Origin of the sequence: Cellulomonas sp. PSBB021, assembly GCF_002240455.1 — a bacterium.
Lineage (GTDB): Bacteria > Actinomycetota > Actinomycetes > Actinomycetales > Cellulomonadaceae > Cellulomonas > Cellulomonas uda.
In genome coordinates this window covers 3,380,810-3,794,193 of sequence record NZ_CP021430.1, presented here as the reverse complement: position 1 = coordinate 3,794,193, position 413,384 = coordinate 3,380,810, and the positions used below count along the sequence as shown (strand labels likewise).

At 73.3% G+C, this 413,384-nt stretch carries 358 protein-coding genes, 6 tRNA genes, 11 pseudogenes and 1 riboswitch (1 of these 376 cut by a window edge); of the genes and pseudogenes, 139 read left to right on the top strand and 236 right to left on the bottom strand.

Translation table 11 applies throughout. From position 1 onward, the window contains the following. Window positions 1–2: 2 nt before the first annotated feature. Window positions 3–442, top strand: a pseudogene (locus tag CBP52_RS18460) (type II CAAX prenyl endopeptidase Rce1 family protein); the annotation flags it as partial. 166 nt (window positions 443–608) lie between these two features. On the opposite strand, the gene CBP52_RS18540 reads toward CBP52_RS18460, so the two are convergent. The 4 genes from CBP52_RS18540 to CBP52_RS17365 all read right to left on the bottom strand — a co-directional run bounded on the left by CBP52_RS18540 (window position 609) and on the right by CBP52_RS17365 (window position 2,479). Next, on the bottom strand, window positions 609–1,025 hold the full coding sequence (locus tag CBP52_RS18540; protein ID WP_255407179.1) for an acetylxylan esterase: 417 nt from the start codon (window positions 1,023–1,025) through the stop codon (window positions 609–611). 85 nt (window positions 1,026–1,110) lie between these two features. Then, a complete protein-coding gene (locus CBP52_RS18535) occupies window positions 1,111–1,419 on the bottom strand; it encodes an acetylxylan esterase (protein ID WP_255407178.1) in 309 nt (102 codons plus the stop codon). Continuing rightward, window positions 1,416–1,592 (bottom strand): acetylxylan esterase, encoded by a 177-nt coding sequence (locus tag CBP52_RS18530; protein ID WP_255407177.1) that lies wholly within the window; start codon window positions 1,590–1,592, stop codon window positions 1,416–1,418. Before CBP52_RS18530 ends, CBP52_RS18535 begins: the two co-directional genes overlap by 4 nt. A gap of 77 nt (window positions 1,593–1,669) precedes the next feature. Beyond that, complete coding sequence (locus CBP52_RS17365; protein WP_094182010.1) at window positions 1,670–2,479, bottom strand: Bax inhibitor-1/YccA family protein; 810 nt, start codon at window positions 2,477–2,479, stop codon at window positions 1,670–1,672. A 240-nt stretch (window positions 2,480–2,719) separates the two neighbouring features. Here CBP52_RS17365 and CBP52_RS17360 point away from each other — a divergent pair, with 240 nt between their 5' ends. The 3 genes from CBP52_RS17360 to CBP52_RS17350 are packed head-to-tail and all read left to right on the top strand — an operon-like array spanning window position 2,720 to window position 5,570. Continuing rightward, the gene (locus tag CBP52_RS17360; RefSeq protein ID WP_094182009.1) at window positions 2,720–3,718 is read left to right on the top strand and encodes an IS481 family transposase; all 999 of its coding nucleotides are present in this window, start codon (window positions 2,720–2,722) and stop codon (window positions 3,716–3,718) included. A gap of 56 nt (window positions 3,719–3,774) precedes the next feature. After that, window positions 3,775–4,731 (top strand): ABC transporter ATP-binding protein, encoded by a 957-nt coding sequence (locus tag CBP52_RS17355; RefSeq protein ID WP_094179305.1) that lies wholly within the window; start codon window positions 3,775–3,777, stop codon window positions 4,729–4,731. Beyond that, the gene (locus CBP52_RS17350) at window positions 4,728–5,570 is read left to right on the top strand and encodes an ABC transporter permease subunit (RefSeq protein WP_094179304.1); all 843 of its coding nucleotides are present in this window, start codon (window positions 4,728–4,730) and stop codon (window positions 5,568–5,570) included. The genes CBP52_RS17355 and CBP52_RS17350 overlap by 4 nt, the downstream gene beginning before the upstream one ends. Window positions 5,571–5,674: 104 nt before the next feature. On the opposite strand, the gene CBP52_RS17345 is transcribed toward CBP52_RS17350, so the two are convergent. Next, complete coding sequence (locus CBP52_RS17345) at window positions 5,675–6,643, bottom strand: IS481 family transposase (RefSeq protein WP_157732448.1); 969 nt, start codon at window positions 6,641–6,643, stop codon at window positions 5,675–5,677. A 130-nt stretch (window positions 6,644–6,773) separates the two neighbouring features. Between CBP52_RS17345 and CBP52_RS17340 the strand changes: the two genes are divergently transcribed. The 3 genes from CBP52_RS17340 to CBP52_RS17330 all read left to right on the top strand — a co-directional run bounded on the left by CBP52_RS17340 (window position 6,774) and on the right by CBP52_RS17330 (window position 8,332). Continuing rightward, window positions 6,774–7,238, top strand: a complete 465-nt coding sequence (locus tag CBP52_RS17340) for a MarR family winged helix-turn-helix transcriptional regulator (protein WP_094179303.1) — start codon at window positions 6,774–6,776, stop codon at window positions 7,236–7,238. Between the two features lie 89 nt (window positions 7,239–7,327). Next, window positions 7,328–8,212, top strand: a complete 885-nt coding sequence (locus CBP52_RS17335) for a siderophore-interacting protein (RefSeq protein ID WP_094179302.1) — start codon at window positions 7,328–7,330, stop codon at window positions 8,210–8,212. Between the two features lie 46 nt (window positions 8,213–8,258). Then, window positions 8,259–8,332, top strand: a tRNA-Leu gene (locus CBP52_RS17330). A gap of 60 nt (window positions 8,333–8,392) precedes the next feature. On the opposite strand, the gene CBP52_RS17325 is transcribed toward CBP52_RS17330, so the two are convergent. The 12 genes from CBP52_RS17325 to CBP52_RS17270 all read right to left on the bottom strand — a co-directional run bounded on the left by CBP52_RS17325 (window position 8,393) and on the right by CBP52_RS17270 (window position 24,013). Continuing rightward, window positions 8,393–9,877, bottom strand: a complete 1,485-nt coding sequence (locus tag CBP52_RS17325) for an NAD(P)/FAD-dependent oxidoreductase (RefSeq protein WP_094182008.1) — start codon at window positions 9,875–9,877, stop codon at window positions 8,393–8,395. Window positions 9,878–10,000: 123 nt separating this feature from the next. Then, window positions 10,001–11,530: a GH1 family beta-glucosidase gene (locus tag CBP52_RS17320; protein WP_094182007.1), complete on the bottom strand. Its 1,530-nt coding sequence runs from the start codon at window positions 11,528–11,530 to the stop codon at window positions 10,001–10,003. 345 nt (window positions 11,531–11,875) lie between these two features. After that, entirely contained in the window at window positions 11,876–12,838 is a 963-nt protein-coding gene (locus CBP52_RS17315; RefSeq protein WP_094182478.1) for a Ppx/GppA phosphatase family protein, read from the bottom strand. 71 nt (window positions 12,839–12,909) lie between these two features. Further along, a complete protein-coding gene (locus CBP52_RS17310) occupies window positions 12,910–13,437 on the bottom strand; it encodes a DUF501 domain-containing protein (protein ID WP_094182006.1) in 528 nt (175 codons plus the stop codon). A gap of 52 nt (window positions 13,438–13,489) precedes the next feature. Beyond that, on the bottom strand, window positions 13,490–13,990 hold the full coding sequence (locus tag CBP52_RS17305; protein ID WP_232514578.1) for a septum formation initiator family protein: 501 nt from the start codon (window positions 13,988–13,990) through the stop codon (window positions 13,490–13,492). A gap of 498 nt (window positions 13,991–14,488) precedes the next feature. Then, window positions 14,489–15,769 carry a phosphopyruvate hydratase gene (gene eno / locus CBP52_RS17300; RefSeq protein WP_094182004.1) on the bottom strand — a complete coding sequence of 427 codons (1,281 nt, stop codon included), beginning with the start codon at window positions 15,767–15,769 and terminating at the stop codon, window positions 14,489–14,491. Between the two features lie 149 nt (window positions 15,770–15,918). Continuing rightward, window positions 15,919–18,030 (bottom strand): endo-1,4-beta-xylanase, encoded by a 2,112-nt coding sequence (locus CBP52_RS17295; protein WP_094182003.1) that lies wholly within the window; start codon window positions 18,028–18,030, stop codon window positions 15,919–15,921. Window positions 18,031–18,141: 111 nt separating this feature from the next. Then, the gene (gene pntB, locus CBP52_RS17290; RefSeq protein ID WP_094182002.1) at window positions 18,142–19,539 is read right to left on the bottom strand and encodes a Re/Si-specific NAD(P)(+) transhydrogenase subunit beta; all 1,398 of its coding nucleotides are present in this window, start codon (window positions 19,537–19,539) and stop codon (window positions 18,142–18,144) included. Between the two features lies 1 nt (window position 19,540). Next, a complete protein-coding gene (locus tag CBP52_RS17285; RefSeq protein ID WP_094182001.1) occupies window positions 19,541–21,103 on the bottom strand; it encodes a Re/Si-specific NAD(P)(+) transhydrogenase subunit alpha in 1,563 nt (520 codons plus the stop codon). 169 nt (window positions 21,104–21,272) lie between these two features. Continuing rightward, window positions 21,273–21,962: a MazG family protein gene (locus tag CBP52_RS17280; protein ID WP_369826247.1), complete on the bottom strand. Its 690-nt coding sequence runs from the start codon at window positions 21,960–21,962 to the stop codon at window positions 21,273–21,275. Next, window positions 21,929–22,462 (bottom strand): hypothetical protein, encoded by a 534-nt coding sequence (locus CBP52_RS17275; RefSeq protein WP_094182000.1) that lies wholly within the window; start codon window positions 22,460–22,462, stop codon window positions 21,929–21,931. The genes CBP52_RS17280 and CBP52_RS17275 overlap by 34 nt, the downstream gene beginning before the upstream one ends. 93 nt (window positions 22,463–22,555) lie before the next feature. Next, window positions 22,556–24,013, bottom strand: a complete 1,458-nt coding sequence (locus tag CBP52_RS17270; RefSeq protein ID WP_198303499.1) for a helix-turn-helix domain-containing protein — start codon at window positions 24,011–24,013, stop codon at window positions 22,556–22,558. A gap of 113 nt (window positions 24,014–24,126) precedes the next feature. Between CBP52_RS17270 and CBP52_RS17265 the strand changes: the two are divergent. After that, a pseudogene (locus CBP52_RS17265) lies at window positions 24,127–25,984 on the top strand (phosphoenolpyruvate carboxykinase (GTP)). 20 nt (window positions 25,985–26,004) lie between these two features. Here CBP52_RS17265 and CBP52_RS17260 read toward each other — a convergent pair. Then, window positions 26,005–27,546 (bottom strand): helix-turn-helix domain-containing protein, encoded by a 1,542-nt coding sequence (locus tag CBP52_RS17260; RefSeq protein ID WP_369826246.1) that lies wholly within the window; start codon window positions 27,544–27,546, stop codon window positions 26,005–26,007. A gap of 150 nt (window positions 27,547–27,696) precedes the next feature. Here CBP52_RS17260 and aceA point away from each other — a divergent pair, with 150 nt between their 5' ends. Continuing rightward, window positions 27,697–29,034: an isocitrate lyase gene (aceA, locus tag CBP52_RS17255; protein WP_094181998.1), complete on the top strand. Its 1,338-nt coding sequence runs from the start codon at window positions 27,697–27,699 to the stop codon at window positions 29,032–29,034. A gap of 120 nt (window positions 29,035–29,154) precedes the next feature. Next, window positions 29,155–30,822, top strand: coding sequence for a malate synthase A (gene aceB, locus CBP52_RS17250; RefSeq protein WP_094181997.1), 1,668 nt, complete (start codon window positions 29,155–29,157; stop codon window positions 30,820–30,822). A 175-nt stretch (window positions 30,823–30,997) separates the two neighbouring features. On the opposite strand, the gene CBP52_RS17245 is transcribed toward aceB, so the two are convergent. Continuing rightward, entirely contained in the window at window positions 30,998–31,753 is a 756-nt protein-coding gene (locus tag CBP52_RS17245) for an SDR family NAD(P)-dependent oxidoreductase (protein WP_094181996.1), read from the bottom strand. A gap of 141 nt (window positions 31,754–31,894) precedes the next feature. On the opposite strand from CBP52_RS17245, the gene CBP52_RS17240 reads away from it, so the two are divergent. From CBP52_RS17240 to CBP52_RS17230, 3 genes are all read left to right on the top strand, one after another. Then, window positions 31,895–32,740: a helix-turn-helix transcriptional regulator gene (locus tag CBP52_RS17240; RefSeq protein WP_094181995.1), complete on the top strand. Its 846-nt coding sequence runs from the start codon at window positions 31,895–31,897 to the stop codon at window positions 32,738–32,740. Window positions 32,741–32,967: 227 nt separating this feature from the next. Continuing rightward, window positions 32,968–33,945, top strand: a complete 978-nt coding sequence (locus tag CBP52_RS17235) for an Ig-like domain repeat protein (RefSeq protein WP_157732720.1) — start codon at window positions 32,968–32,970, stop codon at window positions 33,943–33,945. After that, window positions 33,942–34,916, top strand: a complete 975-nt coding sequence (locus tag CBP52_RS17230) for an Ig-like domain-containing protein (protein ID WP_094181993.1) — start codon at window positions 33,942–33,944, stop codon at window positions 34,914–34,916. The genes CBP52_RS17235 and CBP52_RS17230 overlap by 4 nt, the downstream gene beginning before the upstream one ends. A gap of 42 nt (window positions 34,917–34,958) precedes the next feature. Here CBP52_RS17230 and CBP52_RS17225 read toward each other — a convergent pair whose 3' ends face one another. After that, entirely contained in the window at window positions 34,959–35,354 is a 396-nt protein-coding gene (locus CBP52_RS17225) for a TRCF domain-containing protein (RefSeq protein ID WP_094181992.1), read from the bottom strand. On the opposite strand from CBP52_RS17225, the gene CBP52_RS17220 reads away from it, so the two are divergent. After that, window positions 35,347–35,532 carry a hypothetical protein gene (locus CBP52_RS17220; RefSeq protein WP_094181991.1) on the top strand — a complete coding sequence of 62 codons (186 nt, stop codon included), beginning with the start codon at window positions 35,347–35,349 and terminating at the stop codon, window positions 35,530–35,532. The genes CBP52_RS17225 and CBP52_RS17220 overlap by 8 nt on opposite strands. 11 nt (window positions 35,533–35,543) lie before the next feature. Here the strand turns inward: CBP52_RS17220 and CBP52_RS17215 are convergent, their stop codons facing one another. From CBP52_RS17215 to CBP52_RS17200, 4 genes are all read right to left on the bottom strand, one after another. Beyond that, window positions 35,544–36,179, bottom strand: coding sequence for a hypothetical protein (locus CBP52_RS17215; protein WP_157732719.1), 636 nt, complete (start codon window positions 36,177–36,179; stop codon window positions 35,544–35,546). Continuing rightward, the gene (locus tag CBP52_RS17210) at window positions 36,176–37,495 is read right to left on the bottom strand and encodes a hypothetical protein (RefSeq protein ID WP_157732718.1); all 1,320 of its coding nucleotides are present in this window, start codon (window positions 37,493–37,495) and stop codon (window positions 36,176–36,178) included. Before CBP52_RS17210 ends, CBP52_RS17215 begins: the two co-directional genes overlap by 4 nt. Further along, entirely contained in the window at window positions 37,492–38,211 is a 720-nt protein-coding gene (locus CBP52_RS17205; RefSeq protein ID WP_094181988.1) for an ATP-binding cassette domain-containing protein, read from the bottom strand. Before CBP52_RS17205 ends, CBP52_RS17210 begins: the two co-directional genes overlap by 4 nt. Window positions 38,212–38,274: 63 nt before the next feature. Continuing rightward, on the bottom strand, window positions 38,275–38,778 hold the full coding sequence (locus tag CBP52_RS17200) for a hypothetical protein (protein ID WP_157732717.1): 504 nt from the start codon (window positions 38,776–38,778) through the stop codon (window positions 38,275–38,277). A 312-nt stretch (window positions 38,779–39,090) separates the two neighbouring features. On the opposite strand from CBP52_RS17200, the gene CBP52_RS17195 reads away from it, so the two are divergent. Beyond that, window positions 39,091–39,261 carry a YegP family protein gene (locus CBP52_RS17195; RefSeq protein WP_094181986.1) on the top strand — a complete coding sequence of 57 codons (171 nt, stop codon included), beginning with the start codon at window positions 39,091–39,093 and terminating at the stop codon, window positions 39,259–39,261. Between the two features lie 60 nt (window positions 39,262–39,321). Here CBP52_RS17195 and mfd read toward each other — a convergent pair whose 3' ends face one another. The 3 genes from mfd to CBP52_RS17180 all read right to left on the bottom strand — a co-directional run bounded on the left by mfd (window position 39,322) and on the right by CBP52_RS17180 (window position 45,443). Next, window positions 39,322–42,936: a transcription-repair coupling factor gene (mfd, locus tag CBP52_RS17190; RefSeq protein ID WP_094181985.1), complete on the bottom strand. Its 3,615-nt coding sequence runs from the start codon at window positions 42,934–42,936 to the stop codon at window positions 39,322–39,324. Between the two features lie 201 nt (window positions 42,937–43,137). Then, window positions 43,138–44,349, bottom strand: coding sequence for an acyltransferase family protein (locus CBP52_RS17185; protein WP_157732716.1), 1,212 nt, complete (start codon window positions 44,347–44,349; stop codon window positions 43,138–43,140). Beyond that, entirely contained in the window at window positions 44,280–45,443 is a 1,164-nt protein-coding gene (locus CBP52_RS17180; protein WP_094181983.1) for an acyltransferase family protein, read from the bottom strand. Before CBP52_RS17180 ends, CBP52_RS17185 begins: the two co-directional genes overlap by 70 nt. A 149-nt stretch (window positions 45,444–45,592) precedes the next feature. Here CBP52_RS17180 and CBP52_RS17175 point away from each other — a divergent pair, with 149 nt between their 5' ends. Continuing rightward, entirely contained in the window at window positions 45,593–46,903 is a 1,311-nt protein-coding gene (locus tag CBP52_RS17175; protein ID WP_094181982.1) for a hypothetical protein, read from the top strand. A gap of 70 nt (window positions 46,904–46,973) precedes the next feature. On the opposite strand, the gene CBP52_RS17170 is transcribed toward CBP52_RS17175, so the two are convergent. Next, on the bottom strand, window positions 46,974–52,106 hold the full coding sequence (locus CBP52_RS17170) for a PKD domain-containing protein (RefSeq protein WP_094181981.1): 5,133 nt from the start codon (window positions 52,104–52,106) through the stop codon (window positions 46,974–46,976). A 233-nt stretch (window positions 52,107–52,339) separates the two neighbouring features. Then, window positions 52,340–53,056, bottom strand: a complete 717-nt coding sequence (locus CBP52_RS17765; protein WP_157732715.1) for a hypothetical protein — start codon at window positions 53,054–53,056, stop codon at window positions 52,340–52,342. 196 nt (window positions 53,057–53,252) lie between these two features. Here CBP52_RS17765 and CBP52_RS17155 point away from each other — a divergent pair, with 196 nt between their 5' ends. Continuing rightward, on the top strand, window positions 53,253–55,058 hold the full coding sequence (locus tag CBP52_RS17155) for a polysaccharide biosynthesis tyrosine autokinase (protein ID WP_094181978.1): 1,806 nt from the start codon (window positions 53,253–53,255) through the stop codon (window positions 55,056–55,058). A 95-nt stretch (window positions 55,059–55,153) separates the two neighbouring features. Here the strand turns inward: CBP52_RS17155 and CBP52_RS17150 are convergent, their stop codons facing one another. From CBP52_RS17150 to CBP52_RS17130, 5 genes and pseudogenes are all read right to left on the bottom strand, one after another. Next, the gene (locus CBP52_RS17150; protein ID WP_094181977.1) at window positions 55,154–55,600 is read right to left on the bottom strand and encodes an adenylyltransferase/cytidyltransferase family protein; all 447 of its coding nucleotides are present in this window, start codon (window positions 55,598–55,600) and stop codon (window positions 55,154–55,156) included. Window positions 55,601–55,732: 132 nt separating this feature from the next. Further along, complete coding sequence (locus CBP52_RS17145; RefSeq protein ID WP_232514816.1) at window positions 55,733–56,686, bottom strand: glycosyltransferase family 2 protein; 954 nt, start codon at window positions 56,684–56,686, stop codon at window positions 55,733–55,735. Then, a complete protein-coding gene (locus CBP52_RS17140) occupies window positions 56,683–57,471 on the bottom strand; it encodes a CDP-alcohol phosphatidyltransferase family protein (protein WP_094181976.1) in 789 nt (262 codons plus the stop codon). Before CBP52_RS17140 ends, CBP52_RS17145 begins: the two co-directional genes overlap by 4 nt. A 43-nt stretch (window positions 57,472–57,514) precedes the next feature. Continuing rightward, window positions 57,515–58,657 (bottom strand): annotated as a pseudogene (locus CBP52_RS17135) (DUF1972 domain-containing protein); the annotation flags it as partial. A 135-nt stretch (window positions 58,658–58,792) separates the two neighbouring features. Continuing rightward, window positions 58,793–59,818, bottom strand: coding sequence for a hypothetical protein (locus CBP52_RS17130; RefSeq protein ID WP_094181975.1), 1,026 nt, complete (start codon window positions 59,816–59,818; stop codon window positions 58,793–58,795). A 175-nt stretch (window positions 59,819–59,993) separates the two neighbouring features. Between CBP52_RS17130 and CBP52_RS17125 the strand changes: the two genes are divergently transcribed. The 3 genes from CBP52_RS17125 to CBP52_RS17115 all read left to right on the top strand — a co-directional run bounded on the left by CBP52_RS17125 (window position 59,994) and on the right by CBP52_RS17115 (window position 64,786). Continuing rightward, window positions 59,994–62,144, top strand: coding sequence for a glycosyltransferase (locus CBP52_RS17125; RefSeq protein WP_232514576.1), 2,151 nt, complete (start codon window positions 59,994–59,996; stop codon window positions 62,142–62,144). Between the two features lie 66 nt (window positions 62,145–62,210). Next, the gene (locus CBP52_RS17120) at window positions 62,211–63,281 is read left to right on the top strand and encodes a polysaccharide pyruvyl transferase family protein (protein ID WP_157732714.1); all 1,071 of its coding nucleotides are present in this window, start codon (window positions 62,211–62,213) and stop codon (window positions 63,279–63,281) included. Window positions 63,282–63,283: 2 nt separating this feature from the next. Beyond that, complete coding sequence (locus tag CBP52_RS17115; protein WP_232514575.1) at window positions 63,284–64,786, top strand: lipopolysaccharide biosynthesis protein; 1,503 nt, start codon at window positions 63,284–63,286, stop codon at window positions 64,784–64,786. Between the two features lie 44 nt (window positions 64,787–64,830). Here CBP52_RS17115 and CBP52_RS17110 read toward each other — a convergent pair whose 3' ends face one another. Together CBP52_RS17110 and CBP52_RS17105 are read right to left on the bottom strand one after the other, a co-directional pair. Beyond that, window positions 64,831–66,927 (bottom strand): acyltransferase family protein, encoded by a 2,097-nt coding sequence (locus CBP52_RS17110; RefSeq protein WP_198303498.1) that lies wholly within the window; start codon window positions 66,925–66,927, stop codon window positions 64,831–64,833. Window positions 66,928–66,946: 19 nt separating this feature from the next. After that, on the bottom strand, window positions 66,947–68,476 hold the full coding sequence (locus CBP52_RS17105; RefSeq protein WP_094181971.1) for a sugar transferase: 1,530 nt from the start codon (window positions 68,474–68,476) through the stop codon (window positions 66,947–66,949). A 455-nt stretch (window positions 68,477–68,931) separates the two neighbouring features. Here CBP52_RS17105 and CBP52_RS17100 point away from each other — a divergent pair, with 455 nt between their 5' ends. From CBP52_RS17100 to CBP52_RS17090, 3 genes are all read left to right on the top strand, one after another. Then, the gene (locus tag CBP52_RS17100) at window positions 68,932–70,422 is read left to right on the top strand and encodes a hypothetical protein (protein WP_094181970.1); all 1,491 of its coding nucleotides are present in this window, start codon (window positions 68,932–68,934) and stop codon (window positions 70,420–70,422) included. 110 nt (window positions 70,423–70,532) lie between these two features. Beyond that, window positions 70,533–71,507 carry a DUF6492 family protein gene (locus CBP52_RS17095; protein WP_094181969.1) on the top strand — a complete coding sequence of 325 codons (975 nt, stop codon included), beginning with the start codon at window positions 70,533–70,535 and terminating at the stop codon, window positions 71,505–71,507. A gap of 219 nt (window positions 71,508–71,726) precedes the next feature. Further along, on the top strand, window positions 71,727–73,928 hold the full coding sequence (locus CBP52_RS17090) for a right-handed parallel beta-helix repeat-containing protein (protein ID WP_157732713.1): 2,202 nt from the start codon (window positions 71,727–71,729) through the stop codon (window positions 73,926–73,928). 67 nt (window positions 73,929–73,995) lie between these two features. Here CBP52_RS17090 and pth read toward each other — a convergent pair whose 3' ends face one another. From pth to CBP52_RS17055, 8 genes are all read right to left on the bottom strand, one after another. Continuing rightward, entirely contained in the window at window positions 73,996–74,616 is a 621-nt protein-coding gene (gene pth / locus CBP52_RS17085) for an aminoacyl-tRNA hydrolase (RefSeq protein WP_094181967.1), read from the bottom strand. Window positions 74,617–74,733: 117 nt separating this feature from the next. Continuing rightward, window positions 74,734–75,330 (bottom strand): 50S ribosomal protein L25/general stress protein Ctc, encoded by a 597-nt coding sequence (locus CBP52_RS17080; protein ID WP_094181966.1) that lies wholly within the window; start codon window positions 75,328–75,330, stop codon window positions 74,734–74,736. A gap of 264 nt (window positions 75,331–75,594) precedes the next feature. Then, window positions 75,595–76,074: a hypothetical protein gene (locus CBP52_RS17075; RefSeq protein WP_232514574.1), complete on the bottom strand. Its 480-nt coding sequence runs from the start codon at window positions 76,072–76,074 to the stop codon at window positions 75,595–75,597. A 60-nt stretch (window positions 76,075–76,134) separates the two neighbouring features. Beyond that, window positions 76,135–77,121 carry a ribose-phosphate diphosphokinase gene (locus tag CBP52_RS17070; RefSeq protein WP_094181965.1) on the bottom strand — a complete coding sequence of 329 codons (987 nt, stop codon included), beginning with the start codon at window positions 77,119–77,121 and terminating at the stop codon, window positions 76,135–76,137. After that, the gene (gene glmU / locus CBP52_RS17065; RefSeq protein ID WP_094181964.1) at window positions 77,118–78,812 is read right to left on the bottom strand and encodes a bifunctional UDP-N-acetylglucosamine diphosphorylase/glucosamine-1-phosphate N-acetyltransferase GlmU; all 1,695 of its coding nucleotides are present in this window, start codon (window positions 78,810–78,812) and stop codon (window positions 77,118–77,120) included. Before glmU ends, CBP52_RS17070 begins: the two co-directional genes overlap by 4 nt. 131 nt (window positions 78,813–78,943) lie before the next feature. Further along, window positions 78,944–80,875 (bottom strand): DUF4012 domain-containing protein, encoded by a 1,932-nt coding sequence (locus CBP52_RS17060; protein WP_094181963.1) that lies wholly within the window; start codon window positions 80,873–80,875, stop codon window positions 78,944–78,946. Between the two features lie 156 nt (window positions 80,876–81,031). Further along, window positions 81,032–81,184, bottom strand: coding sequence for a hypothetical protein (locus CBP52_RS17760; RefSeq protein ID WP_157732712.1), 153 nt, complete (start codon window positions 81,182–81,184; stop codon window positions 81,032–81,034). Window positions 81,185–81,212: 28 nt separating this feature from the next. Next, window positions 81,213–81,284, bottom strand: a tRNA-Gln gene (locus tag CBP52_RS17055). A gap of 186 nt (window positions 81,285–81,470) precedes the next feature. On the opposite strand from CBP52_RS17055, the gene CBP52_RS17050 reads away from it, so the two are divergent. Both CBP52_RS17050 and CBP52_RS17045 read left to right on the top strand, forming a co-directional pair. Then, window positions 81,471–82,136 (top strand): TetR/AcrR family transcriptional regulator, encoded by a 666-nt coding sequence (locus tag CBP52_RS17050; RefSeq protein WP_232514573.1) that lies wholly within the window; start codon window positions 81,471–81,473, stop codon window positions 82,134–82,136. A 9-nt stretch (window positions 82,137–82,145) separates the two neighbouring features. Then, window positions 82,146–82,652, top strand: coding sequence for a MarR family winged helix-turn-helix transcriptional regulator (locus tag CBP52_RS17045; protein ID WP_094181961.1), 507 nt, complete (start codon window positions 82,146–82,148; stop codon window positions 82,650–82,652). Window positions 82,653–82,721: 69 nt separating this feature from the next. On the opposite strand, the gene CBP52_RS17040 is transcribed toward CBP52_RS17045, so the two are convergent. The 7 genes from CBP52_RS17040 to metG all read right to left on the bottom strand — a co-directional run bounded on the left by CBP52_RS17040 (window position 82,722) and on the right by metG (window position 92,477). Beyond that, on the bottom strand, window positions 82,722–84,512 hold the full coding sequence (locus tag CBP52_RS17040; RefSeq protein WP_094181960.1) for an ABC-F family ATP-binding cassette domain-containing protein: 1,791 nt from the start codon (window positions 84,510–84,512) through the stop codon (window positions 82,722–82,724). A 162-nt stretch (window positions 84,513–84,674) separates the two neighbouring features. Further along, window positions 84,675–85,625 (bottom strand): 4-(cytidine 5'-diphospho)-2-C-methyl-D-erythritol kinase, encoded by a 951-nt coding sequence (locus tag CBP52_RS17035; protein ID WP_094181959.1) that lies wholly within the window; start codon window positions 85,623–85,625, stop codon window positions 84,675–84,677. Beyond that, a complete protein-coding gene (rsmA, locus tag CBP52_RS17030; RefSeq protein WP_094181958.1) occupies window positions 85,622–86,572 on the bottom strand; it encodes a 16S rRNA (adenine(1518)-N(6)/adenine(1519)-N(6))-dimethyltransferase RsmA in 951 nt (316 codons plus the stop codon). Before rsmA ends, CBP52_RS17035 begins: the two co-directional genes overlap by 4 nt. A gap of 117 nt (window positions 86,573–86,689) precedes the next feature. Then, complete coding sequence (locus tag CBP52_RS17025; RefSeq protein WP_232514572.1) at window positions 86,690–87,946, bottom strand: resuscitation-promoting factor; 1,257 nt, start codon at window positions 87,944–87,946, stop codon at window positions 86,690–86,692. 325 nt (window positions 87,947–88,271) lie between these two features. Then, window positions 88,272–89,489 (bottom strand): ubiquitin-like domain-containing protein, encoded by a 1,218-nt coding sequence (locus CBP52_RS17020; protein ID WP_232514571.1) that lies wholly within the window; start codon window positions 89,487–89,489, stop codon window positions 88,272–88,274. 253 nt (window positions 89,490–89,742) lie between these two features. Beyond that, window positions 89,743–90,693, bottom strand: coding sequence for a TatD family hydrolase (locus CBP52_RS17015; protein ID WP_094181956.1), 951 nt, complete (start codon window positions 90,691–90,693; stop codon window positions 89,743–89,745). Further along, window positions 90,693–92,477, bottom strand: coding sequence for a methionine--tRNA ligase (gene metG / locus CBP52_RS17010; protein WP_094181955.1), 1,785 nt, complete (start codon window positions 92,475–92,477; stop codon window positions 90,693–90,695). The genes CBP52_RS17015 and metG overlap by 1 nt, the downstream gene beginning before the upstream one ends. 98 nt (window positions 92,478–92,575) lie before the next feature. Between metG and CBP52_RS17005 the strand changes: the two genes are divergently transcribed. Beyond that, window positions 92,576–93,485 (top strand): IS5 family transposase gene (locus CBP52_RS17005; protein WP_232514570.1). Its coding sequence is split into 2 segments (ribosomal slippage): window positions 92,576–92,938 and window positions 92,940–93,485, totalling 909 coding nucleotides; the frame shifts between segments, so codons are not numbered across the junction. 10 nt (window positions 93,486–93,495) lie between these two features. Here the strand turns inward: CBP52_RS17005 and CBP52_RS17000 are convergent. From CBP52_RS17000 to rsmI, 5 genes are all read right to left on the bottom strand, one after another. Continuing rightward, entirely contained in the window at window positions 93,496–94,365 is an 870-nt protein-coding gene (locus CBP52_RS17000; RefSeq protein ID WP_094181954.1) for a hypothetical protein, read from the bottom strand. Then, window positions 94,362–94,676 carry a type VII secretion target gene (locus CBP52_RS16995; RefSeq protein WP_141320357.1) on the bottom strand — a complete coding sequence of 105 codons (315 nt, stop codon included), beginning with the start codon at window positions 94,674–94,676 and terminating at the stop codon, window positions 94,362–94,364. The genes CBP52_RS17000 and CBP52_RS16995 overlap by 4 nt, the downstream gene beginning before the upstream one ends. A gap of 98 nt (window positions 94,677–94,774) precedes the next feature. Beyond that, entirely contained in the window at window positions 94,775–95,956 is a 1,182-nt protein-coding gene (locus CBP52_RS16990) for a sorbosone dehydrogenase family protein (protein WP_232514569.1), read from the bottom strand. A gap of 243 nt (window positions 95,957–96,199) precedes the next feature. Then, the gene (locus CBP52_RS16980) at window positions 96,200–96,790 is read right to left on the bottom strand and encodes an isochorismatase family protein (RefSeq protein ID WP_094181951.1); all 591 of its coding nucleotides are present in this window, start codon (window positions 96,788–96,790) and stop codon (window positions 96,200–96,202) included. A 69-nt stretch (window positions 96,791–96,859) separates the two neighbouring features. Beyond that, on the bottom strand, window positions 96,860–97,726 hold the full coding sequence (gene rsmI, locus CBP52_RS16975) for a 16S rRNA (cytidine(1402)-2'-O)-methyltransferase (protein WP_094181950.1): 867 nt from the start codon (window positions 97,724–97,726) through the stop codon (window positions 96,860–96,862). A gap of 86 nt (window positions 97,727–97,812) precedes the next feature. Here rsmI and CBP52_RS16970 point away from each other — a divergent pair, with 86 nt between their 5' ends. Beyond that, window positions 97,813–99,786: a dolichyl-phosphate-mannose--protein mannosyltransferase gene (locus CBP52_RS16970; RefSeq protein ID WP_232514568.1), complete on the top strand. Its 1,974-nt coding sequence runs from the start codon at window positions 97,813–97,815 to the stop codon at window positions 99,784–99,786. A 41-nt stretch (window positions 99,787–99,827) separates the two neighbouring features. Here the strand turns inward: CBP52_RS16970 and CBP52_RS16965 are convergent, their stop codons facing one another. From CBP52_RS16965 to CBP52_RS16955, 3 genes are all read right to left on the bottom strand, one after another. Further along, entirely contained in the window at window positions 99,828–101,333 is a 1,506-nt protein-coding gene (locus tag CBP52_RS16965; RefSeq protein WP_094181949.1) for a family 20 glycosylhydrolase, read from the bottom strand. A gap of 45 nt (window positions 101,334–101,378) precedes the next feature. Next, window positions 101,379–102,422: a bile acid:sodium symporter family protein gene (locus CBP52_RS16960; protein WP_369826245.1), complete on the bottom strand. Its 1,044-nt coding sequence runs from the start codon at window positions 102,420–102,422 to the stop codon at window positions 101,379–101,381. Between the two features lie 138 nt (window positions 102,423–102,560). Continuing rightward, the gene (locus CBP52_RS16955) at window positions 102,561–103,175 is read right to left on the bottom strand and encodes a hypothetical protein (protein ID WP_141320498.1); all 615 of its coding nucleotides are present in this window, start codon (window positions 103,173–103,175) and stop codon (window positions 102,561–102,563) included. A gap of 122 nt (window positions 103,176–103,297) precedes the next feature. On the opposite strand from CBP52_RS16955, the gene CBP52_RS16950 reads away from it, so the two are divergent. From CBP52_RS16950 to CBP52_RS16940, 3 genes are all read left to right on the top strand, one after another. Further along, entirely contained in the window at window positions 103,298–103,639 is a 342-nt protein-coding gene (locus CBP52_RS16950; RefSeq protein ID WP_094181947.1) for a PadR family transcriptional regulator, read from the top strand. Continuing rightward, complete coding sequence (locus CBP52_RS16945; protein WP_094181946.1) at window positions 103,636–104,211, top strand: hypothetical protein; 576 nt, start codon at window positions 103,636–103,638, stop codon at window positions 104,209–104,211. The genes CBP52_RS16950 and CBP52_RS16945 overlap by 4 nt, the downstream gene beginning before the upstream one ends. Before the next feature lie 233 nt (window positions 104,212–104,444). Further along, entirely contained in the window at window positions 104,445–104,957 is a 513-nt protein-coding gene (locus CBP52_RS16940) for a hypothetical protein (protein ID WP_094181945.1), read from the top strand. A gap of 159 nt (window positions 104,958–105,116) precedes the next feature. Here CBP52_RS16940 and CBP52_RS16935 read toward each other — a convergent pair whose 3' ends face one another. The 6 genes from CBP52_RS16935 to galU form a co-directional block, all read right to left on the bottom strand. Then, entirely contained in the window at window positions 105,117–108,875 is a 3,759-nt protein-coding gene (locus tag CBP52_RS16935; RefSeq protein ID WP_094181944.1) for an Ig-like domain-containing protein, read from the bottom strand. Window positions 108,876–109,241: 366 nt separating this feature from the next. Then, window positions 109,242–109,314: transfer RNA gene (locus CBP52_RS16930), tRNA-Ala, on the bottom strand. Between the two features lie 84 nt (window positions 109,315–109,398). After that, window positions 109,399–110,400, bottom strand: coding sequence for a hypothetical protein (locus tag CBP52_RS16925; RefSeq protein ID WP_094181943.1), 1,002 nt, complete (start codon window positions 110,398–110,400; stop codon window positions 109,399–109,401). Between the two features lie 67 nt (window positions 110,401–110,467). Beyond that, window positions 110,468–111,070 (bottom strand): GNAT family N-acetyltransferase, encoded by a 603-nt coding sequence (locus CBP52_RS16920; RefSeq protein WP_094181942.1) that lies wholly within the window; start codon window positions 111,068–111,070, stop codon window positions 110,468–110,470. After that, window positions 111,070–112,305, bottom strand: coding sequence for a gephyrin-like molybdotransferase Glp (gene glp, locus CBP52_RS16915; protein ID WP_094181941.1), 1,236 nt, complete (start codon window positions 112,303–112,305; stop codon window positions 111,070–111,072). Before glp ends, CBP52_RS16920 begins: the two co-directional genes overlap by 1 nt. Before the next feature lie 38 nt (window positions 112,306–112,343). Continuing rightward, entirely contained in the window at window positions 112,344–113,243 is a 900-nt protein-coding gene (gene galU / locus CBP52_RS16910) for a UTP--glucose-1-phosphate uridylyltransferase GalU (RefSeq protein WP_094181940.1), read from the bottom strand. Between the two features lie 211 nt (window positions 113,244–113,454). On the opposite strand from galU, the gene CBP52_RS16905 reads away from it, so the two are divergent. Then, complete coding sequence (locus CBP52_RS16905; RefSeq protein WP_094181939.1) at window positions 113,455–114,090, top strand: 5-formyltetrahydrofolate cyclo-ligase; 636 nt, start codon at window positions 113,455–113,457, stop codon at window positions 114,088–114,090. Between the two features lie 72 nt (window positions 114,091–114,162). Here the strand turns inward: CBP52_RS16905 and CBP52_RS16900 are convergent, their stop codons facing one another. The 6 genes from CBP52_RS16900 to CBP52_RS16875 form a co-directional block, all read right to left on the bottom strand. After that, complete coding sequence (locus CBP52_RS16900) at window positions 114,163–116,718, bottom strand: penicillin acylase family protein (RefSeq protein WP_094181938.1); 2,556 nt, start codon at window positions 116,716–116,718, stop codon at window positions 114,163–114,165. A gap of 36 nt (window positions 116,719–116,754) precedes the next feature. After that, entirely contained in the window at window positions 116,755–117,084 is a 330-nt protein-coding gene (locus CBP52_RS16895; RefSeq protein ID WP_094181937.1) for an FmdB family zinc ribbon protein, read from the bottom strand. 202 nt (window positions 117,085–117,286) lie between these two features. Then, window positions 117,287–117,835, bottom strand: coding sequence for a large conductance mechanosensitive channel protein MscL (mscL, locus tag CBP52_RS16890; protein WP_157732711.1), 549 nt, complete (start codon window positions 117,833–117,835; stop codon window positions 117,287–117,289). Between the two features lie 43 nt (window positions 117,836–117,878). After that, complete coding sequence (locus CBP52_RS16885) at window positions 117,879–118,550, bottom strand: SAF domain-containing protein (RefSeq protein ID WP_094181936.1); 672 nt, start codon at window positions 118,548–118,550, stop codon at window positions 117,879–117,881. 122 nt (window positions 118,551–118,672) lie between these two features. Beyond that, complete coding sequence (locus tag CBP52_RS16880) at window positions 118,673–118,972, bottom strand: hypothetical protein (protein ID WP_094181935.1); 300 nt, start codon at window positions 118,970–118,972, stop codon at window positions 118,673–118,675. A 69-nt stretch (window positions 118,973–119,041) separates the two neighbouring features. Beyond that, window positions 119,042–123,760, bottom strand: a complete 4,719-nt coding sequence (locus CBP52_RS16875) for a hypothetical protein (RefSeq protein WP_232514567.1) — start codon at window positions 123,758–123,760, stop codon at window positions 119,042–119,044. A gap of 456 nt (window positions 123,761–124,216) precedes the next feature. Here CBP52_RS16875 and CBP52_RS16870 point away from each other — a divergent pair, with 456 nt between their 5' ends. Then, entirely contained in the window at window positions 124,217–125,632 is a 1,416-nt protein-coding gene (locus CBP52_RS16870; protein ID WP_094181934.1) for a basic amino acid/polyamine antiporter, read from the top strand. Between the two features lie 64 nt (window positions 125,633–125,696). Here the strand turns inward: CBP52_RS16870 and CBP52_RS16865 are convergent, their stop codons facing one another. Continuing rightward, window positions 125,697–126,101: a transferase gene (locus CBP52_RS16865; RefSeq protein WP_094181933.1), complete on the bottom strand. Its 405-nt coding sequence runs from the start codon at window positions 126,099–126,101 to the stop codon at window positions 125,697–125,699. Between the two features lie 189 nt (window positions 126,102–126,290). Beyond that, window positions 126,291–126,500, bottom strand: a complete 210-nt coding sequence (locus tag CBP52_RS16860) for a BldC family transcriptional regulator (RefSeq protein ID WP_094181932.1) — start codon at window positions 126,498–126,500, stop codon at window positions 126,291–126,293. A gap of 119 nt (window positions 126,501–126,619) precedes the next feature. Between CBP52_RS16860 and CBP52_RS16855 the strand changes: the two genes are divergently transcribed. Beyond that, the gene (locus CBP52_RS16855) at window positions 126,620–127,201 is read left to right on the top strand and encodes a TetR family transcriptional regulator (RefSeq protein WP_094181931.1); all 582 of its coding nucleotides are present in this window, start codon (window positions 126,620–126,622) and stop codon (window positions 127,199–127,201) included. 262 nt (window positions 127,202–127,463) lie between these two features. Here the strand turns inward: CBP52_RS16855 and CBP52_RS17750 are convergent, their stop codons facing one another. Together CBP52_RS17750 and CBP52_RS16850 are read right to left on the bottom strand one after the other, a co-directional pair. Further along, window positions 127,464–127,631, bottom strand: coding sequence for a hypothetical protein (locus tag CBP52_RS17750; RefSeq protein ID WP_157732710.1), 168 nt, complete (start codon window positions 127,629–127,631; stop codon window positions 127,464–127,466). Between the two features lie 73 nt (window positions 127,632–127,704). Next, a complete protein-coding gene (locus CBP52_RS16850) occupies window positions 127,705–129,240 on the bottom strand; it encodes a DEAD/DEAH box helicase (protein ID WP_369826244.1) in 1,536 nt (511 codons plus the stop codon). Between the two features lie 236 nt (window positions 129,241–129,476). On the opposite strand from CBP52_RS16850, the gene CBP52_RS16845 reads away from it, so the two are divergent. After that, on the top strand, window positions 129,477–129,893 hold the full coding sequence (locus CBP52_RS16845) for a DivIVA domain-containing protein (protein ID WP_157732709.1): 417 nt from the start codon (window positions 129,477–129,479) through the stop codon (window positions 129,891–129,893). A 183-nt stretch (window positions 129,894–130,076) separates the two neighbouring features. On the opposite strand, the pseudogene CBP52_RS18795 reads toward CBP52_RS16845, so the two are convergent. The 4 genes and pseudogenes from CBP52_RS18795 to CBP52_RS16820 all read right to left on the bottom strand — a co-directional run. After that, window positions 130,077–130,550 (bottom strand): annotated as a pseudogene (locus CBP52_RS18795) (DUF4184 family protein); the annotation flags it as partial. A gap of 189 nt (window positions 130,551–130,739) precedes the next feature. Next, on the bottom strand, window positions 130,740–131,111 hold the full coding sequence (locus CBP52_RS16830; protein ID WP_094181928.1) for a PH domain-containing protein: 372 nt from the start codon (window positions 131,109–131,111) through the stop codon (window positions 130,740–130,742). 93 nt (window positions 131,112–131,204) lie between these two features. Beyond that, entirely contained in the window at window positions 131,205–133,388 is a 2,184-nt protein-coding gene (locus CBP52_RS16825) for a DEAD/DEAH box helicase (protein WP_369826243.1), read from the bottom strand. A 318-nt stretch (window positions 133,389–133,706) separates the two neighbouring features. Continuing rightward, on the bottom strand, window positions 133,707–134,117 hold the full coding sequence (locus tag CBP52_RS16820; protein ID WP_094181926.1) for an OsmC family protein: 411 nt from the start codon (window positions 134,115–134,117) through the stop codon (window positions 133,707–133,709). Window positions 134,118–134,207: 90 nt separating this feature from the next. Here CBP52_RS16820 and CBP52_RS16815 point away from each other — a divergent pair, with 90 nt between their 5' ends. Next, window positions 134,208–134,441 (top strand): ribbon-helix-helix protein, CopG family, encoded by a 234-nt coding sequence (locus CBP52_RS16815; RefSeq protein WP_094181925.1) that lies wholly within the window; start codon window positions 134,208–134,210, stop codon window positions 134,439–134,441. Window positions 134,442–134,533: 92 nt separating this feature from the next. Here CBP52_RS16815 and CBP52_RS16810 read toward each other — a convergent pair whose 3' ends face one another. Further along, window positions 134,534–134,698 carry a hypothetical protein gene (locus CBP52_RS16810; RefSeq protein ID WP_157732708.1) on the bottom strand — a complete coding sequence of 55 codons (165 nt, stop codon included), beginning with the start codon at window positions 134,696–134,698 and terminating at the stop codon, window positions 134,534–134,536. A gap of 161 nt (window positions 134,699–134,859) precedes the next feature. Continuing rightward, window positions 134,860–136,049 (bottom strand): IS3 family transposase gene (locus CBP52_RS16805; RefSeq protein WP_094180236.1). Its coding sequence is split into 2 segments (ribosomal slippage): window positions 134,860–135,768 and window positions 135,771–136,049, totalling 1,188 coding nucleotides; the frame shifts between segments, so codons are not numbered across the junction. A 129-nt stretch (window positions 136,050–136,178) separates the two neighbouring features. Here CBP52_RS16805 and CBP52_RS16800 point away from each other — a divergent pair. Continuing rightward, on the top strand, window positions 136,179–136,913 hold the full coding sequence (locus CBP52_RS16800) for a DUF4839 domain-containing protein (RefSeq protein WP_198303497.1): 735 nt from the start codon (window positions 136,179–136,181) through the stop codon (window positions 136,911–136,913). Between the two features lie 86 nt (window positions 136,914–136,999). Here CBP52_RS16800 and CBP52_RS16795 read toward each other — a convergent pair whose 3' ends face one another. Continuing rightward, window positions 137,000–138,853 (bottom strand): endo-1,4-beta-xylanase, encoded by a 1,854-nt coding sequence (locus tag CBP52_RS16795; RefSeq protein WP_157732707.1) that lies wholly within the window; start codon window positions 138,851–138,853, stop codon window positions 137,000–137,002. Between the two features lie 360 nt (window positions 138,854–139,213). Further along, on the bottom strand, window positions 139,214–139,417 hold the full coding sequence (locus CBP52_RS16790) for a hypothetical protein (protein WP_094181921.1): 204 nt from the start codon (window positions 139,415–139,417) through the stop codon (window positions 139,214–139,216). Between the two features lie 258 nt (window positions 139,418–139,675). On the opposite strand from CBP52_RS16790, the gene CBP52_RS16785 reads away from it, so the two are divergent. Then, window positions 139,676–140,656: a trypsin-like serine protease gene (locus CBP52_RS16785; RefSeq protein WP_094181920.1), complete on the top strand. Its 981-nt coding sequence runs from the start codon at window positions 139,676–139,678 to the stop codon at window positions 140,654–140,656. A gap of 250 nt (window positions 140,657–140,906) precedes the next feature. Here the strand turns inward: CBP52_RS16785 and CBP52_RS16780 are convergent, their stop codons facing one another. Then, entirely contained in the window at window positions 140,907–142,046 is a 1,140-nt protein-coding gene (locus tag CBP52_RS16780; RefSeq protein ID WP_094181919.1) for an epoxide hydrolase family protein, read from the bottom strand. A 77-nt stretch (window positions 142,047–142,123) separates the two neighbouring features. On the opposite strand from CBP52_RS16780, the gene CBP52_RS16775 reads away from it, so the two are divergent. Next, on the top strand, window positions 142,124–143,074 hold the full coding sequence (locus CBP52_RS16775) for a YafY family protein (protein WP_094181918.1): 951 nt from the start codon (window positions 142,124–142,126) through the stop codon (window positions 143,072–143,074). 53 nt (window positions 143,075–143,127) lie between these two features. On the opposite strand, the gene CBP52_RS17745 is transcribed toward CBP52_RS16775, so the two are convergent. The 4 genes from CBP52_RS17745 to CBP52_RS18055 all read right to left on the bottom strand — a co-directional run bounded on the left by CBP52_RS17745 (window position 143,128) and on the right by CBP52_RS18055 (window position 147,039). Then, the gene (locus CBP52_RS17745) at window positions 143,128–143,289 is read right to left on the bottom strand and encodes a hypothetical protein (protein ID WP_157732706.1); all 162 of its coding nucleotides are present in this window, start codon (window positions 143,287–143,289) and stop codon (window positions 143,128–143,130) included. A gap of 1,005 nt (window positions 143,290–144,294) precedes the next feature. Beyond that, window positions 144,295–145,872, bottom strand: a complete 1,578-nt coding sequence (locus tag CBP52_RS16765; protein ID WP_157732705.1) for a hypothetical protein — start codon at window positions 145,870–145,872, stop codon at window positions 144,295–144,297. 347 nt (window positions 145,873–146,219) lie between these two features. After that, window positions 146,220–146,534, bottom strand: coding sequence for a hypothetical protein (locus CBP52_RS16755; RefSeq protein WP_094182466.1), 315 nt, complete (start codon window positions 146,532–146,534; stop codon window positions 146,220–146,222). A gap of 202 nt (window positions 146,535–146,736) precedes the next feature. Then, on the bottom strand, window positions 146,737–147,039 hold the full coding sequence (locus tag CBP52_RS18055; protein ID WP_198303496.1) for a hypothetical protein: 303 nt from the start codon (window positions 147,037–147,039) through the stop codon (window positions 146,737–146,739). On the opposite strand from CBP52_RS18055, the gene CBP52_RS16745 reads away from it, so the two are divergent. The 5 genes and pseudogenes from CBP52_RS16745 (at window position 147,032) to CBP52_RS16735 (ending at window position 152,217) form a co-directional block, all read left to right on the top strand. Then, window positions 147,032–148,369 carry an ISL3 family transposase gene (locus CBP52_RS16745; protein WP_198303495.1) on the top strand — a complete coding sequence of 446 codons (1,338 nt, stop codon included), beginning with the start codon at window positions 147,032–147,034 and terminating at the stop codon, window positions 148,367–148,369. The genes CBP52_RS18055 and CBP52_RS16745 overlap by 8 nt on opposite strands. A 328-nt stretch (window positions 148,370–148,697) precedes the next feature. Continuing rightward, window positions 148,698–148,865, top strand: coding sequence for a hypothetical protein (locus CBP52_RS17735; protein WP_157732704.1), 168 nt, complete (start codon window positions 148,698–148,700; stop codon window positions 148,863–148,865). 263 nt (window positions 148,866–149,128) lie between these two features. Continuing rightward, the gene (locus CBP52_RS16740; RefSeq protein ID WP_094181913.1) at window positions 149,129–150,358 is read left to right on the top strand and encodes a hypothetical protein; all 1,230 of its coding nucleotides are present in this window, start codon (window positions 149,129–149,131) and stop codon (window positions 150,356–150,358) included. Window positions 150,359–150,543: 185 nt separating this feature from the next. After that, a pseudogene (locus tag CBP52_RS18790) lies at window positions 150,544–150,717 on the top strand (AAA family ATPase); the annotation flags it as partial. 135 nt (window positions 150,718–150,852) lie between these two features. Beyond that, window positions 150,853–152,217 (top strand): ATP-dependent endonuclease, encoded by a 1,365-nt coding sequence (locus CBP52_RS16735; RefSeq protein WP_232514565.1) that lies wholly within the window; start codon window positions 150,853–150,855, stop codon window positions 152,215–152,217. A gap of 214 nt (window positions 152,218–152,431) precedes the next feature. On the opposite strand, the gene CBP52_RS16730 is transcribed toward CBP52_RS16735, so the two are convergent. Next, window positions 152,432–152,845, bottom strand: a complete 414-nt coding sequence (locus CBP52_RS16730) for a hypothetical protein (protein ID WP_094181911.1) — start codon at window positions 152,843–152,845, stop codon at window positions 152,432–152,434. 195 nt (window positions 152,846–153,040) lie between these two features. Here CBP52_RS16730 and mobF point away from each other — a divergent pair, with 195 nt between their 5' ends. The 7 genes from mobF to CBP52_RS16700 all read left to right on the top strand — a co-directional run bounded on the left by mobF (window position 153,041) and on the right by CBP52_RS16700 (window position 158,481). Next, window positions 153,041–154,141, top strand: coding sequence for a MobF family relaxase (gene mobF, locus CBP52_RS18450; protein WP_232514564.1), 1,101 nt, complete (start codon window positions 153,041–153,043; stop codon window positions 154,139–154,141). Then, window positions 154,041–155,927, top strand: coding sequence for an ATP-dependent RecD-like DNA helicase (locus tag CBP52_RS16725; RefSeq protein ID WP_232514563.1), 1,887 nt, complete (start codon window positions 154,041–154,043; stop codon window positions 155,925–155,927). Before mobF ends, CBP52_RS16725 begins: the two co-directional genes overlap by 101 nt. A 36-nt stretch (window positions 155,928–155,963) precedes the next feature. After that, window positions 155,964–156,176: a helix-turn-helix domain-containing protein gene (locus CBP52_RS16720; protein WP_094181910.1), complete on the top strand. Its 213-nt coding sequence runs from the start codon at window positions 155,964–155,966 to the stop codon at window positions 156,174–156,176. 603 nt (window positions 156,177–156,779) lie between these two features. Then, window positions 156,780–157,337 carry a tyrosine-type recombinase/integrase gene (locus tag CBP52_RS18445; RefSeq protein ID WP_232514562.1) on the top strand — a complete coding sequence of 186 codons (558 nt, stop codon included), beginning with the start codon at window positions 156,780–156,782 and terminating at the stop codon, window positions 157,335–157,337. A gap of 23 nt (window positions 157,338–157,360) precedes the next feature. Then, window positions 157,361–157,873, top strand: coding sequence for a DUF4265 domain-containing protein (locus tag CBP52_RS17730; RefSeq protein WP_157732703.1), 513 nt, complete (start codon window positions 157,361–157,363; stop codon window positions 157,871–157,873). A gap of 129 nt (window positions 157,874–158,002) precedes the next feature. Then, the gene (locus CBP52_RS16705; RefSeq protein WP_094181908.1) at window positions 158,003–158,242 is read left to right on the top strand and encodes a ribbon-helix-helix protein, CopG family; all 240 of its coding nucleotides are present in this window, start codon (window positions 158,003–158,005) and stop codon (window positions 158,240–158,242) included. Continuing rightward, window positions 158,239–158,481: a toxin gene (locus CBP52_RS16700; protein ID WP_094181907.1), complete on the top strand. Its 243-nt coding sequence runs from the start codon at window positions 158,239–158,241 to the stop codon at window positions 158,479–158,481. Before CBP52_RS16705 ends, CBP52_RS16700 begins: the two co-directional genes overlap by 4 nt. A 51-nt stretch (window positions 158,482–158,532) precedes the next feature. Here CBP52_RS16700 and CBP52_RS16695 read toward each other — a convergent pair whose 3' ends face one another. Next, a complete protein-coding gene (locus CBP52_RS16695; protein ID WP_094181906.1) occupies window positions 158,533–158,874 on the bottom strand; it encodes a hypothetical protein in 342 nt (113 codons plus the stop codon). Beyond that, window positions 158,867–159,301 (bottom strand): hypothetical protein, encoded by a 435-nt coding sequence (locus tag CBP52_RS16690; protein ID WP_198303494.1) that lies wholly within the window; start codon window positions 159,299–159,301, stop codon window positions 158,867–158,869. The genes CBP52_RS16695 and CBP52_RS16690 overlap by 8 nt, the downstream gene beginning before the upstream one ends. Before the next feature lie 106 nt (window positions 159,302–159,407). Here CBP52_RS16690 and CBP52_RS16685 point away from each other — a divergent pair, with 106 nt between their 5' ends. Both CBP52_RS16685 and CBP52_RS18440 read left to right on the top strand, forming a co-directional pair. Beyond that, window positions 159,408–160,697 carry a hypothetical protein gene (locus CBP52_RS16685; protein WP_094181905.1) on the top strand — a complete coding sequence of 430 codons (1,290 nt, stop codon included), beginning with the start codon at window positions 159,408–159,410 and terminating at the stop codon, window positions 160,695–160,697. Between the two features lie 468 nt (window positions 160,698–161,165). Continuing rightward, window positions 161,166–161,756, top strand: a complete 591-nt coding sequence (locus CBP52_RS18440; protein ID WP_232514561.1) for a site-specific integrase — start codon at window positions 161,166–161,168, stop codon at window positions 161,754–161,756. A 39-nt stretch (window positions 161,757–161,795) separates the two neighbouring features. Here CBP52_RS18440 and CBP52_RS16675 read toward each other — a convergent pair whose 3' ends face one another. From CBP52_RS16675 to CBP52_RS16665, 3 genes are all read right to left on the bottom strand, one after another. After that, window positions 161,796–162,968: a hypothetical protein gene (locus CBP52_RS16675; protein ID WP_157732702.1), complete on the bottom strand. Its 1,173-nt coding sequence runs from the start codon at window positions 162,966–162,968 to the stop codon at window positions 161,796–161,798. 62 nt (window positions 162,969–163,030) lie between these two features. Continuing rightward, window positions 163,031–164,197, bottom strand: coding sequence for a DUF4238 domain-containing protein (locus CBP52_RS16670; protein ID WP_094181903.1), 1,167 nt, complete (start codon window positions 164,195–164,197; stop codon window positions 163,031–163,033). 154 nt (window positions 164,198–164,351) lie between these two features. After that, a tRNA-Arg gene (locus CBP52_RS16665) sits at window positions 164,352–164,424 on the bottom strand. Window positions 164,425–164,652: 228 nt separating this feature from the next. Here CBP52_RS16665 and CBP52_RS18435 point away from each other — a divergent pair. From CBP52_RS18435 to CBP52_RS17725, 3 genes and pseudogenes are all read left to right on the top strand, one after another. Then, window positions 164,653–164,797, top strand: a pseudogene (locus CBP52_RS18435) (transposase); the annotation flags it as partial. Window positions 164,798–164,929: 132 nt separating this feature from the next. After that, window positions 164,930–166,171, top strand: coding sequence for an IS256 family transposase (locus CBP52_RS16660; protein WP_094181902.1), 1,242 nt, complete (start codon window positions 164,930–164,932; stop codon window positions 166,169–166,171). Between the two features lie 199 nt (window positions 166,172–166,370). After that, window positions 166,371–167,189, top strand: coding sequence for a hypothetical protein (locus tag CBP52_RS17725; protein WP_157732701.1), 819 nt, complete (start codon window positions 166,371–166,373; stop codon window positions 167,187–167,189). 15 nt (window positions 167,190–167,204) lie between these two features. On the opposite strand, the gene CBP52_RS16655 is transcribed toward CBP52_RS17725, so the two are convergent. The 4 genes from CBP52_RS16655 to CBP52_RS16640 form a co-directional block, all read right to left on the bottom strand. Further along, window positions 167,205–168,590 carry a hypothetical protein gene (locus tag CBP52_RS16655; RefSeq protein WP_094181901.1) on the bottom strand — a complete coding sequence of 462 codons (1,386 nt, stop codon included), beginning with the start codon at window positions 168,588–168,590 and terminating at the stop codon, window positions 167,205–167,207. A 108-nt stretch (window positions 168,591–168,698) separates the two neighbouring features. Beyond that, window positions 168,699–169,457: an IS21-like element helper ATPase IstB gene (gene istB / locus CBP52_RS16650; RefSeq protein ID WP_094180903.1), complete on the bottom strand. Its 759-nt coding sequence runs from the start codon at window positions 169,455–169,457 to the stop codon at window positions 168,699–168,701. Continuing rightward, window positions 169,454–170,704: an IS21 family transposase gene (gene istA / locus CBP52_RS16645; RefSeq protein ID WP_094180904.1), complete on the bottom strand. Its 1,251-nt coding sequence runs from the start codon at window positions 170,702–170,704 to the stop codon at window positions 169,454–169,456. The genes istB and istA overlap by 4 nt, the downstream gene beginning before the upstream one ends. 50 nt (window positions 170,705–170,754) lie before the next feature. Further along, entirely contained in the window at window positions 170,755–171,654 is a 900-nt protein-coding gene (locus CBP52_RS16640) for a serine/threonine-protein kinase (RefSeq protein ID WP_157732700.1), read from the bottom strand. Window positions 171,655–172,728: 1,074 nt separating this feature from the next. Between CBP52_RS16640 and CBP52_RS18615 the strand changes: the two genes are divergently transcribed. After that, the gene (locus CBP52_RS18615) at window positions 172,729–173,670 is read left to right on the top strand and encodes a glycoside hydrolase family 11 protein (protein ID WP_304441727.1); all 942 of its coding nucleotides are present in this window, start codon (window positions 172,729–172,731) and stop codon (window positions 173,668–173,670) included. A 185-nt stretch (window positions 173,671–173,855) separates the two neighbouring features. Here the strand turns inward: CBP52_RS18615 and CBP52_RS16630 are convergent, their stop codons facing one another. Next, window positions 173,856–174,326, bottom strand: a complete 471-nt coding sequence (locus CBP52_RS16630) for a hypothetical protein (RefSeq protein WP_232514560.1) — start codon at window positions 174,324–174,326, stop codon at window positions 173,856–173,858. Window positions 174,327–174,567: 241 nt separating this feature from the next. Between CBP52_RS16630 and CBP52_RS16625 the strand changes: the two genes are divergently transcribed. Continuing rightward, entirely contained in the window at window positions 174,568–175,059 is a 492-nt protein-coding gene (locus CBP52_RS16625; protein WP_094181898.1) for an OsmC family protein, read from the top strand. A gap of 5 nt (window positions 175,060–175,064) precedes the next feature. Then, complete coding sequence (locus CBP52_RS16620) at window positions 175,065–175,850, top strand: hypothetical protein (protein WP_232514559.1); 786 nt, start codon at window positions 175,065–175,067, stop codon at window positions 175,848–175,850. A gap of 31 nt (window positions 175,851–175,881) precedes the next feature. Here CBP52_RS16620 and CBP52_RS16615 read toward each other — a convergent pair whose 3' ends face one another. Next, window positions 175,882–176,874, bottom strand: a complete 993-nt coding sequence (locus tag CBP52_RS16615; protein WP_094181897.1) for an aldo/keto reductase — start codon at window positions 176,872–176,874, stop codon at window positions 175,882–175,884. A gap of 86 nt (window positions 176,875–176,960) precedes the next feature. Here CBP52_RS16615 and CBP52_RS16610 point away from each other — a divergent pair, with 86 nt between their 5' ends. From CBP52_RS16610 to rocD, 3 genes are all read left to right on the top strand, one after another. Next, a complete protein-coding gene (locus CBP52_RS16610) occupies window positions 176,961–177,386 on the top strand; it encodes an SRPBCC family protein (protein WP_157732733.1) in 426 nt (141 codons plus the stop codon). Window positions 177,387–177,551: 165 nt separating this feature from the next. After that, window positions 177,552–178,388, top strand: a complete 837-nt coding sequence (ddaH, locus tag CBP52_RS16605; protein ID WP_094181895.1) for a dimethylargininase — start codon at window positions 177,552–177,554, stop codon at window positions 178,386–178,388. Window positions 178,389–178,421: 33 nt separating this feature from the next. Next, complete coding sequence (gene rocD, locus CBP52_RS16600; RefSeq protein WP_094181894.1) at window positions 178,422–179,645, top strand: ornithine--oxo-acid transaminase; 1,224 nt, start codon at window positions 178,422–178,424, stop codon at window positions 179,643–179,645. Window positions 179,646–179,810: 165 nt separating this feature from the next. On the opposite strand, the gene CBP52_RS16595 is transcribed toward rocD, so the two are convergent. Then, window positions 179,811–181,184 (bottom strand): hypothetical protein, encoded by a 1,374-nt coding sequence (locus CBP52_RS16595; protein WP_157732699.1) that lies wholly within the window; start codon window positions 181,182–181,184, stop codon window positions 179,811–179,813. 146 nt (window positions 181,185–181,330) lie between these two features. Between CBP52_RS16595 and CBP52_RS16590 the strand changes: the two genes are divergently transcribed. After that, window positions 181,331–181,780, top strand: a complete 450-nt coding sequence (locus tag CBP52_RS16590; protein ID WP_094181892.1) for an Lrp/AsnC family transcriptional regulator — start codon at window positions 181,331–181,333, stop codon at window positions 181,778–181,780. A 103-nt stretch (window positions 181,781–181,883) separates the two neighbouring features. Here CBP52_RS16590 and CBP52_RS16585 read toward each other — a convergent pair whose 3' ends face one another. The 4 genes from CBP52_RS16585 to CBP52_RS16570 all read right to left on the bottom strand — a co-directional run bounded on the left by CBP52_RS16585 (window position 181,884) and on the right by CBP52_RS16570 (window position 185,656). Further along, window positions 181,884–182,873, bottom strand: a complete 990-nt coding sequence (locus CBP52_RS16585) for a universal stress protein (protein ID WP_094181891.1) — start codon at window positions 182,871–182,873, stop codon at window positions 181,884–181,886. A gap of 115 nt (window positions 182,874–182,988) precedes the next feature. Next, entirely contained in the window at window positions 182,989–183,498 is a 510-nt protein-coding gene (locus CBP52_RS16580; RefSeq protein ID WP_094181890.1) for an HNH endonuclease, read from the bottom strand. 224 nt (window positions 183,499–183,722) lie between these two features. Continuing rightward, the gene (locus CBP52_RS16575; protein WP_094181889.1) at window positions 183,723–184,478 is read right to left on the bottom strand and encodes a C40 family peptidase; all 756 of its coding nucleotides are present in this window, start codon (window positions 184,476–184,478) and stop codon (window positions 183,723–183,725) included. A gap of 17 nt (window positions 184,479–184,495) precedes the next feature. Then, window positions 184,496–184,626, bottom strand: a riboswitch (cyclic di-AMP (ydaO/yuaA leader). Between the two features lie 337 nt (window positions 184,627–184,963). Continuing rightward, a complete protein-coding gene (locus CBP52_RS16570) occupies window positions 184,964–185,656 on the bottom strand; it encodes a metal-dependent transcriptional regulator (protein WP_094181888.1) in 693 nt (230 codons plus the stop codon). Window positions 185,657–185,752: 96 nt separating this feature from the next. On the opposite strand from CBP52_RS16570, the gene serC reads away from it, so the two are divergent. Next, window positions 185,753–186,901 carry a phosphoserine transaminase gene (gene serC, locus CBP52_RS16565; protein ID WP_232514558.1) on the top strand — a complete coding sequence of 383 codons (1,149 nt, stop codon included), beginning with the start codon at window positions 185,753–185,755 and terminating at the stop codon, window positions 186,899–186,901. Between the two features lie 75 nt (window positions 186,902–186,976). Here the strand turns inward: serC and CBP52_RS16560 are convergent, their stop codons facing one another. From CBP52_RS16560 to CBP52_RS16545, 4 genes are all read right to left on the bottom strand, one after another. Then, window positions 186,977–187,684 (bottom strand): peptidase, encoded by a 708-nt coding sequence (locus tag CBP52_RS16560; RefSeq protein ID WP_094181887.1) that lies wholly within the window; start codon window positions 187,682–187,684, stop codon window positions 186,977–186,979. A 254-nt stretch (window positions 187,685–187,938) separates the two neighbouring features. Next, the gene (locus CBP52_RS16555; RefSeq protein WP_094181886.1) at window positions 187,939–189,294 is read right to left on the bottom strand and encodes an MFS transporter; all 1,356 of its coding nucleotides are present in this window, start codon (window positions 189,292–189,294) and stop codon (window positions 187,939–187,941) included. Then, window positions 189,291–189,716, bottom strand: coding sequence for a MarR family winged helix-turn-helix transcriptional regulator (locus tag CBP52_RS16550; RefSeq protein WP_094182462.1), 426 nt, complete (start codon window positions 189,714–189,716; stop codon window positions 189,291–189,293). Before CBP52_RS16550 ends, CBP52_RS16555 begins: the two co-directional genes overlap by 4 nt. Before the next feature lie 136 nt (window positions 189,717–189,852). After that, the gene (locus CBP52_RS16545) at window positions 189,853–191,178 is read right to left on the bottom strand and encodes a UDP-glucose/GDP-mannose dehydrogenase family protein (RefSeq protein WP_094181885.1); all 1,326 of its coding nucleotides are present in this window, start codon (window positions 191,176–191,178) and stop codon (window positions 189,853–189,855) included. Between the two features lie 68 nt (window positions 191,179–191,246). On the opposite strand from CBP52_RS16545, the gene CBP52_RS16540 reads away from it, so the two are divergent. Next, entirely contained in the window at window positions 191,247–191,846 is a 600-nt protein-coding gene (locus CBP52_RS16540; RefSeq protein WP_094181884.1) for a VanZ family protein, read from the top strand. Here CBP52_RS16540 and CBP52_RS16535 read toward each other — a convergent pair. Continuing rightward, complete coding sequence (locus tag CBP52_RS16535; protein WP_094181883.1) at window positions 191,824–193,314, bottom strand: NCS2 family permease; 1,491 nt, start codon at window positions 193,312–193,314, stop codon at window positions 191,824–191,826. The two genes, CBP52_RS16540 and CBP52_RS16535, sit on opposite strands and share 23 nt — an antisense overlap. Window positions 193,315–193,440: 126 nt before the next feature. Between CBP52_RS16535 and rfbA the strand changes: the two genes are divergently transcribed. Further along, window positions 193,441–194,301, top strand: coding sequence for a glucose-1-phosphate thymidylyltransferase RfbA (gene rfbA, locus CBP52_RS16530; RefSeq protein WP_094181882.1), 861 nt, complete (start codon window positions 193,441–193,443; stop codon window positions 194,299–194,301). A 28-nt stretch (window positions 194,302–194,329) separates the two neighbouring features. Here the strand turns inward: rfbA and CBP52_RS16525 are convergent, their stop codons facing one another. From CBP52_RS16525 to rfbD, 3 genes are all read right to left on the bottom strand, one after another. Then, window positions 194,330–196,012 (bottom strand): HNH endonuclease signature motif containing protein, encoded by a 1,683-nt coding sequence (locus CBP52_RS16525; RefSeq protein WP_094181881.1) that lies wholly within the window; start codon window positions 196,010–196,012, stop codon window positions 194,330–194,332. Between the two features lie 72 nt (window positions 196,013–196,084). Then, complete coding sequence (locus CBP52_RS16520) at window positions 196,085–196,711, bottom strand: dTDP-4-dehydrorhamnose 3,5-epimerase family protein (protein WP_094181880.1); 627 nt, start codon at window positions 196,709–196,711, stop codon at window positions 196,085–196,087. Further along, a complete protein-coding gene (rfbD, locus tag CBP52_RS16515; RefSeq protein WP_094182461.1) occupies window positions 196,711–197,568 on the bottom strand; it encodes a dTDP-4-dehydrorhamnose reductase in 858 nt (285 codons plus the stop codon). Before rfbD ends, CBP52_RS16520 begins: the two co-directional genes overlap by 1 nt. 51 nt (window positions 197,569–197,619) lie before the next feature. Between rfbD and rfbB the strand changes: the two genes are divergently transcribed. The 7 genes and pseudogenes from rfbB to CBP52_RS18785 form a co-directional block, all read left to right on the top strand. Further along, entirely contained in the window at window positions 197,620–198,618 is a 999-nt protein-coding gene (rfbB, locus tag CBP52_RS16510) for a dTDP-glucose 4,6-dehydratase (RefSeq protein WP_094181879.1), read from the top strand. A gap of 56 nt (window positions 198,619–198,674) precedes the next feature. Further along, on the top strand, window positions 198,675–198,881 hold the full coding sequence (locus CBP52_RS16505; RefSeq protein WP_094181878.1) for a DUF2530 domain-containing protein: 207 nt from the start codon (window positions 198,675–198,677) through the stop codon (window positions 198,879–198,881). 190 nt (window positions 198,882–199,071) lie between these two features. Then, entirely contained in the window at window positions 199,072–200,907 is a 1,836-nt protein-coding gene (locus tag CBP52_RS16500) for a DUF4012 domain-containing protein (RefSeq protein ID WP_157732698.1), read from the top strand. A gap of 210 nt (window positions 200,908–201,117) precedes the next feature. Then, window positions 201,118–201,843, top strand: coding sequence for an Ig-like domain repeat protein (locus tag CBP52_RS16495; protein WP_094181876.1), 726 nt, complete (start codon window positions 201,118–201,120; stop codon window positions 201,841–201,843). 125 nt (window positions 201,844–201,968) lie between these two features. Beyond that, entirely contained in the window at window positions 201,969–203,870 is a 1,902-nt protein-coding gene (locus CBP52_RS16490; RefSeq protein ID WP_157732697.1) for an acyltransferase family protein, read from the top strand. Beyond that, on the top strand, window positions 203,843–204,169 hold the full coding sequence (locus tag CBP52_RS18525; RefSeq protein WP_369826360.1) for an SGNH hydrolase domain-containing protein: 327 nt from the start codon (window positions 203,843–203,845) through the stop codon (window positions 204,167–204,169). Before CBP52_RS16490 ends, CBP52_RS18525 begins: the two co-directional genes overlap by 28 nt. Window positions 204,170–204,306: 137 nt before the next feature. Then, window positions 204,307–204,510, top strand: a pseudogene (locus tag CBP52_RS18785) (helix-turn-helix domain-containing protein); the annotation flags it as partial. An 87-nt stretch (window positions 204,511–204,597) separates the two neighbouring features. On the opposite strand, the gene CBP52_RS18425 reads toward CBP52_RS18785, so the two are convergent. From CBP52_RS18425 to CBP52_RS16440, 9 genes are all read right to left on the bottom strand, one after another. Next, complete coding sequence (locus CBP52_RS18425; RefSeq protein ID WP_232514557.1) at window positions 204,598–205,224, bottom strand: transposase; 627 nt, start codon at window positions 205,222–205,224, stop codon at window positions 204,598–204,600. A 777-nt stretch (window positions 205,225–206,001) separates the two neighbouring features. After that, complete coding sequence (locus tag CBP52_RS17720) at window positions 206,002–207,033, bottom strand: O-antigen ligase family protein (RefSeq protein ID WP_157732696.1); 1,032 nt, start codon at window positions 207,031–207,033, stop codon at window positions 206,002–206,004. A 259-nt stretch (window positions 207,034–207,292) separates the two neighbouring features. Continuing rightward, window positions 207,293–208,234, bottom strand: coding sequence for a glycosyltransferase family 2 protein (locus CBP52_RS16470; RefSeq protein WP_157732695.1), 942 nt, complete (start codon window positions 208,232–208,234; stop codon window positions 207,293–207,295). Next, the gene (locus CBP52_RS16465) at window positions 208,212–208,808 is read right to left on the bottom strand and encodes a CatB-related O-acetyltransferase (RefSeq protein WP_094181872.1); all 597 of its coding nucleotides are present in this window, start codon (window positions 208,806–208,808) and stop codon (window positions 208,212–208,214) included. The genes CBP52_RS16470 and CBP52_RS16465 overlap by 23 nt, the downstream gene beginning before the upstream one ends. Next, window positions 208,795–210,015, bottom strand: a complete 1,221-nt coding sequence (locus tag CBP52_RS16460) for a lipopolysaccharide biosynthesis protein (protein WP_157732694.1) — start codon at window positions 210,013–210,015, stop codon at window positions 208,795–208,797. Before CBP52_RS16460 ends, CBP52_RS16465 begins: the two co-directional genes overlap by 14 nt. A 52-nt stretch (window positions 210,016–210,067) precedes the next feature. Then, window positions 210,068–211,126 carry a polysaccharide pyruvyl transferase family protein gene (locus CBP52_RS16455; protein WP_094181870.1) on the bottom strand — a complete coding sequence of 353 codons (1,059 nt, stop codon included), beginning with the start codon at window positions 211,124–211,126 and terminating at the stop codon, window positions 210,068–210,070. After that, window positions 211,123–212,031 carry a glycosyltransferase family 1 protein gene (locus tag CBP52_RS16450; protein ID WP_198303493.1) on the bottom strand — a complete coding sequence of 303 codons (909 nt, stop codon included), beginning with the start codon at window positions 212,029–212,031 and terminating at the stop codon, window positions 211,123–211,125. The genes CBP52_RS16455 and CBP52_RS16450 overlap by 4 nt, the downstream gene beginning before the upstream one ends. A 61-nt stretch (window positions 212,032–212,092) precedes the next feature. Beyond that, window positions 212,093–213,067 (bottom strand): glycosyltransferase, encoded by a 975-nt coding sequence (locus CBP52_RS16445; protein ID WP_198303492.1) that lies wholly within the window; start codon window positions 213,065–213,067, stop codon window positions 212,093–212,095. Between the two features lie 224 nt (window positions 213,068–213,291). Continuing rightward, window positions 213,292–214,656: a sugar transferase gene (locus tag CBP52_RS16440; RefSeq protein ID WP_232514556.1), complete on the bottom strand. Its 1,365-nt coding sequence runs from the start codon at window positions 214,654–214,656 to the stop codon at window positions 213,292–213,294. A gap of 446 nt (window positions 214,657–215,102) precedes the next feature. On the opposite strand from CBP52_RS16440, the gene CBP52_RS16435 reads away from it, so the two are divergent. Beyond that, entirely contained in the window at window positions 215,103–216,557 is a 1,455-nt protein-coding gene (locus CBP52_RS16435; protein ID WP_094181866.1) for a polysaccharide biosynthesis tyrosine autokinase, read from the top strand. 45 nt (window positions 216,558–216,602) lie between these two features. On the opposite strand, the gene CBP52_RS16430 is transcribed toward CBP52_RS16435, so the two are convergent. From CBP52_RS16430 to CBP52_RS16420, 3 genes are read right to left on the bottom strand one after another with little or no spacing between them, the layout of a single operon-like run. Further along, entirely contained in the window at window positions 216,603–219,683 is a 3,081-nt protein-coding gene (locus CBP52_RS16430; RefSeq protein ID WP_094181865.1) for a sacsin N-terminal ATP-binding-like domain-containing protein, read from the bottom strand. After that, window positions 219,680–220,579 (bottom strand): DUF3027 domain-containing protein, encoded by a 900-nt coding sequence (locus tag CBP52_RS16425; RefSeq protein WP_232514555.1) that lies wholly within the window; start codon window positions 220,577–220,579, stop codon window positions 219,680–219,682. Before CBP52_RS16425 ends, CBP52_RS16430 begins: the two co-directional genes overlap by 4 nt. 2 nt (window positions 220,580–220,581) lie before the next feature. Then, window positions 220,582–220,965, bottom strand: a complete 384-nt coding sequence (locus tag CBP52_RS16420) for a cold-shock protein (RefSeq protein ID WP_094181863.1) — start codon at window positions 220,963–220,965, stop codon at window positions 220,582–220,584. Window positions 220,966–221,066: 101 nt separating this feature from the next. On the opposite strand from CBP52_RS16420, the gene CBP52_RS16415 reads away from it, so the two are divergent. Further along, window positions 221,067–221,606, top strand: coding sequence for a hypothetical protein (locus CBP52_RS16415; RefSeq protein WP_094181862.1), 540 nt, complete (start codon window positions 221,067–221,069; stop codon window positions 221,604–221,606). A 115-nt stretch (window positions 221,607–221,721) separates the two neighbouring features. Continuing rightward, window positions 221,722–223,215 (top strand): sugar transferase, encoded by a 1,494-nt coding sequence (locus tag CBP52_RS16410; RefSeq protein ID WP_094181861.1) that lies wholly within the window; start codon window positions 221,722–221,724, stop codon window positions 223,213–223,215. A gap of 87 nt (window positions 223,216–223,302) precedes the next feature. Here the strand turns inward: CBP52_RS16410 and CBP52_RS16405 are convergent, their stop codons facing one another. Beyond that, window positions 223,303–223,824 (bottom strand): peptidase, encoded by a 522-nt coding sequence (locus CBP52_RS16405; protein ID WP_094181860.1) that lies wholly within the window; start codon window positions 223,822–223,824, stop codon window positions 223,303–223,305. Between the two features lie 72 nt (window positions 223,825–223,896). Next, window positions 223,897–225,699: a DUF4012 domain-containing protein gene (locus tag CBP52_RS16400; RefSeq protein ID WP_157732693.1), complete on the bottom strand. Its 1,803-nt coding sequence runs from the start codon at window positions 225,697–225,699 to the stop codon at window positions 223,897–223,899. Between the two features lie 143 nt (window positions 225,700–225,842). On the opposite strand from CBP52_RS16400, the gene CBP52_RS16395 reads away from it, so the two are divergent. Beyond that, window positions 225,843–226,412: a low molecular weight phosphatase family protein gene (locus tag CBP52_RS16395; protein WP_094181858.1), complete on the top strand. Its 570-nt coding sequence runs from the start codon at window positions 225,843–225,845 to the stop codon at window positions 226,410–226,412. An 18-nt stretch (window positions 226,413–226,430) separates the two neighbouring features. Here CBP52_RS16395 and CBP52_RS16390 read toward each other — a convergent pair whose 3' ends face one another. Continuing rightward, window positions 226,431–227,597, bottom strand: coding sequence for a M20 family metallopeptidase (locus CBP52_RS16390; RefSeq protein WP_094182459.1), 1,167 nt, complete (start codon window positions 227,595–227,597; stop codon window positions 226,431–226,433). Window positions 227,598–227,742: 145 nt separating this feature from the next. Here CBP52_RS16390 and CBP52_RS16385 point away from each other — a divergent pair, with 145 nt between their 5' ends. Beyond that, a complete protein-coding gene (locus tag CBP52_RS16385) occupies window positions 227,743–230,049 on the top strand; it encodes a helicase-associated domain-containing protein (RefSeq protein ID WP_094181857.1) in 2,307 nt (768 codons plus the stop codon). Next, complete coding sequence (locus tag CBP52_RS16380) at window positions 230,046–231,686, top strand: DNA repair helicase XPB (protein WP_094181856.1); 1,641 nt, start codon at window positions 230,046–230,048, stop codon at window positions 231,684–231,686. The genes CBP52_RS16385 and CBP52_RS16380 overlap by 4 nt, the downstream gene beginning before the upstream one ends. A 221-nt stretch (window positions 231,687–231,907) precedes the next feature. On the opposite strand, the gene CBP52_RS16375 is transcribed toward CBP52_RS16380, so the two are convergent. Together CBP52_RS16375 and CBP52_RS16370 are read right to left on the bottom strand one after the other, a co-directional pair. Continuing rightward, entirely contained in the window at window positions 231,908–232,201 is a 294-nt protein-coding gene (locus tag CBP52_RS16375; RefSeq protein WP_094181855.1) for a hypothetical protein, read from the bottom strand. Window positions 232,202–232,210: 9 nt separating this feature from the next. Next, entirely contained in the window at window positions 232,211–232,951 is a 741-nt protein-coding gene (locus CBP52_RS16370) for a type 1 glutamine amidotransferase (RefSeq protein WP_232514553.1), read from the bottom strand. Between the two features lie 175 nt (window positions 232,952–233,126). Between CBP52_RS16370 and CBP52_RS16365 the strand changes: the two genes are divergently transcribed. The 5 genes and pseudogenes from CBP52_RS16365 to CBP52_RS16350 all read left to right on the top strand — a co-directional run bounded on the left by CBP52_RS16365 (window position 233,127) and on the right by CBP52_RS16350 (window position 238,097). Further along, complete coding sequence (locus CBP52_RS16365; protein ID WP_094181854.1) at window positions 233,127–233,855, top strand: response regulator transcription factor; 729 nt, start codon at window positions 233,127–233,129, stop codon at window positions 233,853–233,855. Beyond that, on the top strand, window positions 233,852–235,486 hold the full coding sequence (locus CBP52_RS16360; RefSeq protein ID WP_094181853.1) for a cell wall metabolism sensor histidine kinase WalK: 1,635 nt from the start codon (window positions 233,852–233,854) through the stop codon (window positions 235,484–235,486). Before CBP52_RS16365 ends, CBP52_RS16360 begins: the two co-directional genes overlap by 4 nt. A 476-nt stretch (window positions 235,487–235,962) precedes the next feature. Next, window positions 235,963–236,194 (top strand): annotated as a pseudogene (locus CBP52_RS17715) (IS3 family transposase); the annotation flags it as partial. Between the two features lie 115 nt (window positions 236,195–236,309). After that, window positions 236,310–237,674 (top strand): IS1380 family transposase, encoded by a 1,365-nt coding sequence (locus CBP52_RS16355; protein ID WP_094181852.1) that lies wholly within the window; start codon window positions 236,310–236,312, stop codon window positions 237,672–237,674. 138 nt (window positions 237,675–237,812) lie between these two features. Next, window positions 237,813–238,097, top strand: a complete 285-nt coding sequence (locus CBP52_RS16350) for a helix-turn-helix domain-containing protein (protein ID WP_094181851.1) — start codon at window positions 237,813–237,815, stop codon at window positions 238,095–238,097. On the opposite strand, the gene CBP52_RS16345 is transcribed toward CBP52_RS16350, so the two are convergent. The 6 genes from CBP52_RS16345 to CBP52_RS16320 form a co-directional block, all read right to left on the bottom strand. Beyond that, complete coding sequence (locus CBP52_RS16345) at window positions 238,098–238,649, bottom strand: RNA 2'-phosphotransferase (protein WP_094181850.1); 552 nt, start codon at window positions 238,647–238,649, stop codon at window positions 238,098–238,100. Then, entirely contained in the window at window positions 238,646–239,029 is a 384-nt protein-coding gene (locus tag CBP52_RS16340; RefSeq protein WP_094181849.1) for a hypothetical protein, read from the bottom strand. Before CBP52_RS16340 ends, CBP52_RS16345 begins: the two co-directional genes overlap by 4 nt. Before the next feature lie 11 nt (window positions 239,030–239,040). Beyond that, the gene (locus tag CBP52_RS16335; RefSeq protein WP_157732692.1) at window positions 239,041–239,253 is read right to left on the bottom strand and encodes a hypothetical protein; all 213 of its coding nucleotides are present in this window, start codon (window positions 239,251–239,253) and stop codon (window positions 239,041–239,043) included. A 32-nt stretch (window positions 239,254–239,285) separates the two neighbouring features. Further along, on the bottom strand, window positions 239,286–239,606 hold the full coding sequence (locus CBP52_RS16330) for an integrase core domain-containing protein (RefSeq protein ID WP_369826241.1): 321 nt from the start codon (window positions 239,604–239,606) through the stop codon (window positions 239,286–239,288). A gap of 148 nt (window positions 239,607–239,754) precedes the next feature. Next, on the bottom strand, window positions 239,755–240,252 hold the full coding sequence (locus CBP52_RS16325) for a hypothetical protein (RefSeq protein WP_094181846.1): 498 nt from the start codon (window positions 240,250–240,252) through the stop codon (window positions 239,755–239,757). 143 nt (window positions 240,253–240,395) lie between these two features. Further along, window positions 240,396–241,973 (bottom strand): RHS repeat-associated core domain-containing protein, encoded by a 1,578-nt coding sequence (locus CBP52_RS16320; RefSeq protein WP_157732691.1) that lies wholly within the window; start codon window positions 241,971–241,973, stop codon window positions 240,396–240,398. A gap of 1,596 nt (window positions 241,974–243,569) precedes the next feature. On the opposite strand from CBP52_RS16320, the gene CBP52_RS16315 reads away from it, so the two are divergent. After that, window positions 243,570–244,112: a helix-turn-helix domain-containing protein gene (locus CBP52_RS16315; protein ID WP_141321580.1), complete on the top strand. Its 543-nt coding sequence runs from the start codon at window positions 243,570–243,572 to the stop codon at window positions 244,110–244,112. A gap of 74 nt (window positions 244,113–244,186) precedes the next feature. Here the strand turns inward: CBP52_RS16315 and CBP52_RS16310 are convergent, their stop codons facing one another. The 3 genes from CBP52_RS16310 to CBP52_RS18050 all read right to left on the bottom strand — a co-directional run bounded on the left by CBP52_RS16310 (window position 244,187) and on the right by CBP52_RS18050 (window position 245,567). Continuing rightward, complete coding sequence (locus CBP52_RS16310; RefSeq protein ID WP_094181843.1) at window positions 244,187–244,558, bottom strand: hypothetical protein; 372 nt, start codon at window positions 244,556–244,558, stop codon at window positions 244,187–244,189. A 259-nt stretch (window positions 244,559–244,817) separates the two neighbouring features. After that, a complete protein-coding gene (locus CBP52_RS16305; RefSeq protein ID WP_157732690.1) occupies window positions 244,818–245,114 on the bottom strand; it encodes a hypothetical protein in 297 nt (98 codons plus the stop codon). 93 nt (window positions 245,115–245,207) lie between these two features. Continuing rightward, window positions 245,208–245,567: a hypothetical protein gene (locus tag CBP52_RS18050; protein WP_198303489.1), complete on the bottom strand. Its 360-nt coding sequence runs from the start codon at window positions 245,565–245,567 to the stop codon at window positions 245,208–245,210. 531 nt (window positions 245,568–246,098) lie between these two features. Here CBP52_RS18050 and CBP52_RS16295 point away from each other — a divergent pair. From CBP52_RS16295 to CBP52_RS17705, 4 genes are read left to right on the top strand one after another with little or no spacing between them, the layout of a single operon-like run. Beyond that, window positions 246,099–246,869, top strand: a complete 771-nt coding sequence (locus tag CBP52_RS16295) for a hypothetical protein (protein ID WP_094182457.1) — start codon at window positions 246,099–246,101, stop codon at window positions 246,867–246,869. Next, the gene (locus CBP52_RS16290) at window positions 246,866–247,129 is read left to right on the top strand and encodes a DUF4031 domain-containing protein (protein WP_094181840.1); all 264 of its coding nucleotides are present in this window, start codon (window positions 246,866–246,868) and stop codon (window positions 247,127–247,129) included. Before CBP52_RS16295 ends, CBP52_RS16290 begins: the two co-directional genes overlap by 4 nt. A gap of 53 nt (window positions 247,130–247,182) precedes the next feature. Then, window positions 247,183–248,133, top strand: coding sequence for an L-lactate dehydrogenase (locus tag CBP52_RS16285; RefSeq protein ID WP_094181839.1), 951 nt, complete (start codon window positions 247,183–247,185; stop codon window positions 248,131–248,133). 49 nt (window positions 248,134–248,182) lie between these two features. Then, the gene (locus CBP52_RS17705) at window positions 248,183–248,332 is read left to right on the top strand and encodes a hypothetical protein (RefSeq protein WP_157732688.1); all 150 of its coding nucleotides are present in this window, start codon (window positions 248,183–248,185) and stop codon (window positions 248,330–248,332) included. A 53-nt stretch (window positions 248,333–248,385) separates the two neighbouring features. Here CBP52_RS17705 and CBP52_RS16280 read toward each other — a convergent pair whose 3' ends face one another. The 13 genes from CBP52_RS16280 to urtA form a co-directional block, all read right to left on the bottom strand. Next, window positions 248,386–249,324, bottom strand: coding sequence for an energy-coupling factor ABC transporter permease (locus CBP52_RS16280; protein WP_094181838.1), 939 nt, complete (start codon window positions 249,322–249,324; stop codon window positions 248,386–248,388). Next, entirely contained in the window at window positions 249,303–250,157 is an 855-nt protein-coding gene (locus tag CBP52_RS16275) for an urease accessory protein UreD (protein ID WP_094181837.1), read from the bottom strand. The genes CBP52_RS16280 and CBP52_RS16275 overlap by 22 nt, the downstream gene beginning before the upstream one ends. Before the next feature lie 30 nt (window positions 250,158–250,187). Further along, window positions 250,188–250,916 (bottom strand): urease accessory protein UreG, encoded by a 729-nt coding sequence (gene ureG, locus CBP52_RS16270; RefSeq protein WP_094181836.1) that lies wholly within the window; start codon window positions 250,914–250,916, stop codon window positions 250,188–250,190. Beyond that, window positions 250,909–251,673: an urease accessory protein UreF gene (locus CBP52_RS16265; protein WP_232514551.1), complete on the bottom strand. Its 765-nt coding sequence runs from the start codon at window positions 251,671–251,673 to the stop codon at window positions 250,909–250,911. The genes ureG and CBP52_RS16265 overlap by 8 nt, the downstream gene beginning before the upstream one ends. Window positions 251,674–251,682: 9 nt before the next feature. After that, window positions 251,683–253,776, bottom strand: a complete 2,094-nt coding sequence (locus CBP52_RS16260) for an urease subunit alpha (RefSeq protein ID WP_094181835.1) — start codon at window positions 253,774–253,776, stop codon at window positions 251,683–251,685. 10 nt (window positions 253,777–253,786) lie between these two features. Next, window positions 253,787–254,089, bottom strand: coding sequence for an urease subunit gamma (locus CBP52_RS16255; RefSeq protein ID WP_094181834.1), 303 nt, complete (start codon window positions 254,087–254,089; stop codon window positions 253,787–253,789). Window positions 254,090–254,111: 22 nt separating this feature from the next. Then, window positions 254,112–257,726: an urea carboxylase gene (uca, locus tag CBP52_RS16250; RefSeq protein WP_094181833.1), complete on the bottom strand. Its 3,615-nt coding sequence runs from the start codon at window positions 257,724–257,726 to the stop codon at window positions 254,112–254,114. A gap of 219 nt (window positions 257,727–257,945) precedes the next feature. Further along, window positions 257,946–258,674, bottom strand: a complete 729-nt coding sequence (locus CBP52_RS16245; RefSeq protein WP_094181832.1) for a GntR family transcriptional regulator — start codon at window positions 258,672–258,674, stop codon at window positions 257,946–257,948. Window positions 258,675–258,728: 54 nt separating this feature from the next. Next, the gene (gene urtE, locus CBP52_RS16240; protein WP_094181831.1) at window positions 258,729–259,424 is read right to left on the bottom strand and encodes an urea ABC transporter ATP-binding subunit UrtE; all 696 of its coding nucleotides are present in this window, start codon (window positions 259,422–259,424) and stop codon (window positions 258,729–258,731) included. Further along, window positions 259,424–260,281, bottom strand: a complete 858-nt coding sequence (gene urtD, locus CBP52_RS16235; protein ID WP_094181830.1) for an urea ABC transporter ATP-binding protein UrtD — start codon at window positions 260,279–260,281, stop codon at window positions 259,424–259,426. Before urtD ends, urtE begins: the two co-directional genes overlap by 1 nt. Next, a complete protein-coding gene (urtC, locus tag CBP52_RS16230) occupies window positions 260,278–261,441 on the bottom strand; it encodes an urea ABC transporter permease subunit UrtC (protein WP_094181829.1) in 1,164 nt (387 codons plus the stop codon). The genes urtD and urtC overlap by 4 nt, the downstream gene beginning before the upstream one ends. Then, entirely contained in the window at window positions 261,438–262,322 is an 885-nt protein-coding gene (gene urtB / locus CBP52_RS16225) for an urea ABC transporter permease subunit UrtB (RefSeq protein WP_094181828.1), read from the bottom strand. Before urtB ends, urtC begins: the two co-directional genes overlap by 4 nt. 108 nt (window positions 262,323–262,430) lie before the next feature. Beyond that, window positions 262,431–263,687, bottom strand: coding sequence for an urea ABC transporter substrate-binding protein (gene urtA, locus CBP52_RS16220; protein WP_232514550.1), 1,257 nt, complete (start codon window positions 263,685–263,687; stop codon window positions 262,431–262,433). Window positions 263,688–263,938: 251 nt separating this feature from the next. Between urtA and CBP52_RS16215 the strand changes: the two genes are divergently transcribed. Then, window positions 263,939–265,162, top strand: a complete 1,224-nt coding sequence (locus CBP52_RS16215; protein ID WP_094181826.1) for a pyridoxal phosphate-dependent aminotransferase — start codon at window positions 263,939–263,941, stop codon at window positions 265,160–265,162. A 10-nt stretch (window positions 265,163–265,172) separates the two neighbouring features. On the opposite strand, the gene CBP52_RS16210 is transcribed toward CBP52_RS16215, so the two are convergent. The 3 genes from CBP52_RS16210 to groL form a co-directional block, all read right to left on the bottom strand. Then, window positions 265,173–265,850: an SIMPL domain-containing protein gene (locus CBP52_RS16210; RefSeq protein WP_094181825.1), complete on the bottom strand. Its 678-nt coding sequence runs from the start codon at window positions 265,848–265,850 to the stop codon at window positions 265,173–265,175. Between the two features lie 57 nt (window positions 265,851–265,907). Then, window positions 265,908–266,447: a hypothetical protein gene (locus CBP52_RS16205; protein WP_094181824.1), complete on the bottom strand. Its 540-nt coding sequence runs from the start codon at window positions 266,445–266,447 to the stop codon at window positions 265,908–265,910. A 265-nt stretch (window positions 266,448–266,712) separates the two neighbouring features. Further along, window positions 266,713–268,338 (bottom strand): chaperonin GroEL, encoded by a 1,626-nt coding sequence (groL, locus tag CBP52_RS16200; RefSeq protein ID WP_094181823.1) that lies wholly within the window; start codon window positions 268,336–268,338, stop codon window positions 266,713–266,715. A gap of 299 nt (window positions 268,339–268,637) precedes the next feature. On the opposite strand from groL, the gene CBP52_RS16195 reads away from it, so the two are divergent. Next, the gene (locus tag CBP52_RS16195; RefSeq protein ID WP_094181822.1) at window positions 268,638–270,038 is read left to right on the top strand and encodes a glycoside hydrolase family 15; all 1,401 of its coding nucleotides are present in this window, start codon (window positions 268,638–268,640) and stop codon (window positions 270,036–270,038) included. A 42-nt stretch (window positions 270,039–270,080) separates the two neighbouring features. On the opposite strand, the gene CBP52_RS16190 is transcribed toward CBP52_RS16195, so the two are convergent. From CBP52_RS16190 to CBP52_RS16180, 3 genes are all read right to left on the bottom strand, one after another. After that, window positions 270,081–270,284, bottom strand: a complete 204-nt coding sequence (locus tag CBP52_RS16190; protein WP_094181821.1) for a cold-shock protein — start codon at window positions 270,282–270,284, stop codon at window positions 270,081–270,083. A 114-nt stretch (window positions 270,285–270,398) separates the two neighbouring features. Next, complete coding sequence (locus CBP52_RS16185; protein ID WP_157732687.1) at window positions 270,399–271,013, bottom strand: LytR C-terminal domain-containing protein; 615 nt, start codon at window positions 271,011–271,013, stop codon at window positions 270,399–270,401. A gap of 99 nt (window positions 271,014–271,112) precedes the next feature. Next, window positions 271,113–271,418 carry a DUF3263 domain-containing protein gene (locus CBP52_RS16180; protein WP_094181819.1) on the bottom strand — a complete coding sequence of 102 codons (306 nt, stop codon included), beginning with the start codon at window positions 271,416–271,418 and terminating at the stop codon, window positions 271,113–271,115. A 104-nt stretch (window positions 271,419–271,522) separates the two neighbouring features. On the opposite strand from CBP52_RS16180, the gene CBP52_RS16175 reads away from it, so the two are divergent. Both CBP52_RS16175 and CBP52_RS16170 read left to right on the top strand, forming a co-directional pair. Then, window positions 271,523–272,200: a uracil-DNA glycosylase gene (locus tag CBP52_RS16175; RefSeq protein WP_094181818.1), complete on the top strand. Its 678-nt coding sequence runs from the start codon at window positions 271,523–271,525 to the stop codon at window positions 272,198–272,200. Window positions 272,201–272,356: 156 nt separating this feature from the next. Next, on the top strand, window positions 272,357–273,193 hold the full coding sequence (locus CBP52_RS16170) for an SGNH/GDSL hydrolase family protein (RefSeq protein WP_094181817.1): 837 nt from the start codon (window positions 272,357–272,359) through the stop codon (window positions 273,191–273,193). A 10-nt stretch (window positions 273,194–273,203) separates the two neighbouring features. On the opposite strand, the gene CBP52_RS16165 is transcribed toward CBP52_RS16170, so the two are convergent. From CBP52_RS16165 to CBP52_RS16150, 4 genes are all read right to left on the bottom strand, one after another. After that, window positions 273,204–274,319: a hypothetical protein gene (locus CBP52_RS16165; RefSeq protein ID WP_157732686.1), complete on the bottom strand. Its 1,116-nt coding sequence runs from the start codon at window positions 274,317–274,319 to the stop codon at window positions 273,204–273,206. Between the two features lie 15 nt (window positions 274,320–274,334). Next, on the bottom strand, window positions 274,335–275,015 hold the full coding sequence (locus tag CBP52_RS16160) for a signal peptidase I (RefSeq protein WP_157732685.1): 681 nt from the start codon (window positions 275,013–275,015) through the stop codon (window positions 274,335–274,337). 11 nt (window positions 275,016–275,026) lie between these two features. Beyond that, window positions 275,027–275,443 carry a hypothetical protein gene (locus CBP52_RS16155; protein WP_094181814.1) on the bottom strand — a complete coding sequence of 139 codons (417 nt, stop codon included), beginning with the start codon at window positions 275,441–275,443 and terminating at the stop codon, window positions 275,027–275,029. Between the two features lie 237 nt (window positions 275,444–275,680). Then, entirely contained in the window at window positions 275,681–276,820 is a 1,140-nt protein-coding gene (locus CBP52_RS16150; RefSeq protein WP_094181813.1) for a sensor histidine kinase, read from the bottom strand. 74 nt (window positions 276,821–276,894) lie between these two features. On the opposite strand from CBP52_RS16150, the gene CBP52_RS16145 reads away from it, so the two are divergent. Both CBP52_RS16145 and CBP52_RS16140 read left to right on the top strand, forming a co-directional pair. After that, window positions 276,895–277,566 carry a response regulator transcription factor gene (locus tag CBP52_RS16145; protein WP_094181812.1) on the top strand — a complete coding sequence of 224 codons (672 nt, stop codon included), beginning with the start codon at window positions 276,895–276,897 and terminating at the stop codon, window positions 277,564–277,566. A gap of 33 nt (window positions 277,567–277,599) precedes the next feature. After that, a tRNA-Thr gene (locus tag CBP52_RS16140) sits at window positions 277,600–277,676 on the top strand. A 72-nt stretch (window positions 277,677–277,748) separates the two neighbouring features. Here the strand turns inward: CBP52_RS16140 and CBP52_RS16135 are convergent. Together CBP52_RS16135 and CBP52_RS18420 are read right to left on the bottom strand one after the other, a co-directional pair. Next, on the bottom strand, window positions 277,749–278,675 hold the full coding sequence (locus CBP52_RS16135; RefSeq protein ID WP_094181811.1) for a DsbA family protein: 927 nt from the start codon (window positions 278,673–278,675) through the stop codon (window positions 277,749–277,751). Between the two features lie 124 nt (window positions 278,676–278,799). Further along, window positions 278,800–281,199, bottom strand: coding sequence for a serine/threonine-protein kinase (locus tag CBP52_RS18420; RefSeq protein WP_232514549.1), 2,400 nt, complete (start codon window positions 281,197–281,199; stop codon window positions 278,800–278,802). Between the two features lie 140 nt (window positions 281,200–281,339). On the opposite strand from CBP52_RS18420, the gene CBP52_RS16120 reads away from it, so the two are divergent. The 5 genes from CBP52_RS16120 (at window position 281,340) to CBP52_RS16100 (ending at window position 286,943) form a co-directional block, all read left to right on the top strand. Continuing rightward, window positions 281,340–282,932, top strand: coding sequence for an HNH endonuclease signature motif containing protein (locus CBP52_RS16120; protein ID WP_232514548.1), 1,593 nt, complete (start codon window positions 281,340–281,342; stop codon window positions 282,930–282,932). A 160-nt stretch (window positions 282,933–283,092) separates the two neighbouring features. Beyond that, window positions 283,093–284,523: a trehalose-6-phosphate synthase gene (locus CBP52_RS16115; protein WP_166772207.1), complete on the top strand. Its 1,431-nt coding sequence runs from the start codon at window positions 283,093–283,095 to the stop codon at window positions 284,521–284,523. Next, window positions 284,516–285,505, top strand: coding sequence for a trehalose-phosphatase (otsB, locus tag CBP52_RS16110; RefSeq protein WP_094181809.1), 990 nt, complete (start codon window positions 284,516–284,518; stop codon window positions 285,503–285,505). Before CBP52_RS16115 ends, otsB begins: the two co-directional genes overlap by 8 nt. 73 nt (window positions 285,506–285,578) lie before the next feature. Beyond that, a protein-coding gene (locus tag CBP52_RS16105) for an IS5 family transposase (RefSeq protein ID WP_369826240.1) occupies window positions 285,579–286,497 on the top strand; the annotation gives its coding sequence in 2 pieces (ribosomal slippage) (window positions 285,579–285,941 and window positions 285,943–286,497; 918 coding nt in all). Window positions 286,498–286,547: 50 nt separating this feature from the next. Further along, complete coding sequence (locus CBP52_RS16100) at window positions 286,548–286,943, top strand: hypothetical protein (RefSeq protein ID WP_094179410.1); 396 nt, start codon at window positions 286,548–286,550, stop codon at window positions 286,941–286,943. A 65-nt stretch (window positions 286,944–287,008) separates the two neighbouring features. Here the strand turns inward: CBP52_RS16100 and CBP52_RS16095 are convergent, their stop codons facing one another. Continuing rightward, window positions 287,009–287,977: an IS481 family transposase gene (locus CBP52_RS16095; protein ID WP_157732448.1), complete on the bottom strand. Its 969-nt coding sequence runs from the start codon at window positions 287,975–287,977 to the stop codon at window positions 287,009–287,011. A 444-nt stretch (window positions 287,978–288,421) separates the two neighbouring features. Between CBP52_RS16095 and CBP52_RS16090 the strand changes: the two genes are divergently transcribed. The 3 genes from CBP52_RS16090 (at window position 288,422) to CBP52_RS16080 (ending at window position 292,870) form a co-directional block, all read left to right on the top strand. After that, window positions 288,422–290,083 (top strand): PQQ-binding-like beta-propeller repeat protein, encoded by a 1,662-nt coding sequence (locus CBP52_RS16090; RefSeq protein ID WP_232514813.1) that lies wholly within the window; start codon window positions 288,422–288,424, stop codon window positions 290,081–290,083. Window positions 290,084–290,250: 167 nt separating this feature from the next. Further along, the gene (locus CBP52_RS16085; RefSeq protein ID WP_094181807.1) at window positions 290,251–291,378 is read left to right on the top strand and encodes an ABC transporter ATP-binding protein; all 1,128 of its coding nucleotides are present in this window, start codon (window positions 290,251–290,253) and stop codon (window positions 291,376–291,378) included. A 202-nt stretch (window positions 291,379–291,580) separates the two neighbouring features. After that, on the top strand, window positions 291,581–292,870 hold the full coding sequence (locus CBP52_RS16080; RefSeq protein WP_094182454.1) for a DUF4032 domain-containing protein: 1,290 nt from the start codon (window positions 291,581–291,583) through the stop codon (window positions 292,868–292,870). A gap of 51 nt (window positions 292,871–292,921) precedes the next feature. Here the strand turns inward: CBP52_RS16080 and rlmB are convergent, their stop codons facing one another. The 5 genes from rlmB to CBP52_RS16055 are packed head-to-tail and all read right to left on the bottom strand — an operon-like array spanning window position 292,922 to window position 298,459. Next, the gene (gene rlmB / locus CBP52_RS16075; RefSeq protein ID WP_094181806.1) at window positions 292,922–293,917 is read right to left on the bottom strand and encodes a 23S rRNA (guanosine(2251)-2'-O)-methyltransferase RlmB; all 996 of its coding nucleotides are present in this window, start codon (window positions 293,915–293,917) and stop codon (window positions 292,922–292,924) included. Beyond that, entirely contained in the window at window positions 293,917–295,350 is a 1,434-nt protein-coding gene (gene cysS / locus CBP52_RS16070; RefSeq protein WP_094181805.1) for a cysteine--tRNA ligase, read from the bottom strand. Before cysS ends, rlmB begins: the two co-directional genes overlap by 1 nt. A 25-nt stretch (window positions 295,351–295,375) precedes the next feature. Further along, window positions 295,376–296,554, bottom strand: a complete 1,179-nt coding sequence (locus CBP52_RS16065) for an alanine racemase (protein ID WP_094181804.1) — start codon at window positions 296,552–296,554, stop codon at window positions 295,376–295,378. Next, entirely contained in the window at window positions 296,541–297,845 is a 1,305-nt protein-coding gene (locus CBP52_RS16060; protein ID WP_157732684.1) for an MFS transporter, read from the bottom strand. Before CBP52_RS16060 ends, CBP52_RS16065 begins: the two co-directional genes overlap by 14 nt. Next, window positions 297,842–298,459 carry a TetR/AcrR family transcriptional regulator gene (locus tag CBP52_RS16055; protein WP_094181802.1) on the bottom strand — a complete coding sequence of 206 codons (618 nt, stop codon included), beginning with the start codon at window positions 298,457–298,459 and terminating at the stop codon, window positions 297,842–297,844. The genes CBP52_RS16060 and CBP52_RS16055 overlap by 4 nt, the downstream gene beginning before the upstream one ends. A 131-nt stretch (window positions 298,460–298,590) precedes the next feature. Here CBP52_RS16055 and CBP52_RS16050 point away from each other — a divergent pair, with 131 nt between their 5' ends. Both CBP52_RS16050 and CBP52_RS16045 read left to right on the top strand, forming a co-directional pair. Continuing rightward, the gene (locus tag CBP52_RS16050; RefSeq protein WP_094181801.1) at window positions 298,591–299,913 is read left to right on the top strand and encodes a D-arabinono-1,4-lactone oxidase; all 1,323 of its coding nucleotides are present in this window, start codon (window positions 298,591–298,593) and stop codon (window positions 299,911–299,913) included. 95 nt (window positions 299,914–300,008) lie between these two features. After that, window positions 300,009–300,980 (top strand): NADP-dependent oxidoreductase, encoded by a 972-nt coding sequence (locus CBP52_RS16045; protein WP_094181800.1) that lies wholly within the window; start codon window positions 300,009–300,011, stop codon window positions 300,978–300,980. A gap of 36 nt (window positions 300,981–301,016) precedes the next feature. Here the strand turns inward: CBP52_RS16045 and CBP52_RS16040 are convergent, their stop codons facing one another. Continuing rightward, entirely contained in the window at window positions 301,017–301,922 is a 906-nt protein-coding gene (locus tag CBP52_RS16040; protein ID WP_094181799.1) for a LysR family transcriptional regulator, read from the bottom strand. Window positions 301,923–301,946: 24 nt separating this feature from the next. Between CBP52_RS16040 and CBP52_RS16035 the strand changes: the two are divergent. Further along, window positions 301,947–302,798 (top strand): annotated as a pseudogene (locus CBP52_RS16035) (EamA family transporter); the annotation flags it as partial. 104 nt (window positions 302,799–302,902) lie between these two features. On the opposite strand, the gene ispF reads toward CBP52_RS16035, so the two are convergent. The 3 genes from ispF to CBP52_RS16020 form a co-directional block, all read right to left on the bottom strand. Further along, the gene (gene ispF, locus CBP52_RS16030) at window positions 302,903–303,418 is read right to left on the bottom strand and encodes a 2-C-methyl-D-erythritol 2,4-cyclodiphosphate synthase (protein ID WP_094181798.1); all 516 of its coding nucleotides are present in this window, start codon (window positions 303,416–303,418) and stop codon (window positions 302,903–302,905) included. After that, a complete protein-coding gene (gene ispD / locus CBP52_RS16025; protein WP_094182453.1) occupies window positions 303,415–304,197 on the bottom strand; it encodes a 2-C-methyl-D-erythritol 4-phosphate cytidylyltransferase in 783 nt (260 codons plus the stop codon). The genes ispF and ispD overlap by 4 nt, the downstream gene beginning before the upstream one ends. Before the next feature lie 96 nt (window positions 304,198–304,293). Next, window positions 304,294–304,776 carry a CarD family transcriptional regulator gene (locus tag CBP52_RS16020; protein WP_048341557.1) on the bottom strand — a complete coding sequence of 161 codons (483 nt, stop codon included), beginning with the start codon at window positions 304,774–304,776 and terminating at the stop codon, window positions 304,294–304,296. A gap of 447 nt (window positions 304,777–305,223) precedes the next feature. Here CBP52_RS16020 and CBP52_RS16015 point away from each other — a divergent pair, with 447 nt between their 5' ends. Next, window positions 305,224–305,793, top strand: coding sequence for a hypothetical protein (locus tag CBP52_RS16015; RefSeq protein WP_198303487.1), 570 nt, complete (start codon window positions 305,224–305,226; stop codon window positions 305,791–305,793). Between the two features lie 110 nt (window positions 305,794–305,903). On the opposite strand, the gene pstB is transcribed toward CBP52_RS16015, so the two are convergent. From pstB to CBP52_RS15980, 7 genes are all read right to left on the bottom strand, one after another. Beyond that, on the bottom strand, window positions 305,904–306,683 hold the full coding sequence (pstB, locus tag CBP52_RS16010) for a phosphate ABC transporter ATP-binding protein PstB (protein WP_094181797.1): 780 nt from the start codon (window positions 306,681–306,683) through the stop codon (window positions 305,904–305,906). 10 nt (window positions 306,684–306,693) lie between these two features. Continuing rightward, window positions 306,694–307,665, bottom strand: a complete 972-nt coding sequence (pstA, locus tag CBP52_RS16005) for a phosphate ABC transporter permease PstA (protein WP_094181796.1) — start codon at window positions 307,663–307,665, stop codon at window positions 306,694–306,696. Further along, complete coding sequence (pstC, locus tag CBP52_RS16000; protein WP_094181795.1) at window positions 307,665–308,693, bottom strand: phosphate ABC transporter permease subunit PstC; 1,029 nt, start codon at window positions 308,691–308,693, stop codon at window positions 307,665–307,667. Before pstC ends, pstA begins: the two co-directional genes overlap by 1 nt. 114 nt (window positions 308,694–308,807) lie before the next feature. Further along, window positions 308,808–309,932: a phosphate ABC transporter substrate-binding protein PstS gene (pstS, locus tag CBP52_RS15995; RefSeq protein ID WP_094181794.1), complete on the bottom strand. Its 1,125-nt coding sequence runs from the start codon at window positions 309,930–309,932 to the stop codon at window positions 308,808–308,810. A gap of 125 nt (window positions 309,933–310,057) precedes the next feature. After that, on the bottom strand, window positions 310,058–310,777 hold the full coding sequence (locus tag CBP52_RS15990; RefSeq protein WP_094181793.1) for a response regulator transcription factor: 720 nt from the start codon (window positions 310,775–310,777) through the stop codon (window positions 310,058–310,060). Further along, window positions 310,774–312,006, bottom strand: a complete 1,233-nt coding sequence (locus tag CBP52_RS15985; RefSeq protein WP_094181792.1) for a cell wall metabolism sensor histidine kinase WalK — start codon at window positions 312,004–312,006, stop codon at window positions 310,774–310,776. Before CBP52_RS15985 ends, CBP52_RS15990 begins: the two co-directional genes overlap by 4 nt. A gap of 103 nt (window positions 312,007–312,109) precedes the next feature. Next, window positions 312,110–312,535 carry a DUF6325 family protein gene (locus tag CBP52_RS15980; RefSeq protein ID WP_094181791.1) on the bottom strand — a complete coding sequence of 142 codons (426 nt, stop codon included), beginning with the start codon at window positions 312,533–312,535 and terminating at the stop codon, window positions 312,110–312,112. A gap of 211 nt (window positions 312,536–312,746) precedes the next feature. On the opposite strand from CBP52_RS15980, the gene phoU reads away from it, so the two are divergent. Beyond that, complete coding sequence (phoU, locus tag CBP52_RS15975) at window positions 312,747–313,418, top strand: phosphate signaling complex protein PhoU (RefSeq protein WP_094181790.1); 672 nt, start codon at window positions 312,747–312,749, stop codon at window positions 313,416–313,418. A 42-nt stretch (window positions 313,419–313,460) separates the two neighbouring features. On the opposite strand, the gene CBP52_RS15970 is transcribed toward phoU, so the two are convergent. From CBP52_RS15970 to CBP52_RS18415, 5 genes are all read right to left on the bottom strand, one after another. Then, complete coding sequence (locus tag CBP52_RS15970; protein ID WP_094181789.1) at window positions 313,461–313,814, bottom strand: hypothetical protein; 354 nt, start codon at window positions 313,812–313,814, stop codon at window positions 313,461–313,463. 201 nt (window positions 313,815–314,015) lie between these two features. After that, window positions 314,016–314,753, bottom strand: coding sequence for a phosphoglyceromutase (locus tag CBP52_RS15965; protein ID WP_094181788.1), 738 nt, complete (start codon window positions 314,751–314,753; stop codon window positions 314,016–314,018). Between the two features lie 89 nt (window positions 314,754–314,842). Next, window positions 314,843–316,174, bottom strand: coding sequence for a glycosyltransferase (locus CBP52_RS15960; protein ID WP_198303621.1), 1,332 nt, complete (start codon window positions 316,172–316,174; stop codon window positions 314,843–314,845). A 182-nt stretch (window positions 316,175–316,356) separates the two neighbouring features. Continuing rightward, the gene (locus tag CBP52_RS15955; protein ID WP_094181787.1) at window positions 316,357–317,532 is read right to left on the bottom strand and encodes a beta-propeller fold lactonase family protein; all 1,176 of its coding nucleotides are present in this window, start codon (window positions 317,530–317,532) and stop codon (window positions 316,357–316,359) included. Between the two features lie 37 nt (window positions 317,533–317,569). Beyond that, the gene (locus CBP52_RS18415; RefSeq protein WP_232514811.1) at window positions 317,570–318,280 is read right to left on the bottom strand and encodes an ROK family protein; all 711 of its coding nucleotides are present in this window, start codon (window positions 318,278–318,280) and stop codon (window positions 317,570–317,572) included. Between the two features lie 62 nt (window positions 318,281–318,342). Between CBP52_RS18415 and CBP52_RS18410 the strand changes: the two genes are divergently transcribed. The 3 genes from CBP52_RS18410 to xylB are packed head-to-tail and all read left to right on the top strand — an operon-like array spanning window position 318,343 to window position 321,563. Beyond that, on the top strand, window positions 318,343–318,861 hold the full coding sequence (locus tag CBP52_RS18410; RefSeq protein ID WP_232514546.1) for a hypothetical protein: 519 nt from the start codon (window positions 318,343–318,345) through the stop codon (window positions 318,859–318,861). Between the two features lie 51 nt (window positions 318,862–318,912). Continuing rightward, the gene (gene xylA / locus CBP52_RS15945) at window positions 318,913–320,103 is read left to right on the top strand and encodes a xylose isomerase (protein WP_094181786.1); all 1,191 of its coding nucleotides are present in this window, start codon (window positions 318,913–318,915) and stop codon (window positions 320,101–320,103) included. 29 nt (window positions 320,104–320,132) lie between these two features. Next, window positions 320,133–321,563, top strand: coding sequence for a xylulokinase (gene xylB, locus CBP52_RS15940; protein ID WP_094181785.1), 1,431 nt, complete (start codon window positions 320,133–320,135; stop codon window positions 321,561–321,563). A 68-nt stretch (window positions 321,564–321,631) separates the two neighbouring features. On the opposite strand, the gene CBP52_RS15935 is transcribed toward xylB, so the two are convergent. The 3 genes from CBP52_RS15935 to lysS all read right to left on the bottom strand — a co-directional run bounded on the left by CBP52_RS15935 (window position 321,632) and on the right by lysS (window position 323,773). After that, entirely contained in the window at window positions 321,632–321,964 is a 333-nt protein-coding gene (locus CBP52_RS15935; RefSeq protein ID WP_094181784.1) for an Lsr2 family protein, read from the bottom strand. A 76-nt stretch (window positions 321,965–322,040) separates the two neighbouring features. Continuing rightward, window positions 322,041–322,235, bottom strand: coding sequence for a hypothetical protein (locus tag CBP52_RS15930; protein WP_094182451.1), 195 nt, complete (start codon window positions 322,233–322,235; stop codon window positions 322,041–322,043). A 2-nt stretch (window positions 322,236–322,237) separates the two neighbouring features. Further along, window positions 322,238–323,773 carry a lysine--tRNA ligase gene (gene lysS / locus CBP52_RS15925; protein WP_094181783.1) on the bottom strand — a complete coding sequence of 512 codons (1,536 nt, stop codon included), beginning with the start codon at window positions 323,771–323,773 and terminating at the stop codon, window positions 322,238–322,240. Between the two features lie 132 nt (window positions 323,774–323,905). Here lysS and CBP52_RS15920 point away from each other — a divergent pair, with 132 nt between their 5' ends. Next, a complete protein-coding gene (locus CBP52_RS15920; RefSeq protein ID WP_094181782.1) occupies window positions 323,906–324,475 on the top strand; it encodes a sigma-70 family RNA polymerase sigma factor in 570 nt (189 codons plus the stop codon). Beyond that, a complete protein-coding gene (locus CBP52_RS15915; protein ID WP_094181781.1) occupies window positions 324,472–325,851 on the top strand; it encodes a hypothetical protein in 1,380 nt (459 codons plus the stop codon). The genes CBP52_RS15920 and CBP52_RS15915 overlap by 4 nt, the downstream gene beginning before the upstream one ends. Before the next feature lie 298 nt (window positions 325,852–326,149). Here the strand turns inward: CBP52_RS15915 and nadC are convergent, their stop codons facing one another. The 10 genes and pseudogenes from nadC to folP all read right to left on the bottom strand — a co-directional run bounded on the left by nadC (window position 326,150) and on the right by folP (window position 336,771). After that, entirely contained in the window at window positions 326,150–327,094 is a 945-nt protein-coding gene (nadC, locus tag CBP52_RS15910) for a carboxylating nicotinate-nucleotide diphosphorylase (protein ID WP_094181780.1), read from the bottom strand. Between the two features lie 34 nt (window positions 327,095–327,128). Then, window positions 327,129–328,865: an L-aspartate oxidase gene (locus tag CBP52_RS15905; protein WP_094182450.1), complete on the bottom strand. Its 1,737-nt coding sequence runs from the start codon at window positions 328,863–328,865 to the stop codon at window positions 327,129–327,131. Window positions 328,866–328,903: 38 nt separating this feature from the next. Next, window positions 328,904–329,506 carry an aspartate 1-decarboxylase gene (gene panD / locus CBP52_RS15900; RefSeq protein WP_094181779.1) on the bottom strand — a complete coding sequence of 201 codons (603 nt, stop codon included), beginning with the start codon at window positions 329,504–329,506 and terminating at the stop codon, window positions 328,904–328,906. Beyond that, window positions 329,503–330,411, bottom strand: a complete 909-nt coding sequence (gene panC / locus CBP52_RS15895) for a pantoate--beta-alanine ligase (protein WP_094181778.1) — start codon at window positions 330,409–330,411, stop codon at window positions 329,503–329,505. Before panC ends, panD begins: the two co-directional genes overlap by 4 nt. Before the next feature lie 49 nt (window positions 330,412–330,460). Next, window positions 330,461–331,615, bottom strand: a complete 1,155-nt coding sequence (locus tag CBP52_RS15890; RefSeq protein WP_094181777.1) for a Rossmann-like and DUF2520 domain-containing protein — start codon at window positions 331,613–331,615, stop codon at window positions 330,461–330,463. Then, window positions 331,612–333,150, bottom strand: a complete 1,539-nt coding sequence (locus CBP52_RS15885; RefSeq protein ID WP_094181776.1) for a PH domain-containing protein — start codon at window positions 333,148–333,150, stop codon at window positions 331,612–331,614. The genes CBP52_RS15890 and CBP52_RS15885 overlap by 4 nt, the downstream gene beginning before the upstream one ends. Beyond that, window positions 333,147–333,626, bottom strand: coding sequence for a PH domain-containing protein (locus CBP52_RS15880; protein WP_232514810.1), 480 nt, complete (start codon window positions 333,624–333,626; stop codon window positions 333,147–333,149). The genes CBP52_RS15885 and CBP52_RS15880 overlap by 4 nt, the downstream gene beginning before the upstream one ends. Window positions 333,627–333,854: 228 nt before the next feature. Then, window positions 333,855–334,274, bottom strand: a pseudogene (locus CBP52_RS15875) (DUF3180 domain-containing protein); the annotation flags it as partial. Further along, window positions 334,274–335,863, bottom strand: a complete 1,590-nt coding sequence (folK, locus tag CBP52_RS15870) for a 2-amino-4-hydroxy-6-hydroxymethyldihydropteridine diphosphokinase (RefSeq protein ID WP_232514545.1) — start codon at window positions 335,861–335,863, stop codon at window positions 334,274–334,276. The gene folK and the pseudogene CBP52_RS15875, both read right to left, overlap by 1 nt. Continuing rightward, window positions 335,860–336,771, bottom strand: coding sequence for a dihydropteroate synthase (gene folP, locus CBP52_RS15865; RefSeq protein WP_369826239.1), 912 nt, complete (start codon window positions 336,769–336,771; stop codon window positions 335,860–335,862). Before folP ends, folK begins: the two co-directional genes overlap by 4 nt. A gap of 208 nt (window positions 336,772–336,979) precedes the next feature. Here folP and CBP52_RS15860 point away from each other — a divergent pair, with 208 nt between their 5' ends. Continuing rightward, a complete protein-coding gene (locus CBP52_RS15860; RefSeq protein ID WP_094181774.1) occupies window positions 336,980–337,336 on the top strand; it encodes a VOC family protein in 357 nt (118 codons plus the stop codon). Window positions 337,337–337,401: 65 nt separating this feature from the next. On the opposite strand, the gene CBP52_RS15855 is transcribed toward CBP52_RS15860, so the two are convergent. The 8 genes and pseudogenes from CBP52_RS15855 to dacB form a co-directional block, all read right to left on the bottom strand. After that, window positions 337,402–337,806, bottom strand: coding sequence for a hypothetical protein (locus CBP52_RS15855; RefSeq protein ID WP_094181773.1), 405 nt, complete (start codon window positions 337,804–337,806; stop codon window positions 337,402–337,404). A 399-nt stretch (window positions 337,807–338,205) separates the two neighbouring features. After that, window positions 338,206–338,790: a 1-acyl-sn-glycerol-3-phosphate acyltransferase gene (locus CBP52_RS15850; protein ID WP_094181772.1), complete on the bottom strand. Its 585-nt coding sequence runs from the start codon at window positions 338,788–338,790 to the stop codon at window positions 338,206–338,208. Between the two features lies 1 nt (window position 338,791). Continuing rightward, a complete protein-coding gene (gene folE / locus CBP52_RS15845; protein WP_094181771.1) occupies window positions 338,792–339,394 on the bottom strand; it encodes a GTP cyclohydrolase I FolE in 603 nt (200 codons plus the stop codon). Next, window positions 339,394–341,427, bottom strand: a complete 2,034-nt coding sequence (ftsH, locus tag CBP52_RS15840) for an ATP-dependent zinc metalloprotease FtsH (protein ID WP_094181770.1) — start codon at window positions 341,425–341,427, stop codon at window positions 339,394–339,396. Before ftsH ends, folE begins: the two co-directional genes overlap by 1 nt. 189 nt (window positions 341,428–341,616) lie before the next feature. Further along, entirely contained in the window at window positions 341,617–342,171 is a 555-nt protein-coding gene (gene hpt, locus CBP52_RS18045; RefSeq protein WP_198303619.1) for a hypoxanthine phosphoribosyltransferase, read from the bottom strand. A 69-nt stretch (window positions 342,172–342,240) separates the two neighbouring features. Continuing rightward, window positions 342,241–343,323 (bottom strand): annotated as a pseudogene (gene tilS, locus CBP52_RS18040) (tRNA lysidine(34) synthetase TilS); the annotation flags it as partial. Window positions 343,324–343,378: 55 nt separating this feature from the next. Continuing rightward, window positions 343,379–344,512, bottom strand: coding sequence for a zinc-dependent metalloprotease (locus CBP52_RS15830; RefSeq protein ID WP_094181768.1), 1,134 nt, complete (start codon window positions 344,510–344,512; stop codon window positions 343,379–343,381). 44 nt (window positions 344,513–344,556) lie between these two features. Next, the gene (gene dacB, locus CBP52_RS15825; protein ID WP_094182447.1) at window positions 344,557–345,981 is read right to left on the bottom strand and encodes a D-alanyl-D-alanine carboxypeptidase/D-alanyl-D-alanine-endopeptidase; all 1,425 of its coding nucleotides are present in this window, start codon (window positions 345,979–345,981) and stop codon (window positions 344,557–344,559) included. Between the two features lie 181 nt (window positions 345,982–346,162). Here dacB and CBP52_RS15820 point away from each other — a divergent pair, with 181 nt between their 5' ends. Next, window positions 346,163–346,660: an inorganic diphosphatase gene (locus CBP52_RS15820; RefSeq protein ID WP_094181767.1), complete on the top strand. Its 498-nt coding sequence runs from the start codon at window positions 346,163–346,165 to the stop codon at window positions 346,658–346,660. 101 nt (window positions 346,661–346,761) lie between these two features. Here CBP52_RS15820 and CBP52_RS18035 read toward each other — a convergent pair whose 3' ends face one another. Next, entirely contained in the window at window positions 346,762–348,204 is a 1,443-nt protein-coding gene (locus CBP52_RS18035) for an NlpC/P60 family protein (RefSeq protein WP_232514544.1), read from the bottom strand. A gap of 477 nt (window positions 348,205–348,681) precedes the next feature. Between CBP52_RS18035 and CBP52_RS15810 the strand changes: the two genes are divergently transcribed. From CBP52_RS15810 to CBP52_RS15785, 6 genes are all read left to right on the top strand, one after another. Then, window positions 348,682–350,001, top strand: coding sequence for a bifunctional o-acetylhomoserine/o-acetylserine sulfhydrylase (locus tag CBP52_RS15810; RefSeq protein WP_094181766.1), 1,320 nt, complete (start codon window positions 348,682–348,684; stop codon window positions 349,999–350,001). Between the two features lie 280 nt (window positions 350,002–350,281). After that, window positions 350,282–351,415, top strand: coding sequence for a homoserine O-acetyltransferase (locus CBP52_RS15805; protein ID WP_232514809.1), 1,134 nt, complete (start codon window positions 350,282–350,284; stop codon window positions 351,413–351,415). Window positions 351,416–351,519: 104 nt separating this feature from the next. Continuing rightward, the gene (locus CBP52_RS15800) at window positions 351,520–352,245 is read left to right on the top strand and encodes a maleylpyruvate isomerase N-terminal domain-containing protein (RefSeq protein ID WP_094181764.1); all 726 of its coding nucleotides are present in this window, start codon (window positions 351,520–351,522) and stop codon (window positions 352,243–352,245) included. A 47-nt stretch (window positions 352,246–352,292) separates the two neighbouring features. Next, a complete protein-coding gene (locus CBP52_RS15795) occupies window positions 352,293–353,090 on the top strand; it encodes a DUF5995 family protein (protein WP_157732682.1) in 798 nt (265 codons plus the stop codon). Between the two features lie 88 nt (window positions 353,091–353,178). Then, window positions 353,179–354,135, top strand: coding sequence for a zinc-binding dehydrogenase (locus CBP52_RS15790; protein ID WP_094181762.1), 957 nt, complete (start codon window positions 353,179–353,181; stop codon window positions 354,133–354,135). Between the two features lie 26 nt (window positions 354,136–354,161). Beyond that, on the top strand, window positions 354,162–355,238 hold the full coding sequence (locus CBP52_RS15785; RefSeq protein WP_094181761.1) for an alpha/beta hydrolase: 1,077 nt from the start codon (window positions 354,162–354,164) through the stop codon (window positions 355,236–355,238). A gap of 16 nt (window positions 355,239–355,254) precedes the next feature. On the opposite strand, the gene CBP52_RS18030 is transcribed toward CBP52_RS15785, so the two are convergent. The 3 genes from CBP52_RS18030 to CBP52_RS15770 form a co-directional block, all read right to left on the bottom strand. Then, the gene (locus CBP52_RS18030) at window positions 355,255–357,207 is read right to left on the bottom strand and encodes a hypothetical protein (protein ID WP_198303486.1); all 1,953 of its coding nucleotides are present in this window, start codon (window positions 357,205–357,207) and stop codon (window positions 355,255–355,257) included. A gap of 434 nt (window positions 357,208–357,641) precedes the next feature. Further along, window positions 357,642–357,974 carry a thiamine-binding protein gene (locus CBP52_RS15775; RefSeq protein WP_094181760.1) on the bottom strand — a complete coding sequence of 111 codons (333 nt, stop codon included), beginning with the start codon at window positions 357,972–357,974 and terminating at the stop codon, window positions 357,642–357,644. A gap of 46 nt (window positions 357,975–358,020) precedes the next feature. Next, window positions 358,021–358,479: a pyridoxamine 5-phosphate oxidase gene (locus tag CBP52_RS15770; RefSeq protein ID WP_232514543.1), complete on the bottom strand. Its 459-nt coding sequence runs from the start codon at window positions 358,477–358,479 to the stop codon at window positions 358,021–358,023. A gap of 142 nt (window positions 358,480–358,621) precedes the next feature. On the opposite strand from CBP52_RS15770, the gene CBP52_RS15765 reads away from it, so the two are divergent. Continuing rightward, window positions 358,622–360,472 carry an HNH endonuclease signature motif containing protein gene (locus CBP52_RS15765; protein ID WP_232514542.1) on the top strand — a complete coding sequence of 617 codons (1,851 nt, stop codon included), beginning with the start codon at window positions 358,622–358,624 and terminating at the stop codon, window positions 360,470–360,472. A gap of 194 nt (window positions 360,473–360,666) precedes the next feature. Here the strand turns inward: CBP52_RS15765 and CBP52_RS15760 are convergent, their stop codons facing one another. From CBP52_RS15760 to CBP52_RS15740, 5 genes are all read right to left on the bottom strand, one after another. Beyond that, window positions 360,667–363,744, bottom strand: coding sequence for an FAD-binding and (Fe-S)-binding domain-containing protein (locus CBP52_RS15760; RefSeq protein WP_094181758.1), 3,078 nt, complete (start codon window positions 363,742–363,744; stop codon window positions 360,667–360,669). Between the two features lie 369 nt (window positions 363,745–364,113). Further along, on the bottom strand, window positions 364,114–364,353 hold the full coding sequence (locus tag CBP52_RS15755; RefSeq protein ID WP_094181757.1) for a FeoA domain-containing protein: 240 nt from the start codon (window positions 364,351–364,353) through the stop codon (window positions 364,114–364,116). Window positions 364,354–364,500: 147 nt separating this feature from the next. Next, on the bottom strand, window positions 364,501–364,938 hold the full coding sequence (locus tag CBP52_RS15750; protein WP_094181756.1) for an OsmC family peroxiredoxin: 438 nt from the start codon (window positions 364,936–364,938) through the stop codon (window positions 364,501–364,503). Between the two features lie 297 nt (window positions 364,939–365,235). After that, the gene (locus CBP52_RS15745; RefSeq protein WP_157732681.1) at window positions 365,236–366,783 is read right to left on the bottom strand and encodes a D-alanyl-D-alanine carboxypeptidase family protein; all 1,548 of its coding nucleotides are present in this window, start codon (window positions 366,781–366,783) and stop codon (window positions 365,236–365,238) included. A gap of 644 nt (window positions 366,784–367,427) precedes the next feature. Next, a complete protein-coding gene (locus CBP52_RS15740) occupies window positions 367,428–369,197 on the bottom strand; it encodes a GMC oxidoreductase (RefSeq protein ID WP_198303616.1) in 1,770 nt (589 codons plus the stop codon). A gap of 240 nt (window positions 369,198–369,437) precedes the next feature. On the opposite strand from CBP52_RS15740, the gene CBP52_RS15735 reads away from it, so the two are divergent. Next, entirely contained in the window at window positions 369,438–370,139 is a 702-nt protein-coding gene (locus CBP52_RS15735; RefSeq protein ID WP_094181754.1) for a protein-L-isoaspartate O-methyltransferase, read from the top strand. Window positions 370,140–370,360: 221 nt separating this feature from the next. Next, entirely contained in the window at window positions 370,361–374,278 is a 3,918-nt protein-coding gene (locus CBP52_RS15730) for a S8 family serine peptidase (protein WP_094181753.1), read from the top strand. Between the two features lie 375 nt (window positions 374,279–374,653). Here CBP52_RS15730 and CBP52_RS18405 read toward each other — a convergent pair whose 3' ends face one another. After that, window positions 374,654–375,484: a ribonuclease H gene (locus CBP52_RS18405; RefSeq protein ID WP_232514541.1), complete on the bottom strand. Its 831-nt coding sequence runs from the start codon at window positions 375,482–375,484 to the stop codon at window positions 374,654–374,656. Window positions 375,485–375,657: 173 nt separating this feature from the next. On the opposite strand from CBP52_RS18405, the gene CBP52_RS18610 reads away from it, so the two are divergent. Both CBP52_RS18610 and CBP52_RS15715 read left to right on the top strand, forming a co-directional pair. Further along, entirely contained in the window at window positions 375,658–379,506 is a 3,849-nt protein-coding gene (locus tag CBP52_RS18610) for a S8 family serine peptidase (RefSeq protein WP_094181752.1), read from the top strand. A gap of 171 nt (window positions 379,507–379,677) precedes the next feature. Further along, complete coding sequence (locus CBP52_RS15715; RefSeq protein ID WP_094181751.1) at window positions 379,678–380,208, top strand: hypothetical protein; 531 nt, start codon at window positions 379,678–379,680, stop codon at window positions 380,206–380,208. 24 nt (window positions 380,209–380,232) lie between these two features. On the opposite strand, the gene CBP52_RS15710 is transcribed toward CBP52_RS15715, so the two are convergent. From CBP52_RS15710 to CBP52_RS15685, 6 genes are all read right to left on the bottom strand, one after another. Continuing rightward, window positions 380,233–381,198, bottom strand: a complete 966-nt coding sequence (locus CBP52_RS15710; RefSeq protein ID WP_094181750.1) for a 5'-3' exonuclease — start codon at window positions 381,196–381,198, stop codon at window positions 380,233–380,235. A 63-nt stretch (window positions 381,199–381,261) separates the two neighbouring features. Further along, window positions 381,262–381,867 (bottom strand): DUF4203 domain-containing protein, encoded by a 606-nt coding sequence (locus tag CBP52_RS15705; RefSeq protein WP_094182443.1) that lies wholly within the window; start codon window positions 381,865–381,867, stop codon window positions 381,262–381,264. A 143-nt stretch (window positions 381,868–382,010) separates the two neighbouring features. Then, window positions 382,011–383,453, bottom strand: a complete 1,443-nt coding sequence (locus CBP52_RS15700; RefSeq protein ID WP_094181749.1) for a hypothetical protein — start codon at window positions 383,451–383,453, stop codon at window positions 382,011–382,013. 117 nt (window positions 383,454–383,570) lie between these two features. Further along, window positions 383,571–384,296, bottom strand: a complete 726-nt coding sequence (locus tag CBP52_RS15695) for an RNA polymerase sigma factor (protein WP_232514540.1) — start codon at window positions 384,294–384,296, stop codon at window positions 383,571–383,573. Between the two features lie 151 nt (window positions 384,297–384,447). Further along, entirely contained in the window at window positions 384,448–386,082 is a 1,635-nt protein-coding gene (locus CBP52_RS15690; protein WP_094181748.1) for a chromosome partitioning protein, read from the bottom strand. Window positions 386,083–386,266: 184 nt separating this feature from the next. Continuing rightward, a complete protein-coding gene (locus CBP52_RS15685) occupies window positions 386,267–386,701 on the bottom strand; it encodes an ATP-binding protein (protein ID WP_232514539.1) in 435 nt (144 codons plus the stop codon). Between the two features lie 154 nt (window positions 386,702–386,855). Between CBP52_RS15685 and ligD the strand changes: the two genes are divergently transcribed. The 10 genes from ligD to CBP52_RS15630 all read left to right on the top strand — a co-directional run bounded on the left by ligD (window position 386,856) and on the right by CBP52_RS15630 (window position 394,960). After that, window positions 386,856–387,935 carry a non-homologous end-joining DNA ligase gene (gene ligD, locus CBP52_RS15680; protein ID WP_094181747.1) on the top strand — a complete coding sequence of 360 codons (1,080 nt, stop codon included), beginning with the start codon at window positions 386,856–386,858 and terminating at the stop codon, window positions 387,933–387,935. Window positions 387,936–387,987: 52 nt separating this feature from the next. Next, window positions 387,988–388,884 carry a tyrosine-type recombinase/integrase gene (locus tag CBP52_RS15675; RefSeq protein ID WP_094181746.1) on the top strand — a complete coding sequence of 299 codons (897 nt, stop codon included), beginning with the start codon at window positions 387,988–387,990 and terminating at the stop codon, window positions 388,882–388,884. Beyond that, window positions 388,881–389,195: a hypothetical protein gene (locus CBP52_RS15670; RefSeq protein WP_094181745.1), complete on the top strand. Its 315-nt coding sequence runs from the start codon at window positions 388,881–388,883 to the stop codon at window positions 389,193–389,195. Before CBP52_RS15675 ends, CBP52_RS15670 begins: the two co-directional genes overlap by 4 nt. A gap of 82 nt (window positions 389,196–389,277) precedes the next feature. Then, complete coding sequence (locus CBP52_RS15665; RefSeq protein ID WP_094181744.1) at window positions 389,278–389,550, top strand: hypothetical protein; 273 nt, start codon at window positions 389,278–389,280, stop codon at window positions 389,548–389,550. Between the two features lie 244 nt (window positions 389,551–389,794). Then, window positions 389,795–391,090 carry a DUF3631 domain-containing protein gene (locus CBP52_RS15655; RefSeq protein WP_094181742.1) on the top strand — a complete coding sequence of 432 codons (1,296 nt, stop codon included), beginning with the start codon at window positions 389,795–389,797 and terminating at the stop codon, window positions 391,088–391,090. Continuing rightward, the gene (locus CBP52_RS15650) at window positions 391,087–391,338 is read left to right on the top strand and encodes a hypothetical protein (protein WP_094181741.1); all 252 of its coding nucleotides are present in this window, start codon (window positions 391,087–391,089) and stop codon (window positions 391,336–391,338) included. Before CBP52_RS15655 ends, CBP52_RS15650 begins: the two co-directional genes overlap by 4 nt. After that, complete coding sequence (locus CBP52_RS15645; RefSeq protein WP_094181740.1) at window positions 391,335–391,712, top strand: hypothetical protein; 378 nt, start codon at window positions 391,335–391,337, stop codon at window positions 391,710–391,712. The genes CBP52_RS15650 and CBP52_RS15645 overlap by 4 nt, the downstream gene beginning before the upstream one ends. Continuing rightward, a complete protein-coding gene (locus CBP52_RS15640) occupies window positions 391,712–392,074 on the top strand; it encodes a hypothetical protein (protein WP_094181739.1) in 363 nt (120 codons plus the stop codon). Before CBP52_RS15645 ends, CBP52_RS15640 begins: the two co-directional genes overlap by 1 nt. Before the next feature lie 12 nt (window positions 392,075–392,086). Continuing rightward, window positions 392,087–393,328 carry a phage major capsid protein gene (locus tag CBP52_RS15635; protein WP_094181738.1) on the top strand — a complete coding sequence of 414 codons (1,242 nt, stop codon included), beginning with the start codon at window positions 392,087–392,089 and terminating at the stop codon, window positions 393,326–393,328. 186 nt (window positions 393,329–393,514) lie between these two features. Next, window positions 393,515–394,960, top strand: coding sequence for a hypothetical protein (locus CBP52_RS15630; RefSeq protein WP_094181737.1), 1,446 nt, complete (start codon window positions 393,515–393,517; stop codon window positions 394,958–394,960). A 749-nt stretch (window positions 394,961–395,709) separates the two neighbouring features. On the opposite strand, the gene CBP52_RS15620 is transcribed toward CBP52_RS15630, so the two are convergent. Next, the gene (locus tag CBP52_RS15620) at window positions 395,710–396,954 is read right to left on the bottom strand and encodes an IS256 family transposase (RefSeq protein WP_094181174.1); all 1,245 of its coding nucleotides are present in this window, start codon (window positions 396,952–396,954) and stop codon (window positions 395,710–395,712) included. A gap of 808 nt (window positions 396,955–397,762) precedes the next feature. After that, window positions 397,763–398,884, bottom strand: coding sequence for a D-alanyl-D-alanine carboxypeptidase family protein (locus CBP52_RS15610; protein ID WP_094181734.1), 1,122 nt, complete (start codon window positions 398,882–398,884; stop codon window positions 397,763–397,765). 135 nt (window positions 398,885–399,019) lie between these two features. On the opposite strand from CBP52_RS15610, the gene CBP52_RS15605 reads away from it, so the two are divergent. Beyond that, window positions 399,020–400,261 carry a hypothetical protein gene (locus tag CBP52_RS15605; RefSeq protein ID WP_157732679.1) on the top strand — a complete coding sequence of 414 codons (1,242 nt, stop codon included), beginning with the start codon at window positions 399,020–399,022 and terminating at the stop codon, window positions 400,259–400,261. A gap of 21 nt (window positions 400,262–400,282) precedes the next feature. Here CBP52_RS15605 and CBP52_RS15600 read toward each other — a convergent pair whose 3' ends face one another. The 3 genes from CBP52_RS15600 to CBP52_RS15585 form a co-directional block, all read right to left on the bottom strand. Continuing rightward, complete coding sequence (locus tag CBP52_RS15600; protein WP_157732678.1) at window positions 400,283–400,846, bottom strand: hypothetical protein; 564 nt, start codon at window positions 400,844–400,846, stop codon at window positions 400,283–400,285. 465 nt (window positions 400,847–401,311) lie between these two features. Beyond that, on the bottom strand, window positions 401,312–401,605 hold the full coding sequence (locus tag CBP52_RS15590; RefSeq protein WP_094181730.1) for a hypothetical protein: 294 nt from the start codon (window positions 401,603–401,605) through the stop codon (window positions 401,312–401,314). Between the two features lie 137 nt (window positions 401,606–401,742). Continuing rightward, window positions 401,743–402,414 carry a helix-turn-helix domain-containing protein gene (locus CBP52_RS15585; RefSeq protein WP_094181729.1) on the bottom strand — a complete coding sequence of 224 codons (672 nt, stop codon included), beginning with the start codon at window positions 402,412–402,414 and terminating at the stop codon, window positions 401,743–401,745. A gap of 10 nt (window positions 402,415–402,424) precedes the next feature. Between CBP52_RS15585 and CBP52_RS15580 the strand changes: the two genes are divergently transcribed. Together CBP52_RS15580 and CBP52_RS15575 are read left to right on the top strand one after the other, a co-directional pair. After that, complete coding sequence (locus tag CBP52_RS15580) at window positions 402,425–402,952, top strand: low molecular weight phosphatase family protein (protein WP_232514538.1); 528 nt, start codon at window positions 402,425–402,427, stop codon at window positions 402,950–402,952. Further along, the gene (locus CBP52_RS15575; RefSeq protein ID WP_094181728.1) at window positions 402,949–403,371 is read left to right on the top strand and encodes an arsenate reductase ArsC; all 423 of its coding nucleotides are present in this window, start codon (window positions 402,949–402,951) and stop codon (window positions 403,369–403,371) included. The genes CBP52_RS15580 and CBP52_RS15575 overlap by 4 nt, the downstream gene beginning before the upstream one ends. A gap of 46 nt (window positions 403,372–403,417) precedes the next feature. Here CBP52_RS15575 and arsA read toward each other — a convergent pair whose 3' ends face one another. From arsA to CBP52_RS15530, 8 genes are all read right to left on the bottom strand, one after another. After that, on the bottom strand, window positions 403,418–405,190 hold the full coding sequence (gene arsA / locus CBP52_RS15570; protein ID WP_094182440.1) for an arsenical pump-driving ATPase: 1,773 nt from the start codon (window positions 405,188–405,190) through the stop codon (window positions 403,418–403,420). 9 nt (window positions 405,191–405,199) lie between these two features. Further along, on the bottom strand, window positions 405,200–405,586 hold the full coding sequence (gene arsD / locus CBP52_RS15565) for an arsenite efflux transporter metallochaperone ArsD (protein WP_094181727.1): 387 nt from the start codon (window positions 405,584–405,586) through the stop codon (window positions 405,200–405,202). A 99-nt stretch (window positions 405,587–405,685) separates the two neighbouring features. Continuing rightward, the gene (locus CBP52_RS15560; protein WP_307722673.1) at window positions 405,686–405,988 is read right to left on the bottom strand and encodes a metalloregulator ArsR/SmtB family transcription factor; all 303 of its coding nucleotides are present in this window, start codon (window positions 405,986–405,988) and stop codon (window positions 405,686–405,688) included. Window positions 405,989–406,193: 205 nt separating this feature from the next. Further along, window positions 406,194–406,269 (bottom strand) — tRNA-Thr (locus CBP52_RS15555). A gap of 123 nt (window positions 406,270–406,392) precedes the next feature. Continuing rightward, entirely contained in the window at window positions 406,393–407,910 is a 1,518-nt protein-coding gene (locus CBP52_RS15550; protein ID WP_232514537.1) for an alpha/beta hydrolase, read from the bottom strand. 266 nt (window positions 407,911–408,176) lie between these two features. Beyond that, window positions 408,177–409,313 (bottom strand): DNA polymerase III subunit delta', encoded by a 1,137-nt coding sequence (locus CBP52_RS15540; RefSeq protein ID WP_094181724.1) that lies wholly within the window; start codon window positions 409,311–409,313, stop codon window positions 408,177–408,179. Next, window positions 409,310–409,984 carry a dTMP kinase gene (gene tmk, locus CBP52_RS15535; RefSeq protein ID WP_094182438.1) on the bottom strand — a complete coding sequence of 225 codons (675 nt, stop codon included), beginning with the start codon at window positions 409,982–409,984 and terminating at the stop codon, window positions 409,310–409,312. Before tmk ends, CBP52_RS15540 begins: the two co-directional genes overlap by 4 nt. Window positions 409,985–410,069: 85 nt before the next feature. After that, window positions 410,070–411,074 carry a Gfo/Idh/MocA family protein gene (locus CBP52_RS15530; RefSeq protein ID WP_094181723.1) on the bottom strand — a complete coding sequence of 335 codons (1,005 nt, stop codon included), beginning with the start codon at window positions 411,072–411,074 and terminating at the stop codon, window positions 410,070–410,072. Between the two features lie 146 nt (window positions 411,075–411,220). Between CBP52_RS15530 and CBP52_RS15525 the strand changes: the two genes are divergently transcribed. Beyond that, window positions 411,221–413,384 carry the 5' portion of a glycosyl hydrolase gene (locus CBP52_RS15525; RefSeq protein ID WP_094181722.1) on the top strand. It continues 1,577 nt past the right edge of the window, so the window shows 2,164 of its 3,741 coding nt (coding positions 1–2,164); the start codon lies at window positions 411,221–411,223; its stop codon lies beyond the right edge, outside the window.

Here is a 413,384-nt window from a genome sequence, read left to right as displayed (position 1 = left end):
ACCTGCTCGTCGTCGTCGCCGCGGGGTACCTGCTGCTGCCGTTCTAACTTCCTGACCTCGGGCGCGTACCGGAACTGGCCCACCGTCCAGGCGCCCGACGAGATCGCGCGGCTGTTCGTCGGCGTCAACGCGGTGGGCACGTGGGACGAGCTGTTCTTCATCTGCCACCGTGTTCGCGCTGCTGCGCCGGCACTTCCCCGTGTGGCTCGCGAACCTGCTGCAGGCCACGGTGTTCGTGTCGTTCCTGTGGAGCTCGCTACCGGTCCTGGGGCCGCTGCTGACGGTCCCGTTCGCGCTCATCCAGGGCTGGACGTTCAGCCGCACCAAGTCGCTGACGTACGTGCTCGTCGTGCACCTGCTGTTCGACGCCGTGGTGTTTATGGTGCTCGTGCACGCGCACTCGCCGCACCTGTTCGACATCTTCGTCACCGCGCGGCGGTGACGCCCGCACACCCGACGACGTCCGCACCGGAGCGCCGATGACCCTCACCACCTGGGCGGGCAGCCACACGTTCAGCGGCGGGCCGCTGCTGCGCCCGACGAGCGTCGAGGAGGTCGCCGACGTGGTCGCCGCCGTCCTCGCACGACCGTGGGCACGTGCGGGTCCGTCAGTCGACGAGATCGCGCAGCCAGCGCAGCTGGCGGTCCAGCTGGAAGCCCTGGCCGCCCTCGTGGCGGTTGAACTCGTACACCTCGATCTCGGTGCGCGGCCGCTGCGCCGCGAGCCCCGCGTAGTGGTTGTACGCCGCGAAGACGGTCGAGGGCGGGCAGATGTCGTCGCGCAGCGCGACGCTGAACAGCGCGGGCGCCGTCGCACGGCGCGCGAGGTGCACGCCGTCGACGTAGGACAGCGTGCGGAACACCCGCTCGGTGGAGCCGCGGTGCACCGCGAGGTACTGGACGAGCTCGCCGTACGGGAAGCCGTCCGTGATGTCGACCGCGCGGCGGATGTGGCACAGGAACGGGACGTCGGCATCACCGCGACGAGCCCGTCCGACAGGCCCGCGGCGGCGAGCGCGAGGCACCGCCTGGCTGCCGCCCGTGACCGCGACGCGTGCCGGTCCACGCCCGGCAACGCGCGCACCGCGTCGACCGCGCGGACCGCGTCCGTCATGATCCGGCGTAGTAGTACCGCTCCGGGTCCTCGACGCCACGCGTCATGACGCCGGGCGCGGCCGGGCCCGAGCCCGCCTCGTCGGGCGTGTGCGCGCCGCTCCCCCACGTCGAGCCCTGGCCGCGCGAGTCCATGACCAGGTGCACGAACCCGGCCGCGGCCCACGCGAGGCGCTCGTGCGCGAACCCGCGGCCACCGCCGTAGCCGATGTACTCGACGACCGCGGGCAGCGCGTCGCCCTGCGACCCTGCGGGTCGCGTGACCCATGCCTTCACCGGCTGACCGTCGAAGCCCGCGAACGTCACGTCCGTCGTCTCGCCCGGCCGCAGACCGGTGTCCTGCGCCGGGCGTCGAGCAGGACGTCGTGCCGACGCGCCTGGGTGAGCGTGCGGGACCAGAAGTCGTCGAGGTCCGCGGGTTCGTCGAGCTCCGGAAGGTAGCGCTCGAGCTCGGGCAGGGGGAGGTCGAAGAGAGCCACCCGCCGACCCTAGCGAGGTCGACGGGTGGCTCCGTGTCAGGTGTGCGGCGCGCCGGGTCGCAGCCGGCGTCCCCGCGTCAGTTCCGGAAGATCGCGAGGATCCGCAGGATCTCGAGGTACAGCCAGACGAGGGTCACGATGAGGCCGAAGGCCGCGGCCCAGGCCATCTTGCGCGGGGCGCCGCCCTCGACGCCGCGCTTGATCGCGTCGAAGTCGACGATGAAGCTCGCGGCCGCGAGACCCACCGCGAACAGGCCGACGAGGATGCCCAGACCGCCGCTGCGCAGCGGGCCGAAGTCGCCGCCGCCCACGCCCGCGATCATGAGGACCACGTTGAGCAGCGAGAACACCAGGTAGCCGACCATCGCGAGGACGAGCCAGCGCGTGAACTTCGGCGTGACGCGGACCTTGCCGGACTTGAAGACGAACAGCGCGCTGGCCGCGACCGCGACGGTGCCGAGCACGGCCTGGCTCACGATGCCGGGGTACGCCGCCTCGTAGAACGCGCTGATGCCGCCCAGGAACACGCCCTGCGCGACCGTGTAGAGGGTGATGAGCACCGGGCTCGGCTCGCGCTTGAACGCGTTGACGAGGCCCAGCACGAGGCCGACCACCGCACCCGCGATCCACAGGCCCGGGGCGAGCGCCCACGTCGCGGCGCCGACGACCACGAGGAGGGCGAGCAGGCCGCCCGTCTTCATGATCACGTCGTCGTACGTCAGGCGGCCCGTCTCGCGGGTCGTCGCTGCCGGTGCCGCGTACAGGTCGTCGAGCGTCGCGGCGTCCACGGTCGAGTACGTCGTGCTCGACTGCGCGTAGACGGTGCCACCGCCACGGCGCTTGTCCTCGCCGAAGACGGGGCTGTTGCTGAAGACGGGGTTCGCCACGTCGTCCTCCTGATCGGCCCGCGCCACCTCGGCGCAGGTCTGTGGTCCTCCAACGTACAAGGTGCACGGGCAGTTCCCGGGTCCTGACCGACCGTCCTGGGACGGACCCGCCGCCGTCCGCGCGGGGCAAGGTCCACCCGCAGTCGGATGCCTCGGGCCGGGAACCTGGCCCTAGGTGTACTCGGCCATCACGTTGGTGACAGGGCGTTGACGTGGGCGAGGGCCTCCGGCGTAGTGGAGATGTCTCGTCTTCACGATCCGGAGGCCCTCGTGGTTCACGCTAATGCGCGGCTGACGCCGCATGGGAGATGGTTGTTGGTGCAGCGGGTGCGGGTGCAGGGGCGCCCGGTCGCTCATGTCGCCCGCGAGCTGGGTGTCTCGCGCCAGTGCGCGCATCGGTGGGTGGCTCGTTTCGATGCGCAGGGCCGTGCCGGTCTGCAGGACCGGTCCTCGCGTCCGCGACGGTCACCGGCGGTGACCAGCCCTGAGCGGGTCGCACTCGTGCTCGCTGCGCGTGAGCGGTTGCGGCGCGGTCCGGACGAGCTCGCGCGGGCGACCGGAGTGCCGGCGCGGACCGTCTCGCGGATCCTGCGCCGCGCCCACGTGCCCTACCTGTGGCAGTGCGACCCGATCAGCGGTGAGCCGATCCGGGCGTCGAAGGTGACCGCGGTCCGCTACGAGCACGCGCACCCGGGTGACCTCGTGCACGTCGACGTCAAGAAGGTCGGGCGGATCCCGCAAGGCGGTGGGTGGAGAGCGCATGGGCGAGCCGGCACCCAGGCCGCGAAGAAGAAGCGCCCGCTGATCGGCTATGACTACGTCCACGCCGCCGTGGACGACTACTCACGAGTCGCCTACGCCGAGATCCTGCCGGACGAGAAAGGCGCGACCTGCGCGGGCTTCATCGACCGTGCCCTGACCCACTTCGCCGCGCTGGGCACACCCGTCAGAGCCGTCCTCACCGACAACCACTGGTCCTACGCACACGCCCACGAGGTCGCTGCGGTGCTCGCCGCGCACCAGACCGCGCACTGGTTCATCAAGGCCCACTGCCCCTGGCAGAACGGCAAGGTCGAACGATTCAACCGCACCCTCGCCAGCGAATGGGCCTACCGGCATCCATGGACCTCGAACGACCAGCGAACCACCGCCTTCACCACCTGGCTCAACGAGTACAACACTGAACGTCACCACCACGCCGTCGGCGCCGCCCCCGTCACCCGACTGTCACCAACGTGATGGCCGAGTACACCTAGGGTCGGGGCGACACGTCACCGAACGGAAGAGCCTCCGCGATGATCGAGGCAACGAACCTCACCAAGCGATACGGCGAGAAGCTCGCCGTCGACTCCATCTCGTTCCGGGTCGAGCCCGGGACCGTCACCGGCTTCCTCGGCCCCAACGGGGCGGGCAAGTCGACCACCATGCGCATGATCGTCGGCCTCGACCGTCCGACGTCCGGGCACGTCACGGTCAACGGCAAGCCCTACGCCGAGCACGCCTCGCCCCTCACGCAGGTCGGCTCGCTGCTCGAGGCGAAGGCCGTGCACACCGGCCGCAGCGCCCGCAACCACCTGCGCGCGCTCGCCGCGACGCACGGCATCGCCGACGCACGCGTCACCGAGGTCATCGAGATGACGGGCCTCGAGTCGGTCGCCAAGCGCCGCGTCGGCGGCTTCTCGCTCGGCATGGGGCAGCGCCTCGGCATCGCCGCCGCGCTCCTGGGCGACCCGCGCACCCTCATCCTCGACGAGCCGGTCAACGGGCTCGACCCCGAGGGCGTGCTGTGGGTCCGCAACCTCGTGAAGTACCTGGCCGGCCAGGGCCGCACCGTGTTCCTCTCGTCGCACCTCATGAGCGAGATGGCCGTGACCGCGGACCACCTCATCGTCATCGGGCGCGGCCGGATCATCGCGGCGGGTCCGGTGCAGGACATCGTCGAGCGCGGTACCCGCACGTCCGTGCGCGTCGTCAGCCCGCAGGCCACGCAGCTCGCCGAGCTGCTCACGGGGCCCGAGGTCAGCGTCACGTCGACCGAGCCGGGCTCGCTCGTCGTGCACGGCGCGACCGCCCCGCAGATCGGTGAGGCCGCCGCGGCCGCGGGCGTGGTGCTGCACGAGCTCACGCCCGTGCAGGGCTCGCTCGAGGAGGCGTTCATGTCCCTCACGCAGGACACCGTCGAGTACCACTCCACGATGGGCCACGACGGGTCCGCACCCCTCGGCACGACCGGTCAGGAGGCCGCGCGATGACCGCCACGACCACCGACGCACCCACGGCCGGCGCCGACGTGCGTGTCACGTTCCCGCGGCTCGTGCGGTCCGAGTGGATCAAGCTCTGGTCGCTGCGCTCCACCGTGTGGACGCTCGCCATCACCGCCGTCGTGATCGTGGGCTTCGTCCTGCTCATCACGTGGGGCATGCTCGACGCGAACGAGATGTCCGGGAGCAGCGACGACGTCAACGCCCTCGACGCGTTCGGCGCCATCCCGTACCTCGGCCCGACGGCCGTCGCCGTGCTCGGCGCGCTGACGATCACCGGCGAGTACACCACCGGGATGATCCGCAGCAGCTTCGCCGCCGCGCCGCGCCGCCTGCCGGCGCTGTGGGCGAAGGGCCTCGTCCTCGCGCTCGTCGTGTTCGTCGTGACCGCTCTCGCGGTCGCCGTCGCGGCTTCGCTGCAGGCGCTGATCTTCGGCGGGCAGGGCGCGTCGGTCGACCTGGGCGACCCCCAGGTGGTGCGCGCCCTCGTCGGGAACGCGCTCTACGTGACGATGATCGGGGTGCTCGCGTTCGGGCTCGGCGTGCTCATGCGGCACTCCGCGGCCGCGATCACGACGACGCTCGGCATCCTGCTGGTGCTGCCGATCCTGTTCAGCCTGATCCCGTGGAAGCCGCTGCAGGACCTCACGCCGTACCTGCCGAGCGTCGCGGGCTCCCAGATGACGTTCACCGACGCGATGATCGAGCAGCAGGCGGGCTTCACCGACTCGGTGGTGCTCTCGTCGTGGGAGGGCTTCGGTGTGCTGCTCGCGTACCTCGTCGTCGTCCTCGCCGCCGGTGCGTGGCTCACCAAGCGCCGCGACGCCTGACCCGGCACGACCCACGCGGCCCCGTGACCTGCCCGGTCGCGGGGCCGCGTCGTCGGTGCGCGCGGTCCTGCGCCACGTCCGCGGCGCCTAGGTGTACTCGGCCATCACGTTGGTGACAGTCGGGTGACGGGGGCGGCGCCGACGGCGTGGTGGTGACGTTCAGTGTTGTACTCGTTGAGCCAGGTGGTGAAGGCGGTGGTTCGCTGGTCGTTCGAGGTCCATGGATGCCGGTAGGCCCATTCGCTGGCGAGGGTGCGGTTGAATCGTTCGACCTTGCCGTTCTGCCAGGGGCAGTGGGCCTTGATGAACCAGTGCGCGGTCTGGTGCGCGGCGAGCACCGCAGCGACCTCGTGGGCGTGTGCGTAGGACCAGTGGTTGTCGGTGAGGACGGCTCTGACGGGTGTGCCCAGCGCGGCGAAGTGGGTCAGGGCACGGTCGATGAAGCCCGCGCAGGTCGCGCCTTTCTCGTCCGGCAGGATCTCGGCGTAGGCGACTCGTGAGTAGTCGTCCACGGCGGCGTGGACGTAGTCATAGCCGATCAGCGGGCGCTTCTTCTTCGCGGCCTGGGTGCCGGCTCGCCCATGCGCTCTCCACCCACCGCCTTGCGGGATCCGCCCGACCTTCTTGACGTCGACGTGCACGAGGTCACCCGGGTGCGCGTGCTCGTAGCGGACCGCGGTCACCTTCGACGCCCGGATCGGCTCACCGCTGATCGGGTCGCACTGCCACAGGTAGGGCACGTGGGCGCGGCGCAGGATCCGCGAGACGGTCCGCGCCGGCACTCCGGTCGCCCGCGCGAGCTCGTCCGGACCGCGCCGCAACCGCTCACGCGCAGCGAGCACGAGTGCGACCCGCTCAGGGCTGGTCACCGCCGGTGACCGTCGCGGACGCGAGGACCGGTCCTGCAGACCGGCACGGCCCTGCGCATCGAAACGAGCCACCCACCGATGCGCGCACTGGCGCGAGACACCCAGCTCGCGGGCGACATGAGCGACCGGGCGCCCCTGCACCCGCACCCGCTGCACCAACAACCATCTCCCATGCGGCGTCAGCCGCGCATTAGCGTGAACCACGAGGGCCTCCGGATCGTGAAGACGAGACATCTCCACTACGCCGGAGGCCCTCGCCCACGTCAACGCCCTGTCACCAACGTGATGGCCGAGTACACCTAGGGTGGTGCTCACCGGACACAGGAGAGCACCCATGGATCCCGCGATCGCCGACGTCGAGCGCCAGGTCGCCCTGCTGCTGCGCCTCGCGGACCGCAACCGGCGCCGCAGCCGCCGCCTGGAGGGCACGCTCGAACGCTCCGCGTACCTCGCGCTCGGCCGGCTCGCCGACGACGGGCCCGCAGGCATCAACGAGATCGCCGACCACCTGCGCCTCGACGCGTCCACGGTGACGCGCCAGGTGCTGCAGATGGAGGCCCTCGGCTACGTGAGCCGCTCGCGCGACGACAACGACGCGCGACGCTCGGTGATCGACGCGACCCCGGCCGGCCTGGCCGCGCTCGAGGCCACGCGACGCGCGCGCGCCGACGTGTACGCGCAGGTCCTGTCCGACTGGGCGCCCGACGACCTGCAGCACCTGGCCACGTCCCTCACGCGGCTCAACGCGTCCCTGAACGCCTCGCTCGACGCCTCGTCGGCGGCCGAGTCCCGCTCCTGACCCGGCCGTCCGGCCGAGCCGTACGCCCCGCCGAACGCCCACCGAACGCCCGGTCGCGTACCGCTCGGGCGGACGTAGGCTCACGACTCGTGACGACCCCCTCCCCCGCCGACGACCGCACGCCCGGCGGGACCAGGCGCCGACCGGCACCCGTCCTGGCGCACGTGCTGCGCACCGAGCGGCCGACCCCGCACCTCGTCCGCGTGGTCCTCGGCGGGCCGACCATGGCGCCGTTCGTCGCCGACGAGCACGCGGACTCCTACGTCAAGCTGATGTTCCTGCCGGCAGGTGAGCGCCCGCTGACCGACGACGGTCGCGTCGACCTGGACGCCGTGCGCGCCGCGCTGCCCGAGGGCGTCGCACCACGCCTGCGTGCGTACACCGTGCGGCACTTCGACGCCCACGCGCTCGAGCTGACCGTCGACGTCGTCGTGCACGGCGACCAAGGGCTGGCCGGCCCGTGGGCCGCGGGACTCGTCGGCGGCGAGGAGATCCTCGTCTCGGGCCCGGGCGGCGCGTGGTCGCCCGCGGTCGACGTCGACCACCACCTGCTCGTCGGCGACGCGAGCGCACTGCCCGCGATCGCGGTCGCGCTCGAGCGGATGCCCGACGACGCGCGCGGCGTCGCCGTGGTCGAGGTCGACGGCCCGCAGGACGAGTTCCCGCTCACCGCTCCCGCGGGCGTCGAGGTCCGCTGGGTGCACGCCGACCGCGGGCACCCGGGGCGGCGGCTCGTCGAGACGACGCTCGCGCTGCCGTGGCCCGGCGGCCGCGTCGGCGCGTTCGTCCACGGCGAGGCCGGGGCGGTCAAGGAGGTGCGCCGGCACCTGCGGCTCGAGCGCGGCGTCGCGCGCGCGGACCTGTCCGCGTCGGGGTACTGGCGCATCGGCGTCGACGACGAGGGGTGGCGCCGCGCCAAGCGCGCCTGGGTCGCCCAGGTCGAGCAGACCGAGCAGGCCGCCGGGCTGGTCTGACGCGGGCCTTCGCGTCGGACGCTCCGGTGGGAGGATGCTCGCGTCCGCGCCCGTAGCCCAACCGGCAGAGGCGGCCGGCTTAAACCCGGCTCAGTGCGGGTTCGAGTCCCGCCGGGCGCACGACGACGAGAGCCCCGGTCCACCAGGACCGGGGCTCTCGTGCGCGCGACGGGCGGACCGTCAGGACGCGGACTTCTTCTTCGCGGCGGGCTTCGCGGCGGGCTTCGCTGCGGCCGCGATCGCCGGGTCGGCCGGCTGCGCGTCGGACTTCTCCTCGACGACGCGCGGCTTCGGCGGGACCGACGCGGCGCGGAACTCCGCGCGCGGGTCGTGCAGCGCACCCAGCGGGACGACCTCGCGGCGCAGCAGGAGCGAGCCGGTCCAGCCGGCCATGATGCGCAGCTTGCGGTTCACGGTCGGCATGGCGAACACGTGGTACGTGCGGTGCAGCACCCACGCGAGGAACCCGCGGACCTTGATCTTGCCGAACATCTGGGCGACGCCCTTGTACATGCCGAGGGACGCGACCGCGCCGATGTTCTTGTGCGAGTAGTCCGTGACCTCGGCCGAGCGCAGCACGCGCGCGAGGTTGTCGCCGAGGTGGTTGCCCTGACGCAGCGCGTGCTGCGCGTTCGGCGGGCAGAACGACCCGGGGTTGTACAGGTCCGGCACGGCGGCGCAGTCGCCCGCCGCGTACGCGTCCGGCACGATCTCGCCGTGCTCGTCGACGACCTGCAGCGCGGCGTTGCACGTCACGCGGCCCATCTTGTCGAGCGGCAGGTCCGACTGCTGCAGGACGGGGTTGGCCTTGACGCCCGCGGTCCACACGATCGTGTCGGCGTCGAACTCGAGCTTGTTCGACAGGACCACGTGCCCGTCGACGCACGAGCTGAGGAACGTCGACAGGTGGATCTCGATGTGCCGCTTGCGCAGCTGCTCGAGCGTGTAGCCGCCGAGCTCCTCGCTCACCTCGGGGAGGATGCGGGGGCTGCCCTCGACGAGCACGAACCGCAGCTCGTCCTGCTCGATCTGCTTGTAGTGCGCGATCGTGTAGCGCGCGATGTCCTCGAGCTCCGCGAGCGCCTCGATGCCCGCGAACCCGCCGCCGACGAACACGAACGTGAGCATCCGCTTGCGCAGCTCGGGGTCCCACGTCGAGGACGCGACCTCGATGCGGTTGAGCACGTGGTTGCGGACGGCGATGGCCTCCTCGACGTTCTTGAAGCCGATCGCCTGCTCCGCGAGGCCCGGGATGGGCAGCGTGCGGGCGACCGAGCCGAGGCCGACGATCAGGTGGTCGTACGTGACCCAGTACGGCTCGCCCTCCTCGGGCGTGATCTCGACCGTGCGCTCGGCGTGGTTGATCTGGGAGACCTTGCCCTGGAGCACGTCGACGCCCTTGAGGGCGCGGCGGTGCGGTGCGACGACGTTGCGGGGGTCGATCGAGCCCGCGGCCGCCTCGGGGAGGAACGGCGCGTACGTCATGTACGGGCGAGGGTCGACGACGACGATCGCGGCCTCGCGCCGACCGAGGCGCTTGCGCAGCCGGCGCGCCGAGTACAGGCCGACGGTGCCGCCACCGAGGACGAGGACCCGGGGGACCTTGCGCGACTTGGCGGGGCGGACCGCGGTCTCGGCAACCGGGGTGGAGGCAGACTGAGGCATACCTCAACGGTATCGGCGCACGCGCGACCCACCACCTCAGCACCCGGTGACGATGCGCACATCGGGGCGACCCGGCGTGTGAAAACCGTCACGAGAGCCGCTCGCGGCCCCCGGTGGCCGGGGTCAGGCGGGCGGCACCGCGTTCGTCCGCACGACCTGCGAGTACCACCGGGCGCTCGACTTGGGCGTGCGGCGCTGCGTCTCGTAGTCGACGTGCACGATGCCCCAGCGCTGGGTCATGCCCCGCGCCCACTCGAAGTTGTCGACGAACGACCACGCGTAGTACTGCTGCAGGTCCACGCCCTCGGCCACCGCCCGCGCCGCCTGCTGCAGGTGCGTGCGCAGGAAGTCGAGACGCTGCGGGTCGTCGATCTGGCCCTGCGCGTCGGGGTCCGGGATGCCGTTCTCGCTGATGACGAGCGGCGGCACGTCCGGGTAGTCCGCGGGCAGCCGGACGAGCAGCTCGTACAGGCCCTCGGCGTGCACCTGCTGCCACCCGGCCGACGACGGCGGGTACAGCTGCAGCCACGCACCGGTCTTGTCGATGCCCGCCACGCCGTAGTACTGGACCGCGAGCAGGTCGCACGGCTGCGAGATCGTCTCGAGGTCACCGGGCTGGACGAGCGCCTCGAACGCCGCGCGGTCGCCGCGCAGCTGGCCGGGCTTGTCGCCCACGGCCTCGTCGGGGTACGTGCCGCGCAGCACCGGGTCCAGGTAGAGACGGTTCTCGGCCGCGTCGAGGCGGTCCGCCGCGAGCTCGGCGCCCGCGGCCCCGTAGACCGGCATGAGGTTGAGCGCGATGCCGATCCCGCCGCGTCCACCGATCTCCCGGAACGCCTGCACCGCCTTGCCGTGCGCGAGGAGTTGGTGGTGCACGGCCGCGAGCCCCGCGTCGATGTCCCCGAGCGCCGGCGCGTGCTCCGTGCCCGCGTAGCCGACCATCGCGGTGGTCTTCGGCTCGTTGATGGTCAGCCAGGTCGCGTCCACGTCCCGCAGCGACTCGAACACCACGGCCGCGTAGTCGGCGAACCGGTCGGCGGTGTCGCGCACCGCCCAGCCGCCCGCATCCTGCAGGGGCTGCGGCAGGTCCCAGTGGTAGAGCGTGATCGCGGGGTGCATGCCGCGGTCCAGCAGGCCGTCGACCACGCGCCGGTAGTGGTCCAGGCCCTTCTGGTTCACCTCGCCGCCGCCCGTGAGGTAGCCCGTCGGGACGATCCGCGGCCACGAGATCGAGAAGCGGTAGGCCTGCAGGCCCAGGTCGACCATGAGGTCGAGGTCCGACTCCCAGCGGCGGTACTGGTCCGCGGTGGGGTCGGCGGTCGAGCCGTCGTCGATCCGGCCCGGCTGCGCGGCGAAGGTGTCCCAGATGGACACCCCGCGGCCGTCGGCGGTCGACGAGCCCTCGACCTGGAACGCCGAGGTCGCCGAGCCCCACACGAAGCCCTGCGGGAACCGCATCGGCTCGGCCGGGACCGCCCACGCGGTGGGCGTCTGCTCGGGAGCCGGGGTGGTGTCGGTCGTCGCGTCGGTGGGGTGGTCGTGGTCCGTGCACGCCCCGAGCAGGCCGAGGCCGACGAGTCCGCACCCCATCTCCAGCACCGTGCGGCGCGCGACGAGCCGCCCGCTCGGCGCGGCCGGGTTCGGCTGATCCATCTCTGGAGCTCCTCGTCGAGCGGCGTGGTCATCAAGGAGCGACGGCCGGTGGACCCGGCCGTGGAAACGCTCCCAGAGCGGCGTGTGCCGCACATCGTGCCACCCGGCATCACGAGGCGTCAGGCAGTTCGACCCGTGGGATGGTACCGGTTCCAGTGAGACGAGTCACAGACCCGCGAGAGGTGACACGGTTCAGCACCCGCGTTTCACCAGCCCTGCGCCCCGCAGCCGCAGCCCGCTCACGGCGCGCAGACGACTCCCCGGGCCGACTGCTCCACGGTGCTCCGGCGGCCCGGCTGCGACAACCGCTTCGTCCCGAGATCACCCGGTACGTCCGGGCTCGGGTCAGCGGACGACGCGCTCCGCCGCGCTGAACGCGATGCCGTCGAGGATGTCGTGCTCCGAGGTGACGACGTGCTCGAGCGTGCCCCCTGCCGCGGCCACCTCGTCACGCACGCGTGCCACCACGTCGTGCCAGACCAGCGCGCCGGCGCCGATCACGTCGACGCGGCCCGGGTGCATGAAACCGAGCGCCGCACGCTTCTCGCGGGTCGCGCCCAGCAGGTCCTCGCACGCCTCGAGCACGGTCGCCGTCGGCAGCACCGCGCCGTCGATGCGGTCCGGCTGGTAGCTGGGCAGGCCCAGCGCGTGCGCCGTCACCGTCGTCACCGAACCGGCCAGCCCGACGAGCGTGCGCGCCTGCCCGAGCGGGACGACGGCCGCGGCCTCGTCGAGGGCCGCCGCGACGTCCCGGTGCGCGGCCGCACGCTCGTCGGCGGACGGCGGGTCGCCCAGCAGGTGCCGCTCGGTGAGGCGCACGCAGCCCACGTCCATCGACAGCGACGCCTGCGGCTCGCGCTCCCCCAGCACCAGCTCGGTCGAGCCGCCACCGAGGTCGACGACGAGGTACGGGCCGGGGTGGTGCGCCGCGACGACGCCCGTGGCGCCGCGGAACGACAGTGCCGCCTCCTCCTGGCCCGAGACGACCTCCGGCTCGACGCCGAGGAGCGCACGCACCCCGTCGACGAAGTCCGCGCGGTTCTCCGCGTCCCGGGAGGCCGACGTCGCGACGAACCGGACGGTCGTCGCCCCGAGCTGCGCGCAGATCGCCGCGTAGCGCGCCGTCGCCGCGAGCGTGCGCTCGAGCGCCTCGGGGGCCAGCCGCCCCGTGCGGTCCACGCCCTGGCCGAGGCGGACCACCTCGGACCGCCGGTCCAGGTCGACCAGCGTGCCCGCGGCAGGATCGACGTCCGCCACCAGGAGCCGGATGGAGTTCGTCCCGCAGTCGATGGCTGCCACTCGCGTCACGCCGCACATCCTCGCACCCGGACCGGACACGTCAGGAACGCGCCCGGCGTCCCGGTCGGTCCCGGCGGTGGTCAGCACGTGCAACGGTCGGGGCGCCACGTCCCACGGATCATCGCGAGCGCCTCGTCGCCGAACGGGTTCACACCCGGCCCGGCCGCGAGCGCGTGGCCGACGAGGACGTGCAGGCACTTCACGCGCGTCGGCATGCCGCCCGCCGAGATCCCCGCGATCTCCGGCACGTGACCGATCGCCTCACGGTCGGCGAGGTACGCCTCGTGCGCGTGGCGGTACGCGGCGGCGAGGTCCGCCTCGACCGCGAGCCGCTGCGTCCACTCCTTCATCAGCCCCGACGCCTCGAGCGTGCTGACCGCCGCGACCGCCTGCGGGTGCGTCAGGTAGTACAGCGTCGGGAACGGTGTGCCGTCGTCGAGCCGCGGCGCCGTCCGGACGACGATCGGGCGACCGCACACGCAGCGCGCCGCGACACCGACCACGCCGCGCGCGGGGCGGCCGAGCTGCTCGTGGAGCACCTCGAGGTCGTGGGCGGTCACGTCCGATGCGGTGGTGGGCACGTCGCTCCTTCGTCGGGGGACGCCCATTGTCCCTCAGCACGCACCGGTCAGCGCGACCGACCCCCTGGCCGGCACGCCGTCAGGGTCGAGCCGACGACGCGTCCTTCGTCGCGGCGTCCTGCTCCGCACCCTTCGTCGTGCCCTTCGTCGTGTCCTTCGTCGTGTCCTTCGTCGGGCGCTTCGTGGCGTCGCGGGGCGTCGCGTCGTCCGTCGTGCCCGCGACGACGAGCGAGTCCCAGACCGACGTGTACCAGGGCTGCTGCGCCTGCGTGCGCGCCACGGGGGTGTCCTCGTCGACGACCTGCGTCGTCGGGACCTCGACGGTCTCCGGGTCGACCACGCGGTACGCCTTCTCGCCCGGCAGCACGTAGGACAGCCGCTCGCGCGCCTGGGCCGTGACGAACGCCGGGTCGTCCCAGCGCTCGAGCTCCGCCTGCAGGTCGTCGTTGCGCTCACGCGCCGCCGCGACCTGGCTGCGCAGCTCGCGCAGGTCCGCCTCCTGACGCAGGTAGGTGTGCAGCGTCGGGTAGACCAGCACGAACGCGAGGACGAGCACGCAGCCCAGCACGATCGCCCGCACCGAGAACAGCCGCGGCGGCTCGACCCGGGCCCGTTCCGCCCGGGCCGTGCCGCGCGGCGGTGTCGACGGCGCACGGTTGCCGGGCCGGGTGGCGCCCGGGCGTGACGTGGCGCGCGGGACCCCGCGCGAGGGGGTCGCAGCCGAGCGGGTCCCCGCGCCGGCGTGACCGGGCGTGCTCCCGCCCCACCGGTGCGCGCGGCACCGGCCGCCCCGGTCCGCGGCGCACGCGGCGTTCGCGGGGCACCCGCCGTGTCGGGGCGGGGGGCGCCGGACGCGCCGTCGCGGACGCCCTGGCGCGGGTCGACCGGGCGGCGGGGTGCGGACATGCGCCCGATTCTGCCCGCGTGCACCCGTGAGCCCGGGACGTCGCGCCGCCGCGTGGCTTCCTTCACCGATCCCCCACGTGCGCGGGGGCCGGCAGGGACGCGAGAGGCCGGTCGCCCCCGGGGGGCGACCGGCCTCGGGGTCGGCGTGGGCCGACCGGTCAGGCTGAGGTGATCAGGCCTGGAAGCGCGGGAAGGCCGAGCGGCCGGCGTAGCGACCGGCGTCGTCCAGCTCCTCCTCGATGCGCAGCAGCTGGTTGTACTTGTTGATGCGCTCGCCACGGGCGGGGGCACCGGTCTTGATCTGGCCGGCGTTCGTCGCGACCGACAGGTCGGCGATCGTCGTGTCCTCGGTCTCGCCGGAGCGGTGCGAGGTCATCGTCGTGAAGCCGTTGCGCTGCGCGAGCGTCACCGCGTCGAGCGTCTCGGTGAGCGTGCCGATCTGGTTGAGCTTGACCAGCAGCGAGTTCGCCGACTTGAGCTGGATGCCCTTGGCGAGACGCTCCGGGTTCGTCACGAACAGGTCGTCGCCGACGATCTGCACGCGGCCACCGACCTCGGCGACGAGCTGCGACCAGGAGTCCCACTCGTCCTCGGACAGCGGGTCCTCGATGGACACCAGCGGGTAGTCCGTCACGAGCTGCTCGTAGTACGCGATCATCTCGGCGGGCGTCTTGGCGCCACCCTCGAACTGGTACGCGCCGTCCTTGAAGAACTCGGTCGACGCGACGTCGAGCGCGAGCGCCACGTCGGTGCCCGGCGTGAAGCCGGCCTTCTCGATCGCGGTGAGGATCAGGTCGAGCGCCGCGCGGTTGCTCGACAGGTTCGGCGCGAAGCCACCCTCGTCGCCGAGGCCGGTCGACAGGCCCTGGGCCTTCAGGACGGACTTCAGCGAGTGGTAGACCTCGGTACCGGTGCGCAGCGCCTCGCGGAAGGTCGTGGCGCCGATCGGGGCGACCATGAACTCCTGGATGTCGACGTTCGAGTCGGCGTGCGAACCACCGTTGAGGATGTTCATCATCGGCACGGGCAGGACGTGCGCGTTGGGGCCGCCGACGTAGCGGAACAGCGGCAGGTCGGCCGAGTCGGCCGCGGCCTTGGCGACCGCGAGCGAGACGCCCAGGATCGCGTTCGCGCCGAGCTTGCCCTTGTTGGGCGTGCCGTCGAGCTCGATGAGCGCGGCGTCGACGAGGCGCTGCTCGCTCGCCTCGAACCCGATGATCTCGGGGGCGATCTCGTCGATGACCGCGTTCACGGCCTGCTCGACGCCCTTGCCCAGGTAGCGCGACTTGTCGCCGTCACGACGCTCGACGGCCTCGAAGGCGCCGGTCGACGCGCCGGACGGGACCGCCGCGCGGGCGATCGTGCCGTCGTCGAGAGCGACCTCGACCTCGACAGTGGGGTTGCCGCGCGAGTCCAGGATCTCGCGGGCGCCGACGGCCTCGATGCTGGCCATGGGAGCTCCTTCGACATGCAGGTGGGGTCCGTGCAAGGTGGGTTTACGACCTCACCCTAGTGGCGTCCGACGACGGGTGCGCCGGGACCTCCGTCCGCTGGACACGCGTGTGCATGTCCTACGCACGGCTCCCGGCGCACCCCGCGCGGCTACGCCGCCGTGCAGGCGGACCCGTTGAGCGCGAACGCCGTGCCCGGCGTGGGCGTGCCCGGGTGCGACGCGTTGAACCCGATCTCGACGCTCGCGCCGGGTGCCAGCCGCCCGTTCCACGGGGCGTTCTGCGCGGTGACGCGCGTGCCGCTCTGCGACCAGTGGGCGCTCCAGCCCTGCGTGACCTGCTGCCCCCCGCCGAACGTGAACGTGAGGGTCCACGCGTCGAGCGCGGTCGAGCCGGTGTTCGTCACCCGGACGTTCGCGGTCAGGCCGGTGTTCCACGCGCTGGCCGACCAGCGGACCGTGCAGGCGCCCACGGGCGGGGGCGTCGGGGTCGGCGTGGGCGTCGGGGTCGGAGTGGGCGTCGGCGTCGGGGTGGGCGTCGGCGTCGGGGTGGGCGTCGGCGTCGAGGTGGGCGTCGGGGTCGGCGTGGGCGTCGGGGTCGGCGTGGGCGTGGGGGTCGGGGTGCTCGTCGTCCCGATCCGCGACGGGTCGACCACGCCCCAGAACGCGTCCTTCGCCTGGAGCTGCCCGTCGAACAGCAGCGGCGCGGCACCCGCGCGCAGCCACGTGCGCGAGTCGTCGACACCCCAGATCGTCACGGACTCGAACGACGGCGCGTGCTTCTTGAGGACCGCGAGCAGGTCGCGGTAGTAGTACGCCTGCTGCCGCAGCCGGTCCGCGGGCGGCGTGGTCCACGACTCGCCACCGTGCTGGTACGTCGAGACGTCGAGCTCGGTGACGGCCTGCCGGACCGGGAGCGCCTCGAACGCGGCGATGGTGCCCTCGACGTACTCGAGCGAGCGTCCGACCTCGACGTGCAGCTGGTGGCCCACGCCGTCGACGGGCACACCCTGCGCGAGCAGGGACTTCACGAGCGCGAGGTAGGGGGCGCGCTTGTTCGGGTACTCGCTGTTGTAGTCGTTGATGAACAGCAGCACGTCGGGACCGAACGCGTCGCGCGCGTAGCGGAACGCGTCGGCGATGTAGGACGGCCCGAGGACGCGGTACCACTCGCTGCGGCGCAGGCCGTCGCTCTGGTTCTCGTCGATGACCTCGTTGACCACGTCGAACGCGAAGATCGGGTTGCCCGGTGTGCCGAACTCGCCGTACGTGGTGCGGTAGTGGTCCGCGACGGCCTCGATGTGCGTCTTGAGCCGCGAGCGCAGCAGCGCCTGGTCGGCGGCGCTCGTGGTGAGCGCGGCGCCGTCCCGCTGGAAGAACCACTCGGGCGTCTGCTGGTGCCACACCAGCGTGTGGCCGTAGACGCGCTGGCCGTGCTCGAGCGCGAAGTCGACGAGCTGGTCGGCGGGGCCGAACCGGAACGTCCCCTCGGTCGGCTGGATCGCGTCGGGCTTCATCTGGTTGCCCGGCGTGATCTGTGCGGCGTGGTGCGCGACGAGCTCGCCGCGGCCCGCGAGCACGTCGGCCGGCTCGACCGCGAGGCCGAACGTGAACCACGGCGCGAGCGTCTCGTCGATCTGCGGGAGCGACAGGTCGGGGCTCACCTTCTCGCTCGTGACCGTGACGTCGTCGACGAGGAAGTCCGTCAGGGACGAGGTCGACTCCACGTACAGCGACGCGGTGTCGAACAGCCCCGGGGTGTAGCTCGCGCTGACGTGGGTCCACGCGCCGCTCGTGACGCCCGTGGCCGTCGCGATCGTCTCGTACGCCGACGTGCCGTCGACGTCCCGCTGCGCGGACACCCGCAGGTCGGCGTAGCCGCTGCCGGTCGCGGGCAGCCGCAGCCACAGCGACACCTGGTGCGTCACGCCCGGCTCGAACGTGTCGGTCACGTCGACGACCGCGCCGTTCCAGGACTTCGTGCGCCCGGTCGCGAGGAGGCTCTGCGTGCCGCGCGCGTCCTGCGTGGTCAGCGCGACGGTCGCGTCGCCGCGGCCGGTCCAGCCGTCGAGGCCGTCCTCGAAGTCGGCCTGCAGGACGGTCGTCGCCGCGTGCGCCGGCGTCGCGGACTGCGCGACGAGGGCGAGCACGGCGACGAGGGCCGCGACGACGAGCGCCGCGAGGCCGCTCACGGGCAGCGCGGTCGCCCGGCGCGTCGGGGTCCCGGCGCGGGGGTCGAGGTGGACGAGGGCACGGCGAGGCATCGCATCGCTCCTGACGGCATGCCGACGGCACCGTCCGCCGGTCAGCCCGGAGGCTAGGGACCGCACGGACCCCGGGACGACGGGTGAACCGTTTCGTCCCGGGGGCCGCGGTCAGCCTGCGGCGAGCGCCGCGACGATCTTCTCGGTCTGGTCCCGCGCGTCGCCGAACAGCATCGCGGTGTTGTCCCGGAAGAACAGCGGGTTCTGCACGCCCGCGTACCCGGTGGCCATCGACCGCTTGAAGACGACGACCTGCTTGGCGTTCCAGACCTCGAGCACCGGCATGCCCGCGATGGGCGACGACGGGTCGTCGAGCGCCGCGGGGTTGACCGTGTCGTTCGCGCCGATCACGAGCACGACGTCGGTCTCGTCGAAGTCGCCGTTGATCTCGTCCATCTCGAGGACGATGTCGTACGGCACCTTCGCCTCGGCGAGGAGCACGTTCATGTGCCCGGGCAGGCGGCCCGCGACGGGGTGCACGCCGAAGCGCACCTCCACCCCGCGTGCGCGCAGCTTCTCGACGAGGTCCGCGACCGGGTACTGCGCCTTGGCGACCGCCATGCCGTAGCCGGGCGTGATGACGACGGACCGCGCTCCCGCGAGTGCCTCGGCGACGTCCGCCGCGGACATCTCGTGGTGCTCCCCGACGGGTCCGCCACCGGCGGGCGCCGCGGCACCCTCCTCGGCCCCGAAGCCGCCCAGGATCACCGAGACGAACGACCGGTTCATGGCCCGGCACATGATGTAGGACAGGATCGCACCGGACGCGCCGACGAGGGCGCCGGTGACGATCAGCAGGTCGTTGCTGAGCATGAAGCCCGCGGCCGCGGCGGCCCACCCGGAGTACGAGTTGAGCATCGACACGACGACGGGCATGTCCCCGCCGCCGATGGCCGCGACGAGGTGCCAGCCGAGCGCGAGCGCGATGACCGTCATGAGCGCGAGCGGCCAGACGGACGGCTCCGCGAGGAACCACGCCAGCAGGCCGCACGAGACGAGCACGGCCGCGAGGTTGAGCAGGTTGCGGCCGGGCAGCGTGAGCGGCGCGCTCTTCATCCGCGCCGAGAGCTTGAGGAACGCGACGACCGACCCGGTGAACGTCACGGCCCCGATGAGCACGCCGAGGAACACCTCGACGAGGTGCACGCCGTCGTGCGTGCCGGTCAGGTAGGAGTTGTAGCCGACGAGCACGGCCGCGATGCCGACGAACGAGTGCAGGATCGCGATCAGCTCGGGCATCTGCGTCATCTCGACGCGGCGCGCGCGCCACGTCCCGACGACCACCCCGATGCCCAGCACGAGCGCGATGAGCAGCGCGGTCACGCCGACGGCCCGCTGGGACTCGTTCAGGGCGCGCGCGACGACGGCGGCCAGCGCCAGCCCCATGCCGACCATCCCGAGCACGTTGCCGCGCCGGGCCGTCTCCTGCTTGGACAGGCCGGCGAGCGACAGCACGAACAGCACCGCGGCGAGCAGGTAGATGGCGTTCGTGAGCGACACGAGCGTCATGTCAGGCCCCCCGTCGGAACATGCGGAGCATCCGGTTCGCGACCAGGAACCCGCCGAAGATGTTGATGGACGCGACCGCGGCGGCGACGCACGCGAGCACGGTGACCACGGGGTCGTCGGACCCGATCTGCAGGAGCGCGCCGACGAGGATGATGCCGGAGATCGCGTTGGTCTGGGCCATGAGCGGCGTGTGCAGCGAGTGCGACACGTTCGAGATCACGTAGTACCCGACGAACACCGCGAGCACGAACACCGAGAAGTGCGCGAGGAACTCGCTCGGCGCGTACGAGATGCCGAGCGTGAGCAGCAGGGCACCGAGCGCGTACGCGACCGTGCGCCGCTGGGCGCGCACCTTGGCACGCTCCGCCTGCTCGGCCTGCCGCGCCGCGACCTCCTGCGGGCTGGGCGGCGGCGGGCCGGTCGTCGGTGGCGGCGCGGCCGAGACCGCGACGGGCGGCGGCGGCCACGTGACGTCCCCGGCGTGCGCGACCGTCATGCCGCGCTGCACCGGGTCCTCGAGGTCGAGCACGAGCTCGCCGTCCTTGCCGGGCGTGAGCAGCTGCATCAGGTGCACGACGTTCGTGCCGAGCAGCTGCGACGAGTGCTGCGGCATGCGCCCGGGCAGGTCCGTGAAGCCGAGGACGACCACGCCCCCGTCGGTCACGACGCGCTCGCCCGGCACGGTGAGCTCGCAGTTGCCGCCACCCGTGGCGGCGAGGTCGACGACGACCGAGCCGGGCCGCATGCCCGCGACGGCGGCGGCCGTGATGGTCGTGGGTGCGGTGCCGCGCACGAGCGCGGTCGTCACGACGATGTCCGCGTCGGCGCACTCGCGCGCGTAGACCTCGAGTGCCGCGGCGGCCTGCTCCTGCGTCAGCGGCTTCGCGTAGCCGTCGGCGCTGATCTCCTGCTGCGCCTCCGGGGCGCGCACGAACGTCGCGCCCATCGACTCGATCTGCTCCCCGACCTCGGGTCGCACGTCGAACGCGCGCACCTGCGCACCGAGCGAGTCGGCGGTGCCGATCGCGGCGAGGCCCGCGACGCCCGCACCGATGACGAACACCTTGGCGGGCGGGGTCTTGCCCGCGGCCGTGACCTGCCCGGCGAACATCCCGCCGAACTCGCCCGCGGCCTCGACGACCGCGCGGTAGCCGGCGACGTTCGCCATGCTCGAGAGCACGTCGAGCGCCTGCGCGCGGGAGATGCGCGGGACGGCGTCGAGCGCGAGCGCGGTGACGCCGCGGGCGGCGAGGGTCGCGACGAGCTCGGGCCGCTGCGCGGGCTGGAGCTGGGCGACGAGGACCGCTCCCTCGCGCAGCAGCGCGACCCGCTCGTCGGGCGGGGCGTCCACGGCGGTGACGACGTCGGCACCCCACGCGCGCGCCGAGTCGACGACCTGCGCCCCGGCGGCGGCGTACGCGTCGTCGGCGAACGTCGCCGCCTCGCCCGCACCGGCCTCGACGAGCACGTCGTACCCGAGCCCGACGAGCTTCGTCACGGTGGCCGGGGTCGCGGCCACCAGGCGCTGCCCGGCCGCCTCCCGCGGGATACCGATCGTCGTCACGCAACGCCTCCTGACCTGCGCGCACCCGCCTGACGCGGGGTGGACGCACGGTGACCGAATCGTGGCCGGGTGACCGTCTCACCGGCTCGCCGCCGACCCTACCGACGTGCGGCGACCTGCCACGGGACCACTGTCCCTCGTGGACACCCGCGACCCTTCGCGGGGCGCGTCAGCCCGACTCTGCGGCGCGCACGCGGGCATCCCAGCCCGCCGTCGTCCGCCGCAGCTCGCCCTCGGCGTCCAGGCCCGCCGCACGCGCCTCACGCACGAGCGCGAACAGCCGCGCGCCGAGGTCGTCGCCCGCGGGCGCGTCGACCGCGAGCCCCGCGCGCTCCGCACGCGCGACGAGCTTCTGCGTGCGGGCCAGCGCCCCGAGCGCGAGCGGCACGCCGTCGAGCGCGGACGCACGGTCCTTCTCGGCGCGCTTGATGCGGTCCCACGCGACGTGGCGCCCCTCGTCGTCGGGTGCGGACTGCTCGTCGGCGAACACGTGCGGGTGCCGACGGACGAGCTTCGCGACGAGGTCCGCGGCGACGTCCTGCACGTCGAACGGGTCGTCGGCGTCCTCCTGCGCGACGCGGGCGTGGAACACGACCTGCAGCAGCAGGTCGCCCAGCTCCTCGCGCAGCCCCGCGCGGTCGTCGTGCTCGATCGCCTCGACGAGCTCGTACGCCTCCTCGAGCGCGTACGGCGCGAGCGAGGCGTGCGTCTGCTCCGCGTCCCACGGGCACCCGCCCGGCGAGCGCAGCCGGTCCATGACGGCGACGAGCTCGTCCAGCGCGCTCGTCGTGCCCCCGGCCGGGGGCCGGTCGGCCGCGGCCGGGCTCAGGGCGCGTCCGCCCGGGGCGTCACGATCCACGGCCGCGCGGACGCACCCTCGACCGCCGCGCTCTCGCCGAGCGTGCCGAACCGGGGGTTGACCTCGACGTCCAGCGCGTCGAGCCGCTCGGCCACCTGCTGCCCGAGCGCCTCGAGGTCGCCCGCGTCCTGCAGGTTGCCGGACGCGAGCGAGTAGCGCGCGATCGCGAGCGTCGCGTCGCTGTACTCGCCGACGTCGATGCCCACGGACTGCGAGACCTGGTCGAGCAGGCCGGCCGCGTCCTCGTCGGACACCGCCACGCCCTCGTCGGCCGCGAACCGCGTCATCGTCGGCTCCTGGATGAGGATCGACAGCACGGTCGGCACGTCGAACTGCTGCCCGAGCTCGGTGAGCTGGTCCGTCGCGGACCGCACCTCCTGCGCGGTGATGACGTGCCCGTCGACCACGGCGGCCGCGCCGGGCGTGCCCGAGCACGCCCCCAGGGTGGCGGCGGCGAGCGCCGCGCCTCCCGCGAGCAGCACCGCCCGCGCGCGCGTCATCCGGTTCGTAGGCGTGCTGGTGTGCACCTGACCTCCCGCGTCCTCGCGACGACCTCGTCGACGGGCGCCATAGTAGGCCCACCGGCGCAGCGTTCAGGCACCGCCCGACGACGGCGCGTGCCGGTCGAGGAACGCGTACATCTCCGCGGCGTCCACGCCGGGGAACAGACCGGCGGGCAGCGGTGCGAAGACGTGCTGGTGGATGCGCGCGCTCGGCCAGGACGCCTGCTCCCACCGTGCGGCCGACGCCTCGTCGGGCCGGCGGCAGCACGCGGCGTCGGGGCACGTGCTCGTGCGGCGTACCTGCGTGTCCCGCCCGCGGAACCACCGCGCGGCCGAGAACGGCACGCCCACCGCGAGCGCGAACCGTCCGGTGGGCGCGACGCCGGGCTGCGTGGAGCACCAGAACGTGCCGGCGGGCGTGTCCGTGTACTGGTACGACTCGGTCGCGTGGTCGCGGCGGGACAGCGCCTCGCGCACGCCCCAGCGGCGGCACACGACCTGCCCCTCGATCGCGCCGGTGACGTCCGCGGGCAGCGGCAGACCGTCGTTCGCGTAGGCGCGGTAGATCGAGCCGTCCTCGTTGATACGCAGGAAGTGCACGCGGATGTCGAGGTGGTGGGTGGCGAGCGACGTGAAGCGCTGCGCGGCGGCCTCGTGCGTCACCCCGAACGCGTCCCGGAAGTCCTCGATCGCGAGCTCGCGCGAACGCTTGCGCGCCGCGAGGAACTCGACCGACGCGGACTGCGGCATGAGGCACGACGACGCGAAGTACGTGATCTCCATGCGCTGGCGGAGGAACTCCTCGTACGTGGCGGGCCGGTCGTGGTCGAGCACGCGGTGGGCCATGGCCTGCAGCGCGAGGGAGCGCAGGCCGTGCCCGCCGGGGGTCGAGGCGGGTGGCAGGTAGATGCGCCCGTTCGCCAGGTCGGTCACGGTGCGGGTGGAGCGCGGCAGGTCGTCGACGTGGCGGATCTCGAAGCCGAGCCGCTCGGCCATGCGCCACACGGTGCGGTGCGTGAGCGGCCCCGAGGTGTAGCCCGCGTCGCGGACCATGCGCTCGGCGACGACCTCGAGCTCGGGGAAGTGGTTGTCGCGCTCCTGGCGCGCGAGGCGCAGCGCGGTGTTGGCGCGGCGGGCCTCCTCGGGCGTGGCGACGGCCTCACGGTCGCGCCGCGCGAGCTCGGCATGCAGGCCGACGAGCTGCTCGAGCACCGGGGTGGGCAGCGTGCGGCCCGGGCGGACCTGCGGCAGCCCGAGGCGCTGGAACGAGGGCGTGCGCTGCGCCCTGTCGAGCTCGATCTCCAGGGCGGCCCGGCGCGTGGGCGGCTCGGGGTCGACGAGGTCGTTGACGGTGACGCCGAGCGTCGCGGCGAGGTCGCGCAGCAGCGACAGGCGAGGCTCGCGGCGCCCGTTCTCGACGAGCGAGAGCATGCTCGCGGTGACACCCACCCGCGCGCCGAGCGCGTCGAGGGTCAGGCCCCGCGCGGTGCGCAGGTGCCGGATGCGGCGGCCGGTCGTGAGCACGTCGTCGGAAGGCACGGACCTCACGATACGTCAAGAACGCCGAAACTTGACGGCGGTTCGAGTTGGCAGCGCCCGTCCAGGTTGACAGACGATCGAGAGGCAGGACCACCCCGCCCGGACTCGCACAGGAGCTGTCCATGACCGTCACGTCCGTCCGCATCCCCCGGCTGCCGACCGTCGACGCCCACCGCCCGCTCTCGCTGCTCGCCTGGGTGGACGCCGTCGCCCGGCTCACGGAGCCCGACGCGGTCGTGTGGTGCGACGGCTCCGCCGCCGAGCGCGAAGGGCTGCTCGCGCAGATGGTCGACTCCGGCACGCTGACCGCCCTCGACCCCGAGCGCCGCCCCGGCTCCTACCTGGCGCGGTCCGACCCCGACGACGTCGCGCGCGTCGAGTCCCGCACGTTCATCTGCAGCGAGGACGCCGCCGACGCGGGCCCCACCAACAACTGGCGCGAACCCGCGCTCATGCGCGCCGAGCTCGCGGGCGTGTTCGCCGGCGCCATGCGCGGCCGCACGCTCTACGTCGTCCCGTTCTCGATGGGTCCGGTCGACAGCCCGCTCGCCCGGTTCGGCGTGCAGCTCACCGACTCGCCGTACGTCGTCGTCAGCATGGGCGTCATGACGCGGGTGACCGGCGACGTCGTCGACCGCATTCGTGCGGGCGCCGCCTGGGTCCCGGCCGTGCACAGCGTCGGTGCCCCGCTCGTCTCGTCGGACGGCACGCGCGTCGCGGACGTCCCGTGGCCGTGCAACCCGCGCAAGTACGTCGCGCACTTCCCCGAGTCGCGCGAGATCTGGTCGTTCGGGTCCGGGTACGGCGGCAACGCGCTGCTCGGCAAGAAGTGCTTCGCGCTGCGCATCGCGTCCGTGATCGGGCGCGACGAGGGCTGGCTCGCCGAGCACATGCTGCTCGTGCGCGTCACCTCCCCGAGGGCAAGCGGTACCACGTGGCCGCCGCGTTCCCCTCGGCGTGCGGCAAGACGAACTTCGCGATGCTCCGGCCCACCCTGCCCGGGTGGCGGGTCGAGACGCTCGGCGACGACATCGCGTGGCTGCGCCCGGGCGACGACGGCCGGCTGTACGCCATCAACCCCGAGGCCGGCTTCTTCGGCGTCGCGCCCGGCACGGGCGTCGAGACCAACCCCACCGCGGTGCGGATGCTCGAGCGGGACGTCATCTTCACCAACGTCGCCCTGACCGACGACGGCGACGTCTGGTGGGAGGGCCTGACCCCCGAGCCGCCCGCGCACCTCACCGACTGGACCGGCCGGTCGTGGACCCCGGACTCGGGCCGCCCCGCGGCGCACCCGAACTCGCGGTTCACCGTGGCCGCCGCGCAGTGCCCGAGCATCGCCGACACGTGGCAGGACCCCGAAGGCGTGCCGGTCGACGCGATCGTGTTCGGCGGTCGCCGCGCGACGAACGTGCCGCTCGTGACCCGGGCGTTCGACTGGCAGCACGGGGTGTTCCTGGGCGCGACCGTCGCGTCGGAGCAGACCGCCGCCGCCGAGGGCACCGTGGGCACGCTGCGCCGCGACCCGTTCGCGATGCTCCCGTTCTGCGGCTACGACATGGCCGACCACTGGGGCACTGGCTGTCCGTCGGCGCGGGGCTGTCCGAGCAGGGGCGCCCGCTGGTGTTCGGCGTCAACTGGTTCCGCAAGGCCGCGGACGGCTCGTGGCTGTGGCCCGGGTTCGGCGAGAACTCCCGGGTGCTCGCGTGGATCGTCGGCCAGGTCGAGGCCGCACGGGCCGGGTCCGACGAGGGCGCCGTGGCCGGTCCGGTCGGGCTGCGGCCCGCACCGGGTGCGCTCGACCTCGACGGCCTGGACCTGACGGACGAGCAGGTGGCCGAGCTGTTCGCGGTCGACCCGCAGGCGTGGCTCGCCGAGGCGGAGCTGACCGAGGTCTTCTTCGCGCAGTTCGGCGACCGCCTCCCGGCCCCGCTGCGCACCCAGCTGGCAGCCCTCCGCCACCGCCTGTCCCAGCCCTGACCCCGGCTGGACCACGCGCGTCAGGCGGGCGCGTGGCGCTCGAGGAACTCGTAGACCTCGGTCGTGTCGACGCCCGGGAACACGCCCACGGGCAGCGCAGCGAGCAGCGACGCGTGCGGTCGCGCCGACGGCCACGCCGCGCCCTCCCACCGCTGCGCGAGCGGCTCGGGGGGTGTGCGGCAGCACGACGGGTCGGGGCACGTCGACGACGAGCGCAGGGTCGTCTCGCGGCCGCGGAACCACCGCACGTGCGCGAACGGCACCCCCACCGAGACCGAGAACGCCCCCTGCGACGACGGCTGCACGCGCGACGTGCACCAGTAGGTGCCCGACGAGGTGTCCGTGTACTGGTAGTACGGCGAGAACCGGTCCTCGCACGTGAACACGGTCCGCGCGGTCCACTGCCGGCACACCGGCTGGCCCTCGATCGCGCCGAGCGGGTCCGACGGGAACGCGACGCCGTCGTTCTCGTACGCCTTGTGCAGCGTGCCGCCCTCGTGGACCTTCATGAAGTGCACGGGCAGGCCCAGGTGCCGCGTCGCGAGGTTCGTGAAGCGGTGCGCGGCGGTCTCGTAGGGCACCGCGAACGCGTCGCGCAGGTCCTCGACCGACAGGCGGCGCTCGTCCTTCGCCGCCGCGAGGAACCGCACCGCACCGTCCTCCGGGAGCATGAGGGCCGCGGCCAGGTAGTTCGCCTCGACGCGTTGGCGCAGGAAGTCGCGGTAGTCGCGCGGCTCGGTGTGGCCCAGCACGTGGCTGCCGAGCGCCTGGAGCACCGGCGAGCGCGAGTCCGAGAAGCCGCCGCCGATCTGCGGCAGGTAGATCCGGCCGTGCGCGTGGTCGGTCACCGAGCGCACCGAGCGGGGCAGGTCCGGCACGTGGTGCAGCGTGAAGCCCAGGTGCGCCGCGATGTCGGACGTCGCGCGCTGCGACAGCGGGCCGCCGTCGTGCCCGATCGCGGTCAGCAGCGTGCGCGCGTGCTCCTCGAGCTCGGGGAAGTAGTTGTCGCGCTCGCGCATCTGCGCGCGCAGCTCGGCGTTCGCCCGGCGCGCCTCCTCCGGCGTCGCCGCGTGCTCGGTGAGCAGCCGCTCCACCTCGTGCTGCATCGCGACGAGGGCCTCGAGCGCGTCGGTCGGCAGCGACTTCGCGACCTTGACCGTGGGCAGGCCGAGCTGCGCGAACAGCGGCCCGCGCTGCGCGCGCTCGAGCTCGACCTCGAGCGCGGCGCGGCGGCTCGGCGCCTCGGTACGCAGGAGCTCGGCGAGCGGGACGCCGAGCGCCTCCGCGATCTGGCCCAGCAGGCTCAGGCGCGGCTCGCGGTGCCCGTTCTCGAGCATGGACACCTGCGAGGGCGCGCGCCCGACCGCGCTGCCGAGGTCCTCGAGGGTCATGCCGCGCTGCGTGCGCAGGTGCCGGATGCGGCGTCCGAGGACGAGCGTGTCGATGCCGCCCGAGCCGGCGGACACGTCGGTGCGCTCGTCGGCGCGCTCGTCGGCACGCGGGGAGGTGCGCGGGGAGGTGCGCGTGGGTGCGCTCGGGCGGTGCGGTGCTGTCGTCGTCACGTGACCAGCGTCACACCGGGCGCGGATTCTGTCACGCAGAAGTTTCGCTGATCTTCTCGTCGATCAGCCGGTGAAGAACCCTTGCCCATGCCCCAACGTGGTGTCCACGGCCAGCCCGGCCGGAAGAACTGACGGACCCCCGGAGGAGCCATGACCACGCAGACGGACCCGACCGTCGCCCCCACGGGCACGGCGGGCCACCGCCCCGGTGACCAGACGACCACCGCCGAGCAGCTCGAGGCCGCCTGGCAGCTCGACCCGCGGTGGGCCGGCATCCGCCGCACCCACACGGCGGCCGACGTCGTCGCGCTGCGCGGGTCCGTCCGTGAGGAGCACACGCTCGCCCGCCGCGGCGCCGAGCGCCTGTGGGAGCTGCTGCACACACGCACCCACGTCCCCGCCCTCGGCGCGCTCACCGGCAACCAGGCCGTCCAGCAGGTCAAGGCGGGGCTCGAGGCCATCTACCTGTCCGGCTGGCAGGTCGCCGCCGACGCGAACCTGTCCGGGCAGACCTACCCCGACCAGTCCCTCTACCCCGCCAACTCCGTGCCCGCGGTGGTCCGGCGCATCAACAACGCACTCCTGCGCGCCGACCAGATCGACGTCCAGGAGAACGGGCGCCGCACCCGCGAGTGGCTCGCCCCGATCGTCGCGGACGCCGAGGCCGGGTTCGGCGGACCGCTCAACGCGTACGAGCTCATGCACGCGATGATCGCCGCCGGCGCCGCGGGCGTGCACTGGGAGGACCAGCTCGCCGCCGAGAAGAAGTGCGGCCACCTGGGCGGCAAGGTCCTCGTCCCGACGAACCAGCACGTGCGCACGCTCAGCGCCGCGCGGCTCGCCGCGGACGTCGCCGGGGTCCCGTCCGTCCTCGTCGCCCGCACCGACGCGCTCGGCGCGGACCTGCTCACCAGCGACGCCGACGAGCGCGACCATGAGTTCCTCACCGGGGAGCGCACCGCCGAGGGCTACCACCGGGTCCGCCCGGGCCTCGACGCGGTCGTCGCGCGCCAGAAGGCGTACGCGCCGTACGCCGACCTGCTGTGGGTCGAGACGTCGACACCCGACATCGCGCTCGCGATCGAGTTCGCCGAGCGGATCCACGACGCCTACCCCGGCAAGCTGCTCGCGTACAACTGCTCGCCGTCGTTCAACTGGCGTCAGCACCTGTCCGACGGCGACATCGCGCGGTTCCAGCGCGAGCTCGCCGGCCACGGGTACGCGTTCCAGTTCATCACCCTCGCCGGCTTCCACGCCCTCAACCACTCGATGTTCACGCTCGCCCGCGGCTACGCGCAGCGCGGCATGAGCGCCTACGTCGAGCTGCAGGAGGCCGAGCTCGCGTCCGAGGTCGACGGCTACACCGCCACGCGCCACCAGCGCGAGGTCGGCACCGGCTACTTCGACCGCGTCGCGACCGCGATCACCCCCGACAGCGCCACCCTCGCGCTGGCCGGGTCCACCGAGGCGGCCCAGTTCACGCACTGACCCCGCCGACGACCCGCGCGGGGCCCGGACCGGCCCCACCCGGCCACCGGCGCACCGCCGCGCCACCCCGGGCCCCGCGCGCACCCCGTCGTCCCCCCTGCCTCACCCTCGGAGACCGCCATGACCGTGATCACCCCCCTGGCCAGCCGCACGCTGCTGACCGACCCCCTGTCCCGCCCGCATCTCGAGGTCACCGGACCTCGCACCACCGGCACCGACGAGATCCTCACGCCCGAGGCGCTCGACTTCCTCACCGACCTGCACGCCCGGTTCGCCGGCCGCCGCCACGACCTGCTGCTCGCGCGCCAGCACCGCCGCGACCGCTGGTCCAACGGCGCCGACCCCGGCTTCCTGCCGCTGACCGCCGGCATCCGCGCCGACCCGACGTGGCGCGTCGCCGGCCCCGGCCCGGGCCTCGAGGACCGACGCGTCGAGATCACCGGTCCCACCGACCGCAAGATGACCGTCAACGCCCTCAACTCCGGCGCGAAGGTCTGGCTCGCGGACCACGAGGACGCCATGAGCCCCACGTGGTCCAACGTCGTCGGCGGACAGCTCAACCTGTTCGACGCGATCCGTGGGCAGGTCGGCTTCACCTCGCCCGAGGGCAAGGAGTACCGCGTTGGCGAGCAGACCCCGACGATCGTGTTCCGCCCCCGCGGGTGGCACCTCACCGAGAAGCACGTCGCCTACGTCGACCGGGCCGGCATGCGCTCGTCGTCGTCCGCCTCGCTCGTCGACGCCGGGCTCTACCTGTTCCACAACGCGCAGGCGCTGATCGACGCCGGCCGCGGCCCGTACCTGTACCTGCCGAAGCTCGAAGGTCACCTCGAGGCGCGGCTGTGGGACGAGGTGTTCCGGTTCACCGAGACGTACCTGGGCCTGCGCCACGGCACGATCCGCGCGACCGTCCTCATCGAGACCATCACCGCCGCGTTCGAGATGGAGGAGATCCTCTACGAGCTGCGCGACCACTGCGCGGGCCTCAACGCCGGGCGCTGGGACTACATCTTCAGCGTCATCAAGAGCTTCCGGAACCGCGGCCCGCGGTTCGTCCTGCCCGACCGGTCACGCGTCACCATGACCGTGCCGTTCATGCACGCGTACACCGAGCTGCTCGTGGCCACGTGCCACCGGCGCGGGGCGCAGGCGATCGGCGGGATGAGCGCGTTCATCCCCAACCGGCGCTCGCCCGAGGTCACCGCGCGCGCCCTCGAGCAGGTCCGCGCCGACAAGCAGCGCGAGGCCGGCCAGGGGTTCGACGGCACGTGGGTCGCGCACCCCGACCTGGTGCCCGTGGCGCGCGAGGTGTTCGACGAGGCGCTCGGCGACCGGGTCGACCAGCGGCACCGTCTGCGCGACGACGTGCACGTCACCGAGGCGCAGCTGCTCGACATCCCGTCCGCGGGTGGCGCGTCGCCCGGCGCGGTGACCGACGAGGGCCTGCGCGGCAACGTGTCCGTGGCCGTGCGCTACCTCGAGTCGTGGCTGCGCGGCGTCGGGGCCGCGGCGATCGACGACCTCATGGAGGACGCCGCGACCGCCGAGATCTCCCGGTCCCAGGTGTGGCAGTGGGTCCACCAGGAGGTCCGCACCGGGTCCGGCACGCGCATCACCGCGGACCACGTCCGCTCGGTGCTCGCGTCGGTCCTGGCGCAGCTGCCTCGCTCGTCGGACGACCGGTTCGACGACGCGGCCGCGCTGTTCGAACAGGTCGCGCTGGCCGAGGACTTCCCGACGTTCCTGACGGTCCCCGCCTACACCCAGCACCTGGTCACGCCCCGCTGACCAGCCCGACCCCGTCCCGTCCCCACACCGCGACCCCGCGGTTGCTCCGGCTTCCAGCCCCCATTCCCGGAGCAACCGCGGGGTCGTCGGTCTGCCCGACGACGAGCCCGTGGTTGCTCCGGCTTCGGCTCCTCTTGGCCGGAGCAACCGCGGGGTCGTCGTGGCCGGGCGTCGGTCAGAGGAGCTGGCCGCCCGAGGCCTCGATGCGCTGGCCCGTGACCCAGGACAGCGACGACGAGACGATCGCCGCGGCAGCGCGACCGATGTCGTCGGGCTCCCCGACCCGGCCCATCGCGCTCCCGCCCGCGATCATCGCGCGGTACCGCTCGTCGTCGCGGATGACGCCACCGCCGAAGTCCGTGGCCGTCGCGCCCGGGGCGATCGCGTTGACCGCGATGCGCCGCGGACCGAGCTCCTTGGCGAGGTACCGGGTCCACACCTCGACCGCGCCCTTCATCGCCGCGTACACGCTGTAGCCGGGTGCGCCGACGAAGCGCGTCAGCCCGGTCGACACGTTGAGCACGTGCCCACCGTCGGCGAGCAGCGGCGCGACCTCCTGCGTGAGCAGCACAGGCCCGCGCACGTGGATCGCGTAGAGCTCGTCGACCGCCGCGGCCGTGGTCCCGCCGAGCGGGGTGTGCGCGGCGACGCCGGCGTTGTTGACGAGCACGTGCAGCCCCGGCGCGCCCCACCCGGCGAGCACGCCGCGCAGCGCGTCGACGAACGCGGCGAACCTCTCCGGCGCGGACGTGTCGAGCGCGAGCGCGGCGGCCCGGCCACCGGCCGCGTGGATCTTCGCGACGACCTCCTCGGCCGCGGCGGCGCCGTGCACGTACGTCACGACGACGTCCGTGCCGTCGGCCGCGAGCGCGAGCGCGGTCGCGCGGCCGAGCCCGCGTGAACCACCCGTGACGAGTGCGGTGCGAGTCATGTGCGTTCCTTCCCTGGTGGTGGCGCCCCGGATCCGGGTGCCTCCCCACCGTGCGGCGCGGCACACGGCGCATCCAGGCCGAGGTCATCCAGGGACCGGCGATCCCTGGCTGCCGCTCGTGGTCCGCGCCACGATGCACGTATGGACCGACCGCAGCTCGCCGACTTCCTGCGCGCCCGGCGCACCGCGCTGCAGCCCGAGGACGTGGGGTTGCCCCGCGGCCCCCGCCGCCGCACCGCCGGGCTGCGCCGCGAAGAGGTCGCGGCGCTGTGCGGCATGTCCGCCGACTACTACGGCCGGCTCGAGCAGGGCCGTGGCCCGCAGCCGTCCGAGCCGATGCTCGCCGCGATCGCGCGCGGCCTGCACCTCACGCTCGCCGAGCGCGACCACCTGTTCCGTCTCGCCGGCCACCACGCGCCGGACCGCACCAGCCGCGCCGACCACGTCGCCCCGGCCGTGCAACGCATCCTCGACCGGCTGCAGGACACGCCCGCGATGGTGGTCACCGAGACCGGCGAGACCCTGGTGCAGACACCCGCCGCGATGGCGCTGCTCGGCGACCAGACCCACTACACCGGGCTCGAGCGCTCCACCCCGTTCCGCTGGTTCACCGACCCCGCGTCACGCGACGTCTACCCGGCCGAGGACCACGACGAGCGCGCCGCGACGTTCGTCGCCGAGCTCCGCGCCGCCTACGCACGCGGCGGCGCAGGGTCCCGGGCCGCGCGCCTGGTCGACGCGCTGCTCCCCCGCAGCGAGGAGTTCGCGACGATGTGGGCCCGCCACGAGGTCGCCGACAAGCGCAGCCGCACCAAGCGCATGCAGCACCCCGACCTCGGCGTGCTGACCCTCGACTGCCAGACCCTCCTCGACACCGACACCGGTCAGCGCCTGCTCGTCTTCACCGCGAGTCCCGGCACCCCCGACGCCGACAAGCTCGCCCTCCTCACGGTCCTCGGTCCCCGCCAGACGACCGCCGCCCCCTGACGCTCAGACGCGTCGCCACAACCTCGGGCGACGGGCTCGCCCACTCGGACGGAGCAACCGCGTCGTGGCTCGTCCCGCGATCCCGGTGTCCAGTCGTCGTTCGGCCACGGCCAGCCGCTCCCCGATGGTACGTTCCCGACCGTCTCCGACTCGCGGTGACGGTCCTCCGGAGGTACGCGTTGCTGCGCTCACAACTCGCTCGACCGGCACTCGCCACCGTCGTCGCCGTGGCAGCTGCGGTCGCCGGTGTTCCCCACCTGCCCTCGACCGGTTTCACCCAGTCCGTCACCGAGGCGACGTCGAGCGGCTCCACCGTCACGCTCACGGGCGTCGCCGAGCTCTTCGGCCGGGTCCGATCGACCGACAAGGTCGTCTTCGAGGCGCAGCTGTTCGAGCGGGTCGCAGGCGTCGCCTCCGGACCGGCGGTTGCGACCACCCGGATCCAGGGCTTCACCGCCGCGACGCGAAGCACGGCCGTCTACTCCTTCACCGCGGCGACCTGGCATGACTACGTCGTCCACTTCCGACCGATCACCGCGAGCGGCCGCGGCTCGGTCACCGCCAAGATGCCGGTCGTGGCCCGTGGCGCCCGGTCGGTGAACCTCCCGACGCGGACCCTGTCCTGGGGCAGCCCGATCCGCGGCACGCTCCGGGGTGACATGAACACACCGGTCAGGTATGGACGCGTCTCCGCTATCGAAACCTCGTGCTCCGGGCCCGTATTTGGGCCCGTGCGGTCCGCGTCGTCGTTCCCCCTCAAGGCCGACGGCACGTTCGAGGTCCCCACGATCACCGGGCACTGCTATGCCCTCCACCCGTCCGACGCGGGGTTCCAGCTGATCCCAGGGCAGTCCCGCGTCAAGGCGGGCACGCAGGACCTCGTCGTACGGCCGCGGCTGGCGACCACGGTCGAGCTGCGCACCACGAGCGGAACCACGTCGACGAACACGCTCTGGGTTTCGGTCAGGTCAGGCTCGGCCTATCCCTGGCACACCCCCGTCACGGTGACGAACGGGACCGTGACGGTGTACGAGGGCGACGCGGTGCTCGGTAGGGCTGACGTGTCCCAGGGGCGAGCAGCGGTGTCCGTGACCAGGCGGCTCGGCTGGGGTACGCACTACCTGCGCCTCTCGTACTCCGACTCTGGGACGTTCTCGTCGGCCGAGTCGACAGCTGTGCTCGACGTGAAGGGAAGCAACTCATGATCCGGCTCCCTCGACGCGCCGTCACCGCGCTCACCGCGCTCGTCGTCGGCATCGGGGCCTCCGCGCCGCTCGCGACTACCGAGACCACGACCGTCGTCATCGAGGGTGACTTCGACCTGCCCGGCGAGCTCGGCGTCACGGACAAGGCACCCGTCTACGAGATCGCGTTGTACCGCGCTGCGCGTGGCGAGCCCGTCGGGGCGCCCGTGGCGCATGCCGAGATCGGTGATCTCAAGCAGACCGCGTGGCGGAAGGACACGGCGCGGTACCGCTTCCCGGCCGTTCCCGAGGGCACGTACCTCGTCCGCTTCTTCGAGGTCGTGAGGGACGTGCGGTACGGACGGGGCCGCGTGGTGGTCAAGGCGAGCAGAGGCGACAGCTTCGTGGACTGGGTGACCTTGTCCGCCGGTGAGCCCATCACCGGGCGCGTGCTGGACGCGGCCCTGCGGCGCACAGGCCTGACCGTGGTGGCCGAGGAGGTCGCCTGCACCGGCGAGCAGCCGACGTTCGGCACGAGCAACATCGACGCGACGTACAACGACGACGGGACGTTCGTGCTCCCGACAATGCGCGGGCGCTGCTACGCCCTCCGGGTCGGCAACAGCAACTGGAGCATGCAGCGGGTGTCCGGCCTCACCCGGGTCAAGGCCGGGACCAAGGGGGTCAAGGTCCACCCGCTCCTGGTCTCTGAGCTGTCCGTGCTCACGGTGCGGGCGGGCAGCCGCACCGCGACCGTGCGGATCGATGCTCCGCGCGCCCCGTCGGGGATGACCCAGCCGGTCGCCGCGAGCGGGAAGGTCGAGATCTGGAAGGGTTCGACCCGGATCGGGAGCGGCACGGCACGGGGCGGCTCAGCGCAGGTCACGCTCAACCGAACGCTCGCGACGGGTGACCACCAGGTCTACCTCCGCTACGTCGGCAACGGCCTGTTTCTCGAGAGCGCCACGGCGGCCACGCTGAAGGTCCGGTGACCGCACGCTCGGTAAGCGGGCGCGCGACGGGAGGCCGTCCTGTCAGCGCGTGGTGCCGACCTGGGCGGCGGCGGAGACGTCGTTGAGCATGACCGCGTCGATGAGCTGGCGGCACCACGTGAGGACCTCGCGGCCGTGGAGCGGCTTGCCGCCGATGCGCGCGGTCGTCGGGAGCGGCACGAGCACGGTGCGCAGCGCGGGCTTGAGGACGGTGCCCGGGTAGAGCCGCTTGAGGCGCAGCTGCGCGGACTCGGGCAGCTCGACGGGCGCGAAGCGCACGAACTTGCCCTGCGCGGTGATGTCGGACAGCCCCGCTCGTCGGGCGTGCTGGCGGAACTGCGCGACCTCGAACAGGTTGTCGACGGCCTCGGGCACGGGCCCGTAGTGGTCGACCAGCTCGGCATGCACCTCGCGCAGCGCGGAGTTGTCGGTGAGCATCCAGCACCCCGGCCTCGGCGTGCTGACCCTCGGCTGCCAGACGCTGCTCGACACCGACACCGACACCGACGCCGGGCAACGTCTGCTCGTCTTCACCGCGGCGCCCGGCACCCCCGACGCCGACAAGCTCGCCCTGCTCACCGTCCTCGGTCCCCGCCAGACGACCCCCGCCCCGTGACGCGCTCGCGCTCAGCGACGAGCCCGTCGCAGGTAACCGGGGCTGCGCGGATCCCAGACCGCGAGCGCCAAGCCGACCACCGCGACGACCGCCGCCACGACGAGCTGCTCCGTGGACGCCGTCTCGCGGAACGACATCGACCACGGCGCCCACTCCGAGCTCTCACCGGGCGTGACCATCGCCGCCGCGAGCGCCACGACCGCGGGGACGAACACGTACACCGGGCCCGCGAGCGCACCGACCGCCGCGCAGATCCCGCTCAGCAGCAGCAGGTTGCGCAGGCACGCCGGCAGCGGCAGTGCCGTGCCGAGCCGCGACCCGAGCAGCACGATCCCCCAGCTGACGATCAGCGTCAGCGCGTAGCACGCCGCCCGCACCGTGAGGACCCGTCGGTTGCGGAACACGATCGGTATGGGTGCGATGCCCTGGGAGATCCCCACGGCCACGGCCATGAGCAGCGGCACGGCGACGAGCACCCGCAGCTGAGGGTTCAGCTCGAGCGGACCGAAGTGCGAGATCCGCCCGTCCGGGAACGCCACGGTCAGCACCACCGCGAGCGCCAGCACGGGCACGGTCGAGTACCACCCCGTCGAGGCGAGCACCGCCCGCACCAACCGCAGCGGGCGGACGCCCCGAGCCGCGGTCATCGGAACGGGTACGAGCATGTCCGAAACTCCCCCGTGAGGCGTTCGATCTCGTCCGGTGTCAGGGTCAGGTAGGGCTCGTGCGCAGCCGCCACCTCTGGGTCGGCCAGTCCGAGCCACGTACCCTGGACGTTCTCCGAGTCCATCCAGAACTGTTCGGACGGCGGCTCGTGGCCGCCGCGCTCGTCGCAGTACCAGGGGTCGACGAGACCCTGCACGAGCTCGGCCAGCGTCACGGGGCCACCGCTGAGCGGCGCGTCTATCAGAAGCGACGCCCCGTACCACTCGATGTCACCACCAGTTACCTCACGGACCTCCGACGGTACGAGCGAGTGATAGCCGGCCTCACGAGCGGCGTCGAACAGGCGCGCGAGCTGAGCGTTGACTTCCGCCTGCACGCGGGCATGTTCGGGATACATGCACACCGTGACGCCCGAGACATCCGCGCAGAGCGACGGAGGCGTCCTCGTGTATGTGAGTCGGCTGCTCGGCCCAACTGATCCGGCAACGAAGACGAGCGCCACAGCGACGACTGCCATGAACCGCTCCCCCGCGCGCCGCCACCGACCTCGTTGGACTCCTCGTCGCGCGAGGAGGAGCGCGGTGATGAGGATGGAGAGAAGGACCACCTGGCTGCCGAGATAGGTGACGTTGTAGGAGCGGCCCACTCGCGGAACGAGCGACGATCCGGCGTAGAGCAGGGCGATGTGGTCGGTCCGCGCAGAGAACAGGTAGATCCCGGCCAGTGCCGTGACCGCGGCGATGACGCCGCCGAGCACAGGCGTGAGCGTTCGACCGACCACGACACCCATCGCCGCGAAAAGCGTCAGCATGAGCAGCTGCGCCGCGACAGCGAGCAGCACGCGAGGATCGAACGACGGTGGCAGCTCGACGAGCGCCGCCACGAGGATCGTCGCGACATAGACAGCACCGACTCCCACCGCGTAAGCGAGCGTGATCGCCGCGCCCGGCGACCGCGTCCAGCGTCGGCTCTCGACGTGCCGTACGCCGACGCTGAAGCGCGCCATGTCGATGGCCGCCGCGCCCGCGATCACCGGTCCGATCGCGATGTGACCGATGGGGATCCAGTCGACGATCCACAGGAGATCGGCCCGCCATGGCGCGCCCCGCATGCCGAACACGCTGGCGTTCACGCCAGCGATGACGAGCAGCGCCCATGGCAGCACACCGCTGCGCAGCACGAACCAGACCAGTTCAACGGATCGCATGGCTGGACGTCCCGGAGTGCCGCGCCCGACGTCCACCAACGCCCCCGCGGAGGGTGGGGTGATGACTGCGGTCGATCCGGGGCCGCTCACGCCGGAACCTGCCCGCGGAGCACTGACAGGAACCCTCGCTCGACGGCTTCCGAGGTGACGGTGGGACCAGCCCCTCGCTCGGCCAGTGACGCCACGGTTCCCTGGAATACCTCGGAACCGTCCGAGAGGATCACGACACGTTTCGCGATCGCCGCGACGTCCTCTGCCAGGTGCGTCGAGACGATGACGGCACGGTCGTTCGCGAGCGTCGAGATGAGCTCACGCAGCTCCGCGCGCTGCACCGGATCGAGGCCTACGGTGGGCTCGTCGAGGACGACCGCTCCCGGCGACCCGAGAAGTGCCTGCGCGACGCCGACCCGCCGGCGCATGCCGCCGGACAGGTCTCCGAAGCGAGAACCCGCCCGGTCCGCCAACCCGACCGAAGCCAAGGCATCGCCAATCGCTCGGTCGGTAACCAGGCGGCGTCGGGTACTCCGGCACCAGCCGACGAACCGGAGATAGTCCACCACCCGGACTCTCCGTGGGGCATCGAAGTCCTGCGGCAGGTAGCCGGGCACCGCCTGGTCACCACCCTCTGACCCGACGGCGACGCGTCCACGTGCAGGCGCTAGCACGCCCACCACCGTCGCCATCAGCGTCGACTTTCCTGCACCGTTGGCGCCGAGTAAGGCAGTGACTCCAACTGGGAACTCCGTGCTAACGGGCCCCAGCTCGAAACGACCTCGACGCACGACCACGTCCTCGAGTACAACCATCGTCTTGCCCCCCCTGGTCGGTTGGCGGCGCCCGGGCAGGCGCCGCCAACCGACTCGTCGCGACTAGTAGTTCAGGTAGGAGTAGAACGCCTTGCCCGAGGAGCACACGTCCGGGCGCGACGGGATGTCGAGGCACGTCTTCACGAGTGCGTCCACACGGACCTTGACCGGCTTCATCGTCACCGAGTACGTGTGGACCGGAAGGGACTTGTACCGCGTCCAGATGTGGTTCTGCTTGCCGAGCTGCGACTTCGACGACTTCTGGTGGGGCCCGAGATTGCCGATCGCCGCGATGGACTTCAGATGGACGTAGACCTTGTGGTCGTCCTTGTTGTCGAGGTAGTAGTACGCCCCCGTGATCTTCGAGACGGCGCTGGAAGACCCCTTCGTCAACGACCAGTTCCCGAAGGTCTTGCCCGTGCTGCCGTAGCCCTTGGCGACCTGAGGCGACGAGCTCGTCGCGTACGCGATGGTGACCGCGCCGGCCGCCGGTCCGATGACGGCCATGCCGACGACGACGGCGAGGACCGCCATGAAGCGGCGCCGCTTGGACATTGGTGTACCCATGTGTTCCCCCTGCTCTGCTCTTACGTGGGAGCACCGCAGCCCTGCGGCGCCCGCCGGTGGGAACGATCCCATCCGGCCGAGGCAAAATCTAGTGAAACGTCACGAACGGCACATCGACGGCGCAAGCCTCCTGTGGAAAAGGAGGCGACAGGCGTCAGTCGCAACGCTCCGCACGGGCCGGCGGCACCGTGGCGCTGACTCCGGACCCGGCCCGCCCACACGGGTGAAAGCGCGGGAGCCGTCTACCTCGGGCGCGGACCGCGGGTGTTGGCTGGGCAGCGTCATGCAACGGCGCGTGGATGGAGCAGCCCGATGAAGTTCGAGATCGTCAAGAGCGACAACGGCAAGTGGTTCTTCCGGATCGTCGCGCAGAACGGCAACGTCCTCGCCCACAGCCAGCAGTACACGGAGAAGGCGTCGGCGAAGTCGACGGTCGAGTCGATCAAGAAGAACGCGGCGGACGCCGCGGTCGTCGAGGCGTGACCCCACCTGCGCGCCCGGACCCCCTCCCGGGCGCGCAGGCGAGGTCGCATGACGGCCCGGTCAGCGGGTCGTGCCCACCTTCGCGGCGGCGGAGACGTCGTTGAGGACGACCGCGTCGATCAGCTGGCGGCACCACGTGAGCACCTCGCGGCCGTGCAGCGGCTTGCCGCCGATGCGCGCGGTCGTCGGGAACGGCACGAGCACGGTGCGCAGCGCGGGCTTGAGGACGGTGCCCGGGTAGAGCCGCTTGAGGCGCAGCTGCGCGGACTCGGGCAGCTCGACGGGTGCGAAGCGCACGAACTTGCCCTGCGCGGTGATGTCCGACAGGCCGGCTCGTCGGGCGTGCTGGCGGAACTGCGCGACCTCGAACAGGTTGTCGACGGCCTCGGGCACGGGGCCGTAGCGGTCGACGAGCTCGGCGTGCACCTCGCGCAGCGCGGTGTCGTCGGTGGCGACGGCGATCTTGCGGTACGCCTCGAGGCGCAGCCGCTCGTGCGCGATGTAGTCGTGCGGGATGTGCGCGTCGACGGGCAGCTCGATGGTGACGTCGGGCAGCTCCTGCGGCACGTCGTCGCGGAACGCGGCGACGGCCTCGCCGACCATGCGGATGTACAGGTCGAAGCCCACGCCCTCGATGTGCCCGGACTGCTCACCGCCGAGCAGGTTGCCCGCGCCGCGGATCTCGAGGTCCTTCATGGCGACGGCCATGCCGGCGCCCAGGTCGGTGTTCGCGGCGATGGTCTGCAGGCGGTCGTGGGCGGTCTCGGTGAGCGGCTTCTCCGGCGGGTAGAGGAAGTACGCGTAGGCCCGCTCACGGCCGCGGCCGACGCGCCCGCGCAGCTGGTGCAGCTGCGACAGGCCGAGACGGTCGGCACTCTCGAGGATGAGGGTGTTGGCGTTGGAGATGTCCAGGCCGGTCTCGACGATCGTCGTGCAGACCAGCACGTCGAACCGCTTCTCCCAGAAGTCGACGATGACGCGCTCGAGCTGGTGCTCGCCCATCTTCCCGTGCGCGACGGCGATGCGGGCCTCGGGCACGAGCTCGTTGAGGCGCGACGCGACGCGTTCGATCGACTCGACCCGGTTGTGGACGTAGAACACCTGCCCCTCGCGCAGCAGCTCGCGGCGGATCGCGGCGGAGATCTGCTTCTCCTCGTACGGTCCGACGAACGTCAGGACGGGGTGGCGCTCCTCGGGCGGGGTCGCGAGCGTGGACATCTCGCGGATCCCGGTGACGGCCATCTCGAGCGTGCGCGGGATCGGGGTGGCGGACATCGCGAGCACGTCGACGTTGGTGCGCAGCGCCTTGAGCGTCTCCTTGTGCTCGACGCCGAACCGCTGCTCCTCGTCGATCACGACGAGCCCGAGGTCCTTGAACCGCACGCCGCCCGTGATGAGCCGGTGCGTGCCGATCACGACGTCGACGGACCCGTCGGCGAGACCCTCGAGGATCTCCTTGCTCTCCTTGGCGGTCTGGAACCGCGAGAGCGCCTTGACCGTCACGGGGTACGGCGAGTAGCGCTCGGCGAACGTGTCGAAGTGCTGCTGGACCAGCAGCGTCGTCGGGACGAGGACCGCGACCTGCTTGCCGTCCTGCACGGCCTTGAACGCGGCGCGCACCGCGATCTCGGTCTTGCCGTAGCCCACGTCGCCGCACACGAGCCGGTCCATGGGGATCGGCTTCTCCATGTCGGCCTTGACCTCGTCGATCGTCGCGAGCTGGTCGGGCGTCTCGACGTACGCGAACGCGTCCTCGAGCTCGCGCTGCCAGTGCGTGTCCGGGCCGAACGGGTGGCCCGGGGTGGCCATGCGCGCCGAGTACAGGCGGATCAGCTCGGACGCGATCTCCTTGACCGCCTTACGCGCCCGCCCCTTCGTCTTGGCCCAGTCCGCGCCGCCCATGCGGTTGAGGCTGGGCGCCTCGCCTCCGACGTACTTGGTGACCTGGTCGAGCTGGTCGGTGGGGACGTACAGGCGGTCGCCGGGCTGGCCCCGCTTGGACGACGCGTACTCGATCACCAGGTACTCGCGCGTCGCGGCGGCGGCGCCCGAGCCGATGGTGCGCTGCACCAGCTCGACGAACCGTCCGACACCGTGCTGCTCGTGCACGACGAAGTCCCCCGCGCGCAGCTGCAGCGGGTCGACGACGTTGCGCCGCCGGCTCGGCATGCGGCGCATGTCCCGCGTCGAGGACCCGGCACGCCCGGTCAGGTCCGACTCGGAGAACACCGCGAGGTGCTGCGCCTCGGCGACGAACCCGGGACCGACCGGAGCGGGCGTGACCAGGACGACGCCGCCCGCGGGCTCCTCGTCGATCGTCGCGACGAGCCGCGCGGGGCAGTCGGCGGCCTTCAGCTGCTCGACCATGCGCTGCGCGGGGCCGTGACCCTCGGTCGCGAGCACGAGCCGCCAGCCGGCGCGCTGCAGCTCACGCACGTCGGCGACCGCGCGGGCGACCTCACCGCGGTACCGCTCGACCTCGCGCGCCGCGACGACGAGCGTCTCCACGCCGTCCGTGTCACGCACCGGCGCGTCGGCGCTCTCGTCGTCGGCGCCGGCGTCCAGCGTGAACCCGGACAGCGTCCACCAGCCGAGCCCGCGGACCTGCGAGAGCGCGCGCACCTCGGCGAACGTCGCGAACGACGCCGCGGACAGGTCGAGCGGCGTCGCAGCACCCGCGGCGGCCGAGGTCCACGCGGCCTCGAGGAACTCCTGGGTGGTCGCGACGAGGTCGTGCGCGCGCCGACGGATGCGCTCCGGGTCGGCGAGCACCAGCAGCGCGTCGTCGGGCACGAGGTCCAGCACGGGGACCATGCGGTCGACCAGCACGGGCGCGAGCGACTCCATGCCCTCGACCGCGATGCCCGCCGCGAGCTTGTCGAGCATGTCCACCGCGCCCGGGAGCTGCGGCACGAGGGACGTCGCGCGCTCGCGCACCGCGTCCGTCAGCAGGATCTCGCGGCACGGCGGCGCCCACAGCCCGTGGTCCGCGACCTCGAGCGACCGCTGGTCCGCGACCGAGAACCACCGGATCTCCTCGACGTCCTCGCCCCACAGCTCGACACGCAGCGGGTGCGACTCGGTCGGCGGGAACACGTCGATGATGCCGCCGCGCACCGCGAACTCGCCGCGCTTCTCCACCATGTCGACCCTGCTGTACGCGGCGTCCACGAGCCGCTGCGTGAGGTCGTCGAGGTCGACGCGGTCCCCCACCGCGACCTCGACCGGGCGCAGCTCCCCCAGGCCCTCGACCACGGGCTGCAGGAGCGCGCGCACGGGGACCACGAGCACGCGGATCGGACCCGCCGGGCCGCGCTCCGGCGTCGGGTGCGCGAGCCGGCGGAACACCGCGAGGCGCCGTGCCACGGTGTCGGCGCGCGGCGACAGCCGCTCGTGGGGCAGCGTCTCCCACGCGGGCAGCACCGCGACGTCGTCGTCGGGCAGGTAGCAGCGCAGCGCGTCGGCGAGCTCGTCGGCGTCGCGGCCCGTCGCGGTCGTCACGACGAGCGGGCGCCCACCCACGTGACCGCCCGCTCCGGCGAGCGCCGCGAGCAACGGCGGCCGGATGCCCGCCGGTCCGACGACGTCGACCTCGCCACGCGCGGGCACGGCCTCGAGCGCCGCGGCGGCGGCCGGGTCGGCGAGGAGGGCGGGCAGCAGTCCGGTGAGGTCCATGGGTCCTTCACGTTCGTCGGGCGGGCAGCGGTCGCGGGGCTCCTCGGGAGTGCCGCGGGCAGCACGAGCACCCCTGCTCCGGCGACGACGAGGGCGCGGGACCGGGCGAACCGGTCGGCGCGCACCGCTGCCACGCGGGGTCAGGGGGCGTCGTCAGTGTACGAGCCGCCACCGACACCGTCCCGGGGGCGCGGAGGTGCGTCAGGCGCCGCGACCGGAGTCCACGGGCGCCGGGCGCCCGGGTGCGCGCGCGTCGACCGCGGCCAGCCGCTCCTCCCACCGGCGCGGCATCGCGAACGCCGGGACGAGCGCGTGCGCGCGCCGCGCCCCCGCGTGCACCGCGAGGCTCAGCACGACGACGAGCGTGGTGACCGCCGGCGGGTAGAGCAACGACCCGACGGTCGTCGCCGTGACGTCGCGCGCGAGCCCGCCCGCGTACGCGAGCAGCAGCGCGAGCCACAGCGGGTGCAGCACGTAGATCGGCAGCGTCTGGCGCCCGAGGAGGAGGCCGAGCCGACGCAGCGGCTCCCACCGGACCGCGAGGACGACGACGAGCACCGCGAGCACCAGGAACGCCAGGCACCGCACGACGAACACCACGGCCTCGGCGAGCTCCACCCCCTCGGCGAGCCGCCCCGACGCGGTGGCGGCGACAGCGAGGCCCGCCGCGAGGAGCAGCGCGCCCCACGACGCCCGCTCGCCCAGCCGGCGCAGCGGGCCGGCGCCGTACACGCCGACGGCGAAGAACAGGAACATCTCCGGCACCTTGGCCCACATCTGGTCCGACGACGTCAGGACGTGCGTCGCCAGGCACAGCGCGACGAGCCCCGACAGCACGGCCCACGGGGGCACGCGGTGCAACGCCCCGAGCACCGCGATGTACACGGCGAGCGCGAACACGTACCAGAGCGTCGTCTCCGGAACGACGAGCTGGCGCAGCAGGTCACCGACGCCGTCGACCCGGTGCGGCAGGCTCGGGTCCCGCACCACCGCGTAGAACACGGCGTACAGCAGCAGCCACACGACGTACAGGTAGTAGTTGCGCGCGACGCGCAGCGTCAGGCCGCCCGGCCGCCACCCGAGCCGCACCCGACGCGCGACGACGAGGCCGGAGACGGCCAGGAGCACCGGCATGCGCGCGCTGCCGAGCACCCCGTACACCCGGCCCCACACCGACTCCCCGGCGTCCGCGGTGGGTGCGTCCACGGCGAGCAGGTGCCAGAGCACGACGTGCGCGAGCACGACGGCGACCACGGAGTACCCGCGGACCGCGTCGACCCACTCGAGCCGACCGACCGTGGGAGCGGTGCGCGCCGGGGCGACGTCTCGCGCGGCCAGCGCGCTCACCCCCCGGGCCGGGTCGCGGCACGCGACGCGCGTGCGGCCCGCCGCCGTGCGGCGACGTCGAACCACGCGGGCGGCTCGTACAGCCACCCGGCGCCGACGCGCTTCGCGCCGCGTTCGAGGGCGAGCGTCGCGACGATCGCGGCGGCGGCGAGCAGCGGGGGGCCGAGCACCGCGACGGCGGGCGAGTCGACCGCGCCCCAGCTCTTGAGCAGCGCGGCGGTCACGATGATGAGCGGCGTGTGCGCGAGGTAGACCGGCAGGGTCCGTGCGCCCAGGTCCCGGAGCACGTGCGACCGGGACAGCGCCCGGCTGACCGCGATCCCGGCGGCGACCCCCAGGACGCAGTTCACGAAGTACAGCCCGGGTGCCTCACGCAGGTCCGCGGCCCACAGCCCGAACGCGACCGCCGCCCACAGCGCGACGACGCCGACCATCGGCAGCACGCGCGCCTCGGAGCCGCGCCGCAGCACCACGTCGCGCAGGTGGAGGCCGACGAGGAAGAACACGTAGTACTTGACCGAGCCGTTCCACCCGGGGCTCGCTGTCTCCCACCCGGACAGCGCGATCGCGGAGCCGACGGCGGCGACGCCGATCTGGACGGCCACGGGCACCCGGCGCGTCAGCTTGGCGACGACGAAGAACAGCGCGAGCGCCCAGATGAACCACAGCTCGAGCCGCGGGACGAACGGCGAGAGCACGTACGGCTGCAGCACGTTCGACAGGAACGAGCCGGTCCCCCGCATGCGCACGCCCACGTAGTACGCGAGCGAGCCGACCGCACCCCACACGAGGAAGACCCACAGGTACAGCCGGATCTTGGAGTGCCACAGCGCGGTCCACGCGCCGCGCACCCACTTGCCCGCGAACAGCCCGGCGAGCGTGAAGAACAGCGGCATCCGCAGCGACGAGACCACGACGTTCGCCTCGACCCAGGGCCTGACGTGCGCGCCCGCGCCGAGCAGCCAGTTCGACGAGTGGAACAGCACGACGAGCGAGATCGCGATGCCGCGGCCGGTGTCGACCCACTCGACGCGCGGACGGCGGGGCCGCGGGGCGTCGGGCACCGCCTCACCCTCCGCAGCGGCCTGCACGGGAGCCGGTGCCGTCGCCTCGACGACACCCGGCTTCGCGGGCCCCGAGGGCGGTCCAGCGCTGCGCATGCGAGCGAGTCTATGCGGGCAGAACGGGCGAAACAGGGGCCAGACGGGCGAAAAACGGCACACCCGTCCGGGTCACGAGGGTGCGGGTGCGACGATGTGGCGGAACCGGGCCGCACGGGTGCCGGTCTCGACCGACCTCGGGGAGGGACGTGTCCCGGACGGCGACCTCGGCGCCCGCGTGGCTGACGGCGCGGGTCTCCGCGCCCCACGTCCTCGTCGTCGTCTCGCTGCTGGCCGTCGGCAGCGGCCGGGTCATGGTCAAGTCCGTCACCCTGGGGACGATCGTCGCGGTCGCGCTGCTGCCGATCTGGTGGCGTCCCGTGCGCGACCTCGTCGGGATCCGGACGCTCGTCGGCCTGGGCGGCCTCGCCGCGGTCGTCGGCGTGTGGCTCACGTGGTTCCACGAGGCCGACCACGCGACCTCGACGAACCTGCTGGTCGGCAACACCTCGACGGTCCTCGACGCGGTGCTCGGCGCGGCGGTCGTCGCGTGGGCGCGCACCGTGCTGCGGGACCCCGTGGTCGCCGCGTGGTTCGGCGTGGGGATGCTGCTCGGCATCAGCACCGGCGGGCGGTTCCTGGAGAACCCCTGGCGGTTCGGCTTCTCCGTGCCGCTCATCGTGCTGCTGCTCGGCCTCGCGTGGGCGTCCGGCCGCGGGTGGCTGCAGGTCGTCACCGCGCTCGGGCTCGCGGGCGTCTCGGTGATGAACGGCGGCCGCTCGACGTCCGCCATGCTCGTGCTGGCCGCCGCCGTGACCATCCAGCAGACCGCGCGCCGCGCGACGACGCGCGCGGGCTCGCGCGTGCGCGCGCTGCTCATCATCACGAGCCTCGTGGCCGCCCTGTACCAGCTGGGCCAGGTCGCGATCCTCGACGGCCTCCTCGGCCAGGACGCGCAGGAGCGCACCGAGGCGCAGATCGCGCTGTCGGGCTCGCTGCTCGCCGGCGCCAGGCCCGAGAGCGGGGCGACCCGCGCGCTCGTCGTCGCCCATCCCTCAGGGTTCGGCTCCGGGACGCTGCCGGGCACGCGCGACGTGTTCGTCGCGAAGACCGGGATGGCCGAGCTCAACTACGACCCGCACAACGGCTACGTCGAGAAGTACATGTTCGGCAGCGGCTTCGAGCTCCACTCCACCGCGGCCGACCTGTGGGTCCGCTTCGGCTTCGCGGGCGTGCTGCTGGCGCTGTGGGCGGCGTGGCTGGTGGTCCGCGGGTACACGGGCGCGATCGCGACGCACACCGCGAGCGCCCTGCTGACGTACCTGGCCGTCCGCACGCTGTGGAACCTCGCGTTCAGCCCGCTGTCGAGCTCGAGCACCCTGCTCGCCCTCACGCTCGGTCTCCTCGCCGTGCGTCGTGTCGCGACCTCGTCGCCGCCGGACCTCACCGGGGACGTCGTCGAGCAGGTGTACGACGACGAGCGCGGCGCCCGACCCGAGCGCAGCCTCCCCGCCCGCTGACCCGCGTCCACCGCATGCGACGAGGCCCGGGGTGGGACCTGCCCACCCCGGGCCTCGTCGTACGTGCGGGTCAGACCGCGCGCGCCACCAGGTCGTCCCAGACGAACACCAGCGACGGGTCGCCGGTCGCGCCACCGTGGTAGACCTCGAACCCGACACCGCCGGGCTCCTGCAGCGCCGCGTTGTTGTCCGTCGTCGAGACGCGCCACTGCTCGGGCTCCGGCTGTCCGGCGACCCAGACCTTGGCCCGGATCGTCGTCGGCGAGGTCCCGGTCACCTGGACGCGGACCGCGAGCGGCGTGCCCGGCTCGACCACGAGCCCGCCGACCGCGCCGCCGGAGATCGCCGTCGTCGTGCCACCGACCGTCCGCACCGCGTGCAGCTGGACGGTGCCGTCGGCCGCGATGCGCACGCGCCCGCCGTACGCCGCGTCGCCGACGGTCCGGCCCTGCAGCGTCGCGAACGAGGTGCCGCCCGGCACGCGGTCGAGGTCGAGCGTCGCCACCGCGTCGGTCGACTCCTGCGAGACGGAGTTGAGCCGGGCGCCCGTGGTCCCGCCGCGCGGCACCGTCATGACGCCCTTGCCGCCCGAGACGGTCAGGCGGGCGCCGGGACCGACCGAGGTCCACGCGCCGCCGACCTGGGCGTCGCCCCAGCCGTTGGACGCGGTGCGGCCGAACGCGTCCTGCGCGAACGGGCCGCCGGGCGCCGGCGCGGTGACCGTCACGTCGTGCGCGACCGTGGCGGTCAGCCCACCGGCGTCCGTGACGGTCAGCCGCACCTCGTAGGTGCCCGCCTCGGCGTAGGTGTGCGACGCGGTCGCGCTCGTGCCGGTCGTGGGCGCCGAGTCGTCACCCCACGTCCAGCTGTACGACGCAATCGCACCCTCCGCGTCGGACGAGCCGGAGCCGTCGACGGACGCCGTCAGCCCGGCGGCGCTGCTCGTGAACGCCGCGGTGGGCGCGGTGTTCACGGGCGGCTCGGGCTCCTCCGGCTCCTCCGGCTCCTCGGGCGCCTCGGCACCGACGCGCTGCGCGAGCAGGTCGTCGACCGAGAACACGAGCGACGGTGCACCGGTCGCGCCGCCGTGGTACGCGACCACGCCCACGCCGCCGGCGGTCTGCAGCGCCGCGGTGGAGTCCGTCGTCTGGACCCGCCAGGCCGCCGGCTCCGGGGAGCCCGCGGGCCACGCCTTCGCCCGGATCAGCGTCGGGTTCGTGCCCTCGGCCTCGACGCGGACCGCGATCGCGGCACCCGGCGAGTACGTCAGGCCGGACACGGCACCGCCGGCGATCGCCGTGGTCGTGCCACCCACCTCGCGCGTCACGTGCAGCTGGACGGAGCCGTCCGCGGCGAGCCGCAGCCGGCCGCCGTAGGAGTCGGCGTCGACGCGACGAGCCTGGAAGGTGACGAAGGAGTTGCCGGTCGACAGGGCGCCCAGCGAGACCTTGCCCGTCAGGGACGTGTCGCTCGCGGCGACGTCGCCGAGCACCGCGCCGCTCGTCGCGCCGCGCGGGGCCGTGATGACCCCCGCGCCGCCCGCGACCGACAGCCGGTTCGCCGCGCCGACCGCGGTCCACGCGCCGCCCACCGGGGCGGTGCCCCAGCCGTTGCTCACGGTGCGCGCGAAGTCGTCGCGGACGAACGGGGCGTCCGCCGGCGGCTCGGTGACCGTCACCTCGTGCGTGACGCTCGCGGTCGCACCGTCGTCGTCCGTCACGGTCAGCGTGATGGTCTTGTCGCCCGGCGTCGCGTACGTGTGCGTCGCCGTCGAGCCGGACCCGTTCGGCGTCCCGTCGCCCCAGCTCCACGACCAGGACGCGACCGACCCGTCCGGGTCGCTCGACCCGGTGCCGTTCACCGAGACGACCAGGTGCTGGACCTCGGAGGTGAACGCCGCGACCGGCGCCTGGTTGGCCGCGACCGTGACCTCGTGCGTGACGCTCGCGGTCGCGCCGTCGTCGTCGGTCACGGTGAGCGTGATCGACTTCGTGCCGCCGGTGGCGTACGTGTGGGTCGCTGTCGCACCCGTGGACGTCGTGCCGTCGCCCCAGGCCCACGACCAGCTCGCGACGGTCCCGTCGGCGTCGGCCGAGGCCGAGCCGTCGACGGACACCGCGAGGTGGTCCGCCTCGACGTCGAACGCGGCCGTCGGCGGCTGGTTGGGCACCGGGGCGCCCGAGCCGACCGAGTAGTGCTGCGCCACGGTCGCGGCGTCGAGGACGCTGCCGTAGACGGCGACCTCGTCGATCGTGCCCGCGAACCACGCCTGCGGTCCCCAGGTGGTGTCGCCGCCGACCCGCCAGTAGCCGGTGTACACCTGCTGCGAGGTCTGCGCGTGGGTCCCGCGCAGCACGCCGTCGACGTACAGCTTCATGCCGTCGGGGCCCTGTGTGGCGACCATGTGGTGCCATGCGCCGTCGTTGTACGACGCGGGCGTCGTGATGGTGTTCGCCTCGCCGGTCCACACACCGAACGTCAGCTTGCCGTTCTCCTCCATGTACACGTGACGGTCGTAGTTGCTGCTCGTCCCGGTCGCGGCGTCACCGAACCCGATGAGCTTGCCGCCCGCCGTGGTGGTCGTCTTGAACCACAGCTCCTCGGAGTAGACGTCGGGGCCGTTGAAGTCCGCCTGGCTCGCGACCAGCCCGTTCGTGCCGCCGAACGTCACTGCGGTGTTGCTCGTCCCGGCGAGCGCACCCGCCACGCCGCGCGTCAGGCCGCCGCTGTACGTGCCCGGGTAGGACAGCGGACCGGTGTCGGCCGCCGTGGCACCCGCCGCCTCACCGAGGCGCCAGTACAGGTCGGGGTTCGCCGCGCGTACAGCGGCGCCGTACGCGTCGGCCGGCACCGGCGTGACGCTCGAGGTGCGCCCGGAGGTCACCCAGTGCGCGTCCACCTGGGCCGCGGTGAGCGGCTCGTCGTAGATCGCGACGTCGTCGATCGTGCCGGCGAAGTACGCCGCCGCCGTCCACGGGCTGTCGCCACCGATGCGCCAGTAGCCGTTGTAGCTCTGCGCGCTGGTGACGCTCGTCTTCTGCGCGACGCGCTTGCCGTCGAGGAACAGCTTCATGCCGTCCGGGCCGAGCGACGCCACCACGTGGTGCCACGCGCCGTCGTTGAAGCCGGTCGCGCTCTGGACCGTCTGCGACGAGCCCGGGTACACGCCGAACAGCACGCGCCCGGACGTGTCCATGTAGACGTGCCGGTCGTAGCTCGTGGAGTTGCCGGTCTTCTCGTTGCCGAAGCCGATGATCTTGCCGCCGGCCCGTGTCGTCGTCTTGAACCAGCCCTCGATCGCGAAGGTCTGCGGACCCGCGACCGCGGTCTGCGTGGCCACGAGGCCGTTCGACGACCCGCTGAACGTCGACGCGGTGTCCGTGTCGCCGGTGATGGCACCGGCCGCGCCGCGCGTGACGCCCGCGGACGCCACCGCGTCGTCGCCGCCCGCGTAGTCCGTCACGGTCGTCGTCCCGGTCGGCTCGGACAGGCGCCAGTAGTGCGCCGCGCCGTCGTCGAGCACCTTCGTGCCGTACGCGCCGACCGTCTTGTCGCTCACGGTGACCGAGGTCCACGCGGACGAGGCCGAGTTCCCGAACGGGTCTGTCACGACCACGCGGTACCTCGTCGTCGTGCCCGGTGTCAGGGACGGGTCACGGTCGGTGAACCGCATCGTCTTGACGTTCCAGAACGTCGTCGACAGCGTCTCGACGTGCACCGGCGGGTTGTTCTGCGTCTGCCGGTAGACGGCGTAGGTCAGCGTCTCGTTGTCCCGGTCGTAGTTCGACTTCCAGGAGACGCGCACCTCGCCCACCTGCACCGAGGTCGCGGTGACCGGGTAGTTCGACCCGGACAGGCGCGGACCCTGCTGCATGGGCGCCTTGTCGATCGTCGTGAACCGCACGAGGCCCTGCTGGCCCGCGCCGTTGACCTGCGTGAACTCGCCGCCGAACACGACGTAGTCGTCCTTCGCGGTGACCGTCCACGGGCCCTGCGACTTGCCGGTGTACGTGCCGGCGTTGATCGTCGGGTACCAGTTCAGGATGGTCGGCGAGGGCTCGCCGTCGTGGTCCGGGTACCCGTAGATGTCGGGGGTGTTGATGCGCGTCGCCCACTTCGTGAGCGCGGTCGCGCGGTACACCGACCACGGCGTCGTCTGCGGGAAGCCGCCCGAGTTGCCGCAGTAGTGCTTGTGGCTCGCCGAGTAGACGACGTCACCCATCGGATACGACGAGTACGTGTCGCCGTGGCAGTCCTCGACCCACAGCTCGGACCCGGTCGCCCAGTCCGCCGCGAACGTGCCCTCGACGTTCCCGCCGCCACCGAAGTGGTAGCCGGTGCCGTAGAAGTTCTCGCCGTCGGTCTCGAGGCTGAGGATCGCGGACTCGGTGCCGCCGTTGCGGATCTGGGTGTTGACCGGCAGCGGGAGCAGCGTGCCGTCGGTCGCGAGGCGCGCGAGCCCGTAGCCCGGGTTGGACGAGCCGTTCACCGACGTGAACGCGCCGCCGAGCACGACCGACTCGCCGTCGGGGGCGACGACGAGCGCCTGGATCGCGCCGCCGTCGATCGTCGCGGTCAGCGGCAGGTTCCCGCCGTCCGAGGCGCGCAGCGCCGCGAACCGCTGGCGCGTCTGCCCGTTGACGCTCGAGAAGTTGCCACCGATGTAGACGGTCGAGTTGGTGACCGCCACCGCGTTGATCCCGGAGTTCACCGTCGGCCGGAACGTCGAGATCAGCGCGCCGGTCGCGGTGTCGAACGCCGCGATCCGGTAGCGGGCCTGCCCGTTCACCGACGTGAAGTTCCCCACCGCGTACAGCCGCGTGCCGTCCGGCGAGAGCGCGAGGTCGTCGACCTCCGCGTTCAGGTCGGGCGCGAAGGAGCTGTCCAGCGCACCGGTCGTCAGGTTGAACGCCATCATGTTGTTCCGGACGACCTCGCTGGTGCCCGGGGCCGCACCCGGCGGCCGGGCCCGCGTGAACTCACCCCCGACGTACACCTTGTTGCCGGCGGGCTGCAGGTTCCACACGACGCCGTTGACCTGCGCGGTGGGGAGCCCGTCGGCCGAGACGGTCACGGGGTTGTCGGGGTTCGGCGGCGCGGTGTCGGCGAGCGCCGACGGCGCGACGACGACGGCCAGCGCCGACGTCACCGCGCACGCGGCCAGGAACCCGATGGTGCGCGCGAGGCGGCTGGTGACGGCCATGTGCGTGTCCTCCCGAACAGGCGGGCGCGGAGGCGTCGCGGGTGCGACGATCGGCCCGACTCTAGGGCGAAAGGGACATATCGGGACCTGGGCGATCGGGTGAACCGGCGTGTGCCGCGGGTGAAAACGGGCTTGTGTACCGGTTTGAGGCGTGCGGCGTCATTCGACCGGGTGATAGGCCCGTCCGCCGACCCGCGTGAGCCCCGGGCGAGACCCCGGGGCGGACTCGGGGCTCAGACGCCCGCGGGCCCCCGGAACAGCGCGATCGTCGTGCCCACGCCGAGGTCCAGCTCGATCGTCACGTCGCCCCGGTCGGCGACCGCGACCGTGTGGACGAACACTCCCGTCGCGTCCGCACCCGGCGCGACCTCGCCCGGGAACGCGCGCGAGCCGGTGGACAGCGGGAGCTCGGGAGTCAGCCCGGGGCCGGAGTAGACGTTCAGGACCGCGAGCGACAGGTCGAGCGGCTCGTCGGTGCCGTTGTGCACCTCGACCGTCACCTCGAGCGCCGGACCGCCGACCTCACCCGGCAGCTCGGCCTTCCCGGTGACCGCCCGGATCGAGGCGACGCGCGCCGTCACGCCGGGCGACGGCTCGGCCGTGGACTCGATCGGGGCGAGCGTGACCGCCCGGCCGTCGGGCCGCGGGGTCGGCGTGGGGAGCACGCCCGGGGCGGCGCTCGACGGCTCCGCCGAGGCGGCGGGTGTCGTCGGCGCGTCCGAGACCGTCGGGCCGGGCGCCGGTGTCGACGCCGTGGTCGCCCCTGCGGTCGACCCTGGGGTCGACGCGGCGGCGGTCGAGGGGGCGCTCGTCGGGTTCGCACCGTCGTCGGAGCGCCCGGAGGTCACCGCGAGGACGATCAGGACGGCGAGGACGACGACGCCGGCGGCGGCCGCGATCCGCACCGTCCGCCTGCGCCCACCTGCCGAGGCGGTCTCAGCCTCCGTCACGACACACCCCCAGGATCCGAACGACAGCCGACCGGGTCCCCGACGGCGCCAGGGCTCGGGTCAGTGTAGAGACCACGGGGGGTCACCCGGACCGAGTTCGCGCGGTCCGCATCCGGGTGAATTTCCCCGTGGGTGCGAGAATTGTCCGGATCACCACCTACCGTTCCGGGGGTCGGCAGCACCACGAAGGAGAGTCATGGAGATCGGCGACTACCTGACCGCGCTGCGCAAGCGCTGGTGGGCGGTCGCGCTGCTCGCCGTCCTCGGTGCCGGCCTCGGGTACGTGCAGGCGTCGGGTGCGACTCCCCTCTACCGGTCGACCGCCAAGGTCTGGGTCTCCCTCGCGCAGGGCAGCGACGTCACCGAGCTCGTGCAGGGCTCGACGTACACCCGCAACCTGGTCGAGTCGTACGTCCAGCTGACGACCGTGCCGCTCGTGCTCGAGCCCGTGATCCAGGACCTCGGGCTGACGGTCACCTCCCGACAGCTCGCCGCCGTGGTCTCCGCCGAGGCCCCCATGGACTCGATGATCATCGAGATCTCGGCGACGAGCCGCAGCGCGACGCGCGCCGCGGACATCGCGAACGCGGTCGCCGGGCAGCTCGCCACGGCGGTCGAGCAGCTCACACCGACCTCGGCCGAGGGCCAGGCGACCGTGAAGATCACGCTGGTGGGCCCCGCGACCCCCGCGGCGGCGCCGTTCGCCCCCAACACCAAGCTGCTCGTCGCGACCGGCGGTGCCGTCGGGCTCGGGCTCGGCGTGCTCGTCGCGCTGGCGTGGGTGCGGCTCGACACCCGGGTGCGCACGACGCGCGACCTACCGGACGGCCGCGTCGTGCTGGGTGAGGTCCCGCACGACCGGGCCGTGACCCGGGACGGTCCCCGCTCCGTGCTCGACCAGCCCCGCAGCGCGCTCGCCGAGGGCTACCGGCGCGTGCGCGCGAACCTCGACTTCCTCGACTCGACCGAACCGGTCCGGGGGTTCGTCGTGACCTCGACCCTCCCCGGCGAGGGGAAGTCGACGGTCTCCGTGAGCCTCGCGCTCGCGCTCGCCGACACCGGCCGGCGCGTCCTGCTGATCGACGCGGACCTGCGCCGACCCAACATCGCCAACGTGCTCGGGATCGAGTCGGCGGTCGGTCTCACGACGATCCTCGCGCGGCGGGCCACGCTCGAGCAGGTCACCCAGCAGTGGCGGCTCGAGAACCTGCACGTCCTGCCGTCCGGACCGGTCCCGCCGAACCCGACCCAGCTGATCGACTCCGCGGCGTTCGCCGACCTGCTCGCGCACGCGCAGGAGGTGTACGACATGGTCATCGTCGACACCTCGCCCCTGCTCGCGGTGTCGGACGGCGCGGTCCTCGCGCGCCGCACGAGCGGCGCGATCCTCGTCGCACGCGCGCGCAAGGTGAGCAGGCGCGAGCTCGCCGAGTCGCTCGACGAGCTCGACGCGCTCGGCGCGGACTGCCTCGGCGTGGTGCTCAACGGTGCGCAACGCCGACGGCGTGCGACGTCGTACGGGTACATGGAGCCGACGGGCCGTCGTCTGGCACCTCCCCGTCGCCCCCGGCGCCGGGGCGGCCGCCCGGACGTGCCGGTCGCGTCGGCACCGTCCCGCCACACGCACGACGAGACGCCGGACCGGGCGCCCGTCAGCCCGACCCGACCCCCCGTGGAACCGGCCGGACCCTCGCTCGAGATGGACCGCCTGTCCGTCGAGCCGACCCGACAGTACGTCGGGTCCGTCCGGTCGCCCGCCGCGCCGGACCGCGAGCGGGCCGCCGGCCCCGAGGAGACCCGTGCACCGGTGACCACCGCCGACGCGACGGAGACGACGGAACCGACGCGCGCACCGTCGTCCGAGCCCACGCCCCTGCCGACGCCGGAACCGGAGCCTGAGCTTGAGCCGGAGCCCACGCACGCGCGGTCGTCGGAGCCCACCGGGGCACCGGAGCCGTCACGGGCATCGACGGAGGGCGCGCACTCCCGCGCCGACGCCTGACGCGGACCGACTCCCGCACAGACTCCCGCACCGACGACGACGCCCGGGTCCCCGCGTGGGGTACCCGGGCGTCGGTACAGGTGAAGGCGCTCGGGTCAGCGCACCGCCTCGGTGAGCGTGGCCGCCTCGGGCTCGAGGAGCGCGAGGGCGCGGCGCAGCGCCGTGCTCGAGGTGTGCATCGTGTAGGGGAAGTAGGCGACCTCGACGCCGACCGCCGCGAACTGCTCCTCGAGCGCGCGCCCCTTGGCGGTGCCACGCCAGTCGTCGCCCTTGAAGATGATGTCGAAGCGGAGCCGCTCCCACATCGCCAGCTTGCTCGGCACGTCCTCGAGCACGGCCTCGTCCACGATCGACAGCGCGCGGACGATCTCGAGCCGCTCGTGCGCGGGGACGACCGGACGGATGCCCTTGGTCAGCTCCAGCACGTCGTCGTCCACGACCCCCGCGATGAGACGGTCGCAGTGCGCGGCGGCGTGCCGCAGCAGGTTGAGGTGCCCGACGTGGAACAGGTCGTAGGCACCCGGCGCGTATCCAATGGTCATCGAGACTTCCCTTCCACGATGATTCGTCCCGGACCCGCGCCGTTGTGGGTGGCTGACGCTCGGACGTTACCGACATTCCGGACATGGCGACAGGGTGTCCGTCGGGTGAAGAAACGGTTCGCGGTGGGCACGTCAGGTCCCCCGCGCGTAGTCGTAGACGACCCGCCCGAACGCGCCGGTCACCATGCCGCGACCTCGCGCGACGGTCCGCAGACCGCGTGCGTGGTGCTCCGGGGAGCGCGTGAGCGCGCCGACGAGCGCACGGGCCCCGCCCGCGAGGACGCGCGCCGAGCCGAGGGCGATCCCGCGGGCGCGGGCCGCGGCCCGGCCGGCGGTGCCGCTCGCGAGCGCGACGTCGCAGCGCGTGGCCGAGTTCCCGCTGCGGGACGCGCGGTGCAGCACCCACGTTCGCGTCGCACGAGCGGCGGGGACCTCGTCGGTCACGAGCGCCTCGTCGCACCACACCATGGGGATGCCGGCGGCGACCAGGCGGCGCGTGAACAGGGTGTCGGAGCCGCCGCTCAGGCCGAACGCCTCGTCGAACCGGACCCCGGACGCCCGCACGGGGGGCAGGTCGAGCAGCAGGTTGTTGGTCGCGGCGACGACGACGGGCGTCCCGGTGCGCAGGCGGCGGCGGTCGAAGAACCGGCCCGCTCGCACCCAGGCGTCGGGCTCGACCTCGAAGCGCGAGACGACCGGGCCGACGACGCACGCACCCGTGCGGCGGTGCGTCGCGAGCAGCTGCGCGAGCCAGTCCTCGACGGGTCGCTCGTCGTCGTCGAGGAACACGAGCACGTCGGCGTCCCCCACCTCGTCGAGCGCGCGGTTGCGTGCCGCGGCGATGCCCGGGCGTGGCTCGTGCACGTAGCGGACGTGCGGGCCCACGACCGTCTCGCGCGCGCCCGCGTCGGGGTCGTTGTCGACGACGAGCACGCTCACCTCGTCGTCCACGGACCCGACCTGCGTGCGCAGCGACTCGAGCACGGCTGCGAGGTCGTCGGGGCGGCGGTAGGTGAGCACCGCGACGACGACCGTGAGGGCGCGCGTGCGGTCCTGCTCGGCCAGCTGCTGGCTCGTCTCGGTCACGGCGTCGACACCTGCACCCGGCCGGCGGCGGGACCCGCGTCCGGCGTGACCGCGGGCCGGGCGCCCTGGTCGAGCGCCTTGAGCTCGGCGTACCACTTGCCGCACGCGAGCACGAGGAACGCCGCGGACGCGGCGGTGATGAGCGTGTACGCCACGAGGAAGACGGGCAGCGCGCCGATCAGCACGAACGACCAGCACAGCACGCCGTAGTCCATGGGCAGCACGAGCAGGGAGCGCAGCGACGCACCGCGGCCGCCCTCGGGTGCGCGTGACTGGACGCCCCGGGCGCGGCGCAGCTGCTCGGTGAGGATCATCGCGAAGAACAGGACGCTGGTGACCACGGCGGAGACGAGCGGGACGGCGAGCCACCGGTCGTCGACGTCGGGCGCGCGCCACAGCCCGACGAGCAGCCCGAGCGGGAGCATCACGGACTTGCCGGCGTCGACCACGTGGTCGAGCCACTCCCCGGCGCTCGACCCGCGGCGCTGGAGCCGGGCGACCTGGCCGTCGGCGGAGTCGAGCGCGTACCCGAGGACGAGCGCGGCGGCGACGGCCACGCCCGTGCCCCACGTGAGCGGGAGCGTCGCGAGGCCGACGATGCCCGCGAGCGTGAACAGCGCGCTGATGCCGGTCACCTGGTTCGGGCTGAGCCCGGCGACGTGCGCGCCCGCGGCGAGGAACCGGCCGAGGCGTCGGTTGACGAACCGCGAGTAGGCGGGCGCGGACCTGGCCGCGGCCTTCTGCGCGTCCTTGAGCTCGCGGAGGGCGTCGGTGTAGCGGCTCATGACGCCTCCGCCGTGGCGGCCGCGAGCGGCTGCGGCTCGGGCGCCGGGCGCCGGCGGCCGAGCCCGCGGGGCGCCGTACCCGACGCTCCGCGAGCCGGACGGCCAGGTCCGAGTACCGTGCGGCGACGTCGTCCCAGTCGTAGTCGAGCGCGCGGCGCGCGAGGTCCCGGCCGCGGTCGCGGCACCCGTCGGGGTCCCGCTCGGCGGCGGTGAGCTCGCGCGCGACGTCCGCGGGGGTCGTGAAGTAGCGGCCGGCGTCGCCGAGCACCTCGCGGTTGAACGAGACGTCGAACGCGAGGGTCGCCGTGCCCGCGCCGATCGCGCGCAGGAGCGAGGGGTTGGTGCCGCCGACGCTGTGGCCGTGCACGTACGTGAGTGCGTGGGCGTACAGGGTGTCGAGCAGCTCCTGGTCCCACACGCCCCCGAGCAGGCGGACCCGGTCGTCCGCGAGCGACTCGACGCGGCGCGTGTACTCCGCGGCGTACGGGGCGGAGCCGACGACCACCAGGGGCTCGCGGCACCCGCTCGCGACGTAGCCCTCGACGGCGACGTCCACGTGGTTCTCGGGCTCGAACCGCGCGACGACCAGGTGGTAGCCGCCCGACGTGAGCCCCAGCTCGGTGAGCCGGTCCGCCGGGACGTCACCGAGGCGGGGTGCGCCGTACGCGATGATCTCGGTGGGCGCCGCGAACTCGCGCTGGTAGTAGTCCGCGATGCCCTGCGCGTCCGCGATGAGCGCGTCCGACCAGCGCACGGCCAGCGCCTCGGCGTTGCGGTAGTACCGCCGGCCGGTCCCCGACCACTTGGAGCGCTTCCACTCGAGCCCGTCGACGTGCGTCGCGACCGGCATCCGCGCGGCTCGGAGCACCGGGAGCCACGGCGCGTTCGCGGCGTTGAACAGGATCACCGCGTCCGCCCGGTGGCCGAGCAGGTGGCCGACCGAGAGCCCGGTGTGGGAGAGCGTCTCGAGCGCGCGGTGCCGCAGCGCGGGCAGGTGCACGAGCCGCATCCCGAGGTGCTCGGTGAGCCGCGGCTCACCCGCGACGGGCCGGCAGTAGACGGTCACGGGGTGTCCCGCCGCGACCAGCCGGCACCCGATCTCCTCCGCCGCGGTCTCGAAGCCCCCGTAGCGCGCCGGCACGCCGCGCGTGCCGACCAGTGCGACGTGGGGACGATGGGATGTCACGTGGCGCTCTCCTCGGATCGACCTCACAGACGGGTCGAGTGTGCCCCCGGAGTCGGACGAACGGTACGAATCCACCCGTTTTTCGCCCGCTGGTCGTAACGATTCACCACTGTGGCGGCCCTGGCGGCCGCGGTGTCACCTGATCGCGCGTCGCCGCACCGCGCGCAGCGCGGACGCGTAGACCTCGCGGTGCCGCTCGACCACCTCGGGCCACGAGCGTCGGCTCAGGTCAGGGCCGTCGACCGGCCCGTCCGCGGTGGCCTTGAGCGCCGCCGCGAGCGCGTCGGCGGTCAGCGGCCCGTCGAACCGCTGGACCCACCACGCCCCCACCTCGCGCGCGAGCGCGTCCGTGACCTCGTTCGCCGGGACGAGCACGGGCCGACCGAGCGTGAGGGCCAGCAGCACCGCACCGGAGTTGTGCATCGCGCGGTACGGCAGCGCGACGAGCTGCGCGGCACCGACCTCGGCGACCAGCTCGGCGTCGGTGAGGTGCCGCAGCTCGGTGCCGACGCGGGGGTCGTCGCCCGCGGCGGCCTCGATCTCGTCGGCGGCCGTCGGCCCGGCGGGCCTGCCTGCGACCCGCAGGCTCGACTCCGGGTCGTCGAGCCCGCGGAACGCGTGGACCAGGTCGAGCACGCCCTTGTACGGCCGCACCAGCCCGACGTAGGCCACACGGCCCGGCGTGGCGGCGGGCAGCGGGTGCGCGGCGTACCAGTCGCCGTAGTCCGCGAGCGGGATGGTCGACGAGCGCGCCTCGTCGGGCACCGGCGTCGTGTCGTTGAGCCGCACCCACCACGTGGTGCGCCGGTCGCACACCCGCAACGCGACGCGGCCCCACCACGGCTGCCGCTCGTGCGGCGCGAGGTTGTGCAGCGTCCGCACGACGGCGGTCCGCCGCACCGCGCAGCGCGCGAGGACCACGACGAACGCGGCCGACGCGAGCACGCTGCGCCACGCGCTCGACTTGGTGACGACGACCTCCGGCCACTGCACGTGCAGCACGTGGTACCGCCCGAGCAGCGCCTCGCGCCAGCTGAACGTCCGCACGTCGAGGTGCTCGCGCAGCCCCTGCAGCAGCAGCGTCATGTGGGGGTTCGTCGACGGACGGGGCTCGCCGAACGACTGCAGGACGACGGGCGGACGGTCGTCGTGACGGGTCACGGTCCATCCCTCCCGGCGCGTGCGCGCGCCCTGTCGTCGTCCCCCGGCGGTGTCCGGATCGTACCGATGTTCACCCTCGCGGAGGCCCGCTCCGGCCCTCCGGGGTCGCTAGGGTCGCTGGCCGGGGGCGGTTCCAGAACCGACCCCGCAGACGACGAGCCGGGAGGTGCCCCCAGTGACCGACGCGGTCGTCGTCGTGAACCACCGTTCGCACGCACTCCTCGCGACGTACCTGGCCGCGACGACGGACGGCCTGGAGGCCACGGTCGTCGTCGTGGACAACTTCTCCGACGACGACGAACGCGCCGCGGTCTCCCGGCTCGCCCGCGAGCGCGGCTGGCACCTCGTCACCGCCCCGAACGACGGGTTCGGCGCGGGCGTCAACCGCGGCGTCGAGGCCGCCCGCGCGCTGGGTGCGTCGGTGTTCCTCGTGCTCAACCCCGACCTGACGCTCACACCCGCCGGCGCGCGCGAGCTGCTCGACCTGGCCCGGGCCGACCACGACGCGCTCGTCGCGCCGCACGTGCTGCGGCCCGACGGCTCCGTCTGGTCCCAGGGCGGCCTGCTCGACCGGACCACCGGCCGGACCCGCACCCGGCCGGAGCTGGTGGGCGACGAGCCCGACTGGCTCACCGGCGCGTGCCTCGCGGTGCACGTCGACCTGTGGGACCGGGTCGGGGGGTTCAGCGAGGACTTCTTCATGTACTGGGAGGACATCGACCTCTCGGTGCGCGTCGCCGCCGCGGGCGGCCACCTGCTCGTCGCGCCCACCACCGCGGTGCACGACGTCGGCGGGACGCAGGAGCACGGCGGGTCGCGCCGCAAGTCCGACCTCTACTACCGGCACAACTGCCGCGGCCGGCTGGTGTTCGCGGCGCGCAACCTCGAGCCGGAGCTCGCGCGGCGGTGGGTGCGCTCGGCGCCGCGGTACGCGCGCGACGTCGTCCTGCGCGGCGGGCGCCGCCAGCTGCTGCGGTCGCCCGGACCGGTGCTCGCCGCGCTGCGCGGCACGCTCGAGGGTGCCCGGTTCGTGCGCCGCGGCGCACGCCGGCCCGCGGCCGAGCGCCCGCTGCGCGTGGTCGTGGCGCACCCGTCGCCGGACCTGTACGGCTCCGACCGCCAGCTGCTCGAGTCGCTGCGCGCGCTCACCGCGCGCGGGCACCGCGTGACGGTCGTGCTCCCCCACGAGGGTCCGCTCGTGCCGCTCGTCGTCGACGCGGGCGCGCAGGTGCGGATCGCGGGCTTCCCCGTGCTGCGCAAGTCCGAGCTCGCCCCCACGCGCCTGCCGCGGCTGCTGTGGGGCTCGCTCACCGCGACGCTCCGGGCGGCCCGCCGGCTGCGCTCCGACCGGCCGGACGTGCTGTACGTCAACACGGTGACCATCCCCGTGTGGGCGGCCGCGGGCCGCCTCGCGGGAGTCCCGACGCTCACGCACGTGCACGAGGCCGAGGACGGCAACCGCATGGTCGCGACCGCGCTCGCGCTGCCGGTCCTCGCGTCCCGGACCGTCGTCGCGAACTCCGCGGCGGCCCGCGAGGCGCTCGTGCGCGCCGTCCCGCGCCTGGCCCGTCGCACGCTCGTCGTGCACAACGGCGTCGCCGGCCCGCCCGACGGCCCCGTCGACGCCCCGACGGACGCCGAGCGCGCCCCGGGCGCACCGTGGCACCTGGTCTCCGTCGGGCGGCTGTCGCCCCGCAAGGGGACAGACGTCGCGCTCGAGGCGGTCGCGCTGCTCGTGGCCGCGGGCGAGGACGTGCGGCTGTCCGCCGCGGGGACGACGTTCGCGGGCTACGAGTGGTTCGAGGACGAGCTACGGACCCGCGCGCGGCAGCCGGACCTCGCGGGGCGCGTCGAGCTCCTCGGGTACGTGCACCCGACCTGGGACCTGCTGGCGTCCGCGGACGTCGTGCTCGTCCCCTCGCGCGCGGAGCCGTTCGGCAACACCGCCGTCGAGGCGCTCCTCGCGCGCCGCCCGCTCGTCGCGTCCGACGTGCAGGGCCTGGCCGAGGTGGTCCGCGACGGCACCACCGGCCTGCTCGTCCCACCCGGAGACGCGCACGCCCTCGCCGACGCGGTCGCGGCCCTGCTGCACGACGAGCAGCGCCGCCGCACGCTCGCGTCCACGGGCGAGGACGACGCGCACGAGCGGTTCTCGTTGCGGCGCTACGCCGACGACGTCGTGGCGGCCGTGACCGGCACCGCCGGGGACGCGACCAACCGGGCGAGCACCCCGGGGAGCACCACGGCGACCACCCCCGTGGGCGACCCCGCGAGCACCCCCAAGTTCACCCGCACGCCGGACGGCGAGCTCGAACCCTTTGTGTAGATTCGTCCGGGTCGACGGCGCCGGGGCCTCGACCCGGTACCGGGCCCGGCGAGAGGTGAGACAGACGTGCGAGCACTGGTCCTGTGGGCCGACGACAGGTCACCCAACCTGGGGGTCCGCGCCCTGGCGCACGGCACCGCGGCACTCCTGAGGCGGGCGTTCGACGACGTCACGGTCGAGTTCCAGAGCTCGGGCCGAGGCGTCGCGCCCGTCCCCGTCGGCGGTCCGCGCCAGCTCGTGCGCGAGCACGTGACCGGGCACCACGGGCTGCGGCGCTGGATCAGCGGGTACGACGTGGTGGTCGACACGCGCTCGGGCGACAGCTTCGCCGACATCTACGGCCTGCCGCGCCTCACGACGATGTCGCTCATGGCCGAGCTCGCGACCCGCTCCGGCGTGCCCGTCGTGCTCGGGCCGCAGACCATCGGGCCGTTCTCGACGCTCGCCGGGCGGGCCGTCGCCCGTCGGTCCCTCGCACGCGCGACCACCGTCATGGCGCGCGACCACCTCTCCGCGCAGGCCGCCGCGTCGCTCGGGCGCGAGGTCGACGTCCTGACGACCGACGTCGTGTTCGCGCTGCCCGTGCCCGAGGTCGAGCGCGACCGCGACGTCGTCCTCAACGTCTCCGGCCTGCTGTGGCAGCCCGGCCCGCACGTCGACGCGACCCGCTACCGCACGACCGTCACCACGATCCTCGACGAGCTCACGGCGCAGGGCCGCCGCGTCACGCTCCTCGCGCACGTCCTGGCGTCCCGCGGTCACGACGACGACGTGCCCGTGGTGCGCGAGCTCGCGGCCGAGCGCGGCCTCGAGGCCGTGGTCCCCGAGGACCTCGACGAGGTGCGGCGCGTCGTCGCGTCCGCGACCGTCGTCCTCGGGTCCCGCATGCACGCGTGCCTCAACGCGCTGTCCGTGGGCACGCCCGCGGTCCCGCTCGCCTACTCGCGCAAGTTCGCCCCGCTGCTCGAGGCGCTCGGCTGGCACGCGACGGTCGACCTGCGCGAGGACCCGGACCCGGCGGCCACCGCGCTCGCGCTCGTCGCGGACCCGACGCTCGCCGCGCAGGCCGCGCGGGTGCGCGAGACGGCGCTCACGGCGCTGCTGCCGGCCGAGGCCGCGCTGCGCAAGCTGGCCTGACCGTGGCCGGCGACGACGACGTCCTGCAGGCCGGACCGGCCCTCGGGAAGCGCGCCGCGCGCGGCGCGATCGTGACCGTCGGCAGCCAGGTCGTCCGGATGGCCGTGCAGGTCGGCGGCGTCGTGGTGCTCGCCCACCTGCTCACGCCGCACGACTACGGCCTGGTCGCCATGGCTCTCGCCGTCGTCGGCATCGGCGACCTGTTCCGGGACTTCGGCCTGTCGTCCGCCGCGATCCAGGCGCAGCGCCTCACCCGGCAGCAGCGCGACAACCTGTTCTGGCTCAACACCGGGATCGGCGCGCTGCTCGGCGTTCTCGCGTTCGCGTGCGCACCGCTCGTCGCGGCCCTGTACGACGAGCCCGACCTCGTCCCGATCACGCGTGGGCTCGCCCTGACGTTCCTGCTCAACGGCATGGCGACGCAGTACCGGGCGCACCTCACACGGCACATGCGCTTCGCCCAGCTCGCGGCCGTCGACGTGGCCTCCCCGCTGCTCGGCCTCGTCGCGGGCATCGTCCTCGCGGTGTCCGGCGCGGGGTGGTGGGCGCTCGTCGGGCAGCAGGTCATGACCGCCGCGACGCTCGCGGCGGGCGGGGTGATCGCCGCGCGCTGGCTGCCCCGGCGCCCGCGACGCGGCGAGCCGATGGCCGGGCTCCTGCGGTTCGGGTGGAACCTCCTGGGCACCCAGCTCGTGGGTTACGCGAGCAACAACGTCGACTCGCTCACCATCGGTCTGCGGTTCGGCGCGCAGCCCCTGGGCGTCTACAACCGCGCGTTCACGCTGCTCATGCAGCCGCTCACGCAGCTGCGCGCGCCCTCGACGACCGTCGCGCTGCCCGTCCTGTCCCGGCTGCGCGACCAGCCCGAGCGGTTCGGTGAGTTCGTCCGGCGTGGCCAGCTCGCGCTCGCGTACACGCTCGTCGCCGGGCTCGCGTTCGTCATCGCGGCCACCGGCCCGCTGACCTCGATCCTGCTGGGCCCGCAGTGGCTCGACGCCGAGCCCGTGCTCCGGTTCCTCGCGGCCGCGGGCGTGTTCCAGACGCTCGCGTACGTCGGCTACTGGGTGTACCTCGCGACGGGCCTGACGAACGTCCTGCTGCGGTACACGCTCGTGTCGGCGTCGATCCGGATCACGTGCGTGCTCGTCGGGAGCATCTGGGGGGTCGTCGGTGTCGCGGCGGGGTACGCGGTCGCGCCGATGCTCGCGTGGCCGCTGTCGCTGTGGTGGGTCGCCCGCCACACGCCCGTCCCGCTGCGCGCGCTGCTCTCGGGCGGCACGCGCGCGGTCGTCATGTTCGGTTCCTGCGCGCTCGCCGGCTGGGCCGCCTCGACGCTCGTGACGGGCGCGTGGGCGCAGCTGGCGCTCGCGCTCGTCGGCGTCGGCGCTGCGTTCGCGCTCTGGTACCTGACGGTGCCGCGGGTGCGCAAGGACCTGAGCGAGGTCGCGTCCGTGGTGCACACGGCGCGCGGGACGCGCAGCGCCGCCCCCGCGCCGGCCGCCTGACGGCCGCACCGCCCGACGAGCCCTCGTCGTCGGCGGTGGTCCCGTCAGTCGAGCACCTCGTCGAGCGCGGCTCCCAGGCTCGGCGCGAGCGAGCGCATGTACGTCGTCGTGACGTGCTGCGCCTGGTGGTAGACGAGGACGTCGCCGATGACGGCCGGGCACGTGTCCTCGACGCAGAACCGGTCGGTCAGGTCCACGAGGTCCGCGCCCGGGGTCTGCGAGACGGCCTCGACGAGCGGGTCCGCGCGAAGGCTCCGACCGGGGTCCGTGCCGCACCCCAGCGGCCCGCGCTCCTCGACGCAGACGGGCGTGCTCGGGATCCCGGCGTGGGTCGGGTCGGGGTTGTCGCGGATCGCGACGACCTGCGAACCCGCCTCGAGCAGCGGCGCCCACGCGTCGGTGAACCCCTGCACACCGGACGGGTCCTCGGTGTAGACCGTGCCCGCCAGGGCCGAGGTCACGACCACGTCGAAGTCGCCCTCGGCGAGCGCGCGCAGGACGTTGCGCTCCCACACGCCGCACGCCTCGTTCGACGTCCCCCGGCCCGCGGGGCGGGTCTGCGTCACGGGGCAGCCCGAGCGCAGGTAGGTGGTGACCTTCCAGCCGCGCTCCTCGCCCACGAGGTCGAGCGCGGGCGCCCACTGCGCGGCGTGGGAGTCACCCACGAGCGCCACGGACGTGGCGCCCGACGGGTCGCCGAACGTGCACGTGCGGGCCTCGGTGGTGGTGCTGCGCACCTGGCACCCGCGGTTGAGGATGCCGAAGTCGTCCAGGTCGGCGATGACCGGGTCCGGCACGACGTCGCCGCCCGGCGCGCAGTCCGCGTCCAGCGCCGCCGCGCCGAAGCAGTCCCCCGCCGCGGCGACGCGCGCGTCGAGCTCCGCCCATGCCTGCTCCCGCCGGTGCTCGACCGTGCGGTCGGCCGCGAGGGCCGGGACGGCGACGAGCGCCATGGCGCACGCGACGGCCACCCCGATGACCCCGGGCCGTACGTGGGCGGACCCCGAGCCGGGACGGTAGCGCTCCATGAGCGGCACCTCGACGTACCGGCGGGTCAGGTACGCGAGCGGGAAGGCCAACGCGACGGCGGCCACGCGTCCCCTCGCGCCGGACGCCTGCGACACCACGTACGGCAGCAGGACGATCAGCGGCCAGTGCCACAGGTACAGCGAGTACGACATGTCGCCGACGACCTGCACCGGACGCCACCGCATGATCCGCGCGGGCCCCCACCGGGTCTCGGGCAGACCGGCCGCCAGGACGGCGGCCGCGGCCACCACCGGGATGCCGGCGACCCACCCCGGGAACGGCGTGCGCGCCGAGAACAGCAGCGCGCAGGCGCCGATCACCGCGAGCCCCGCCCAGCTCGCGAGCGCGCGGCGGTCGCGGGGCAGGAGCCCGAGCCGGTCGGCGACCAACCAGGTCAGACCGCCCGCGGCGAACTCCCACGCGCGCGTCGTCGTGACGAAGTACGCGGCCGACGGCTCCTGCGCGGTCCGGTACACCGACCAGGCGAGCGAGACGAGCGCGAGCGGGACGAGGACGGCAGCGAACGCGAGGCGCCACGAGCGGGTGCGCCGCGAGACCAGGAGCCCGAGCAGCAGGAGCGCCGGCCACACGAGGTAGAACTGCTCCTCGGCCGACAGCGACCAGAAGTGCTGGACCGGGCTGACGTTCGCGGCCGGGGCCGAGTAGTCCGTCGCGTTGCCGGCGAGCACCCAGTTCTCGACGTAGAGGGCGCTCGCGGCGATCTGCTGCCCGAACTGCGGCCACCGGCTCTGCGGCACGACGGCGAGCGTGACGGCGAGCGTGAACGCCAGGACCAGCAGCGACGCGGGCAGCAGGCGCACCGCGCGGCGCGCGTAGAAGCCGCGGAACGTGAAGGTCCCGCGGCGCAGCGGCTTGACGATGTGCGCCGTGATGAGGAACCCGGAGATGACGAAGAAGACGTCGACGCCGATGTAGCCGCCCGGCAGGCGTGCGGGCGCGACGTGGTACGCGAGCACGAGCAGCACCGCGACCGCGCGCAGCGCCTGGATCTCGGGGCGGATCTCGCTCGCCGACCCGCGCAGGCGCTGCGCGGTCGGCACGTCGTCGGCGCGCTCCTGCTCGGCGAGGCGGGCGCTGCTCGTCGCCGTCACGGCCACTGCGGTCCGGCCCTCAGTAGGCGCCGGTGGAGAGGAACACGGCGCGCGCGGTCTTCCACAGGATCATGAGGTCCATCGCGAACGACCAGTTGTCGGCGTACCGCAGGTCCAGACGCACCGAGTCGGCCCAGTCGAGGTCGGAGCGTCCGCTGACCTGCCACAGGCCCGTGAGCCCCGGCTTGACGCGCAGGCGGCGGTGCACCTCGTCCTCGTACTCGCTGACCTCGCCGGGCAGCGGCGGTCGGGGGCCGACGAGCGACATGTCGCCCCGCAGCACGTTCCACAGCTGCGGGAGCTCGTCGAGCGAGTACTTGCGCATGAACCGGCCCAGCGGCGTGACGCGCGGGTCGTCGCGCATCTTGAACAGCACGCCGTTGCCGTCGGAGGAGGCCTCGAGCGCGGCCCGGCGGGCGTCCGCGTCGACGTACATCGAGCGGAGCTTCCACATGGTGAAGGGGCGCCCGTCGACCCCGATCCGCGTGTTGCGGTAGAACGCGGGCCCGGCCGAGGTGAGCCGGACCGCCGCGGCGAGCACCAGCACGACGGGTGCGGCGGCGAGCGCGAACAGCGGCGACAGGATCCGGTCCATCACGGCCTTGGCGACGATCCGCCGTCGCGGCGGCGCCACCTCCACCTCGAGCAGCGGCAGGATCCCGACGGGCCGCACGCTCAGGCGCGGCCCGCTGACCTCGACGAGGTCCGGCATCATCACCATCTCGGCGCCCGCGCGGTCGAGCGCCCAGCCGAGCCGGCGCGCGGCGGGGCCGCTCAGCGTGCCGCTGGTGACGATGACGACCTCGATCGCGTAGTCGGAGACGACCTGCGCGATGTCGGCGACCGCCCCGAGCACGGGGACGTCGACGAGCGGTGCGCGGTCGTCGACGGACGGCAGGCAGAGCCCGACGACGTCGTAGCCCTCGTAGGCGGTCTGCTGGAGCTCGTACGTCGCGCGGGACGCGTCCTGGGGCCGCCCGACGACGAGCGTGCGGCGCATGTCCAGGCCGTGCTGACGCCGGTGGTGCAGCCGCTTGCGCGCGGCGTACCGCAGCAGGCAGGCGAACGCGACGGCGCTCGGGATGCCCGCGAACACCACGGCGCGCGGGACGGGCAGCTCGAACGTGAAGGCGAGGCCCACCACGGCCGCGGCCACGGCCAGCCCGCCGGTGACGACGGACTGGAACTCCTGCGCACCGACCCCGATCCGACGGGCGTCGTAGCCGCGCGTCAGCGCGATCGCGGCCGGCAGCACGACCCCGGCGGCCGCGGCCCACGCGAGCGTCGCCCCCTCGACGCCGATGGTCGTCGCGGTGAGCGCGAGCGCCACGAGCGACGCCGACAGCGCGTCGGTCACGACGAGCAGGGCGCGCGAGCGCCGCGAGCGCACCGCCCAGGTCCGTGCGACGACCGTCGGGGCGTTGAACGGCGTCCTGCGCGGTTCGAAGGGTCGCGTCGACGCCCACGACCGGCGCGGCTCGCGCGAACGGGCGCGGCGGTCGAACGACTCGTAGACGTCAGGTCCACCACGGTCGGCCGTCAGCGTCATGTCAAGCCCCCCCCAGGGTTCCCATGCGTACGGCGAGGTTACTGCGCGATCCGTCCCTGTCTACACCGCTTCGTCCGATTTCACCCGGTTCGCTGTCACTCGACCGAGTGCGCACGGAATTGCGCGCGGGTGAAAAAGCGCAGAAATGCGGATTGTGGCTCGGCTCACGTCCGACTTGGTCCGTACGCCCCAGAAGTCCCGACAAACAACGCGTAACCATGGAATGGCCGCGGAGAGCACATCCCCCCGCTCTGGTCCGATCCGGACCGCGGCAGTAGGCATCCCCCCCAGGAGATTTCTGTGCCCATTTCCACGCGCGTCCCGTCCCCCTCGCCGTCCCCCACCTCGGCATTCACTTCTTCATCGAATCCCCGCCGGCGCGTTCTCGCGACGGCCGGTGCCGCGACCGCCGTCGCGCTCGGCATGGTCGTGACGAGCACCACCAGCGCCTCGGCGTGGGGCGCACCCGACAGCACGGCCCCGAGTCCGAGGCCGTGTCGACCCAGCCGTACGCCGTCGACACGTTCGACCGCGAGACCACCAGCGGGTGGGGCGAGGCGTCGTCCGGCGCCTGGGAGCACTCCGCCGCGGCGTCCGCCTTCCGGGCCGAGGGCGGCGTCGCCACCACGGCGCTCGGCAGCACGGGCGGCAACCAGTCCTCCTTCCTCGACGTGTCGTCGACCGACACCGAGCTGCAGGCCCAGGTCGGCCTCGCGGCGCTCCCGAAGAGCGGCACCGTGGACCTGTACGCGACCGCCCGCGCGCTGGACGCGACGTCCGGCTACCGCTTCAAGCTCAAGGTCCAGACGGACGGCACCGTGGTCCCCAGCCTGCTGCGGGTGAACGGCACGAGCGCCTCGACGATCGCCACGACGACCGAGCGCCTGCGCCTCGACCCCACCGCTGACCTGCAGGTTCGCGTCCAGGCGACCGGCACGTCGCCCACGGTCGTGTCCGCCAAGGCCTGGCCGACCGGCACGCAGGAACCCGACGCCTGGACGCTCACCGCGAGCGACTCGACGGCCGCGCTGCAGACCGCGGGCGGCGTCGCGTTCACCACGTACGCGCCCGCGGCGGCGGGCGCCGTGACCTCGCAGGTCGCGGACGTGTGGGCCGGCCCGACCGACGCCGCGCGCGACCTGAGCGCCGACAAGACCCTCGCCCCCAAGCCCGGCACCTACGTGCCGAGCGCCTCGACCACGGGCGTCCCGCGCGGCACCTACCTCCAGGTCCACAACGGTGACCTCACGATCACGAAGGCCGGCACGGTCGTCAACGGCATGGACATCCGGGGCTTCGTCACGGTCAAGGCCAAGGACGTCGTCATCCAGAACACGATCGTGCGCGGCCGTGCCACCGACGTGGCGCGCGGCCTGGTCGTCGTGGAGTCCACGGGGTCGCTGAAGATCTCCGACTCGGAGCTGTACAACTCCAAGCCGAACTGGCTGGTCGACGGCCTGCGCGGCAGCGGCACCATCGACGCGACGCGACTGAACATCCACGACGTCATCGACAATGTGCACTTCTACGGTGACAACAAGAAGCTGACCGCTTCCTGGCTGCACGACACGCTGCATTACGAGAATGACCCGAGCCACTCCGACGGGACGCACGACGACAACGTGCAGATCGTCAAGGGGGCGAACATCTCGCTGATCGGCAACCGCATGGAGGGCGCGTACAACGCGGCCATCATGGTGACGCAGGGCCTCGGCACCGTGACCGGCCTGGTCATCGAGCGCAACTTCCTCGACCACGGCGCCTGCACGGTCAACGTGGCCGAGTCCGGTCGCGGCGCGATCGCCCTGCAGATGAGCGGCAACACGTTCGGCTCGCACAGCCGCAAGGGGTGCGCGTACATCGCCCCGACGACGACGACGAGCAAGAGCACCATCACCTCGAACACCTACGAGGACGGCTCGGCCATCACCCTGAAGAAGGGCTGACCCGCGCGGCCGTCGACCGCTGACGCCGAGGGGACCGTCCCGGGGAAACCCGGGACGGTCCCCTCGCGTCTTCGCTACGCTCGCCGGACCCGTGACTGGAAGGACCCGCGGTGCCGGCACTCACGTTCGTGACCCCCGTCTTCGAGGCGGAGGTCCAGCTGCTCGGGCTGCAGGCGCGGTCGTTCGCGCGGCACGCCCCGTCCGACGCCCGCGTGGTCGTCCTGGACAACACCCGCCGGGGCCTGCGGGAGGTCGACGCGCTGGTCCGCGCGTACGGCGCGCTCGCCCCGCGCGTGCGGGTGCTGCGCCCGGCCGACGTCACGGACCTGCCGACGACGTCCGGCTGGCGCAGCCAGCAGATCCTCAAGCTCGCGGTGGCCCGGCTCGTCGAGACCCCGCACTACGTCGCGCTCGACGCGAAGAACCACTTCGTCGCACGGCCCGACGACGCGTTCTTCGTCGCGGCGGACGGACGCGCGCGTGTGCGCGCGTACTCCTACACCGACCACACGTTGCGGCCCGCGCTCGAGCGCGTGTGCCGGTACCTCGGCCTCGACCCGGCCGAGCACGTGGGCCGCTTCGCGGCGACGACGACGCCGTTCACGCTCGACCGCGAGGTCGTGCTCGCGATGCTGGCGGACGTCGAGTCGGCCGCGGGGCGCCCGTTCGCGCGCGAGTTCCTGGCGCACGACCTCACCGAGTTCTTCCTGTACGCGGGTTGGCTGGCGCGGCGCGACGGCACGCTCGAACGGACCCTGGAGCTCACCGACGAGCCGAACCCGGTGGTGTGGCCCCGGCTCGCGACGCCGCAGGGCGTGCGCGCGGTGCTCGACGCGGGCCGCGACCTGCCGGTGCTCGGCCTGCACCGGGACGCCGTGCCCCGGCTCGACCCGCAGGCGACGGCGCAGCTCGCGGGCTTCTGGGCGGAGCGCGGGCTGGTCGACGCACCGGCCGACGGGGTCGCGCTCGTTGCGTCGATGCGCGCCCGGTACGACCGTGAGCGGCGTCGCCGGCAGATCCGCGAGCTGCCCGCCCGGGTGCTCAACGTCGGGCGTCGCGCCCTGGCCAGGGTCTCACGGCGGTGAGAATCTCACATTTCGGACAATTGTCTAGGTGGGCGCTGCCGCAGGTCAGCAAGGTCACGACGCGGTAACGGTCCCTGGTCACGGGCAGAGGGTCTCGGCCGAACGGGTGAATTCTTGTACGTTCGGCGCACCCGCCCGAGGTCGATCCTCCCGACCTGCCGTATTCGCGCCGATGTCCTCGTCACCCGAGCGGCCCAACCCGAGACCCAGGAGGTGCTCGTGCCCGGACGCCACACCGCTCCCCCCGGTGCGCGCACGACCGCGCTCGACAGCCCCCGCCGCCGCCAGCTCGTCGCACTCGCTGCGATGGCCTGCGCGGCCGTCGTCCTCGCCACGACCATCGCGACCCAGGCGTCGTCCGCCGACACCGCCGTCCACCGCCCCGCGGACCCGCTGCGCGTCCTGAAGGGCACCACGCTCGCGGCCGGCGCGTCCACGACCGTCACGCTGCCGTCGGTGCCCAGCGGCACGACCGCCGCCGAGCTGCACGTGAGCGTCAAGCCCAGCAAGACGAACGCGACCGTCCGCGTGTGCCCCGGCACCGCGTCGACGTGCAGCAACCCCCGGACCGTCACGGCCGCCGGCGGGTTCGCCAACGGCTCGGTCCTCGTCGCGCCCTCGTCGGGCAAGGTCACGCTCACCGCGCTCGACGGCGCGAAGGTGTGGGCAGACGTGCGCGGCTGGTCGCTGCGCTCGACGAAGACCGACGCGCGCGACTCCCGGTACCTGCCCGTCGAGCCCCGCCGCGCCGGGACCGTGTCCCTCACGAGCAAGAAGACCCGCACGGTCTCGCTGTCGGGCGTGCCGAAGAACGCCACGGGCGCCGTCGTGCGCCTCACCAGCGCCGCCGGCGCGACCGCGACGAACATCGGCGCGTGCGCGACGGGCAGCTCGCCCACGTGCAACGGCACCACGTTCCTCAACCCCAGCACGTCGCGCGCCGCCCAGGCCTCCGGCGTCGTCGCCCTCGGCGGTGACGGGTCGCAGGTCAACCTGTACGCCACCGGCGGCAGCGCCCACGTCTCGATCGACATCGACGGCTTCTACGTCGCCGCGTCCACGCTCCCCGACGGCGGCCTTCTCGCGCCCGCGTCGGGCTCGCTCGACGCCCGCGTCATCAGTCCCGGCTCGTCGTCCACGCTCACGCTCTCGCCGCCGAGCGGCGCGACCGCCGTCCACCTGCGCGTCCGCGTCTCCGGCGCGTGGCGCGAGACGGTCGTCGCCGCCTGCCCCGGCACGTCGGCCACGGCGCGGTGCCGCTCGACGTCCCTCGTGACCGCCTCGTCGTCGGCGCCGACCTACGGCGACGCCGTGATCCCCCTCGGCGGCTCCGGCGGGAAGTCCGTCACGCTGACGAACACCGCCGCGAGCGTCAAGGTCGCGCCCGAGGTCCTCGGCTGGGTGGTGGGCGGCAAGACCGTCACCGTCGCGTCGACCTCGGCCACGACGAGCGCGACGACCAAGGCGACCGCCACCGCCACCGCGAAGGCCACGGCCACCGCCACCGCCAAGGCGACCGCCACGGCGACGCCCAAGCCGACCGCGACGGCGACGGCCAAGCCCACCTCCTCACCGTCACCGACGAGCTCGCCGCGCGCCACCACGGCGCCGACGACGCCCGCCCCGTCGCCCAGCGCGAGCACCGGGACCGGCGGCAAGCCGGGACCGAGCAACACCGGCGTGCCGTCGGGCGTGTCCCTCAAGGTCCACGACGGCGACCTCGTCATCAAGGAGGACGGCGCCGTGATCAGCGGGCTCGACATCCGCGGGTTCGTCGACGTCCGGGCCTCGAACGTGACGATCAAGAACTCGATCATCCGCGGCTACAAGGTCAGCACCGGCCGCTCGCTCGTGCAGAACACCAACGGCGCCCCGCTGCTGATCCAGGACAGCGAGCTGTTCGCGGCGTCCCCGTCGTACTGGATCGACGGCGTCCGCGGCGCGAACATCACGATGCGCCGCGTCGACGTGCACGACGTCATCGACTCCGTCCGCATCACCGGTGACGACGTCCGCGTCGAGGCGTCGTGGCTGCACGACAACCTGCACTACGCCAGCGCGCCCTACCAGGAGGACGGGACGCACGACGACAACATCCAGATCCAGCGCGGCTCGGACATCGTCATCACCGGCAACACGATCGAGGGCGCCTACAACGCCGCGATCATGTACTCCCCGGGCCTGGGCGTGGTGTCCGACGTGACCGTGTCCGGCAACTGGATCGACGGCGGCGGGTGCTCGGTCAACATCGCCGAGCAGGGTCGCGGCCCGATCCAGGGGCTCGTGTTCAGCAAGAACACGTTCGGTCTCGACACCCGCGTCGACCGCTGCGCGATCATCTCGCCCTCGACGACGGTCCCCAAGGTCTCGTCGAACTACTACGAGGACGGCAAGACCGTCGCCGTCCGCCAGGGCGGCTGACGCAGCCGCCCACGCAGGGCTCCGACGCAGGGCGGTCGCTCCCGAGCGGCCGCCCTGCGTCGTGCCGTCAGGGCTTGGTGTGGAACCGCTGCTGCGCCGCCTCGAGGCCCTCGAGGACCACGGCCTCGACCGCGTCCGCGGCGCGGTCGACGAGCCAGCCCAGGTCCTTCGCCTCGGTCGTCGAGAAGTCCTTGAGCACGAAGTCCGCCGGGTCCTGGCGGCCGGGCGGGCGGCCGATGCCGACCCGCACCCGCACGTACTCCTTGGTGCCGAGCGCCTTCGTCGTGTCGCGCAGCCCGTTGTGGCCGCCCTCACCGCCGCCGCGCTTGAGGCGGACGTCCGCGAACGGGATGTCGAGCTCGTCGTGCACCATCACGACGCGGTCCACCGGGACGTCGTAGTACTTCGCGAGCGCGGCGACCGGGCCGCCGGAGACGTTCATGTACGTCGTCGGCTTAGCGAGCACGACCCGCGGGCCGGGCGCTCCGCCCGGCAGGACGCCGAGCCGCGTCTCGGCCACGGCCGCCTGGGGGCGACGGGACAGCAGCCCGCTCGCGCGCGCCCCGAACGACGAGCCCGTGCGCCGCGCGAGCTCGTCGAGCACCATCTGACCGACGTTGTGCCGGTTGCCCGCGTACTGCGGTCCGGGGTTGCCCAGACCCACCACGAGCCACGGTCCGTCAGCCACTGGTCCTCCTCGGTCGTCGGGTGCGTGAAGTCGTCGGGGTGCGCCGACGCCCGGCACCGCACGTGACGGTACCGGGCGTCGGTCGCAGGTCCGCGGGCCGGGCCCGCGTCGGAGGTCTCAGGCCTCGGCCGGCGCCTCGGCGGCGTCGCCCGACTCCTCGCCGAGGTCCTCGGCGGAGACGCGCGGCGTCGAGACCGTCAGGACGGTCGCCTCGGCGTCGGTGACGAGGGTCGTGCCCTGGGGCAGCGTGACGTCGCCGGCCTTGACGATGGCACCGTCCTCAAGGCCGTCGATCGACACCTCGACCGACTCGGGCAGGTGCGTGGCCTCGGCCTCGAGGGCCAGCGTCTGCGTCTCGACGACGTGGATGGTGCCGGGCGCGGACTCGCCGACGATGACGACGGGGATCTCGACCGAGACCTTCTCGCCCTTCTTCACGATCAGCAGGTCGACGTGCTCGATGATCTGGCGGACCGGCTCGCGCTGGACGTCCTTGGCGAGGGCGAGGACCGGCTTGCCGTCGACCTGGATCTCGAACAGGGCGTTGGCGTGCTTGACGGCGAGCATCGTCTCGTGGCCCGGGAGGGACACGTGGACGGGCTCGGTGCCGTGCCCGTACAGGACGGCGGGGATCTGGCCGGCACGGCGCAGGCGACGCGCGGCGCCCTTGCCGAACTCGGTGCGGGTGGTGGCGGCGAGCTTGACCTCGGACACGATGACTCCAGTGATGCTGGGCGCACGGGGGCGCGACGTACGAGAACGGGTGCGGCACGGGGCCGGTGGTCTGGCGGTGGGCCGACGAAGGGCCCGGTGGCCTCGACGCGGGGCGCAGGACGGGCGCACGCGGAGGCGCTCGCCCAGTCGATCACGGACCGGAAGCGGTGTGGACCGTCCGACGTCCCTCGCCGAGGCAACCTGAGGATCTTACCCGCTCACGTGGCCCGGCTGAAACCCGGCGGCGCGGGGTCGGGCGTGGGGTCAGTCACCCGCCGCGGGCTCGTCGCGGCGTTCGAGCACGCGCACGGGTCCGGCGACCACGGTCGCCCCCGCGGGGACGTCCCTCACCACGACGGCACCCGCGCCGACGCGGGCACCCGCGCCGACGGTCACGGCGCCGATGATCTTGGCGCCCGCACCGATGTACACGCCGTCGCCGATCGTCGGGGAGCCGAACCGCGGGCTCGTCTCGATGTCGTTCTTGCCGATGGTCACCTGCTGGTAGACGGTGACGCCGCGCCCGATCACGGCGCCGGGTGCGATGAACACACCGATCGGCTTGTGGGGGAACACCGGCGGTCCGGCGAACATGGTCAGCAGCGAGATGTACCCGCCGAACTCCTCGAGGTAGAGCTTGTGCACGGTGGCGTGGAGCCGCCGCAGCGGGCCCCGCGCGCGCAGCGTCCGCTCGCGGTGCGCCCACCAGCCGCCCGACAGCCTCACGAGGATGCGCACCAGCACGCGTGCAGGCTCCCACACGAGGACGGCCCCGCACACGGGGCGTCTCGGGGGGCGGTCGGCTCAGGCGTTGCCGTCGAACAGGCTGGTGACCGAGCCGTCGTCGAACACCTCACGGATCGCGCGCGCGATGAGCGGCGCGATCGACAGGACGGTGAGCTGCTCGAAGCGCTTGTCGTCCTCGACGGGGAGCGTGTCGGTGATGACGACCTCGCGCACCCCGCACGACGAGAGCCGGCCGACGGCGGGCTCGGACAGGATGCCGTGCGTCGCCGCGACGATGACGTCCTTCGCGCCGGCCTCCTTGAGGACGCGCACCGCCTCGGAGATGGTGCCGGCGGTGTCGATCAGGTCGTCGACGAGCACGCACGAGCGGCCCTCGACGTCGCCGACGACGCGGTTGGCGACCGCCTTGTTCGCGGTGCGGACGTCGCGGGTCTTGTGGACGAACGCGAGCGGGCCGCCGCCGAGCTTGGCCGCCCACTGCTCCGCGACGCGGATGCGGCCCGCGTCGGGCGAGACGACCGTGACGTTCGTCAGGTCGACGCGCGAGCGCACGTAGTCGACGAGGATCGGCATGGCCCACAGGTGGTCGACCGGGCCGTCGAAGAAGCCCTGGATCTGCGACGTGTGCAGGTCGACCGACATGATGCGGTCCGCACCGGCGGTCTTGAACATGTCGGCCAGCAGGCGGGCCGAGATCGGCTCGCGGCCGCGGCTCTTCTTGTCCTGGCGCGCGTAGCCGTAGAACGGCGCGATCACGGTGATGGTCTTGGCCGAGGCGCGCTTGAGCGCGTCGACCATGAGCAGCTGCTCCATGATCCACTTGTTGATCACGGGCGACGCGTGCGACTGCAGCACGAACGCGTCCGCGCCGCGCACCGACTCCCCGAAGCGCGTGTAGATCTCGCCGTTCGCGAAGTCGTACGCGCTGGTCGGGACGAGCTCGATGCCGAGCTCGTCGACGACGGCCTGGGCCAGCTCGGTGTGCGCCCGCCCGGAGACGACGACGAGCCGCTTCTCTCCGTCGTGGGAGATGATCCCCGTCATCGCGTGCTCGTCTCCTCGGTGCCGTGCTCGGCGGTGGTCTGGCCCCCGGTGGGGCTGGGCGGGTCGGACAGCTGCGCCGGCTGGCCGGGCAGGCCGGGCGGGGGCGTGACGGGGATGCCGCGTGCGGCGGTGGCAGCGCGCTCGAGCTCCGCGCGGGCCTGCGGCGAGAGCGACTCGTCGAGCGGGGTGCCGGCGGCGGGCGCGGCGGCCTGCGCGGCCTTGGCGGCGGGCGTGCCGGCGCGCGAGCGCTGCACCCAGCCCTCGATGTTGCGCTGCGCCCCCGCGCTGACGCCGAGCGCGCCCGCGGGCACGTCGCGGCGGATGACCGTCCCGGCGCCCGTGTAGGCGCCGTCGCCGACCGTGACGGGCGCGACGAACATGTTGTCCGCGCCCGTGCGGGCGTGCGAGCCGATCGTCGTGCGGTGCTTGTTGACGCCGTCGTAGTTGACCGTGACGGACGCGGCGCCGATGTTCGAGTGCTCCCCGATCGTCGCGTCGCCGATGTACGACAGGTGCGGGACCTTCGAGCCCTCGCCGATCTGCGCGTTCTTCGTCTCGACGAACGTGCCGATCTTGCCCTTGCGGCCGAGGACCGTCCCGGGGCGCAGGTACGCGAACGGGCCGACGCTGGCCTTCTCGCCGATCACCGCGAGGCTGCCGTGCGTGCGCACGACCGTGGCGCGCGGCCCGACCTCGACGTCCGTGAGCGTGGTGTCCGGGCCGACGGTCGCGCCCTCGCGCACGACCGTCGCGCCGTGCAGCTGCGTGTTCGGCAGGATCGTGACGTCACGCTCGAGCTCGACGTCCACGTCCACCCACGTCGTCGCCGGGTCGACGACGGTGACGCCCTCGCGCATCCAGTCCTCGAGGATGCGGCGGTTCAGCTCCGCGGCGAGCGCGGCGAGCTGCACGCGGTCGTTGACGCCCTCGACGACGTACGGGTCGTCGGCGCGCAGCGCGCGCACGTGCCCGCCGTCGCCGCGCGCGATCGCGAGCACGTCGGTCAGGTAGACCTCGCCCTGCGCGTTGTCGCGGCCCAGGCGGCCGAGCGCGCCGCGCAGCACCGCGGCGTCGAACACGTAGATCGAGGAGTTGATCTCGCGGATCTCGCGCTCGGCGTCGCTCGCGTCCTTGTGCTCGACGATCCGCAGCACGTCGCCCGTGCCCGGCTCGCGCACGATGCGCCCGTAGCCCGTCGCGTCCTCGACCTCGGTGGTGAGCACGGTGACGGCGTTGCCGTCCGCGTGGTGCGCCGCGAGCAGCTCGCCGAGGGTGCCCGCGTCGAGCAGCGGGACGTCACCCGCGACGACGACGACAGCGCCCTCGAGCAGCACGCCCGACGCCGAGCCCGGCACCCCGGGGCCGTCGAGCGCCGCGACGGCGCTCGCCTGTGCCGCGGCGTCGAGCGCGGTCATCGCGACCTGCACGGCACGGCCCGTGCCGGGGATCGCGTCCTGGTCGGCGACCAGCGCGGTGGGGACGTGCTCGATCACGTGCGCCGCGACCTTGTCCCGCTCGTGCCGGACGACGACGACGACCCGCTCGGGGTCGAGCGCCTGGGCGGTGGCGAGCGCGTGGCCCAGCATGCTGCGACCGGCGAGCGTGTGCAGGACCTTCGGGGTCGCCGAGCGCATCCTGGTTCCCTCACCTGCGGCGAGGACGATGACGGCAGCTGGGCGGGGGACGGTCACCTGTGGGTGCTCCTCGCGGGGGTGTGCCCGACGATCCGGGCGTGAGATCCGTGCGCGCCCGCCACTCTACCGCCGCGTCCGGGCGCGCCCGCGCGCGGTGGCCGAGTCACGGGTCACACCGCCGTCCGGCGTCAGGGCGCCGCCGCACCGCACACCGCGACCGGCCCGGTGCGGCCGTGCTGCAGGGTCGGCGTGCGCTCGACGCGCACCTCGTCGGTACCCGCACCGGCTGTCACCTGGACGTCGAGGGTGGCGGTCTCGCCCGGTGCGAGCCGCACCGTGAGCGCACCCGCCTGACGCCCCGCGTGCTCCCGCAGCCCCGGGCCCACGGACTGCGGCTCGCCGCCGTCGCGCGCCACGCGGATCTCGCCGAGCGCACCGCCGCGCGGCGAGTACAGCAGCACCTGGGTCGTGAACGACCCCGCGGGCGTGCCGTTGTCGCCGCCGCCGGTGACGTACTCGGGCAGCGTCGTCGCGGCGTCCGCCGGCGCGGTGCTCGTGAGCGTGAGGTGCAGCCACGTGCTCGCGCCGTCCGCGGTGCAGGTCGCGTCGTCGACGGTGAGCGCGGTGTCGAGGTAGTAGTCCATCTTCGAGACCGTCGTGTCGTTGAGGAACACGCCGGCGGTCACGTCCGCCGTCGCGTCGTCGGCGAGGAAGTCGTGCACCAGGCCGACCTCGCGCAGCCGCTCACGCACGGCGTCGTCGGACGTCCACACCGACACCCGCCCCTCGCCCACCACGTCACCGACCGCGTCGACGAGCGCCGACCCGGAGTACCCGCCGGCGAACGTCGCGGCGACGACGGACTGCGCGACCTGAGCGAAGAACGCGTCGGAGTCCGCCGCGTGGGGGTAGCGCGCGTACGCGGCCGACAGCAAGGTCTCGACCGCGTCGTCGGACGTGAGCGTCGTGCCGTCGGGCGTGGTCGTCGGGCCGATCACGTCCAGCAGCCGCGCGAGGACCACCGGGTCGACCGTGAGGACGCCGTCCACGGTCCGGCCCGTCTCGCGCGTCCACAGGGCGCTCGCGAACGCGGCCGTGCGTGCGAAGTCCGGGGTCGCCGTCACCGCCTGCATGTACCGCGCGGGCACGTCGCCGAGCAGCGCACGCTCCGCCGGGTCGAGCGGGACCACCGGCTCGTCGGGACGGCCCATGGTCCGCGCGGGGTGCTGCGCCCCCACCGTGATCGCCCCAGCGTCCGCGCGCACCTCCAGCACCGAGCCGACGATGCCCCCCGCGCTGCGCAGCTCCGCCGGGTTGAGCACGAGCACCAGGTACGAGCGCGGGCCGTCGACGCCGAGCAGCGGCGGCACGATCGCGAGCGCGGTGTCCGCGGCCTCGAGCCGGTCGCGCAGCTCGACGAGCTGCTCGCGCGCCGGGACGAGCCGGTCCGCGAGCGCCGGGACGAGCGCGTCGGCGTCGACCGCCTCGAGCCGGGACACGCCCGCGTCGACCGCCGCGTGGGCCTGCGCGACGGCGGGTGCCATCGCGTCGAGCCGCGCCACGTCGACCCGGCCCTCCTGGGGCGTGAGCGCGGCGGTCGAGAAGTTCCCCGCGACGTCGACGAGCGGCGGCAGCGCGTCGTGCGCGAGCGCGTCGACCGCGTCGGTCGCGGCCGAGACCGCCGACACCTGCGCACCCAGCCACGGCGCGTGCTCGGCCACGCGCCACACCGGGTCGCCCGTCGCGCGGCTCGCGCGGTCCGCCGCGTCCTGCAGGCCGGGCAGCACCCCGCCGACCGCGGCGACGTCCCCCGCGCTCACCGCGTCCCGCACCGTGCCCAGGTGGGTCTCCGCGTCCGCGAGCGCCGCCGCGACCTGCGTCCCGCGCCACGCGAGCCACACCCCCGCGAGCACGACGACGACCAGCACGACGACGAGCGACAGCAGCACGCGCCGCCCCCACCGCCGCCCGCTCGGCGCGGCTGCCGGACCGGCGGGGTCGGTCTCTTCGGGGCCCGTCTCGTCGGGGCCGGTCTCGCCGAGAACCGGCACGTCCGCGCGCTCGTCGGCGGCGACGGGCTCGCCCCCCGCACCCTCCTGCACGTCAGCCCGCTCGGACACCCGGCCCCCGTCCCCACCAGCCCGGCCGGTGCTCACCCGGCCGCGGCACGGCCTGCTCCCCCGAGGCTAGGTGTCCGGTCTGACACCCGTCAGCAGGGCTCGTCCCGATTCACCCGGTTCGGCGCCGACCGATCGGAGCACGGCGTCACACACCGGTCACCCGCCGGGGACCTGCTCGTCACAGGACCGCGCCACGATGCCCGCGACACCCGTCGTCGCCGCACCGTCACCGCACGCACCCACGTGCCGGCCACGCGCCCACCCGAACAGGTAGCGGATCCCGTCGACCTCGCGCAGCAGCGGCACCACGCGCCCACCCCCCACAGGCCGGGCCGGGCTCCGCCCCCAGGATTCGAACCTGGACCGCAAGGCTCCAAAGGCCTGCGTGCTGCCGTTACACCAGGGCGGATCGTCGGCGGCGCGCGCGCCGCCGACTGCGCCCCAAGTCTGCCAGCCGGACGAGGCCGCCCGGTCGCGCCGGGGGCGGGGCGGTCGGGTGACCTGGGCGCCCCGGCGCGGGCCCCGGGCCCGGGGGCGGGGGTGGCACGGCATGATGGGCGCCATGGCGGAGAGCAGACGGGCACCCCGGTCGCGGATGACGGGGGTCCAGCGACGTGCGCAGCTGCTGGACGTATCGCGCACGCTGTTCGCCGAGAAGGGGTTCGAGGGCACGAGCGTCGAGGAGATCGCGGCACGCGCCGAGGTCTCCAAGCCGGTCGTCTACGAGCACTTCGGGGGCAAGGAGGGCGTCTACGCGGTCGTCGTGGACCGTGAGGTGCAGGGCCTGACGGGCGCGCTCACGGGGGCGCTGGAGGGCGGCGGGCACCCGAAGGTCCTCGTCGAGCGGACCGCGCTCGCGCTGCTGTCGTACATCGAGGCGAACGAGGCGGGCTTCCGCATCCTCGTGCGTGACTCGCCGGTCGCGCAGGCGACGGGCACGTTCTCGAGCCTCATCGGCGACGTCGCCACGCAGGTGGAGCACCTGCTCGCGGACGAGTTCCGGAAGCAGGGGCAGGACCCGAAGACCGCGCCGATGTACGCGCAGATGCTCGTCGGGATGGTCGCGCTCACCGGTCAGTGGTGGCTCGACGCGCGTCGCCCGGGCAAGTCCGAGGTCGCGGCGCACCTGGTGAACCTCGCGTGGAACGGCCTGCAGGGCCTCGAGCGGCGCCCCTCGCTCACCAAGGTCACCGCGGGCGAGGCGCCGGCCGGGCGGGCCGAACCCGCGCCGGTCCGCCGCCGTTCTGTCGACGTCGAGTAATCTCGGCGTATGGCGGAGACGGCTCACGACGAGGTCGACCGCATCGTCGCCGCCTGGAACCGGGAGCGGCCCGACCTGGACGTCCGCCCGCTCGAGGTCCTCTCCCGCGTGAGCCGCCTCGCGCGGCACCTGGACCTGGCCCGCCGGGGCGCGTTCGACCGGCACGACCTGGAGACGTGGGAGTTCGACGTCCTGTCCGCGCTGCGTCGCGCGGGCACGCCGTACCGGCTGTCGCCCGGGGCGCTGCTGACGCTCACGCTCGTGACGTCGGGAACCATGACGAACCGCATCGACCGGCTCGCGGAGAAGGGTCTGGTCGAGCGTCAGCCGTCCCCCGACGACCGGCGCGGTGTGCTCGTGCAGCTCACGCCCGCGGGCCTGGCGCGGGTGGACGCGGCGTTCGCGGACCTGCTGGACACCGAGCGCACGCTGCTGGCGGACCTCACCGAGGACGACCGCACGCGACTGGCCGACCTGCTGCGCTCGGCGCTGCTGCCGTTCGACGCCCCGCACTGACGCCGGCACCGCTGGCCAGTACTGACGGCCAGCACCGCCGACCGCCGACGGGTGCTGCCGGGCCGGCGCTCAGCCCGCGACGTCCGCGACCTCGAGCCACGCCTCCTCGAGCTCCTCGCGCTCGGCCGCGAGGGCGCGCAGCTCCGCGTCGAGACGCTGCACGGCCTCGTGGTCGGTGGCCTGCTCGGCCATGCGGGCGTGCAGCGCGGACTCGAGGTCGGCGATCTTCGCCAACCGGCGCTCGATGCGCGCGACCTCCTTGCGCGCGGCGCGCACGTCGGCGGCGCTCGGCGCGCCCGTCGTCGTCGCGTCCGTCCCCGCGGCAGGGGCGCCCGACGACGAAGCCGCGCCCTCGAGCGCGACGCGCCGCAGCTCGAGGTACTCCTCGACGCCACCGGGCAGGTCCCGCAGGTGCCCGTCGCCGAGCAGCGCGACCTGCCGGTCGCACACGCGCTCGAGCAGGTACCGGTCGTGCGAGACGACGATCAGCGTGCCCGGCCAGCCGTCGAGCAGGTCCTCCAGGGCCGCGAGCGTGTCGGTGTCGAGGTCGTTGGTCGGCTCGTCGAGCAGCAGCACGTTGGGCTCGCCGACGAGCAGGCGCAGCAGCGACAGGCGCCGGCGCTCCCCGCCGGACAGGTCCTTCACGGGTGTGCGGGCGCGGTCGCGCGTGAAGCCGAGCCGCTCGACGAGCTGGGCGGCGGTCAGCTCCTTGCCGCCGACGACGACCGAGCGCTTCTCGGCCTCGACGACCTCCACGACCCGCAGGTCCGCGACCTCGTCGAGGTCCTCGACGTCCTGGCGCAGCTCGGCGACCTGGACGGTCTTGCCGCGCTTGACCCGTCCCGCGTCGGGCGCGAGCCGCCCGGACAGCAGGCGCAGCAGCGTCGTCTTGCCCGCGCCGTTGACGCCGACGACGCCGTACCGGTCCCCCGGTCCCAGGCGCCACGTGACGTCGTCGAGCAGCGTGCGCCCACCGAGCGCGACCGTGACGCCCTCGACGTCGAGCACGTCCTTGCCGAGCCGGGCGGTGGCCATGCGGGACAGCTCGAGCGGGTCGCGCGGCGGGGGCTCGTCAGCGATCAGCGCGTTCGCGGCGTCGATGCGGAACTTCGGCTTGGACGTGCGCGCGGGGGCACCGCGGCGCAGCCACGCGAGCTCCTTGCGCAGCAGGTTCTGCCGCTTCTCCTCGGTGACGGCCGCGGTACGGGCACGCTCGGCGCGCGCGAGCACGTACGCGGCGTACCCGCCCTCGTACTGGTCGACCGCGCCGTCGTGCACCTCCCACGTGCGCGTGCAGACCGCGTCGAGGAACCACCGGTCGTGGGTCACGACGACGAGCGCGCCGGGCCCGCGCGAGAAGCGCTGGTTCAGGTGCGCGGCGAGCCACGCGACGCCCTCCACGTCGAGGTGGTTGGTCGGCTCGTCGAGCACGAGCACCTCGTCGTCGCGCACGAGCAGCGCGGCGAGCGCGACCCGGCGGCGCTGCCCTCCCGAGAGCGTGCTGACGTCTGCGGTCACGTCGACGTCGGGCAGCAGGCCCGCGTGCACGGCGCGGATGCGCGGGTCGGAGGCCCACTCGTGCGCGTCGGCCGTGCCGTGGATCGCGTCGAGCACGGTGCCGGAGCCCAGGTCGTCGCGCTGGTCGAGCATCGCCAGGCGCACGCCGCCCGCGCGGGTCACGCGCCCGTCGTCGGGATCCTGGACGCCCGCGAGGACGCGCAGCAGCGTGGACTTCCCGGCGCCGTTGGGCCCGACGACGCCGACGCGCTGCCCGTCGTCGAGACCCAGGGAGACGCCGTCGAGCAGGACCCGGGTGCCGAGCGCGAGGGTGACGCGGTCCGCGCCGAGGAGGTGAGCCATGGGATCTAGAGGCTACCGGCCCCGGCGCGCCGGGCTCACCGCGTGAGGAACGCCCCCAGGGCGTCGAGGATCTGCCCGCAGCCGGACTCCCGGCCCGCGACGCCCTCGGGCCCGTAACTATTGACCCGTCGCCGGGCGTCGTCAAGAGGTGGTGGGGATCGTCTAGTCCGACGTCGACACGACGCGCGCACCCGCGACCGGGCCCGTCGCCGTGAGCACCCGGTCCGCCGCGCCCGACGCCGTGAACGCCGCCGCGAGCACGAGCGCGTGCTGCCTGCTGCGCCCGAGCGCCGCGACCGTCGGGCCCGAGCCGGAGACGACGACACCGAGCGCGCCCGCGTCCCGCGCGACGCCGAGCGGCTCCGCGAGGCGCGGGTCCAGCGACAGCGCCGCATCCTGCAGGTCGTTGTGCAACGCCGCGCCCAGCGCACGCGGGTCCCCCGCGCGCAGCGCCTGCAGCAGCGGCACGTCGTCGTCCAGGTCCGGCGGCAGGCCCAGGTCGGCGGCACCGTCACGCAGCGCGTCCAGCTCGCCGTACACCGCGCCCGCCGACAGGCCACGCCCCTGCACCGCGAACGCCCAGTGGAACTCGCCGCGGCCCAGCACCGGCGTCAGCAGGTCACCCCGGCCCTGGCCCACCGCGGTGTGCCCCTGCAGCACGAACGGCACGTCCGAGCCGAGCTGCGCCGCGAGCTCCAGCAGCTGCGCCCGCGAGAGCCCCGCCCCCCACAGCGCGTCGCACGCGAGCAGCGCCGCCGCCGCGTCCGCCGAGCCGCCCGCCATGCCGCCCGCCACCGGCACGCCCTTGTCGATGTGCAGGTGCACACCCTCGTCGATCCCCGCCGCCTGCGCGACCAGCTCGGCCGCGCGCAGCGCGAGGTTCGAGGCGTCCGTGGGCACCAGCTCCGCCTGCGGGCCCGAGACCGTCACCACCCGCTCGTCACACGTGCGCGCGACGACCTCCTCGAACACCGACACGGCCTGGAACACGGTCGTCAACGGGTGGTACCCGTCGGGCGACACCGGCCCCACGTGCAGCGACAGGTTCACCTTGCCGGGGGCACGCACACGGACCTCGCGGGTGATGGCGACCTCCACCGGGCTCAGCGTCACGGCCCCACTGTGCCAGCAGGCGCGCCACGGCGCGTACCGGCCAGCTGCTCCGCGACCCGCGCGAAGCCCTCCACGTCGACCGTCTCCCCCCGCGCCTGCGCGTCCACGCCCGCGGCCGCGAGCGCGGCCGCCGCCGCCTCGTTCGAGCCGAACAGCGGGGCCAGCGCCGCGCGCAGCATCTTGCGTCGCTGCGCGAACGCCGTGTCGATCACCTCGAAGACCTCCAGGCGCGTCGCCGACGTCGTCGGCGGCTCACGGCGGTCCAGGCGCACGAGCGCCGAGTCGACGTTCGGCACCGGCCAGAACACCGAGCGGCCCACGGTCGCCGTCCGGCGCACGTGCGCGTACCAGGCCGCCTTCGCGGACGGCACGCCGTACGTGCGGCTCCCCGGCGGCGCCGCGAGCCGGTCCGCGACCTCCGCCTGCACCATGACCAGCGCGTGGTCGAGCGAGTCGAACCGCTCCAGGAACGTCAGCAGCACCGGGACGGACACGTTGTACGGCAGGTTCGCGACGAGCGCGCGCGGCGGCTCACCCGGCAGCGCCGTGACCTCGAGCGCGTCCTGGAGCACCACCGTGAGGCGCGCGCGGCCCTCGTCGTCCCGCAGCACCGCGGGTTCGCCGGACGCGCGCTCGTCGGACGACGTGGCGTCCGGGTGCAGGCCCGCGTGCTCCGCGACCGTGCTCGGCAGCAGGCGCGCGAGCACCGGGTCGATCTCGACCGCGACCACGTCCGCACCCGCCTCGAGCAGCCCCAGCGTGAGCGACCCGAGGCCCGGCCCGACCTCCACGACCCGCATGCCGGGCTCGACCCCCGCCTGGCGGACGATCTTGCGGACGGTGCCCGCGTCGAGCACGAAGTTCTGCCCGAGGGTCTTGGTCGGGCGCACCCCGGCGCGCTCGGCGAGGTCGCGGATCTGCGCGGGGCCGAGCAGCGTGACGGTCATGGGCGCCAAGCCTACGAGGGCGCCCGCCCCGGGCGCGCACGCGTGCTGCGTGCGGCCGGGGCGAGCGCCCTCGTCGGACGTGCGGCCTCCCTCATCGGGGAGCCGGCGGGACAGCGGTCAGCTGAACAGCCGCGGGCCGCAGTGCGGCCACTGGCCCGCGCCGGAGCGCAGGTAGAGCATCTTGGCGCGCGAGGTCTGCTCCGCGGGCGACGCCTGCGACGGCAGACCGGCACCGCCGACCGAGCGCCACGTGCCCACCGAGAACTGGTAGAGCCCGTGGTACAGCCCGTTGGCCGAGACGATCGTCGGGTTGCCACCCGACTCGCACTTCGCGAGCGCGGCCCAGTTCAGCGAGTCCGCGTCACGCGTGTCGCCGATCGGGCCGCCCTTCGAGGAGCCACCGCCGCCGCCCGTGCTGACGACCGGGCGCTTCTTGGTGCCGACCGACACGACCTCGTGCACCGGGTTCACGGTCTGCGTGTCGGCGACGAGGACGCGCTTGGTCTCCTTGCCGTCGACCGTGGTGACGCGCTCGACGATCGTGCGCGTGCCGGGCACACCCTTGGTCGTCACGACCTGCGTGCCCACGTAGCGCGAGGCGTCGTCCTTCTCGCTCGAGGAGAACGCGACCTCCTCGGACCGCGTGACGGTCCGGACCGAGACGCGCTGCACGACGACCCGCACGTGGCGCTCGTCGTCGTTGGCAAGGCGCACCCGGTCGTACCCGCCGAGCGCGATGCCCGCGTCCTCGAGCGCGTCCGCGACCGTGGTGCGCACGTCGCCGACCTCGAGCTCCTTGCCGTCCACCACGATCGTCGCGGGGCCGCGCAGGGACAGGTCGAGCGAGAGCTCGGGGCGGCCGCCGCCGGAGCGCGACGCGACGAGCTGCACATCCGGGTCGCGCACGGCGAGCAGGTCGAGCGCCTCGTCGGCGGTCAGCGCGGTGGTCCACACGGTGCGGTGCTTGCCGTCCTGCGCGACCGTGACGCGGTGCGCGTGGCGCACGGTCACGACGTCGCCGTCGGACAGGCTGCCGGCCGGGTCGACCGAGTCGCGGGCGCCGGTCGCGACGCCCTCGTCGGACAGCAGGCCGTCCACGGACCCGGCGAACGTGGTCACCGTGCGGGTCGTGCCGTCGACGTCGAGCGTCACGGTCTTGTGGGCCTGGGCGTAGACGGCCGTCCCGCCGGCGGCGACGAGCGCGCCGGCCGCGACGAGCGCGGGAAGAGCCAGGCGTCGGCCCGGTCGGCCGCCCTGCTCGGTGGTGGTGTCGAGCGGAGCCGTGGGCTCCGTGGTGGCACGCGTGCGCGTGAGCAGGCGTCCGATGCGGGTCGAGAAGGGCACGGGGCTCCAGCCGTCGTGGTTCCCGGGCACGGGGAGCGGGTGCGTCCCGCAGGACGCCCGACGTCGCCGGTCGCTGCGCACGCGGGGCGTGCGCGCTGGGCGTGTGGCGACTGGAGGGAGTCGTCACCGTCGGTCCCGGATCCCCGATCCGGCTGTCGCTCGCGGCGGCCGTCCAGGCCGGTGCGCGAGGCCGCGGCGAGCGGGCAGGGACCCTGTGTGCTCACACGACGACACGCGACCGTAACCCGATCGTGATCATCCCGCCAAGCGTCACGGCGGGCGAAGCGGGACGTTCGACGCGGTCCGGACGTGACCGACCCTTGACCTGACGGTGGCCCGGCTGGTCAGGACTTGGTCAGTACCAGCCCTTGACCGTGAAGTGGCCCCAAGCGCCGCACGGCGTCTTGTAACGCCCCTTGATGTAGTTCAGGCCCCATGTGATCTGCGTCGCAGGGTTGGTCCGCCAGTCGCTCGCGACCGACGCCATCTTCGAGCCCGGGAGTGCCTGCGGGATGCCGTACGCACCCGACGACTTGTTCTCCGCGTTGACCCGCCATCCGCTCTCGTGCTTCCAGAGCGTCAGCAGGCACGCGAACTGGTCGTCGCCCCAGCCCCGCGCCGCGGCCATCTCCTTGCCCAGGGCCTGTGCCGTGCCCGGCGAGACCGTGGCGTTCGTCGGCAGCTCGGACGTGCCGACCTTGACGACCTGCGTCACCGGCTCCGTCGTCACCACCGACGTCATGACGTGCCGCCCGACGACGACACCCCCCACGACCTCGAGCTCGTACGTCGTGGTCCGCACGCCCGCGCGGCCCGCCTGGGTCACGATCCGCATGCCCTTGAGCAGGTTCGCGTCCTCGATCTCCTCGGTCTCGAACGGGAGGGTCTCCGTGACGACCTCGCCGCTCTGCTCGCCGCGCGTGACGAGCACCGCGAGCCCGTCCACCGCGGCCGCGTCGAGCGGCACCGAGACCTGGTCACCCTCGTTCAGCACCAGGCCGATGTCCCGCAACGCGTCCCGCACCGTCGACCCGCTCGAGATGCCGTCGATCACCTGACCGTCGACGACGAGGTGGATCGTCTTCTGCGTCGAGACGTGCAGCGTCCCGCGGCCCAGCGACGCCGAGCGCGACGCCGACAGGCGCACCTCGCCGTCCCGCAGCCCGAGCGCGTCGACCGCCTCGCCGACCGTCAGCGCCGTCGTCCAGATGCGCGCCTGCTCACCGTCGACCGCCACGTCGAGCTGGCGCGCGTGGCGCACGACGATCTGCTCACCGCGCGTCACCGCCTCGTGCACGCCGGGCGCGACGAGGTCGCGCTCACCGACGTGGATGTCCCCCGCCGCGAGCACCTGGCCGACCGTGCGGCCGAAGCCCTCGACCTGCACCAGCTCGCCGTCGACGTCGACGACGACCTCCTTGTGCAGCACCGCGAACGCGGTCGTGGCACCGACGACGAGCGCGACGACCGTGCCCTGCGCGACCGCCTTGCCCAGCCGACGGCCCAACCGGTGACCCGAGGTGTGACCCGAGTCGTGACCCCGGCGAGGGCCGACGCGACGTGCCGTGCTCACGCGGTGCTCCTCCGTCCTGCGGGCCGTCGTCGCGGTCCCGCGACGCCTGTCGTGCCGGTGCTCGTGCTCGTCGTCGACCACGAACGGCCGTGCTCGATCGTCCTGCCCCCCGGACGCACGTCCGACCGTAACCGATCGGTGATCGGCGGTGGAACCCGGCATCTGGACCTTCCCAGCAGGTGATCACCCGGTCGCGCGCCCCGGCCCACCCGTGCTCCGGCGTGTCGCCCGGCGTGTCGTCGCGGGTCGGTGGTCACCAGGAGCCGTAGACCTCCTGCGAGGTGCGCGCCAGCGTCGCGCACAGCCCCGCCACGTCCTCGTCGCGCGCCGCCGCGAGCGCCCGCACCGTCCCGGGCAGGAGGTACGGCGCGTTCGGCCGGCCGCGCAGCGGGTGCACCGTCAGGTACGGCGCGTCCGTCTCGACGAGCAGGAGCTCGGCCGGGAGCACGCGCGCGGCGTCCCGCAGGTGCTCGTTCGCCGGGAAGGAGACGGGGCCCGCGAACGAGCAGTACCACCCGTGCTCGGCCGCGAGCCGCGCGAGGTCCTCGCCGCCCGAGAAGCAGTGGAACACCGTGCGCTCGGGTGCGCCGTCGCGCAGCAGCACCTCGACCACCTCGTCGTGCGCGTCGCGGTCGTGGATCTGCAGCGCCAGGCCCAGCTCCTTCGCGAGCGCGACGTGGGCGCGGAACGCCTCACGCTGCACCGCACGGCCCCGCGGCCCCGCGCGGAAGAAGTCCAGCCCCGTCTCACCGATCGCCCGGATCCGCGGGTTGCCGCGCGCGGTCGTCGCGACCAGGTCGAGCGCCTCGTCCAGCGGCAGGTCGTGCCACGGCTGCGGGTCCGGCTCGAGGCCGTCGGGCGCGACCTCGTGCACGCCCGCGTGCAGCACCGCCTCGTTGGGGTGGACCGCGACCGCACCGAGCAGCTCCGGGTGCGCGCGCACCGCGGCGTCGGTCCAGCGCACCGCCTCCACGTCGCAGCCGACCTGCACCATGCGCGTGACGCCGACCTCGGCGGCGCGGGCCAGGTGCGCGGCGAGGTCGGGCCCCTCGCCGCCCTCGTCGGCCCCGTGGTCCGCGCGCTCGTCGTCCCAGCCCGGCGCACGCCAGCCGACCACCGTCTCCAGGTGCGTGTGGTTGTCCACCACCGGGACCGGCAGCGGCTCGGGCGTCGCGGGCCAGCCCCGCTCGCGCGACCGGCCCATCAGCGGTTCTGGTAGCGGGCGAGCTCCTCCTCGACGATCGAGTCGTCGAGCTTGGTGAACACCGGCGTCGGGGCCGGCACGGGAGCCCCGGGCGTGAGCGTGGGCGAGACCCACGCCGGCACGTCGGAGTAGTCACCCGTGATCACCGGGTAGTGGCGCGACTCGTCGTCCAGGTCCGTGACCTCGTCGAGACGCGGCTGCGGCGCGAGCACGCCCGTGCCACCCAGCGTCTCGTGCACCTTCTGCGCCGAGTGCGGCAGGAACGGCGCGAGCAGGGTGTTCGCGTCCGCGACGACCTGCGCGGCCGTGTTCAGCACCGTGCCCAGACGCTCCCGGTCGCCCTTGAGCTTCCACGGCTCGGTCTCCGAGACGTACCGGTTCGCCTCCTGCACCACGCGCATCGCCTCCGCGATGGCGGCCTTGTGCCGGTGCGTGCCGATCAGCTCCCCGACCGTCCCGAACGCCGCGCGCGACTGGTCGAGGATCGCCCGGTCCACGTCCAGCAGGTCGCCCGCGGCCGGGATCTCGCCGAAGTTCTTGTGGATCATGCTCGCCGTGCGGTTCACCAGGTTGCCCCAGCCGGCGACCAGCTCGTCGTTGGTGCGTCGCAGGAAGTCCGACCACGTGAAGTCGGAGTCCTGGTTCTCCGGACCCGCGACCGCGATGAAGTAGCGCAGCGCGTCCGGCTGGTAGCGCGCCAGCATGTCGCGCACGTAGATGACGATGCCGCGCGACGACGCGAACTTGCGGCCCTCCATGGTGAGGAACTCGGAGCTGACGACCTCCGTCGGGAGCTGGAGCTCGCCGTACGCGCCCGGCGCGCCGCCCTTGGCGCCCTTGCCGTCGTAGCCGAGCAGCTCCGCGGGCCAGATCTGCGAGTGGAACGTGATGTTGTCCTTGCCCATGAAGTAGTACGACCGCGCGTCCGGGTCGTTCCACCACTGTCGCCACGCGTCCGGGTCGCCCGAGCGGCGCGCCCACTCGATCGACGCCGACAGGTAGCCGATCACCGCGTCGAACCACACGTACAGCCGCTTGTTCGGGTTGTCCTCCCAGCCTGCGAGCGGCACCGGGATCCCCCAGTCGATGTCCCGCGTCATGGCGCGCGGACGCATGTCGTCGACGAGGTTGAGCGAGAAGTTCAGGACGTTGGGCCGCCAGTCCGAGCGCGTGCGCAGCCACGCGTCGAGCGCGTTCGCGAACGCCGGCAGGTCGAGGAAGAAGTGCGTCGACTCCACGAACTTCGGCTTCTCGCCGTTGATCCGGCTGCGCGGGTTGACCAGGTCCACCGGGTCCAGCTGGTTGCCGCAGTTGTCGCACTGGTCGCCGCGCGCGCCGTCGTAGCCGCAGATCGGGCACGTGCCCTCGATGTAGCGGTCCGGCAGCGTGCGCCCCGTGCTCGGGCTGATGGCACCCATGGTCGTCTTCTCGATCATGTAGCCGTTGGCGTGCACGGTGCGGAACATCTCCTGCACCACCGCGTAGTGGTTGCGCGTCGTCGTCCGCGTGAACAGGTCGTACGTCAGGCCCAGCGCGGTGAGGTCCTCCGCGATCACGCGGTTGTACCGGTCCGCGAGCGCCTGCGGGGTCGTGCCCTGCTTCTCGGCCTCGACGAGGATCGGCGTGCCGTGCTCGTCGGTCCCCGAGACCATCAGCACGTCGTGGCCCGCCATGCGCATGTAGCGCGAGAAGACGTCCGACGGGACGCCGAAGCCGGCGACGTGACCGATGTGACGGGGACCGTTCGCGTACGGCCACGCGACGGCCGACAGGATGCGGGACATGCGCCCGATCCTAGGTGAGCGTCCGCGTGCGCCGAGGGCGCGTCCACCTAGGGCGTGTCTCCTAACTCTGAGGTGAGGTGCCTGTCAGACTCGCGGTCGTGAGTCGGTTCCGGGTGTTGACGGATGAGCAGTGGGCGCGGATCGAGCCGTTGCTGCCCTCGAACGTGGGCAAGGTGGGTCGTCCGTTCGGTGATCACCGCACGGTGGTCGAGGGCATCGCCTACCGGTACCGGACCGGGATCCCGTGGCGGGACCTGCCTCGTGAGGCGTTCGGGCCGTGGCAGACAGTGTGGAAGCGGCACAAGCGGTTCGCCGACGACGGGACGTGGGACCGGGTCTGGGCTCAGCTGCTGGCCGAGGCCGACGCCGTCGGGCAGATCGACTGGACGGTGTCGGTGGACTCCACGATCAATCGGGCTCACCAGCACGCGACGAACACGACCCGCCCCGAGCAGGACACAGGGGGCTTCGTCGAATCACAAGAACCCGCGTGGCGACGCCGTCCACAGTGAACCTGCAGGTCACGGCATCGGACGGTCGCGTGGCGGGTTGACCAGCAAGATCCATCACGCCGTCGACGGTCGTGGCCGCCCGCTGGCTGTGGTGGTGACCCCGGGTCAGTCGCACGACGGGCGCGCGCTCGAGGCCGTCCTGGCCGACATCCGGGTCCCGCGCGTCGGTGCCGGGCGCCCGCGCACGAGGCCGGACGTCGTGCTCGGAGACAAGGCGTACTCCTCGCGCGGCACCCGGTCCATGCTGCGCCGACGCGGGATCACGGCCGTCATCCCCGAACCGTCCGACCAGCAGGCCAACCGCAAACGTCGCGGCGCCCGAGGCGGACGGCCGCCGAACTTCGACCGCGAGACCTACAAGAAGCGCAACGTCGTCGAGCGCTCGTTCAACCTGCTCAAGCAGTGGCGCGGACTGGCCACCCGCTACGACAAGCACGCCACCATCTACCGCGCAGGCGCCGTCCTGGCCGCCATCATCACCTGGCTACGCAGTTAGGAGACACGCCCTAGGGCGAGGGCCGCGGCGCGCACGGCGGGACGTTTGCCGCCGGGGCCGCCGGCCCCGGGAGGAACGGGGCGACCGCTGTCGTGAAGTACCCGATCCCCGTCACCGCAGGACCGACCGCGCTCGACAGGCCGATCCCCTCCTGGCGCCGCCTCAGGAACTCGCCGACGGCCCGGATCGGGCGGGTGACCGAGCGCACGAGGTCGACGAGGTTGTCGATCGTGCGGGCGAGCGCCACGACCTGCGGTCCGAGGCGCACGCCCCAGCGCGCCGCGAGCCGGCTCGCCCTCGCCACGGCCGAGACCGGGTTGGTGCAGCAGACGACGGACGAGACCACGTCCGCGATGGCGTCGCGGATCAGGTCGTGGACCATCCGCACCAGCTTGGCGCAGGCCGCCAGCGCGCTGCCGAGCGCACCGGCCGCGTGCGCGACGGTCCGGGCGGCCTCGACCTGGACCGACGCCACGCCGCGGTAGGCGGCGACAGCGGGGCCGGACATCGACGCCAGGTCACGCGCGACGTCGCTCTCGAGCCCGTCGGCGGCCGCGACGAGGTCCCGCTCGATCGTCTCCCACGTGCGCGCGTACGCGGTGACCTGGTCGGCGTCGCCCCCGACCTCGTCGAGCCACCCCTTGAGCGGCTGCACGTGGTCCAGCACCCACCCGACTCCCCACGCGACCGCCGCGCCGAGCGGGTCCACCCCGAGCGCCACACCGTTGCCCGCCAGGGCCGCCGTGCTCAGCGTGGCGTCGACCCACGACCCGCTACGGGCCTGCCCGGCAAGGCTCGCGACGTCACTGATCAGCCCCGCGCCCGAGTGCCACGCCTCGGTCTCGGCCACCTCGACCCCGGGAACGGGCAGCCCGCTCATCGCAGCACCACCTGTCCCGCACGGAACACCGTGCGCACGGCCGTGTCGGTCACGTCGTACGAGTCGGCCACCACATCGACCGCCGTGCCCGTGACGGCGAGGGCGCCCCCGACGCCGCCGATCGCGACGCCGCAGGCCGCCTGCGCGAGCGCCATGGCGTTGCCGACCGGGGCGAGCGCGATCCCGAATGCACCGGGGTCGGCGGCCATCGCGAGCGCGACCGGCGCGAGTTCCGCGACGTCTCCCGCGCGCTCGCGGACGTGCCGCGCGTGCTCGCGCAGCCTGTCGGTGTCCACCTCGAACCCGTCCATCTCCACCCCCGGTATCGGTCGTGGCAGGACGGTAGCCGGGACGGGCAACGGCCCGCCGACGCCCTGTGGACAACCCGGCGACAGCGCGTCGCCGCAGGTCAGCGGATCGTCAGCCGCAGGATCGTGTCGTCGTCCGGGCGCGGGTCGCCGCGACCGTCGGTGTTTCCGGTGACGACGAGCAATGCCCCGTCGGGTGCGACCGCGACCGCGCGCAGGCGACCGTGCCGGCGTTCGAGCAGGGCATGCGGCTCCCCCACACCGTCGGAGTCCGTCGCCGCCGCGGGCCGCAGCGGCACGCGCCACAGACGTTGGCCGCGCAGCCCCGCGAGGTACACGCCCTCGTCGGTCACGGCGAGCCCGCTCGGCGACGCGTCGGCGGTCCGCCACACCGCGACCGGGTCGACGAACCCCTCACCAGCGCCACCCTGCCCCTCGACCAGCGGCCAGCCGTAGTTGGCACCCCGGTGGATGACGTTGAGCTCGTCCCACGTGTTCTGGCCGAACTCCGAGGCGAACATCCGACCGTCCGGCGACCAGCCCATGCCCTGCACGTTCCGGTGCCCGAGGCTCCACACGGGCGAGCCCTCCACCGGGTTGCCGGGCGCCGCGGCCCCCTCGGGCGTGATCCGCAGGATCTTGCCGCCGAGGCTGTCCGGGTCCTGGGCCCGACGAGGGTCGCCCGCGTCACCCGTGCTGACGTACAGGTAGCCGTCCGGACCGACCGCGAGCCGCCCGCCGTCGTGGTTCCGGGCCGCGGGGATGCCCGTGAGCACCGGCGTCAGCGGGCCGAGCGCGTCGCCCGTGAGCGTCGCGCGCAGCACGCGGTTGTCCCGCGAGGTCGTCGCGTACAGCGCGACGTCCAGGCCGCCGCCGGTGCGGCCGAACACCGCCACACCGAGCAGCCCGCCCTCGCCCTGCGGGGCGACGACGTCCGTGAGGCCGCGCGCACCCGGGCCGGTCACCGGCGTGACGGTGCCGTCGGCGTCGACGAGGACCAGCCGCGCCTCGTCGCGCATCGTCACCAGCGAGCGCCCGTCGTCGAGCGGGGCGATCCCCCAGGGCACGTCGAGCCCGGTCGCGAGCGTCGCGACGTCGACCTCGACGGTCGCGGGCCCGGACGGCTGGACGGGCGCCGGCAGGCCGGACCCGTCAGCGGCCCCACCGGTGGCCCCGCTCGTCGGCCCGCTCGTCGGCCCGCCGGCCGGGGCGGAGCCCAGCATCGTCGGCCCGCTCGTCGTCGTCGCGGGCTCGACGCACCCCGCGAGCACGGTTCCCCCCACGACGAGCCCGACGACGACCCCGACCGCGCGCCCGGTCCACCGCGCCCCCGCGACCCCGCACTTCCTCCGGCTGCGTGGCTCCGGACCCGGAGCAACCCCGGCCTCGCGCGACGCCGAGCCGACGACCCCGCGCTTCCTCCGCTTCCGGCCCGTCCGAGCCGGAGGAACCGCGGGGTCGGGCGGCAGCGAGCAGACCGCGCCGGGGGCGGGGGTGGCGGGCGGGTGGGCGCGGGGCATCGGGGTCTAGTCCACGAACGCGGCGGTGCTCGCCACCAGCTTGACGCCCGCGGCTCGCAGGTCGTCGCGCGCCGCCGCGCCCAGCTCGGGGGTCACGGGGACGGTCAGGTCGGTCAGGACGCGCGTGCGCAGCCCCTCGGCGTGCGCGTCGAGTGCCGTCGCGCGCACGCAGTGCGACTCGGCGATCCCGACGACGTCCACCTCGGTCACCTGCTCATCGCGCAGGATCTCCGCGAGGGCACGCCCCCGCGCGTCGACTCCCTCGAACCCGGAGTACGCGGCGGCGTACTCGCCCTTGCGGACGCTCACGTCGGGCCCGAGCTCGGACAGCGCCGGGTGCAGCTCGGCCTCCGCGGTGCCCGCGACGCCGTGCGGCGGCCAGGTGTCGACGAAGTCCGGCGCGTCGGAGAAGTGCGCGCCGGGGTCGACGTGCCAGTCCTGGGTGGTCACGACGACGTCGTACCGGTCGCGGTGCGCGGCGGCGTACCGGGCGATCGCCTCCGCCACGTCGTTGCCGCCCGCGACGGGCAGCGCGCCGCCCTCGCAGAACGTGGGCTGCACGTCGACGACGAGCAGCGCGCGTCGGCCCTGGTCCATGGCACCCCTCCTGTCGCCGGCCGGTGCGGTCGGCATCCGGTCCCAGCCTGCCACCGCCCGCGCGCGGCGTCAGGGTGCGGGGCGCGTCCCCGCTGCGGGCAGCGCCGCCTCGTAGAGCGAGCGCGTCGGGACGCCCGCAGCGGCCGCGACCGCCCGCGCGGCGTCCTTGAGGCGCTCGCCGGAGTCCACCCGCGCACGCACCTGCGCGACGAGCGCCGTCAGGTCACCCCCGCCGGCGGGCCGGGTCGCACCGCCCACGACGACGACGACCTCGCCGCGCACCTCGCCCGCGGCCCACTGCGCGAGCTCGGCGAGCGCGCCACGGCGGACCTCCTCGTAGGTCTTGGTGAGCTCCCGGCACACGGCTGCGGGCCGGTCGGCGCCGAACGCGTCGACCATCGCGCCCAGCAGCGCCTCGAGCCGGTGCGGCGCCTCGAAGAACACCATGGTGCGTCGCTCGTCCGCGAGCGCGGCCAGGGCCCGTGCGCGCTCACCGGGCTTGCGCGGCGCGAACCCCTCGAAGCAGAACCGGTCCGTGGGCAGGCCGGACAGCGCGAGCGCGGTGAGGACCGCGCTCGGGCCGGGGGCGGCCGTGACCGGCAGGCCGGCCTGCACCGCGGCGGTCACGACGCGGAACCCGGGGTCGGACACGGCGGGCATCCCCGCGTCCGTCACGACGACGACCGTGCCGCCGCCCGCGACGACGTCCAGCAGCTCGTCGGAGCGCGACGCCTCGTTGTGCTCGTGGTGCGAGACCACGCGGCCGCGCACCTCGACCCCGAGGCGTGCGGCGAGTGCGCGCAGGCGGCGCGTGTCCTCCGCCGCCACCACGTCGGCCGTCGCGAGCAGCGTGCGCAGGCGCGCGGAGGCGTCGTCGACGTTGCCGATGGGGGTCGCGGCGAGCACCAGGCGTCCCGCGGTCTCGTCGTGCGCCATGCGCCCAGCCTGCCACCCGGCACCGTCCGGGACGGAACGATCGAGGACGAGTCCCCATCAACTGGTCGCACCCGTAGCATGTCCGCGTGCCGCAGTCGCCCGACGCCGTCGACCCCACCCCGGGAGCGCCCGACGACGCGCGTGCGCGCGCCGGGGCCGCCCGTCCCGAGGACGGCCTCGCGCCGCCCGGTACGAACGGCGCGCCGCACCCGGCGCCCCTGCCCGGCCCGCCCGCGGGGTGGAGCACGCCGTACGTCGCGCCCGTGCCGCTCGAGCCGGAGCAGGAGTCCCCGCCGGACGAGCCACGGACGGGAGACGGCTGGGCCGACCCGTCCGCCGGCACGCCGTCGGGCACGGCAGCCGGCACAGCGGCCGGCGAAGCGGCCGGCGACGCGGCCGGGACGCAGACCGCGGTCGACGCGCCGCCGTGGGGCGCCGGTCCGGTCGTCGCCACGGCCGCGCCCGAGCGTCGCATCCCGGACGCCGACGAGCTCCGCGAACGCCTGCTCGGGGCAGCGACGCTCGCGCTGGACGCGACGCGACGCAACCGTGTCGTCGGCTGGGTCGTCGCGCTCGCCGTCACGGCCCTCGGCGCCGTGCTGCGGTTCTGGAACCTCGGCTCGCCGCACGAGCTCGTGTTCGACGAGACGTACTACGTCAAGGACGGCTGGTCGCTCGTCGAGCGCGGCTACGAGGCCGACTGGGGCGAGGAGCCGAACCCGCGCTTCGAGCAGGGTGACGCGTCGATGCTCGGCACGAAGGCCGAGTACTTCGTGCACCCGCAGGTCGGCAAGTGGCTCATCGGGCTCGGCATGCGGCTGGGCGGCGGCGTCGAGTCGGCGTTCTCGTGGCGGCTCGCGGTGGCGGTGCTGGGCACGCTGTCGGTCCTCATGCTCACGCGGATCGCGCGGCGGCTGTTCGCGTCGACCGCGTGGGGGGCGGTCGCGGGTGGTCTGCTCGCGATCGACGGCATGGGGATCGTCATGTCGCGCACGTCGCTGCTCGACCCGGTACTGATGTTCTTCGTGCTCGCCGCGTTCGGGGCGCTGGTGCTCGACCGCGAGCAGTCCCGGCGGCGGCTCGCGGTCCGCCAGGCGGCGTTGCTCGCGGAGGGCAAGGAGACCGAGTTCGGGCCGGGGCTCGGGTGGCGGTGGTGGCGGTTCGCGGCCGCGGTGCTGCTGGGCCTCGCGATCGGCACCAAGTGGTCCGGCCTGTACTTCCTCGCGGTGTTCGGTGTGCTGACGGTGCTGTGGGACGCGACCGCGCGGCGCACCGCCGGGGTACGCGTGTGGGCCGCCGTGGCGTTCGTGCGGGACGCGGTCCCGGCGGCGTTCGTCATGGTGGGCACGGCGGTCGTCGTGTACGTCGGCACGTGGTGGTCGTGGTTCACGAACGCGGGCTCCTACGGGCGGCAGTGGGCGGCGGAGCACCCCGGCGAGGGCCTGACGTTCCTGCCCGAGGGGCTGCGCTCGCTGTTCGAGTTCCACCGGCAGATGTGGAACTTCCACCGGGACCTGGACTCGCCGCACACCTACCAGGCGCACCCGCTCGGCTGGATCGTGCAGTGGCGACCGACGTCCTTCTTCTGGGGCGACGAGTCCGGCCTGTCGGGCGCGGACGCCCAGGCGGCGTGCGGGACGGACCACTGCGCGCGCGCGATCCTCGCGATCGGCAACCCCGTGGTCTGGTGGGCCGGCGCCGCGGCGATCCTCGTCGCGCTGTTCTGGCTCGTCTGGTACCGCGACTGGCGCGCGGGCGCGGTGCTGTCCGGCCTGGTCGCCGGGTGGGCGCCGTGGTTCCTGTACTCCGAGCGCACGATCTTCGCGTTCTACTCGATCGCGTTCACGCCGTGGGTGGTGCTCACGCTCGTGTACGTGCTGACCCTGGTCGTCGGGCCACCGACGCTCCCTCCGCGGGCGCGTCGTGGCGCGATCATCGGCGTCGGCGTCTTCCTGGCGGTCGTCGTGCTGGTGAGCGCGTTCTTCTACCCGATCTGGGCGGGCTGGACCGTGCCGTACGACTTCTGGCACCAGCACATGTGGCTGCGCCAGTGGGTGTGACCGGCCCCTGAGCCCGGTCCGGCCCCTGAGCCGAGCAGGGGTCAGGCCGTCCGCGTCCCGCGCGTCCGGCTCGGCCATGCGACCTGCCCGCTCGCGTACCAGCGCACGCCCAGGCGGTCCCAGAACGGGCCGTGCTCGGCGACGCGCGTGCGGAAGTCCTCCCAGTCGCGCCGCTCGGGTGCGGTCCACGCGACCTCCGCGACGGCCGCGAGCCGCGGCAGCAGCATCGTCGTGAGCCCGTCCAGGTCGCGGATGGTCTCGGTCCACACCGCGGCCTCGACCCCGACGACCGACTCGGCCGGCAGGCCCTCGACGAGCGTGGTGGGCTCCCACTCGTACGCGTCGCGCACCTCGACGTGCCCGGCCCACTCCAGGCCCAGCGCGGTGCGCTCGTCGTACTTCATGTCGAGGTAGACCTTGGACGCGGGCGACATGAGGATCGACGCGCCCGCGCGGGCCGCGGCCACGAACGGCTCCGGGTCGACGCGCGTGTCCCAGTACTGCACGACGGTGCCGGGCTCGAGCGGCGCCGAGGCGATCTCCTGCCAGCCGACGACCTTCTTGCCGGCGGCCCGCACCGCGGCGGCCGCCTCGCCGACGAGCGTCGCGTACTCGTCCGGCTCCATGGTGAGCACCTCGTCGCCGCCGATGTGCACGTACGGGCCGGGGGTCATCGCGGCGACGTCGGCGAACACCGCGCGCAGGAACTCGCCCGTCGCGGGCAGGTCCGCGTACAGGCGCGAGAAGCCGACCTCGATGCCGGTGTACTCGTCGGTCGGCACGCCGTCGGGCGTGAGCTCGCCGTACGCGTGGGTCGCGGCGTTGACGTGCCCGGGGACGTCGATCTCGGGGACCACGGTGATGCCGCGCGCGTCGGCGTACTGCACGAGGTCCGCGAAGTCGGTCGGCGTGTAGCAGCCGCCCCGGTCGCCGCCGACGGCCGTGCCCGACGACTTGCGGGCGAGGTGCGGGCGCGACGGCACGTGCAGGCGCCAGCCCTGGTCGTCGGTGAGGTGCAGGTGCAGCACGTTGAGCTTGTAGTGCGCCATCAGGCCGACGACGACCTTCAGGTCGTCGACCGACAGGAAGTGGCGCGCCACGTCCACGGACAGCCCGCGCCAGGTGAACCGGGGCGCGTCGCGCACGACGACGGTCGGCACCCGCCACACGCCGTCGCTGCCCTGCTCGAGCAGCTGGCGCAACGTCACCAGGGCACGCGTCAGGCCGGCGGAGGTGCGCGCGACCGCCTCGATGCGGCTCGGTGCGGCGACGATCGTGTACGCCTCGTCGCCCGGCAGCAGGTCGGTCTCGTCGGGCGCCGCGAGGCGCAGCCGGATGACGTCCCGGGCCCCCCGCGCGTCGTCGGTGTAGCGCACCTCGATCGCCTGGTCGGTGACGCGTCCGAGCAGGTCCGCGGCGAGCACGCCGTGCGCGATGAGGTCCGGCCGGGGGTCCACGACGACGGTCGCCGACTCGCCCACGACGAACGGCGCCTCGGTGCCCAGCTCCAGGTGGACGGGTCGGGGGACGACTCCGGGCTGCGTCACGATGCTCCCTGTGGTGCTCTCCGCACGGTGCGGTTCGAGCGCACGCTACCGGACGCCACCCAGGCGCCGGGCCACGACGGCGCACGTGGCCAGCTGGATCTGGTGGAACACGATCACGGGCAGCGCGACGGTGGCCGCGACGACCGGTGAGAACAGCACCGCGGCCATGGGCAGGCCCGTTGCGAGGCTCTTCTTGGAGCCGCACATGAGCAGCGCGATCCGCGCGCCGCGGTCGAGCCCGAGCCGGCCGCCGGCCCACCAGGTGAGCGTGAGCATGACGGCGAGCAGCACCGCGCACACCGCGGCGAGGACGACGAGCGCGGCGAGCGTCACGTGGTCCCACGCGCCCGAGGTCTGCGCCTGGCTCACGGAGGTGTAGGCGACGAGGAGGATGACCACGCGGTCGGTGACCTGGGTGAGGCGTCTGCGCGCGCGCAGCCACGCGCCGGTCCAGCGTTCGAGCACCTGCCCGACGACGAACGGCAGCAGCACCTGCAGCAGCACGCTGCGCACGGCGTCGCCGTGCAGCCCGCCGGAGGTGGCGCCCAGGGTGAGCGCGACGAGCGCGGGCGTGAGCACGACGCCGGCGACGTTGGAGATCGTCGCGCCGGTGATCGCGCCGGCGACGTCCCCGCGGGCGACGGAGGTGAACACCACCGATGCCTGGACGGTCGAGGGGAGCAGGGACAGGTACAGCACGCCCGAGCGCAGCTCGGGGGCGAGCACCGAGTCGGGCAGGAGCTGCGCGGCGAGGCCGAGGACGGGGAAGACGACGAAGGTCGCGGCGAGCATCGAGCCCTGCAGCCGCCAGTTGCGCAGGCCGCGCACGACCTCCTGCGTGGGCATCCGGGCGCCGTACAGGCCGAACAGGACGACGATCGCGACCGTGCGGACGGTCTCGAGCAGGTCCGCGAACGCACCCGTCGCCGGCCACAGCAGCCCCACGGCGAGGACCGCGAGGATCATGACGACGAGCGGGTCGACCCAGGCCTTGACGCGCGCGAGCACAGGCCGCGGGGCCCGAGCGCCCGCGGCACCCGCTGCGCTCTCAGGACTCTCAGGGCTCTCGGGGCTCTCGGGCGTCACCACCCGGTCATCGTGCCCCAACGTGCCGCGGCGCCCCCTGCGCGCCGCGGCACGGCAGCCTGTGCGCGTCGTCACGCACTGCTCCGCGGTGACCGGTCGCCCTCCAACGACCGGTCACCGCGGTGGTCCCTCAGGTGCGCGTCAGGAGATCCCGCACACCGAGTCGGCGCTCGAGGTGCCCGACGCCCGGCCCTTGACGCGGGCGCACGGCGTCGGGGACTGGAGCGTGATGCCCCCGACCTTGAGCACGAACTTGTGCCGCGTGTAGGAGCGGCCCTCGTTGGACACGACGCCCTTGCCGCTGCCCGTCACGCCCTCGTAGGACCAGCCGGGCGTGGACGTCTCGCCACCGGAGTCCGCGATGCGCGCGGAGGTGACGCTGCTGCCCGACGCGCACCAGTGGCCCACGTGGTAGTAGGTGTACAGCGTGTTGCCGGCGGCGGCCCGGGGTGCCCAGGTCCACCGCTGCGACCAGCACCCGGTGGCCGAGGGGGTCACGGACAGGCCCGAGGCGCGCGCGGCGAGCAGCGAGCGCACGGCCGTGATGTCGGCGGGCTGCTGGCCCCCGACGACGACGTCGGTGGTGGCCGGCAGCTGCGTCTCGACGAACTCGGCACGCTCCTGAGGGCTCAGCGAGTCGAGGTACTCCTGCAGGGCGGTGTCGTCCGACGTCGGAGCGTCGTCCTCGGCGCGCGCGGCGGTCCCCCCACCCAGCACGAGCGCGGCCACGACGAGCGCGGTCGCGATCTTCCTCATGTACTGCACTGAACCCCCATCTCGGTCCTCGGGCGGCACCGGTCGCCGCTCGCTCTAACCACAGCAGAGATCTTTGCACCAGTCACTACCTTGCGGCGCAAGAGACTGCTAAGTTCCCCCGCATGGCCGCAGAGTCGGACGCGCTGCTGACGCAGCTGCGCAAGGGGGTCCTCGAGTACTGCGTGCTCGCGTGCCTGCGCAAGGACAGGGCGTACGGCCTCGAGCTGGCCACCCGCCTGTCCCGCTACCAGGTGCTGTTCGCGAGCGAGGGAACGCTCTACCCGCTGCTGTCGCGCATGCGCCGGCAGGGCTGGGTGGAGACGTCCTGGCAGGAGTCCACGAGCGGCCCACCACGCCGCTACTACGAGCTCACCCCGCAAGGTCGCACCGCGCTCGACCTGTTCACCCGTGCGTGGGAACCGTTCCGCCAGGACGTCGACACCGTGCTGGAGGAGTCCCGATGAGCCGGCCCCCCGCCCCGGAGCACCCGCTCGTCGCGGCCTACCTCGCCGACCTCGAGCGCGCGCTCGTCGCCGCCGACCCGCGCGAGCGCGAGGACACCCTCGACGCGGTGCGCGAGCACCTGCGCGAGGCGCTCGGCCCGGCCCCCTCGACCGCCGACGTCACCGAGGTGCTCGCCGACCTCGGGTCGGTGGACGTCATCGCCGGGACCGTCACGCCCGCGGGCCACACGCCCGTCGTCGCGCTCGCCGCCGCGCAGGAGACGCTCACCGCGCCGGCACGGCCCGCCGGACCCGACGCGGCCTCGGTCGTCGCGCTCGTCGCCGGTGCGTTCGCGCTGCTGCTCGTGCTGCTCGTGCCGGTGCTGGCGATCCCCGTCGCGCTCGTCGCGCTCGTCGTCGCGGTCCTGCGCGTGCGCAGCGTCGGCAGCAGCGCACTCGCGTGGTCGGCCGTCGTGCTCTCGGGCACGTCGCTGCTCGTCGCCGCGCTCCTCAGCCTCGCGATGCTGTCGACGGGCGGCGACGACGAGCCGTCCCCGGGACCGGTGCACAGTGAGCCCCTCGACCAGGGGTGAGGCGGCCCGGCACGCCGCCGACCTCCGCGCGGTCCGCCGCGCCGCCTACCTCCAACGCCGTGCCCTCGCGAGCCTCCCGCTCGACCAACGCGTGACCCTCGCCCTGCGCGGGGCAGGAACGCGCACCCGCACACCGGCGCGCTCGACGTCGTAGCGCCGCCCACACCGACCGGCACCCGGCTGCGGTGCCCGTCGGACCGTCCGCACCGCAGCCGTGACCGAAGGAGCCTCCCGTGCACCGCCCCACCGCACGGGCCACCGTGCCCGACACCGTCCCGACCGCCTGGTCCTCCCGCGAGCCCGCTCGAGAGCTGCTCGTCATGTCCGCCTCCGCTCCCGACCGCTGGTCGCCCCTGCCGGCCGCCGCGCTCGGCGAGCACCTCGTCAAGCTCGAGGCCGGTCACGCCCTGGTCGTCACGCTCGAGGTCACCGACACGCGCATCGCGCAGGTCGTGCGCGCCGTCAAGGGTGACGGCGCGTGCTTCCTCGTCGAGCTCACGGGCGACCAGGGCACGCACCAGGTGGGCGCCGGCCCCGACCCTGCCGCCGCCGTGACGGTGCTGTCGCGCGTCACCCGACGCTGCGGGCACGCGCCCGTGCTGCGCGTCGGGGCGCAGTGGCGGCACACCGCGCGCACCGCGCCCGCGCTCGTCCTGACCTGGCTGCTGCGCGGCGACGTCGGCGCGCAGTACACGGTCGCCCCGTTCCTGTGCGGCGGGTCCTGCCCGTCGCAGCGGAGCGCCTGAGACCCCGCCCCCCTGCGGACATCGGGACGCGGCTGAGCAGGGGGCGGCCGCGTCCGCACGCGACGAGGCCCCGGCTCGGGGGAACCGGGGCCTCGTCGTGGTGCTGGTGCGTCAGGCGCCTGCCTGGCTCACCTCGTGCTCACCGTGCTCACCTCGTCGTCATCGGGAGACCGTCACCGTGTCGGTGCCGGTGCTCGTGGCGTGCGAGCCGCTGCCCGTGTAGACGACCTTGACGTGGAGCGTGGCCGTCGACGTCGGCGTGACCGAGGACGACACCGTGCCGTTCGCGCCCACCGCGACGGTGCGCACGAGCTTCCAGTCCGCCGTGCCGACCTTGGTCCACACCTGGGCCCTGCCGGTCGCGTCGCCCGGGGCGACCTTCGCGGTGAAGGCCACCGGGGTGCCGACCTTGCCCGTGGCGGGTGCCGAGACGGTGGTCGTCGTCGCCTTCTTGGCGACGGTGACCGTGGCCGACGCGGACGTCGAGCCCGTGTAGACGGCGTCACCGGCGTAGACCGCACGCACCGACAGGGTCGTCGCGGTGGCCGGGGCGGTGAACGACCAGCTCGCCGTCCCGTTGCTCACGGTTGCCGAGGTGACCGTGGTCCACGCGCCCGAGCCGCGCTTGGTCTGGACGGTGACCTTGCCGGCCGCCCGCACCGTGGCGGAGCCGCCCTTGACGGTGACCTTGCCCGTGACCTTGCCGCCCACCGTGACCCGGGCCGGCGCCGTGACGACGGCGGTCGTGCCGCGCCTGGCGACCGTGACGGACACCGGCTCCGACGACGAGCCCGCGGCCGTGGCCGTCTCGCCGAACGCCGCCGTGACCGAGTGCGCGCCGGCGGTCAGGCCCGGCACCTCGAGCACCGCACGGTTCTCGACGACCTCGGTGGTGCCGAGCACCGTCGTGCCGTCGGTGAACGTGACCTCACCCGCGGTGTCGACGCCCTCGACCGTGGCCGTGAGGGTCACCGTCTCGAGGGCCGTCGGGGCCTCGGGCTGGACCGTGAGCGACGTGACCGTCGGGGCCAGCACCTTGACCGACGCGGTCCCGGCGATGCCGGAGCCCGCACCGACCGCGACGAGGTCCGCCGCGCCGAGCGTGGCGTCCGCGGGGATCTCGAAGGCCGTGGCGGTCGTGCCGTCCGCGGCCGCGTCGGCCGAGCCGAGCACCGAGCCGCCGAGCGACCAGAGCACCGACTCACCGGAGCGGAAGCCGCTCGCCGCGACCTCGAGCGTGCCGCCCGGGGCCACCGTGGCCGCACCCGGCGTCACGACGCCCTGCGCGGTCAGCTCGGCGCACGGGTCACCCGGCACGCCGAACGCGGCGGCGGGGGTGCCGCTGGTCACGCCGTCGTCCTCACGGACGACGAGCGGGGCGAACGCGTCGCTGCCCATCACGGCGTTGCTCGTGTTCGTCACCGACATGGTGTACGACGTCGTCGCGGCCGCGCCGGCGTCGCCGTCGCCGTAGGTCGCGACCGGCACCGTGGTGCAGACCTGACCCGGGGCGAAGACGACCTTGCGCATCTGCATGCCGGCCTTGGCGGTGGCCGTCGTGCCGCCGATCACCGAGAGGTACGCGGTGACGGGCGTCGTCGCGGGCTGCGACAGACGGACCGGGACGAGCACCTCGTCGGGGCCGGAGCCCTCCTCGACGCGCACCGGCGCCGTGCCGACCGAGACGGTCGTGGCGGGCGCGGCCGTGCCGAGCGCGGACGACGCGAACGCGAGGTCCGTGAGGTAGACGCCGCCGCTGACCGCGCCGCCGAGGCCGACCGCGGCCGTGAACCGCACCTCGCGGACGTCGGTGAGGTCGATGCCCGTGACCGACTCCAGCGGGAGCCGGACCTCGTGCAGGACGATCTTGCCGAGCGTCGTGGAGTTCTGCGTGCTCTGCGGCAGGCGGACCAGGGCGTTCGGGTTGAGGTCGGAGACCTTGGTCGCGAACGTCGCACCGTGGCCGTCGACGAGCGTGACCGTCAGGTCCGTGCCGGCGCCGTAGGCGACCGACTCGTCCGGCGACGCCTTGACCGTCAGGAACTCGTACGACGAGGCGTCACGCGCCGAGCGCGGGACCGACACGCGGACCTGACCGGTGCCGCTCGTCCACTGCACGCGGGTCATCGGGCTCGCGGGGACGTCACCGCCGAAGCGGACCGAGGTCCAGTGCGGCAGCTGCGCCGAGGCCAGCGTCGTCGAGCAGTACGGCAGGACCTGCGGGACCGTGCGGCCGGACATCGACGCGCACAGCGTGGCCGTGGCCGTGCCGTAGGTACGGGCCGCGCCCGTCGTCGTGAACCGCGCGATGTCCGCACGGGCGGACGCGGGCTGCGTCGCCGAGACGCGGACGTCGAAGTCGGCGATCGAGTCGACCTTCGCACCCGAGCCGTCGAACATCGGCAGGAACTCGTCCTCACCGCCGACCGTCAGGCGGAACCAGCCGGCCATGAGCGTCGTGCCCGTGTCGTACTGCTCGTCGTCGGTGAGGCGGATGGTCGTGTCGACCGCCGCGCCCGTCGTGCCGCAGACCGAGTCGGTCGAGCGGGCCGAGGTGGCGTTGGTGCCCGACCAGTCGTCGGACGTCGACAGCGCGTACTTCGACGGCGTCCAGACCGTGTTGAAGAAGTTGTGGTTCGCACCCATGACCCACACGTCCGTGCGGAGCACGTCGTCGTCGAACGCGTAGCGCGAGTCGTCGTTCATGTGCTGGCCCTGCTGGCTCGAGACGTCACCGTCGCAGTAGGGCAGCAGCAGCATCGTCGGGATGTCCGGCGTCGTCATGCGGCCGAAGTCGACCGGGGCGAGCGGAAGGATCGAGACGATGTCGAACGGGTCGTCGAGCGCCGCGTTGAGCGTCGCCGCGGACGTGACGCCCTCACCACCGCGCGAGTGGCCCATGAGGCCGATGCGCGAGAAGTCCAGACGGCCGACGAGGTCCGCCGGCGTGATCTCGGTGATCTCGTCGTCCAGACCGGCGGCGGGCAGGCCCGCGTTGCCGGACAGCGCGTCGGCGAGGGTGACCTCGGTGTCGGTCTGGGCGTCGTAGAGCGTGGTCGAGACGCCCTCGTTCGCGTCCTCGAAGATCGAGAGCGTGTCGAGGATCAGCTGGCCGCGCGCCTGGGCGCCGTAGTCGAGCGCGAGCTGGTTGTCGTTCGAGTTGATCGCGTTGGCGCCGATGGAGATGACCGCGTAGCCGTGGCTCGCGAGCGCCTCGGCGGCGCCGTCGTAGCCCGCGTAGCTGGGGATGTTGGTCTGCGTCGGGAGGCAGGGCCAGCGGGCAGGGTTGCTGCCGGCGCCGTTGCACGAGGTGTGCCGGCCGTGCAGGAAGAGCACGACGGGTGCCTCGCCGTCGGTGTCGGGCAGGTAGACCTTGCCCTCGACCTCACCGCGGATGCCGCCGATGCCGGCGAGCTCGATCGCCTGGTTGCCGAACGAGTAGAGCGCCTTGGTGTACGAGTACTCCCCCGGCACCGACGGGTCGGGCGTGCCCTCGGGCGCGTCCTCGATGTCGCCGGGCTCGGGCGCGGGCGCGACGTCCGCCGGCGCGGCCGACGTGGTGCCGGCGTCGCTGAACCAGCCGGCAGCCACGTCCTTGGCGTCGAGGACGGACGGGTCGTCGGTCAGGGCCGTGAGCGTGCGCCCGGTCGCCGACTCCGTGGCGAGCCCGACGGCCTTGCCGTCGACGACGATCGTCGGGGCGTCGCTGCGGACCTCGAGGGGGCGGTCGAGGTCGAGCGTCACCTGGTACATGCCACCGAGGTCGGTGACGGTCCAGCCGTCACCGGACGCGACGGTGGAGTCGGTCGAGGAGGTGGGGGCGGCCGCCGCGGACGTGGCGGTGGCGAGGGTTCCTGCGGTCAGCGCGACGGCGAGTGCTACCGCCGTGAGCCGACTCGAGCGGTTCGGGATTGGCACGAGTGTCCTTTGCGTTCGGGGTCCTCGCCCGGGGGGTGACGAGGCGGTGCCGACGCTACGAATCGCCGTACGCGCTCCGGTTCCGGTCGCGTTTCCCGCAGGTCACGCGGGTGCCGCTCAGGTTCCGACGAGATTAACTGCTCCAGGCAACTCACCCGTTCGGCCCAGCCCGCCCCGCCGCGTCCATCAGCAGGAGGGTGTGCCCGGGTGGGGGCGCGGTGTCCATCACGACGATGCGCTCCGTCGTGATCAGGAACGTCGGGCAACGGCCTGACGGGCAGGCCCCACGCGACGGCCGTCGCCCGGAAGCACAAGAGCCGGACCCTGGGGTCCGGCTCTTGTCGATGTCCTGGGACATCCGATCGGTGGAGCTGAGGGGATTCGAACCCCTGACCTTCTCATTGCGAACGAGACGCGCTACCAACTGCGCCACAGCCCCTTGAAGCGGGCTACAGACTAGCACCCTGCAGGCCGGTCGAGAAAAACCGAGGCCGCGTGACCTGCACGACTCCGCGGCGCCGGATCACTGCCCCGACGCGCGGCGGCGGGCCAGGATCGCGTCGAGGTCGATCGAGCCGGTCGTCGTCGGCGTGGTGACCGCGGCCGGCACGGTCGCGGCGGGCACCGCCTCCGCCTGCTCGTCGGCGGTCCCCTGCGGGGCACGCACCGCGGAGGCCGACGTCGAGCCCTCGAGGTTCGTCAGCGGGACGGGCTCCCGGCGCGGCGCCTCGGGCTTGAGCGCGTACGTCGGGCGCGGCAGCGGCACGGGCGACCAGGACTCGTCGCCGGCCGCGGTGACGCGCGCGATCATATGCGTGGGGGTGTCCGACGGGCGCACGGCGTGGCCGGTGACGGTCGGCTGGACGACGCGCTGCGCACCGGTCACGGCGCGCGCGGCGCGGGCACGGGCCTCGTGCGCGTCGCGCGCCGCCTGCTCCATGCGCGCGGCGAACGCGGCGTCGGCGGCACGGCCGGCGACCACGGCCCGACGGCCGAGCACCACGACCGCGGCGAGCAGGGCACCGGGGACGGCGCCCGCGACCCACGTGACGGCGGGCGCGGCGGCCGCGACGACCGCGCCCACGACGGTGAGCACCGCGAGGCCGGACGCGAGCAGCCCGCGCCGGCGCGCAGCCGCACCGCGGCGCGCGACCGCGGCGGCGTGCTGGGCACGCGCCTGCGCGGTCCGGCGTGCCACCTCGGCGGTCAGTCGGTCGTGCTGCGCCGTCGGTCGGTCCATGGTCCTGCCTCCTGTCGCGGAGCTCGTCGCTGCCACGAGCACCCCTCTGCCGGGGGTCAGCAACCCCGACGTGCCGGCAGGCCTGCAGTCGCCGGGGTTCACCGCCGCCTGCGCCCGGTCGCGAGCCGGTCGGTCGCTCACCGCGACCACGCGCAGCGCGTCGGAGAACCGGTCGTCGACGCGGGACTCCACCAGCTGCTGCCGGTACCGCAGCTTGTGCGGCACCAGGTAACCCACCCACAGGCCGACCAGCGCGAGCGCGAGCCAGCCGGTGAGATCCTTCACGGACCGACGGTAGGGCGCGACGTCCCCCTCTCGGGGCAACTGTCCGGCGTGTCGAGCCGAATCGCGCTCAGGGGGCCGGGTGCTGCGCCCGGTAGCGCGCGAGGAGCCCGTGCGGGACCTCCTCGACGGTGAGCGCGAACGTGCGGTGGTCGCACCACTCGTCGCCGATGTGCAGGAACCGTTCGCGCACGCCCTCGTCGCGCAGCCCCAGCTTCTCGACGACGCGCAGCGACGGGCCGTTCTCCGGCCGGATGTTCACCTCGATGCGGTGCAGCCCCAGCTCGGTGAAGCAGTGGTCGGTGGCGAGCGCGACCGCGACCGGCATGATGCCGCGGCCCGCCACGTGCTCCGAGACCCAGTAGCCGATCGCCCCCGAGCGCAGCGAGCCGTACGTGATCGACGAGACCGTGACCTGACCGACGAGCTCGCCCTCGTGATCGATCGCGAACGGCAGGCTCACCCCCGCGCGGGCCTGCGCGGACAGCGTGCGCACGAACTGCGCGAACGTGGGCCGCGGCCCCTCCACGGGCACCGGTGACGTCGCGTCCCAGGGTTCGAGCCACGCGACGTTGCGGGCGCGCAGCGCGAGCCACGCGGTCGCGTCCCGGCGGCGCAGGGGCCGCAGACGCACCGGACCGTCCTCGAGGACGGCGGGCCAGCCGCGCGCCATCAGCCCTCCAGGACCAGGCAGTGCACGACCTGCCCGGGCTGCACGCCCGTGTCGTGCTCGCCGACGACCGCGAGCGCGTTGGCGTGCGCGAGCGCGCTGACCGTGGGCGCCGTCGGGTCTCCAAGTGGCGTCGCGCGGTAGCCCTCCTCCGGCGAGCCGAGCACGGTCGCGGGCACGAACTGCCGCAGCCCCGCGGGCGACGTCCAGCCGTGCGTCGCGCGGGCGGTGACGCTCGGCCGGTACAGCTCGGCGTGGCCGCCCATCGCGCGCAGCGCGGGCCGCACGAACACCTCGAACGACACCTGCGCGGCCACGGGGTCGCCCTGCAGCGCGAAGATCGGCACCGTCCGGTCGGCCCCCAGGTCGCTGCCGACCGTCCCGAAGCCGTGCCGCAGGCCGGGGGTCATCGCGACGTGGTCGAGCCGCACGGTCCCGAGGGTCGCGAGCACGTCCTTCACGGTGTCGCCGACGAGCTCGGACAGACCGCCCGTGATCACGACGAGGTCCGCGCGCACCAGCTGGTCGTCGAGCGCCTCGCGCAGGGTGCCGCGGTCGTCGGGCAGGATCCCGACGCGCACGGGCGTCGCCCCCGCATCGCGGACCGCCGCCTCGAGCGCGTGCCCGTCGGTCTCGAACACCGCACCCTCGCGCTGGCGCGACGTACCGGGCTCGACGAGTTCGTCGCCCACCGACAGCAGCACGACGCGCGGCGTCGGGTGCACGTGCAGCCGCCCGTGGCCGAGCGTGGCCGCGAGCGCGAGCTGGCGCGCCCCCAGGCGCGTGCCCGCGGCGAGCACCACCTCACCGGTGCGCACGTCGGCGCCCACGGGCCGCACGTGCTGGCCCCCGACCGCCGGGCGCTGCAGCGCGAACCGCACCGCACCGCGGTCGGTCTCCTCGAGCGGGACGACCGCGTCCGCACCGAGCGGGAGCGCGCCACCCGAGGCGATGCGCACCGCCTGACCGGGCGCGAGCCGCACGCCCGCGGGCGCACCGGGCAGCACGTCGTGCGCGACGGGCAGCGTCAGCGGCGTGTCGAGCCCCGCCGCCGCGGTCTCGTGCGCCGCGACCGCGTAGCCGTCACGCGCGGCCACCGCGGTCGCGGGCACGTCCCGGGTCGCGACGAGGTCACGCGCGAGGATGCATCCCACCGCGTCGTGCAGCGCCACGTCGAGCGGGGCGACCGGCCCGACGGCAGCGAGCACGGCCGCCAGGTGGTCCTGGACCGATCTCATGGCGGCATTGTGCCGCGCATCCGGCCCGGCACCGCGCGTCAGGCGGTGGTGCCGGCCACGTACTTCTCGAGCCACTCCTTGAAGTCGGGGCCCAGGTCGGGGCGATCCACCGCGATCCGGACGACGGCCTTGAGGTAGTCCAGCCGGTCACCCGTGTCGTAGCGGCGGCCGCGGAACACGACGCCGGTGACGCCGCCGCCCTGCTCGGCCGGCAGGTCCATGAGCGTCGCGAGCGCGTCGGTCAGCTGGATCTCGCCCCCGCGGCCCGGTGCGGTGTTCTCGAGCACCTCGAACACCGCGGGGTGCAGCACGTAGCGGCCGATGATCGCGAGGTTCGACGGCGCCTCGTCGACCGGGGGCTTCTCGACGAGGCCCGTGATGCGCACGGTGTCCGCGTCCTCGCCGTCCAGAGCCTCGACCGCGGCGCAGCCGTACGACGAGATCTGCTCGCGCGGGACCTCGAGCAGCGCGATGACGGACCCGCCCAGGCGCTCCTGGAGCGCGAGCATCGGCGCGAGCAGGTCGTCGCGCTCGTCGATCAGGTCGTCGCCCAGCAGGACCGCGAACGGCTCGTCGCCCACGTGGCGCTTGGCCTGCAGCACGGCGTGGCCGAGACCCTTGGGCTGGCCCTGCCGCACGAAGTGCACGTTGGCGAGCTCGGTGGACTCGCGAACCTTGGCGAGACGCTCGGCGTCCCCCTTCGCCTCCAGCACGGCCTCGAGCTCGGGCACCGCGTCGAAGTGGTCGGCGAGCGTGCGCTTGGAGCGCCCCGTGATGAGCAGGACGTCGTCGAGACCGGCCGCGACGGCCTCCTCGACGACGTACTGGATGGCGGGCTTGTCGACGACCGGGAGCATCTCCTTGGGCGTCGACTTCGTGGCGGGCAGGAACCGGGTACCCAGTCCCGCGGCGGGGATGACTGCCTTGTGGATCGTCATGCCGGAACGCTAGCCGCGCGCGTCCGGCCTCGCCCAGGGGACGCCGGTGTGGCGTGGGTCATGTCGATACGTCGTCATCCGGGCGCCATGGCCGATTCCGCAGGTCGTCATCTGTTCACCCGCGCGGGTGACCCCGAGGGTGTGTCCGAGGCGTGGGACACGGCCCGGGCCCGGGTACGACCGCCCGCGGAACGTTTGCGACACTGGGCGCATGAGCAGCGCCGCCGAACCGTCGCTCCGCACGTCCCCTCCCGAGCCCGAGGAGGCGAAGGAGCTCCTCCGCTCGGCGGTCCGCAAGGCGCGCTCCCACCGCTCGGCCCGGCTGCGCGACGAGGCCGCCACGGCGATCGCGGACGTCGTCGCGGCCATCCCCGCGGTGCGCGACGCGCGCTGCGTCTCGGTCTACGCCGCGCGTCCGACCGAGCCGGCGACCGGGGTGCTGCTCGAGCGGCTCGCGGCACGCGGGGTGCGCATCCTGCTGCCCGTGCTCGGCTCGGGGCTGCAGCGCGACTGGGCCGAGTACCGCGGTGGCGAGGACCTGCGCGAGCGCGCACCCGGCCGGCCGCCCGAGCCCGGTGGCCCGACGCTCGGGCCGCAGGCGCTCGCCGACGCCGACGTGATCGTCGCCCCCGCGCTCGCGGTCGACACCGCCGGCAGCCGCCTCGGTCAGGGCGGCGGCTGGTACGACCGGGCGCTCGAGCACGCCCGGCCCGACGCGCTCGTCGTCGCGCTCGTGTTCCCCGACGAGGTGCGGGACGCGAGCGTCGACCCGCTGCCCCGCGAGCCGCACGACCGGCGCGTCGACGCGTACGCGACGCCCGAGGGCTGGGCCCCGCTGCGCTCCTGACCCGGCCGCGGTCCCCACCGGCCGTGCTCATGACCGGCCGTGGCCCCGACGAGTCGCGGTCCCGACCCGGCGTCAGGGGCGCAACGTCAGCCGGTCGACCGCGTCCGCCTGCGTCGCGGCGGTCGAGAACGGCCACGGGAACGTCGTCCCCTGCGCCCACGCGCCCAGCTGGTCGGCGTAGTGCGGGCTCGCCGGGTGCCCCGACGTCCCGGTCAGGGTCACCCAGGTCGAGGAGTCCAGGTCGCCCAGGTCGACGACCATCCGCATCGAGGGCGCCGCGGTCACCCCGTACCCCTGCGACGCGTCCCACGCGGTCGCGTCGACGATCGACGAGCCGCCGCCCACCTCGACCGGGTCGGGGTTCACGAACGAGCGCACCAGGCCCGGGACCGACGAGCCGCCCAGGACCGGGTGCTCGGGTGCGGCCGTGTGCAGCCGGCCCCAGCGCCACTCGTCGGCGTCCCGCCCGAGCTGCTGCGTGAGCGTCAGGCGGGCCGTGACCATCGCCTGGTAGAGCACCTCGTCGCGGCCCTCGAGCAGGCCCGGGGTCGTGCGGTCGTCCCACCAGGGCGAGTCGGGCTCGTCGAGCAGCCCGCGGACCACCTCGAGCCAGCGCGAGCCGCCGTTCGGCAGCTCGCCGTCGGGCAGGTCGTCGGCGAACGTGAGCTCGAGCAGCGTCTTCCAGACCGCCGCGAAGTACGCCGCGGCCGCGGAGTCGGCGCTCGCCACGTGGTCCCACGTGCGCAGCAGCTGCTGACCGTCGTCCGCGAACGCGTCGTCGATGTCGATGCGCAGCAGCCACGGCACGAGCACGTCCGCGTACGGGCTGCGCTGGTCGTTCTGGAGCGTGTTCACGTCGGCGACGTCGATCCTGTCGCCGCGCGCGATCGCGGTCGACAGCACCGTGCGGATGCGCTGGGCCCGGTAGCCGTAGTCCCAGTCGTCGGTGAGGAACGGCCCGACGCCCTGGGGCGTGACCGCCTGGTTCGCCGCGACGACGAAGCCCTCGGCCGGGTCGAGCGCGCGCGGCATCTCCTCCGGGTCGACGTAGCCCTGCCAGTCGTAGGCGGGGTCCCAGCCGGGGCGCGGCCACGTGCCGTCGGACGGCACCGCTCCCCTGACCGTCTGCCGCACCGGGATCCGACCCGGCGCCTGGTACCCGATGTGCCCGTCGGTCGTCGCGAACACGATGTTCTGCGACGGCACGTCGAGCAGCCGGCCCACGCGCGCGATGTCGCTCGCATCCTTCGCGGTCGCCGTCGCGAGCACCGCGTCGGCCGTGTGCCCCGGCGCGAGCGCCGTCCACGCGAGCGCCACCTCGTACCCGCGGTCCGACGTGCCGTCCGGCATGGGCGCGTCACCGACCTGGTCGACGTCCAGCACGTCCGAGACGATCGGCCCGTGCACCGACTGGCGCACGACGATGGTCACGTCGTCACCGCCGTTGACCTTGATGACCTCCGTACGGGCTCGGATCCGCGCCGTGCCGTCGCCGCGCACGGTCGCGTTCCCCTCGACCCGCTCGACGAAGAAGTCCGTCACGTCCGCGCCCAGGTTCGTCAGACCCCACGCGAGGTCCGCGTTGTGGCCGATCACCACGCCCGGGAAGCCCGCGAAGCCGAAGCCCGACACGTCGTACGGGCACGCCTCGTCGACCTGCGCGCAGCGCAGACCCACCTGCATCCAGATCCCCGGCGCGGAGATGCCCAGGTGCGGGTCGTTCGCGAGGATCGGCGCGCCGCTCGCGGTGTGCTCGCCCGAGACCACCCACGAGTTCGACCCGACACCCTCCCCCTCACCGACGAGGTGCGGGACGGCGTCGAGCGCCTTGTTCGCGCTGTCGATCGCCGCCTGCAGGCCCGAGTCGTCCAGGTCGAGCTCGCCGGCCGCGCTCGCCGGCGTCGCGCTCGTGAGGTCCTCGGCCGCGACGATCGGGGCGTTGAGGTCGTACGGGTAGGCCGGGAACAGCTCGTCGACCTTCGCGACGTCCCGCACGGACGCGTACACGCGTGCCCGCGACAGCTCGGCGTCGTAGTTGCCGCGCAGGTCCCACGCCATCGCCTTGAGCCACGCGAGCGAGTCCACGGCCTCCCACGGCTCGGGCGCCTCGACGTGGACCTGCAGCCCGAGCACGGTGTACTCGACGGCGATCTGCGAGGGCGCCTTGCCGTCCAGGTAGGCGTTGACGCCGGCGGCGTACGCCTCGAGCGCGTCGCGGGTCGACGGGTCGATGATCGCGAGCTCGGCCTCCGCGACCCGGCGCCAGCCGAACGTGCGGATCACCTTGTCCGCGTCGAGCGCGTCCTGGTTCTGCCCGACGAGCTCCGAGAGCCGCCCCGCGACGACGTGGCGGCGGTAGTCCATCTCGAAGAACCGGTCCTGCGCCGCGACGTAGCCCTGCGCGAGGAACAGGTCGTGCGGGTCCTGCGCGGTGATGGTCGGGACGCCGCGTGCGTCGCGTGTCACTGTCACCTCGTCGTGCAGGCCCGCGACCTCGAGGGTGCCGCTCACCTGGGGCAGCGGCCGGCGCACGACGACGAATGCGGCGACGACCGTCGCCACCAGCGCGACGACGAGGACGATGGCGACCGACAGGACGGTCAGACGGGCGGCACGGCTACGGAGCACGTCTGCGAGGGTAGTGCGGGCCCGGCGCGGCTGCCGTCAGGAGGCGGCCGGCGCAGCGGCCGGGGCGGCCGAGGGCGCGGGCGACGAGGCCGTGGAGGACGACGACGAGTCCGACGACGCGGGCGTCGAGGAGGCGCCGGACGTGCCCTTGTCGGACGAGACCGCGGGGACCGACGACGACTTCGTGCCCGAGCGCGCGTCGTTGCGGTAGAAGCCCGAGCCCTTGAACACGACGCCGACCGACGAGAAGACCTTGCGCAGCCTGCCCTCGCACTCCGGGCAGACAGTGAGCGAGGCGTCCGAGAACGACTGGTGGATGTCGAAGGCGTGGCCGCACGCCGTGCACGCGTACGAGTAGGTGGGCACCGGTTCTCCCTGAGGTCCGTCCTTGATGCTGCGAGCCCGGGCGCCGGGGTGGCGCGGCCTGGCACTCACACGTTCCGAGTGCCAATGGTAACGACCCGCGCAACCCGTCGATTCCCGGACCGCCGGTGGGCGCGGTGCCGGGTGCCCAGCGCGCGACGAGGGCGCCCGGCCGAGATGTCGGGCGCCCTCGTCACGCGGAGCGTCAGACGGTCGGCGCGGGCGGCGTCGGGCCGTCCTCGGGGCGGATCGTCGGCGGGGTGGTGAGGTCGGACTGCAGCGCGGGCGTGGGGCGCTGCGCGAGCAGGTCGCGGATCTCCTGCAGCAGCAGGATGTCCTCGGCCGGCGCGGCCGGCTCGGCCTCCTCACCGCGCTTGCGCCGCGCGGCGAGCTTGTTGAGGGGCAGCACGACCACGAAGTACACGGCCGCAGCCGTGATGAGGAACGTGATGGCGGCGCTGAGGATGTGGCCGAAGCTGATCGGGTCCTTGCCATCCGGGCCGAACGCCAGCACCTTGTCGAGGTTCGGCTGTCCGAAGATCCACCCGATGAGCGGGTTGATGAACCCGTCGACGATCGACTGGACGAACGCGCCGAACGCCGCACCGATGACGACGCCGACCGCGAGGTCGACGGCGTTGCCACGCGAGATGAAGTCCTTGAACCCCTCGAAGACCTTCCCCAGGCCCTTGGCGCCGGAGCCGAGGGCGTTCGCGGCGGATCCCGCCGTCGAACCGAATGTGGACTGCGACACGAGTACCTCCGATGAGCACGGGACAACCAGGCCGGACGTTCGATCATGGCACGACGACGGCGCTGAGCAAGGCCGTCACCGCGGCTCCCGCCAGCGCCGCGGCCTCCTCGGGCGTCACGGCGAGCAGCACGGGCGGCGTCTGCGCCTCGCCGCCGACCGCCCAGCCCCCCTCGTCGCCGCCCGGGGCGACCGGCAGGACGAGCGCGCGCCGCGCGACGACGACACCCTGCGTGCCGGTCTCGGCCGCCGCCGCGAGCACGTCGACCCGCGTGCCGGGTGTCAGCAGCGCCGCGACCGCGGGGTCCGCGAGCCGCACGGCCGCGACCACCGTGCCCGGCGGACCGACGAGCTCGCCCGAGGTCAGGAGGTCGGGCACCACGGGCAGGCCCGCGGGGACCGGCACGGCCGTCGCGCGGCCGAGCAGACCGGCCGGGCTCGTGCGCGTGGCGTGCAGCGCGAGGGCCGCCGGGAGCCGGGCGACACGCAGGTCGCCCGAGCCGAGCGTCGTGCCCGCGGGCAGGTCACGCGCCGCGACCACGACCGCCCGGACTTCGGGCGCGGGCGGCCTCAGCACCTGCAGCGCCGACGACGCCGCGAGGCCCACCCCGAGCGCCGCGACGACGAACCGCCACCGCCACAGCACCGCGCGCCACGCAACCCGCACGGGGCGGCGTCGCCGCTCGAGCGGCGGGACGGGGAACCTGGTCGACGGCACGCCCGCACGCTAGAGCGCAACGCGCCACGCGGGGCCCCCGGTTCGGTCACCTGTGGACGGGTGCACGTCCGCGCGGGGCTGGGGTCGGGTCGCGACGGACCGGACGCCCGCGCGCGGTCAGGTCACCAGTGCGGCGGCTTGTCGCGGCGCAGGCGCTCGTCGTTCGCGTCCGTTCCCTCGCCCCACCCGACGTCGGAGTCGTCCGCGCTGCGCAGCGCGAGCAGCGCATCGCCGGACCGGTCTCCCGCGCCGCCCGACCGCGGTCCCGCGCCGGGGGACGCCGCGGGCGACACCGCGGGTGCGGTCGTCGCCGCGGGGGCCGCGGGCAGCGTCGAGCGCAGCACCGACTCGTCCGTGCCGACCGTCCCGGGCGGGCGCACCGCGCGGCGCGGCCGTCGCGGGCGCGGGTCCTGGCTGCTCATCGCCCGATCATCGCACCGCGGCGGAACCGGTCCGAGCCGGGTGACCCGTGCGCCGACCGCACCGGGCGCTCAGGACAGCGCGCGCTCGATCGCCCCGCGCACGGCGGTGTCGATCCGGTACGACCGGCGGGTGACGCCCAGCTCGTCGCGCAGCGCCTCCGCGAGCTCGTCACGCGAGCGCTGCACGCCGTCGGACTGCAGCCAGCCGACCAGGTCGTCGAGCTGGTCGTCGCTGTAGGCGGCGATCGGCAGACCGCGGCGCACGTCGGGGCGCGGCAGCGTGCGCACCGGCAGCGCGGGCTGCTCGGGACGCACGACCGACAGCGGGCGGTGCCGCGTGTCGTCGACGACGACCCCGTCCATGGCGACCGGCGCCACGCCTGAGCGCGACGCGCCCTGCAGCACCATGCTCCCCGTCACGGTGGGCGGCTCCGTGGGCGTCGCCGCGGGCCGCGCGGGCTCCTGCATGGCCTCGCGCGGGGCGGGCACCTCGGGCGTCGGGGCCGTGCCGGTGGGTCCGGTCGGTCCCGAGGCCTCAGCGGCGGTCGGCCCGGTGCCGACGCGCTCGTCCGAGCCGCGGCCCTTGCGCTGGCGACCCTTGCGGCGCAGCGCACGTCCGCTCGCCCGGCCGTCCTGCGCGTCGTCGGCGGGGCCGGCGTCGCCCGCGCTCGGGGCGGTCGGCCGCGCGGGCGCGAACGCGCCGGCCGACGCGACCTCATGGTCGTCGGTCCCCTGCGCACGCTCCGGCGCGTCGTGGGTGCCCGCCTCGGCCACCTCGACCGCGACACCCGCCTCGGCACCCGCCCCGGCACCCGCCCCCGCAGCCTCGCCCGGTGCGCGCTCGTCGTCGGTCCAGGACTGCGGCAGGCCGATGACGGCCGTACCGGTGCGTGGCTCGACGGGTGCGGGCACGGCGCGGTGCACGTAGCGCCGGATCCGGTCGACCTCGGCCTCGGGGTCGAGGAACGCCGCGGCGGACCACACGCGCACGACCGTCCAGCCGAGGCGCTCGAGCCGGTCGGCGGTGAGGCGCTCGCGCACGCGCACGGACGGCTCGCTCACGTACGCGTCGTCGTCGGTGAGGACCGCGACGAGCATGCGCCCCGGCAACGACGGGTGCCCGACGACCATGGGGATGCGCTGCCCGCCGGGGACGCCGTAGTCGAGCTCGACGACGAGCCCGTGCCGCCACAGGCGCTCGGCGAGGTCGACGAGCAGGCGGTCGGGGTCCACGGCGTGCGACGCGGGTGCGGTCCGGCCGGCGCCGCGCTCCGCGGCAAAGGCCAGCAGGTCGCGCAGCAGGCGCGGGCCGTCGCCGCGCAGCCGCTCGGGGTCGAGGTCGTCGGCGCCGAAGCAGGACACCACCGACAGCCGGTGACGGGTCGAGCCGAGCGCGTCCAGCAGCAGGGCGTCGCCGCCCGGCCCGGACAGCACGCCGAAGGTGTGCAGCACGCGCCGGTGCGGCGTACGGCCGAGCCCGAGCGTGAGGACCACCGCGTCGCGGTGCAGCCCGGCGACGCCGGTGAGGTCGGTCACGACGAACGGCTCAGGCCGCACGGGGTCGAAGAACGCGGCGAGCGCGGGGTTGGTCCGCACCTCGTCGAGCACGGCCTCGCGCACGGCCTCGGCGTGCGCGGGCGTGACGGTGACGACCGCGAGCGACTCCTCGGGGCGGGACAGCGCGTGCTCGAGCACGAGGTCGACGGCCTGCGCGACCTCGGCCGGGGTGGTCTCGACGATGCCGCCGGGGCCGGGCATCCCCGTGCCGTCGACGACGTCGAGCCGCACGAGCGGGCGGCTCGTGGGCAGCGGGGTCGCGACCAGCGCGTCGCCGTACCCGTGCTCGGACAGGAACGTCGTGAGGTAGGGGTCGCGCGCGACCGTGTCGGCGCGCAGCGTGGCGCGCGGCAGCACCTCGGCGAGGTCACGCACCGCGCTGCCGGACGCGCACCGGGCGTCCCCGACGACGACGACCTGCCGGCCGCGGGCGACCGCGGCGAGCGCGACCTCGGTGGGCAGGTGCGCGGCGGCGCCGAGCACGACGAGGTCGACGGTGCGGGACGCGGGCAGCACCTGCGGCACGAGCATGGGGCTCGCGACGAGCACGGGGCGCAGGCGGCGCGCGACGTCGGGGTACCGCGCGAACGTGTCGCGCAGCGACGTCAGGCGCTCCTCGACGAGCTCGGCGAAGAGCTCCTCGGCCTGCTCGCGGTGACGACGCAGGACGGCCGCGACCTGCGCGGCGACGGCGGTGCGCACGGGGGGCGCGAGGCTCGCGACGTGCGCGCGGTCCAGCTCGGCGTACCGCTGCGCCATGGCGCCGAGCGCCTCGCCGTCGTACCCGGCGAGCGCCGGGTCCTCGGCGAGGATCTGCTCGATCACGGTGCTCCACCACGCGAGCTCGAGCTCGGCCGGTGCCTGGGCGGCGGCGACGCGCCGCTCGGCGAGGTCGTCGACGAGCGCGCCGAGGCCCGCCGCGCGCAGCCGGTGCAGCAGGCCGGTGCGGTCGGGCAGGGTCTCGAGCGCGTCCTGCGCCCCGCGCAGCCGCTCGAGCCGTTCGGTGAGCGCGGGCAGCGGGAGCGCGCACAGCCCGGCGCCGCCGGGGGTGGGTGCGAGCACCTCGTCGAGCGCCTCGAGGTCCTCGCGCACGGCGCGGTACTCCTCCTCGAGCGTCTCGAGGCCCTCGGGCAGACGCGGCCAGCCGCCGCTCGGGCAGTGCGCCTGCCACGTCTCGCGGCGCGCCTGCACCTCGACGAGCGCGGAGTGCAGGTCCGCGACGGGGCGGCCGGGGCGCACCATGTCCTTCGCCTGGCGGCGCAGGCGTCGCCGCAGCCAGTAGCCCATCGGGAGCTCGCGCTCGGCGCGCCACTGCTTGGTCGCGGTGGCGGCGACCAGGTCGGCGGCGGTGCGCTCGAACACGATCGGCAGGAACACGTCGAGCGAGGCGCGCACGCCGTCGAGCATGCGCAGCTGCTCGCCCCACGCGTCGACGGTCTCGGCGGGCAGCAGGCCCGTCTCGGCGTCCACCTGCGCGGAGCGCTGGGCGAGGCGAGGCAGCGCGTCCTCCAGCAGACGCTCGAGGCGACGGCGCGCGACGTCCGCGTCGGCGTGCGTGCGCAGGTCGGCGCCGTACCAGGGGGTGTCGCCGGGCCGGACGGAGAACGCCCCGAGCTCGCCCGCGCGGCGCAGGTCGGCGGCGAGCCGCGTGCGCTGGTCGCCGTCGAGGGCGCGGGCGACCTCGGGTGCCAGCCGGACGGTCGTGCGGGGTGCGGGCCGGGTGGACGTGAGCCGCGCGAGGTGCTGCAGCGCGTCGTACGCGGACACGCCGAACGGCTCGCGCGGGGTGTGCAGGCCGGCGACGTAGCCGCGCAGCGCCTCACGGTGCCCGACGAGGTCCGAGCGCAGCGCCTGCACGCCGCTCGGGTCGACGACGGGCGGCTCCACGGTCATCGCGCCGAGCATCCGGCGGGCCGCGGCGCTGCGCCAGCTCGCCTCGGGGGCGATGTCGAGCAGCAGGTCGTGCAGGCCGTGCGCGGCGAGCCGCTCGGTGAGCGCGACGGCGGCACGGCGGTGCCCCGGCACGTACAGGACGGTGCGCCCCGCGGCGGCGGCGTCGGCGACGATCGCGGCGACGGTGCCGGAGTCGTCGGCGCCCGTGGGGCTGTCGACGAACAGGTGCGCACCGGTCGCGACGACGTCGAGCACGTGCTGCTGCGCGGGGTCCAGGTCGCCGACGCCGCGCTCGTGCGCGGGGTCGCGGTCGCCCGCGGCGGGCGCGGGCAGCGGGTGGGCGCGCAGGCGCTCACGGTCCGCCTCGACGCCCGCGAGCGCCGTGAGGACCTCGTGGTGCGCGACGCCGGCGGCGAGCGTGTCGAGGTCGTCGACGAGCACCTGGCCGGGGTGGACGAACGTGCCGACGACGACGCGCTCGCTCAGCTCGAAGTCCTCGAGGACCGCCTCGCCGAGCGACGCGAGGCGCTGGAGGGCGGCGCGCGGGTCGAACCCGCCGCCGGTGAACGCACCGCGCGCGACGGCCGCCGGGTCGAGCAGCGCGCCGCGGGAGCGCAGCGCGCGGGCGAGGACGGGGTTGACCTCGAGCGACGGCTCGAGCGCGAGCTCGTAGTCGCTCTCCCCCGTGCCGCGGGCGCGCAGCGCCACGGGCCGCAGCAGCACGGGCGCGCGCAGCCGCCGGGGTGCGGCGGCCGGCTCGTCGTCCGCGGGGGTGCCGCTCCGGGTCGAGGTGGCGAGCACGGTCGCGAGCGCGGCGACGTCGTCCTGCGCGACGTCCGCGGTGGTGCGCTCGGTCCAGGTGGCGACGCCGATCGCGAGCGACGTGGGCGCGATGCCGTAGCGCTGCTCGTAGGCGGCGGCGCGGGAGCCCACGGCGCGTGCCCGCCGGCGCGCGGTGGACAGCGCGGCCCCTTCGCGCACGAGGTTCGACAGGCGCGTCTCGCGGCCCGCGAACAGCTGGGCCATGCCGGACGGGTGCGCCGCCGACAGGTCGAGCGCCGCCTCGCCGAGCAGGTCGATGTCCGCGAGCGTGGAGCCACCGGCGGCCTCGACGAGCGCGCCGCGCCACGTGGCGAGCGCGCCCTCGACGAGCTCGGCGTCGGACGGCGGCTCGACGAGCGCGACGGGACCGGCGGCCTCGCCGGGGACGGCGGGCTGGGCACCCGTCGCCGCACCGGGGCGAGCGGTGGGCGTGGTGGACGTGGGGTCGGCCGTGCCGGGGGCAGGCCCGAGGTCCGAGCCGGCTCCCGAGCCTGGCGCGCGCGCGGGGACGGTCACCCTGCGACGGTAACCGCGGCCGCGACGCGCCCGGAGGTGACGCGCCGAGGGCGTCCGAGTTCTGCCCGGTCGGCGGATCGGCGTGATCCTGCGGATCGCGGGGTGGCGCAGGACGCGTCAGGAAACGCGAGAGGCGGCCGCGGATGATCGCGGCCGCCTCTCGGACGTAGAAACGGTGCGCACCGCGCAGGGGGCAGGCGATGCGCACCGTCGGGGAACAGTGTGCTCCACCCCCACCCTGTTGGTCAACCGTCCAGTCCATGACTTTGCAGATTATTCGCGCGTGACGCGGCTCACACGCCACCCGTCCGCCGCGACCGTCCAGGTCAGGCGCCCAACACGGCTGCGTGCCCTGTCACGCGAAGGTGTCCACGATGCGGCAGAGTCGGGTGCGCGGCGCGCCTCCGAGCCGCTCGAACCATCGTCGGAGGCCGTGCGGCACGCCGGCAGGACCCCATGACAACGCCCGCACCCGGGCCGGACGCACCGCGCACCACGCACCTCGGCGTCCCGACGATGGCGATGCTCGTCGTCGGCTCGATGGTCGGCGCCGGCGTGTTCTCCCTCCCCCGCCAGTTCGCCGAGTCGACCGGCGCGGCGGGCGCACTCGTCGCATGGGGGGTCGCCGGCGCCGGCACGCTCATGCTCGCGCTCGTCTTCCAGACCCTCGCGCTGCGACGCCCCGACCTCGACGCGGGGGTCTACGCGTACGCGCAGGCCGGGTTCGGCGAGTACCTCGGGTTCTTCTCCGCGTTCGGGTACTGGGCCTCGGCATGCGTCGGCAACGTCACGTACTGGGTCCTCATCACCTCGACGCTCGGCGCGGTGTTCCCCGCGCTCGGCTCGGGCGACACGCTGCTCGCCGTCGCGGTCGGCAGCGCGGGACTGTGGGTGTTCTTCGCGGTCGTGCGGCGCGGGATCCGCGAGGCCACCGCGGTCAACCGCGTCGTCACCGTCGCCAAGCTCGTGCCCATCGTCGTGTTCGTCGTGCTGGCCGTCGTCGCGTTCGACCCCGCGGTCTTCGCCGACAACTGGGGTGGTTCGCCCGGATCGGGCACGCTGCTCGACCAGGTGCGCGGCACCATGCTCGCCACCGTCTTCGTGTTCCTCGGCGTCGAGGGCGCGAGCACGTTCTCCCGCCACGCGCGCCGCCGCAGGGACGTCGGCCGCGCCACCCTCCTGGGCTTCGGGTCCGTGTTCGCGCTGTTCGCGTCCGTCACGATCGTGTCCTACGGCATCCTGCCCGCCGACGACATCGCCGGGCTCGAGGAGCCGTCGATGGGCGGCGTGCTCGAGGCCGCGTACGGCCCGTGGGGCACCACGTTCGTCTCCGCAGGCCTCGTCGTCTCCGTGCTCGGCGCGTACCTCGCCTGGACGCTCATGGCCGCCGAGGTGCTGTTCGTCGCCGCACGCGGCGGCGACATGCCCCGGTTCCTGGGCCGGACCAACGCGCACGACGCCCCGGTGCCCGCCCTCGCGATGTCCACCGCCCTCTCGCAGGCCGTGCTCCTGCTGACTCTCGCCTCCGAGCACGCGTTCGACTTCGCGCTCGAGCTCACCGGCGCCCTGGTGCTCATCCCCTACCTGCTCGCCGCCGCGTACGGGGTGCGGCTCCTGCGGCGGGACCGCGGCGCGCTCGTCGTCGCCGCGGCCGCGACCCTCTACACCGCGTGGCTGCTGTTCGCGGCGGGGGTCGACCACCTGCTCGTCGTGTTCGTGGTGTACGCGCCCGCGTCGGTGCTGTTCGTGCTCACCCGCCGCGAGCAGGGCCGCCGCTGGTTCTCGGCGCGCGAGCGCGTCGTGCTCGCCGTCTCGCTGCTCGGCGCGGTCGCAGGCCTCGTCGCACTCCTCACCGGCACGATCCAGCTCTAGGCGCGGGCGACCCGCACCGGTCCCGGCAGGGACGCCGTGAACAGGTGCGGGTCGCCTCGACGCCTCAGGCTGCGAGCGTGTGGCTCGTGGCGGGGGTGACCTGCGAGCGTGCGGGGACGACCGCCTCCGCCGGGACGTGCGTGCCGTCCGCGACATGCGCGCCGGCGCCGACCGAGACGCGCGTCGCGAGGCGGGTGCGCGAACCGATGACGGCGCCGCGCCCGACGTGCACGTGCGTGCCGAGCTGCGAGTGCGGTCCGACGACCGCATCGGGCTCGACCCAGACGTGGGCGCCGATGTGAACTCCGCCGCCGATCGTCGCGCCCGGGTCGACCCAGGCGGTCTCGGCGACGTACGTGGTGGGATCGACGGTCGCGGCCACCGCCACGAGTCCGCCGCCGTTGTCGTGCCGGCGGTAGCGGACGGTCGTGCCGTCGTCGGTCTCGAGCTCTTCGTATCGCTTCTTCATGGCGTCTCTAGGAACGATTCGACAGGGTCTCTTGTTCCCACCGCGCGCGCTGGGCGGCGCAGGGGCGTGCCGGATCGGTGCGAGCTCCGGGGCGACAGGAGCTGTGCGGACCGGGGCCTGACCGCCCCGGCGCTGGGGCTGCGGGTGGCGTCGTCGTCGAGCGGGCGGCGACGCCGGGTGGTGCGGGTGTCAGTCGCGCGAGGACGCCTGCGTGGGGATGCTCGGCGTGATGAGCGCGCGGACCTCGGAGCCGAGGTACCGGCGGTGGCCACCGAGGGTGCGGATGGCGTTGAGGCGGCCGGCCCGCGCCCAGCGGGTGACGGTCTTGGGGTCGACGCCGAAGAGCATCGCGACCTCCTGGGGGGTGAGGAGCTCCTGGGCGGTCTGGGTGTCGGTCATGTCTTCTCCCTCGTGACAACTGCCGTCTACTCGGTCAGTCGTCACACGTTCGTGTCAGTGCATGACAAGTTTGACACGTTTCGACGAGAAGTCCACCCCTTGTGTCCTACTGTGTGCCAATGGCCCCCGATGTGTCCCTCCGCGAGCGCAAGCGCCGCGCCATCCAGGACGAGGTGTCCCAGGCAGCGATCGACCTCTTCCTCACCCAGGGTTTCGACGAGACACCGGTCGGTCAGATCGCCGCCAAGGTCGGCATGTCGGAGCGCACGTTCTTCCGGTACTTCGCGACGAAGGACGACGTCATCGACCATGTCTCGGACCGCTGGCGGCGCCGGGTCGTGCTCGCGTTCGCCGAGCGCCCGGCCGACGAGCCCGTGTGGACCGCGCTGCGCCGGGCGTTCGACGACTACATCGCCGAGACGGCCGCGACCGGGCAGTCCCTGCCCGTCATGCGTGTGATCTACAAGACACCCGCGCTGCACGGCCGGCACATGGCGCGGCAGTTCGACTGGCGGGCGGACCTGACCGAGGCGCTCCTCGCCCGCGAGCCGCAGCTCGACCCCTTCGTCGCACTGACGGTCGTCGGCGCCGCGGTCGGCTGCTTCGACGCCGCGCGCGAGACGTGGGCCCGCTCGGACGGCGCGCGGGCGCTGGACAAGCTGTTCGACGAGGCGATGGCCGCGGTGGCAGCGGTCGGCTGACCGCGGCCCCGCCTCGTCGCGCTCAGACGAGCCGCCACCACCTCACCTCGTGCGCGCACTGCGGGCACGCTGGGAGCGCTTCGTCGTCCTCGAGCTGGACCGTGTGACCACAGGCATCCAGGAACTTCCCCTTGCCCGGCTTCGCCCCGATGGAGAACACCGGCATCACCTCCTTGTGACGGATCAAGGCCTATCGCCCCGCGCCCGGCCCGCGCCTGGGACCAAAGGCCGCAGTTCCGCCCGGACCCGCCCACCGAACCGTTCACGCGGCACCCGAGCGCCGTCGGCGGCAGTACAGGACGGTCTCGCGCGCCACCCCCCGTGCGACGTCCAGCGTCCACGGCAGGCTCGTCGGGTAGCCCGGGTTCAGGTGGGTGCCGCGGCCGCACAGCTGCTCCTGCGTGCCGACGAGCGCGCGCCGGGCGACCACGTCGAGCTCGATCCGCTCCTCGTCGTGCGCGACTCCACGGGCCCGACCCGCTGACGGACCGGGCCCGCGGAGGTCAGGAGCGGTCGGTGCGCGAGGTCGGGGCGCCGGCGGTGCGGGCCGCGCGGCGCGGACCGGAACGGCGGGCGCCGCTCGTCGTCCCCGCGGCCGCGGACGTGCGCGCGGCAGAACCCGGCGTCGACCCCGGCGTCGAGGTGGTGTAGGTGCGCGGCTGACGCGCAGGCGCCGCGGCCGCCCCGGCCTGCTGCCGACGACCGCCCTGACCACCGCTCGTCGGACGAGCGGTGGCGCCCTGCTCGCCGCCACGGCCGCCACGACGACGCGAGCGACCGGTCGGCCGCGCGGCTTCCCCGGACCCGGCCGAGCGACGCTGCTGGGGCTGCGGCTGCGCGGGACGCGCGGGCTGCACGAACGGCGCGGTCTCACCGACGAGCTGCTCGAGGACAGACGCGCCCGGCGCGACGGGCTGCGGCTTCGCGGTGATGCCGGCCTGGCGGGTCATCGCACGGACCTCGCCGACCTGCTCGGGCAGCACGATCGTCACGACGTCCCCCGCGGACCCCGCACGCGCGGTGCGGCCCGAGCGGTGCAGGTACGCCTTGTGCTCGGCCGGCGGGTCCACGTGCACGACGAGCTCGACCTCGTCGACATGGATGCCGCGCGCGGCGATGTCGGTCGCGACGAGCACCTTCACGGCACCGGTCGAGAACGCCTCGAGGTTGCGCTCCCGCGCGCCCTGACCGAGGTTGCCGTGCAGGTCCACCGCGGGGACGCCCGACGCGGTGAGCTGCTTCGCGAGCTTCTTGGCGCCGTGCTTGGTGCGCGTGAACAGCACGCGCCGGCCGGTGCCGGACGCGAGGTGCTGGACGACGTGCTTCTTCGCGTCCGCGTCGGCGACGGTGAGCACGTGGTGCGTCATCTGCGAGACGGGCGAACGGTCGGTGTCGACGGAGTGGCGCAGCGGGTCCTTGAGGAACGCCGCGACGAGCTTGTCCACGCCGTTGTCGAGCGTCGCGGAGAACAGCATGCGCTGACCGCGCTTGTCGGTCGCCGCCATGATCCGCTTCACGCCGGGCAGGAAGCCCAGGTCGGCCATGTGGTCGGCCTCGTCGAGCACGGTGATCTGCACGTCCGCGAGCGAGATGACCCCCTGCTTCATGAGGTCCTCCAGGCGTCCGGGGCACGCGACGACGATGTCGACGCCGCCCTTGAGCGCGGACTCCTGCGGGCGCTGCGAGACGCCCCCGAAGATCGTCGTGACACTCAGGCGCGCGGCCTTCGCGAGCGGCTCGAGCGTCGCGGCGATCTGCGTCGCGAGCTCACGCGTCGGTGCGAGCACCAGGCCCGTGGGGCGGCTCGGGACGTGGCGCACCATCGTCGTGCCCGGGACGAGGCCCGCGAGGCGCGCGACGAGCGGGAGGGAGAACGCGAGGGTCTTGCCGGAGCCGGTGCGGCCGCGGCCGAGCACGTCACGCCCGCGCAGCGTGTCCGGGAGCGTCGCCTCCTGGATGGGGAACGCGGACGTCATGCCGGCCTTCGTGAGCGCACCGGCGAGGACCTCGGGCACGCCGAGGCTGGAGAAAGAAGTCAAGGAAAGTGTCGCCCTTCAGGCGTCGAGTGGGGCGCCCGCCAGGCAGCCACAGCACCCAGGACGCGGGCCCGCGCAGAACCTTCCGCCGCGCCGGGGCCACCCCCAGTGTGCCCTATGAGCAGCGAAGATCCGCTGTCGGTCCGCTCACACCGGTCGTCGGGCGCGTTCGTCGGGACCGCGCGGGACGTCGAGCACCCACCGCACGCCCACCGCAGGCGCACGGCATGATCGGGTCCATGACCGCGTCCGACGAACCCGGCTACGGCGAGCCGATCAGCGCCGAGACGGTGCTGCACGTCCGCTTCAGCACGACGAAGTTCACCGACGGCTACGACCAGTCGGAGGTCGACGACCTCCTCGACCGGGTGATCGCGACGCTGCGCGCCCGGGAGGCGGGCGAGCCCGGGGAGCTCGGCGCGGAGCAGGTCGCGGGGACGACGTTCAGCCGTACGCGGTTCCGCGAGGGGTACGCGATGGACGAGGTCGACGACTTCCTCGACCGGATCGCCACCGCGCTCGCCGGTGGGGCGCCCCGCACCTCGGCGACGCCGCCCGTCGCGCACGACCGGGTGGTCGCGGACGCCCCTGACCCCGGCGCGACCCCGGGGCTCATCCCGCCCCGACGCGGCTGGCGTCGGCTGTTCGGCGGCTGACCCGCCACACCACCGCGTACAGGACCACGGCCGCGACGACGACGGCGCCGGACGTCGTGACGAGCCGCGCGAGCGTCGACTCGACCGGCTCGCGCGCCGTGATGCTCGCCGCGAGCGCGACCCCGCGGCCACCAGCCCGAGCACGACGACGCCCGCGATCACCGCCGCGCTCGTGCTCGACACCTCGAGCCGACCGCCGCGCTCCCGCCACCGAGCGGCCCACCGCACGGCCCACGCGGCGACGACGAGCAGCCCGACGACCGTGCTCGCGTGCTGCAGCACGCGCGCCACGTCCATCCCCGCGAACGCCGGCTCACGCAGCGCGTCGACGCGCTCGACCAGGAACCCGTCGCCGTGCGTGAACGAGTCCCACAGCACGTGCGTCGCGACCCCGATCACGAGAGAGAGCAGCGTCCACCCGGCGCGCTCGGCCAGCCCGGCGCGCTCGTCGGACCCGGCCCTTCCTCCCTCGCGCGTCACGAGCGCGACGAGCGGTGCACGCACCACCCACCACACCGCGAGCAGCACCGCGGCCGTCGGCACGGCGACCGTCAGCGCACCGGGCCAGTGGTGCGTCGTCGTCGCGTTGACGAACGGCTCGCACCAGGCCCCCGCGTAGCGCGGCAGCTTGACGAAGTACGGCGCGTCCGGCGCCATGGCCCGACGACGAGCGCGGCGGGCACCAGCGGGCCGCGCGCGAGCGGCAGGACGACGGCAGGGTGCGAGAGCGTGAACGGCACGCTCGAGGATGACCCGGTCCCCCGCCGCTCGTCGTCGTGCCGGGGAATGGACCACCCGGCTCGGGGGTCCACCTGCGGTCGCACGCCATGCGCGACCGCTGTCCCCTCAGCCCTTGAGGATCGCCCAGGCGAGGAGCTTGTCGAGCCGGCGGATGTCGATGTCCTTGCCGAGCTTGACCTTGATGTGACCGGCCCGCGTCCACAGCTCGAGCTCGGCGTTGATGTCGAAGACCTTGCCCGCGTTCTCCGAGGACCACATGTTGATCGAGCTGTAGGGCAGCGAGTAGATCTCGACCTTCTTGCCGGTGAGACCCTGCGCGTCGCGCACGATCAGGCGTCGCGTGGTGAACACGGCGCTGTCGCGGAACGTCTTGAAGGCCGCGACGGCCTGCTCGCCCTCGATCAGGAGGTCCACGACGTCCGGCGGGATCGGGATCTCCTGCAGCAGGGTCCATGCGGCGATGGCGGCGGGTTCCACGGGTATGCCTCCTGACGTCGGTGAGGGGGCTCCAGGATGGCGCACCGAGCAACGCTCCGTGCGTCGTCCTCGGGCCGCGTCACCCGGACGGGCTCAGGCGACGACACCTGCCGCGAGGGCGTCGGTCAGCAGGCTGACCAGGGCCTCGAGCTGCACGTCGGTGGAGGTCTCGGCGTCGTCGAGGTCCGCGCCGTCGAGCGCGCGGGCCGCGAGGCCGGACTTCGCGTCGATGAGCTCGGCGATCTTCGCGTCGATGGTCTGCGCCGCGATGATGCGCCACGCGGTGACGGGTTCGGACTGGCCGATGCGGTGGATGCGGTCGATCGCCTGGGTCTGCTCCGCGTCGGTCCAGGACAGCTCGGCGAGCACCAGGTTGGACGCGACCTGCAGGTTGATGCCGACCCCCGCGGCGAGCAGCGAGCACACGGCGATCTGCACGTCGGGCTCGTCGGTGAACGCCGCGATGGCCTTGTCGCGCGCCTTCGTCGTCTGGTCGCCGCGGATCGACACGGACCGGATGCCGCGGTCGGCGAAGGTCTGCTCGGCGGCGTCCAGGACGTCGACGTGCTTGGCGAAGAACACGACCTTGCCGACGTTGCGCGCGAGCTGCGCGGCGTAGTCGGCGGCGAGCCCGGCCTTGGCCTGGCCGATGCGCCGGACCATGGTGAACACGTTGTCGCCGGTCTTCTTGGACGACGAGTCCTTGAGCTCGCCGGCCGCGACGCGGCGCGCCAGGTCGTGGTCGACCGCCCCGCCGATCGACGTGTCGCCGCGCGCCTCGAGCGCCGCGCGGTAGCGGCTGACGAGGCGGCGGGCGAGCGCCTCCTCCGACGCGCGGATCGAGCGCCCGACGGCACCGTCCAGCTCGACGGGCAGGTCCGCCACGCGGCGGGCCGGGATGTCCGCGACGACGTCGATCTTGCGGCGGCGCACGATGCCCATGTCGATCACCGCGGCGCGCGCGGCGGCGGAGAAGCCGCGGTCCGCCGGGGTCAGGCCGGTCTCCTCCAGCGCGTTCATGAGCGCACCGAGCGGCTTCTCGTCGTCGATCCACCCGAGGAACTCCCAGATCGCCTGGAAGTCCTCGATGTCGTTGATGAGCGGCGTCCCGGTGAGGGCCATGAGCAGCGGACGCGCGGTGCGCAGCCGGATCTGCTCGGAGAGCGCCAGCACGTTGCGTGAGCGCTGCGAGCCCTTGTTCTTGATGAAGTGCGCCTCGTCGACGACCATCCCGCGGAACCCGAGCTCGCCGAGCCACCCGACGTGCCGGTCGAGGATCTCGTAGTTGACGATCACGACGTCGGCGAACGCGTCGACGTCCTCGCCGTCGCCGTGCAGCACGGTCGAGCGGCGCTGCGGGGTCCACAGCTTCACCTCGTGCGCCCAGTTGGTCTTGACGACGTTCGGGACGACGACGAGCAGCGGGTACGCGTCGGCCGCCTGCGCCGCGAGCAGCGCCTGCGCGGTCTTGCCGAGGCCCGGCTCGTCGGCCAGCAGGAACGTGCGGTGACCGCGTGCGGCGGCCGCGACGACCTGCGCCTGGTGGCGCATGAGCTCCTTGCCGCGCGGCACGAAGCCGGGCGTCGGCTCGGGCAGCGCCATGCATGCGGGCGAGCCCGTCGCGGCCTTCTCGAACGACCAGAACAGCGGCTCGAGCAGCTCCCAGCCCGCGAGGCGGCGCGGGCGGGCCGCGGCGCGCTCGGCGGCCGCCTCGAAGTCGGGGGCGAGGAACGGGTTGGCGAGGCGGCGCGAGATCACCGACTGCGGGACGACGCGCTTCTCCTCGGCGGGCGTCGGCGGGGCCTGCGGCGCGGGCTCGGGCTCGTCGGGCGGCTCGATGCCGCCGGCGCGCAGCACCGACGCCCGGTACTCACGCGCCGCGTCGGAGACCCGCGCGTCCTCGCGCAGCAGCTCCAGCAGCGACGTGTCGCGCGCGGCGGTCTTCGCGAGCTGCGTCGCGACACCGTCCAGGCGCTTGAGCTCATGCGTGCGCTTCGCCTGGCCGAGCGTCTCGTCGGCCGTCACGCGGGCGCGTTCCTCCCGCACGAGGAGCGCGACGACCTGGAACTTCGTGCGGACCGCCGGGCGCGTCGGGGGGCGCTTGACCGCGTTGTCGACGTCACGCGCGATCCCGGCGAGCACCGGGATGAGGCCCTCGTCGTCGGGACGCGCCGGACGGCGTCGCTGGCCACCGGCCTGACCGCCGGTCTGACCACCGCGCTGGCCGCCGGCCTGACCGCCTCCGCGACCCGACCGACCTCGGCCTGCTCCTGCCACGTCTCCTCCTTCAGCGTCCACGTGGGGACGCGCGTCGCCGAGCCCGACGAGGGCCCGGCCGGCCAACCGCGTGCCGCCGGGAGGGCGGGACGTCGGCGCTGCGGTCAGCGCCGCCGCACGATCGCGCAGCTGCGTCGGCGCCGCGTGGGGCGTGCGCGGGCGCCGTGGTCGTGTCCGTGCCGGGGCGAGTCCGCGACGATCTGCGGCACGGCCGGGCCGTGCTCCGCCCACCGGCGGGATGATCGTACCGCCGGGTCCCTCGGGCCGCCGACGACGAGCCCGATCTCACCCGGTCGATCTGGCCCGGTCGCGGTGGCGCTACCCCTGGCTGCCGGGCTCCGCGGTCCGCGTCACCGGCGCGCCCGCGCGGATGGCGCGCGGGATCTCGGCAACCTCGTCGACGACCGCCAGCAGCCGCGCGACCTCGGCCGACGACGCATCCGTGTCCACCTCGACCACGTACGTGACGCCCGTGGACTCCCACTCGTCGTCGAACCCGCCCTGCGCACTGACGCGCACGCCCGCGAGCGCCGTCCCGAGCCGCGTCGCCTCACGGTAGACGTCGTTGAGCACGCAGCCCGCTGCGGCCAGGTGCAGCAGGTGCGCGCCCGTGAACGCCGCCTCGACCACGACGCCCTCGGCCGTCCACCGGTGCGGCAGCCGCCACGCCCCGTCCGACGACGAGCGCAGACTCCCGGCACCCACGACGACCCCGTACGTCTCCGCCATCGCCCCTCCCGCCCGCCATCGTGAGCGGCAGGCCAGAGCGGCGCAAGACCTCGCCCTCCCTGCCCCATATTTTCGTCATACGTTGAGTCGGTGGCGAGCGACGAGCGGGTCCGGAAGTTGGCCGACGAAGCCGAGAAGGGTTACGACGTCGAGGTGCTGAAGCGCCGCGCCCGAGGACGTCCGGGCCGCGGCGCACAGCCGATGCAGGTCGTCGCCGTGCGCCTCACCGCCGAGGAGCTCGACCGCCTGGACGCGGCGGCAGCGCGGCACGGCCTGACCAGGTCCGAGGCCATCCGCGCCGCCCTCGCGCACTTCACCGCGTGACGGTCCATCCGCCGAACGACGCTCACAGGAAGCTTGACCCGCTGTAGTCGGCAGACACCCGTTCCGTCGCCGGCACTACTGGTCGGCAGTTCCTACGCCGTCTCCTCCGCGCGCAGGTCTTCGATGAGCCAGAGAAGTGCCGAGACGGCGTTCGAGTACCGCAGGTACCGGGGGTTTTGGTTCGACTTCGGCTCGCAGTCGTTCCGCTGGCGCCGGAGTGCGTCAACCATCCGCTCGAGCTCGTGGATCTTCGACATGGAGCAACGGTTGACCGCACGGCTGTGCGAGTGCAAGACCGCCGTGCAGATCACTTGGCTGCGCTGGCAGCCGCAAGCGGCTTATCAAGGAGCGGCCAGAGACCGATGCAGGAACTGACGGGTCTGCCCCCGGTCTGGTTGACACTCGGGGTTTGCGGTAGTCAGGCCGCGTCTGCGGCCGTGTAGATCATCTCAAACTCGACGGGCGTGAGCTTGCCGAGGGCGCGTTGGCGTCGTCGGCGGTTGTACTTGGTCTCGATCCAGGTCACGATCGCCAGGCGCAGGTCGTCGCGGGTGTGCCAGCGGCGGGTGTTCAGGACGTTCTTCTGCAGCAGGGAGAAGAAGCTCTCCATGCTCGCGTTGTCGCCCGCGCCGTAGGAGCGGCCCATCGACCCGACCAGGCCGTTGTTCGCCAGCAGCCGCTGGGTCGCCTTCGCACGGAACTGGCCGCCTCGGTCCGAATGACACACCGTGCCGGCCGGTGAGCGCAGCGCGATCGCGTTGCGCATCGCCGCCCGCGCCAGGGACGACTTCATGCGCGAGTCGATGGAGTACCCGACGATCTTGTTCGAGTAGACGTCCTTGATCGCGCAGATGTAGAGCTTGCCCTCGGCGGTGGGGTGTTCCGAGATGTCCCACAGCCACACCTTGTCCGGGGCGTCCGCGACGAACTCGTGACGGACCACGCCATGCTCGTCGACCACGGCGAGCAGGTCGTCGTGCGGCGCGGGACCGCTCGATCCGGCCTTGGACCGTCTCTTGTGGTGGCTCGCGGTGATGCCGGCGAGCCGGCACAGCCGGTGCACCCGGTTCTCCCCGACGCTGATCGCGTGCTCGTCGGCCAGTTCGTCGGTGATGAACCGGTAGCCGAGCGTCGCGTCGTCGCCATGGATCTCGTAGATCGCGTCCAGGACGTGCGCGTCGTCCCAATCCCGCCGAGACACGGGGTCCTTGAGCCACTTGTAGTACCCCTGGGTCGACAGGCCCAGGACCCGGCACGCCACCGCGACCGGCACCCGCACTCGGGCGCCGGCCGCGGCCATCTCACGGACGAGCGGGAAGACTATTTTCCCGGCAGACCCGCCTGCGCCAGGTAGGCGGCCGCGCGACGCAGGACCTCGTTCTCCTGCTCCAACACCCGGATCCGCCTGCGCGCCTCACGCAACTCGGCGCGCTCGGCCTGCGTCGGCCCGGACCGGCGACCGTCCTCGACATCGGCCTGCTTCATCCAGTTCGACAACGACCCTTCGGAGATACCGAAGTCCTTCGCGATCTGCGTCAGCGGCACCTGCCCCTTGCGGGCCACGGCCACGACGTCATCACGGAACTCCTTGGGATACGGCTTCGCCACGGGGACATCCTTCCAGCGAGGACCAGATCCTCACAGGTCAGGTGTCAACCAAACTCGGGCAGACCCGACTCTCACAATGAATCGAGGAAGAGAATGCACCGGGGTCAGTTGCTGGCGGTTGGTTTCTTGATGCTCGGTATCGCGGGTTGCGGAGCCGAGAAGGATGCCGGCCAGATGCCGGACGTCACGGGACAGCAGCTCGACAAGGCGCTTGCTGCGATCGAGAGCGCAGGCTTCACGGACGACGTCGACGTCGAGGGCGGTGGTCTGTTCGGAGTCGTCGTCGAGTCGAAATGGCAGGTGTGCGAGCAGATTCCTGCCGCTGGACAGGCGATGACCGCCACTCCACGGCTCACCGTCGACCGCACGTGCGCAGAGACCGAGGAACCGCCGGTGTCGGCCGAACCGACCTCGCAGTCCACGCCCGAGACGGAGAGCGAACCGGAGCCCGAGCCGACACCGTCGGAGCCTGACGTCCTCACCCCGGCGACCAACTCGGACTTCGCGGCACTGCTCGCAGGCACCGACGGGTGCAGCGACGCGGTCGCTCACTTCGCCGAGACGTACGCCGGAAGGACGATCGAGTTCGACGGCAGCATCGTCGCCATGAACAAGCACGGAAACTGGAAGACGCGGTACGACGTCCTCGTCGCCGCGGGCGACTTCAACGAGACGTCTCAGCCTGGCCCGAACTTCCAGTTCCGCGATGTCAACATGGTGGGCGACCTGCATTGGACCAACGACAGCCCCACAGGCATGGTCGGGGTCGGCGACAACCTCCACATCGTCGCGGAGGTCGGCCGTTTCGAGGCGAATCATGGATGCCTGTTCCTGATCGAGCCGATCGCCACGACGATCCGGTAGCCCAGCGCCCCACCGCGTCCCTGCAACCAGACGACGCGGGGCCCCGCAGCCCGGGACTCTGGGCTGCGGGGCCCCGCGTACGTGCGTCAGGGGCGTTCGAGGTTTGCGATCGCGGCGGTGAGGGCCGTGGTCGCGTCGTTCACCGCGTGCTGCGGGTGGGGCTTCTTCAGCACGTGCTCGGCCCGCTTCAGTGCGTCCTTGACCTTCTTGGCGCTCTTGGGGGTGTAAGCCCGCAGGTCGAGATCCTGGGCCTCGGACACCGCCGCCGAGAGCCGGGAGGTGTCGGTGATCGGCCCGCGCACGCCCAGCCACTTCTCCGGGTTCGCTGTCGCGGCCGCGCCGAGCTTCTCGGAGAAGTCGCTGTTGAAGATCAGCGGGTTGTGCGTCGAGCGCCAGCTCAGCTGGTCGGTCAGACCCCAGAACGTCACACGGTTGATGTCCTGCGAGTACTTCTTGTAGACCGCGAAGTACTCCGCGAACCGCTGCGCCTGGATCTTCTCGAGCTCGGCCCGGTTGGTGATCTTGCCGACCCAGTAGTCGAACTCACCGCGCGAGATCCGGTCCGCGACCGTCGGGTCGTTCAGGTCGCGGTACTGGGAGCGGTCGTCGCCCTCGGGCTGGCCGTTCCACGCCTCCCAGACCTGTAGGTCGAGCTCGCTGATGCTGGCCTCGAAGCCGGCCTCGGTGATGAGCTGCAGCGAGCGCTCGACGGACGCGTGGTCGGAGCACGCGCCCGGCTTCCACTCGGGCGCCGCGTCGTTCACGAGCTTCGGCAGGCGCGTGTTCGACGAGCACGCGAACGCCGGGGTCTGGTTGATGTAGTTGTGCGACTGCATGCCGATCGCCTCGACCAGCGGGCGCGGGTCCTCGGGGTGCTCGGCGGCGTAACGCGCGTTGAGGTCCGTGGCCATGGCGATGATCGCCTGCGCCTTGCCCTCGGACTGGAAGACGTTGAAGTCGTTGTACTCCAGCCGCGTGTCCGGGTCGTACGTGCGGGCGAACACGAACGCGTCGTACAGGAAGTCCGCGGGGCTCTCGCCCTCGGCCAGGTCGCCGCCGTTGCGGTACGCGTTGTACCAGTTGGACCAGCCGCCGTTCGGGCCGCCGCGCAGGAAGTCACGCCAGTCCTGCGTGGCCGGGTCGAACTCGTCGAGCCCGTCGACGAACGCCTCGTTCACGACGTCCCACGAGACCGTGCGGCCTTTGAAGTGCGTGAGCACCTCCTTGATGTACCGCTCCATGTTGGCCTTGGCGAGCGCACGCGTGCCGCCCGTGGTGCCGGAGTTGATGCGCGCCGGGGACTGCCCGTGCCAGACGAGCACGTGACCGTGGACCTTCATGCCGCGCGCGAGCGTCTCGTCGACGAACTGGTCCGCCTGGTCCCACCGGAACGTGAACTCGCCGGTCTCGGGGTCGATGTTGTCGTTCGGCAGCAGCTGGTCGGGCTTCATCGCGTTCTCGGCCGTCATCACGCTGTAGTGCCGCGCGATCGTCTCGGAGTTCGGTGACCCCTCGGCGTACGTGCCGGGGTGCGACCAGATGTTCCCGACGTCGAAGTAGTCGCGGTACGCCTTCTTCAGCGACTCCATGCGCGGGCGGAACGACGTCGTCAGCAGCACGTCGTGCGCGGGCATCGTGAACTCGTCGACGCGCGCGCCGATCCAGTTGAGCTCCTTCGACGTCCAGCCGCCCCACACGTCGTTCTTGTGCGGCGTGGCGGTCAGGTCCACCGTCTCCCCCGCCTTGTACTTCCCCGCGCCGGTGACCTTCCCGTGGCCCTCGACCCGGATGGTCACGCGGAACGTGTCCCCGTGCCCCGGGTGTCCCGGCGCGTGGCTGTGACCCGGCCCCGGGCCGTGCCCCGGCGTCGCCTGACCGGGTGCGGCGAGGCCGACGGTCGCGATCGCGACCACCGCCCCCGCGCCGATCCATCGCGCCACGCGGCGTCGTCGGACCGACGCCGTCCCAGCACCCTCACGTCGTCGTGCGGTATGCGCTGTCATGGTCACTCCCTCTCGTCCCCCTACGGAGCCGGCGGCCCTGGGCCTGACCGGCCGCTTGCTCGCACCGCCCGGGACGGCCACCTCGTCGTGACCGCGGCCCCGCGCGCCCCGGCGCTCTTCATCGGTGAAGAAGCGTTCTGCGGACGACGAGCGTGCGGTCCGGGGTTGGCTGCCCAACGTAGGTAGGTCATTCCAGGACGTCAAGGACGTCCTAGGAGCAACCGGACGGCGGGTGGGCTATGAGAAGCAGGCGCGCCGACCGGAGGTGGATCCTCGACTCGATGGCCAGCCGGTCTCTTACGCCCGGGCGCCGTGCGGGAACTCGGCCTCGACCACGTCGCTCGTCAGCACGCGGGGCGGACGGAACGCGTTAACTCCGGATGGAGCCTCCACGGTGACACGCTCTGAGTACTCGCCGATCTGCTGGCGCCGGCACTCCTCGGGCACCGTGTCGAGCCGCTCGCCCTTCACACCGATGCGGCGCTGCCCGTCGTCCGGCACGCCCTCGTCACTCGAGGCACATCACCCCGGCGGCCACGGTATCGCCCGGACCGTCAGCGCGGGGCGGCCAGAACCGGCTCCCGGCGTAGTCGCTGTCGACCGTGTCCTGCGACTCAACGCGCGCTCACGATTGCTCCACGCAAGCCTCGGCATCGCGCGGTGTCACCGTGGTTGAATCCAGCCGCAACCGAGACCCTGGCGCTTCTCGCGCAACTCGGCGCTAAGGGAGATATTACCGTCCGGCGCACGGACCTTTCGATGGCAGATCTGGATCGCGCCACTCAGGCCGTTCTTGACACGGAGAGCCTTTCCGACGAAACAGTCATCGCCGGTCCCGACTACTCAAGATCGCGGATCTTGGTCGGGATATCGAGTTCAAGCAAGATCAGACCAGCCACCCTCCCCCGTATTGTTAGCATTCCAGGCACCGAGGAAATCTCCGCGCCCAACACGTACCGGCGCTCGCTGCTCAAAGCAGAAGTTCCGGTTGAGTACTACGAGGAGGGATCGCCCGCCCCCACCTCCCGCTACTACGACGCTCCCCCGCTCTCGGGCGGAAGCTTGGTGATCGTGTACGGCACCTCGTCAGCTCGATACGGATGCTCAGCCGCATTCGGATGGGTAGAGCAAGGGAACGATTATCTTGTCACAGCCGCACACTGCTACAAGAATCCAAACGGAACATACGGGAACGTTGCGCGAGTCAACAGCGATAAGTCGATCACGAAGATCGGCACGGTGACATGGTCGTCGGGCGACGCAACGGGAACAAAGTCCGGCCTCGCTGGCGACATCGCACTCGTCCGACTGTCGTCCGCACGAACATCCGGGATGCTCTACACCGGCACCTACAACACCACAACAAAGAAGAAGGTCCTCGGTCGCACTTACCTCACCCAGGGTTGGACCGGCTCGAACCTTCGTACTTCTGGCGCAAGCGGTTTCGCCGGCAACGGGTCCGGGGAAATCAACCCTAATTGGGTTTCGCTGGTCAATCAGACCCTATCGTACGGGGGGATGAGGTTCACGAAGATCTCGGTCGCTGAACACTCGTCCACATGCACCAAGGATGGTGACTCGGGCGGAGCCTTCTACCTCAATGTCTCTGGGGGGGTGCACGCCGTTGGTGTCATCAGCGGAAGCAATGGAGGCGGAGCACTCACCACGAATTGCCGAAACTACTACCCGCCGATTTCATTTGTTGCCGCCAACTTTGGCGGTAGCATCAAGACGAGCTAGGGGGAAGAGAATGCATCTGTCGCGCACTCAGGTCTGGGTCGGCATCACCGTTGTACTGGTTGTAGCCGCGATAGCGGTACTCGTCTGGGCAATTCTTCCCGAGGACACGCTGCTGCCACCTCGTGTCGATCACCTGCTGAAGACGCCCTAGCGACGCCGAGTGCCCGGCGGGTGCGCCACAAGTCCCGACGGGGGTGCTCATAGAGGTTCCACACGGGTCACGGAACCGCCACCACCTCGGGCGAAGGGCTCAGACACGGAAGAACGTGCGCAGGTCGTCGACGAGGACGTCGGGCACCTCCATGGCCGCGAAGTGCCCGCCGCGCTCGTGCTCGGTCCACTGGACGGTGTGGGTGTTGTCCCGCTCGGCGAACGGCCGGATCGTCTTGAAGTCGTCGGCGAACACCGAGACCCCGGTGCGACCGTGGCTGACCTGCGGCTCGGCCTGCGCGCGCGCCTCCTCGTAGTAGAACCGCACGGCGGTCGACGAGGTGTTCGTCAGCCAGTACAGCGAGACCTGGGTGAGCACCTGGTCGCGGGTGAGCAGGCTCGTCCCGTTGCCGAAGTTCTCGAACAGCTCGTTCCACGCGAGCTGCGCGACGGGCGAGTCCGCCAGGCCGGCGGCGACGGTCTGGGGTCGCGACGAGTTCGCGGCGGCGAAGCCGGCGCGCTGCTGGAACCAGCCGAGGAACTCCAGCGCGGCGTGGTCGGCCGGGGTGAGCTGCTCGAACTCGGCGGGGTCGCCGGACGGGAACGAGAACAGTTGCAGCACGTGCGCGCCGAGGAACCCGGGCGGGTCCATCACGGCGAGCTCGCGGGAGATCATCGCGCCGCCGTCGCTGCCGTGCGTCCCGTACGACTCGTACCCGAGCCCGCGCATGAGCGTGTCCCAGGTCCGCGCGAGCCGCGCCGTCGTCCACCCGCCGTCGACGACGGGCGTCGAGAACCCGAACCCGACCATCGACGGGATGACCACGTCGAACGCGTCCTCCGCGCGGCCGCCGTGCGCGACGGGGTCCGTGAGCGGGCCGATCATGTCGAGGAAGTCGACGAACGACCCCGGGTAGGTGTGCCCGAGCAGGAGAGGCGTGGCGTCCGGCTCCGACGAGCGCACGTGGATGAAGTGGATCGTCTGCCCGTCGATCTCGGTGCGGAAGTGCGGGAAGGCGTTCATGCGCTCCTCCTGCGCGCGCCAGTCGAACTCGTCGTGCCAGTACGCGACCATCTCGCGCAGGTACTGCTCGGGCGTGCCGTAGTCCCAGGAGTCGCCGGGCGCGGCGGGGGCGAACCGGGTGCGGGCGAGCCGGTCGTGCAGGTCGTCGAGAACGGCCTGGTCGATCGAGACCTGGAACGGGCGGACGGTCAGGGTGGTCTGCTGTGTCGTCGTCATGACTGTCACGCTATGAACCGTTCCGGCACGGTTCGTTCCTCTACTCTCGAGGAGTTCCGACGAACCTGAGGACCCGCATGCTCGAGGCCTCCGCCCGCCTCCTGCAACTGCTCGCGCTCCTGCAGTCACGCGCCCGCTGGACCGGCGACGAGCTCGCCGAGCGCCTCGGCATCACCACCCGCACCCTGCGCAACGACGTCGACCGCCTCCGCACCCTCGGCTACCCGGTCGACTCCGCGCGCGGCACCGGCGGCTACTACCAGCTCGGCGTCGGCAAGACCCTGCCACCCCTTCTTCTCGACGACGACGAGGCCGTGGGGATCGTCGTCGGCCTCGGCGCCGCCACGGGCCTGCGCGGCCTCGAAGACACCACAGCCCGCGCCCGCGCGAAGCTCGAGCAGGTCCTCCCCCACCACCTGCGCCGCCGCGTCGCCGCGCTCCGCGACGCCTTCGAGCACGGCCCGCTCAACACCGACAGCAACGTCCCCGACCCCGAGGTCGACCCCGCGCTCGTCGCCACCATCGCCGCCGCGATCCGCGACCACGAGTCCCTGCGCCTCCTCGAGGACGACGAGCCCCGCACCGTCGAGCCCTACAAGCTCGTCACCTGGCAACGCCGCTGGTACGTCGTCGCGCGCGACCCTGCCACCGACACCTGGGCCCCGCACCGCCTCGACCGCATCACCATCCGCACCCCGAACGGCCGCCGCTTCACCCCCACCCCGCTCCCCGGCGAGGACTACACCGGCCTCGTCGCCCGCGAGGTCGCCCGCGCCGGCTGGGCCGTCCACACCCGCATCACCGTCCACGCCTCAGCCGAGCAGGTCCTCGCCCGCATCAACCCCACCGTCGGCGTCGTCGAACCCGTCTCCGACACCGAGTGCGTCCTCGTCACCGGCGGCGACAGCGTCGAGATCGTCGCCGTCTACATCGGCATGCTCGGCTACGACTTCACGGTCACGAACCCGCCCGAGCTGGCGGAGTACGTCGACGTCCTCGGCCGGCGGTACGCGACGGCCACGCACTGAACGAGGTGGCCGAGGCCCGCTCGGGATGAGACGACTGCACGCGAGCGGACGCGTCAGAACTCCCGCAACTCTCCGAGAGGCCGCTGGAAGACCATGAACAACATCGCCGCACCGACGGTCATGATCGTGACGAACACGTTAACGGACCACAGCCCCGTCCCGACGACGAGCACGATCGCGGTGTGCGCCGCGCGTCGGCCGGGCCGGGGGAACAAGGGCCGCGGCTGCCTGCCGCGCACGGGCGCGGATACGGACGCACCCGGCAGGTGGATGGGATCTCGGCGGTGCTCGAGGAGCCGCCGCTCGGGCAGACGAGCCGTCCAGGCCAGCCGTCCCGTAGTAGTAGGCCCGTGGCGCGCGCTCGTGCCACCCGGCCGCTCGGAGGTTCGCCCTCACCGCGCACCCTCACGATCGCCATCCCAGACGTCCTCCCGAGAACCATGGACCGCTGCCGCATCCGCGGCAACGGCGTCGCGCACTGCCGTCGAACCCGCCTCCCACCTCGTCGCACGCGCCCCCGGTGCGCGCCCCCGGACGAGCGCAGCGGGGCAAGACCTCGGCGCCACCCCGAGAATCGACGACGGTGTCACGCTCGCGGACACGACCGACGGCCGACGACCGACGGCCGATTCGAGCGGCGAAGAGTTCCGGGCGTATGCGGACCCCTCACTGACGTTTTCGCGCGAACTGTTAGCAAGGGTGCGGCATTGCTACGGAGATTGCGTCTCGCGGTTCCAGCGACGGCGCACGAGTCGCACCACTGGCTGGCGCAGACCGACGGCATGAACGCGCGCACCCAGCTCTCGATCGCTTCGTGCCCATACGGGTCGAACGTTCCCGCACGCAGTGCCGACCGCTCCCTGACCATCCCCGCGGACCTGGGGGCGGACATCGACGAGGCGACCGGCACACTCGCACGTCTTCATGTACGCGAGCGCGAAGCTCGGGCGCCGAGAATCCGGCGCTCGGCCCGATGCCGTCGCTCCTGCTGCGCACCGAGTCGGCCTCGTCCTCGGAGATCGAGAACCTAACAGTAGGCGCCCGCCAGCTCGCCCTGGCGGCAACGGCCGCGCCCGGCGCGCGCTGGTCCACGCGATCTTGCCCCGTGGGCGTCATGCCCCGCAGGGCGGCGCCCGTTTCCGCGGTGCGTCTGACGGATACTGAGGCGTACTTCTCGGCGCTCGGCGCGTACTGAGCAGCCCGGCTTTCGTGGAGAAGGACTACTCGCAGTCACCCGCCGTGAGATGCGCGACGAGGCCGTCGAGGTACTCGACGGGATGCGCGTCCTCCTCGAGGACCAGCGGCTCGGAGCGGGACCGATGCCGCCACAGATACGCCGACGCGGGGCTCCCAGACCGGAGATAGGCGCTCGCCTCGGCGAGGGCGACAGCCTCCTCGTCCCTGCCCAAGAGGTGCAGCGCGAGGCATCGGTTCGCCACATTGATCAAGGGCTGCTCGAGCTCATAGAGGCTCGCCTGTTCGAGGGCTGCAAAGCCGCTTGCGGGTCTGCTGTAGAGCTCGCAGAAGCCAAGGTTGTTCCAAGCGTCCCCGTCCGCGGGACGGATCTCGACGAGCCCTCGGAAGATCGACGCAGCGTCCTCACACCTACCGCCCTTAAGATGCTCCACCGCCTGTCGGACGAAGTGCATCGGGTGAAGGTCTTGCGGCTCGATGTGCTGTCCCCGAGATCTGGACATCCGCTCAAGCGCGCGCTCGGCGATGACTTCGCGGGCCGTGACCCGCTCGGCAAAGACTCGGTCTGGACACGAACCGGCGTACTCGCCCCGCAGATAGCGCCACTCGAGCAGCAAGGAGGAGTCGCTCCACTCGGCGAAGTCGGTGACGGCAAGCCGCTCCCAGATCCAGAGGCCGGTCTCATCCCGAACCACTCGATCGTGCTGCAACGCAAAGAAGACAGATGGGGGCGGGGGGGTAGCGGCGAGCGCAGCGAGGAGGTCCTCTTCGAGGAGGCGGGCCAGCCACTCCTCGACCCGTCCCAGGAATCCGGGCGACAGTGCCAGCACGACGTGCGCATCTAAAGGGACGTCGATTGCGTCCGCCTCGTCCCGCTCGCTAAGCGGTCGCCGCGGTAAGCCCGGCGCTAAGCCTCTATATGGAGTGCTTGAGTTGATGAACGCGTGCAAGGCCCCGTCGGGTCCGGAACCGAACGAATCGACCAAAGCGTCGAGTAGTGCGGACCAGGAACCGGCAGGTATGTCAGCCAACTCTCGCCGGAGCGCGACACTTGCAGTGGCCGGGAGCTCGCCGGACCGGGCGACATGCGACAGCGCAGCGTGTGCTGCGATCTGAACGGCCATCTGCGGCAGGATCGCACCGCGAACGACGCGCTCGACCGGCACTGATCTCGCCTCTAGCTCGCGCCAGATCGTCAGCACCCTGTCTTCGTCCAGCTGCCTGGAACCTCGCCCCTCTGCACGCAAGGCCGCAGCTAGCCCGATGAGCAGGGAAGCCGTGGACTGCTCGCCATAGGCGAGCGACCGCTCCTGGATGTAGATCGCTTGGGCGTCGAAGTCGACCATCCCGGCGGCTGCAGTGGTTGGGATCTGCCGGCCCGTCATGAGAAGTCCGCCCTCGACCACGGCGGCTCCGACGGGTCGCGACGTGACTCCCAACGCCTCCGCGATACCCCGGCACTCTTCACCGCAGGTCGGGCCGTCCTCGCCTCGCTTGTAGAACGGACAGGACGGCGTGAGGTGCGGACGTGTGCACGCGTCAGCGTACGTAACCAGGGCGTCCAGGATCAGTTCTTGAGCGTCGTGAGGCAGGTCGCCCACCATGCAATTGCCCCCAGGACAGCCGACAGCAGGTAATCAAACTACTTGGGATGCGGCGTGATCGACACGACGGTGATCTCGTTCGCTCCGGGGCCATAGTGCCAGAAGATGCGCCATGCGCCTGGCGTCTTGTTCTCGACATACGAGTCCCAGACGTCCTCCCCGTTCACACCTCTCATAGACGTGTACTTGTGCGACTGGAGCGATGGGTACCGCGGATCCACCTGCAATCGGCCCAGCGCACGGCGCACCTTAGCTAACTTCTTCGACAGGTGCGCGTCGCCCTCGAGGTCTCGGAGCACCCCCGCTGCCTCAGCAGTGAACCTGAGCTCGTGCGGTGCAGGGCCCACTTACTCCGACTCCTCGTCTTCACCGTCCGCGTACTGCGTGAAGTCCCCGAGGTCTTCGGTCTCGTTAGCGGCGCTCTGTGCCAGCCCTCGCCCGAGGGCGGCCCGAATAAGCTCGTTCTCCCAAACGAGCAACTCCCGCTTGGGCACCGACACCAGCGGGGTCAGGAGGATCTCTCCGTCCCGACTCACTGCGACGGCGTAGCGGTCATCTCGGCGTACGCCCGCCTTGCCGAAGGCGATCCGCGACCGTTCGTCAGCCGTCACTTCGCCGATAGGTGCGAACCCCACGTGACCAAGCGATTCGCGCGTGTCCATGTCCGGGACAGTACCCCGGGTGGGCATGTGGGCGCCACCCCGGTGGGGACTCCTTCACCCGACATCCACACCAGCTCGGTCGCCCGGCACCAGGGCAAGGCGAGCCACAGCATTGTGATCGCAAGTGGTTGGCCCTCCTGCTCGGCGGGTGGGATGTCGCCGAGCTCGCTGGTCACGTCCCGGTTCGGGGCCTTGGTGGCGCTCAACAGACAACCTCGGTCAGGCCGAACGCGGCGTCGAAGGCGCCCAGGTCACGCTGCACAACCTCGTCGGGGTCCGACACCGACGGGCGGTGCGCGGCCGCGCGTGACAGAGCCAGCGCGGCGGCCTTGTGGGCGGGGTCGGTGATCGTCTGCCGCCGCGCCCAGCAAAAGGGGCTCTTCGCAGATCCGGTGGGGGTGTCGCGACGCGCCGGTGAGGCGGGTTGCGTGGTGATGTAGGTCGAGGTCCTCAGGATCGGTAGCGACCAAGCAAACCGTTCCACGATGACCTCGACGATGCCCAACGCTACGGGGTGCGCCGCTGGCGCGCCCGCATCTGACCCCTGCCCGCGGTGCGAGGTGCTGCTCGGCCTGGACGGCGTGCAGGTGGTGGGCGTCGAGCGTGACGACGGGCGCCTGCGGGTCACGGTCCAGACGCCGTGGACGCTGATGGGCTGCCCGGACTGCGGGGTCGTTGCCCCCAGTCGGGGGCGACGCACCCGGGTCCTTCACGACGTGCCCGGGACGGTCCCCGTCGAGATCGTGTGGCGCCAGCGCCGGTGGGCGTGCCCCGATGCGGGCTGCCCGCGGCGCACGTTCAGCGAGCAGGTGCCGACCCTGGTCACTGCGCGCGGGTCGATCACGACGCGGGTGATCTCCTGGGCGATCAGGCAGCTACGCGCCGAGCACGCCACGATCGGCGGTCTGGCCCGTCAGCTGCGCGTGGCGTGGTGGACGCTGTGGCGGGTCGTCAAGCCGCGTCTGGAAGACCTGGCCGCCGATGAATCCCGGTTCGCCGGGGTGGGGACTCTCGGGGTCGATGAGCACGTGTGGCACCACACCCCGCACAAGACCTCCACCAAGGGGCCGGCGATGTTCACCGGGATGGTCGACCTGACCCGTGACCAGGACGGACGCGTCCACGCCCGGCTGCTCGACCTCGTGCCGGGGCGCACCGGCAAGGCGTACGCGACCTGGCTGACCGACCGCACGGCCGCGTTCCGGAGCGGGGTGAAGGTCGCCACCCTGGACCCCTACCGCGGCTACGCCAACGCGCTGCGCGACGAGTTGTCCGAGGCGGTCCCGGTCCTGGACGCGTTCCACGTCGTCAAGCTCGCCGCCCAGGCGATGGACGAGATCCGCCGCCGCGTCCAACAAGCCACCCTCGGGCACCGCGGCCGCGCCGGCGACCCGCTCTACCGGATCCGCAACATCCTGCACCGCGCCGCGGGCGAGCTGACCGAGCGGCAGTGGGCCCGGCTTCTCGACTGCCTCGAGCGCGGCGACCCCGGCGACGAGGTGCTCCTGGCCTGGCAGTGCTACCAGCAGGTCCGCTCCGCCTACGCCGCCGTAACTCCCGCCGCCGGCAGGGCCATCGCCGAGCACGTCGTGGCGAGCTTCGCGTCCTGCCCGATCACCGAGATCGCCCGCCTGGGCCGCACCCTGCGCCAGTGGAAGAACACCTACCTGGGCTACTTCACGACCGGCGGTGCGAACAACGGCGGCACCGAGGCGATCAACGGGATCATCGAGCTGCACCGACGCATCGCCCGCGGCTACCGCAACCCCGACAACTACCGCCTGCGCATGCTCCTCGTCGCCGGCGGACTACTCCTCCCACCGGATCTGCGATGAGCCGCACATGGGCACGCCTCCTCCTAACACTTCCCCCGAAACTGTTAGTAAGGCTGGGGCATGGCAACGGAAGTTGCGGCGCCGGCCGTTCCAGCGACGGCATACGAGTCGCACCACTGGCTCGCACGGACCGACGGCTGAACTCGCGCGCGCTGCGGTCGAGCGCCTCCGGGTCGTACGAGTCGAGCGTGCCCGCACGCATCGCCGACCACTCCGTGACCATCCCTCGGACCTGGGTGCGGACGTCGACCAGGCGACCGCGGCACTCGCACGGTTCGACCTGTACGCGAGCGCGAGGTTCGGCGCCGAGAGCCCGACGCTCGGCCCGATGTCGTCGATCCTGCTGCGCACCGAGTCGGCCTCGTCGTCGCAGATCGAGAACCCGACGGTCGGCGCCCGCCAGCTCGCCGTGGCCGAGATCGACCAGGCCGGCAGCGAGAACACGCGGCTCGTCGCGCCAACGTCCGCGCTGACCTGCGGAACTACACGCGGGTAGCTCGCGGGGTGACCCGGTTCCGGGACCCTGCTGACCACACGCTGACCACGCCTGCACTCGGACAGCGGGGCCTAAGCGCAGGCGCACACGGGAACGTCCATCGCCTGCGCGCGACTGGATCCCCCTCACTGAGCGCCGGCCGGCGCCTCGATGCTCGCCTCGAAGAGGCTCCGTGCGCCATGATCGAAGGCGGGTCCCCGCCCCCGCCGCCGCCGACACGGGCTCGCCGAGGAGCGGGCACACAATCGAAAGAGGACGGTGACGTGACCTTCAAGCAGATCGCCATACTTCCCCTCCGCCCCATCGAGAGCGCCCGCCTCGACGAGACGGAAGGCGACGACTTCACCTTCGCCGACACCGGGGATCGTGTCCCGAAATTCAAGGTCGGCCCTGTCATCTGCATACTCGTCGACCCTCCGACGGGCGCCTTCGACCTTGCGGTTATAACCCGCGGGCAGCGGCTCTCTACTTTTGAGTGGCGTTATCGAGTGGAGGACATCCTTCGCCTTGGTTTACCGTTCGGGGAGTTTGAAGCGCTTGAACAGCTTGACCCTAGTCGCGGCCAACTCTTAAACCCGTCCCAGTCGGACGCGCTCCTACACGAGATTCCGCGCCAGGCCGAGAACTTTGATGATTGGTACGCGTTTGTTCGCGAACGGCACGCCTTCGCACTCGATCTTTCTAGCCACGGGCGCGATATCGTGCGCCAACAGGCCGACGCGACTCGAATGGCGCTTCAGATTGTTGGTTTCGATGGATCTGAGGTGCGCCGGGCCTTGAGCGAAGACCGCCAAGCTCCGTTCATGCGCGACCTAGACGAGGGCGCGCGCGCCCTTGAGGACGCGGTCATAATAAGCGACTGGTCCGCATTTCAAGATTGGGACGAGACGCCCCCGCTCCATGCGGCTGTGAAGAGATATAGGTCCGCGCAGGGCCGCCAGGTGACGATCGTGTATGCAAACCGAACCAACATCGAAACAAGCACCGGCGTCGATCTCGTGTATTACCGACACCGCCCGCCCGGCTATCTGCTTGTCCAGTACAAGATGTATGAAGGATCCGGAGATTCGGCCCGCGCGTCCGTCAACCGGCAGTTCCGGAAAGAGCTCCGCGCGATGAACCGTGTCGACTCCGCCAGTCGCAAGCATGCGAACGCGACCTGTGAAGTCCTCGAGGGCTACCGCCTATCTGCGGCCGCATGCTTTGTGAAGTTCTGCTACCGGAAGCCTGGTTTTGAAGGACTCGACACGCGCCTTCTCTCTGGCGATGTCGTGCCCACGGAGCATCTGAAGATCGCCACAAAGGCAGGCGTGAAGAGCTTCACCCCCGACTCCGTAGCATCAAGCCGACTCACAGCGTCTCAATTCACAAGTCTGGCAACGAGTGGACTCTTCGGGACCTGCGGCGACGTGACCGAAGCGCTCGACGCGTTCCTCGAAGCCAGCCTTAAGGACGGCCGCCGGGCCGTACTGGCGCTCGAGTCGGGCGAATGACGTCCAGCCCACTTTCGGCGACAGAGTTGTTGGCGGCGCGCGGATCCACGCGTAGCGGGCACCATCTGTGGGATCCATGCGGGCAGGTACCGTGGGGTGCCGGGCGGCGTGGCCTCCGGCAGCGGCCGCGGAGGGCAGGCTAGCGTCTGCAGCGATACGGCGACGAGCGAGGAGACCCCGACCCGATGCACTTTCAAAGTCTTCGCGTACGGAACTACAGAAGCATCGGCACGGAGCAGACGGTCGACCTGCCCAATGGACTTACTATTGTAGGCCCCAACAACTCCGGCAAGACGAACCTATTGCGTGCAGTCGAACTCTTCTTTACGGGCTTCGACAACGCTGGCGGCTACCGTCGGGAGGCCGACCTCACTTTTGGCCAAAGCAGCGCTCAGACGACGCTAGTCGGAACCTTTCGCGCGAACGGTAATGCGCGTGACGAGCAAGTTCTCGACACATACGACAGGTTGCTAGCTCTGTATGAGCCGGCGCGCGTGCGAGGGCACGACGATATTGTTCTCCAGCTCATCTTTTCCTCAGCAGGAAATCCCACATACCGTCTCAGCTCAGATACGACGAGCAAGCTGCCGCGAGAGAACCAGAGCGCGCACTCAAGGCTAATCCGACAGCTCGTCGATGAGTTGCATCGCGGCTTTTCAGTGCACTATGTTCCAAGCGCAAAGAGCGGCGAGGCTATCTTCTCGGATGTCATCTCGCCACTATTGAAGGCCTCGGTGGCCGCCGAGTTGGCTGACGAAGTCCGCGCACTGGAGGCGGCGCTCGGCCGCATCTCAGCCCAGCTAACTGAGGCACTTCAAGAGAACGGCCTCCCGGGACTCGCGGTGGAGTTCGGCGTTCCCGACCCACTCCTCGGCGGATTCCTAAGCTACTTCAAGTTCCACGTCTCGGATCCTGAGGTGACTTCGATATTCGACAAGGGCCGCGGCATCCAATCGCTGGCCATGTTCGCCTGCTTCGCCTGGATCGCGGAGCGAGAGAGACTCGCCGGCAAGGACTCCCTTTGGCTCGTTGAAGAGCCCGAATCCTACCTGCACCCGCAACTGTACGACAGTGCGAGGCGGCTGCTCGAGAGGCTTGAGGCATTCGGTCAGGTCCTCAAGACGACACACGCACTAGGATTAATCCCCAGCGACCCCCTCGCGATCCTCGGCTGCGACCAGGAGGTCGATGGGCGTACGAAGACAAGCGGGTACGCCAGCGTGACTGAGGCAACGAGGTCGCTGCGCGACGCTTTAGGAGTGCGCTTCAGCGACTACTTCGGACTGACCGAGTGCAACATATTCTTCGAAGGGGAGTCCGACGTACGACTCTTCGAGTGGGCGCTCGATCGCCTCGGAGGAGCAGAGTCGTTCCCACACATCGCTCGGGCTTCGAAGCGCGCGTTCGGAGGAACGGCAGGGCTGCAAGCATTCCTTATGTCGAACTACGAGTACATCGCACCTGAGCGCGCAGTCGTATCCGTCTTCGACGGAGACGAGGCCGGCACTCGAGCGGTGCGCGCGGTGAACGGCAAGCTAGGTAACGCTGGAATCCAGTTTGTCCCGAATCGGGACTATGTAATGGTGCGTAGCGGACGCTCGGTCGAAGGGCTGTTCCCTGACTCCTATCTGGTTCAGGCCCACGAGCGCGAACCGGCATGGTTCGATCGATGGATCGTTGACGCTGCGGGCGCCTTGATGGAGTTCCACATCCGAGACCAGTCCAAGGGTGCCGTAGAGAACTTCCTCGTAAAGAGAGCGGAAGCTGCACCGCACGTCAACGAGTGGTCGGAGCACTGGCTTGCTGCCATCGGGGCCATCGAGCGTGCACTGGCCTCTGCGCTGACGGTGCAGACATGAGGATTGGTAGAGCCAAGCGCGCACAGGCTTGCTCATCGCCCCGTCAATACTGGCCGCCTCGTCGCGGGAGAAGCAGCATCGCGGAGATGCAAGAGGAGTCGCGGCCCGTCATCGCGACTGGGACGGTCGAGGGGAGGGCGAAGCAGTGACTCCGGCTCAGAGGAGGCGGGCGGAGAGTCGACGCCGTCGCGTTCACGTGCGGGACGGCGCGTAGTCAGTCGTCGAGCTCCCAGAGCCGGACGACGTAGGCGACCTCGAGGCCCCGGCGCCACCGATAGCGCACCTCCTGGATCTGGCGGTCGTTCTCGTACAGGCCAACGTGGCGAAGCTCGCCCAAGTGTTCTAGTGCTGCACGTCGATCCTTCACCTCGAGGACGTCGCCGACGCCGCCCAAGAAGTTGGTCGCGTCGGCGCGCGGCTCGGTCGGGGATGAGACCGTCAGCTCGAGCCCCAGTGGCCGAGCTCCGAACAGCACGTCCGCCGCGCCATCCTCCGTTGCACCGCGCGCTGCCTCGAGGAGAGCGGTGACCCGAGCGAAATGGACGTGGCCCACCGCGAAGAGCGACTTGGCTTCGTTCTTCGCCGGCGGCCAGCCAGCGACTCGCAACGTGACTTCCTGCTGACCCATCGCCCCATCGTTCCAGTCCGCGTCCGCTCGGTGCCCGCCGACGTCTTGCACGTCGCAGCAGCCAAAGCCCGAGGTTGGTAGGCCCGCTGGCACACCTCTACCTAGACGCCGTCGCGGCGGCAGGTGCGCATCTTCTCCCCCGGTGCCGCACACCTGCAGGTAGCGACGGAGTCGCGAGGGGAGGTGGAGCCGGTGATGTCGATGCACAAGCTGACGGCTCGGGACGGGTACGCCTACCTGACCCGGCACGTCGCCGCGGGCGACGCCGGCCTCGACGCCGGGACGTCGCTCACCGCGTACTACGAGCAGACCGGCAACCCGGCCGGCCGCTGGTACGGCGAAGGGCTCGCCGGGCTCGGTGACGCGAACCGGCGGCTCCGCCCGGGCGACGCCGTCACCGAGGCGGCGATGACGGCGGTCTTCCGCGACGTCGTCGACCCGCTGACCGATGACGCACTCGGCCGGCCCTATAGCCGGTTCGATGACGGAAAGCGTCACGCCGTCGTCGGGTTCGACCTGACGTTCACTGCACCGAAGTCGGTCTCGGTGCTGTGGGCGCTGGCCGATGACGCGACGCGCGTCATCGTCTATGACGCGCACCGGGCGGCGCTGGCGTCATCGCTGGAGTTCGTCGAGCAGCGCGTCATCCGCACGCGCACCGGCGACGGTGGCCGTCATCAGGTCCGCACCCGCGGGATGGTCGCGGCGGCGTTCGACCACTGGGACACCCGGGCCGGGGACCCGAACCTGCACACCCACGTTGTCATCGCCAACAAGGTCCAGGGGCCCGACGGCGCCTGGCGCAGCGTTGACGGTCGGACGGTGCACGCCGCGGTCGTCACCGTGTCCGAGCTCTATGACGCGCTGCTCGCCGACGAGCTGGCGCGGCGGCTCCCTGTCGAGTGGTCGATGCGCGACCGCGGCCCGCGACGGAACCCGGCGTTCGAGGTCGACGGGATCGGCGAGCACCTCCTCGCGCACTTCTCGACACGGGCCGAGGCGATCCACTGCGCCGAGCAGGAGTGGCTCGCCCAGTTCGAGACCACGCACGGCCGGGCACCGACCCGGGTCGAGACGACGCGTGCGCGCCAGCACCTGACCCGTGCCACGCGGCCGCCGAAGACGGTCCGGCCGCTCGCGGATCTGCTGGGGGACTGGGCGAACCGCGCCCGGGTGCTGACCGGGCTCGAGCCGCGTGACCTGGCCCGAGCTGGCCAGCGCCTACGGGCGGGCGCTGCACGCGCTCGACGTCGGGCCGGAGGTGCGGGCGGCGATGGTCGCCCAGGTGCTCGATGACGTGTCGACGCGGCGGTCGGTGTGGACGACGTGGAACCTCGGCGCCGCCTCCGTCCGCGCCTCGAAGCTGCTGCGGATGGCGTCCCCGACCGAGCGGCGGGCGCTGCTCAACGAGGTCACCACCCAGGCAGCGGCGGCGTGCGTGCACCTGGACGACAACTGTGACCCGATGACGCGGCGCGTCGGGGAGTCGCTGTTCACCTCGACCGAGCTGCTCGGCGCGGAGAAGGTGCTCATCGACGCCGCGGAGACCGCCGGCGCGCCGCACCGGCCGGCAGAGATGCTCGGCGCCATCCCGCTGCGCACCGAGCGCCACCTCGGCGCCCTCGCCCCCGACCAGCGTGTGGCCGCCGAGGCCGTCATCACCTCCGGGCGGCTGCTCGACGTGCTCGTCGGCCCGGCCGGATCGGGCAAGACCACCACCCTTGCCGCGCTGACCTCGTTCTGGCGGCACGGCATCGGGTCCGTCGTCGGGCTCGCGCCATCGGCCACGGCGGCGCAAGCGCTGGCGGAGTCGCTCGGGGTGCCGTGCGAGACCACCGCGAAGTGGCTGCACGAGTCCACCGGCGACGGCGCCACCGCACGCGCCCTGCGCTACGCCGACGCCGTCGCCCGCAAGGCCAGCCGCGACTACCGGGAGCAGCGCGCTGCCAACGAGGAGCACTGGCGACTGCGGGCCGAGCAGGACCAGTGGCGCTTCTCCCCTGGGCAGCTCGTCATCGTCGACGAGGCCTCCCTGGCCGACACCCGGACCCTGGCGGCGATCGTCGAGCAAGCACGGGCGGCGACGGCGAAGGTGCTGCTGGTCGCGGACCACCTGCAGCGCGGGTCGGTCGACGCTGGCGGCGCTTTCGGGATGCTCGCCCGCCGCGGGCCGACCGCCGAACTCACCAGCCTGTGGCGGTTCGCGAACCCGTGGGAGGCGCGGGCGAGTCTCGAGCTGCGCCGCGCCCATCCGGCCGCGCTCGACTCATACCAGGCTCACGGCGCCATCACGGCTGGCGGGCACGACGCGGTGCTCGACGCCGCCATCGACGCCGTCACCACCGCGAATGAGCACGGCCGGGTCGCGGTGCTCCAGGCGGTCGACAACCGGACCGTCCGCGAGCTCAACGCCCGCATCCGCGCCGACCGCATCGCAAGCGGCGACGTCGGGCCCACCGGGGTGAGCCTGCACGACGGGCTGGCGGCCGGCGTCGGCGATCGGATCGTCACCCGACGCAACCAGCGCCGCCTCACCACTGCCGACGGGTTCGTGCGCAACGGCGCCCTGTGGGACGTGACCGCCGTCCTACCCGACGGGTCCCTCCGCGTCCGACCCGCCACCCACGCCGACTCGGCCACCGTCCGGCTGCCCGCTGACTACGTCGCCGAGCACGTCGAGCTCGGCTACGCCACGACCATCGCCCGCACCCAGGGCATGACCGTCGACGAGACCCACACCATCACCACCCCGGGCATGGGCCGCGAGGACCTCTACGTCGCGATGAGCCGCGGCCGCCACACCAACCGCGCCTACGTCGTCCTCGACCACGGCGACCCCGAGTGCCTGCCCGGCCACGCGCCATCGTCGGGCCGCGAGGTGCTCGAGCAGATCCTCGCGACCAGCCACGCCGAGCCCAGCGCCACCGAGACCTGGGACACCTACCACCCGGGCCGCGCCGCGCCCCTCGTGCCGCCCGTGCATCCACAGCAATCGTGGAACGCCTGGCCTCCACAGCCCGCGTCGCAGCTCTTGACCGCGCCGCCACCGTCGTCCGCCGATGGACCGGTGCTCGGTCGCTGACCACCGCCACACCCAACCCAACAGAAGGAGAAGGTCATGACCACCACCGCACAGCACACTGTCCCCGCCACTGCGGCTCGGCAGTACTACCGCGTGAAGGACGCGGCGCGGGTGCTCGGGGTGCCGCCCCGGACGCTGTACCACCTGGTCGAGCACGAGCAGATCCCGTACCGACGCCTCGGCACGGTGATCCTCCTCCCGGCGGCGTGGGTCGAGCGCGAACCGACGATGCCGGTCAAGCGGCGCTGATGTCCGTCACCAGGCGGGCCCACCCGACGGGCGACGTGAGCTGGCGCGCCAAGGTGTTCTTCGAGGGCCGGGTCATCGCGCAGCGGTCGTTCGGGCGCCGGGTCGATGCCAAGCGCTGGGAGGCGGACCAGCTCGCGAAGCTGGACGCCGGCTCGTGGATCGACCCGGCGCGCGGGCGGATGACGTTCGCGGCGCTGGCCGAGGAGTGGCAGGCCTCGCGTGGTCACCTGGCGGTGCGCAGCCAGGAGACCACGCGGTTCCTGCTGGACAAGTACGTGATCCCGGAGATCGGCGCGTACCCGATCTCCGGGATCTCGGCCGCCGACGTCGAGCGGGTGATGTCGGCGCTGACGGCACGCGGGCTGGCGACGGCGACGCGGCGTCGGGCGCTGTCGATGATTCGGCTGGTCTTCGACTACTCCATCCGCGACCGCCGGCTGTCGGTGAACGTCGCGCGGATGGTGGCGCTGCCGCGCGGCGGGACCAAGCGTGAGCCGCACTGGCTGCGGCCCGAGCAGCTCGGCCGGCTGGCGATGGCGGTGCCGCCGCTGTGCCAGCCGGTCGCGGGCGTTCCTCGGGACCACGGGGTGCCGGTTCTCGGAGATGGCGGCGCTGCGGGTCGACGACGTCGTGCAGACCCCGCACGGGCTCGGTGTCCGGGTGCACCGGGCGGCGACGCAGTCGAAGCGAACCAGCGGTGCGGTGTTCGGGCCGACGAAGACGCACCAGACGCGGACCGTGCCGGTGCCGGCGGCGCTGGATGAGTACGTGCGGACGCGGGTGGCCGGTGCGGCGCCGGGCGGGTACCTGTTCCCGAGCCCGACCGGGGGCGTGTGGACGAACACCAACTTCCGGGCGCGGTCGGGGTGGATGGACGCGACGCGGCGCGCTGGCGTGGAGGGGACGACGATCCACGATCTGCGGCACACCGCCGCGTCGCTGCTCATCGCGGCCGGGGCGGACGTGAAGGCGGTGCAGGTGATCCTCGGGCACTCCACCGCCACGATGACGATGGACCTGTACGGGCACCTGTTCAGCGAGGCGACCTGGCAGGCGATGGAACGACTGCCGGTGATACCGCTGATGCAGCGGCCGCGGGCGATCGAGGCGCCAGCTGCAACTCACCACGTGATCCCGCTCCAAGATGGCCCCACGGAGTAGGCGCCAGCCCTACGGTGTCTGCCGTGACGCGTCACATCGAGCACCCGAGCCGGGTCTCGCGGTGGCGCTCGGGCGCGTTCGAGGTACATCCCGACGCAGCAGCGGCCGACTCGGTCGTGTGGTTCGGCGTCGATGTGGCGGAAGACGGCGAGGTCACGTGGGAGGGCCTCAACGCGATCGATCTGTCGGAGTCGCGAGCAGCGCTCGTGTCGATCCCTGCATTCGCCCACGGCGTGAGCCTCGGCGATGAGGTTGAGGTGGTCGCCTCGGCCGAGGGCGGCCTCGTCGCGACCGGCCGCGTCAGTCAGGCCCGCGCGCGAACGTACCGCGTGTGGCTCCCAGAGTGGACCGGCGACGGCCCCGATGAGCGGTGGCGCGATCTACAGGTCGAGCTCGAGCCGTTCGGCTGCTGGTTCGACGTGTTCTCCCCGCGGCTAACCGCGATCGCCGTCGACCACTCGGCCGCGCATGAGGTCGAGGACTGGCTCGCCCGCGGCGAGCGTTCGGGCCGCTTCGAGTTCGAGACCGCCGGGTAGCCAAGCGAGCGAGCCTCGGCGGGCGACCCTTGCGCCATCTGCGCTACGTCATCCCGAGCGTCATCCGCGAACCCATCCCGCGCACGGGGTGACGCGCGCCTACCGATCCGCATCTTTTCGTCATACGATATGGGGATGGTGAGCGACGACCAGATCCAGCAGTGGGCCGATGAAGCCGAGGCGGGCTACGACGTCGACGCCCTTAAGCGTCGAGGGCGCGGGCGCCCCGGCCGCGGGGCGGAGCCGATGCAGGTCGTGGCAGTGCGGCTCACAGCTGAGGAGCTCGACGCCCTCGACGCCGCAGCGGCGAAGCAGGACATGACCCGATCCGAGGCGATCCGGGCCGCGCTCGCCCACTTCGCTGCGTGAGGGTCCACCGCAACGCACTCAAGCACGGCGTCGCGCAGGACGACGCGATCCAGGCCGCCCAGTGGCCCCTGTGGATCGAGCCCCTGGACGACGACGGCCCGCCCTACCGCGAGCTGCGCCTCGGCTTCGACACCCAGGCGCGACTGCTCGAGACAGTGGTCCTCGTGCTCGACGGCGGAGACGAACTCGTCATCCACGCGATGCCCGCCCGCCGGAAGTACCTCGACCTGCTGCCGTAGAGCGGCACAGTGCCGCCGTCCCGGCCATCCGGCCCCGGCGACCGACCCGGCTTATGCAATCCAAAGACGAAGGAGCGCCGGATCCGGGAACTCCGCCGGGTCACGCTCGCCCGAGACTCCCACATACTCGATGCCGCCCAAGCGGCCCGCGACAGTGAAGAGGAACAGGCCGTCATCGGAGCCGTCGACTGCGGCGTTGACCTCAATCTTCATCCCGACGCCGACCGCACGCTGGAAGTCAATCGACGGGCAGCCGCACCCGCAGACACCGACGACGCGGATCGCCTCGGCCTCACGGCGGAGTCGTTCGACGCCCAGGAAGTCCACCGCCAGGAACGCGTTGAGGACGTCACGCTCACGCCCCGTCAGCGGCCGGTCCACGGGATCAGGCATCGAGAGCTGCCACTGACGCCGCGACCGCGTTCTCGTACTGGCGGCGATCGAAGACGAAAGGACCGAAGCCCGCGTACGACCACGCCGGCCGGTGCGGCTGGGAGAAGTTGCACCACCAGACCGACTGATCGGAGACCGTGATCTCAGCCTCGAGCGGCCAGCACCCGACCTCACCGCAGTCGCAGCCAAGGACCCAGAGGTGTCCGTCCCGGGGCCACAGCCGACTCGCGGTGCCGAGGTAGTAGTCGGCGAGGTCACCGAACTGGAAGTGGGCGGGGATGATGCCGGCGTAGCCCCCGGCGGGTGTGAAGCCGCGGACCTGCTCGAAGGCCCTCACCATGTCGATCAGTGACGCGCCGTCGATCGAGGGGACCAGGGCCGCGACGCCGTCGCTCTCCACCACTGTCATGCCCAGAACTTGGACCACGGCGCGAGTCTGCCACCGCCGTCGCGGCGCCTGCGCAGCGTGCAATGCTCGGGCTCAGGCCGGAAGGACCGTGCTGGCGATGGCGACGAGACGGCGAGGCGGGGGGATGGCTGACTGGCGGGCCAGGTTCCACGCCACGGTCGCGAGCGACGTCCGCACACTCGAGGGGCTCGCGTGGACGTTCACCGATGCCTCGTCGGGAGACGTCGTGTGGACCGTCCGCCGCGAGGACGGCGGCGCGTTCCCTGTGTTCTCCGCGGTGCGCGCTCCCGGCGTGCTGCCGGTGCACAGCGACCTAGAGGCCATGACGGTGGAGGCGGTGTCCGCCCTGCTCAGCGCCGCCGACGTGGCCGACTCGGTCGGGTGGATCTCGCGCAACATCGCGGCCGCCTTGCTCCTCGCGTCATGCGACGTGCTCTCGTGGGAAGGAGAGGAGTGGGCGCTGGAGTCGGGCGCCGATGACGTCCCTGTCGCGTGGGCATCACCAGGTGACCTCCGCGTCCCGTACGCCTGGCTGCGCGCCCGATGCCGTGACTCGGAGCGGCTGATCAGCGTCTACCAGGACGACGGCGTCTTCGGACTGTCCTTCCTCTACCCGGTGGATCTTCGCCTCCCTGCTTCCGACTCTGGCTCGCGTCGCTCGCGCACAGGCATCGACCTCGCCCGTGGCCCGATTCGGGCCGTCGACGTCACCTACGACACGACAGTCGAGGGCGGCCGATGCGCAGGACTCGTGACGGAGGCCCTCCTCCACGGCGACACCGGGACGACGCTGCTGATCGCCGCCGAGGCGTACTCGAGTAACGAGTGGCACCTGTACGACGAGTCCGTCGTCGCGCTGCCGAGCCTTGAAGCAGCGGACCGCCTGGAGTGGTTTCCTCCCCGAATGCCATGGCGCTCGACCAGTGGCGCTCCGCATGCCCGGGACGATGAGGCCCGACCCGCGCCCGTCAGTCGCCGTGCGGCAGACGGCTCGCCCACCGACGTCGGGGCGCAACTGGAGGTCGTGCTTCGCGACCTCATGGCCCGCTTCGGGCCGGAGATCCTTCGGCCCGGCGAATGGGGCGGGGTCGTCCTCCCCCACCCTGCTGGAGCCTGCCCGGTCAACTGGCTGGTCCTCGGAGACGAGATCATCCTCGCCGTGGGCCGCGGCGGATGCCGATGGGAGCTCGCGTCGACGCCTGAGGATGTGGCGTTCCTCCGGGACGTGGTGGACGCCGCCCTCGAGGGCCGCGTCAGCGAGGTCTTCGGGCCCGCGCGCTCCCAGGTGACCGTGACTCTCCCGGACGGGAGGCTAGTCAGGACGGCGCAGTCCAGGTTTCCTCGCGGGTGCCTTCCGGTACCTCGCTGGCGCCAGACCACCAGCAACCGGATGGACTACACGCCGTACTCGTGAGGCGGGCCTGCGGAAGTGCGAGACCTCCGGCTCGGGTCGACGCCAAGCTCTGGGAGGCCGACCAGCTCGCGAAGCTGGACGCCGGCTCCTGGATCGACCCGGCGCGCGGGCGGATGACGTTCGCGGCGCTGGCCGAGGAGTGGCAGGCCTCGCGTGGCCACCTGGCGGTGCGCAGCCAGGAGACCACGCGGTTCCTGCTGGACAAGTACGTGATCCCGGAGATCGGCGCGTACCCGATCTCCGGGATCTCGGCCGCCGACGTCGAGCGGGTGATGTCGGCGCTGACGGCACGCGGGCTGGCGACGGCGACGCGGCGTCGGGCGCTGTCGATGATTCGGCTGGTCTTCGACTACTCCATCCGCGACCGGCGACTGTCGGTGAACGTGGCGCGGATGGTGGCTCTGCCCCGCGGGGGGGACCAAGCGCGAGCCGCACTGGCTACGGCCCGAGCAGCTCGGCCGGCTGGTGATGGCGGTGCCGCCGCTGTGTCAGCCGGTCGTGCTGTTCCTCGGGACCACGGGGTGCAGGTTCTCGGAGATGGCGGCGCTACGGGTCGACGACGTCGTGCAGACCCCGCACGGACTCGGCGTGCGCGTGCACCGGGCGGCGACGCAGTCCAAGCGGACCAGCGGCGCGGTGTTCGGGCCGACGAAGACGCACCAGACCCGGACGGTGCCGGTGCCGGCGGCGCTGGATGAGTACGTGCGGACGCGGGTCGCCTTCACTGCGCCGGGTGGTTTCCTGTTCCCGAGCCCGACCGGGGGCGTCTGGACCAACACCAACTTCCGGGCGCGGTCGGGCTGGACGGAGGCGACGCGGCGAGCCGGCGTCGAGGGGACGACGATTCACGATCTGCGGCACACCGCCGCGTCGCTGCTCATCGCGGCCGGGGCGGACGTGAAGGCGGTGCAGGTGATCCTCGGGCACTCCACCGCCACGATGACGATGGACCTGTACGGGCACCTGTTCAGCGAGGCGACGTGGCAGGCGATGGAGCGGCTGCCGGTGATACCGCTGATGCAGACGCCGCGGGCGATCGAACCACCACCCTCGAGGTAGGGCCGGCCGACCGGGCCACCGACGAGGCGCCCACTCGATCTACTCCGGTGGTGCGGGCGGCCTTGGCCTGGCGTCCCGCAGCACCTCTGAGGCGCGCAGCGCTCCTAGGGTCTTGTAGGCGTTGACCGGTCGCCGGAGGCGTCGCTGCGCTTGCTGGACGAGTGTCACGAATCCGCGTTCACCCACCACCGCATCTGCGTACCCGCACGCTTGAACGAGATAGAAGATGTCCGTGAGGTCGTTGCTCTCCCACTTGGCGGCGGAGTTCACAATCTTCAGGTAGGTGACCTCGCGGGCGAGCCCGAGTGCTGGCAGCGTTCCGAGATCCTGACGGGATGCGCTCCTGAGCCAGGTGTCGAACGCCTGGACCGAGCAGCCAACGGCGTTGGCGGCACGAGCAAGCTCCGCCCGCGCGTCGCCGACGATCGCCCCATGGACTGCCCGTTCCGTAAGGTGCCTCGGCTTGCTGGTCTCGGCAACATGCGCGGCGAGCGCTGCCCAATGTTCCGCCCAACCGGTGGGGTCCGTCCTTGGCGTGGCCTCTACGTCGAGGATGGACGATAGGGCGGCCAACGTGGATGCGATGGAGTCCACCGTCAGTGCGTGCTCGGGTGGAAGGCCCTCGCCAGAACGGTGACTAAGCCCACGCGCCTGCGCCCAGGCGCCCGGCGCCAAGGTCCAGACTCGCGGAAGCGACCACCGCGCCTTGTCCACGGCGAGGACATGCTCGAACTCCGCAGCACGCACCGCGAGCGGGTCCAGCATCTGCCACCCTCGGCTGAGGCTCGCGATGGTTGCGGCCAACCTGCGACGCCTCTCGTAGTCGGACCAGTGCGCGGTCTCCACGAGCACGCCACCGGAGTACGGCAGAACGACGGACCAGTTCTCCGCCAGGTCGATCAACCAGAGGGCGGCGTCCCGCTCGTCGTCTGGCCGAAGCCGCTCCGGCTCATGCTTGGCGAGCGCGAGCTTCGACCACGCTTGCTGGTCCAAGTAGACGACGGGTCGGCCACGGAGCGGGGCCGGGTCGGCACGAGTCGGGAGCTCGATCGCGATGTCTTCGCCTCGGTCGGTTGTGGCAACGACGTAGGGCAACCCGAGGAGGTGAACCGCGCGAACGACCGGGGAGTCTGGGGCGGGCTCGGACACCCGCGCCTCGATGTACTTCCCGTCAGGTCGGAACAGATGAGCAATCCCTGTCGCGTGGTTCAAGTCGATGAGGATCGACGTGCGTCCACCCAGCCCTGCCTCACCCGGTTGCGGCGCGCTCGCACTCATACGGCCCGGCCCTCCCGCGCATCGCCCGCCCCTCCACACCCGCTCGGAGGTCGATATCCCGGAATCGGCCAGCTGTAGTCCGCAATCAGTGAGCCATGCGAACCGCTGCCATGGGCGGCAATCTGCTCCAGCACATCCGCCAGAGGCCGCTCGCGGTTGGCGAAGTCCAGCCCACCTCTTACCTCGAGTCGCCTGGGCCGCGGCCGCGGAAGGCTCGCATCCGGCGGCACGGGATCATCGCTCGGGTGGAAGTACACGAACCGCTCGGCGCTCGCCACGGCGGCGAGATTGTAAAAGTTCGCGAAGACCGCGGAAGGGTGAAGATCACGGTCGACCCTGGCGCCCTCCTCTCCTGGACGCTCTAGCCACAGCAGGGTCCGGCGATCCAATGGGACCGCGATAGCCGCCGACCCGGCCAGGCCTCGCTCGTCATAGCCGTCGCCGGCCACCAGCGACACCGGGGCGTCCGAGACCATAAGCCGCTTCCGCGTGTACGTAACGCGACACCATGACCGACCGTAGATCGAGGCGGTGGCGGCGTCGTAGTTGCGCGCGAGGGCGCTGAGGTGCTCCTCGCTGTCCGCGACCACATTCGGCCCTGCTGACGAGTGGACGTCATCCCATACTCGTTCGGCCTCCGCCTTGGTGACCTCGCGGCCCATCGCTTGGCTCATGACGTACTGGAGATAGGCAAGGCCACCCATGCCCACCTGAGCGCGCAGGGTGAGCGCAGCGAGCTCGGTCATCTGGCGGCGGCTGTCGGGCCCACGGAGAAACTGGAGAGCGACCCAGCGGGCAAGGCGTTCGCGGTCCCCGTCGTCAAGTTGAAACGTGGGCATTGCGATCGCTCGCCGCAGGGCCGGAGCGATGGCGCCCTCGACGTCACCCAGCCACCGCTCCCACGCATCCGTCACGGACCCGTCAGGGAGCACCAGGGTGTAGAAGTTCCTGATTACTGCGGCGTCGGTCACCGAGACCTCTTGCCGCAGTCCGCTGTCGAGATCGAGCTGGACGATCCGCCCGTCGGCATCAGCAAAGCCGCGGAGATGCAGTCGGGGCACGACGTGGTGACGTTGGCGGCGGTTGCTCACTGACACAGCGAAGCAGACGCCACCGACCCGGGCGGTTGCTCCGTCGGTCCGTTCGATCAGGTCGAGCGCCACCTTGAGTCCGCCGGCGTCCGTCCACGTCCTTCACAGGCCGTGCACGTCCTGAGACAAGTCGCTGACCACACGCTGACCATTGCCCGGCAAATCGGACCAGCCGCGACGGCGCCTGCGGCGCCCGTACCCACCCTGACCTGCAACAACACATCTGTGCGCCTGGGCAGATTCGAACTGCCGACACCCGCTTTAGGAGAGCGGTGCTCTATCCCCTGAGCTACAGGCGCTCGGGACCTGGCACATATCCGGGCACAGACTTCAGCGCGTGGTCGGGTCGCTGTCGTTGGTCCCGTTGGGTCCCTGCGGTGGAGCTCCCAGGCCGGGTTGAGGGTCTGAGGTCCGTCTGGATCGTACAGGAGAGACGACAGCCACCCCGGTGGTTGGTCGGGTCTGCTGCACGGATAGGTGACACCTGACCTGTGGTGCCGAAGGGCACCGCTGGAAGGATGTGCACCGTGCCCAGGCCCTATCCCCAGGAGTTCCGCGCGGACGTCGTGGCGGTCGCTCGTGGCGGCGAGGCTCCGATCAAGCAGATCGCGGCCGACTTCGGCCGAGTCGTGTCTGCGGAACTGGCTGCGTGATGCGGACGTCGAGGACGGCAACCGCCCCGGCGTGAAGTTGCGTCCCTGATAGTGGTGTAGCGCTGGTGGCGACGTTGTCGTAGACGACGGCGCGGTCACCGCGTGATCCTTCGAGTGAACCTTCCACAGCACTCTCGAACGGAGCATCGCGATGACCGCACCACGCATTGTCGACCCCGGCGCCGTCCTGGGCCAGGCCCTGGCCGACGCCTCGCCCGATCTGATGCGTCACCTGCTCGGCACGGTGATCAACTCGCTGCTCTCGGCGGAGGCGGACGCGGTCTGCGGCGCCGAGTGGGGACAGGCCCCGCCCGACCGGGTCGCCCAGCGCAACGGGTACCGGCACCGCGACCTGGACACCCGGGTCGGCACGATCGACGTCGCGATCCCCAAGCTGTGCCAGGGGACGTACTTCCCGGAGTGGCTGCTTGAGCGGCGCAAGCGCGCCGAGGCCGCGCTCATCTCGGTCGTGGCGACGTGCTACCTGCTCGGGGTCTCGACCCGGCGGATGGACAAGCTCGCCGCGTCCCTCGGGATCACGTCGTTGTCGAAGTCGCAGGTCTCGCGCATGGCCGCCGACCTGGATGCGCAGGTCGCCGCGTTCCGCACCCGGTCGTTGGCCGACGCCGGACCCTTCACCTTCGTGGCCGCGGACGCGTTGACGATGAAGGTCCGCGAGGCCGGCCGTGTGATCAACGCCGTCGTGCTCGTGGCCACCGGCGTCAACGCCGACGGACACCGCGAGGTCCTGGGCTGCAAGGTCACCACCTCCGAGACCAAGGAGGCGTGGAACGCTTTCTTTGCCGACCTGGTCGCCCGCGGCCTGGCCGGGGTGCGTCTGGTGACCTCCGACGCCCACCGCGGCCTGGTCGAGGCCACCGCGGCGAACCTGCCCGGCGCGACGTGGCAGCGGTGCCGCACCCACTACGCCGCGAACCTGATGTCCGTGACGCCGAAGAGCTCCTGGCCGGCGGTGAAGGCCGCCCTGCACTCGGTCTACGACCAGCCCACGGCCAAGGACGTGCACGCCCAGTACGACAAGCTGCTCGACCTCGTCGCCGACAAACTGCCCGAAGTGCACGAGCACCTGGACGCCGCCCGCGCGGACCTGCTCGCGTTCACCGCGTTCCCCAAGGCGATCTGGCGCCAGGTCTGGTCGAACAACCCGAACGAGCGGCTGAACAAGGAGATCCGCCGCCGCACCGACGTCGTGGGGATCTTCCCCGACCGCGACTCGGTGACCCGCCTGGTCGGCGCCGTCCTGGCCGAGCAGCACGACGAATGGGCCGAAGGCCGCCGCTACTTCGCCCTCGACGTCCCGACCCGCTCCCGCCTCACGCTCATCGACGACACCCCGGAGGTGACCGAGCAGCCCTTGGCTCTGACCGCCTGACCAGCACGAAGATCACGCCGAAGCGCTACACCACTTCCAAGGGCTTGACCGGGCGAAGGCCACCTCGGCCCAACGGCAGCCAGCGGACTTGAGTTGAGCCCCAGGTCCTGGGTGTGACCTTCGTCGCCGATGGCGTCTGCAGCCACTAACTGGCCGTCGAAGACGGGAGATCTTGGCGCGGAGCGCCTAACCTCGGAACGTGTCCCTGACCGAGGTCGCTCCGGCGCGTCATGTGCCTCGCCCGCGGTCACATGGGCGCGCTCTTGCGTTCGATCGCGAGGCGGACATGCACGCACCCATCGCGGATGTCGTCGATCGCCTCGCAACTGGGCTGCCGGGCCAACGCTCCGCGTCGACGCACGTCCTCTTTGAAATCCCGACGGCTGCTGGAATACCGGATGTGCTTCGAGTCGCACTCAACCCGGCAGAACTCCGACGCCGGGCACAGTTCGAACTAGCACCGGTACTCGACTTGACCGCACTGCGCAGCCTGGCGGCCGTGAGCGGTGGTCCCGCGACGCTCGACGAAGTGGCGCTCCGCGCGGGCGTGACCAGCAAGTACCTGCGTCGTTCGGTTGTACCTCGGCTCATGGCCGACGGCTGGCTGAGTCGACCCACAGGTCGTGGCGAACAAGCCACGCTCGATCCACGCCATCCCTACCGCTCGCTGGTGCGCTCGGTAGTAACGGTCGAGGCCAAGCGCCGTGACTGGCGTGGAGCGATATCTCAGGCGCGTCGCCACAAGGCATGCGCTGACCGTGTCTACATCGCGATCGATGCCGCCACGCCCGGTCGACTGCTCGAGCTAGCCGGGGAACTCGCGCGCGAAGGCATCGGGCTGATCACGGTCGATGCGCGCACGGGCCGAGCCATGGAAGTCACGCGCCCCGCGCCGGGACGTCCACGCGCAGACGAACACTCCCTCGTCGGCGAACGCGCATGGATGCTAGTGGGCTCGGGTCGCTCGAGGTGGGACACCTTCGACGTCTTCGGCCAGGACTTGACCACGCCTTCTTGACGACCAGCACGCTGACTAGAGGAGTCGAGCCCGCCACTCAGGGAGGTGCTTCGGCACCCACTTCGCTGGCAACGCGTTGGCGGTTCCGCTCAACGCGGTGACGAACGCCTGGGCGTCCTGCACGATCCGGAGCGCCTCGAGACGTCGGTTGCCTCCTCCGATCTCGTCGAGCAGCCGGGCCGCCCGTACGAGGTAGTGCGCACCGGCGTACTCGCGTGAGTACCCGTTGGCGCGGATCGCAGCGCAATACCGGCACTGGCATGGGCGGTAGCCCGCGACTCCTGCCAGGCTCTGCGCGTCAGACCACAGGAGGGGGTGCAGCACGGAGCGCTCAAAGTACCGCTCAGCTGCCGGAGCCGGCTTCTGGCCGGGCTGCCGACCGAACCGAGGCTCGTCACAGAACGCCTGCTCGGGCCAGAACGTGCCGGTCGAGAAGCCGGACGCGCCGAGGGCGGTCGCTACCCACCCGGTCAGGCCAGCGTTCGGCAAGACGAGGACCTTCCGTTCGAGCGCAGCGGTCGTCGCCAGTTCCCGATAACCGTCGAGCAGCGCAGGATCAGTCAACTGCCCGTACCGCGGGTCAACGATCGGCCACCTCACACGGATGTACCAATGCGTCTCGGTCGACTCGACGATCTCGTGGAGGAGCATCTGCCGCAGCGTGGGATTGGCAAGCCAGTCTCCGGCCAGCGTCAAGTTGACGAACATCGGGGTGCCGCTGCCGGCGACCTGGCGAGACCAAGCAGTCCAGGAGATGGCGGCCTGGAGCTCGTTCCGCGCCTGCGCCGCTCCGACCCAACCCGTGGCGGACAACAGAACGTTCGCACCCGCGGCCTGCTGAGCCGCGAACACGTCGGCGATCCAAGCGTTCCTGACCGCGGGCGGGTCATTCAGCGCCGGAACTGCCGCAGCCCACGGGTAGTGCTGCACGTTCTTGGCAGAGATGGAGTTGGCCGGCGACCCGGTCCCCGCAATGGCGTGCACCTCGGGGTCGGCAATCCTCAACGCGCCGTGGTGGCACGCATCCAAGAACAGCCTCGCGGCCGCTGGCGCATGGCGGGGTAGACGGATGACCGCACCCAATCCGATGCGGCCGCCCGTGACTCGCCGCGCTACACCGAGCGCCTCGGGCGTGCGCTGCCAGAGCTGGTGGCTCTTGTGCACGAGGAAGACGGGGGCTGCTCCGGCAAGGATGTCGCCGACCGTCGGCATGTCCGGCCCCGAGGCGCCGACCTGGTCGGGCAGTTGCGACCCCGCTGGAAGGGGTGGCGCGTCGATGTCGGGGTCGTCGTCAATGTTCTCGGAGTTGGCGACCGCCTCGGCGATTGACTCGGGGTCAACGTCCTCCACGTCGTCTTGCGACTCAAGCTCTTCGTCGTACTCGTCTTCGGTGTCGGCCACCGTGGGTCCTCTCGTCAACTCGCAGTCAGATCGGCAAGCGCCTGTCAACGCCGGGCGAATCTTGACCCCCTGGTGCTGGTTGAACTTTGACCCCCCTGATGGTCTTGACTACTTGGTCTTGCGGTGGGCGCGTGTGCGGTAGGAGTCACCGTCCAGGGGGATGACGTGGGCGTGATGGACGAGGCGGTCGATGGTCGCGGCTGCGACGACGTCGTCGCCGAGGGTCTCGCCCCAGCGGGAGAAGGGCAGGTTCGAGGTCACGATCACGGACCCGGTCTCGTAGCGGGACGCGATGAGCTGGAAGAACAGGGCGGCTGCGGCTGGGTCGAACGGCAGGTAGCCGACCTCGTCGATGATCAGTAGCCGGTAGCGGTTCAGGCGGCGTAGCTCGCGCTCGAGGTTGCCGCGCTCGTGGGCGTCGCTCAGGCGGGTCAGCCAGCCGTTCGCGGAGTCGAACGCGACGGGGAACGCGGCTTCGGCGGCTTTGATGCCCATCGCGATCGCGAGGTGGGTCTTGCCGGTCCCGGGTGGCCCGAGCAGCACGACGTTCTCTCGGCGTGCCACGAACGTGGTCGTGGCCAGGTGCGCGATCACGTCCCGGGGTGCGGCCGGCAGGTGTTCGAAGGTGAAGTCCTCCAGGGTCTTGACTGCGGGGAAGTGCGCGGCCGAGATCCGCATCCGGGTGCCGTTCGCGGTTCGGGAGGCGACCTGGCGGCCCAGGACGGCGGCGAGGTATTCCTCGTGGGTCCAGCCCTCGGTGCGGGCCTGGTCGCCGAGGGTCGCGAACGTGTCGGCGATCACGGGGGTCTTGAGCTCACGGGCGCAGAACGTGATCTGCCCGGCGGTGTCCTTGCCGGTGGCGCTCACCGCACGACCTGCAGGTTCGGGCGCGGGGCGGGGACGGGCAACGCGAACATCTCGTCGTAGTCGCTCAACTCCCGCAAGCCCACGTCCGTCGCGGTGACGGGGCCGCGGGTCGCGGCGCAGCGGTCCTTGAACGCGGTCCGCAGCTCAGCGGCGGCGGCGACGTGCGCGGGGTCGGTGATGACCTGCCGGGACGCCCAGGACCGGGCGTGGTCGGCCACGACCTGCCCCGCGCACGTGACCATGACCCGGTCCAGCCCGGGATGGATGTCCACGAACCGGCCGATGACCTGCGGGTCCACCGAGTAGTCGTTGCCCGCGACCCGCACGTAGTAGTCCCGCGCCAGGCGCACCCGCAGCGGTGGGGCGCTCGTCGGCGCGACCGGTGGCAGGGCCCCCATCGCGGCGAGGTCCGCGCCGAGCAGGTCGACCGGGCGGGCGCCGGTGGCCCGCACCTTGCGCTCGTTCGCGCGCGGCAGCCACGCCGCGAGCTGGGCGTTGAAGTCGACGCCGCCGGTGAACGAGCGCCCGGGCATGAACGAGGTCTGCAAGTACTGGTTGGCTCGCTCGACGACGCCCTTGGCCTCCGGGTCCCGGGCCGCGGTCTGATAGATCCGCGTCCCCAACGTCCCGGCGAACGTCCGGGCGGGCAACGTCAGGCGCTTGTGCTGACCGATGCCCGCCTCGTTGTCCCAGACCAGCGTCTTGGGCACCGCACCCAGACCGGCCAGCAGCTGCCACATCCCGGCCAGCAGGTCCCCCGACAGCCGCGAGGGCAGCATGACCGCCATCACGAACCGGGAGTACGCCGCGACCATCGTCAGCACCGGCGGCGCGATCCACGCCCCGGCCCCGTCGGGGATCACCTTGGCCGGGAACCACAGGTCGCACTGCACGATATGCCCGGCCGCATACGTCGTGCGGTCGGCGGGGTCCGCGCCGCGGAACAACGGGCGCAGCAACGCGACCCGGGCCCGCAGCACCGAAGACGAGCCCGTCCACCCGACCCGCTCACCGATCACCGTCGCGGGCATGTCCGGGAACTGCCCGAGCAACTCCCGGATCGCCGGCTCGAACGCATCGACCGCCGAACCCGCAGGCTTGCGGTGGTACTTCGGCGGCTCGTGCGCGGCCAACGCGACCCGCACCGTGTTCCGCGCGATACCCAACCGGCGCGCGATCGTCTTGATCCCCAACCCCTCAGCTCGATGCAGCCGACGGATCTCAGCCCAGTCCTCCACAGTGATCACTCCTCCACTCTTCAGCGAAGGGGGGTCAACATTCGCTCGGCGCCAGGGGGTCAGTCTTCACGCGGCATCGACAGCGCCCTCGCCGCACTCCCGCGCGCGTGCGCCTCGGGGCTGAGCAGTCGCGTAGCCACGCCGCGAAGCGGCTCGGGAACCCCCTCCGGCAACGGGGGAGCACCTGCTGCCACGATCGTCAACGCCTGAGCTCGTGGGACGCGCTCGTTCCGGGGGCCAAAGAAGGGGTGCTTCTGGGTCAGTAGAAGGTGGAGCACGCATCCGAGTGCCCACACATCGGCGGCCTTGCGTGCCTCCTCGCCGCGGATCTGCTCGGGTGCCATGAAGGGCAAGGTTCCGAGCAACTGCGGGTACGTCGTCAGGGCGTCGACATCGAGCTGCTTCGAAAGGCCCAGGTCCAGGAGCACAGGGCGCGACCAGTCCCCGCCGCGCAACGCGATGTTCTCCGGCTTGATGTCCCGGTGGGCCGTGTTGGTCTCGTGCAGCGCGACGAGCCCCCGAAGGACGCCGATCCCAAAGGCGTGAACCTGCTCGTGAGTAGGCCAGGATCCAGCCGAGATCGCAGCAGCCACGTCCCCGCCCTCGACATACTCGAAGACCAGCACCGCCCGCTCCTTGCCAGCGAGCGGCACCAGCCCGGCTGTCAGCAGCCGCACGACGTGCTCGGACGAGGTCCGCTGCAAACCCTCCGTCTCTCGGGTCAGCCTTGCGGCCGGGTACCCCTCGCGGTAGATCACCTTGGCCGCGGCTTCGCCCGTCGCCACGAGCGGGGTTCCGCTCACGTGCCACGTCTCTCCGAACGCTCCTCGACCGAGCGGGCGCGCGGCGTGGCACCCAAATGCGCGTTCCACGTCAGTACTCGCAAGCACCGGGGTGTACGGCGCGCTCAACGGGGCGAGTTCGAACCAGAACTCGGCGTCGATGTCATCTACAGGCATGGGGCACCTATCGGGGAAGGTGGGCAACCAACAGATACCACCGACCACGGCCACCGCGCGCACGTACGCGCTGATCACAGCGCTATCGGTCGAAGAGGCGGCGAGGCCGGTCGTCCGCCTCCGCCGACTCCCTGGCGCAGCGTGACCTTCAGTACCGACTCGGCCTTCGGTAGTGCAGCCCGTTCGCTCCGGGCGAGAGGAGCGGCCTTCCCCGAGGCCTCCCAGCACGAAGTCGGCAAGCCGGGCGACCTACACAGCGCCCCGACCCCGATGGCCTCACGCCGCCCGAGTGCTGCTCATGTCAGTCCACGGCGGCTTCCTGTCGATTCTCGCGGGGTGCCCCCAACGGCGTCGGCGACCTCTGTCTGTCGGAGACGACTGTTCGCCAACAGGACCGCGATGTACCACCCGAGCAGCCAACGCCATCGAGCGATAACGCGGCCCGCCACGGAAGGACCACTCCAGTTGCACCGCGACGCGCCACGACAGCCATCCGGCGCAAGAAGCAACCCCAACAGGCTACTGACCTGCGCCGTCACGCTTCGACTCGCCGCACCACTCCGTGCCCACCGCAGTTGCGTTATGAGAATGGGCGAAGCGCGTTATGGGGCACTCACGCACATGGGCCCTGATCAGGACCTCGATCATTTGTGCCAGGTCCCCAGGCGCTCGGGCCGGGGCCCGGGCTGCCGCGTGCGACGCGGGTCGCGGCGGCGCAGGCCAGCCTACCGGCCCGACGGCCGGGGCTTTGGCGGAGTGCCACGGTGCGCAAGAGGGACGACGGTTGCACGGGTGAGCGGACGGGCCGAAAGATAACCGGTTCAGCGCACGAAAGTGCACGTCCGACATCTTGACCATCTCGGACCATCGGGCACACACTCGGCAGGCAAGGCCCTGCAGGGGAAGGTCCTCGGGCAGGTCATCGGTGTGGATCGACAACTGAAGCCGCAGGTCAGGGGCTCAGAAGGCGGTGACAGGCCGCCACGTCTCCCCGATCCACGATTCCGCACGAAGGAGTGCAGAATGACCGCAAGTTTCGCAACTCTCCGGCGTCCGAAGCACCGTCGTCGCTCCGTGAAGCAGCTCGTCGCGGGCGTGGCCGTCGCTGGTCTCGTCGGGACGGGCCTGGCGATCGCGCTGCCGGCGTCGGCAGCGGTGACGACCAACCAGACCGGCAACAGCGGCGGGTACTACTACTCGTTCTGGACGGACTCGCAGGGCACGGTGTCGATGGAGCTCGGCTCGGGTGGCAACTACTCGACGTCCTGGCGCAACACGGGCAACTTCGTGGCCGGCAAGGGCTGGCAGACGGGGTCGGGCCGCGCGGTGTCCTACTCGGGGCAGTTCAACCCGTCGGGCAACGCCTACCTGACGCTGTACGGGTGGACCACGGGTCCGCTGATCGAGTACTACATCGTCGACAACTGGGGCACGTACCGCCCGACGGGCACGTACATGGGCACCGTGAACTCCGACGGTGGCACGTACGACATCTACCGCACGCAGCGCGTGAACCAGCCGTCGATCCAGGGCACGGCGACGTTCTACCAGTACTGGTCGGTGCGCCAGCAGAAGCGCACGGGCGGCACGATCACGGCCGCGAACCACTTCAACGCGTGGGCCTCGAAGGGCATGAACCTGGGCACGCAGAACTACCAGATCCTCGCGACCGAGGGGTACCAGTCCTCGGGCTCGTCGAACATCACGGTGTCCGAGGGCTCGGGCGGCGGCGGCAACACGGGCGGCGGCGGCAACACCGGCGGTGGCGGGTCGTGCACGGTCTCCGCGACGAAGACGCAGGAGTGGGGTGACCGGTTCAACGTCACCTACACGGTCTCCGGCTCGAACAGCTGGACGGTGACGGTGTACCCGTCGAACGGCCAGTCGATCCAGAACCACTGGAACGCGAACCGCAACGGGAACACGTTCACCCCCAACGGCTCGGGGAACACGTTCGGCGTGACCTACTACAAGGGTCCGAACAACGTGAACTGGACGCCCAGCGCGTTCTGCTGACACCCGCGCACCACGCAGGGGCGAGGCCGCACCAGCGGCCCCGCCCCTGCGTGTGTCAGCGCACCAGACCCATCGGCGACCGCGCACGTTCGGGAGCGGGTGCGCACGTCCGGCGGGCGCACCCGGAGCGGAACGTGCGCGGTCGCCGGGCGGGGTCGGCGGGGTGTGGACGGTGGCGGGAGCGGTCAGGCGGGTGGGGGTGTGCGGAGCCTGGCGAGGGGGATGCCGAGGATCGCGCGCTCCGGGACGTCCAGGCGGTCCAGGCCCTGCGGGACCTCGGGGAACGTCTCAGGAACCGGGCCGGCCCACACGCGCCACAGGACGCCGTGGCGGTCGTCGCCGTCGCGCGGGAGCTCGTGCACCTCGGGGTGGACGCAGCCGTGCACGACGCCCACCGCGCGCCCACCCGGGAGCCGGGCGGTCAGCTCGCCGGCCCGCTCCGGCGGCACGAAACCGACGATCATGTTGCGCCACACGACGACGAGCGCACCCTCGCGCCCCGGCTCGAGCTGGAGCTCGGCCGGCACCGGCACACCGCCGACCCGGTCCATGCCCAGGACCTGGACGATCGCGCGCTGCAACGCGGGTGCCTCGGCGATATGGAAACCGTCGTCGACCTCGATCGTCACGCGTTCCTTGCGGCGCCAGAGCTTCACGGCACCAGCCTGCCACGCCCCACGTCTCGTCCCGCCGGGCCTCGGCGGGACGAGACGGGACGAGGCGGGACGGGACGTCAGTCTCGCGCGTGCGGGGGTCGCTCGGCATGCGCACCTGCACCACACCGTCCGACGCGTACCGGCACCGCGCGCCGGGCACCAGCGCAGCACCCCGGACATCCGTGGCCGGTGCGCGGTCGCAGCCCCCGCGCGCCGACGCGCACCGTGCGAGGATCGGCTCATGACGAGCCAGACGCCGGTCCCTGACGCAGTCGCCCCCGCGCCCGCGCCGATCCCCGCGCGCGAGCCCGCCAACGCGGGCGGCACGCGGCTGTGGGTCGAGCGCACCGGCTCACGCCGGTATGTGGGTCGCAGCTCGCGCGGCGCGAGCGTCGAGATCGGGGACATCTCCTACGAGGGCGCGTTCACGCCCGGCGAGCTGATGAAGGTCGCGCTCGCAGGGTGCTCGGGGCTGTCGTCGGACGCCGCGCTCGCGCGCCGCCTCGGCGACGACGTGCCCGTGACGATCGAGGTCGAGGGCCTCGCCGACGACGCCGAGGACCGCTACCCGGCGCTCGCCGAGCGGCTCGTCGTCGACCTGTCCTCGCTCGACCCGGCGGCGCGCGAGCGCCTCCTGACCGTCGTGCACCGCGCGATCGACCAGCACTGCACGGTGGGCCGCACGCTCACGGCCGGCGCGACGGTCGACCTCACGGTCGTCGGGGAGCGCTGAGCGCCGTGCCGCGCATCGTCGAGGAGGCCCTCGCCCGGGCGGTCCAGCTGCCGTCGAGCGCAGTGCACCAGCACGTCGCGAGCCTGCGCCGGCGCAACCCCGAGGCGACGCCCGAGCAGCTCGTGCGGCTGCTCGAGAAGGAGTTCCTGGTGCTCGTCGCGAGCGCCGGCGGCGCCGTGGGTGCCGCGGCCGCCGCCCCCGCGGTCGGCACAGGCGTCGCGCTCGTGCTGACCGCGAGCGACGTGGCGACGTTCTTCAGCGCGTCCGCCGCGTACGTGCTCGCGGTCGCGTCCGTGCACGGCATCGAGGTGGAGGACGTCGACCGGCGCCGCGCGCTCCTGCTGACCGCGCTGCTCGGCGAGTCCGGCGCCAAGGCGCTGACCGACATCACCGGCCTGGGCGCGACGAACGTCGCACGGCTGCTGCTCACGCGCATGCCCGTCGCGACCGTGAAGAAGGTCAACACGACCCTCACGCGGCGCATGCTGCGCAAGCAGCTCGCCAAGCAGTCGGGGCTGTTCTTCGGGCGCCTGCTGCCCTACGGGATCGGCGTCGTCGTCGGCGCGTCGGGTGGACGTGCGCTGGGCCGCGAGGTCATCGCGGGCACCCGCAAGACGTTCGGTCCCGCACCGGCGACGTTCCGCGACCCGGTGGAGCTGCCCGCGCAGCCCGTGCACGTCGAGCTCACGGCCGACGCGGCAGGGGGCACCCCCACGACGCCGGACGTGCCCGAGCTGCCCGCGGGTCCGACCAGGCGCCGCCGCGGCCTGCCGCGCCTGGGGCGCGGCTGACCCACGACGGCTCAGCGGGCGGCGGGCAGGGTCACCAGCGGTCGTGCACGTGGGCGCGGATGCGCTCGTCGTAGATCGCCGCGAACCGCTCCTGCAGCTCGGGGGTGAGCGGTGCGAGGTCCGCCGCACCCGCGTTGCCGCGCGCCTGCTGCGGGTTGCGCGCACCGGGGATCACCACGGACACGCCGGGCTGGTCGATGATCCAGCGCAGCGCGAGCTGCGCGGTCGTCGCACCGGCGGGCGTGAGCGCCGCGACCTCGCGGGCCGCCTCCACACCGACCTCGTACGGCACGCCCGAGAACGTCTCACCGACGTCGAACGCCTCGCCGTGGCGGTTGAAGCTGCGGTGGTCGTTCTCCGCGAACGTCGTCGTCGCGTCGTACTTGCCCGAGAGCAGGCCGGACGCGAGCGGCACGCGCGCGATGATCCCGACGCCCGCCTCGACGGCGGCGGGCAGCACCTGCTCGAGGGGCTTGCGGCGGAACGCGTTGAGGATGATCTGCACCGTGGCGACGTGCGGGCGCGCGATCGCGGTGAGCGCCTCGTCGACGGTCTCGACCGAGACGCCGTACGCGGCGACGCGGCCCTCGTCGACGAGCGTGTCGAGCGCGTCCCACGTGGACTCGCGCGAGTACACCTCGGTGGGCGGGCAGTGCAGCTGGACCAGGTCGAGCGTGTCGACGCCCAGGTTCTCGCGGGAGCGGTCGTTCCACGCGCGGAACGCGTCGAGCGTGTACGCGTCGGCCACGTGCGGGTCCGCCCGCCGGCCCATCTTCGTCGCGACCGTCAGGCCGGACGCGGCGCCGCCGCGCGACGCGACGAACTTCCCGACGAGGCGCTCCGAGCGCCCGTCGCCGTACACGTCGGCCGTGTCGAGGAACGTCACCCCGGAGTCGACGGCCGCGGAGAGCACCTCCAGCGCGGTGTCCTCACCGACCTCGCCCCAGTCCGCACCGAGCTGCCAGCAGCCCAGCCCCACGACCCCGACCTGTCGTCCCGTCCGCCCCAGCGCGCGCGTCTGCATGGGACGAGGCTAACGTCGCGGGAGCACGTTCCCGAACCGACGAGGAACCGACGAGGAGGGTCACCACGTCCGCCGCCCGCGCGTCCCTGACCCTGCCCGTCCCGGCCGACGAGGCGTGGGCGCTGCTCGTCGACGCACGCAACCACGCCCGGTGGATCCCGTGGACGACCGTCACGACCGACGGCCCGCCCGCGGTCGGGGGACGCGTCGAGGCCCGTACCGCGCGCGTGCTGCTGGACCGCATGACGATCACGCGCCTGGACCCGCCCGTGGACGGCCGCGCGGGCGTCGCGGGCTTCGAGAAGCGGGGTCCGCTGCTCCTGGGGCGTGCGCTCATCGCGGTGCGTGCCGACGGGGACGTGGCGCGGGTGCTGTGGCTCGAGGACGTGCACCTGGCCGGCCTGCCGCCGGCGCTCACGCGCGTGGTCCTGCGCCCCGTGCTCGCGGGCATGGCCGCCCTGGCGCTGCGCGCGGTGCGGCGCGAGCTGCGCGGCGCGGGCCGGTCCGCCTGAGCCGGGGCGGCGCAACAGATCGTTCGCCGACGCTCGTCGTACGCAACAGATCACGCACAGGTGCGCAAGCGCCGTTCATCGGTTGCGCGGCGCCACGCCTCTACGCTCGAACCGACCACGGCCTCATGCGCCGCGAGACCCGCCGTCCCCGAGCCAGGGAGCACCATGACCGCCTCCGCCCGACGAGCACCCGGCCGTACCGACCGCCACTACCTCATGTGCGAGCCCGTGCACTACACGGTCTCCTACGAGATCAACCCGTGGATGGACAAGACCCGGTACACCGACGTGGAGCTCGCCCTGCGGCAGTGGCGCACGCTGCGGGACACCTACCTCGACCTCGGGCACACCGTCGAGCTCATCGACCCCCTGCCCGGCCTGCCGGACATGGTCTACGCGGCGAACGGCGCGACGGTCGTCGGCGGCGTCGTCTACTCCGCGCGGTTCCGCTACCCCGAGCGTCAGCCCGAGGGCCCCGCGTACCAGAAGTGGTTCGCCGACCGCGGCTACGTCACGCACACCGCCGCGCAGGTCAACGAGGGCGAGGGCGACATCCTCGTCGTCGGCGACCTGATCCTCGCCGGCACCGGGTTCCGCACCGAACGCGCCGCGCACGCCGAGGCGCAGGAGCTGTTCGGCCGCCCGGTCGTCAGCCTCGAGCTCGTCGACCCGCACTACTACCACCTGGACACCGCGCTCGCGGTGATCTCGTCGGACCCCGCCTCGCCGCAGATCGCGTACTACCCGCCCGCGTTCTCCGCGGGCAGCCGTGCGGTCCTCGACCAGCTGTTCCCCGACGCGATCCACGCGACCGCCGCCGACGCGGCCGCGCTCGGCCTCAACGCCGTCTCCGACGGCGAGCACGTCGTCGTCGCCCCCGGCGCACGCGACCTCGCCGCCGCACTGCGCGAGCGCGGCTACACGCCCATCGCCGTCGACACGAGCGAGCTGCTCAAGGGCGGCGGCGGGGCCAAGTGCTGCACCCTCGAGATCCGCGCCTGACCCGCTCGCGGACCTGATGCGAAGGAGCGCGCGATGACCGCCACGACCACCGCCGTCAGCCGGCTCGCGCGCAACTACGCGCCCCTGCCCGTCACGCTCGTCGCGGGCGACGGCGCGTGGGTCACCGACGACGAGGGCTGCCGGTACCTCGACCTGCTCGCCGGCTACTCGGCGCTCAACTTCGGGCACCGGCACCCCGCCCTCGTCGCCGCCGCCCACGCACAGCTCGACCGGCTCACCCTCACGAGCCGCGCGTTCGACCACGACCTGCTGCCGCGGTTCGCCGACGCGCTCGCCGGGCTCGTCGGACCGCTGCTCGCCTCGGGACCGTCGGGCGGCGACCCGCTCGTCCTGCCCATGAACACGGGCGCCGAGGCCGTCGAGACCGCGATCAAGGCCGCGCGCAAGTGGGGTTACGAGGCACGCGGCGTCGCACCCGACCGCGCGACGATCGTCGTCGCCGCCGGGAACTTCCACGGCCGCACGACGACGATCGTGTCGTTCTCCGACGACGCGGACGCGCGCACCGGCTTCGGACCCTTCACCCCCGGCTTCCGGACCGTGCCGTTCGGCGACGCCGCCGCGCTGCGGGCCGCGCTCGACGAGACCGTCGTCGCCGTCCTGCTCGAACCCGTGCAGGGCGAGCACGGCGTCGTCGTCCCGCCCGACGACTACCTGCCCGCCGTGCGCGCCGCGTGCGACGAGGCGGGCGTGCTGCTCGTCGCCGACGAGATCCAGTCCGGGCTCGGCCGCACCGGTCGCACGCTCGCCTGCGAGACGTGGGGCGTGCGGCCCGACCTCGTGACGCTCGGCAAGGCGCTCGGCGGCGGGATCCTGCCCGTCTCCGCCGTCGTCGGACGCTGTGACGTGCTCGGCGTGCTCACCCCCGGCACGCACGGCTCGACGTTCGGCGGGAACCCGCTCGCGTGCGCGGTCGCGCTCGCCGTGGTGGACCTCCTGGCCCCGGGCGACGTCCAGGCCGCGGCGGGCGCGCGCGGGCGCGAGCTCGGCGCCGCGCTCGACGCCATGGCCGACGAGGGGCTCGTCACCGGCTACCGGCGGCTGGGCCTGTGGGCGGGGCTCGACGTCCCGCACGGCACCGGCCGGGCCGCGTGCGAGGCGATGCTGCGCGAGGGCGTGCTGGCCAAGGACACGCACGGCCGGACGCTGCGCCTGGCCCCGCCGCTGACCATCTCCCCCGCGGACCTCGCCGAGGCCCTCACCCGCACCACCACGGCCCTGCGCACCCTGTCCTGACCACCCCCGCCTGACCACCCGCCCCGCCCGACCGCTCCCCGCCCCGCCCGCCTGACCACCTCGCCCGGCCGCGCTGCCCGGGCCGCACGCCGACGACCCCGTTATTGCTCCGGGAATGGACGGTCGGAGCCGGAAGAACCGCGGGGTCGGCGGGGGTCGGGGCCGTCAGCGGAACAGGACCGCGCCGAACAGCCAGCCGCTCTGCGTCGCCGCGCCCACGTACATCGTCGACACGTCCGTGCGGCGCATCTGCTTGTCGTGGCTCGGCGAGTGCGCCCACGCCTGGACCAGGTACGACGCGGTACTCGTCCCCACGCAGCCGACGATGTTGTCGCCGCCCGAGTGCCAGATCCCGCCGCGCGTGCCCATGTCGAGCGCGTGCGACGTGAGCGAGCCGGACCGCGCGACTCCGAGCTTCGGCAGCCCCAGCGACGCCCGGTAGGAGTTGATCGCGGCGCCGAGCGTCGACGCGCTCGCCTCACGCGCCCCGGACCCGCCCGTGCCCGAGCACACGAGCCCGCCCGCGGGGATCCCGCGCCGCACGGGCGCCGAGCCGGCCCCGGGCCCGGTGGTCGTCGTGCGCGGGGGCGCAGCCACGCGCTGGCGTGCGCGCTGGGCCGCCTCGGCGGCCTTGCGCTCGGCCTCGGCCGTCTGCCAGGCCTTCTCGCCGTCCTGCGCGGCCTTCTGCGGTGCGACGAGCCCGGCCCGCGCGGTGCGCAGCGCGTGCAGGCTCGCGGCGCCGTCGGCGGCCGTGGTGCGGGCCGTGTCGAGGGCGCGCTGCAGCGCGGCGCGTGCGTCCGCCGGGGCGTGCGTCGTCGCCGCGAGCGCCGCGGTCGCGGTCTTCAGCGCGGCGGTCAGCGCGCCGGTCTCCGACGACCGCGCGTCCGTCCACGTCGCGACCTCCACGCGGGCGCCCGACGACGACGGCGCGTCGACCGCCGCCGTGACGGCGTCCACGCGCGCACGGGCCTCGGCTCGCGCGACGTCCTGGCGGTGCGCGCGGTCCTGCGCGACCCAGCCACCCGTCGCGGTCGCGACGAGCGCGACGACGGCCGCTCCGGCGACGACGCGCAGCGCGCGCCGGTGCGCGGGCGGCGCGGTCACCGGCCGGTGCAGCACGTCCGCGACCTCCACGCCGCCGCGCGGGACACCGGCCGCAGGCACCACCCGGGGGGTGCCGTGCGGGGTGGCCTGGCGGTCGCCCTGCCGGGTGCCCTGGAGGTCGTCCTGCGAGGTGGCCTGGGGGTCGCCATGCGGGGTGGCCTGCGGCGCGCCCTGGCCCTCGACCGCCGGCGCCGGGCGCGGCGTGACGAGACCGGTCGGCACCTGGCGGGCAGGGGTCGTCGAGCCCGGCGTCCCCGCTGGACGCTGGGTGGGCAGCGTCGGCGCGGGCGCACCCGTCCGCGCGGAGCGCGGCGTGGGAACGGGGTGGAACGACGGCACAGCGCGCTGGCGGGGCAGCACGGCGGGCGGTGCTGCCGGCGGCCGGGCAGCCGTCGCGCCGTCGGACGCGTCGTTCGCTGACGTGGGCTGGTGCACGCCGTCCCTCCCGTCGCATTCGTGCCGAACATCCTGCAATGGCATCGGCACGCCCGCCTCCCGACTGAAGCCGTGCGCGGAACTCCCCGACCAGCCGCTCGCTCGTCGGCGGACCACCCGCGCCGCGTTCGCGGGATCATGGGCGCATGACCGACCCCCTCGACGCGGCGATCCTGCGCGTCCTCGCGGCCGACGCGCGTGCGACGTACGCCCAGATCGGCGCCCAGGTCTCGCTCTCCGCACCCGCGGTGAAGCGCCGCGTGGACCGCATGCGGGACGACGGCGTGATCCGTGGGTTCACGGTCCGGCTCGACCCCGCGGCGCTCGGGTGGCAGACCGAGGCGTTCGTCGAGATCTACTGCCAGGGCTCGACGAGCCCGGCGACCATGCGTGCGGCGGTCGAGCAGTACCCGGAGGTCGTGGCGGCGAGCACGGTGACGGGTGACGTGGACCTCGTCGTGCAGGTCCGGGCGCGGGACATGCGGCACCTCGAGCAGGTGGTGGAGCGGCTGGCGGCGGAACCGTTCGTGTCACGCACGCGCTCGACGGTCGTGCTCTCCGCGCTGGTGCGCCGCCCGGACGTCACGCCCCTCTGAGGCCGCCGCGCCCCGGGGCCGGCGGCGGTGCGGGGTCAGCGGCTGTGCAGGGTCACCGGCGGTGCAGGGTCACCGGCGGTGCGGGGTCGCACGTCCGCGCGGGTCAGGCGTCCGCGGGGTCGGTCGTCGGCTCGACGGGGTCGGCCGGGTCGGGCGTGGCGGACTCGTCGTCCAGGTCCTCGGCGCGGCTGCCCACGACCATCACGGGGCACGACGCGTGGTGCAGCACCGCCTGGCTCGTCGAGCCCAGGAGCAGCCCGCGGAACCCGCCACGGCCGCGGGACCCGAGCACCAGGAGGTCGCACGCGGTGGAGAACTCGGTGAGCAGCTCGGCGCCCGTGCCGTCGAGCGCGAACCGGCGCACCTCGACGCCGGTCCCGGCGACCGCGCGGTCGACGACCACGTTGAGCCCCTCGGTCATGTCCCCGAGCACCTGCTCGTGGTCGACGGTCGAGGGCAGCCACGCGAGCAGCCCGGTCATGGACCCGACGGGCACGCCCGACACCGCCGTGAGCTGCGCGCCCCACGCGCCGGCCTCGTCGATCGCGTAGCGCAGCGCGCGCTCGGCCTGCGGGGAGCCGTCGACGCCGACGACGATGCGGCGCACGGGCGGGACGGGCGGCACCTCGGAGTCCTCGGGGAGCTGGTGGCCCTGCGCGTCGCGCAGCGGCACGACGACGACGGGGCAGTAGCCGTGCGCGGGCAGCGCGGAGGACACGGTGCCGAGCAGGCGGTCGGCGAACCCGCCGCGTCCGCGCGTGCCGACGACCGCGAGGCGCGCCTCGCGCGACAGCTCGACGAGCACGCCCGCGGCGTCGCCGGTGTGGACCTTGGCGGTGACCGGGACCCCGCGGTCGGCGACGCGCGCGGACGCCTCCGCGAGCACGGCCGCGGCACCCTCCTGGATCGCGGTGTCGTCGAGCGCGGCGTACCCGCCGTCGAGCGAGGCTGCCGCGAACGAGGGCAGCGCGTACGCGCACACGAGGTGCAGCCGCCAGCCGCGGCGCGCGGCCTCCTCGACCGCCCAGTCGAGCGCGTAGAGGCTGGCCGTCGACCCGTCGACCCCCACGAGGATCACGTCGTCGCGCGTCATGTGCCCTGCTCCTTCGCTGGTGCTGCCCGGGTGCCCTCCCTCAAGTCAACACCAAGCGTTCCTCAAGAGCGAGGCGCTCCCCCGCCGACCGCGTGACGTGCCGTCCCCGCCGCCGTCAGGCGACCGAGGCGTCCGCCCAGCCGAGCAGGTACGGCTCCCAGTCGGGCTGCCGCACGTGCACCGTGTGGCCGGCGAGCGGCCCGCGGGGTGCGCGCGGCGTGAACGGCAGCTCCCAGCCCAGCTCGGACAGCAGGCGGTCGGCCTTGCGGTGGTTGCACCGCGCGCACGCCGCGACGACGTTCTCCCACGCGTGCGGCCCGGACCGGCTGCGTGGCACGACGTGGTCGACCGTGTCGGCACGTCCGGCGCAGTAGGCGCACCGTTCGTGGTCGCGCGCGAGGACCGCACGGCGCGTGATCGGCACGTGCGACCGGTGCGGGACGCGCACGTAGCGTTGCAGGCGCACGACCGACGGGGCGACGACGCTGAGCCGCTCGGAGTGCAGGACGGTCGCGCCCGGCCGCTCGACGACCGCCTTCTCCAAAAGGAGCAGGAGCACCGCGCGCCGCACGGGGACCACGCACAGCGGCTCGTAGGAGGCGTTGAGGACGAGCGTGCCGCTCACGGGCGCCCCCGTCGCCGGACGCGCGCCCGCGCGCCCCCTGGTCCGTCTCCTGATGTGGCGACTGTCGGCGGCACGGCGCCCTCCCTGCGTGGTGGGACGGACCTGGCTGGCCCGTCCGAGGAGCTTCGGTGCGCGATCAGAGTAACCACACCTCGCGGTGCGGGGACACGACGAAGCCCCGGCGACACCAGGTGTCGCCGGGGCTTCGTGACGTGCGGGGCTGCTCAGCCGATGCGGATGAAGATCGGCGAGCTCTGCCAGATGGAGCGGAACTGGATCGTCTTGCCCGGGCGGGGCGAGTCGATCTGCTGGTTGCCGCCCGCGTAGATCGCGACGTGGCCGGGGCTCCAGATGATGTCGCCCGGCTTGGCGTCGGCGCGCGAGACCACGGTGCCCGCGTAGCGCATGCCGCTCGAGGTGCGGGGCAGCGAGACGCCGAGCTGGCGGTACACGTACGAGATGAAGCCCGAGCAGTCGAAGCCGCTGGGGGTCGAGCCGCCCGAGACGTACGGGACGCCGACGTAGCGCGCGGCGATCTCGAGGACCGCGTTGCCCGAGACGCTCTGCGGCACCGGGTTGTTCGCGACGCGCTGCGACGAGCGCGAGGGCGACTTCGTGACCGTGCGGGTCTCGACGACCGGCGGGGCCTTGGGCTTGGGGATCGACACCTTGAGCGCGGGGGCGTCGATCGTCCACGCGGCGTCGGCCGGGGCGCTGACGACGGCCTCGGTCTCGAGCAGCGCGCGGGCGGAGGCGGTGAGCGCCTCGGTGTCGACGGCGGCGAGCGCGCCCACGGAGGCGTCGTCCGACGTCGCGGCCAGAGCGGGGGTCGCGCCGAGCATCGAGACGACGAGGCCGCCGGAGGCGGCGACGACGGCCGAACGGCGACCGACGGTACCCATCTGCTCTGATGCGACCGCGGCCAGCTCGGTCAGCGGCGTCGAGGGCCGGCGTGCGGCCCGGTGACGTGCATTCGTCATGCGTGGTCTCCTAGCGCCTGCGAGGTCAGCTGTCGGGTTCGGGTGGGAGATCACCCGGCCTCGCCGCGGACCGGAGTCTGCGACGGGGCTTCACCCCAAGGACGCCGTAGCGCCCGAATGTGGGTCCCCCGCCCCTGCCGGCGGTTCGTGCGGACCTCTCGCGGCGGCAGGGCTAGGCGTTCCGCTCGAGGGCTTCGCAGAGGAGGGGTTCCGTGAAGCAGGTCGAACGTACATGAGGCTCCCGGAGATTGTCACGTTCCGATCACGACGAATCTGCGGGAGATTGGACGAGCGCCCAGGAGGCGCTCACCAGGTGGGGACGAACGTCCAGGCCAGGGGCCGTGGGAGCGTGGGTCACGGGACGTGACGCAGGTCACCCGTTGGGCGGACGTCTCACGATCCGACCATTTCGGACGCATGACCACATCACGCGCAGGTCACGACGCCCCGTGACGGCCCCGTCACGGGTGTCGCGGTGGAGAGCCTCAGGCCCGTCCGACGAAGATGTGCCGCGCGACCTCGTCGGGCAGGTCGAGGACGACGTCCGCCCCCGGGACGCCCACGGTGACCACACCCGCGGCCTTCTCGACCGTGATCCGCGCACCCGGGACCACGCCCGCCGAGGCGAGCCGCGTCAGCAGCTCCACGTCGACCTGCAGCGGCTCGGCGATCCGCGCCACGACCGCGTTCCCGTCCGCCCCCGCGGTCGGCTGCGTGAGCGACTGGACGCCGTCGAGGAACGCGACCGGCGTCTGCTCCTCGCCGATCTCCGGCAGGCCCGGGATCGGGTTGCCGTACGGGTCGAAGTGCGGGTGGTCCAGCAGCGCCGCGAGGCGCTTCTCGACACGCTCGCTCATCACGTGCTCCCAGCGGCACGCCTCCTCGTGGACGTACGGCCACTCGAGCCCGACGACGTCGGTGAGCAGCCGCTCCGCGAGGCGGTGCTTGCGCATGACGCGCACGGCCTTGGCGTAGCCGAGCTCGGTGAGCTCGAGGTGCCGGTCCCCGGTCACGACGACGAGACCGTCGCGCTCCATGCGCGCGACCGTCTGCGAGACGGTCGGACCCGAGTGGCCGAGGCGCTCCGCGATCCGGGCGCGCAGGGGGGTGATGCCTTCCTCGGTGAGCTCGTAGACAGTCTTGAGGTACATCTCCGTCGTGTCGATCAGGTCGCTCACCGCGTTGCCTCCCAGGTCGCAACGGCCGCTGCGTCCTCGGCCGCAGTGACAGGGTAGTTGGTCCCACGGACGGTCCGACGGTTCTATCCTCGCGGGGTGCCCGAGAACACCGCCGCGAGCGGCGCGCCCACCGCCCTGACCATCCCCACGGACCTGCTGCCGCGCGACGGGCGGTTCGGGTCCGGGCCGTCGAAGATCCGCGCCGCGCAGGTCGAGGCGCTCGCGGCCTCGGGCTCCTCGCTCCTCGGCACGTCCCACCGGCAGGCGCCCGTGCGCCGGCTCGTCGGGCGAGTGCGCGCGGGCCTCGCCGAGCTGCTGTCGCTGCCGGACGGGTACGAGGTCGTCCTCGGCAACGGTGGCTCGACCCTGTTCTGGGACGTCGCGACGTCCTGCCTCGTCGAGCGGCGCGCGGCGCACGGCGTGTTCGGCGAGTTCGGCGCCAAGTTCGCGGCCGCGACGACGCGCGCACCGTTCCTCGACGAGCCCGTGGTGACGCGCGCCGCGCCCGGCTCGGTGGCCGTGCCCGCGCACGCGGACGTCGATGTGTACGCCTGGCCGCAGAACGAGACGTCCACGGGCGCCGTCGCACCGGTGCGCCGCGTCGAGCGCTCGCGCGAGCAGGGCGCGCTCGTCGTCGTCGACGCGACCTCGGCCGCCGGCGGCGTGCCCGTGGACGTCGCGCAGACCGACGCCTACTACTTCGCACCGCAGAAGTCGTTCGCGTCCGACGGCGGACTGTGGCTCGCCGCGCTGTCGCCCGCGGCCGTCGAGCGGGCCGAGCGGCTCGAGCGTGACCGCTGGGTGCCCGAGAGCCTGTCCCTCACCGCCGCGGTGACCAACTCGCGCCTCGACCAGACCCTCAACACCCCGGCCATCGCGACGCTCCTGCTGCTCGCCGAGCAGGTCGACTGGATGCTCGCGGGCGGCGGGCTGGACTTCACGACGAGCCGCAGCGCGACCTCGTCGGGGCACGTGTACGCCTGGGCCGAGGCCCGCGACTGGGCGACCCCGTTCGTCGAGGACCCCGCGGTGCGCTCCCCCGTCGTCGCGACCGTGGACTTCGCACCCGAGGTCGAGGCGGCGACGATCGCGAAGGCGCTGCGCGCGCACGGGGTCGTCGACGTCGAGCCCTACCGCAAGCTCGGCCGCAACCAGCTGCGCATCGCCACCTACCCCGCGGTGGACCCGGACGACGTGCTCGCGCTCACCGCGTGCATCGACCACCTGGTCGACCAGCTCGTCTGAGCCCCCCGGTACGACGAAGGTCGCCGACCCCCTCGTGGTCGGCGACCTTCGTCGTCGTGCGGGACGTGCCCCGCGTCAGGGCTGCTGCACCCGGCGGCGGTGACGCATCGTCGCGGCGAGCGCGGCCGCGCCGGCCAGCACCAGGCCGCCGCCGACGAGCGCCACGGGCAGCGCGTTGGAGCCGGTCGCGGACAGCACCGCGGACGGCACCGGCGGCTCCGCGGCGAGCACCGAGCTGCCCGGAGGGTTCGTCAGGCACTGCGGGCTCGACGGCGGGTACGCCACGGTCACGGTCGCCTCGGGGTTGACCTGGAACTTCACCTGCACGGACGGCCGCACCCAGTCGAACTCGTCACCCTCGACCCAGGTGCCGTCCGCGAGCTGACGCCAGCCGGGCCAGTCGACGCCCACGCCGTTCTTCTCGACCGCGCCCGGCCACAGCACCGTGCCGGACAGCGGCAGGTCGGACTGGACGACGTCCGCGCCGCTCGGGTTGACCCACGTGATCGTGACGGTCGTGTTGGGCGAGCCGATCGCCTCGACCGCGTACCGGAGCTTCGGCACGTCGTTGTCGCAGATCGGGCTCTTGGTCACCACGCGCAGCTCGCACGGCAGCGGGGGCGAGTAGTCGCCCTCCCCGTCGGCGACCGCGGCGCCCTCGTCGACGAGGCAGCCGTGGCCGGGCGACGGCGAGGGGTCGGTGACCGCGGAGGCCATGGACGGCGCGCCCACGACGAGCCCGGCGATCAGGAGTGCGAGAAAGCTCCGCAGGAACGTGCGCATGAGGACGACCCACCGTCTGGAGAGTTCGGACGATTCGTACATTTCGGGACCATCCTCGCGCCCGGACGGCGCTGCTCCTAGCCGCAGATCGGGTGATTTCCCACGGGCTCCCATACCTGCGGCCCGTTTCGGACCCCGCCTCGGACCCCGTCCGCGCAACCAGTTGCCCCCGTCACCGACGCGCGCTCCCCGCCCCGACGAGCCGCCCCGCGAGGAACCCGAGTGGCTGCGAGGTACCGCGGGGGCGCCGGGGGTCAGGCGGCGGTGGCCTCGTCGGAGGCGTCCTGGGCGGCCGAGCGCTCGGCGCCCGCGACGCGCGCCCGCTCGTCGGGCACGCGTGCGGCCACACCCGACCCGTCGCGGTGCACGACCTCCAGGTGCGGGCGGTGCAGGTGGTAGCGGACCTCGACGTCCCACGCCCTGCGCGCCCAGAGCGCGGCGCCCGTGGAGACCAGCAGCGCCGTGATCGAGCCGATGCCGATCGACCACCGCGCGCCGAACGTCTCCCCGATCCAGCCCACCACCGGCGACCCGATGGGCGTCGCGCCGAGGAACACCATCATGTAGAGCGCCATGACGCGCCCGCGCATCGCGGGCTCCGTGCTCATCTGGATGGTCGCGTTGGCGGCGGTCATCATCGTGAGCGACGCGAGCCCCACGGGGATGCACGCGATCGCGAAGGACAGGTACGTCGGCATGAGCGCCATGACGCCGGTCGTGACGCCGAACGCGAACGCGGACCCGATCACGAGGCGCACGCGCGGCCGCTCGCGCCGCGCGGCGAGCAGCGCGCCGGTGAGCGAGCCGATCGCGAGGACCGAGCCGAGGATCCCGTACTCCCCCGCACCCTTGCCGAACTCGGTGCGCGCCATGAGCGCGCTCGTCAGCTGGAAGTTGAGGCCGAAGGTCGAGACCACGCCGACGACGACCATGATCACGACGATGTCGGTGCGTCGCCGCACGTAGCGCAGCCCGGCACGGATCTGTCCCTTGCGGCCGCGCGGCGCGGTGGGCATGGCGTGCAGCTCGCCCAGCCGCATGCCGGTGAGCGCGAGGATCGTCGCGGCGAACGAGACCGCGTTGATGATGAACACCCACCCGGTGCCGACCCACGCGATGAGCAGGCCGGCGAGGCCGGGCCCGATGAGGCGGGCCGCGTTGAACGACGCGGAGTTGAGGCCCACCGCGTTGGACAGCTTGTCCGCGGGGACGAGCTGCCCGACGAACGTCTGGCGGACCGGGCCGTCGATCGCCGACACGCAGCCGAGCAGGCCGGCGAACACGTAGACGTGCCACAGCTGCGCGTTGCCGGAGAGCACGAGCACGCCGAGCGCGGCGGCGAGGACGCCCTGGCCGATCTGCGTCGCGACGAGGAGCTTGCGCCGGTCGACGCGGTCCGCGAGCAGCCCGGCCCACGCCGAGAGGAACAGGGTGGGCGCGAACTGCAGCGCGGTGGTGATGCCGACCGCGACGCCGGACTCGTCGGACAGGTCGGTGAGGACCAGCCAGTCCTGGGCGACGCGCTGCATCCACGTGCCGATGTTCGCGACGAGCGCGCCGGCGAACCACAGCCGGTAGTTGAAGAACCTCAGGGAGTCGAACGTGCTCATGCCTCGGCGATCCTCCGCAGCAGCTCGGTCGCCTCGTCGAGGCGGCGGCGCTCGTCGGGCGTCATGGCCTCCAGCTGCGCCTCGAGCCACGCCGACCGCTTGCGCCGGGTCTCGGTGACCTCGGTGCGACCGGCGTCGGTCAGGCTCACGACGACGACACGGCCGTCCGTGGGGTGCGCGTCCTTGGCGACGAGGCCGGCCTCGGCGAGGCAGTTGACCGTGCGGGTCATGGACGGGGGCTGGATGCGCTCGAGGTCGGCGAGCTGGCCCGGCGTGAGCGGGCCGCGCTTCTCGAGGTGGACGAGCACGGAGTACTGCGGGTCGGACAGGTCGGCGGAGCCGCGCTCGGCGCGGATCCGACGGGCGGCCATGATCACGGTGCGGCGCAGCTCCGAGGCGAGGGCGTGGGCGTCGGAGGGCATGGTCGTGAGCATAACTCATTACCTGTAGTAATGACTCTGGGAAAAGGCCGTTCCGCGCCTCACACACGACGACGCCGCCCGCCCCCACCAGGGGACGAGCGGCGTCGTGAGTCCGTGCGGCGCGTACGCCGCCGGGTCAGGGGCGACCCAGCGCCCGGTACGTCCAGCCCGCGGCACGCCAGCGCGCCGGGTCGAGCACGTTGCGGCCGTCCAGGATGTGCCGCCCCGCGACGACGCCCGCGAGCGCGTCGGGGTCGAGCTCCCGGTACTGCGCCCACTCCGTGCCGAGCAGCACCACGTCCGCGTCCCGCACCGCGTCGAGCACGTCGTCGGCGTAGTGCAGGTCCGGGCGAGCGGCCCGCGCGTTCTCGATGCCCTGCGGGTCCGTCACGACGACGTGCGCACCCGCCTTGTCGAGCATGTCCGCCACCGCGAGCGCCGGCGAGTCCCGGATGTCGTCGGAGTTCGGCTTGAACGTCGCACCCAGCACCGCGACCCGCTTGCCGACGAGCGTGCCCTCGCACACCTCGCGCGCGAGCTCGACCATGCGCTCGCGACGCCGGCCGTTGATCGAGTCCACCTCACGCAGGAACGTCAGCGCCTGGTCGACCCCCAGCTCGCCGGCCCGCGCCATGAACGCCCGGATGTCCTTGGGCAGGCACCCGCCGCCGAAGCCGAGGCCCGCGTTGAGGAACTTGCGACCGATGCGCACGTCGTAGCCGATCGCGTCCGCGAGCTGCGTGACGTCACCGCCGGTCGCCTCGCACAGCTCGGCCATCGCGTTGATGAACGAGATCTTCGTCGCGAGGAACGAGTTCGCCGCGACCTTCACGAGCTGCGCCGTCGGGTAGTCCGTCACGACGAGCGGCGTGCCGTCCGACAGCGGCGTCGCGTACACCTCGTCGAGCAGCGCCTTCGCCGCCTCGCCCGCGGCGGTCACGACGCCCGCCTCGTCGGTCGGCAGGCCGTACACGAACCGGTCCGGGTGCAGCGTGTCCTCGACCGCGAAGCCCTCACGCAGGAACTCCGGGTTCCAGATGAGCGTCGCGCCCGTGGGCGCGATCTGCTCCGCGAGCCGCTCCGCCGTGCCCACCGGCACGGTCGACTTGCCGACGACGACGTCGCCCGGCTGCAGGTACGGCAGCAGCGACGTGACCGACGCGTCGACGTAGCGCATGTCCGCGCGGAACTCGCCCTTCATCTGCGGGGTACCCACGCACACGAAGTGCACGCGCGCACCCGCGACCGCGGCGATGTCCGTGGAGAACGTCAGCCCGCCCGCGGCACCGGCCTCGAGCAGCAGCTCGGGCAGCCCCGGTTCGAAGAACGGCGCACGCCCCGCGCGCAGCGCGTCGATCTTGCGCTCGTCGACGTCGATCCCGACGACCTCGTGGCCGAGAGACGCCATGGCCGCGGCGTGCACCGCGCCCAGATACCCACAACCGATCACGCTGATGCGCACGACTTGCACTCCTGTTCCGAGGACGGTCTCACGAGGGTACCGGCCGCGTCCGGCCTACCCTCACACCCGTGGTCCCACCCGACTCGTCCGGCTCGCCCGGTCCCGGCCGCGCCTCGCGCACGCACCGCGCGGTGCTTCTCGGCGCCCTCGCGTGCTGGGCGGCCGCCGTCGCGGTCGTCACCCTGCGACCCGCGGACGACCTCGACGACGAGCTCGGGGTGGTCCGGGACGTCTGCGCGTGGCTCGTCGCGCACGGGGTCCCGCTGTCGTTCGAGGTCGCCGAGGCGGTCGCGAACGTCGTGATGTTCGTGCCGCTCGGGGTGCTGCTCACGCTCCTCGTCGGCGACGCCACGACCCGCACACCGCGCCCGCTCCGACGCGCGCCCGTGCGGGTGGTCCTGCTGAGCACCGGCGTCGGGCTCGTCCTGTCGAGCGCGATCGAGCTCGCACAGCGCACCTGGCTGCCCTCGCGCGTCCCGACCGTCCAGGACGTCGTCATGAACACCCTCGGCGCGCTCGTCGGCGCCCTCGCCGTCGTCCTGCTCGACGCGCGCCGACGCGCGCGGCCGCACCCCCGCCGCCGACGCCGACGGGCCGGCTCCCCCGCAGGAGAACCGGCCCGTCGCCGAGACGTGCGACCCGAGGTCAGATCCCGAGCGCGTCCTTGATGGGACCGAGCACGAAGTACAGGACGAACAGCACCGCGGCACCCCACATGAGCGGGTGCACCTGGCGCCACTTGCCGAGCGCCGCCTTGATGACGACGAACGTGATGACACCCGCGCCCATCCCCGCCGTGATCGAGTACGCGAACGGCATGACGACGATCGTGAGGAACGCGGGGATCGCGATCTCGTAGTTCTTCCAGTCGATGCCGGACACCTGCATGACCATGAGGAAGCCGACGACGACCAGCGCCGGCGTGGCCGCCTCGAACGGCACCATGTCGACCAGCGGCGACAGGAACGTCGCGAGCAGGAACGCCACACCCGTCGTCACCGCGGCGAGACCCGTGCGCGCGCCGTCGCCGACACCCGCGGCCGACTCGACGTAGCTCGTGTTCGACGAGACGCTCGCGGCACCACCGGCCGCCGCGGCGATCGAGTCGACGATGAGGATCTGCTTGGTGCGCGGCGGGTTGCCGTCCTCGTCGAGCAGCCCGGCCTCGTCACCGATCGCGACCATCGTGCCCATGGTGTCGAAGAAGTCCGCGAGGAGCAGCGAGAAGACCAGCAGGATCACGGCGAGCAGGCCGATCTTCTCGATCGACCCGAACAGCGAGAACTGACCGAGGAGCGAGAAGTCCGGCGTCTGGACCAGACCGTCCTCCGGGATCGCCGGCGAGTTGAGCCGCCAGCCCGTCGGGTTCTCCGCGTCGCCCTTGCCGATGTCCGCGACGGCCTCGAGGACCACGGCCAGGACCGTCGAGCCGAGGATCGCGATGAGGATCGCACCCTTGACCTTGCGGACCATGAGGACGATCGCGAGCAGCAGGCCGAACGCGAAGACCAGGAGCGGCCAGCTCGAGAGCGAACCGCCGATGCCCAGCTCGGTCGGCGTCGCGAGGCTCGCCGGGATGCGGACGAAGCCCGAGTCGACAAGGCCGATGAACGCGATGAACAGGCCGATGCCGACGGAGATCGCGGTCTTGAGCTCACGCGGGACGGCGCGGAACACCGCCTCACGGAAGCCGGTGAGGACCAGCGCCAGGATGATGAGGCCCTCGAGCACGACGATGCCCATCGCGTCGGCCCAGGTCATGCCCGGCAGCGCGGCGATCGAGAACGCGACGACGGCGTTCAGGCCGAGCCCGGCCGCGAGCGCCAGCGGGAAGTTCGCGACCACACCCATGAGGATCGAGAGCACACCGGCGACGAGCGCGGTGGTCGCGGCGATCGCCGTGAGGTTCGGCTCGTTGCCGCCGCCGAGGAAGTTGCCCTCGAAGCCGTTGTCCTGGACCGTGCCGATGATCAACGGGTTGAGGACGATGATGTAGGCCATCGTGAAGAACGTGACGAGACCGCCGCGGATCTCGGTGCCGATCGTGGAGCCACGCTCGGAGATCTTGAAGTAGCGGTCGATGGCGTTCTTGGGGGGAAGGACGCGGACGTCAGCCGCGGGAGGGGTCGAAGCCATGCGCGAAGTGTGGCAGAAGCATGTTTCTCCCGTGGACACTTCGTGTCACATGGTGGGCCGCGCCACCGGCCCTCTCATCGTCGCCTGCTGGACGTGCCGCGTCGGGTGATCGGACATACTCAGGGGATGCGCGGCATCATCCTCGCGGGCGGCTCGGGAACCCGGCTGCACCCGATCACGCTCGGCGTCAGCAAGCAGCTCGTCCCCGTGTGGGACAAGCCGATGATCTACTACCCGCTCTCGACGCTGATGCTCGCCGGCATCCGCGACGTGCTGGTCATCACGACCCCGCACGACGCGGACCAGTTCCACCGCCTGCTGGGCGACGGCAGCCAGTTCGGCATCTCGATCTCGTACGCGGTGCAGGCGGAGCCGAACGGGCTCGCGCAGGCGTTCGTGATCGGCGCGGACTTCGTGGGCGACGAGAAGGTCGCGCTCGTGCTGGGCGACAACATCTTCTACGGCACCGGACTGGGCGACCAGCTGCTGCGGTTCTCCGACGTGGACGGCGCCGCGGTGTTCGCCTACCGGGTCGCCGACCCCACCGCGTACGGCGTCGTGGAGTTCGACGACGCGGGCCGCGCGCTGTCGATCGAGGAGAAGCCGGCCCGCCCCCGCTCGTCGTACGCGATCCCGGGCCTCTACTTCTACGACAACGACGTGGTCGCGATCGCCCGGGACCTCGAGCCCTCGGCGCGCGGCGAGTACGAGATCACCGACGTGAACCGCATCTACCTCGAGCGCGGCGCCCTGCAGGTCTCGGTCCTCCCCCGCGGCACCGCGTGGCTCGACACCGGCACGTTCGAGTCGCTGCTCGATGCGAGCGACTACGTCCGCGCGATCGAGCACCGCCAGGGCCTCAAGATCGGCGCTCCCGAGGAGGTCGCCTGGCGCCGAGGATTCCTCGACGACGAGAGCCTGCGTTCGCGCGCCGCCGCGCTCGGCAAGTCCGGTTACGGCGCCTACCTCCTGAGCCTCCTCGACTGACCGGCACCACCGTCCCACCGCCCCGGCATCACACGCGGAGCGGCACCGACGGCCTTGGTGGGTCCAACTGGCCCGGTGGGCGCGGCGGGCGTGGTGGGCGTGGTGGGGAGTTGCGGGGTCGGCCGGTCCGGTCGCTGAACGTGTAGCGGGCGCGCGTCGGCGTGCCCGGCCGTTCCGCCGACTCGGCTCGCCCCTGCCGCCCGACGGGCTCGCGGACCACCGTGAGGTCGAGCCGGTGCACCTCGTGGTGGTGGAAGTCGCACAGCAGCAGGGCGTTCGCGAGGTCCGAGCGTCCACCGTCCCGGTGCCACCACGCGATGTGGTGCACCTGGCAGTACGCGGGCGCGACCGAGCAGCCGTTCCACGCGCACACCTGGTCCCGCACGACGACCGCTCGCCGCTGCGCCGGGGTGAACATCCGGCGGGTCCGCCCGACGTCGAGCGGCACTCCCCGCTCGTCCATCACGACGCGCGTCATGGCACAGTCGCACAGGGCAGCCGCGAGCTCGTGCGACGAGACCACCGTCCCGTCCTCGGCACGGGCGGGCTCGACCCGCCGCTCGGCCGCGGCCGCGGGCTCCACGCGCCCCTCGGCCGCAGCGCCGCGGCGCGCGCCGTCAGCCCCGCACGCCTCCGCGCCCACCTCGACCGCGCCCCGGCGGCGCGCCTGCTCCCGCACCGCGTGCCACGTCGCGGCCGGCACGACCAGGCTCACGTGCGGCACGACCCCCGGTGTCACGACCTGAGCGCCGTCCGGCACGTCCTCACGCCCACCAGCCGCGCCGGGCGCACCGGGCGCACCGGGCGCGGCATACCCACCAGACACGGCGGGCGCACCGGGCGCGCCGGGCGCCGCGTCGAGCGCCGGTGCGGCGAGCGATGTCGACGCACCCAGCGCGTGGCGCGCGAGGGCGGTGAGCGCGTCCGCACGCGCCTGCTCGGGAGCGCGGTCGTCGTCGGGCCGGTGGCCCGTGGCGTCGAGCGCCGCCTGCAGCGCGCGGCCGGCGAGCGGGTCGAGCCGACCGCGCAGGAACGTGCCGTCCGCGGCATGCGTCAGGTGCAGGAACCGCGCGCGGCGGGAGGCCTCCCGCGCGTCGTCGGCGCCCTGCTGGTCGTGCGTGGCGGCGAGCACCGCGAGGTCACGAGCGAACTGCCGCGCGTCCGCCCCGTGGGCGAGCTCGACCACGCGGCGCTGCCCCTCGGACGAGGTCAGGAACTCGTCGACCTGCGAGGACGCGGTGTCGAGCACACGGGCGAGCGCGTCGACGTGCGGCTCGAGCATGCGCCGCTCGTGGACCGCGTCACGGACGCCGTCCAGGCGGGTGAGGGCGTGCGCCGCACGTACCTGACGGTCCGCCTGACCACGCGTCCCGGCGATGGCCTGCGCGCGCTGGTCGGCGAACTCCCGCTCGGCCCCCACGCGCGCGGCGGCGCGCTGCTGCGCGACCAGCACGGGCGCACGCACGCTGCTGACGAGCCCCGGCACCCTGTCGAGCGCCCCGAGGACCCGCGCCCGCTCGGCGCCAGTCCACCCCGCGGCGTCCCGCGTCGCGGTGGCGAGGGCCACCAGCTCCTCGACCACCGCCCCGAGCCGGTGGGCCACCTCGGCCCCACCGCGCGCCACCGCGGAGCCCACGGCCGACCCGGCAACCGATCGAGCGCCCGATCCCACGACCGCGAGCGCCCCCTCGTCGCGCGGCGTCTCGAACATGTGTTCGATTCTACGCAACCAGTGCGATCCCGACAACCCCCGACGACCACCGAGGGCGCGACCCGGGAACGCCTACCGCGCGTCCGGCCCCGACGTCGCCACGAACGCCCGCACGTCGTCGGCCGCCGGCAGCAGCCCACCCGCGCGCGCCTCCTCCAGCGTGGGTGCGGCGGCGTCCTTCTCGGACAGCACGTACTCCAGCGGCGACCCGTCGCGCCCCACGGTCGGCCAGGAGATCCCGATGGCCGGGTCGAGCGGGTGCACGCCGTGCTCACCGGTCGGGTTGTAGGGCGCGGAGCACAGGTACGCGACGGTCGAGCCGTCCTCGAGGGAGCAGAACGCGTGCCCGAGCCCCTCGGAGATCAGCACGGCCTCGCGCGTCTCGTCGTCGAGGAGGACGGCGTCCCACGCACCGTAGGTGGGCGACCCGACGCGGATGTCGACCACCACGTCGAGCACCGCGCCGCGCACGCACGTCACGTACTTGGCCTGGCCGGGCGGCACGTCGGCGAAGTGGACGCCGCGCAGCACGCCCGCGGCGGAGACGGAGAGGTTCGCCTGGCGCAGGTCGAACCGTCGCCCGGTGACCTGCTCGAGCTCGTCGGCCCGGAACCACTCGAGGAACGCCCCCCGCGCGTCGCCGAACACGCGCTGCGTGACGCGCCACGCACCCTCGACGGCCAGCGGTTCCATGCCCATCAGCTCTCCTCCTGCCCCAGGACGGCCGCGGCGGCCGCCTCCCACCGTCCGCGCCAGTCGCCGATCGGCGTGACGCCCGCGGCCTGCAGCCCGCGGTGCCCGAGGACGGAGTACGCGGGCCGCGGTGCGGGTCGCACGAATTTCTCGGACGTGGTGGGCGCGACGATCGCGGGGTCGAGGCCAGCGGCGGCGACGACGGCCTGCGCGAACCCGAACCACGTCGTCTCGCCCGACGAGGTCGCGTGGTACGTCCCGCGCGGGGCGCCGGCGGCGACGAGCCGCGCGACGACGTCGGCGACGTCGACCGTCCAGGTCGGCTGGCCGCGCTGGTCGTCGACGACGTCGAGCGCGCCGCACTCCCGGGCGACGCGTGCGATCGTGCGGGGGAAGCACGAGCCGTGCGCGCCGTAGAGCCACGCGGTGCGCACGACGAGGTGGTCGCCCCCGGACGCGGCGACGGCCCACTCGCCGGCGGCCTTGGTGCGGCCGTACGCGCCGCGGGGCGCCTGCGGCGCGTCCTCGTCGTACGGGGTGCTCGCCCGGCCGTCGAAGACGTAGTCGGTGGAGATCTGCACGAGGCGCACACCCGCGGACGCGGCGGCGCGCGCGAGCGTGGCGGGCCCGACGGCGTTCGTCGTGAAGGCCTCGGCCTCGTGCGTCTCGGCGTCGTCGACGGCGGTGTAGGCGGCGCAGTTCACGACGACGTCGGCGCCGACGAGGGCGTCGGCGCACGCCTGCGGAGACGTGATGTCGAGCCCCGCACGGTCGAGCTCGACGACGTCGTCGTCGCCCTGGCGCAGCCGCGCGACGACGTCCCGCCCGAGCATTCCCGCGGCCCCCACCACGACCCAGCGCACGCGCACCCCCCTTGTCGACCCGTGCACTCTATGCGTTGCTACGCTCGAAACATGCGTCTTCTCGTCACCGGCGGCGCCGGGTTCATCGGGGCCAACTTCGTGCACCAGAGCGTCGCCGAGCACCCCGAGGTCGAGGTCACGGTGCTGGACAAGCTCACGTACGCGGGCAACCGGTCGTCGCTCGCGGGCCTGGGTGACGCGGTGACGCTGGTCGAGGGAGACGTCGCGGACGGCGCGCTGGTGGACCGGCTGGTGGCCGAGGCGGACGCAGTCGTGCACTTCGCGGCCGAGTCGCACAACGACAACTCCCTGGCGGACCCGTGGCCGTTCGTCCAGACGAACCTCATCGGCACGTACGCGCTGCTGGAGGCCGTCCGCAAGCACGACGTGCGCTACCACCACGTCTCGACCGACGAGGTCTACGGCGACCTCGAGCTCGACGACCCGCAGCGCTTCACGGAGCGGACGCCGTACAACCCTTCGTCGCCGTACTCGTCGACGAAGGCCGGCTCGGACCTGCTGGTGCGCGCGTGGGTGCGCTCGTTCGGGGTGCGGGCGACCATCTCGAACTGCTCGAACAACTACGGCCCGTTCCAGCACGTCGAGAAGTTCATCCCCCGCCAGGTCACGAACCTGATCGACGGCGTGCGGCCCAAGCTCTACGGAGCGGGCGCGAACGTGCGTGACTGGATCCACGTGGAGGACCACAACGCCGCGGTGTGGCGCGTCCTGGCCGACGGTCGGATCGGGCAGACGTACCTGATCGGCGCGGACGGCGAGCGCAGCAACCTCGAGGTGGTGCGCACGCTGCTGGAGATCTTCGGCCGGGACGCCGACGACTTCGACCACGTGAGCGACCGCCCGGGCCACGACCTGCGCTACGCGATCGACTCGACGCTGCTGCGCACGGAGCTGGACTGGTCGCCGCGGTACACGGACTTCCGCTCGGGCCTCGAGGCGACGGTGGCGTGGTACCGCGAGCACGAGGACTGGTGGCGTCCCGCGAAGGCCCGCGTGGAGGCCGCGTACGCGGTGACGGGCCAGGCCTGACACCCCGTCCGACGAGCGTGCCCGGGCACCCGGCGGCGACCGCATAGGCTGCGGGCGTGCCGATCGACCAGCCGCCCCCGCCTCCCGTGGAGGTCGACCTCGCGCGCGTGACCGTGGTCGGCTCGGCGCTGTGGCTGCTCGCGCTCGTCGTGACCGTGGTGCTCGCGCTCGTCGGGACCACGGGGTGGACGCCGGTGGCGGTGTGCGCGACGGGTCTCGCGCTCGGCGGCCTCGGGTACCGGTGGGCCGCGCGTCGACGCTGAGGCTCATGCCGGTGCGCTCGCGTGCCGATAGGTCCCCTAGCGACATCTTTGTCCGTTCGCGGCACCCTCCGACGAGGGTGCCCTCGCTGGTCCACGACCGGCGCACCGCGGCCACCGACGGCTCCGACGCTCGCGTCCGCGCGCGTCGGAGCCCACCACGCGAGAGAGCCTGATGCACGACGAGAACCCCGTGACGCCGACCGACGCGACGCCGGACGACACCCCGGACAGCGCCCCCGAAAGCGCCCCCGAAAGCGCCCCGGCCACCGAGCCCGCGGCTCCGCGGCGTGGGCGCCGGGGGCTGTGGTGGACGCTCGGGGTGCTGGGCGTGCTCGTCGTGCTGGCCGTGTGGGGGGCGTTCGACGCGCGTCGGACGTACACGGGTCTCGACGAGGCGGCGCGCGAGGTGCAGGCCGCGCGCGACCTGGCGCTGGACGGTGACGCGGCCGCGGCGCGCGGACCGGCGGACCGCGCGGCGCGTGCGGCGTCCGCGGCCGACGCCGCCGCGCACCGGTTGCCGTTGACGCTCGCGCAGGCGCTGCCGGTGATCGGCGACGACGTCTCGGCGGTGCGGTCGCTCGCGCGCACGGTCGACGACCTGGCGGGCGTCGCCATGCCGGGGGTGCTCGACGCGGTCGAGACGCTCGAGCCCGAGTCCCTCGTCAGCCCGCAGGGCCGGGTGGACGTCGAGGCGATCGCGCGCGTCGCGCCGGGCATCGTCGCGGCCGACGACGCGGTGCAGGCGGCCCGGGTCCGACTGGCGGGCCTGCGCGGCGGTGACTACGACGAGCGGGTCGTGGACGCGGTGACGCGGCTGCAGGACGCGGTGGACTCGGTGAGCGGCAGCACGTCGGGTGCGGCACGCGCCGCGGCGCTCCTGCCCGCGATGCTCGGTGCGGACGGGCCGCGCGACTACCTGCTGCTGGTGCAGTCGAACGCGGAGCTGCGCGCGACGGGCGGCATCCCGGGCGCGGTGCTGCACCTGCACGCACAGGACGGCCTGCTCACGGTGGTCGAGCAGCGTGGGGCGGGGCAGATCAACGCGGCGGACGCGGCGCCCGTGCTGGCGCTCACGCCGCAGGAGCAGGAGATGTTCGGCGACCAGCTCGGCGTCTACATCCAGGACGTCACGCTGACGCCGCACTTCCCGCGCGCGGCCGAGCTCGCGCGCGCCATGTGGGAGCGCGCGACGGGCACGGCGGTGGACGGCGTGCTCGCGACGGACCCGGTGGCGCTGGGGCACCTCGTCGAGCGGGCAGGCCCGGTGACGACGCCGGACGGCACGCGCATCACGGGCGAGAACGCCGCACAGCTGCTGCTCAACGAGGTCTACCTGCGGATCACCGACCCGGTGAAGCAGGACGCGTTCTTCGCCGGTGCGGCCGGGGCGGTGTTCGACGGCCTCTTCGCGGGGTCGCCGACGTCGCTGCTCGAGGGCCTCTCGCAGTCGGTCGACGAGCGCCGGCTGCTGGTCTGGTCCGCGCACGACGACGAGCAGGCGCGGCTCGCGGGCACCCCGCTCGCGGGTGAGGTGACGGGCCGCGACGGCGAGTCCCCGGTGGTGGGCGTCTACCTCAACGACGGCTCGGGCGCGAAGATGTCGTGGTACCTCGACACGACGGTCGCAGCAGCGGTCGAGCGCTGCGAGGCGGACGGGTCGCGGGTCGTCGGCGTGGACCTGACGCTGACGAACACCGGTCCCGCGGGTGGCGCGGGGCTGCCCGCGTACGTCGTCGGCGAGCACCTCGACACCCCGGGGAACGTGCGGACGAACTACGACCTGTACGCGCCCGCGGGGGGCACGCTCGAGTCGGTGGAGATCGACGGGACGCCCGAGGAGATCTTCGAGTCGACGTACCTCGACCTGGACGTCGCGTCATGGACGACCGAGCTGGCCCCCGGGGCGACGACGAGGATTCACGCGACGTTCACCGTCCCCGCGGACCTGCCCGGCGAGCTCCAGCTGAGCACGACACCCACCGCGCACGACGTTCACCCGATCGTGGACGCCGGGTGCCCGGCATGACCGATCCGGCCGTGACGGCCGTCACACTTCCAGGCGACGATCCCGCATCCTGAGCCGCAGGTTGCTCCGATCGGGTGAGATCCCCGTGCAATTCTCGAGGTTTGCCCGAACCGGCTCAGGTCGACCCGTGGGATGACCGATCATCTAGGCGGTAGCCCAGTCCTTCGGGACGCGGGGGGCGGCCCGGACACGGAATGAGGACTCACACACGTGCTCAAGAAGAAGACCCTTGCACTGACGCTGGCCGCGGCGCTCGCCGTCCCGGCCGCGCTCGCCATCCCGGCAGTCGCCGCAGGCAACGACACGACCCCGGCAGCTCCGGCCGCCACGACCTCCGAGTCCGTCCTCACGACGGTCGCGGCGCCCTACCCGGCGACGGTCCGCACCACGACGAGCGCCTCCGCGGCCCCCGTCGTCTACGGCACCGGCTCGACCGTGTCCGTCACGGTCAAGGCCGCCACCGGCACGCCGACCGGCTACGTCAAGGTCAAGGTCGGCACCAAGACCTTCACCAAGGGCCTCACGAGCGGCAAGGCGACCCTGTCGCTCGGCAAGCTCAACAAGGGCACCTACTCGGCGTCGGTCACCTACACCCCGACCTCCGGCTCGGAGTTCAAGGGCTCGTCCACCGCTGTCGCCGTCAAGGTCACCGCCGGCAAGACGACCGTCAAGATCGCCAACACCTCGATCGCCAAGGGCAAGGCGCCCGCCGTCTACGTCAAGGCGTCGCGCGACGGCAAGGCCACGGTGACGATCACCGGCCCCAACGGCTTCAAGGTCACCAAGATCATCGCCGTCAAGGGTGGCAAGCTCGCCAAGGCCGCGTTCACCTCGAAGGTCCGCGCGAGCGGCACCTACAAGGTCTCGGTGAAGTTCACGCCCACCAGCACGAACTACTCCGGCTCCACCGCCGCGGCCTCGGTCCGCGTGCGCTGACGACCTGAGCAGCACGACGAAGGGGCGGTCCACCACGAACCGCCCCTTCGTCACGTCCAGCCGAGTGCCACATCCGGATGCCCCGGTTATCTTGCTCTTCTTCAGCCGCACACCGAGAGGCTCACGTGCAGTTCCCGAGCATCCTCAGGCCACGCCGTTCATCCTTGCGCGACGCCGCGTCTTCCCAGCGACGCAGTCCTGATGGGTTCCGCCTGGACATCCAGGGACTCCGGGCGTTCGCGGTCCTCGCCGTGATCGCCGATCATGCGCTCGGCTGGCCGAGCGGCGGTTTCATCGGAGTAGACGTCTTCTTCGTGATCTCGGGCTTTCTCATCACCGGCCTGCTCCTGCGCGAGTTCGAACGCACCGGCTCCATCTCGTTCGTCCAGTTCTACGCGCGACGTGCAAGGCGGATCCTCCCAGCTGCCCTCGTGGTCCTCATCGTCACCATCGCAGCGGCCGTCGCCCTTTTCCCGGAGGCGCGCGCCAGGAACGTGGCCGGCGACGCCTTCTGGTCGTCCGTCTTCCTCTCCAACTGGCACTTCGCTGACCAAGGAACGGACTACTTCCAGCAAGGGCTGGCGACCTCACCCCTCCAGCACTTCTGGTCACTCTCTGTCGAGGAGCAGTTCTACTTCGTCTGGCCATGGCTGCTCCTCGGCGTCTGCGCGCTGGTGGGGGCAGCTCGTCTGAAGCGCTGGAGCGCCCGACGAGTCGCCGTCGTCCTGATCAGCGTGATCTCACTCGGCTCACTCGCCTGGGCTATGTCTGCTTCACACGACAACCCGACGGACGCCTACTTCTCGACCTCGACCCGAGTGTGGGAGCTGGGCGCCGGCGCGCTCCTCGCCGCCCTCACCACCAGGCTCACCGCCGTCCAGCGACTGCCTCGCCGCTCGCTCCAGGCGTTCGGCCTCACTGGCCTAGTGCTGTCGCTCTTCGTGATCGACCCGTCGCGTCAGTTCCCCGGTCCGTGGGCCATCTTGCCCGTGCTCTCCACCTCCGCACTGATCGTCGCCGGCATGCAGGGACCCGGGCCGCGAGTCCTGCAGACGCCTGCGGTCGTGTACGTCGGTACGATCTCGTACTCCCTCTACCTGTGGCACTTCCCCGTCATCATCTTCATCGAGGCGCTCCGTCCGGATCCCTCGATCATCCGTACGGTCGGGATTCTCGTGGCCGCTGGCCTGCTGGCGGTGGTCTCCTACCACCTGGTCGAGAAGCCCGTCCTCGACTCGCCGCTCCTACTACGAGGCACTGGCGACCGCCGTGCCCAGTGGCGCGCTTGGCGACACAAGGTTGCGGCGGGCACTCGCCCCGGCCTTGCAGCGGCGGCGGCGTTCGGAATCATCGCGATCATCGCGACAGTGGGGCAGGTCGATGCCTCACGCTCCTACACCCCGCCTCCAGTCGCCCTCGCCGAGGACGCAGCACCTGTCGCGGACTCCACGACCCCGGTGCAAGACGAACGCTCACAGTTCATCGCCGCAGCGCTGAGCGCCCGCGAGTGGCCCGACCTCTCTCCCGCTATCGACGAACTCAACGCCGATGCCAAGGCTAAGCAGTGGGTTGAAGACGGTTGCCTGGGAGGCGAGCGAGGCAGCCTCCCAGACGTTTGGGAGAACGCGGACCGTTGCGCATATGGCTCTGGTCCGAAGTCCGCCGTCCTATTGGGCGACTCTGTCGCCATCTCGTACGCGCCCGCGCTTGTCGAGGCGCTCTCTCCGCAGGACTGGACGATTCGCATCGTCGCTCTCCAGCAGTGCCCGGCGGCCGCTGTGGCGGTCCAGGTCAACGGCGCCGACTACCCCGCCTGCGACGAGTTCCACTCAGGGCTGGCAGGCTATCTCGAGCGCCTGGACCCGGACGTCATCATCGCGAGCCAGGCGGACAACACACTTCCAAGGCTTAGCTCCGGCGCAACGGGTGTCGAAGCCGTCGAAGAGCTCAGCTCCGGTCTTGTGAACACAATCGAAAGCCTCGGCCAACTCCGTTCGTCCTGGGTTCTGCTCACTGCGCCCCCCTAACGGGCGCACTCTCCGACTGCGCCACGGCGCTAGCTCGCCCCGACGCCTGCGTGCTACCGATCTCCGCGACGCACCTGGACGCCGCCCGGGCCGCCGCTGTCGCTGTCGACCGTCTTGGCGACGCCGAAGTCACGCTTCTGAACGCCGACGCTTGGTTCTGCGGGCGCAAGTCCAGGGCTTGCCCCTCGTTCATCGACGGCGTTCCGACGTCGGTTGACGGCGTCCACCTCACCGACGCCGCGTCTCGCGCGCTTGGACCGCTGATTACAGAGGCACTCGACCTTTCGCGCACTGACTGACTCCCGAGTTCTTTCGAGTCATCGCAATGGAGCATGTCGGACCGGGTCTGAAGCCGCCGCGGCGCGGCCGGCGCGGATCGTGCTGGTGGCTGCGGACGGGTCGGCGAACGCTCGGATCGCCGATGCCGTAGGTCTCGGTGCCTCCGGTCCTGCTCTGGCGTCGGCGCTACCAGCGCAAGGAGCTCGAAGGTCTGCGTGACGTGCCGCGGCCTGGTCGGCCGCGCACGACCGACCAGGCCGCGCTCGTGGCCGCGACCCTCAAGCCGTCGCCAAAAAAGCTCGGGCTGATGCACTGGTCGCGCCGGCTGCTGGTCGACCGGCTCGGCATCAGCGCGGCGCCGGTCGCCCGGGCGTGGCGCGCCTACGGCGTGAGCCGTGCCGTGCGGCGTCGTTCCGGTTCCCCACCGACCCCGAGCTGGTCGCCAAGGTCACGCCTCGTGTGCGGTGATCGTTTTCTCGAGGCGGGCGAGCTGGCGGTCGGTGAGGTTCTCGGCGCCGGCGCGCAGGATGGTCTGGATCCCGAACAGGGGGTCGCCCTTGCGGTTGCGGTGCCCGGTCGTGTCCTGCTGGACGCGGTGGCGGACCTCGTCGACGACCTGGGTGCCGAGCGTGACGACGTGGAACGCGTCCAGGACCGCGGTCGCGTCGGCGAGCTCGGCGTCGATCGCGGACTTGTAGCCGCCGAACGGGTCCAGGGCAGCGATCTCGATCCCGTCGCGGAACGGGGCGCCGCGCTCGACCAGCCAGTCGGCGTAGGCCTTCTTCGAGCGGCCCGGGACCAGGTCGAGCAGCCGGGCGTGGACGCGTCCTTGCTGGTCACGGGTCAGGTCGACCATCTCGGTCAGCTCCTTCGGGCCGCGCGCTCGCACGTCGCCGTGGTGCCAGATGTGCTCGTCAACGCCCAGCGAGGTGATGCCCGCGAACCTCGTCGGGTCGGCGGCGAGGCGTTCGAGCTCGGGTGCCAGTGCGCGCCACAGGGTCGCCCATCCGACTGCGAGCCGGCGGGCGAGCCGGCGATCGTGGCATGCTCGCGGCGCAGCTGACCGACCGCCCACCTCACCGACCTGCGGGTCAAGACCCCGCGCGTGGCGACCAGAGCCGGGACCTGCTCGGTGAACGTCCCGCGCGGGCACATCGCCTCGGGGCAGCGCCAGCGTCGTTGCCGCGATGCGACCTGGACGCGCACGTCGCCGTGCGGCACGTCGCGCAGCAACCGCACCCGCCGACCCCGGCCGACCGCGACGACCCCGCAGTCCGGGCAGCCCTCCAGGTGCGCGGGCGTCGAGACCGTCACCCGCATCACCGCCACGCCTCGCGTCACGGACTCAACCCGGACCCCGTCCAGGCCGAGCAGAACGTCACAGCGAGCACAGGGATCGGTCGTTGGGCGCACGTCGGCGCACCCCGTAGCGTGAGACACGTCGAGGTCCTCGAGATGGATCGGGTTGCTTGGTCGCTCCTGATCCTCGGGGACCTCGACCCCTACCCGCCGCTCAACCCGCCGAGCCGGTCACATCCCACCGCAACGGCGAAGAGCCCGAAAACCTGCCAGCTGCTTGACGCGAGACAGGAGAAACCGCGTCGAGGTCTGGTTCGGCACCGTCGAACTCCAAGCCATCCGCCGCGGCACCTTGGCGCCGCTAAAGAGCTCAACGCCAAGATCCGAGCCTTCATCGACGGCTGGCACGACCGCTGCCGCACCTTCGTCTGGACGAAGACCGCCGACGCAGTGCTCAAGAGGACCAATCAAGAGAAGACTTCACAGACAGACCACTAGCGCTCGAGACCGACACCGTTTCAGCAGGCGACGGGTCCAGTAGGGTACGAGCCTTCTACGTCACAACGGCGGGATCCATCTCGGGGACGACATGGCGGGTGGCGGTCATGACACCGCCCATCAGAAGCCCCGCAACCACCGCAACAGAGTAGATGTAGAAAGTGTCAAAGAAGATGCCCGAAGCGAGCAGCATAACCACACCAGCCGCACAAATCCGGCCCACCGAGTCGAATCTTCTGTCGAACATCACCACGAAGCTGGCAACGGCCGCTATTCCCAGAAGAACCAGCCCTACCACGCCTGCGTCCCACAGGACGGACACATAGAGGTTATCCACGGTCGAGACACCGTAGTATCCCAGGTACTCAGACATATACGATTGCAGCGCGCGGGGGCCGGATCCCAAGACCGCACAGACACCCGAGCAGGTGTCGGCCCACAATGATAAAACTTCGAGCGCCATCTTTCGATTGCTCAGAGAGACGCTCCCCGCCAGTTCAGAAAACGCGAACAGACGACTTCTGCCCATCGTGCGAACGACGGGAGGTATGGCAAGCAAAGTGAGCGGAACCGCAAGCGAGATGGCCAGCGCGGATGCCGGTCGAAGCCTGATCCGAAATCTGCTCCTAGTCGCGATCCACATCAAGAGCAAGCCTAGGATGAGGATGACCAGCCCAGACCTCGTTCCCGTGAGCCATAGGCCGAAGAGGCTTAGAGAAACACCCACGGCGACACGCGCCCCAGATACAGCACGGGACGAATAAAGACCCAGGAGAGCGGCGGCACAAAGTGCCGCGAGTATCCCAGCCGGCACGGGTTGGCCAAGTATCCCCCGGGCCCGCGTCGCGTATTCAATATTGCTATCGAAAAGCAATTCTCCGAATCGGGACGACACGAAGCCCGGGCCCATCGCGGCATCCGCCGCAAGCGACAAAGCGTTAAGTAGAGCAACTACGAATATTGCATCGCCGAGCCGGGGACGCGACACAACGGCCAACGCGATTCCTGCCGATATCGCGCCGAGAAGGCCAAAGACTCCCTGCAGATCACCGGACGTGACAATCCACACCGCGGTGAATCCCAGCAAGACACCGACAGTCCCATGTACCCGCCGGTCCCGACCCGTCGCCGCAATCGGAACGAGGGCGCACACGCCCACCACCAGCGCGACCCCGACAACGACCTGCAACCTCCGAGGCAGAACGACAAAGTTTGCGGGCACCACGAACAGAACCGAAGCCGACGCCACCACCAAGAAGTGCAGCAATCTACGCCCTGCGCCCACGTCATTCGCCGAACCCCCGAGCGAGCCGCACCCGCACCCGGCGCCGGCCGAGGTGGCGCGGTCACGGACTGAACCTCTCGAGATCACGGTGAATACCCCATTGACGAATAACGGGGAAGCGTGCGACCCGGACACGCGACGAGCCAGACGTCGATCGACCCGCGAACGGCATTCCGAGAAGCGTCACGAACAGCGCCTCGAGCCTGATTGCCAGCGAGTACAAGTACGGCTTGTGGTAAGCACAGAGCCGCAGAGCTGCGTCCTGCCTCGCTGCCTCCACGAGGCGCCCGTGACGTGCCGATGACTCGCCCCCGATGTGATTCACCCCCGCGCCAGGTGCAGCCAGCAGCGCGAAACCACGAGCTGCCGCCCGGATGGACAAGTCGGCATCCTCGCCGTAGAGGAAAAACCTCTCGTCGAAGGGGCCAAGATCCCGAAGGTGAGAAGTCAGCGCCAAGAGCACGCCGCCCGACACCTTTTCAACGCGGATTGCAGAATCGGACCGAGCGGCCCGCTCCAACCGACGCAGCTTGCGATTACGCGCCATGATACGTCCCGTTGAGCTCGACCACAGCGTCATCGCATCAATCTGAATCGTACCCTCCGAGCGCATTAGGGGACAGACCAGCGCCGCATGGGATTGCTGCAACGCATGCATCAGTTCGGAGACCGCCTGTTCGTCAAGGATCGCATCCGGGTTCAGTAATAGGCAATACCTCCCCTTCGCCTCGGAGACGGCCCAGTTCATAGCTCGCGCGAATCCCTCATTCAACTGGTTCGTGAGCACCCGCGCACCGTCGAATGAGACCACTTTCAACACATCCTGCGACTGCCGACCGTTTTCCACGAACAGGAACTCCGCTGTCACGCCCGCCGCGATTGCCGATCGTCGAGCACTACTCACGACCTGCTCGAGTAGCGGCAAGTTCGGATCGAAGAGCACCAGGCAGACAGTAATATCGGTCATATCCCATTCTCCATCACGATCTGGGGCCGAAATCACGCAGGAACTCATCGATGTTTGCGCTAGACAGCGCGCCCACCCGGGACCGGACAGTGGCCTCCGGCCAATCCCACCAAGCGATGGCAGAGAGCCGCTCCCTCTGCTCGGGCGTGAACCTAAATCGCAGCGGCTTCGCAGGCACGCCCGCCACGACTGCATAATCGGGAATATCTCGTGTCACAACGGCGCCTGAGGCAACCACGCACCCATTCCCAATGGTGACGCCAGACAGGATGATCGCGCCAGATGCAATCCAGACGTCATTTCCAAGGACGATATCCCCCGCACTATACGGGTATCCGTCGTCGGCGGGGTCCAAACCGAGACGGCGCCGCAGGGGAAACGTGGTGACCCGGTCTGTCGGGTGAGCCCCGCCAAGCACGAAGCGTGCGGAGCTAGCAACCGAGCAGTACTTGCCAATGATCAGCCGGGTGTCGTCGCCGTCAAACGCGTCGATGATCGGGAGACCGTAACTGTTCTCACCGAGTACAAGACGCCCGCGCCGCCGGAGCCTCTCGAACTCGAACCTCCGATTCGCGTACGATGAAAACAGCAGCCTCCTAATTCCAAACATCCTTCACCGCCAATCGCCTTGGCACGTCCCGAAGTGCAAACCATGCGGAGGTCACAGCGAGCGATGCGGCGCTCCCAATGATCATCGTAGCTGGCGAGCCCGCGAGGCTCCCCACCGTCCACAGGGCGACGGTACCGACCAGACACGGAAGTAGGTAGCGCAACTCAACCTGTGGCTCGCCCAAGCCGGCGGTCATCTGCGTGGCGGGAGCCGTGCAAGCGTTCACCGCATAGGCGACTGATATCACGCCGAGAATCACCCAGTCGGGCCGGCCGACAAATCCGATATGCCCCTCAACTACCCGGACGACCACAAGTACGCCGGCTGTTACCAATGCCGTCATGAGAGCCACGATGCGCAGGCTCTGCCGATACAGAGTCGCGACGCCGCCTGCCACCCTTGAGTTCACCGCGTCAACGACCAGTACAACACTGAAATTGATCGCCAGAACCCGAGGAATCGACGCTAGACGGGCCGCAATGTCGTACGAGCCCAGAACCTCGGGGCTAGCGACCAGCCCCACCGCCCACCTGTCGCCCTGCGTCAGGAGCATTCCAATTAGTGCGGTGACCGTACGCCAACCGGCGAAGCGTCTCGCCTCCGGCGCTGATATCTCACCGCGGCTTTCCACGCCAAGCCTGATCGCGAGCCATGATGCGACGACCCACGCAACAAGTCCCGTGCTCCCGACCGCAATGCATAGCGCCCACAGCCCAGCCCCACTCCGGAGCGCCGCCACCAGAATTCCGAGCTGCGCAACCGCCTGCGCGAGTATGAGGGTTGCGCGCATCTTTAGCGCTCCCTGCGCCATCAGCACGCTAGCCGTGACTACGAACATCCCTCGGATGCCACTGGCGCCTGCAGCTGCAATGAAGAGCGGCGCAACCTGCTGATCAAAATCGCCAACGGATCCCGCGCGTTCGGCATACCAGGGCCATACCGCTGAGGCGAACGCGCCCACCACAGCGGACGCTCCGAGAGTCATGCCCCATCCGAGTGCCAGCGCGCGCGATACAGATCCGCCTCTGACGGTCGCGCGCGCCACGTATGCGGGCGCACCGAGGTCAAATACCGCCGAAATGGTGACAACGGTGGCGGACAGCGCCCATACGGCGTAGTCGTCGGTGCTCAGGTAGGCCTGACCAACAAGCGGCGACACCATGAGCAGAGCCGCGGCGATGATGTTCGGCGCGCCGGCACCGAACATGCGCCTGAGGATCTGCCGCCCGCGTGTCGGGATATCGATCGATTTCATGGGCTCAGTCGGCCACGTCAAGTGTCGTGCGGAGGTGCTGGACCAGTCGCTCGCGTGCGTCACTCAGCGAGAAGCGGGCGCTAGCAACTCGCTGGTCATATTCGGCACGAGCTTCCGGGTCGAGTGTCAGCGACTCAATTTGCTTCTGTACCTGCCCCGGGTCAAACCGGAACACATTGTGGACATAGTCCCCTAGACCGAGATCGGAGTAGGCACCAAATCCCTTCCTCTCGTACGAGAGATGGATGACATAGTGACCCGCCGCCATGGCCATAAGTGCACCGTGCAGTCGCATGGCACAAACAACTCTACGTTTCCCGCTCGGTGAAAGCATTTCCTCGCGCGACAGGACCTTGCTTGGCCGAACGCTATCCATGGCCTCTACGTCGTCGTTAGAAGCGCCCCGACTCTGGACGTAGCCGTCGAACGTGCCAAGTCTGGCGGCCAGGTCCCTAGCCGATCGCGGCACGTCGCCCCGCGTGGCGCGCACAGACAACACGGGGACCACTCCAACGGGCCCCGAGGTGCGCGGGCTCCAGTCTTTCGAAAGAAGCGCAAGGTCTGGGAATCGCGCAACTCCATCAACCGGGAATTGGGCAAGCGATCTGTCATCCCGAACGCACACGCTCGCCATGCTAGAAAGTCCAAGCCGCAGAAATAGACCGGCAGGCCATCGCGCGGGACCGATGCTCTGCGGCAGATACGCAACCCGCTCACCAACGCGGCGTGCCGCAATCAATTGCGGTCCGTGAACCAGGGCGCACTTGAGGGCTTCGACCATCGTCCCGGCACGCAAGTAGCCGCCGCCGACGCCAAAGACGTAGTCGTATTCTCGAATATCACGCAGTGTCTCGAGGTACCGCCGCGAATACCCGCTAATAGTCGGCCTGCTGTTGATGACTTCCTGAAGTTCACTCGAAGAGAATGTCTCCGGCCTTGAGGCGAGCAGCGTGACTTCGGCATCACTTCCCACGACGTCACGAATGAGGCCTATCGACTCATCAACGAGAAGACCGTCACCGGCGTTGGTCGCGCTATACCCGTGCAACAGCAATACCTTCACCGCAAGAGCCCTTCGTAAACGCTGACGTGCCTAGTTGCACTTTCCTCCCATGAGAATCGCTTGGCCCATTCGAGACCCCCGGCCCGACAGTCTGAAAGCCAATTGTCATCCGCCAGCGCGTCTCTGATGCCCGCCGCGATCGCGGCCCTGTCGAGGTCGTGGATTACGTACGACGGTCCCGAAACCTCAGGCAACGACCCTCTGTCTGACGTGAGAACCGGTGCGCCAGCGGCCAATGCCTCAACCACGGGGAATCCGAATCCTTCGTACAGCGACGGAAACACGAAGAGCGCGCAGCGCTGCATCAACGCGACCGCGTCCTCGTCACCTACGAATCCCAGGTAGTGCACGCGGGTAGACGACTTGATCGCATCCATCGTCCCGTCGAAGTTCCAGGCAGGCCTTCCTGCAATGACTAGCGGCGGCAGGTCGGCGCTTCCGTCGACTGCCCTGATCAGTTCAACAAGGTTCTTCCTCGGCTCAATGTTGCCAAGGTACAGGAGGAACTCGGCTGGCAGACGTTTTGCCAGTTCCGGGCTAACCTCACGCCGTACGGAGTACCGATCAACGTCAACACCGTGCGGAATCACGGTGATATTTTCGCGCTCAACGCCGAAGACGTCTGCGACGTCGCGCGCACCTGACTCGGACACAGAAATGATGCGGTCTGTGGCGGCGATTGCCCTCGCCACTCGTCCGCGCCAGGTTCTCTCTTGAGCCGGGCGACGCGCCGTCTCAATCCACCTGCTAGCGACTCCGTGGACTGTTACAACGGAAGGTCCCCTCGTCGCCAGGAGGGGTCCCGTGTCGGCGGTGTAGTGGAGAATCGTGGAAGGCTCTCGTCGCCGGAGTGCTGTAATTGTCTCGAGCGCAGCCGTGAGTGCTGGCGCACGTGCGTAAGGCATCGCTTGTACGTCGACCCCCTGTGAACGCAGCTCCCGCGCCAGATTCATGGTGTAGGTGCTGTTACCGCCGACGTGACGCTCCAGGATTCGACCGGGCATCAAAACACGCATTTTGACCTACCGTTCTGTACATCTCTGTGACACGGTCTCTCTGACCTACGTCATTCATGTGTCTGAGCGCATGAGCCTGGCGCTCGAGCCGCTCCTGACGGGCGACCGGATCGACAGCGAGATTCGCGGCCGCGGCGGTGCCTTCGGTCGGCGTCGAAACCAGCTCAAGGTCGAGGTGCCTTACCGCATCGATCTCCCTTGCGACGATGGGCAGGCCCGAGGCGTGCGCATCCAGAATGCTAATGGGGAAGCCCTCATACTCGGCTGAGTGAAGGTACACATCCGCTCGCTGCAGACGCTGCGCGAGTTGGTTCGCGTCGAGCCAACCCGTAACTCGCACACCTGCTGCCCGGAGTGAGTCGCACAGTGCAGGATCGCCGTCGCCGAGCCAGGTGAAATCGAGAGGCAATTTTGAAGAGGCCGCCGCTTCGGCCGATTCGGCAAAGAACCATGCACCCTTTTGCGAACTCACTCTTCCGACCATTACCACTTCGAACTTTGTCTTCTCGTGGCCAAGCGGCTTACGGGCTGAGGGGGATATCGCCTGGACGGACGAGACGTTTGGCAACTCGAATGTGGGTGTTGCGGCCCCAAGCGCTTGCGCGGCGGACGTTTCTGCTGGAGAGAGTGTTGCATACGCGGCTGTGCGGTGGCTCAGTGCTCGTTCGACAATCGACGCGGGCACACGAACCGCGAGACTCTTCGAAGTTGCCGTGTGAGCGAACGCATGCGGCTGGTAGATGACGGGTGAGCGACTCACGATGCGCGCGATCACGCCGGCCACGCTCGAGTGCGCGTGGATGATGTCGGGACGGACGCGAGACTCGAGGTTCCGCACTCCGCGCAATGCCTTTGCCAGATTTGGGCTAAGATCGAAGAGGTGCGCGCGATCGACACAGTCGTAACTGTCGGCGTCGGAGGCCATGACGAAATGCTCGAATGACTGGGTGTTATTGATGATCGACGTGATCGCGCGTGGAACGCCCCCACCTACACAGGCGGAAATGTGTAGAATCCTGATCGGCCGATCCTCGCGGTGACCATCACGCATTAGTCTGTTCTCTTTCCTGCACCGTCGGAGCCTCTGCCCTCGATTGGCCACTCGCTTGGAGTGAGTGGCGCAATGCCTCCGCGTTGCGCACCCTGCACTTAACGCGCGCCCTCGCCTGCCACGACGGCCTTGGCGGTACGCATGAGGATCAGCATGTCACCGAACATGGACCAGTTCTCGACGTAACGCACATCCAGGCGGATCGAGGCCTCAGGGCTCAGGTCGGAGCGGCCCGAGACCTGCCACAGGCCGGTGAGGCCGGGCTTGACGCGCAGGCGCCGGTGGGCGGCGCGGTCGTAGAGGTCGACCTCGGCCTGGATCTGGGGGCGCGGGCCGACGAGGCTCATCTCGCCGCGCAGGACGTTGAACAGCTGCGGGAGCTCGTCGATGGAGTAGCGGCGGATGAACCGGCCGATGGGCGTGACGCGCGGGTCGTTGACGGGCTTGTAGAACATGCCGACCTCGCGCCCCTCGGCGGCGAGCACCTCGGCGAGGCGCTTGTCGGCGTCGACGACCATGGAGCGGAACTTGAGCATCGGGAACGGCTTGCCGTCCTTGCCGATGCGCTCCTGGCGGTAGAGCACGGGTCCGGGGCTGGTGACCTTGATGACGGCGGCGACGCCGAGCAGCACGGGCGACAGGAGCAGGGTGATGAGGCCGGTGCCGAGGAAGTCGAAGACGTTCTTGAGGACGTAGCGCCACCCGGTGAACCGGGGCTCGTCGACGAACGCCCACTGCAAGCCGCTGACGGGCTGGACGGTCATGCGGGGACCGGCGACGTCGACGAGCGCCAGGGACAGGGCGAGGTCGATGCCGGTGCCCTCGAGGTCCCAGCCGATCTGGCGGACGGTCTGGGAGGTGACGGCGTCGGAGCCGAGCACCAGGACCATGCGCGCGCCGGTGGTCTCGGCGACGAGGCGCACGTCGTCGAGGCCGCCGAGCACGGGCACGCCGGCGACGTCCTCGTCGTGCTCGATCGCGCCGTGCGGGACGCACGCGGCGACGACGCGGTACCCGCTGGCGGCGCCGTCACCGAGCATCTGCGGGAAGTGGGCGACCTTCTCGCGGGGGCCGACGACGACGACGTCCTGCAGGCCACGGCCCTGGGCGCGCACCCGGTGCAGGTAGCGGCGGGCGACGGCGCGCCACGTGAGCAGGAGCGCGAGGCCGAGGGGTGCGGCGATGGCGAGGTAGGTGCGGGCGACGTCGGCGTGCACGAGGAACGCGACGACGGCGACGACGGCGAACACGCGCCACGTGGCGCTCCACACGCGCTGGTACTCCGCGGCGCCCTGGCCGAGCACGCGGCGGTCGCGGGAGCGGCCGGCGGCGAGCGCGGCGGTCCAGGCCCCGGCGATCACGAGCGACGCGGTCAGGTAGGACACGTCGACGTCGCCGGACACGCTCTGGTCGCCCTCGAAGCCGATCCGCAGCGCCCACGCGGTGACGACGGCGGCGATCACGCAGACGACGTCACCGACGACGAGCGCGCGGTGCAGGCGGAGTCCGAGGCCGACGGACCTGACCTGCGGGGACGACTGACCGACCGCGGTTGCCGAGGTCCCTGGCCGAACCTCGGTAGTCCGCGAGCGGTTGGTCTCGATCGACATGTCTCCCCCTGCGGAACCCTGGAGCCGGATTGACTCGGGCATCGGCACGACGAGCGACCGAGTTGAGGAGGATTCCGAATCTTCGGACGTGACCCGCGCCACGCCCCGCCCTCACCAGGGACGATACCTGCGACGTCACCAGCGGGTGATATGCGTCATACGTCGGAAGGCGGATGTCCGAGTGTCTCAAGACCGCCACCCGATCGGACGATACGAGTCGAGGCCCAGCCGCCCCCCCGCCGGACCACCGGTGCGACAATCGAGCGCATACCCAGACGACATCTCGGGAGAAACCCCCAGTGGAACTGCACGACTACCTCGGCATCCTGCGCAAGCGGTGGCTCTCGATCCTGCTGATCACCGTCGTCGCCGCCGGCGCGGCGCTCGGGCTCTCGCTCGCGACGACCCCGCAGTACACCGCGTCCACGCAGCTGTACGTGTCCGTGCAGGGCGGGGCGACGAGCAGCGACCTGCTCCAGGGCTCGAACTACTCCCGTCAGCAGGTGACGTCCTACACGCAGCTCGTGAAGAGCCCGCTGGTCCTGGGTCCCGCGATCGACGAGCTGGGGCTCGACGTGACGCCGGCGGACCTGGCGACGCGCGTGAGCGCCAACTCCCCCCTGAACACCTCGCTCATCAACATCCAGGTCACGGACGTGGAGCCGGCGGTCGCGGCCGCGATCGCGGACACGGTCGCCACGGAGTTCTCCGCGGTGATCGACGAGCTGGAGACCCCGTCCGACGGCGGGGTGTCGTCGGTGAAGGTCTCGACCGTCCGGCCGGCCGCGGCGCCTCAGTCCCCGTCGTCGCCGAACCTCAAGCTGAACGTCGCGCTCGGCCTGCTCGTGGGGCTGGCGATCGGTGTGGGCGTCGCGGTGCTGCGCGCGGTGCTCGACACGCGCATCCGCACGGCGCAGGACGTCGCGCAGGTCACGGACGCCGCGGTGATCGCGACGATCGGGTTCGACGACGACGCCGACGCGCACCCGCTGATCGTGCACAGCTCGCCGCAGTCGGAGCGTGCCGAGGCGTTGCGCCGCCTGCGCACCAACCTGCAGTTCCTCGACCTCGCGGACCGGCCGCGCTCGATCGTCCTGACCTCGTCGGTCCCGGGCGAGGGCAAGTCCACCACCGCGATCAACCTCGCGATCACGCTCGCGGACGCCGGTGCGCGGGTCGCTCTCGTGGACGCGGACCTGCGCCGCCCGTCGGTCGCGAAGTACATGGGTCTCGAGGGTGCGGCGGGGCTGACGACGGTGCTGATCGGCCAGGCCGACGTCGCCGACGTCGTCCAGCCGTGGGGTGTGGCCGACCTGCACGTGCTGACGTCCGGCATGGTCCCGCCGAACCCGTCGGAGCTGCTGGGCTCCGCGGCGATGGCACGTCTGCTCGACGAGCTCACGGCGCAGTACGACCACGTGATCATCGACGCTCCCCCGCTGCTGCCCGTCACGGACGCCGCGATCCTCGCGAAGATCTCGGGCGGTGCGCTCGTCATCGCCGGTGCGCAGAAGATCCACCGCGACCAGCTGCGCGAGTCGATGGGCTCGCTCGAGACGGTCGGTGCGCGCGTGCTGGGCGTGGTGGTCAACGGCCAGAAGCGCGCGGTCGGTGACGCGTACTCGTACTACCACTACCGCTCGGACCACTCGTCGGTCAGCCCGCTGCCGGCCGCGGGCCGCGACGAGGCCCCGGCGGGCGAGCAGCGCGTGGACGACGAGGCGGGCGCGGCACGCGCGAAGCACTCGGCCTGACCTCGGTACGCACCGGCGCCGCCGTCCCCTCCCGGGGCGGCGGCGTCAGTCGTCGAGGGCGACGTCCAGCGTGACCTGCGCGGCGCGCTCGTCGTCGACGAGCACCGCCTCCACCGCGTAGCGCAGGTCCCAGCGGCCCGCGGCCTGCGCGAGCGCCGCCGCGAGCCCGGCGAGCGTGGTGGCGTGCACCCGCACCTCGTCGCCCGCGGCGTCGACCCACCACGCGACGCTCACGTGGTCGACGCGCAGGTCCTCGTGCTCGCACCAGTGCTCGGGCGCGCCCGGCAGGACGTCCCGCACGGCGCGGGGCACGCGCGCCCGCAGCCCGTCGTCACGGGTCACGACGCCCGCCGCGAGCTCGGACACGCGCGGCAGGTCGAGCGCGCGGGACAGCCGCAGCGCGTCGGCGCCGTCACGCGCCGGGACGAGGGCCGCGACGTCGGTCCGCTGACGCCACATGGGGCTCGGTGCGACGGCCGCGTCGTGCGCCGCGACGACGAGCACGCGTCCCGGTCCGACGACCGCCGGGACCCGCTCGGGCGGCTCGTCGGGCTCCGCGTGCCGCCACACGAGCGCCGCGGCGCGCGCCGGGACCTGCGCACCCACGGCCCACGCGTCCAGCACGTCCGCCCACGCGGCGGGCGTGACGTCCCGCGGGTCGCTCACACCGCCGAGCGCGCGCTGCACCGCCACGTCGAGGGGCGCCACGGCGGGCGGCGCCGCGGGCAGCAGCGCGCGCAGCGGCCCGTCGCCGACGACGAACGGGCCCTCGACCCCGAGCGGCCCCCGCTCGCGCAGCCACCACGCGGTGTAGGACGCGGCGCTCGCGCCGTGCTCGCCGCGCACCGGCTCCAGCACCGCGCGGCGCAGGTCCGGCTCCTCGCACAGCTGCGCGAGCACCTGCGGCCACGCCTCGGTGGCCACCGCGTCGAGGTCCGCCACCGCCGTCACGTCGCCCACGTACGCGCCGGGGCCCAGCACGTCCGCGAGGTGCTCGAGGTACTGCGGCCAGGCGTCGAGCACCTGCGCCGTGAGCGCGCCCGGCGCGTCCGGCACGGGCTCCTCGTCGGTCACGACATCCGGCACCCGCACCGTCACGAGCCCCTCGCGCACCCCCGCCGCGACCAGCGTCATGGCACCCCAGCGCTCGACCTGCTCGCTCGCCACCGGCGCCAGGACACGCGCGTCGAGCACCCGGTGCGCGGGCGAGCCCGGCAGCACCAGCCCGTCCGCGGGCGCCGGCTCCCCGCCCGCGGCGGTCAGGGGCAGCAGCGCGAGCCACTCCCGCACATCGTCGGGCAGCGCGTCCGCGGCACCCGTCGTGGCCGACCAGCGCGCCGGGTCGCGCGGCGGGAGGTGCGCCGCGACGAGCGTGAGCACCGTCGTCGTGAGGTCCGGCTCGTCGGGGTCGTCGTCCTCGTCCCACGCGAGCACCGCGGCGCGCACGGGCGGCAGCCGCAGGAGCCCGACCGCGTCGGGGCACTGCGCGCCGAGCCGCTCGAGCAGCGGGTGCGCCACGGCGGGGTCGACCACGCGTACGCCCCACCGCGCGAGCGTGCCGAGCACGGGCGTCACGGCCTCGGTGAGCGGACCCGCGAGCACCAGCGCGCCCCGCACGCCACGCACCACGCGCCCGTCCGCGAGCGGCACCGGCAGGTTCGCGAGCGCCTCGACCCCCTCCGGGTCACCCGCCGCGAGCTCGCCGAGCGCCGTGTAGAGCCCGCGCCAGTCGTCGTCCGCCGCCGGGAGCTCCTCCACCACGTCCGCGAGCGTGCGGACCTCGACGCCCACCGCGCGCGCCTGCGCGTGCCGTCCCGCGGGCACGACGACGAGCGCACCCACGCGCCGCCCCACCGCGGCGAGCGCCTCGGGCGGGCCGGCCCCCACCACGGCCACGGCGTGCCGCGGCGCGACGCGCTCCGGCGAACCGGCCGCGGTGAGCACCGGTGCGGCGGCCAGCGCGTCGAGCAGCAGCGGGCGCAGCGCCGCGTCCAGCGGGCCCGCGGGCAGCGCCGTGGGCACCAGCGTGAGCGGGTCCACGCCGTGCTCCGCGAGCTCGAGCGCCAGGTCCGCGTACACGTCCGCGGCGTGCCGCAGCACCCGGTCGGTGAGCGGGCCGGTGGCGACGTGCCGCCGCGTCGGGTCGAGCGGGAGAGTCGCGACGAGCAGCGCCGGCACGTCGAGCGGCTCGTCCGTGGGCGTGGGCGCGTGCACCGTCCGAGGCCCCGCCGCACCCGCGGCCGCGACCGCGAACGCGTCCGCGCCCTCGCGCGGCACCGCCGCCGAGCGCGGCAGCGCCCACGTCACACGCCAGCGCGTCGCGTCACGCTCCTCGACCGGCCGGCCCGCGAGCACGTCCCGCGGCACGTCCCCCTCCGCCGCCGCGACGAACCACCGCGCCGCGACGTCCGCGATCCGCCGGGGCCCGCCGTCGGACGTCTCGTCCTCGACGACGACCTCCGTGAGGCCGGGCAGCGCGAGCAGCAACGCGTCGTCCACGGCGTGCAGCAGCGCGCGCACCTCGTCCGCCGCGACCTCGTCGCGCAGCAGCAGCACCACCGCCGTGTCGAAGCCCTCGGGTGGGCGTCCCTGCGCCGCGAACGGCAGCCGCAGCGCCGGCAGCGACCCGTCGCGCCGCACGAGCTCCTGCGCCAGCGCCGGGACCTCCGCCGCGAGCGTCGCCAGCTCGGTGGCCGCGTCCCGCAGCGAGAACCGCACCGCGCCCGACGACGAGAGCACCGAGATCTCGTCGGACACCGCGCGCACCGCCGCGAACCCGACCCCGAACCGTCCGACGACCCCCGCGTGGCCACGTTTCGCGGACGCGCGCATCGACGCGAGCGCCGCGACGCCCTCCTCGTCGAGAGGTGCGCCCGTGTTCGCCGCGACGAGCGTGGTGCCCTCGTCCGTGCGGGTCAGCCGCAGCAGCAGCCGCCCGGGCACGCCCGCGCGCACCGCCGCGTCGGCCGCGTTCTGGGCGAGCTCGACGACCACGCGGTCGCGGTAGTAGCCGCGCGCGTGGTCCTCCTCGACGTTCGCGTCCTCGCGCAGCCGCGCCGGGGACGTGCGCCACGCGGTCAGGACCGCCGCACGCAGCGCGGCGGTGCCGAACGCGTCCGGGCTCACCGCTCCAGTTCGGGCTGGTCGGCCGTCACCGGCTGGTCCGGCTGGTCCGGGTGGTCCGGCACCGGCTCGGTCGCGTCGGCCCCCTCGACGACGACCTGTGGCTCGTCGGGCGTCGCCACCTCGTCCGCCTCGGGCGGCGCGGCCGCCGGGACGAGCTCGACGCGCATCTCGTCGATCAGCGGGTCCGGTGCGGGCCAGTCGCTCGCGACGGGCTCGACGTCGGTCTCCGAGTGCGCCCCGCACCCGTGGTCGAGCGAGACGACCTTGCCGTCGTCGGGCGACCACGCGTTCGCGCACACCCCGAACACGGTGCCCAGCGCACCCTGCAGCGGGACCAGGAACCCGCACGACCAGCACGCGCCCGACGACGCGAGGGAACCCGCGCTCGTCGGACCGCGCGACCCGCGGTACCAACGCTCGGCCGCCTCGTCACGGCCCTGCGGCGAGAGCACCCGCACACGCGCGAGCGCCAGCTCGTCGATCGCGACCTCGTCGAGCTCCGGGTCGCCCGAGGGCGTCCAGCCGGGCTCCAGGCGCGGGTCGTCCGCACGGAACGGCAGCACGTCACCCGGGCCGATGTCCCCCGGGCGCAGCCGCTGCGACCACGGGACCCACGGCTGGCCGAGGATCGCGTCCGGCCCCGGCAGCAGCTCCGCCTCGCAGACCGTCGCGGTGCGGCCGCGCGGCACACGCGCGACCGTGACCGTCCACTCCCACCCGCGGTAGCCGCGCGCGAGGCACGCGAACCGGTGCGAGACGAGGCGCTCGCCCTCGACGACCACGCCCAGGTGCTCACCCACGTCCGACGCGTCGGACGCGATCTCGACCGCGACCTCGCGCGCGAGGTCCACCGCCGAGCCGAGCACGGCGTCACGGGTCCTCGTGGCGGTCGCCACCCTCAGCCCTCGAGCTCGTCGGCGACGGCGCGCAGCGCCTGCGCGTACGCCTTGCCGCGCGACGGGTCCGGGTACCGACCGCGACGCAGGTCACCGCCGACCCGGTCGAGCACCTTGATGAGGTCCTCGACCACGACCACCATCTCGTCGGGCTTGCGGCGCTGCACCTTGGCGACCGACGGGATCGGGTCCAGGAGCTTGACGGACAGCGCCTGCGGGCCGCGCTTGCCGTCAGCCACGCCGAAGTCCACCTTGGCGCCCGGCTTGGGCGCGGTCACGCCCGCGGGCAGCGCCGACGCGTGCAGGAAGACCTCGCCGCCGTCGTCGGACGCGATGAAGCCGAACCCTCGCTCGGTGTCGAACCACTTGACCTTGCCGGTAGGCACGGCAGACCCCTGTCGTGAGAAGAACTACGTCGAGGCAAGGCTACCGGGCCGGGCACGTCCTTTCGTGCCGGGCCACCGTCCGCCGTGCGACGATCGCCGGGATGAGCCGGCAGACACCGACCCGACCCGGGCTCGCCGTGCTCGTCGCGGCCGTCCTGGTCGCGGCGCTGCTCGCGGGGGCCGCGGTGCTCGTCGCACGCCGCGACACCGGTCCGGCCGCGCCGTCGTCGGACCCCGCCCCCTCGCGTCCCGCCCCCTCGTCGTACGCGGACGTCGACCCCGACGCCTACGCCGCCGAGCTGCTCGCGGCGGCGCGCGCCGCGCACGTCGCGGCCGGGCTGCCCGCATGGCAGGACGCGCCGTGCGTCGGCGACCTCGCCCGCGACCGAGCGCTAGCGCTCATCGGCGCCGAGCTCACGCACGCCCCGCTCGAGGACGTGCTCACCGCGTGCGCGCCGCTCACCACCGCCGCCGAGAACCTCAGCCGCGGAGCGGCACCCGCCGCCGACGTCGTCGCCGCGTGGGACCGCTCGCCCGGCCACCGCGCCAACCTCGAGGACCCCGCCCTCACCGGCGCCCGCGCCGGGTGCGTGCACGACGGCGACCTGCTCGTCTGCGCACTCGTGCTCGTCGGCCCCTGACCTGCACCGACGCCACGCACGAGGGACGCCGGGCGCGAGCGGTCGCCGTGTCAGTTGCCCCCTGCTACGTTCGGCATTCACCGGGACGAGTGGCAGCCACACGGGGGGATGGCCCATGACGTCGACGACACACCCGTCTGTCCGTGGCCGCCGTCCGACGCTCGCGGCGACCAGCCCGCCGGGCGCGCTCACCGCCTGGAGCGGCCCTTACGCGCGGCGCATCGCCACCACCGACGCGCTCGCGATCGTCACCGCCGTGGCCGTCGCCTACGCCCTGCAGTTCCCGTTGCGCTCGTCGGTCGCCGTGTCCGGCGAGTACTCGCCCAGCTACCTCGCCGTCTCGGCCGTGCTGTGCGCCGCCTGGTTCACGCTCCTGACCATCGGCCGCACGCGCGACCGCCGCCTCCTCGGCTCCGGGTCCGAGGAGCTCGCGCGCGTGTGCGTCGTGACGTGGCACCTGTTCGCGGGCATCGCGATCATCGGCTTCCTCGCACGCATGGACCTCGGACGCGGGTTCCTCGCCATCGTCGCGCCCCTCGGGCTCGCACTGCTCCTGACGTCCCGGCTCGTCTGGCGGCGCGCCCTGCACCGGCGCCGCGACGCGGGGCTCGACGTGAGCCCCGTGCTCGTCGTCGGACCGCGGCACAAGGTCGCGACCCTCGTCGAGGAGTTCCACCGCAACCCGCGCGCCGGCTACCGCGTGATCGGCGCGTGCCTGTCCGAGAGGGACCCGAGCGCACCCGAGGTCGCGGGCGTCCGCGTGCTCGGCACCCACGCGCAGGCAGCGACCATCGCGCGCCGCGAGCGCGTGGCCGCGGTCGCGGTCGCGGGCGCCGACGTCATGACCGCCGACGCGGTGCGCCGACTCGGCTGGGACCTCGAGGGCACCGGGATCGACCTCGCCCTGACGCTCGCACTCACCGACGTCGCCGGCCCGCGCGTGCTCATGCGCCCCGTCAACGGCCTGCCGCTCATGTACGTCGACGAGCCGCGGTTCAGCGGCTCGCGGTACGCCGTGAAGTCGTCGTTCGACTGGTGCACCGCGCTGGTGCTGACCGTCCTGCTCGCGCCGCTCCTGCTCGCGCTCGCCCTGGCCGTCAAGCTCAGCAGCCCCGGCCCCGTGCTGTACGCGCAGGAACGCATCGGCAAGGACGGCGAGCGGTTCCGCATGCTCAAGTTCCGCTCGATGCGCGTGGGCGCGCACGACGAGCTCGCCGCGGTCCTCGCCGCGCAGGGGGTCGACGGCGTCGGGGCGTTCTACAAGCCGCGCGACGACCCGCGCGTCACCCGCGTGGGCCGCGTCCTGCGCCGGTTCTCGCTCGACGAGCTCCCGCAGCTCGTCAACGTGCTGCGCGGCGACATGAGCCTCGTCGGGCCGCGCCCGCAGATCGAGGCGGAGGTCGCGACGTACGACCGCGTCGCCCACCGGCGGCTGCTGGTCCGGCCGGGCCTGACCGGGCTGTGGCAGGTCTCCGGCCGCTCGAGCCTCGACCCGCGCACCGCCATGCGCCTCGACGTCGCGTACGTCGAGAACTGGACGCTCGTGGGGGACGTGCTGATCCTCGCGCGGACCGTGCGCGCGGTGCTCGCCCGCGAGGGCGCGTTCTGACGCACCCGGTCCCGGCGCATCCGCCGGACCTCCGGACGCGGCGAGGGGGAGGGTCCGCCGGGACCCTCCCCCTCGCCGTGTGACGCCTCAGCCGTGCGCGTGCTGGCGACGCCGCGCGTAGACCACCGCACCGCTCCCCAGCACCAGGACCGCGCCCGCGCCGAGCGCGAGCGGCAGGACCTCCGAGCCCGTGGACGACAGGTTGCCGCCCGGAGCCTCGGCGATGCTGCCCGCGACCTGGAACGTCTGCGTGCTGAGCACCTCACCCGACTCCGTGTCCGTCACGACCGCCGTGAACGTGCCCGCCTGGTTCAGCGTCACGGTGAACACCGCCACCCCGGACGCGTCCGTCGTGCGCGTGAGCGACTTGGTCCCGGCGATCTGGATGGCGGAGTCCGGGATGTTCGCGCTCGACGTGATGGTCAGCGTGACACCGGCACCCGCAGGGCCCACGACCCTGATGGTGAAGCTCTGCCCCGGGGCGGGCGTCGTGGTCGACGCCGTCCCCGTGTCCGTGTAGTCCTCCGCGCCGTACCCGAAGGCCACGGACGGGGACAGCACGAGCGCCCCCACGATGGCGGCCGATGCGACCGCGCGACGCACTCTCATGACATCTCCCCCCTGATGACTGACTGGCCCGCGATCCGTCGCCTAGGGCGACGACCGGTCGCAATCAGGACACTAACCCCGATCCCGGCAGGAGGAAACCGCAGAAACCCGGTCGAACCCGGAGGCGAGCGGCGTCCCGCGCACCAGCACCGGCCCGGGCGCACCCGGGCCCGTCACCACCTCCACCTCGAGCGACCGCCGCTCTCCGGGCTCGAACGTCCAGGTCAGCGCGCCGACCGGCAGACCGTCGTGCACCTGCGCGTGGACCTGCGCGGGGCGGCCGTCGACCGTCAGCCGCGCCATGCGCGCACCGGCCGGAAGGTAGAGCAGGAGGTTCGTCCGCAGCAGCCCGGGCTCGACCACGCTGCCGTCCCCGACGACGTACCAGGGCAGCCCCGCGACACCATCGGGTGGCCCGAACGTGTACGTCGCGCGCACGACGAACCGCTGCGCACCGCCCGCGAGGCACGCGCCGTGGTCCACCGCCACGTCCGCGTCGAGGTAGTACCCGACCTTGGCCTGCGTCCCGTCGTTGAGGTAGAGCCCGACGACCGGGCGGTCCCCGACCCGACCCGCGAGCTCGCCGGACAGGACCGTGCCGCCCAGCAGCGCCTGCTCCTCGTCGTGCGCCGACCACACCATGAGGCGGCCCCGGCGCGCCGCCTCGGCGAGCGCGTCCACGACACCGGCCGCGTCCGACGACCCCGCGACCACGCGGGCGAACACCGCCGCGGCGGTCTGCGCGAAGAACGCGTCCTGGTCGCGCGGGTCGGTCAGGCGGACGTACACGTCGTTGAGGAGCACCCGCACCGCGTCCTGCCCCGTGAGCGTGGTCCCGTCCGGGAGCGCCACCGGCCCGGTGGCCCGCAGCACCAGCGCGAGCGTCTCGGGGTCCACCGACAGCACGCCGTCGACCTGCTCCCCGGTGTCGCGCGCCCAGATCGCGTGGGCCAGCTGCGCCGAGCGCGGGAAGTCCGGCGTGAACGTCACGTCACGCATGTCGGTGCCGAGCAGCGGCCCGAACAGGTCCTGCTCCACGGGAGTCAGCGCGAGGGCGGGCTCGTCGGCGCCGGACAGGTCCCCGCCGCGTCGCTGCTCGAGCACCTCCACGTGCCCGTCGTCGGCCCGCAGCCGCAGCACCGCACCCGGGATGCCCCCGGTCGCGCGTGGCTCCGCCTCGTTCTGCACCAGCACCAGGTACTCGCGCGGCCCGTCCGTACCGAGCATGGGCGGCAGGAGCGCCGCCGCACGCGCCGCCGTGCCCGTGTCCGCGGCGACCCGTGCGAGCTCGTCGCGCAACCGCCGAACCGCGTCCACGACGGGGGCGACCAGACCGTCCGTGCGTACGGCCGCGACGCGCCGGTACGCGGACCGCACCGCGTCGTCCGCGTCCGCGACCTGCCCCGCGACCGCCGCCAACGGCGCGACGTCCACCCGGCCGTCGACCGGCGCGAGCGCCGCGGGGTCGACGACGCGCGTCGCCTCGACGAGCGGTGGCAGCGCGCGGTGCGTGACCTCGTCGACCGCACGCGCGAGCTCCTGCACCGCGCGCGCGTCCGCGCCGAGCCACGGCAGCCGACCCGCGAGCGCCCACAGCGGACCGTCGGTGTGGTCGCGCGCCGCGCGCGCGTGGCGCTGCGCGGACGCGAGCGTCACGCCCGCGTCGGGCGACGACGGGTCGGTGACCTGCTCGCGGAGCCGCACCACGTCCGCCGCGGTCGCCTCGAACGCGTCCCGCGCCCGGACGGCGTCGACCGCCAGCACCCCGGCGGCGACGACGAGCACCAGGAGCAGCCCGCCCGCGACCACGAGCACGCGGCGACGGCGCGAGCGCCGCGCGTCCCGGCGGCCCTGCCTGCCATGCCTCGGCTGCACCGCGCCCCCACGCTCGCCGTCGTGGCCGGCACCACCGGCCCCCGGCGATGCTAACCGGGACGCATCGGGCAGGCTCGGCGCACGCCCGCGCGGGCGCGGGTCGCACGGGCGTCCGCGACGCGCGCCTGCGGCATCATGGCCGGGTGACCTCGCCCGACGGACCCGCGCTCGTGCTCGCCGTCTGCACCGGCAACATCTGCCGCTCGCCGGCGGTCGAACGCCTGCTCGCCGCCCGGCTCGCGGGCACCGACGTCGTCGTCGCGTCCGCCGGGACCCGCGGCGTCGTCGGCGCACCCGTGAGCGCCCCCATGGTGCCGCTCGTCGAGGCCGCCGGCGCGAGCGCGGACGGGTTCGTCGCGCGCCGGCTCACCGCGGGCGTCGCGCGCGACGCGGACCTGGTGCTCGCCCTCACGCGCGGTCACCGGGCCGCGGTCGTGGAGACCGTGCCCGCGCTCGTGCGCCGCACGTTCACGCTGCTCGAGCTCGCGCGGCTGCTCGAGCACGTCGACCCCGACGAGCTGCGCGCGGCGGGTGACACCGTCGGCGCGCGCGTGCGCGCCCTGCCGCGGCTCGTCACCGCCGTGCGGCACCTGGCGGGCCGGGGCGAGGACGACGTCGTCGACCCCTACGGCGGCTCGGCGGCGCTCTACCGCGAGTCCTTCGGCCAGCTCGCCCCCGCGGTCGAGGCGGTCGCCGCGGCCCTGCGCGCCTGACGGCGCAGGACGCCGGCGTCAGCCCTCGGCGAGGCGGTCCAGGGCGAGGCCGGCGAGCAGCGCGGCGCTGCGGGCGAGCGCGGCGTCCTCGAAGCGCGCCTGCGGCGAGTGGTTGTAGGGCGCGGTCGCGGGGTCCTCGCCGGGCAGGATCGCGCTGACGAACACGAACGCGCCGGGCACCTCCCGCAGCACGTAGGAGAAGTCCTCGCCGCCCGCGAGCGGGTGGGGCATCTCGAGCCACGCGTCGTCGCCGAACAGCGTGCGCGTCAGCCGGGCGGTGCGCCCGAGCTCGTGCGCGTCGTTGACCGTGACCGGGTAGCCGCGCCGGTACTCGACGGTGGCCGTCATGCCGTGCGCTGCGGCGACGTGCTCGCACACCTCGCGCAGCCGCTCGGGCGCCGCGGTCCACGTGTCCTGCGAGAACGTGCGGACCGTGATCTCGAGCGTCGCCGTCGACGGGATGACGTTGTCCGCGGTCCCGGAGTGGATCGACCCGACCGTCACGACCACCGGGTCGAACACGTCGAACCGGCGCGTGACCATCGCCTGCAGCGCGAGCACGATCTCGGCCGCGACGGGCACCGGGTCGGCCGCGCGGTGCGGCGCCGAGCCGTGCCCGCCCGCACCGTGCACCGTGACCGTCACGTCGTCGGGCGCGGCCATCGCGGTGCCGGCGCGCCCCGCGACCACGCCGTACGGCAGCAGCCCGCCCGAGACGTGCACGCCGTACGCGGCCACGACGCGCTCGCCCGCGGCGTCGAGCACGCCCTCGCGGATCATGTACTCCGCGCCGCCGTCGCCCTCCTCGCCGGGCTGGAACATGAGCACCACGGATCCGGCGATCTCGTCGCGCCGCGCGGCGAGCAGCCTCGCGGCCCCCACGAGTCCCGCGACGTGCATGTCGTGACCGCACGCGTGCATGTGGCCCGGGTGCTCGGACGTGAACGGCTCGCCCGTGTCCTCCGTGACGGGCAGCGCATCCATGTCGCCGCGCAGCAGCACCGCCGGCCCGGGGCGCGCGCCCCGCAGGACCGCGACGACCGAGCTGAGCGACTCACCGGTCGTGACCTCCAGGCCGAGCCCGTCGAGCGCCTCGAGCACCAGGGCCTGCGTGCGCGGCAGGTGCAGCCCGAGCTCGGGGACCCGGTGCAGCGCGTGCCGCAGCCCGGCGAGCTCCGGCAGCATCCCCTGCGCGTCGTCGTACAGGCCGGTCAGCTCTCCCACGTCGTCCTCCGCTCGCGTGCTCGTCGGGGCCGACGCTACCCCGCCGCGCACGGGCGCCACCGGTCGGCGCTGCGTGCCCGCCGGTGGCCCACGTATCGTGGTGCGGATGCCCACGTTCACCGCGTTCCTGCGCTCGTCGTCCGACGAGCAGCTCGCAGGTCTGCTCTCGCGGCGTCCGGACCTCGCCTCGCCGTTCCCCGGGAACCTGACGTCGCTCGCGGTGCGGGCCACGGGGCGCGCGAGCCTGGAGCGCGCGCTGGCGGGCGTCGACGCGGTCGTCGTGCAGGTGCTCGAGGCCGTGGCCGCGCTGGGCGGCGCGGCGCGGCCGGCGATCCAGGACGCGGTGGCGGGTGGCCCGCACGACGAGGTCGCGCGCGCGACGGACGAGGCGCTCGCGCTCGCGCTGCTGCACCCGGACGACGAGGGTGCGCTGACGCTCGCGCCGGGCGTCGCGGAGCTGCTGGGCGCGCACCCCGCGGGCCTCGCGCTCGAGGTCACCGGTCCCGCGGACCCCACCGCGCTGCCGTCCGACGACGACCCGCTCGCCGCCCCCGCGCGCGCCGTGCTGGACGCGCTCACGTGGGGGCCGCCCGTGGGCCTCGCGCCCGCGCCGGGCTCACCCGCGGGGGACGCCGTCGCGATGCTCGTCGCGCGCCGCCTGCTGGTGCGCGGCGCGGGGCGGCACGTGCTGCTGCCGGCGTCGGTCGCGCTCGTGCTGCGCGGCGGGCGCACGCACCGGGGCGTCGCGACGCCCCCGGACCTCACGCAGGTCCCGCACCGGACCCCCGCGACGGTGGCGGCCGAGTCCGCGAGCGCCGGTGAGCGGTGCGTGCGGCTCGTCGCACGGCTGCTGCGCGCGTGGGAGCAGGACCCGCCGGGCGTGCTGCGCGCGGGCGGGCTCGCGGTGCGCGAGCTGCGACGTACGGCGCAGACCCTCGAGGTCGACGAGCGTGAGGCGGCGTTCGTCGTCGAGCTCGCGTCCGCGGCCGGGCTGCTGGCGGTGGACGACGACGAGCCCGCGGTGTTCGCGCCGACGACCGAGGCCGACGCGTGGTCGGCGCTCGACCTGCCGCAGCGGTGGGTCGCGCTCGCGTCGGCGTGGCTCGCGACGACGCGCACCCCGTGGCTCGTGGGCTCGCGCGACGAGCGCGGGTCGCTGATCGCGGCGCTCGACCCCGAGCTGTCACGCCCGTGGGCGCCGCGCCTGCGCCGCTCGGTGCTGGGCGTCCTGGCGCGAGAGCCCGGGGGCGCACCGGCCGCGGACGACGTGGTCGCGGCGCTCGAGTGGTCCACCCCGCGCACCGTCCCGCCGCGCGGCGCCGTCGACGCGGTGCTCGCGGAGGCGACCACGCTGGGTGTCCTGGGCGCGGGTGCGCTGAGTGACGCCGCGCGCGTGCTGCTCGAGCCTGCGTCGCACGCCGCGACGCCCGCGGACGCACGCCCCGATGCCGCGGCGGCGTTCGCCGCGGGGCTGTCGCCCGAGGTGGGTGACCTGCTGCTGCAGGGCGACCTCACCGGCATCGTCCCCGGGCGGCCCAGCGCGGCGCTCGAGTCGCTGCTCGAGCGGGCCGCCGTCGTCGAGAGCCGCGGCGGCGCGGTCACCGTGCGGTTCACGCCCGACTCGGTACGGCGCGCGCTCGACGACGGGCTGACGGCCGACGAGCTCGTCGAGCGTTTGACGACGTTCGCGCGCGGCGGCCTCCCGCAGGCGCTGGACTACCTGGTGCGGGACGCCGCACGGCGGCACGGGCGGCTGCGCGCGGGTGCCGCCTCGTCGTACCTGCGGGCCGACGACCCCGCGCTCCTGGCCGGGCTCGCCGACGACCCGCGCTTCGCGGACCTCGGCCTGCTGCAGCTCGCGCCGACCGTGCTCGCGGCGCAGGCCTCGACGCACGAGCTGGTGGAGGCGCTGCGCGCGCACGGGCTCGCGCCCGTCGCGGAGACACCCGACGGCCAGGTGCTGCACCTGGAGCGCACCGTCCGGCGTGCCCGCCGCCGCGGCGCACGGCGCACCGCGTCCCCCGTGGTCACGCGCACCACCGACGCCGCCGCCCTGGTGCGCCGGCTGCGCTCGTCGGACCAGCGCCGAACGGCCGAGGTGCCCGACGACGGCGCCCCGCCGCGCCCGACCCCCGGCGGCCCGCCCGCCGCAGGAACAGACGACCCCGCCGCCGCGTTGGCACTCCTGCGTGAGGCGGCCGCCGCACGCGAGAACGTGTGGGTCGAGCTCGTCGGACCCAGCGGGCGGCCCGAACGCAGGCTGCTGCGTCCGCTGCGCGTCGAGGGCGGGCGGCTGCGAGCCGCCGACCCCGTGCGCGAGTCCGAGCTGACGGTCGCCGTGCACCGGATCGGCGCGGTGCGGCGCGCGGCCGACGACGAGCCCGACCAGGACCACGACCAGGAGGTCACGTGAGCGGACCGCTCATCGTCCAGAGCGACAAGACGCTGCTGCTCGAGATCGACCACGACCAGGCGGACGCGTGCCGTCGCGCGATCGCGCCGTTCGCGGAGCTCGAGCGCGCCCCCGAGCACGTGCACACCTACCGCCTCACGCCGCTGGGCCTGTGGAACGCGCGGGCCGCCGGGCACGACGCGGAGCAGGTCGTCGACGTGCTGCTCGAGTACTCGCGCTACCCCGTGCCGCACGCGCTGCTCGTCGACGTCGCCGAGACGATGGCCCGCTACGGGCGCCTGCAGCTCGTCCAGGACCCCGTGCACGGGCTGGTCCTCCACGCGCTCGACCCGGCCGTGCTCGCCGAGGTCACGCGGTCCAAGCGCACCGCGGGTCTGCTGGGCGCGCGGCTGGATGCCACCGACGTCGTCGTGCACCCCTCCGAGCGGGGGCACCTCAAGCAGGTGCTGCTCAAGCTCGGCTGGCCGGCCGAGGACCTCGCGGGCTACGTCGACGGCGAGGCGCACCCCATCTCCCTGGAGACCGACGGTTGGGCCATGCGCCCGTACCAGGAGCAGGCCGTCGAGGGGTTCTGGCACGGCGGCTCGGGCGTCGTGGTGCTGCCCTGCGGCGCCGGCAAGACGATCGTCGGCGCGGGTGCCATGGCGAAGTCGTCGACGACGACGCTCATCCTCGTCACCAACACCGTGTCCGCACGCCAGTGGCGCGACGAGCTCGTGCGCCGCACCTCGCTGACCGAGGACGAGATCGGCGAGTACTCGGGTGCCCGCAAGGAGATCCGGCCGGTCACGATCGCGACGTACCAGGTGCTCACGACCAAGCGGAAGGGCGTCTACTCGCACCTCGAGCTGCTCGACGCACGCGACTGGGGCCTGGTCCTGTACGACGAGGTGCACCTGCTGCCCGCGCCGATCTTCCGGATGACCGCGGACCTGCAGGCCCGGCGCCGGCTCGGGCTGACCGCGACGCTCGTGCGCGAGGACGGCCGTGAGGACGAGGTGTTCTCGCTCATCGGCCCCAAGCGGTTCGACGCGCCGTGGAAGGACATCGAGGCGCAGGGCTACATCGCGCCCGCGGAGTGCATCGAGGTGCGCCTGACGCTGCCCGACGCCGACCGCATGGCGTACGCGACCGCCGAGCCCGAGGAGAAGTACCGGCTCGCCGCGACCGCGTCCGGCAAGAACCGCGTGGTCGAGCGGCTCGTCGCGCAGCACGAGGGCGAGCCGACGCTCGTCATCGGTCAGTACCTGGACCAGCTCCACGAGCTCGCCGAGCACATCGGCGCCGACCTCATCACCGGTGAGACGACCGTGCGGGAGCGGCAGCGCCTGTTCGACGCGTTCCGCTCGGGTGAGATCTCCAAGCTCGTCGTGTCGAAGGTCGCGAACTTCTCGATCGACCTGCCCGAGGCGTCCGTGGCCATCCAGGTGTCCGGGTCGTTCGGGTCCCGGCAGGAGGAGGCGCAGCGGCTCGGCCGCATCATGCGGCCCAAGGCCAGCGGGCGGACCGCGCACTTCTACACGGTCGTCGCGCGCGACACCGTGGACCAGGAGTTCGCCGCCCACCGCCAGCGCTTCCTGGCCGAGCAGGGCTACGCGTACACGATCAAGGACGCCGAGGACCTGGGCGTCGCCTGATCGTCGTCGTCCCCCTCGTCGTCCCCCTGACCCCTCGCCCGCGACCCCGTCATTCCTCCGGGTATCCGACGTCGGAGCCGGAGCAACCGCGGGGTCGCGGCCGGCCTTTCGCACGAGACCGTCGTTGCTCCGGGTCTGGGACGACGAAGCCGGAGCAACCGCGGGGTCGTCGGGGAGGGTCGTCGGGGAGGGCCGTCGGGTCGACGACGAGCGCGGGCGGGTCAGGCGCGGACGGCGTACCAGCGGGAGCCGAAGCGGCGGGTGAGGGTGCGGCCCTCGATCTCGGCGCGCTCGTCGAGGTGGTGCAGCACCGCCCAGCCGGCCTGGCGCGCGGACGTGTCGTCGTCGGCCTGGTAGCGGATGGTGACGCGCGCCCGTCGGCGCACGACCTCCACGTCCCAGGCCTCGACCGTCACCAGCGTGCGCGCGAAGTCCACCGCCTCGGGCAGCAGCTCGGGCGCGGACGTGCCGGGCCGCAGCGTGCCGACGAACGCGCGCACGCGGTACGACAGCACGCGCGCCGCTCAGGCGGAGACGGGTGCGTCCGCCGCCTCGCGGACCACGTCGAGGAACGAGGTGGCCAGGAGCTCGCCGGTCGCGACGAGCTCGTCCTCACGCGCGGTGTAGTCCGCGAGGATCGCGTCCGCGTCGGCCGTCTCGTGACCCTCGGCCCAGCCGCGCAGCGTCGGGGCCGACACCTCGGGGTGGAACTGCACGCCCCACGCGGAGCCGACCCGGAACGCCTGGTACGGGTACTGGTTGGACGACGCGAGCCACACGGCGCGCGGCGGCAGGTCGACGACCGCGTCCGAGTGCATCGTCGGCTGGGCGCTCACCTTGCGCTCGGCGGGGCCGGGCAGGCCCGCGACGAGCGGGCCGAACAGCGCGTCGGCGCCCGCCTCGGGGCGCCACCAGATGTCGACCACGCCGGCCTCGGGTCCGGGCGGCGCGGCGACCTGCACGCGGCCGCCGGTCGCGGCGGCGAGGAGCTGCGCGCCCAGGCAGATGCCGAGCGTCGGGACGCGGGAGGCGACGGCGTCGGCGAGCAGCGCGCGCAGCGCGGGCAGCCAGGGCGAGCCGGCGTCGTCGTAGGCGTTCATGAGGCCGCCGAGGACGACGAGCCCATCGCCCACGCGGTCGGCCGTCGGGAGGGTGTCGCCCTGGTCGGGGCGCACCACGGTCAGCTCGACGTCGCTCCACCAGCCGGCGAGGCGGTCGAGCGGGGCCTCGGGCGAGCTCTGCACCACGGTCAGTCGAACGGTCACGTCCGCCGACGGTACCCGCTACTGGTCGTCGGTCCGAAACGCGCTGTTCAGCCCGCTCGTCGGACGAACCGATTCGGACGAGACCACCCGTACGGGCGCCGAATGTGCCGCGCCGACCCGCCGCCATCCAGGCGTTTCCCAGGCAACCCCCAGCCTGCGGCGAGAGGATCAGTCCATGAGCACCCACGCGTCGGAGGTCGAGGCCCGTCTGCTCGTCGTCGACGACGAGCCGAACATCCGCGAGCTGCTGGCCACGAGCCTGCGGTTCGCGGGGTTCGAGGTGCACGCCGCCGCGGACGGGAACTCGGCGCTGCGCCTCGCGCGGGACCTGGACCCGGACCTGCTGGTGCTCGACGTGATGCTGCCCGACATGGACGGCTTCACCGTGACGCGCCGCCTGCGCGAGAAGGGCCAGCACATGCCCGTGCTGTTCCTCACGGCGCGCGACGACACGCAGGACAAGGTGCAGGGACTCACCGTCGGCGGCGACGACTACGTGACCAAGCCGTTCAGCCTCGAGGAGGTCGTCGCGCGCATCCGCGCGATCCTGCGCCGCACGTCCCCCGCCGAGCAGGACGACGCCAACCTCATCCGCTACGCGGACCTCGAGCTCGACGAGGACTCGCACGAGGTGCACCGCGCGGGCCAGGAGATCGACCTGTCCCCCACCGAGTTCAAGCTGCTGCGCTACCTCATGCTCAACGCCGGGCGCGTGCTGTCGAAGTCGCAGATCCTCGACCACGTGTGGCAGTACGACTGGGGCGGCGACGCGAACATCGTCGAGTCCTACATCTCCTACCTGCGCCGCAAGGTCGACTCCCTGACCGGACCGGACGGCGAGAAGCTGCCGCCCCTGATCCACACCAAGCGCGGGGTCGGCTACCTCCTGCGCTCGATGTCGTGAGCCTGCGCGACCCGGGTCCCGTCCCGCCCCCGCCCCCGCGCGCGGACGACGCAGGCGCCCCCACCCCCGACGAGCAGCCGTTCCCGTCCGGCCGCGGCCCGTGGTCCCGGACCCCCCTGTCCGGGCGGCTCGTCGCGATCTCGACCGTGCTGCTGCTCGCCGGCCTGGTGCTCGCGGGCGTGACCGCGACGTGGCTGCTGCAGCGCACGCTCGTCGGGCAGGTGGACGACAAGCTGCGCACCGAGGGCCTCGCCCAGGTCAGCGCGACCAGCAGCACGTCGCCCTGGGAGGGGTCGGGCACCCCGACCGACTACCTGGGCGTCTACGTCAAGAACGGTGAGTTCGGCACCCTGTTCTCCCCGCGCGCGAGCGCGCTGCACGAGCGCGGGGTGCCCGACCTGCCCGCGCTGACCGTCGCGCAGGCACAGGCTCGCGCCGGCATGCCGTTCACCGTGTCGTCGGACACCGGGTCGCGGTGGCGTGCCGTCGCGTACCCCGGCACCGAGAACGCGACCGGTGAGGCGGTCGCGATCATCGTCGCGCTGCCGCTCGAGGACGTCTCCCAGACCGTGCGCGCCATGGTCGGCGTGCTCGCCGCGTCGGGCGCCGTGATCCTGCTGCTCGGCGGGCTCGCCGGCTGGTGGGCGGTGCGACGGTCGCTGCGTCCCCTGCGGGAGATCGAGCAGACCGCGGCGGCGTTCGCGGCCGGCGACTTCTCCCAGCGCATCCCGGCCGCCCCGACCTCCACGGAGGTCGGTCGCCTCGGAGCCGCGCTCAACGGGATGCTCGCGCAGATCGAGCAGGCGTTCGCGGCGCGCACGGCGTCGGAGCAGCGGATGCGGCGGTTCGTGTCCGACGCGTCGCACGAGCTGCGCACCCCGCTCGCCGCCATCCGCGGCTACGGCGAGCTGTACCGGATGGGCGCCCTCACGACGAAGGAGCAGGTCGACGACACGTTCGGCCGCATCGAGGGCTCCGCGACCCGGATGGGCACCCTCGTCGAGGACCTTCTGTCCCTCGCGCGGCTCGACGAGCGACGCGAAGCCCGCCGCGACCCCGTCGACCTGACCGTCGTGGCCGCCGACGCGGTGAGCGACCTGCGCGCCCTCGACCCGACGCGCACCACGCGCATCGTCCCGCTCACCTCGGGCGGCACCACGGGTCCCGTCGTCGTCCAGGGCGACGAGGCGCACCTGCGCCAGGTCGTCGCCAACCTCGTCGGGAACGTCGTGCAGCACACCCCCGCCGGCACACCCGTCGAGATCGCCGTCGGCCTCGCGCAGCGCGCACCTGGTCCCGACGAGCCCGCGGGCCCCGCGTTTCCTGTGGGCGTGATCGAGGTCCGCGACCACGGACCCGGCATCGACCCCGAGCACGCCGCCCGCGTGTTCGAGCGGTTCTACCGCGTCGACGCCTCCCGCGGCCGCGACTCCGGCGGCTCAGGACTCGGCATGGCCATCGTCGCCGCGATCGCCACCGCCCACCACGGCCACGTCGACCTCTGCCAAACCCCCGGCGGCGGAACCACGGTCCGCGTCGAGCTCCCGGTTCTGAGCCCGGCGACCCAGCTGACGGGTCCGGAGACGAGAGCGGCGACTCAGAGCGGAGAGCAGTCTCGACGATCTCCCTGAAGTCCGGCTCGAGACGAGTGGGATCCCCTCCTGACGGTGACGCCGTGAAGACCACCCGTCCGTGCAGGCGATAGCAGACCTCAGCCCTCTCGGCGAGGAACGTGCCGACCTCCGCCGTCAGGCCGAGTCCGCGCATGTGGAAGCCCTCTTCGGCCTCGGCGCTTTCGAATGACGCCGAGGCGGGATCATCCGGTGGGTATATCGAGTCCCACTCTCGGGCCCAATCATCAAGCCGCGAACAAAGTTCGGCTGGCAACCCTAGCGCCTCGGGCGGAACGTTATCGAAATATCCCGCATCCACAACTGCGCGACCAGCGTCGCGCCGCACCCCGAACCACAGCGGGAAGCACTGATACTCAGCCTGAACCCGAATAAGCGGCTTGCCGCTCCAATCAAGATGCCCTGCCACGACAATCCATCCCCTCGCTCTGCAGTAGACCCTATAGGTGTGCGGAGAAGCGCGGCAGCCTCCCCTGGTCGCCTCCGCCGGCGACAAAGCCGCCATGTAGAGCTTCTTCTCCCTGCTGCAGAACAACGTCCTGGACCGACGCACCTGGGCCACCCGCCAAGGACCTGCGCCTGGAGATCATCACCTGGATCGAACGGACCTAGCACCGCCGACGCAGACAAGCCCGCCTCGGTCGACTGACCCCCATCGAGTACGAGACCCTCAACACCCTCAGGTCGCACTCGCCGCCTGAGCCCTGATCCACCGTCATCGTGCCGCCTCGCCGGTTGCCCGTGACAGCCGAAATGCCCCCTGACGTGGGAAGATACGACTTGCGAAGGAAGTATCTGACCTGCGAGAGAGGGCACCTCGGAAGTGAAAGCATGGCACGGGTTGGTCCCGGTGTTCGACGAGAAGAACCTCGTGTCGCTCGCGGGGCTGGTCCCGGTCCTCGGGTTGGGGCAGGCCGCCGGTCTCGACGACCTGATCGCCCGGCGGTTGACGTTGGGCGCGGCGAACGTGGTCGGCAAGGTCCGCACGGTCCTGGCGGGGATGCTCGCGGGTGCGGACAGCATCGACGACCTGGACATCCTGCGCGCCGGCGCGACGAGCGACCTGCTGGCCGGGCTGCGGGCGCCGTCGACGATCGGCACGTTCCTGCGTTCGTTCACCCACGGGCACGTCCTGCAGCTGCACGCGGTCAACCGTGGCCTGCTGACCGGCCTGCAGACCCGGGTCCCGGACCTGGTCGCCGGCGGTGACCTGGCGTTCGTCGACCTCGACGACACGGTCCGTGAGGTTCACGGCTATGCCAAGCAGGGTGCCGGGTACGGGTACTCCAAGGTCTTCGGCCTGAACGCGCTGATCGCGACGATCAGCACCCCGACGAGCTCACCGGTGATCGCCGAGTGCTCGCTACGACGTGGGGCGACCCGATCGGGCAAGGGCGCCAACTGGCACCTGGCACGCGCGTTGACCACCTGCGCGGCCATCCATCCCGGGCGGGTCTGGGTCCGTGGAGATGCCGCGTTCGCGACCTACAAGAACGTGAGGACCACGCTCGATGCCGGCGCGTGGTTCTCCTTCACCGTCCCGATGTGGAAGACCGTCGTCGCGGCGATCAGCCAGATCCCCGAGGACGCGTGGACCCCGATCGTCTACCCCCGGGCGGTCCGCGACGAGGACACCGGGGAGCTGATCTCCGACGCGCAGGTCGCGCAGAACGAGTTCGTCGCGTTCACCTCCCGCCCGAAGACCGAGCAGGTCACCTGCCGGCTGGTCGTCAGGCGCGTCAAGCGTCTCGGCGCCGCACCCGCCAACGCTGCGGGGCAGGGCGAGCTGTTCACGACCTGGCGGCACCACGCGTTCATCACGAACACGACCCTCGACTCGGTCGGCGCCGACGCCGCCCACCGGGGGCACGCGATCGTCGAGCAGGTCATCGCCGAGCTCAAGGACGGGCCCCTGGCGCACTTGCCCTCGGGGAAGCTCGCCGCGAACGGCGCCTGGCTGGCGTGCACCGTGCTCGCGTTCAACCTCGCCCGCGCCGCCGCGCACGGCGCCGGCCTTGCCCGTGCCCGCGCCGCGACGATCCGCACGAAGATCGTCGCGGTCCCCGCCCGCCTGGCCCGCACCGGTCGGCGCATGGTCATGCACATGCCCGAAGACTGGCCATGGGCACCCGCGTGGGAGGCGTTGTGGGACACCGCGACCGGCCCACCAAAACCCGCGACGACCTGACCACCCCGCTACGGCGGCGCGACCGGAGGACCCAAGTGGAAGAGCCAGCACCGGCTGGCCGATCCCGCACACCCTCACGCGAACGCCGCGACACTCACTGCCCGGAACACCCGACGGACGCCGACGTGAGTCAGCTCGGTGGATCAAGGCTCAGACGCCCGCCAGGTCTCCCGCTACGAGAACAACCGCGTAGCCCCCGGCCTCGACGCCCTCATCCGCATCGCCCAGGTCTTCAACACCACCGTCGACTACCTACTCATCGACGACGCCCAACGCCGGCCCCTGACCGCGCCCAGCAGCCACCTCGACGCACGCCTGGCAGACCTCGACCAACTCACCGACGACGAACGCGCCACCATCACCAACCTCATCGACGCACTCGTCACCAAAGCCAAACTCCGCCTCATCACCGGAGCCGGATAGCTACTCGACGACGTCGACGAACCTGGCCGGCACCCGGTCGGCAAGCCACACGAGTTCATTGCCCTCGTAGAACGTGACCCCGTCCCCCGCCGCCGCAGCAGCGTCGACCCTCACGATCACCGGGTGGGCGCTCTTGCGGCCACCCACCAAGACCGCTGTCTCACGGTCCACGGACAGGTGCACGTACTGGCGCCCCATCGGCAACAGCCCCCCGGCCGCGATCACGGCCCAGCTCTCCGGCGCCGTCCCATGGAACAGTCGCGCGGGAGGGGGCGCCGGAAGCCGCCGGACTCGCCCCGGCACTGAGTGCCCATACAGCGCCCGGATCCGGTCCCCATCGAGCTGGTGCCGCCGCTTCGTAGCCGTCGAGAGCATCCGCTCCAACGAACCACGATCGACCGACTCCCAGCCACCGCCCTGTTCACGCAACACCGCCAGCAGCTGGCCGACCGGCGCCCAACCCTCCTCGTCCAGTTCCAACTCGTAAAGCCACGGCTCATGACGCAGCGCGTGCGAAACCGCCCGGCTGAGTTCGATGTCGGAGACAGTCACGCCGCCACTTCCTGGATCCACTCACAGCTCTCCGCAGCCATCTCGTAGGCGCCGGAACCGTCGATGTAGATCAAGAAGTGTCGGATGGTCCTCTGCCCCCACGCCTCACCAGGTTCCGCAGAGACAAGCTCCTCGACCCAGTCCGACTGCTCGACCTCGACAAGGGTGTCGTAGGCGCCCTCGATGTGCCATGGGGTGCTGTATGACTCGGCCCGGAAGCGGTAGGCACGAACCCGGCGGAACCGCAGACCGCCGGCGAACATCGCACCATTCCGCTCGTAGATGCACCGAAGCTCCGCATCGCCACCAGGATGCGTGAACACGACATCCTCCGTGTACGCCGACGGCGGCGGAGACAGCGGCCCAATGACGCGCTTCACGTTCCGTCCACTCACGGCAGATCAGTCCCAAAGCTCGTCAGACCATTCCTGGTCAACTGGCCAGTCAGACGCTCCTCGAACGCCGCCTGCCCCGTCCGATCGATCACGTTCCACGCCTCGCGCGGGATACCCGGCCGGGTCAGGGCCTGCGACGACCGCGTGTTGAGAATCAAGGTATTGCCGTCACGAACGATGACGTCAATCGGCACATCCTTCGGCGTCAAAGTGAATCGCCCCGGGTTTGGTGGAGGCTCGGTTACGTGGCTACGGCCGCGAGTTCGACCGTGTTGTCGGCAGCGTAGTGCTGCCAGTGGTGGTGCTCGTGTTCGGCGGGTGGGACCAGGCCGATCTCGCCGTGCAGGCGTCGGTGGTTGAACCAGTCGACGTACTCCGCGACGGCGAGCTCGACGTCGCTGACGGTCTTCCAGCCGCCGGTCGGGCGCATCGCGGGGTTGCGGATGCACTCGGCCTTGAACAGCGAGTTGAACGCTTCGGCCATCGCGTTGTCGTAGGAGTCGCCCTTGGACCCGACCGAGGCGACGGCGTTCGCCTCGGCGAGCCGCTCGGTGTAGCGCACCGCTCGATACTGAACTCCCCTGTCCGAGTGGTGGGTCAGCCCGGTCACGTCCTGCCCGGCACGCCGCCGAGCCCACAACCCCATGTCCAGGGCGTCCAGCGCGAGATCGGTCCGCAGCGACGTCGAGACCTCAGCCCCTGTCAGAGCGTCACACCACTTCGTTGACCTTGAAGTCTCGCGGACTCTCCTGGGCGATGATCTCGGCGAGCTCCCGGCGGACTAAGATTTGCCGAAAACAGTTCCAGCCGTCACCAAACCACTCGGGACTCGCTGCGATATCGACGTCCAAAGTCAGAGCATCGACACCGAGGGGGGGTAAAGTTCCGAACGGAGGAGGCATCGGGGCGAAGCTCAGCGGAAGCCAGCGCCAGCGCCGACAATCGTCACATCTGGATCCGGCCGAACCATGGGTCTGGATGGCCTTTGCCTGGAGCTGGTCGCGATCAAACCACGCACGCCCGACGCTGGGGACGACAATCTGCATCACGCCGTCGATCGCCCCGCCTCCCGGCGCTTCCACTGCCCGCATCTCAAGTTCGAAAGACGATGCCAGGCGCTCAGCCAACGACGACTCAAGACAGATCGCATCGAACTGCCAGTTCGGCACCCAGGCGCCCTTGGCCGTCAAACCCTTGTGCTGAAGCACGAGCGGTCCTGTTTGCACATCGAGTGGCATGCCGCATGAGCGACACCAGCCGCTCTCGCCATACATCGGAGTCAGGCCAAACGAGTCCTCGGGCCACGGCCACCCGCGGTTCCTCTTCGACCTCAGCTCTACGTAGTCAATCATCACAACTTCAAGGCCTCCAGAATTTCAGGATAGTCGGCGTAGATCCTGCGCGCGGCGTCCTCAATCTGTTGACGCGTCGCCGCGCGCGTGCCAGCACCGTACCCGATCTCGTTCCGCCAGGCGTGTGTGAAATACCGATGCTCCTCTCGGGTCAGCACGACGGCCGGCCAATCCATCGTATTACCTCCCATCCGCCTCGCAAAGCGCTTCTCAATGACATGGTGGGCTTCGATTGCATGATTGCGACCCCGAGTAAGGAGCCGCTGGGTCCGGTACGGGGCGATACCGGCGGCGGAGTGCGCACGCTTGCCGAATTGCGACGCGCCTTCGGCAAGCTTGGCTGCCTTGATGGCGCGCGACACATACTTTCCGAGCGTGCCAAATACGCCGGCGACCGGAATGACTGAAACAGTTGACCAAGCAACGTTCTCCCAGTCGCCCTCAAGGGCATACCAGGCGGCGTTCGCAATATCGACGCCATCGACGGCAAGTCCAGTGAGATCGAGGGCAAGGTGCCCGACCTCAGACGCGCGCATGTGGTCCTGACCCGGCGCGTACGGTCCGGGGCGAGGCGCAGGTAGTGGATCGTCCGACGGGACGGGCCCCTCCGGCTCCGTCTTTCCACTCTCAACATCCGCTCGGATCCTGTCGGTGATCCAGGCAGATGTGTCCGGGTCTAGACCGGTCGGGTCCGACCACGTCGTGGGGTTGTTGTTGGCGTAGGCGTAGCCGTTCCACTGCTGTGGGTCGGACAGGTCCAGCAGTGGGTCGAGGCTGATGAACCGGCCGGTGTGTTCGTCGTAGTAGCGGGCTCCGATGAGGGTCAGGCCGGTCTGGTCGCGGGTCTTGTCGAGGAACTGGCAGTCACCCGGGACGGCGGCGGGGGTGCCGCGGGTCGCGCCGAACGGGTCGGTGTACTGCTTGATGACCGACGTCGTCTTCCACGACCCGTTGGGCACCGCGGCCAGGGTCGTGCCGTGCAAGTCCGCGACCAGTGAGGTCACGCCGCCCAGGCCGCGTCCTGTGCGCACGGCGACGCTCTGACCGGCGAAGGTGTAGTAGCGGGTCGCGGTGACCTTGCCGGCGTTGATCGACAGCTCCTGGCCACCGGGCAGGTAGACCGTCGTGCCCGTGGCATCGACGCGCACGAGGCGCTCACCGTTCGCGTCGTACACGGCCGAGCTGTCCGTGCCCACCGACGTCAGCTCACCTTGCGCGTCCCAGGTCAGGTCCACCTTGGAGCTGTTGGTCGTGCGGGTGATCTGGTGGCCCGCCGCGTCGTACGCGTACGTCGCCGTCGCGCTGGCCGCGCCGGTGCTGCTCGTCGCGAGCAGCTGGTGCGGTCGGGTCGAGGAGTACGTGTAGCTCGCCGTGACCGCACCGTTCACACCGGTGGCGGTCGCGGTCGTGCGGTTACCCAGGACGTCGTAGGTGTACGCCACGTCGTACGGCGCCGGACTGCTCGAGGTGGCGTTCGTGGCGTTCCTCGCGCACCCGCCACTGTCATTCGCGGTCCACGCCCGGGTGAGCCGGCACAACCCGTCGTACCGGAAGTTCTGCACATCGCAGCGGTCCACCCCCAGACCGTGCTCCCCGGCTCATCAACAGCCGAACATCCACACACAGGGTCGTTGGCTCGAGCCGTCGTCTCCGCCAAGCCGGGGACCAAACGGGTTCACCCGCTACTCAGACTCGTACCGCCGATATATCTCACCTCCGGGCCAGATTTCCTGATAGCACTCCAGAACCCGCTCGGCCGCTCGAATCGTTCGCCAGTCGGCGGCACGTTCTGCGATTGACCGCAGTTCAGCCCGCACCTCTGGCCAGCGAAGCTCCCGCATAGTAAACTCGAGAATTTCCACGACTCCAGGTTGGCCGAGTTGAATCTCCCCGCGCGACGGAACAAGCAGACCCAACAGTTCAGAAAGTGCGGCAGCGCGCGAAACGGTAGGCGAGGTGAGCACTGCGAGAAGTGCGGCAAGGTCTGGCTCGAGCTCCCGCACGTCCGGCGTTGCTTCCGCTCGGCGAAGCGCCTCGGCCACGAGAGAGCGCACGATGCTCATGCCGCCGTCACTCCCGTTAGCAGTTGTCGCCACTATTGACCCACCGTTCCCCAAGCGCCCTCACGAACAACGAGGCCGGCCTGGTTCTTGAATGCTTCCACAGCGATTCCCGCGATCGACCCATCGGGTCGATAGTGTCCCGACGCGTTGTTTAGCATTCGAACGACGCCATCGACGATACTAACCTCTCCAGCAGCCAACACATCGCCCCCGCGACTCAGGTCGATGTGCCCGCCGCGCTTCAACGTCTCACCGACGCGACGAACCTCGCTCCACCACGAACCGTGAAGAGCCATCAATGCCGCCCTCCCTAGAACCCACTTGCGCGCCACCTCATGCACTGGGCGGGCCCCCGGCGGCGGCCCGCTACAAGCGCAATCGGACCGGGTCGACTGATCCCGCATCCCACAGAACACCATCACCGTCTAGGAGCCACACCCGCTCATCGACTACATCAGCAATCGCCGACAGCGCCCGGGCAACCAGTTCGGGCCAACGGGACTCAAACGGAAAAGCGGCCAGATCGTCGCACTTTAGGGACGGCAACCGTCTCCCTGAAGGGGTGGGCGGCTCTTGAAATACCTCCCATTCCACCCCTTTGGGAACTGCGTCGAATACCGTGAACAGGCGCCCGTGCTCGTCGGAAAGTTGCACCACGGTTCCCTGGGAACCGCTCACCTGGAGGACTTCGCCTAGTCCTGCAAGGGCGCCGGCGAACCGGTCGAATACGGCCTTGTCGTCCGTCAGGACGTATCCACCCCTCACAGGAACTCCCGCAGATAGATCAGCACTTCCTCTGGCGTCCTGAGAATCGCAATGCCTTGCTCGGCTGCGGAGTACACCGTCGCATCGGACACGCCAGGAGCGTACCCAACGGTACGCACGCCCGTGGAAGCTTGCGTACTCGCGATCTGCGCTGCGATTCCTCGCGCTCTACCTCGGCGGTGTCAATCCGTGGAAGCAACGAGGAGTCGTTCGAAGGCTTCGCGGGGTGTGAGGAAGCCGAGCGCGGCGCGGGGGCGTTCGTTGAGCTCTTCGGCGATCGAGGTCAGGGCGGTGTCATAGCGTCGTAGCAACGGTCCAGGTCAGGGGGTTGCTCGGGTGCGGCGGATGGTGACGGTCGATGACAGGGTCGAGATCCTTGCGGGGCTGCGGGCCGGTGAGTCGTTGCGGTCGATCGCCAGGCGGATCGGGCGGGACGTCTCGGTGGTGTCCCGGGAGGTCGCGCGGAACTCGTTGAAGACTCGCGGGTACCAGCTGGTCCACGCGGACAACACCGCCGCGGGCCGTCGCAGGCGCCCGCAGGTCGGCAAGATCGCCGCCGACGAGGTGTTGTCCGCGCGGGTCCTGGCGGACCTGAAGCACTCGCGCACCCCGCGCCAGATCGCCGGACGCTTGCGCCGCGAGGCCGATGACGACACGGTGAGCCTGATGAACGGTTCGGTGCCCGCGCATGGCAAGGTCGTGTCCCACGAGGCGATCTACCGGTACATCTACGCCCTGCCCAAGGGCGAGCTCGCCCGGCACGGGATCATGCTGCGCACAAAGCGCACCCGGCGCCGCCCGCGTCGTGACCTGGGCGAACGCGGCGCTCCGATCGTGGGGATGACCAGCATCGAGGCTCCTCCACGACAACGCCGTCCCACGAAGTAGCGGCGGCCCGAGCTGGTGGATACCGCTCCTCGTCACCGTCGTCACCCGCTGCCGGAACGACGACGATGATCCGTTCACGGCATCTCGCGCAACGCAGCCTTGCGGTGCTCGATGCTCGCGACGATAAAGCGCACTGCTCCGTCGCTGAACTCCTCGTCGCGGCCCGCCCACTCGAGGAGCAGTCGATCGAACGCATCGATCTCCAGTAAGTCGATGTCGACGAACTCCTCCTTCTTCACAAGGGCGCGAGGCTCGCCCTCGATCCGCATGCGCAGTCCGATGTCGAACCTCAGCTCGACGATCCGCGGCCCGCTCGTGCACTCCGTCAGCCGCATGGCCACGTCCCCGGGCCGCCCGCCGAACGCCCCACTCGGCAGCTCGAGAATCGCGCGGTCGAAGCGCGCGAAGAACTCCGACACAGCCTGACCGAAATCCGTGCTGCTCACTGCGCCGCCTTCCACTTCTCCCAGCACCGCTCGGATGCACACCTGACTCGCACCTCCCGGAGGCGATGCATCAGCCAACTGGCGCACGCGGAGACGAGAGCGGTGATCCACAGCGGCACGGACCGTTGATCCGCGTCTCGTAGCCCGCGAGCCATTCTTGACCTACCGCCGCGTCCTGGGCGTCAGCGAGCCCCTCGAGCGAGCTTGACACCAGAAACCAGCGCTCGGGGCACGCCCGGTGACTCAAGAATTGAGCTGACTACTTGCGCAGCAGTACGTCTGAAACGCCGACATGGTCCCCGACCCGGACGACCAGCTCGCCACCGAGGACGCCGGCGTCAGACCAGATCCAGAACTCGATCCGACCGTGGTCCTCACGGACCGAGACCTTTGACACCATCTCTCGCTCGACGACCAGGCGCTCCTCGTCGGCCTCCGTCCAACGCACTTGGACAGACCCAGCGATCTCGTCCCACGTAACCGTGACGACCGAACCATCGTTGGCCCAGCCCGTCACGCTAACGACGCCCGGCTCCTCTGAGCTGACGACTTCCACGGGGAGACCGTCGAGATCGGAGAGTTGAGGAACTTCCATGAGCGCGCTCACATCCGACCGCCCATCGGGATCACCGTCGACAGAACGAAGCCATCATCCGTGACCCGCCAGCTTGACTCGAACTTCAGTTGCGTCGAGCACGTCCCACACCACCCGGGAGCCGCTCACTCGCGGAGCACCGAGATCGACCGGCACGTCGAGGCTGATCGCACCCTCGTCCGACTCGATCGCGACGAACCCCGACCCGTCCTTCGGGTCGAACGTGATCGCATGCACCGGCGAAGCGACCCGAAGCTCACCCGACTCCTCGTCGGTCACCACGCTCGGGTCGACCGGCGCCCACTCACCCGAGACGTCCGTACGAACCGCCCCCGTACTCGCACTCGCGCGCACCGCACCCGCAGACGTCGCGGTCAACGAGCTGTACGGGTCCAGCGAGTCCAGCGCGACCACGTCGTGCTCACACGCCTGAGCGAGCAGCAACGCCGCGGTCAGCGTGGGCGCCTCCGTCGCCGAGCAGTCGACATCGGAACCCCGCACCGCGTCCGCCGCCGCATACGCCGCACCCGCGACCAGCACAGCGGCCACCGCCGTCACGACCGTCCGCCGGCCACGACCCATCAAGCCCTTACGCACACGCTCCCCCTGCAGCCCGAGACTGCTCGACGGGCAACGGTGCGCGACCCGGCGCGAGGATTATGGCGAAGAATCCGCCACGCCGTGCCCGGTTTGACGCGCTACACCCCTTCGGGCGAACGCGCAGGTCATACATGCCCTCACGCCATGAATGGTCCACATCCGTGTCGACCGCGACGGGCGTCGTGCCGCCGGTGCTCAAGGACCAAGCAACACCAGTCCTCATCTTCGCCGCGCGCAGCGTCGTCACGGCCGCTCGCTCGATGACCAGCGGCTGGGCGTCCGGGACGACCGGTTCGTGCCGCGGGGCTATGCTGACCCGTCCTAGTCGTCGTCGTGAGGGTGGTCATGGGCGTCCTCGAAGCGCCTGCCTGGCTGGTGCCCGCATTCGTACGCAACGTCGTCGGGGCAGGAGCCACGGCGTCGCCGGACGAGATCCGCACCGTCGCCGAGCGTCTGCTCGACCGGTGGCTCTCCCCCGGTCGTGAGTTCCACAACGTGAAGCACCTGGTCGAGGTGCTCGTCCGGGTGGACGAGCTCGACGCGGAGAGCCACGAGCCGGACCTGGTGCGGCTCGCCGCCTGGTACCACGGGGCGGTGTTCGACTCTGCGGAGCGCAAGACGTACGCGAACAAGGGCGGCGAGGACGAGGCGGCGAGCGCCCGCCTGGCGTTCGACGACCTCGTGGGCCTGGGCGTCCCCGAGCACAATGCGCAGCGCGTGCACGACCTGGTGACGGCGCTCGTGCGCCACGCGCCGAACCCGAAGGACCCGGACTGCGCGGTGCTGTGCGACGCGGACCTGGCGATGCTCGCGTCCGAGCCGCAGCGCTACAAGGCGTACCTGCACGACGTGCGCGCCGAGTACTCGCACGTGCCGGCGGCGGACTACGCGCGGGCGCGGGCGCGCATCCTGCGCAAGCTGCTGGCTCGCCCGTCGCTGTTCTCGACCCCGCTCGGTGCCGGGTGGGAGGAGCCCGCGCGGCAGAACGTGGAGGCGGAGCTGCAGCGGCTCGAGAAGGAGATCGCCAAGCACGACGCGGAGGCGGCGGCGCACGCGCTCGTCGCGCCCGACCCGGTCGAGCACGCCGCACCGCAGGACGGGTCCGCCGCGCCGTGATCCTCCTCGACCCTCCGCTGTGGCCGCGCCACGAGCGGCTGTGGTCGCACCTCGTGAGCGACTCCTCGCTGGACGAGCTCCACGCGTTCGCGGCGCGTGCCGGCATCCCGCCGCGCGCGTTCGACCTGGACCACTACGACGTGCCCGACGAGCGGTACGACGAGCTCGTCGCGCTCGGCGCCGTCCCGGTGGGCACCCGCGAGCTGGTGCGCCGCCTGCGCGCGAGCGGCCTGCGGGTCCGCGCCCGCGACCGGCACTGACCCTGGTGGGGGCTCGTCGCGCCGGGGACGCCGGCCAGGGCTAGCGTGGCCGCATGGCCCGGATCGAGAACTCCAGGCTGACGGTCGTCGGCGCCGGGAGCGTCGGGGTGAGCGTCGCGTACGCCGCGCTCATCCGCGGTTCCGCCCGCACCGTGGCCCTCTATGACATCGACCGGCCGAAGGTCGAGGCCGAGGTGCTCGACCTCGCGCACGGCACGTGGTTCACGGGCGGCACGGTCGTCGGGGGTGCGAACCCCGAGGTCGTCGCGGGATCGCACGTCGTCGTCATCACCGCGGGCGCCAAGCAGCGTCCCGGCCAGACGCGGCTGGACCTCGCGGGCACCAACGTGCGGCTGCTCGAGCGTCTGCTGCCGACGCTGCTCGAGCGCGCGCCGAGCGCCGTGTACTGCATCGTCACCAACCCGTGCGACGTGCTGACGGTCGCGGCGCGGCGGATCACGGGGTTGCCCGCGTCGCAGGTGTTCTCGTCGGGCACCGTGCTGGACACGTCCCGCCTGCGCCGCCTGGTCGCCGACCGCGCCCAGGTGTCCGCCTCCAGCGTGCACGCCGACATCGTGGGCGAGCACGGCGACACCGGCTTCGCGCTGTGGTCGCAGGCGCGCATCGGCACGACGCCCGTCCTGGACTGGGTCTCGCCCGACGGCCACCGGTTCACCCCGCCTGAGCTCGACGCGATCACGCAGGACGTGCGCGACGCGGCCTACCGGATCATCGAGGGCAAGGGTGCGACGAACCTCGCGATCGGCCTCGCGTGCGCGCGGATCGTCGAGGCGATCCTGGGCGACCAGCACGCGGTGCTGCCCGTGAGCACGGTGCACGACGGCCTGCACCGGCTGCACGGCGTGGCGCTGTCGGTGCCGAGCGTCGTCGGCGCGGGCGGCGTGCAGTACGTGCCGGACGTGTCGACCACGCCCGCCGAGGAGGACCAGCTCCAGCACTCGGCCCAGACCCTCCTGGCCACCCAGCACGCCCTGGGCCTCTAACCTCGCCGAACTCGTTCCGCGACGGGTCACACACCCATACGGTGCTGCCATGACGAGCACCGCGCGCACACCGAACGGCGCGGACGAGAAGCCCGCGGTGCGGCAGACCGGCACCATGACCGCTGAGGACTGGGATGCGTTCGCGGCTGGGTTCGCTGGTCTCGCCGACCCCGACATCATGAGTGCGGCGTGGCGCTGACGTCAGGGCCGGTGGAGACGCCGGCGTTCGGCTGAGGCCGGCCGAGCCGGCGGTCAGGCCGGTGCGGACGAGGCGCGGCGCAGGCCGAGGGCGACCAGGCCGGCGACCGTCACGACGCCCACGAGGCCCGCCGCTCCGACCGGGACGCCGGTGAGGGTGCCGTAGTCGGCGAGCGGGGTCCCGACGAGCGCCGGGCCGGCCGGGGCCTCGAACCCGACCCGCTGCGCCGCCCACTCCAGCCCGTCCGGCGTCCCGACGGCCAGCGCCGACAGGCCGCCGGCCGTGACGACGGATGCGACGCCCAGCGCGAGCGCGCCACGGCGGACGGCCGTACGCGCATGCGGGCGGGCGTCGAGCGCGACGAGCCCCGGGGCGATCGCTGCGACGGCGGCGACGACCGCGCCCGTGACCAGGGCCTCGCCGAGTCCGATCGCGGCGTGGACGCCGAGCATCGCGGCGGTCACCGCGCCGATCCCGACGTCGGCCGTGCCACCCACCGCGTACAGGCCGACGAACGCGAGCGCGGCGGCCGGGACCGACACCACCGCCCCGCCCGCCGCGGAGAGCGCGACGCGCCCGACGTCCGGCACCCGCGCGGCGAACCGTGCCACCAGTCGCTGCACCGACCAGCCGACGAGCGTCCCGACACCCGCCATGAGCAGCGCGTTCACCCCGAGCGCGGTGATCCCGCCGTCGGCGAACAGCACGGCCTGCACGACGAGCACCGCGGTCACCGCGAGCGCGCCGAGCCACGGCCCGACGAGCGCCGCCGCCAGCGCAGCGCCGATGAGGTGCCCGCTCGTCCCGGCGGCGACCGGGTAGTTGACCATCTGCGCGGCGAACACGAAGCCGGACGCGACAGCGGTCAGCGCGACCTGCTCGCGTGTGGCGTCGGCGCGGACGCGGCGCACGACGTGGGTGAGCGCGGCGCCCGCGACGACGGCGGTCGCGATGCTCGTGCCGGGGTCCATCACGTGGTCGGGGACATGCATGTCGTGCTCCTGTCGTCGGTCCCGGTGGTGCCGGGCGCGTGGGTCGAGGTCTCGGGGTCGGTCGTCGGAGCGGTCGGGTGGGCGGCCGGGTCGGCGGCCGGGTGCGGGTGCACGGCGGGCACCGGGAGCGCCGCGCGCCATCGGCCGACGAGCGGGCCGACGTGGGCCACGTGCGCGGCGCTGCCGACCGCGCGGGCCAGCGCACCGGGACCGTGCAGGTCGAGCACGACGATCCCGCGCGTCTCGTCGCCGGGTGCGCCACCCGGCGGTCGGCGCCCGGCCAGCAGGACGGAGTCGACGACGCGCGCGTCGCCCAGCACGCCGGGTGCGATGTGCGGGCCGGTCAGGTCGAGCTCCTCGACGAGCAGGTCACGTCCACCCACGACCGCGCGGGTCGCGGACCGCAGCAGCCCGCCGCGCTGCCCGTCGCGTCCGAGCACGAGCGTCTCGCGCAGCAGCGCCGCGCCCTCGTCGTGCACGTGCACGCTCGTCGTACGCGTGACGTCCGCGCCGTCGGACACGACGAACGGCAGCGCGTCCCACACGAGCGACGCACCGCGCCCGACGTGCACGTCCGCCGCCCACGACGCCGCCCGCCCGCGCCCGTGGTACGCGACCGTGCCGGACGTCTCGACGAGCTCGAGCGCCACGCCGTCGCCGACGCGCACGTCGACGTGGACGTGGTCCCCGCCGAGCAGCAGCGCGCCGGTCGCGACGAGGGCCACGGTCACCCCGCGGTCGTCCTGCGTCAGGACGCGCGGCGCGAGGCGACCGGCGCGCAGCACGCACCGCACGCGGTCCCCCGCGCGCTCCACCTCGACCGTCGTCCGCACCGTCGCCCGTCCCTCGCCCGTCCCTGTCGATCAGTGGGTGTGCACGAAGCCCCCCGCGGGGTGCTCCTCGTCGGCGTGGAAGTGCGGCGCCATGGGGCCGGGGTCCTGCGGGACGTGCGCCCCGGCGCGGTGCGCGGTGAGCATGAGGCGCACCCAGTCCTTGAGCGCCTCGACGGACGCCTCGTCGTGCCGCGACAGCGCGAGGACCGGCCGGCCGTCGCGGGCCGCGGTCGCGTCGGCGACCATCCGCGGCACGTCCACGCCCACGTACGGCGCGAGGTCCGTCTTGTTCACGACGAGCAGGTCGGCGCGCCCGATACCCGGGCCACCCTTGCGGGCCACGTCGCCGCCGCCCGCGACGTCGAGCACGAAGATCTGCGCGTCGACGAGGGCCGGGGAGAACGTGGCCGTGAGGTTGTCGCCGCCCGACTCGACCAGCACGACGTCGAGCGGCGCGAAGTCCTCCTCGAGGTCCTCGACGGCGAGCAGGTTCGCGGTCACGTCGTCGCGGATCGCGGTGTGCGGGCACGCACCGGTCTCCACGGCCCGGATCCGCTCGGGGTCGAGGACGCCCGCGGAGCGCAGGAAGCGTGCGTCCTCGTCGGTGTAGATGTCGTTGGTGACGACGCCGAGCTGCAGCTCGGCCGCGAGCTCGCGGCACACGAGCGCGATGAGCGAGCTCTTGCCCGTGCCGACCGGGCCTGCGACGCCGAGTCGCAGCGACCTCGTGGGGGCGGGGTGGGTGTGGGTGTCAGGCACTGAACAGCCTCTCTGTGCGGCGGGCGTGCTGCTGCGCCCACTCCTCGAGGAGCGGGGCGCCGGATGCGGGGATGTCCCCCGGGTCGGTGAGGTGCGCGACGCCCGCGGCCATGGCCTCGACGGTCGGCGCGGCCGCGACGACCCACCCGGCCGCCTCGGCGGGGTCGACGGGCGCGAGCTTGAGCGTCGCGGAGGCGATGGTCTGCACGTCGTCGTACCCGACGAGCTGCGCGACCTGCCGCGCGTCGAGCCCGACGCACGCGCCGACGACGCCGAGGACGAGCGGGCGCGGCGGCTGCGCGCGGTCGCTGCGCCCCACGGGTCCGCAGCCAGCAGCGCTCTCCGCGGCCAGGCGGGTGCGCTCGGCGACCACCGCCGCGTCGAGCGCGACGACGGCGGGGTGCGCCCCCCACAGCCGGTGCGCGAGACGCAGGTACCCGCGGCCGAGGCGCTGCGACGTCTCGCGCAGCGCGGGCGCGGGCGTGCGAGCCGCCCACGCGTCCCACGTGGCGCGCAGCCCGGCGACGCGCTCGTCGGGATCACCCAGCGCCACGTGCCGCGCGACGACCGCCACCGCGGCCTCGGTGCGCGTCACGGTCGCGAGCCGCCCGCCCACGTACCCGGGCACGTCCGCGACTGACAGCCCCGCGAGCAGCGCGGGCTCGAGCCCCGCGGACTGCGTGTGCCCGCCCGTGGGCAGGCGCGCGTCGGCGAGCAGCGCGAACAGCACGCTCGTCGGCGGGTGCACGTCGGTCACGGGTCCCCCTCAGAACATCGTGTACAGCTGCGCGAGCGGCAGCCGGTCGGCGGGGGCGGGTGTGATGCGCTCACCGTCGACGTCGATCGCGAACGACTCGGGGTCGATGTCGATGCGCGGCATCGCATCGTTCAGCCGCATGTCGGCCTTGCCGACGCCACGGGTGTCCGCGACGGCGGCGAGCGTGCGGCGCAGCCCGAGCCGCGCCGCGAGCCCGTCCTCGAGCGCGGCGGGCGCGACGAACGTCATCGACAGCTCGGGCGCGATCGCGTCCCCGAACGCGGGGCGCATCAGCACGGGCTGCGGCGAGGGGATCGACGCGTTCGGGTCACCCAGCGCACCCCACGCGATGGCCCCGCCCTTGAGCACCACGGACGGGCGGATGCCGAAGAACCTCGGCTCCCACAGCACCAGGTCCGCGAGCTTGCCGGGCTCGACGGACCCCACGTGCGCGTCGATGCCGTGCGCGACCGCGGGGTTGATCGTGTACTTCGCGACGTACCGCCGCGCCCGCAGGTTGTCCGCGGGCTCGTCGGTGCCGAGCGCGCCTCGTCGGGCCTTCATGACGTGCGCGACCTGCCACGTGCGCGTGATGACCTCGCCGATCCGGCCCATCGCCTGCGCGTCCGACGACGTGATGGACATGGCCCCCAGGTCGTGCAGCACGTCCTCCGCGGCGATCGTCGTCGCGCGGATGCGGGACTCCGCGAACGCGAGGTCCTCCGGCACGTGCGGGTTGAGGTGGTGGCAGACCATGAGCATGTCGAGGTGCTCCGCCACCGTGTTGACGGTGTGCGGGAGCGTCGGGTTGGTCGAGCCCGGGATGACGTTCGCGTGCGACGCGACCGTGAGGATGTCCGGCGCGTGCCCGCCGCCCGCACCCTCGGCGTGGAACGCGTGGATCGACCGTCCCCCGATCGCGGCGAGCGTCGACTCGACGAACCCCGCCTCGTTGAGCGAGTCGGAGTGCAGCGCGACCTGCAGCCCCCACCGGTCCGCGGCCCGCAGCGCCGCGTCGATCGCCGCGGGCGTCGAACCCCAGTCCTCGTGCACCTTGAACCCGGCCGCGCCCGCGAGCGCCTGCTCGTCGAGCCCCTCGTCGGACACCGTGTTGCCCTTGGCGAGCAACAGCACGTTCACGGGCAGCGCGTCGAGCGCGCGGTGGATCGTGCCCAGGTGCCACGCACCCGGGGTGACCGTGGTCGCCTTGGAGCCCTCGGACGGTCCGGTGCCGCCGCCGACGATCGTCGTCAGGCCCGTCGCGAGCGCCTCGTGCACCTGCGACGGCGAGAGCAGGTGCACGTGCGAGTCGATGCCGCCCGCCGTGAGGATCCTGCCCTCGCCGGAGATGACGTCGGTCGACGGGCCGATGTGCAGGTCCGGGTGCACGCCGTCCGCGACGTCCGGGTTGCCCGCGCGGCCGAGCGCGACGATCCGCCCGTCGCGGATGCCCACGTCCGCACGCACCACGCCCCACCAGTCGAGCACCACCGCGTTGGTGATGACGGTGTCGAGCGCGCCCGCCGCGCGGCTCGTCGTGCCCTGCGCCATCGACTCGCGGATCGACTTGCCGCCGCCGAACACGGCCTCGTCGCCGCCGACCGTGCGGTCCTCGGTCACCTCGACCCACAGGTCGGTGTCCGCGAGGCGGAGCTGGTCGCCCGTCGTCGGGCCGTACAGCGCGGCGTACCGCGCGCGGGTGACCGCGAGGCCGGTGCGCGGTCCCGACGAGGCCGCGGGCGCGGCGGGCACCGGGCCCAGGGCGCCGCCGTCCGCCTTGTCCCGCTGCAACCCCGGCACGCGCCGCGCACCCCGGATCGTCACCGCGTCGACCCGCGCGGACGCGCCCGGCTCGAACCGCCGCGACGTCCCCGAGGGGAGGTCGAGCCGGAAGCCGTGCGCCGCCACCCGGTCGAGGTCCAGCGCCGGGTTCGCGTCGGGCAGGTGCACGTGCGACCCCACCTGCACGGGCCGGTCGCCCGTGTTCGTCACGACGAGCGTGATCCGCTCGTGCGGCTCGCGGTCGTTGAGCACCACCGGCTCGTCCTCGCGGCCCGGTGCGAGCCGCACCGCGCCCGGCCCGCTCGTCGTCGTGCCTGCCATGTGCCGCCCCCTACGCGATCGGCTCGTGGATGGTGACGAGCTTGCGCCCGTCGGGGAACGTCGCCTCGACCTGCACGTCCGGCAGCAGCTGCGCGACACCGTCCATCACGTCGTCGCGGCCCAGCACCTGCCGGCCCTCGACCATGAGGTCCGCGACCGACCGTCCCTCGCGGGCGCGCTCGACCACCCACGTGGTGAGCAGCGCGACCGTCTCCGGGTAGTTGAGCCGCACGCCGCGCGCGAGCCGGTCGCGCGCGACCATGCCCGCGACCGCGAGCAGCAGCTTCTCGGTGTCCGACGGCGTCAGGTGCACGGGACCTCCTTCGTCTTCGTCGTCACGGGCCGACCGCCACGACCGCGAGCGCCTCACCGGGCGCGACCTGCTGACCGGGTTCGACGAGCACCTCGACGAGCCGCCCGTCCACCGGCACGGGCACCGCGAGCTCGAGCTTCATGGCCTCGAGCGCGACGAGCGCGTCGCCCGCCCGTACCCGCTCGCCGACCTGCGCCTCGACGCGCCACACCGCCCCGACCATGGGCGCCTCGACGAGCACGCACCCCGGCGGGGCGGTGCGGGTCGCGGCCCTGACCGTGGGTGCGGTCGCGGCCTCGTCGGGCGCGTCGAGCTCGCCCGCCGCTGCCCACGCGGCGCGCTCGGCGGCGAACGCCTGCGCGCGGCGAGCGGTCACGGCCGCGATCTCGGCGGCGTCGCGCGCGAGCGACTCACGGTGCTCGCGCGCCGAGAACCAGCCGTCCTCGACCTCGAGCGTGCGCCGCCCGGACGCGAGGTCCTCGCGCCACCCCTGCAGCTCCTCCGGCGTGACCGCGTGCCACACGATCCGGTCGAAGAACCGCAGCAGCCACGACACCCCGGGCTCGAACGCGCCGTGCTGCGCGTACGACGACCACACCGGCACGGTCCGCCCGACGAGCTGGTACCCGCCCGGGGAGTCCATGCCGTACACGCACAGGTACTGCCCGCCCAGACCGACCGTGCCCTCCGCGGTCCACGTGCGCGCGGGGTTGTACTTGGTCGTCAGCAGCCGGTGCCGCGGGTCGAGCGGCACCGCGAGGGGCGCGCCCAGGTACACGTCACCGAGGCCCAGCACGAGGTACTCGGCCGCGAGCATCGTCGCGAGCACGTCGTCCACCGAGTCGAGCCCGTTGACGCGCCGCACGAACTCCGCGTTCGACGGCAGCCACGGCGCGTGCGGGCGCACCCCCGCGACGTACCGCCCGACCGCTGCGCCGACGACGGGGTCGTCGAACGACAGCGGCAGGTGCACGCGGCGCGACGGCACGACGAGGTCGTCGGTGTGCGGCAGCGCGTGCTCGAGTTCGACGAGCACGCCGACGAGCGTGCGCACCGGCAGGGCGTCCGGGTCGACGTGCACGTGCAGGCTCCGCACGCCCGGCGTCACGTCGACGACCCCGACGAGCCCGCCGCGCACCCGAGCGCGCAGCGCCTCCGCGAGCGCGTGCACGCGCACCCGCAGCCCGAGGTCGAGCACGGGCGGGCCGTACTCGACGAGCACGTTGTCGTCCCCGCCGCGCAGGTAGCGCACGCGTGGCCGCCCGACCGTGTCGTTCGCGTCGCCCGGGACCACGGCGAGCACGCCGTCGTCGCCGTCCGGTCCGGTCGCGACACCCGGCGGCAGCAGTGCCGCGGCGCGCAGGCGCTCGTCGGCGCGCAGGCGCTCGGCCGTGCGGGTGGGGACCGCGTCGAGGCGCACGGTGTCCCCCGGGCGGATCTGGCCGAGCTTCCACCGGTGCCCCGAGACGACCGTCACCGGGCACGCGAACCCGCCGAGCGACGGGCCGTCCGGGCCCAGCAGGATCGGTGTGTCACCGCTGATGTTGAGCGCACCCACCGAGTACGGGGTGTCGTGCACGTTCGACGGGTGCAGGCCCGCCTCACCGCCGTCCTGGCGCGCCCACCGCAACCGCGGGCCGGACAGCCGGACCCCCGTGCGGTTCGCGTGCGCCTGCACCCGCCACGTCGCGTCCAGGAGCGTGGCCATGTCCTCGCGCGTGAGGAAGTCCGGCGCCGGGTGCGGGCCCTCCTGCACCGCGAGCCGCCAGGCGTGCGTGAACCGGGGCCGCAGCTCCGCCGGGACCGGCGCCCGGTCCGGGCTCGGGTCCGCGAGGGTCGCGGGACGCAGGACGTCGCCGACGACGAGCGCGCGACCCGTGGTCCCGCCGAACCCGCCGAGCGTGAACGTCGAGGCCGACCCCAGGTAGCGCGGCACGTCCAGGCCGCCCGCGAGCAGCACGTACGTGCGCAGGCCGGCGCCGGAGGGCGCGCCCACGTCGAGCACTCCCCCGGGCGGCACCTCGACGGGCTCCCACTGCGGCACGGTCCGGCCGTCCACGCGCACCGGCGCGGGCGCTCCCGTGACGCACACCGTCGCGGCGTGGCTGAACCGCAGCCGCGGCCCGGTGAGCGTGCACTCCAGCCCGGGCGCACCCTCGTCGTTGCCGAGCGCACGGTTCCCGAGCCGGAACGACAGGTCGTCCATCGGGCCGGACGGCGGCACGCCGACCTCCCACAGCCCGCGCCGCCCCGGCCAGTCCTGCACGGTCGTCATGTCCCCCGCGCGCAGCACCTCGACCCACGGCTCGTCGTCGACGACGTCCGCGAGCAGCGCGGTGTCCACCCGGCCCGCCAGCACACGCGGGTGCGCCACGGCCGCCCGCAGCTGCGGCAGGTTCGTCTCGACCCCGTCGACGCGCGTGCCCGCGAGCGCGTGCGCCGCGCGCGCGAACGCCTGCGCACGGTCGTCACCGTGGACGACGACCTTCGCGAGCAGCGGGTCCCAGTGCGGCGTCACCCGCTGCCCCGGCTCGGCCCACGTGTCGACCCGCACGGGCGGGAGCGTGACGTGCGTGAGCGTCCCGGTCGAGGGCAGGCCGCCGCGCCGCGGGTCCTCCGCGTAGACGCGCGCCTGCACCGCGTGCCCGCGCGTCGGCACGTCGTCGGGCTGCGCCGCGAGCACGTCCTCGCCCTCCGCGAGGAGCAGCATCCACCCCACCAGGTCCACGCCCGTGACCTCCTCGGTCACGGTGTGCTCCACCTGCAGCCGCGCGTTCACCTCCAGCAGCGCGGCCTCGCCACGGTCCAGGTCGACGACGAGCTCGACCGTCCCCGCCGACCGGTACCGCGCGGCGGCCAGCAGGTCCCGCGCCCACGTGCGCAGCTGCGCGTGCAGCTCGTCGGGAAGACCCGGCGCGGGCGCCTCCTCGAGCACCTTCTGGTGGCGGCGCTGCAACGAGCAGTCGCGCGTCCCGAGCGTCACGACGCGCCCCGACCCGTCGCCGAACGCCTGCACCTCGACGTGCCGCGCACGCGTCACGAGCCGCTCGACGACCATCGCGGGGTTGCCGAACCGCTGCGCCGCGACCCGTCGCACCTCCTCGACCGCCGCGGCCAGCGTCGCGGCGTCCGCGCACCTGCGCAGCCCCAGCCCGCCACCGCCCGCGACGGCCTTGAGCATCACCGGGTAGCCGATCTGCTCGGCCGCGCGCAGGGCGTCGTCGGCCGTCGTGACGAGCCCCGACGCCGCGAGCACCGGCACGCCCGCCGCGAGCGCCGCCTGCCGTGCGCGGAACTTGTCGCCGAACGTCGCGACCTGGCCGGGCGTCGGCCCGACGAGCGTGATTGCCGAGCTCTCCACGTCCGCCGCGAACACCGCGTCCTCGGACAGGAACCCGTACCCCGGGTGCAGCGCGGTCGCCCCCGACCGGCGGGCGGCGTCCAGCACGCGCCCGCCGTCGAGGTACGCGTGCGGGTCGGCACCCAGGTGCACGACGTCGTCGGCCAGCCGCACGTGCGGCGCCGCCGCGTCCTCGCTCGTGCACAGCGCCACCGTCCGCCACCCGAGCCGCCGCGCGGTGGTGATGATCCGCACCGCGATCTCCCCCCGGTTCGCGACGAGCAGCGTGCCGACCATGCCGTCTCCTCGTCGTCGTCCCTGGTCGCGGTGCGTATACACCGACGTATCCGGGACGGTACGAACCGGATGTTTCGACTCCGAACGCCGGGTGTGAACGCGGCGTTACGCCACCCACCCCGACCCCGACCACCCCGCCGAGACCGTCATCGCTCCGGGTATGGCGCGCCGGAGCCGGAGGAAACGCGGGGTCGGCGGGGCGGGTGCGCCGGCGCGGGGTCAGCCGGCGAGGGCCATGCGGGTCATGGCGCTCGTGGCGCGTTCCATGACGACCTCGAGGGACTCGCCGACGTGCTGGTGCAGCGCGGTGAGCGCCTCGGGCAGGCGGCGGGCCAGGACGAGCTCGACGATCTCCACGTGCTCGTCGATGGTCGTCGCGATGCGGGAGGTCTCGACGAAGTCGTGCATGCGCACCGCGCGGATCTTCTGGTTCACGGCGACGAGGGCCTCGGTGAGCTGCGCGTTGCCGGAGGACGCGGACAGGACCTGGTGGTAGCGCTCGTCGAGCAGGACGAACGACGGGTCCGGCGCGGGCGGGTCGTCGCGCAGGCCCACCCAGAACTCGAGCTCGGCGCGCAGCGCGGCCTCGTCGTGCACGACGGACGGGTTCTCGATCGCCCGCTGGATGCCGCGCAGCTCGAGCGTGATGCGCAGCTCGTAGAGGTTGCGCAGGTCCTCGAGCGACGGCACGACGACGGCGTACCCGAAGTCGGTGCGCTCGACGAGCCCGTCGGACAGCAGGCGGGACAGCGCCTCGCGCACCGGGGTGCGGGACACCTCGAACGCCTTGCCGAGCTTGGGCTCGGTGAGGCGCTCGCGCGGGCTGATCCGGCCGTTGAGGATCTCGTCCCGCAGGCGGTGGTAGACGATCTCGCGCAGCGACAGGCCGTCGGTGGGAGTGCTGGTGGTCTCCCGCGCGGCCGGCTCGGAGCCCGGTCCGGTGCTCATGGACATGGAGCGTATCCCCCCTGGTGACGCGTACCCCGCGGCGCGGCGCCGGCGTCAGATCGCCATCGCCGCACGCACGCCCTCCTCCTGGTCGAGCCCACCCGCACCCTCGCTGGTGACGCGCCCGGACTCGAGCACGTAGTACCGCGCCGCGGCGGACAGCGCGAACCCGACGTGCTGCTCGACGAGCAGCACCGCGAGCCCGCCGGCCGCCGTCAACGTCGTGATCGCGTCCTCGATCTCCTGCACGACGTTGGGCTGGATGCCCTCGGTCGGCTCGTCGAGGATCAGGACCCTGGGGCCGGTGATGAGCGCGCGTGCGATGGCGAGCTGCTGGCGCTGGCCGCCGGACAGCAGACCGGCTCGTCGGCCCAGCAGGCCGCGCAGGGCCGGGAACAGGTCGAGCGACTCGTCCATCCGTCGTCGGCCCGCGGCGCCCGTCCCGTCGGCGACGAGCTGCAGGTTCTCGCGCGCGGTGAGCGTGCCGAACGACTGCTGCCCCTGCGGGACGTACGCGAGGCCGCGGCGCACGCGCTGGTGCGGGCGCAGCCTCGTGACGTCGTCCCCGTCGAGGCGGACCGTGCCCGAACGCACGGGCAGCAGCCCGACCGCGGCGCGCAGCAGCGTCGTCTTCCCGGCCCCGTTGTGCCCCATCACGGCGGTGACGGAGTCCGCGTCCACCGCGACGTCCACGCCGTGCACCACGGCGGTGCGCCCGTACCCGACATGCACGCCGGTCAGCTCCAGCATCACGCCACCTCCCCTGCGGCGCCCCGGGCGCCGGCTCCCCGGCCCAGGTACACCTCGACGACCGACGGGTCGGCCTGCACCTGCGCGACCGACCCTTCCGAGAGCACGCGCCCCTGGTGGAGCACCGTCACGGACGAGGCGAACGTCCGCAGGAACTCCATGTCGTGCTCGACGACGACGACCGTGCGCTGCTCGCCGATGCGTCGCAGCAGCTGCCCGGTCTGCTCGCGCTCGGCGTGGGACATGCCGGCCACGGGCTCGTCGAGCAGCAGCAGCCGCGCGTCCTGGACCAGGAGCATCCCGATCTCGAGCCACTGCTTCTGGCCGTGCGCGAGGACCCCGGCCGGGGCGTCCGCGAGCGCGGTCAGGCCGATGGTCTCGAGCGCCTGCGCGACCTCGTCGGGGATCCCCGAGCGCCGCCGCAGCAGGGTCGGCAGGCGCCGACCGGAGCCCGCCGCGATGTCGAGGTTCTGCAGCACCGACAGCTCGTCGAACACGCTCGCGGTCTGGAACGTGCGTCCCACGCCCGCCCGCACGATGCGGTGCGCGGGCCTGCCGACCAGGTCCACGCCGCCGAACCGCACCGAGCCGCTGCACCGGGCCAGGCCCGTGATCGCGTCGACGATCGTCGTCTTGCCGGCGCCGTTGGGCCCGATGAGGAAGCGCAAGTCGCCCTGCGTGACCGTGAGGTCGACCCCGTCGACCGCGACGAAGCCGTCGAACTCGACGCGCAGCCCGCGCACCTCGAGGTAGTCGTGCCGGAACCGGGACTCGGGTGCCGCGATCACGGCCTCGAGGGCCTGCGGGTCGAGCTGGACCTCGACCTCGTCGGCCGCGGGTGTCGTGTCGTCGCTCATGCCGTCCTCCCGGCGCTCGCGGTGGCCTCGTCGTGCTCGTCCTCGTCGGACGCCTGCTCGTCGGACGCGTGCTCCTCGTCGGACGTGCCCACGGGCGCGTCGGGACCAGGACGACGACGCCGCAGCCGCAGCCTGCCCAGCGTCGCGAACCCGTCCGGCAGGAAGGCGACGACGACGATGAACAGCGCACCCAGGAAGTACGTCCAGAACGACGGGAACCGCTCGGACAGGCTCGTCTCCGCCCACGAGACCGCGATCGACCCGACGACCGGGCCGAGGAGCGTCGCGCGTCCGCCGATCGCGACGCCGACGAGGAACGCGATGGACGGCACGACGCCCACGTCGGCGGGCGAGATGATCCCGACGATCGGCGCGAACAGCGCACCGCCGATCGCGGCGAACGCGGCCGCGAGCGCGTACGCCAGCACCTTGACGAGCGCCGGGTCGTAGCCCAGGAACCGCACGCGGTTCTCCTGGTCGCGCACGGCCACGAGCAGCTCCCCGTACCGCGAGCGCATGACCAGGCGCACGACGAGCACCATCACCAGCAGCGTGCCCGCGGCGATGTAGTAGAGCATCCGCTTGTTGACCGGGTCGGACAGGTCGAACCCGAAGAAGGACCGGAACCCGTTGAGCCCGTTGGTCCCGCCCGTGACCTTCTGCTGGCCGATGAGCAGGATCGCGAACGCCGCGGCGAGCGCCTGCGACAGGATCGCGAAGTACGCGCCGCGCACACGCCGCTTGAACACCGCGAGCCCGAGCAGCGCGGCGAGGCCTGCGGGCAGCAGCAGGATCGCGAGCACGGTGACGGCCGGGCTGCGCAGCGGCTCCCACCACGCCGGGACGGTGCCGTCGCCGTACAGCAGCATGAAGTCCGGCACGCCCCCGGGGCCTGCGTCGGAGAGCTTGAGGTGCATCGCCATGAGGTAGCCGCCGAGGCCGAAGAACACGCCCTGCCCGAGCGTGAGCATCCCGCCGCGACCCCATGCGAGCCCGATGCCGACTGCGACCATCGCGAGGCAGCAGAACTTGGCGAGCAGGTTGAGCCGGAAGTCCGACAGCACCCCGGGGGCGACGACGAGCAGGAGCAGCCCGGCCACGCCCAGGCCGACGAGCAGGCGCGCCCGCTCGTTCCCCCAGATCCTCGCGACGGCGCTCATGCCAGGCTCCTCGTCCGGACGGCGACGAGCCCCTGCGGCCGCACCTGCAGGAACGCGACGATGATGACGAACACGAGCACCTTCGCGATGCTCGCCGTGCTCGTGTACTCGATGCCGGCCTGCAGCAGCCCCAGCCCGAGCGCCGCGATCACCGCGCCCTTCAGCTGCCCGATGCCGCCGACCACGACGACGAGGAACGCGTCGACGATGTAGTTGGTGCCGAGCGTCGGGCCGATCGACCCGAGCAGCGTGAGCGCGACCCCCGCCACGCCCGCGACCCCGGAGCCCAGGAAGAACGTGAGCCGGTCGGTCGCGCGGGTCGAGATGCCGGCGGTCTCCGCGAGGTCGCGGTTCGCGACCGTCGCGCGGATGCGCCGGCCCAGCGGCGTGAGCTTGAGCGCGAGGCCGAGCGCGACGACCGCGAGGGTCGCCAGGCCCAGGATGAACAGCCGCGTCTTCGGCACGCCCACGCCGAGGATCTCGACCGCGCCGGACAGCCACGCCGGGGCGCGCACGTCGACGTTCGGCGCACCGAACACGTCACGCGCGAGCTGCTGCAGCACGAGCGCGACGCCGAACGTGACGAGCAACGTGTCCAGCGGCCGGTGGTACATGCGGGAGATCAACGTGACCTCGAGGACCAGGCCGAGCAGACCGCCGACGAGGAACCCGATGACGAGCGACACGAGCAGCGAGACGCCCGCGTCGGCGACCACCTTCTGCACCACGAACGCGGTGTACGCGCCGGCCATCATGAACTCGCCGTGCGCCATGTTGATGACGCCCATCTGCCCGAACGTGAGCGCCAGGCCGAGCGCCGCGAGCAGCAGCACCGACCCGAGGCTCAGCCCGGCGAAGAGCTGGGAGACCAGGGCTTCCATGCACCCCGTCCTTCCTGCGTCCCGGGTGGGACGCGGCCGACCTCCCGCGGGAGGGGGCGGTGACCCGGCGCACGGAGAGAACGCCGGGCCACCGCCCGTCAGGGTGGGTCAGGACAGGCCCTCGGCCCAGTCGTAACCCTCGAGGAACGGGTCCGGGTCGATCGGGCCGTCGGACTCCCACACCGGGTAGATCAGGCCGTCGGCGTCGATCTTGCCGATGAGCGCGGTCTTCGCGATGTGGTGGTTGTCGCCGTTCACGGTGACCGTCCCCTCGGGGGCGTCGAAGCTCACGCCGTCCGCCGCGGCCTGCACGTCCGCGACCGCGAACGACTTCGCCTTCTCGACCATGCCCTTCCACAGGTAGAGCGAGGTGTAGGCGGCCTCCATCGGGTCGGACGTCACGCGGTCGTCGCCGTACTTGGCCTTGAACGCCTTGACGAAGGTCGCGTTCTGCGGGCTCTCGACCGTCTGGTAGTAGTTCCAGGCGGTGAGCTGGCCGACGATGTTGTCGACGCCGATGCCGCCGACCTCCTCCTCGGCGATCGACACCGAGACCACCGGGGTCGTCTCCGCCGTCAGGCCGACGTTCTTGTACTCCTTGAAGAACGCGACGTTCGAGTCGCCGTTGAGCGTGTTGAACACCGCCTCGGCGCCCGAGCCCTTGAGCTTGGTGACGATCGTCGAGAAGTCCGTGTGGCCGAGCGGCGCGTACTCCTCGCCGACGATCTCGATCCCGTTCGCCTCGGAGTAGGCGATGATCTCCTTGTTCGCGGTCCGCGGGAACACGTAGTCGGAACCGACGAGGAAGACCTTCGTCACCCCCTGCTCCTTGAGGTAGTCCATCGCGGGGATGATCTGCTGGTTCGTCGTCGCGCCCGTGTAGAAGATGTTCGGCGACGCCTCGAGACCCTCGTACTGCACGGGGTAGAACAGCAGGCTCTTGTTGCTCTCGAAGACCGGCAGCATCGCCTTGCGCGACGACGAGGTCCAGCCGCCGAACACGGCCGCGACGCAGTCCGACTTGATGAGCTTCTCCGCCTTCTCGGCGAACACCGTGGGCTCGGACGCGCCGTCCTCCGCGACGATCTCGAGCTTCTTGTCGAGCACGCCGCCCGCGGCGTTGATCTCCTCAGCCGCGAGGTCGAGCGCATCCCGGACGGTCTGCTCCGAGATCGCCATGGTGCCGGACAGCGAGTTGAGGAAGCCGATCTTGATGCTGTCGCCGTCCGTCTTGACGCATGACGCCGCCGAGGTGGACGACGCCTCGTCGTCCGTGCGGGAGCCGCAGGCGGACAGGGCGAGGAGGGCGACGAGCGCCCCGGAGGACAGTGCGAGCGCGCGGGTGGTGCGGATCGATCTGGTCACGGAGGAGACCCTTTCGTCGGGGCTGTGCTCACGAGCGGAACCGGACGCGGGCTCAGGCACCGCGCGACACCGCGCTGTGTCCCGGGGTGTATACATCCCTGTGCCCATGACGCAGGACGGTAGGGACCGGGTGTTTCGGGCACCGACCCGGCGGCGTGAACGGGGTGTTTCGGACGTGTCCCGATCCGGTCACGCCCGTCCCGGCCGGGCGCGGGCACGGGCACGGGCGCGGGCGGGCCTACGCTGCCCCCATGCACCTGCGTCCCCTCGACCAGTCGGCCAAGCTGCAGCACGTCCTGTACGAGATCCGCGGGGCGACGCTCACCGAGGCGGCACGGCTCGAGGCGGAGGGCCACGCGATCCTCAAGCTCAACACGGGCAACCCCGCCGCGTTCGGCTTCGAGGCGCCGCACCAGATCGTGCGCGACATGATCGCCGCGATCCCCACCGCGCACGGGTACAGCGAGTCGCAGGGCATCCTGTCCGCGCGGCGAGCGGTCGTCACGCGCTACGAGACCGAGCCCGACTTCCCGACGTTCGACGTCGAGGACGTCTACCTCGGCAACGGCGTCTCCGAGCTCATCACCATGGTCATGCAGGCGCTGCTCGACGAGGGCGACGAGGTGCTGATCCCCTCCCCCGACTACCCCCTGTGGACCGCGATGACGTCGCTGTCCGACGGCAAGCCGGTGCACTACCGCTGCGACGAGTCGCAGGGCTGGCAGCCGGACCTCGAGCACCTCGAGTCGCTCGTCACGCCGCGCACCAAGGCGCTCGTCGTCATCAACCCCAACAACCCGACCGGTGCGGTGTACTCACGCGAGACGCTCGTCGCGCTCGCCGACATCGCGCGCCGACACTCGCTGCTGCTGCTCGCCGACGAGATCTACGACCGGATCCTGTTCGACGGCGCGGTGCACACGCCGCTCGCGTCCGTCGCGCCGGACCTGCTGTGCCTGACGTTCAACGGGCTGTCGAAGACGTACCGCGTCGCCGGGTACCGCTCCGGGTGGATGGTCGTCACCGGGCCGCGGGAGCACGCGTCCGGGTTCCTCGAGGGCATCCAGTTGCTCGCATCCACGCGACTGTGCGCGAACGTGCCCGCGCAGCACGCGCTGCAGGCCGCGCTCGGCGGCGTGCAGTCGATCGAGACGCTCGTCGCGCCCGGCGGACGCCTGCACGAGCAGCGCGACGTCGCCTGGCGCGGGCTGACCTCGATCCCGGGCGTCACGTGCGTGCGCCCCGACGGCGCGCTCTACCTGTTCCCGCGCCTCGACCCCGAGGTGCACGAGATCCACGACGACGCCCGCCTGGTCTACGACCTGCTCGTGAGCGAGCACATCCTGCTGGTGCAGGGCACCGGCTTCAACTGGCCGGACCCGGACCACCTGCGCATCGTCACGCTCCCCGAGGCGCGTGTCCTCGGCGAGGCCGTCGAGCGCCTGGGCAACTTCCTGGCCTCCTACCGCCAGTAGCGCGCGGCCCTCAGGACGCCGCGAACCGCGCGTGCACCCGCACCGCGACGGACAGCTCGTCCGGCTTGAGGTCGAGCCGACCCTCGGCGGCGTCCGCGACCATCGCGCGCGCCGCCGCGAGGACCGGCGGCTCGTCGCCCGGTGAGCCCGGACCCGGGTCGCCCAGCATCCCCGGCTCGGCCACCGCGAGCGGCCGCACGTCCCGCATCCCCAGCGCGCGGGCGTAGGCGCGCGCCCGGTCGACCGCATCCGCGACCGCACGCTCGCGCGCGTCCTCGAGCAGGCGCGTGCGGGTCGGGTCCGTGAGCGCCCACTGCACGCCCAGCACCGTGACGCCGTCGAGCACCGCGACCTGCTCGACCCACGCCGCGAGCCGCGCCAGGTCCGCGAACGTCGCCTCGAGCTGCACCGACGCGTGGTGCACGAGCGGCGGGCGCGCACCCTGGTCGCTCCACGGGCGCTGCGCCCACACCGCGAGCCGCTGCGACGCCCACCACGTGACCGGCCCGGCGCTCTCGTCGTGCATCGACCGGACCTGGTCGACGAGCCGCGCGTGCGCGTGCGTGGTGCGGCGCACCGCGTCGTCGCGCACGTCGGACTCGAACCCGACGTCGAGCGACACGGTCCCCCGCTCCGCGGCGTGCCGGTGCTCGAACCGGCCCTCGACGGTGACGACGGTGTCCTGCACACGCCGAGGCTAGCCGCGCAGGGCCGCGTCGCAGCGGGTGAAAGCGCCGGCTGCGCGTCAGCCCATCGCCTCCGCGCGCAGCACACCGGTCCCCCGCCGCGCGCGCGTCCGTCCCGCGCGACCGCGCAGCGCGACGACGACCGCCGCGCCGACCGCACCCGCGAGGGCCGCGACGAGCACGTCGTCGGTCGCCACGTGCCGCCCCGTGTGCAGGAGGTGCTGCAGCCCCTCGACGAGCACCGCGACCGCCGCCATCGCGAGCGCGGGCCGCACGACACCCCACCGCAGCCGCGCCGAGAGCAGACCCCCACCCACGACGAACAGCAGCGCCGTCCCGCCGAGCTGCACCGCGGGCACCTCCCACGAGCCGGCGTCGAGGCCCGCGGGCATCCCTGTGAACGGGGCGAGGTCCGGTCCCGGGTCGCTCGGGTACGGCAACGGGCGCAGCATCACCGCGAGGAGCGCGATCGCCCACGCGACGACCAGCGCCTCGCCGACCGACCGCCACACCGCGGACGCGCTGCGCTCGACCCCCCGGTACGCCCACGAGCCGAGGAACACGCCACCGCCGACGACCACGCCCAGCACGGTCGCCACGGTTCCCAGATCCGACACGTCACGCCACAGTCCTGTCACCGGAAGCCCCCCGCCCCGTCGCGCCAGGCCGCCTCACCGGACGGCGGAACGACACTACCGGGTGAAACCGGGCGCCGACGAGCCCCCCGCACCCGCCGGTCGGCCCGCACACGCCGGACGGGCCGGCCGCCCGAAGGCGACCGGCCCGTCCTGGGTCGTGCAGTGCTGCGTCAGGCGCGTGCGACGCGCCCGGGCAGGACCGGCTGAGGCAGGCTCAGCGGTCGGCTCAGAAGCCGCCGCCGAAGTCCTCGCCGCCACCGGCGGGGGCCGCGGGGGCCTTCTCCGGCTTGTCGGCGACGACGGCCTCGGTCGTGAGGAAGAGCGCGGCGATCGACGACGCGTTCTGCAGCGCGGAGCGCGTGACCTTGACCGGGTCGTTGACGCCCGCGGCGAGCAGGTCCTCGTAGTCGTTCGTCGCGGCGTTCAGGCCGTGGCCGGTCGGGAGGTTGCGCACCTTCTCCGCCACGACGCCACCCTCGAGACCGGCGTTGACCGCGATCTGCTTGAGCGGGGCCTCGATCGCGAGCTTGACGATCTGCGCACCGGTCGCCTCGTCGCCCTCGAGCTTGAGGCCCTCGAACGCCGTCTTGCCGGCCTGGATGAGCGCGACGCCACCACCGGCGACGATGCCCTCCTCGACGGCCGCCTTCGCGTTGCGCACGGCGTCCTCGATGCGGTGCTTGCGCTCCTTGAGCTCGACCTCGGTGGCCGCGCCGGCCTTGATGACGGCGACGCCGCCGGCGAGCTTGGCGAGGCGCTCCTGGAGCTTCTCGCGGTCGTAGTCCGAGTCCGAGTTCTCGATCTCGGCGCGGATCTGGGTCACGCGACCCGCGATCTGCTGCGCGTCGCCCGCACCCTCGACGATCGTGGTCTCGTCCTTGGTGACGACGATCTTGCGCGCCGTGCCGAGGACCTCGAGGCCCACCGTGTCGAGCTTGAGGCCGACGGTCTCCGAGACGACCTGGCCGCCCGTGAGGATGGCCATGTCCTGCAGCATCGCCTTGCGGCGGTCGCCGAAGCCGGGGGCCTTGACGGCGACCGACTTGAACAGGCCACGGATCTTGTTCACGACGAGGGTCGCGAGGGCCTCACCCTCGACGTCCTCGGCCACGATGAACAGCGGCTTGCCGGACTGGATGACCTTCTCGAGCAGCGGGAGCAGGTCCTTGACGTTCGAGATCTTGCCCTCGACGAGCAGGACGTACGCGTCCTCGAGGACGGCCTCCTGGCGCTCCGGGTCGGTGACGAAGTACGCCGACAGGAAGCCCTTGTCGAAGCGCATGCCCTCGGTGAGCTCGAGCTCGAGGCCGAGCGCGTTGGACTCCTCGACGGTGATGACGCCTTCCTTGCCCACCTTGTCGAGGGCCTCGGCGATGAGCTCGCCGATCGCGGTGTCACCGGCGGAGATGGCGGCCGTGGCGGCGATCTCCTCCTTGGTCTCGACCTCCTTGGCCTGCGCGAGCAGGGCGGCGGTGACGGCCTCGACGGCCTTCTCGATGCCACGCTTCAGCGCGATCGGGTTCGCACCCGCCGCGACGTTGCGCAGTCCCTCGCGCACGAGCGCCTGGGCCAGGACGGTCGCCGTCGTCGTGCCGTCACCGGCGACGTCGTCGGTCTTCTTGGCGACCTCCTTGACGAGCTCCGCACCGATCTTCTCGAAGGGGTCCTCGAGGTCGATCTCCTTGGCGATGGAGACACCGTCGTTCGTGATCGTCGGCGCGCCCCACTTCTTGTCGAGCACGACGTTGCGGCCCTTCGGGCCGAGCGTGACCTTCACGGTGTCGGCGAGGACGTTCAGACCCCGCTCGATGCCGCGGCGGGCCTCCTCGTTGAAGGCAATGATCTTGGCCATGTGGCGAGCGATCCTTCGCTTGGGTTCGGGTCGGCCGGTCGGTGCCCGCGACGGACGACGACCGGGCGCGCGGTCTTGTCCCGCACACCCGACGCCTCACCTGACGGCCGGGGTGGTTCTGTCACTCTCAACCCGAGAGTGCTAAGTCAATGGTTAGCACTCGACCCCTGCGAGTGCAAGCACGCATCCCCGTCCGCGCCCCGCCCTTCACGCACCGCGAACACGCCCGGCCCACGGCGCCCGCGGACGCGGGCCCGAACGGGCCGTCCGGACCGCCCCGCTCGGCTAAGGTCCGGGACGTGCCCGGTGACGACGCCCGCACCTCCCGCAGCCGACGACGCACGCGTCTCGTCGTCGGCGCGCTGGCGGCCGCCGGGGCGGTCGCCGCCGCGGTGCTCCCGGTCACCACGGCCCGGCCCGCGGCCGCGGCCGCGGAGCCTGCGGCCCTCCCGTACGCGGTGGTCCCGCTGCACCAGACCGGCGTCGCGCTCGCCCCCGACGGCTCGGTGGTCGAGCTCCCCGCCGACGCCGACGTCGCCTACCTCGACGGCACTCGCGTGCTCGACCCGCGCGTGGGCCACCTGGGCTCGGTGCTGCGCGGCGAGGCGGGTGCGCCCGGCGTCTCCGCGGCACGTCGGCTCGCCGACGAGCAGGCGGCCTGGCTCGCGCAGGGCACGGTCCCGGGCGCCGGCGGCCCCTACGAGGACCTCGCGCGCGACGCGCTGCTGGACCTGCGCACGCTGCTGCTGCCGGACGGCGCGGTCGTCGCGGGCTGGACGCCGGCCTGGCGGTACGTGTGGCCGCGGGACGCGTCGTTCGTCGCCGTCGCGCTCGCGCGCACCGGGCACCCGGCCGACGCGCTCGAGGTGCTGGGCTTCCTCGCGGACGTCCAGCGGGCCGACGGCGGGTTCGAGGCGCGCTACCTGCCCGACGGCTCGGGCCCGCCCGACGACCGCACGCCCCAGACGGACGGCCAGGGCTGGGCCATGTGGGCCGCGGGGCTCGTGCTCGACGAGGTGCCACCGGGCACCGCCCGGACCGCGGCCGCGCACCGACTCGCCCCGCTCGTCGCGGCCGCGGTCGACGGCACCGCCGCGCTGCTCGACCCTCGCGGGCTGCCGCCGGCGTCCCCGGACTACTGGGAGCGCGACGAGACCCGGCTGACCCTCGGCACGGTCGCACCGCTCGTCGCCGGCCTCGAGCAGGCCGTCGCGGTCCTGCGGGAGGCGGGCGACGACGAGCGTGCGCTCCTCGCGCAGCGCACGGCGCGCACCGCGCGGGTGGCCGCGGTCGAGACGTTCGGCCCCGCCGGCTGGACCCGCTACCCGGACGGCGCCGACCACGACGCGGCCTCGGCGTTCGTCCTCGCGCCGTTCTGGCAGGCGCCCGCCGCGGGCGGACGCGACGCGTGGCTGCGCTCGATCACCGAGATGAGCCGACCCCTCGGCGTCGCCCCCGCGGGCGAGTGGCGGCGCGACGGCGTCACGTGGACACCGCAGACCACCCTGTACGCGTGGGTCGCCGCGGAGAACGGCGAGGACGAGCGCGCCCGGGCCTGGCTCGCGGCCGTCGACACGCACCGCACCCCGACCGGCTCGATCCCCGAGAAGATCCTCGCGGACGGCAGGCCGGCGGCCGTCGCGCCCCTCACCTGGAGCGCCGCGTGCGCGCTGCTGGCGATCGACGCCCTCGACCGCTGACCGCCGCCGCGGGCAGCTACCGGGTGAGCTACGAGGTGAGGCTCAGAGCGGGCGGACCTGGTCGGCCTGCGGGCCCTTGGCGCCCTGCCCGACCTCGAACTCGACCTGCTGACCCTCCTCGAGGCTCCGGTACCCGTCGACCTGGATCGCGGAGAAGTGCACGAACAGGTCCGCACCTCCCGCGTCCGGCGTGATGAAGCCGTAGCCCTTCTCCGCGTTGAACCACTTCACCGTGCCGTGCGCCATGCCGTCAGCTCCTTGCTGGGGAGAACCTCCCACGCCGCTGCGCGGGGTGCGCCGAAGCCTAGTGGGAGCGCACCCGCCGCGAACAGAGCCCGTCCGAGACCTGTGGAGGACGGCTCAGGGCAGCGCGGAGACGAGCACCACGACGACGCCCGACGGCGCCTGCGCGGGGTCGAGCTCCACCGCCGAGATCCCGAGGGCCGAGGCGACCACCGACGCGGTCGTCGAGTCCTCCTCGGAGGCGTAGTACACGGTCGACGCCTCGGGCTTGGTGCCCGTGAAGTTCGTCGGGACGACCTCGGTGAAGCCGGCCTGCTCGAGCCGCTCGGCGCCCTTCGCGGCGAGGCCCTGGATGCCGGCCGCGTTGTACACCGTGACCGTCGTGGCGAAGTCCGGTGCGGGAGCGCTCGTCTCCTCCTGCGTCGGCTCCTGCTCACCCGCGGGCTCGGTCTCCTCGCCCGTCGGCTCGGCACCCGGCGTCTGCGGCGCGGTGGCGGTCGGTGCCGGCGTCTCGTCGGCGTCGCTGCCGCCGGACGAGATCGGGAGGTCGCCGCCGCGCGTGGCGAAGGCGACGATGCCGTACGCGAGGGCCGGTGCGAGCACCAGGACCACGAGGAACGGCCACCAGCGGCTCCATGCCGAACGGGGCGCGCGGTGGACGCCGCGGGGGGCGGTGGGGTCCGGGGGCGCGTCGAACTCGTCGTCCGGGTACGGGTAGTCGGCCTTGCTCACGGCAGGAAGGCTATCCGGCCCGACGCCGTGCGCATGCACCGGCGCGGCGGACACGCTCACGCACGGGTGACGACACGCGGGCGAGCCGCGCGAGCGGGGTCAGGCGTCGACGCCCAGCCGGCGCGCCGTGCGGGCCCGCTGACGCGACTGGCGCATCCGGCGCAGGCGCTTGACGAGCATCGGGTCGTGCGCCAGGGCCGCCGGGTCGTCGATCAGCGTGTTGAGGATCTGGTAGTACCGCGTGGCCGACAGGTCGAACAGCTCACGGATCGCCTGCTCCTTGGCGCCCGCGTACTTCCACCACTGACGCTCGAACGCGAGGATCTGCGCGTCCCGCTCGCTCAGCCCCTCGACCTCGCCCGCGGGCATCGGCTCGAGCTGTGCGGTCGAGAGGGCTGCGTCCATGAGCGCCAGGATAGGCCGCGAACCACACCGGTGTCATTCGCCCGCCCGAGCCCGGCCGCGGGGCCGCGCCCGCGGTTCACCCGCCCGCCGGTAGGGTCCAGCGCGTGGTTCCCGCACCGCTGTCCGAGCTCGTCGCACCCGACTGGGCCGCCGCCCTCGCCCCCGTCGAGGCCCACGTGCACGCCGCCGGGCGGTTCCTGCGCGACGAGGTGGCCGCGGGCCGCGAGTACCTGCCCGCACCCGACGCGATCCTGCGCGCGTTCCACCGCCCGCTCGCCGACGTGCGCGTGCTCGTCGTCGGCCAGGACCCGTACCCCACGCCCGGGCACCCCATGGGGCTGTCGTTCTCCGTGCAGCCCGACGTGCGGCCCGTGCCGCGCTCGCTCGCCAACATCTTCCGCGAGCTCGTCGACGACCTCGACGCGCCCGCCCCGACGAGCGGCGACCTGACGCCGTGGGCGGACCAGGGCGTGATGCTGCTCAACCGGGTGCTCACCGTCCGGCCGGGCGCACCCGCCTCCCACCGCGGCAAGGGGTGGGAGGCCGTCACCGACCGGGCGATCGCCGCGCTCGTCGAGCGTGGCGGACCGCTCGTCGCGATCCTGTGGGGGCGCGACGCGCAGACCCTCAAACCCGCGCTGGGCCGGGTGCCGACCGTCGAGTCCGTGCACCCCAGCCCGTTGTCCGCGTCGCGCGGGTTCTTCGGCTCGCGGCCGTTCTCCCGCGTGAACGAGCTGCTGGTCGCGCAGGGCGGGACCCCCGTCGACTGGCGCCTGCCGTAGTCAGCACGTGCAGCTCGGCGTCGCGCCGTTCTGCGCACCTGCCTCGAAGAGGTCGATCTCGACGTTCGTCCCGGGGCGGCGGTCCACTCCGGGAACAGCCGCGCAGGTCGATCGCCGTGTCGGGGTCGACCGCGGTCGCGCTGGCGGAGAGGCAGAATGTCCGTCGTGTCGACTGACGAGGGCGTGCGCTGGAGCCGGTACGTGGCCGTGGGTGACTCGTTCACCGAAGGGCTGTGGGACTCGCCCGACGGACGGGCGCCGGCCGACCCGACCGCCCCCCTGCGCGGCTGGGCGGACGTGCTCGCCGCACGCCTGTCCGCACGGCGGGTCGCCGGCGGCGGGGCGCCGCTCGAGTACGCGAACCTCGCGATCCGCGGGCGGCTGCTGCGCCCGATCCTGCGCGACCAGGTCCCGGCGGCGCTCGGCCTCGAGCCCGACCTGGTGAGCCTCATCGGCGGCGGGAACGACATCCTGCGGCCCGCCGCCGACGTCGACCGGCTCGCGCGCGACCTCGAGGCCGCCGTCGCCCGGCTGCGCGCGGCAGGCGTCGACGTGCTCCTCGGGACCGGCGTCGACACCGTGGACAGCGGGCTCCTGCGCGCGACCCGCTCGCGGGTCGCGACGTACAACACGCACATCTGGTCGATCGCGCACCGGCACGGTGCGCACGTCCTCGACCTGTGGGGCATGCGCTCCCTGCGCGACTGGCGCATGTGGGCCGACGACCGCATCCACCTCACCACGCAAGGGCACGCACGGGTCGCGCAGGCCGCGCTCGTCGCGCTCGGCCTGCCGCCCGACGAGGAGCGCTGGGACGACCCGCTCGCCCCGCAGCCGCCCACGCCCCGGCTCGACCGGCTGCGCGGCGACGCCCGCTGGGCACGCGAGCACGTCTACCCGTGGGCCACCCGGCGGCTGCACGGGCGCTCGTCGGGCGACACCCGCACGCCCAAGCGGCCCGCGGCCGCCCCCGTCACGTCCGAGGAGGGCTGAGCCCGGCCCGTCAGCGGGTCGCGCAGTAGGTGAACACGTAGGTCTGGGTACCCGAGATGTTCGCCGCGGTGTTGCTCGTGAACCGGAACTTGTTGCCGCCCAGGTCGGTGCGGGTGAGCTGCCAGAAGTTGTCGGTCAGCTCCGACCACCCGGACCCTCCCACCGCGGCGCGCGCCGCCGACATGTCGATCTCGGCGGTCCACCCGAAGAAGAACCGCGACGTGCCGTTACCCGTGACGGTCGCCGTCACGCACGCCTGCGTCGCGGTCCACGCGGGGCTGTTCGTGTACGTCACCGTGTACGCCGACGGCGTCTGGACACCCGGCGGCAGGTTGTAGTTGCACACCTGGAAGCGCAGCGTCGTGGCGCTCGTGATCGTCGTGACCGGCGCGTCGACGTCCGGCTTCCCGGCGATCAGCGCGGTCATCGCGGTGTGGTCGTACGTGATGCCGAGCTTCCACGCGATGTCCGCACCGCCGGGCGCGTTGAGCAGCGCGAACTGGCTCGTCGTCCCGTTGAACGGCGCCTGCGCCAGGTCCATCTTCAGCTGCCACGGCACGGGCGTGGTCGACGTCGTCGAGACCGTCGCGGTGAAGCACACCTGCACGGGGTTGTTGGTGACGAGCGTCCACTCGATGTTCGGCATCACCGTGTTCCCGTTGCCGGGGCTCACGGGACCGGCGGGCGGCGTGTAGGCCCACGTGGCGGGGACGGGCCAGCCGTTGACGGTCACCCAGGCACGCCCGCTCCCCGTGACCGGGGGCGTGAACGCCGGGCCCGTCGCGGTGAACGCGCCACCCGTGATCGCGGACGACGACGACGAGACGAACGCCTGCGTCCACGCACCCGTGGAGCCCGACGCGACCCGCACCGCACCGATCGTGCACCCACCCGCGAGGCCCGACACCGCGACCTGCGTGAACTGGCCCGCGCTCGACGTGCCCGTCGGGCTGACCGTCACCGGGCCCGGCGCGCAACGCGCGAGCTGCTTCGCCGTCGGGCGGACCGGAGACATCAGCGACAGCCCGGCCGCCTGGGCACCGGCGACCGACAGGACCGCGAGCGCGAGCACGACGAGCAGCGCCACCACCGGGTGGCGTCGCGGGGCTCGGGCACGCGTGGGCATGTCGGTCCTCTCCGGTCAGTCGGGGGGAGCGGTCGAGGCGGCGTCGGGGTGGGAGCCGGTGCCCGGCCCACCCGCGGCCTCGTCGTCGGACCCGCGCTCGGCGGAGCCGTCGTCCCCGGGCTCGTCGTCCACGTCCTCGTCGGCCATGTCCTCGTCGGCTATGTCCTCGTCGTCCACGGGCTCGTCGTCCACGGGCTCGGCGTCCTTCGACGGCCAGGCCCACAGCGCGAGCGCCAGGAACAGCAGCCCGAGCCACAGGTACGCGTTGGTCACGACGCGCAGCGCGAGCCCGATCTTCGGGATGTGCGCCTGCGCGACGCCGAGCACCTCGTCGCCCGCGGGCTCGAACGGGTCCGTGAAGGAGTTGTTGTCGCCGCGCACCACCCACCCGTCGGCGTCACCGCCGATGACACGGTGGATGATGCGCACGCCGTGCTCCGAGGCGGGCGCGTAGACGATCACGTCCCCCACCTCGGGCTCGCCGCAGCGCGAGATCACGATGTCGCCCGTGTGGTACGTCGGCTCCATCGAGTGACCGTTGACGTAGGTCAGCGTGGTGCAGCCGCCCAGGCTCGTCGGCCACACGAACCACGCCGCCAGCAGCGCGGCCGCGTAGAACAGGACGGTCGGGACAGTGCGCAGCACCCGACGCGCGGGGGGCGCGTCGGGTGCTGCGGCGACGACCGTGCCGGGCACGAGGCCTCGGGTCAGCTGTGCAGCGAGAGGGCGAAGCCCGTGATCGAGGCCGGGTCGACGCCGGACGGGGCCGCGACGGTCAGGACGCCGGCGGCGGCGTTGCCCGTGGCGAGCGCCTGCCAGTCACCGGTGGTCTTGTAGGCCACCGAGTACTTCGCGCCCTGCGTCGCGCACGCGGCGTCGATCGAGCTGAACGTGATGTTCGGGACCTTCCACGGGTTCGTCGTCGTCCCGTCGAACGTGGGGGCGCTGAACGCGACCGCGACGGCGGACGACTGGCACTCGCCCGAGACGGTCACGTTGCCGGCCTGGAACTGGCCGCCCCAGCTGAGGTTGAGCTGCGACGCGGAGGCGAGGGACAGACCGGCGACGCCGACGAGCGCGAGGCCGACGGCGATGGCCTTGCGGCGGTTGTTCTTGGTGCGCATGGGGTTCTCCTGGAGGGGGAGGCGGACGGCGGCTCCGGGGGTGGGCGCCGAGCGGCCCGCTCACGCGGACGAGATCGACGGTAGGACGGTTGTCGGAGCGCTCCCATGGCCGGGTGAGGTGCTGCCACCCACCGCGCCGGGTATGCCGGTTTATTTCACCCTGGACAACCGTCCAGGTATCAGGACATCTCCCGAGAAAGCGGTCGCCACCTGCGACGCGGCCGTTCGGGTGACATCTCAGAGCGGGAGCCGCGCCTCCAACCGCGCGCCCCGGGGACGCAGCGCCTCCAGACGCACCGTCCCACGCACCAGATGCAGCCGCGACGCGAGCCGCGCGGTGCCCCCGCCGGGGTCGCTGCCCCGCGACGGGTCCGGCGACGGCCCGTCGTTCTCCACCGCGACGACGAGCGCGCGGTCCACCACGGCGAGCGCGACGACGATCGTCGCGGCCGGTCCGTTCTTCAACGCGTTGGTGACGCCCTCCTCGACCACCCGCACCGCGAGCAGCCGCTGCGCGGTCGAGAGCGTGCCCTGCACCGGGTCGTCGACCGTGCGCACCTCGGGAGCCACCGTCAGGCGCGTCGCGATCGCGGTCGGCAGCCGGCCCAGCAGCGCACGCACCGCCGGCACCAGGCCCAGCTCGAGGCGCTCCGGGTACAGCAGCCGGCTCATCTGCCGCACGTCCAGCTCCCGCACCACGTCCAGCTCGTCACGCACCCGGCGCAGCGTCTCCACGTCGTCCGGGTCCGCACCGCGCTCGACCAACCGGCCCAGGACCTCGTCGAGATGCGCGTTCACCACCACGAGCTTGCCCTGCAACGAGCCGTGCAGACCCTCCGCGACCTCGCGGCGCACCCGGATCTCCTCGGCCTCGAGCGCCTCCAGCACGTGCTCCACCTCGAGCGCCTCACGCTCCGCGCGCCTCAGGTGCGCACGGCTGCGCCGCCGCGCCGACATCCCCCACACCCCGATGCAGCCCGACACCAGCGCGAGCACCACCCCCGCCACGAACTCCGCCTCGATCGTCGCGCGCTCCGGGTTCGAGTACACGCTCAACAGCTCCTGCGCCGCCGTGCGCCCGCCCGCCGCGACCACCGACGCCAGCACCAGACCGCCCAGGATGCGCGCCAACGACACCCAGCGGTACACACCCATCGCCCACAGCGCACCCACCAGCAGGAGGACCGCCAGCACGTTCGCCGCGACCCGCGACCACACGCTCACGTCCCGCCACGCGGGGATCAGGTTCGAGTACACGTACGCCGCCTGGATCGACGCCCCCAGGCCGTACCCGAGCGCGACGACGCCCGTGAGCCGCAGGAGGACCCTGCGGTCCGCGGTCACGTCACCCCGCCTCGTCGGCGCCCCCTCGACCATCGTCCTCCTACCCGTCGGGCCCGGTCCGCCGTGTCCGCACGCGCACTCCGCCCGAGCCGACGATACTGAACCCGATGAGCACACCCCTGGCCGAGGTCATCCGAGTGGCGGTCGTCGAGGACCAGCCGCTCTTCCGCTCGATGCTCGAGCGGACCCTCGCGGAGATGCCCGGCCTGCGGGTCGTCGCGTCCGTGGGGACGTTCGCCGAGGCCCGCGCCGCCCTGCGGCCCGGCAGCGTCGACGTCGCGCTGCTCGACATCGACCTGCCCGACGGGAACGGCATCGCCCTCGGCGTCATGCTCCGCCGCGAGCAGCCCCGGCTCGGGATCCTGCTGCTGTCCGCGCACGACGCGATGGACCTGCTCCTCGACCTGCCGCCCGACGTCGCCGACGGGTGGGGCTACCTGTCGAAGAGCAGCTCCACGAGCGAGGAGCTCCTGCTGTCCGCGGTGCGCTCCGCCGCAGTCGGCGTGACCGTGCTCGACCCCGAGCTGCTCGCGCGGGCGACCCCGCGCGCCGGGTCCGACGTCGCCCGGCTCACGCACCGGCAGTACGAGGTCCTGCGGCTCCTCGCGTCCGGGCTGTCCAACGCCGGCATCGGTGAACGGCTCGGGATCACCGAGAAGTCCGTGCAGAACCACGTCAACGCGCTGTACGCCACGCTCGGCATCGACGCCGACCCGTCACGCAACCCGCGCGTGAGCGCTGCGCTGCGGCTGCTCGAGGAGACGGGCACAGGCACCTGATCCCGTGCGCGGTTCGGTAGGCTGACCGCCCTCGCCTCCTTAGCTCAGCTGGCCAGAGCAGCTGTCTTGTAAACAGCAGGTCGTCGGTTCGAATCCGACAGGGGGCTCCACACCGGCGCCACCGACGACGACGGGCCCGGCCCCCGCTCCTGCGAGCGGTGGACCGGGCCCGTCGGTCGACGTCAGCCCTTAGCGGCGAGCGCGGCCTCGACGGCGGCACGCAAGGGGCCCTGCGTGTACAGCGGACTCTTGTCCTGACCCTCAGGCCACTCCTGGCCGTCGATGAGCACCGTCGGCGTACCGACCTCACCGCGGTCGATCGCCATCTGCTGGGTCGCGGCCGTGACCCACGGCGCGAACGTGCGCCACGTGCCGGTCTTCTCCTCGGCGTCCTTGCCGACCTCGAACGTGCCGTCCACCGTGTCCGTGAACGTGTCCGCGACCTCCTGCGGGACGCCGACCCCGACCGCGATCTCCGCGATCTTGTCGTCCGTCAGACCCGTCGTGCCCTCCTTGGGCTCGCTCTCGTACATCGCGGTGATGAAGTCCTGGACGTGCTCCGGGGACTTGTCGGCGACGACCGCGAGCGCGTTCGCCGCACGCGTCGAGAACGAGGTGCCCTTCGACTGACCGTCGAGGAACGACACCGGCCGGTAGTCGATCGTCACGCCGTCGGACGCGGCGAGCTCCTCGAGGTCCGCCGCGTTCGCGGCGTCGAACATGCCGCAGTAGGGGCACATGAAGTCGAAGTACACGGTCACGACGACGTCGTCCGCGCCCTGCTCACCCACGCCGGCCGCGCTGATGGGGATGCCGCCCTTGTCGTTCGCGGTCGACGGCGCCGTCACGTCCGCGAGCTTCGGCGCGACCACCTGCGACTCGCTGCCGCCGTAGACCACGTCGCTGTACTTCGCCTCGGTCTCCGCGTTGTTCTTGATCGTGACGCCCACGAACACGCCAACCGCAGCGATCACGACGACGAGCAGGCTCGCCGTGAGGATCTTCGTGCGCCGCGCGCGGCGCTCCTGCTCTTGACGCATCTGCAGGGCCTTGGCGCGCGCCTCGTCGCGGCGCTGCGCCTTGGTCGGCCTGGGGTCGTTCGTGGGCACGGGATCTCCTCGGTCGGTGGGCGACACGGCACAGGGTACGGGTCGAACCCGTGCGTCGGCACGGACCTGTCGGCCCGACCCCGAACTGGCACGGTTCAGCGCCTTGCGCCACACCCGCGGCAGGTCACGGGACCGTGGGCGTCGGCGCAGGCGACCACACGATCCCCGCACCGTTCGTCACCAGCGACGCCACGACGACCGCCGCGAGCACGCACGCGACCACGAGCACCGCCGCACCCAGACGCCCCGGCGCGACGACCGCGAGGACGCGTCGCGCACCCGTGCGCGTCATCCGCGACAGCGGCCCCCACCACGCGACCACCAGCCACAGCAGCACCGCCGACGCCACGACGAGCGCCGCCGTCCCCCCGTCCACCGGGTCACCCGAGCGCAGGTCCCCGATCGTCCACGTCCCGTTGTCGACGAGCCACGCGACCACCCCGCCCACCAGCACCGTCACGCACGACGCGACGACGAGCGACGGCACGAGCGCCACCACCGCCCGCACCAGGTACCACGGCGTCGCCACGACCGTGCGCGGCACGTCGGAGGCGCGCACCCCCCGCTGCTCACGCCGCCCGTACATCGCCTCGACGGCCGTCCCGGCCGTCCGCACCAGCACCAGCAGCACGACGAGCACGCCCACCGTCACCACCGGCGCGAGCGCACCCAGCGCCCCCACCAGCGCCGCGAGCGCCAGCAGCGACCCCCAGCGCCGGCGGGCCGGCGGGCGCACGTAACCCGAGCCGTCCGGGACCACCTCCGAGGCGTCCAGGTCGTCCTCGATCCAGTCGACGCCCTCCTGCGCCTCCCCGTCCGCCTCCCCGTCTCGCGACTGCCATGCCTGCGGCCCGCCACGGTCGAACCCGTCGTCCGCCAGGTGCTGGCCGTACCGCGGGTCGAGCGCCAGGTCGTCCAGCTCGTCCAGGTCCGGGTTCTCGAACACCGTCTCGTCGCGGTCCGAGCCGCCCCGCACGGAACGGTCGAGCGTGTTCCCGGACGTCGCGCCGGCGCGGTCGTCGGCCGCTGGGCCGGCGGATGCCGCCGAGGGGTTCGCCGGCAGGACGGTCGTCGGGTCGCCGGCCGGCAGGACGCGCGTGTGGCCGTCCTGCACCGGGAGGCTGCGCGTGTCGATCACGACCGTGCCCGGCTCCTTGCCCGGGTTCGCGGGGCCCGCGTCCGCGAGCGCCGTGGCGGTCAGGGCGACGGTGCTCGTGGCGTCGCGCTCGTCGTCGTCCGACGAGCCGTCGTCCGACGAGTCGTCGTCCTCGTCCTCGCCTTCCTCGTCTTCCTCATCCTCGTCGGTGTCGTCGTCCGCGTCGTCCGCGACTGCGTCGTCGTCCGACTCCTCGTCGGCCGGGTCGGCCTCGTTCGCGGCGGACGCCTCCGGCGGGGGTTGGTCGTCGCGGCCCTCGTCGTCGGGGTGGGTGTCGTCGGAGTCGGCGGGGACGTCGTCGTCGGAGTCTGCGCGGACGTCGTCGTCGGCGTCGGACCCGTCGGGGGCGGACTCGTCAGGGGCGGACTCGTCGGAGGCGGACTCGTCGGAGGCGGACTCGTCGGAGGCGGACTCGTCGGAGGCGTCGTCGTCGTCCTCGTCGTCCGCACGAGCGCCCGCGCCGGTCGAGGCGAGCGCGACGGTCGCGGCGACGGCGGCGGGCACGGCGGCGTCCGCCACGACCGCCCCGCCGGGGCCCGTCTCGACCGGGTCGCCGTCGACCGCCGCCACCGCGAGCGCCGCTACCAGGTCGTCGGCGTCGAGCCGCGCGGAGGGGTCGGGGTCGAGCGCGCGGCGCAGCGCGTCACTGGTCAACGGTCCCAGGCCGGTGAGGTCCGCGTCCCCCGCCCGGGCACGCGCCAGGACGGTCTGCAGCGGGCGCGTCCCGAACGGCGGCCGGCCGGTCGCGGCGAAGGCCAGGACCGCCGCGAGGCCCCACAGGTCAGTCTCGGGCGAGGGCTCGGCGCCGTCGAGCAGCTCGGGCGCGAGGTAGCCCGGGGTGCCGACGACGAGGCCCGCCGTGGTCACCTGGGCCGAGCGGTCACCCGCGGCCTGCGCGATCCCGAAGTCGATCAGCACGGGACCGTCCTCGCCGACGACGACGTTCGTGGGCTTGAGGTCGCGGTGCACGACCCCCGCGGTGTGCACCGCGGTGAGGGCGTCGGTGAGGTCGCGCGCGAGGTCGCGCAGGTCGTCGGGACCGAACGGCCCGTGCTCGCGGACGTGGTCCTCGAGGTTCGCGCCGGCGACGAGCTCGGTGACGATGAACGCCTCCGTGGAGTCCGCCTCGGCGTCGAGGACGGACGCGACGGACCGGTGCCGCAGCCGCTGGAGCGCGAGGACCTCGCGGCGCAGGCGGTCGCGGCCCTGCGCGTCGGCGCCGATCTGCGGGTGGAGGAGCTTGAGCGCGACCGCCGTGCCACCGTCGTCGACCGCCCGGTAGACCGTGCCCATGCCCCCGGAGCCGAGGGGGGCGACGACCGTGTAGCCGCCGATCTGCGCCCCCGGCGCGAGGCCGATCCGTTCCATGCCAGGTCACGCTAGGCGGCTGCGGGCGTGCGTGCGAACAGGCGCGCTGGTCCTGGACGGGCGGTGCGCGGGGCACCACCGGTGCCCGAGGTGTGGACAGGCGGTGGTGCGGTTCGTCCGGGTTGCGTAACATCGAACACGTGTTCGAGTCGGAGGCCGTGGCGGTCGGGGGTGCCTTGCCGCGCGGCTCTGCGCCGTCGGACGTGCTCGCATCGCTCGCCCAGGTCGCGGAGCAGCTGCGCGCGGTCGCCGAGCGGTCTCGCGGCTCCCGGGCGTGGGACGGGGCGGCGTGCGCGCGCGTCGTGCGGGCGCTGGACCAGGTGGCGAGCCTCGTCACCGCCGCGCGGGGGCCCGTCCTCCTCGCGCAGCACGCGGCGGCCGCTCGCGCAGGGGCCGAGCGGGCGTTCGTGGACACCCGGGCACGGCTGTCGGGGACGACGAGGTTCGCCGCGGCCCGGGAGGTCGCCGCGGCCCGCGCGATGGACCGGCTGCCGCTCGTCGGCGTGGCCGTGGCCGAGCACGCCGTGCCCTGCGGGCACCTCGACGTGCTCGGCCAGGCGCTCGCCGGTGCGAGCGATCACGTCGCGCGCGTGCTCGCCGACGAGCGGACGCAGGAGCAGCTCGTCGAGCTCGCGCAGCAGACGGACGCCCGGCAGTTCTCCCGGCACGTCGCGGCGCTGGTCGCGGAGCACGACCCGGCCCGGGCGGAGGACGAGCGAGAGGACGCACGCCGCGCGCGGCACCTCACGCTGAGCCACGGTCCACGCGGGACCGCGCTCAAGGGGTTCCTCGACCCGCTCGCGGGTCACGTGCTCGCCCGCGCGCTCGACGCGACGGGCCACCGCGAGGACGACGACCGCACACGCGACCAGGCACGCGCCGACGCCCTGACGGCCCTGGCCCAGCACGCGCTGGCGGGTGGGTTCAACGCCGGTGGGCTCCGCGCGCAGCCGGCATCCGACCCCGACGAGTCCGGCCGCACCGGCGGGGAAGACGACCGCCCGGCGGCGGCGGTCGCTCCCGACGGCGCCGTGAGCGCGCCCGCCGCGCAGGTGAGCCTGCTCGTACCGGCCGAGACGTGGCACGCGGTGCGTGAGCACCAGGCACGCCGTCGTCCCGGTGCGGGGCGTCGTGCCGGTGCGGGGCATGGCGTGGGTGCGGCCGGGCCGCCCGATGACGCGGCGGAGACCCTCGGGGGTGAGCATCAGCGGGTGGCGCCCGCGGTGAGCGACGACGGGACGGTCCTGACGCGCACCGAGCTCGCGGCCGCCTTGTGCGACTGCGCGATGACGCGCGTCGTCATGGACACGGGCGGTCTGCCGCTCGACGTCGGGCGCACGCGGCGCATGTTCACGCCCGCGCAGCGGCTCGCCGTGGTCGCACGCGACCGGCAGTGCGCGTGGAACGGCTGCTCGGTCGCCGCTCGGTACTGCCACGTGCACCACGTCCGCTGGTGGCACCGGGACGGCGGGCGATCCGACCTGGACAACGCCGTGCTGCTCTGCTCGCACCACCACCACCTGGTGCATGCGCTCGACCTCGACGTCGAACGGGTGGCTCCCCCACCTCGCGCGACGGACCACCGGGCACCTGCCCACGCAGAGCTGCCGGGGAGCACCGGGGAGTCCGCTCCGGAGCCCGGCCCCGGGTTGGCGAGTCTCGGCGTGCGCTACGTGTTCCGGGGGCGCCGGGGCACGGTCCACAACGGTCCGAGCCGCGAGCCGCCCGGTTGACCGGGCAGGCGACGGGCGGTCCGACCCGCGTCACCTGCGGGTTGGACTGCGCGTCGGGGGCGGCTCGGCCTGCGTGTGACGTGCGTCGTTCGGCAGGCGGGGTCGCGGGGGCACCGACTAGGGTCAAGATTCAGTCAACCCAGGAGATGCAGTGTCTGCTGTGCCTAAAGATGGCTACGACCTCGTGGTCGTCGCGAACCGGTTGCCCGTCGACGTGTCGCTCGGCGAGGACGGCGAGCCCACCTGGACCCGGTCCCCGGGAGGGCTGGTGACGGCCCTCGCACCGGTCATGGCCCAGGCGGACGGCGCGTGGGTCGGCTGGGGCGGGTCGCCCGACCTCACGCTGGACCCGTTCGAGGTCGACGGCACCCAGCTCGTGCCCGTGACGCTCTCGGCTGACGACGTCGAGCGGTACTACGAGGGCTTCTCGAACGACACGCTCTGGCCGCTGTACCACGACGTCATCGCTCCGCCCGCGTTCCACCGCCAGTGGTGGGAGGCCTACCGGCGCGTGAACCGCCGGTTCGCCGAGGCCGCCGCGGCGCAGGCCGCACGGGGCGCGACGGTCTGGGTGCACGACTACCAGCTCCAGCTCGTCCCCGCGCTGCTGCGCGAGCTCCGCCCGGACCTGCGGATCGGGTACTTCCACCACATCCCCTTCCCCCCGCTCGAGATCTTCGCGCAGCTGCCGTGGCGCAAGGCCGTGGTCGAGGGGCTGCTCGGAGCGGACCTCATCGGGTTCCAGCGCGGTGGGGACGCCGCGAACTTCGTGCGCGTGGTCCGCCGCCTGACCGACCTGACCACACGTGGCCAGGTCGTCACGATCACCGACGAGCACGGCCGCACCGAGCGGCACGTGCGCGCCGCGGCGTTCCCGATCTCGATCGACTCCGCCGCCTTCGACGCCCTCGCCCGCACCGACGCCGTGCAGGAACGTGCCGTCGAGATCCGCCACGAGCTCGGCAACCCCACGATCCTGCTGCTCGGGGTCGACCGCCTCGACTACACCAAGGGCATCCGGCACCGCATCAAGGCGTACGGCGAGCTCCTCCAGGACGGCCGCCTGTCACCCAGCGAGACGACGCTCGTGCAGGTCGCCTCACCGAGCCGGGAGAACGTCGGCGCCTACGCGCAGCTGCGTGACGAGGTGGAGCTGCTCGTCGGCCGGATCAACGGCGACTTCGGCCAGGTGGGGCACGCGCCCGTGCAGTACCTGCACCAGTCGTTCCCCATGGAGGAGATGGCCGCGCTGTACCTCGCCGCGGACGTCATGCTCGTGACCGCGCTGCGCGACGGGATGAACCTGGTCGCCAAGGAGTACGCGGCCGCACGGTCCGACGACCGCGGCGCGCTGGTCCTCAGCGAGTTCACCGGTGCGGCCGACGAGCTCGCGGGCGCGATCCTGGTGAACCCGCACGACATCGACGGGATGAAGGACGCGATCACGTACGCCGCGCACCTCGACCCGCGCGAGGCCCGCAAGCGCATGCGCCGGCTGCGGAGGCGCGTGCTCGGCCACGACGTCAACGCCTGGTCGCGCGAGTTCCTCGCGGTGCTCACCGCCGTCCCCCAGCGAGACAGCCATGTCTGACGCCAGCACGGGCGCGCCGACCGACCGGCCCGCCCCCACGGTGCCGACCCCCGCACAGCCCGGCAGGGAGCCGACGACGCCTGCCCCCGCACCGCACGACCGGGGGCTGGCCGCGCCCACCCCCGCACCGCACGACCGGGGGCTGGCCGCGCCCACCCCCGCACCGCACGACCGCCCGGCAGCGCCGTCTCCCGCGCCACGTGACCGGGGGGCGGTCGTCGACGCGCTCGTGGCGCTGGCGGACGACGCCGAGGCCCGGCCGCTGCTCGTCGCGCTCGACTTCGACGGCACGCTGGCCCCGTTGCAGGACGACCCGTCGCTGTCGCGGGTGCTGCCGGAGGGGGTCGAGCCGCTGCGGCGCATCGCCGAGGCGGACGACGTCGCGCTCGCGCTCGTGTCCGGGCGCGCGCTGCACGACCTGCACGCGCTGGCCGAGGTCCCGGTCGGCACGTACCTGATCGGCTCGCACGGTGCCGAGCGGGCGCGCGTGACGCGGCACGGCCTCGACCGCGACGTGGTCCGGCTCACCGACGAGCAGGCCGACCGGCTCGCCGCGCTCGGCGCGCAGGCGTCCGCCATCGCGCGCGGACGCGACGGGATCTGGGTCGAGACCAAGCCCACCGCCGTCGTCCTGCACACCCGGCTCGCGGAGCGCGCCGACGCGGCCGCCGCGCACGAGCAGGCACTCGCGCTGGGCGCCGAGCTCGGCTCGGGCGTCCTGAGCGGCAAGGACGTCGTCGAGATCTCCGTGCTGCACGCCAGCAAGGGCGAGGCCCTCGGCGCGCTGCGTGACGAGCTCGGCGCACGCGTCGTGGTCTACGCGGGCGACGACGTCACCGACGAGCACGCGTTCGAGGCCCTCGGCGAGCACGACGTCACGGTCAAGGTCGGTCCTGGCGACACCGCCGCCCGGCTGCGCGTGGCCGACCCGCACGAGATGACGCGCGCCCTGGCCGCGCTTGCCGACGCCCTGCCCGGCTGACCCGCACGAGATGACGCTCGCCCTAGGGCGTGTCTCCCAACTCTGCGGCGAACTGGGCGGCAGGCTCTCGGGCGTGAGTCGGTTCCAGGTCTTTACGGACGTGCAGTGGGAGCGGATCGAGCCGTTGCTGCCGTCGAACGCGGGCAAGGTGGGTCGCCCGTTCGGTGACCACCGCACCATCGTCGAAGGCATCGCCTACCGGTACCGGACCGGGATCCCGTGGCGAGACCTGCCGCGGGACGCCTTCGGACCATGGCAGACGGTGTGGAAGCGGCACAAGAAGTTCGCCGACGACGGGACCTGGGACCGCATCCTGGCGCACCTGACGGCCGAGGCCGATGCCGCAGGTGAGATTGACTGGACGGTCTCGGTGGACTCCACGATCAACCGCGCCCACCAGCACGCGACGAACACGACCCGCCCAGAGCACGACACAGGGGGCGGCGTCGAATCACAAGACGCAGGGTCGCTCGGTCGTCCACAGTGAACCCGCAGGTCACGGCATAGGTCGCTCCCGTGGCGGGTTGACGAGCAAGGTCCACCACGCGGTCGACGGTCGCGGGCGCCCGCTCGCCGTCGTCATCACTCCCGGCCAGTCGCACGACGGGCGAGCGCTGGAGCTGGTGCTGGCGGACCTCTGGGTGCCGCGCCTCGGTGCGGGCCGCCCGCGCACCACGCCGGACGTGGTGCTCGGGGACAAGGCGTACTCGTCACGAGCGAACCGGGTCATGCTGCGTCGGCGCGGGATCCGGGCCGTGATCCCTGAACCGTCCGACCAGCAGGCCAACCGCAAGCGACGCGGCGCGAATGGTGGGCGTCCGCCGAAGTTCGACCGCGAGGTCTACAGGCGGCGCAACGTCGTCGAGCGATCCTTCAACCTGCTCAAGCAGTGGCGCGGCCTGGCCACCCGCTACGACAAGCACGCCGTCGTCTATCGGGCTGGCGCCGTTCTCGCCGCGATCGTGACGTGGTTGCGTACATCCGTCGGCTGAATACGGAGACCGCTCACCACACGAGTCGGGGCTTGCACCATGATCGTCACGTGGACGAGGCACCTTCCGAGCGACTGGTGGACCAGCGGGTGCGCAACAGGGCGATCGAGGTCCTCGAGGTCCTCGCCGATGGCGATGCGGGTCTCTACGCCGTCGGCGTGAACGAGTACTTCAACCACTTCTTCGATTACGTCGACGACGACCTGCCACACGACTGGCGAGGACTGTCGACCTACACCCAGGAGGAAGTCACAAGGATCGAACTCGTTCTCGACGAGATGCTGGCGGCCCTCAAGGCCACGGCAAACCTCACCACCGAGCGTGAGGTCGCTGCCAGCGGGTGGCCAAAGCGCATCGCACCGATCGCGCGCGAGGCTCTCGGGGTCATGACCCAACGGGGCAGATTCGACGAAGAGCGCGAGGAGGTTGAGCCGTCACACCGCTGATGCTCTCCGACCAGTGACCAGACCTTCGCGGGGGTTGGGAGACACGCCCTAGCTGTACTCGGCCATCACGTTGGTGACAGTCGGGTGACGGGGGCGGCGCCGACGGCGTGGTGGTGACGTTCAGTGTTGTACTCGTTGAGCCAGGTGGTGAAGGCGGTGGTTCGCTGGTCGTTCGAGGTCCATGGATGCCGGTAGGCCCATTCGCTGGCGAGGGTGCGGTTGAATCGTTCGACCTTGCCGTTCTGCCAGGGGCAGTGGGCCTTGATGAACCAGTGCGCGGTCTGGTGCGCGGCGAGCACCGCAGCGACCTCGTGGGCGTGTGCGTAGGACCAGTGGTTGTCGGTGAGGACGGCTCTGACGGGTGTGCCCAGCGCGGCGAAGTGGGTCAGGGCACGGTCGATGAAGCCCGCGCAGGTCGCGCCTTTCTCGTCCGGCAGGATCTCGGCGTAGGCGACTCGTGAGTAGTCGTCCACGGCGGCGTGGACGTAGTCATAGCCGATCAGCGGGCGCTTCTTCTTCGCGGCCTGGGTGCCGGCTCGCCCATGCGCTCTCCACCCACCGCCTTGCGGGATCCGCCCGACCTTCTTGACGTCGACGTGCACGAGGTCACCCGGGTGCGCGTGCTCGTAGCGGACCGCGGTCACCTTCGACGCCCGGATCGGCTCACCGCTGATCGGGTCGCACTGCCACAGGTAGGGCACGTGGGCGCGGCGCAGGATCCGCGAGACGGTCCGCGCCGGCACTCCGGTCGCCCGCGCGAGCTCGTCCGGACCGCGCCGCAACCGCTCACGCGCAGCGAGCACGAGTGCGACCCGCTCAGGGCTGGTCACCGCCGGTGACCGTCGCGGACGCGAGGACCGGTCCTGCAGACCGGCACGGCCCTGCGCATCGAAACGAGCCACCCACCGATGCGCGCACTGGCGCGAGACACCCAGCTCGCGGGCGACATGAGCGACCGGGCGCCCCTGCACCCGCACCCGCTGCACCAACAACCATCTCCCATGCGGCGTCAGCCGCGCATTAGCGTGAACCACGAGGGCCTCCGGATCGTGAAGACGAGACATCTCCACTACGCCGGAGGCCCTCGCCCACGTCAACGCCCTGTCACCAACGTGATGGCCGAGTACACCTAGCCGCCCTCGACGACACCCTGCCCGGCTGACCCGCACAGCGCACCGCACATCTGAGCCACCCCGCCGCCCGCTGGACCCGCCGTCCGCTGGACCGCCGGACCCCAGCTGACGCCCTCGCCTCGGACCCGTGCGGCCGTCCCGCGTGCACCCGCCAGGCGGTGGAGCGCGGGCTGAGGCACCTCGGCGATCGTGGGGCGGTTCGGCCGGGCGCGGCCGGGGGGTGTGGTTGGCTGGGCACCGACCGCGCAGGTGCGGTCGGTCGCGGGTCGGTCGCGGGTCGGACGGTTTCGTCGGTCCCGGGCGGACCGCGGCAGGCACCCCGGCCGAGGAGGCGCCGTGGCCCCGATGCGGCCCGTCGAGCTCGAGGACGACGACCCGGGCACGCACGACGCCGCGCCGCCCGCCGGGCGGTCGTCGAGCCAGCGCGCCGCGGCCCAGCCCGGTGACGCCGGACGCCGGGGGTGGGGCGTCCGGCGCGGCAGGCGCGGCCGGGGAGAGCGGACGACCGTCGTCGAGCTGGACGACGACCCCGCCACCGCGCACACGGCGGACGTCGACCCGGCGGACATCGACGCGACGGACATCGACGCGGCGGACGCCGATGGCGCGGGCCAGGGACGAGACCAGGGACCGGGTCGTCGGCACCGGGGGCGCTGGTTCGTCGTCGGGGGCGCGGCGGTGCTCGTCGTCGGCGCGGTCGTCGCGCAGCACGTGCTCGACGAGCGTCGCGAGGCGCGCGCGACGCGGTTCGACGACGTGCCGGGCGTGCTGCTCCCGCTCGACGGCCCGCCGCGCGTGCGCGACGACGTGCGGTTCGAGGCCCTGTACGTCCCGGTCCAGGTGGGCGGCGTCCTGCTCGTGCACCGCGCGGTCCCCGACAGCCGCACGACCGCACGCGTCGAGGCGCTCGACCGTGCGACGGGCGACGTCGTGTGGCGCCGGGACCTCGCGGTGCCGCCGGCACTCGAGGCCCTCGTGCGCGAGGACCCCGAGCCGCTCGACGTGACGTGCCGGCCGCTGGGGACGCAGGCCGCGGCGTGCGTGGTGACCACCGGCACGGTGTTCGCGGGCGACGGGGTCGACGACCTGCTCGTCGTGCTCGACGCGACGGACGGGACCGTGCTCGAGCAGCGCGACCTCGGCGCGGCGGGCTGGACGACGTCGGGGACGTCGATCGTCACGGCGGACCCGGGCCGTGACCCGCTGCGCCCCGAGCGCGAGCTCTGGACGGTCCAGTCGCGGGTCGGCACGGGGCCGCGGGCGGGGACGCTCGAGTGGACGTGGACCGCCGACGAGCCCCTCGACCGGGACGCGCCCACATACACCACTGGCCAGGCGATCGACGTGCTGGGCGACCGCATCCTGCTGACCCCGCTCGACGCCCCGTGGTGGCTGCTCGACACGAGCGGCGCGCTCGTCGCGCAGGGCGAGCTCGCCGAGGGCAAGTTCGCGGCGCTCGCACGCGGTGGCGTCGTCACGGTGAGCCCCGTGCTCGGCAGCGACCTGAACGACGGCGCGCTCGTCGTCGGCGACCGGCGCGTCGAGGCGGGCTGGGTCACGCGGGCGTCGGTGGACGACGGCACGGCGCCCGACGTGACGTTCACGGTGCGGCAGGACGGCGCGGCCGTCTCGGTGCACGCGTGGGACGCCGCCACGGGCGACGCGCTGTGGGACCGCACGGTCCTCAGCCCCGACCCGCTCGTGCTCGACGGGCGGGTGTACCTGCTCGGTGCCGGGGGCACGGTCGCCGCCGTCGACGCGCGCACGGGTGAGGAGGTCTGGTCCGCATCCGCCGGGGACTTCGCGTCGTGGCTCGCGACGGACGGCCGCCGGGTGCTGGCGCTCGGCACGTCGGACCGCGTGCGAGCCCTGGACCTGGACAGCGGCGCGCGGGTCTGGGAGGGCACGGTGCCCGGGGCGGAGTACGGCCTGTGGCCGACCGGCGGAGTGCTCGCCGCCCCCGAGAGCGGCCTCGAGCGCCCGGCGCTCGTCGTAGCACGCCCCTGACGGTGCGGACCAGGGACCTCCGGATGACGGAGGTCACACCGGCGTGTGGCAGGATGTGCGAAGGCCGGTGCGGGTCCTTCCGCGTCGGCCGTGTCAGTGAAGACACTGAACACCCTCCACGACGGATCGTCCGGCACGTACCTGCCGGTGAAGGGATTGGTAGCACCATGGCTACGGTCACGTTCGACCACGCAACCCGGGTGTACCCCGGCACGGAGCGTCCCGCGGTGGACGCCCTCGACCTCCACATCGAGGACGGCGAGTTCCTCGTCCTCGTCGGCCCCTCGGGCTGCGGCAAGTCGACCTCGCTGCGCATGCTGGCGGGCCTCGAGGACGTCAACGCGGGCCGCATCCTCATCGGCGACCGCGACGTCACGGACGTCCAGCCGAAGGACCGCGACATCGCGATGGTCTTCCAGAACTACGCGCTGTACCCGCACATGACGGTGGCCGACAACATGGGCTTCGCGCTCAAGATCGCCGGCACGCCGAAGGCGGAGATCCGCCAGCGCGTCGAGGAGGCCGCCCAGATCCTCGACCTCACCGAGTACCTCGACCGCAAGCCGAAGGCCCTCTCGGGTGGTCAGCGTCAGCGTGTCGCCATGGGTCGCGCGATCGTGCGTCAGCCCCAGGTGTTCCTCATGGACGAGCCGCTGTCGAACCTCGACGCGAAGCTCCGCGTGCAGACGCGTACGCAGATCGCGTCGCTGCAGCGCCGCCTCGGCGTCACCACGGTCTACGTCACGCACGACCAGACCGAGGCCCTCACCATGGGTGACCGCATCGCGGTGCTCAAGGACGGCATCCTGCAGCAGGTCGGCACGCCGCGCGAGATGTACGACACGCCGGCCAACGTCTTCGTCGCCGGCTTCATCGGCTCGCCGGCCATGAACATCGGCACGTTCCCGGTGCTCGACGGCCACGCGTCGCTCGGCCGCTCGCGCGTGCCGCTGTCGCGTGAGGTCATCTCGCAGCTCACCGAGGACGACAAGAACCACGTCACGCTGGGCTTCCGCCCCGAGTCGGTCGACGTCGTGCCCGCCGGTACGCCGGACGCCGTCCCGGTCATCGTGAACATCGTCGAGGAGCTCGGCTCGGACGCGTTCGTCTACGGCTCGCTCACCAACGAGTTCGGCCAGGCCAACACGGTCCACTCGGGCGCCGGCGACGCGCAGGTCATCGTGCGCGTCGACCCGCGTCAGGTCCCGGCCAAGGGCGAGACGGTCGCGATCCGCATCCGCGCGGGCGAGCAGCACCTGTTCCACGCGGGCTCGGGCGAGCGCATCGACGCCTGACGTTCGCACGCACCTCGGGAGGGGCGGTCGTGGCCTTCGGGCCCGGCCGCCCCTCCTGCCTGTGCGGACCGCCTGACCTGCGTCCTCCCCCCGTCCGCCGCCCGGTCCGCGCGAGACCGGTCGGGGATCTTCACGCCCTCCCCGCGTTCGTTGTGGGGTTCCGACGATCGCGCCGTCGGGCCCCGCTGGCAGGATGGAGCCCATGAGCACCACGCCGCAGCGCCTGCAGATCACGGCGGCCGACCCCGACCCGGCGCTGCTCGACCTGCCCTGGCACATCCCGCTCGAGGAGTGGCCCGCCGAGACGCTCGCGGCGCTCCCCCGCGGCATCTCGCGCCACATCGTGCGGTTCGCACGCCTGTCGGGCCGGGTCATCGCGATCAAGGAGATCGGCGAGACGGTCGCGTACCGGGAGTACGAGCTGCTGCGGCAGCTGCGTCGGCTGGACGTCCCGTCGGTCGAGCCGGTCGGCGTGATCACGGGACGCCGCTCACCGGAGGGCGAGCCGCTCGAGGCGGTGCTCATCACGCAGCACCTGCAGTTCTCCCTGCCGTACCGCTCGCTGTTCAGCCAGTCGCTGCGGCCGGACACCGCGACCCGGCTGATCGACGCGCTCGCCGTGCTCCTCGTGCGGCTGCACCTCGCGGGCTTCTACTGGGGCGACGTGTCGCTGTCGAACACGCTGTTCCGCCGGGACGCGGAGACGTTCGCGGCGTACCTCGTGGACGCGGAGACGGGCGACCTGCACGAGCGCCTCACGGAGGGCCAGCGCGGGTACGACCTCGAGGTCGCGCGCGTGAACATCATCGGCGAGCTCATGGACCTGCAGGCGGGCGAGTTCCTCGACGAGGACGTGGACGCGGTCGCGATCGGCGACGCGCTCGCGGTGCGGTACCGGGACCTGTGGACGGCGCTCACGGAGGTCGAGTCGTTCAGCTACGGCGAGCGGTGGCGCGTGCAGGCACGCGTCGACCGGCTCAACGACCTGGGCTTCGACGTGGGCGAGCTGGACATCACCACGGACGTGGACGGCACCACGGTCCGCATCCAGCCGAAGGTCGTGGAGTCGGGGCACTACTCGCGCCGGCTCATGCGGCTCACGGGGCTGGACGTGCAGGAGAACCAGGCGCGCCGCCTGCTGAACGACCTCGACGAGTACCGCGCGGCCACCGACCGTCAGATGGAGGACGAGGCGTTCGTCGCGCACGACTGGTTGACGGAGATCTTCGAGCCCGCGGTGCGCATGGTGCCCAAGGAGATGCGCGGCAAGCTCGAGCCCGCGCAGGTGTTCCACGAGCTGCTCGACCACCGCTGGTTCCTGTCGCAGCAGCAGCACCGTGACGTGCCGCTGCAGGAGGTCGCGCGCAGCTACGTGAAGAACATCCTGCCGAACCGGCCCGACGAGCAGTCGATCCTCGGCGTGCAGCCCGGCGACCTGCGGGACCAGACGGAGTCGATCCCGACGATCGACGGCGACACGCTCATCGGCTGACCGGCGGCACCCCGAGGCCTCGACCCCGGGGTGAGTGGACGGCGGCGGCGCTCAGGCGCGCTGCCGTGCCACCTCGTACAGCGCGATGCCGGCCGCGACACCCGCGTTGAGCGACTCGACGTCCGAGGTGATGGGGATGGACGCGATCGCGTCGCACTGCTCGCGCACGAGCCGGGACAGCCCCTTGCCCTCGGAGCCGACGACGAGCACGAGCGGGTCACCGGCGTAGGGCAGGTCGGCGACCGAGACGTCCCCGCCGCCGTCGAGCCCGACGACGAACACACCGGACTTCTTCCACTCCTGCAGGGTCCGCGCGAGGTTGGTGACCCGGGCGACGGGCACCCGCGCCGCGGCACCGGCGGACACCTTCCACGCGGAGGCGGTGACGCCGGCGGCTCGGCGCTCGGGCACGATCACGCCGTGCGCCCCGAACGCGCCAGCGGAGCGGAGCACCGCGCCGAGGTTGCGGGGGTCGGTCACGCCGTCGAGCGCGACGGCGAGCACGGGCGCACCCTTGGCCGCGGCGATGTCGAGCAGGTCCTCGTCGTCCCGGTACGGGTAGGGCGGGACCTGGATCGCGACGCCCTGGTGCACGGCGCCGTCGGTGAGGCGGTCGAGCTCGAGGCGCGAGACCTCGAGCAGCGGGTAGCCCGCGTCGGCGACGATCGAGATGATCTCGCGCGTGCGGTCGTCGGCCTCGAGCCGCGCCGCGAGGTAGACGGTGGTGACGGGCACGCCGGTGCGCAGCGCCTCGAGCACGGAGTTGCGGCCCGCGACGATCTCGTGCGTCGACGACTTGCGTCCGCCCTTGCCGCCCGCGGCGGACCGCGACGCGGCGGCGGACGGCCGCCCGGACGTGCCGCGCGCGCCTGCGGGGCGCTCGGCGGCGATCTTGCGCTTGTGCGCCACGTGGTAGACGCGGTCCTCGGCCTTGGGGGTCGGGCCCTTGCCCTCGAGCGCCTTGCGGCTGTGCCCGCCGGTCCCGACCGACGAGCCCTTCTTGCCGCCCTTGCGCGTCGCGCCGCGACGCGAGGAGTTGCCGGCCATCAGTCCTCCGATCGGGGTGCGAGCGTCCACCGGGCGCCCGCGGGTGAGTCCTCGACGACGACGCCCGCGGCGGTGAGCCGGTCCCGGATCGCGTCGGCGGTGGCGAAGTCGCGTGCGGCGCGCGCCGCGGCGCGGGCCTCGAGCTGCGCCTCGACGAGCTCGTCGAGCGCGTGCGCGTACCGCTCGTCGGCGCCGTGGGAGCGCCACTGCGGCGAGCCGGGGTCGAGGCCCAGCACGTCGAGCATGGAGCGCACGGTGACCATCGCGTCGCGGGTGGCGAGCGAGTCGCCCGCGGCGAGCGCGGTGTTGCCGGTGCGCACGGTCTCGTGGACGACCGCGAGCGCGGCCGGCACGTTGAGGTCGTCGTCCATCGCGGCGACGAACTCGTCGGGCAGGGTCGCGGACGCGACCTCGTCGGCGGACGCGGCGCCCGTGCGCTCGGCGGCCCGCTCGACGAACCCGGCGACGCGGTCCCAGGTGGCCTCCGCCTCGCGCAGCGTGTCGTCGGTCCACTCGAGCATCGAGCGGTACTGCACGGTGGTGAGCGCCCAGCGCAGGACGACGGGCCGCACGGTCTGCAGCACGAGGTCGACGAGCAGCCCGTTGCCGAGCGACTTGCTCATCTTGGCGCCGCCCTGCGTGACCCAGCCGTTGTGCAGCCAGTAACGCGCGAAGCCCTGACCGGCCGCGCGGGACTGCGCGAGCTCGTTCTCGTGGTGCGGGAAGCGCAGGTCGAGGCCGCCGCCGTGGATGTCGAACTCCGACCCGAGGTAGCGCGCCGCCATCGCGGAGCACTCGAGGTGCCAGCCCGGGCGGCCGCGCCCGAACGGCGTGTCCCACGACGCGGTCTCGGGCTCACCGGGCTTGGGGGCCTTCCACAGCGCGAAGTCGTGCGGGTCGCGCTTCGCCCCGCCCGTGGGGGCGTCGTCGGGCGCGGGCACCATGTCGTCGACCGGCTGGTGCGTCAGCGCGCCGTACTCGGGGAACGACCGGACGTCGAAGTACACGTCGCCGGGTGCGGCCTGGTAGGCGTGCCCCTTCTCGACGAGCGTGCTCATGAGCTCGACCATCGCGGGCACGTGCCCGGTCGCGCGGGGCTCGTACGTGGGGGGCAGGACACCCAGCGCGTCGTACGCGGCGGTGAACGCGCGCTCGTTCGTCATCGCCCACGCCCACCACGCGACACCGGCGTCCGCGGACTTCGCGAGGATCTTGTCGTCGACGTCCGTCACGTTGCGCACGAGCGTGACGCGCTGGCCCTGGCGGCGCAGCCAGCGCACGAGCACGTCGAACGCGACGCCCGAGCGGACGTGCCCGACGTGGGGCGGCGCCTGGACGGTCGCCCCGCACAGGTAGATGCCGACCTCGCCCGTGACCCGGGGGACGAAGTCGCGCACCGTGCGGGTGGCAGTGTCGTACAGGCGAAGGCTCACGTCGGCAAGGCTACCGGCCCGCTCGTCAGCCGAACGTCCGGCCCTCACCGCGGTACGTGGGCACGGTGCGCTCGACGGCCTCGCCGCGCACGAGGTGCACCCGGTCGAACCGCTCCATCACCTCGCCGGACTTCGCGTGCCGGAACCACACGCGGTCCCCGATGCGCAGGTCGGCGCGTGCGGGCACGCGCAGCGGGGTCTGGACCTCGCCCGCACCCTCGCGCGGCGTGAGCGCGAGCCCCGCGGGCCACACGGGCCGCGGCTGGCGGGACGCGCTCGGCGGACCGGACGCGACGTACCCGCCGCCGAACGTCGTCGCGAACCCCGGTGCCGGGAGGCGGACGACGTCGAGCCCGAAGAACGCGGCGGGCCGCGGCTCGAACGAGCGGTAGTGGTCGAACAGCGTGGGGACGAACAGCCCCGACCCGGCCGTGACCTCGGTGACGGTCGGGTCCGACACGGACGTCTCGACCGAGCCCGAGCCGCCCGAGTTCACGAGCTCCAGCCGGTCGCCGGTGACCTGCGAGACCGCGTCGACGACGAGCCCGCGCCGCCGTGCGAGGTCGCGCACCGACAGGCGCTTGACCGCGCGGACCGCGGCGCTCGAGTCGGGCATGCCCGCGACCTGCGCCTCGTAGAACATGACGCCGCGCACGCTCAGGCCGTCGCGCTGCAGCACGGCGTGCGCGAGCGCGGCGGCGTCGTCGGGCGTGTGCACGGGCGAGCGCCGCACACCGAGGTGCGCGCGCAGCCGCCCGAGCCCGACGCGCAGCGACGCGTCGACGTCCAGGCACACGCGCAGCGCCGAGCCGTGCGCGGCGGCGGCCTTCGCGGCCAGGTCGGCCTGCGCGACGTCGTCGACCATGAGCGTGACGGCCGCCGCGGCCACGGGGTCGGCGGCGAGCTCGTCGAGCCCGCCCGTGTCGACGCTCGGGTACCCGACGAGCACGTCGCTCACGCCCTCGCGCGCGAGCCACACCGCTTCGCGGACCGAGTACGCCATGACTCCCGCGAAGCCGGGGCGCGCGAGGACGGCGTCGAGCACGGCGCGCACGCGCACCGACTTCGAGGCGACGCGCACGGGTGTGCCCGCGGCACGGGCGACGAGGTCGCTCGCGTTGGCCTCGAGCGCGTCGAGGTCCACCACCGCCAGCGGCGCGGGCAGGTGGCCCGTGGCGGCGTCGAGCCGGTCACCGAGCGTCATGCGACGTCTCCTCGCTGGTGCGTGCGCGGACGCCCTGGTCCTGCCGGGTCGGCGTCGGTGCAGGTGCCGGCCCAGGTGCAGGTGCCGGTGAAGGTGTCGGCACGGCGACGCGGCGGGCGGCCTCGTGCGCCGGCGAGTCGAACCTGCCGGACAGCGCGACGATCACGAGCGACACCGCGACCGGCACCAGGAACGCGTAGCGGAACGTGCTGGTCGAGCCGATCGCGCCGACGAGCACCGCGCCGAGCAGCGTCCCCACGTAGTTGAACACGTTGAGCCGCGCGACCACGGCGTCGGCGTGCTCGGGTGCGAGCTCGCCCGCGGCGGCGAACGCGAGGGGCGCGACGAGGCCGAGCCCGGCACCCGCCACGGCGAACCCGACGATCGCGACGGGGGCACCGGGCGCGACGACGACGAGCAGCAGCCCGACCGCGGCGACCGACCCCGCGACGCGCACGACGCGCACGCGCCCCCACCGCCGCACGGCGCCGTCGCCGACGACGCGGGAGCCGAGCGTCGTCGCGAGGTACGCGCCGAGCGCGAGCGGACCGAGCCAGTCCGCCGCGTCGAGCGTGTCGCGCACGTAGAGGCTGCCCCACGTCTGCGCGGCGTTGTCGGCCACGTAGAACGCGACGAGCGCGACGCCGAGCAGCGTGATCGCACGCCACGGGACGGGGGTCGAGCCGACGAGCCGGACGTGGTCGGAGTCGGCGGGGTCCACCGCGTCGTGCACGCGCAGCCCGTCGCGGCGCACGAGCGCGGCGGCGGCGAGCCCGACGAGCAGGCCGGGCAGGAACACGAGCATCACGGGGTCGACGGACCAGCGCCCGACGGTCGCGGAGCACACGAGGGTCGCGATGATCGCTCCGACGGACCAGGACGCGTAGAAGCTCGACAGGAGCGGGCGGCCGTAGGCGCGCTGGATGGCGACGGCCTGCATGTTGGTGCCCGCGTCGACCATGCCGAGCGCGAGGCCGTACAGCGCGAACGCGGGCACGGCGAACGCATAGCTGGGTGCGACGGCGACGAGCGTGACGGTCAGCCCGATGCCGGCCAGACCGGCCGCGAGCGCGACGCGGCTGCCGGAGCGCCGGCTCACGTAGTCCGCGATGCCCGTGCCGATCGCGGCGGCGACGAGCACGCCGAGCACCGCGGCGGTGATCTGGTCGTCGCCGATGCCGTAGCGGTCCTTCACGTCGGGCAGGCTCGCGAGGATCGTGACCAGCACGTACCCCTGGGCACCGAACGCGACGGACCCGGCGACGCGGGACCGCGCGAGCGCCCCGGTCACTCCTCGACGCCCGCCGGCTCGAGCGGCTCGGCCTGCGTCGCGAGGAACGTGCCGAACCCCGCGATGGTCTGCTGCGCGATCTCGTCGTCGCCGTCGACGAGCCATGCGAGCGACAGCCCGTCGACGACCGCGACCGTCGCGCGGGCGAGGCGCGGCACCGGGACGACCCACTGGACGCGTGAGATGCGTGCGATCTCCTCGAGCACGGCCTCGGCCGCCGACCACTGCCCGCGGTACTGCTCGATCGCGACCTCGCGCAGCTCGGGGTGGCGCAGGGACGACGTCGTGAGCTCGTACGAGAGCAGCTGCGGGCCGCGGGACGTGGTGATCTGCGTCCACAGCGCGGTGACCACCGCCTGGATGACGGCCTCGGTGGGCGAGCCCTCGGGGACGTCGGACAGGTCGGCCTGGGTGTTCTGCTCGGTGATCGCGTGCGCCATCGCACGCATCAGCTCGGACTTGTCCTGGAAGCAGTAGTGCACGACCCCGAGCGAGACACCGGCCTCCGCGGCAACCGCTCGAACGGTCGCTGCCTCGATCCCGTCCCTGCTCGCGACCGTCATCGCGGCCTCGATGAGCTGCTCGCGCCGCTCGGCCACCGGCATGCGGTTCATGCGGTCCCCTCCACTGCACCGGCCAGGGCCCGGGCCCCCGCCCGCGACCGGTGTGCCACCGTGCGACAACGATAGCCAAGCATGGACGTTCCGCTTGACTTGGACAAGTGTTCAGTCCACAGTCGCCAGTGATGGAGACGACGCGCTGGGTCAACTGGGCGCGCACCGCCTCGTCCACGCCCGTGCGCCGCGAGCGCCCGAGCGACGCCGACGAGCTGGCGCGTGCCGTCTCGCGCGCGGTCGACGAGGGCCTCCACGTCCGCGCCGTCGGTGCGGGCCACTCGTTCACGGCCGCGGCGGTGACCGACGGCGTGCTGCTCGACCTCGACGCGCTCGACGCGATCGAGCGCGTCGAGCGCCGCCCGGACGGCTCCGCGCTCGTGACAGTCGGCGCGGGCATCCGGCTCGCGGCGCTCAACGGCGCGCTCGGCGCGCTCGGCCTCGCGATGCGCAACCTCGGGGACATCGACCAGCAATCGATCGCGGGCGCGATCTCCACCGGGACGCACGGCACCGGCGTGCGCCTCGGCGGGCTCGCCACGCAGGTCGTCGGCGCGCGCCTCGTGACCGCCGCGGGCGACGTCGTCGAGACCTCGCCCGCGCAGCAGCCCGAGCTGTTCGAGCTCGCCCGCCTCGGCCTCGGGTCGGTCGGCGTGCTCGCCGCGGTCACGCTCGAGGTGGTCCCCGCATTCCTGCTCGAGGCCGTCGAGGAGCCGTGGGCGCTGGACGACGTGCTCGAGCAGCTCGACGGCCCGGACGGCCTGGTCGAGGGCAACGACCACTTCGAGTTCTACTGGTTCCCGCACACGCGGCGCGCGCTGACCAAGCGCAACAACCGCGTCCAGGACGGGCCGGGCCTCAACCCGGTGCGCCGGTGGGTCGACGACGAGCTGCTGTCGAACTCGGTGTTCGAGGTGACCAACCGCATCGCGACCGCGGTGCCCGCCGCGACGCGCCGCATCAACCAGCTCGCCGCGCGCAGCCTCTCGGCGCGCCGCTACGTGGCGCCCTCGCCCGAGGTCTTCGCGTCGCCGCGTCGCGTGCGGTTCCGGGAGATGGAGTACGCCGTCCCCCGGGCCGCACTGCGTGACGTGCTCGCCGAGATCGACCGCTGGGTCGAGACCTCGGGCGAGCACCTGCCGTTCCCGGGCGAGGTGCGGTTCGCCGCGGCCGACGACGTGTGGCTGTCGACCGCGCACGGGCGCGAGACCGCGTACGTCGCGGTGCACCAGTACTGGCGTCTGCCGTACCAGCGCTACTTCTCGGCGGTCGAGCGGATCATGGCGGAGCACGAGGGGCGCCCGCACTGGGGCAAGCTGCACTGGCTCGACGCGCGGCGCCTGGCCGAGCTGTACCCACGGTTCGCGGACGCGCAGCGCGTGCGTGCCGCCGCCGACCCGGACGGCGTCTTCGACAACGACTACCTCACGCGCGTCTTCGGCCCACGTCCCTGACTCGTGTCACCCGGGCGGGTGGTCGCCCGGTCCTGACCCGTTTCGGTCGTCCCCAGGTCTGGTACCGCTCCGGCGGGTGCGGCACGCTGCCTTCCGTGCACCCGACCACAGTCGTCGCCGCGGTCGCCTACGGCGGCCCCGAGAACCTCCGCCTGATCGACGCGGACGCGGGCGAGCCCGGTCCCGGTGAGGTCCTGCTCGACGTGCGCGCCGCGGCGGTCAACCCGATCGACTGGAAGGTGTACTCGGGCGCCATGGGCGCCGACCCGGCGCGTCTGCCGATGCGGCTCGGTGCCGAGGTCGCGGGCGTCGTCGCGGCCGTCGGCCCCAACGTGCGCTGGCTCGCGGTGGGCGACGAGGTCGTGGCCTGGCCCGTGCGCGGCGGGTACGCGCGCCGGCTCGTCGTGCCCGCGCTCGCGACCGTCCGCAAGCCGCGCGCGCTCGGCTGGGCGCCCGCCGCGGCGCTGCTCGTCGCCGGCACCACCGCGGTAAACGCGCTCACCGCCACACGCACGGGCCACGGTGACGTGGTGCTCGTGCACGGCGGCTCGGGATCGGTGGGTCGCATGATCGTGCAGCTCGCCGAGCTGCGCGGGGCGCGCGTCGTCGCGACCGCGTCCCCCGCGAGCCACGACGACCTGCGCGCGCTCGGCGCGGTCCCCGTCGCGTACGGCGGGTCCAGCGGGTCCGACGGCCCGACGCTCGCGGACCGCGTCCGGGCCGCGGCGCGCGAGCTCGGCTCCCCGGTGACCACCGCGATCGACGCGGTCGGGTCCGACGAGGCGCTGGACACCTCGGTCGAGCTCGTCGCGGACCGCACACGCATCGCGACGATCGCCGGCTTCGCCCGCGCGCGCGAGCTCGGGATCCTGCTCCTCGGCGGCGGGCCCGGGGCCGACCCGGGCACCGAGGTCCGCGAGGCGGCGCGCGCGCAGCTCGTCGAGCTCGCGACCGACGGCACGCTCGACGTGCACGTGACGCGCACCTACCCCTTGGAGGACGTCGCGCAGGCGCACGCCGACTCCCGGGCGGGCCACGCGCGCGGCAAGCTGGTGCTGCTCCCCTGACGCGCGCTCCCGCCCGGGACCGCGCGGCGCGGGCCGTCAGGTGGCGGGTGCGGTGAGGCTCGCGGCTAGCGCCTCGAGCTCGCCGAGGACGCGCTGCACGACGAGGCGCTCGGCACGGTCGGGGCGCAGCAGGGCCTCCACGTGGCGGCCCGCGCGGACGCCGGCGAGCGGGACCAGCCGCACGCGCGGGTCGGCGCCGAACGTGTAGCGCGGGAGCAGGGACACGCCGTGCCCCGCCCCGACGAGCGCCGCCACCACGTGGAAGTCGTTGATGCGGTGCCGCACGCGCGGGGTTACGCCCGCGCGCGCGCCGATCGCGTCGAGCACGCGTGCCACGGGGAACCCCTCACGCACGGCGACCCAGTCCTCGTCGGCGAGGTCACGCGGTTCGAGCGCGGCGCGCCCCGCGAGGGGGTGCGCGGGGGCGAGCGCGACGTCGAGGGGCTCGCGCAGCAGGTGCCGCACGACGACGCCGGACCCCCAGCCCGGGGAGTCGTCGCCGCGGTGCGCGACCACCACGTCGATCTCGTCGGTGAGCGCGACGAACGCGTCCTGCGCGACGTCGTCGTCCGAGCACTCGACGACGACCCCCGGCAGCGCCGCGGCGCGGGCGAGCAGGCCGGGCAGCAGGAGCTGCGCCCCGCTCGCGAACGCGCTGACGCGCACCGTCCCGCCCGGGTGCGCGCGCAGCCGGTCGACGGCGGCCGCCGCGCGCTCGACCGCGACCGCGACGTCGACCGCCGCATCGGCCAGCGCACGGCCCGCCGCGGTGAGCCGCACGCCGCGGCCGGCGCGCTCGGTGAGCGGGACGCCCACGCCGCGCTCGAGGTGGGCGAGCTGCTGGGACACGGCGGACGGCGTGAGGTGCAGCACCCGGGCCGCGGCGGTCACGCCGCCCTGGGTCGCGACCGCGCGCAGCGCCTGCAGTCCCCGCACGTCCATAAAGCAACGCTACATCGTCGGTTCATGACTTTTCGCTTGTCCTGCACGCTCGGCACGCGCACGCTCGTCGTCATGTCCACCCGCGACCGCCTGCTCGCACTGCTCGTCGCCGTGACGTGGGGCCTGAACTTCCCCGCGATCCACCTCACGCTGCAGCAGTTCCCGCCGTTCCTCGCGGTCGCGCTGCGGTTCGCGGTCATCGCCGTTCCCACCCTGCTGCTCGTGCCCCGCCCGCGCGTCCCCGTGCGGTGGCTCCTGCTCTACGGCACCGGCTTCGGCGTGCTGCAGTTCGTGTTCCTGTACGCGGCGATGGACGCGGGCATGCCGACCGGGCTGGCATCGCTCGTGCTGCAGTCGTCCGCCCCGTTCACGGTGGTCCTGGCCGCCGCGCTCCTGCGGGAGCGGGTCACGCCACGCCAGGCAGTGGGGGTGCTCGTCGCGGTGGTCGGGCTCACGGGCATCGCGCTGCACCGCGCGGGGCTCGAGGGCGGTGCAGCGCTCGTCCCGGTGCTGCTCACGCTGTGCGGCGGCCTGGGCTGGGCGCTCGGCAACCTCGGGAACCGGCTCGCGACGCGCGCGGCACCGCGCGAGTCGTTCCGCCTGATGCTCTGGATGTCCGTCGTCCCGCCCGTGCCCATGCTCGCGCTGTCGCTCACGCTCGAGGGGCCGGACCGGATCACCGCGTCGTTCGACGGGCTGACCACGCCCACGGGCCTCGCCGCGCTCGGCGGGCTCGCGTTCACGGTGCTCGTCGCGACCGTCGGCGGGTCGGGTGTGTGGACCGCGCTCATGTCGCGCCACCCCGCCGGCGTCGTCGCACCGTTCTCGATGCTCGTGCCGGTGGTCGGCATCGGCTCGTCGTGGCTCCTGCTGCACGAGGCCACCGCACCGGCCGAGCTCGCGTGGGGCGCCCTCGTCGTCGCGGGCGTGCTGCTGGGCAGCACCGCGCGCCGACGACCGGCCGGCCCCGAGCCCGCGCGTCAGCCGTGGGGGACGACGAGCGCCGTCGCGATGGCCGCGACCCCCTCGCCCCGCCCGGTGAGCCCGAGCCCGTCGGTCGTCGTCGCCGAGACGGTCACGGGCGCGCCCACCGCCATCGACAGGACCGCCTGAGCCTCCGCGCGCCGCGGCCCGAGCTTCGGCCGGTTGCCGATGACCTGCACCGACACGTTGCCGATCAGGAACCCGGCCGCGCGCACCCGGCGCGACGCCTCGGCGAGCAGCGACACCCCCGACGCCCCGGCCCAGCGCGGGTCGGCGGTACCGAAGTTCGAGCCCAGGTCACCCTGCGCGGCAGCCGAGAACAGCGCGTCCGCCGCCGCGTGCGCGGCCACGTCCGCGTCGGAGTGCCCCGCGAGCGGTCGCTCGCCCGGCCACTCGAGCCCCGCGAGGTGCAGCACCGCACCCGGCGCGGGGTCCTCGTCGTAGGCGTGCACGTCCACACCGATGCCGGTGCGCGGCAGCGGGACCCGGGCCTGCCCGGAGCCTGTCGTCATGCGTCCCCCAACAGCTCGGCGACCCGCAGGTCGCGTGCGGTGGTGATCTTCGCGGCGCGCTCGTCGCCCGGCACGACGACGACCGTCGCGCCCAGCCGCTCGACGAGCCCCGCGTCGTCGGTCGCCGCGAGCGACTCGTCGTGCGCGTGCCGTGCGGCCTCGTCGTGCGCGCGGCGCAGCAGACCCAGCCGGAAGCCCTGCGGCGTCTGCACCGCACGCAGCTGCGCACGCTCGACGGTGCCGACCACGGGCGCCGCGCCCGCGAGCTCGGCGCCGACGCGCTTGACCGTGTCCGTCACCGGGAGCCCGGGCACCACCGCGTCGTGCCCCGCCTCGACGGCCGCGACGACGCGCGCCACGAGCTCGGGCGGCACGAACGGGCGTGCGGCGTCGTGCACCAGCACCACGTCCGCCGCCTCGTCGTCGTCCGACGACGCCGTGTGCGACGGCCCTGCGCCCGAGGATCCCGCGGGCGGCACGAGCGCCGCGAGGCCGGCCGCGACGGATGCCTGCCGCGTCGCTCCCCCGGCCACGACCCGCACCCGGCCCGGGTCGACCGTGAGCGCGGCCAACGCCGTGCCGAACGCCGCGAGGTGCTCGGGCGGCGCCGTCACGACGACCGTGTCGACGAGCGGGCCCCGAGCGTCCCGGGCGTCGAGCAACCGCCGCGCGGCGTGCACGACGAGCGGCTCGCCGCGCACCGGCACGAGCGCCTTGGGCAGCGCGTGCCCGAGGCGGGATCCGCTCCCGGCAGCCGTGAGGACGGCGACGACGCTCACGCGACCGCCACCCGTCCCCCGCCGCAGCAGCACGTCACGCACCGCAGCACGTCGCGCACCCGCGCGTGACGAACCCCGCCCGGACGCCCGAGGGCGTCAGGAGGCGAGGACCTCGTCGAGGATGGCCTCGGCCTTCTCCTCCTCGGTGTGCTCCGCGAGCGCGAGCTCCGAGACGAGGATCTGGCGGGCCTTGGCCAGCATGCGCTTCTCGCCCGCGGACAGCCCGCGGTCGGCGTCACGGCGCGAGAGGTCGCGGACGACCTCCGCGACGCGGATGACGTCACCCGACGCGAGCTTCTCGAGGTTCGCCTTGTACCGGCGCGACCAGTTGGTCGGCTCCTCCGTGTACGGAGCGCGCAGGACCTCGAACACGCGGTCCAGGCCCTCCTGGCCGACGACGTCGCGAACACCCACGAGATCGACGTTCTCGGCAGGGACCTCGATGGTCAGGTCGCCCTGGGCGACCTTGAGCTTGAGGTAGATCTTGTCCTCGCCGCGGATGGTCCGGGTCTTGATCTCTTCGATCAACGCTGCACCGTGGTGCGGGTAGACGACAGTCTCCCCAACCGTGAAAGTCATCTGCAGGTGTCCCCTTTCGCAGGCGGCCCATCCTAGCACGGTATATTTCGGCCCCTTTCGGCCCGTGCTGCCGCCGCGGCACCCCCAGGACGAGCGTCGTCGCAGGTCAGAGGCTTGCAGGACCGCGCGCGCTCGCGCGCGAGGGGCGCCGCGGCATCCCGGACGTGCGCCCAGGTAGGGCGGCCGGACAGTCCTCCGACGGGCCCGGCCGCCACTCCCGCACACCGAAGGGCCCAGGCACCCCCGCCGTCGACACCTTCGTCCCCGATGGTGTGGCCGGTCTCACGCACGCGCGAGGGCCGAAGGTCCCGCCCACGCCCGTCCGGACGCCTCCGGGCCGCCACCGCCCGATAGGCTGGCCCCGCTCCACGACGGTCCCGCGAGCCTCGCGTGGGACGCCCGGACCGCCCGAGCGCCGCACCGGCCGTCCCGTCCGCAGGAGTCATCGTGAGCTCGCACCATTCCCGTCGGTCCCCTCGGTCCCTCCGGCCCCTTCGGTCCCGCCGGGCCCGCGCCGCCGTCGCGGCGACCGGCCTCGCCGCCGCTCTCGTGCTCGCCGGCTGCTCCGCGACGAACCCGATCCAGACGCAGGACCAGTACGACGCCTCCGACGGCGTCTCGGTCCGCCTGGGCGACGTGCGTGCGTCGAACCTGATGATCCTGAGCGCGGCCGAGGGCGAGGAGGGCGTGCTGCTCGGCGCGCTGACCAACACCGGCGCGGACGGGGTCACGGTCACCGTGACGTTCGGCGCCCCCGGCGAGGGAGGCGACGCGGCCCCCGCCGCCGACGCGACGACCGTCGACGTCCCCGCACGCGGCACCGTGCTGCTCACCGGCAGCCTGGGCAGCGACGAGGACGACACGAAGGTCGACGTGCGCGTCTCGCAGACGCCCGCCGCGCCGGGCGGCGTCGCGCTCGTCGGCATCGACGTGGACAGGGCCGGCTCGACCGCCGTCCAGGTCCCCGTGCTCGACGGCACGCTGCCCGACTACGCGACGCTCCTGCCGACCCCCTGACGCTGCCCCACTGACGCTGTCCCCCTGACGCCGGCCCGTCCCCCTGACGCCGGGCCGGCTCGTCAGTCGGACTCGTCCGGCCGACGAGCACGTCGGCCGGACGGGGCCCGTCAGCCGAACCGGCCCGAGATGTAGTCCTCGGTGGCCTGCTCGCGCGGTGCCGAGAAGATCACCGACGTGTCGTCGATCTCGACGAGCTGCCCCGGCTGCCCCTGCCCCGCGAGGTTGAAGAACGCGGTGCGGTCGGACACGCGCGCGGCCTGCTGCATGTTGTGCGTGACGATCACGATCGTGTAGTCCGTCTTGAGCTCCGCGATCAGGTCCTCGATCGCGAGCGTCGAGATGGGGTCGAGCGCCGAGCACGGCTCGTCCATGAGCAGCACCTGCGGCTTGACCGCGATCGCCCGGGCGATGCACAGACGCTGCTGCTGCCCGCCCGACAGGCCCGAGCCGGGCCGGTCGAGCCGGTCCTTGACCTCGTTCCACAGGTTCGCGCCGCGCAGCGACTCCTCGACGAGGTCCTGCGCGTCGCCCTTGGACATGCGGCGGTTGTTGAGACGGACGCCCGCGAGCACGTTCTCGGCGATGGACATCGTCGGGAACGGGTTGGGGCGCTGGAACACCATGCCGACCTGGCGGCGCACCGCGACGGGGTCGACGTCGGGCGCGTACAGGTCCACGCCGTCGATCTCCACGCGGCCCTCGACGCGCGCGCCGGGGATCACCTCGTGCATGCGGTTCAGGGTGCGCAGGAAGGTCGACTTGCCGCAGCCCGACGGGCCGATGAACGCCGTGACCGAGCGCGGTTCGACGCTCATCTCCACGTCGCCGACGGCGCGGAAGTCGCCGTAGTAGATGTTCAGGTCCTTGACGTCGATGCGCTGTGCCATGGGGGGGTCCTCAGACGGTGGTCTTGGGTGCGAAGAGGCGGGTGACGAGGCGCGCGACGAGGTTGAGCAGCATGACGACGAGGATCAGCGTCAGTGCCGCGGCCCACGCGCGGTCGTAGGTGACGGTCGCGATGCAGGCGGTGTCCTGCGCCGAGCACGGGATGAGGCCCTGCTGGAACTGCCGGTACACGTACACCGGCAGCGTCATCATGCGGCCCTCGAACAGGTTGAAGTTGATCGAGTCGGCGACGCCGACCGTGATCAGCAGCGGCGCGGTCTCGCCGATGATGCGTGCGATCGCGATCATCACGCCCGTGACGATCCCTGCGACGGCGGTGCGCAGCACGACCTTGACCACGACGAGCCAGCGCGGCACACCGAGTGCGAGCGCGGCCTCGCGCAGCTCGTTCGGCACGAGCCGCAGCATCTCCTCGCTCGAGCGCACGACCACGGGGATCATGAGCACCGACAGCGCGACCGACCCGACGACACCCATCCGGATGCCCGGGCCGAGGATCACGGCGAACAGCGCGTACGCGAACAGGCCGGCGACGATCGACGGGATGCCCGTCATGACGTCGACGAAGAACGTCACCGCGCGTGCGAGCGTCCCGCGGCCGTACTCGACGAGGTAGATCGCGGTGAGCAGGCCGATCGGCACCGAGATCAGCGCCGCGAGCGCGGTGATCTCGACCGTGCCGATGATCGCGTGGTAGATCCCGCCCGCGTCGACGCCGCCGAACACGCCGCGCATCGAGTGCGTCAGGAAGTACGCGTCGAACCGCTCGACGCCGTGCGAGACGACCGTCCACGCGACCGAGACGAGCGGGATCATCGCGAGCGCGAACGCACCGGTGATGACGACGCGCATGAGCAGGTCGGTCCGGCGGCGGCGCGGGTCGACCTGCCGCAGCAGCGTCGCGAGCTCGGAGCCGGCGCCCGGACCGGCGGGGCCCGGGGTGCGGGTGTCGGTGGCGGCCATCAGTTGGCTCCCGAGAAGTCCTTGCGCCGCGCGACGATCGCGCGGGCCGACATGTTGACGACGAGCGTGATGACGAACAGCGCGAGACCCGTGGCGATCAGCACCGACATCCCGAGGTCGCTCGCCTCGGGGAACTGCGCGGCGATGTTCGCCGCGATGGTCTGCTGCTGCCCCGCGGCGAGCAGCAGGAAGCTGTACAGGAAGCCCTGCGAGATGATCATCAGCACGGCCATGGTCTCGCCGAGCGCGCGGCCGAGGCCCAGCATCGCGGCGGACACGACGCCCGAGCGCCCGAACGGCAGCACGGTCATGCGGATCATCTCCCAGCGCGTCGCGCCGAGCGCGAGCGCGGCCTCCTCGTGCAGCCGCGGCGTCTGCAGGAACACCTCGCGGCTCACGGCCGTGATGATCGGCAGGATCATCACCGCGAGCACCACCGCGACGGTCGCGATGACGCGCCCCGTGGGCGAGACGGTCCCGCCGAACAGCGGCACCCAGCCCAGGTTCTCGCCGAGCCACGCCCACAGCGGCTGCACCGCGGGCGCGAGGACGATCGCGCCCCACAGCCCGAACACCACGGACGGCACCGCGGCCAGCAGGTCCACGACGTAGCCGAGGCCCGCGGCCAGGCGGCGCGGCGCGTAGTGCGAGATGAACAGCGCGATCGCGATCGAGACGGGGACGGCGAGCAGCAGCGCGAGCAGCGCCGCGAGCACCGTGCCGAACACGAGCGGCCCGACGTAGTCGAGCAGCGACGACGAGCCGCGCATGAAGCTCACGCCGTCGACGAGCTCGTCGGACGACGCGGTCATCGCGGGCATCGCCTTGAGCACGAGGAACACCGCGACGGCGGCGAGGACGATCAGGATCAGCGCGCCCGCGCCGGTCGCGGTCCACCGGAACACGCGGCTCGCGCCGCGCTCGACGACGCGCTGCGCGCGCGGGCGGCGGCGCGGCGTGCGGCGCTCGGCGTCCGGGAGGCCGCCCGGCTCGGTCCCCGGCGGTGCGGGGCTGGTGGTGGCAGTCACGTGAGACTCCTGGTCACGGGGAGGACTGGTGGGGGGACCGGGGGCTCGCCCCCGCACGGTCGTCGGTGGCCGGCCCGCGTCCCCCCGGGACAGGCCGGCCACCGACTCCTTGCGTCAGCCGACGCTGATCGCGTCGACCGCGGCCTTCGCGTCGGCCGCGAGCTCGGCGGGCAGCGGGGCCGAGCCGGCGGCGGTCTGCGCGGCGGCCTGGCCCTCCTCGCTCACCACGTAGCCGAGCAGACCCTTGACCAGGTCAGCGGTCTCCTGGTCGTCGTAGGTGAGGCACGCGACCGCGTACGACACGAGGATCACCGGGTAGGCGCCGGCCGCGGTCGTCGTGCGGTCGACCTTCACGGCGATGTCGTGCTCGCCGCGCTCCTCGTCCCGCGGGGAGGCCGCGAGCGCCGCGGCGGCCGACTCGGCCGACGGGGCGACGAACGCGTCGCCGACCTTGACGCTGACCTTGCCGAGCTCGGCCGGGACCGCGGACTCGTCGGCGTAGCCGATCGTGCCCTGCGCGGCCTGGACCGCCTGGACCAGGCCCGAGGTGCCCGTGCCGGACTCGCCGCCCTCGACGGGCCAGTCGTCGGCGCCCTCGTCGGTCCACACGTCACCGGCCGCCTTGTTGAGGTAGTCGGTGAAGTTCTTCGTGGTGCCCGAGCCGTCCGCGCGGTGCACGGGCGTGATCGTCAGCGCCGGGAGCTCGACGTCGGGGTTGTCGGCCTTGATCGCCGCGTCGTCCCACGACGTGATGTCGCCGCGGAAGATCTTCGCGACGGTCGCGGGCGCGAGCTTGAGCTCGGTGACGCCCTCGAGGTTGAACGTGATCGCGATGGGCGAGATGTACACGGGGATGTCGATGGCCTCGCAGCGCGCGGCTGCGGACTCGATCTCCTCGGGCTTGAGCGCCGAGTCCGAGCCGGCCCAGTCCACGCCGCCGTCGATGAACTGCTGACGACCGCCGGACGAGCCGACCGGGTCGTAGTTGACGGTCACGTCCGGGTTGCTCGTCTGGAAGCCGGCGCGCCAGGCGTCCATGGCCTTCTCCTGCGACGACGCACCCGCGCCGTCGAGCTCACCGGACAGGGTGCTCGTCTCGCCGGACGTCGTCTCGCCGGCACCCGGCGCGGCCGAGGCGTCGGTGTCGAGCGGGTCGTCCGATCCGCAGGCCGCGAGCGACAGGGCGAGTGCGCCGACGAGGGCGACCGCGCCCACGCGGCCGTGGAGGGAGAGCTTCACAGTGGGTCCGTCCTTCGATCAGGTGCGCACCGGGGTGTGCGCGCACCGGAAGGTTGCCGCCTGGACGTGACCGCTCCCCGGGCACCGGGTGAACCCCGGGTGAACGCTGGCCGACGATCCCCTGCTCAGGGCTGCGCGGGCAGGTCCTCGAGCTTGTAGCCCAGGCCCCGGACCGTCACGAGCAGCCGCGGCTCGGCCGGGTCCGGCTCGATCTTCGCGCGCACGCGCTTGACGTGGACGTCGAGGGTCTTGGTGTCGCCCACGTAGTCCGAGCCCCAGATGCGGTCGATGAGCTGGCCGCGCGTGAGCACGCGGCCCGCGTTGCGCAGCAGCAGCTCGAGCAGCTCGAACTCCTTGAGCGGGAACGCGACGAGCTCGTCGTGCACGTGGACGGTGTGCCGGTCCACGTCGAGCCGCACGGGACCCGAGACCAGCACGTCGTCGTCCTCGTCGTCCGGCGCGGGCGCAGCGGGCGCGGCCGACGACGAGCGGCGGCGCAGCACGGCGCGGATGCGCGCGACGAGCTCGCGCGACGAGTACGGCTTGGTCACGTAGTCGTCGGCGCCGAGCTCGAGGCCGACGACCTTGTCGATCTCGTCGTCCTTGGCGGTCAGCATGATGACGGGCACGTCGCTCGTCGTGCGCAGCGTCCGGCACACCTCCGTGCCGGGCAGGCCCGGGAGCATCAGGTCGAGCAGCACGAGGTCCGCGCCGTGCGCGTCGAACTGCACGAGCGCCTCGGGACCGGTCGCGGCCTCGACCACCTCGAAGCCCTCGCGCCGCAGCGCGTACGTCAGGGGGTCGCGGTAGGACTCCTCGTCCTCGACCACGAGGATGCGGGTCATGAGGCGCTCCGGTGCGGCACGTGCTCTCCCTCGTCGGGGCTCGTCTGGTCGTGCAGGTGCTGGTCCTGCGGGTGCTGGTCCTGCGGGTGCTGGTCGTGCTGCTCGTCGGGGACGCGGGGCAGCCGGATCGTGAACGTCGAACCGCGGCCGGGCTGCGACCACACGGTGACGTCGCCGCCGTGGTCCGCCGCGACGTGCTTGACGATCGACAGCCCGAGGCCCGTGCCGCCGGTCTCGCGCGAGCGCGCCGCGTCCACGCGGTAGAACCGTTCGAACACGCGCTCCTGGTCCGCGGCGGGGATCCCGATGCCCTGGTCGACCACCGCGATCTCGACGAGGTCGCCGACCTCGCGCACCCCGATCCCCACGTGCGACGCCTCACCCGAGTACGCCACGGCATTGTCGACGAGGTTGCGCACCGCGGTCACCAGCAGGTCGTGGTTGCCGAACAGGTGCACGCCCGTGTCGCCGCCCACCTCGAGCCGCACGCTCTTCGCGGTCGCCGCGGTCCGCGCCCGGTCCACGGCCTCCGCGACCACCGCGTCGAGGTCCACCGTCGACAGGGGCCCGAGCGCGCCCGCGACCTGCAGGCGGGACAGCTCGATGATCTCGTGCACGAGCGACGACAGCCGCTGCGCCTCCGACTGCATGCGCCCCGCGAACCGGCGCACCGCCTCCGGGTCGTCCGCCGCGTCCTGCACGGTCTCCGCGAGCAACGACAGCGCGCCCACGGGCGTCTTGAGCTCGTGGGACACGTTCACGACGAAGTCGCGACGCACCGCCTCGAGGCGTCGCGCCTGCGTGAGGTCCTCCGCGAGGACGACCAGGTGCCGGTCGCTGACCTGCGCGACGCGCACCTGCACGAGCGACGTGCCGCGCCCCACGGGGCGGTCGACCTCGAGCTCCTCGTCGCGGATCACGCCGTCACGGCGGACCTGCGCGACCAGGTCCCGGATCGCCGGCGGCGCGATGCGGCCGTTGCGCACCAACCCGAGCGCGTACGCGGGCGCGCTCGCCCGCACCACCTCGTCGGACGCGTCGAGCACGACCGCCGCCGAGCGCAGCACGGCGAGCGTGCGCACCAGCCCGTCGTCGACCTCCGGCTCGGGCTGCGCCGGTGCCGTGCGCTGCGCGCGCTCGCTCCACCGGAACGCGAGCACCGAGCCGAGCCCGACGAGCACGCCGAGCAGCCCGATCACGAGCGGCGTGAGCCCCGTCCCGTCGTTCACGCCTCCACCCTAGGCGTGACCAGCGGGGCGCAACGGCCGCGCGACGCCCCCGCTGCCAGACGCTCGTCCAGCGTTCACCGTGCGTTCACCGCGCCCGCCGCCGTCAGCGCGCGGGCGGCCCCTCGATGACCGCCGCGACCACGTCGTGCGGGATCCGCTCGGTCGACCGGAGCATCCCGCCCGCGTCGCGGATCGAGGCGACCAGCCCCTTGGACCACAGGTGCTCGACCACGATGAGGAGCGCCGAGGTCCCGGGCCGCAGGCCCTCGCCGACCTCGTCGATGTCCTCCTGCCCGACCAGCCCCGCACCGACGAGGTCCAGCCCGTGCACACCGAGCTGCTCCCCGACCTCGAGGGCCTCGGTCACCTCGAGGTCGCCCTCGGCGGTGCGCTGCACGCGCACGAGGTCGATCAACCGCACCTGGGGCTGGCGCGCCAGGCGCGTGATCTCCTCCCGCACCGGCGACGGGATCGCGTCCTGCGGGAACTCGAGCACGACGAGCTCCACCGTGCCGTACGACGTCGCCATCGGCACCTCCGGAGATCAGCCCCCTGCTCCCTGCACCCCCATCGTGTCCCAGACGGGCCGTCCGCGCGCGTCGTGCCGGTCATGGCGGCGGTCCGGGCCGCCGGTCCGCCGCCGCGCGTTCACCGCAGCGGCCCCGGCCGTTCACCTGGGTCTGTCACCGTGGGCGCCGACCGGACGGGCCTCGTCGTGCCCGCCGACGGGAAGGACTGACATGCGGGACATCTTCGACGCCGAGCTCACCCAGCTCGGCGAGGACCTCGTGGCCATGAGCCGCCGGGTCGAGCGCGCCGTCACCGACGCCGGTGTGGCGCTGCTGACCGCCGACCTCGCGCTCGCCGAGTCCGTCATCGCCGACGACCTCGGGATCGACGCGATGGAGCGCGACCTCGACGAGCGTTGCGTGCTCCTGCTCGCGCAGCAGCAGCCCGTCGCGACCGATCTGCGCATCGTCGTCTCCGCGCTGCGGATGAGCTCGACGCTCGAGCGGATGGGCGACCTCGCGCGGCACGTCGCGCAGGTCGCGCGCGGCCGCTACCCCGGCCACGCGGTGCCCGAGCCGCTCGCACCGACGTTCGCGCAGATGCACGACGCCGCGGTGCGCGTCGCGCGACGCACGACGACGCTGCTCGAGAACCGCGACGTCGCGCTGGCCGGCAGCATCGAGGCCGACGACGACCTGCTCGACGGCCTGCACGAGGACACGTTCACCGCGCTGCTCGGCGGCGCGTGGACCGGTACGCCGCAGGAGACCGTCGACGTGACGCTCCTGGGCCGGTACTACGAGCGCTTCGGCGACCACGCGGTCTCGGTCGCGCGCCGCATCACCTACCTGGTCACGGGCACGACCCAGCCCACGTCCGACGGCCTGCCGACCCCCGCCTGACCCCGCACCCGACCGCCGCCCCACCGCCGCGGTGCGAGCGGCTCAGCCGCGCAGGGCGGCGGTCCAGGCGACCGCGGCGACGCTCGCCGCGGCGAGCGCCACGAGGATCGCGACGCGGGCCGCCGCCGGCAGGCGCCGTGCCGCGAGCGTGGCGACGCCCGCGCCCAGCACCGCTCCGAACGGGACCGCGATCGCGACGATCGTGTCGAGCCCCCGCTCGGGCTCGCAGCCCTCGGGCGGCGGGAAGATCGCGGGGCACGACGGCCCGTTGCCGGCCGCGGTGAGGAACGCGACGTACGCCACGACGGCGAGGCACACGCCCGCCGCGAGGCACGCGCCCCGCACCCAGCCGCCCTCCGTGCGCACGGTCTCCCGCCGCTCGATCGTGGTGCTCATGCGTCGACCTCTCCTCGGGTGCGTCCTACCCGCCTCGTGTCGCGAGGCGTCCGCTTCTTGCCGACTCGCCCGGTCCGTCGCTGCACCCGCGGGTGGGGGCGGCGCGGATGCGACGGGGCCATGGGTGCCGGGCCGCCTCCGCACCCGGGGACGACGAAGGGCCGCCTCCCGGTGAGGAGGCGGCCCTTCGCGGTGGGTCGGTCAGCGGCCCTGGTTGGCGACCGCGGCGATCGCGGCCTCGGCCGCGGCGGCGTCGAGGTACGTGCCGCCCTTGACGACCGGCTTGAAGCTGTCGTCGAGCTCGTACACCAGCGGGATGCCCGTGGGGATGTTGAGCCCGGAGATCGTGTCGTCGTCGATGTCGTCGAGGTACTTCACGAGCGCGCGGATCGAGTTGCCGTGCGCGGCGACCAGGACGGTCTTGCCGGCCTGCAGGTCCGGCACGATGCCCGACTCCCAGTACGGCATCTCGCGCTCGAGGACGTCCTTGAGGCACTCGGTCAGCACGACCGGCTCACCGGCGTAACGCGGGTCCGTGTCCTGCGAGAACTCCGAGCCGGGCTCGATCGCGGGCGGCGGGACGTCGTACGAGCGGCGCCAGAGCATGAACTGCTCCTCGCCGAACTCCTCGAGCGTCTGCTTCTTGTCCTTGCCCTGCAGCGCGCCGTAGTGGCGCTCGTTGAGGCGCCACGAGCGCTTCACCGGGATCCAGTGCCGGTCCGCGGCGTCGAGCGCGAGGTTCGCGGTGGTGATGGCCCGGCGCAGCAGCGAGGTGTGCACGACGTCCGGGAGGATGCCGGCGTCCTTGAGCAGCGCACCGCCGCGCTTCGCCTCCTCGACGCCCTTCTCCGAGAGGGCCACGTCGACCCAGCCGGTGAAGAGGTTCTTCGCGTTCCACTCGCTCTCGCCGTGGCGGAGCAGCACCAGGGTGTACGTCATGTGCCCATCCTGCCTCAGCACGGCGCGGGGGTCGCAGGGACGTCCGTCCCCCGGGCACGCTCGCGGGCGCGGGTACGACGAGCGCGCGGTCAGCCCTGGGCGCGCGCGCCGCGGGCCTCGCGGGCGACCGCGTAGACCTTGAGCAGCTGGTCCGCGGCGCTCTCCCAGCCGAACCGCTCGGCGGACCGCCGGGCGGCGGTGCCGAACTCCGCGAGCCGGTCCCGGTCGGCGAGCGTGTCGGCGAGCACACCGGCCCAGCGCCGCGGGTCGTGCCCGCGCACGAGCATCCCGGAGACGCCGTCGTCGACGATGCTGCGCAGCCCACCGACGGCCGCGGCGACGACCGGCACGCCCGCGGCCTGCGCCTCGGCCGCGACGAGCCCGAACGACTCGGAGCGCGACGGCATGGCGACCAGGTCGGCCGCGTGGTACCAACCCGCGAGCTCGTCCCGGGCGGCGGGCGGACGCACGACGAGCGAGTCGCCGACGCCCGTGATCTCCGCGAGCGCCTCGAGCTCGCGGACCGCGGTGGTCCGGCCCGACGGACCGCCGAGCACGACGAGCAGCGGCACCGGGCGGCCGGTCTCGCGCAGCACCCCGAGCGCGCGGACCAGCACGTCGGGGGCCTTGAGCGGCTGCACGCGCCCCGCGAACAGCACGACGTCGCGGTCCGCGGGCAGCCCGAGCGCGGCCCGGGCAGCGGCACGCTCGTCGGGCGGGACGGGGGCGAAGCGCTCGAGGTCCACGCCGGGCTCGACGACGTGCACGCGCGCGGGGTCGGCGCCGTACAGCTCGACGAGCTCGGCGGCCTCGGCGGGCGTGGACGCGACGAGCGCGTCGGCGTCGGCGACCACCTGCTCCTCGCCGAGCACGCGCGCGGGCGGCTCGGGCTGGTCCCCGGGCGCGAGCGACGCGTTCTTGACCTTGGCCAGGGTGTGCGCGGTGTGCACGAGCGGCACCTCCCAGCGGTCGGCGGCGATCGCACCGACCTGCCCCGAGAGCCAGTAGTGCGAGTGCACGACGTCGTACCAGCCGGGCCGCCGCGCGGCCTCCCACCGCAGGACGCCCGCGGCCATGCCGCACAGCACGCCCGGCAGGTCGTTCTTGTCGAGCCGCTCGAACGGGCCCGCGGGCACGTGGTGCACGACGACGGGCGGGACGACCCCGGCGGGCACGTCGCACGCGGTGAGCACGTCGCGCACGCGCTCGGGCGAGTCCTCGATCGTCAGGGGCGTGCCGTCGGCCTCGACGCCGGGCAGGACGACGTTCTCGGGCAGGTCCGACGAGGTGGCGCGCGTGAAGATCTCGACGCGCGCGCCGCGGGCCGCGAGCGCGCGCGACAGCTCGAGCACGTAGACGTTCATGCCGCCCGCGTCGCCCGTGCCGGGCTGCTCCAGCGGCGAGGTGTGCACCGACAGCATCGCGATGCGCGGTGCGCGTTCCACGGATCCTCCTGCTGGTCGTCCGCTCCGGCGTGGGATGCCGGGCGGGGTGCCGGGCGGGCTGCTGGGCGGGGTTGCTGGGCCAGGGTGCGGGGACATTGTCGCCTCGGCGGCGGCCGCCCGCGCCGCACCGCGCGTCGCGTCCGCCTGCTGGGACGCGCTCAGGGGTGCGGCAGCACGCACGTGGGCGACGGCAGCGGCACGCGCGAGCGCACCGGGTCGGCGCCGGGGGCACCCGCAGGGTCCGCCTGGGCGGTCAGCAGCACGCGGTCGACCACGACGAGCTCGCCCGCACGCTCGAGGGCGACCACCACCCACCGCCCGACGACCGCGAAGTGCCGCGGCCAGGAGCCGCCGAGGTCCGCGGACCTCCCGGCGCCGAGCAGACCGTCGTCGCCGACGGCGTACGCGGTCAGCACGTCGGTGCCGCGCACCGCGACGAGCACCGTCCCGGAGTCGACGACGAGGTGCGACGGCTGACCGGGCGCCGGGCCGGCGGCGCCGCCGACGACCGCGGGGACCGACTGCACGAGCGTGCCGGTCGCGGTGTCCCGGTCCCACGCGAGCACGTGCACCGCGACGTCGAGCTCACCCGCGACGTAGGCGAACCTGCCGTCGGACGAGAAGTCCAGGTGCCGCGGCCCGGTGCCGGGCGGGAGGGTCGCGGCCACGCCGTCGGGCGTCGCTGTGCGGCCGTCCCACAGGTACCGGCGCACCTCGTCGGTGCCGAGGTCGACGACGAGCACGTGCCGTCCGCCGGGCGCGAGCGCGACGAAGTGCGCGTGCGGTCCCTCCTGCCGGTCCTCGCGCGGCCCGTGGCCCGCGTGGCCGAGCACCGCGGGCTGGTCGCCGCGCAGCGCGCCGGTCTCGTCGAGCGCGAGGACGCCGAGCGTGCCCGAGCCGTAGTTGGCGACGAGCAGCGCGTGCTCGGTCGCGAGCAGGTGGCAGGGGTACGCACCGCCCGAGGGGACGAACGCGTCGGGTGCGAGCGTGCCGTCGTGCGGCAGCAGGCCCGCGACCCGGCCCGCCTCGTCCTCGAGCACCGCGTACACGCGGGTGCGCACGTCGTCGGGCACGGAGGTCCCGTCGGGGACGGAGGTCCCGTCGGGCGCGAGGACGTCGTCGGGGGCCGGGGTCCCGTCGGGGGCCGTGACCTCGTCGGGCGCCGTGGGCGCGCGCAGCGCGAGGAACGACGGCGCGGGCAGCTCGGTGCGCAGGCGCGCGCCGGTCAGGGCGCCCGTCTCGTCGTCGAGGAGGACGGACCAGACGCCCTCACCCTGCCCCACCGGCGTGCCGGCCCCGGCGACGGGGTAGGTCCCGATCCACAGCTCAGTCACCGGGCGAGTCTAGGCAGCGAGCGCCCGGAGCCGCCGGTCAGGGCGTGAGCCAGGCCGTGGGGTCGGCGACCACGCGGTCGCGCACGGCGTGCGTGGCGCCGGCGACGGCGGCGTGGCTCCCGGCGCGCGCGACGTCGACGCTGGGCTCCGCCCAGGGCGCGGCGAGCACGTGCGCGCGCAGCGCGGCCAGCACCGGCTCGCGCACGTGGTCCGCGAGCCGCGCGTACGTCCCACCGAGCACGACGTGCGGCACGTCGACGGTGTTGAGCACGTTGGCGAGCGCGACGCCGAGCGCCTCCCCGGCGCTGGCGACCGCCGCGAGCGCGGCCGGGTCGCCCGCGGCGAGGGCCGCGACGAGCGGCTCGACGCCCTCGTCGCGCGGCAGGCCGGCGGCGCGCAGCATCGCGTCCTGGCCCGCGACCTGCTCGAGCTGGCGGGAGCCCGCGACGAGCGTGTGCCCGAGCTCGCCGGCCCAGCCGTGCCGGCCGCCGAACACGCGACCGTCGAGCACGATCGCGGCACCGATGCCGACCTCGCCGGAGACCAGGACGAAGCTCGCGAGGCCCTCGGGCCGCCGCACGCGGGACTCGGCCAGCGCGGCGAGGTCGGCCTCGTTGGCGAGGGTCGGGCGGTGCTCGGCGAACGTGCGGGACGACTCGGCGAGGACGCGCACGACGTCGACCTCGCGCCAGCCGAGGTTGGGGGCGAGCAGCAGCGTGCCCGTGCTGCGGCCGACGAGGCCGGGCAGCGCGACCGCGGTCCCGACGACGCGGGGGGCGACGCGGAGGGCGGGGGCGGCGCGGAGGACTGGTGCGGCGCGGACGGCTGGTGCGGCGGCTCGTCGTCGGGCGCCGGCGGCCGCGCGCGCGCCTCGTCGAGCACCTCGTCGGCGACCGCGCCCAGGACGCGCAGGACCACGTCGGGGTCGGAGCCGCGGTGGTCGGCGTGCCGGACCCGCTCGGCGAGGACGTCCCCGGCGAGGTCGACCGCGCGCACCGCGAGGTAGTCGACGTTCACCTCGGCGCCGATGGCGACGAGCGTGCCGCCCGCGGGGACGAGCGGGACGGCGGGGCGCCCGGCACGCTGGGTGGGGACGGGGTCGAGCTCGGCGAGCAGGCCGCCCGCGACGAGCCGGTCGACGAGCGCGGAGACGGTCGCGCGCGTGAGTCCGGTGGCCGCGGCGACGTCGGCGCGGGACGGTGGGGTGGTGCCCGTCGCCGCCGCGCCGAGCACCTCGCGCAGCACGAGACCCAGGTTGAGCTCGCGCAGGGTGCCCTGCCGCGCCGCCGGACTCTTCACGGGCTTGACCCTAGCCGTTCTCGCGCATAAGTTCATCCATACAACAAATACCCACCCCGCTCGATGACGAGAGGTACCGAGATGGTGCGCAAGCCCACCCCCGCTGACAAGTTCTCCTTCGGTCTGTGGACCGTCGGCTGGAACGCCCAGGACCCGTTCGGCGCCGCCACGCGCCCGTGGCTCGACCCGGTCGAGTCCGTCCACAAGCTCGCCGAGCTCGGCGCGGCGCACGTGACGTTCCACGACGACGACGTGGTGCCGTTCGGCTCCTCGGACGCCGAGCGCGAGAAGATCCTCGACCGCTTCCGCGGCGCGCTCGCCGAGACCGGCATCACCGTCGAGATGGTCACGACGAACACGTTCACGCACCCCGTCTTCAAGGACGGCGCGTTCACCTCGAACGACCGCCGGGTGCGCCGCTACGCGCTGCGCAAGATCCTGCGCAACGTCGACCTGGCCGCGTCGCTCGACGCCGACACGTTCGTCATGTGGGGCGGCCGCGAGGGCGCCGAGTACGACTCCGCCAAGGACCTGTACGCCGCGCACCAGGCCTACGCCGACGGCATCGACACGGTCGCCGCGTACATCAAGGAGAAGGGCTACAAGCTGCGCATCGCGCTCGAGCCCAAGCCCAACGAGCCCCGTGGCGACATCCTCCTGCCGACCATCGGCCACGCGCTCGGCCTCATCGCCAAGCTCGAGAACGGCGACATCGTCGGCCTCAACCCGGAGACGGGCCACGAGCAGATGGCCGGCCTGAACTACACCACCGGCCTCGCGCAGGCGCTGTGGGCCGAGAAGCTGTTCCACATCGACCTCAACGGCCAGCGCGGCATCAAGTACGACCAGGACCTGGTCTTCGGCCACGGCGACCTGTTCTCCGCGTTCGCGACCGTCGACCTCATCGAGAACGGCTTCCCGGGCGGCGGCCCGAAGTACACCGGCCCGGTGCACTTCGACTACAAGCCCTCGCGCACCGAGGACTTCGACGGCGTGTGGGAGTCCGCGCGCGCCAACATGGCCACCTACCTCCTGCTCAAGGAGCGCGCCATCGCGTTCCGTGAGGACCCCGAGGTCAAGGAGGCCATCGAGGCCGCCGGCGTGCTCGAGCTCGCCAAGCCGACGCTCAACGAGGGTGAGACGCTCGCCGACTTCCTCGCGGACCGCTCCGCGTTCGAGGACTTCGACGTCGACGCCGTCGCCAAGCACGGGTTCGGCTTCGTCCGCCTCAACCAGCTCGCGCTCGAGCACGCGCTCGGCGCGCGCGGCTGACCCTCTCCACGGGACAGGACGGAACAGGCATGGCGCTCGTCGCCGGGGTCGACTCCTCGACCCAGTCCTGCAAGGTCGTGGTCCGGGACGCCGCGACCGGGGCGCTCGTGCGCTCCGGTCGCGCGTCCCACCCCGACGGCACCGAGGTCGCCCCCGCCGCGTGGTGGGACGCCCTGCAGATCGCGATCGCGGACGCGGGCGGCCTCGACGACGTCGACGCGATCAGCGTGGGCGGGCAGCAGCACGGCATGGTCACGCTCGACGAGACCGGCGAGGTGGTCCGGGACGCGCTGCTGTGGAACGACACGCGCTCCGCGCAGGCCGCGCTCGACCTGATCGCCGAGGGCGGCGGCCCGCAGGCGTGGGCGGACGCGACCGGCTCGGTGCTGGTCGCCTCGCTCACGGTCACCAAGCTGCGGTGGCTGCGTGACGCCGAGCCGCACAACGCGCAGCGGGTCGCGGCGGTCGCACTGCCGCACGACTGGCTGACGTGGCGGCTCGCGGGCCACGGCCCGGGTTCGCCCGCGTTCGACGACCTCGTCACGGACCGCTCGGACGCGTCCGGCACCGGCTACTGGTCCCCCGCGACCGACGCCTACCGGCACGACCTGCTCGAGCTGGGCCTGGGTCACGACGCGGTGCTGCCGCGCGTGCTCGGCCCGCACGAGGCCGGTCCGCGCTCGGTCGTCGGCGCGCGTCGTCCGGTCCTCGGACCGGGTGCGGGCGACAACGCGGCCGCGGCGCTCGCGCTCGGGCTGCGCCCGGGTGACGTGGCCGTGTCGATCGGCACGTCGGGCGTCGTGTCCGCCGTGACCGGCTCGGCCGCCGCGGACGGCTCCGGCCTCGTCAACGGCTTCGCCGACGCGAGCGGGCACTTCCTGCCGCTCGCGTGCACCCTGAACGCGTCGCGGGTGCTCGACGCGACCGCTCGGATGCTCGGCGTCGACCACGCCGGCCTGTCCGAGCTCGCGCTGCAGGCCCCCGCGGGTGCGGACGGCCTCGTGCTCGTCCCCTACCTCGAGGGCGAGCGCACGCCGAACAAGCCCGACGCGACCGGTGCCCTGCACGGGCTGCGGCTCGCCAACACCACGCCCGCGCACCTCGCGCGCGCCGCGGTCGAGGGGATGCTGTGCGCGCTCGCGGACGGCATCGACGCGCTGCGGGCGACGGGCGTCGCTGTCGAGCGGCTGTTCCTCATCGGCGGCGGCGCGAAGTCCGAGGCCGTGCGGCGCATCGCGCCGAGCGTGCTCGGGCTCGACGTGCTGGTCCCCACCCCCGGCGAGTACGTCGCCGACGGTGCGGCCCGGCAGGCGGCGTGGGTGCTCTCGGGCGCCGACGAGCCGCCCGCCTGGAGCGCGGCCGGCACGGCCGAGGTGTACTCCGCGGCGTCCGCGCCGCGGGTGCGCGAGCAGTACGCGGCGGTGCGCGACCTCACCGCCACCCGACCCGTGGACGCCTGAGCGGCCACGAACGACGAAGGCCCGGTCCCGTGGCTGCGGGACCGGGCCTTCGTGCTGCGCGCTGCGGGTCAGTGCGCCTTGTCGTACGCCTCGCGCACGTCGGCGCTGATGCGACCGCGCTCCGAGACCTCGAGACCCTGGGACTTGGCCCACTCGCGGATCGCCTGGGCGTCGTTCGAGCCGCGACGACGCGCCGCGGGCCGGGCCGCGCCGCTCGTCGAGCGCCCGCCGACCTTGCGCGCGTGGCCGACCCACGTCGCGAACGAGTCCCGGAGCTGGCTCGCACGCTCCGCGGTGAGGTCGATCTCGTAGGTCACGCCGTCGAGCGCGAACGTGACCGTCTCGTCGGCGGCCGCGCCGTCGACGTCGTCGATGAGCAGGACCTGAACCTTCTGAGCCATCCGGTGTTCTCCTGGAGGATGTGGCGCGAATATGCGGGGTGACGCACGTCAGCATCACACCGGATGCATTTGTCGGTCAAACGCTCGGGCGGTTCTCCTGAGAATTCTTCGTGATCGCTGCTTCCGCCGCGTCCTGCTCGGCGTCCATCCGCGCGAGCGCCTGGCGCTCGGTGCGGTCGGCGTTCACGATCGCGCGCATCGCGAACCAGAACAACAGACCGACACCCACCGACGGAATGACCGCCGTCAGCACACCACCGATGCCGTCCACGATCACGCCTGCGGCTTCGTGAGCGGGAACAGGATCGTGTCGCGGATTCCCTGGCCGGTCATCGCGATGAGCAGGCGGTCGATGCCCATTCCCATTCCACCGGACGGGGGCATGGCGAACTCCATCGCGGTGAGGAAGTCCTCGTCGATGCGCATGGCCTCCTCGTCGCCGCGCGCCGCGAGCAGCGCCTGTGCCTCGAACCGCTGCCGCTGGACCACCGGGTCGACGAGCTCGGAGTACGCGGTCGCGAGCTCGAGGCCGCGCACGTACAGGTCCCACTTCTCGACGAGGCCGGGCTTGCTGCGGTGGTCACGCGTGAGCGGGGACGTCTCGACCGGGAAGTCCCGCACGAACGTGGGCGCGTACAGGTGCGCACCCACGTGGTGCTCCCACAGCTCCTCGACGAGCTTGCCGTGGTTGCGCTGTGCGGGCGCGAGGTCGATCTCGGCCTTCTCCAGCAGCGCCAGCAGCGTCTCGTCGTCGGTGTCGTGGGTGATCTCGACGCCGACCGCCTCCGACAGCGACTCGTACATCGTCAGGTGCGTCCAGTCGCCCCCGAGCTCGTACTCCGTGCCGTCCGCGAGCGTCATCGTCGTCGTGCCGAGCGCCTCGAGCGCCGCGGTCTGCACGAGGTCCTGCGTGAGCGCCGCCATCGTGTCGTAGTCGCCGTAGGCCTCGTACGCCTCGAGCATGGCGAACTCCGGCGAGTGCGTCGCGTCGACACCCTCGTTACGGAAGTTGCGGTTGATCTCGAAGACCTTCTCGACGCCGCCGACCGCGGCGCGCTTGAGGAACAGCTCAGGCGCGATCCGCAGGAACAGCTCGATGTCGAACGCATTCATGTGCGTCTCGAACTGACGCGCCGCAGCACCCTCGGGTCGCGTCTGCAGCATCGGGGTCTCGACCTCGAGGAATCCCCGGCGCGCGAAGTTGTCGCGCAGCGAACGCACCACCGCGGAGCGTGTGCGCACCATGTCGCGCGCCTTGGGGTTGACGATCAGGTCGACGTAGCGCTGACGCACGCGCGCCTCGTCGGACAGCTCGGCACCCTCGTACAGGTTCGGCAGCGGACGAATGGCCTTCGCGGCCATCTGCCAGGAATCCGCGAACACCGAGAGCTCACCGCGCTTGGACATGATCACGCGACCGTGCACGAACAGGTGGTCGCCGAGGTCCACGTCGGTCTTGAACGCCGCGAGCCGCTCCTCACCCACCTCGGCGAGCGAGAGCATCGCCTGCAGGCGCGTGCCCGCGCCGTCCTGCAGCGTGACGAAGCACAGCTTGCCCGTGTTGCGCAGGAACACCACGCGCCCCGCGACGCCGACCTCGTCGTGCGTCTCCTGGCCCGCCTCGAGGTCCGGGTACGCCGCGCGGACCTGCTCGATCGTGTGCGTGCGCGGCACCGACACGGGGTACGCCGCGGTGCCCTCCGCGAGCAGCCGCTCACGCTTCTCCCGCCGGATACGGATCTGCTCGGGCGTGTCGTCGGGGACGACCGCGGGCGCGTCGGCAGCGGGCGAGGACGGGGACTCGGTCACCAGACCATGGTAATCGGGCCACCGGACGCCTCCGTCCCGCGGTCCGTGCGCGGTGCGGGAAGATCGCCCCAACGCGAGCGACCAGCACGAGCGTTATGGCTACGACATCCCGACGACCTCAGGGGAGACGCCGTGGCGAGACCATGGGAACAGCTGCTCGACCAGGTGGCGCGTGAGCGCTGGCCACGCCTGGTCGCCCACGCCTCGCTCGTCGCCGGCTCGACGAGCGAGGCGCCGGACCTCGTGCAGGAGGCGCTGATCGCGACCTTCCGCGGCCGCGCCCGGTTCACGACCGTCGAGCAGGCCGAGGCGTACGTGCGCCGCGCGATCGCGTCCCGCGCGGTCGACGAGGCCCGCCGACGCCGCCGCGAGCGCCTCGTCGCGCTGCGCGCCGCCGCGCAGCCCGCACCGCCGGACACCGTCGAACCACCCGGCCCGGGACGCGACGTCGTGCGCGCGCTCGCCCTGCTGGCCCCGCGCGAGCGGGCCTGCGTGGTGCTGCGGCAGATGGAGGACCTGTCCGTCGCCGAGACTGCGTCCGTGCTCAACCTCAGCGAGGGCGCCGTCAAGCGGTACACCGCCGACGGCCTGGCGAAGCTCGCCGAGACCCTCGGCACCCACCCGCACACCGCGACGGACGACGAGCGCGTCCCCGTCCGCCCCTCCCCCACCCCGCGCATCGCCCCCGGAGGCGCACGATGAACCTCGACCAGATGCTGAACGGCGCCCGCGACGAGATCGCGCAGGCGACGGCCCCGATCGACGACCGCACCCTGACCCGCGTGCGCGGCACCGTTCGCCGGGCGCGCATCCAGCGGCACACCTTCGAGTCCGTGGGGGCCGCCGCGTGCGCCGGCGTGCTCGGCCTCGGCGCCTGGACGCTGACCTCGTCGGACTCCAGCACGCCCGTCGACCCCGCCACGGGCAGCACGACCACCGGCCCCACCGGCACGCCGAGCCCGACGGCCGAGCCGACCGCCGAGCCCACGACGGCCGCCGACGACGGCCCCGCGGTCCGCGCCGACGAGATCGACGACGCGACCGTGCTCGCCCGGCTGTCCGCACCCCGCACGGGCGAGCGCTGGTTCGACGAGGCGATGGACGCGTCCGACGCGCTCGACGCGCTGTTCACCCCGGACGAGATCGCGAACGGCCCCGAGTACCGGCTCACGCTCGTCGGGGACCGCGAGGCCTCGGCGATCTACGCGCTGTCGTTCCCCGCCGCGCAGACCGACGACTCCGTGCTGTGGGCGCCGCGGGTCGAGCTGTACGAGATCGACGAGGACGGCCCCCGCGCGATCGTCTGCCCGAGCGCGCGCACGACCGACGCGTGCGCGTCGGAGTTCTCCTCCTCCAAGGCCGCCGAGGACCGCGACACGTTCTACGACACGCTCACGCTCCCCGCGAGCCTCGCGCTCGGCGACGGCTGGGCGTTGTCCACGGACGTCACGCGGGCCGAGGCGGACCGCGTCGGCGGGGTGGCGCTGCCCGCCGCGGACTCGCCCGAGCACCTCGAGGTGGTCGCGGCGTTCGGGCCGCTGACGGTGGCGCGCCGCGACGTGGTCAGCGACGTCGACGGGCTGCGGTCCTCGTCGTACGTCGTCACCACCCCGTTCGGCTCGATGATCCCGGTCGCGGACGCCGACGTGCCGGGCCTGGACTACCTCGACGTCACGTGGGACGACGGCGTGGACCGCAGCACGCGGGTCGCCGACGGCGACTGGGCGGACTACGCGCAGGCACCCGCCGTGGGCACGTGCTCGACCGCGCAGTTCTCCGTCGAGAGCTCGCACGACGCGACCGCGTGGCGCACTGCCGGCCGCACCGCCGACGGGCGCGACGTCGTCGTCCCCGTGGCGGGCAACCCGCTGGCGGCCGCGGTGCACGACTGGCAGCTGAGCCACTCGGGCACGATCGACGAGAAGACGGGCGAGACCGTGACGGGTCTCGACGCCGGCTACCGGTTCGCCACCACCGAGGAGTTCCTCGCCGCGCAGTCGCTGTACGGCGTCCAGGGCCCCGGCGGCGAGTGGCACCTGCGCCCGGAGGCGACGAACGTCGTCTACGAGTGCGCGTGATGTCGTGACTCTGATGCCAGGTCGTGCGTCTCTCGCCACGTCGTGCAGTCCTCTGCACGACTCACCGAGGAACGCACGACCTGGCGGCGCGTCCATGCCGGGCGCGCAGGTCGATAGCGGGACGCTGCGTCGGCCTCACTCCCCGGAGCGAGCGACGTGACCGTCGGCGACGACGTAGCGCGCTCCGACCGCGAACCACAGCACGACGGACACCGCCGCAGCGGCCGGCGCGTCGTACGAGTGGTGGTGCCAGGTCGCGAAGCTGACGTCGTGAACTGGCCGAGCCGCTACCCCGCGTCTACACGGCGCGCAGGTCGAGGGCCAGGTCGAGGATCGGGGACGAGTGGGTCAGCCCGCCGACCGAGAGGTAGTCGACGCCCGTGGACGCGACCTCGGCGGCGCGGCCCAGGGTGAGGTTGCCGGTGGCCTCGAGCTGCGTCGTCGGGGCGACCGCGCGGACCGCCGCGACCACGTCCGCCAGGACCGGCGTGGGCATGTTGTCGAGCAGCAGGAAGTCCGCGCCCGCCGCGACCGCCTCCAGGGCCTGCGCACGCGTGTCGGCCTCGACCTGGATCGCGACGTCCGGGAAGCGCGTGCGCACCGCCTCGATCGCCGCGGTGACCGAGCCCGCCGCGGCGACGTGGTTGTCCTTGACCATCGCGACGTCGTACAGGCCCATGCGCTTGTTGGTGCCGCCGCCGCAGCGCACCGCGTACTTCTCGAGCGCGCGCAGGCCCGGCGTGGTCTTGCGGGTGTCGAGCACGAGCGCACCCGTGCCCGCGAGCGCGTCCGCCCAGCGGCGCGTGTGGGTGGCGACGCCCGACGCGCGTGAGGCGATGTTGAGCAGCGTGCGCTCCGCGACGAGCAGGAGCTGCACCGGGCCCGCGAGCTCGGCCAGCACGTCGCCGCGCGTCACGCGCGTCCCGTCGGGCACCCGGACGACGACCGTCGCGGGGCTCAGTCCCAGCCGCTGCGCGACCTGCCGGAGCACCACGGGCACGACGACGAGGCCCGCGACGACACCGTCCGCGCGGGCCACGAGGTCCGCGGTGCCGGTCGTCGTCGGAGCGATCGTCGCCTGCGACGTGACGTCCCGGCCGGGCGCAGCACCCAGGTCCTCGTCGAGCGCGGTCGCGACGAGGCGCTCGACCGCGGCCTCGTCGGGCCCAGGGTCGCCGGGCAGCACGCCGGGGCGCGCGCTCGTCGTCGGGACGCCCGTCGGCCCCGTGGTCGTGTCGGTCATCGTCGTCCTCGTCGGTCGGGCGCCCGGTGGCGCGTCAGTCGATGGGCGCTCGGCGCACGACGAGCTGCCCGTCCGGGTCCAGGCTCGCCTCCAGCCGCACCCGCCAGTGCTCGTCGTCGCGCTCGGGGAAGTCGCTGCGCGCATGCCCGCCACGGCTCTCCTGCCGCGCCAGCGCGGTCGCGGTGAGCACCGAGGCGACCTGGTGCACGTTCGTCGTCTCCCACTCGGCGGTCTGCGGCGCGGCCAGCGCACGGCCGTCGTCGTGCCGCAGGTGCGCGTCCGTGGGCACCCCGGCCAGACCGCTCGCCGCACGGCGCAGGCAGTCGCCCGAGCGCAGCACACCCGGGCCCTCGGTCGCGAGGCGCTGCACGCGTGCGCGGGACGCCGCGGCGACGAGCGCCTCCGACCCCGAGCGGACCGTGGGCTCCTGGCGGGTCAGTGCGCCCGCCGCGACCTTGTCGGTGATGTGCCGCGCGGCGCGGTGCGCGAACACCAGGCCCTCGAGCAGGGAGTTCGACGCGAGCCGGTTCGCGCCGTGCACGCCCGTGCAGGCGGCCTCGCCCACCACGTACAGCCCCGGCAGCGACGTCCGCCCGACGAGGTCCGTGACCACCCCGCCCGAGTGGTAGTGCTGCGCAGGTGCGACGGGCACCAGGTCCGTGGTCAGGTCGATCCCGTGCTCGAGCAGCCGCTCGTGGATCGTCGGGAACCGGCGACGCAGGAAGTCGCCGCCCAGGTGCCGCGCGTCGAGCCACACGTGGTCCGTGCCGGTGTCCGCCATGCGACGCACGATCGCGTGCGCCACCACGTCCCGCGGCGCCAGCTCGGCCATCGGGTGCACGTCCGGCATGAACCGCACGCCGTCCGTGTCGAGCAGCAGCGCGCCCTCGCCCCGCACCGCCTCCGAGACGAGCGTGAGCTGCCCCTTCACGCCCGAGCCGAGCCACAGCACCGTCGGGTGGAACTGCACGAACTCGACGTCCCCGACCACCGCGCCGGCACGCAGCGCCGCCGCGATGCCGTCACCCGTCGCCTGCGGCGGGTTGGTCGACGAGCGGAACACCTGGCCGATGCCGCCCGTGGCGAGCACCACCGCCTTGCCGAGCGCCGCGCCCACACCGTCACGCTGGCCCTCGCCGATCACGTGCAGCGTCACCCCGCACGCCGCACCCGGGCGACCGTCCGGCCCCGCCGGGCCCGTCAGCACGTCGAGCACGACCGCGTGCTCGATCACCTCGATGCCCGGGTCGTCCCGCACCGCCTCGATCTGCGCGACGAGCGCCCGGGAGATCTCCGCACCGGTCGCGTCACCGCCCGCGTGCGCGATCCGGTCCGCGTGGTGCCCGCCCTCACGCGTGAGCGAGATCTGCCCGTCCGGCGCCCGGTCGAACACCGCACCGCGCGCAACCAGCTCGCGCACACGCGCCGGCCCCTCGGTCACCAGCACCTCGACCGCCCGCGGGTCGCACAGGCCCACACCTGCGACGAGCGTGTCCTGCAGGTGCGCCGCCGGGGAGTCCTCCGGGTCCAGGGCCGCCGCGATGCCGCCCTGCGCCCACACCGTCGAGCCCGAGCCGAGCAGGTCCTTCGTCACCAGCAGCACCCGCGGCACCCGCGTGCGCAGCTCGAGCGCAGCCGTCAGGCCCGCGATGCCCGAGCCGACGACGATCGCGTCGACCTCGACCGTCCAGCCCGCGGCCGGTGCGGCCAGGCGCGTCGCGAGCCGCGGCGCCGAGTCCAGGCCGCCGTCCGACGAGGGTGCGGTCGCCAGGTCCCGGACCGGCGGCGCGGCGACACCCGCCTGCGGGGTCACCGGCCCGCGCCGTGAGGCACGGAGTCGTCCGCCTGCTCGTCGGACACCGGGGGCGGGGTGCCGCGCCCCGGGTGCGTGTGCGGTCCCTGCACACCGCAGCCGGCATGCGTGTGCGCCGCCGTGCGGTCCACCGGGCTGGGGTGCTCGACCAGGTCACGGCCCTGCGCGAACGGCACGCCGCTCGGCTGCAGGCCCGCCGCGGCCGTCCACTCCTCGGGCACCTGGCCGGGGTCGTCGGACAGGTCGACGATCCGGTTGTCCGAGTCGACCAGCACCACGTGCGGCTCGTACGTGCGGGCCTCCGCGTCCGACATCAGGCCGTACGCGATGAGGATGACCACGTCCCCCGGGTGCACCAGGTGCGCCGCGGCACCGTTGATGCAGATCTGCCCCGAGCCCGCCTCACCCGCGATCGCGTACGTCGTCAGGCGCGAGCCGTTCGTCACGTCCACGATGTCGACCTGCTGACCGGGCAGCAGGTCCGCCGCCGCGAGCAGGTCCGCGTCCACCGTCACCGACCCGACGTAGTGCAGGTCCGCCTGCGTCACCGTCGCACGGTGGATCTTGCCCGTCATCATCGTGCGCATCAGCGAGCTCATGCGTCGCCTCCCGTCCGGCCGAGCAGCACGGCCGTGTTGTCGATGAGCCGTGTGGTCCCGAGCCGCGCCGCGAGCGCGAGGACCGCCTCGCCCGCCCGGTCGTCGGCCACCGGCGTGAAGTCGTCCGGGTCGACCAGCACCACGTAGTCGACCGCGTCGAGCCCCGCGTCCGTGAGCACGTCCCGCGTCGCCGCGAGCACCTCCCCCGCCGCCGCGCCACCCGCCGCGGCCTGCTCGCCCGCGCGCAGCGCACGCGGCAGCGCCAGCGCGCGTGCCCGCTCGTCGGCCGTCAGGTACGCGTTGCGGCTCGACAGCGCCAGGCCGTCCGCGTCACGCACCAGGGGCACGCCGACCACCTCCACCGGCACGTCCAGGTCCCGCACCATGCGACGCACCGCCGCGAGCTGCTGCGCGTCCTTGCGGCCGAACAGCGCCACGTCCGGGCGCGTGAGGTGCAGCAGCTTGAGCACGACCGTGAGCACCCCGTCGAGGTGCCCCGGCCGCACGGCACCCTCGAGGGTCTCCCCCAGCGCGCCCGCGCTCACCCGCACCCACGGGTCGCCGTCCGGGTAGACCACCTCGGAGGTCGGCGCGAACACCACGTCGGCCGGGCCCAGCAGGCCCTCGCCCGTCAGGAGCGCGAGGTCGCCCTCCAGGTCCCGCGGGTAGCGCGAGAGGTCCTCCCCCGCACCGAACTGCAACGGGTTGACGAAGATCGTCACGACCACGCGGTCCGCGAGCGTCCTGGCGTGGCGGACCAGCGACAGGTGGCCCGCGTGGAGCGCACCCATCGTCATCACGACCGCGCGCGCGTGCCGCTCGCGGCGCGCGACGACCGGCGCGGCCAGGGCGGCGTCGAGCTCGGCGCGGGTGCGCGCGAGCGTCGGGCCGGCGGCGGTGGTCATGGGTCCTCCTGCGGTCCCCGCGGAGCGGGGCGGCGTGTCAGTCGTCGTGTCAGTCGTCGTGCTGGTCGTCGTGCTCGTCGGGAGGCTGCTCGTCCTCACGCGGGCGCTTCGAGTGCAACGATCCCGCATCCGGTTCGATGCCCGCGACCGCGGGACCGTGTGACGTGCGAGACGCCACGCCGCCGACCGGGCCGTCGTCGGCGGCGTCAGGGCCGGTACCAGGAGCGGTCTCGACGGCGGCGTCGGCGGCCGACGAGGGCGGTCCGAGCGCGTCCAGCACACGCGCGGCGGCGTCCTGCGAGAGCAGCCCCGCCGAGAGCGCACGAGCGTCGGCCGCGCGCGCGAGCGCCCGGTACGCGGCCGGGACGTCCGGGGCGCCCGCTCGCGCCGCGAACGCGTCGAGCACCGCCAGGTGCTGCGCGACCGTGCCCGCGTCGCCCCGGCGCACCGGACCCGTGAGCGCCGTGATGGCCCCCGCGCGGGACCCGGCCGCGTCGCCCAGCGCCGCGAGCTCGCCCGGGGACTCGGCGCGCAGCGCGCCGTCGAGCGCCGCCTCGAGCAGCGGCGCGAGCATGCGTCCCGGGTCCGCGACGCCCGCCGCCGCGAGCGCTTGCGCCGCCTGCGCGACGAGCACGACGAGGTGGTTCGCGCCGTGTGCGAGCGCCGCGTGGTACAGCGCCCGGGCGTCCTCGTCGAGCACCGTCGGCTCGCCGCCGATCTCCATGACGAGCGCCTGCCCGATCGGCAGCACCGCCGCAGGCGCGGTGACCGCGAACGGGCAGCCCACCAGCCGCGCCAGGTCGAGCGACGTGCCCGTGAACGTCATCGCCGGGTGCAGCGCGAGCGGGATCGCACCCGCCGCACGCGCGGGCATCAGCACCTGCGTGCCGTACCGCCCGGACGTGTGCACGACGATCTGCCCGACCTGCCACGCGCCCGTCTCCGCGAGACCGGCGACCAGGTCCGCGAGCGCGTCGTCGGGCACCGCGAGCAGCACGAGCTCCGCGCGGCGCACCACCTCCGGGACCTGGAGGACCGGCACTCCCGGCAGCAGCGCGTCCGCACGGTCGCGCGACTCCTGCGAGACCGCGCTGACACCGACGACCGGGTGGCCGGCGCCGCGCAGCGCGTTGCCGAGCACCGCACCCACGCGGCCCGCACCGACCACGCCGACGCCGAGCCGTCCCGGGCGGCGGTCGCTCACACGCGCTCCCGCATCCACTGCTCCGGGCGGGCCGCCGCGCGCGCCGTGCGCGCACGTTCCGCCTGCTCGTCGAGCAGCGCCGCCGCCACGCGGCCGTCCAGGTGGTTCACGCGCGGCGCGACCGGTCCGGGAGTCGAGTGCACGACGAAGCTCGCCAGCCCCAGCCGGCGCTGCACCGGCCCCTGCTCGAGCCCGAGCGACTGCGTGCGCTCGTGCGGCACGACCGACACCTGCCGGACCACCCGGCCCGAGCGGGCGAGCAGCGCCGTGCGCGTCACGCGCACCCCGTGCCGACGCCACCCGATCGGGTCCACCCAGCGGGCCGCGCGCGGCGCCGGCGTGAAGCCGCCGTCCTCGTCACGACCGGACAGCGCCGCCTCGACGAGCGCGCGCGGGTCCTCGACCCCCAGGTCGGGGAGCACGAGCCACAGCGCGGTCGCGGCCTCGTCCCGCGTCGCGACCGGGTGCAGCACGGTCGCGCGGCTCGCCTCCTGACCCTGCGAGTAGCCCGCGACGTTGATCTCGACGCGCCACCAGTCCGGCCCGCGCCACAGCACCGGCTGCAACAGGCGCACCGCTTGCACGCGCCCCGGCGGGACGGTCTGCGCGCGCTGCTCGGTGAGCCCGTGCCGCAGGCGGATCCCGTCGGGCGACAGCGCGGCGCGGAAGCTCGCACCCCCGTTGACCCGGCCCCACAGCGTGCCGCCGAAGCCCAGGAACGCGGGCAGCAGCACCGCGAGCGGGCTCACGTCACGCGCCACGACCGCCGCGACCACCCCGCCGACCACCAGCAGCACGAGGCCGACGACGGTGCCCGACCGCACCGAGGCGCCGATCAGCCGCGGCATCGGCAGCGCGTACACCTCCTGCTCGGGCGCCTCCTCGAACGCCGCGGGAGCCGGGACCTCGCCCGCGTGCGGTGCGGCATCGACCGGGGCACCCGGGATCGTCGTCGTGCCGGACCCCGCCACGGCGGGCACCGCGATGCCGGGCCCGGCCGTGCCGGGTGCCGCCGAGCCCGGTGCACCCGCCGCGGACGGTCGACGCAGGCCCGCGGCGAGCGCGAGCAGCTCCGAGCGCAGGCGCTGGGCGTCCGGCTCCCGCAGGTACGCCAGCTGCACGGCCGAGCCGCTGCCGCCCGCGACCTCGAGCCGCAGCTCCGCGAGACCCAGCAGCCGCGCGAGCAGCGGCTGCACCACGTCCACGGCCTGCAACCGGTCCAGCCGCGCCTGCCGCTGGGTGCGGAACAGCACGCCGGAGTGCAGGTGCACCGCCTCGTCCGTCACCGCGAACCGCATGTGCCGCCACGCGAGCGCCGCGTAGCCCCAGCCGACCAGCGCGACCAGCACCACGACGCCCAGCGCGATGAGCCAGCCGCGGCCACCCAGCAGGTCCGCCGCCGAGCGCACGTCGTCCGCCGCCTGGTACCCGACGATCGCGACGACCGCCACGAGCGTCTTCCAGCCCTTGAGCGCGGGCGTCACGGGGTGGACGCGGCGCCACGCCTGTGCGGGCACGCGGTCGTCGTCGCTCACAGCCCCGCCAGCCGTGCCTCACCGCGCGACGCGAGCCGGTCGCGCAGGCGCGCCGCCTCGGCGGGCGGCAGGCCGTCGATCGACGCCGTCGTGGCGGGCGACGCGGTGTGCAGCTGCACGGACGCGATGCCGAACCGGCGCGCGAACGGCCCCGCGCTCACGTCCACGTACTGCATCCGCCCGTACGGCACGACGACGAGCTGGCGGAACATGATGCCGCGCCGCACGAGCAGGTCGTCGGCGCGCTCGGCGTACCCCAGCGCGCGCACCTGACGCGGTACCAGCAGCGCCCCCCACAGCCCGAGCGCGGCGACGACGGCGGCCGGGACCCACAGCCACGACGCGCCCGTTGCCAGCGCGAGCACGACGAGCAGCGCCAGCACCGGCCCGAGCCACAGCGCGAGCGCCGTGAGGCGGGCCGTGGCGAGGCGCCCCGACACCGGGGTCCAGGTCACGCCCTCGGGCTCGAACGGCAGGCTCGCGCCCGTCGGACGGTCCGTGGTCGGACCGGTCGGGTGGTCGCTCGGGAGATCGGCCGTGCGGTCGCTCGGGTGCGGTGCGGGCTGGTCGGTCGGTCGCTCGGCCGGTGGCGTGGTCACGTCCGTCATCCTCCCATCGTCGTGCGTGCGGTCCGGGCCTCCCGCCTCAGCCCGCGGTGGGGTGCGGCGCCTCGACCTTCTCGTCGTCCTCGGGGGCGGGACCGCGCAGAACCACTCGACGACGAGGCCGACCGCCGCGAGGACGACCGCACCCGCCGTCGCGGCCCCCGCCGCGACGGCACGCCCGCCGTTGCCGTGCGTCGCCAGGTCGGTGACCAGCGCGATCGTCTGCCCGCCGTACCAGCCGCTGAGCAGGGCACCGGTGTAGCAGGACGCCTTCGCGAGCACCGCGGTGCGCGCCGCCCGGATCGGGTCCAGCGCCGGCCGCCTGCCCCGCAGGAACTGCCGCACCGCCCAGCCCATCGAGAACACCACGGCCGCGATCAGCACCTCGACCGCCGCGACGAGCCACGGGACCTGCGGCGGCAGCCCGCCCCGACCCGCGACGACCCGCCACCCCAGCCACGTCAGCGCCGCGACCCCGACCGCGACGAGGACGAGCGTCTGCCAACGCGTGCGACGCATCACGCGCCCGGACCGGGCTGCCCCGACCCGTCCTCGTCGACGTCCCACTGCGCCGCCGGCACCGGGGCCGTCAGCCAGTCGAGCGCGAGCCAGCGCACGCCCTCACGGTCCGGCGCCGTCGCCGCGAGCGCGGCGACGGGGCCACCGCCGAGGCCCGGGAGCACGGCGTCGGGGTCGACCTGCGCCCACGGCTGCAGCACGAACGCACGCTCGTGCGCGCGCGGGTGCGGCAGCTCGAGGTCGTCGGTCACCGCCAGCACCGAGCCGTAGACGATCACGTCCACGTCCAGCGTGCGCGGACCCCAGTGCTCGAGCCGCTCGCGCCCGTGCGCGTGCTCGACCGCCTGCACCGCGTGCAGCAGGTCCCGCGGCGAGAGCAGCGTGCGCACGAGCACGACCGCGTTGAGGAAGTCCGGCTGCTCCGGTCCCCCGACCGCGGCCGTCCGGGCCAGCGGGGACACGTCGAGCACGTCGATGCCCGGCGTGCGGTCGAGGTCCCCGACCGCCTGGCGCAGGGTCTCCTGCGCGTTGCCGAGGTTCGCCCCGAGCGCGAGGACCGCCTCGACGGGCGCCGCCGGCGTCTCGTCGAGCCGGTCCGAGACCAGCTCGCCCGGCACCACCTCGTCGTCGCGAGCCGGTGCCTCGTCGGGACGGCCCACCACCACGGGCTCGCGGTACGCGTCACCGTACGCGGCCTGGTCGCGCTGGGCGGCCGCGTCGAGCTCCGCGAGCGAGAGCGGCGGCATGACCTGGGTCGCGTCGGCCGGCGCCGGCGGTCCGGGGGCGGCAGACGGTGCGGGCGCGGGGGCGGGCGCCACCGCGGGGTTCGACGTCGTCGGCGGGCCGGACGCGACGATCGACGTCTCGTCCGCCGGGCGCAGCGTCGCGCCACCGCCGAGCGGACCGCCGACGACGAGGTCGCCCGGCTTGGGCAGCGGGACGAGCGGCGGCGCGACCGCCGCACCGCCCAGCGGACCCGCGAGCGCACCGATCGCGGGTTCGACGACGGGCGCGACCAGCGGGGGCGCGGGGACCGTGGCGGGCGCGGCCGGCGGCCCGGCCACGGGCGCCTCGGGACCCGCGTGGGGCGCGGGCGCCTGCGGGGCAGGTGCGACCGGGAGGGCCGCGGTGTGCGTGAGCGCGCGCGTGGCCGGCTCCGCGCGGGGCTCCGCGCGGTACGGCTCGGCCGCGGGCAGCTTGCCGCGGTCCCGGCGGATCGCGACGACCACGTCCCCGAAGGGCACCGGGATGGGCGCCTGCGGCTTGTGCACCGCGACGTCGACCGCCGCGACCGAGCCGTCTGCGAGCACCGTCGCCGCGATGCGCTCCGCGACCGTCTCGATGAGGTCGGCGGGCGGCCCCTCGATCACCGCGACCACCTGCTGCGCGAGCGCGCCGTAGTCGAGCGTGTGCTCCAGGTCGTCGCGCGCCGCGGCCCGCCGCGTGTCCAGGTGCACGACCACGTCGACGACGAACGTCTGCCCCTCGCGGCGCTCGTGCTCGAACACGCCGTGGTAGCCCGTCGCGCTCACCCCGACGAGGCGGATCTGGTCCAGGCGGTGACCCTGGCCGTCGGTCACGTCGCTCACGCGTCCTCCTGTCGCTCGTCGTGGCGCTCGTCGTCGTGGCGCTCGTCGCTCGCCACACCCTGCCATGCCGCGGCGACACGCACGGCGTCCACCGAGGCCGCGACCTCGTGCACCCGCACGCACCACGCCCCCGCCGCCGCGGCGAGCGCCGAGATCGCCGCCGTCGCGTGGTCGCGCCGCAGCGGCGGCGCGGGGGTGCCGTCCGGCGCGGCGAGCAGGTGCCCGAGGAACCGTTTGCGGCTCGCGCCGACGAGCACCGGGAAGCCGTCCGCGACGAGCTCCGGCAGCCGCGCCAGCAGCGGCCAGTTGCTCGCCCCCGACTTCGCGAACCCGAGGCCCGGGTCGAGCACCACCTGCTCGTCGCGCACGCCCGCGGCCCGCAGTGCCGCGACCCGCTGCGCGAGCTCGCGTCGCACGTCGTCCACCACGTCGTCGTACCGGTCCATGCCGTCCATCACGTCCGCGTGGCCGCGCCAGTGCATCGCGACGTACACCGCGTCCGTCGCGGCGACCGCCTCGTACATCGCGTCGTCGGCCAGACCGCCCGAGACGTCGTTCACGACGAGCGCGCCCGCCTCGACCGCCTCGCGCGCCACCTGCGCGCGCGTCGTGTCGACGCTCACCGTCGCGCCGCGGCGTACGAGCTCGCGGATCACCGGCAGCACGCGTTCGCGCTCCTCGTCGACGGGCACGCGACGCGCGCCCGGACGCGTGGACTCGCCGCCCACGTCGAGCAGGTCCGCCCCCTGCTCGAGCAGCGTGAGCCCGTGCGCGACGGCGGCGGCGGGCGTGAACCACCGGCCGCCGTCGGAGAACGAGTCCGGCGTCACGTTGACGACGCCCATGACCAGGCAGCGGTCGGCGCGGCTCAGCTCCGCGGGCAGGCCTGCGGGTCCCCTGACGGTCACGCCCCGAGCCTAGGACCCCGGCCGCTCCCCCCGACCCCGCCATCTCACGCTCTCAGCGGACACCGCGCGAGATCCCTCCCTCGGCAGTGCCGCGGGGCCGCGCGGGCGCGCGCTCGGGTGGGGCGTGTCGGTGGGGAGGCCTAGCGTGGTCAGGGTCCGATTGGTGCGGTTCGGGAGGGACCACTCCCGGCCTGACGGAGGAACCGACATGCCACACGGAGACATCACGCACATCGACATCCCGGTGAGCGACCTCGCCGCCGGGGCGAAGTTCTACGGGGAGCTGTTCGGCTGGCAGATCGCGGAGGTGCCCGGCTTCGAGGGGTACCCGATGTGGCAGGCGCCCAACAAGATCAGCGGCGGCGGCCTCGCGCCGCGCGACGAGTCCTTCACGCAGCCGCGCAGCTACGTGGAGGTGGACTCGATCGACGAGGCGCTGGCCAAGGCGGTCGAGCTCGGCGGGACGGTCGTGCAGGGGAAGCAGCCCATCACCGAGACGAGCTGGTGGGCCTTCTTCCGGGACCCGGACGGCAACGTCATCGGGCTCTACGAGGGCACCACCTGAGCGCGACCGCGAGGGTCGTCGGCGTGCCGGGTGCAGACCAGCACCCGGCACGCCGTCCCGAGCGGTCAGTAGTACGTCTTGGGGAGCAGGACGAGCTCCTTCTCCCAGGCGAGGCCGGCGAGGATCCGGTGCGCCGGGATCGCACCGCCGGGAAGGGTGCCGGGCGAGAGGTACGTCGTGAGGATCTTCGCCGTCACGCCACCCGTGAGCGTGGGGGGGACCTCGATGTCGAACGTGCTCTCCTCCTCGTTCAGGAGGAAGCCGAGGCCGTCCTCGCGGCGGTCGCCGGTGCGGCGCTCGCGCAGCGCGGCGCAGCGGTCCGCGACCTGGCGCAGCCACTCGCCGTCGCGGATGTGTGCGGGGTCGGTCGTGTAGAGCAGGACGGCCGGCGCCCACGTCGCCTCCGCGGGGTCGAACAGCGCGCTGTTCGCCTGCACGACGGCCGCGAACACGAGCGGCGCGTTCGCCATCTCGTGCTCCCACGTCTTGACCGCCTTGCGCAGGAGGCCGAACGGCTTCCCCTTGATCGTCGTGAGCTCGTCCGTCAGCGGCCGCGGCGTCGCGACGAGCTTCTCCCATCACTTCGGGGGATTACCGGCCGGTACCGGTTCCGGCGCGCCAGCAGAGCCCTCAGGATGGACGGCCGCCGCGAACGGCCACCCCGCGCGGGCACCGCGCCGGGACACCGCCCGCGGGCACGACGACGAGAGCGGCCCCGCGGGGTCGGACGTCAGACGAGGGGCCCGGCGGCCAGGGTCGCGACGAGGGCGACGGACGTCAGACGAGCAGCCCCACGGCCAGGGTGGCGACGAGGGCGACGGCCGCGACGATCGACACGGTCATGAGCACCGCGCGCGAGCGCAGGAACCTCATACGGACTCCTGCCCGTCCTCCGCGCGCAGGCGCGGCTCGGTGCGCCGGGACGGGCGCAGGCCCGACTTGTCGGCGTAGAACGCGCGCACCACGTCCATGTCGGCGCGGACGTCCCCCGTCAGCCGGATCGTCGGGCCGAGCCCGGAGGTCATGGTGGGCCGGTCGACGTACCCGAGCGTCACGGGCCAGTCGGCGTCCCGCGCGATGCGGTAGAACCCCGACTTCCAGCCGGAGCCGCTGCGGGACCCCTCGGGCGTCACGACCAGGTAGAACCGCTCGCCGGCGCGCACGCGCGCGAGGAGCTCCTCGACGAGCCCGGCCGGGTTCCGCCGGTCGACGGGGATGCCGCCGATCGAGCGCATGAGCGGTCCGGCGAGCCCGCGGAACAACGTGTGCTTGCCGAGCCAACGGAACCCGAGCCCCTGCTCCCACGCGATCGCGAGCATCAGCACGAAGTCCCAGTTCGACGTGTGCGGGGCGCCGATGATCACGCCCGCGCCGTCCCGCGGCAGCCGCTGCGTGGACAGACGCCACCGGCTCAGGGCCCAGTAGAGGCGCGCGAGCGCCCGGCGGACGCGCATGTCAGCGCGCGTGGATGAGGCTCATCGCCTCGGCCCGGGTCGCGGCGTCGCGCATCTGCCCGCGCACGGCGGACGTGACGGTCCGCGAGCCGGGCTTGCGCACCCCGCGCATCGACATGCACAGGTGCTCGCACTCGACGACGACGATGACGCCGCGCGGCTTGAGCTGCTCGACGAGCGCGTCGGCGACCTGCGAGGTCAGGCGCTCCTGGACCTGCGGACGCCGCGCGAACACGTCGATCAGCCGCGCGAGCTTCGACAGGCCGGTGATCCGCCCGTCCTCGCCCGGGATGTACCCGACGTGCGCGATGCCGTGGAACGGCACGAGGTGGTGCTCGCAGGTGGAGTACACCTCGATGTCCTTGACCAGCACCATCTCCTCGTGACCGAGGTCGAACGTGGTGGTCAGCACGTCCTGCGGGGCCATGCGGAGCCCGGCGAAGATCTCCCGGTAGGCGCGCGCGACGCGCGCGGGGGTCTCGCGCAGGCCCTCGCGCTCGGGGTCCTCGCCGACCGCGAGCAGCAACTCACGGATGGCCGCCTCGGCGCGGTCCTGGTCGTACTCGCCGACGACCTGGTCGGGCGCGGTGATCGGGTCGACCATCAGGACAGCTCGGGCGTCTGGGACGGGGGGACCTCGACCGTCTCGGTCGGCGGGCGCTCCGGGTTCGCTGCGGCGGCCTCGTCCTCGGGGACGACGGCGTGCCCGTTGCGCGACGCGACCTCGGCGGGCGTCTGCACCGGCGGGCGGTCGGAGACGGCGCGCTGGTCGCTGGACAGCCACACCTGGCGCGGTGCGCGCTTCTCGACCGGCCGGAAGATCTCCGCGAGCTGCGCCGCGTTGAGCGTCTCCTTCTCGAGCAGCTCGAGCACGAGCGCGTCGAGCACGTCGCGGTACTGGACCAGGATCTCCCACGCCTCGTCGTGCGCGTGCTCGATGAGGGCCCGCACCTCGGCGTCGATCCGGCCCGCGACCTCCTCGGAGTAGTCGCGCTGGTGGCCCATGTCGCGGCCGAGGAAGACCTCGCCGGAGTCCTGGCCGAGGCGGATGGCGCCGAGCGTGCTCGACATGCCGAACTGCGTGACCATGCGGCGTGCGGTCGCGGTGGCCTTCTCGATGTCGTTGCCCGCGCCCGTCGTCGGGTCGTGGAACACGAGCTCCTCGGCGACGCGGCCACCCATGGCGTACGCGAGCTGGTCGAGCAGCTCGTTGCGGGTCACGGAGTACTTGTCCTCGACGGGCATGACCATCGTGTAGCCGAGGGCGCGGCCGCGCGGCAGGATCGTCACCTTGGTGACCGGGTCGGTGTAGCGCAGCGCCGCGGCGACGAGCGCGTGGCCGCCCTCGTGGTATGCGGTGAGCTTCTGCTCCTTGACGTTCATGACGCGCGTGCGCTTCTGCGGGCCGGCGACGACGCGGTCGATCGCCTCGTCGAGCGCGTGGTCGTCGATGATCTGCGCGTTCTTGCGCGCGGTGAGCAGCGCGGCCTCGTTGAGCACGTTCGCCAGGTCGGCGCCGGTGAAGCCCGGCGTGCGCCGCGCGACTGCGGTCAGGTCGACGGCCGGGGCCATCGGCTTGCCCTGCGCGTGGACCTGCAGGATCCGCTCGCGGCCCTTGAGGTCGGGCGGCTCGACGGCGACCTGGCGGTCGAACCGCCCGGGCCGCAGCAGCGCGGGATCGAGGATGTCGGGCCGGTTGGTCGCGGCGATGAGGATGACGTTCGTCTTGACGTCGAAGCCGTCCATCTCGACGAGCATCTGGTTGAGCGTCTGCTCGCGCTCGTCGTGCCCGCCACCCAGGCCCGCACCGCGGTGGCGGCCGACGGCGTCGATCTCGTCGACGAAGATGATCGCGGGCGAGTTCTCCTTGGCCTGCTGGAACAGGTCGCGCACGCGGCTCGCGCCGACGCCGACGAACATCTCGACGAAGTCCGAGCCGGAGATCGAGTAGAACGGCACGCCGGCCTCGCCCGCGACGGCGCGCGCGAGCAGCGTCTTGCCGGTGCCGGGCGGGCCGTACAGCAGCACGCCCTTGGGGATCTTGGCGCCGACGGCCTGGAACTTGGCGGGCTCGGAGAGGAACTCCTTGATCTCCGTGAGCTCCTCGACGGCCTCGTCGACGCCCGCGACGTCCGCGAACGTGACCTGCGGCGACTCCTTGGAGACGAGCTTGGCGCGCGACTTGCCGAAGCTCATGACGCGCGAGCCGCCGCCCTGCATGTTCGCCATGAGGAACCAGAAGATCGCCAGGATGATGATGAACGGCAGCACCAGCGACAGCAGGCTGCTCCACCACGACGTCTGCGGGTTCTCGGACGTGAAGCCCTTGTCCAGGTCGGCCGACTGCACGGCCTCGACGACGGTCTCGCCCTGCGGCGCGACGTACTGGAACTGCACGAGCTTGCCGTAGTCGTCGTCACCCTCGACGAAGTTCTTCTTCAGCGTCAGCTGCACGCGCTGCACGCCGTCGGTGATCTTCGCGGACTCGACGGTGTCGCCGCGCAGCAGCTCGAGGCCGTCGGACGTGTCGATGGACTTGACGCTGGGCTGGGCCAGCGTGCTCACGCCGATCCAGAGCAGCACGACGGCCAGCACGATCCACAGCACGGGACCACGGGCGAGGCGCTTGACGTTCATAGGCGTTCGGGGCCGAGCCCCACATCCTCCTGCTCGAGCGGGCTTGTCGGTCGAACGTACACGGTGATCCTGACGTTCCCGGCCGGTGTTCGCGCAGGGCACAGCCCGCCGGTCACCGCCCGGACCGCACCGGCGACGGCCGGGCGGTGCGTGCGGGCCGTGCGGACGGGCAGGCGGACGGGCAGCGGCTCAGGAGGTGTACACGTGCGGTGCCAGGGTGCCGACGAACGGCAGGTTCCGGTACCGCTCGGCGTAGTCGAGGCCGTACCCGACGACGAACTCCGACGGGATGTCGAAGCCGACGTACCGCACGTCGACCTCGACCTTCGCCGCGTCCGGCTTGCGCAGCATGGTCGCGATCTCCACGCTCGCCGGGCCGCGGCTGCGCAGGTTCGACACGAGCCAGGACAGCGTCAGGCCCGAGTCGATGATGTCCTCGACGATCAGCACGTGCTTGCCCGTGAGGTCGGTGTCGAGGTCCTTGAGGATCCGCACGACACCGGAGGACTTGGTGCCGGAGCCGTACGACGACACCGCCATCCAGTCCATCGCGACGGGCGAGTGCAGCCGGCGCGCGAGGTCCGCCATGACCATCACGGCACCCTTGAGGACGCCGACGAGCAGCAGGTCCTTGTCCGCGTAGTCCGCGTCGACCTGCGCCGCGATCTCGTCGAGCCGACCGTGCAGCTGCTCCTGCGTGAGCAGGACCTTCTCCAGGTCGTCTCCCATGTCCGCAGGGTCCACAGCTGCTCCTGTCCAGAGGCTCTCGGGGTCGCTCGGGCGGTTCGTCCCGGGTCGCGCCGCGCGGGTGGCGGGTCCGACCACAAGCCTGCCACAGCGCCGGGCCGCGACCACGCGCCCGGGCAGCGTGAGCGGGCCCTGGCCGTGCCAACGGGTGAGCAGCGCGTCGAGCTCGAGCACGTGCACGCGGTGCACCGAGCCGGCGGGTGCGCCCGCGGCGACGAGCGCGGCGCGCAGGGCCCGGCGGCGCACCGCGGGCGGGGCGTCGGCGAGCGTCGCGACGTCGAGCACGACGGCGTCCGCGTGCTCGTCGTGACCCGGGCGGGCGCCCGCGCCGCCGTCCCGGGCCGCGTGCTGCGCGGTGTCCCGACGAGCGTGCTCGCGCGCGTCGTGCAGCAGCGCGGCGGCCTGCTCGTCGAGCGCCTCCGCGTCCTCGCGCAGCTGCGTGGCGGTGCGGGCGAGCGCCGCCGCGACACCGGGCCCGAGCTCGCGCTCGAGCACGGGCAGCACGGTGGCGCGCACGCGGCTGCGCAGCGGGTCGCCGCAGCGGCCCGCGTTGGTCGGGTCGTGCCACGGGTCGAGGCCCAGGGCGTCGCAGACCGCGAGCGTGTCGGCACGGCGGACCGCGAGGAACGGCCGGCGCAGCCGGCCGCGCACGGCGGGCATCCCGGACAGGGACCGCGCGCCCGACCCGCGCGCGAGGCCGAGCAGCACGGTCTCGGCCTGGTCGTCGAGCGTGTGGCCGAGCAGCACCGCGGCGGCGCCGGTCTCGTCGGCAGCGCGCTCGAGGGCGGCGTACCGCGCCGCGCGCGCGGCGGCCTCGGGGCCGCCCGGCCCGGCGACGTCCACGCGCACGACGAGCACCGGGTCGAGCCCGAGCGCACGGCACTGCTCGGCCGCGCGCGCGGCGACGTCGCCGGAGCCCGCCACGAGCCCGTGGTCGACGACGACAGCGCCGGCCCGCCGCCGCACCTCGTCGGACCGCCCGCGTGACCCGCGGCCACCGGGCACCGCGAACGCCGCGGCGGCCGCGAGCGCGAGCGAGTCGGGACCGCCCGAGCACGCGACGAGCACGAGCGCGTCGTCGGGCAGGTCGGCGACCGCGGCGCGGACGGCACGCCGGGCGGCCGCGACGCGCGGGTCGGGTCCGGTCACGGTCAGCGTCCGGCCACGAGCGGCACCCGCCGACGAGCACGCGCGTGGGCGCGCATCAGCCGTGCACGCGGCGCACCCAGGCGCCGGGGTCGGCGATCTCCGCGGCGGTCGGCAGGTGCGCGGGGTCCGCGAACACCGCGTTGAACCCGGTCACACCGACGCGCGAGCGGACGGCCCGCACGAACACGGCACCGTCGCGGTACTGCGCGAGCTTCGCGTCCATGCCGAGCAGGCGCCGCAGCACCGACTCGAGTCCGCGCACGCGTGACTGCGCGTCGCGCCGCGCCTCGAACTTGCGCCGGATCTCGTTGACCGACGGCACGACGCTCCGCCCGACGGCGTCCATCGCGACGTCCGCGTGCCCCTCGAGCAGGGACATGACGGCGCCGACCTCGTCGACGACCTGGCGCTGCTCGGGCGTCAGGACGTCCAGGATGCTCGCGTCGTCGTCGGTGAGCACGCGGCCCAGCGCGGAGAGCATCCGGCTGAGCGTCTCCTCGCGGCCCTCGTCGCCCGCGTGCCCCGTGACCTGCCCGGCGACCTCGCCGAGCAGCGCGGCGGACCGCTCCCGCAGGTGGTCGGCGAGCCACGGCGCGGCGGCGAACTGCAGCGCGTGCGTCTGCTCGTGCAGCGCGACCCACAGCCGGAAGTCGGCGGGCTCGACGCGCAGCGTCCGCTCGAGGTGCAGCACGTTGGGTGCGACGAGCAGCAGCCGCCCCTCGCCGGGACCGCCGGCCGGGGCACCCGCGCGTGGCGTGTACGGGTCGAACTGCCCGAGCACCTTGCCGGCCAGCACGCCGAGCACGGCGCCGACCTGGGCGGCACCCCCGAGCCGCCCGACGGCCGAGGAGCCGCGCGCGCCCGACCCGTCGGGGCGCGCGAGCGCGTCGACGAGGGGCGTCGCCATGACCTCGAACATCCGCACGTTCGCGCGCGCCCAACCGGCACGGTCGACGACGAGCACGCGCGAGACGTCCGCCGCGGGTCGGCCGTCGGCCGCCTCGAGCCGGGTGACGCGTGCGGCGTGCTCGGCCGCGGGCCCGGCCGCGGCCCGCAGCCCCGCGACGAGGTCCTCGAGCTCGGCACGCGGCGCGCGCGGGCCCGGCCGCACGGCGCGCGCGGCGAGGCGGGCGGCGGCGTCCCAGTCGACGGGGCCGGGGGCGCTCGTCGTCGTGCGCGTGGCGCTCATGCGGCTCACCGTAACCCGCGGGACCACGCGTACGACCGGCCCGGTCAGCCCTGGCAGCCGCACCCGTGCAGCGCGGTGACGAACGCGTCGATCGCCTGGCGCGGACCCCACGGCCCGGTCTCCTTGGCGTGCCGGACCAGCACGACGAACGTGAGCTGGCGGCCCTGCGCGGTGAGGACGGTGCCCGCCAGACCCTTGACGCCCGCGAGGCTGCCGGTCTTGGCGCGCACCAGCCCGCGCGCGTCGGACGTGAGGTAGCGGTCGTGCAGCGTGCCCGTGAGACCACCGATCGGCATCCCGGCGGCGATCGAGCGCAGCTCCGGGTGCGCGGGATCGGCCACGAGCTGGACCAGGTCGAGCAGCGTCGTCGGCGTGAGGCGCGAGCCCTCGGCGAGCCCGGACGCGTCCGCGAGCGCCGCGTCCGTGGTGTCGGCACCGAGCCGGGTGACCGCCCGCAGCACGGCCTGCGTGCCGCCGTCGAAGCTCGCGGGCAGGCCCTGGTCGAGCGCGACCGCGCGCGAGACGACCTCGGTGATCGTGTTGTCCGACGACTCGAGGAAGAAGTGCACGACGTCCTGCAGCGGGGCCGAGCTCACGGTCGCCAGGACGGTCGCGCCCGAGGGCGCACCGCCGCGTGCGACCGTCCCGGTGACCGTCACGCCGGCCTCCGCGAGCCGGGCCGCGAACACCTGCGCGGCGGACAGCGCGGGGTCCGACGAGCGCGGCGGGTACTCCACGCCCTCCTTGGTCGCCGCGATCCGCACCGCGAGCGGCGCGACGGGCGCGACGTAGCCGAGGTTGAGGTCGTCCTCGTCCCAGCCGGGGCTGGTGCGCGGGCCGGAGTACAGGGTGTCGTCGACGCGCAGCGTGACCTCGGTCAGCCCGACGAGCCTGAGCTGCTTGGCCGCGGCGCGCGCCAGGTCACCCAGGCCCGCGCGCCCGTTGACGGCGGACGCGTCGCCCTCGTCGGGCGCGAGCATCATGTCGCCGCCGCCGACGAGCACCACCTGGTTGCCGGGGCCGCGCACGACGCTCGTCGTGAACGTGCTCGCCGGGTCCAGCGTGCCGAGCGCCGCGACGGCCGTGACGAGCTTCGCGGTGGACGCCGGCTCCCGCGCGACGTCCGCGCCGTGCTGCGCGACGACCTGCCCCGTGAGCTCGTCCGCGACGACCACCCCGACGGCGCTGCCCTCGCCCAGGCGCTCGTCGGCGACCAGGTCCGCGACGAGCGCCTCCACGGGCGCGGACGCCGGCACGGGCGCGTCCGCGGCCACCGGCCCTAGGGCGGGCTCGACCTCGGGCGGCGCGACGGCGGCGGGCGCCGTCGGGAACGGCGCGGGGTCCGGCGGGACCGGGTCGAGCGTCACGAACCCGGGCGCGACGTCGTACGCGTCGGCCGCCACGTAGCCCCCGACGCCGAGCACCAGGACGAGCATCGTCGTGCCGACGACTCGCGCGCCTGTGGCCATCGTCACGCTCCGCTCAGGGGCCTCGAAGAAGTGCGATGGGACGATCGGCCCACCGGTGCGTCAGACTATGACGGACAACTCGGTGCGCCCGAACCCGCGGCACGCCGGTCACCGAACCACGCCGCGTGCGCGCGCACCTCCCACCGGTGGTGCGCCGGCGCCGCGAGCCGACAGGAGAGCTGTGGAGTTCGACGTCACGATCGAGATCCCCAAGGGTCAGCGCAACAAGTACGAGGTGGATCACGCGACGGGGCGGATCCGGCTCGACCGCATGCTCTTCACCTCGACGCGCTACCCGGACGACTACGGCTTCATCGAGGGCACCCTGGGTGAGGACGGCGACCCGCTGGACGCCCTCGTCCTGCTCGAGGAGCCCACGTTCCCCGGCTGCCTGATCCGGTGCCGCGCGCTCGGCATGTTCCGCATGCGCGACGAGGCCGGCGGCGACGACAAGGTGCTGTGCGTGCCCACGGGCGACCAGCGCGCCGCGTGGCGGCAGGACATCGACGACGTCTCCGACTTCCACCGCCTGGAGATCCAGCACTTCTTCGAGGTCTACAAGGACCTCGAGCCCGGCAAGTCCGTCGAGGGCGCGCACTGGGTGGGCCGCGCGGAGGCCGAGGCGGAGATCCAGCGCTCGCGCCAGCGTGCGATCGACTCGGGCTACGACCAGCACTGAGCGAGTCGCTGAGCCGGCGCTCAGCCGGCACTGGCCGGTCACGACGAAGGCCCGGACCCCCGCGGGGAGTCCGGGCCTTCGTCGTCGGTCCTCAGGTCAGGTCACGGGCGGCCGGCGTAGGGCATCGAGCCGGCGTACCGCATCGACGTGATGCGCACGGCCACGCCCGGCCGCGGCGCCTCGATGATCTGCCCGCCGCCGATGTACATCGCGACGTGGTAGATCGAGTCGGGGCTGTTCGGGTTGGTGCCCCAGAACACGAGGTCACCGGGGCGCATGTCGGCGTAGCGGATCTTGAGGACCTGCTTGTACTGGTCGCGTGACGTCCGGTTGAGCCCGACACCCGCGCCGCTCCACGAGGTCATGGTCAGCCCGGAGCAGTCGTAGCCCGGGCCCGTGCCGCCCCACACGTAGGGCGCGCCCAGGCGGGTCTTCGCGATCGAGACGGCCTTCTGGCCCTGCGACGACGAGCCGCGCGAGACGCCGGTGCCGAGGCCGTACCGGTCGGTCGGGGTGGGCGCCGGGGCCGGCGTCGTGGGACGCGGGGCCGGGGTGGTCGGGGCCGGCGCCGGGGTCGTGGGGCGCGGTGCCGGGGTGGTCGGCCGCGGGGCCGGCGTCGTGGGGCGCGGGGCGGGCGTCGTCGGGTCGGGCCTCGTCGGCTCCGGGTCGCGCGTCGGCGCGGGGTCCGGCGCGGGGTCCTGCGTGCGGATCGGCTCGGGGTCGGTCGTCTCGACGGGCGTCGGGTCCTGCTGCTCCTCGCGGCGGCGACGAGCCTCCTCCTCCTCGCGTGCGCGACGCTCGGCCTCGATGGCCTCCTGCCGCTCGCGCTCGACCTCGACGCTCGTGCTGCGTGCGGCGGCGAGCTGGCCGAGCAGCGCCTCGCGCTCGGTCTGGGCGGCGGCCTGTGCGGCGTCCGCGTCGTCGGCGAGGTCCTGCGCGTGGTCGAGCGCGGCCTGCGCGTCGTCCTGCGCGCGCGCCGCTGTGGCGGCCGCGTCGTCCGCCGTGCCGGCGAGGGTGCTCGAGACGAGCTTCGCCGCCTGGTAGCCCTGCACGGCCGAGTCGGCCTTGCGGGTGATCTGGTCCATCGCGGAGGTCCGACGAGCGACGTCGGCGAAGCCGTCCGCGGACAGCAGGGACTCGACGAGGTCGGCGGAGCCGCCGGACCGCGCGACCTGCCGGGCGATCGCGAGCAGCTCGCGGCGCGCCTGCTCGGCGTCCGCGGCGGCCTGGTCGGCGCGCGTCCGGGCCGCGTCGGCACCGGCCTGCGCCGCCTGCGCGTCGCTCATCGCCTGCGTGTACGCCTCGCCGGCCTGCTGGACCTGGAGGGTCGCGGTGTCCGCCTCGGCGGACAGCTGCGCGAGCCGGACCTCGATCTCGGCGACGGACTGCTCGGCGCGGCCGACCGCGGCGCGCGCGTCGCGCACGTCCTGGTCGCTCGGGCCCGTGGGGTCGGCGACGGCGCCGGGCGCGCCGACGAGCAGCGCCGCGATCGTCGCGACCGTGAGCGCGCCTGCGCCGCGCGCTCGTCGTCCTCGTCGCTCCACCTCGTGCGTGCCCTTCGTCGTGCCGATGTCCCTGCCGGACCCACCAGCGGCGGTACCCGTTCTCGGACGGTACCCACGCGTGCCACAGAAGTGAACTCCCGTCACAAGAGTCACTCCTTTCACAGCAGTCACATCCGGGACGAACCCGACACATGCGACGCAACCCGTCCACCATCTGAGACGAAGGTCCTGGTCCAAGGGTGCTGCGCCGCCGCGAATGAGACACCTATCTCAGTAAGCAAGACGCCCGTTCCACGGCGCGGACGCAGCCCGTAGCCTCGGCCCCATGCTTCGTCGAATGTGTCGCTGACCAGCGCACGTTCGGCATGCCTGCGGGCAGCTCGCCGCCCGGACCCCGTCCGGCCCGACGACGCCCCGCACCAGCCCGTCTCGACCGTGCGCCCCTCCCCTCTCCCCGCGGGTCGGACGTCGGCTGCCGAGCTCCCCGCGGACCCACCCCGCCACAAGGAGCCAGCAGTGAGCAACGAGAACTGGAACTTCGAGACCCGCCAGATCCACGCGGGCCAGGTCCCCGACCCGACGACGGGCGCGCGCGCCCTGCCGATCTACCAGACCACGTCCTACGTCTTCCCCGACGCCGGCGTCGCCGCCGCGCGGTTCGCGCTGCAGGACCTGGGCCCGATCTACACGCGCATCGGCAACCCCACGCAGGAGGTCGTCGAGAACCGCATCGCGTCGCTCGAGGGCGGCGTCGGCGCGCTGCTCGTCGCGTCCGGCCAGGCCGCCGAGACGTTCGCGATCCTCAACGTCGCCGAGGCCGGCGACCACGTCGTCGCGAGCCCGTCGCTCTACGGCGGCACGTACAACCTGCTGCACTACACGCTGCCCAAGCTCGGCGTCGAGACGACGTTCGTGACCGACCCGCACGACGCCGAGGCGTGGCGCGCCGCGATCCGCCCCAACACCAAGGCGTTCTTCGCCGAGACCATCCCGAACCCGAAGTCCGACGTGCTCGACATCGAACTCGTCGCCGGCGTCGCGCACGAGTACGGCGTGCCGCTCATCGTCGACAACACGGTCGCGACGCCGTACCTCATCAACCCGCTGAAGTGGGGCGCCGACGTCGTGGTGCACTCCGCGACCAAGTACCTCGGCGGGCACGGCTCGGCGATCGGCGGCGTGATCGTCGACGGCGGCACGTTCGACTACGCGCAGTACCCGGACCGCTTCCCCGGCTTCAACCTGCCCGACCCCTCGTACCACGGCCTCAAGATCGCCGAGGCGCTCGGCGTCGGCTCGGCGTTCGGCGCGAACCTGTCGTACATCCTCAAGGCGCGCATCCAGCTCCTGCGCGACCTGGGCTCCGCGATCTCCCCGTTCAACGCGTTCCTCATCTCCCAGGGCATCGAGACGCTGTCCCTGCGCGTCGAGCGGCACGTCGAGAACGCCACGAAGGTCGCGCAGTGGCTCGAGGCGCGCGACGACGTGCAGCGCGTGCACTACTCGGGCCTCGAGTCGAGCCCGTGGCACGCCAACCAGGTCAAGTACGCGCCGCGCGGCGGTGGCGCGGTCCTCGCGTTCGAGATCGAGGGCGGCTCCGCGGCCGGCCAGGCGTTCGTCTCGGCCCTCGAGCTGCACTCGAACGTCGCCAACATCGGTGACGTGCGCTCGCTCGTCATCCACCCCGCGTCGACCACGCACAGCCAGCTGACCCCGCAGGAGCAGGAGCTGTCCGGCGTCACGCCGGGGCTCGTGCGCCTCGCGGTCGGCATCGAGCACGTCGACGACATCCTCGCCGACCTCGAGGCCGGCTTCCGCGCCGCCAAGGGCGCCTGACCGCCGGGCCGGGTGGGCGCCACCCCCGACCGCCCACCCGGCCCGCACCCCGTCCCGCCGTCGTCGCCCCGCCGTCGTCGCCCCGCCGTCGTCGCCCCGCCTTCGTCGTCCCGCCTTCGTCGTCCCGCAGGACGGGACGACGGGCGGCGTCCCTCCCCCTTCCGTAGATTGGCTGACCGTGTCCGACGAGAACGCGACGGTGCCCGCCACGAGCCCACCGGCCGGCGGCGCCCACGCCCGCACAGGGACGAGCCGCGTCCCGGTCGCGCAGCGCCCGCCGGTGCCCGCGTCCGCCGCCTGGCAGGACGGCGACCCGCTCGGGCGTCGGCAGCTCGCGGACCTCGGGCCGTTCGCGCTCGAGTCCGGCGGTCGCCTGCCCGCCGTCCGCCTCGCGTACGAGACGTGGGGCACGCTCGCCGAGGACGGGTCCAACGCGGTCCTCGTGCTGCACGCCCTCACCGGCGACTCGCACGTGACCGGCGACGCGGCCGAGGGCCACCCCACCCCCGGCTGGTGGCAGTCGATGGTCGGGCCCGGCGCACCGATCGACACCGACCGCTGGTTCGTCGTCGCCCCCAACGTCCTCGGCGGGTGCCAGGGGTCGACCGGTCCCGCGTCACCCGCGCCCGACGGGCGCCCCTGGGGCTCGCGGTTCCCCGTGCTGTCCGTGCGCGACCAGGTCGCCGCCGAGGTGCGGCTCGCCGACCTGCTCGGCATCCGGCGGTGGGCGCTCGTCATCGGCGCCTCGATGGGCGGGCAGCGCGTGCTCGAGTGGGCCGCGTCCGAGCCCGAGCGGGTCGAGGCGTTCGCGGCGATCGCGACCACCGCCGCGACCTGCGGGGACCAGATCGCCAACTTCCACACCCAGCTCGTCGCGATCCAGCAGGACCCCGCGTTCCGCGGCGGCGACTACTACGACGCCGCGCCCGGCGACGGCCCCCACCGCGGGCTGGGGCTCGCACGCCAGATCGCGCACCAGAGCTACCGGTCCGCGTACGAGCTCGACGAGCGGTTCGGCCGGATCCCGCAGGGCGCCGAGGACCCGCTCGAGGGCGGCCGGTTCGCCGTGCAGTCCTACCTCGAGCACCACGGCGACAAGCTCGCGCGCCGGTTCGACGCGAACACCTACGTCACCCTCACACGCACCATGCTCACGCACGACCTCGGCCGCGACCGCGGCGGCGTCGACAACGCGCTGTCGCAGATCACCGCGCGCGGGCTCGTCGTCGCCGTCGACACCGACCGGCTGTTCCCCGTGGCGCAGTCCGAGCGGATCGCCGCGCACGTGCCCGGCGCGGGTCCCGTGCGCGTCGTGCACTCCGACTTCGGGCACGACGGGTTCCTCATCGAGGAGGACCAGGTCGGCGCGCTCGTCGCGGACTTCCTGACCGAGCGGGTCCGCAGCCGGCCCTGAGCGGGGACCCGCCGCGAGCCGGCACGGTCACCCGCGCGGGCACAGGCACGAGTAGGGGCACGGGCACGGGTACGGGCAGGGCGCGAGCACGGCAGGATGGCGCCATGACCGCGACCCTCGACGAGGCCACCACCGCGCTGCACGCCCAGTGGGACCGGCTGCGCACCTGGGTCGTCGACGTCGTCGACGACTCCGTGGGTGACGCACCGTCCGTGCTCGAGGGCTGGACCGTCACCGCGCTCGTCGCGCACGTCGGCCGGGCCATGGACGCGCTCGCCGCGTGCACGCCGCTGCCCCCCGGGACCGTGCCCCTCACGCTCGCCGAGTATCTCGGCACGTACGCGGGCCGCGCGGCGGACATCGCCGAGACCACGCGCGCGCTCGCCGCGCAGGTCGCCACCGACCCCGTCGCGTGGATCGACGCACGCGCCGCCGCGGCGTTCGCCGCGCTCGAGGCGCACAGCCGGTCCGGCGACCCCGTCGTCCAGGCCCGCCGGGGTCCCGTCCGGCTCTCCACGATGACGGTCTCGCGCGTGATCGAGCTCGTCGTGCACGCCGACGACCTGTTCGTCTCGGTGCACCGCGTCCCCGGCGCGGGCGCCGGCCCCGACCCCGTGGAGCCCGGGGCGCTGCGGCTCGTCGCGGACGAGCTGCTCGCGATCGTCGTCGCCCGCGGCGGCTGGGACCTCGAGGTGGACGACGCACGCCGGTGGGTGCGGCTCGCGTCCGGACGCGAGCCCTACGACGTGGACGCGCTGGCCGTCGCGCTCGCGCCGCGGTGGACCGGGGACTCGCTGCCCGACCTGGGGCGCATGCTGCCCGTGCTCTGACGCGCGTCATCCTGGGCACGCGCGCCCCGCTCGGCCACAGTGGGGGCATGGGGCAGGACAGCGGTGCCCGGACGAGCCCAGGCTCGGGGTCGACGGCGGGGTCGGTCGCGGGGTCAGCGGGAGCCGTCGCGGGTTCCGTCGCGGGTTCGGTCGCGCTGGGCCGCGTGGTCGCCGCCATGGACGCCGAGCGCGAGCAGTGGCCCGCGGGCGACGGGCTCGGCGTGTTCAGCGACGTGTACCGGCAGGTCACGGTGCTCGTCGCGCGCCGCGTCGTCGACGGGACGTTCGGCGACCCGGCCTTCGTCGAGGACCTCGACGTCCGGTTCGCCGACCTGTACCTCGACGTGCCCCGCGACCTCGCCGCACGGCGCCCCGTCAACCGCGCGTGGGCGCCGCTGGTCGAGCGCCGCGCGCACCGCGGGATCTGGCCCGTGCAGTTCGCGCTCGCCGGCATGAACGCGCACATCAACCACGACCTCGCGCTCGCCGTCGTCGCGACGTGCGAGGCGCGCGGCACCACACCGTCGGCGCGCGGCGTGCACGCCGACTTCGAGCGGGTCAACGACGTGCTCGCCGAGGTCGTGCGGCCCGTGCGGCAGTCGTTCCTCGACCGGCGCGTCGTCGCCGCGGGCGGCGAGCTGTCACCCGTCGCGGACCTCGTGTCGAGCTTCTCCATCGACAAGGCGCGCGACGCCGCCTGGGCCAACGCGCTCACGCTGTGGCACCTGCGTGACCTCGGGTTCGTCGCCGCGGCCGCGCGTGACGCGCTCGCGCGGACCGTCGGGCTGGTGAGCCGCCAGCTCCTCACGGTGTTCCCCGACCCGCTGAACCGCCCCGGCGACTGACCGGCCCGACCGGCCCGCGGACGGCCCGCGACCGGCTCGCGTCCGCGATCCGCGCGTGCGCCGGGCTACCCATCGGTAACGTGACGGTGTGATCGCGGCCTACGTACGAGAGCTCTCGTCCGACGACCCCGTCTCCGGCCTCGAGGTCGGCGACCGGCCCGAACCCGCGCCGCGCGAGCACTGGTCCGTGGTCGACGTCCGCGCCGCCGCGCTCAACCACCACGACCTGTGGTCGCTGCGCGGCGTCGGGCTGCGCGCCGACCAGCTGCCCATGGTGCTCGGCACCGACGCCGCGGGCGTCGTCGACGGACGCGAGGTCGTCGTGCACGGCGTCATCGGCGGGCCGAGCGGGCACGGCGTCGGGCCCGACGAACCGCGCTCGCTGCTGTCCGAGCGGTACCCCGGCACGCTCGCCGAGCGCGTCGCCGTCCCCACGTGGAACCTCGTCGACAAGCCCGCCGAGCTGACGTTCGTCGAGGCCGCGTGCCTGCCGACCGCCTGGCTCACCGCGTACCGGATGCTGTTCACGACCGGCCGCGCCACACCCGGCCAACGCGTGCTCGTCCAGGGTGCCGGCGGGGGTGTCGCCACCGCCGCGATCCTCCTCGGCGCCGCGGCCGGCCTCGAGGTCGTCGTCACCAGCCGGTCCGACGAGCGACGCCGCCGCGCCCTCGAGCTCGGCGCGGCCGCCGCCGTCGAGACCGGGGCCCGCGTCCCGCGCGCCGACCTGGTCCTCGAGACCGTCGGACGCGCCACCTGGTCGCACACCATGCGCTCCGTGCGACCCGGCGGCACGGTCGTCGTCGCCGGCGCCACCTCGGGCGACCCCACCGCCGCCGAGCTCACCCGCCTGTTCTTCCAGGAGATCACCGTCGCGGGCGTCACCATGGGCTCGCGCGACGACCTGCAGCACCTGCTCGCGTTCCTCGCCCGGACCGGGGTGCGCCCGCTCGTCGACACCACCTACCCGCTCACGCAGGCAGGCGACGCACTGCGGCGGCTCGCCGCGGGCACGCAGTTCGGCAAGATCGTCCTGACGGTCTGACCCGCGACGGCCGAGCAGGGGGTGCGATGAGCGAGCGGACGACGAGCGGGACGGCCGGCACGCCGGTCCTCCCCGTCGCGCCCGTCGGGCCCCGCACGGACGTGCCCGACGAGGACGTCCCCACCGTCGAGTCCGCGCCCGGCACCTGGGTGCCCGACGTGCTCGGACCGGGGTACGAGGCGCAGACCCTGTACCTCGCACCCGACGACGAGGGCGCCGTCGTCGCGACCCTCGTGCGACACCGGCCCGAGACCGACGAGACCCTGCGCCCCGCACGCGCCGTGCTCTACCTGCACGGCTGGTCCGACTACTTCTTCCAGACCGGGCTCGCCGAGCACTGGACCGCGCGCGGCGTCGCGTTCTACGCGCTCGACCTGCGCAAGTACGGGCGCAGCCTGCGCGCGCACCAGACCCCCGGCTACGTCGACGACCTCGAGACGTACGACGAGGAGCTCGACGCAGCCCTCGCCGTCGTGCGCTCCGAGCTCGGTGCGCACGCCCGCGTCATGCTCATGGGCCACTCCACCGGCGGGCTCGTCACGAGCCTGTGGGCGCACCGGCACCCCGGACGCGTCGCCGGACTCGTCCTCAACTCCCCCTGGCTCGAGCTCCAGGGCTCCGGCCTGCTGCGGCACGTGTCCAGCCCCGCCGTCGCCCAGCTCGCCCGGTTCCAGCCCAAGGCGCCCCTGCCCAACATCGACCCCGGCTTCTACAACCGCACCCTGTCCGCCGCGACCGGTGGTGAGTGGACCTACGACGAGCGGTGGCGGCCCACCCCCGCGTTCCCCGTCCGCGCCGGGTGGCTCGCCGCGATCATGACCGGCCACACGCTCGTCGCGCGCGGCCTGTCCGTCGACGTGCCCATCCTCATGCTCGCGTCCACCCGCACCCTCATCACCCCCCGCTGGCACGACGACATGCGCTCCGCCGACATCGTCCTCGACGTCGAGCTGCTCGCCCGGCGCGCCGTGCAGCTCGGGCCCTGCGTCACCGTCGTCCGCATCGCCGGCGGCATCCACGACCTCGTCCTGTCCGCACCGCCCGTGCGCGCCCGCGTGTACGCCGAGATCGACCGGTGGACCGCCGGGTACGGCTGGACCTGAGCCCCGCCCGCGACCCTCAGGACTCGGTGCGGCCCGTGGCCTCCGCGAGCGTCGGGCCGCCGTCACCCAGCCGCCACGCACGCCACCCGTCGACCTCGACCGACGAGCTCGACGCGTACGCCGCCGCGTCCCCCGGCTCGACGAACCGCGCACCGTCCGGCAGCAGGATCGTGCCGTCCGGCTGGAGCTCCGCCACCAGCCGCTGACCCCGCCGCTCGCGCAACCACACGAGCGTCGCGATCGCACGGCGCCGCTTCGCCAGCATCGCCAGCTCCGGGTACGGCACGTCCGGGTCGCGCGGCGCGGGACCCGCAGCCGACCGGGGCGGCGGGCCGTCCGGCAGGTGCGCCGGCCAGTCCGCGAGTGCCTCGAACAGCGGCGACAAGCCGTCCGCCCGATCGTGTGCCCGGTCGTCTGCCCGGTCGTGTGCCCGGTCGTGTGCCCGGTCGTGTGCCCGATCGTCTGCCCGGTCGTGTGCCCCGTCGTCCGTCCGACCGTCTGCGGAGCGGCCGTCGGGCGTCCGGGCGTCGGCCGTCGACGGCGTCGGGGCCGTGCTCGTCGCCCGCGAGCCGCTGGGCGTGCGCGGGGTCACCGGGATCGACGGCATCGCGCCCGTGCCGACGACCGCGCCGTACGACGCGGCGGGCTTGGCGAGCGCCGGGTTCGCCGGGACGTCGCTCGTCGGCGCGTGGTTGGCCGGCGGGACGTAGGGGGAGGTCGTGCGGTTCGCGGGGGGCGAGTACGCGCGCGGCGCGAACGACGCCGGCGCAGCCGCTCGCGGTGCCGCGGGGCCGTGCGTCGACGACGACGAGCGCGGCCCGGACGACGCGCCGACCGGCGGGACGACCGTCGGGACCGCGCGGGTCTGCGCGCCCACCTGCCTGCTCGGCGTCCCCGCGACCGGCAGCGCGGTCGACGAGATCGTCTCCGACGCCGGGCGGGCGTCCCGGGCGCCTCCGCGGGAGGACCTCGTCGTGCCCGGTGCGGCCGTCGTCGTACCGCTGGTGATCCCCGCGGTCGTCGTACCGGCGCGCATCGTGCTCGTCGGACCTGCCGTCGTCGGACCTGCCGTCGTCGGACCTGTGCCCGTCGGGCCTGTGCTTGTCGGGCCTGTGCTCGTCATGCCCGTGTTCGTCGTGCCGGCGGCGCTGGTCGGGCGGGGTGGAGGCGGGACCGCCGGGACGGCCGCGGACACCGGGCGGCCGGGACCGTCCTGGCCCGTGCGGCCCCCGGCCGGGAACGCCGACGACGCGGGCAGACCCGGCGTCCCCGCCCGCGACGACCCCACGGGCGACGGCGGGCGACGGCGGCCGTCCTCGTACGCCATCGCCGTCGCGAACGACGCCTCGCTCGAGCGCACGAGCCGCAGCGCGGTCGGCTCGACGGGCCGGCGCACGTTCTCGTGGCGCGCGAGCGGGGACACGTCGAGGAACCTGCGGTCGTCGACCCCGCGCACGACCCCGAGCTGCAGGATGTCCACGTGGCGGCCCGGGCCGCGCAGGTAGCCGAGCGTGTCCGCGGCCTCGGGGGCGACCTCCGAGCACACCACCAGGAGCCGCACCCCCTCACGCCGGCTCGACGTCATGCCGAACGCGACCTGCTCACGGAACGCCGCGAAGTCCACCGCGAACCGCTCGGGGTCCGCGTGGTACGCGCGCGCCAGGTCCGTCGACGTCATGCGCGAGGCCGCGCCCGCGTGCCGCAGCGCCGCGACCACCGCGTCGTCGTCGAGCACCTGGACGGCCTCGAGGACGACCGCGCGGCCCGTCGAGTCCAGCGCCAGCAGCTCCGGCAGGTCCGCGTGGTCCGACGCGCTCGCCCGGTGCCGCACCGGGAACAGCGGCTCGCCCGCGATCGCGGCGAGGTGGTGCTGCACCAGCAGCGCCAGGTCCTGCGAGAACGACGCCGGGAGCGGCTGCATCGGCTGGACGAGGCGCGGCCGGCCATCGTCGAGCTCGAACAGAGGCATCCGTCTCGCCGGCCTTCCTGGGTCTCGCAGGCACTTCGTGCGGGGTGGAACGGGGTGGTGCGTGCGCGGGCGAGCGGCGCGGACCGCGACGGGTCCGCTCCCTGCCGGAGCGTCCGTCCGACCGGGTGGCGGTCGTCGCGTGCCTACTGTCGCATGGCCGCGAATGTCCGGTCTGTCCGCCGGACGGGTCAGGTTCCGACCGCGGACAGGGCCGTGCGGGTGACGACGAGCGCGTGGCCGTCCCCGGGCGCCATCCTGGCCCGCTCGGACGCGGGTGTCACGCGCCGTCCACGACCGCTCGCACCGTGTCGCGCGACACGCCCACGCCACGCCGACCGGTCCGTTCCACGCCGACGACGAGACGTGGTGATCCATGAGGTTCCGGGCGCGTCCGTCGTCCTCCGTGGACGCCGCGCGCCCGGGCCGCGGCCCCGTCAGCCGCCCTGCCTCGGGACCGGCTCGTCGGCCCGTGCCAGTGCGCCCTCGAGACGCTCGACCTTGCCCGTCAGCTCACCGACGTGACCGGGCCGGATGTCCGCCTTGAGCACGAGCGACACGCGCGAGCCGAACGGCGCGACCGCCTCGGTCGCGCGCCTCACGACGTCGAAGCACGCATCCCAGTCGCCCTCGATCGTCGTGAACATCGCATCGGTGCGGCTCGGGAGGCCGGACTCCCGCACGACGCGGACCGCCGCCGCGACGGCGTCCGACACCGAGCCGTCGGAACGGCCGGTGCCGCTGGGTGCGACGGAGAACGCGACAAGCATCAGACACTCCTCAGGTCGGGATGGTGGCGGGGACCGGGTGGGGGCGTCACTCGCGCTCGACCCGGGTGATGCCGCGTCCCGGGTGCCACGCCGTCACGACCAGGCGGGTCCCGGTGGCGTCCATGCCGGTGTGGACGACCTCGGTGACGTCGAGCGCGAAGTACGCGCCGGGCAGCCCGCCGGCCGGCTGGGGGATCGGGACGAGCCGGCCGGCGAGCTTCGCGTCACCGACCCACTGCGCGAGGTCCGCGGGCGGCTCGATCGTCGGTGAGTGGATCGCCACGCGCGGGTCACGCTCCACGTCCCGGAGCTTGCGCGACGCGGGCATCATGCCGAGCGTCACGTCGTCGCCCATCTCCAGCTCCGTGCCGGAGATGCGCGGCGAGCCGTCCGCCCGCGTCGTCGCCAGGGTCTTGTTGGTCCCCGCTGCGAACACCTCCTCGACCACCGCCGCCAGCTGCGGCACCTCGCGCCGCACGTCCACCCACCGCACTCGTCCGTCCACCCGACCATCAGACCGCGGACCACTGACATCCGCACCGACTCCGACCCGCGCGCTCCACGCACGCTGACGCCTGTCGCCTCCTCGTCCACAGGGCGCGCCCGCCCGTTCCCGCATCCATGTCCGATCGACTAGCGTCGTACACATGTTCGATTCGTCGGAAGCGTCCTGGTCGGGCGGCGCAGCAGACCGCGCCGTCGCCCGTGCGGCGCTGCCCGCGAGCCGTGAGTCGCCGGACGGAGCTCTCGACGAGCTCGAGGCGGTGCGGGTCCGGCTCGCCACGCTCGCGGCCGTCGCCGCGCGGGCCGACGGCTGGTCCGGCACGCAGCGGGCGCGCGCCTTGGGGACGCTCGACCGCATCGCATCCCTCGTGACGGTCGTGCGGTCGCCCGTGCTCGCGGCACAGCAGTCGGCGGCGGCCGCGGTCGGTGCCGGCCGCGAGTTCGCGGACACCCGCGCGCGGCTCACCGGCTCGACCAGGTGGCACGTGGCCGGTCAGGTCCGGTCCGCCGAGGCGCTGACGCGCCTGCCCGCCGTGCGCGCCGCGATGGCCGAGGGCGTGGTGCGCGACGGTCACGTCGACGTGCTCGCACGCACGCTCGAGCAGGCGCCCGCACAGGCCGCCGAGTCGTTGCGCACGCCGCAGGGACAGGCGGCCGTGGTCGAGCTCGCGCGCGGGGTCGACGCCCGTGAGTTCGGCCGCACGCTCACGGCCTGGGTCGCCGCGCAGGACGACGACCACCTCGAGGCCAGACGCGCGGCCCAGCACCGCGCGAGGTTCCTCACCCTCACCCACGCGGCGGACGGCACCCACCTGCGCGGGCGCCTCGACCCCGTCACGGGCCGGCTGCTGCAGCGCGCCCTCGACGCCACCGGGCACCGCCCCGACGACGACCGCACACCCGAGCAGGCTCGTGCCGACGCGTTGGCCGCGCTCGCCGGCAACCCCGCTGCTGGGCGCATCGCTCCCCCGTCGGCGTCGCAGCCGATCGAGCCGGTCGCCCACGCACGCCAGGTCGTGCGCGACGAGGTGCGCGACGAGGTGCGCGACGAGGTGCGTGCCGGGGCGTGGGCCGACGTGGGCGACGAGGCGCGCGGCGACGGGGAGCGGCCGCAGTCCGCCGCCGGTCCTCACCCCGGCTCGCTCGCCGTGCCCCACGTGTCGCTCCTCGTGCCTGCGGAGACGTGGGTGGAGCATCGTCGCCGCGCCGCGCGGCGTCACCGCGCGCCCGGCGCGCCGTCGAGCAGATCGGCGCCGGCGACGCCCTCCTCCTCCTCGGCGGTCCCACTGCCACCGGCCGTCACCGACGACGGCACCGTCCTGTCGCCGAGCGAGCTCGCGGCCGCGTTGTGCGACTGCGCGATGACGCGCGTGGTCATGGATGCGGCGGGCAGACCGCTCGACGTCGGCCGGACGCGACGCTCGTTCACGCCTGCCCAGCGCCTCGCTGTCGTCGCGCGTGACCGCGCGTGCGCGTGGAACGGGTGCTCGGTGCCGCCCGCGTACTGCGAGGTGCACCACATCGCGTGGTGGAACCGTGACGGGGGCACGTCCGACCTCGTCAACGCGGTCCTCCTGTGCTCGTTCCACCACCACGAGGTGCACCGCCTCGACCTCACCGTCGAACGTCACTCACGCGGCCCCGTGCGGACACACGGCGGCCCGCAGCGCACGCCCACGCGCGCCGAACCACGAGAGTCAGATGCGACACCGGAGCCGGATAGCGCCCCGGGGCGGCCGCCGGGTGCGGTACCGGAGACGGAGGGCGTACCGGAGCCCTCGTGGGTGGCAGGAACGCCGCGCCCGGACCTCGCGATGTCAGGCGGGCGCTCCTCGGCCGGCACCCGCTACACGTTCCGCGACCGGTCGGGTCGGCCCTACAACGCCCCGGCGTCACCGACGCGCATCGTCGGGCACGCGCCGGGCGCCGGCCACGGCGTGGGTCCGCACCTCGGCCCGGGCGTCGAGGCGAGACCAACGGGGTGGACGGCGTGAACGCGACCCGACACGGGTATGCCCTGCGGCCACGGTCGGCCCGGCGCGGGTCAGCCGGGGCGCGGGTCAGCCGGGGCGCGGGTCCGCCGGGGCGCGGGTCCGCCGGGGCGCGGGTCCGCCGGGGCGCGGGTCCGCCGGGGCGCGGGTCCGCCGGGGCGCGGGTCAGGCGGGGCGTGGGTCAGGCGGGGCGTGGGTCAGGCGGGCGTGGGCTCGGCGCGGTCGGGCGGTGCGGGGGTGGGGCGTGCGCCGAGCCGGGAGGCCAGGAGCTCCGCGAGGTGCATGCCCCGCACGCCCGCGAGCTGGTCGGCCTGCGTGCGGCACGAGTAGCCGTCCGCGAGGTAGATGTCACCCGGGGCCGCGTCGCGCAGAGCGGGCAGGAGCGAGTTCTCCGCGACCGCCACCGAGACGTCGTAGTGGCCCTTCTCCATGCCGAAGTTCCCGGCGAGCCCGCAGCAGCCGGCCATGGCCGAGAACGTCGCGCCGGCGTCGGTCAGGAGCCGACGGTCAGGCGTCCACGTCATGACGGAGTAGTGGTGGCAGTGGGGCTGGACGACGGCGGTCACGTCGGACAGATCGGGGACCTGCCAGCGGTCCCCGGGGCCGATCGGCGCGGGGGCGGTGAGCAGCTCGGCGAGCGTCCGGGTCTCGCGGGCGACGGCCACCGCGCGCGGGTCGTCGGGCAGGAGGTCGCGCAGGTCGGAGCGCAGCACGGCGGTGCAGGACGGCTCGAGGCCGACGATCGGGATGCCGTTCACGGCGAACGGTCCGAGCACCTCGAGGAGGTGCTCGAGCTGGTGGCGCGCGCCCTCGAGCTGGCCCGTGCTGATCCAGGTCAGGCCGCAGCACGCCTGGTGGTCGGGCACGAGCACCTCGTAGCCCGCGTCGCGGAGCACCGCGACCGCAGCCCGCGCGACCGACGGCGCGAGCGCGTCGCTGAACGAGTCGGTCCACAGCAGCACCCGCGGCCGGGAGCCCGTCGGGGCATCGGTCGTGGCATCCGCGCGAGCACCCTCCACCGCTCCGGTCCGCTCACCCGCCGGGCCGCTCGGCTGCCCGCTCGCCTGGTCGGTCGTGGGCGACGAGGACGTGGGCGGCGCCGGGGCGAGCGAGGCCGCTGCGCCCGAGGCGACCCGGGTCACCTCGGAGGCGCCCGCGCGGCGGACCCAGCGGCGGAACGGCTCACCGGCGAACGTCACCATCTGCCGACGGGTGTCCATGCCGCCCGCCGCGAGCACGAGCTTGGCGATCGGACGCACACCCAGGACGGCGTTGGCCACGGACGCGACCCCGGGCAGGCCCGTGACGAGCCGCGCCCACCGGGGCAGCCATCCGAGCGCGTAGTGGTTCACGGGACGCAGGCGGCCGCGGTACGTGCGGTGCAGCACCTCGGACTTGTACTGGGCCATGTCCACGCCCGCAGGGCAGTCCGACGAGCACGCCTTGCAGCTCAGGCACAGGTCGAGCGCCTCGTGCACCTCGGGCGAGGACCAGCCGCGCGACACGAGCGAACCGTTCGCCATCTCCTGGAGCACGCGGGCCCGCCCGCGCGTCGAGTCCTTCTCGTCCTTCGTCGCGAGGTACGAGGGGCACATGAAGCCGCCCGCCGCGGTCGAGTCGGCGCGGCACTTGCCGACCCCGACGCAGCGGTGGACGGCCGTCGTGAGGTCGCCCGCGTCGTGCGCGAAGGAGAAGCCCGTGGTCGCGGGCAGCGGGCGCGCGGCGGGCCGGCGCAGGTCGGCGTCGATCGCCGCGGGCCGCACCAGCACGCCGGGGTTGAGCAGGTCGCGCGGGTCGAACAACGCCTTGAACTGCCCGAAGACCTCGATGGCGCGCGGCGAGTACATCACGGGCAGCAGCTCGGAGCGTGCGCGGCCGTCACCGTGCTCGCCCGACAGCGACCCGCCGTGCGACGCGACGAGCTCGGCGGCGTCCTGCATGAACGCGCGCAACGGGTCGCCCGTGCGCTCGAGCGGGATGTCGATGCGCAGGTGCACGCACCCGTCGCCGAAGTGCCCGTAGGCCAGCCCGTCGACCCGGTGCCGCGCCATGAGCGCCTCGAGGTCGCGCAGGTACCCGCCGAGCTTCGCGGGTGGCACGGCGGAGTCCTCGAACCCGGGCCACGCCTGCTCACCGGACGGCGTGCGACCGCCGAGGCCGGCCCCGTCCTCGCGGATGCGCCACATCGCGGTCGCCTCGGCCCCCGGCGGGAAGAGGGCCACGGCTCGGGTCCCCGCGTCGGCGGCCAGGGCGCGGGCGCGCTCGAGGGCCTCGTCGAGCGTGTCGCCGCCGACCTCGACCATGAGCCAGCCCGCGCCGGGCGGCAGGTCCGGCACGGCGGCCGCACCGCGAACTCGTCGGACCACGTCCACCAGACGCGCGTCCATGCCCTCGATCGCGATGGGCCGGTGCGCCAGGAGAGCGGGGACCGCGTCCGCGGCGGCGGGCATGTCCGGGTAGCCGAGCACGACGAGCACGGGCGCCGCGGCGATCGGGACGAGCCGGAGCTTCGCCTCGAGCAGCGTGCCGACGGTGCCCTCCGTGCCGACGAGCGCCTTCGCGAGGTCCGTGCCGTTCTCGGGCAGCAGGTGCTCGAGCGAGTAGCCCGACACCTGGCGGCCGAACCGGCCGAGCTCGGTGCGCAGCAGGTCGAGGTTGGCACGCACGAGCGCGGGCAGACCCGCCACGACGTCGAGCCCACCCTCACCGGCGCGCGCCTCGACCCGCCGGCCCGTGCCGTCGACGAGGTCGAGCGCCAGCACGTTGTCGGCCGTCCGGCCGTAGGCGACGGCCCGCGGACCGCACGCGTTGTTGCCGATCATCCCGCCGAGGGTCGCCCGGGTCCACGTCGAGGGGTCCGGGCCGAACCGCAACCCGTGCGGCGCGGCGGCCGTCTGCAGCGCGGCCATGACGACGCCGGGCTGGACCCGCGCAGTCCGCTCCTCGGGGTCGACCTCGAGGATGCGGTTGACGTGCCGGGAGAAGTCGAGGACCACGCCGGGGCCGACGGAGTTGCCCGCGACGGACGTGCCCGCGCCGCGGGCCGTGATGGGCACGCCTGCCTCGCGGGCGACCGCGAGCGCCGCCTCCACGTCGTCGGTGTCCTGCGGGAACACGACGACCTGCGGGACCACCCGGTAGTTCGACGCGTCGGTCGAGTACTCCGCGCGACGCCGGGACGAGTCGTCGACCGCCCCGCGCACCGCGGACCGGAGCGCGGCGACGACGTCGGTCACGGCGCTCTTCTCGTCGGCCACAGCAGTCACGGGGGGCATCTTCGCACCACCGCCCGAGGGCGGTCCGGGACCACCCGAGGACCGGACGCCGCCCCCGCACCCCGGGTTCCCGGCGCCCCACCGCCGCCTATTCGCCGGCTCCTGCCGCGGCCGCCCTCGTCGGCGCCGCGCGAGGGCTGGCAGGTCGCGTGGCGCGCAGGCGCGTTTCCCGGGCGGTGCAGGGGGTGTGGACCCGGTCGGGCCCCGGGCGATGCCGTGGACCGAGGCGAGGCTGGCGTAGGCCCGGGCAGGGCCCGGCAATGCCGAGGAGCCGAGGTGGTGCAGTGCTGCAGGGGTGCTGGGTGCAGGGGTGCTGGGTGCAGGGGCACGACGGTCGGGCCAGCGACCGTGGGCCCTCGGCGGGCGGTGTCAGGCCGGGTCGATGCCGTGGACCGGGGAGACGTAGCGGCGGACGCAGGTCCAGGACCGGAGCGCGAACCGGTCGGTCCCCAGCCCGACCTCACGATCGCCCAGCCCGCCGCGGTGGGTCACGTGCACGGCCGCCCCCGGGGCGAGCCCGAGGCTCCGGCACCGGCGACGCATCGCGGTGTCGAGGTCGATGCGGACGGCCCGGGCAGCGTCGCCCGGTGTCCCCTCGGCGAGGGTCACGCTCGCGACGGTAGGTCCCCGACGAGCCGTCGGCCTGGGCCGGAGGTCCTCGGGGGACGTCCGCCCAGGCCGACGACTGCCCAGGTCAAGCGTGATGAAGCGCCCGCCGGCCGGCCACGGCGTGTCGAGCAGCGAGCGAGCGCGGCGTCAGGTGAGCGCGGCGTCGAGCGTGATCTCGGTGCCGGTGAGCGCCTTGCTCACGGGGCAGCCGGCCTTGGCGCTCTCGGCCGCGGCACGGAAGCCGTCGGCGTCGAGGCCCTCGACCTGCCCGCGCACGGTGAGCGCGATGCCGGAGATGCGGAACCCGCCGGCCGGGTCGGGGCGCAGGGTGACGTCCGCCTTCACGTCGAGCGCGACGGGCGTGCCGCCGGCCTCGCCGATGAGCGCGGACAGCTGCATCGCGTAGCAGGACGAGTGCGCGGCCGCGATGAGCTCCTCGGGGCTCGTGACGCCGCCGGCCTCGTCGGCCGCGCGCCGGGGGAACGAGACGTCGTAGGCACCGGCGCCCGAGCTCGAGAGCTCGACGTGACCGCTGCCGTCGGCGAGAGTTCCCTGCCAGGAGGTGTGTGCGCTGCGCGTGGGCATGACCGCTCCTTCGTCGTGACGTGGATGTGCGCCCGCGACCGCGCTGGTGCGGTCGGCGGACCGCCGGCACCAGCGACGACGCGCATCGCGCGGCGTCCGGGCCGGCTCGTCCACGCTAGGCGCGGGGGCCGCCCGCCGCAGCCCGGCGGCCACGCCTCGGACACCCGGGCCCCGACCGGCACGCATCACCCGGGAGCCCGCTCCCGGCCACGGGGCGTCACGCGCCGGCGGGCCGCTCGGGCATCACACCGGCTGTGCGCGTCACACCGGCTGCGTGCGTCACACCGGCTGCGCGCGTCAGCGCACGTACTCCCAGTGCCACGCCTCGGGCTTGCTGCCACCCGCGCGCGCCCACGCGGGGTGGACCCAGCCGAACTCGTCGGCGTGCTGCTGCATCCACGCGTGCTGCGCGGTGCCGAACGCCTGGATGCCGCCGCCCAGGTCGACCGCGATGCCCGTCCCGTGGTTCGACGTGCCGGGGGCCGCGCACAGCCAGCCCTTGGTCGCGCGGCACGTGACCTGCGCGCCGTACGAGCGGTAGGAGTCGGAGACCGCGAGGTGCGTCCCGAAGTCGTCGAGGTACGCGGCGTCCAGCGCCTCGAGGTCCTCGGCGGCGTCGCAGCGCAGCAGCTGGCCGGCGTCGAACGACAGCGCGCACAGCGCCGACGACGGCACCCGGCCGTTCGCGTAGCCGAGCAGCGACTTCTTCCACGCGGCACGCTCGGCCGCGGCTTCCTCGGCCGCAGCCTCGGCGGCGGCCTTCGCGGCCGCCTCCTCCTGCGCCTTCTTCGCGGCGGCCGCGGCGGCTGCGGCGGCCTTCTTCCGCTCGGCCTCGAGCCGCGCGGCCTCCTCCTCGGCGGCGATGCGCGCGCGCTCCTCCTCCGCGGTGTCGAGGACCTCGCCGCTGAGCGCGACGACCCGCGCGAGGGCCGCGCGGATCTTGCGGGTCGTGGCGTCCTCGGGCCCCTGGACCGGCGGGATCTCGACGACGTCGTCGGCGGACGCCTCGGCGGGGTTGTCGGTCGCGCCCTGCGTGGGGCTCTCGGTGGAGGTCGCGGTGGAGCTCTCGGTGGGGTTCTCGGCAGCCGTCCCGGTCGCGTCGGGGGTCGGGGTGGCCGACGAGGCGGCACCCCCTGCCGCACCCGTGTCGGCCGGGTCGGCGGGCGCGGGCGTCTGCTGCGGGGCGCCGGCCGTGGCCAGCAGGTCCTGCGACGCGCTCAGCAAGGGCTCGCTCGAGGGCGCCTGGGCATCGGCGGCAGGAGCGTCGGCAGCGGCTTCGTCGGCCGCGGGAGCGTCGGCAGCGGCAGCGCCGGCGGCGGGAGCGTCGGCAGCGACAGCAGTCGGCTCGTCGGTCGCGCCGCGGGCCGCACCCGAAGGCGTACCCGAACCCGCGCTACCCGAGCGCGCGCTCGTCGTGCGCTCGGTCGAGGTACGCGACCCGCTGCGGGACGCGGTGTCCGCACCGCGCAGCTCGGCGATCCCGAGGTCGGCGACACCGGCGTCGTCGAGGAGGTCCTCGAGCTCGGCGGTCGCGGCCTCGAGGGCGGCGAGGGACTCGTCGTCGAGCGTGACGTCCTCCGCGGCGAGGCTGGCCTCGTGCGCGGTCTGCATCGCCTCGAACGCGGCGCCCGCGACGGCCGTGCGCGCCTCGCGCATGGCGGTGCGGTCGGAGCTCGCCGCCGCGGTGCTCTGCGCGACGAACGCACCGAGCGAACCGGTGAGGGCGACGACGACGAACCCCTGGGCCAGTCGGCGGGGGGTGATACGGAAGGGGCGCGGGCGGGCCGGGACCGCCGCGTGGCGGCCGCTGCCGGACGTGCGCCGGCGCTGCGGCTCGTCATTCATCGCGTCCACGTTAAGAACGTTCGGACGGGGGACCGCGTGACGTGAGGTCAAGGTTCTGCGAAGGCTTTCGAGGGCGCTTCGCACATGTCGGACACGCCCGCTGCCGGTGGTCGCGTCGGGCCGTCGACGGGTCGCGCGACGCCTCGGGGGTGTCGCCCCTGGTCAGTCGGCGGATGTCCCGACGAGGCCGTGGAGAACGTTCTGGCATGAATCGGGCAGCCGCTCGCGACGCGCCGAACATCGCTCACCATCACACTTCCGCCACATTGTTCACCCGCTCGCAGCGGCGTGTCGCGCGGGTCACAGTGGGGCCTTCACCCAGTCGCAGAGCCCCTCGACCTGCACAAACGCCCCACGGCTGCGCGAACCGGACATCCGGTCCCGCTCGACGCCGCCGCCGCGTCCGCGGCACGCGACGCACGGCAACGGCGTGCGCGCCGTCACATCTCCGCCACGCGCGGTGAGCCCCTCCCCGAGGTGGGTGGCGGCGAGTCGAGTAACGCGGAGCGGATGGCGCGGAGCCGATGCTGCGGGGCGGGATGGCGCGGAGCCGATGCTGCGGGGCGGGTGCTGGGAGCGGATGGTGCGGAGCGGGTGCTTGGAGCGGATGGCGCGGAGCGGGTGGGTCGGTCGCGGCGACGGGGTCAGGGGTCCGGGTGCGCGACGCCCCGCGTCGGTCGCAGCGCGCCCGGCGCACCGGCCGGGACCACCGGGCGGGCCGGGGCGACCGGGGCCAGGCGCAGGTAGGGCTCGCCCGGTGCGGGACGCGGGTCGACCTCGCCGCGGTTGGGCCACAGTGCGCACGCGCGCTCGGCCTGCGCGGTGATGGTGAGCGACGGGTTCACGCCGAGGTTCGCCGAGATCGTCGAGCCGTCGACCACGTGCAGCCCGGGGTGGCCGTGGACGCGGTGGTACGGGTCCACCACGCCCTCGTCACGGGTCCGCCCGATCGTGCACCCGCCGATGAAGTGCGCCGTCATGGGCACGTCGACGACCTCCGCGAGGCTCGAGGCCGGGAACCCGCCGAGCCGCCGCGCCATCGCCCGGTACGCGGCGTGCGCCTGCGGGATCCAGGTGGGGTTCGGCTCGCCCTCCCCCGGTGTCGACGTCAGCCGCACCCGGCCGCGCCACGTGCGGCGGGGGCGCACGACGATCGACGCCCCGCCCGTCTGCATGACGAGCCCGATCACGGTCCGTTGCGACCAGGACCCGATGCCCAGCACCAGCGACGCGACCTGCCCGGGGTGCCGCGCGACCGTCCCGAGCCACCGCAGCGCCCGCTCGGCCCGCGCCCCACCGGGCCGCCCGTCGGCGGGTGCGACGCCCGCGCCGCCACCGCCCGGGCGGGTGCGACCCGCGGTGACGACCGTGGAGAGCAACCCCATGAGGTTCGACCCGCGTCCGTACCGCACGGGCTCGAGGTGGGTGCGCTCGTCGAGCCACACGGACGACGTGATGGCGACGCCGCGGGTCAGGTCGGGCGCCGAGCGCCGGTCCCGCCACCGGGCGACGGCCCCGCCGAGCGCCTCGGAGTTCGTCCGCGTGAGGTGGCCGAGCCGGTCGGACAGCTCGGGCAGCACGCCGTCGGCCTTGAGGCGGTGCAGGAGCGCCTGCGTCCCCCACGCACCGGCGGCGAGCACGACCTGCCCGGCGCGCAGGGTCCTGCGGCCCCGGCGTGGGTGCCCGGTCGCGGCGACGTCGACCTCCCACGTCCCGTCGGCGGCGGGGCGCACGGACGTCACGGTGGTGAGCGCACGGACGCGCACGCCCGCACGCTCGGCGAGCGCGAGGTAGTTCGTCGTCAGCGTGTTCTTCGCGCCGAACCGGCAGCCCGTCATGCACGCGCCGCACTGCGTGCACCCGCGACGCTGCGGCCCGACCCCGCCGAAGAACGGGTCGGGCACCGCCTGGCCGGGCTCGAGCCGTCCGTCGCGCCCGAACACCACGCCGACCGGCGCGAGGCGGAAGGACCCCCCGACCCCGAGGTCCTGCGCGGCGCCGCGGACCACCTCGTCGGCCGGTGTGGTGCTGGGATTCTCGACGACGCCGAGCATGCGCCGCGCCTGGTCGTAGTGGGGCGCGAGCTCGGCGCGCCAGTCGGTGATGCCCGCCCACTGCGGGTCGTCCCAGAACTCGTCACGCTCGGGCTCGTACAGCGTGTTCGCGTAGACCAGCGAGCCGCCGCCGACGCCCGCGCCGGCGAGCACGACCACGTCAGGCAGCACGTGGATCCGCTGGATGCCCGTGCACCCGAGCCGCGGCGCCCACAGGAACCGCCGCACGTCCCAGGACGTGCGCGGCAGCGTGTCGTCGGTGAAGCGCCGGCCTGCCTCGACGACGAGCACGCGGTAGCCCTTCTCGACGAGCCGCAGCGCCGCGACGCTCCCGCCGAAGCCGGATCCGACGACGACCACGTCGGCGTCGAGCGGGTCGTCGGCACGCTCGTCGGCGTGCTCGTCGGCGGCGACGACGCCCGGCGCCTGAGGCGCGGCGGGGTGCGCGGGCGTGTGCGACGACGTCGTCGTGGTCCGGGGGGCGGTCACCCGCCTAGTGTCGGTGGTGAGCGCGGCGTGCGCCGTCACCGCCACGTGCGGCGCGCGCCGTCCCGGACGGAAGCGGACGTACCACCTCGCCCGAGGCGACGGAGGCGGCGAATGCGCGGTGACGGACCTGGCGACGAGAACGGCCGAGCTGACGAGCACGGCCGAGCTGACGAGCACGGCCGAGCTGACGAGCACGGCGGCGACGAGCGCGACGCCACGCACGAGGCACCCGCCGCGAGCCAGCGGGTCGCGGACGCGATGCGGGCGGTGCCGCGCGCGGACTTCCTGCCGCCGGCGCAGCGCGGCAACGCCACGCAGGACCAGGCGCTGCCGCTGTGGCAGGGGTCGACGTGCTCGCAGCCGAGCACGGTCGCGGCGATGCTGCGCCTGCTGGACGTGCCGCGCGGCGCGAGGGTGCTCGACGTGGGCGCGGGCTCGGGCTGGACGACGGCGCTGCTCGCGTGGCTCGTCGGGCCGCAGGGCGAGGTGCTGGGTCTGGAGCTGGAGCCGCAGATCGCGCAGTGGGGCGCGCAGAACCTCGAGCGGTTCGTCGCGCAGCACCGCGCCGAGGTGGGTCGGGCGCGGCTCGAGCGGGCCGAGCCGGGCACGGTCGGGCGCCCGCGCGCGGGCGGGTGGGACCGGGCGCTGGTGTCGGCGGCGGCGCGGACCGTCCCCGACGCGCTCGTCGGGATGCTCGCGGACCCCGGGCGGCTGGTGCTGCCCGTGCGGTCGACCATGCACCTCGTCGTGCGGGCGGACGGGCAGGTCAGCGTCTCGACGCACGGCTCGTACGCGTTCGTCCCGCTGCGCTGACCGGGCGCCGCCGCACCCGAGCGCACCTGAGCGCACCTGGGCGCACCTGGGCGCACCCCGGCGGCAGGTCGGGCAATCGGGAGCGAACGGGTGACGCGGGACGTACCGGTAAGTAACGTGCGTCGGGCGTGCTGCATGACCGCCGAGGAGGGAACGAGGACGATCGCCGGTCCGACGATCACGCGGGACGCTCCGTGAGAACCACGACTCCAGGGGTGCACATGTCACGTCCACCAGCTCGTCGTCCCGCGCTCGCCGCAGCCACCGCGCTGTCCGTCGCGCTCACCACCGGTGTCCTGGCGACCTCCGCGTCCGCCGCCCCACCGGGGCCGCCCACGCCGGCCGACCACCGCATCGACCCGTCACGGCTCGACGCGTCCCTCGCCGAGGCACGCAAGACCGTCGGCATCGCGGACGCCGAGGGCCGGGTCACGGCGCTCGTCACGCTCGACGCCCCCGCCGGGGTGGACGTCGCCGCGCAGGGCAAGGACGCCGTGCAGGACGCCGCCGCGCAGACCCAGGCGGTCGCCGAGGCCGTCGTCCCCGCCGAGCTGACCGCGAGGAACGCCCGCTCGGCGACGCCCAAGCGCGTCGGCACGCTCACCAACCTCGTCGCGGGGACGCTCGTCACGGGCGACGCCGCCAAGATCCGCGCGCTCGCCGCGAAGGACCAGGTCACAGCCATCTACCGGGTGGTGGAGAAGCGCACCACGAACTCCAGCACGGTCGCCTTCACCCGCGCGCTGCAGGCGTGGCAGGACACCGGGCAGACCGGTGAGGGCGTGAGCCTGGCGGTCATCGACACGGGCCTGGACTACACGCACGCCGACTTCGGCGGCGCCGGGACCCAGGAAGCGTACGAGGAGGCGTACGGCGAGGACGGCACGCAGCCCGTCGACCCCGCGTGGTTCGACGCGGCGAAGTTCGCCGGGGGCTACGACTTCGCGGGGCCGCTGTACGACGCGAGCCTCGACGAGCCGGGCTCCACGGACGTCCCGACGCCCGACGAGAACCCCATCGACGCGCTGGCCACGTCGCCCAACTCCGGCCACGGCACGCACGTCGCGGGCAGCGCCGCGGGCTACGGCGTCGATGCCTCGGGTGACACGTTCCGCGGCGACTACGCCACGCTGACGGACGTGTCCGACTGGGAGGTCGGCCCCGGCTCGGCCCCGCGCGCGCAGCTGTGGTCGTTCAAGGTCTTCGGTGACATCGGCGGGTCCACGGACCTCACGAGCCTCGCGCTCGACCGCGCCGCGGACCCGGACGGCGACGGCGACCTGTCCGACCGGGTCGACGTGGTCAACATGTCGCTCGGCGGCGACGGCGCCCCGGCCGACGACCCCGACAGCCTGCTGGTGGACGAGCTCACGAAGCTGGGCGTGCTCGTCACCAACTCCGCGGGCAACGCCGGCGACATCACCGACATCGGGGGCGCGCCGGGCAACGCCGCGAGCGCCCTCACCGTCGCGAACTCGGTCGGCTCCCCCGTGCTCGACGCCGTGAAGGTCACCGCGGCGTCCGACGACGCGCTCGTGGGCGACGAGCTGCCCGCGCAGAACTCGGTCGCGTACGCGGGTCCGGACGTCGAGGCGCCCGTGGCGTACCTCGGCGCGACGTTCGACGGGTGCACCGCGTTCACGGCCGCGCAGGCCGCTGCGGTCGCCGGGAAGATCGCGTACCTGTGGTGGGACGACGACGACACGTCCCGCCGGTGCGGCTCCGCGGCGCGCTTCACCAACGCGGCGACCGCCGGTGCGGTCGGCGTGGTGCTGCCCACCGAGCTCACGGTGTTCGCCGCGGGCATCGCGGGCAACGCGGCCATCCCGGGCGCGCAACTCACCCAGCAGTCGACCGACGCGCTCCTGCCGGAGATCGAGGCGGGGACGCTCACGCTCTCGATCGGCCCCGGCTACGCCATGAGCGGCAGCCTGGACGGTGCGCAGGACCTGCTGAACGACGGCTCGTCGCGCGGCGTGCACGGTTCGCTCGGCGTCGTGAAGCCCGACGTCGCGGCGCCCGGCACGGGCATCCTGTCCGCCGCGTCGGGCGGCGGCTCCGCGGGGCACGTGCTGTCCGGCACGTCGATGGCCGCACCGCACGTCGCGGGCATCGCCGCGCTCGTCCGGGCCGCGCACCCGCGCTGGTCGCCGACCGAGGTGAAGGCCGCGATCGTCAACACCGCGACGCACGACGTCACGACCGAGCCCGGCGGGGCCGGCCTGGCCTACGGGCCGGAGCGCGTGGGCGCCGGGCGGGTCGACGCGCTCGCCGCGGTCGAGACCGACGTCGTCGCGTACGCCGCGAAGGACCCGGCGCTCACGTCGGTGGCGTTCGGGGTCGTCGACGTGGGCGCCACGAAGGTCACGCGCAAGGCCACGGTCACGGTCCGCAACTTCGGCCGGTCCGCGCAGAGCTACGACGCGTCGTTCGCCGCCGCGTCCACCACGGGCGGCGCGACGATCACGGTCTCGCCCGCACGCGTCACCGTCCCGCGCGGCGGCAAGGCCACGGTCACGCTCACGCTGTCGGTGGACCCGGCGACGCTCGAGCGGGACATCGACCCGACGTCGTCGCTCGAGCAGGGCGGGCTGCCCCGCGAGTACGTCGCGGCGCTCACGGGCCGGCTCGTGCTCGACTCGCGGTCGGGTGACGACGAGCTGCGCGTCCCCGTCCAGGCGGCGCCGCGGCTCGTGAGCGACCTGCGCGCCCAGGACGTCACGTTCACGGGGTCCGCGGACACCGCGGGCCTGGCGCTGCGGGGCCGCGGTGTCGCCTCCGGCGGGTGGCAGTCGCTGACCACACCGCTGATCCTCGGCGCCACCAGCCCGCGTCTGCCGCGGGAGGCGACGCTGGGCACGTCCCGGTCGGCCGTCCGGTCCGGTGACCTCCGCTACGTCGGCTGGTCGTCCACCGCGCCGCACGTCGAGGCGCTCGGCGCCGACCCGCAGGAGTACGGCCTGCTCGACGTCGGCCTCGCGACCGAGGGCGACTGGGCCTCGCTCGGTCGCAGCGTGTTCCCCGTGATCGACATCGACGTCGACGGGGACGGCAGGTTCGACCTCGAGTCGATCGTGTGGAAGCTCGACGACGCGATCGACCTCACCGTCGTCGCGACGTACGACCTGCACGCGCCCGCGAGCGCTCCGGCGGTCGACGTCCAGCCGGTCAACGCCGAGCTCGGCGACGTCGACACCGGCGTGTTCGACTCGAACGTGCTGGTCGCACCGATCGCGCTCGGCGCGACCGGCATCGCGCCCGGGGACACCCCGACCGTCACCGTGTGGACGTACTCGCCGTACGGCGGGGACGACTCGGTGGTCGACGAGGCCGAGGCGTTCACGGTCGACCCGTACTCGCCGCCGTTCTGGTTCGAGAACGACCGGTCGTCCCTCGTCTCGACGAACGGCGCGGGCGGGGTGAGCATCCCGGTGCACCGCTCCGCCGACGCGACGAGCGGCGAGCTGCTGGTGCTGCAGCACCACAACCGCGACGGCAGGCGCGCGCAGGTCGTCGACGTCACGGTCCCGACGAGCACGACGACGACCCTCGCGGTCAGCGGCGGCACGTCGTACGGCTCCACGGCGACCCTCACCGCGAGGGTCGCACCGTCGGCCGCGACGGGGTCGGTCGCGTTCCGCGACGGCACCCGGCTGCTCGCCGTGGAGCGGGTGCGTCACGCGACGGCGACCGCGCGGGTCCGGCTCGGCCTGGGGGCGCACTCGCTCACCGCGTCGTTCGTGCCCGACCGCGGGACGCCGTACCTCGCGTCGACGTCGGCACCCGCCGCGGTAACGGTCGGGAGGTCGGCGACGACGACGTCGGTGAAGGTGGCGGGCGCGGGCGGCTCGTCCCGCTCGTCGGCCCTGCCGGCCGGCGGCAGGGGCGGGTCGCACGGACCGGTCACCGCGGTCGTCACGGTGGTCGGGGCGACCGCCGCACCGTCCGGCACGGTGACCCTGTCCGAGGGCGGGGCGACGCTGGGCACCGCGAAGCTGTCGGTACGGCGGCTCACCGGCACGGCCACGGTCACGCTGCGTGACCTGGCACCCGGGTCGCACACCCTGACCGCGACCTACCCCGGCACGGCGACGACAGCGCCCTCCACCGGCACGGTCACCGTCACGATCCGCCGCTGACCCGCAGGACCACCGCACGACGACCCCGCGGTCGCTCCGGCTCTGCCCCACGAGACCCGGAGCAACCGCGGGGTCACGCGTGTCCGGACGGCTGGGGGTGGGGTCGGGATCAGAAGAGCGGGTCCATCCCGACGAGACCGGGGTTGCTCCGGGTCCCGGCCGCCGAAGCCGGAACAAGCACGGCCTCGGCCGTGGCGTCCCCGACGAGACCGGGGTTCCTCCGGGTATCCACGCTCGAACCCGGAGCAACCGCGGGGTCGACGACGGTGGGGGCGGTGACTGTGGGGTCGACGACGGGGCGGTGACTGTGGGGTCGACGGGGGTGGGGTCGGTGACCTCAGTGGCGACGACCGTGGGGTCGGGGTGGGGTCGGGATCAGAAGAGCGGGTCCATCCCGACGAGACCGGGGTTGCTCCGGGTCCCGGCCGCCGAAGCCGGAACAAGCACGGGCTCGGCAGGTGGGTTCCCGACGAGACCGGGGTTGCTCCGGGTATCCGCGCTCGGACCCGGAACAACCGCGGCGTCGACGACGGTGGGGGCGGTGGCCTCGGAGTCGACGGTGGGGGCGGTGGCCTCGGAGTCGACGGTGGGGGCGGTGGCTTCGGAGTCGACGGTGGGGGTGGGGGTGGGGGGCGCGGGCGTGGGGGGTGGGGGGAGGGTGCCGGCGCGGGCGGCGCGGGCGGCGATGCCCGCGAGCTCGTCGGCGCGCTCGTTGAAGCGGTCGCCGCGGTGGCCGCGCACCCACGAGAACGTGACGGGACCGGTGCGCTCGCGGATCGCCTGGTCGATCGCCTGGACCAGCGCGAGGTTCTGGACCGGGCCGCCGCTCGCGGTGCGCCAGCCGCGCCGACGCCAGCCGCGCACCCACTCCGACGAGCACTTGATCGCGTACTGAGAGTCCGCCTCGATGCGCAGCGGCTCGGGGCCGGGGTGCGCGAGGACCGCCTCGAGCACGGCCGTGAGCTCGGCGACCTGGTTGGTGCCGGAGGGTGCGCCGCCGCTCGCGCTCGTGCCGTCGTGGTTGGCCCACGCCCAGCCGATCGCGCCGCCGGGGTTGCGTAGGCAGGAGCCGTCGGTGCTCACGGTGATCATCGGCGCCATTGTCCGGTACGGCGCCCGGCCCGCGCGCCGCGCGTCCACGGCGAGCACCGGCGGCAGGCGCGTGGTCGGGCGGCCCGTGGGCGTCCGACGGGCGGTCCCGCGCACGGGTCGCGGCGTACCGGGCATGTCCCCCAGACGCGACACAAGTGTTTCGATCTGGTTACAAACGCCCGGAGAGCTCTACCGATCAGTAACGTGCGCCGCACGTCTGCTCCGTGTCGCCCATGACAGCCGGCACGGCACCGCCGACGTCCCGAGAGATCCACGAAGGGGCACGCATGTCACGACCAGTCCGGCGACCAGTCCTCGCCTCAGCCACAGCGGTGTCCGTCGCGCTCACGAGCGCGCTGCTCGCCACGTCCGCCACGGCCACGCCGTCCGGTCCGGACCTCTCCGACCGCCCGGACGCGTCCCGGGTCTCGACGACCCTCGCCGAGGCGCGCAAGACCATCGGGTTCTCCGCCGACGACGGCCGGATCACGGCGCTCGTCGAGCTCGACACGGCCACGGGCGTCGAGGTCGCGGCCCAGGGTGCCGACGCGGTCCTCGACGCCGCCGAGACGACCGAGGCGCTCGCGCAGGCCGTCGTCCCCGCCGAGCTCACCGCGAAGAACGCGGACTCGGCCACCCCCAAGCGGCTCGGCACGGTCACCAACCTCATGGCGGGCACGCTCGTCACGGGCGACGCGGAGAAGATCGCGGCGCTCGCCTCGTCGGACAAGGTCACGGCGATCTACCGCGTCGCGACGAAGAAGCCGATGAACGCGGGCAGCGACACGTTCACGCGCGCGCTGCAGACCTGGCAGGACACGGGCAACACGGGTGAGGGCGTCTCGATCGCCGTCATCGACACGGGCCTGGACTACACGCATGCCGCGTTCGGCGGTGCGGGCACGCAGGACGCGTACGACGAGGCGTACGGCGAGGACGGCACGCAGCCGGTCGACCCGTCGTGGTTCGACGCGGCCAAGTACGCGGGCGGGTACGACTTCGTCGGCCCGGACTACGACGCGAGCCTCGAGGAGCCGGGCTCGACCGACGTCCCGGCGCCCGACGAGAACCCGATCGACTCGCTGTCGACCTCCCCGAACTCGGGCCACGGCACGCACGTCGCCGGCACGGCCGCGGGCTACGGCGTCGACGCGGCCGGTGAGACGTTCGAGGGTGACTACTCCGAGCTCACGGACCTCTCGGACTGGAAGGTCGGCCCGGGCTCGGCGCCGCATGCCTCGATCTGGGCGTTCAAGGTGTTCGGCGACATCGGCGGCTCGACGGACGTCACGGCCCTCGCGCTCGACCGCGCGGCGGACCCGAACGGCGACGGTGACCTGTCCGACCACGTCGACGTGGTCAACATGTCGCTCGGCTCGGACGGCTCCCCCGCGGACGACCCGGACAACGTGCTCGTCGACCGTCTGACGAACCTCGGCGTGGTCGTCGCGGTCGCGTCGGGCAACGCGGGCGACATCACCGACGTCGGCGGTGCGCCGGGCAACGCGGCGAGCGCGCTGACGGTCGCCAACTCGGTGGCCGCGCCGGTCCTGGACGCCGCGCGCGTCGAGGACGCGTCGGACGCGGCGCTGGAGGGCCGGACGTTCGCGGGCCAGAACTCGGTCGCGTACGCGGGTGCGGACGTCACCGCCCCGGTCGTGTCGCTGGGTGAGACGTTCGACGGCTGCTCGGCGTTCACGGCCGAGCAGGCCGCCGCGGTCGCGGGCAAGATCGCGTACCTGTGGTGGGACGAGACGCCGGCGCGTGTGTGCGGCTCGGTCGCCCGCTTCAACAACGCGACGGCCGCGGGTGCCGTGGGCGTCGTGCTGCCCACGGACGTCGCGGTCTTCTCCGCGGGCATCTCGGGCAACGCGGCGATCCCCGGCTTCCAGATGACGCGGACGACGACGGAGGCGCTCCTGCCCGAGATCGAGGCGGGCACGCTCACGCTCACCATCGGTCCGGGCCTCGCGATGCGCGGCGCGCAGGACGGTGCTGCCGACCTGCTCAACTCGAGCTCGTCGCGCGGTGTGCACGGCTCGCTCGGCATCGTGAAGCCGGACGTCGCGGCGCCCGGCACGGGCATCCTGTCGGCCGCGTCCGGCGGCGGCGCCGCCGGTCACGTGCTCTCGGGCACGTCGATGGCGACCCCGCACGTCGCGGGCATCGCGGCGCTGGTCCGCGCGGAGCACCCGGGCTGGACCGCTGCGCAGGTCAAGGCGGCGGTCATGAACACCGCGACGCACGACGTGACGACCGAGGCCGACGGCGGCGGGATCGCCTACGGCCCCGAGCGCGTCGGCTCCGGCCGCGTGGACGCGCTGGCCGCGGTCAGCACGGACGTCATCGCGTACAACTCCGACGACGCGAACCTCGTGTCGGTGTCGTTCGGCGTCGTCGACGTGGCGGACGAGGTCGTGACCCGCAAGGCCACGCTCAAGGTCGCCAACTACGGCACCACGGCACGCACGTACGACACCGCGTTCGTCGCGGCGTCCACGGCGGGCGGCGCGTCGGTCACCGTCTCGCCCGCGCAGGTCACGGTGCCTGCGGGCGGCAAGGCGGCGACGGTCACGCTGACCCTCACGGCCGACCCGAGCACGCTCGAGCGCGAGATCGACCCGACCCAGGAGACCACCCAGTTCGGCGAGGAGCGCGAGTACGTCACGACCCTCTCGGGCCGTGTCGTCCTGACCTCCACGGACGACGACCAGGAGCTGCGCGTGCCCGTCCAGGCCGCGCCGCGCCTCGTCGCCGACCTGTCGGCGTCGAAGGTCACGTTCACCGACGGCTCGTCGGCCGCGGAGCTGGGGCTCTCGGGCCGCGGCGTCGACGCGGGCGGCTGGACGTCGCTCACGTCACCGCTGATCCTGGCGCGCACGAGCCCCCGCCTCGAGCGGGACGCGTCGCTGACGACCTCGGCGTCGGCGATCGCGTCGGGCGACCTGCGGTACGTCGGCTGGTCGTCGAACGCGCAGTACTTCGAGTCGCTCGGCCTCCCGAGCGACTACGCGACGCTCAACATCGGCATCGCGACGGACGGCGACTGGGCCTCGATCGGCACCACGATGATCCCGGTGATCGACACCGACATCGACGGTGACGGCGAGGCGGACCTGCAGTCGATCGTCACGAAGTACGACCCGGAGGCCGACGTCACGGTCGTGCTCACGTACGACCTGCACGCGGACCCGTCCGACGGACCGGTCGACGTGCAGTACGCCAACGGCGTGACCGGTGCCGACACCGGGCTGTTCGACAGCAACGTGGTCGTCGCGCCGATCGGTCTGGAGTACGCGGGCATCGAGTCCGGCGCCACGCCGACCGTCCAGGTGTGGACGTACTCGCCGTACGCCCGCGACGAGGTCGTCGACTCGGTCGCGCCGTTCACGGTGTCGCCGTTCGACGCGCCGTTCTGGTTCGAGACGCAGGACTTCGTCCTGTCCGTCGGCGACGACGGCGTCTCGATCCCGGTGCACCGCTCGGCGACCGCGAAGTCCGGCAAGCTGCTCGTCCTGCAGCACCACAACGCGGGCTCGGCGCGCGCGCAGGTCGTGGACGTCAGCGTCCCGGTCCGCACGGCGACGAAGCTGGCGTTCACGCCGGGCAAGACGCACGCGGACAAGGCCACGCTCACCGCGACGGTCTCCCCCGCGGCGGCGGGCAAGGTCGAGTTCTTCGACGGCCGCACGTCGCTGGGCAAGGTGACGGTCTCGAGCGGCAAGGCCACCAAGCAGGTCGCGGTGACCCTCGGGTCGCACTCCTACAAGGCGGTCTTCACGCCGACGAGCCCGACGGCGTACGGCTCGTCCGGCTCGGCGGCGGTCAAGGTCACGAAGTCCGCGACCACGACCTCGCTGACGCTGTCGCCGACGACCGTGAAGAAGGGCACCTCCGCGAAGGCGGTCGTCACGGTCAAGAGCACGTCGAAGCCGCCGACCGGCAAGGTGGTCATCAAGGAGAACGGCAAGGTGATCGCGTCGGGGACGCTCAAGGTCTCCGGCACGACCGGCAAGGTCACGATCACGCTGCCGAAGACGCTGGCGGTGGGCAAGCACTCGCTCACGGCGTCCTACGCGGGCTCCGGCTACACCGGCAGCTCGTGGAAGACGGCGACGCTCACGGTCACGCGCTGACCCTCACCCGCGCGTCGGCCTGAGTCGACGACGTGGACCGCGACGGGGTGTCGCGGCGGGCTCCGGCCCGCTGCGGCACCCCGTCCGTGTGTCCGCCGGAGCCTGGCAGCCGCGCGGAGCAACTCGGTACATGTGTCTCATGTCACGTCCCGGCCGTGCCGATGACGGGGCATGACCACGTTCGAGGACCTCGACCTCGGCGAGGCGTTCGGCGACTTCGGTGACGCGGCCGCTGCGCCCCGCCGACGCTCGCGCGCCTGGGGAGCCGCCGCGTTCCTGCTCGCGATCGCCCTGCTGGTGGTGGGTGTCGTCTGGCTCGACGCCGCCCGGCGTTCGCCCGTCGACGTGAGCGCCGCACCGTCGGACCTGGTGCCCGCGCTCGCCGCGGAGCAGACGGCCGCGGACCGGATCGCCGACGCGGACCTCGACCTGATCGACGTCGTCACCACGACGACGCGCCGGCTGGGCACGTCCGCGTGGGGCGAGCACTACGTCGGCCTGACGGCGGGCGGTGCGGTGTGCCTGCTGACGGTCGTCGAGGGCGACGTGCCCGGGCAGTCCTGCGCACGCCCGACGACGCACCTCGTGCTCACCACGGCGGACGTGGACGGCCGCGACGTGGTGTGGCTCGCCGCGCAGGGTGCGGGGCCGACCGACGCCGGCTGGGCGCAGCTCGCCCCGAACCTCTGGGTGCGCGACTGACGCGACGCCGACGCGTGCGCCGGGTCAGCCGGCGAGCGCCGTCACGACGCGCGTGATCGACGACGCGATCCCCCACCGCTCCGCGAGCGCGACGAGCGCGTCGGGGTCCGCGGGCGTCGCGGGCAGGTGGTCGTCGACGTCCGGCACGGGTGCGTCGTGCGCGACCCGCACCACGCGCGGCGCGACCGCGAGGTAGTCGGCGGCCTCGGTGAGCCGGCGCAGCTGCGTCGCGGTCAGGCCGCGGTCGCCCGCGTCGCGCGCCGCGAGCACGCCGTCGAGCGAGCCGTACCGCCGCACGAGCGCGGCCGCGGTCTTCTCCCCGATGCCCGGCACACCGGGCAGCCCGTCCGACGGGTCGCCGCGCAGCGCCGCCATGTCCGCGTACGCGGCGCCGGAGTCCACGTCGTACCGCTCGCGCAGCCGCGCCAGGTCGACGACCTCGAGGTCCTTGATGCCCTTGACGGTGTAGAGCACGCGCACGCGCGTCTCGTCGTCGACGAGCTGGAACAGGTCACGGTCGCCCGTCACGACGTCCACGGGGTCCCGCTCGTCGGCGGGGCGGGCGCGTTCGCGCGCGACGAGCGTGCCGATCACGTCGTCGGCCTCGAACCCCGGCGCGCCGAGCCGCGCGATCCCGAGCGCCGCGAGCACCTCGGCGATCACGGGCACCTGGGGCGCGAGCGTGTCCGGGACCTCCTCGACGCTCGTCGTGCCGCCGCCCGGCGCCGGGACCTGCGCCGCGACGCGGTGCGCCTTGTACGAGCTGATGGCCTCGACCCGGAACTCGGGACGCCAGTCGTCGTCCCAGCACGCGACGAGGCGCGTGGGCCGCCGGTCGACGACGAGCCGCGCGATCATGTCGAGCAGGCCGCGCACGGCGTTCGTCGGCGAGCCGTCGGGCGCGCGCCCCACGGACTCGGGCACGCCGAAGTACGCCCGGAAGTACAGCGACGCGGTGTCCAGCAGCAGCAGCGGTCGACGGTCCGTCATCGGTTCGTGGTCCTCACCCGGGCCACCGTAGAGGAGACCACCCTCACGGGAGCAGACCCTCCGTCACGCGGTGGGTGCCGGGGGTGCGGCGGCCGCCTGCTGCGGCGGCAGACCGAGCCGCTCGCGGAACAGCCGGCGCTGCACGTACCAGCCGGTGCCGGCGACCGCGAGCCACACGACGAGCATCACGGTCTGCTCCCAGCCCTCGTCCGGGTGCGCGAGGAACCCGAGCCCCTCGGGCCACAGCGCCGCGACACCGGACAGGATGACGCTCGCGCCGCCCAGCGCGGTGCACCACAGCAGCGCGCGGCGCGCGTACTTCTCCGCGAGCAGCGCGCACGCGAACGCCGTGACGACGACGAGCACGATGCCGAGGAGCGCGCTCGTGCCCGGGTCCGCCAACGCGGACCACAGCTTCGCGCCGATCACGGCCCCCGCGACGAGCCCGACGACGAACGTCGCGAACCGGAAGACCAGGGACACCGTGAGCCACACGAGGACCGCGGAGCCCAGCCCCACCCACAGCGCGGTCCACGGGTCCGCGTCGAACGCGTCCGCGACCAGGTACCCGATCGCGAACCCCGCTGCGAGCAGCGCGAGGTTGACCGAGCGCACGCCGTAGAAGCACAGCAGGACGCCGACGAGCAGCACCACCAGGGCCGTGGTCACGTCGCCCACGCTAGACCCGCAGCTCACGCCCGGCACGACGGAAGGCCGGCCGGTGCTGGTGCGCACCGACCGGCCTCACGTCCCTGCCCGTCCCGGGGACGTACCCACCCGGTCCGGACGACGAGCACGTGTCCCTCGGACTCCTAGCGCGTGAGGTCGAGCTGGTCGTCCGCGACGGCGATCACGCTCCACGTGGCGCCCGAGCCGTCGGACAGCTCGTACGCCGGGACGAGCATCGAGGCGCCGTCCTCGAGCACCTGCAGCGCCACACCGAGCCGCGCGTCCGTGATCGCGACCTGCGTGACGGGCCACGCGATCGGGTCGCCCGCGCGCGGCGTCGCCGGCACGGTCGGCTCGTCGGCCGTCGCCGCCTCGGTGTCGAGCTTGTTCTCGAGCACCGCGCCCCCGCGGGCCGAGGCCGCGAGCGGCCACACCCCACCCCAGCCGCCCGCGAAGCGCGGGTCGTTGAGCCGCTCGACCGCGTCGGCCGCGCTGACCACGTCGTAGTCGCCGAGCTCGACGACCGGCGCGAGCGGGCCGTACGCCGACTGCACGCCGTCCGCCATGACCGTGAAGTTCCACACGGCCTGGGTCGCCTGGCCGTCGACGACGAGCGTCGCGAGCACGTTGGTGCCCGCACCCTGGTCGGTCGTGACGTCGAACGTGAAGTCGTCCGCGTCGAGGCCGAGATCGTCGAGCGTGGCCTCGGCGGCCGCGGTCGCGTCCTTCGCCGACGGGCCGTCCTGCGCGCAGTCCGCGCCGCCCGTGGACCCGGGCTCGGCCGCACCCTCCGGGACGTCGCCGTTCGGCTTGTCGGGCATCGAGATCTGCTCGCAGCCCCACGGGTCACGCGTCGGGTCGTAGTAGGCGATGCTCGCCAGGCCGTCGGCGCTCAGGCTCACGGTGGGCGCCGAGCCGTCGAGCGCGCCGATCGTCAGGCCGTACTCGTCGCTCAGCTCACCGGAGACGCCGAACACCTTCGCGGCCGCGCGCAGCGTCGCCTCGGAGTACACCGACGCGGCGTCGAACGCCCACGCGGCGTGCTCGCCGGTCGCGTCCGACAGGCCCTCGCCGTGGAACACCTGCCGCCCGCCGTAGCCCCACGCGGGCATCATCCGGTCGGCCCCGCCCTGGAGCTCGGCGGGCACCTGCAGCGAACCGACGCTCGAGGGCCCCTCCGCACGGTGCCCCAGACCCATGGCCCCGTCGACCTCCTCGCTCGCGCCCGCCGCCGACGAGTCCAGCGAGATCGCCGCCGCGACCTGCGGCGAGCCGCCCTGCGCACCGATCGCGTAGCCGCCGCCACCGACGGCCGCGAACGCGGCGACCGCCGCCGCGGCCCCCACCCAGCGGGTGCGGCGCAGGCGTCGGGCGCGCGCCGCGGCGAGCTCGTCATGCTGCAGGTCGTGCTGCTCGTCGGGCTGCTCGTCATGCTCCGGCATCCGCACGCCCGTGCTCGCGGCGAGCGCGGTGTGCAGGCGTCCCGTGTCGAGCGTCGCGCCCGCCGCGGGGTCCGCCGCCGTGACGCGGCGCAGCGCGTCGTCGACGAGCGCGGGGTCGACCGGACGGTCGTCGTGCGTGCTCACGGCTCCTCCAAAGGGTCCTGCGCGTCGTGCCGGACGCGCGTCCTGCCCCCTCTGTGTGCGGGGCGCGTCGCGTCTTGCACCACGAGCCCGGCGCACCGTCCCCAGCTCGTCCTCGGCTCAGTCCTGGTCGTCCGACGAGGCCGCCCACGCCGCGGCGAGCCGCGAGCGGGCACGGCTGAGTGCGGCGTCCGCACCGCCCCGGCCGATACCGAGCACGTCCGCGAGCGCCTGACCCGTCAGGCCCTCCCACGCGTTGAGCAGGACGATCTTGCGGTCGCGCGGGCTGAGCGCCGCGAGCGCGGTGCGCACCTGCTCGTCGTGCACGGCGCGCAGCGCGGGGTCGTCGTCGTCGACCGTCTCCGGCAGGTGCTCGACCGGCACGGGCCGGCCCTTGCGCCGGTGGTTGGCCAGCACGTACCCCGCGGTCCGGTAGAGCCAGGGCAGCTCGGCACCCTCGGGGACGTCGGCGCGGCGGCGCCACGCGATCGTCAGCACGTCGGCCGTGAGGTCGTCGGCGTCCTGGCCCGCGCGGCGCACGAGGAACCGGAACACGTCGCGCTGGTGCGCACGCACGAGCGCGGTGTACCAGTCGGCGCCGCGGTCCGGGCGCGTCGCGTCGTCGGGCGCGTCGGTCGAGAGCTCGTCGGCGTGCGCGTCGTCGGCGTGCGCGTCGTCGGCCGCCTTGTCGCGCTCGTCCCGCTCGTCGTGGTCGTCGTCGGTCACGTCGTCACGCTCGTCGTCGGGCGCGTCGTCGCAGGCCTCGTCGCGCGGCAGCAGGCGCAGCGCGACGGGGCTCGTCCTCTCGGGCGCGTCGGCCAGGGCGGCCAGCTCGTCGCGTGACACGGGCACCTCGTCTCGTCAGTCCTCGACCGGCAGTGCGGGGCGCGCGACGGCACACCCTGCACCCCTCCATGTCGCGAGACCGAGGCTTCTTGCACACCTCGCCGCAGACTCCTCGTCCGGCCGCACGCCCGACGACGCGCACGGCCGCCGGTCAGAGACCGTCGGCGACGATCGCGGTCGCGCGCAGCCACGCGTCACGCGTCGCGGGACGCAGCGACTCGTACGCGATCGGCCCGCCGGACACGAGCGACGGGTCGTACGGGACCTCCACGACCGCGCGCGTCAGCGCCCCGAAGTGGCTGCGCAGCCGCTTGCGCAGGTCCTTGTCGATCTTGCGGTCCGGCGCGGACAGGATCGTCACCGCGCGGCGCACCGCGTCGTCGTTGCCCGTCGCACGCAGCGCGTCGAGCGCCCACGCGGCGGACTGCGCGGTGTCCTCGCGGATCGTCGAGACGACGACCACCTGGTCGGCCGCGTCGATCGCCGCCTGCCAGTTCGACGCCCGCATGTTGTTGCCCGTGTCGATCACCAGCACGCGGTAGAACCGCGACAGGACCCGGTGCAGCGCGGCGAACGACGCCGCGTCCATCGACGACGCCGACCCGGCGCTCTCGTCGGACGCGAGCACGTCGAACTGCTCGTCCGTCTGCGTGCGCACGTACCCGTCGAGGTCGCCCACCCGGACCGTCGCCGCACCACCGAGGGACGGCAGCGCCTGCAGCAGGTCGACCGCGGTGTGCTGGTGGTCGGTGTGCGCCGAGCGCCAGCCGAGCGTGCCGCGGGTCTCGTTGTTGTCCCACGCGAGCGTGTAGCCGCCGCGCTGCAGGCCGAACGTCGCGGCGAGCAGCATGGTCGCGGTCGTCTTGTGGGCGCCGCCCTTGGGGTTGAGCACGACGACCGTGCGCGGGCCGTCGAACGTGCGCCGCACCGCGGCGGTCTGCACGCGGCGCTGCTGCTCCGCGCGCCCCGGACCGAGCTTGACGCCACCGAACGTCGCGCGCCGCAGGCCGGCGCGCCAGCCCTGCTCCGCGGGACCCGTCGAGGCCTGGTGCCGCTTGGCGAGCAGGTCGTCGAGCGTGGGCAGCGTCGCGGAGGTGCGCTCGGCCTCGCGCGGCGGCGTGTCGACGCTCGTCGCGCCCGCGGCGGAGGCTGCCGGGCTCGCCGGGTCCGCGCTCGTCGAGCCTGCGCTCGTCGAGGACCCTGCGCCCGTCGGGGACCCTGCGCTCGTCGGGAACCCTGCGCTCGTCGGGAACCCGGTGCTCGTCGGGGAGGCTGCGCTCGTCGGGGAGGCTGCGCTCGGCGAGGACCCTGCGCTCGGCGACGGTGCGCCGGTGGTGGTCGGGGCGGCACCCGGGAGGGACGCGGCCGCGGCGGGCCCGGCGAGCTCGGCGTCGAGGGCGCTCGTACCGGATCCCGGCACCGCACCCGGCGCGGGCACCTCGACTCCGTCGGCGGCCGCGAGCGCGGCCTCGGCGACCGTGGCGGCCTCGGCGGCCGCGGCACCCGCCGCGTCGTTCGCCGGAGCCTCGTCCACCAGGCCGTCCGGGTGGATCAGCAGCGACCACATGCCGTCGGGGTCGCGGACCTGGACGGGGACGGGCGCACCCACCTCACCGGCGATCGCGGCGATCCGCTCGGTGATCGCCGCGCCCGCCTCCTGGAGGTTGGCCATGCGGATGCGCTCGATCACCCCGTCGACCGAGATCTGCCCGGTGCCGTCGTCCCGCACCTCCGCGGTGACCTGCGGCAGCCGCGCGATCCGGGTGGTGCTGTCGGTGTCGCTCATCGGTGGTCCCTCCTCGTCGGCCCCCCGGTGGCGAAACTACGCGAATGTCCGGTTCCGCGCGCGCGCCGGAGCAGGCGAAAACCTCGCGCGACCTGCGGGGGATGGCCCCGATCCTCCCATGAGGATGCCTCGGGCACCGATCGGCGGCCGTCGACCCGACCCGCCGCGGCACGCCGCCCGAGGGTCAGGAGTCGTCGACCTCGAACCAGACGACGGTCCGGCCGGGCTCGTGCGTGGTGCCCCACGCGGACGACAGCGCGTCGACGATCGCCAGGCCACGCCCGTTGGGCGCGGTCGGCTCGGTGCGGCGCAGGTGGGGTGTGCCGCCGCCGTGGTCCGTGACCTCGACGTGCAGGACGCCGGCGGTCACGGTCACGCGCACCACCACGTCGCTGTCGTGCGGACCGTGCACCACGGTGTTCGCGACGACCTCTCCCGTCAGCAGCTCCGCGACCTGGTTCGCGGCGCCGCCGATGCCCGCGTCCGCCGCGATCTGCATGACCCAGTGCCGCGCGGTCCGGGGCGCCGAGGGGGTCGCCGTGAGCACGAGCTCGTCGTGTACCTCGGGCGCGCGCAGACGCACGCTCGCCGCGCTCCGGATGTCCCTCACCTCGCCCACGCCAACAGGGTGCACGACGATCCGCGGTTCCGCCGGTCGAACGTCCCGATCGTGGACACGCGGGATCCCGGACGCGGGGGTCTGCGTGGTGGGCACGCGGGCATCGTGCCATCACCGAGTGACGCGCGTAACCTGGGACACCTAGGTTGTGGACATGCCGTCCAAGACTCCCGCGACCGAGATCGACGTCCGTGGCCGGACCGTGCGCGTGTCGAGCCCGGACCGGGTCTACTTCCCGGCGCGCGGGCTGACGAAGCTCGACGTCGTGCAGTACTTCGTCCAGGTCGGGGACGGGATCCTCGGCGCGCTGCTCGACCGTCCGACGACGCTCGAGCGCTGGCCCAAGGGCGTGTTCGAGGGTGCGAGGCTCGCGACGCGCGCGGACTCGTCGGGCGACGCGTTCTACCAGAAGCGCGTCCCGGCGGGCGCGCCCGACTACGTGCGCACCGCCCGGATCGCGTTCCCGTCGGGCCGTACGGCCGACGAGGTGGCGCCCGGCGAGCTCGCCGTCGTCGCGTGGGCCGCGAACCTCGGCACGCTCACGTTCCACCCGTGGCCCGTCACGTCGCAGGACGTCGAGCGTCCCGACCAGCTGCGCATCGACCTCGACCCGCAGCCCGGCACCGACTTCTCCGACGCGGCGCGCGTCGCCCCGCACGTGCGCGAGCTGCTCGCCGAGCACGGCCTCGAGGGCTGGCCCAAGACGTCCGGCGGGCGCGGCATCCACGTGTTCGTGCCGATCGAGCCGCGCTGGACGTTCGTCGAGGCCCGCCGCGCGACGATCGCGTTCGGCCGCGAGCTGGAACGCCGCCTGCCCGGCGAGGTCACGATGAAGTTGTGGAAGGAGGAGCGCGGCGCCAAGATCTTCGTCGACTACAACCAGATGGCCCGCGACCGCACGATCGCGTCGGCGTACTCGGTGCGCACGAACGCGCGCGCCACGGTCTCGGCGCCGCTCACCTGGGACGAGGTCGCGGACGTGCACCCCGACGACTTCGACGTGACGACGATGCCCGCGCGGTTCGCCGCCGTGGGCGACCTGTTCGCGCCCCTCGCGGCGCACGCCCCCGGGCGGTTCTCGATCGACTCGCTGCTCGAGCTCGCGCAGCGCCAGGAGCACGACGAGGGGCACGGGGACCTGCCGTACCCGCCGGAGTACCCGAAGATGCCGGGCGAGCCGACCAGGGTCCAACCGAGCCGCGCAAGGCGTCCCACCAGCGAGAACACTCCGTAGGGCGTTGCGTTGGGTGTGAGCATAGCGCTCACTCCCCTGATAACCTAGCGTCGTGGCTACCGTTCTGCGCGACCTGGCGACGTCCTTCGCGCGCTACCTGCGCGCCGAGGGGAAGGCCGCCGGCACGCTGCGGCTGTACGGGCAGTCGGTCGAGTTCTACGCCCGCTGGCTCGAGTCGCATGGGAAGCCCGCGACGCTCGACCACCTGACCCGGCGCGAGATCGTCGACTGGCTCGCAGACCTGCAGGCCGACCGCGAGGCGTCGACCGTCCGCACCCGCTACCGCGGTCTGTTCCGGTTCTGCTCCTGGCTCGTCGCCGAGGACGAGATCGCCAAGTCGCCGATGGAGGGCGTCCGGCTCGACGTCCCGCGGGCCAAGCCGGTGCCGGTCCTGTCGGACGACGAGCTCGTGCGCCTAGTCAGGGCGTGCCACGGCAAGGACTTCGTCAGCCGGCGTGACGAGGCGATCGTGCGAGTCCTGCTCGACTGCGGGGTGCGCGTCTCCGAGCTGTGCGGGATGCGCGTGCTGACGAGCAAGCAGCTCGACGACGGGTACGTGATGGTTCACGGCAAGGGAGACAGGGTCCGCCCGGTCTACTTCGGCGACCGCACGGCGCAGGCGCTCGACCGCTACCTGCGGATCCGCTCGTCGAGCCGGTGGGCGCACCTCGACGCCCTGTTCCTGTCGCAGCGTGGCGCCCTGTCGACGGACGGCGTGCGGGAGATCGTCCGAGTGCGCGGGCTCGCCGCGGGGATCGCCGACCTGCACCCCCACCGCTTCCGGCACACCTTCGCGCACGATTTCCTCATGAACGGCGGCCAGGAGCGCGACCTCAAGCGACTCGCCGGATGGTCGTCCGACGCCATGCTCGAGCGCTACGGCGCGAGCGCAGCCGACGCCAGGGCCAAGGCGGCAGCGCAACGGATGAAGCGAGGGGACCGAGTGTGAACGATCGAGTCATCCAGGAGGCGCGCTGCCTCAACAAGGGCCGTCACCCCATCGCGCGTGCGTACGGAGACCGGGTCGAGGTCCGCATGGGCACGGTCACGCGTGACGGTGTGACCGACGAGTGGGCGGTCGTGACCCGCGGCGCGGTCGGCGACGCCACCGACTACGGCGTGCCGGCGACCTGCCCGTGTGGCGACCTCCTGAACATCGACGTCGCAGCGATGCTGCGCGGTGATCGTCCTCGGGTCGACCGGCAGGGCCGTGGCGCCTCCGGCGTGTCGTTCCGACGGCGCCCGAGCGCTGTGCAGTAGTCTCGGCAGCGCAGGCCCCCGCCCGAGAAGGGCGAGACGGCTCCACGATGGGCACAGGAGCGACGATCCCAAGGACGTCGCCATGCCCGCACCTACCCCCGCCGAACGCTCTCTCGTCGCGAGTCTCGCGGCGCACGAGTCGTGGGCGGCAACCCCCGACCGGTCTGCGCGCACCGCTCCCGCACGCCGCGCCCTGCTGGCCAAGTTCGAGCGTGAGGTCGACCCCGACGGGGTCCTGAGCCCCGCGGAGCGCACGCGCCGAGCCGAGCACAAGCGCAAGGCGTACTACCAGCGGCTCGCGCTGCGGTCCGCACAGGCTCGGCGCTCGCGCCACGCAGGCGGTGACGCCGCGTGATCCAGACAGACGAACGCCGCCCGACGGGGGCGGCATCCGAGGCGTGGCGGCCTGCAGCCAGCGTACCCGGGCGACCGCGCCCGGACCTGTGGACACGCTATCCCGACCCCTCCGTCAACCTCCGTCGCGCACTGCCCTTCGGCCTGACGCTCGCCGAGCTGCGCAAGGAGTGGCACTCGTGCGCCGACGACGGCTGGGAGCGCTGGGAGCTCGAGGCGCGCCTGGCGCCGCGGGAGGTGCCGGCATGAGCATCGAGTGGCCGATCATGCCCACCGCGCCGAGTTACCGAGTTACCGACGTAACCGACTTCCGCGATCACGGGTGGGCGCTCCTGCAGGACGTCGAGACGTTCCTCGCCCGCTTCGTCGTCTACCCCGGCGAGCACGAGCGCGTCGCACACGTCCTGTGGATCGCGCACACGTGGTTCATGGACCAGTGGGAGTCCACGCCGCGGATCGCGTTCCTGAGCCCCGAGCCTGGTAGCGGCAAGTCCCGTGCGCTCGAGGTCACCGAACCACTCGTCCCCCGGCCAGTCCATGCGGTGAACGCCACCCCCGCCTACCTCTTCCGGAAGGTGTCAGACCCCGACGGGCCTCCGACGATCCTCTTCGACGAGATCGACACCATCTTCGGGCCGAAGGCGAAGGACAACGAGGAGCTCCGCGGGATGCTCAACGCCGGCCACCGTCGAGGGGCGATGGCGGGGCGGTGTGTCATCCGTGGCAAGGAGGTGCTCACCGAGGAGCTGCCAGCCTACGCGGCGGTCGCGCTGGCAGGACTGGACGACCTCCCCGACACGATCATGACCCGCTCCGTCGTCGTCCGGATGCGACGTCGCGCACCCGGGGAGAGCGTCGAGCCCTGGCGCCTGCGCACCTGCGGGCCGGATGCCGACATGCTCGGCGAGCGTCTGCGGGAGTGGGCAGGCCGAGTCCGGCACCTCGCGGGCGAACGCTGGCCCGAGATGCCCGCGGGCGTCGAGGACCGGGCGGCCGACGTCTGGGAGGCACTCCTGGCCGTCGCGGATCTCGCAGGAGACACCTGGCCCGAGCGCGCACGCGCCGCGGCGGTGCACCTCGTCGGCAGGTCCCAGGAGCGCGCACCGTCGATCGGCGTCCTGCTGCTGCGGGACCTGCGCGCCGTGTTCGAGGCGGCCGGCGCCGAGCGGCTGCGCACCGAAGCGATCTTGGACGAGCTCGTCGAGATGGACGAGTCACCGTGGGGCGACATCCGCGGCAAGGCACTGGACGCACGAGGCCTCTCCCGGCGGCTGTCGAAGTACGGGATCGGCCCACGGACGATGCGCATCAACGGGAGCGTCGCGAAGGGCTACGACGCCGCCGACCTCGCCGACGCATGGGCGCGCTACCTCCCCCCGTCGCCCGAGACGTCGGTAACAACGGTTACGCGGTTACGCGACGCCTCCTGCTCGACGTGCGGCGAGCGGCTCGACGCGGCGCTCGCACTCGTCGGCGAGACCTCACACCCGGGCTGCGAGCCGGCGGCCGACACCAGCAACCTGACGGAGGACCACTCATGACCGACATCGACTGGGAAACGCATGAGAGCCGCGTTCAACACGTCCGGCGGGAGCTGCTCGCCATCGGGCGGCTGATCGAGGATCTCCCGCCTGGCGAGGACAGGACCGCGCGGCAGGTCGCCTGGGACGAGAACCTCATGCCACTGCGGGACTACGCGTCCGCCGTCCGTGCGCGTGACGCCGAGGCGCTGGCGCTGGTCGCTCTGGTGCACGGCCCGGAGGTCGTCGGCACCCGGAGCGACTTGTGAGCGGCGCCGACGACCTGTTCGAGGCCGCGGTCGGGCTGCGGGACCGCGAGAGGTCGGCACTGTGCCACCTGTTCGCTCAGCAGCGCGACGCGTCGGCCGCGTTCCCCGATCGGCGGGATACGGAGGCGCTGTGGGCGTCTCTGGTCGACGTGCTGCACGAGGCAGGGCTTGAGGCGCGTCGCCGACGGCAGCGGCTCGATGACGACTTCGCGCGTGTCATCGGCGTGACCGCGGTACCCCTGCCCGGTACGCTGGGAGCCAGCAGGACGAGGGCTGGCGATCCGCCCGGCCTGCAGGGCCGGTCATCCGCCCACGACGCGCTCGATGGTGAACCTCGCGCGACCGATGACCCTGCCACCTCTGAGGAGTCCTGATGGATGACCTCGTCTCGCGCCGCCGCGCACTCGCCGGCCGCGCGGACCTCATGGCCCGAGCCGCGGGCCGCCCGATGACCCGCGACGAGCGACGGCTGGCGAACCACTACGACCGCACGCTCGGCATCGAGCGGCGCTCTCGCATGGACGTCTCCGACGCCATCATGCGCTGGTGCGAGGCGCGGGCCGCCCGTCACGGCGGCCAGATGACGCCGATGACGGACGACGAGCGGGCCGAGTACAGAGCGCTCGTCGCCGAGCACCGCGCCGCACCGCTGACCGGCGCGTCGCCCGACGCGTCCCCGAACCGCACCCAGACCCCCACCCTCAACCTTCGCCGCCGCCGCGCGGCGCTCCTGTGATCGGAGTACCCCATGAACCCCACCCTCACCGAGCTCCGCACCCGCGAGCAGTCGCTGCGCGAGGAGGCGACCGGCCTGCTGGACGTCGCCGAGCGTGCCGCCCGGGACCTCACGTCCGACGAGTCGCGCCGCTTCGACGCGCTGACCGAGAACCTCTCGGCGGTCCGCCAGCGGATCGCCGACATCGAGCAGCGCGAGAACGTCGCGCAGGAGATCGACGCGACCTTCCGGCGCCTCGGCGTCAGCGCAGGCGGCGCCGGGGACGAGCTGGACTACGGCGAGCACCTGCGCAGCCTCGCGCTCGGCCGGTCCAACGAGCCCGTGAACGTCACGTCGACCCGCTCGGGCACGTTCACGTGGCAGCCGGGCGCCGAGGCGCGCGCGCTGTCCAAGGGCGCCGGCACGGGCGGCAAGGTCGTGCCCACCACGTTCTACGACCAGATCATCACGAGCATGACCGAGACGTCCGGCGTCATCGCCGCCGGCGCGACCGTCCTCACCACCTCCACGGGCGAGGACCTCGTCGTGCCGCGGGAGACGGCGCCGCCGACGGCCGCGCTCGTCACCGAGGCGTCCGCCATCACGGGGACGGACCCGACGTTCGACCAGGTGACGTTCCGGTCGTACAAGTACGGCGTGCTCATCAAGTGCAGCCGCGAGCTGGTCGAGGACTCGATCCCCGCCTTCGTCGCCTACCTGGCGCGCCAGACCGGGCAGGCGCTCGGCCTCGCGCTCGGTGCGCACCTGATCAACGGCACGGGCACCGGCCAGCCCGAGGGCGTCCTGTCGGCCTCGACCCTCGGTGTCACCGGCCCGACCGGCGTCACGGGCGGGTTCGGCACGCAGGCGACCGCGGGCCAGGGAACGGACCTGCTCAACTCGCTCTACGCCTCGGTCGCCGAGCCCTACACGCAGTCGCCGGCGGTCGGCTTCCTGGCGCGGAACAACACGCAGAACGCGGTCCGCAACCTCAAGACCAGCTCCGGTGACCTCGTCGGGCACCAGTGGCTCGCGAGCTCGCCGGCGCCCTGGTACGTCGACCCGTTCGTCCCGACCATGGCCGTGGACGCGAAGTCCGTCATCTTCGGCGACTGGTCGCGCTACTGGGTCCGGATCGTCAACGGCATCCGGTTCGAGCGCTCCGACGAGTTCCTGTTCGACACCGACCAGGTCGCCTTCCGCGCGGTGCTCCGCGCCGACGGCCACCCCATGGACGCCTCGGCCTTCAAGTACTTCAAGGGCGGCGCCTCCTGATCCAGCGCGTCAACGTCACCCGCTCCGCGACGTGCGTGGAACGGCAGCGGGATCGATGGGCGGCGAGGACCCCTCCGGGCCGATGACCCCCCAGCGCGCGAACCCCGCTGGGCGCCCCGCGGCGCACGCCGTGCGGGCGCCCAGCTCGGGGACCCACACCCAAGAACTGAGAAGGAGGCAACCGAGATGGCCGGTGACCCGATCAAGATCCGGATCGACGGTGAGACTCAGGATGCGGAGCGGTCGCTCGAAGCGGTAGCGGACTCGCTCGAGCAGGTCGACAAGGCTCTCGACAAGGTCGAGGACGCGTCGAAGGACGTCGACCGCGCGCTCGACAAGATCGAGGACGCTGCGGACGACGCCGCCCGCACGATCGACCGCGACCTCGTCAACGCGCTCAAGGAGGCGCGCGAGGCGTCGGAGAAGGCGAGCCGCGAGCTCGGCGACGGCATGACCGACGGCACGCGCCGCTCGAGCGAGTCTGTGGCCGAGTTCAAGGACGAGGCGAAGCAGAACTTCTCCGAGGTCACGTCGAGCTTCTCGGGCGACATGGACTCGGCCGTCGACCTCGTCCAGGGCACGCTCGGCGGGCTGGCGGCCTCGATCCCTGGGTACGGCCTCGCGCTCGGCGGTCTGGCCGCCACGGCGGGCGGGTTCTACAACGCCTGGAAGACGAAGGCAGAGGCCACCAAGAAGGCCATCCAGGACATGTATGCCGACATGAAGGAGTCGGGCAACGACTTCCTGTCGGAGAGCTTCATCCAGGGCGAGGTCGACAAGATCGTCACGGGCGCCGACGAGGCCGTGACGAGCTTCGACACGGTGAAGGAGCAGGCGGAGTTCGCGGGCGTCTCCATGGGGACGATGCTGCGCGCCTGGGCGGGCGACGCCGAGGCGCTCGCGGTGGTCTACGGCAAGCTCGAGAAGGCGACCGCGGACAACGAGGAGGCGCAGCGGCGCCTCACGGATCAGGAAGCGATCACCGGCCAGACGAACCAGGCGGCGTGGGAGGAGATCAACACCCGCCGCCAGGAGATCGAGCGCATGTCCGAGGCGCTCGGCAAGACCGTCGACAACCAGGACAAGGCGCGTGCGGCGGTCGAGGCAGGGCGGACCGCGATGAAGGCGACCGCCGAGACGACGCGAGAGGCGGCCGACGCCGAGGCGGCATATAAGGACGCGGTGAAGTCCTCTGCGGACGCGATCAAGACCAACGGGAAGAACCTCGGCGCGAACCGGCAGGCGATCCTCGATGCCGCGTCCGCAGCCGCCGACTACACCGACGCGCTCAAGGCCAACGGTGCCAGCGCCAAGACGGTCGACGACGCCCAGCGCGCGATGTACTCCAGGCTCGTCGACCTGGCCGAGCAGGCAGGGCTCACCGAGAAGGACGCGCGCGACCTGATCAACACCTTCGTCGACTTCCCCGACGACATCGAGACCGGGGTCACGCTCGACTCGGCCGAGGCCGAGCGTCGGCTCCGGGCCATCCAGAACGGCAACTACACGGCGACGGTCAAGGTCACGACGGACGCGTCCGGCGTCGTGCGGCAGATCGAGAACGCCCTCAGCGGCAAGACGATCCGCGTCGACGTCATGCCGCGCGTCGGAAGGCCGGTGGTGAACCCCTGAGCCCCGGTCTTTAGGCGCGCGCGCGCCATTACCGCGCTCGGCCCACGGCTTTCACACACAGAGCCCAGGGGGGTGCCCGACGGTCCGCCAGACCCGCTCCCGGGGTTTTTTCCCTCGCGGGGAGAGAGTCCGTGGGCCGAGCGCGGTAATGGCACTGGCGCCCCCAAAAGACTAGGCGCCCAGCTCGAGGCGGCCTCGAGTGGCAGGAGGACGCCGATGGTCAGGGATGCTCTAGGCGCCCGGCATGGGCCGCCAACGCCTGGTGTGTCTCCGCACCGACGCGCGCGACGATCCCCGCTGTGACGTTGTCACGGCTCGCGACGCGGAGCTCCCACCCACACTCGCAGCGCAGGTCGTGAGTCTGGCGCTCGTCGAACCACGCCATGACGGTGTGGCCGGGCGGGCCGGGCCTGACTCGGGCTTCGCCGGCGTCAGGCATGCGAGCTCGTGTAGTTGACCGTGATGGACCCGCACTTCGAGCACGAGTCCTCTACGCGCACCCGGTGCGGATCGGCAAGGACTGCCGCGCTCGAACGACGACGCTCGATCACCCCGCCGCACTCACACCGGCCAGCGCTCTCGGGCCGCGATCGATCAGACAAGCGGTGGTCGTTAACCATGACCGCGAGTCTGCCACCAGGTTCCCCGAGGCGATGAGGCGACGCGGGAGGCGACCCACAGGGTCGACCCGGATGCCGTCGGTCAAGTCCCTGGGAGTGGTGTAGCCGTCGGGCGTGATCCTCGGAGGTTCAGGCGGACAGTGCGAGGGGCTGCTCCTGGGGGTCGGGGTCGGTGGTGGTGATGAGGTTCAGGCGGGCGCGGTGCAGGACGTCCAGGGCGAAGTAGCGTCGGCCTTCGGCCCATTCGTCGTGCTGCTCGGCCAGGACCGCGCCGACCAGGCGGGTGATGGAGTCCCGGTCGGGGAAGATCCCCACGACGTCGGTGCGCCGGCGGATCTCCTTGTTCAGCCGCTCCTGAGGGTTGTTCGACCAGATCTGCCGCCAGATCTCCTTGGGGAACGCGGTGAACGCGAGCAGGTCCGCCCGGGCGTCGTCGAGGTGCTCGGCCACGGCCGGCAGGGGCGCGGTGACCTGGTCCAGGAGCTTGTCGAACTGCGCGTTCACGGAGTCGGCGTCGGGCTGGTCATAGACGGAATGGAGCATCGCCTTCACCGCTGGCCACGAGTTCTTCGGGCAGGTGCTCATGAGGTTGGCGGCGTAGTGGGTGCGGCAGCGTTGCCAGGCGGCTCCGGGCAGGTTCGCCGCGATGGCTTCGACCAGGCCGCGGTGAGCATCGGAGGTCACCAGCCGGACCCCGGCAAGTCCGCGGGCGACCAGGTCGGCGAAGAACACGTTCCACGCCTCCTTGGTCTCAGCTGTGGTGACGGTGCAGCCCAGGACCTCGCGGTGCCCGTCACCGTTGACGCCGGTGGCGACCAGCACGACGGCGTTGATGACACGTCCGGCCTCGCGGACCTTCATCGTCAACGCGTCCGCGGCGACGAACGTGAACGGGCCGGCGTCGAGCAACGACCGGGTGCGGAACGCGGCGACCTGCCCGTCGAGGTCGGTGGCCATGCGTGAGACCTGCGACTTCGACAACGACGTGATCCCCAACGACTCGACCAGCTTGTCCATCCGGCGGGTGCTCACCCCGAGCAGGTAGCAGGTCGCCACGACCGAGATCAGGGCGGCCTCGGCGCGCTTCCTGCGCTCGAGGAGCCAGTCGGGGAAGTAGGACCCCGTGCGCAGCTTGGGGATCGCGACGTCGATCGTGCCGAGGCGGGTGTCCAGGTCCCGGTGCCGGTAGCCGTTGCGCTGGTTCGTCCGCGCGGGCGACGGCTGGCCCCACTCGGCGCCGCAGACCGCGTCGGCCTCGGCGGACAACAGCGAGTTGATCACCGTGCCGAGCAGGTGCCTCATCAGGTCCGGGGACGCCTCCGCGAGGGCCTGGCCCAGGACGGCCGAAGGGTCGACAATGCGAGGTGCGGTCATCGTGATGCTCCGTTCGAGAGTGCTGTGAGAGGTTCACTCGAAGGATCACGCGGTGACCGTGCTGTCGTCTACGACGAGCACGGGCCCCGCGCCTACACCACTATCAGGGACGCCGCTATGCCGTCAGCCAGGCTGACGGCACCGACACCGCGAGGAGGGGGTACTCGAAAAGCGAGTACCCCTGGCGTCGAGCGAGCTCATCGGGGGTCGCCTCCGCTGCCGCTAGCGCCCTTCCGTCTCGTCCCGCGCCGCGGTGCCCGCGCCGAGCACCAGCGCGTGCCTCGTCGAGCGCCCGCACGTGCTGCAGCGCAGGTCTCCCGTGTGGTTCTCGTACGGCCGCTCCACCCGCTCGCGCCAGAACGCAAGGCATGCCTCCTGCGAGTTGGTGATGCGCCGGCCGCGTGCACGCGAATCGGCGATCTTTCCTTCGATCCAAGCGAGCATCTCCCTCGCTCGCGTGATGTCCCCCGACGCGTACACCCCACGCGGCCGTCGGCACGTCCGGAAAGTGCCACACTCGCAGCACAACGCGCCGACGACTCCGGAGGCGAGCGTGACCTCGCGAGCTATGGCGGACTTGGCCCTGGCACTCATGGCTGGCTTCCTCTCGACGAATGGGGCACTCACAGGCGCGACTCGAGGCTCGCCCGATAACCTCGCCCACAACGCTCCACCGGACTGAGCGTTACCGCAGGTCGTGCACAGCGCTTACGGGCTAGGCACCCCGAAGATGCCCGGCGAGCCGCCGCGCGTGCAGCCGTCCCGCGCGCGCAAGCCGGCGAGCGAGGCCGACGACGAGGGCTGAGGCTCAGCCCACGTACTCGAAGTGCCAGTACTCGGGGTTGCTCCCGCCCTGGCGCGCCCACGACGGCTGCACCCAGCCGAACGACGGCCCCGTGCCCACGAGCCACGTGTGCTGCGGTGTGCCGTACCCGTACTCGCACGGCAGCTCGGGTACGTCGAGTGCGTACCCCGTGCCGTGCTTCGACGTCCCGGGCCGGGCCGCGATCGAGCCGAGCGCCTCGCGCATCGCGACCTGCGTCGCGTAGTCCCGGTACGTGAGGTCCAGGTCGAGGTCGTGCCCGAACTCCGCGCGGAACGCGACGTTGAGCCGCTCGAGGGCCGCGGTCGCCTCGGTGCGCAGGTAGTACCGCGTGCCCTTCGGGTCCACGCCCCAGGACGTGGCCGCGAGCATCGACCCCGGCAGCCTGCCGTTGGAGCCGTCGCCGCCCTTCGTCGGCGGCGACGTGTAGAACGGCGGGCCGTCGTACGTGGTGCGGCACCGGTCGTCGTCGGACCCGCCGGGGTCGCGGCCGGCCGGTGGTGGCGCGGGCGTGCGGGCGGCCTCGCGGGCCCGCGCCGCGCGCGCGGCCACCCACTCCTCGTGGGACGCGGCGACCGCGGCGCGGGCTGCGAGGACCTCGGCCGCGAGCGTGCGCAGCGCGGCGACCGACCCGCCCTCTCCCGCCGGCCCGCCCCCGCCCGCCGAGCCGCCCTCGCCCGCCTCCGCGTCCTGCGGCGTGGACTCGAGCGCGTGCTTGGCGCGCTGCAGCACCTGCGCGAGCGCGTCGCGCACCGCGTCGTCGGCCACCTCGCCGTCGGTCGCGTCGAGCGTCGCACCGCCGTCCTCGACCGCGGCGAGCAGCGCGGACCGGGCCTCCTGCCGGGTCGTCGCCGCGAGCGAGGCCGACGCGCGTGCGGCCGCCACCTCGCGCGCGGCCGCGTCGTCGGCGAGCGCCTGCGCCGCGACGCTCGCGGACGCGCTCGCCTGCGCGTCCGCCGCGGCCGCGTCCCGGCGCCCGTCCAGCACGCCGACCCCGACGGCGGCACCGGCGAGGACGCACAGCACGACGGCGCCCGCCACCGCCACCCGGCGGGCTGTGCGTCGGGCCGTGCGGTGGGCCGTGCGGCGTGAGGTCCCGGAGGCCATCGGGCGAGTGTGCCGGGTGGAGGAACCGGACGCAACGCACGGACCACCCGGCCCGTGCGACCCGTCCGGGTGCAACTCGCGCACATCGGCCCCGGTCCGCTCAAGCGGCACAGGTCGCACGCCGATGGCATCGGCATGACCGAAGCCTCCGCCATCCCCGCGGCGGGTGCTGCCGCGCTCGCCGCCGCCGGGATGCGGGAGCTCACCGCCGACGAGCGCGGACACCTCGACCGGCTGCGCGGCCACCTCGCCGCGAGCGGCGCGCCCGTCGCGACGGTCGAGGGCCTCGGTGACCTGCTGCAGGCCGCGCACGCGGCGTGGGTCACGACGCCTGCGGGGCAGCGGCCCGACCCGAGCCCGATGATCACGTCCATCGCGGTCGGCGTGGGCGACCTCATCCGCGCGTCCGCGCCCGCCGCGCGGTGGGTCCTGCACGTCGACGGGCCGTCGGCCTCGCCCGCGCTGCTGTCCACCGACGGGTCGGCCGCGGTGGTCCCGTTCGCCGACGTCCGGCGCCGCTGGGCCGACGGCGCCGCGCGCGCCGACGAGCGCGCGGCGGGCGGTCACGGGCCCACCGACCCGGCCCAGCCCGACCCGACCGAGGTCGAGGGCGACGCCGCGTGGCTCGAGCGCTACGTGAGCGCCGCCGCCTCGCACCTCGCCGCGGCCGAGGCCGCGCCCGCCGCCCCCGAGCCGCACGAGCCCGCCGTCGACGTGCAGGACCACGTGCGAGACCACGTCCCCGCGCCGCGCCCGCCCGTCCCCGACGAGCACGCATGGGAGCCCGAGCACGCGTACGCCGCCCCGGACCACCCCGTCGAGCCGGCGCCCGACACCGCCCCGCGCGGACGCCGCGCGACCCACGCCCGCGGCGCGGCCGAGCTCCCCGACGAACCCGTCGTGCGCTACCGCACGCCCGGCGAGCTGCCGTACGTGCCGTCCGTCGACGCCCAGAACCTCGCGCTGCGCGCGCTCGACCGCGGCCTCACGCACGCGATCTCCGACGGGCCCGCGCCGTTCGCGCTGCGCGACGACGGCACCAACGTGCACGTCAAGTGGTTCCACGCCGACAACGACGAGGCCCTCGGCCTCGCGGAGCGGTGGGTCGCGGACGGCATCGGGCTGCGCGCCGCGATCGGCTGGGTCGTCCCGCTCGACGACGACGCCGCGGCGCACCTGCCCGGGCTCGGCGCCGTCCCGCCGGACGACACCGCGGCGTCGCTCGGCGCCGACCACGCGGTCGTCGTGCTCGCGTCCGACTCGCGCATGCCCGGCATGGTCGTGGCCCACCGCTTCTCCAGCGGCGCGCGCACGGGCGCGGCGGGCTGCCCGATCGGCGAGCCCGTCGTCGTCGGCCCCTGCCCGACGGTCCTGTAGCGAGCGGCCGCCGGCCCCGCGTCAGGCGACCGCGAACTCGACCCACAGCGGGTAGTGGTCGCTCACGCGCCACGACACCTCGGTGCGCGACAGGCCAGGGAACACGTGCGGGAGGAAGTCGAACCCGCCCGCGCGGCGCGTGTACGTCAGCCCCTCGAGCAGCGACGCGCCCGTCGGCTCCGAGAACCACGCGACCTGGTCGTAGAAGTGCCGGTCGTTGTCGTCGTCGAAGATGGTGCGCGGCACCTGGTCCAGCTCGCTCGGCGCCCACAGACCCGTCGAGACGAACGCCTCGTACAGCGGGTTGCCCAGGCGGTCGAGGTTGAAGTCCCCGAGCACCAGCAGGTTCGAGCTCCAGTCGTCCTCACGGTCCGCCCACCGGCGCATCCACTGCGCGAACTGCTCGATCTCCACCACGCGCGCGGCGGGCGTCCCCCACAGCACGTGCACGGTCGTCAGGACGAACGACACCGGCTCCCGCGCGTCCCCGGCGGCCCGCACCCGCTCGAACCCCACCGCGTACGGGGTGCGCGCGAACTGGTCGGCGGCCCGCCCCGCGACCGGCGGGAGCACAATCTCCCCCACGAGCCCGAGGGCTCGACGCGCGACGAGTCGTACAGGAACGCGAGCCGCTCCCCGTTGCCGGCGCTGCCCTCCGTGACGTCGGACGCGAGCACGCGCCACGTCGGCCCGAGCCGTGAGCGCAGGAACCGCAGCGCCCCGGTCGAGCGACGCACCTCCTGCAGCGCCACGACGTCCAGCTGCTCGACGACCGCCGCGACCAGCGCGACCGCGGTCCAGTCCCGCTTGGGGGACGTGCGCGGTCCGGCGGCCCACGTGGGGCTCACGTCACCGAACGCGCGCAGGTTCCACGTGCCGATCAGCAGGTTGTCGTCCGTGCGGGGCGGGACCGCCGCCCGGACCTGCGCGCGCAGCGCCTCGACCTGCGCCACGACCTGGTCGGGCGTCGCCGGCGGACCCGTGGGCACGCTCACCCCTCCATGGCACCACCGCGCGGGTGGGCTCACCACCCCCGCAGCGGGCGAAGTCTCACGCCTGCGGCGCGCGCCCCTCGTCCGTCGTCGCCTCCGGCTGGGCGGGCGGCTCAGCGGGCGACTCGGCGGGCGGCGCGGCCGGCGGTTCGACTCGCGCCGCCACGGCCGCCGCGCGCACGCGCACGACGGTCGCGACGAGCCACACGACGCCGATCAGCGCGAACGGCCACGGGTAGCGAGGCGCCGAGAACACGGCGGCGACACCGATGACCAGACCCGCGGCGAGCGCGGACAGCACCTGCCGGTCCCGCAGGACGCGACCGAGGACGGACCGAGGCTTCGAGGACATGCCGCCATTCTCCCCGCCCGGGCGCACGACGAAGCCGCCTGCTCCCGCTGGCGGCGCACGGGTGCGGCCAGCAGTGCGTCCTGCTGGTCGACGGTCAGGGCGGGGCGCGTGCTGGACGTCGCCGCACCTCCTGAGGGTCAGGACATGACGAGGCGCGGTGCGAGGTCGCCGACCCTGCGACCGAGCTCGGCGACGGCGAGGTCGAACGCGTCGTCGGTGCCGGCGGGCACCGGGTCGGGGATGGACCAGTGGACGTCCGCGGTCAGGCCGACCTCTTCGTGGGCGCGGTCGCACACGGTGATGACGAGGTCGTCCTCGCGTCGCACGGAGTCGAGGTGCTGGGGGTGCTGGTCGCGCAGGTCGAGGTCGTGACGACCGGCGGCCGCGACCGCGCCAGGGGCGATGGCGGAGGCCGGGCGCGTGCCGGCGGAGACGGCGGGGATGGCGCTCGCGCGACGCCAGAGGGCGACGGCGAGGTGGGAGCGGGCGGAGTTCGCGGTGCAGATGAACAGCACGCGCGGCGGCTTGGGGAGCGCGGTGGTGAACGGTCCGAGCTCGGTCGGCAGGAGCCGCAGGTAGGTGCGGCGCCGGTCGCCCTCGGAGCGGGTGCGCTCGACGAGGCCGTGCTCGACGAGGACGTTGACGTGGTGCGCGAGCAGGTTCGAGGGCATGGACAGCTCGGCGGCGAGCTCCGACGGAGAGGCGTCGCCGCGGGAGAGCAGGTCGACGACCGCGAGACGTCCGGGGTCGGACAGGGCCCCGTGCAGGGCCGCACGGCGCTCGACCTGACGCATCCACTCAGTGTTCATTGAGTCAATCTTGACTGAGTGGCACGCCGCCGGTCAACATGTCGGCGTGACCTCTTCCGAACGGCCGTCGGCCCCACCCTCGCTCGGCCGACGCCTCACCGCCGAAGGCGGTCCTGGCGCGATGATCAACGTGCTGTTCGTGTGCGTGCACAACGCCGGCCGCTCCCAGCTCGCCGCCGGGCTCGCCGAGGCCATCGGCGGCGGTCGCCTGAGCGTCGCCTCGGCCGGCACGGAGCCCGAGGACCACGTGAGCGACGTCGTCATCGGTTCGCTCGCCGAGGTCGGCGTCGACTGGACCGGCCGCACCCCGACGCGCCTGACACGCCAGGCCGTCGAGGCCGCCGACGTCGTCGTCGCACTCAAGCCCTCCCTCGTCCTGCCGCAGGTCGACGGCGTCCGCTACGAGACCTGGCCGCTGCCCGACCCCGCAGGCTGGGACCTCGACGGCATCCGCCCCTGCGCGAGCACCTGCGCGAGCGCATCGAGTCCCTGGCGTCGAGCTCGACACCCACCACACCCTGAAGGAGCACACCCATGACCACGACCGACTCCCCCAGCGTCCTGTTCGTCTGCGTGCACAACGCCGGCCGCTCCCAGATGGCCGCGGGCTTCCTCACGGCACTGTCCGGCGGCGCCGTCGAGGTGCGCTCGGCCGGCTCGATGCCCGCCGACCAGGTCAACCCCGTCGCCGTCGCTGCGATGGCGGAGGTCGGCATCGACATCGCTGCCGAGCAGCCCAAGATCCTCACCGCCGACGCCGTGCAGTCCTCCGACGTCGTGGTCACCATGGGCTGCGGCGACGCCTGCCCCTACTTCCCCGGCGTCCGCTACGAGGACTGGAAGCTCGACGACCCGGCCGGCCAGGGCATCGAGGCCGTCCGCCCCATCCGTGACGAGATCCGCACGCGGGTCCTGGGCCTGCTGGACCAGCTCGGCGTCCAGCCGGTCAGCGCATGACGAGCGTGCGCGACCTCGTCATCGTCGGATCGGGCAGGCCGGCGGCTCAGCCGGTCGCGGTCGAGCCGAGCACCGATGAGCTCGTCGCCAACGCCCTGAGGCCCTCGGCATCGACCGGCTCGGCCGCCTGGAGCGCGATCACCGCGTGGCGAGGCGCGAGCATCTCGACCCGGTCGAGGTAAGGGCGCTCGGCCTGGGCGCGCCGGCGGAGCAGCGCGCTCCTCGGCCGGGCCGCAGCCAGCGACTGGTCGACCACCCACGCCCACGGATGGATCCCGGCCCGCTCGAGGTCCGCGGCCAGTTCCTCGGCCTCCAGCACCGGGGTCATCTCCGGAAGGGTCGCGACGATGACCCGGGTGTGGTCCCGGTTCTGCAACCGCATCAGGGGTGTGGTGTAGGAGACGCCCTCGGCCATGTGACGTGCGATCTCTCGGTGGTAGGACCCGGTCGCGTCCATCAGGAGCAGGGTGTGGCCGGTGGGCGCGGTATCCATCACGACGATGCGTCTGCTCGACTCGTGCACCACCCGGGAGAACGCCTCGAACACCGCGATCTCCTCGGTGCACGGGCTCATGAGGTCCTCGGCGAGCACAGCGCGCCCGGCGTCGTCGAGCCGCTTGCCCTTGGTGGACATCACGCGAGCGCGGTAGTCCGCCACGGCCTGCACAGGGTCGATCCGTGAGACGCGCAGGCCCGGGACCTCGGCGAGCGCGGGGTCGATGCGCCCCGCCGGGTCCGTCGTCGTGAGATGGACGTCCAGACCTCGGTCCGCGAGGGCCACGGCGATCGCGGCGGCGACGGTGGTCTTGCCGACCCCGCCCTTCCCCATCGTCATGACGAGCCCCGTGCCGGTGGCGGCGAGCTCGTCGACCAGCCTGTCGAGACCCGGCGCCGCGACGTCCTCCAGGTCGGACGTCTCGTCCGCCGACCCCTGGGGTGCGTCGTCCAGCAGCGCGCGCAGCGCCTCGAGCCCCGCCGCGTTCACGGGCTTGAGGCTCACCTCGTCGCGCCGGATCGACCTGAGACCGGCGGGCATCTCGGCCAGTGCCGCCTGCTCGCGCTCGCGGATCGCCGCACCGAGCGTGTCGTCGGCCGCATCGACGGGAAGGACGGCGTTGATCACCAGCGCCGCGGGCGCGATGCCGATCGCGGTGAGCTCCTCTGCCGCGCGGGCGACCTCGGCCAGGCTCGACGGCTGCGGGCGAGCCACGAGCACCAGTGCGGTCCGCGTCGGGTCCGTCAGCGCCTCCACCGCGCCCGCGTACACCGCGCGCGCCTGGTCCAGGCCGGACAGCGGACCGAGGCACGAGGCGTCGCCCTTGCCACCGTCGAGGAACGTCGTCCAGTCACCGGGCAGCTGCAGCAGCCGCAAGGTGTGACCGGTGGGCGCGGTGTCGAAGATGACGTGGTCGTAGGCGGCCGTCGTCTCGGGGTCTGCGAGCAGCGACGTGAACTCGTTGAACGAGGCGACCTCCGTCGTGCACGAGCCGGACAGCTGCTCGGTGATCTCGGCGATCTCCTTGGCCGGCAGGAGATCCCGCACCGGGCCGATGATGCGCTCGCGGTAGGCCTCCGCCGCCTGAGCCGGGTCGATCTCCAGCGCATCGAGGCCGCGCACGGCGGGGACCGGCGTGATGCGGTTGCCGATCGTGATGCCGAAGACCTGTCCGACGTTGGACGCGGGGTCGGTCGAGACCAGCAGGACCCGCCGCCCACGGTCAGCAAGCCGGACAGCAGAGGCGCACGCCAGCGACGTCTTGCCGACGCCACCCTTGCCGGTGAGCAGCAGGACGCGGGCAGGGTCGTCGAGGTAGCGCATCACGCCCCCTCAGCAGCAGGAGGACGACGAGCCGCCGCAGCAGGTGCCACCGCCGGCGGAGGTCACGGCGGTCAGCGGGAGCACGCCGCCCGGCTCGAGGCCCGCGTACCGCACGAGCTCGGCTCGCGTCGGGTAGCGCCCCGTCAGCACGATCGCGCCGTCGACCACGACGACGGGCAGGCCGTCGGAACCGGACACGCGCAGGAACTCACGGACCGGCTCCACCTGGGAGAACGCCGCCGGGTCGTTGGCGAGGTTGTGGCGAGCGGCATCGGCGCCCCGCGTGACCACGTGGTCGAGGTCAGCCGTGAACGCGAGGAGGGACTCGCTCGGGTCAGGACCGCAGACGCCGGTGTTGCAGCACAGGGCAGGTTCGAAGACGCGGATGGACGGCATGACCAGATCCTTCGACGAGAGTGACGTGACCCCTCGAACGTATCGACGCATCGACAAACGTCGAAGCGACCAAGGTCCCGCCGTCGCCGCCGGCGGCTCTCAGCGCCGGCCGAGGACCGCGTCTGCTGACGCACCGAGAAGCTCACGCGCGCCGGGCGCCACCGCGAAGTGCGCCCACCTCCCCTGCTGGCGTCGCGTGACAAGCCCCGCATCCGCGAGGATCTTCATGTGGTGCGAGACCGTCGGCTGCGACAGCCCGACGGGCTCGGTCAGGTCACACACGCAGGCGTCACCACCCGGCGCCGAGGCGATGATGGAGAGCAGGCGCACGCGCGCAGGATCGGCCAGCGCCTTGAAGGTCTTCGCCACCTCCGCCGCACGCGTGGGGTCGATCGCACCCACGGGGGCCTCGCACAGGCATGCGTCGGCGGGGTCGGTCGCCAGGGGATGCGTCGTGGTCACACCGCGATCGTGTCACATCGACCGACATCGAATCGGCGGTCGAACGTCTCGAGGTGCCGGCAACGGTCGACCGCCCCGCCCGCCCGCGAGACACGAAACCCGCGCCGTTCCAGCCTGAGATGGCTGGTCAGACGCGGGTTCCTGGTGGAGCCGCCTTGGGGAATCGAACCCCAGACCTTCTCATTACGAGTGAGACGCTCTGCCGACTGAGCTAAGGCGGCGCTGCCGGGACTGGTCAGGACCAGCCGGTCCGGCGAGCGCGCCCACTGTACCCGTAGGGGTGCCGGGTCTCCAAAGCGAGCCGTCGTCGGTCCGCCCGGGGCCCACCACCGGCCGTCGGCGCGTCAGCAGCGGGTGCCCTCCGCAGGGACCTCGCCGTCCAGCAGGTACGCGTCGACGTTCTCGGTGACGCAGTCGTTCGAGCGCCCGTACGCGGTGTGCCCCTCGCCCTCGTAGGTCAGCAGCACGCCCGAGTCGAGGATCGACGTGAGGGCCACGGCCTGCTCGTACGGCGTCGCGGGGTCGTTCGTCGTGCCGACGACGAGGATCGGCGCGGCGCCGGTCGCGGAGTAGTCGTCGAGCCCACCGACCTCGGGCACGGCCCACTGCGCGCACAGCACGCCGCCGTACGTGAACAGCGAGCCGACGGTCGGCGCCGCGGCGACGATGCGCTCGGCCTCAGCCGCCATCTCGTCCGGGTCGGCCGTGGGGCGTCCGTCGGCGCAGCCGATCGACCAGAACGCCTCGGTCTGGTTGGCGGAGTAGGTGCCGTCCGACGAGCGGTTGTAGTACGCGTCGGACAGCGTGAGCAGGACCGAGCCGTCGTCGTCCTGGATCGCGGCGCGCAGGCCGGACGTCAGGTAGCTCCAGTACGACTCGGAGTACAGCGTCACCGCGATGCCGGTGAACGCGAGCGCCTGCGTGAGGGGGCGGTCGTCGTCGCCCGTGTCGAGGGGTGCGGAGCGCGCCCGGTCGAGCAGGCGCCGGACCTGCTGCATGCCGTCGTCGACGCCGCCGCCGAGCGGGCACGACGCGCCCGCCTGGCAGTCCGTCACGTACGCGCGCAGCGCGTTCTCGAAGCCCACGGCCTGCTCGAGCGCCGACTGCTCGGGCGTGAGCGTCGGGTCGATCGCACCGTCGAGGACGAGGCGCCCGACGTTGCCGGGGAACAGCGCCGCGTACGTCGCGCCGAGCTGCGTGCCGTACGAGTAGCCCAGGTAGTGCAGGCGGTCGTCACCCAATGCGGCACGCAGCACGTCCAGGTCACGCGCCGCGCTCACGGTGTCCACGTGCCCGAGCAGCGGGCCCGTGCGCTCGAGGCACGCCTGCGAGAAGTCCGCGTAGCGGTCGATCGCGGCCTGCACGCCCTCGGGCGTCGAGTAGTCCGCGTCGAACGCGGTCAGCTCGTCCATCTGCGGGCCGTCGTAGCAGGCGATCGCGGGCTCGGAGTGCTGCACGCCGCGCGGGTCGAAGCCCACCAGGTCGTACCGCTCCTGCACGTCGTCGCTCACCGTGTCCCGCGCGCTCGCCAGGAAGTCCAGGCCGGACCCGCCGGGGCCGCCCGGGTTGAGCAGCAGCGAGCCGATGCGGTCGCCCGAGGCGCGGCTGCGCGCGAGCGCGAGGCTCGTGGTCTCGCCACCCGGGTCCGCGTAGTCCACCGGCACGACGGCAGTCGCGCACTCGCCCGCGTCGCAGTCCTCCCACTCGAGCCGCTGGGAGTAGAACCGCTCGAGGTCCGCGTCCGGCGCGCTCGAGGCGTCCGGGGCGGACGTCGCCGCGGAGCCGGCGGTGGTCTGCACGGACGACTGGTGCTTCGTCGTCGGCGAGCAGCCCGCGACGACGAGCGCCATGACGACGAGCACCCCCGTCAGGACGCCGCGGCGCGAGCCGGCGGCCGCGACCGGGGACCGGGACGAGGACCGGGACGAGGACCGGGACGAGGATCGGCGGGAGGTCGAGGACCGGGACGAGGATCGGCGGGAGGTCGAGGAGCGGGAGCCGGCGCGAGCGGGACGAAGCACCCGCACACGGTAACCGCACCACCCCCGCCCGAGCGGCGCCCCACCCCCGGATGTGGACGGCCCGGCCCGTCGACGCGACGAGCGCGTGCGCGTCGCTCTCGTGCGGCTCAGGCCTGGGGGCGCAGCGCGATCGCCATGGCCTCGACGGCCAGGAGCGGGGCGACGTTGCCCTCGAGCCGCGTGCGGGCCGTCCCGATCGCGTCCATGCGGCGCAGCGTCTGCTCGGGCGTGGCGGCCGCGGCGAGCTCGCGCACGGTCTCGGCGTGGTCGAGGTTGACCAGCGACACGTCGGCGCCGAGCTGCACGACGAGCACGTCCCGGTAGAGCGACAGCAGGTCGAGCATCGCCCGGTCGAGGACGTCGCGCTGCGCGCGCGTGGCCCGGCGCTTCTGGTCCTCCTCGAGCTGGCGGACCTGACCGCGCACGGCGGGCGGGAGCGTCGCCGCGCCCTCGGCGCCGAGCGTGCGCAGCAGCGCGGCACGCTCGGCGGCGTCGCGCTCCTCGGTCGCGGCCTTCGCGTCGGCCTGCGCGGTCGCGACCAGGTCTCCCGCGGCCAGCACCGCGTCCCCCACGCCCCGGATGCGCGCGGCGATCTGCAGCACCTCGGCGCGCCGCCGCCGGGCCTCGGGGTCGCGCGCGAGCCGGCGCGCGATGCCCACGTGGCTCTGCGCCGCGCGCGCGGCGACCTCGGCCACCTGCGGGTCGATGCCGTCGCGGCGGACCAGCAGGTCCACCACGGCCGCCACGGGCGGCACGCGCAGCGCGACGGCCCGCGACCGCGAGCGCAGCGTGACGAGCACGTCCTGCGGGCTGGGGGCGCACAGCATCCAGACGGTGCGCGGCGCGGGCTCCTCGAGCGCCTTGAGCAGGACGTTCGACGTCTTCTCGACCAGCCGGTCGGCGTCCTCGACGAGGATCACGCGCCAGCGTCCCTCGGCGGGCGACCGCTGCGCGAGCTCGACGAGCGGGCGCACGGCGTCGATGAGGATGTTGACGCCCTCGGTCGCGACGACCTTCACGTCGGGGTGCGTGCCCGCCAGGACGGTGGTGCACGCGTGGCACCGCCCGCACCCGCCCTCGGTGCACTGCAGCGCGGCGGCGAACGCGCGGGCCAGGTTGGAGCGGCCCGAGCCGGGTGGGCCGGTGAACAGCCAGGCGTGCGTCATGGCCTGCGGGTCGACGACGGCGCGCTGCAGCTCCGTGATCGCGGGCTCCTGCCCGACGAGACCCTCCCAGACGCTCACGCGGCACCCCCCGCCACGGGCTCGGCGGGCACGCCCAGCAGCGGCGCGACGCGCTCGCGCACCGCGCGGGCCAGCTCGTCGGGTGCGGTGGTCGCGTCGAGGACGAGGAACCGGGCGGGGTCGGCCGCGGCACGCTCGAGGAACGCCTGGCGGGTGCGTCGGTGGAACTCGTCGCCCGCGCGCTCGAGCCGGTCGGGGCTGCCGGTGAGGCGCGAGCGGCCGAGCACCGGGTCGACGTCGAGCAGTACCGTCACGGCGGGCAGCAGCCCGCCCGTCGCCCACAGCGAGAGCCGCTCGACCTCGTCGGCACCCAGGTCCCGGCCGTGGCCCTGGTAGGCGACCGACGAGTCGAGGTACCGGTCGGTGACGACGAGCGCGCCGCGCGCGAGCGCGGGCCGCACGAGCGAGGCGACGTGGTGCGCACGGTCGGTCGCGTACAGCAGGGCCTCGGTCCGCGCGTCGACGTGGTCGCCGTGCAGCACCGCGTCCCGCAGGAGCCGGCCGAGCTCGGTGCCGCCGGGCTCGCGCGTGAGCACGACCTCGCGGCCGAGGCCGTGCGCCCAGTCCCCGAGCAGGCGCGCCTGGGTGGACTTGCCCGCACCGTCGCCGCCCTCGAGGGACACGAACACGCCGGGCAGCGGCGCGTCCGGCCCGGGGGGAGGCGCGGGCAGGCTCGTCGGACCGGCGGGCGATGTCACGGCGTCAGGCTAGCCGCCCGCGCCCACATCACCGCCCCCGCGGGTGCGGGGCCGTGGGTCACTCCCCGGGGTACGCGAGGCCGATCTGCCGGCGCACCTCGTCGAGCGTGCGCAGCACCTCGACCGTGCCCTGCCAGGTCATGCGCGGGCTCTGCGTCTCGCCGTCGGCGATGCGCCGGGCGACCTCGGCGGCCTCGTACTGCAGGCCCTTGGTGCCGGGCTGCTCGAACGTCCACACGCGCCCGTCGTTGCGCGTGACGCGGAACGACGAGGGTCCGTAGAACGGCCCGGCGACCTCGATGTACCCCTCGGTGCCGGAGACGAGCGCGACCGTGGGCGTGCGGGCCCACAGGGTCGTCGAGAGCGTCGCCTGCGTGCGCTCGCCGTACGCGAGGACCACCGAGACGTGCCCGTCGACGCCGGTCGAGGTGAGCTGGCCGACGGCGTGCACGGAGTCGGGGACGCCCAGCAGGTCGTGCGCGAACGAGACCGGGTAGACGCCCAGGTCGAGCAGCGCGCCGCCGGCGAGCTCGGGGGCGTACAGGCGCGAGGCCGGGTCGAACGCCATGTGCTGGCCGTGGTCGGCGGTCACGTTGACCACGTCGCCGATCTCACCGGCGTCGATGACCTGGTGCAGCGCCGCGACGTGCGGCAGGAACTGGGTCCACATGGCCTCCATGACGAACACGCCCGCATCGCGTGCGGCGTCGAAGACCTGCTGCGCCTCGTCGGCGTTGCGCGTGAACGCCTTCTCGACGAGGACGTGCTTGCCCGCGCGGATCGCGAGCAGCGCGTGCTCGAGGTGCTCGGAGTGCGGCGTGGCGACGTAGACGACGTCGACCTGCGGGTCCTCGACGAGCGCCTCGTACCCGAGGTGCGTGGTGGGGATGCCGTGCGCGGTGGCGAACCGCTCGGCGCGGTCCCGGTGCCGCGAGCCGACCGCGACGACCTGCGCGCGCGTCTGGCTGCCGACGGCGTCGGCGAACGTGCCGGCGATGCGGCCGGCGCCGAGGATCCCCCAGCGGACGGGCGGGGCGGTGCGGGGGTCGGGAGTGCGAGCCATGGCGTCAACCTAGCGTGTGGACCGTTTTGGTCGGGCTCGTGCACTTTCTTTGCTCGCTTGACTTAGTTAGTCTCGGTCGCCATCGGCCCGACGGTGGGCCGTGCGGTCGCCCGGCGCGCCCGCCGGGTCGTTCGACGGAGAACGCGATGCCCACCTCAGCAGCCACCCGCCCCGCCCGCCGAGCGGTCGCGCTCGTCGCCGCCGCGGCCCTGACCCTCACCGGCCTGACGGCGGCGGCCGGCAGCGCGCACGCCGCCGACGACCCCGCGCCCGGCTCGGGCGGCACCGTCGCGATCGCGGACACCGACGCCACCGCGCAGACCCGCTCCCTGATGCGCTACCTGCGCGACCAGGAGTCCGGCGGCATCCTGTTCGGCCAGCAGCACGCGACCGACGAGGCCGTCTCGTCGTCGGTCACGGGTCCCGACGGCAAGCCGCTGAGGTCCGACGTGCACGACGTGACGGGCGACCTGCCGGGCATCTTCGGCTTCGACACGCTCGCGCTCAAGGGCGACGAGAAGCCCGGCTCGCACACCCGCACCGACGAGGAGAACGCGCTCGCGCTCGCCGCGGAGATGGTCCGCGCCGACGACCTGGGCGCACTCGTCACGCTCTCCGCGCACATGCCGAACTTCGTCACGGGCGGCTCGTTCTACGACACCGAGGGTCGCGTCGTCAGCCACATCCTGCCGGGCGGCGACACCAACGCGGAGTATCGCGCGTACCTCGACCTGGTGGCGCTGGCCGCGCAGAGCGCGCAGCGCACGGACGGCTCGCTCGTGCCGATCGTCTTCCGACCGTTCCACGAGAACACCGGCTCGTGGTTCTGGTGGGGCGCCGCGCACGCGAGCGTCGGCGAGTACAAGGAGATCTTCCGGTACACGGTCGAGTACCTGCGCGACGTCTTGGGCGTGCACAACCTGCTCTACGCGTTCTCCCCCAACGGCACGTTCGACGGCGACGCCGCGCGCTACCTGGAGACGTACCCCGGCGACCAGTGGGTCGACGTGCTCGGGTACGACAACTACGAGAACTCCGACGCCGCCGACGACTCGACCGCATGGGTCGCGGCCGTCGTCGACGACCTCGAGATGGTGGTCGACCTGGCGGCCGAGCGCGGCAAGGTCCCCGCGTTCACCGAGTTCGGCCGCAACGGCGACCGCACGATCAAGCCCAGCGGCAACAAGTCGCTGCACTACTTCACCGAGCTGCTCGACGGCCTGAGCGCCAGCCCCACCGCGAGCCGGGTCGCGTGGATGCTCACGTGGGCGAACTTCGGCTCGGGCCAGATCTACGTCCCGTACGCGGGCCACGAGATGGCGGCGGACTTCCAGGCGCTGTACGACGACGACGCGTCGGTGTTCGCGAGCCAGACGGGTGACCCGTACGCGCTCACGGCCACCGCCGGGGCGCAGGAGCCCGCGCTGCGGGTCGTCACCCCGGCCGACGGCACGCGCGTCACCACCGCGACGACGACCGTGCGCGCCAAGGTGACCGCCGCGCCCGGCGTCGACACCGTGACGTTCACGGCCGCGGGCTACGAGCCGCTCGAGCTCGCGCCCGACGACGACGGCTACTGGTCGGCCACCTGGGAGGTCGGCGAGGACGCCCTGACGAACCGCACCGTCCCGGCGGAGGTCACCGCGACGGGCGGCGGTCACGACCTGTCGGACGACGTGTCGCTCATCCTCGGCTCGGCGCCCGTGCTGCCCGTCGGCACGGTCGACGACTTCGAGGGGTACGGCGACGACGTCGCGCTGCGCGCGGCGTACACGACCGCCAACGCGACCTCCTCGGCCATCGCACTCGCCGACCACGGCGACGGCCAGGCGGTGCGCCTGTCGTACGACTTCCCCGCCTCGCGCACGGGCTACCTGGGCTTCGGGAAGTCGTACGCGCCCACGCAGAACTGGTCCGGCTTCGGGCAGCTCGACCTGTGGGTCGACCCGGACGCGTCCGGTCACAAGCTCGTCGTCCAGGTCCAGGCGGGCGGCGTCACGTTCGAGGCGTACCCGTCGCTCGCGGGCGACGAGCCGTACGTCGCCTCGATCCCGTGGACCGAGTTCACCGTCGCGCCGTGGGACACCGCGAACCTCGGGCAGACGCTCACCTGGGAGCGGCTCGCGAAGGTCTCCCAGTTCTTCGTCTACCTGAACGACGCCGGGGGCGACGCGCCGCTCACGGGCTCGGTCCTGCTCGACGACATCGCGGCGTCCGGCGAGGGCGAGTACGTCGACCCCGAGCCGTCGGCCGAGCCGATCCTCGTGGACGACTTCGAGTCCTACGCCGACGAGGCCGCGTTCGACGCCG

Bases quoted from the DNA above. Each gene is read 5' to 3' on its own strand.
- CBP52_RS17360 (WP_094182009.1), top strand. From the start codon at position 2,720: ATGTCTCGTCTTCACGATCCGGAGGCCCTCGTGGTTCACGCTAATGCG.
- CBP52_RS17355 (WP_094179305.1), top strand. From the start codon at position 3,775: ATGATCGAGGCAACGAACCTCACCAAGCGATACGGCGAGAAGCTCGCC.
- CBP52_RS17350 (WP_094179304.1), top strand. From the start codon at position 4,728: ATGACCGCCACGACCACCGACGCACCCACGGCCGGCGCCGACGTGCGT.
- CBP52_RS17340 (WP_094179303.1), top strand. From the start codon at position 6,774: ATGGATCCCGCGATCGCCGACGTCGAGCGCCAGGTCGCCCTGCTGCTG.
- CBP52_RS17325 (WP_094182008.1), bottom strand. From the start codon at position 9,877: ATGCCTCAGTCTGCCTCCACCCCGGTTGCCGAGACCGCGGTCCGCCCC.
- CBP52_RS17320 (WP_094182007.1), bottom strand. From the start codon at position 11,530: ATGGATCAGCCGAACCCGGCCGCGCCGAGCGGGCGGCTCGTCGCGCGC.
- CBP52_RS17310 (WP_094182006.1), bottom strand. From the start codon at position 13,437: ATGGGCGTCCCCCGACGAAGGAGCGACGTGCCCACCACCGCATCGGAC.
- eno (WP_094182004.1), bottom strand. From the start codon at position 15,769: ATGGCCAGCATCGAGGCCGTCGGCGCCCGCGAGATCCTGGACTCGCGC.
- CBP52_RS17295 (WP_094182003.1), bottom strand. From the start codon at position 18,030: ATGCCTCGCCGTGCCCTCGTCCACCTCGACCCCCGCGCCGGGACCCCG.
- pntB (WP_094182002.1), bottom strand. From the start codon at position 19,539: ATGACGCTCGTGTCGCTCACGAACGCCATCTACCTGCTCGCCGCGGTG.
- CBP52_RS17275 (WP_094182000.1), bottom strand. From the start codon at position 22,462: ATGACGCGCGCGCGGGCGGTGCTGCTCGCGGGAGGCGCGGCGCTCGCC.
- aceA (WP_094181998.1), top strand. From the start codon at position 27,697: ATGACCACGCAGACGGACCCGACCGTCGCCCCCACGGGCACGGCGGGC.
- aceB (WP_094181997.1), top strand. From the start codon at position 29,155: ATGACCGTGATCACCCCCCTGGCCAGCCGCACGCTGCTGACCGACCCC.
- CBP52_RS17245 (WP_094181996.1), bottom strand. From the start codon at position 31,753: ATGACTCGCACCGCACTCGTCACGGGTGGTTCACGCGGGCTCGGCCGC.
- CBP52_RS17240 (WP_094181995.1), top strand. From the start codon at position 31,895: ATGGACCGACCGCAGCTCGCCGACTTCCTGCGCGCCCGGCGCACCGCG.
- CBP52_RS17230 (WP_094181993.1), top strand. From the start codon at position 33,942: ATGATCCGGCTCCCTCGACGCGCCGTCACCGCGCTCACCGCGCTCGTC.
- CBP52_RS17225 (WP_094181992.1), bottom strand. From the start codon at position 35,354: ATGCTCACCGACAACTCCGCGCTGCGCGAGGTGCATGCCGAGCTGGTC.
- CBP52_RS17215 (WP_157732719.1), bottom strand. From the start codon at position 36,179: ATGACCGCGGCTCGGGGCGTCCGCCCGCTGCGGTTGGTGCGGGCGGTG.
- CBP52_RS17205 (WP_094181988.1), bottom strand. From the start codon at position 38,211: ATGGTTGTACTCGAGGACGTGGTCGTGCGTCGAGGTCGTTTCGAGCTG.
- CBP52_RS17200 (WP_157732717.1), bottom strand. From the start codon at position 38,778: ATGGGTACACCAATGTCCAAGCGGCGCCGCTTCATGGCGGTCCTCGCC.
- CBP52_RS17195 (WP_094181986.1), top strand. From the start codon at position 39,091: ATGAAGTTCGAGATCGTCAAGAGCGACAACGGCAAGTGGTTCTTCCGG.
- mfd (WP_094181985.1), bottom strand. From the start codon at position 42,936: ATGGACCTCACCGGACTGCTGCCCGCCCTCCTCGCCGACCCGGCCGCC.
- CBP52_RS17180 (WP_094181983.1), bottom strand. From the start codon at position 45,443: ATGCGCAGCGCTGGACCGCCCTCGGGGCCCGCGAAGCCGGGTGTCGTC.
- CBP52_RS17170 (WP_094181981.1), bottom strand. From the start codon at position 52,106: ATGGCCGTCACCAGCCGCCTCGCGCGCACCATCGGGTTCCTGGCCGCG.
- CBP52_RS17155 (WP_094181978.1), top strand. From the start codon at position 53,253: ATGGAGATCGGCGACTACCTGACCGCGCTGCGCAAGCGCTGGTGGGCG.
- CBP52_RS17150 (WP_094181977.1), bottom strand. From the start codon at position 55,600: ATGACCATTGGATACGCGCCGGGTGCCTACGACCTGTTCCACGTCGGG.
- CBP52_RS17140 (WP_094181976.1), bottom strand. From the start codon at position 57,471: ATGAGCCGCTACACCGACGCCCTCCGCGAGCTCAAGGACGCGCAGAAG.
- CBP52_RS17105 (WP_094181971.1), bottom strand. From the start codon at position 68,476: ATGACGCTGACGGCCGACCGTGGTGGACCTGACGTCTACGAGTCGTTC.
- CBP52_RS17070 (WP_094181965.1), bottom strand. From the start codon at position 77,121: ATGACGGGGATCATCTCCCACGACGGAGAGAAGCGGCTCGTCGTCGTC.
- CBP52_RS17050 (WP_232514573.1), top strand. From the start codon at position 81,471: ATGACGGGGGTCCAGCGACGTGCGCAGCTGCTGGACGTATCGCGCACG.
- CBP52_RS17045 (WP_094181961.1), top strand. From the start codon at position 82,146: ATGGCGGAGACGGCTCACGACGAGGTCGACCGCATCGTCGCCGCCTGG.
- CBP52_RS17040 (WP_094181960.1), bottom strand. From the start codon at position 84,512: ATGGCTCACCTCCTCGGCGCGGACCGCGTCACCCTCGCGCTCGGCACC.
- rsmA (WP_094181958.1), bottom strand. From the start codon at position 86,572: ATGACCGTCACGCTGCTCGGCCCCGCGCAGATCCGCGACCTCGCCGAG.
- CBP52_RS17015 (WP_094181956.1), bottom strand. From the start codon at position 90,693: ATGGGCCGGTCGCGCGAGCGGGGCTGGCCCGCGACGCCCGAGCCGCTG.
- metG (WP_094181955.1), bottom strand. From the start codon at position 92,477: ATGTCCCGCATCCTGTCGGCCGTCGCGTGGCCGTACGCGAACGGTCCC.
- CBP52_RS17000 (WP_094181954.1), bottom strand. From the start codon at position 94,365: ATGAGCGGGCTGCCCGTTCCCGGGGTCGAGGTGGCCGAGACCGAGGCG.
- CBP52_RS16995 (WP_141320357.1), bottom strand. From the start codon at position 94,676: ATGGACGGGTTCGAGGTGGACACCGACAGGCTGCGCGAGCACGCGCGG.
- CBP52_RS16980 (WP_094181951.1), bottom strand. From the start codon at position 96,790: ATGGACCAGGGCCGACGCGCGCTGCTCGTCGTCGACGTGCAGCCCACG.
- rsmI (WP_094181950.1), bottom strand. From the start codon at position 97,726: ATGGCGCACGACGAGACCGCGGGACGCCTGGTGCTCGCCGCGACCCCC.
- CBP52_RS16955 (WP_141320498.1), bottom strand. From the start codon at position 103,175: ATGAGGAAGATCGCGACCGCGCTCGTCGTGGCCGCGCTCGTGCTGGGT.
- CBP52_RS16950 (WP_094181947.1), top strand. From the start codon at position 103,298: ATGGCCGCAGAGTCGGACGCGCTGCTGACGCAGCTGCGCAAGGGGGTC.
- CBP52_RS16945 (WP_094181946.1), top strand. From the start codon at position 103,636: ATGAGCCGGCCCCCCGCCCCGGAGCACCCGCTCGTCGCGGCCTACCTC.
- CBP52_RS16920 (WP_094181942.1), bottom strand. From the start codon at position 111,070: ATGGCGCGCGGCTGGCCCGCCGTCCTCGAGGACGGTCCGGTGCGTCTG.
- glp (WP_094181941.1), bottom strand. From the start codon at position 112,305: ATGAGATCGGTCCAGGACCACCTGGCGGCCGTGCTCGCTGCCGTCGGG.
- galU (WP_094181940.1), bottom strand. From the start codon at position 113,243: ATGACGATCCACAAGGCAGTCATCCCCGCCGCGGGACTGGGTACCCGG.
- CBP52_RS16905 (WP_094181939.1), top strand. From the start codon at position 113,455: ATGAGCAGCGCCGCCGAACCGTCGCTCCGCACGTCCCCTCCCGAGCCC.
- CBP52_RS16880 (WP_094181935.1), bottom strand. From the start codon at position 118,972: ATGAGCAGCCAGGACCCGCGCCCGCGACGGCCGCGCCGCGCGGTGCGC.
- CBP52_RS16870 (WP_094181934.1), top strand. From the start codon at position 124,217: ATGACAACGCCCGCACCCGGGCCGGACGCACCGCGCACCACGCACCTC.
- CBP52_RS16865 (WP_094181933.1), bottom strand. From the start codon at position 126,101: ATGAAGAAGCGATACGAAGAGCTCGAGACCGACGACGGCACGACCGTC.
- CBP52_RS16860 (WP_094181932.1), bottom strand. From the start codon at position 126,500: ATGACCGACACCCAGACCGCCCAGGAGCTCCTCACCCCCCAGGAGGTC.
- CBP52_RS16855 (WP_094181931.1), top strand. From the start codon at position 126,620: ATGGCCCCCGATGTGTCCCTCCGCGAGCGCAAGCGCCGCGCCATCCAG.
- CBP52_RS16845 (WP_157732709.1), top strand. From the start codon at position 129,477: ATGACCGCGTCCGACGAACCCGGCTACGGCGAGCCGATCAGCGCCGAG.
- CBP52_RS16820 (WP_094181926.1), bottom strand. From the start codon at position 134,117: ATGGCGGAGACGTACGGGGTCGTCGTGGGTGCCGGGAGTCTGCGCTCG.
- CBP52_RS16810 (WP_157732708.1), bottom strand. From the start codon at position 134,698: ATGTCGAAGATCCACGAGCTCGAGCGGATGGTTGACGCACTCCGGCGC.
- CBP52_RS16800 (WP_198303497.1), top strand. From the start codon at position 136,179: ATGCTCGGTATCGCGGGTTGCGGAGCCGAGAAGGATGCCGGCCAGATG.
- CBP52_RS16785 (WP_094181920.1), top strand. From the start codon at position 139,676: ATGGCAGATCTGGATCGCGCCACTCAGGCCGTTCTTGACACGGAGAGC.
- CBP52_RS16780 (WP_094181919.1), bottom strand. From the start codon at position 142,046: ATGACGACGACACAGCAGACCACCCTGACCGTCCGCCCGTTCCAGGTC.
- CBP52_RS16775 (WP_094181918.1), top strand. From the start codon at position 142,124: ATGCTCGAGGCCTCCGCCCGCCTCCTGCAACTGCTCGCGCTCCTGCAG.
- CBP52_RS16765 (WP_157732705.1), bottom strand. From the start codon at position 145,872: ATGGTGGGCGACCTGCCTCACGACGCTCAAGAACTGATCCTGGACGCC.
- CBP52_RS16755 (WP_094182466.1), bottom strand. From the start codon at position 146,534: ATGGACACGCGCGAATCGCTTGGTCACGTGGGGTTCGCACCTATCGGC.
- CBP52_RS16745 (WP_198303495.1), top strand. From the start codon at position 147,032: ATGCCCAACGCTACGGGGTGCGCCGCTGGCGCGCCCGCATCTGACCCC.
- CBP52_RS17735 (WP_157732704.1), top strand. From the start codon at position 148,698: ATGTCGTCGATCCTGCTGCGCACCGAGTCGGCCTCGTCGTCGCAGATC.
- CBP52_RS16730 (WP_094181911.1), bottom strand. From the start codon at position 152,845: ATGGGTCAGCAGGAAGTCACGTTGCGAGTCGCTGGCTGGCCGCCGGCG.
- mobF (WP_232514564.1), top strand. From the start codon at position 153,041: ATGTCGATGCACAAGCTGACGGCTCGGGACGGGTACGCCTACCTGACC.
- CBP52_RS16720 (WP_094181910.1), top strand. From the start codon at position 155,964: ATGACCACCACCGCACAGCACACTGTCCCCGCCACTGCGGCTCGGCAG.
- CBP52_RS18445 (WP_232514562.1), top strand. From the start codon at position 156,780: ATGGCGGCGCTGCGGGTCGACGACGTCGTGCAGACCCCGCACGGGCTC.
- CBP52_RS16705 (WP_094181908.1), top strand. From the start codon at position 158,003: ATGGGGATGGTGAGCGACGACCAGATCCAGCAGTGGGCCGATGAAGCC.
- CBP52_RS16695 (WP_094181906.1), bottom strand. From the start codon at position 158,874: ATGCCTGATCCCGTGGACCGGCCGCTGACGGGGCGTGAGCGTGACGTC.
- CBP52_RS16685 (WP_094181905.1), top strand. From the start codon at position 159,408: ATGGCTGACTGGCGGGCCAGGTTCCACGCCACGGTCGCGAGCGACGTC.
- CBP52_RS18440 (WP_232514561.1), top strand. From the start codon at position 161,166: ATGGCGGTGCCGCCGCTGTGTCAGCCGGTCGTGCTGTTCCTCGGGACC.
- CBP52_RS16660 (WP_094181902.1), top strand. From the start codon at position 164,930: ATGACCGCACCACGCATTGTCGACCCCGGCGCCGTCCTGGGCCAGGCC.
- CBP52_RS16640 (WP_157732700.1), bottom strand. From the start codon at position 171,654: ATGCCTGTAGATGACATCGACGCCGAGTTCTGGTTCGAACTCGCCCCG.
- CBP52_RS16625 (WP_094181898.1), top strand. From the start codon at position 174,568: ATGACGAGCCAGACGCCGGTCCCTGACGCAGTCGCCCCCGCGCCCGCG.
- CBP52_RS16615 (WP_094181897.1), bottom strand. From the start codon at position 176,874: ATGCAGACGCGCGCGCTGGGGCGGACGGGACGACAGGTCGGGGTCGTG.
- ddaH (WP_094181895.1), top strand. From the start codon at position 177,552: ATGACCGCCTCCGCCCGACGAGCACCCGGCCGTACCGACCGCCACTAC.
- rocD (WP_094181894.1), top strand. From the start codon at position 178,422: ATGACCGCCACGACCACCGCCGTCAGCCGGCTCGCGCGCAACTACGCG.
- CBP52_RS16590 (WP_094181892.1), top strand. From the start codon at position 181,331: ATGACCGACCCCCTCGACGCGGCGATCCTGCGCGTCCTCGCGGCCGAC.
- CBP52_RS16585 (WP_094181891.1), bottom strand. From the start codon at position 182,873: ATGACGCGCGACGACGTGATCCTCGTGGGGGTCGACGGGTCGACGGCC.
- CBP52_RS16575 (WP_094181889.1), bottom strand. From the start codon at position 184,478: ATGACGAATGCACGTCACCGGGCCGCACGCCGGCCCTCGACGCCGCTG.
- CBP52_RS16560 (WP_094181887.1), bottom strand. From the start codon at position 187,684: ATGCGCACGTTCCTGCGGAGCTTTCTCGCACTCCTGATCGCCGGGCTC.
- CBP52_RS16555 (WP_094181886.1), bottom strand. From the start codon at position 189,294: ATGAGCACGTTCGACTCCCTGAGGTTCTTCAACTACCGGCTGTGGTTC.
- CBP52_RS16550 (WP_094182462.1), bottom strand. From the start codon at position 189,716: ATGCCCTCCGACGCCCACGCCCTCGCCTCGGAGCTGCGCCGCACCGTG.
- CBP52_RS16535 (WP_094181883.1), bottom strand. From the start codon at position 193,314: ATGGCTTCGACCCCTCCCGCGGCTGACGTCCGCGTCCTTCCCCCCAAG.
- rfbA (WP_094181882.1), top strand. From the start codon at position 193,441: ATGCGCGGCATCATCCTCGCGGGCGGCTCGGGAACCCGGCTGCACCCG.
- CBP52_RS16525 (WP_094181881.1), bottom strand. From the start codon at position 196,012: ATGTTCGAGACGCCGCGCGACGAGGGGGCGCTCGCGGTCGTGGGATCG.
- CBP52_RS16520 (WP_094181880.1), bottom strand. From the start codon at position 196,711: ATGGGCATGGAACCGCTGGCCGTCGAGGGTGCGTGGCGCGTCACGCAG.
- rfbB (WP_094181879.1), top strand. From the start codon at position 197,620: ATGCGTCTTCTCGTCACCGGCGGCGCCGGGTTCATCGGGGCCAACTTC.
- CBP52_RS16465 (WP_094181872.1), bottom strand. From the start codon at position 208,808: ATGTTTGGAATTAGGAGGCTGCTGTTTTCATCGTACGCGAATCGGAGG.
- CBP52_RS16460 (WP_157732694.1), bottom strand. From the start codon at position 210,015: ATGTTCGGTGCCGGCGCGCCGAACATCATCGCCGCGGCTCTGCTCATG.
- CBP52_RS16450 (WP_198303493.1), bottom strand. From the start codon at position 212,031: ATGCCTTACGCACGTGCGCCAGCACTCACGGCTGCGCTCGAGACAATT.
- CBP52_RS16445 (WP_198303492.1), bottom strand. From the start codon at position 213,067: ATGGCCTCCGACGCCGACAGTTACGACTGTGTCGATCGCGCGCACCTC.
- CBP52_RS16415 (WP_094181862.1), top strand. From the start codon at position 221,067: ATGAGCCGGCAGACACCGACCCGACCCGGGCTCGCCGTGCTCGTCGCG.
- CBP52_RS16410 (WP_094181861.1), top strand. From the start codon at position 221,722: ATGACGTCGACGACACACCCGTCTGTCCGTGGCCGCCGTCCGACGCTC.
- CBP52_RS16405 (WP_094181860.1), bottom strand. From the start codon at position 223,824: ATGAGAGTGCGTCGCGCGGTCGCATCGGCCGCCATCGTGGGGGCGCTC.
- CBP52_RS16390 (WP_094182459.1), bottom strand. From the start codon at position 227,597: ATGCTGCCGGAGCTCGCCGGGCTGCGGCACGCGCTGCACCGGGTCCCC.
- CBP52_RS16385 (WP_094181857.1), top strand. From the start codon at position 227,743: ATGCCCACGTTCACCGCGTTCCTGCGCTCGTCGTCCGACGAGCAGCTC.
- CBP52_RS16365 (WP_094181854.1), top strand. From the start codon at position 233,127: ATGAGCACCCACGCGTCGGAGGTCGAGGCCCGTCTGCTCGTCGTCGAC.
- CBP52_RS16315 (WP_141321580.1), top strand. From the start codon at position 243,570: ATGGTGACGGTCGATGACAGGGTCGAGATCCTTGCGGGGCTGCGGGCC.
- CBP52_RS16295 (WP_094182457.1), top strand. From the start codon at position 246,099: ATGGGCGTCCTCGAAGCGCCTGCCTGGCTGGTGCCCGCATTCGTACGC.
- CBP52_RS16285 (WP_094181839.1), top strand. From the start codon at position 247,183: ATGGCCCGGATCGAGAACTCCAGGCTGACGGTCGTCGGCGCCGGGAGC.
- CBP52_RS17705 (WP_157732688.1), top strand. From the start codon at position 248,183: ATGACGAGCACCGCGCGCACACCGAACGGCGCGGACGAGAAGCCCGCG.
- CBP52_RS16280 (WP_094181838.1), bottom strand. From the start codon at position 249,324: ATGCATGTCCCCGACCACGTGATGGACCCCGGCACGAGCATCGCGACC.
- CBP52_RS16260 (WP_094181835.1), bottom strand. From the start codon at position 253,776: ATGGCAGGCACGACGACGAGCGGGCCGGGCGCGGTGCGGCTCGCACCG.
- uca (WP_094181833.1), bottom strand. From the start codon at position 257,726: ATGGTCGGCACGCTGCTCGTCGCGAACCGGGGGGAGATCGCGGTGCGG.
- CBP52_RS16245 (WP_094181832.1), bottom strand. From the start codon at position 258,674: ATGAGCACCGGACCGGGCTCCGAGCCGGCCGCGCGGGAGACCACCAGC.
- urtE (WP_094181831.1), bottom strand. From the start codon at position 259,424: ATGCTGGAGCTGACCGGCGTGCATGTCGGGTACGGGCGCACCGCCGTG.
- urtD (WP_094181830.1), bottom strand. From the start codon at position 260,281: ATGAGCGACGACACGACACCCGCGGCCGACGAGGTCGAGGTCCAGCTC.
- urtC (WP_094181829.1), bottom strand. From the start codon at position 261,441: ATGAGCGCCGTCGCGAGGATCTGGGGGAACGAGCGGGCGCGCCTGCTC.
- urtB (WP_094181828.1), bottom strand. From the start codon at position 262,322: ATGGAAGCCCTGGTCTCCCAGCTCTTCGCCGGGCTGAGCCTCGGGTCG.
- CBP52_RS16215 (WP_094181826.1), top strand. From the start codon at position 263,939: ATGCACCTGCGTCCCCTCGACCAGTCGGCCAAGCTGCAGCACGTCCTG.
- groL (WP_094181823.1), bottom strand. From the start codon at position 268,338: ATGGCCAAGATCATTGCCTTCAACGAGGAGGCCCGCCGCGGCATCGAG.
- CBP52_RS16190 (WP_094181821.1), bottom strand. From the start codon at position 270,284: ATGGCGCACGGCACGGTGAAGTGGTTCAACGCGGAGAAGGGCTACGGC.
- CBP52_RS16180 (WP_094181819.1), bottom strand. From the start codon at position 271,418: ATGGACGCAGCCCTCTCGACCGCACAGCTCGAGCCGATGCCCGCGGGC.
- CBP52_RS16170 (WP_094181817.1), top strand. From the start codon at position 272,357: ATGTCCGTCGTGTCGACTGACGAGGGCGTGCGCTGGAGCCGGTACGTG.
- CBP52_RS16165 (WP_157732686.1), bottom strand. From the start codon at position 274,319: ATGCCCACGCGTGCCCGAGCCCCGCGACGCCACCCGGTGGTGGCGCTG.
- CBP52_RS16155 (WP_094181814.1), bottom strand. From the start codon at position 275,443: ATGCGCACCAAGAACAACCGCCGCAAGGCCATCGCCGTCGGCCTCGCG.
- CBP52_RS16150 (WP_094181813.1), bottom strand. From the start codon at position 276,820: ATGGTCGAGGGGGCGCCGACGAGGCGGGGTGACGTGACCGCGGACCGC.
- CBP52_RS16145 (WP_094181812.1), top strand. From the start codon at position 276,895: ATGAGCACACCCCTGGCCGAGGTCATCCGAGTGGCGGTCGTCGAGGAC.
- CBP52_RS18420 (WP_232514549.1), bottom strand. From the start codon at position 281,199: ATGGAACGGATCGGCCTCGCGCCGGGGGCGCAGATCGGCGGCTACACG.
- otsB (WP_094181809.1), top strand. From the start codon at position 284,516: ATGTCTGACGCCAGCACGGGCGCGCCGACCGACCGGCCCGCCCCCACG.
- CBP52_RS16090 (WP_232514813.1), top strand. From the start codon at position 288,422: ATGCGGCCCGTCGAGCTCGAGGACGACGACCCGGGCACGCACGACGCC.
- CBP52_RS16085 (WP_094181807.1), top strand. From the start codon at position 290,251: ATGGCTACGGTCACGTTCGACCACGCAACCCGGGTGTACCCCGGCACG.
- CBP52_RS16080 (WP_094182454.1), top strand. From the start codon at position 291,581: ATGAGCACCACGCCGCAGCGCCTGCAGATCACGGCGGCCGACCCCGAC.
- rlmB (WP_094181806.1), bottom strand. From the start codon at position 293,917: ATGGCCGGCAACTCCTCGCGTCGCGGCGCGACGCGCAAGGGCGGCAAG.
- CBP52_RS16065 (WP_094181804.1), bottom strand. From the start codon at position 296,554: ATGACGCTCGGTGACCGGCTCGACGCCGCCACGGGCCACCTGCCCGCG.
- CBP52_RS16055 (WP_094181802.1), bottom strand. From the start codon at position 298,459: ATGAACCGCATGCCGGTGGCCGAGCGGCGCGAGCAGCTCATCGAGGCC.
- CBP52_RS16050 (WP_094181801.1), top strand. From the start codon at position 298,591: ATGGAGACGACGCGCTGGGTCAACTGGGCGCGCACCGCCTCGTCCACG.
- CBP52_RS16040 (WP_094181799.1), bottom strand. From the start codon at position 301,922: ATGGACGTGCGGGGACTGCAGGCGCTGCGCGCGGTCGCGACCCAGGGC.
- ispF (WP_094181798.1), bottom strand. From the start codon at position 303,418: ATGACGACAGGCTCCGGGCAGGCCCGGGTCCCGCTGCCGCGCACCGGC.
- CBP52_RS16020 (WP_048341557.1), bottom strand. From the start codon at position 304,776: ATGACTTTCACGGTTGGGGAGACTGTCGTCTACCCGCACCACGGTGCA.
- pstB (WP_094181797.1), bottom strand. From the start codon at position 306,683: ATGGCACAGCGCATCGACGTCAAGGACCTGAACATCTACTACGGCGAC.
- pstA (WP_094181796.1), bottom strand. From the start codon at position 307,665: ATGGCCGCCACCGACACCCGCACCCCGGGCCCCGCCGGTCCGGGCGCC.
- CBP52_RS15990 (WP_094181793.1), bottom strand. From the start codon at position 310,777: ATGACCCGCATCCTCGTGGTCGAGGACGAGGAGTCCTACCGCGACCCC.
- CBP52_RS15980 (WP_094181791.1), bottom strand. From the start codon at position 312,535: ATGGCGACGTCGTACGGCACGGTGGAGCTCGTCGTGCTCGAGTTCCCG.
- phoU (WP_094181790.1), top strand. From the start codon at position 312,747: ATGCGGGACATCTTCGACGCCGAGCTCACCCAGCTCGGCGAGGACCTC.
- CBP52_RS15970 (WP_094181789.1), bottom strand. From the start codon at position 313,814: ATGAGCACCACGATCGAGCGGCGGGAGACCGTGCGCACGGAGGGCGGC.
- CBP52_RS15965 (WP_094181788.1), bottom strand. From the start codon at position 314,753: ATGACGTACACCCTGGTGCTGCTCCGCCACGGCGAGAGCGAGTGGAAC.
- CBP52_RS15960 (WP_198303621.1), bottom strand. From the start codon at position 316,174: ATGCTGTCGGTGCACACCTCGCCGCTGGAGCAGCCCGGCACGGGCGAC.
- xylA (WP_094181786.1), top strand. From the start codon at position 318,913: ATGGTGCGCAAGCCCACCCCCGCTGACAAGTTCTCCTTCGGTCTGTGG.
- xylB (WP_094181785.1), top strand. From the start codon at position 320,133: ATGGCGCTCGTCGCCGGGGTCGACTCCTCGACCCAGTCCTGCAAGGTC.
- CBP52_RS15935 (WP_094181784.1), bottom strand. From the start codon at position 321,964: ATGGCTCAGAAGGTTCAGGTCCTGCTCATCGACGACGTCGACGGCGCG.
- CBP52_RS15915 (WP_094181781.1), top strand. From the start codon at position 324,472: ATGAACCTCGACCAGATGCTGAACGGCGCCCGCGACGAGATCGCGCAG.
- nadC (WP_094181780.1), bottom strand. From the start codon at position 327,094: ATGACCGACACGACCACGGGGCCGACGGGCGTCCCGACGACGAGCGCG.
- panD (WP_094181779.1), bottom strand. From the start codon at position 329,506: ATGAGCTCGCTGATGCGCACGATGATGACGGGCAAGATCCACCGTGCG.
- panC (WP_094181778.1), bottom strand. From the start codon at position 330,411: ATGACCACCGCCGCCGGCCCGACGCTCGCGCGCACCCGCGCCGAGCTC.
- CBP52_RS15860 (WP_094181774.1), top strand. From the start codon at position 336,980: ATGCCACACGGAGACATCACGCACATCGACATCCCGGTGAGCGACCTC.
- CBP52_RS15855 (WP_094181773.1), bottom strand. From the start codon at position 337,806: ATGGCGAACGCGCCGCTCGTGTTCGCGGCCGTCGTGCAGGCGAACAGC.
- CBP52_RS15850 (WP_094181772.1), bottom strand. From the start codon at position 338,790: ATGCGCGTCCGCCGGGCGCTCGCGCGCCTCTACTGGGCCCTGAGCCGG.
- folE (WP_094181771.1), bottom strand. From the start codon at position 339,394: ATGGTCGACCCGATCACCGCGCCCGACCAGGTCGTCGGCGAGTACGAC.
- ftsH (WP_094181770.1), bottom strand. From the start codon at position 341,427: ATGAACGTCAAGCGCCTCGCCCGTGGTCCCGTGCTGTGGATCGTGCTG.
- CBP52_RS15830 (WP_094181768.1), bottom strand. From the start codon at position 344,512: ATGAGCGCCACGCGCACGACGACGAGCGCCCCCGGCCCCGTCGACTGG.
- dacB (WP_094182447.1), bottom strand. From the start codon at position 345,981: ATGGCCACAGGCGCGCGAGTCGTCGGCACGACGATGCTCGTCCTGGTG.
- CBP52_RS15800 (WP_094181764.1), top strand. From the start codon at position 351,520: ATGACCGCGACCCTCGACGAGGCCACCACCGCGCTGCACGCCCAGTGG.
- CBP52_RS15795 (WP_157732682.1), top strand. From the start codon at position 352,293: ATGGGGCAGGACAGCGGTGCCCGGACGAGCCCAGGCTCGGGGTCGACG.
- CBP52_RS15785 (WP_094181761.1), top strand. From the start codon at position 354,162: ATGAGCGAGCGGACGACGAGCGGGACGGCCGGCACGCCGGTCCTCCCC.
- CBP52_RS18030 (WP_198303486.1), bottom strand. From the start codon at position 357,207: ATGCCTCTGTTCGAGCTCGACGATGGCCGGCCGCGCCTCGTCCAGCCG.
- CBP52_RS15775 (WP_094181760.1), bottom strand. From the start codon at position 357,974: ATGCTTGTCGCGTTCTCCGTCGCACCCAGCGGCACCGGCCGTTCCGAC.
- CBP52_RS15765 (WP_232514542.1), top strand. From the start codon at position 358,622: ATGTTCGATTCGTCGGAAGCGTCCTGGTCGGGCGGCGCAGCAGACCGC.
- CBP52_RS15760 (WP_094181758.1), bottom strand. From the start codon at position 363,744: ATGCCCCCCGTGACTGCTGTGGCCGACGAGAAGAGCGCCGTGACCGAC.
- CBP52_RS15750 (WP_094181756.1), bottom strand. From the start codon at position 364,938: ATGCCCACGCGCAGCGCACACACCTCCTGGCAGGGAACTCTCGCCGAC.
- CBP52_RS15745 (WP_157732681.1), bottom strand. From the start codon at position 366,783: ATGAATGACGAGCCGCAGCGCCGGCGCACGTCCGGCAGCGGCCGCCAC.
- CBP52_RS15735 (WP_094181754.1), top strand. From the start codon at position 369,438: ATGCGCGGTGACGGACCTGGCGACGAGAACGGCCGAGCTGACGAGCAC.
- CBP52_RS15730 (WP_094181753.1), top strand. From the start codon at position 370,361: ATGTCACGTCCACCAGCTCGTCGTCCCGCGCTCGCCGCAGCCACCGCG.
- CBP52_RS18610 (WP_094181752.1), top strand. From the start codon at position 375,658: ATGTCACGACCAGTCCGGCGACCAGTCCTCGCCTCAGCCACAGCGGTG.
- CBP52_RS15715 (WP_094181751.1), top strand. From the start codon at position 379,678: ATGACCACGTTCGAGGACCTCGACCTCGGCGAGGCGTTCGGCGACTTC.
- CBP52_RS15710 (WP_094181750.1), bottom strand. From the start codon at position 381,198: ATGACGGACCGTCGACCGCTGCTGCTGCTGGACACCGCGTCGCTGTAC.
- CBP52_RS15690 (WP_094181748.1), bottom strand. From the start codon at position 386,082: ATGAGCGACACCGACAGCACCACCCGGATCGCGCGGCTGCCGCAGGTC.
- ligD (WP_094181747.1), top strand. From the start codon at position 386,856: ATGCCGTCCAAGACTCCCGCGACCGAGATCGACGTCCGTGGCCGGACC.
- CBP52_RS15665 (WP_094181744.1), top strand. From the start codon at position 389,278: ATGCCCGCACCTACCCCCGCCGAACGCTCTCTCGTCGCGAGTCTCGCG.
- CBP52_RS15655 (WP_094181742.1), top strand. From the start codon at position 389,795: ATGAGCATCGAGTGGCCGATCATGCCCACCGCGCCGAGTTACCGAGTT.
- CBP52_RS15650 (WP_094181741.1), top strand. From the start codon at position 391,087: ATGACCGACATCGACTGGGAAACGCATGAGAGCCGCGTTCAACACGTC.
- CBP52_RS15640 (WP_094181739.1), top strand. From the start codon at position 391,712: ATGGATGACCTCGTCTCGCGCCGCCGCGCACTCGCCGGCCGCGCGGAC.
- CBP52_RS15635 (WP_094181738.1), top strand. From the start codon at position 392,087: ATGAACCCCACCCTCACCGAGCTCCGCACCCGCGAGCAGTCGCTGCGC.
- CBP52_RS15630 (WP_094181737.1), top strand. From the start codon at position 393,515: ATGGCCGGTGACCCGATCAAGATCCGGATCGACGGTGAGACTCAGGAT.
- CBP52_RS15620 (WP_094181174.1), bottom strand. From the start codon at position 396,954: ATGACCGCACCTCGCATTGTCGACCCTTCGGCCGTCCTGGGCCAGGCC.
- CBP52_RS15610 (WP_094181734.1), bottom strand. From the start codon at position 398,884: ATGGCCTCCGGGACCTCACGCCGCACGGCCCACCGCACGGCCCGACGC.
- CBP52_RS15605 (WP_157732679.1), top strand. From the start codon at position 399,020: ATGACCGAAGCCTCCGCCATCCCCGCGGCGGGTGCTGCCGCGCTCGCC.
- CBP52_RS15590 (WP_094181730.1), bottom strand. From the start codon at position 401,605: ATGTCCTCGAAGCCTCGGTCCGTCCTCGGTCGCGTCCTGCGGGACCGG.
- CBP52_RS15585 (WP_094181729.1), bottom strand. From the start codon at position 402,414: ATGAACACTGAGTGGATGCGTCAGGTCGAGCGCCGTGCGGCCCTGCAC.
- CBP52_RS15575 (WP_094181728.1), top strand. From the start codon at position 402,949: ATGACCACGACCGACTCCCCCAGCGTCCTGTTCGTCTGCGTGCACAAC.
- arsA (WP_094182440.1), bottom strand. From the start codon at position 405,190: ATGCGCTACCTCGACGACCCTGCCCGCGTCCTGCTGCTCACCGGCAAG.
- arsD (WP_094181727.1), bottom strand. From the start codon at position 405,586: ATGCCGTCCATCCGCGTCTTCGAACCTGCCCTGTGCTGCAACACCGGC.
- CBP52_RS15530 (WP_094181723.1), bottom strand. From the start codon at position 411,074: ATGGCTCGCACTCCCGACCCCCGCACCGCCCCGCCCGTCCGCTGGGGG.